This is a genomic window from Mesorhizobium sp. WSM4904 (assembly GCF_029674545.1).
Lineage (GTDB): Bacteria > Pseudomonadota > Alphaproteobacteria > Rhizobiales > Rhizobiaceae > Mesorhizobium.
In genome coordinates, this window is the sequence record NZ_CP121354.1 from 395,586 (window position 1) to 842,015 (window position 446,430).

The following is a 446,430-nucleotide window of genomic DNA, read 5'->3' on the forward strand; positions in this document are numbered from 1 at the left end:
GCTTCCCGCATCAGGTCTCCGGCGGCCAGTTGCAGCGCGTGATGACGGCGATGGCGCTCTGCTCCGAGCCTGACCTGATCGTCTTCGACGAGCCGACCACGGCGCTCGACGTGACGACGCAGATCGACGTGCTGGCGGCGATTAAGGACGCCATCCGCGACACTCATGTCGCGGCTCTATACATCACCCACGACCTCGCCGTCGTCGCGCAGGTGTCGGACGAGATCATGGTGCTGCGCCATGGCCGGCTGGTCGAGTGGGGCGGCACGCGACAGATCATCAAGGAGCCGCGCCAGGAATACACCAACGCGCTCGTCTCCGTGCATGAGATCGAGCACCAGGAGCAGCAGCCCGGCACAGCGCCGGTGCTGTCGGTGAAGAACGTGACGGCCGCCTATGGCGGCGGCCACGTCAAGGTGCTGAAGAACGTCTCGGTCGATATCCATCCGGGCCAGACGCTGGCCGTCGTCGGCGAGAGCGGTTCCGGCAAATCGACGCTGGCGCGCGCCATCACCGGACTGCTGCCGCCGGAGCAAGGCAGCGTCGTCTTCGACGGCCGCACGCTCGCCAACCGGCTGGCCGACCGGCCGAAGGAAGACCTGCGCCAATTGCAGATGATCTACCAGATGGCCGACGTGGCGATGAACCCGCGCCAGACCGTGGGCACCATCATCGGCCGGCCGCTGGAGTTCTATTTCGGCATGAAGGGCCGCGAACGCGACAAGCGCGTCGCCGAGCTGCTCGACGAGATCGAGATGGGCAAGGGCTTCGTCGACCGCTATCCGGCCGAGCTTTCCGGTGGTCAGAAGCAGCGCGTCTGCATCGCCCGCTCGCTCGCCGCCAAGCCGAAGCTGATCATCTGCGACGAGGTGACGTCGGCGCTCGACCCGCTGGTCGCGCACGGCATCCTCAAGCTGCTCCTCAATTTGCAGCAGATCGAGAAGGTGGCCTATCTCTTCATCACCCATGATCTTGCGACGGTGAAGTCGATCGCCGACTCCATCGCGGTGATGTATCGCGGCGAGGTGGTGCGCTACGGCTCCAAGAGCAAGGTGCTGACGCCGCCCTTCGACGCCTATACCGACCTTCTGTTGTCCTCCGTCCCCGAAATGGAGATCGGCTGGCTGGAAAAGGCGATCGCGGGCCGGCGCATGGAGAGCGCGGGCAACTGAAGCGCGTCGCGATCTTTCAGATTCGCTCCATGCGCTTTAGGTTTTTGATTTTACGCATGTCTCCCGAAACCGGTTCCCACTTTCGGGAGACATGCTTTAAGCTGGTTTCCTCTTCTCTTCGCTTCTGAGCCTTGGCCGGATCGGCCAAGGCTCCGATGCTGATCTCTCCCGCAAGACCGCATGGAATTGCCTGTGGCGCTCACTTCCAAACTGCTGCTCATCATCCTCGACGGCGTGCCCTACCGGAACTGGCGCCGGCTGATGGGCAATCTCGAAGGCTGGGTGCAGTCCGGCGAGGCGCAGGTGTGGAAGATGCGCTCCGTGCTGCCGTCAACCTCGGCCTGCTGCTACGCCTCGATCCATACCGGGGTCACGCCGCAGGTGCATGGCATCCTGTCCAACGAGAACCGGTTCCGCGTCGAGCAGCCGGACATCTTCTCGGAGGTCAGCAAGGCCGGCGGCAAGACGGGCGCGGTAACGCATTCCTACTGGTCGGAATTCTTCCGCTCCCATCCGTTCGACCTCGTCGAGGACATGGAATTCGACGAGCCTGGCGGGCCGATCACGCATGGCCGCTTCCACACCATGACCGGATACAATCTCAAGAACCAGATGACGCCGAGCGATGTCGACCTGTTCGCGACGCTGACGATGCTGACCCGCCGCCACGGCATCGACTACGGCATCCTGCACACCTGCACGCTGGACTCGATGGGCCATCGCTTCGGCCATGATTGCCACGAGATGGACCATGCCTGCTACGCGATGGACGGCATGCTCGCCGCCTTCCTGCCCGGCTGGCGCGAAGCCGGCTACGAAGTGATCGTCACCGCCGACCACGGCCAGACGGACCGCGGCCATCACGGCGGCCATGACGACGAGATGCAGGATTTCGCGCTATACTATTTGGGCCCCGGCAAAGGTCCTGCGGCCGACACGCTGCTCGACCAGTTGCAGCTCGCGCCGACGGTGCTGAGCCGGCTCGGCGTGGGAATACCGGCGACGATGACGGCGAAGGTGTTTTTGGTTTAGCTCCCCCTTTTCCGCCCGCAAGGGCGAAGATTGGCAGCTTCGATGTCGGCGTTCTTGCAACATTGGAGATTGGCGAAGGCCAAGCAACTTCGTCATCCACGGGCGGAGCGGGAGCGAAGCGGACGCGCAGACCCGAGGATCCATTCCGTGACCTCGCGCGAAGGGTGCAACGGAGAAAGATTCTGCAACGAGATCAACGCCTTGACGTCACGGAATGGATCCTAGGGTCTGCGCCGCGTCGCTTCGCTCCTTGCTTCGCCCTAGGATGACGACGCGATAGGCGTCTCGGCTTGTCCCCTCACAAGGGGAGAAGGAAAGGCGCCCCACTGGCAACACTCCCTTTCTTCGGTTAGCCTCCGAAAAATCCTTGGCGGAGGGTGAACCTTTTTGGACCGATCAGCGACAGAGCCACGAGGAGCCAGGCGGCTCGACCGGCCATGAACGCGGCGACCGAAACCGATCGCGTGCTTGTCGATCGGGTCGCGAAGGGCGACCGGGCCGCCGTGCGGCTCCTGTTCATGCGTCACCACGCGCGGATCTACCGCTTCGTGGCGCGCCAGACGGGATCGGAAATGATGGCCGACGATATCACCAACGAGGTCTTTCTCGAGCTGTGGCGCCAGGCGCCGGGCTTCGAAGGCCGCTCCGAAGTCTCGACCTGGCTGCTCGGCATCGCGCGTTTCAAGGCACTGTCGTCGCTGCGCAAGAAGAAGGAAGACTGGATCGACGACGATGACGCGGCGCAGGTCCCCGACAGCGCCGACACGCCGGAAGTCGTCACCATGAAGGAGGACAAGGCCGCCGCCTTGCGCCGCTTCGTCGATGCCTTGCCGGAAGAACACCGCACGGTGATCGATCTCGCCTATTACCATGGCCAGTCGGTGACCGAGATCGGCGAAGTGCTCGACATCCCGGTCGCGACCGTCAAGACGAGGATGTTCTACGCCCGTAAGAAACTCGGCGAGGCGCTCAAGGCCGCCGGTTACGACAGGGGGTGGCCATGAGCGCCGCTGAAAAGATGTCGCGCCGCGACGAGATGGAGACGCTGCTGCCGTTCTACCTGAACGGCTCGCTGGAAGGCGCCGAGTTGGAGGCCGTCGAGGAATGGCTGGCCTCCGATCCGGCGGCGATGGCAGCCCTTGGCGAGGCGGAGGCCGAATTCTCCGGCACCGCCGCCGCCAACGAGGCGATCCGGCCGCCGGCCGATGCGCTCTCCCGCTTTGCCAGGGCGCTCGACGCCGAGGCCGGCCCGGTGCGCGCGCCCGCCGGCCAATCGTGGCTCGCCAGGGTTTTCGGCAAGATCACGGCGATACCCGCCGGCGTCGCCTGGGCGGCGGCCGCGGCGCTGCTTGCGCTGGTCGTGGTGCAGTCCTTCGAGCAGCCGGGCGGCAAGGGCAATGACTTCGAGGTGGCCGGCGCCCAGGACGACCTCGCCAAGCTGCCCTTCGCCCTGGTGAAGTTCAAGCCGGACGCCAAGATGGCGGACATCGCCGTCTTCCTCGGCCAGAACGGGCTGAAGATCGCCGGCGGGCCGACTGCCGACGGCGTGTTCCGCGTGACAATTCCGGCCAGCACCGCAGCCGACTACGACAAGCTCTTCGGCCTTGTTGCCGCCCAGCCTTTCGCGGAGGCTGTGCTGCAGGGAAGGAAACCGGCCGATGGCGGCTAAGGCGGTCGTTCTTCATGCGGCGCTCCTGGCGGCGGCGACATTTGTCGCCGCGCCCGCCGTTGCACAGACCAACGACCCGAATCTTTCGCAGAAGCAGATCGACTGCCTCAATGGCAAGACTGCGGCCGGCGCCGATTGCGACAAGGACAGCGGCGGCAGAGACGATGGCGGCAAGCCTGGCGCGGGCACGACGACCGGTGCCGTGTTCTTGCCGGCGCTGATCGTCGACCTGTTCCCGAATCCGCCGGCCGGTCCGGCAACGCCCAATCCCCCGAATGGGACGTCGCCGTCGGCCGGTCCCGCCAATACGCCGACACCGGCTCCCGCGCCGAGCGGACCTGTCACGCCGCCCACCGGGCTCAATGTCGCCGCGCCGCCGCGTGCGGTCAGCGGCGAATTCGTGCCCGACGAGGTGCTGGTGACGGTCGCCGGCGATGCCGGCGCGGTGCAGCAGATCGCCACCGCCTTCGGCCTGCAGGTGCGCTCTGAGCGCCAGTCGCGGCTGCTGGGCGGCACGCTGGTGCGCTTCGGCATTCCCGACGGGCGCCCGGTCGGCGTGGTGCTGGCGCAGCTTGCCGCCGACGGCCGCACGCAGCGGCGCGAGCCCAACCACATCTATTCGCTGCAGCAGGCAGCCGGGATCGTGAACTACGCCTTTGACCGCATCGCGCTCGATTCAAAACAGGCGAGCGGCGAGAATGTGCGCATCGCCGTCATCGACACCGGCATCGACGACACCAACCCGGCGCTGAAGGGCGTGATCGCCGACCAATTCGACGCCATGCCGAACGTGCCGATCGAGAAGCGCGACCACGGCACCTCGGTCGACGGGCTGATCGCCGGCGTCGGCGCGCTGGAAGGCATGGCGCCCGGCGCCAGGATCTACCACGCGCGCGCCTTCGAGGGCGGCAAGTCGACCATGGACGTCATCCTGTCGGCGCTCGACTGGGCGGCGAGCCAGGACGTGCGCATCATCAATATGAGCTTCGTCGGCCCGAAGAACGACCTGCTCGGCACCGCCTGCCGCAATGCGCGGGCGCTCGGCATGGTGCTGGTCGCGGCGGCCGGCAACAACGGGCCGAAGGCGCCCTACGGCTATCCGGCCGCCTTCGATGGCGTCATCGCCGTGACCGCCACCGACGCCAAGGACGGGCTGATGCCGCAGGCCAATCGCGGTGCCTACGTCTTCATCTCGGCGCCGGGCGTGGAAATGGTGGCGCCGAGCGGCGCCGGCTCCGACGTGGTGACCGGCACCTCCTTCGCCGCCGCGATCGTGTCCGGCGCCATCGCCAATCTCATTCATGCCGCGCCCGGCCGCTCGGCCGACGAAATCGAGAGGGCGCTTGCCGCCACCGCGAAGGATCTCGGCCCGAAGGGGCGGGACAATGATTTCGGCTATGGCCTGCTGGACATCAAGGCGGCCGGGGCGGCGAGGGAATAGGTTCTCCTCATCTCGATCTTAGCCAATCCCCAGCATCGAAGGGACATGGCGCCACGGCCGGAGCTGCTATCTCCCTCCTTGAGGGGGAGATGGCCGGCAGGCCAGAGGGGGTCGGTCCGACCGGGCTCGACCTGCTGGTACAGATAGAAGTTGGCGCTCTACGCGCGGCGACCCCCTCTGTCGCCTTCGGCGACATCTCCCCCTCAAGGGCATATGCGCTAAGATAGCTTTGGCATGGCTTGAAATTTGCGTTTTCGCGGTGGCTCACGCCAACGATGCCGCAAGGCATGGAGATTTTGGCGCAAGCTTGCCAAGCGAGGCTGAGTAAAGATCGCTGCGATCAGCGAGGCGACGATCTGGCGGGTGGCGCGCCACAGCAGCGGGCGCCCGTCGCTCAAGGGGGAGAGACACCCAACTCCTGCGAGAGGGGTTCGGTCACAAGCGCGATGAGGAAGTGGGCAAGAATCCAAGGCTTTGCGATCCTTGGGTCTTTGGCGGGAGGCGCGCGCAGCCCGATCAGGCTCTTCAGACGCTTGAAGGCGAGCTCGATGCGCCAGCGCATGCGATAGAGCTTGAGAACCGTGCCGGCGGGAAACTCCTGCCGGTCAAGCGAGGTCACAAGGATGACGAAGCCGGCCGCAATCAGCGTCTCGGGTCGAACCTTGTTGCCCTTGGCCTTGGCTTCCTTGTTGATTTTGCGCCGCGCTTCTTGTGCCGCTGCCTCGGATTTGCGCAAGGCGATCAGGCGCATCTTCACAGGCTCGCCCTTCTTGAGGGCCAACCGGACAGGCGTTTCGAAGACTTCCTCGCGGCGGCTCTCCAGGTAGCCGATGAGATCGAACGCCTTGCCGTTGGCGTCGAGCCATCGCGCATTCTTCCACGACGCGCGCACGACAACGTCGCCGCCTTGCGCCATGACCCTTGCGATCCGCTCGGCCTGCAGATAGGCGCGGTCGCCGATGCGGATCTCGCCCGCCACCACCGGCACGCGGTCGATCAGCTCGGCCTCGCTTTGGTCGGTGATCTCGAGGAAATCGAACTGCTCGCGCTCAAGCTCGAAGGCGCAGTGCATGCGCCAAAGGCCATTGTTCTTCTTCTCATGCGCACCGGCCTTGGCAACCGCCGTCGCATCGAGGATGCGGATCAGCCGGCCCTTGGCCAAGCCTTTTTCCTCGCGCTTCAAAAGATGCCCAATCAACTGCTGCAGCCACGGCCCTGCATTGCGCAGCCGGCCGAGCAAGGCCACGTCCGAGATGTCGGCAATCCCGCTCGCCGCCGCCCAGGCCACGACGCCCCGCATGCCCACCTTGCCAAGGCAGTAAGCCAATGTCAGGCGCAACAGATCGCACGCCGACCGGATACCCCGCGGTCGCAGGAACGCCTTCGTCTCGCGCGCACTTCCTGCGATCAACTCTTCGCCGCCGAGAAGCGCAATCGTCTCGGCCCAGCCGTCATCAACAAGTGATTCGTGTGTCATCCTCAGCGTAGAATCACAACCGATTCCGCGCTGCAACACCTATCTTAGCGCCTATGCCCTCAAGGGGGAGATTACGGCGTCGCCCCGTCGCCAATCTACCGCACGATCCTATCCCGGCGCGCCGGCCACCGATCCCCTCACCACCAGATCGACCGGCCAGACTTCGCCTCGCTTCCCCTCTTCCAGCCCGGAGATGCGCGCCGCGAGGCGCTCGGCGACGCGGGCGCCGGCGAGGCGGATCGAGGAGCGCGTGGTCGACAGCGGCACCGGGAAATTTTCGGGCCGCAGCCAGGGGAAGACGTCGTCGTGAGCGACCAGCGACAGATCCCCCGGAATGGTCAGGCCGAGATCGCGCACGGCGCGCACCACGCCCAGCGCCATGATCAGACTGGAGCAGACGATCGCCGTCGGCGGCTCGCTTTGCTCGAGCAGGCGGCGGGCGGCGTGATAGCCGTTTTCTTCGGTCATCGTCAGCGAGCAGATGTGGCGTTCGCCAAGTGTAAGCCCGCTCGCGGCAAGCGCCCGGCGCACGCCGCGCTCGCGATGGATGGCGAAAGTCTCGCGGTCGTCGCCATTGATCAGCGCCAGCCGCTTGTGACCGAGCTGGACGAGAAGCCTCGCCGCCTCGTGGAAGGCGCCCTCATTGTCGATGTCGAGATACGGGTAGTCGAAATCGAAACCCTCGCTGCGACCGTGGACGATGAAGGGGATGCCCAGCGTGTTGACCAGCGCCAGCCGCCGGTCGGCGGGGCGCGGCGAGGAGATGTAGACGGCATCGACCTGACGGTTGGCGACGATACGCCGGTAGGTGGTCTCCTGGTCGTCGGCATCGGCGGGCGAGAGCACGAGGTCGAGTTCGTGCGAGCGGGCATAGTCGCCGAGGCCGGAGAGGAACTCGACGAAATGCGGATCGATGTCGACGGTGTTGCCGGTCGGCAGCACATAGCCGATCATGCCCGATTTGCCGGTGGCCAGCCGCCGCGCGCTGGGGTTCGGCCGGTAGCCATGGCGCTTGGCGGCATCCATCACGCGGCGCCGCGTCTCCTCGTTGACCTCCGGGTAGCCGTTCAGCGCGCGGCTTACCGTGGTCTGCGAAAGCGACAGCATGTGCGAGAGTTGCTTGAGGTTCATCGGAGGCCTCCAGCCTCAAAGCGCTTTAAATTTGAATCGATCCGATGACGACTGGCGATGCCGCCAGACGGAATGACCTTAGTGTCGGCAAAAGGCAGTTTGAAGCAAAAATTGCTGCTGCAGCGCCAAAAAAGCATGCTGCAATGCACTTTCTCGCCAGTCGCGAAGAAATTTAAATCGATTAGTGCCGCAACCCTCTTGACTTCCGGCCAATTCAATGGCGAGATCGACAAAGCCAAAGCGCTTTGGAAGACTCTCCGAAAGGTTGCGGTTGCCTTCTCGCTGAGTCACAGTTCCGCGGGCGTCGGCGGACGAGATGGAGGTTTCGTCCGAACTGTTTGACCACTGGGAGGAATTGCGATGAAGAAAATGCTTCTCTTGGGCGCCGCGTTCGCCGCGCTCGCCTTCAGCCTGCCGGCGCAAGCCGAACTGAAGTTCAAGCCGGGCGAGGACCCGCGTTTCCACTGGGCGAACTACGACGAGCTCAAGAAAGTCGATCTCAAGGGCGAGACGCTGACCATCTTCGGGCCGTGGCGCGGCGAGGACGAGGGCCTGGTGCGCACCGTTCTGGAATATTTCCAGGAAGCCACCGGCGCCGAGATCAAATACTCCTCGTCGGAGAATTACGAACAGCAGATCGTCATCGACACCCAGGCCGGCAGCCCGCCCAACATCGCCGTGCTGCCGCAGCCAGGCCTCATCCAGGACCTCGCTTCCAAGGGCCTGCTCACTCCGCTCGGCGACGACACCGCCAAATGGGTGAAGGACAATTACGGCGCCGGCCAGTCATGGGTCGACCTCGGCACCTTCAAGGACAAGGACGGCAAGCCAGGCTTCTTCGCCTTCCCCTACAAGGCCGACGTGAAGTCGCTGGTCTGGTACTCGCCGGACAATTTCGAGGAAGCCGGCTACAAGGTGCCGAAGACGCAGGAAGAACTCGCCGACCTCGAGAAGAAGATCATCGCCGACGGCGGCAAGCCCTGGTGCATCGGCCTCGGCTCCGGCGGCGCCACCGGCTGGCCGGCGACCGACTGGGTCGAGGACATCATGCTGCGCACGCAGACCCCCGAAGTCTACGACAAGTGGGTGAAGAACGAGATCCCGTTCAACGATCCGGCCGTGGTCAACGCCATCGACATCTTCGGCAAGATCGCCACCGATGACAAGATGGTCGACGGCGGCGCCAAGGCGGTCGCGGCGACCGACTTCCGCGACAGCCCGAAGGGGCTCTTCTCGGTGCCGCCGAAATGCTACATGCACAAGCAGGCCTCGTTCATTCCGACCTTCTTCCCGCAGGGCACCAAGATCGGCCAGGACGCCGACTTCTTCTACTATCCGCCCTATGCCTCCAAGCCCGATCTCGGCACGCCCGTGCTCGGCGCCGGCACGCTGGTCATGATCACCAAGGACTCCAAGGGCGCGCGTGCCTTCATCGACTTCCTGAAGATGCCGCTGGCGCACGAGATCTGGATGGCGCAGGGCGGCTTCGTGACGCCGTACAAGGCGGTGAACAAGGAAGCCTATGCCAGCGAAGCGCTGAAGAAGCAGGGCGACATCCTGGCCAACGCCTCGACGTTCCGCTTCGACGGCTCGGACCTGATGCCCGGCAAAATCGGCGCGGGCTCCTTCTGGACCGGCATGATCGACCTGGTCGGCGGCAAGTCCGCCCAGGACGTCGCCACCGACATCCAGAAGAGCTGGGATGCCATTAAGTAAGCCGCCGGACGCGGCTGAACTCAGACCTTATTGATCCTCCTACTGGATCCGGGCCACGGCCCGGATCCGACCGGCGGTCCACGCCGGAAGCCTTCGCGTTCGATTGTTCCGGATAATGCATGTCGCCCAAAAGTGCGCAGCGGTTTTGGAGAGACGACATGCATCAAAACAGAGACTTAAAGCGCATGGAGCGAACTTGAAAGATCGCGGCGCGCTTTAAGTACAATCGGTGCATCCAATCGCCAGGACTTGCCTGGCCGGTCATGCGCAAGGAGAGGGACCTATGGCGGCTCAGATTTTCTCGGCCATATTCGTCATCATCATCGGCGTCGGCGGCTGTATCGCCTATTTCTGGGGCGCCAACAAACTGCTCGACGTCGTCTTCCCGTCGCGCGGCGTCTCCGGCACTGCCGCCGTCGACAATCTGCGCCGGCAGGGGCTGGTCCGGCCGTGGCTTTTCGTCGGGCCGGCGATGATCATCCTCACCATCTACCTGATCTACCCGGTCGTCGAGACGCTGAGGCTATCCTTCCTCGACCGCGGCGGTGCGAGCTTCGTCGGCCTCGCCAACTACGAATGGGCGTTCGGCGATCGCGAGTTTCGCAACTCGATCCTCAACAACATCATCTGGCTCGCCGTGGTGCCTGCCGCATGCACCTTCCTCGGGCTTGTCATCGCCGTGCTCACCGACAAGATCTGGTGGGGCACGATCGCCAAGAGCCTGATCTTCCTGCCGCTGGCGATCTCCTTCGTCGGCGCCAGCGTGATCTGGAAATTCATCTATGAGTATCGCGGTGAAGGCCAGGTCCAGATCGGCCTGCTCAATTCCATCATCCAGTATTTCGGCGGCCAGCCGCAAGTGTGGATATCGCTGCCCTTCTGGAACAACTTCTTCCTGATGGTCATCCTGATCTGGATCCAGACCGGCTTCGCCATGGTGATCCTATCCTCGGCGCTGCGCGGCATTCCTGAGGAGACGATCGAAGCCGCGGTCATCGACGGCGCCAATCCGTTCCAGATCTTCTGGAAGATCATGGTGCCGCAGATCTGGGGCACGATCGCCGTTGTCTGGACCACCATCACCATCCTGGTGCTGAAGGTGTTCGACATCGTGCTGACGATGACCAACGGCCAATGGAATAGCCAGGTGCTCGCCAACCTGATGTTCGACTGGATGTTCCGCGGCGGCGGCGACTTCGGGCGCGGCGCGACCATCGCCATCATCATCATGATCGCGGTCATTCCGATCATGGTCTGGAACATCCGCCAGGCCAACAAAGAGACGGGAGGGCACTGAGATGACCGCCAAGACCGGAAAGTCCTTTGCCAGCCGCTTCGGCGTCCACATTGCGGTGCTCGTCTTCGTGGCGATCTGGACCGTGCCCACGCTCGGCATCCTCGTCTCGTCGCTGCGCGACAAGGACCAGATCATCGCGTCCGGCTGGTGGAATTCCTTCGCCAGTTCCAGCCAGACCGAAGCCGGACGGCTGCCGGCCGCTTCGGCGCAGGCGCAGAAGGACGGCAAATACGTCATCGAGGGCAATATCTTCGGCGACGGCGCCAAGCGCAACATCAGCGCCTTCGGCGTCAAGTCGTCGGCGCCGACACAATACGCGGCCGGAACGGCCGCCGATCTCGGCGACGGCGTCACCTTGCAGATGAATGCCGACGGCAGCTTCGTTCTTTCCTCGCCTAAGGCCTTCGAGGGCGAGCGCGGCCAGCGCGTCTATTTCGCCTCGTCGGCACCGCCGAAGTTCACCACCGACAATTACAAGACCGTGCTGTTCTCGGAAGGCATCGGCCGCTCCTTCATGAACTCGCTGACGGTGACCATTCCCTCGACGGTCATCCCGATCCTGATCGCCGCATTCGCGGCCTATGCGCTGGCCTGGATGCGCTTTCCCGGCCGGGCGCTCTTGATCGCCGTCATCATCGGTCTGCTGGTGGTGCCGCTGCAGATGTCGCTGATCCCGCTGTTGAAACTCTACAATGGCGTCGGCAGCTTCTTCGGCGTGCCGTCGAAGACCTATCTCGGCATCTGGCTGGCGCATACCGGCTTCGGCCTTCCCTTCGCCATCTATCTGCTCAGGAGCTACATCGCCGGCCTGCCGCGCGAGATCATGGAATCGGCGCGCATCGACGGCGCCAGCGACTTCGAGATCTTCGTCAAGATCGTGCTGCCGCTGTCCTTCCCGGTGCTCGCCTCTTTCGCCATCTTCCAATTCCTGTGGGTATGGAACGATCTTCTGGTGGCGATGGTTTTCCTCGGCACCGAGGCCGATCAGATCGTGCTGACGGCCAAGCTCAACGCGCTGCTCGGCTCGCGCGGCGGCGACTGGGAGATCCTGACGACGTCGGCCTTCGTGACCATCATCGTGCCGCTGATCGTCTTCTTCTCGCTGCAGCGCTATTTCGTCCGCGGGCTGCTTGCCGGCTCGGTGAAAGGAGGTTGAGACAATGCAATCGGCTTTGAAGGCGACTTCGAGACCAGACCCCGCCGTCGACCGCGACTGGTGGCGGGGCGCGGTGATCTACCAGATCTATCCGCGCTCCTATCAGGACTCGAATGGCGACGGCATCGGCGACCTGCAAGGCATTGTGCGGCGGCTGCCCTACATCGCCTCGCTGGGCGTCGACGCCATCTGGATCTCGCCCTTCTTCAAATCGCCGATGAAGGATTTCGGCTACGACGTGTCGGACTATTGCGACGTCGATCCGATGTTCGGCACGCTGGCCGATTTCGACGCGCTTGTCGCGGAAGCCCATCGGCTGGGTCTCAAGGTGATGATCGACGAGGTCCTGTCGCACACCGCCGACATCCACCCCTGGTTCAAGGAAAGCCGCTCCAGCCGGACCAATCCGAAAGCGGACTGGTACGTGTGGGCGGACGCGAAGCCGGACGGCACGCCGCCCAACAACTGGCTGTCGATCTTCGGCGGCTCGGCCTGGCAGTGGGACACCAGCCGCCAGCAATACTACATGCACAATTTCCTGGCCGAGCAGCCCGACCTCAACTTCCACAACCGGCAAGTGCAGGACGCGCTGCTCGACGTTACCCGCTTCTGGCTGGAGCGCGGCGTCGACGGTTTTCGGCTCGACACCATCAATTTCTACTTCCACAGCCAGGGATTGGAGGACAATCCGCCGCTGCCGCCGGAAGAGCGCAACGACCAGACGGCGCCGGCGGTGAACCCCTACAACTACCAGGACCATATCTACGACAAAAGCCGGCCGGAAAACCTCGGTTTCCTCGAGCGTTTCCGGGCCTTGCTCGACGAATATCCGGCGCAGGCCGCGGTCGGCGAGGTCGGCGATTCGCAGCGCGGGCTGGAAGTGGTGGCCGCCTACACCGCCGACGGCAAGCGCGTTCACATGTGCTATTCCTTCGACTTCCTGGCGCCGGAAAAGATCAGTGCGGCCAAGGTACGCGCGGTGCTGGAGGCCTTCGGCCAGGTCGCCAGCGACGGCTGGTCCTGCTGGGCCTTCTCCAATCATGACGTGATGCGCGTGGCCTCGCGCTGGGCCGCCAACGAGGCGGATCCGACCGCCTATCTCAAGGTGATCTCGGCGCTCTTGATGTCGCTGCGCGGCTCGGTCTGCATCTACCAGGGCGAGGAACTCGGCCTCGGCGAGGCCGAACTCAAGTTCGAGGATCTGCAGGACCCCTACGGCATCCGTTTCTGGCCGGAATTCAAGGGCCGCGACGGCTGCCGCACGCCGATGGTGTGGGAAGCGGCGGCCAAAAATGGCGGCTTCTCGACCGCAAGACCCTGGCTGCCGGTGCCGGGCAAGCATCTTTCGCAGGCGGTCAACGTGCAGCAGGGCGATGCGAACTCGCTGCTCGAGCACTATAGGCGCTTCCTCGCCTTCCGGCGCCAGCACCCCGCGCTGGGCAAGGGCGATATCGATTTCATCGAAAGCGATGGCGATACCGTCGCCTTCACGCGACGCGAAGGCAACGAGCGTATCGCCTGCGTCTTCAACCTCGGCAGCAAGCCGGCCGAGATCGATTTCGGCAAAGGCTCGCTGCAGCCCTTGCCGGGACATGGCTTTTCGGGACAAGCTGGCACCGGGACCATCCGCCTCGGCGGCTATGGCGCCTGGTTCGGGCGGATCGACTGAGTTTGGCGACAGACAATCACTGGGAGGAAGAAAACATGGCCGATGTCACCCTGAATCAGGTGAAGAAATCATACGGCAATCTCAACATTCTCCACGGCATCGACCTCGACATCAAATCGGGCGAGTTCATCGTCTTCGTCGGACCGTCGGGCTGCGGCAAGTCGACCTTGCTGAGGTCGATAGCCGGCCTGGAGGAGATCACGTCCGGCGTGCTCCAGATCGACGGCGAGGTGGTGAACGACGTGCCGCCGTCGAAGCGGGGCATAGCCATGGTGTTCCAGTCCTATGCGCTCTATCCGCATATGACCGTCTACGACAACATGGCCTTCTCGATGAAGATCGGCAAGGAAAGCAAGGCCGAGATCGACAAGCGCGTGCGCCAGGCGGCGGAAATCCTGCAGCTCACCAAATATCTCGACCGCCTGCCCAAGGCGATGTCGGGCGGCCAGCGGCAGCGCGTCGCCATCGGCCGCGCCATCGTGCGCAATCCGAAGGTGTTCCTGTTCGACGAGCCGCTGTCGAACCTCGACGCGGCGCTGCGCGTCGCCACCCGCATCGAGATCGCCAAGCTGAAGGAGCAGATGCCGAACACGACGATGATCTACGTCACCCACGACCAGGTCGAGGCGATGACGCTGGCGGACCGCATCGTGGTGCTGAAGGAAGGCGTTGTCGAGCAGGTCGGCACGCCGATGGAGCTCTACAAGCGGCCGGGCAACCTGTTCGTCGCCCAATTCATCGGCTCGCCCGCCATGAACATCCTGCCGGCGAAGATCGAGAAGGCCGGCAACCCGACCGTGGTCAGCCATGTCGGCGACCGCAAGGCGACCGTGCCGATCGCGACGCCCGCCTCGGCCAACGGCGCCGCGGTGAGCTTCGGCGTGCGGCCGGAGGATCTCGCGATCGCCACCGGCACGGATTACCTGTTCGAAGGCAAGGTGGACTATATCGAACAGCTCGGCGAGGTTCAGCTCGTCTATGTCGATATCGGCCGCACCGACCTGCCGCTGGTGGCCAAGCTGCCCGGCAATGTCGAGGTCAAGCGCGGCGAGACCTTGCGGCTGAACGCCAGCGCCGGCGACCTGCACATCTTCGACGCCGACGGGCACTCCTTCACGCTGCATCGCGAGGAGGCGAAGGCGGCCTGACACCGGCTAAAGCAATTCCAGGAAAGGTGTAAGCGGCTTTCCGTTCGGAATTGCGTAAAAACAAAGAGATAGAGCGGTTCGCCGTTTCCGTGAAACGGTGAAACGCTCTGGAGTGGAATTGCTTTAAGCAGCACCTGCCAAGAAAGAGCGGCGGGCATGGCCCGCCGCTCTTTTCTTACTTGGAATGCCGGCTTGGAATGCCGGAGGCTTAGCGGCCGAACAGGTTTCGGTCGCTGCCCTGCGGGGCCGACTTCTGCGCGTCGTTCGACGAGTTCAGCAGCTTGCGGACCGGCGAGTCGGAGCCGACCGACGAGGTGCGGGTGGTGTCGACTGCAGCAGCCGGCTGGTTGGCGCCGTTGGAGCCGTAGTTGTCGCTGGCCGCAAAGGCAGCGCTGGACAGGGCCAGAACGGCCGCGGTGGCAAGAACAATCTTCTTCATTTTCAGTACTCCTGAATTCTTGGAGGCGGCGGGTGAACCCCGCCGTCCGTCTCCTGTCGGCCATGGCCCCTCATTTTCGGATCACGGCCGCGCTTCGGCAGTTAGTTGTTGCCGAAGAGGTTGCGGTCAGCACCCTGAGTGACCGGCTGCTGAGCGGCCGGAGCCGACTTGTGGGTCGAAGCCGTGTAGGACGTGTCGACCGCGGCAGCCGGCTGGTTGGCGCCGTTGGAACCATAGTTGTCGCTCGCGGCGAAGGCGCTGCCGGAAATGGCCAGAAGGGCGGCGGCAGTGAGAACAATCTTTTTCATTTTTGGTACTCCAGTATCTTTTTTTTCCGTCCGTCTAGCGGCGTGTCTTGGGAATGAAATCGCGTCGTTCGGACAGCCCCGATGTGGGTGAGCCGGCTGCCGGATTCCAATCACGAAGTTGTTCCGGCTGGACCATGAGCCCACACCTTGAAATTATGATAAGCATGCCTACCATCTATTTTTTTGCTTTTAAATCAGTGTGTTACATGATCATGGCACTTGACTCACCAAGTGTATCGGAGTGCCAATGTTCACCCGTCCTGCACGCACCGTCAACAGAAACGAACCGTTCGGTTCGATTTTAGAATCTCCTAATAGTCACTTTTCGATACTGTTGACCCTTTTGAGGCTGATCGGGGACGCGATTCGGAGGCGGTGCCGGCCACAGGTCCATGCCGCTTCAAACCCCGTAGCGCTCCGTACGGATGAGCGCTGCCGGAACGCCGGCGTCGATGATGGCTTCAGCGGCGGCCGACACGAATGCATTCGAGCCGCAAACATAGGCGAGCCGGGGCGCCTTCGGCAGCCGTTCCATGGCCTGCACCATCATATGGGCGTCGATGCGCCGGGAATAGTCGGAGGGGCGGCGGGCTTGCTCGCGCGTCAGCGTCAGCACCAGATCGAAGCCGTCGCGGCGGTTGTCGAGGCCGATCAATTCATCGCGGAAGATCACTTCGTCCCAGGTCCGCGCCGAAAACACCAGCGCGACCGGCGCAGCCGATCTTTGCAGGGTGCGGTGGCGCACCATCGCCATCAGCGGCACCACGCCGGAACCGCCGCCGACCAGAAGGATCGGCCCGCCGTCGCTCACCTCCCAGATGAAGTGGCCGCCGAGCGGTCCACGCAATTCGATCTCGTCGCCGACCTCCGCCACGTCGTGGAAGAAAGGCGAAACCTCGCCATCGTCGAGCCGCTCGATCGCCAGCTCGATGGCGGCGCCTGCTTCAGGCGCCGAGGCAATGGAATAGGAACGGCGCGCCTGATAGCCGTCCGGCGCCGTCAGCCTGACATCGACATGCTGCCCCGCCAGATGGGTGAACGGACGCGACGGCTGGAACCAGAAGCTGGTGACGCGCGGCGTGCGCTTTTCGACGCGGCTGATCGTGGCCGTCTGCCACGGCGACTGCGGCTGCGGTTCGGCGCTCATGGGTCACCTTTCACGGGGTCGCCCCTCATGGGTCACCCTTCATGGGATCGCCCCTCATGGATCGCCCCTCATGAATCGCTTGAATAGCGCTGCTCGCGCCAGGGGTCGCCATACATGTGATAGCCGCGCAACTCCCAAAAACCAGGCTCGTCGCGCTCGGTGAACTGCAGACCGTTCACCCATTTGGCCGACTTCCAGAAATAGAGGTGCGGCACCAGGAGCCGCGCGGGTCCGCCGTGGTCGGGAGCGATCGGCTTGCCCTCGTAAAACAGCGCCACCATCGCCTTGCCGGTAACGAGGTCCTTGGTCGGCACATTGGTGGAATAGCCGTCGAAGGAATGCGCCAGCGTGAAGCCAGTCGGCGGCTCGATGCCGGCATCGGCGAGGATGTCGTCGATCAGCACGCCCTGCCAGGGCGTGTTGAACTTGGTCCAGGCGGTCACGCAATGGATGTCGCGTGTCATCTTGTTTTGCGGCAGGGCGTTGAATTCGGCCCAGTTCCATTTCTTGATCGGCTTTGGCCCATGCTTGAGCGTGAAGGACCAGTCCTCGGTGCGCAAGCGCGGCGTCGGCCCTGCCGAGAGAACCGGAAAACCCTGTTCCAAGTACTGCCCCGGCGGGATGCGCGCATCGGTGTCCGATGGAGGACGCCGTCCGGAAAAGAAGCCGCGGGTGACCATCGAGACGCCTCCTTCGATTGGGCAGGTTGTGCCGCAGTCTTCTCGAAGACGCCCCGACGGGCAACCGGTTTCTTGGAAGAGGACCTGCCGACTGGATATTTGTTTGACGCAATTTCGGACGGAAAACCGCGACGCAGTTTTTCTGAAATTGCTCCCCGCCGGCAGGTCCTTGCGGGCAATCACCCGGCGGCGAAAGGCACGGCGACGAATATCTGCGCGTCGGCGCGATCGACCAGCAGCAGCACCGACTTCTTGCCGGATTTGGCGGCTTCGGCGATCGCCTGGTTCGCCTGCCTGGCGCTCCTCACCGGCGTCTGGTCGACGGCAACGATGACGTCGCCGGGCTGCAGGCCGGCGGCCGAGGCCGCCTTGTCCGGATTGACACGCTCGATCACGGCGCCGCGCTGGTTGTCGGCGAGGTTGAGTTCCTGACGGATGTCAGGCGTGAGATCGGTCAGGCCAAGGCCGAGCGACGGCACGCCCAGGCCCTGTCCGGCCGGCGGTTTGCTCCCTTGGCCAGCTGAAGCGGTCTGCGTATCCTCGGTGTTGCGGCCGACATCGGCCGAGATCTGGAGCGCCTTGCCCTTGCGCCAGACGTTGAGCGTCTCCTTGGCCCCGGGCGCGACGTCGGCGACGGCGCGCGACAGGTCCTTCGGATCCTTGATCTCCTGGCCGCCGAAACCGGTGATCACGTCGCCGGTCTTGATACCGGCCTTGGCCGCTGGCGACCCGTCGGTGACCTGGGCGACCAGCGCGCCGCCAGGATGATCGAGGCCGATGGCGCTGGCGACATCCGGCGTGACAGGCTGGATCTGCACGCCGAGATAGCCGTATTCGATATCGCCGCCCTTCATCAGCTTGGCGACGACCTTTTGCGCCTGGTTCGATGGGATGGCGAAGCCGACGCCGACGCTGCCGCCGTTGGGCGAATAGATCGCGGTGTCGATGCCCACGACATTGCCGCTGACGTCGACCAGCGGACCGCCGGAATTGCCGTGATTGATCGGCGCGTCGATCTGGATGAAATCGTCGAACGGCCCGCTGTGCAGGTCGCGGCCGCGCGCCGAGACGATGCCGGCGGTGACCGTGGTGCCGATGCCGAAGGGGTTGCCGATCGCCAGCACCTGGTCGCCGGTCATCAGCTTGTTGGAATCACCCCATTTGACGATCGGCAGCGGCTTGCTCGCCTTGATCTTGAGCACCGCCAGATCGTTCTTGGCATCGTGGCCGACGAGCTTGGCGGGTAGCTCGGTGCCGTCGTCGAGCGTCACCTTGATCGAGGTCGCACCGTCGACGACATGGTTGTTGGTGACGATGGTGCCGTCCGAGCCGACGATGAAGCCGGAGCCCAAAGCCTCCTGCCGCGGCGACTGCTGCGGCGGCGTCTTCGGCATCGGAATGCCCTGGTCGCCGAAGAACTGCTGGAAATACTGATCGAAGGGCGAATTGCCGTCGAAGGGCGAGCCATCGCCCATCGCTCCGGGCTGCGCCTTCATCATGGTCGTCACGGTCACGACAGCTGGCTTGGCGATGGCGACGACCGGCGCGAACGAGCCGTTGGGGGCGGTGATGCCGGCGACGGGGGTCTGGGTCGTCGCGGCCACATTGCTCAAGCCGCTGTTGCCCTCATTTTGCGCAAAGGAGACGACAACGGGGGTAATGATCAGCGCAGCGCCCAGCAGGGCCGCGACGCGATGTCTGCGAAAAATGCTGATGGGTGACATGGTCGTTTCTGTCCGGGCGAGAGTTGATCCGGCGCCGCGGGTGGTTCTCAGGGGACGCGCCCGTCGGTGTGTCGGCGACCGGGATTGCCTGTCTCGCCATGCATGGCAGCCGGCCGGATCGACAGCCTTGCATCTAGGGCGTGGAATGGCCCGAATTAGGGTTTTGGCACGACCTTACGAAGATTTAATTCAGAGAACGCTCACGAACCGCTCTCTCCGGCGCAGGTAGGCGGATGCGATCTCGCGCATGCGCTGGCCATTGAAACTCGGGCCATGACCGCCATGGCCGATACGTATCGGCAGGTCGAGCAGCCGCTGCATGGTGCGGCAAAAGGCAGCACGATCCGAATCCGGCAGATCGTCAATCAGCATGCCGTCATAGATCGCGTCGCCGGCGAAGAACAGGCCGTCGGCTTCGTCAAACAGCCCGATCGAATCCGGCGAATGTCCCGGCAGATGCAGCACGCGGAATTTCCGGTCGCCGAGATCGACGATATCGCCTTCGTCGAGCGCTCGTGTGAGCGGCGCCGACGGGATTCGATAGTCGGCCGCCTTCCAGGCGGGCGCCGGCAGCTTTGATACCGCGCCGTCGAGATTGTGGAACATGTAAGCATAAGTGACGGCATCATCCATGTCGTCGAACTGCGCCGCGCTGACCTTCGGCCCCATGCGCAGCGGGAATTCGTGCAGCGAGCCGACATGGTCGAGATGTATGTGGGTGGCGACGACGATCAGCGGTTTGCCAGCCGGCGTTTCGATCTCGGGCGCCAGCGGCCAGATGCCCATGCCGGTGTCGACCAGCAGGTCGGCATCACGGCCCTCGAGATGCCAGATGTTGGCGCGCACGAAATCGTGCACGAAGGGCTCGGTCAGCATCGTCGTCCTGGCATCGACAATCGCCTTGCCGAACCAGTCGCCCACAACGAGGTCGCCCATCAGACGAACGGCTTCCCGACCTTGTATTTTTCCGGCACCAGCCGCTTGAGATAGGCCATGCCGGCCTCGGACAACTGGTTGACGTCCGGCTTCATAAAGTTGTCCGGCATGTGGCGCGTCTTGCCGGCGACCGCCTTCAGCGGCACCTTCTTCAGCACGGTCTTTTCGCCATCATATTGCAGCGCCACCGAGCCGCCGCCCTCCTCGGCGACGGCAACCGCGAAGGCGCCGGCATCGAAGGCCTCCTTGGCGTCGACGGGGCTGATCGCGCCGACATAGCCGCGCGGCATGTAGCCCAACGCGTCGACGCGGGCCCGCTTGCCCGGCAGGCCTTCGGCCAGCGCCCGCTCGAGCGCCGCCGGCAGGTCGCTGCCCGACAGTTTGACGTTGCCGTGCTGGTCGCGCTCGAGCTTTTCCGGCGGCACCAGGCTTTCGACCAGCGCCTTGCCGTCGGCGGTGCTGACGCCCTCCGAAACGGCGACGATGCAGCGCTTGTGGCGGTCGAGCGTCCTACGCACATCGTCGATGAAACGCTCGGCGGAGAAGGCGCGCTCCGGCACATAGACCAGATGCGGGCCGCTGTCGGAATCGAGCTGCCAGGCAGCGGCGGCGGCGGTCAGGAAGCCGGCGTGCCGGCCCATGACGATGCCGACATAGATGCCAGGCAGCGCGCGGAAATCGAGATCGACGGAGAGGAAGGCGCCGGCGACGAATTCGGCAGCCGAAATGAAGCCAGGCGTGTGATCGTTCTCCTCGAGATCGTTGTCGATGGTTTTCGGAGCATGCACGAAGGCCATCGTGCCGCCGGCGGCATCGGTCAGGATCTGCTGGGTGCCCGAGGTGTCGTTGCCGCCGATATAGATGAAGGCATCGGCGCCGGCCTTCTTCAGGCCGTTGAGGATGACCTCGCAATAGGCAGCGTCGGGCTTGTCGCGGGTCGAGCCGAGGGCGGCGCTCGGCGTGCCGGCAATCAGCCGCAGCCGGTCCTCCGGAATGGCGGAAAGGTCGACATAGTTGCCGTCGCGGATGCCGCGCACGCCATGGATCGAGCCCAGCACCTTGGCGCCGGGATGCCGTTTGCGGATCTCCAGCGTGGCGCCGACGACCGTCTGGTTGATGACGGCGGTGGGGCCGCCGCCCTGCGCGATGACGAAAGTTCCGGCCATGATCTTCTTCTCCCGAGACGAAGGTTTTCAGGGCACCTTCGCCTGTCTTGCGGCATCGCGCAACGGAAGAAAACTCACTGATGGCGGATCAGACGACGACGACCGGGTTCCTCTTGGACACGCGGTTGTAGAGGTCGATGATGTCCTGGTTGATCAGCCGCACGCAGCCCGACGACATCGCCTGTCCGATGCTCCACCATTCCGGCGAGCCGTGGATGCGGTAGCCGGTGTCCTTGCCGTTCTGGTAGATGTAGAGCGCGCGGGCGCCGAGCGGATTGGTGAGGCCGCCGGGCTGGCCGCCCTGCCACTTCACCAGCTCCGGCTTGCGCTGGATCATCTCCGGCGGCGGCGTCCAGACCGGCCACTCCTTGCCGTACTGGATGTTGGCGCGGCCCGACCATCGGAAGCCGTCCTTGCCGATGCCGACGCCGTAGCGGATGGCGTCGCCGCCCGGTTGGACCAGGTAGAGCATGCGCTCCTGCAGGTGGACGACGATGGTGCCGGGCGCCTCGCCGGTCTTGTCGACGACGATCTGGCGGCGGAATTCCGGCTTGACCTTCTGCCATGGCACGGCGGGCACCTGGAAGCCGCCATCGGTGAGCGAAGCATACATCACGTCCGGGCCGGTGATGTTCTTGTCGACGCTGATCGCCGGTCGCATCGGATGCACCGAGCCGGTGGTCGTGTTGTCGAGCTGCAATTGCGGCAGATCGAGCGTCTCTGTGGTGCTGCAGCCGGCGATGCCGAGCAGCGCCATGGCGCTCATGCCGGAAAGCATGGCGCGGCGGGAAAGCGGAATTTCGGTTTCGACGGTTTCGCCGTTCGAAGGCGGCGTCAGACTTTGCGGCAACTCGCGCATACACCAAACCCTACGCTGTCGGCGGGAAGCACGGTCCGGCCGAATGGCTGGCATTTTCATCATTCATGGTTGAGAAAGCGTGAAAGGCGCGAGGCCGGGCTTAACCCTAACGGCCCGCCACATCGCCGGAGGAGCCAGGCAAGCCAGCACCGAAGATTTTGTCCATGACCTCTTTACAATCGCGAAGACGCCAGGATTTATCCTGTTCTTTGCGCTCAAGGAGTGAGGAAATGTCCTTCGAAAACTGGGCTGCGTTCGCCGCCGCCTCTACCATCCTTCTCGTCATCCCGGGCCCGACAATCCTCTTGGTCGTCTCCTATGCGCTGGGCCAGGGCTGGCGCACAGCGCTGCCGATGGCGGTCGGCGTCGCGCTCGGCGACTTCACCGCCATGACGCTGTCGATGCTGGGTATCGGCGCGCTGCTTGCGGCATCGGCAACCGTGTTCACCGTGCTCAAAATTATCGGCGCCGGCTATCTGGTCTATCTCGGCATCAAACTCTTCCGCGCCGGCGGCGCGCTGAAGGCCGAGCCGCGCACCGACGCGGTGTCGGCGGCAAGGATGATGGCGCATGCCTGGCTGGTGACGGCGCTCAACCCGAAGAGCATCACCTTCTTCGTCGCCTTCCTGCCGCAGTTCCTCGACCGGCATGCCGATTTCTGGACGCAGATGCTGATCTTCGAAACGACCTTCCTGGCGCTCGCCTTCACCAACGCCCTGGGCTATGCCCTGGTCGCCTCGCGGGCACGCGCCATCGTGCGCAATCCGAAGGCGATCCGCATCTTCAACCGCACCGGCGGAACGTTGCTGGTTGGCGCCGGCATCGCCACGGTAGCGATGCGCTCGGGGAATTGAGGGCAGGCCCGGCGGCGCCTCTCGATGGGACGCTGCCGTCTCGGTTGGCGGACCAGCTTTTGATGCTCTAGGATCGGATACCGATCAGCAGAGCACCGAAGGACAACTCAATGGCGCTGAAGGACGCATTCGGCCTGGCTTATTCAGGCGCGACCGAAGCCGGGTTTTCGTCCTACGCCAGAGCCGTCCATGAATTGCAATGCTTCATCGGCGACCCGGTCGGCACGATCGACCGCGCCATCGCCGACGATCCCGGTTTCGTGATGGCGCATGTGTTCAAGGGCTACCTGTTCGGGCTGGCCACCGAGCGGGAGGCCATGGCAGTCGCGCGATCCTGCCATGCGGCGGCGCTGTCGCTTGCCGGCACCACGCATGAGCGGGCGCATGTCGCGGCGCTTGGCCGTCTCGCGGCGGGCCGCTGGCACGACGCCGCCCGCGTCCTGGAGGATGTCGCGATCGACAATCCGCTCGACGCGCTGGCGCTGCAGGTGGGACATCAGATCGACTTCTTCACCGGCAATGCGCGCATGCTGCGCGACCGGATCGGCCGGGCGCTGCCGGCCTGGCAGAAGGGCATGCCGGGCTACCATGCCGTCCTCGGCATGCAGGCCTTCGGACTGGAGGAAATGGGCGACTATGCCCGCGCCGAGAGTCTTGGCCGGCAGGCGATCGAGATCGAGCCGCGCGACGGCTGGGCGCAGCACGCGGTCGCGCATGTCATGGAAATGCAGAGCCGGCAAAGGGACGGCATCGCCTGGATGCGCGCCAACCCCGATGCTTGGTCGAAGGACAGCTTTCTGAAAATCCACAATTGGTGGCACCTGGCGCTGTTCCACTATGACCTCGGCGAGACGGACGCGGTTCTGACGCTTTATGACGGGCCGATCTATGGCGACCGCTCGACGCTGGCGCTCAACATGGTCGACGCTTCCGCGATCCTGTGGCGTCTCCATCTCGGCGGCGTCGACGTCGGCGACCGCTGGGCCGCACTTGCCGCCAACTGGGCGCCGAAGGCCGCCGCCGGCAATTATGCCTTCAACGACGCACATGCGATGATGGCCTTTGTCGGGGCCGGATTGGACGCGCCGGCGCAGACCTTGCTCGAAGCGCAGCGCGAGGCGATGCGCGGAAATGACGACAACGCCGCCTTCACGCGCGACGTCGGCCACTCGCTGACGCTTGCCTTCAAGGCGTTCGGCGAGGGCAACTATGGCGAAGCCGCGCGCCTGATCCGGCCGATCCGGTCGATTGCCCACCGCTTCGGCGGCAGTCACGCGCAGCGCGACGTGATCGACCTGACCCTGATCGAGGCCGCACTTCGGGCCGGTGACGGTGCGTTGGCGCGGTCATTGACCGCCGAGCGCCGGCTGGCGCGGCCGGACAGCCCACTGTCGGCGCTGTTCTCGCGCCGCGCGGCCGATTTGTCAGAGAATTGACCCGAGGCGGATCTTGGCATAAGAACTGGCCAAGCCAGATTTTTTCGAGATCCGAAAAAATTAATGGCAATGGGAGGACATCATGTATCTCGGCCTCGACCTGGGCACATCGGGCGTCAAGGCGCTGCTGATCGATGATCGCCAGAAGGTCATCGGCTCGGGCCATGGCTTGCTCGAGGTCTCGCGGCCGCATCCCGGTTGGTCGGAGCAGGACCCGGCGCACTGGATCGAGGCCTGCGAGGCGGCGATCGCCGAGCTCAAGGCTTCCCATCCAACTGAGCTTGCCGCGGTCAAGGGCATCGGCCTCTCCGGCCAGATGCATGGCGCAACCCTTCTCGACGCCTCGGACAAGGTGCTTCGCCCCTGCATCCTGTGGAACGACACGCGCAGCCATGTCGAGGCTGCCGCGCTCGATGCCGACCCGCGCTTCCGCGAGCTAACCGGCAACATCGTCTTTCCGGGCTTCACCGCGCCGAAGCTCGCCTGGGTGAAGAACAACGAACCGACAATCTTTGCCAGGGTTGCCAAGGTACTGCTGCCCAAGGATTTCTTGAGGCTCTGGCTTACCGGCGAGCACATTTCCGAAATGTCGGATTCGGCCGGCACGTCCTGGCTCGATGTCGGCAAGCGCCGCTGGTCGTCCGAATTGCTCGCTGCGACGTCGCTCGACGAGAAGCACATGCCGTCGCTTGTCGAAGGCACCGCGAAGGCCGGCGCCTTGCGCGGCGACCTCGCCTCGAAATGGGGCATTGCTTCAGGCATTCCGGTGGCCGGCGGCGCCGGCGACAATGCGGCGTCGGCCTGCGGCATGGGCACGGTCGGCGCCGGCAACGCTTTCGTCTCGCTCGGCACGTCCGGCGTGCTGTTCGCGGCGAACGCCTCCTACCTGCCCAATCCGGAAAGCGCGGTGCACACATTCTGCCATGCGCTGCCAAACACCTGGCACCAGATGGGCGTCATCCTGTCGGCCACCGATTCGCTCAACTGGCTGTCGGAGATCACCGGGAAGAGCGCCGGCGACCTGACCGGCGAGCTCGGCGACAAGCTCAAGGCGCCGACGGACGTCTCTTTCCTGCCCTATCTCTCCGGCGAGCGCACGCCGCACAATGATTCCGTTATCCGCGGATCATTTACGGGCCTCGCGCATGAATCAGGCCGGGCCGTGCTGACGCAGGCCGTGCTCGAAGGCGTGGCGTTTGCCTTCCGCGACAGTCTCGAAGCGCTGAAGACGGCGGGCACGAAGCTTACACGAGTGACGGCGATCGGCGGCGGCTCGCGCTCGCGCTACTGGCTGAAGGCGATCGCCACGGCGCTGCAGCTGCCGGTCGACATTCCGGCCGATGGCGATTTCGGCGCCGCTTTCGGCGCGGCGCGGCTCGGCCTGATTGCCGCGACGGGTGCTGATCCAATTGCCGTCTGCACGGCGCCCGTGACCGACACCACGATCGAGCCGGATGCCGGACTTGGTGGGGCCTTCGCGGACGCCTATCAGCGCTATCGCGCGCTCTACCCGGCGATAAGGGCTGCAACCGCGTGAGTGGGCGCGAGGCACCCTCTAGCCGCATGAGTGGGCGCGAGGCACCCCCCTCTGCCCTGCCGGGCATCTCCCCCTCAAGGGGGGAGATTGGCAGCTTCAGCGCTGCCGTACTTTTTTCCACGCTGGCGATTGGCGAAGAGCAACGTGACAGCCAATCTCCCCCCTTGAGGGGGAGATGGCCGGCAGGACAGAGGGGGGTGCTTCGCGCCTCCCCTCCCCGGTTGGCCTCACTGCGCCGGGACCTTGTCAAGGAAGCCGGTGACGCTCTTCAGGCGGCCGTTCTCGATGACGCCGATATCCGTGCCTTCGATGACGGACTCATTCCCCTCCGGCCCGAGGTTCCACGAGAAGCGGATGCGGTCGGCGAAACCGTCGGGCTCGCCTTTCAGCGAGAAACGAAAGCCGGCAAAGCGCTGCTGGACGCCGTCGATCAGCGCGGCGATGCCTTCATGGCCGTCGCCCTGCATGACCGGGTCGCGGTAGCTGACGTCGCTGGTGAAGGCAGCCTCGAGCAAGGCCTTTCGGCGCGTCGCGTCGCTCTCGTTCCAGGCGGTGATGTAGTTGCGGGCGATCGTGTTGAGGTCGGTCATTGTCTTCATCCTTCGTTGGATCGTTACGACATGACCCTTTTCGCGCCAGGAAAGAGCGAAACCAATTACGCCTGAGGTAATCGGGCGAAGCATTCGGAGAGGAAGGAAACCATGAGCAGCGGATTTTTCGGCGACATCGAGAAAATCAAGTATGAGGGGCCGGATTCGACCAATCCGCTGGCCTACCGGTACTACAACCCGGACGAGGTCGTGGCCGGCAAGCGGCTGGAAGATCATCTGCGCTTCGCCGTCGCCTACTGGCATTCCTTCGCCTGGCAGGGCGGCGACCCCTTCGGCGGCCAGACTTTCGATCGCCCCTGGTTCGCCAAGCCCGGCGGCGTCGACACGATGGAATTGGCGAAGCTCAAGGCCGACGTCGCCTTCGAGATGTTCTCGCTGCTCGGCGCGCCCTATTTCTGCTTCCACGACGCCGACGTGCGCCCGGAAGGCAAGGATTTCTCCGAAAGCGCTGCGCGCCTCGACGAGATCGCCGATTACTTTGCCGACAAGATGAAAAAAACCGGCATCAAGCTGCTCTGGGGCACGGCGAACCTCTTCTCGCACCGCCGCTTCATGTCAGGTGCGGCCACCAATCCCGACCCGGACGTGTTCGCCTATGCGGCGGCGACGGTGAAGAAGTGCATCGACGTCACCAAGAAGCTGAAGGGCGAGAACTACGTGCTGTGGGGCGGGCGTGAAGGCTATGAGACGCTGCTCAACACCGACCTCGCCCGCGAGCAGGAACAGGCCGGCCGCTTCCTCAACCTCGTCGTCGACTACAAGCATAAGATCGGCTTCAAGGGCACGATCCTGATCGAGCCGAAGCCGCAGGAGCCGACAAAGCATCAGTACGATTACGATGTCGCGACCGTCTATGGCTTCCTCAAGCGCTTCGGGCTGGAGAAGGAAGTAAAACTCAACATCGAGCAGGGCCACGCCATCCTCGCCGGCCATTCCTTCGAGCATGAGCTGGCTTTGGCCAACGCGCTCGGCATCTTCGGCTCGATCGACATGAACCGCAACGACTACCAGTCGGGCTGGGATACCGACCAGTTCCCCAACAACGTGCCGGAAATGGCCTTGGCCTATTACCAGATCCTGCAGGGCGGCGGCTTCAAGACCGGCGGCACCAATTTCGACGCCAAGCTCAGGCGCCAGTCGCTCGACCCGGAGGATCTCTTGATCGGCCATATCGGCGGCATGGATTCTTGCGCGCGCGGCCTCAAGGCTGCAGCCGAAATGATCGAGGACAAGGCGCTGTCCGCACCGCTCGCCGAGCGCTATGCCGGCTGGAACACCGCCGAGGGCAAGGCGATGCTGTCCGGCAAGCGCACGCTGGAAGAGATCGCCGAGCGGGTGGTGAAGAAGAAGATCGAGCCGCAGCCGCGCTCCGGCCGGCAGGAGCTGCTGGAAAACATCGTCAACAGATACGTGTGATATCGGCGGGAGCGCTTTTGCATTTGGCCAAGAGCTCAGGGCAGCGCCTTGAGCGCGGCAGCGATTGCCGCCAGATTGGCGTCGGTCTCGGCTATGTCGGCGCCGGCGCCTTTCCTTGCGTTGACTGAATCCTCGCAAAGTTGCCTGGCCTCCAGGAGGAGAGAGCGGTCCTTGCTTCGATCGCCTATGTCCAGCAGCGCGCGGCATAGGCTGTCGGACGTGAACGCGACACTCATAGTTGCTTGCAGCTTCTGTTGAACTGCGAGTGCCTGACGTAGGACCGGGACCGCTTCTGCGAATCGGGCACCATCGTTTTCCCATTCGCCAATAATAACCAACCCGTACCCGATCGAATTTTGCGTATTCGCCCACCGCTCCGGTTGATGCTCGCGGGTGAACACCAATTGGCTATTTCGCCAAGCCGCGAGTGCCGCTTTTCCGCGCTCGAGACTTTCTGGTCCCTTCGTCCGCTTTGCATACATCCAAAGTGCATCGCCAAGAGCCGCCTGTGCTAGCGCCCATTCGAACGGCGCCCGTTCGCGGGTTGCTTCCTCCGACGCCGATTGGTATGCGGCGATCGCCTCCTGCAGCAGGGCTGTACCATTTCCGTGCGCATCGAAAATGGCGAGCGCTCCGCCGAGACCAGTTTGGGCCCGAGCCCAGTCGAGCGGTACGCGTTCTCGCGTCCACTCCTCCAGAACCTCGCGGAATATCGGGATCGCCTCCTCAACATGCGCCATGTCTTGTTGGCGTCGGCCCAAAGCCACCAGCGCGTTTGCGATGTTGAACCGAGCCATTGCCCATCGCAGGGGTTCCCGCTCCCGGGTCCACTCTTCCAGCGATGCGTTAAAGGCGGTGATAGCCTCATCGAGTCGAGATGTGCCGGCTTCGTGATTGCTGAGTGACAAAAGCGCGCTGCCAAGGTTGTTCTGTGTGGTCGCCCAGTCGAACGGCGCTCGTTCTCGGGTCAACTCCTGCAGCGCCGCCCGGTAGGCACTGACCGCCGCCTCGAGGCTTGCTGCGTTGTCGTCCACCTGACCTAGCGCTCGAAGCGCATTGCCGAGGCTACTCTGCGCGGCACCCCAGCGGATGGGAACGCGTTCAGGTGTCCATTCCCCTAACACTTCATTGAACGCCGAGATCGCTTCTTTAAGACGAACCGCATCGTTCTCGCGTTCACCGAGCACCCAATACGTCAATGCGAGATTGTCCTCGGCCCTCGCCCAGTCTAGAGGCGTCCGCTCGCGGGTCCATTCCTGCAGCGCCGCGCGGGAGGCAGCAACTGCCTGTTCCAAGTTCGCTGTACCGCTTTCGCGCGCACCAAGGCTTCGAAGCACAACGCTGAGATTGTTTTGTGTCTGCGCCCAGGCAAATGGCGCCCGCTCCCGCGTTTGCACCTCCAGCGCTGCCCGGAATGCAACAACCGCTTCCTCTAGACGGTCTGTCCCGCCGCTGTGCTCGCCGATCGCCCAGGATGCGATCCCGAGATTGCTCTGCGTCTGTGCCCAGTCAAACGGAACGCGTTCGCGGGTCCTTTCTTCCAGCGCCGCCCGGTAAGCAACCACGGCCTCCTCCAGGTGTGCGGTACCACCCTCCCGTTCGGCGAGGGCGAATAGCGACACCCCAAGATCGTTCTGCGTTGTTGCCCAGTCGAGCGGCAATTCCGATCTTGGAGTGATGTCTAGTAGACGCCTTTCTCGTGCAACAGCCGTCTCAGCCGCCGAGTTGTCTCCATACTCGTCGCCCTGGTGATACCACGCCGAAGCTTCTTGCCGAAGATATTCACGCCGGAGTTCTGAATAAGCTTCTCCCTTTGGAACTGTGTTCGCCGCATTCGCGAAGTGCTTCGCCGCATCGGGGTAGCGCAGACGACCAAGTGCCAGGTCGCCTCGGTTGGCAAGCGTGGCTGCTCGGTTTGTAGCAAGCTTGTCTTGAGCCAAAGCTTGCTTGTTGTCGATCTCGGCAAGCAGGGCGTCTGCTTTGTCGAGTTCGCCTGCCTTGGTCGCAGCCTCGGCCCGCCCCTTAAGCGAGATGATTTCAGCAGTGTCGCCCGGCTGCGCTGCCGCTATCGATTGGAGGTCTTTGAACTTTGTTGCGATCTCGACCAATTTGCCCGCAAGCTGCTCGGAAGGGACGTTCGTCTCCCCCAGGATTTCGAAAGCGGCCCGTATCTGGCCGTTCGTCAGATCGAGCGCTTGCCGGACATTGTCGACAGTCTGCCTGCGCTCGTCGGCCAGTTCCTGAAGCGTCTTGTTCGTATCCTGATAGGCCTTCCTGGCTTCCGAGAACTCGTTGACGATCGCCGCCAAGACTTCCGGCGGGACACCGCAGACATTGGAAATCTGGCTGGTGTTGACTGAACCGGCAATCGCGACTGCGCAGTTCTGAGCCTCCGTGTCGCCGAGCGCCTCAGCCGAGGTCGGCATCCACCCCTCGACTGAGAATGCCAGGGCGACAGTAATGGCTGTGACGGTGATCCGCATGGCGATGCCCTACTTTGTCGTGTCGCCGCTACCCTTATTTTCAACCGTGGATCCAGATACATCACCGCCTATGGCAACGCTGCCGTGATCAGCAGACGCTGCTTTTGCCAATCCTTGGCTGGAGTAGACCCAAGCAGCGACGCCCACAACAGCCACCGACCACACCGCGATAACGATCAGCCTCAGAAGCCTATAGGCTTCGGCAGGTGGGAGCTTGGGGAAGATTTTCTTACGGATAATCTCGCGGAAAAGGATAAGGAATACCCCCAAAGCGAGACCGCCGATTCCGGCTACTTGCCCAACAGCCTTCAGCACTGCGGCATCCATAGTCCGCTCCTATGTCAACCCCAATAGGCTCCGCTATGCGAAGAATACACTGGGGTCTGTGAAGCACATTACAAAATATCAGAAATTTCGGCGATCAAGCCGGGTTGTCGCGGCGCGAAGTATTGCACACGATCTTGCTGGCTGAAGATTGCCGCCTCTGCCTTCCACTGGTCTGTCCAGCCTAAGCATACAGGTGACAACAGAGGGCAGAATCACCATGAGCGCCGCACCGCTGTCCAGTTAAGAAGCGACTAGTGGCACCGTCAGCTTTGACACAGTCGGTGCACGAAGCGCCTTTCCACGCGGGGCAAGCCTAGACGACAAGGTCTTGCCCCGCACTGCCTCTCAATCGCCCCGCTCTTGCCTTCAAACAGCCGTCACGGACTTCCTATATTGTGGGGACGTGGCGGGAAGGAAAGAAGGAGGCGAAACGTATGCAGCACGAACGCGAAATCGACGCCCTGCTCTCTCCCAGCGAGGCTGGCTCGATCATCGATCGGCTGATGGCGCTGCCGCATTCGAAGGACGGCGCCCGCAAGACAAATGAATGGGATCGCGCGGTCGCCGCGCGGCTCGAAACGGCGCTGGCCAAGAGCATGCGCTCGCGCATTGTCCGCGAAGGCCGCGACGCAGCCTGATTCTTCGGTGACTGATTCTTCAGTGACCTCATTCTTCCGCAATTTGACGAACGGAGACGGTTTCTCCATCCTGCATCGATGATACGCGCGGTGCTGCTCGATCTTCTGGGTGTCGTCTATGATGGCGACACCCCGATTACGGGCGCTGTCGCGGCCATCGGGCGTCTGCGCGAAGCTCAATTGCCGCTCCGCTTCGTCAGCAACACGACACGCTCGCCGCGCAGCGCAATCATCACGCAGCTTGCGGCCATGGGCATCGAGGTAGCCGACGAAGAATTGCTGACGCCGGCGCGCGCCGCGGTCGAATGGCTGCGCAAGCATGACCGCCAGCCGCACCTGCTCGTCCATCCCGACCTCGAGGTCGAGTTTTCCGGGCTGAAGGGCGGGAGCGGACGCGCTGTCGTCATCGGCGATGCCGGCGAGGCTTTCGACCATGCCAGCCTCAACCGGGCTTTCCGCGAGCTGGTCGCCGGCGCAGATTTTCTTGCGCTTGCCATCAACCGCACCTTCAAGGATGCCGACGGCCTGCTCAGCCTCGACACCGGCGCCTTCGTCGCGGCGCTGGAATTCGCCAGCGGGCGAAGCCCCGTCGTGCTCGGCAAGCCGTCAGCGGATTTCTTCCACTCGGCGCTCGCCCGTCTGAACTGTCCGGCTGCCGATGCGGTCATGGTCGGCGACGATGCCGAGAGCGATATCGCCGGCGCGCTCAGCGCGGGGCTTGGCGCGGCGCTGCTCGTGCGGACGGGCAAGTTTCGCCCAGGCGATGAAACGCGCTTCGATCCAGCACCGACGGCGCTGGTAGACGATCTCACCGCTGCAACCGAATGGATACTTAAAGGCGCGCCGGGCTGAAACGGATCCGCTCGGCGCGCTTTGAGTTTCGTTTGATGGGTGCTGTGGCCTGATGGACCGGCGGTTGATTCCCTCTCAGGGTTCCCCAGCGGGCTCGCGGGGAGCGAATCTGCGCAATCGGCTTTCCTTTTTCCGTTATGTCCGGCGAGCGCGCCTTCCGCGCTCGCATCGGCGGCGGCATGGGAACCGCCACAATAGTCGAAAGGAAGTGAGATCATGCCGAAGATCAACGTCACCGCTCTGCCGTTCGTCGCGCGTGGCGGTTACCCGCCGCCGTACGACAAGCTGGTCGCAGGTCGTTCGCGCAAGCGTCTCGGCGATGAAGCCGGCCTGACCCAGTTCGGCGTCAACCTGGCGAAGCTCGCACCCGGCGCCTACTCATCGCTGCGCCATTGGCACGAGAATCAGGACGAGTTCATCTTTGTCATGGAAGGGGAACTGACGCTGGTGGAGGACGAAGGCGAGACCGTGCTGCGGCCGGGCGACGCGGCCGGCTTCAAGGCGGGCGTCGCCAACGGCCACCATTTGGTCAACCGCTCCGGCAACGACGCTATCTATCTTGAAGTGGGAACGCGCACACAGCGGGAACGCGCGCACTTTTCCGACGTCGATCTTGTCGCCGTTGCCGACGAGACCGGCGTCCACTACAGCCGTAATGACGGAGCGCGCTTGTGAACGCTTTCACGCTGGAATTGCCCTAGCCGCGTCTCAGCCTGACCGGCGCCTCGCCGAATGCCTTGGAAAATGCCCTGGAAAATGCCGCGGCGGAGGAAAAACCCGTGCGCCCGGCAATGTCGGCCATCGCAATGCGTGTGTCGACGACCAGGCGCCTGGCGGCGCTGAGGCGCAGCCGCAGATAGTAGGCGCCGGGCGTCTCGCCGATCGACTTGCGAAAGATGGTTTCCAGCGTCCGCGCTGTCACGCCGGCGCGCTTCGCCACCGCGTCGATGGTCAGCGGCTGGTCGACATGCGCTTCCATCAGCCGGATCGCCTGCGCCAGGCGCTGATCGTAGCCGTCGAGCCGGCCGAGCGAGACCAGCGGCTGCGCGTCGGTCGCGGCGCGCGCCTGGTCGTAGATGAATACGCTCGCCACATCGAGCGCGGCGGCCATGCCGAGCCGGGTGCGGACGAGATGCAGCATCAGGTCGAAGGTCGGCGAGGCGCCGCCCGAGGTGAAGACCGGACCGTCGATGACATAGCGGTCCGGCCGCACGTCGACGCCGGGAAAGGCGGCGGAGAAATCCTCCATGTCCTCCCAATGGGTGGTGGCGCTGCGGCCTTCGAGCAGCCCGGCGCGCGCCACCAGCCAGGTGCCGGCCTCGACGCCGCCGCAGGCGCGGGCCGCACGCGCTGCCCTCCGCAAACCGGCAAGCAGCGCCGACGTCGCGTAGTTCTGCGTGCCGAAGCCGGCGACGACGACCAGCATGTCGGTCGGCTCGGCCGCATCGAAGCGGCCACTGACGGCGACCGGCAGGCCGCAGGTGGTCACCGAGGCCTCGCCGGTGACCGAGACCAGCTTGAAGTCGAACAATGTCTCGCCGGAAATGCGGTTGGCGGCGCGCAGCGGGTCGACCGCCGAGGCCACGCACATGATGGACGATCCCGAGAACACCAGGAACGTCACCTTGAGCGTTTCGCGTTCGGAGCGAAAGATGCTCGGCTTTTCGCTTTTGATCATGAGAGCTTCGTAAAACGCAAAACAGTTTCCGACAAGTCGGTCATTCTTGGCCAGCTTCGGCCATGTCGTCACAGCAAAGCCGGTTTCCGACTTTTTGCTCGGCATGGATGGCTGATCGAATTTGGGAGGAAAGACGATGCCGCTTGCGATGAACCGTGAGGTCTTCGTTACCTGTGCCGTGACCGGCTCCGGCGGCACGCAGGATCGCAGCCCGAATGTGCCGCGCTCGCCCAAGCAGATCGCCGATTCGGCGATCGAGGCGGCAAAGGCCGGCGCCGCCATCGTCCACTGCCATGTCCGCGACCCGGAGACCGGCAAGCCCAGGCGCGACGTGCATCTCTATCGCGAGGTCACCGAGCGTATCCGAGAGGCGAATGTCGACGTCGTGCTGAACCTCACCGCCGGCATGGGCGGCGATATGGTGTTCGGCTCGCCCGAGGCGCCGCTGCCGCTCAACGAAAAAGGCACCGACATGGGCGGCGCCACCAACCGCATGGAGCATGTGCGCCAGTGCCTGCCGGAGATCTGCACGCTGGATTGCGGCACGATGAACTTCGCCGAGGCCGACTATGTCATGACCAACACGCCCGGCATGCTGCGCGCCATGGGCGGCATGATGACGGCGCTGGGCGTCAAGCCGGAGATCGAGGCCTTCGACACCGGCCATCTGTGGTTCGCCAAGCAGCTTGTCGAGGAGCAGGTGCTGAAGCCCGACGCGCTGGTGCAGCTCTGCATGGGCGTGCCGTGGGGCGCGCCGGACGACCTCAACACCTTCATGGCGATGGTCAACAATGTGCCGTCGACCTGGAACTGGTCCGCCTTCTCGATCGGCCGCAACCAGATGGCCTATGTCGCGGCGGCCGTGCTCGCCGGCGGCAATGTCCGCGTCGGTCTGGAAGACAATCTCTGGCTGGACAAGGGCGTGCTGGCGACCAACGCGCAGCTGGTCGAGCGCGCCGTGAGCATCGTCTCCAATCTCGGCGCGCGCGTGCTCGGGCCGGAGGAAGTGCGCAAGAAGCTCAACCTCACCAAGCGGGCGCCGATCGCCGCGTGATTTGAGGGCTCCTGAAATGGCTACCGTCAAATTCACCGCGATGAAGGACGGCGATAAGGAAGATTATGAATTCCTGACCGCCCACGAGATCGACTATGCCGCCAAGACCGGCGACCGGCTGCTCGACGCGCTGGTGCAGCTCGACGAGGGCCTGTCCGGCTACAAGATCACCCGGCTCGGCCATTCGCTGCAGGCGGCGACGCGCGCCTGGCGCGACGGCGCCGACATAGACTGGATCGTCGCCGCACTTCTGCATGACATCGGCGACATCTATGCGCCCTACAATCACGACGAATATGCCGCGACGATCCTGAAGCCGTTCGTGCGCGAGCAATGCACCTGGGTGGTGGAAAAGCACGGCGATTTCCAGCGCCTCTATTACGCGCATCATCTCGGCGGCAACCGGCATGCGCGCGACCGCTTTGCCGGCCACCTCTATTTCGACGACTGCGACCAGTTCTGCGAGCGCTGGGACCAGTCGAGTTTCGATCCCGACTACGACACGCTGCCGGTCGAATTCTTCCGGCCCTTCGTGCTCGAAGTCTTCGCGCGCAAGGCCTACGACCCGGTGGTGATCCGCGCCGGCGAGCGCGTGCCGCTTACCGATCCCGAAACAGCCAAGACGAGAACCGGAGCCTGAGCATGAGCGTTATCAACAAGGCGGCAGCCATCGGCGGCGGCGTCATCGGTGCCGGATGGGTGGCGCGGCTGCTCTTGAACGGCATCGACGTCGCGATCTTTGATCCCGATCCCGAAGCGTCGCGCAAAGTGAGCGAGGTGATGAAAGGCGCGCGCCGCGCCTACAAGCAGATGCTGCCCGGCGGCCTGCCCAAGGAAGGCAAGCTCACCTTCGCCAAGACGATCGCCGAGGCCGTCGCCGACGCCGACTTCATCCAGGAAAGCGTGCCGGAGCGGCTCGACCTCAAGCACAAGGTGCTGGCCGAGATCGACCAGCATGCGCCGGCCAACGCCATCGTCGGTTCCTCGACCTCCGGCATCAAGCCGACCGACATGCAGGTGGCGATGAAGAAGCATCCGGAGCGGCTGGTCGTCGGCCATCCGTTCAATCCGGTCTATCTGTTGCCGCTGGTCGAGATCGTCGGCGGCCAGCAGACTTTCCCGGAGGCGATCGAGGTCGCCAAGGAGCTCTACGCCTCGATCGGCATGAAGCCGGTGGTGGTGCGCAAGGAGATCGAGGCCTTCGTCGGCGACCGCCTGCTCGAGGCCGCCTGGCGCGAGGCGCTGTGGCTGGTCAAGGACGGCATCTGCACCGTCGAGGAACTCGACGACATCATGCGCTATTCCTTCGGCCTGCGCTGGGCGCAGATGGGCATGTTCCAGGTTTACCGCGTCGCCGGCGGCGAGGCCGGCATGCGCCACTTCATGGCGCAGTTCGGCCCCTGCCTGAAATGGCCGTGGACCAAGCTGATGGACGTGCCGGAATTCAACGACGAATTGGTCGATCTCATCGCCACGCAGTCGGACGAGCAGGCCAACGGGCTGTCGATCCGCGAGCTGGAGAAGATCCGCGACGACAATCTGGTCGCGATCATGGAAGCGCTGTCGAAGCAGAACAAAGGCAAGGGCTGGGGCGCCGGCGCGCTGCACAAGGATTATACCAGGCAGCTCGCCAAGCTGGCGGCGAAGCCGGCTGCCAAAGCCGCCGACAAGGCAAAGACCGCCAAGCCGGCGAAGAAGGCGGCGAAGCCGGTAAAGGCTGAAAAGCCGGCCAAAGCCGACAAGCAGAAGAAGAGCAAGAAGAAGGGCTGAGGCGATGCATTTCGGTCTTTCGGAAGAACAGAAGCTCATCGTCGAGACGACGCGCGCCTTCGTCGAGAACGAGCTTTACCCGCATGAGCGCGAGGTGGAGCGCACCGGCGTGCTGCGCCGCGAGCTGATCGACGAGCTGAAGGCCAAGGCGATCGCGGCCGGGCTCTACGCCGCCAACATGCCGGCCGATGTCGGCGGCGCCGGCCTCGATACGGTGAGCTGGCTGCTTTACGAAAAGGAGCTCGGCCGCGCCAACTACGCGCTGCACTGGACCTGCGTGGCGCGGCCGTCCAACATCCTGCTCGCCGGCACGCCGGAGCAGCGCGAAAAGTATCTCTTTCCCTGCATCCGCGGCGAGAAATGGGATTGCCTGGCGATGACCGAGCCCGGCGCCGGCTCCGATCTGCGCGGCATGAAGGCGACCGCGGTGCAGGACGGCTCGGACTGGGTGCTCAACGGCACCAAGCACTTCATCAGCCATGCCGACATCGCCGACTTCGCGATTTGTTTCATGGCCTCGGGCGAGGAGGATTCGCCGCGCGGCAAGCGCAAGAAGATCACCGCCTTCTTCGTCGACAAGGGCACAAAGGGTTTCACGGTGCGCGACGGCTATCGCAACGTCTCGCATCGCGGCTACACAAACTCGATCCTCGAATTCGACGATTGCCGGCTGCCGGCGAGCCAGGTTCTCGGCGAGGTGCACAAGGGCTTCGAGGTGGCGAACTCCTGGCTCGGAGCCACGCGGCTCCAGGTCGGAGCCACCTGCCTCGGCCGCGCCGAGCGCGCGCTCTCGCACGCCATCGAATATGCCGCGCAGCGCCAGCAGTTCGGCCAGCAGATCGGCAAGTTCCAGGGCGTCTCGTTCAAGCTCGCCGACATGGCGACCGAGCTGAAGGCCGCCGACCTGATGGTGTTCGAAGCCGGCTGGAAGTACGATCAGGGCACCGTCACCGATCAGGACATGGCGATGGCCAAGCTGAAGGCCACCGAGATGCTGGCTTTCGTTGCCGACGAGGCGATCCAGATCCATGGCGGCATGGGGCTGATGGACGACCTGCCGCTCGAGCGCATCTGGCGGGACGCCCGCGTCGAGCGCATCTGGGAAGGCACGTCGGAGATTCAGCGACATATTATTTCGCGGGCGTTGCTGCGCCCGTTCGGGGCTTAGAGCATGATCGCCCCAAACCGGAACCCGCCTTGGGAAGATCGTGCTCAAACGAAAAGATGACCATGCATAAACTCGAACGTCTCCTGCGCCCGAAATCGATCGCCGTGTTCGGCGGGGCGCAGGCCGCCGCCGTCGTGGCGCAGTCGATCAAGATGGGCTTTGCCGGCGAAATCTGGCCGGTGCATCCGACCAAGGACGAGGTCGCCGGCCGCAAGGCCTACCGCTCCGTCGCCGACCTGCCCGGCGCGCCGGACGCCGCCTTTGTCGGCGTCAACCGCCATCTCACCATCGAGGTCGTCAAGGCGCTGGCCGAGCGCGGCGCAGGCGGCGCTGTATGCTTCGCGGCGGGCTTCCTCGAGACCGAAGCCTATGACGAGGACGGCGAGCGGCTGCAGGCCGAGCTCGTTGCCGCCGCCGGTGAGATGCCGATCATCGGCCCGAACTGCTACGGCCTGATCAACTATGCCGACGGCGCGCTGCTTTGGCCCGACCAGCATGGCGGCATCAGGCTGCCGGAGGGAGGCAAGGGCGTCGCCATCATCACGCAGTCGTCCAACATCGCCATCAACATGACGATGCAGAAACGAGGCCTGCCGATCGCCTTCCTGATGACGGCCGGCAACCAGGCGCAGACCGGCCTCTCCGAAATGGCGCTTGGCCTGATCGAGGACGAGCGCGTCACCTCGCTTGGCCTGCATATCGAGGCTTTCGATTCGGTCGCCGGCTTCGAGCGGCTGGCGGCGAGAGCCCGCGAGCTGAAAAAACCGATCATCGCCATGAAGGTCGGCCGTTCCGAACAGGCCAGGCAGGCGACGGTGTCGCACACTGCCTCGCTCGCCGGTTCCGACGCCGCCTCCGGCGCCTTCCTGAAGCGTCTCGGCATCGCGCGCGTCGATTCCATTCCGGCCTTCATCGAAGCACTGAAGCTCCTGCACATCACCGGACCTTTGCCCGGCTACAGACTGTCGTCGATGAGCTGCTCGGGCGGCGAGGCATCGGTGATGGCCGACAGCGCCGAAGGGCGCTGGGTGCATTTCCCGGCGATGACCGCCGAGCACCGCGCCCATGTCAAATCGACGCTCGGACCGCTGGTCGCGGTCGCCAATCCGCTCGACTACCACACCTTCATCTGGAACAACGAGCCGGCGATGACGGCCACCTTCACCGCCATGGTGTCGGGCGGCTTCGACCTCAACATGCTGGTGCTCGACTTCCCGCGCCCCGACCGCTGCTCCGACACCGACTGGTGGGCGACGCTGCGCGCCTTCGAGGCGGCGCTGAAGACCAACAGGGCGCAAGGCGCGATAGTCTCCTCATTGCCGGAGAACCTGCCGGAGGAATATACCGCCGGGCTGATGGCGCGCGGCATGGTGCCCTTGTTCGGCATTTCCGAGGCGATGGATGCCGCGCAGGCGGCAGCCTTCATCGGCTGGGCGTGGCGTGAGCCACAGGCGCAGCCGGTCGACACCACGGCGGCCGGCGCGACCGATGGCAAGCATATCGCCCCCGACGAGGCCGAAGCCAAGGCACGCCTGATCGAGGCCGGCCTGCCGGTGCCTAGGGGCGAGCGCGCTTTCAACGCGGTCGAGGCCGTGATCTCGTCGATGGCGCTCGGCTTCCCGGTGGCGCTGAAGGCGCTGGGCGTGACCCACAAATCGGAACTCGGCGCGGTGCGGCTCAACCTCAAGGACGCCGAATCCGTCAGCAATGCGGCGCATGACCTCCTGCCGCTCGGCACGGGGCTCTATGCCGAACGCATGGTGCGTGACGGCGTCGCCGAGCTGATCGTCGGCTTCACCCGCGACCCGATGTTCGGTGCGGTGATGACGCTGGGCACCGGCGGCGTGCTGGTCGAGCTTTTGCGCGACAGCGTGACCCTGATGTTGCCGGCGACGCGCGACGATATCGAGGCGGCATTGCGGGGGCTCAAGCTCTATCCCCTGCTCGAAGGCTATCGCGGTCGACCCAAGGCCGATGTCCAGGCCGCCATCGACGCCATCGCCGGCATTGCCGACTTCGTGCAGAAGAATGAAGGCGAGATCGAAGAGCTCGACATCAATCCGCTGATCGTCTGCGCCGAAGGCAAGGGCGCCTGGATCGCCGATGCGCTATTGGTGCTTGGAGAAAAGAAGAATGGCTGACGTCATCACCACCCGCCGCGAAGGCACCATCCTCGAAGTGACGCTCGACCGGCCGAAGGCCAATGCCATCGACCTCAAGACGTCGCGGCTGATGGGCGAGACGTTCAAGGCGTTCCGCGACGATGCCAGCTTGCGCGTCGCCATCGTCAAGACGGCCGGCGACAAGTTCTTCAGCGCCGGCTGGGACCTGAAGGCTGCCGCCGCCGGCGACGCGGTCGACGGCGACTATGGCGTCGGCGGCTTTGCCGGGCTGCAGGAACTGCGCGACCTCAACAAGCCGGTCATCGCCTGCGTCAACGGCATGGCGGTGGGCGGCGGCTTCGAGCTGGCGCTGTCCTGCGACCTGATCTACGCGTCGGACCACTCTTCCTTCGCGCTGCCCGAGATCCGCGCCGGCACGCTTGCGGATGCCGCGACGATCAAGCTGCCGAAGCGCATCCCCTATCATATCGCCATGGACCTTTTGTTCACCGGCCGCTGGATGGATGTGGCGGAAGCGCATCGCTGGGGCCTGGTCAACGAGGTGCTGCCCAAGGAGAAGCTCGAGGACCGCGTCTGGGAGATCGCGCGGCTTTTGGCCAGCGGTCCGCCGCTGGTCTTCGCCGCGATCAAGGAGACGGCGCGCGTGGCCGAGGCGCTGACCTTCCAGGATGCGATGAACAAGGTGACCCGCAGGCAGTTGCCGACGGTCGATACCCTCTATGGTTCGGAAGACAATATGGAGGGTTTCCGGGCGTTCGCGGAGAAGCGCGACCCGGTGTGGAAGGGCAGGTAGACCCGCAGACGATGGCGTTCCTTCGCACCCCCCTCTGCCCTGCCGGGCATCTCCCCCGCAAGGGGGGAGATCGGCAGCTTCGGCCGCATCGCCCTTTCTGCAATGTTGGAGATTGGCGAAAGCCTTCGCGACATCCAATCTCCCCCCTTGCGGGGGAGATGGCCGGCAGGCCAGAGGGGGGTGCCTCGCGCCGTCATCTCCAATCGATGCGGCCGGCATGACCGATTACAGAAAACTCATCGACGCCGAGACCTGGGCCTTCATCGAGAAGACCAATTCCTATTACCCGCCGGACACGATCGACTACACGATCGCCGAACAGCGGGCGATCTACGACCGGATGTGCCGGGAGTTTTTCGCCGGCTACCCGCATGGCGTGACGACGGAAACGACCGCCATCCCCACGCCGACCAACAGCATCCCGATCCGCATCTATCGCAACGCGGAACCGGACAAGGCCGCGATGGTGCTCTATGCCCATGGCGGCGGCTTCATTCTCGGCGGATTGGACAGCCATGACGATGTCTGCGCCGAACTCTGCGCCCGCACCGGCTACGAGGTGGTCTCGGTCGATTACCGTCTGGCGCCGGAACATCTCCACCCCGCCGCCTTCGACGACGTGCTTAGCGCCTTCGAATGGGCTGCCAGGACCTATGACTGCCCGGTCCTGCTCTGCGGCGACAGCGCCGGCGGCAATCTCTGCGCCGCCATTGCCCACGCGACGCGCGGTCATGTGAAGAAGCCGGCGGCCCAGCTGCTGATCTATCCCAGCCTCGGCGGCGACCGCTCCAAGGGGTCCTACGTCACGCATGCCGAGGCGCCGATGCTGACCGCACGCGATATCGAATTCTACAAGCATATTCGCACCGGCGGCGTCGACCGGACCGGCGACATCACGCTGTATCCGCTCGCCGACGCCAATTTTGCCTACCTGCCTCCGACCGTGCTGATCACCGCACAATGCGACCCGCTGTCGTCCGACGGCGAGGCTTATCGCGACCGCGTCGTCGCGGCGGGCGGCCATGCCTACTGGTTCGAGGAGCCGGGGCTGGTGCACGGCTATCTCCGGGCCCGCCATACGGTCGACCGGGCACGCGCCAGCTTCACGCGTATCGTCGAGGCGGTCTCCACGCTCGGCAAAGGCGAATGGATCTGGTGACTTTCCCGAGCGGCGAGGACAGACCTTCCGCCTCGCCCTATTCCTCGCATTGAACCTTTCCGTCTCGGGCCGCGACTGACGGCCAGGCACACCGCGATCGTGCGGACTGGAAAGGAACCCCAATGACCAGAAACCCAGAGACTCGGCGATCTCCGGGAACAACAGGAGTCCAGCGCGATCATCGCTTTCGGGAGCGGGTCGATACGCTCGGCTTCCGGCTGCTTCCGTTGACCCTGCCGGGGAGCCGGCGTATCGTGACCAAGCGGAAAACAGACAATTCTATCAGGGACGAACGAGCCGGAACGCTGCGACTTGCTTTGACTTGCGCGGCGAAAATCGGGGGTTCTTCCGACGACTTCGGGGGGAGCTCAATGTCTTGCGACCGCGGCTCGTTCGTGGCTTCTCGCGCCAGCGGTTTGCGCCGCGCCATAGTGACGGCCAGCGGAATCCTGGCGCTGGCGCTGTCCGCCAGCCTCTGGCCAAACAGCGCGGCGAAGGCCCAGGAAACGCAGATCATCTATCCCGGCTCGATGGCGGTGACCGGCTTTCCCGGCACCGTCACTCCAGATTTCGACTCCTCCGATTCGGGAAAAGGGGGCCTGCCGCCCGGCTCCGACCCGGTCGACGAAACCTTCATCGATACCTCTCAAGCCTCGTTGCGGATTTTCAATGTCTCGCGGCTCGGCGGCCCGGCTTCCGGCCAACTCGTCTACACGCCGCCGCCTTTCGAGGTGACGGCAGGCCAGGTCGGCGAGGTGTTCGGCCTCACCTATGACGACGGCGTGCGCGATGGCGTGCCATCGGGCATCCCCAATCTCTATGCCGCGGCGACCTCGCTGCACGGCATCGAGATCGTCACGCCGGACGCCGACGACGACGGCCGCCCCGAGCGGCAGCGCCGCGGCACCGCGGGCGCAGTCTTCATGGACGGCCAGTTCGGCACCGAAAACGGCGGCGGACCGGGCACGATCTGGAAGATCGACGGCATTTCGGGCGCAGTATCGAAATTCGCCGACATCGACACCAATAGCGGGCCTGGCATCGGCAACCTCGCCTTCGACCCGACCCATCGCGAGTTCTTCGCTTCGGATCTCGACACCGGCCTGATCCATCGCATCGACGTCGACGGCAATCTGATCGACACGTTCGACCATGGCGTTGCCGGACGTCCGGCGCATGGGCTGGCCCCGGTCGCCGACGACGGGGCCGTGATGGACATCCAGGCCGCCGCCTTCGACAGCGAAGACCCCGACACCTGGGGTTATACGCAGGATGCGCGCCGCGTCTGGGCTGTCGCCTATCATGGCGGCCGGCTTTACTATTCCGTCGGCGAGAAAGCCGAAATCTGGTCGATCGGCATTGCGAGCGACGGAAGCTTTGCCGGCGATCCGCGCTGGGAGCTGACGGTCAAGGCCGGCCAGGACTACGCCGTCACCGACATCGCCTTCGACAACAAGGGCTTCATGTACCTCGCCCAGCGCGGCCCGGCGGAAAACCGCTACGACTACGGCCGCTTCGCCGATTCCGGCAAAGGCGAGGTCATCCGCTACCAGCACGAGGATCCGGACGATCCGGCGACGGAATCGGTCTGGGTGGAAGTGCCGCAGGAATATGCGATCGGCTTCCCGCAAGGCAATCGCCAGTCGGCCGGGGGCGTCGACCTGCAATACCGCTACGATGCCGAAGGCAATCTCGACACCTCGGTTTGCACCGACACGGTCGTCAACACCGGCGACAAACTGCGCGACAATCCCGAACTTGCCGAGCGGCTCGCCGCCGGCGGGCCGCTTGCCGTGCATGGCGTGCAGCTGACGCCCAGCGCGCTGGTCAAGCCGGCTAACGTGCCGCCTTTCGGCTCATGGTTCGTCGACTTCGACGGCTATTTCGAAGACCCCGACGTCCAGGGCCATGTCGGCGACGTCAGGGTCTGGCGCCCCTGCGAGGGCCGCGCCGGCTACTACGAGGAAATCCCGGGCGGCTATCTGCCCCCGTTCTATCCGCCGGACTTCCTACCGCCCGGCAACCTGCCGCCATGTCTCGATGTCGCGGACGTGCAGTATTTCTGCACACCACGCGGCCTCCAGGCGGATCTCTATCTCCATGACCATGCCGGCTTAGGCGGCGATTCGATCAAGGCTCAGTCCAAAACGCCCGGCGTCGCGGTGACCTCACCCATGTCGCACGCTCCGGGCAAGCCCTACACGATCGACATCACCGGCCACAATCCGGGCGAGACCGTCAATGTCGGGCTCTGCTTCTACCGGAAGTCCGACCAGGACAAGGGCGGCTACTATCCTTGCTGCAAGATGACGCTGCCGCTCAGAACGCCGGACGTCAGTTGCGAAGGGAGGGACAGATGAACAGTCCCGTCCTTTCCCGCCATGCTTCGCGCAAAACCCTCATGGAGACGATCATGAAACCCCTGTCATACGCCAGGCGCGGTGCGCGCTGGCTGATGGCGGCCGGTGTCGCCGTCGCCATGATGCCGGCATTGCCGGCGCTCGCCCAAGACAAGGCTCCTGCCGCCAATCCAGAACCCGCCCTTGCACAGCACGGCATCAATCCGGAGCTCGCACGAATCGTGCCGTTCTTCACCAAGAGAGGCGGCCAGAGAGGCTGTGATTCCGTCGAATATGTCCTGAGCTTCGGCATCCACGGTGATCCACAGGACTTCGACCGACCAAGCGTGGCGGCGCTGCTGAAAGCGACGCGGCTCGACTTCAAGGACCAGCTTCCGCACGGCTTGCAGATCGTCAGCGTCGATGTCGCCGGCGACGGCACCAGCGCCTCCGGCGGACCGCTGCCCGCTGCTGCGATCGGCACATCGGCCGACCCGAACGATACGGCGAGCGTCACCAACTTCCGGATCAGCGCTTCCAACCTCGACGGCGCCGGCGCCGCGAATGAACGCGTCATCACCTTCCGTATCACGGCCAAGATAGACCATGCCGCCTTTCCCGCGCCGGCGACGGCCGATAACCAGGGCCTGATCGAAGTGGCCTTCAGGGGTGGTCCGGCAACCACGATCCCGTCGCAGGATCCGGACAAGCCCGACGACGGCGATTTCCTCACCGGCGTCAAGACCTCGATCAAGATCGACCTGACCAAGTGCAACCCGCCGCCTCCGGCCAAGGAATGCTTCAAGGTCGAGCGCGGCACGGTCGACTGCGTGCCCGGCGGCGGCGCCTTCATCTACCACATGCCGGTCGGGCCGGAGATGGGCGGCAAATGGGTGCAGGTGTCGACGACGACACCCGGCATCACCATCGTGCCCGACACGCAGCAGGTGCCTGCCGGCGGCGGCGTGCTGAACTGGAAGATCATCGGCGCTTCGCCGGGCGAGGCCGTCCATCTCGTCGTCACCGGCATCGACAGCCATGCCGGGCCGAAGGAAGGCTGGGGACTTTGCTGCACGCAGGAGATCGACATCGTCATTCCGCGCGATCTCAAGTGCCCGCCTGAAAAGCAGCCCGATCTCAAGGTGGAGAAGTGGGCAGGGGTGCCGCGCTGCACGATGGCCGGCGGCTGCGACTTCACCATCACGGTCACCAATGTCGGCGATGGGCCCTACAACGGCAAGATCGTGCTCGACGAGGTGACGTTGCCGGCCGGTTCGATGCTGTCCTCGGGGCCGAACCCGCCCTGGGTCTGCGTGCCCGGAACGACGCCGACGGCCTGCACACATCCGGTCACGACACTCAATCCCGGCGCCTCCGTCGTCCTCAAGCTCGGCTTCAAGCCGGCCGGCGGCTGGCAGGGCAGCGTGCTGCGCAATTGCGCCGCCTATGACTACCAGGCCAGCGGCAAGCCGCTGTTCGGCAGCCAGCAGAACGACCGCGGCTGCGCCTCGATCCCGATCTGCCGCCGCGGCGATCGCGACCCGCAGTGCCAGCCTCCGGTCGAGAAGAAGGTCGACCTGATCCTGAAGAAGCGCGCCCGCATCCCGGTCTGCACGTCGGACGGGATCTGCACTTTCGTGATCGACATCATCAACAACGGCACCGGCACCTATCACGGGCCGCTGACGGTGATCGACACCTATCCAGGCGGCGCGCCGACCTCATCGACCTTCGGGCCGAGCCCGCCTTGGACCTGCGGGCCGAACGGCCCCGGCCAGTTCCGCTGCGACAATGCCGGCATCTCCCTACCTCCCGCCGCCTCGACGCCGATCGTGGTCAAGGCGGTGATGCCGGCAAACTACCGGCCGGACATGGTCGAGAACTGCGCCGAGGTGAAGGCCATTCCCGGCGAAGCCGACCTCGCCAACAACAAGGCCTGCGCGACCGAGCGCATCCGCCATCCGAATGGCGGCCAGCCCGGCCTGCGCATCACCAAGACGTGCGGCGCCTCGCTTGCCGGCGCGGCTTCGGTTTCCTGCCGCATCACCGTCAGCAATGCCGGCACGGCTGCTCCCACCGGCCCGGTGCGGGTCGACGATGCCGCCGCGCTGGTGTCGGGTGGCGCGCCGGTCGCGATCCAGACCATCGCCCCGGACGGCGCGGAGTGGGCCTGCGGGCCGGCGCCCGCCAACACGGTGTCGTGCCAGCTTCCCGGCGCCGTCATGACGCCTGGAACCAGCCGGCACTTCGACGTGACGGTGAGCGGCAATGGCGAATTCGAGAACTGCGCGCGCGGCTCCTATGGGCCGGCGCCGGGTGACGACATCGTCTATCCGATCGGCCAGGCCTGCGCCAAGGGCGGCGGTACCTCGACGCTGCGTGTCGAGAAGACCGGCGACAGCGAATGCCAGCCGGGCCAACCCTGCTCGTTCGAGATCACCATCACGAACGACGGGCCGAACGCCTTCTCCGGCCCGGTTCGCATTGGCGATGCGATCGGCCTGGACGGCATAGGCCGCCTGGAAGGTGTCCAGATTACCTCTGTCGACCCGCCCTTCGGCTGCTCGCCGGAGCCGGCGACGCTGCCGGCATCCTGCATCGCCAACCTGACGCTCAGCGCCGGCGAAAGCCACACGCACCATGTCACCGTGATCCTTCCCGACGATGCGCGGCTTGCCAATCTGCAGGGCACGGTCAGCGGACAGAACTGCGTCGGCGTGCTGTCGCCGAACACGCCGGTGCAAAGCGGTGGCGACGTGCTGTCGCCTGCCCCAACCAACGGGCAGGTCGACCGCGGCAAGGCCTATGCCTGCCACCCCTTCACCATCAGGCGTGAGGTGAAGAACCTGTGCTCGAACGGCATGGTGCTGAACGCGGCCGGACGCTGCACCTGCCCGGATGGCACCAGCTTCCGCAATGGCCAGTGCAGTTCCGGCGGCGGCAAGCTGCAACCGCTGCCGGTGCCGCCGCGCTGCGTGCTGCTCAAGGGCCAGGTCCGCACCGAGGACGGGCGCTGCGTCTGCCCGCGCGGCACGGAGCTAGAAAACGGCAAGTGCGTGCAAAGCGAGCAGCCGCAGGAGCCGCAATGCACGCTGCGTCCCGGCCAATACCGCGACCAGGACGGCAATTGCGTGTGCCGGCGCGGCGAGCTGGTGAACGGCGTCTGCCAGGTCATCCCGCCGAAATGCACGATCCGCGGTGCGGTGCCGACGGCGAACGGCTGCGTCTGCCCCGACGGCACGCATCTCGACCGGGCGGCCAAGGCCTGTATGCCCGACCGGCAGCCGCCCAGCCAATGCCGCATCCGCGGCCAGGTGCGCAATGCCGACGGCGACTGCGTCTGCCCGAAGGGGACGGAGGTGCGGGGCAAGGTCTGCGCGCCGGTCAGGAAGCCGCAAACCTGCTCCATCCGCGGCCAGGTCCTCAACAAACGCGGCGCCTGTGTATGCCCGCGTGGCACCGAGGTGATAGAAGGCAGGTGCGGCACGTTCGAAGACGCTGAATGCGCACCGGGCTCGCAGATGATCGGCGGCATTTGCCAGCCGATCATCAGGCGGCGCTGCCCGGTCGGGACGACCGGACGGTATCCGGACTGCTTCCCGATCCGCAGGCGGCCGGGCGTGGAGATCGGTCCGGACCTGCTGCTCAATCCGAACATCCTGCAGCAGCTGGTTCCGCAGCGCCAGCCGAGGCGGGTGCTGCAGGACCCGGCAGGCGCAAACATCCAGAATTTCAAGCCGTAACTTCCGATGGCTGAAGACAAAGACCCGCCGGAGCAATCCGGCGGGTCCTTCTTTCCCGCGCCGGAGCTGCGTTCCCGTACGCCCGCCGACCGATGCGGAAAACATGCTTCCCCTTGACCAGACGATGGTCTAGGCAGACGCGCAAGGAAGGCGCGCAACCCAGCGCGCCGACGTGGATGCCGGGAGAGGCCTTTCATGAGCAAGAAGACCCTGATCGCGCCATCGGTGCTGGCGTCGGATTTCTCCAAGCTCGGCGATGAGGTCGAGGCGGTCGCGGCGGCCGGGGCCGACTGGATCCATCTCGATGTCATGGACGGTCACTTCGTGCCCAACATCACCTTCGGCCCGCCGGTGATCAAGGCGATCCGCAATCGCACGAAGGCCTTTTTCGACTGCCATCTGATGATTGCGCCGGCCGATCCCTACCTGGCCCCCTTCGCCGAGGCCGGCTGCGACGGCATGACCGTGCACGCCGAGGCCGGCCCGCATCTCGACCGCTCGCTGCAGACGATAAAAGGCCTCGGCAAGAAGGCCGGCGTCTCGCTCAACCCGGCGACCCCGGAAACGGCGATCGAATATGTGCTCGACCGGCTCGACCTCATCCTGATCATGACCGTCAATCCAGGCTTCGGCGGGCAGGCGTTCATCCCGGCGATCGTCGACAAGGTGAGACGGGTGAAGGCGTTGATCGGCAACCGCCCGATCCGCATCGAGATCGACGGCGGCGTCTCGCCGGAAACGGCACCGCTGGTGACGGCCGCCGGCGCCGACGTGCTGGTGGCGGGGGCGGCGATCTTCAAGGGCGGCACGGTCGAAGCCTATCGGGCAAATATCGAGGCAATCCGTTCAGCAGCTGACAAAGCCGCCAATTGAAGACATCGACAGCTTATTTCCAGCAAAAGCCGCAGCGCTGCTGAACGCCTGTTCAATATACCGAGTTATATCAAGCCGCCCAACAACGTCAGCTTTTTCCGGCTGATTTTTATTTCTTAAAGTCGAATATCGCCACCTTCCGCTTTTAGGCGGCAGTGCCCGGCTGTATGATACATGTACGGAGATTGCTTCGCCGATGGGCCCTGACAAAACAGGGGCAAGCAATGGGAGTTCGATTGACATACGGAAACGCCGATACGGGCGAAGGCAAGGGTGCCAAGAGCACGCTGGCCAGCTCGGTGTATCATCAACTCCGCGAGGACCTGCTGCGCGGAGCCCTGGAGGCCGAGGGCAAGCTGCGCGTCGAATGGGTCGTTTCCCGCTATGGCGCCGGCGCGTCGCCGGTGCGCGAGGCGCTCAACCGCCTTGCCGCCGAAGGCTTGCTTGGCCGCCATGACCAGCGCGGCTTCTTCCTGATGCCGGTGAGCGCGGCCGAGCTGGAGGAGCTCACCCGCACCCGCTGCTGGCTGGAAGAACGCGCCTTGCGCGAATCCATCGCGCATCGCACGGCCGAATGGGAAGAGCAGCTGGTATTGGCCCTGCACCGCCTGGCGCGCGCCGAGCGCCGCCAGCCCGACGATCCGGCAACCAACAATCCGGAATGGGAGACGCTGCACCGCGCCTTCCATCGCGCGCTGATTTCGGCATGCCGGTCGCATTGGCTGATCGGCTTTTGCGATCAGCTTTCCGACCAGGCCTCCCGCTACCGGCTGATCTCGCAGCGCGGCCCCGGCTCCGAACGCGACGACCTTGGCGAACACCGCACGATTGCCGAGCGGACGCTGGACGGCGATGCCGACGGCGCGGTCGAGGCCCTGCTCAATCACTACCGGCTGACGGCCGAGATGTGCATGGCGCGCCTCAACCGGGGCTACGATCAGAGAGCCGGTTCAGCCAAGGCCTCACGCGGCCGCAGATAGCTGCCCGTGCGGGCGGCCGTTACGCACTCTTCCTGGAATTGCCCTGGCCGGCAAATCTGATATTCGCTCTGGCGAGCATTCGACGCCAGAGGACGACATGGCCAACCATCTGTTCGACGCCTTTCGGGCCAGCATGCCGGCACCCGGTCGCCTGCTGATGGAGACGGACGACGGGCGTTCGATCTCCTATGGCGACATGCTGGCACGATCCGCGCAATTGGCGCACGCGCTGGTGCAGGCGGGCGTCCACCCTGGCGATCGGGTCGCCGTGCAGGTGGAGAAGACGCCGGAAGCCTTGCTCCTCTATCTCGCGTCCTTACGCACCGGTGCCGTCTTCCTGCCGCTCAACACCGCCTACACGCTGCCGGAGCTCGACTATTTCTTCCGCGACGCGGAACCGCGGCTGGTCGTCTGCGATCCCGAAAAAGCGTCGGATATCGAGGCGCTTGCCGCGGCGGCGGGAGCCGCAACGCTGACGCTTGGCCGCGACGGGCGGGGCACGCTCGCGGATGGCGCCGCGCTGCAGGCGGCGGATTTTGCGGATGTGGCGCGCGGCCCGGACGATCTTGCCGCCATCCTTTACACTTCCGGCACGACCGGCCGCTCCAAGGGCGCCATGCTCAGCCACGAGAACCTCGCCTCGAACGCGCGCGTGCTGGTGGAGCACTGGCGCTTCGACGCCGACGACGTGCTGATCCACGCGCTGCCGATCTTCCACACGCATGGCCTGTTCGTCGCCACCAACGTCATCCTGATGGCTGGCGCCAAAATGCTGTTCGAACGGAGGTTCGATCCTGGCCGTGTCATTTTGCTTTTGCCTCGCGCCACCGCGCTGATGGGCGTGCCGACTTTCTATGTGCGTCTCCTGCAGCAGGACGGGCTGACGAGAGATGCGGCGAGCCACATGCGGCTGTTCATCTCAGGCTCGGCGCCGCTGCTTGCCGAAACGCACAACGCCTGGCGAGAGCGCACCGGGCACGCCATCCTCGAACGCTACGGCATGACCGAGACCAACATGAACACGTCCAACCCCTATGACGGCGAGCGGCGCGCCGGCACGGTCGGTTTTCCCTTGCCCGGCGTATCCTTGCGCATCACCGATCCCGAGACGGCCGAGCCGCTGGCCCAGGGCGCGATCGGAATGATCGAGGTGAAGGGGCCGAACGTCTTTGCCGGCTATTGGCGGATGCCGGAGAAGACCAAGGCCGAGTTCCGCAGCGACGGTTTCTTCATCACCGGCGATCTCGGGCTGATCGATGCCGACGGCTATGTCCACATCGTCGGCCGCGGCAAGGACCTGATCATCTCGGGCGGCTATAACGTCTACCCGAAGGAAATCGAGAGTGAGATCGACGCGCTTGCCGGCGTCAGCGAAAGCGCCGTGATCGGCGTCGCCCATCCGGACTTCGGCGAAGGGGTCACGGCGGTGGTGGTACGCAAGCCGGGATCGGCGATCAGCGCCGCCGATATCGCCGCCGCCATCGCCGGGCGGCTGGCGAAATACAAGCATCCGAAGCAGGTGATCTTCGTCGACGAATTGCCCCGCAACACGATGGGCAAGGTGCAGAAGAATGTTTTGCGCGAGGCCTATAAGGATATCTATGCCAAAGCCGGCTAATAATACTGCGTCGTCATCCTAGGGCGAAGCAAGGAGCGAAGCGACGCGCGCAGACCTAGGATCCATGCCGTTACGCTAAGGCGTTGTAGCGGTTGCAGAATTCTGCACCGTTGCGCTCTACGGCAGAGGTTGCGGCATGGATCCTCGGGTCAAGCCCGAGGATGACGAAGGAATAGGCCTATGCTGCGAAAACCTTCTCGCCGCCGATCCAGACATTCCTGACATCCAGCTCCGCCGACAGACCAACAATGTCTGCCGCCGTGCCGTTGGCGAAGCGGCCGAGGCGGTGCGCTTGGCCGATCGCTTCGGCGGGATAGAGCGAGGCCATGCGCAGGGCCTCGTCGAGATCGAGCCCGACGACGCGATGGACGAAGCGCACGGCCGAAATCATGTCGAGGTCGGCGCCGGCCAGCGTGCCGTCGGCGAGCCTGAGACTCCCGTCCTTGCGGTAGATGGTGCGACCGTTGAGGGTGAAGGAGGTCATGTCGGTGCCGATCGTCGCCATGGCGTCGGTGACCAAAAGGATCTTACCCGGCCCCTTTTTGGCATTGAGCGCTAGCGTCATCGTGCCGGGATGGACATGGATGCCGTCGGCGATGATGCCGGCGTAGAGACCGCCTGTGTCGATGGCCGCTCCGGCCAATCCGGGCTCGCGATTGCCGATCTGGCTCATGGCGTTGAAGAGATGGGTAACGACCGAGGCACCCGCTTCGGCGAAGGCCGTTGCCGTGGCGTAGTCGGTGTCGGAATGGCCGAGGCTGACGATGATGCCGGCCCCGGCGAGCACCGTGACGCGGGCCGGCTCGACCGATTCCGGCGCAATCGTGGTGAGCAGCACCGGCAGATCCCGGCGCGCGGCGATCAGCGCCGCCTGGTCGGCATCCGTCATCGGCCGGATGAGGGCCGGATCATGCGCGCCCTTGCGCGCTATGGACAGATGCGGGCCTTCGAGATGCAGGCCTAGGAAACCCTGAACTTTCTTCCGCGCAGCCTCGGCGCCGACGGCGACGGCCGCGGCGGTGATCGCCGGCGTGTCGGTGATCAGCGTCGGCAGCAGCGCCGTGGTGCCGAACGGCGCATGCGCCCGGCAGATGGTCTCGATCGAGGCGACATCGGGATGATCATTGAGCATGACGCCGCCGCCGCCATTGACCTGGATGTCGACGAAGCCGGGAGCCAGCAGGCCGCCGCCAGTCTCGACCAAGGATACGCCGGACGGAATGGCGCCAGTGGGCAGAATGGCTTCGACCATGCCGTCCTTGACGACGAGCGCCGCATCGTCATGCCAGTCGGCGCCATCGAAGATGCGGGCGCCAGTGAGGGCGAAACGGTCGCTCATACGGTTTCCGTCACCTTGCGCAGGTTACGCGGCATGTCCGGGTCGAGGCCGCGATGGCGAGCGAAGGCCTCGACGAAGCCGTAGAAGGACACGATCAGCGGCAGCGGGTCGGTCAGCGGGTGGCCTGTCGCCACATGCGGCAGCAGCCTGGCGCTCTTTGCCTTGTCGGAAGTCACGAAAGCAGCGGCGCCCTTGGCCGCCACGCTGTCGGCGGCCTCGGCCACCGAAGGCTCCGAGGCGTCACGGGCGGCGAGCGCCAGGACCGGGAAACCCGGTCCGACCAGCGCCAGCGGCCCATGCATGACCTCGGCTGCGCTGTAGGCCTCGGCGTGCATGGCGCAGGTCTCCTTGAACTTCAGCGCCGCCTCGCTGGCGATTGCGAAGGACGGGCCACGGCCGAGGATGAACAGCGACTGCGGGGCCTCGAGTGCCGAGGCGAGCGCCATCCAGTCGCAAGCGATGGCCTTTTCGAAATGTTCGGGCAGGCGGGCAAGCGCTGAAAGCAGCGCCTGATCGCCAGTGCTGTGCGCCATCAGCGCCAGGGCGGCCACGGCCGAATTGACGAAGGTCTTGGTGGCCGCGACACTGCGCTCCGGCCCGGCGAGAATGTCGATGGCGTAGTCCGAGGCGCGCGCCAGCGGCGAGTCGGCCGTGTTGGTGATGGCGACGGTCAGCGCGCCGCCGACCCTCGCCGTTTCGGCCATGGCGACGATGTCCGGGCTTTTGCCCGACTGCGAGATCGCCAGGCAAGCCGAGCCGCGGAGTCTGAGCTTCGCGCCGTAGATGGAAGCGATCGACGGGCCGACCGAGGCGACTGCGAGGCCGGCCGTCAGTTCCACGGCATATTTCGTGAACGTGGCGGCATGGTCGGACGAGCCACGCGCCACGGTGACGACGAAACTCGGATCGCGCTCGCGAAGGCCGCGGCCGGCCTCGGCCAGCGCCTTGGCCGAGCCATCCAGCAGGCGGGCGGTGGCCGCCGGGATCTCCTCGATCTCGCGCCGCATGTGAGTGGTGGCTGCGCTCATGGCCGGATCTCCTCTCCCGGCCCGGTCAGCCGGAGTTCCGCGACAAAGTCATAGGCGTCGCCCCGATAGATCGAGCGGGTGAACTCGATCACCTTGCCGCTCGCCAGATAGGAAATACGTTCGATGTGCAGGCCGGCAACCCCCGGCGGCACTTCGAGCAGGCGCGCGTCGGCGTCGCCGAGATTGGCGGCCGAGATGCGCTGCACCGCCCGCACCGGGCGGTTGCCGGTCAGTTCCAGCGCCGCGTAGAGCGAGGAGCCTATCGCCTCGGGATCGGGAAGGACGCTGGCCGAGAGCGCGGCGCGCTCGATCGCCAGCGGCGTGTCGTTGGCGATGCGCAGGCGCGCCACACGCGCCACCAGCTCGTTCGACGACAGACCGAGCACCATCATCTCGTCCGGAGAAGGCGCATAGAGGCCGCGGTCGAGCCAGGCCGAGCGCACGACCATGCCGCGGCGCGCCATGTCCTCGGTGAAGGAGGTGAGCCTTGACAGCGACTGCTCGACACGCTCCATGCGCGGCGCGACGAAGGTGCCGGAGCCATGGCGCTGGACGAGGATGCCGCCCTTGACCAGATCCTGCACCGCCTTGCGCACGGTGACGCGCGAGATGTCGGCCTTGCTGGCGATGTCGCGCTCGGAGGGCAGCGCGTCGCCAGGGCCGATCAGACCGCGATTGACCGCTTCCTCGATGCTCTTTCTGAGCTGCAGGTAGAGCGGCGCGCCGCTCTGCGAGGACTCTTTGAGCATGGCGAAGATCTGGTCGGCGGCGCTCATCGGCCATCCCCCGATTTGCCGGCGAAGATGCGTACGGCCATCTGCACCGCGCCGCCGAGTGCGTCGTCGAGCGGGGCCTTCAGTAGCGCCTGAAAGCGCGCCGACAGGCGCGGCGCATAAAGCGGCGCCAGGCCGCCGAGCAGGCACAGCGGCGCATCATCGGCGAGATCGAGCGCGCCGAGTGAGGCTTCGACATCGGCAACCGCCCTGTCGAGGATAAAGTTGGCGACGAGGTCGCCCTTGGCGGCATGCTCGAAGACCTTGGGCGCGAAACCGCCGAAGTCGCCGGGCTTGGCATTGGTGGTGAACTCGACCACGTCCTCGGGATTGTTGCGGAACACGGCGAGCATGGCGTCTGTCAAAGGTGAGCCGGGGCGGATGCCGTCATAGGCAAGCAGCGTCTGCTCGAGCAGGTCGCGGCCGATGCGGGCGCCGCTGCCCTGGTCGCCGACCTGGAAGCCCCAGCCGCCGATGGCGCGCGACTTGCCGTTCTTGCGCGCCATATAGGCGGTGCCGGTGCCGAGGATCGCCATGGCGCCGTCGCCGGACCCGACAGCCCCTTCGAGCGCGATCTCGGCATCGGTCTCGACGCGGCTCTTGCTGAAGGGCAGGACCGCTTCCAGCTGCTGCCTGTAGGTGCCGACATTGGCGCCGGCGAGGCCGAGAATGGCAGGCGTCTCGGGGATCAGCTCCGGATCCTGGCCGGCGGCGAGAAAAGCCTGCCTTGCCGCCTCGACGATGTTGGCACGCGCGCCGGTGAGGTCGGTGCGGATGTTGGCCGCGCCGCTTTTGGCGCGCCCGACGACGTTGCCGTCGACGGTCGCAAGGGCCGCCCTGCAGCTGGTGCCGCCGCCATCGATGCCAAGCACGAATTTCACGCGATTTCTCCTCGCGCCGAATAATACCAATAAAATACCAATAGCCAAGCGTTAATTTCGGTTCAAAAAAGATTAAGGGGTATTTGATTGAAAAATCACAGAAATTTGCCAGCTAGGCAGTTCCGACGCACGAAATCCGTTAATGGATGTGGACAAGTGGTATTTTTTTGGTATTGTTCGCTCAGTTGGAGGACGCTGGATGGCCGAGACGCGCACGGAAGCGCTTCATCAGAACGCCGAGGGGCTGGATGTCCAGGCCCCGGAAGCCATCCTGGCGTTCCTTGCCAACGCCCAGATCGAGGCCGCGAAGGCCGTTCACGGCGCCATTCCGGCGATCGCCGAGGCCGCCGAATTGATCGCAAGACAACTGAAGGCCGGCGGCAGGCTCGCCTATGCCGCGGCCGGCAGCTCCGGCCTGATGGCCGTTGCCGACGCGCTGGAGCTTCCCGGCACGTTCGGCATCGCGCGTGACCGCATCGCCATCCTGATCGCCGGCGGCGACGAGGCGTTCCATACGCTTGCCGGCGGGCCGGAAGATGATACCGAGGAAGCCGCCGCAGCCGTGGCGAAGGCCAAAATCGGCAAGGGCGATTGCCTGATCGCCGTCTCCGCCAGCGGTTCGACGCCTTATGCCGTCCAGGCTATCGGCGATGCCAAGCGGCGCGGCGCGGCAACGATCGCCATCGCCAACAACAAGGGCGCGCCGCTGTTCGGCGAGGCGGACGTCGCCATCCTGCTCGAAACGCCGCCGGAGCTGATCGCCGGCTCCACCCGCATGGGCGCCGGCACGGCGCAGAAGCTCGCGCTCAACATGCTGTCGACGCTCGCGGCCATCCATCTCGGCCATGTGCATGACGGCTACATGGTCAATCTCACCGCCGACAACATCAAGCTGCGCGAGCGTGCCATCCGGATGGTCGCCGCCATCAGCGGGCGCAGCCGCGACGACGCGGCGCGCCTGCTCGAAGAGAGCGGCGGCGGCGTCAAGACTGCCATTCTGCTCGCCGCAGGCGCTGCCAACGCCGACGCGGCCGAGAAGATACTGGAAGGAGCCGGCCAGAAGCTAAGGCCGGCGCTTTCCGCGATCGAGGGGAGCAAGGGGCGCTAGCCGCTGTTCTCATCAGAACCGAACCTGAAAAAGGTCAACAGGGAGACTGAACATGACGACCAAACTACTGACGGCACTGCTGCTCGGCACGAGCATTCTCGGCACCACCGGGATGGCGCTCGCCGAGGATGTCACACTCAACATCGAGAGCTGGCGCGGCGACGACCTGACCATCTGGAAGGACAAGCTGATCCCGGCCTTCGAGGCCAAGAACCCCAGCATCAAGGTGGTGTTCGCGCCGTCGGCGCCGACCGAGTATGACGCCGCGCTCGGCGCCAAGCTCACCGCCGGCTCGGCTGGCGACCTGATCACCTGCCGGCCGTTCGACAAGTCGCTCGAGCTGTTCAAGAAGGGCAACCTCGCCGACCTCACTTCGCTGCCCGGCATGGAGAACTTCTCGCCGGTCGCCAAGGCGGCCTGGCAGACCGACGACGGCAAGTCGAGCTTCTGCGTGCCGATGGCCTCGGTCATCCACGGCTTCATCTACAACAAGGACGCCTTCGACAAGCTCGGCCTCAAGGTGCCGACCACGAATGAAGAGTTCTACGCCGTGCTCGACAAGATCAAGGCGGACGGCACCTACATCCCGATGGCGATGGGCACCAAGGACCTCTGGGAAGCCGCGACCATGGGCTACCAGAACATCGGCCCGAACTACTGGAAGGGCGAGGAAGGCCGCCAAGCGCTGATCAAGGGCGAGCAGAAGCTGACGGATCCGCAGTGGGTCGAGCCTTACAAGGAACTGGCCAAGTGGAAGCCCTATCTCGGTGACGGCTTCGAGGCGCAGACCTATCCGGACAGCCAGAACCTGTTCACGCTCGGCCGCGCCGCCATCTATCCGGCCGGCTCGTGGGAGATCGGCCTGTTCAACACGCAGGCGCAGTTCAAGATGGGCGCCTTCCCGCCGCCGGTGCAGAAGGCCGGCGACACCTGCTACATCTCCGACCACACCGACATCGGCATGGGCCTGAACGCGGCCTCGAAGCATCCGGAAGAGGCCAAGAAGTTCCTGGCCTGGGTCGCCTCGCCGGACTTCGCCACCATCTACGCCAACGCGCTGCCGGGCTTCTTCAGCCTGAACAGCACGCCGGTGAAGATGGAAGACCCGTTGGCGCAGGAATTCGTCTCCTGGCGCGGCAAGTGCAAGTCGACGATCCGCTCGACCTATCAGATCCTGTCGCGCGGCACGCCGAACCTCGAGAACGAGACCTGGGTTGAATCGGCCAACGTGATCAACGGCACCGACACGCCGGAAGCCGCGGCCAAGAAGCTGCAGGACGGCCTCGACAGCTGGTACAAGCCGGCGAAGTAATCTTCGCTATCGAACCGGCCGGGCGCATGCCCGGCCGGCATTCGGACAGTTCCTAGATAGCGATTGTCGGCGCCGCCTCTCGGTCTTACCCTCACCCTTGCGGGAAGACGAAGCCGCACTGTCGCTGGCCTTGTCCTTCGCATTATGAGGACAGTCAGGCCGTGCATCGAGGCATCAGCTAAGCATTCATCGACCTGGAACCGAGAGACGGCGGGGACCGAACTCATGGCCGCACAAACACGACCCAAGAAACCGATCCGCTGGCATATCGGCGTCTTCCTGGCGCCGGCGGTGCTCGTCTACACGGCGATCATGATCCTGCCGCTGTTCGGCACCCTCCAACTCTCATTGTTCCGCAACATCGAGCAGTCCCAGGTGTTCGTCGGGCTCGGCAATTTCCGCACGCTGTTCGGCGACCCCAACTGGTCGGTGAATTTCTGGAACGCACTCAGGAACAACGTCTGGTTCTTCATCATCCACATGCTGGTGCAGAACCCGATCGGCGTGCTCCTCGCGGCACTTCTGTCCAGCCCGAGGCTCAGGTTTGCCGCCTTCTACCGCACGGCGATCTTCGTGCCGACGATCCTGTCCTTCGTCATCGTCGGCTTCGCCTGGAAGCTGATCCTGTCGCCGATCTGGGGCGTGGCACCGCACCTGCTCGACTTCGTCGGGCTGAAGAGCCTGTTCACGCCGTGGCTCGGCAAGGAGCAATATGCGCTGACCGCGCTCAGCCTGGTCTCGGTCTGGCAGTTCGTCGGCATCCCGATGATGCTGATCTATGCCGCACTGCTGTCGATCCCGGACGAGGTGATCGAGGCCGCCGAATGCGACGGCGTCACCGGCATGGCGCAATTCTGGAAAATCAAGCTGCCGCTGATCCTGCCGTCGATCGGCATCATCTCGATCCTGACCTTCGTCGGCAATTTCAACGCCTTCGACCTGATCTACACGGCGCAAGGCGCGCTCGCCGGACCGAACTATTCGACCGACATACTCGGCACCTTCCTCTACCGCGCCTTCTTCGGCTTCCAGCTGCAGGTCGGCGACCCGAACATGGGCGCGGCGATCGCCACGATGATGTTCCTGATCATCCTTGCCGGCGTCTGCGTCTACCTGTTCCTCGTCCAGACGCGCCTGCGTCGCTACCAGTTCTGAGGGCGCCATGAGCACAGCCACCCGTTCCTTGCCCCGCACCATCGGCGCCCATGCCGTGCTTTTGACCTACACGGTGATCGCGCTGTTCCCGGTGATCCTGGTGGTGGTGAATTCGTTCAAATCCCGCGCCGGCATCTTCGGCGCGCCGCTGACGCCGCCGACGCCGAAGACCTTCGACCTGATCGGCTACACGACGGTGTTCGGCCAGGGTGATTTTTTCCACTATTTCCAGAACAGCCTCGTCGTCACCGTCGCCTCGCTGTTCTTCGTGCTTTTGTTCGGCGCGATGGCCGGCTTCGCGCTGTCGGAGTACCGCTTCCGCGGCAATACCATGATGGGACTCTATCTCGCGCTCGGCATTATGATCCCGATCCGCCTCGGCACCGTTGCCATCCTGCAGCTGATGGTGGCGACCGGGCTGGTCAACACGCTGACGGCGCTGATCCTGGTCTACACGGCGCAGGGCCTGCCTTTAGCCATCTTCATCTTGTCGGAATTCATGAAACAGGTCTCCGACGACTTGAAGAACGCGGGGCGCATCGACGGGCTGTCGGAATACACGATCTTCTTCCGCCTGGTGCTGCCGCTGGTCAGGCCGTCGATGGCGACGGTCGCCGTCTTCACCATGATCCCGATCTGGAACGATCTGTGGTTCCCGCTGATCCTGGCGCCATCGGAACAGACCAAGACGGTGACGCTCGGCGCGCAGCTCTTCCTCGGCCAGTTCGTCACCAACTGGAACGCGATCTTGGCGGCGCTGTCGCTGGCGATCCTGCCGGTGCTCATCCTCTACGTCATCTTTTCGCGGCAGCTGATCCGCGGCATTACTTCCGGAGCCGTCAAGTGAGCGAGGGGCGCCAATTCTCCGTAGGGCTCAGCTTCACCCTCTCAAGAAAAACTGGAGTAGTCAGGTGAGCGATAAACCCCTTCGCGTCGTCGTCGCCGGCCTCGGCAATATGGGCCGCAGTCACGCGCTCGCCTATCACACCAATCCGGGCTTCGAGATCGCGGCGCTCGTCAATCGCTCCGACGTGCCACTGCCGGACGGACTCGCCGGTTACGGCATCAGGCGCTCCTTCGAGGATGCGTTGCGCGACGAGAAGCCGGACGTCGCCGCGATCGCCACCTATTCCGACAGCCATGCCGACTATGCGGTGAGGGCGTTCGAGGCGGGCTGCCATGTCTTCGTCGAGAAGCCGCTGGCGACCACCGTGGCGGACGCCAAGCGCGTCGTCGACGCGGCCAAGGCCAACGGCAAGAAGCTGGTGATCGGCTATATCCTGCGCCACCATCCGTCCTGGATGAGGCTGATCGCCGAGGCGCGTAAGCTCGGCGGTCCCTACGTGTTCCGCATGAACCTCAACCAGCAGTCCTCCGGCCACACCTGGGAGACACACAAGCAGCTGATGCAGACGACCTCGCCGATCGTCGACTGCGGCGTGCACTATCTTGACGTGATGCTGCAGATCACCGACGCCAGGCCGGTCGAGGTGCGCGGCATGGGGGTGCGGCTGACCGAGGAGGTGGCGCCCTCCATGTACAATTACGGCCATCTGCAGGTGCTGTTCGAGGACGGCTCGGTCGGCTGGTACGAGGCCGGCTGGGGTCCGATGATCTCGGAGACCGCCTTCTTCGTGAAAGACGTGATGTCGCCCAAGGGCTGCGTGTCGATCGTGATGAAGGAGGGCGTGAAGTCCGACGACATCGATACCCACACCAAGACCTCGACCATCCGCCTGCACAACGCTGCGACCGGTCCGGACGGCAAGTTCGCCAGGCAAGACGAGCTGCTGTCGATGGAAGGCGAGCCTGGGCACCAGGAGCTCTGCGACCGCGAACAGGCCTTCCTGCTGAAGGCCATCCGCGAGGACATCGACCTCACCCGCCACATGGACGACGCGGTGAAGTCGCTCGCCGTCTGCCTTGCCGCCGACGAGAGCGTGCGCAGCGGCGCCCCAGTCAAACTCTAGAACACCTGAAACTATAAGAACGGGGACAAAGCCATGGGCTCGCTGAACATCGAGAATGTGAAGAAGGCTTTCGGGCCGGTCGAGGTGCTGAAGGGCATCGACCTCGAGGTCAATGACGGCGAGTTCGTCGTCTTCGTCGGACCTTCCGGCTGCGGGAAGTCGACGCTGCTGCGCGTGATCGCCGGGCTGGAGGATTCGACCTCCGGCCGGGTGCTGATCGACGGCGACGACGTCTCGGTCACGCCACCGGCCAAACGCGGCATCGCCATGGTGTTCCAGACCTACGCGCTCTACCCGCATCTGACGGTCAAGAACAATATGGGCCTCGGCCTGAAGCAGGCCGGCACACCCTCGGCCGAGATCGAGCGCCGCATCAAGATCGCTTCGGCCATGCTGTCGCTCGAGCCCTATCTTGAGCGCCGCCCGGCGGAACTCTCGGGCGGTCAGCGCCAGCGCGTCGCCATCGGCCGCGCCGTGGTGCGCGAGCCGAAGCTCTTTCTCTTCGACGAGCCGCTGTCGAACCTCGATGCCGCGCTGCGCGTCAACACAAGGCTGGAGATCGCGCAGTTGCACCGGCGGCTGAAGGCGACGATGATCTACGTCACCCACGACCAGGTCGAGGCGATGACGCTGGCCGACAAGATCGTCGTGCTCAACGCCGGCCGGATCGAGCAGATCGGCAGCCCGATGGAGCTCTACAATTCGCCGGCCAACGAATTCGTCGCCGGCTTCATCGGCTCGCCGAAGATGAACTTCATCGACGGCGCCAAGCTGGGCGAGACGGCGAAGACCGTCGGGGTCAGGCCAGAGCATCTGACCGTCGATGCGAAATCCGGCGCCTGGAAAGGCACGGTGGTGCATGCCGAGCATCTCGGCGCCGACACCAACCTCTATCTCGACTGCGAGAAGGCCGGCCTGCTCACCGTGCGCATCTTCGGCGTCTACAACGCCGAGCCGGGCGCTACGCTCTACGCGACGCCGGACCCGGCGAAGACATATCGGTTTGGAGCGAATGGAAGAGTGTTGAAGTAGGATCGTGACGCAGGTCGGCGCTGCCCCTCACCCTTACCCTCTCCCCGTGAAGGACGGGGAGAGGGAGGTCGCCAGCGCCGGAGCTTGTCCCTTCTCCCCGTCCTTCACGGGGAGAAGGTGCCGGCAGGCGGATGAGGGGCGGCGCAGCCCTGCGATTTGATCCGCCTATTCGTCCGCCTTGAACGTCTGCTTCTGCTGGCCCATGCCTTCGATGCCAAGCTCGACGACGTCGCCTGCTTTGAGGAATACCGGCGGCTTCATGCCGAGGCCGACGCCGGGCGGCGTGCCGGTGGAGATGATGTCGCCGGGATGCAGCGACATGAACTGGCTGAGATAGGAGACCAGATACTTCACGCCGTAGACCATGGTCTTGGTCGAGCCGTTCTGCATGGTCTTGCCGTTGACGGTCAGCCACATCTTGAGGTTCTGCGGATCGGCGATCTCGTCCGTGGTCACCAGCCACGGGCCGATCGGCCCAAACGTGTCGCAGGACTTGCCCTTGGTCCACTGGCCCTGGCGCTCGGCCTGGAAGGCGCGCTCGGACACGTCGTGCGCGACGCAATAGCCGGCAACATAATCGAGCGCGTCTTCCTCACTGACATACTTCGCCGTCTTGCCGATGACGACGCCGAGCTCGACTTCCCAGTCGGTCTTGACGGAGCCGCGCGGGATGAGCACGTCGTCATCCGGCCCGACGATGGCGGAGCTTGCCTTCATGAAGATGATCGGCTCCGGCGGCACGGTGGCGCCGGTCTCGGCGGCGTGGTCGGAATAGTTGAGGCCGATGCAGATGAATTTGCCGGTGCCGGCAACGCAGGCGCCCATGCGCGGCTTGCCGGAGACCGCCGGCAGCGATTTCGGATCGAGCTTCGACAGCATCTCCAGCGAAGCCGGATGAAGCGCGGTGCCGGCGATGTCGGCGACATAGGCCGAAAGGTCGCGGATCGTGCCATCCTGATCGAGCAGGCCGGGACGTTCGCTCCCCACCTCGCCATAGCGCAGCAACTTCATCTTCGTTCTCCTACTTGCGGCCGAAGGCCGTTTTGCAAAACTCTTCGCTCAGGCGACCGCTTCACTGCGGAAACCGGCGGACCGTATCCATCGAGCCGATCTCCGACAAGCGTGCACGGCGACCAGGGCAGCCGGCGGGAAGGATTTTTCAGACTTTCCGATCCTCTGCCGATAAACGCGGCGTTGGGCGCGATCTTCCTGTTCGTCAACGATGTTTTCCCGGCGGCGGTCAGATCGACCAGCCGCCGTCGATATTGTAGGCCTGACCCGACGTGTAGTTCGCTCCCGCCAGATAGACGGCGAGATCGGCGATCTCCTCGGGCGTGCCCAGCCTGCCCATGGGCTGGCGCGCGATGAAGGCCGCGCGCGCCGCCTCATAGTCGCCCTGCGCATGCATGCGGTCTTGCAGCGACGGGCTTTCGACCGTGCCGGGACAGATGGCGTTGCAGCGGATTCCTCTTGCGACATAGTCGGCGGCGACCGCCTTGGTGAGGCCGACTACGGCCGCCTTGGTCAAACCATAGACGAAACGGTTCGGCACGCCCTTCTGCGAGCTCGCCAGCGACGCCATGTTGATGATCGAGCCGTCGCCGCGCTCCAGCATGCCTGGCAGCACGGCGCGGATCGTGCGGATCATCGAGCGGACATTGAGGTCGAGCGCGAAGTCGAGGTCCTCATCCTTCATCTCGAGGATGGAGCCCGAATGGACGAAGCCGGCGCAGTTGAACAGCACATCGACCGGGCCGATCTCGGCGAAGGCAGCCGCGACGGCCGCATCGTTCAGAACGTCGAGCTTGCGCGTCTTGATGCCGGAAGTCTTGGCGAGCTCGGCAAGGAGCGGCTCGTTGATGTCGGTGGCGTGAACGGTGGCGCCGGCCCTGGCAAAAGCCAGCACGCTCGCGCGTCCGATGCCTTGCGCCGCCGCGGTGACCACAACCACCTTGCCTGCCAGATCCGCCATTCTTCCCTCCGGGTGCCGCAAGCTTTCTACCGGCAGCCAAACTAGGCGCAATGCGCCAGGCGAGCTTGGCGCCTGACCTGCCATCTGCCGAGGACCAATTGTTTTTTCTGGTTAAAGAACACGTGACGAGGCGTCAAGCCTGGAACAGGCATCGTTTCGGGTTTCGGATCTGTCTTGTCGCCCCCTTTTGAGCGCCGGCGCTGCCCCTCACCTGCCTGCCGGCATCCTCTCCCCGTATAGTGACGGGGAGAGGGGCGCTCTCATCGCCGGTTTCGCCAACCACCAACGTCGCAAAGGGGAAGCGAACATCACTTCCGTCGCAGGGTTCAGTCGCCGTAAGGCACCCAGACATTCTTGACCTCGATGGCGCGGCGCAGGAAGGCCTCGCCGGCGGCTTCGCCCGAGGCCCAGTCGAGGCTGCGGCCGTTGCCGGTCCAGACGCGCTTCAGGTTGCCGATGGAGTCGGCCTCCGCCCTGGCGCAGGTTTCGGCATCGGCGAACAGCCAGAGCCCGTCGACATCGTCGTGCTTGGCCAGCACGCCCGCAAGCTCGGCGCTGCGGCCGGTGACGATGTTGACGGCGCCGGCAGGCAAGTCGGAATATTCAATCACCTGGTAGAGGTCGGTCGCCAAAAGCGGGTGCCGTTCGGACGGGACGGCCACCACCGTGTTGCCCATGGCAAGCGCCGGCGCCACCAGCGAGATGAAGTTGAGCAGCGGCTGATTGTCCGGCGCGACGATGCCGACGACGCCGACCGGCTCATGCAGCGCCAATGTCACGACACGGGCCGGCGGCTGGTGGACGCGGCCCTCGAACTTGTCGGTGAGGCCGGCATAGAGGAACAGCCGCTCGATCGACTGCTCGACCTCCTCCCGCGCCGCCTTGGGAGCGACGCCGGTGAGCTGGACGAGGCGCGCGGCGAATTCGTCCGCGCGGCCGGAAAGGTTCTCGCCGAAGTAGTAAAGCACCTGACTGCGGTTGAAGGCAGTCGCATCGGGCCAAGCCTTGCAGGCGCGCGCCGCGGCGACCGCGTCGCGGATGTCCTTGCGGTTGCCGAGGCCGACCTCGCCGGCAAGCTTGCCCTTGGCGGTGGCGATGCCAAGCGAATAATTGCCGTCGGGGCGCACCTGCTTGCCGCCGATGAACAGCTTTGCAGTGCGGTCGATCGCCGTGCCGTCGGCCTGTTCGGCTGGCTGAGCGGAGCCGGCGGTGGCCGGCTTGATAGCCGGGCCGATAGGAAGCTTCGCCGTCAGATATTCGAACATGCCCTCGCGGCCACCCTCGCGGCCGAAGCCACTTTCGCGGTAGCCGCCGAAGCCGCAGGCGGCGTCGAACATGTTGGTGCCGTTGACCCAGACCACGCCGGCCTTCAATTGCGGGGCGACATGCAAGGCGAGGTTGATGTTCTCGCTCCACACGGAAGCGGCAAGGCCGTAGCGCGTGTTGTTGGCAAGCTCGATCGCTTCCTCGGTGTTTCGGAAGCTCATCGTCGCCAACACCGGTCCGAACACCTCCTCCTGCGCCAATATATTAGCCGGCGAAACCGAGGTCGCGAGCGTCGGCAGGTGATAGTAGCCCGTCGTCGGCAAGGCGGCGTCGGGCTGCCAGCAGACCGCGCCTTGCCTGGCGCCCTCGGCGATCAGGCCCTTGACGCGGTCGAGCTGGGTGCGGTCGACCAAAGGACCGATATCGGTGTTCTTGTCGAGCGGGCTGCCGACGCGCAGCCGGCTCATCCTGACCTTGACCTTGGCGATGAAAGCCTCGGCTACGCCTTCCTGCACAAGCAGGCGCGAGCCGGCGCAGCAGACCTGGCCCTGATTGAACCAGATGCCGTCGACCAGACCCTCGACGGCGCTGTCGAGATCGGCATCCTCGAAGACGACGAAGGCCGACTTGCCGCCGAGTTCCAGCGAAAGCTTCTTGCCCGACCCGGCGGTCGCCTTGCGGATGATCTTGCCGACCTCGGAAGAGCCGGTGAAGGCGATCTTCTGGACACCGGGATGATTGACGATCGCCGCACCCGCTTCCGGTCCGCCCTGGACGATGTTGACGACGCCTTTCGGCACGCCTGCCCGCTCGCAGATCTCGGCGAACAGGATCGCGGTAAGCGGCGTGAATTCGGCCGGCTTCAACACCACCGTACAGCCCGCGGCGAGTGCGGGCGCGATCTTCCAGGCCAGCATCAACAGCGGAAAGTTCCAGGGGATGACCTGGCCGACGACGCCGACCGCCTTGTGGTCGGGAAAATCCTTCTCCAGCGTCTGCGCCCAGCCGGCATGGTGGATGAAGTGACGGATCGCCAGCGGCACGTCGATGTCGCGGCTCTCGCGGATCGGCTTGCCGTTGTCGATCGTCTCCAGCACGGCGAACAGGCGCTGATGGCGCTGCATGGCGCGGCCGATGGCATAGAGCACCTTGGCTCTGGCGTAGCCGGAACTCGCGCTCCACTTCGGCAGCGCCTTGGCGGCCGCGGCGACCGCCGCGTCGATGTCGGCGCCGCCTGCATCCGAGACCTTGGCGAGCAGCTTGCCGGAGGACGGTTCGCTGGTGTCGAAAGTCCTGCCGCTCGCCGCCGCCTTCCAGGCGCCATCGATGAACAGGGACTTGGAGAAATCGCGCGAGGCCAACCAGGCATCGGCTTCGTTGCGGGCCTCCGGCGCCGGGCCGTATTCCATGGCGTGATAGCGTTCGAGGATGTTCATGGGGCGCCTCCTTTACCCTCCCCCTTGTGGGGAGGGTCGATCGGCAGAGCCGATCGGGGTGGGGGTAGATGGCTAGCGGACTGGTGCATTTGACAGGTTGATTTGTTTTTTCGACCCCCACCCCGCCGCTTCGCGGCGACCCTCCCCACAAGGGGGAGGGTGGGTGCTACGCCATCGCGTGGCGATGGTTGGCTGAATAGTGCCCGGTCAAATGATGCTCGAGCTGGCGTTCGATGTCGGTGAGCAGGCTGGAGGCGCCGAAGCGGAACAGCTCCGGCTCGAGCCACGGCCGGCCAAGTTCCTCCTTCATCAGCACCAGCCAGTCGAGCGAGGCCTTGGCGGTGGAAATGCCACCCGCCGGCTTGAAGCCGATCAGGTAGCCGGTCTCCTCGAAATAGGCGCGGATGGCGCGCACCATGGCGAGGCCGACGGGAAGCGTGGCGTTGACGCTTTCCTTGCCGGTCGAGGTCTTGATGAAGTCGGCGCCCGCCATCATCGCCACCATCGAGGCCAGCATGACATTGCGCAGCGTGGCGAGATCGCCGGTGCCGAGGATGACTTTCAAGTGCGCGTCGCCGCAGGCGGCGCGCATGGCGACGATCTCGTTGAACAGCTCGCGCCACTTGGCGCCGTAGACCAGGCCGCGCGGGATTACGACATCGATCTCATCGGCGCCGTCGCGCACCGAGGCCTCGATCTCCTGCAGCCGGGTCGAGAGCGGCGCCAGGCCGTGCGGGAAGGCGGTTGAAACGGCGGCGACATGGATGCCGGTGCCGCGCAGCGCCTCGACAGCGGTGGCGACGAAGGGGTGGTAGACGCAAACCGCCGCCGGACGGATGGTTTCACCGGCGATGCCGAGACCCTCGACGATATCCTTGCGCAGCGGATTGATCGCCTTGGCGCAGAGCCTGCGCACGCGCTCGTCGGTGTCGTTGGAGTTCAGCGTGGTGAGATCCATGCAGGCAATCGCCCGCAGCAGCCAGGCGGCCTGGTTGTCGGCCTTGATCGAGCGCCGTTTGGTGAGCGTGGCGACACGACGTTCCAGCGCCGAGCGATTGACGCTGCGCACCGATTCCAGGAAACCGAGGTCGAGCTTCATGCCGGGATTGCGGGCAATGCCATGCTCCAGCGGCATCGGCGTGTTGGCGGCGGCACGCGCCGGCAGCGGCATGACCTTGGACGCGCCTGCGCCGGCCTCGCGGATGGTGCTGCTCATCTCCTGCCCTTTCATTCAGCTGCTTGCGCCGAAGGATAGCCCGTGCAGCGACGCTTCACGAGTCTTTCAAGGGGTCATAGCGGAAAAAGGCCGGCAAGGCAGCAGGTTTTTGACCGCATGGTCAAAACATCATCCTGAGTAGGCGCTCCCGGCGTTGGAGATTGGCCGAAACGCCCATCCCTTCGTCATACTCGGGCTTGACCCGAGTATCCATGCCGTGACCTCTGCCGTAGAGTGCAACGGTGCAGAATTCTGTAACCGCCGCAAAGCCTTAGCGTAACGGCATGGATTCTAGGGTCTGCGCGCGTCGCTCCGCTCCTTGCTCCGCCCTAGAATGACGAAGCACGAATGTCGTCGGTAAATCTCAGTGGCTTCCAACAGAGCTGGCGGGTGCGATACGCTCAGCCGACGAAGGCGCGCTCCACGACGAAGCTTGCCGGATGGCTGAGCGAGCCTTCCTGGAAGCCGAGGCTTTCGGCGAGTTCCTTGACGTCCTTCAACATGTGCATCGAACCGCAGATCATGATGCGGTCGGTCTCGGGATTGAGCTTGTCGATGCCGAGGTCGGAATAGAACTTGCCCGAGCCGATCAGCGCGGTGATGCGGCCCATGCGCGCCGATTCCTCGCGGGTCGTCGAATTGTAGAGCGTGACACGGCCGCCGGTCAGCTCGCCGATCAGCGGATCGTTTTCCAGAGCCGCCACCAGCTCCTGGCCGTAGACAAGCTCGGCTTTGTCGCGACAGGTGTGGGTCAGGAAGACGTGGTCGAACTTTTCATAAGTCTCGGGATCGCGCAGCAGGCTGGCAAAGGGCGCGATGCCGGTGCCGGTCGAGATCATGAACAGGCGTTTTGCGGGCGTAAGGGCGTCGAGCACCAGCGTGCCGGTCGCCTTCTGGCGCATGATGACGGTGTCGCCGACCTTTATCTTCTGCAGCTCGGAGGTCAATGGACCGTCCGGCACCTTGATCGAGAAGAATTCAAGCTCGTCGTCCCAAGCGGGGCTGGCGACGGAATAGGCACGGAAGATCGGCTTCTCGGCATTGGGCAGGCCGATCATGACGAACTCGCCGGAGCGGAAGCGCAGCGACTGCGGACGGGTGATGCGGAACGAGAACAGCCGATCGGTGTAATGCTTCACCGACACCACCGTCTCGGCATAGACATTGGCCGGGATCGGGAACTGGACCGGCCTGGCGCCGGCGATGTTGACCGCGGATGTCGTGTTCATCAAACCCAACTTTCCGGCCCAGACGCGAGGTTCTGGCGCCAAACTTTTGCGTGCGCGTCCGGACGGTCGGGTCCCGACGTGCTTCTCACACACTGCCAGCAGTAAGCCCTTGTGTTGGAAACTTATTAGTATACAAACGATCTTGGGGTCAAGATCGAGGCATAAAACACCTTTCCAAACTGGGACATGTCCGTAGTTTTAGCATTTCGGGTTTCGACAATGGATGAGAAATTTTCGGCGTCGGCGGGAAATGTTGTCGCAGGCATCGATGTCGGCGGAACCTTCACCGACCTGCTGCTGATCGACGGCAAGGCAGGCGGAAAGGTGCATATCGCCAAGACGCCGACCACAGTGGAGAACCAGGCATTCGGCGTGGTCGCCGCACTTGCCGCCACCGGCTTTCCGGTCGACGGTATCGACCTCATCGTCCATGGCACGACGACGACCACCAACGCCGTGCTGGAACGCCGGCTGGCCAGGACCGGCATGATCACCACGCGCGGCTTTCGCGACGTGATCGAGCTTGGCCGGCGCACCCGGCCGCAAGCCTATGGCATGACGGGCACCTTCGTGCCGGTCATTCCGCGCGATCTGCGACTCGAGGTCTCGGAGCGCGTCGAGGCGTCCGGCGCCGTTCGCGTCCCGCTCGACGAGGCGGAGATGCGCGACGCGGTGAAGCGGCTGCTCGCCGCCGGCTGCGAGTCGCTCGTCATCCATTTCCTGCATTCCTACGCCAACCCGGCGCATGAACGCCGCGCGGCGGAGATCGCGGCGGAACTCTGGCCGAACGGCCATATCACCACCGGCCATGCGCTTCTTTCAGAAGCGCGCGAGTTCGAGCGCGGCGTGACGGCGGCGGTCAACGCCTCGGTGCAGCCGATCCTGGAGCGCTATGTCGAGCGGCTGCGCAAGGAGCTGGCGGCGAAAGGCTATGCGCGCGACTTCCTGATCATGAACGGCAATGGCGGCATGATCTCGGCCCGCTTCGTCACGCAGGAATCGGCCAAGACCGTGATGTCGGGCCCAGCATCGGGCGTGATCGCGGCAGCCTATACCGGAAAACGCGCCGGCTTCGGCAATGTCGTCACCTACGACATGGGCGGCACCTCGACCGACGTGGCGCTTATCCGCAACGCCGAGCCCGCCGTCTCGAACGAGATCGAGATCGAGTATGCAATGCCGATCCATGTGCCGATGGTGGCGGTGCACACCGTCGGCGCCGGCGGCGGCTCGATCGCGCGCGTCGACGCGGCCGGCCTGATCCAGATCGGCCCGGAAAGCGCCGGCGCCAATCCCGGCCCGATCTGCTACGGGCGCGGCGGCACCGAACCGACCATCACCGACGCCAATCTGGTGCTGGGCCGGTTGGCGCCGAAGAAGCTGCTCGCCGTCGACAATCCGGTCACCGTCGAGCGCGTGACCGCGATCTTCGAGGACAAGATCGGCAAGCGCACCGGCCTTTCCGGCGTCGAAGCGGCGGGCGCGATCCTGAGGCTCGGCAACATGAAGATGGCGGGCGCCATCCGCATGGTGTCTGTGTCGCGCGGCCACGATCCGCGCGATTTCGCGCTGTTCGCCTTCGGCGGCGCCGGGCCATTGCACGCGACAGCACTCGCCCGCGAGCTCGGCCTGCCACGTGTGCTGGTGCCGGCGCGCCCCGGCATCACCAATGCGCTCGGCTGCGTCGTCGCCGATCTCAGGCACGATTTCGTCAACACGATCAACCAGCCGGTGGCGAGCCTCGACGAAGCGAAGCTTCGCGAGGTATTGGAACGGCACCGGAACGAAGGCGAGGCGCTGATCGCCAAGGAAGCGGTGAAGCCGGACGCGATCCGCGTCACTCATTCCGCCGACATGCAGTTCGTTGGCCAGACGCACATCATCAACGTGCCGCTGCCGTCCTCATCGGTGACGCGCGCGACGCTGCAGCAACTCTTCGAAAAGGCCTATTTCGCGCGCTTCAAGGTCGAGCTGCCCGAGATCCGCGCCAATCTCGTCAACCTCAATACCTCGGTCACCGGCGTGCGGCCGCAAATCGATCTGTCGAAGCTGATCGACCCGGCGGGGCGCGCGGCGACGCTCGAGGAGGCGCTGCGCGAAATCCGGCCGGTCTGGTACAGTGGGCACTGGCACGACACTCCGGTCTATGACCGCGAAAAACTGCCGCTCGATGCAACAATCGAAGGGCCGGCGATCCTGGAGCAGATGGACGCAACCACGGTGCTGGAACCCGGCGACCATGCGCGTTCCGACGCCGACGGCAACATCATCATCGACATCGGCGAGGCCTGACAATGCCAGTGCAAGGGGCAAAGCTCGACACGATCACGCTTTCGGTGCTGCAGGCGGCGCTGCAGCAGGTCTGCGACGAGATGGATCTGACGTTTTCCCGCGCGGCCTTCTCGCCGGTCATCGCCGAGGCCAACGATCGCTCGGATGGCATCTATTCGGCGGCCGACGGCTCGCTGATCGCGCAAGGCAGCCAGGGCCTGCCGGTGTTCGTCGGCGTCATGCAATATTCGACCAAGACGGTGATCGAGATGATCGCCGACGGCCGTTGCCTGGCGCCGGAGCCCGGCGACATCTATATCGTCAACGACCCCTATCTCGGCGGCACGCATCTGATGGATGTGCGTTTCGTCATGCCGGTCTATCGAAACGGCAAGATTTTCTGCTGGCTTTCCAACACGGGTCATTGGCCTGATATCGGCGGCTCTGTGCCGGGCGGCTTCTCGGCGTCGGCCACCGCAGTCGAGCAGGAAGGCTTGCGCCTGCCGCCGGTAAAACTGTTCAAGAAGGGCGTGCTCGACCCGGAAATCTACGCCATCATCTGCTCGAACATCCGCGTCGCCGACCAGCGCATCGGCGATATTCGCGCGCAGGCTGCCGCGTTGCTGATCGGCCAGGACAGGCTAAACGAAATACTGGATCGTTACGGAGACGAAACCGTCATCGAAGCGATCGCCGAATTGCGCCGACGCGCCGCCGACCAGATGCGCGCCTCGATCGCGGTGATACCGGACGGCGTCTATCGCTCGCAGGCCTTCGTCGATTCCGACGGCGTGGTGAACGAGCCGCTGACCATAAATCTGGCCATCGAGAAGAAGGGCGACACGCTGACCTTCGATTTCGCCGGTTCGTCAAAGCCCTGCGCCGGACCGATGAACAGCGTGCTGGCGACGACCCTGTCGTCGGTCTATCTCGCCATGCGCCATATCTTTCCCGAGGTGCCGATCAGCGCCGGCGCCTTCGAGCCGCTGAACGTCGAGCGGCCGGAAGGCACCTTCCTCGACGCGAAATATCCGCGCCCCGTATCGGGCTGCGCGGCGGAGGTCTCGCAGCGCATCGCGGAAGCGGTGTTCGCGGCGATGGTGCAGGCGCTGCCGGAGAAGGTGACGGCGGCACCCGCCGGCTCCAGCGGCAATTTCGCGCTCGGCGGCAACGATCCGGCGCGCGGGCGCGACTACGTGATGTACCAGATCTCGGGTGGCGGCTATGGCGGCAATGCCGGCCATGACGGCCTGAGCAACGGCTGCTCTACCATCGGCATTTCGAAATCGCCGCCGGTCGAGATCATGGAGCAGGCTTTTCCGGTTCTCTACCGGCACTACGCGCTGCGCGAGGGCTCGGGCGGCGCCGGCAAGCATCGCGGCGGCTTCGGCCTTGCCTATGAGGTGGAGATATTGCGGGGCGAAGCCCGCGCCTCCTTCGTCATGGATCACGGCCGCTTCGGGCCGCAGGGCGCGCTCGGTGGCAAGGACGGCGCGCCGAACAGCGTGACCGTATTTCGGGGCGGCGAAGCGCATGTGCCACCACATCTTTCCAAGGAGCAGGACATCGCGCTTAGGGCCGGCGACCGCGTACGCGTCGGCACGCCGGGCGGCGGCGGCTATGGCGATCCGCGCCAACGCGACCCGAGGCTGATCGCCGAGGATGTCCGGCTCGGCTATTATACGCCCGAACAGGCGCAGGAGATGTTCGGCGTGGGTTGACGAACCGTCGGCCGGCTTGCAGGTATCGCGCCATTATATTCGATTTTATCTAAATCACATATTTCTAAAATACGAAGATTGGGCGGCGACTTTTAGAAAAGTCATGCTCAAGGAACAAGATAAAGCGTGATGGCAGTTCGAAGAAAGGTCATCTTGCCCCTCAAACCGACCCAACTGGATAAGAATATATTAAGCCCGCAACTATAAATAGAACCCCGGCGGAGCAGGGGCGTTCATGGGCTTGTCCGACGGGGTGCTTGAGGATGCGAGTTTGCAGAGCCTGCCGCGATCGCGGTCTGGCCAGCCGGCGGATGTCGCAAAACTAGACGGTGTTTCGCGTAAACTGCTCGCGCTCTGCCTCTTCTATATCCTCGGAGCGGCCCTGATCTGGCCGTCGATGTACTCGGACGTTGCGCAAATCTATCTGTCGGAACTCGTTGTCGGGGGTCCGATCTGTTTCTTCGCCGTGATGATCCCGGCGGCAATAATCATTTCGCCAAAAGCGCCGATCGGATTCATCGCGACTCTGGTTCGAGCGAACGGGATGCGAGCCGCACTCGTCGTGGCGGTCTTCATCCTGCTGCTTGCCGCATACACGACCTGCAAGGTGAACATCCCGGACATCGTGCCTTTCTATAGCGACAAAGCCTTGGCCGACCTCGACGAGCTCCTGCATGGTCAGGCGCCGTGGCAAATCGCGCATGCATTCGATTCCGACACTTTGGCGCTGCTCATAGGAACGGCCTATTCCAAGATCTGGTTTCTCGAATGGTTCGGCATGGTGTTCTTTGCGGCGCTGTGCTCCAATCAGCTGGTGCACCTGCGCTATCTCACCGCCCTTGCGCTCGTCACAATGGTGGTCGGAACGCTTCTGGCAACGCTGTTCTCCTCCGTCGGGCCTATCTTTTACGACGAATTCTTGGGCGGCGACCGCTATGCGGAGCTTCTGAAGGTGGTGAGGCAGCACAACGAGCTTGCGCTGCAATATTCCCGTTACCTTCTTGCCAGCTACAAGGCCGATATGCCCGCGCTTGGCTCTGGGATTTCGGCCATGCCCAGCATGCACGTGGCGGTCGCCACGCTGAACGCTTTCTACCTCGCACGACTCAACCGCTGGCTCGGCGCGGCAGGCTGGGCGTTCGCGATCCTCATCCTGTTCGGTTCCTTCTATACCGGCTGGCACTATGCCGTTGACGGTTACATCGCGATGCTGGTCGTCGCCGTGATCTGGCGACGCACCGCCGGCATCGCCGAAATCAAAATCGGCGCCTCCGGTACGACCGTGGATGCATCGGGCAGGCAGCCTTAAAGCTGCGTCGCGTCGAAACGGATTCGAGCGACGACGCTTTAAGCCAGCTTCGCCAGCAGCCGCAGGAAGGTCGCGGCCTCCTTGGCTGTCAGCGGCGCAAGGGTCTCCTCGGTGATCGTGCGGGCGAGCGGGATCAGCCGCTCGATCGCCTCGCGGCCTTCCGGCGTCAGATTGACCAGCAGCCGCCGCTTGTCGACCTCGTGCTTGGAAAGCTCGACCAGCCCGCGCGCCTTCAGCCGGTCGATGACGCCCTTCACGGTGGCGGCGTCCATGGCGATCAAGGCACCCAGCTGGTTCTGCGAGGTCTCACCGATATCGTAAAGCTTGGCCAAGGCAGCGAATTGCGGCGGCGTCAGATCGGCGATGTGCGAGGCGAAGATCGCGACATGACGCTGATGCGCCTTGCGCAGGATGAAGCCGACCTGGTCCTGCAGATGGTAGTTGTTTTCGTCCGGTTCTTCGCCTTCGACCAGGCGCAGCAGATTGTCCTCACCGCTCATCTCAGGCCGTCCCATGCCTTGATGTCCTCTGCCGCGAGGCCGCCCATGCGGTTATGAACGCGCGGACCGCAAGTCATGGCGAGGCAGAACAGGATCTCGTCGGGGCGCGGCCCGTCGCTGACGCCGACCTCCATGGCATCGAAATGGCTGCGCACATAGGCGGCGTTGATGTGGCCGAGCGGCACGTCGAGCCGCGCGCCGAAGGCGCCGACCTTCTTGGCCGAGGGCACGATGGCCTTGGCGTCGCCGAGGCGCTCGCGCATGGCATAGCCGCCCGGCACATGCCACAGCGCGCCGTGCTCGAGCTCGCCGGCCGTGCCGACGATGGCGCCCTTGCCGTAGCCGTCGATCTTTTTCACGTCGCCGCCAAGTGCCGCGATCAGCTTGTCGGAAAGCAGGAGCCCAAGCGGCTTCAGGTCCTCCATCGCGCCTTGCAGGTCCTCGACATAGCGGCCGGCGAACGGGTTCTTGACCACTGCGAGAGCGGCAGCGCGGCGGCGCGGCTCTTTGGCCACAGGGCCGCCGTCATGAAAAATCTCTTCGGTCAGAACCGCGACCTTACGGATCGGAAAGTCAGGCATGGGCAGTTTCCTTCGCTTTATGCTTGTTGGGCGCGGCCAGCGCCACGGAACCAATGATACGGGACTGGCCCGCCAGGAACAGCGCCGCTGCGGCAATCAAGCCGCGCCGGCGAAAATCTTCGGCGACGGCAAGGCCGTTGTCCAGCGCCCGCGTCACCGCATCGGGGGCAAGCGCACCGACGCCTTGCGTCACCAGCCGGTCGCCGAGGTCGCTGTCGGGTGCCAGGTCGCGTGCCGGCACACGATGGACGGCGGCATGGCCGGGCAGATCGACGGCGTTGGCGATGAGCGTTGCCGCGGCATCGGCCTCGGCTCCGGTCCGCGCAAGCACAGTCACCGCATCCGCTATGCCGAGCGAAAAGGAGCGGCCGCGCCAGCCGCTGGTCGCAATGCCGCGCGCGACGTCCTCGGCATGGATCACGATGCGATCGGCCATGCCATGGCCGGTGCCGGCGATCGCCAGCACCATCGACTGGCCCTTGGCAAGATGGATGGCGCTGTCGCCGCCATTGTTGACATAAGCGCGTTCGAGCCGGCGTCCGGCAAGCAACGAGCCGAGAACTTCGTCGGCTACCGAGCCGGCGACGGCGGCCATCGGTGTGATGAAGCCTTCCGCCAACGGCGAAACAGCCGCCTCCATGCGCCGCGCCGTCGGGCCGGCGAAAGTACGCGGCCGCAGGGACGCCGGGCGACGCAACTCGGGAAGTTCTTCCACCAGCTCGTTCAAGATCGTCTGGAAGCGTTCGACAGCCTGGGCATAGGCGGCGCGGCGTTCACCCGCCTCGCCGAAGGCTGCGACGATCAGGTCTATTGGCCCATGATTGAGATGGAGCCGCCGGCCGTCGGCGAGCCAATGCGCCTGCGGGCCGTTCATCCCTCGGCTCCGTTGGCCCGGCCGCGGCGCAACTGCGCCAGCGGCGGCCAGGGATTGCCGGCAGGCGCGCCGGCGCCACGGCGCGGATTGAGGTATTCGCCGCCCTTGGCGAGGATATCCCCGACGCTGCGGATCTCGCTTTCATAGCCGCCGAGCCGGACATAGTCGTCGCGGCGCATGGTGAACTCGATGGGGGCGACCAGCGCCGGCGTCGGTACATAGCCGAAGGCGCCTTCCGGCACACGGGTGACGTCGACCATCAGTGTGATGCCGCCGCCCGGCCAGACATAGACCGGCGCGCCGCCCACCGTCACATAGGTTTTCAGGCCCTGCACCGAGCGGGTGAGGTTGACCGGATTCTCGGTGACGCCGGCGCGCAACGAGCCGCCGGCGCCGCCGATGAAGAGCACGGTGCATAGCGCCGGCTCGCAATTGTCCTCGATCAGGCCGACGGATTTCTGCAGCCGTTCCGGGAACGGCTTTTCGACCGGCCTCAGCTGCTCGTCGAGCTCGTAATAGGCGAACTGCTCGCCGGTGGTCGACACCATCATGAGCGACAGGCCGGGACGGGCACCTTTTTTGGCGTTCCAGTCGCCAAGGATCGACAGCGGATCGGAGATCGTGGTGCCGCCCCAGCCGAGACCTGGCTCCGACACCTTGAAATAGCGGCCGGGGGTCGAGCGGCGACCGATGATTTTTATCCCCGTATCTTCCCAGCCGAGCACCTTGCCGGCCTGGTGCTCGGAGACGACGCCGGTGATGTGGTCGTCGACCACCACCACCTCGTCGACCAGCCCGCGCCATTGCGTGGCGAACATGCCGATGGTGGCCGAGCCGCAGCCGACGCGCATGCGATGCTCGACCTTGCCGTCGATGACCGGCGCCTTGCCGGCCTCGACGATGACGGTGGCGCCGCCATCGATGGTGAGCTCGACGGGCTTCCTGTTGCAGAGATTGAGCAGCGCATCGCAGGTGGCGCGGCCCTCCGCCTTCGAGCCGCCGGTCAGATGATGGACGCCACCGAGCGACAGCATCTGCGAGCCGTACTCGCCCGTCGTCACATGGCCGATCGCCTCGCCTTCCGAACGCACGGTCGCCGTCTCGTCGCCGATGTGGCGATCGGTGTCGATCTTCACCTTGACGCCGCAGTAGGAGAAGATGCCTTCGGTGACGACGGTGACGAGATCGACGCCCTCGACCTCCTGGCTGACGATGAAGGGCGCCGGCTTGTAGTCGGGATAGGTAGTGCCGGCGCCGATCGCAGTGACGAAGCGGCGCCCGGTGTTGACCAGTTCGCCGTCCCACTCCTCGCCCTCGGCGATGAATGGCACGACCGCGCCGCCGGTCTCGGCCGCGTGGTCGAGGATGGTCAGCGGGTCCATGCGCACGATGCGACCGCCGACATTGCCGTAGCGGTCGCAGGCGCCGGTGCGGCCGTCGGCGATGTAGCACATGACCGGGCAGGCATCGCAGCGGATTTTTTCCGCCACCTGCTTCTCGCCGGGATCATGGGTTTCGAAACGTTCGGCAAGCTCGCTCATAGGCGCGCCTCCTTTTCAAGGATCGCCGCCAGGATGCGGCTCGGCGTCGCCGGCACCTTGGTGATCAAGACGCCTGTGGCATGGCGGATGGCGTTGAGGATCGCCGGCGCCGTCGGGATCAGCACATGCTCGCCCAGACCCTTGGCGCCGAAAGGTCCTTCCGGATCCGGAATCTCGACCAGAATGTGCTCGATCGGCGGTACGTCGCCGATGGTGGGGATCAGATAGTCATGCAGGTTCTCGGTGCGGCCGGGGATGTATTCCTCCATCAGCGCCATGCCGATGCCCTGCGCGATGCCGCCCTCGATCTGGCCCTCGACCAGCATCGGGTTGATCGCCTTGCCGACGTCATGCGCGGCCGTGATCTTGATCAGCTTGACGGTGCCCAGCCTGAGATCGACCTCGAGCTCGGCGATCTGCGCGCCATAGCCATAGACGGCATAAGGCTTGCCCTGCCCCCTACCGTCGAGCGGCAGCGTCGGCGGGTCATAGGTTTCTTCTGCTACGAACACCAAGCCGTCGGCATCGGCCTTCAGCGCCGACAGATCGACCCGCCGCGCCGCGTCGCCTTCGTGGATGGAGATATTCGCGCCGTCGAGCGCGATCGTCGCCTGATCGGACACATTGGCAAAGCGCAGGATCTTTTCGCGCAGCGCGCGGCCTGCCTTTTCGGCGGCCTTGCCGGTCACAAAAGTCTGGCGCGAGGCAGATGTTTTGCCGGCGTCGGGCGTGATGGCAGTGTCGGCGCTCTTCAGTCGGAATTTCTCCAGCGGCAGGCCGAGCGCGTCGGCGCAGATCTGGGTGATGACCGTGTTCGAGCCCTGGCCGATGTCGACGGCGCCCTGGTGCAGGATGACCTCACCCGAGCCCGAGATGCCGACCTTGATGGTCGATGGATTGGGCAGCGAGGTGTTGCCGCAGCCATACCAGCAGGAGGCGACGCCGACGCCGCGTTTGCTTGCCGTGTTGGTCGCATTGAAGGCTTCCGCTTCGGCAAGCGCGCACGACCAGTGCGGTTGGAGCGCTTCCAGGCATTCGCCAATGCCGACGCCCGACTCCAGTCGCTGACCGGTGACCGTTTCGGAGCCGTTCCGAAGACAGTTCTTCAAGCGAAAATCAAGTCGGTCCATGCCAAGCTTGCCGGCGAGCTCGTCATAGAGCGTCTCCTGCATGATGGTCGCCTGCGGCACGCCGAAGCCGCGGAAGGCGCCGGCGATCGGGCCGTTGGTATGGATCGCGCGACCCTCGGCGCGGTAGTTCGGCGTCAGATAGGGGCCGGAGGCATGTACCGGCACGCGGTTGGCGACGGTCGGGCCCCAGCTGGCGTAAGCGCCGGTGTTGAAGTCGCCCTGGAACACCATGCCTGTGACGCGGCCTTCGGCATCGGCGCCGATGGTCGCCTTCATCTCGGCGGGATGGCGCTTGGTGGTCGATATCATCGATTCGTTGCGCGTGTAGGCGAGCGCCGCCGGCCGGCCAGTCTTCATCGCCACAAGGCCGATGAGGGGCTGCAGCGAGACGTCGAGTTTCGAGCCGAAACCGCCACCCGTGGCGGTCGGCACGATGCGCACCTTGTCGACCGGCAGGCCTAGCACCTTGGCCGTGTCATCGCGGTCCATATAGGGAGCCTGCGTGCAGGCGACGACAACGAGCGTGTCGCCGTCCATGTAAGCATAGCCGGCTTCGGGCTCGATATAAGCGTGCTCGACGAAGGAGGTTTCAATGGTGCCGGACGCTGTCACGGCGGCGCCGGCGAGCGCGCCGTCTGGATCGCCGCGTTCGACATAGCCGGAGGTGAGCAGGTTTGCCGGGCGGTGCTTGTGGATCAGCGCGGCGCCGTCGGCCTTCGCCTCGCGTGGATGCAGCAGATGCGGCAGCTCCGTCCAGGCGATGGGGAAGTCCGTCAGGTCGAGATCGAGGATCGCTTCGCGCTCGCCCGCCACCAGCGCCACCGCCTCGCCACGGAAGCGCACGAAGCCCTCGGCAAGCGCTGGTTGGTCGGCAAAGGGCCCGATGACACCGTAGCAGTTCTTGCCCGGAATATCGGCGGCGGTGAAGACGCCGGCGATGCCGGGATGCGCGTCCGCCCATGCCCACAGGTCACCGAAGCTGAAGCGGGCATGATAGTGCGGCGAGCGAACCACAAGCACGGCAAGCGCATCGGCCGGGAAGCTGTCGCCGCCAAATCTTTCGCCGCCGGTGACCTTCGGCACGCCGTCGAGGCGGATCGGCGAGGCGCCGACAGCGTGGCCGACGTCGGGCGAGCGATGGTCAAGATCTCGGTCCAGCCGGCAAGGTTGGCGCTGCCCCTCACCCTTACCCTCTCCCCGTGAAGGACGGGGAGAGGGGAGCGTCAGCGCTGAAGCGCTTTCCTTCTCCCCGTCACTATACGGGGAGAAGGTGCCGGCAGGCGGATGAGGGGCGGCGCTGACCTTCGGCGGTTCGCCCTCGAAGCTCGCAGCATCCATCACCGCGGCGATGATCTTCCTGTACCCGGTGCAGCGGCAGAGCACACCGCCCAGCGCATCCTGCGTCTCGGCCTCGCTCGGCGACGGGTTGCGCTCCAAAAGCGCTGTGGCCGCCACCAGCAGGCCCGGCGTGCAGATGCCGCACTGCGCGGCGCCGTGCTCCAGGAACGAGGCCTGCAAGGCGGACAGACTGCCATTGGCAAGGCCCTCGACCGTGGTGACGGAAGCTCCGGAGACGGAGGCCGCCGGCACGAGGCAGGCGCAGACGGGATCGCCGTCGAGCAGCACCGTGCAGGCGCCGCAATCGCCGGCATCGCAGCCGACCTTGGTGCCCGTCAGCCGCAATTCGTCGCGCAGAACCTGCGACAGCCGCCGCACCGGCGGCACCGAGACGCTGACGGCGGCGCCGTTGACTTCGAAGGCGATGTCGGCGCGCTGCATAGCAGGCTGGACCATGCCGGGCTGGGCCATGCTCATGCCGCCACCTTGCTTTCGCCGAGGCCGACGGCGGCGCGCACGGCACGCGCAACGATCTCGCGCCCCGCACCCTGCCGATATTCGGCGCTGCCGCGCACGTCACCGATTGGCGACAGTTCGTCGATCGGCGCGGACAGCACCGCATCGGCAAGCGCGGCTGTCGCGGGTTGGCCGCGAAGGACCGTCTCGACGCCGGCAAGACGGCGGGCAACGGCCGAGCAGGCGCCGACGGCGATCGCCGCATCGGCGACCGCGCCGTCCGCGATCACGAGGCGAGCTGCCGCCATGGCGATCGAGATGACGAGATAGCGCCGCGCGCCGAGCTTGACGAAGGCCGACGCGCCGGCGGCGGAAGGCTTCGGGACACGGATGGCGGTGACCATCTCGCCGGGCCGCAGCGCCGTGCGGCGATTGCCAAGGATGAATTCGCCGAGCGGCAGATGGCGGGTCGCCTTCGCCGAGCGCAATTCGACTTCCGCCTCGAGCACCAGCAGCGCCGGCACGCCATCGGCGGCGGGCGAGGCATTGCAGAGATTGCCGGCGACGGACGCGACATTCTGGATCTGAACGGAGCCGACCTCGCGCGCGGCCGCCTTCAGCGCATCGAACGCCGCCGGCAGCGGGTGGCGCACGATGTCGGTCCAGGTGGTGCGGGCGCCGATCCGCCAATGATCATCCGTCTCGACGATGCCGCGCAGCACGGCAAGACCATTGATGTCAAGGATGTTGTCGCGGAAAGGCTTTGCGCCCTGCGCCGGATAGAAATCCGTTCCGCCGGCGAGGACGCGCCAGCGATCCTCGCCAAGAAGAGCGAGCGCCTCGTCGACCGTGGTGGGTTTCGCGTAACGGATCACGCCTTGCCTTCCCGAAAAGGGGCCTTTCCGAGGGAACCTGCCGGCGCCGGGCGTGGGCAAATTCATTCGTATGCAAATGATATCAACTTCGCCGCAATTGTCAAAGCGGAGGCTCTCGCCTCGGCTTTGTTATGCCTGTAGAGGTTGACGCAGCCAGCCATCTGGTCGAGGGTCTGCCTCCGGTCGCGTCAGCGGCATCTGATTGGGGCCCGAGCCGAACCGAAGGGGAGCCCATGGCCGACGAAGCGCTCATCGTCATCGATCTGCAGAACGATTTTTGCCCTGGCGGCGCGCTGGCGGTTTCCGGCGGCGACGAGATCGTGCCGCTGGTCAACGACCTGATCCGGCGGACCGAGCATGTCGTGCTGACGCAGGACTGGCATCCCGCCGGCCATTCGAGCTTCGCTTCCAGCCATCCCGGCAAGCAGCCCTTCGAAACGATCGAGATGCCCTACGGGCCGCAGACGCTTTGGCCGGATCACTGCATCCAGGGCAGCCTCGGTTCCGATTTCCATTCGGGCCTCGCATGGACCAAGGCGGAACTGGTGATCCGCAAGGGTTTCCGCACGGCCATCGACTCCTATTCGGCCTTCTTCGAGAACGATCATACGACGCCGACCGGCCTTGCCGGCTATCTCAAGGAACGCGGCATCGATGCCGTCACGCTGGTTGGGCTCGCCACCGATTACTGCGTCGCCTATTCGGCGCTCGACGCAGTGAAGCAGGGGTTCAGGACGACCGTGCGGCTCGACGCCTGCCGCGGCATCGACCTCAACGGCTCGCTCGACACGATGATCGCGCTCATGCGCGAGGCTGGCGTGACGCTCGAAGACCATTTGGCGGACTGATCCGCCGGTGGGGCAGGCGAGGATACCTTCCGCGTGGGGCGAGGATGTCGCCAGTTTGCGGCGCCGGGATGCGGGCTCCCCCTTCTCCCCTTGTGGGAGAAGGTGTCGCCGAAGGCGACGGATGAGGGGGGTTCCAGGGAACGCCAGCGTCTCACTCCGCTGGAGCACCCCTCATCCGTCTCGGCGCTATCGCGCCGATCCACCTTCTCCCACAAGGGGAGAAGGGAAGGCGCGGAGCAGCCGGTCGAGGGGGCTTTTCTCACCCTTCATCGCGCTTGCCGTAGCGCTGCTGCTTCCCGCACAGGCGCTATCCGCCGAGGCTCACGACGCGCTGCCCGGCGCCGCGATGTCGCTCTGGTGGGCGCTGCCTTTTGCGGGCCTGCTTTTGTCGATCGCGACCGGGCCGCTGCTTTTCCCGCATGTGTGGGAGCACCACTATGGCAAGATCACCGCCGCCTGGGCGACTTTTGTCGTGGTTCCGCTGGCGGTCGCCTTCGGCATTCCGGCGGCTGGTGAAGCGGTGCTGCACACGCTGCTCACCGAGTATCTCTCCTTTATCATCTTGTTGTTCGCGCTGTTCACCATTTCCGGCGGCATCCTCGTTGCCGGCAACATCCACGGCACGCCGCTGGTCAATGCCGGCCTGCTGCTCATCGGCGCGATCCTTGCCTCGGTCATTGGCACCACCGGCGCCTCGATGATCCTGATCCGGCCGATCCTGCGCGCCAACGACAACCGGCCGTTCAACGCCCATGTGGTGATCTTCTTCATCTTCCTGGTGTCCAATATCGGCGGCTCGCTGACGCCGCTCGGTGACCCGCCGCTGTTCGTCGGCTTCCTGCGCGGCGTCGATTTTTTCTGGACGACGATACACATCCTGCCCGACACGCTGTTCGTCGGCGGACTGGTGCTGCTCATCTTCCTCATGCTCGACATCGTCCTGCATCGCCGCGAGGCCGGCATGCCGAAAATCAAGGACCCGACGCCGGACACGGAGGTGCGCCTGCGCGGGCTGGCCAACCTGCCGCTGCTTGCCGGCGTCATCGGCGCGATCCTGCTTTCGGCGAGCTGGAAGCCCGGCGTGAGCTTTTCCGTCTTCGGCGTCGCTCTGGAACTGCAGAACCTGGTGCGCGACGCCATCATCCTGGCGCTGGCCTTTTTGTCGCTCAAAGTCTCGTACAAGAGCCACCGCGAAGCGAACGGGTTCAGTTGGGGCCCCATCGCCGAAGTGGCGAAACTCTTTGCCGGCATCTTCATCTGCATCGTGCCGGTCGTCGCCATGCTGAGGGCCGGGCACGACGGCGCGATGGCGCCGCTGGTCGCGCTGGTCACCTCGGCCGACGGCCAGCCCAACGACCTCGCCTATTTCTGGCTGACCGGCGCGCTGTCGTCCTTCCTCGACAACGCGCCGACCTATCTGGTGTTCTTCGAGCTTGCCGGCGGCGATGCGAAGCACCTGATGACGGAGGCCGCCTCGACGCTCGCCGCGATCTCGGCGGGCGCCGTGTTCATGGGCGCCAATACCTATATCGGCAACGCGCCGAACTTCATGGTCTTTGCCATCGCCAGGCATCGCGGCTTCAAGATGCCGGGCTTCTTCGGCTACATGGCATGGTCGGGCCTGGTGCTGATCCCGATTTTTTTGATCGCGGGATTTTTGTTCTTCGGGTGAAGCGAAGCACTATCCGCGTCGGCGCTGCCCCTCATCCGCCTGCCGGCACCTTCTCCCCGTGAAGGACGGGGAGAAGGGACAAGCTCCAGCGCCAGCGCCCTCCTCTCCCCGTCCTTCACGGGAGAGGGTAAGGGTGAGGGGCAGCGCCAACGTCCGGCTGGTGAACCCGACCTTCCTCTCGTCACCCAACCCCCACGTAGCGCCGCACCGCCGACGGATCCACACGCAGTTCCTCGACATCGACCGTCTCGCGGTTGCGGCCATTCTCGATGAATGAGACGCGGTCGGCGACCGAAAGGACGGCGTCGACGCGCTGCTCGACCAGGATGGTCGAAACGCCGAGGTCGCGCAGCTTCGCCACCGTCTCGCGGATCCTGGCGATCATCGACGGCATCAACCCTTCGGTCGGCTCGTCGAGCAACAGCACCTGCGGCTCGAGGCAGAGCGCGCGCGCCATCGCCAGCATCTGCTGCTCGCCGCCCGAAAGCGTGCCTGAGCGCTGCTTCAGCCGCTCTCGCAGCAGCGGGAAGAGGTCGAGGACGTTCTCGCGCGTCTGCCTGTCCCTGCCCCGCGCCATCAAGCCGATCTCGATGTTTTCCGCCACCGTCATGTCGGCAAACAATCGCCTGCCCTGCGGCACATAGGCGACGCCGGCCTTCGGCACGTCATGCGCGGCGAGGCCGGTCAATTCCTTGCCATCCAGCGCGATCGAGCCGGCCGCCGCCGGCACCAGCCCCATGATCGCCTTCAGCGTCGTCGTCTTGCCGGCGCCGTTGCGGCCGAACAGGCAAAGCACCTCGCCCTTGTTCAGCACGAGGTCGAGCCCGTAGAGCACCTGCACCTCGCCATAAAAGCAGTCGAGGCCGGAAATGGCGAGCAGGCTTCGATCGACCACGAGCGGATCAGCCATGGGTCGCTCCGAGATAGGCGTCTTGCACCTCGGCGTTGGCGCGGATCTGTTCCGGCGTGCCTTCGGCGAGGATCTTTCCCGAATTGAAGACGGTGATGCGGTCGGCAAGCTGCATGACCACCGGCATGTTGTGCTCGATAAGCAGCACCGTAGCGTCCTTGGCGATCTCGCGTACCAGCGCGGTGAAATTGTCGATCTCGCTGTCGGCCAGGCCTTGCGTCGGCTCGTCGAGGATCAGCAGGCGCGGCTTCAGCGCCAAGCCCATGGCCACTTCGAGCAGACGCTGATGGCCGTAGGAAAGGTGCGCGGCCAGCGTGCCTGCCCGGTCGGCGAGGCCGGTGCGCCCCAGCGCCGCCATGACGCCGGCCCTCACCTGTCCCCTCGAGCGGCCGTCGGTCAGCGTGCGCTGCACCGGCAGCGCGACATTGTCGAATGCCGTGAGGTTGGCGAAGACGCTGGTGATCTGGAAGGTGTAGGCGACGCCGAGGCGAACCCTTTTGTAAGCCGGCATGGTCGTGATATCGGCGCCATCGAAGACGATCATGCCGGCCGACGGCCGGATGCGACCGCTGAGCAGGCTGACGAAGGTAGTCTTGCCGGCGCCGTTGGGGCCGATGATGGCGCGGATCTCGCCCGGGATCAGCGCGAAGTCGACGCCGTCGACGGCGCGCAGGCCGCCGAAATGACGCGACAGGCCCTTGGTGGTGAGCAGCGGCGTCATGGCAGCCACCCCAGCCAACGCTGGCGGATGCTGCCCAGAATCCCCTTTGGGAAGAACAGCACCAGCAGGATGAGCGCCACGCCGACGATCAGCAGATAGGCGGAGGTGAAGCCGCTGGTGATGTCGGTGACATAATACATGAACAGCGTGCCGACGAGCGGCCCGAGCGTGGTCGCGGCGCCGCCGAGCAGCACCCAGAGCAAAGGCAGGATCGAATACTGCACCGATGCGAAGCTCGATCCGACATAGCCGAACAGCAGCGCATAGGCGGCGCCAGATGCGGCGCAAATGGCGCCGGAGGCAACGACGGCGGCGAGCTTGTTGGCGACCGTGTCGTAGCCCAGCATCCTGGTGCGTTCCTCATTCTCGCGAATGGCGACCAGCACGCGGCCGAAGCGGGAGCGGACGACGGCAAGCGTGATGAACAGCACGACCGAAAACAGCGCCAGAGCGCTCATGTAGCGCACGGTCGGATTGGTCAAGTCGAGCGACGCGCCGCCGAGGTTGAGCGTGCGCGACGCCTGCTGAACGACCAGGCCCTGGTCGCCGCCGGTCCAGGCCGCGAAATAGAGGATGAGCAGATAGAAAACCTGCGCGAACATCATGGTGACGATCATGAAGGCCACACCTGAAGTGCGCAGCGCCAGCAGGCCGATGACCAGGGCGAGCAGGGCGCCGCAGACGATCCCGACAAGGAAAGCTTCCGGCACACCCCAGCCGAGATGATAGACGGTCAGCCCGGCGCCATAGAGGCCGGCCGAAAAGAACATCGCATGGCCGAGGCTGAGCAGGCCGACATAGCCAAAGAGCAGATTGTAGCCCATGGCGAAAACGGCGAGCGCCATGATGCGGGCAAAGAGGCCCTGGTGGTAGTCCGGCAAGACGAAGTTCAGCGCAAACAGAAGCGCGATGACGCCGATATGCAGGGCGTAGGTCTTTGCCGGTGAAGCATCCCTCATCGCTGCGTCGTCCCGAACAACCCCTGCGGCCTGAACACCAACACCATGACGACCACCAGCGTGGCGATGATCTTGGCCAAAGTCGGCGAGAAGAACATCGAGACGATGCCGTCGGAGAGGCCGATCAGGATGGCGGCGACGACGGTGCCGCGCAGCGAGCCGAGCCCGCCGATGATGACGACGATGAAGGACAACAACAGCGGGTCCTGCCCCATCAGGTAATGCGCCTGGCTGATCGGCACGATCAGCACCGCGGCGATTGCCGCCAGCATGGCGCCGACGGCGAAGACGCCGGCATAGACGCGCTCGACCGGGATGCCAAAGGCCTGGGCCGTCTCGCGGTCATATTGCGTGGCGCGCATGATCAGGCCGATCTTGGTCCGTGTCAGCACCAGCCAGGTGATCACCAGCAGAACGGCGGAGGCCGCGACCACCGAGAGCTTATAGCCGGAATAGCCGAACCACGGCAAAAGAATGCGGTAGCTGAAGGGCGGTTCCACGGGGCGCGCTTCCGGTCCGTAGAAGGTCAGCGCAAGCTGCTGGATGATGTAAAGCATGCCGATGGTGGCGACGATGGTGCTTTCGGGATTGTAGTTCAGCCGGCGCAGCACCAGCCATTCAGAAAGAAACGCGACCAGTCCGACCAGCAAGGGCGCGATCACCAGCGCTGCGACGAAGCCGATCGCCGGATGGCCGGGGATCGCGGTCGAGATCGCCCAGGCGAGGACCGCGCCCAGCATGAAGAACTCGCCATGGGCGACATTGACGATGCGCATGACGCCGAACACCAGCGACAGGCCAAGCGCCGTCAGCGCCAATACGGCCGAGGTGACGAGGCCTTCGAGGGCGGCGAGCAGGAGATGGGGTCCGAAGTGCATTACACGCGAACGGATGCGCGAGGCACCCCCCTCTGCCCTGCCCGTCCTCCGCAGCAGCTGCGCAGCAGCTTCGGAGGGTGGACCGGGCATCTCCCCCTCAAGGGGGGAGATTGGCAGTTCCTGCGAAGGCGACCATCTGCCGTCGTTGGTGGTTGGCGAAACCCGCGGCGAAATCCGATCTCCCCCCTTGAGGGGGAGATGTCCGGCAGGACAAAGGGGGGTGGCTTGGCGGCCACGCTCGTCAGGATGGCCAAGCCTAAAGCGCCTGCGTCGTGTAGTCCCCTTCCGGCTCGTAGAGGCCGTCCTCGATCTTGGTCTTGTGGACGACATTCAACCTGCCGCCTTCGACCTTGGAGATGTTCTGGATGCCAAAGCACTGGTGGATCTTGCCGTTGAACGTCTTGGGGCCTTGCGGATGTTCCGGGCCTTCGGCAAATTCCTTCAGCGCCTCGGTCGCCTCGACCAGCTTGGCGCGGTCTTCCGGTCCCTTGTAGCCGGCGTCCTCCATCGCCTTCTTGACGACGTAGAGCGTCTCCCAGCAGCCGAACATGTGGGCGGCGGTGGAGACGTCCTTGGGGTCGCCGACAGCGGCGCCGTTATCGTCGATGCCGACGGCGGCGCGATAGGCTTTCTGGGCGGCTGAATCGTCAGGCTGCGCATAGCGCGGCGAGCCTTCCCAGAAATGGCTGCCGTCGAGGAATTCGAGGCCGGGACTGTTGATGTCGACGGCTTCGAGCGAGTCGATGAAGCCGAAAAGCTGTGGCCTTTGCGAGCCATAGAACTCACCGAGCTCCTTGACGAAAGTAAGCACGGCCGGGCCGACCATGACATGGTAGATGACTTCCGTCTCGGCCGGGATCTGGGGGAAGTATTTGGTGAAGGACGACTCCGTCGGCGGAATGGCGATCTGCGCGATCACGTCGGCGCCTTGCGCCTTGAGCGCAGGCGGCAGGTAGTCGCGATGGTCATAGCCGAAGGCGAAGTCGGGGAAGATCTGCGTCACCTTCTTGCCGGCGTTGGCGGCGATCCACGGCGCCATCGCCTGGATCTGACTCTTCACGTCGGTGATACCAGGCTGGAAGACGTAGCGGTTGAGCTTGGTCGAAGCGACGTGGTGGCCTTCGCTGACGACGAAATAGGGGATCTTGTTCTCGCCGGCGGCCGGCGCCGAGCCGATCACGACGTGCGAGAACAGCGTGCCGAAGACGATGTCGGTCTTGTGCTGCTTGGCGAACTTGCCGACCACCTCGGCGCCGCGGGCGGGATCTGTGCCGTCGTCCTCGATGACCAGCTCGACCTTGCGGCCGCCGATGCCGCCGGCGTCGTTGATCGCCTTGACGGCGGCGGCGCTCGTCTTCTCGTACCAGCGGCCATAGGCGGCGCCGATGCCGGTGCGATGCGACTGGAAGCCGATCTTGATCGGCGCCGAGCTCTGCGCCTGGCTATAGCGGACGAAGCCGGGCGCCAGCGCCAGGCCGGCGCCGGCGGCCATGCCCTTCAGCGCGGCGCGGCGCGAAAGCGTGGTCTTGGAGAGGTCGAAAAATCCGTTCTTGTCAGCCATGTCCGTTCCCCTGTTTTTTCAGCTTTGACCAGCGATAAGGCGGCTCGATCCTCCTCGCTCGGAGGACGCGAAAATTGCATGTGTACAAACTAAATCACCAAAGCCATGACGTGGCAAGCGAGCTTCCCCGACGGCAAGCAATTCCAGGAAAAGTATGTGGCGGCTTCCGTCCGGAGTTGCGTAGCAAGAGGCGCCCTTGTCTCATCCCGCCGTCGGCGTGGCAAGCAGCCATAGACCGAATATCGTGTAGGCGATCATCAGAAGCGTCAGCGGGAACTGGCTCAGCGCGGCACGCGACGGTTGCGGGTGAAGACGCCAGGCGAGGCCATGCGCGACCAGGACAGCAAGCACATGGCCGGCGATGATGACGCCGGCCTGCAGGTTCCACAGCCACCAGGCCGACTCCGCACCGGCGACGACGCCCGCCTCGACCATCCAATCGGCGGTGCCGAACAGGTTCCAGCCGAGCGCGAAGGGATCGGACAAGGCGACCAGCGCGTACTGGCCGTCGACGAGCAGCACCGTCAGGTAATGCGCGATGTGGTAGGCGAGCGCGATCGGTACGATCGACCACACCAGCAGGCCGGCAGTTTCCCGGAATGAATGTTCGTCGCCGGCAAGACGCAAGCCGAGAAAGATGGCAAGGGCGAACACGGCCGCAAGCAGGACGAAGGAGAGCACGAGGCCGAGGCTGCCGATGCCGATCAGCGCGGTGCGGCCCGGAAATCCCAGCGGATTGATGCCGAACAGGCCCAGCCAGAAAAAGGTCTTCGATAGGCCGTCGAAGGATACGGAGGACAGCGCCAGCAAGAGGAAGGCCGTTCCGCTTGGCGGCAACGGCTCGGCAGAGAGCAGTTTCGCTCCGGGCCAGCAGAGCCTCAGCCGGCCTTCGCTACGCTCGAAAAGTGCAAAGCAGGCGACCATCGAGAAGAAGACGCTCAGGAATTCGCCGCGCCGGCTCCAGTCGCCGTAGCCGAAAAGGAGCATGGCGAGGAAGCTGATCAGCCAGTAGAGGCCGGCGGCCGCAGCCAATCGCGCGGGATCGTCGGGCGCCGGGTCGATCAGCTCGAACCAGGCGAAGGCGAAGAACAGCACAAAGGCCGGCCAGAAGCCGAGCCATGGCGGCAGGCTCGCGGGCCAGGTTTCGCTCCCGCGTTTGCCGGCAAGCCGGCTCACGACGCGCCAAGGTCCGTACCACGGATTGAGCCAAGACCAGAGATCGCCGAAGATTCCGTGCAGCAGCGTGAAGCCGGCCCAGAGCAGCGTCCAGACGACGAGCGGCAGCGGGTTGGACAGCGGGTCGCGGCTGCCGAACAGGCCGGCGGCGATCAGCAGGGCGAAGCCGGCAAAGGAAAATAGGCTGACGATGGCGCGCAGGCCGTCGCCGAAGGCGAACAGGGATAGGCGCTTGCGCCAGAAGCGGTCGAGGGCAGCGGGCGGCAGCAGCGCCAGCGCTAGGAAGCTGACGGCCACGGCAAGAGCGCCGCCGGCGATATAGTAGCCCGTCGGAAGAAGCAGCACGTGGCCACGGTCGGAGGCGTGGGCGAGGGCGGCGGTGGGGTGGAGGGCGAGGATGGTGGCTGCTAAGGCTAACCCCCAAGGTAGGCGCTCTACGGCGCCCCCCTCTGTCCTGCCGGACATCTCCCCCACTTGGGGGGAGATTGGCGGTTTCAGCGCCGGCGCTTTTCTTGCAACGTTGGAGATTGGCGAAAGCGATGAAGAGGGCTCAATCTCCCCCCTTGTGGGGGAGATGTCCGGCAGGACAGAGGGGGGCGCGAAGGAACTCAGCCTATCCAACTTTGCCGTCTCGCGTGGGCGATGCCGAAGCACCGGCTACCCTCACACCTTCACCAACTGCTCCACCCGCCCCTTCTCGCCGAAGATGCGCAAATAGCGTTTGATCTCCTTCTCGTCCCCCGTGGCCTTGGCCGGGTTGTCGGAGAGCTTCACCGCCGGGCGGCCATTGGCCTCGCTGACCTTGCAGACCAGCGAGATGGCGTCGAGGCTCTTGGTCTCGGTCGGCGCGCAGCCTTCGAAATCGTTGGTGAGGTTGGTGCCCCAGCCGAAGGACATGCGCACCTTGCCCCTGAAGTGACGATAGGCCTCCTCGATGGTCTCGACCTCGAGCCCGTCGGAGAAGATGAGCAGCTTCTGCTTCGGGTCCTTGCCCTTCTCGCGCCACCAGGAGAGGATCTTCTCGCCGCCTTCGATCGGCGGCGCGCTGTCGGGGCGAAAGCCGGTCCAGTCGGCGATCCAGTCCGGCGCATCGCGCAGGAACGCAGCGGTGCCGAAGGTGTCGGGCAGCACGATCAGGAGATTGCCGCCATAGTAGCGCTGCCAGTCCTGCAGCACCTTGTAAGGCGCCTGCCGCAGCTCTTCCTCGGAATTGGCGAGTGCCGCGAACACCATCGGCAGTTCATGCGCGTTGGTGCCGAGCGCCTCGAGGTCGTTGTCCATGGCCAGAAGCACGTTGGAGGTGCCGGTGAAGGCGTCGCCGATGCCTTCCTTCAGCGCCTCGACGCACCAGCGCTGCCACAGGAAAGAGTGGCGGCGGCGCGTACCGAAATCGGAAATGCGGATGCCGGGCAGCGCTTTCAGCCGCTCGGTCTTGTCCCACATCTTGGCCTTGGCGCGGGCGTAAAGCACGTCAAGCGCGAACGGACCGAAGGAGCGCAGCGCGGCGCGCGAGCGCAACTCGTTGATGATGGCTAAAGCCGGGATCTCCCAGAGCGTGGTGTACATCCAGGGACCGGGGAAGGACAGTTCGTACTGGCCGTCGCGCTTGGTGAGCTCGTAGTCGGGCAGCCGGAAATCCTCCAGCCATGCCAGGAATTCCGGCTCGAAGATCTGCTTGCGGCCATAAAAGGTGTTGCCGCCCAGCCAGATCATTTCCTTCTTGGTGAAACGCAAGGTGCGGGCGTGGTCGAGCTGCTCGCGCAATTCGCCTTCGTCGATCTCGTCGGCCAGGCGCACAGAAGCGGTGCGGTTGATCAGCGTGAAAGTGGCGTCGACCTTGGGGTACATGCCCCAGATCATCTGCAGCATCAGAAGCTTGTAGAAATCGGTGTCCAGCAGGCTGCGGACGATCGGGTCGAGCTTCCAGGTGTGGTTGTAGACGCGCCGCGCTATATCGGTCTTTGCCATACTTGCTGCCGCCTTCGCTGCTTGCTCCGAAAGGGTCGCGCCGAAACCGCCTCAGGCGACATTCTTCCGGCCTTCGTTTTAAGCCGACTGCCTCATAGCATTGAATTTTTGCAAGCGCTGCCCGCTTTGCAAGCTGGCCCGACAAAAAGAAGCGGCCTGCGGCAAGTGTCGCGATCCGAACGCGATTGATTTTTCGGATGGGCTACCGGACACTTCCGCCAGACAAGAGACAGGAGTATCCGGACATGGGTTACGATCGCGGCAAGCTTGAAGCGTTGCGCCGCAAATATGGCGAGAGCCATGGCGGCGAGATGTTCGACCCGAAATTCCGCAAGGTCGCCGACAAGATCTTTTCGAAGAGCGGCACGCGGCTCGCCCCCTATTCCGGCATCCCGACCTTCCTTGCGGCGCCCTACCGGCAGGTGGCCGCCGACAATCCGGATTTCGGCGACCTGCAGGTGGCGATGATCGGCGTGCCGATGGATCTCGGCGTCACCAACCGTCCCGGCGCGCGCTTCGGGCCACGAGCGCTGCGCGCGATCGAGCGCATCGGCCCCTACAATCACGTGCTGGAATGCGCCCCGACGCACGAGCTGCGCGTCGCCGACATCGGCGACACGCCGTTCCGCAGCCGCTACCGGCTGGAAATCAGCCACGAGGACATCGAGCGCCGCACCAACCAGATCGTCGACGCCGGCGTGCTGCCGCTTTCGGTCGGCGGCGACCACTCGATCAGCCATCCGATCCTGAAGGCGGTCGGCAAAAAGGCGCCGGTGGGCATGATCCATATCGACGCCCATTGCGACACAAGCGGGCTGTTCGACATGACCAAGTTCCACCACGGCGGACCGTTCCGCAACGCGGTGCTGGACGGCGTGCTCGATCCCACCCGCACCATCCAGATCGGCATTCGCGGTTCGGCCGAATATCTGTGGGAGTTCACCTACGAATCCGGCATGACGGTGGTCCATGCCGAGGAGGTGACCGGCCTCGGCATCCCAGCCATCATCGAGAAGGCGCGGAAAATCGTCGGCGACGGCCCGACCTACATCTCCTTCGACGTCGACAGCATCGATCCGGCCTTCGCGCCGGGCACCGGCACGCCGGAAGTCGGCGGACTGACGACGCGCGAGGTGCTCGAGCTGCTGCGCGGCCTGAAGGGCCTCAACATCGTCGGCGGCGACGTCGTCGAGGTGGCGCCGCAGTATGACGCGACCACCAACACCGCCCATGTCGGCGCGCAGGTGCTGTTCGAGATTCTCAGCCTGATGGTGTTCAGCCCGGCTCTCAAGAAGGGCTGAGGCAGGCATACAACGCGGCCGCCGGCTAGACCGGTTCACCGTTTCACGGAAACGGCGAACCGCTCTATCTTTTTGTTTTCACGCAATTCCGGGAGGAAAACCGCTTCACACTTTTCCTGGAATTGCTCTAACCGGCGGCCTTTTGCTCAATGACTGAACGACAGCGCCGGCGCGATGCGGTCGCGCCGCAGCCAGCGCGCGAGCAGGAGCGCCGCCACCACGGCCAGACCCGACGCCAGGCCGATCCAGATGCCGACGCCGTTGAAGCCGAAATGGAAGGCAAGCAGCACGCCGAGCGGCAAGCCGACGCCCCAATAGCCGATCGCGGCATAGATCATCGGCACCTTGGTGTCGTGCAGGCCGCGCAGCATGCCGGCGGCGACCGCCTGCGCGCCGTCGAAAATCTGGAACAGCGCGGCGAACACCAGGAACGACACGGCAAGCGTGATCACCCTGGCGTTACCCGGATCGGCAAGATCGATGAAGGCGCTGATCAGAAGATGCGGCCAGAGGATCATCACCAGACCCATCAGCGCCATGAAGGAGACGCCGATGACAAAGGCGGTCCAGCCGGCACGCGAGACGCCTTCCGGATTGCCGGCGCCATGCGCAAGGCCGACACGCACCGTGACCGCCTGGTTGAGGCCGAGCGGCACCATGAAGGAGATCGAGGCAATCTGGATGGCAATCGCATGAGCAGCCAGCGAATCCGCGTCGATAAGGCCCATCAGCAGCGCCGCCGCGTTGAAGATCGTCACCTCGAAGGCGAGGATGCCGGCGATCGGCAGGCCGAGCCTGAGCAGGCCGCGAAAGCGCGGCCAGTCGGAGCGCCAGAAGCGGCCGAACAGGCGATAGCGACGGAACTTCTTCTCCAGCAGCACCACGGCCGCCAAGCCGGCAAACATAAGAGTGCTGGAAAGCGAGGTTGCGAGGCCCGATCCGGCGATGCCCATGGCCGACACGCCGAGATTGCCGAACATGAACACCCAGTTGAAGAAGGCGTTGCAGGCCACGGCCACGAACACGATGATCAGCGCCCAGCCCGGCCGCTCCAGCGCCGAGATGAAGGAACGCAGCACGATATAGCCATAGAAGGGCAGCACCGCCCATTGCAGCCAGTGCAGGTAAATGCCGGCCTGATGCGCGAGATCCGGCTTCTGGCCCATGGCCAAAAGCACTTCCTCGCCGTGCCAGAGGAACAGCCAGATCGGGATCGAGACGAGGACCGCAAGCCATAGACCCTGGCGCACGGTGCGACGCAGGTCGCGCACGGAATGGCGGCGACGGCCGAGCTCGGTCGCCATCATCGGCGAGGTCGCCAGCATCAGGCCGAGACCGAAGATCAGCGGCATGAAATAGAGGTTGGAACCGAGCGCGCCGGCGGCCAGCGTGTCAGGCCCCAAACGGCCCATCATCATGACGTCGGTCGCGGTCATGGCGGTCTGGCCGAGATTGGTGAGCACCATCGGCCAGGCGAGCGCCAGCGTCGCCCTGATTTCCTGACGCCAAAGATTTTCCGGCGCGCGAGCGCCGGCTTCGATCGCAGACATTTTCCGCTCTTTCAGATCGCGGCGCGTCGGGACCAATCCCGGAAGCCGCACGCAACGGCGCAAAATGGCGCCGTTTGCGCCGTCTTGTGAACGAAATGCGACATATTGGCAAGGGAGGAGGCGCGGCCAGTCATTGATCCAGCAGGCCGGACCGGCGGCACGTTCACTTGCCGGCCGGGGGCTGCTACGGATGTCCGAAGACACACAGCCGGCGAGAGATGCCGGGAGGAATGGGATGCCGTTCAGGCGCAGAAAGAACACGGCCGCGATCCCGCGAACTGTGCCCGCCTTCGAGCACATCGTCACCGAGGCGAGCGAGAGCTTCCTGTGGCGGCTGGACGACTATCCGTGGGAACGCAACGTCTGGAATTTTCACCCCGAATACGAGATCCATCTGCTCAGGAAATCGTCAGGCGTGGTGCTGGTCGGCGACCATATCGGCGAGTTCGGGCCAGGCTATCTGACAATCGTCGGCGGCGGGCTGCCGCATGACTGGGTGACGGCGGTGCAGCCGGGCGAGCTGATCGAGGGCCGCGATATCGTGCTGCAGTTCGACCCGGAGCGGCTGCGCGGCTCGGCGGAGCTGCTGCCGGAGTTGCGCGAGCTGGAGCCGTTCCTGGAGCGCTCGCTGCGCGGCATGGCCTTCCATGGCCGCACCGCGATCGACGGCGCCGCGCTGATGGAGCGGATGGGCACCGTGCACGGGCTCACCCGCTTCCGGTTGTTCCTCGAACTGGTGGATTTGCTGGCCAAGACCGATGAATACGAGCTCTTGTCGTCACCGGATTTCTCGCCGGTGCTCGACGCCGCCTCGCTGGACATCATCCAGCGTACGCTGACCTATCTCTTCCAGCACTTCGCCGAAGATTTGAAGCTGCCGGAAGTGGCAGCACTTGCCGGGATGAGCGAAAGCACGTTTTCGCGCTTCTTCCAGAAAAACACCGGTAACAGCTTCAGCGACCACGTTGCCAAGCTGAGACTTTGGCAAGCCTGCAAGCTGCTCGCCGATACCGACATCCCGATCACCGACATCTGTTTCCAGGTCGGTTACATGAACATCTCCAACTTCAACCGCGCCTTCCTGCGCAAGCACAAGATGACGCCGTCATCCTACCGCAAGCTGTCGCGGCAGCGGCTGACACTACGGGCCTGACCAGCTTGAAATCAGCTACTCCCAACGACACTGATACTCATGTGACAGACAGACTCTGCTTGTGCCATTTTTTGCGTCGCACAATGCATAAAAGTACAGGTTTGCCGCAACAAGGCTTCTAGCCTCGTCCCGTCCAACTCCTCATTTTGGCGACGGGTGGCAGGTCGCCCGGGGGACGATGAAGGTCGTCTGGCCCGAGGACCTCCGCTTCCCGCGAATGTTCCTGGAGGAGAAAAATCAATGAAATCAAATCGGCTCGCTGCCAGCCTCGGCGCAGCGTTCGTGCTTACCGCTTCCGTATCCACCGCGGCACTCGCGCAGGCGCCGGTCTGCTCGGCACCGGTCAAGGTGCTGGCGCAGCCGCGCGACGGGCTGACGCTTCTGGAGGACTCCAAGGACGAGTTCAAGAAGCTCTCCGGCGCCGGCTTCCAGATCGATTACCTCAACGAGAATGACCGCCGCGCCAAGTCGCGCGCCGACGCCTCCACGGTCGGCAACTACAACGTCTACTATGTCGACGAGGCCAATGTCGCGCTGTTCGCCTCGTCCGGCTGGATCGCGCCGCTGGCCGACTATTATCCGGCCGAGTACGACTTCGCCGACTTCGACCCGGGCCGCCAGAAGGTGGCCACCTATGACGGCAAGGTCTGGTTCGCGCCGCTGACCGGCGGCGGCGACCTGATGGTCTACCGCAAGGACGTGCTGGAGGCCGCCGGCATCCAGCCGCCGAAGACGCTCGATGAACTTATCGCCGATGTGGCGAAGCTGAACGATCCGGACAAGGGCATGTACGGCATCGCACTGCGCGGCGCGCGCGGCTCGGGCGCCAATGTCTGGCGCTGGATGCCTTTCTTCAAAGCCTATGGCGGCAAATGGTTCGACGGCGACAAGCCGGCTTTCAATTCGGACGCGGCTGTGAAGGCGACCGAGACTTATCTCAAGCTGTTTAAGGACTCGGCCCCCGGCACGCAGACCGGCAGCTGGGATGAATCGACCGGCGCCTTCCTCTCCGGCCAGGTCGCCATCCTCGTCGAATCGACGCCGCTGTCGGGCATGGCGGTCGATCCGAAGACCTCGCAGGTGGTCGGCAAGGTCGGCTTCCTGCCGCCGCCTTCGCCGCTGCCTGGCGGTGGCTACGGTCACGGCCTCGCCATCGGCACCAAGGCCAATCCGGACGACGCCTCGAAGAAGTGCGCCGGCCTGTTCATCGCCTGGGCGACGTCGAAAGAGAACGAGAAGCGCCGGCTCGACGCGCACCAGTTCGGCGAGCTCAACCGCACCAGCATCCTCTCCAGCAAGGAATTCGCCGACATCTACGGCGCCGATCTCGGCCAGGCGCTGGCCGACACCGGCAAGGTCACGGCGGTGAACTTCTGGCAGGATCCGCGCTGGCCCGATCTCGGCGACCGCTGGGGCATCATCCTCGAGGAGCTGGTCACCGGCACCCGCACCGACATCAAGGGCGGTCTCAACGAGCTCGATGCCTATGCCGACGAGCTGGTGAAGAAGAAGTAATCCTCCCGCCCGTGGCGCGCGGTCGCCGGCATTCGTCGGAATGCCGGGACCCCGTGCGCCACGGGTTCACGCCAGCGATTCCTGATGCATCCGCGATAGCCGAGGATAGGCAATGCGCCGACGCTCTTCCCTGCCCGTCACCTTTCTCGTTCCCACATTCGTCATCCTGCTCGTGCTGTCGATGGTGCCGACGCTCTACGCCATCGTGATTGCCCTGCAGAACCGCGAATTGAGCGCGCCTGGCTATTCCTGGGTCTGGTTCTCGAACTTCGCCGACCTCTTTCTCGACCGCCGCTTCCTCAACGCCGTGTGGGTTTCGGTGAAGTGGGAGATCGTCACCGTCGTGGCGACGATGGTGGTGGCGATCGGGCTCGGCGTGCTGATGTTCGAAGTTGCCTCGCCACGCCTGCGCAACGTCTACTGCCTGCTGTTCATCATTCCGGTGCTGTTGCCGCGTGTCTCGGCGGCTTTCGTGTGGAAGTTCGCCTATCACCCGCTTTACGGCATCGCCACCTATCCCTACCGGCTGATCACCGGCGGGCTGATCTTCGACCCGCTCTCCAAGGCCTCGACAGCGCTGTTCGCCGTCGCCTCGGTCGACGTCTGGCAATGGGGCCTGTTCTTCGCCGTCATCGTGCTGAAGCTCCTGGAGACCTTGCCGCCACAGCCGATCGAGGCGGCGCGGCTCGACCATGCGAAGCGCTGGCAGATCCATGCCTACGTGACCTTGCCGATGCTCAAGGCGCCGCTGATCAGCCTGATGTTCGTCAAGATGATCGAATCGCTGCGCTCCTTCGACCTCATCTATGTGATGACGCGCGGCGGACCGGGCGTCGCGACGGAGACGCTCGACATGTACGCCTTCTCGCAGGGCTTCATCGAGTCCGGCAAGGTCTCCTATGCCTCGGCCATGGCGGTGCTGATGATGATTGCGACCGTCATCACCTTCACCTTCCTGTGGAAGCGGGTGCAGGCATGAGGCCATATCCGATACGACCGGGCCGCCTGATCGCCAAGGCCATCCTGGCGCTGGCAGGATTCCTGGCAGTGTTCCCGCTTGTCTGGACGGCGCTCAACGCGCTGAAGAACAATGTCGACATCATCACGCGGGTTCCGCGCCTGGTGTTCACGCCGACGCTTGCCAACATCGGTTACATCCTCGGCCGCGACAGCGTGCTGACCGGGCTCTACAACTCCGTCGTCGCCTGCGGCTCGGCCGTGCTGATCGGCGTCGCGCTCGGCCTACCGGCGGCCTATGCGGTGGCGCGCTATCCCAACCGCTTCGCCGGCGACATCCAGTTCTTCGTGCTGTCGCTGCGCTTCCTGCCGCCGGTGGCGGTGGCCATCCCGTTGATGGTGATCTGGCTTCAGGTCGGTCTCTACGACACTTTGCCGGCGCTCATCGTCACCTATTCGCTGCTCACCATCTCGGTGATCATGTGGCTGGCGATCCCCGCCTTCCAGGGTGTGCCCAAGGAGATCGAGGAAGCGGCCTTCGTGGATGGCTATGGTGCCTACTCGGTGTTCTGGCGGATTGCGCTTCCCGTCGCGGCGCGCTCGCTCGCCGGCGCCATCGCCTTCAGCTTCGTGCTGGTGTGGAACGAGTTCCTGATCGCGCTGATGCTGTCGAGTTCCAACGCCAAGACCCTGCCGATCGTCGCCTCCGAGCTGTCGCAGCAAGGCATGAACGTGCCGTGGGGCATCCTCAACGCTTCGGTCGTGCTTCTGTCGCTGCCGCCGCTGCTGTTCCTCGGCGTGCTGAGCGGCTTCCTGAATTCTGTTTTCCGGCAAAAGAAAAGTTGATGCGAGGATTACCCGATGCGGGCACTGGTGCTTGAGAAAAAAGGCGAACTGTCGCTGCGCGAGATCGCGCTGCCGCTCGACGTCGGGCCGGACGACGTCAGGATCGCCATCCACACGGTCGGCGTCTGCGGCAGCGATGTGCATTACTACACGCATGGCGCGATCGGCAGCTATATCGTGCGCGAGCCGATGGTGCTCGGCCACGAGGCGTCGGGAACGATCGTCGAGATCGGCGCCAATGTCACTAGCCTGAAGGTCGGCGACCGCGTCTGCATGGAGCCCGGCGTGCCGAACCTGTCGTCACGCGCGACGAAGCTCGGCATCTACAATGTCGACCCTGACGTGCGCTTCTGGGCAACGCCGCCGGTGCATGGGGTGCTTGCCCCTTATGCCGTGCATCCGGCGGCCTTCACCTACAAGCTGCCGGACAATGTGTCCTTCGCCGAGGGTGCGATGGTCGAGCCCTTCGCCATCGGCATGCAGGCGGCCGCACGGGCACGCATCGTTCCGGGCGATGTCGCCGTCGTCGTCGGCTGTGGTCCGATCGGCATCATGATTGCGTTGGCCGCGCTGGCGGGCGGCTGCTCCAAGGTTCTGATTTCCGACTTCTCCGCGCCCAAGCTCAAGATCGCGGGCCAGTATCCCGGCATCGCACCGGTCAATATCGGCGAGGAGTCGCTGACCGACAGGGTGCGGGCAGCGACCGATGGCTGGGGGGCCGACATCGTGTTCGAGGCGAGCGGCAGCCCGAAGGCCTTCGCCAATCTGTTCGATCTCGTGAGGCCCGGCGGCGCGCTGGTGCTGGTCGGACTGCCGGTCGAACCGGTCAGCCTCGACGTGCCGGCGGCGATTTCCAAGGAAGTGCGCATCGAGACGGTGTTCCGCTACGCCAACATCTTCGATCGCGCCCTGCAGCTCATTGCTTCCGGCAAGGTCGACCTCAAGCCGCTGATCACCGGCACTTATGATTTTCCAGACAGCATCAAGGCATTCGAGCGGGCGGCGCAGGGCAACCCGCAGGACGTCAAGCTGCAGATCCTGCTCACCGGCGAGAAGGGCTGACCCATGTCCGCGATTACCTGCTCCCATGTCGACAAGGCCTATGGCGGCACGACCGTCATCCGCGACCTCAACCTTGCGATCGAGGAGCACGAATTCGTCGTGTTCCTGGGGCCTTCCGGCTGCGGCAAGTCCACCCTGCTGCGGATGCTGGCCGGCCTGGAAGACATCAGCGGCGGCGAGGTGTCGATCGGCGGCAAGGTGGTGAACGACCTCGAGCCCGGCGACCGCGGTATCGCCATGGTGTTCCAGAACTATGCGCTCTATCCGCATATGACGATCTTCGACAACATCGCCTTCGGCTTACGACGGCAGAAGGTGTCGGCGGCCGATATCCAGAAGCGGGTCGAGGCAGTGTCCAAAACGCTCGGGCTGGAACCCTATCTCGGGCGCAAGCCGACCGAACTCTCCGGCGGCCAGCAGCAGCGGGTGGCGATCGCGCGCGCCATGATCAAGACGCCGAAGGTGTTCCTGTTCGACGAGCCGCTGTCCAACCTCGACGCCAAGCTGCGCAATCATATGCGCGTCGAGATCGCCCGCCTGCACCAATCGCTGAAGACGACCACCGTCTATGTCACGCATGACCAGCTCGAAGCGATGACGCTTGCCGACCGCATCGTGCTGCTCAAGGACGGCGTGATCGAGCAGATCGGCTCGCCCGCGGAAATCTATCGCTGCCCCGGCAACATGTTCGTGGCCGGTTTCATCGGCACGCCGACCATGAATTTCATCGAGGTGACGGTCGAACGCAGCCGAACCGGCTGGGTGCTGACCGGCGCCGGAACGGTGCTTGGAGTGGACGGTTCGGGTTTCCATCTGAACCATGGCGATCGCGCCGTGCTCGGCATCCGGCCGCCCGACCTGAAGACGGCGGGTGCCGGCGCCGGCAATGCATTGCAAGGCACGGCCGACCTCATCGAATTCCACGGCAATGACGCGCTGGTGACGTTCGGCTCCGGCGGCAAGGAGATCAGCGCGCTGGTTCCGGCCCGCGAATGCCCGGACCTGCGCGCGCCCGTCCGCTACACGTTCGAGGAGGAGAGCATCCACCTCTTCAACGCATCGACAGGCGCGTCGCTGCGCACGCAATAGCTCGAAGGTCTATCGTATCGCGTCGAGCGCCTGGCGCTGGCGGTGCATTTCGAGGAAGATCCGGTAGTCGCGGTCGAAGCGGGCGCCGGCGGCCGGGTTCGAGTGACGCGTCCTGCCGCCCTGCTGCATGGCAACGCAGGCGGCGTTGAGGTCGGGGTAAAGCCCGGCGGCGGTCGCCGCCACCATGCCGGTGCCAAGCAGCACCGCCTCGTCGGCCAGCGGCTCGATGACGGTGCAGCCGGTGGCGTCGGCATAGAGCTCCATCAAGAGCGGGTTCTTGGTGTGGCCGCCGGTGACGTGCAGCGTGTCAATCAGATAGCCGTTCTCGTTCAGGGCCTCCAGCACATGGCGCACGCCGAGCGCGATGCCGACGGCGGTGCGCCAGTAGAGCTTGCACAGACTGTCGAAGGAGGAATCGAGCGTCAGCCCGCTGACGACGCCGACCGCGTGCGGGTCGGCGAGCGGCGAGCGGTTGCCGTGGAAATCCGGCAGGACATGCAGCCGCGCCGCCAGCGCGTCGCCCTCCGCGGCGCGCAGCTCGGCGACGCGCCTGGCGATCCTGGCATGCATGGCCGCATCCGGCTCGCCGCCGGCGCCATGCCAGCGGATGATGTGGTCGAGCAGCGCGCCGGTGGCCGACTGGCCGCCTTCCGACAGCCATAGCTTCGGTAACGCCGCGCCATAATAGGGGCCCCAGACGCCGGCAAAGGGTTGCGGATCCCGCGACATCGCCATGACGCAGGACGAGGTGCCGGCAATCAGCGCCAGATGCCGGCTGATATCCGTCTCGTCGCCGGCAAAGCCGCCGAGAACGCCGAGCGCGCCCGCATAGGCGTCAATGACGCCGGCGCCGACGCGGCATTTTTCGGTCAGGCCGAGATCGGCAGCCGCTTGCGCCGTCAGCGAGCCGATATCGGCGCCGACCGGGCTTGCCTTTTCCGGAAGATTGCCTTGCTCGAAGAGATCGCCGAGGCCGACGAGCTTGAAGAAATCGCGCCGCCAGCTTGTCTCCTCATGCGCCAGATAGGTCCATTTGGCCGTCAGCGTGCATTGCGAGCGGGCGAGCGAGCCGGTTGCCTTCCAGGTCAGGAAATCGGCGAGATCGAACAGATAGCCGGCTTCGTTCCACGTTCCGGGTAGATAGCGCTTCAGCCACATCAGCTTCGGCGTTTCCATTTCCGGCGACATCACACCGCCGATATAGTCGAGCACGGCATGGCCGCTTCTGGTGCATTCGTCGGCCTCGGCGATGGCGCGATGATCGAGCCAGACGATGGTGTCCCAGCGTTTCTCGCCGGTGACCGAGACGCTGAGCTGGCCGCCTTGCCTGTCGCGCACGACAAGCGAGCAGGTGGCGTCGAAGGAAATGCCGACGATATCCGCCGCGACGACGCCTGCCTTTTCACGCGCGGCGCGCACGGCGGCGCAGACGGCCGACCAGATGTTTTCCGAATCATGCTCGGCGTGATCGGGCCTGGGCTGGTGCATGGCGATCGGCCGCTCGGCGCGGCCGAGCAGATTGCCGTCGGAGTCGAGAATGCCCGCGCGAGCGCTCCCGGTGCCGACATCGACCGCGCAAACGAAACTCGTCGTCAAGATGCTTCTACTCTCGCTCCCAGGCCTGCAATCAGATCGGGCAATTGCAGCATGTCAGCGAATATAAAGTCCGGTTCACTTGACGCAAGCCGCGCCTTCAGCGCGGGGTTGTCAGCGTGCGATCCGCCGGTGAAGGCAAAGACGCGCATGCCCGCCGCCCGCGCCGCGGCGACGCCGGCCGGGCTGTCCTCGATGACCAGGCATTTGCGCGGATGCGCCCGCATGCTGGCGGCGGCGTGGAGGAACAGGTCCGGCGCCGGCTTGCCGCGCGCGACCATGGCGGCGCTGAAGAGATGCGGCTCCAGCAGGGCCAGAAGGCCGGTGACGTCGAGCGCGTAGCGGATGCGCTCCAGCGTGCCGGAAGAGGCTACGCAATAAGGCAATCCCAGCCTCGGCAGGATCTCCTTGATGCCGGGGATCGGCTTCAGCTCTTCGCGGAACTTGCGCATCAGGTCGACGCGCATGGCGGTGAGATGCTGGTCGCTGATCTCCAGGCGGAACTCGCGGCCGAGGATCTCGCGCACGCTCTTCATGCTCTTGCCGAGGAAATGCTCATAGGCGGCGTCCTCGCTGACGGTGCCGCCGGCAAGCTCGATCATGCCGAGAAGCGCCGAGACCGAGAGCGCCTCGCTGTCGACCAGGACGCCGTCACAGTCGAAGATGACCAGCTCGGGCGTCATGCCAGCTGCTTCCAGTGGCCTCAGAGCTTGCCGGCGAGGTAGCGCGTCAAGGTTTCGCGCGCACCGTTCGCCCACAGCACGTTGAGCGCATGGGCAAAGGCTTGCGCGAAAACGGGCGAGCGGCCGACATCGCCATAGATGTCGTCCATGGCAAGCCAGGCGCCGGGCGTGTCCTTCGCGGCCTTCGCGGTCGCCTGCATCCGATCCCAGTTCGGATCGTTCGGCTCGATGACGGCGCCGCTGTCGGTGGTGCCGAAGCAGTAGCGGCACCAGAGTGCTGACTCCAGCGCGAGACCCGCCACGCCTTTGCCCGCCTTCAGCCGGTCGGCGATGGTCGGGATGATGAATTTCGGCTGCCGGTTGGAGCCATCGAGGCAGAGCCGGCGGATGGTGTCGCCGATCTTGGGGTTGGAGAAGCGGCGCTCGATGAGCTGGTAGTAATCCTCGAGCACCGTGTCCGGCACCGGCGGCACGGTCGGGATGATCTCGTCGCGCTCCAGCTTGGCGAGGAAGCCGCGCACCAGCGGCTCCTGCATCGCCTCATGGACGAAATGGATCTCCATCAACCCGGCCGGATAGGCGATGGTGGCGTGGCCGCCGTTGAGAATGCGGATCTTCATCAGCTCGTAAGGCGAGACATCCTTGACGAACTGCACGCCGGCCTTTTCCAGTGGAGGCCGGCCGGCGGTGAAATGATCCTCCAGCACCCATTGCTTGAACGGCTCGCAGAAGACCGGCCAGTTGTCTTCCAGCCCGAAATCATTGGCCAGGATACCGCGCTCTCGGTCGGTGGTGGCCGGCGTGATGCGGTCGACCATGCCGTTCGGGAAGGCGACGTTGTCCCTCACCCAACCGGCCAGATTCTCATCGATCAGCCGGGCCAGGCCTATGACGCCGTCTGAGGTGACGTGACCATTGTGGGGGATGTTGTCGCAGGACATGACGGTGAACGGCACGATGCCGTCGGCGCGCCGGCGCACCAGACCGGCAAGGATGATGCCGAAGACCGTTTTCGGCGCGGCCCCCGGCTGAGCGTCGGCGACGATATCGGGATGCGCCGGGTTGAACTTGCCCGAGGCAGGGTCGATGAAATAGCCGCCTTCGGTGATGGTCAACGACACGATCTTGATCGCCGGATCGGCGAGCTGCTCGATGATCGCGGCAGCATCGCCCGGCATCAGGAAATCGACCATCGCGCCGGTGACGCGGGCGCTCATATGGCCTTGGTCCTGCTCCACCACGGTGGTCAGCCAATCCTGCTCCTGAAGCCTGGCGCGGCCGGCCTTCTCGCCCTCGAACACGCCGGCACCGATCAGCGCCCAGTCATGGCCGAGCCCGGAATTGAACAGGTCGTCGAGATAGACGGCCTGGTGCGAGCGGTGGAAGTTGCCGACGCCGAAATGAACGATGCCGGCTTTCAGGGAGGAGCGGTCGTATTTCGGGCCGGAAACCTTCGAGGGAAGCGTTGCGAGGTTCGAGGAAGAGAGTTTCACTGTCATCTTACTTACCCTTCGGCCGATATGCAGCCCAACAATTCCGCCTCGTTCGGGAGAGCGGTGAGGGGCAGCGCTTGTTTTTGCGGTCCCGCCCCTCACCTGCCCCTCGGCGCGTCCTCCCCGGAGGACGGGAGGCGCGCCTTCCCCCTCAACTCATCCCCATCAACTCATCCATTGACCGCCGTCGACGTTGTAGGTCTGGGCGACAATGTATTCGGCCTCGTCGCTGGCAAGGAAAACCGCCATGCCGGTCAGGTCTTCCGCTCGGCCCATGCGGCCATAGGGCACGCTTTCGCCAACCAGCCGCTTCTTCTCGCCTTTCGGCCGGTTCTCGTATTTGGCGAACAGCGAATCGACGTGATCCCAGTGCTCGCCGTCGACGACGCCGGGCGCGATGGCGTTGACGTTGATGCGGTGCTTGATCAGGTCGAGCCCGGCCGACTGGGTCAGCGAGATGACGGCAGCCTTGGTGGCGCAATAGACCGCGACCAGCGGCTCGCCGCGACGCCCGGCCTGACTCGCCATATTGATGATCCTGCCGCCTTTGCCACGCGCGATCATCGAGCGGGCGGCCGCCTGCAGCATGAACAGCGTGCCGGCGACGTTAACAGAGAACAGTCTGTCGTAGCTCGCGCGGCTGATCTCGACGATCGGCGCCAGGTCGAACAGCGCGGCATTGTTGATCAGGATGTCGAGACCGCCGGCCTTGGCCTCGACCGCCTTCACGGCGGCCTCGATCGAGGACGGGTCGGTGACGTCAAGCCGGATCGCGTAAGCGGCAGAGCCGATATCCTTCGCGGTCGCTTCGGCCGCTTCGAGGTTGATGTCGGCGATCGCTACCGCGGCGCCTTCGCGCGCATAGGCTTCGGCGAAGGCCCGGCCGATGCCGCGCGCCGATCCGGTGATCAGCGCCGATTTGCCCTTCAGCCTCACTTTGCCGTCCTCACTGGGCCAGCGCCTTGCCGTCGGCGCCGAAGCGATGGAGCTTCGTCTTGTCCGGCGTCAGATAGACGGTGTCGCCATGCTTGACCGCGACCTCGCCGTCGGCGCGGACATTGATCGTGCCGATGCCGTCCGTCTGGACATGCAGGAAGGTGTCGGAGCCGAGATGCTCGGCAACGCCCACCGTCGCCTTCCAGTCGCCGGCCGTGGTCGAGATGTTGATGTGCTCGGGCCGGATGCCGATGGTCTTGGCGCCGTATTTGTCGGCCGGCGCGCCTTCGATGAGGTTCATCTTGGGCGAGCCGATGAAGCCGGCAACGAAGAGGTTCTTCGGCGTGCGGTAGAGCTCCATGGGCGAGCCGACCTGCTCGATATTGCCGGCGTTGAGCACGACGATCTTGTCGGCCATGGTCATGGCCTCGACCTGGTCGTGGGTGACGTAGATCATCGTCGTCTTGAGCTGATGGTGCAGCTCGCTGATCTCCAGCCGCATGGTGCCGCGCAGCGCTGCATCGAGGTTGGACAGCGGCTCGTCGAACAGGAAGGCCGAAGGCTGGCGCACGATGGCGCGGCCGATGGCGACGCGCTGGCGCTGGCCGCCGGAGAGCTGGCCCGGACGACGCTCGAGATAGTTGGTGAGGTTCAGCACTCGCGCTGCGTCCTTCACCTTCTTGTCGATGGTCGCCTGGTCCTCGCCCGCCATCTTCAGCGGGAAGGCGATGTTCTTGGCGACCGTCATATGCGGGTAGAGCGCATAGGACTGGAAGACCATGGCAAGCTTGCGCTTGGCCGGCGCCTCCTGGGTCACGTCGCGGCCGTCGATGCTGATGGTGCCGCCGCTGGTGTCCTCCAGCCCGGCGATCAGCCTGAGCAGCGTGGACTTGCCGCAACCCGACGGGCCGACGAACACGACGAACTCGCCGTCCTCGATATTGAGGTCGATGTTCGGAATTATCGTCGTCGACCCGAACGACTTGGAGACGTTCTTGAGCGTGATGTTTCCCATGGTTTCCTCCCGGGGATTTCGTCGTCCGCCGCTTGCGGCTCTTACTTCACGGCGCCAAAAGTCAGGCCGCGCACCAGCTGCTTCTGGCTGAACCAGCCCATGATCAGGATCGGGGCGATCGCCAGTGTCGAGGCCGCCGAGAGCTTGGCCCAGAACAGGCCTTGCGGGCTTGAGAAAGAGCTGATGAAGGCGGTAAGCGGCGCGGCGTCGGTGGTGGTCAAACGGATCGTCCAGAACGCCTCGTTCCAGGCCAGGATGATGTTCAACAGCATGGTCGAGGCGATACCCGGCACCGCCATCGGCGTCAGAACATAGATGATCTCGTTCCACAGCGAGGCACCGTCCATGCGCGCCGCTTCGAGGATCTCGCCCGGAATCTCGCGGAAGTAGGTGTAGAGCATCCAGATCACGATCGGCAGGTTGATCAGCATCAGCATGACGGTCAGGCCGATGCGGCTGTCGAGCAGCCCGCTGTCGCGGAAGATCAGGTAGATCGGGAACAGCACCGCGACGGCCGGCATCATCTTGGTGGAGAGCATCCACATCAGGATGTCCTTGGTGCGCTTGGTCGGCGAGAAGGCCATCGACCATGCCGCCGGGATGGCGATGATGAGCGCAAGGACGGTCGAGCCGACCGACAGGATCACCGAATTCAGGAAGAACTTGAAGTAGCCGCTCTGCGCCTGCACTTCGGAATAGCTTTCCGTGGTGCCGGACGGGATCAGGGCGAAGCCCTGGATCGCCTCCTGCTCCGACTTGAAGGAGGTGATGATCGTGTAAAGGATCGGAAAGAAGATCAACAAGGCGACGATCCAGGCCGCGGCGGTGGCGATCGTCTTGTGCTGGGTGGTGACTGCGCGTGCCATGGTCAGGTCCTCCCGTATCGGCGATGTTGGCGGCAGGGTCGACCCCCACTCCGGTTTGCTGCGCAAACCACCTCTCCCCCGATCGACGGGGTAGAGGAAGGGCGAGGCTTCGATGCAGGCGTTTCCTCTCCCCCGGGCAGGGGGAGAGGTGTCCCGCGCAGCGGGACGGAGTGGGGGTGGTTCAGCGCACTTGGCATCGTCTCCCCCTTACTTGTCCAGGTTCTTGCCGACGGCGCGCATGACGAAGAAGGCGACGATGTTGGCGAGAATGACCGCGATGACGCCACCCGCAGAGGCCTGGCCGATTTTGAACTCCAGCAGCGCTTTCTGGTAGACGAGGAAGGGCAGGTTGGTGGAGGCGTAGCCCGGGCCGCCATTGGTGGTGACCAGGATCTCGGCATAGATCGAAAGCAGGAAGATCGTCTGGATCAGGATGACGACGGTGATGGCGCGCGACATGTGTGGCAGCGTCAGATACCAGAAGCGGCTGAGGAAGCCGGCGCCGTCCATCTCGGCCGCCTCCTTCTGCTCGCCGTCGAGCGACTGCAGGGAGGTGAGCAGGATCAGCGTCGCGAAGGGCAGCCACTGCCAGGCGACGATGAGGATGACCGCCGTCAGCGGGTGCTGGCCGAACCAGTCGATGGGGTTGGCGCCGAAGAAACGGGCAATATCGGCGAAGACGCCGTATTGCGGGTGCATGATCATGTTCTTCCAGACAAGCGCCGCGACCGGCGGCATGACGAAGAAGGGCGAGATCACGAGGATGCGCACGATCCCCTGACCCCAGATCGGCTGGTCGAGGAGCATGGCCAAGAGGATGCCGCCGACCACGGTGATGACCAGCACGCTGACCACGATGGTGAGCGTGTTGAGGATCGACTGCAGGAAGGCCGGGTTGGAGTAGAAGAGCTTGTAGTTGGAGAACCAGACGAACCCGTCACGGATCGGGTTCAGCGGGTTGTACTGGAGGAACGAGAACCAGATCGTGAAGACCAGCGGCACGATCATCCAGATGAACAGCAGGATCACCGATGGCGCCATCATGAAACGGGCAAGCGAACGGGTTTGCTGAGTAGCCATGACGGTCACCCTCCAAATGTCAGCCGGATCTTATAGTCGTGCCACAATTTTCCTGATTGTGAAGGTGGCCGCCCGAACTGGGTTTCGGGCGGCCATTGCCGGTCATGATGCGCTACCGGCGCTCGGCACCGGGAGGAGCCTTACTTGATGTAGCCGCCTTCGGTCATCGCCGCGGTCGCCGCGTCCTGGGCCTGCTTCAACGCGTCGTCGACGCTCGACTGGCCAGCAAGAGCGGCGGAGAAGAGCTGGCCGACCGTGGTGCCGAGACCCTGGAATTCAGGGATGGCGACGAACTGCACGCCGACATAGGGCACCGGCTTGACGGTCGGATGCGTCGGATCGGCGGCGTTGATGGAGTCCAGCGTCATCTTGGCGAAGGGCGCCGCCTTCTGGTACTCCGGATTGGCGTAGAGCGAGGAGCGCGTGCCCGGAGGAACGTTGGCCCAGCCCTCCTTCGAGGCGACCAGCTCCGCATAGTGCTTGCTGGTAGCCCACGACACGAACTTCTCGGCGGCGTCGGCCTTTTGCGTGCCGGCGGGGATCGCCAGCGACCAGGCCCACAGCCAGTTGCCGCGCTTGCCGAGGCCGTTGTCGGGCGCCAGCGCATAGCCGACCTTGTCGGCGACCTGCGAGGCCTTCGGATCGGAGACGAAGGAAGCGGCGACGGTGGCGTCGATCCACATGCCGCACTTGCCCTGCTGGAACAGCGCCAGGTTCTCGTTGAAGCCGTTGGAGGAAGCACCTTCCGGGCCGTCGGCCTTCATCAGGTCGACATAGAACTGCAGCGTGTTCTTCCATTCCGGCTGGTCGAATTGCGGCTTCCAGTTCTCGTCGAACCAGCGGGCGCCGAAGGAGTTCGACATGGCGGTGAGGAAGGCCATGTTCTCGCCCCAGCCGGCCTTGCCGCGCAGGCACACGCCGTTCACGCCGTTGGCGCGGTCGGTCATCTTGTCGGCCGCCTGCTTGATGAAGTCCCAGGTCGGCGCGTCGGGCATCTTGAGCCCGGCCTTCTCCATCAGGTCCTTGCGGTACATGACGAAGGAACTCTCGCCGTAGAATGGCGCTGCATAGAGCTTGCCGTCGACCGAAAGGCCGCCGGCGATGGCCGGGATGATGTCCTTGACGTCGTAGTCGTCGCCGAGCTTGTCGAGCGGCAAGAGCCAGCTCTGCTTCGCCCAGATCGGGACCTCGTAGGTGCCGATGGTCATGACGTCGTATTGGCCGCCCTTGGTGGCGATATCGGTGGTGACGCGCTCGCGCAGCACGTTCTCCTCAAGCGTGACCCAGTTGAGCTTGATGTCGGGGTTGGCCTTCGTGAAGTCGTCCGTCAGCTTCTGCATGCGGACCATGTCGCCGTTGTTGACGGTGGCGATGGTGATGGATTCGGCATGCGCGGCGAAAGCGAGAGCGCTGGCCGACAACAGGCCCAGGGTGAGCGTGCGAAGTTTCATCAATTCCTCCCATAAACCAAGATGAGCATTTGCCTTGGCTGTGGGCAATTACTCACCAAGCGTGAATTATGTCAAGCCGGAATCGATGCTGCAGCGCAGCACAAATCGAAGCCGCCACCTGTCGGGGCAGCGCGGCGAAGGTTCGGCTTGTAGGCTGTTGTCGTGTCCGGCTACTGGCAGGCGATCTCGGCGAGGATCCAGTCGCGGAAGGCGCGGATTTTCGGCACGTTGCGCCGGGCGGTGGGATAGACCAGCCAATAGGCATGGCCGTCGTCGCCGACCAGGTCGAAGGGCTGGACCAGCCGGCCATCGGCGAGTTCGTTCTTGAACAGCGCCCTGGTCAGGATCGCCACGCCGTGGCCGGCCATGGCGGCATTCGCCTCGTAGGCCTGCGCGCCCATGCTGGAGCCCGGCCGCTTGGCGAGGTCGTGTCCAGCGACACCGGCGGCCTCGAACCATTGCGTCCACCAGACATCGCCGGGATCGAGGATCGGCAGCCGCAAAAGGTCCGCCGGCTCCTTGACGCCGCCGATGCTCGCCGCAAGCTTCGGGCTCAGCATCGGCGTGAAATCGGCGTCGAGCAGTTTGTGCGCCTCCAGGCCCGGCCATTTGCCGCCGCCCGAGCGGATGGCGATATCGACATCCTCGCGTGCGAAATCGGTCAGGCGGCTCGACGTATCGAGCCGCACGGCAATTGCTGGATGGGCAAGCTGGAACGAGCCCAGATGCTGCGCCAGCCAGTTCGAGGCAAAAGTCAGCACGGTGGTTACGCACAGCAAACCGTCGGCGCCGCCACGCGCGGCGGCGTAGGCCTGACCCAGAATGGCAAAGGCCTCACTGACGGCAGGCGCCAGGCGCCGGCCCGGCTCGGTGAGTTCGATCTGCTTGGGACGGCGCAGGAACAACGGCGCGCCGATGCGCTCCTCGAGCAGCTTGATCTGGTAGCTCGCGGCAGCCTGAGTCATGCCGAGTTCCTGCGCTGCCCTGGTGAAGGAGAGATGCCGGGCCACCGCTTCGAACACCCGAATCGCCTGCAGCGGCGGTAGCGGCGCGAGCTGTGGGGCGCTCAGATCGGGCATAAAACCTCCTTATGGGTCATGATCGAGGTTTAATTGGAAGCGCGAAGCCGCCAACCCGATATTTGGGGTCGACGATCAATCCAGTTCAAGCATGGCGAAGGCTGACGATCATGACCACGATGCAGGAAAAAATCGTTTCGACCCCGGCTCGCAGTTGGATTTCGCTGCTGGCGCGGGAATTTTCATGGTTCGCCAGCCGCAGGCGCGGTTATGTCGATATCCGGGAATTGTCGCCGCATCTGCAGCGGGACATGGGGTTTCTTGACGGCAACGATCCGCGCGAACGCTACGAATAGCCGGGGCTCCCTTTTATCGGCGAGCGGCTGATCATGATGCATGGGCCTTCCGGGCCTCCGGCTCCGGTCACGCGCCGCCGAGAAGCGCGGCGGCCGTCCGTTCATCGGTGATGAGGCCGTTGACCAGCCGCCGGTTCACGGCGGCGAGGATGCCCGGCAGCTTGCGCTCGCCCATGGCCAACGCGATGACCAGCGATCTCTCGCGCGACGGCAAGGCGGCGGACGACACCCGATCATTGGTGATGCCTTCGATCATGCGGCCTTCGCGGTCGAACACCCAGCCGACGATCTCGGCGACGCCGCCCGCCTTCTGCAGCGCCTTGAGTTCCCCTTCCGAAATGAAGCCGTCCTCGTAAAGCGGTGCCTTCGGGCCGAGATCGCCGATGCCGACGAAAGTGACGTCGGCTTCCGCGGCGAGCGCCAGCGTCGGCTGGATCATCGGCTGGCTGAGCAGCATGTCGCGCTCTTCCGGCGAGGAGGCGATGACCGGCAGCGGCATCGGGAAGGAGCGCGCCTTGACCCGGTCGGCCATGGTGAAGATGACGTTGTAGAAGGCGGCCGAGCCGTCGGGCGAGATGTTGCCGGTCAAGGACACGACCTTGTGCTGCGGGCACTCCATCGGCGGAAGCTGCTCGATCGCCGCCTTCAGCGTGCGCCCGGTGCCGATCGCCATGACGATCGGCGCGGCCGAACGCAGCCGCCGCTCGATCTCGGCCGCCGCGGCCTCGGCGACGCCGATCGTCGTCGAGGACGAGGTCGGATCGCTTGGCACCACTTCGACCAGATCGAGCGCGAAGCGCGACTTCAGCCGCGCGGCAAGGTCGAGGCAATTGGCGATCGGATGATCGACGCGCACCTTGATCAGGCCTTCCGACATCGCCAGCGACACGAGCCGCTGCGCCGTCTGCCTGGAAATGCCGAGCTTGGCGGCGATCTGATCCTGCGTGTTGCCGGCGACGTAGTAGAGCCAGCCGGCGCGCGCAGCGTCGTCCAATCTGGTGTTGCCGGTTTCCTGTCGCGAGTTCACATCCTGCCTCCCCAGCCCGCACGTGGGCGGGCGCTATAGATTACAGCGAAAGCGGTTATGCGCAATTGTCAATTGAAAGAGCAATTGCTTACCGCGAGCAACTGTCGCGGACGAATCAATTCGCCTTGCTTCAACCATTTGCCGGCCGGACGGTTTATCTCGATGGGGAAAGGCATTATGGGATCGGCAAAAGGAGCCTCGCATGACGCCGAAAGCGGTTTTCTGGGACATGGACGGCACGCTGGTCGACAGCGAGCCGCTGCACGAGGCCGCCCTCGTGGCCGCGCTGCGCAGCGTCGGCATCGCACCGCCGACCGATCTGCACGAACGGGTGCTCGGTATCGCGGCATGGCCGGTCTACGAAATGCTGCGCGACCAGTTCGGCCTCGACCTGCCTTTCGACGACTGGATCGTGCGCAAATACGACCACTATCTGCCGATGGCCGAAACGCTGAAGCCGCGCCCCGGCGCGATCGAGGTGTTCAACGAATTGCGCGCGTTGGGCGTCGAGCAGGCCGTGGTGTCCAATTCCGACCGCCTGATCGTCGACGCCAATCTCGGTGCGGTCGGTCTCGTCTATCCCGGCATGCACACGGTGAGCCGCAATGACGTGCGCCTGGGCAAGCCGCATGCGGAACCGTTCCTGCGCGCCGCCTATCTTGCGGGCGTCGACCCGGCGGACGCCGTCGCGGTCGACGACAGCCGGACCGGCGCCATGGCTGGACTGGCGGCCGGCATGAAGACGATCTTCTGGCCGGAGGCGCCGATGGAAGGACCGCCCGGCGCTGTCGTCATCAACAGCGCGGATGAATTGCGGGCGCAATTGGGGCTCTGAACAAACTTCCGAGCGTCAGCGCTGCCCCTCATCCCCTTCGCGACTGGTCTTTGGCTATAGCGTGCATGGCAGCTTGGCGCATGCATTGTCTAATGTAGTGCTGGTCGACCCCCACTCCGTCTCGGCTTCGCCGAGCCACCTCTCCCCCGATCGACGGGGAAGAGGAAAGGCGCCAAGGTTTTGCCGTCAACGCTCGTCCGGCAACGCTCCCTTCCTTTCCCTCCGGAGGGGGGAAGGTGGCGCTGCGAAGCAGCGACGGATTGGGGGAACCACGTGGCAATCAAGCCGCGGCCTTACCAGTCACGCCAGTCACAGAAGATGTGTGCATTGCGTGGCGTAACCGGGGGAGCAGGACAAAAGCTTCAGTTCCGGTAAACAGGCTCTTCCTCGTCGAGGATCGCCTTCAGCTCCGAAAGATGGCGCTCGGCCTGGCCGGGATAGTCGTCCACCTCGCGCGCCGTCTTTTCCGCGATCTCGTCGGAGAGCGTGCGCAGTGGACGGCCGGTCCACAGCGCCTTGATGTAGGTCTCGGCGGCGCGCTCGAAATAGAACATGCGGTTGAAGGTGTCGGCGACAGTGTCGCCGATGACCATCACGCCGTGATTGCCCATGACCATGACCTTGACCTTGGGGTCGGTCAGAAGCTTGGAGCAGCGTTCGCCCTCCTCCTCGAAGGCGAGCCCGCCATAGTGGGCGTCGACGACGTGGCGGTTGAAGAACATGGCCGAGTTCTGGTCGATCGGCGGCAGCGTCGAGTCGGCCAGCGAAGCGAGCACGGTAGCGTGGATCGAATGCACATGCATGGCGCAGCGCGCATGCGGCACGTTGCGATGGATGGCGCCGTGCAGGCCCCAGGCGGTCGGATCGGGCGCATTCGGGCCCGACAGCGTGTCGGGATCGTTGGCGTCGATCAGAAGCAGGTCGCTCGCCTTGATGCGCGAGAAATGCACCTGGTTGGGATTCATCAGGAATTTCGTGCCGTCCTCGTTGACCGACAGCGAAAAGTGGTTGGCGACCGCCTCATGCATGTTGAGCCGCGCCGTCCAGCGGAAAGCGGCGGCGAGATCGACGCGCTCCTCGTAATAGGGCAGGTTGCTCAGCGGTTCCTTGTGCAAACGGGCAAGGCTCATCGAAAATCCTCCGGTTCTGGCGGTTCTGCTTTTACGCAATTCCGGACGGAAAACCGCTACGCACTTTTCCTGGAATTGCTGGAGAATGCCGCGCCCAACCGCAGCCAGCAACCGCAAACTGGTGGGTCAGGCCGTGGATCAGGCCGCCGGCCGCGCCGATTGCAGCCCGCCATGCTCGACGATGAAGTCGATCACCTCCTGCAACCCCTTGCCGCGCGACAGATCGGTGAAGCCGAAGGGCCGCTTGCCGCGCATGCGGGTGGCGTCGCCTTCCATGACGTCGAGGTTGACGTTCACATAGGGCGCCAGATCGCTCTTGTTGATGACGAGGAAATCCGAGCGCGTGATGGCTGGACCGCCTTTGCGAGGAATGTCCTCGCCCTGGCAGACCGAGATGATATAGAGGGTCAAATCGGCAAGGTCCGGCGAGAAGGTGGCGGCAAGGTTGTCGCCGCCGGATTCGATGAAGATGACGTCGAGGTCGGGGAATTTTTTGTTCAGCTCGGCGATCGCCCGCAGGTTGATCGAGGCGTCTTCGCGGATGGCGGTGTGCGGGCAGCCGCCGGTCTCGACGCCGACGATGCGCTCCTCCGGCAGCGCCTGCAGGCGAGCCAGCATCATGGCGTCTTCCTTGGTGTAGATGTCGTTGGTGACGACGGCGATGGAGAACCGGTCTCGCAGCGCCTTGCAGAGTTTTTCGGTGAGCGTCGTCTTGCCGGAACCGACGGGGCCGCCGATGCCGATGCGAAGGGGGCCGTTGGCTTGTGTCATGCCGGAAACTCCGTGATGGCGAGGATGGCGAAGCCCAGCCCGATCAGCAGGCAGAGCGGCGAATAGAGGCGCTGATCGAGCCGCGCGAAAGGCTGCTCCGGCGCCAGCCGGCGCCACCAGGGCGTGAAACCGACGATGCCGCGGCCAAGGAAAACGAGACCGATCAGCAGCGCGGTGGCGGCAAGCCCCTGCTTCGGAAACGGCGAGGCAAAGACGCTTTCGAGCGCCAGAGGCCAGAGCGTGGCAAGCGCGAGGCAAGCAGCGACGGCGAAGCTCGCCAATGACGACGGCATTTCGTCGACGCCGCGAAAGCCGACGACGGCGCGGGCGCAGGATTTTGTGTCAGTCCCGGGCCAGATGCCGCCGATACCCCAATAGACATGCAGCGTGGTTATCAGGAGCAGGACGACAGAAAGGGCGAAGGCGAGAACGGTCATGAGCGGAACAGACGCGAATATTGGGTTTCGTGCTTCATCGCCACGATGTCGGAGATGAAGGCGGAGCCACCGAGATCGTCGAGCGAAGAATTGGCGGCACGAGCGGCCGCCGACAATGCCAATGATTCAAAGCCGGCTAACAAAGCGACGGCATCGACCTGCCCTGCAACGCCGAGCCGGATGGCGGCCTGCACGAGATTGGAGAAAAAGGCCTGCAGGAAAGCCGACAACGCCTCCGCCAAGCCGATGCCGTGGCTCCCGGCAACCGCGCCGACGGCGACGCAATAGGGGCAATCGGCCGGCAAGCGCTCCAACGCGGGACACGGCCAGGCCGAGGCCGCCTTGAGGAAAGCCGCGCCCTGCAGCATGGTTTCCAGGTGCCGCTCCCGCGAGCCGGTGAGCGCCTCGGCAAGCGCGGCCGCTTCCGTCAGATCGCCGCCGTCACGCGCGCGCCGCCAGCTTTCGGCGAAGAGCACGGCATCGTTCCAGCCCGAGCCCATCTCGACCAGCGTTTCCAGCCAGGCGGCAAGATCTTTGCTGTCGGCGATCAGCCCGTCATGCACGGCACGTTCGAGGCCATGGCTGTAGGAAAAACCGCCGACCGGAAAGGACGGCGACAGCCATGCCATCAGCCGCAGCAGCGCGGCGCCGGTAGGCCGCTCAGTCATGGTGATGGTGATGGCCATGGTCATGATGTTCATGCGAGTGATCATGATCGTGATGGCCGTGATCGTGATGGCCGTGACCATGATGATCATGGTCGTGGCCATGGCCGGAGTAGGCGCCGCGCACCGGATTGAACGGTTCCAGCACCTCGTTGACAGTGGCTCCGAGCCCCTCCAGCATCGCCTTGATGACATGGTCGCGCAGGATGAGGATGCGATCCGCATCGATGCTTGCTGCGAGATGACGATTGCCGATGTGCCAGGCAAGCTCGGTGAGATGCACGGCATCGCGAGCGCGGATGTCGTAGACCTCTTCCGGCGCGGCGACGATCTCCAGCTGACGACCGTCCTCCAGCACCAGCCGGTCGCCATTGTTCAGAGCCACCGGCTCCGGCAGGTCGACCAGAACCTTGCCGCCGCCCGCCGTCTCGATGGCGCGGCGGCGCAGATGCCGCTCGTCATGGGCAAGCACCGCCTTGTCATAGACCACGGCCGCGCCCGCCTCGCGGGCCGGAACCACCGAGACGGCACGCGGAAACTTGGTGAAATCGGTGCGGATATCGAGCTTCATTTGAAGGCTCCTCCATTGGCTTGCGCGCGAGCGCGGGCCGGGCGCTGCAGAACACGATCGAAATAGGCATTAACCCGATCGGAGTCGATCGGGAACCGGCCGGCGCGGGCCCAACCGCCGATGTCGCCGAGCAGCACGTCGACGGCCGAAAAGCGGTCACCGAGCGCGAAGGGCCTGTCGCCGAGCCGGCGGGCAAGCGCCTTCACTTCGGATGCAAAGTCATGCGCGGTTGCAGGGCCGACATCGACGCGCACGTCCTTGGGCAGCAGGAAACGATGGCGCAGCTTGTTCCACAGCGGCGCTTCCAGCTCGCTCTGGGCGAAATGCATCCAGGAATCGATCTCCGCGCGGCCGACGAGGCCCGGATTGGCGCCCATGCCCTTATCCGTATGCTTGTCCGCCAGATAGACGCAGATCGCCGCCGAGTCCGTGATCTTCAGGTCGCCGTCGATCAGGATCGGCACCTTGCCGGAGGGGTTCAGCGCATAAGCCTCGGGCGAGCGCAGCTTGACCTCGACGAATTCGTAGGGCTGCCCGAGCTCCTCGAGCATCCAGAGCACGCGGCTGACCCGGGAACCTCGCGATCCGACGGCCTTGTACATGGTTGAGCCCTGCCTTTTCCTCGACCCTAAACTATCCCACCCGTTGACCCAATGCCGCTCAGACGATGGTGTCGAAGAGCCGCAGGATGAAGGATATCTGGTAGATCAGGGCCGCCGCGACGAAGGCGATGTGGAAGCGGCGGTCGCGCACCAGGATCGCGACCAGGCAAAGCGCCGCGAACACCGGCGTGCGGATCAGATACTCATTGCCGAAGCGGGCGAAATGCTCCGGGCCCTTGAGCAGCGTGTCGATTATATCGAGCAGGTAAGTTGCGCCGAGCAGGCCGAAGAACCAGGCGCGCCGCGAATAGAAATAGTCCTCGTAGCTGGTGTAATCGAGCATCGAATCCGGAAACAGCAGCGCGCAGAGCAGGAAGAGCGTGATCGCATAGAAGATGATGAAAAGGTACTTGCCGAAGGTCCATGACTGGATGGCGTAGAGCCCGAACTCCCACCACCAGAAATGCACCAGCATCAAGAGAACCGAGCCGACCCAGGCGAGATGCACGGCATAGAGCCGGTACTGGCCGGGATGCTGGACGATGCGGGCGACGCCGGACAGCAGCCGGGTAACGCCGAGGCCGATCACCATGCCCATGACGATGCGGATATGCGGGAAGATGTCGTGGGGAGAGGCGATTTCGGTGGGCATGGTTGTCCGCTATGCAGTTGCTCAACCGCATAGTGCAGGGTCCACACTCCAGCCGCAACGGAATTTGCCCGCTCACCGGAAAGCGCAATCGGCCTAAAACAGAAAATACCGCTGCGCCATCGGCAGCACCGTCGCGGGCTCGCAGGTCAGGAGCTCGCCATCGGCGCGCACCTCATAGGTCTCCGGATCGACCTCGACATGCGGCGTGGCGTCGTTGAGCACCATGGAGTGCTTGCCGATGCCGCCGCGCGTGTTTTCCACCGCGACCATCGCCTTGTCGACACCGAGTTTCTCCTGCAGGCCGGCCCCGAAGGCGGCCTTGGAGACGAAGGTCACCGACGAGTTGGTCAGCGCCTTGCCATAGGCGCCGAACATCGGCCGGTAATGCATCGGCTGCGGCGTCGGGATCGAAGCGTTGGGATCGCCCATCGGGGCGGCGGCGATGGTGCCGCCGACCAGCACCATTTCCGGCTTGACGCCGAAGAAGGCCGGGTTCCACAGCACCAGATCGGCGCGCTTTCCCACCGTCACCGAGCCGATCTCTTTCGACAAGCCATGCGCGATCGCCGGGTTGATCGTGTATTTGGCAATGTAGCGGCGGACGCGGAAATTGTCGTTGTCGCCGGTCTCCTGCGGCAATGATCCGCGCTGTCGCTTCATCTTGTCGGCGGTCTGCCAGCAGCGGATCGCGACCTCGCCGACGCGGCCCATGGCCTGGCTGTCGGAGGAGATGATGGAGAAGGCGCCGATATCGTGCAGTATGTCCTCGGCCGCGATCGTCTCCTTGCGGATGCGGCTTTCGGCAAAGGCGATGTCCTCGGGGATCGACGGCGACAGATGATGGCAGACCATCAGCATGTCGAGATGCTCGGCCAGCGTGTTGACGGTGTAGGGCCTTGTCGGATTGGTCGAGGACGGGATGACGTTGGGCAGGCCGCAGACCTTGATGATGTCGGGCGCGTGGCCGCCGCCGGCGCCCTCGGTGTGAAAGGCGTGGATGGTGCGGCCCTTGATTGCCGCTACCGTGTTCTCGACAAAGCCCGATTCGTTCAGCGTGTCGGTGTGGATCATCACCTGCACGTCGTAAGCGTCGGCGACCGACAGGCAGCAGTCGATCGCGGCCGGCGTCGTGCCCCAGTCCTCGTGCAGCTTCAGCGAGCAGGCGCCGGCGAGCACCATCTCTTCCAGCGCGGCGGGCTGCGACGCATTGCCCTTGCCGGACAGGCCGATATTCATCGGGAAAGCGTCGAAGGACTGGATCATGCGCGCCATGTGCCAAGGCCCCGGCGTGCAGGTGGTGGCCAAGGTGCCATGCGCCGGACCGGTGCCGCCGCCCAGCATCGTGGTGATGCCGCTCATCAGCGCTTCCTCGATCTGCTGCGGGCAAATAAAATGGATATGCGCGTCGAAGCCGCCGGCCGTCAGGATCTTGCCTTCGCCGGCGATGATCTCGGTCCCCGGGCCGATGATGATGGTGACGCCGTCTTGCGTATCCGGGTTGCCGGCCTTGCCGACCGCAGCGATACGGCCGTCCTTCAGGCCGATATCGGCCTTGACGATTCCGGTCAGCGCATCGACGACCAGCGCGTTGGTGATGACGGTGTCGACGGCGCCGCCGGCCCTTGGCACCTGGCTCTGGCCCATGCCGTCGCGAATCACCTTGCCGCCGCCGAACTTCACCTCCTCGCCAAGGACGGTGAAATCCTTCTCGACCTCGATGAAGAGCTCGGTGTCGGCCAGCCGCACCTTGTCGCCGACCGTCGGGCCATACATCTGCGCATAGGCGGCACGGGTGATTTTGGCCATCAGCGATTGCTCCCGAAAGTGAGGTTGCCGAAAAGGTTGATCCGGCCTGGTGCGCACATTGTCGCCATCCAATGGTCACGCAATGACCCGCTCAGCGACACTTTGCGTTCCCATTTGGGCGTTCCCATCTGGCGGCCGAGGTGGGCGGGACCATTCCGAAGCCGTTTGCTAAACCGATGGAAGGAATATCCATGCGCAAGACGATCGTTTTCGCCGCCGCCGCCACCTTGATGCTGGCGGGTGCGGCCAGTGCTCAGCAGCAGCCGGCGCCGCAGCCGAGCCCGGCGCCGACCGCGCCTGCACCCGCCAAGCCACCGACGATCGAGAGCGTCAGCATCGTCGACATCACCGAACTGCCCAAGGACACGCAAACACAGGTCAACCAGATCGTGGCGCAACGCGGCGACGCCGGCCTGCAGACGTTGCGCAAATCGATCGACGCGACGCCGAAGGTGAAATCCGCGCTCGAAGCCAAGGGCATGAGCTCGGCGCAGGTGATTGCCGCCAGCCTGCAGCCCAATGGCGCGCTGACCCTGATCACCAAGAAGGCAAGCTGACCGAGAGCGATTCCAGGAAAAGTGTGTAGCGGTCTTCCGTCCGGAATCGCGTAAAAGCAAGGCCCTGGAAAAGTCGCCTGGCAAGCGCTGGCGGGCCGGGTTCGGGCTTGCCGGCGCAAGGTCCAAGGGAACCTGTGGCCCATAAGAGTCGTTTCGCTCTTTTCGCCCCACCGGAAATTCAGTCAGGAGCGAGCGATGAAGGGCCGCGTCCAAATAGCGTTTCCAGCTATGGCGGCGGCCATGTTTCTGACAGCCGCCGTGCCGCGCGCCGCTTTCCCGGCGCAGCCGCTGGACAACACCAAGCCGGGTGCGGCGATTGTCGACTCCGACATCCGGCAGGAAGAGACGCTGTCGAAGACGGAAGCCGGCAAGGTCATCACCGCCATTGACCGCACACGCGAGAACATCGGCACGGTACGCAAGACGACCAAGCTCGACACCGTCGATATCGTCTTCCTGACGGATGCGGCACGCAGCGAGGGCGGACCGCCGCCGGCGATCGAGAACAAGGTGAAGCAGCATCAGGACGATGTCACGGAACTGCGCCAGGAGATCGAAGCGAACGCGCTGCTCTTCAATGCGATCGACTCGCGGCGCGTTCTCGCCGACGACGTGCTCGCCGTGGAATTCGACAATCCCGGCAAGATCGTCATCTACGCGGCCGCCAAGCCCCCGCCGAAGTGATTTGAGCGCGCCGCCATACCTCACAGCTTGCCCATCACCTTCTGCTGGAATCCATAGACCTCGCGCTTGCCGCCGAGCGGCACCAGCGTGACGTCGCGCTCCTGTCCGGGCTCGAAGCGCATGGCGGTGCCGGCGGCGATGTCCAGACGCATGCCGCGAGCGCGTTCGCGGTCGAATTTCAACCCCTCATTGGTCTCGAAGAAGTGGTAGTGGCTGCCGACCTGGATCGGCCGGTCGCCGCTGTTGGCGACCTTGAGCGTCACCGTCGGCAGACCTTTGTTCAACTCGATCTCGCCCTTTGCCGTGATCACTTCGCCCGGGATCATCGCGCCCTCACAGCATGCCGAATGCAAGGCCAATGCCGACCGCCGCACAGGCAGCGCCGGCGGCACGCGCCAGGCCGCGGAAGCGCAGCCCAAGGCCGAGCGCGGCCGCGATACCTGCGGCATGAAGAAGCGCCGTCGCAGCGGCAAAGCCGGCCATATATTCGAGGCCGCCGGCATTCTGCGGCACCTCGGTGCCATGCGCATGGCCGTGGAACAGCGCGAACAGGCCGATGACGGCGATGCCGGCCGAGACAGGCAGGTCGACCGCCAGCGCGACCAGCAGGCCAAGCGCCACGACCGAAGCGAGGATACCCGGCTCGACGAAGGGCACCGGCACATGCAGCATGCCGAGCGCGCCGCCCGCGAGCATCACGCCGACGAAAGCAAGCGGCCATGCCCAGATAGCCCTGCCGCCCTTCATCACCGCCCACAGGCCGACGGCGATCATCGCCGTCATATGGTCGAGGCCGGAGAATGGGTGCGTGAAGCCGGCCGCGAAGGACGAGGTCGTGCCGATGCCGACATGGGCGTAAGCCGGCATCGCTGCTGCCAAGAGCAGGAGCGCGGCGAGCGAGATGCGTTTCGTCGAAGCGGAGATCATGGGCGGCTTTCCTTTCGATGTTGCCGGATCAGGCGGCCGTGCGCGGGCCGCAGCCCTCGGCCTTGAGCACACGCCTGGTCGATGCCGGATACTTCTTCAGCATTGCCGCCGGCCGGATCGGCCGCGGTGCAAAATTGCCGCCGCAGTTTGGGCAGACGCCGCCGAGCACATCTTCCGCGCAGTCGGCGCAGAAGGTGCATTCGAAGGTGCATATCCGCGCATCGACAGCCTCCGGCGGCAGGTTCTTGTCGCAGCATTCGCAATTGGGCCTCAATTCCAGCATTGGTTCCTCCTCACCGGATCGGCCCTCACCTGATCGGCTCGTGCACGGTCACCAGCTTGGTGCCGTCGGGAAATGTCGCCTCGACCTGGACGTCGTGGATCATCTCGGCAATGCCGTCCATGACCTGGGCGCGGGTGACGACATGCGCGCCAGCCTCCATCAGTTCGGCCACCGAGCGGCCGTCGCGGGCGCCCTCGACGACGAAGTCGGTGATCAGCGCGATCGCCTCGGGGTGGTTGAGCTTGACGCCGCGCTCCAGCCGCTTGCGCGCTACCATCGCCGCCATGGCGATCAGCAGCTTGTCCTTTTCACGCGGCGTGAGATTCATGCGTCTTCCCAGTATTCGAGATCAAACTCAGAGTGACCATAATTTGGGCAGGCCCGCCCGTCCGTTGAGCAATTCGACGAGCGGAACCAGCCGCTGGCGGAGCTGGTAGCCGTCGCCGGCGGTGAGCCTCGCAAGAAGCTTGCCAGATTGCCCGACGCTCCAGAAGCTGGCGCCGCTCCAGCCACCGACGTGGGGATCCCCGATGATCTCGCGCGCCGGCTCCAGCAGGGTTTCCGCACGCGGGGCCACGAGAAGCGCGGTTGCAATCGCGCGCGCGCCGCCGGCCACCGCCCGATGCTGGAGCCTGGCCGCGATATCCGGGCCGATGCGAAAATCCTCGGCATGGATGAGCCGGCCGTTCTGGTGGACGCGCCAGCGATCGTGGAAATTGCCCAGAAGCGTCCGTTCGCCCATCGCCAGCCGGCCGAACAGCGTCGCCTCCAAAAGCAGCGCTTCGGCATCCGCCGCAAGCTTCACATCGAGCGTCCTTGCAAAGGCCGCCTGGTCGAAAACGATCGTTTCCTGCGGCAGCCAGGCGATTTGGCCACCGGCGCCGACATCGAGCGTGACTGTCGTCTCGGCGCGATCCGATGCGGCGCGATAGATCTTCTCGCAGGCCTGTGTGGTGATGGAGGCCGCGGCGCCGTCGCCGACCTCGATAGACCAGCCAAGCCGATCGCCGCCGGTCAGTCCGCCGGCCGTATTGATCAGCACGGCCTCGAGCGGGTCGCCTTGCACCGCCGGCATGCGAATCTTGGCCGATCCGTCCTGGTAGAGGCGTTGAAGGCGGGTCCGGCCGCCGCTCTTGCCGCAGAAAAGCCTGCCTCGCCCGGCAACACGTTGCGCGGCGGGCAGGGAAACCAGGATATCGTCGATCGTGTCCACGGCCCCAACGTTAAGCACTCCGGTGGCTTTGTCGATATATAGCTTGTTGCTTGACATCGTTTCGGTTTCTATAGAGGGAGCCACCTTGGAGCGGTCACGCGATGCCTGGCGAGGTAGGGGCGACGGCGTTTGCGAATCCGGGGACGAAGGGGCGCTGATCAGTTGGCGTCGGAAAACGACAGGGGAAGGAACCGAATGGCTGACCAACTGACGAGCGAAATCATCGAAAAGATCAAGGCGCATGCCGAGACTGGCGGTGAGGAAATCACCACCAGCACCGATCTCAACACGCTTGGTATCCACTCGCTGGAGCTGACCGAGATCATCTTCGACCTCGAGGAGAAGTACGGCATCGAGATCGAGATGAACACGGTCGACGCCTGGAGCAACCTCAAGAACGTCGGCGACATGGTCGAGGCGGTTCGCGAATTGATCGCGAAAAAAGCCTGATTGCATGCTGAAGCGCGTCGTCATCACCGGCATTGGCGGAATATGCGGGCTCGGCAACGATGTGCCGGCGATCTGGGACGCCATGCGCGCCGGCCGCTCGGCAATCGGCCCGATCGAGAACCCGTCCCTGCATGACCTGAAGGTCAAGGTCGGCTGCGAAATCAAGGAGTTGCCCGATCACGGCATCGACCGCAAGCAAGTGGTGTCGATGGACCGCTTCAGCCTGCTGGCGGTGATCGCGGCGCGGGAGGCGATGCGGCAGTCCGGGCTCACCGCGCATGCCGACAACACCTACCGGATGGGCGCAACCATAGGCATCGGCGTCTGCGGCTTCGAAACGATCGAGGAAAATTACCGCGCCATCCTTCTCGAAGGGCGCAACCGCGCCGCCATCTTCACCGTGCCGAAAGTGATGCCGGGCGCCGCAGCCGGCCAGGTCAGCATGAATCTCGGCCTGCGCGGCCCGGTGTTCGGCGTTACCTCCGCCTGCTCGTCGGCCAACCACGCGATCGCCTCGGCCGTCGACCACATCCGTCTCGGGCGCGCCGACGTCATGGTCGCCGGCGGCACCGAAGCGCCGCTGGTCTGGGGCGTGCTCAAGGGCTGGGAGGCGCTGAGGGTGCTTTCGCCCGACACCTGCCGGCCGTTCTCGGCCGACCGCCAGGGCCTGTCGCTCGGCGAAGGCGCCGGCATGGCGGTGCTGGAAAGCTACGACCATGCCATGGCGAGGGGCGCCACCATCCTCGCCGAGATCGCCGGCGCGGGCCTCTCGGCCGACGCCTCCGACATCGTCGCGCCCACGGTCGAGGGACCGGAAGCGGCGATGCGCTTCTGCCTGGTCGATGCCGGCCTCAACCCCGAGGATGTCGACTATCTCAACGCGCATGGCACCGGCACCAAGGCCAACGACCAGATCGAGACCGCGGCGATCAAGCGCGTCTTCGGCGAGCATGCGCGGTCGCTCTCGGTCTCCTCGACCAAGTCGATGCATGCGCATTGCCTCGGCGCGTCTGGCGGGCTGGAGATGATCGCCTGCGTCATGGCGATCCGCGACGGCATCGTGCCGCCGACAGCGAATTTCCGCGAGCCCGACCCCGAATGCGATCTCGACGTGACGCCGAACGTGGCGCGGGAGCGCAAGGTGCGCACGGCGCTGAGCAACAGTTTCGCCTTCGGCGGCACCAATGCGGTGCTGGCGTTCAAGGCGATCTGATACGGGCAATCCGACACGCCCGCCATCCGCCGGAACGCGTTTCTGGCCTGACGGGAATGCTTTGATGCTCCCGTGCACGGCGAGTCGATTGCCGACATATTGATCCCGAGGGGTCAGGGTCCTAATTCTTGCCGACCTGCCAAGCACCCATTCGGCGCCAATCCGCATCCGGAGCTACGATGACCGACCTGTCCGCCTTTCCGATCACCAAGCGCTGGCCGGCCAGGCATCCAGACCTCCTGCAACTCTACTCCTCGACGACGCCGAACGGGGTGAAAATCTCGATCGCGCTGGAGGAGATCGGCCTTCCCTACGAGCCGCACTATGTCGACATCGGCAAGAACGAAAGCTGGACGCCCGAATTCCTGTCGCTCAACCCCAACGGCAAGATACCGGCGATCATCGACCCGAACGGGCCCGACGGAAAGCCGATCGGGCTGTTCGAATCCGGCGCCATCCTGGTTTACCTCAGCGACAAGACCGGCAAGCTCATCCCGGCCGATCCCATCCGGCGTTACGAGACGATCCAGTGGGTGTTCTTCCAGATGGCGGCGATCGGCCCGATCTTCGGGCAGGTCGGCTTCTTCAACAAATTCGCCGGGCGCGAGATCGCCGACAAGCGGCCGTTAGAACGCTATCGCGACGAGTCGCGGCGCCTCATCGGCGTTCTGGAAACGCGGCTGAAGGGCCGGCAATGGATCATGGGCGACGAATACACCATCGCCGACGTCTCGATGCTCGGCTGGGTGCGCAACCTGATCGGCTTCTACGAAGCGCGCGAGCTTGTCGGCTTCGACGATTTTCCAACCGTAGCGGCGTGGCTGGAGCGGGGCCTTGCCCGACCGGCCGTGCAGAGGGGCCTCACCATCCCGGCGAGGGGCTGAGCGCGCTCTATTTGGTCTTGGCTTTGGCGCCGCGACGGCCGAGCACGGAAGCGGCAAGCCGCGCGGTGGCCACCACCGCGCCGGTCGCGACGCTTGCGACCGTGCGGATCGGACCCGACTTCGCCGCCGGCTTGTGCGACTTCGCGGCCTTTGCGGCGGTCTTGTGCGCCGCGCCGGGCACGACCTGCTTGGGCGCCGCCTTGCCGAATGTCGGCTTGGCGTCCTTGGAGCGCTCAGCCGTTGCCGGAGCAGTGCCGGCTCTGGATTGACTAGCCCTGCTTCTGGCAGGCGCGGGTTTTCTGGTCTTGGTTGCCATGGCACGGTTCCCTGTTATTCGCGCAAGTCCGGCCGGAAAACCGTTACACACTTTTCCTGGAATTGCCTCGGCGCCGGACAATTGGGAGTACGGCCATAACGGCTTGTAAGTCTTAAGGTTCCCGCCAAAAATAGTGAAAATTGAGCAGGTTAACCAATTACCAAATCGGCCTCCCGGCGCCTGGCCAGCACGCGCTCGATGTTCGGCATGTCGTTGGAGACGATCCAGGCGCGCGCGTCCTCGTCGGACTTGCCATGGCCGCGCCAGCGCTCCATCAGGCGGCGCTCGAGCTCGCCTCGCGGCACATCGACGAAGATGGTGAAGTCGAACAAGGGCGCCAGTCGCGACCACGGCTCCTCATCAAGGAGGAGATAATTGCCTTCGACCAGGATGAACTTGGTGTCCGCGGAAATGATCTCGGCCGCCGCGCGCGACAATTCCATGCTGCGGTCGAAGACCGGAATGGCAATGTCCGGCTCGCCGGAGCGGATACGCTTCAAAAGCGTCTCGAAGCCCGCAAAATCGAAGGTTTCCGGCGCGCCCTTGCGCGAACGCAAACCGCGGCGGTTCAGCACGATGTCGTCATAGTGGAAGCCGTCCATCGGCACGACTTCGGACGTGCCCTCGGGCAGCAGCTCGTGCAGCCGGCCCGATATGGTCGACTTGCCGGCTCCGGGCGGACCGGCAATGGCGACGACGAAACGCTTTGCCTTGCCGGCGCGCTTGAAGATGTCGGCGGTGATATGGGCCAGGTCGGACATCGGCGCCTCTTCGTTAGCGACTGCGGCCGCATCTTGGCGGCTGTCGGCGGAAATTTCAAACGTGGTTCCCTGATGCCGAAGTTTCGACTGATTGATTGGCAGTCTCCCGCCCTCGAGATCAGCCGAGACGCCTATCCCTTCGTCATCCACGGGCGGAGCAAGGAGCGTAGCGACGCAGCGCAGACCCGAGGTTCCATTCCGTGACGCCAGAGCGCTGCCACGGCTCAGAATTCTGCGCCGTTGGGCTCTTCGGCCAATGTCACGGCATGGATTCCAGGGTCTCCGCGACGGAGCTTCGCTCTGCTTCGCCCTGGAATGACGAACTTACTGGCCTAGGCCGGCACTGAGCGCCCGATGCGCAGGAATTCGCCGTCGAAAGGCACCTCCTTCGCCGGGCCATTCGGGGCAAGGATGCGCAGTCGATCGGTCGCCTGTTCCAGACCCCTCGGTGGTTCAGCCTGGGCGAACGGAAGCGCGCCTATGACGTGGCGGAAGGAGACGCTCCGCCCTTCGGTCAACGCGAAGGCCGTCGCCACGCCTTCGTGCTTCAGCCAGTTGTCGCCGAGCGAGGCGGCGTGGCCGACCGCGGCGCGGCCGTCCTCGATGCCGAGCACGCCGACATGGCGGCCGCTCCAGGGCGCGTAGTCGCGCCCGCCATTGCTGAACCACAGCATGGTGACCGGCAGTTCGACCGGATTCTTCAGCACCAGCACCAGATCCTGCTCGGCGCGGCGGGCCAGCGCCGTCCAGCCCGGCCCGCCATGATCGGCCTCGACTAGGGTGATGAAATCCTCGCGCCGGTCTTCCATGCGATAGTCGGCGAGGTTCGTGGTGCCGCCAGCAGCCAGCGGGAAATGCGCGAGATCGGTGGCGCGGCCGGGATAGGCCAGGCGAAACCTGCCGCGCGCCGAATCTGGCTCCAGCGGGGTCGCCGGCGTGACCGCCAGACGCTTCGGCGAGAAGGCGAGCCGCCCGCCGTCCCCCATCGCCGTCATCGGATGATGGGCGACGGAAATCGCGCCGGAGCCGCCGGAAAAGACGTGCTCCTGGTAAAGGAAGGGATGGCCGTCGCGCAGCGTGAAGATCTTGTCGACGGCGGCGCCCATCACTTTGCGGCGCAGCCGGAAGACGGCGCGCCGGCCGCCGGCAATGGCGCCGTTCTCGACGACGTCCCATTCGCTGTTGGCCGTCCAGCCATGCAGGGGCGCTTCCTCAACGTCGCTGGCGGAAAACGGCGCGCAGAGGAAATCGCCCGACAGACGAACCGTGCCTTCGGGGAGATTCTGCGGCAGGCTCTCGCGCGGCGAGCCGACCCAGGGCGCGCGGTGGAGCGGCTTCAGGACGCGGCCGCCCGCCTCGATTTCCATGGCGGCGATATGGCCGACGGCGAGATCGAGCGAGACGGAAATGCCCTTTGCGGTGATGGTGACTGTTTCCATTGATCCTGCCTCCCCCGAATCTTCGAGGCGGCAGCAAAGCCTGTCCGGTGCCGTTCGCGCAAGCGGGGCCATAGGCAATTTGCATCAGCTCCCCACCCTCCCCCTTGTGGGCGCGAGCGATCGAAGCAAGCGAAGATCGCTCGACGGGGTGGGGTCCAGTCCTTTCGACCCCACCCCGATCCGCTGCGCGGATCGACCCTCCCCACAAGGGGGAGGGTGGGAGGAGCCCCCCTACTGCCTCTTATACTCCCTGACCGGCGACTTCGTGCCGTCGGTATACGTCACCTGCACCGCCATCGACTTCACGTCGTCCTTCACCTTGAAATAGGGCTGGTAGTCCGAGGGGATGGCGTAAGGATCCTTGGCGCCGCAGGGCGGCATCTTGATCTCCTTGTCGAGCGCGGTGCCGTTCAGGCTGTAGCGCACCTCCTTGATGGCGCAGCGGAAGGACAGCATCTGGGTGAAATAGACCAGGCCATGGTTGCCGCCGGCGTCGAAGGCGATCCATGACGTCCAGAACTGATCGAGAATCTGCTTGTTGCCCTGCTGGAGTGCCGAATCCGGATCGAAGCGGATATCGAATGGGCCGGTCTCGCGGCCCCTGATGTCGAGATATTTTATGCCGATATTGGTGGCGGCGGTGCTGTCGGGCAACTCGAAGCTCGGATTGGGCATCGGCTTGCCGGTGCGCTGGTCGTTCATCGCCATCAGGCCGGTATCGGTGAACGGGCCGCTGTCGCCGAGCCGCCAGGAGATCGCGGTCGCCGGTTCGGGCAGCGAGATCGTCATAGACCAGCCGGCGTTGGAGCGCGTCGGCGTCAGCGTCGGCACGAAGCGCGCCGGGTCGAGCACATCGCTGAGCGCCGCCAGCCGGCTGCGGCTGCGGTCGAGCCAGTCGGCGAGCTCCCTTTGGTCGACGAAATATTTGAGCAGCCCGCCATCTTTCTCGTAGGAGACGAACTTGGTCAGCGCCTGAGCCTCGCTGCGCTTGTCGGCCAGAGTCTGGCTGCCGAGCCGATCCTCCGAAAACTCCTGCGCCAGGAGGAAGTAAGCCGGCGCATAGTCGGGATTGGCCGTGATGAAGGTGTTGAGCTTGTCGAGCCGCTGGGCGTCGTCGAACTGCAGGAGATGGACGAGCGTGATCGCAGGCGCCTTGGCCTTTTCGGCAAGCTGGCCGAACACTTCGCGGGCGCCGGCCTTGCCGTCCTGGACTCTCAGCAGCGTGGCGAAGCGCGTATAGGGATCGATGGCGTCGACATCGAAGCCGGCAAAGGCGAGATAGGAACGCCTGGCGTTGAGCATGTCGCCCGCCAGCTCATAGACGCGGGCGTTGTGGTAGAACTCGTCGGGACGCTTGGGATCGGCAATCGCGCCGCCTTGCGCGGCCAATTGGGCAAAGCCCTTGGCGATCGTGTCGATGGAGGCGGCGATCTGCTCAGTCGTCGCCTGCAGCTTTTCGGCCTGAACCTGCTGCTGTTGCTGGCCGGCGGCAAGCGTATCCGTGGTCTGCTTCACCGCTTCCACGGTCTTCTGCGTCTCGGCGCCCTGCGCGGTCTGCTGCTTCTCAGCCTGCGCGATCTGGTCGGTCTTCCGCGCCACCGTGTCGGTGGATTTCTTGACCTGTTCGACGGTCTTCTGCGTTTCGGTGACCGTCTGCTCGATCCTCGCCACCTTCTCGGAGACGATGCCGAGCGACTGCTGGAGCTCGGCCACCGCCGGCACCAGGGTGGCGATGACGCCGTTCTGGGAATTGGTCTCCTGCTGGATACCGTAGACGCCGCCGGCGATCGCAGCGGCGCTTGTCGCGAAGATCAGCGCCGGCATGGCCTTGGCCGCCAGCACCAGACGCAGCACCATGGCGACGGTGATGATCGCCGCCGCGACCGCCGCGATCAGCGCGATATAGGCGGCGAAGGGCCCGAGCGGATTGAGCACGTCCGACACCGCGCCGCTGACGAAGGCGACGCTGCCCGCCCATTTGCCGGTGCGGCTGAGCGAGGCCCTGAGCAGCGAGGTCGTGCCCGTGGCGATTTCCGACATGCCGATCCCCCCAAATCCAAGCCGGCGCATCATAGCGGCAAGGCGGTGGGGATGGCAAAGCGGGGTCGCAAGTGTCGCCCGAGGGCAGAACCTCACCGCAACTGCCAATGGCCAAGGTTGGGCGCTGCCCTCACCTGCCTGCCGGCATCCTCTCCCCGTATAGTGACGGGGAGAGGGACGCTGTCGCCGCCGATTTCGCCAATCGCCAGCTTGCAGGAAAAGCGCCAAGGTAGCGGGCCAACTCCCTTCTCCCCGTCACTATACGGGGAGAAGGTGCCGGCAGGCGGATGAGGGGCAGCGCCGTCATCGGTGGCAAGGCAACCCGGTTCAACCCTACAAAACCTGGGCAAATGCCTTAATGCCGCCGTTAACCAAATGGACGCGGTGGACGCGGTACGGTAGCTTCGCCGCATCTCAGCAACAGCTTAAGAACAATTTTGTCCAGTCCGCGTCCCTTTCTCCTCCTCCAGAAACTGATCGCCGCGCTTGTCTTTCTGGTGCTGGTCGCCGGCTGCACCACCGCGGCGCCGCCGGAAAGCGTGCTCGCCGTCCCGGCGCAGCCGCAGAAATACGCGGCGATCGTGGTCGACGCCTCGACCGGCAAGACCTTGTTCGAAGTGAATTCGACGGCGCAGCGCTATCCGGCCTCGCTCACCAAGATGATGACGCTCTACATGCTGTTCGAGGCGCTGGAGAGCGGCCGGGTGAGCAAGGAAACGCAGATCCCGGTCTCCGACCATGCCGCTTCGCAGCCGCCGACGAAGCTGCGCTTCAGGCGCGGCGAAACGATCGACGTCGATTCCGCCATCCGCGCCATGGTGGTGAAGTCGGCGAATGACGTGGCGGTGGCGGTGGGCGAATATCTCGGCGGCGGCAGCGAGGACCAGTTCGCCGCCATGATGACCGCCAAGGCGCGCCAGCTCGGCATGACCAACACCAATTTCCGCAACGCCTGTGGCCTGCCCGACGACGGCCAGGTGACGAGCGCGCGCGACATGGCGGTGCTGGGAATAGCGCTCGAGCACCGCTTCCCGCAGCATTTCCACTATTTCTTCGAAAGCGACTTCATGTTCCGCGGCCGGCTGGTGCGCGGCCACAACGACATGCTGGGACGGGTGCGCGGCGTCGACGGCATCAAGACCGGTTATATCCGCGCCTCCGGCTACAACATCGTCACTTCCTACAATGCCGACGGCCGGCATCTGATCGTGGTGGTGATGGGCGCCCAAAGCGCGCGCCAGCGCAACGACCATGTCGAAGCGCTGATCCAGCGGAGTTTGGGGCCGACCGTCGCCGATGCGAAACCGCAGCTGATGTATGCCGGGCAGCAGCCGGCCGCTGCGGCGCTTCCCGGTTTGCCGCAGCCAGACTCGGCGCTGCCTGGCCTGCCGCCGCCGGCCGCGCCTGCGTCGCCGCCGCCGGGCCAGCCGGCGTCCGATTTGCCATCGCCGGATTTGGCGTCGCCCGCTTCGCCGCTGCTGCCGGCGCAATAGAAAGTCGCGGCGGACGTCCAGCGCCTCGTCATCCTAGGGCGAAGCAAGGAGCGGAGCGACGCAGCGCAGACCCTAGGATCCATTCCGTGACCGAGGAGCGTCGAGGCGGTTCAGACAGTGACGCCGAGACGCCAGCGTGGGCGTCCTCTGTTCTGCATCGCGGCGCTTTTCGGCAGGCGTAACGGAATGGATTCTAGGGTCTGCGCGACGTTTCGCGTCGCTCCGCCCTAGAATGACGAACTGAAAGTGGCGCGCCGTCCTATCCGTAGACCTTACCTAACCACCAGCACCGGGATCTCCGTCAGCGACACCACTTCCGCGGTCTGGCTGCCGAGCACCAGCCGGCCGATGCCGCGGCGGCCGTGCGAGGCCATGACGATGAGGTCGCAGGCTTGCGCGCGGGCCGTGTCGAGGATCGCCTCGGCGGGCGCCTTGTTCTCGATATGCAGGACCTTCGCGCGCACGCCGGCCGCATCGGCATCGGCCTTGCACTTGTCTAGCACCTTGCGGGCATATTTGCGCGCGCTTTCCTCGTAATTGGTGAGCTCGTCGGCGGCGACATATCCGGCCATGGCGCCGCCCCAGGCTAGGGCCGGGAACGGCTCGGAGACGGTGACGAAGGTAACGGTGGCGCCGAGGCCCTTGGCGAGCTCCAGGCCGTGGGCGACGCCCTTGCCGGCGAGCTCCGAGCCGTCGGTGGCGATCAGAATGTGCTTGTACATGGTGGCGGTCCCTCTTCTGCGGGGCGACGCGCCCCTGGTGGCGGGAGCCTGATTGGAGGCAGGCTTAGGCTTGATGTAGTTTGTCGCGCCGGCCGGCCACAGGGGCAGGGATGGTGCCAGGCGGCGGGGATCGTGGCGCCAGCGGGCGCGGATAATCGCAAAAGGCGCTCCCCACTCCGTCTCGGGCTTCGCCCGAGCCACCTCTCCCCCACCAAAAAGGTGGGGGAGAGGAAATAAGGTCGCGCCCGTTCCTCTCCCTCGCGAAGCGGGGAGAGGTGGCTCGGCGAAGCCGAGACGGAGTGGGGGCGGGGCCGGCATACGCGATGACACTCCGGGGCTGGGAAGCTTCCCGCCCCCACCAATCACAAGAACTTGTTCGGTCACACGGCCTTCACAGTCGCGATGGATATGCCGCGCCGGCTTGGCGTATCGTATCGCAAAGCCCTGCGAACAGGAGCACTGCCATGGCCAGCGACCCGAAGGCATCCGCGCAAAAGCAAGCGGACAACGAGAACGAAAGCGGCGGCGAGTATCTCGAGGCGGCCACCGTGCCGGAGGACGCGCAAGACGCGGCCGACGAGATCCTCGAAGCGCCGGAGGTGCCGGATTCGGAGCCCACGCCGCCTGGCGCGGCGCGGGTCAAGCCGAAGAAGAAGCCGTCGGCGATCAGCGGCAGAAAGTTCCGCAAGCGCGACCTGGTGCGCATCGACGATCTCAGGCCCAGCCTTTCCGACCGCATCCGCGCCGATCATCCCGACCTGCCGCGCGGCGCCCGCATCAGCCGCCAGGAGCTTTCCCGCTACCGCATGCGCTACATGGAGGAACTGCTGCAGCAGGAGCACGGCGAATTCTCCGAGCTCGACCGCCAGGTGGTAGAATCGATCGCGAGGCAAGACACGATCTCGGAAAACTCGGAAGAGGAGTTCGAGGAGCACCGCTCCTTCGCCGACCGCGTCTCCGACACCATGGCCGAGTTCGGCGGCAGCTGGTGGTTCCTGATCTCGTTCGCGGCCGTGCTTCTGATCTGGATCGGCCTCAACCTGTTGCAGGGCGAGGCCAGGGCGTTCGACCCCTACCCGTTCATCCTGCTCAACCTGATGCTCTCCTGCATCGCCGCCATCCAGGCGCCGGTGATCATGATGAGCCAGAAGCGGCAGGAAGCGAAGGATCGGCTGCGCTCCTTCAACGACTACCGGGTGAACCTCAAGGCGGAGCTCGAAGTGCGGCACCTGCATGAAAAGCTCGACTACCTGATCTCGCGCCAGTGGCAGCGGCTGGCCGAAATGCAGCAGATGCAGCTCGACGCCATGCACGAGCTGACCGCGAAGAAGCAGAAGCGGGCCACTCGGGCGGTGAGACGCAAGGCCGCCAAGGTGCAAGCGGAGGGTGAGGCCTAGGAGCTCGGGTTGCTCGCCGCCACAAAGTAGGGGCGAGGTGGCCCGGCGAAGCCGAGACGGGGAGCGCCATCTCCGATTGCTCTATCGGCAAGGCAGTCAGCCATCCCGGGCCGCTGCACAATCGCCAATTGCCCGTTGAAGCCCGGAGCAGCTTCCGCTAAGAAGCCGTGGCTGGCCGGTTCACCGGCCGGTTCGTTTTTCCGGTTTCCCGGGAAGCACCCGTAGCTCAGCTGGATAGAGCGCTGCCCTCCGAAGGCAGAGGTCACAAGTTCGAATCTTGTCGGGTGCGCCATCGATCTCGGTATCGAGGAAGGGCGGGCGATACCCCGCCAGCAACAACTTCATTCGGGGCGCTTGGCGAATTCCTCGCCGGCAATCCGCACCGCCTGTTGCACGACGGGATAGCCGCTGTAAGGGACGAGGTTGAGCAGGGTTTCGAGCACCTCCTTGCGGCTCGCGCCGGCATTGAGCGCTGCATTGATGTGGACGCGCAGCGGGGCTTCCGCAGTCTTGGTCGCGACCGCGGCCAAGGCCGCGCAGGCCGTCAGCTCGCGCGTCTTGGGATCGATGCCTGGTCTTGAGAAAACATCGCCATACGAGTGCTCGACGATCATCCGGCCGATATCCGGCGCAATGTCGTCGAAGCTGCGGATGACGGCCTCGCCGGATGCTGCGGAGGTCTGTGCAAGCGTTGCGAGCCCGCGCGCGCGGCGCACCTCCCGACTCTCGGACGCCGCAGCGGACGGCGCCGTGATCGCCGTGGCGTCGCGATCTGCCGCGAAGGCCTGTCGAGCGAGGCGGAAGGCGTTGAGTGCGGCGGGAAATCCGGCATAGACGCTAAGCTGCATCAGCGCTTCGGCAATCTCTGCGGGCGACAGGCCCTGCTTGAGGGCGGCTTTGAGATGGAAATCGAGAGCTTCGTTGCGGTTGCCGGTCGCCGCGAGCATCGAGATGATGGCTAGGTGCCTGGCCTTCGGTTCCAGCCCCTCGCGCGACAAAGCCTCGCCGAAGGCGAATTCAATCGACCAGCGTGCAAGCTCCGGCGAGATCGTCTCAAGAGGCCGCAGATGGTCTTCGCCGTGGACTGCCGAGAGGACTTCCAGGCCGCGCCGGTATCGCTGTGTTCCGTCGTCGCTTGCCGGCGGCGGGGCTTCGAAAGCGATACGTCGTTCCTGGAAGATCTCGCGCACCAGGGCGATCGAGTCGACAGCGCAAGGGAAGCCGAGGACCGCCACGGATACGAACAGCAACTCCACCAAATCCCGCGGCCTGCCTCCGGCGTTGAGGAAGCCTGTCATATGAAACTTGAGCTGCGGCTGGACGCTGCCCAGCGCCATCAGACAAGAGACGGTGCAAACCTGCCGCAGCGGCAAATCCAGTCCCGGCCGGGAGAGAATATCGCCATAAGGGTATTCGACCATAAAACGCGCCAGGTCCGGCGACGCTTCCGCAAGCCGTTTGATCGGCAAGTCAAAGCCCTCGCCGCCGATTCGCCGGAGAACTTCCATGCCGCGTTCGAAACGCGTGCCGTTCGCTTCTTGAGCCATGGTCTGTCGGCACTCCCTTATCAAGCGATTCATGTGGAGGTCTCGGGCATTTCGGCCATGCGGCAAGCCGTCGAGCCATCGGACATAGGTCCGCCAGCGACGCATATCGAGAGGCCCACACCGACACAATCATAGCACCACAGCGTCGATGTAGTGCGCCTCGTCATCGGGTCCTCCCGAGTCGCCACCTCACTTGACTTCATCATCAGTCTCCACTTATCATAAGTCATGACTGTTGACAGCGTCCAGCTCGCCGCCCTTGGCGACACCACCCGCAGACAGATCTTCGAGCTGATCGCGGAGCGGCCGCACTCGGTGGTGGAGATCACGCGGCAGGTTGCCGTGTCGCAGTCGGCGGTGTCGCAGCATCTCAAGGTGCTCAAGGCTTCGCGGCTGGTGCGCGCGGAGCCTAAGGGCGCCAGCAACGTCTACCACATCGACCCGCACGGGCTTGGCCAGATGCGCGCCTGGCTCGACCGGTTCTGGAGCCAGACGCTCGCGGCCTACAAGGAGGCCGTCGAGACTCCACCAGAGGAGCGATCATGAACACGAGAGTCCCCATCGCGTCGGTGAAGCAGTCCGTCGTGGTCGAGGCGCCGATCGAGCGTGCCTTCAAGGTTTTCACCGAAGGCTTCGGCAGCTTCAAGCCGGCCGAGCACAATCTGCTTACCGTGCAGATCGCCGAGACGGTGTTCGAGCCGCGGGTCGGCGGCCATGTCTACGACCGCGGCGTCGACGGCACCGAGTGCCGCTGGGCGCGGGTGCTGGCCTATGAGCCGCCCAACCGGGTGCTCTTGAGCTGGGACATCAGCCCGCAATGGCGGATCGAGACCGACTTGGAAAAGACCAGCGAATGGGAAGTGCGGTTTATCGCCGAAACGGCAGGGCGCACCCGCGTCGAGCTCGAACACCGGAACCTGGAGCGCCACGGTGAAGGCTGGGAAAGCGTGCGCGACGGCGTCGGCGGAGACCAGGGCTGGCCGCTTTATCTGCAGCGCTATGCGGAGGTGGTGCGGCGGGGCTGACGGTAGCCCGGATTTGCACGATCGAGTTCCTTCGCACCCCCGTCTGTCCTGCCGGACATCTCCCACACAAGGGTTACGGCATGCACACATTTCCAAGCGACTGGTCTTTGGCGATAGCGTGCATGGCAGCTTGGCGCATGCATTGTCTTATGTAGCGCTGGTCGACCCCCACTCCGTCTCGGCTTCGCCGAGCCACCTCTCCCCCGATCGACGGGGTAGAGGAAAGGCGCCAAGCCTTTTGCCGTCAACGCTCGTCCAGCAAGGCTCCCTTCCTTTCCCTCCGGAGGGGGGAAAGGTGGCGCTGCGAAGCAGCGACGGATTGGGGGAACCACGTGGCAATCAAGCCTCAGGTCGATCAGTCACGCCAGTCACAGAAGATGTGTGCCTAGCCACAAGGGGGGAGATTGGCAGCTTCGGCGCCCCGCTCATCTTTGACACGTTGGAGTCTTTGAGACGTTGGAGATTGGCGAAAGCTGATGCGACATCCGATCTCCCCCCTTGTGGGGGAGATGCCCGGCAGGGCAGAGGGGGGCGCTGTCCGGCCGACGTTCGACGCTTAGTCTCTCTGCCCTAACAGGTAGCCAAGTGACCGCGCAGTGGGCTGACGATTGGCCGCCCAGGCGCGATTCCCTCACCCCAGCGTCTCGCGGATCGCCACCGCCAGCCGCTCTACCCCTTCCCGCATCTGCGCCGCATCGCACGCCGCGTAGCCCAGCACCAGCCCCTGCGTCGGGGCCGTGTTCTGGAAGTATTTCGACAGCGGCGAAACGTTGATCGCCCTCCTTGCCGCAGCCCGGCTGACCTCGATGTCGTCGATGCCCTCCTTCAGATAGCCCACCACCTGGATGCCGGCCTCGGCGGGCGACAGCGTGATCTCGTCGCGCAGGCGCTCCAAAACGATCTCGCGGAAAAGCTGGCGGCGCTGGGCGTAGATGCGGCGCATGCGTTTAAGGTGCCGGCTCATATGGCCTTCGGTGATGAAGTCGGCGAGTGCCGCCTGCAAGAGCAGCGGGGCGAACTGGCCGGTGGTGGAGATCGCGTTGACGATGCGGCCGGCGAGCTCGACCGGCAGCACCATGAAACCGATGCGCAGCGCCGGGAACAAGAGCTTGGCGAAGGTACCGACATAGATGACGCGGCCGGAGCGGTCCATGCTCTGGATCGCCGGCACGGGCCTGCCCTGAAAGCGGTATTCGCCGTCGAAATCGTCCTCGATCACCCAGGCATTCGCGGTTTCGGCGATGTCGAGCAGGCGCAGCCGCTCCTCCATGCGCATGGTGATGCCGAGCGGATGCTGGCAGGCCGGCGTCACATAGACGAGGCGGGGCGAAAAGTCCGGCGTGTCTGACCCTTTGTTGGAGCATGATCTTTCTCCGAAAACCGGTTCCCACTTTTTGCTTTCGCTGACCTTCGGTTCGGGATCATGCTCAAGGCGCCAGCCGCGCTCCTGGTCGACCGGGATGGGTCGGATCTTGGCGCCGGCCACGGTGAAGGCGGCCTTGGCGCCGTAATAGCCGGGCTCTTCCATCCACACCGTGTCGCCGGGGTCGAGCAAAAGGCGGGCGAGCAGATCGAAGGCTGCCTGCGCGCCGGTGGTGACGACGATCTGTCCGGGGCGGCAGCGCACGCCGCGCGCGGAATAGAGATAGCCGGCGATCGCCTCCTTCAGCGCCGGATGGCCGGTCACGTCATAGGTGCCGAACAAAGTCTCGCCGCCATGGCTGGCGCGGCGCGCCACCAGCCGGCCCCAGACGCCGAAGGGAAAGCTCGTCGCGTCCGGCATGCCGGGATGGAAGGCGACGTGCCCTGGCCTGCCGTGATGGCAAGGCTGGCTGAGCAGCTCCTCGCCGCGCCGCGAGGGCCGGCGCAGCGGCACCGGCGGCGCTTCGGCAAAAGCCTCGCGCGGGCCTTCCGGCAGGTCGACGATGACCGGGCGCGCGCCCCGGCGGTTGGCCAGATAGCCTTCGGTGACGAGCTGGTCATAGGCCGAGACGATGGTGTTGCGGCCAAGCCCGAGCTCGGCGGCCAAAGCCCGCGTCGAAGGCAGTTCCGAGCCCGGCGCCAGCGTGCGGTTGCGGATGATGGCGACGAGGCCGTGATAGAGCTGGCGCGACAGATGCTCGGGGCTCGAGCGGTTGACGGCCAGCATGTCGAGCGGGAAGGCCTGGGGCTTGGGGTGGAGGGGGCGCATGGGAGTTAGTCTCTGTGGCCTGCCGGCAACGGAAGCGTCCAAGGAGCTCGCTTTGCAGCGTCGAGTTCCCGCCCACCCCCTCTGGCCTGCCGGCCATCTCCCCCGCAAGGGGGGAGATCAGATGTCGCCCCGGCTTTCGCCAATCTCCAACGTTGCAAGGATGGCACCGCCAGCGGAGCTGCCAATCTCCCCCCTTGCGGGGGAGATGGCCGGCAGGCCAGAGGGGGGTGCCTCGCGCCAACGATGGACGCCTAGGTAGCTCTTCCATATGCCACACCGCTCCCTGATTCCTCCCCATCCTGCCACAGCCGCCGGCGCGCACAACTGGTTCCTTCATTTTCCGGAAAACTGGACCTCGCGATGGAGACAGAGCGGCGTAGACTCCAATTGCTGACGTTGGGGTAAGACGTCGACGAGAGGACTGGTTCGGGCAAGGCAACTGGGAGGGCGTCTGGCCAAACGAACGAGGCAGGGCTTTGCTCCTGCCGCCCGCAGCCATTTCCCTCCCGAAACTCACACCGCGCGGCTTTCCGGCCGTGGGTGGAAAGCGAGCAATGACCACAGTTCGACTTGGCATCAATCCGATCACCTGGACCAATGACGACGTGCCGGAATTGGGCGGCGACACGCCGCTCGAGACCTGCCTCGGCGAAACCGCGCAAGCGGGTTATGCGGGAACGGAGCTCGGCGGCAAGTTCCCGCGCGACAGCCGCATGCTCGGTCCCATCCTCGACCGTTACGGGCTGGCGCTGGTTTCCGGCTGGTATGACGGCCGCATCTGCGAGAAAGAGGTCGAGGACGAGTTCGAGGCGATCCGGCCGCATCTGACGCTGCTCAGGGACCTCGGCGCCAAACATGTCGTCTATGCCGACACCTCGCGCGGCCGCCATGGCGCGATCCACGATCCGATCTCGCAGCGGCCAAGGCTTTCGGCCGAAGAGTGGAAGCCCTACGGCGAAAAGATCACGCGGCTGGCCGAACGTTTTGCTGATTTCGGCGTCGGCATGGCCTTTCATCATCACATGGGCACGATCGTCGAGACCGACGAAGAGATCGACATGCTGATGAAGGTCACCGGCGAGGCCGTCGGGCTGCTCTACGACACCGGCCACTGCGCCTTCTCCGGCGGCGACCCTGAGCGGCTTTTACGCCGGCATGTCGGCCGCGTCGTCCATGTCCATTGCAAGGACGTGCGCCCGGCGGTGCTGAAGAAGGCGCGCGCCACCGACATGAGCTTCATGGGCGCGGTGATGGAAGGCATCTTCACCGTGCCCGGCGACGGCGCGATCGACTATGCGAGCCTGCTGAGGATCCTGGCCGACAAGGGCTATTGCGGCTGGCTGGTGGTCGAGGCCGAGCAGGATCCGGCCAAGGCGCATCCCTTGACCTATGCGAGAATGGGCTACCGCAACCTGCGCGACCTCGCCCGCAAGGCCGGGTTCACCGTCGACGAGCGGAAGGGCTGAGGAACAAGCGGGGCGATGAGTTCGGTCCTGTTCAGAAACGTGGTCAAGAATTTCGGCGCGCTCAACGTGCTGCGATCGCTCGACCTCGCCGTGCCGGACCACAAATTCCTCGCGCTGCTCGGCCCATCGGGCTGCGGCAAGACGACGGCGCTGCGCATCCTGGCGGGGCTCGACATGCCGACCGCCGGCAAGGTCTTCATCGGCGAGCGCGACGTCACCCGGCTGCAGCCGCGCGACCGCGACATCGCCATGGTGTTCCAGAGTTATGCGCTCTATCCGCAGATGACGGTCGCCGAAAACATCGGCTATCCGCTGTGGATCCGCGGCACGCCGGACGCGGAGCGAAAGGCCAAGATCGGCGAGGTCGCCTCGATCCTCGAAATCGGCCATCTGCTCGACCGCCGGCCGCGCCAGCTCTCCGGCGGCCAGCGCCAGCGCGTCGCGCTGGCCCGCGCCATCGTGCGCGACCCGGCGGCCTTCCTGATGGACGAGCCGCTCTCCAATCTCGACGCGCGGCTGCGGCTCACCATGCGCGGCGAGATCAAGCGGCTCTGCCAGCGCCTCAGCGCCACCACCATCTACGTCACCCACGACCAGGTCGAGGCCTTGACGATGGCCGACCTGGTCGCCGTCATGCATGGCGGCGAGCTGCAGCAGATGGCGCCGCCCATCGAGGTCTACGACCGTCCGGCAAACCGCTTCGTCGCCACCTTCGTCGGCAACCCGCCGATGAACATCCTGCCGGCGGCACTCGCCGAGCAAGGCGTGAAGGTCGGCGCCAGGATCGTGCCGTTGGAGCAAACGCGGCTCACCCAATGCCGCCAGGCCGAGATCGTCGAGATCGGGCTGCGCCCGGAAGACTGCAGCGTCGCCCAGCCAGGCGAACCGTGCGCGCTGCCCGGCGAAATCTACGTCGTCGAGCCGATGGGCAACGAGACGCTGGTCAATGTCCGCCTCGAAGGCGGCAACGTCTCGGTACGGGCCGGCCGCGATTTCAGGGGCGCGGTCGGCGAAAGCATCGGCGTCGCCTTCGACCCGGCGAACGCCTGTTTCTTCAATTCGGCCGGCCTCACCGCCGTCCACAGGGTCAACAGCAATGGGAGAGTGAAATGATGCATTCCAGCAGACTTACTCGCCGCTCCGTCATCAAGGGCGGGCTTGGCCTGGCTTTAGCCACCACGGCCCTCACCACGCTCGGTCTGCCCATGCCCGCCAGGGCAGCCGGCAAGAAGGTCATCATCGGCGCCTTCGCCGATGGCGGGCTGACGCCCTTCAAGCAGAAGATCATCCCGCTGGCGAAGGAGCAGGGCTTCGACATCGAATTCCTCGAGGATGAATATGGCGTGACGCTGGAGAAGTGGTTCGCCGACGCCCAGAGCGGCGCCGGCCAGTACGACCTCTATCTGCTCGACGATCCATGGGTGCCGCAGTTCGGCGCCGCCAACGTGCTCGAGGATCTCGGCGCCGGCGGCATCGACGGCGCCGACAAGGACTGGATCGGCTCGATGATCGACATGGGCTACTGGCCGCCGCAGCAGGGGCCGCGCGTCAAGGGCTTCGAAAGCGCCAAGTCGACGCTGATCTGCGTGCCCTTCGTCGGCGACCTGCAGACGCTCACCTACCGCAACGACGTCTTCACCGGCGGCGCGCCCAAGACCTGGGACGAGGTGATCGCCAAGGGCAAGGAAGGCGTCGCCGCCGGCAAGATCAAATACCCGGTCGTCTTCCGCGGCGTTTCGGGCAACCCGATCGTCACCAGCTGGTATCCGGTCTTCCTGTCGTTCGGCGGCTCCTTCTTCGACGACAAGTGGAACCCGATCTTCAACTCGGCCGAAGGCAAGGCCTCCGCCGACTTCTTCGTCGGCACGATGAAGCAGAACGCGCCGAGCGGGGTGGTCGAGTTCGACTCCGACCAGGAAGGGGCGGCGATCCTCGGCGGCGAGGCCGGCGCCATCATCCAGTATTCGGGCAATGCGCTTAAGGCCGACGATCCCGCTCAGACCAAGGTGGCGGGCAAGCTCGATTTCGGCGTCGTGCCCAGCCAGGCAAAGGCGATCGCGCAGATGGGCATCTTCATCGCCGGCGTGCCGAAAGCGGCGCCCAACAAGGCGAACGCGATCGAGTTCCTGAAGTGGTATGTCAGCGCCGAGACCCAGGCGAAGCTGTCGGAAGCGGGCTCGATCCCGGTCAAGCGCAGCGCCTTCGGCATCGCCAAGCCAGGCAACCGGCTGATCCCGGTCGCCCTCAAGCAGCTCGACGCCGGCGCGCTGCCGAGGCCGCGCACGCCCGACTGGGCGAAGGTCGAGGAACTGCTCGGCATCGAGCTCAACAAGGCGCTGCAGGCCGGTTCCGGCGGCGGCGCCGCGCTCGACACGGCCGCCAAGCAGGTCAAGGACTATCTGACCACCGCCGGGTACTACTGATGCAAGGCGCAGCGCAGGCACGCAAATATCGCCTGCAGGGGGCGGGGCTCGACCTCGCCCTCCCATATCTCATGTTGGCGCCGGGGCTGATGATCGTGCTCGGCGTGCTCGTCTATCCGCTCTGGGACGGTCTCAGGGCCAGCACCAGGGCCTACCGCTACGGCTCGCCGATCTCCGATGTCGGCCTGCAAAATTATGTTCATCTGTGGAGCGACACGCAGTTCCTCAACGCGCTCTGGATCACGGTGAAGTTCGTGGCGCTGTCGGTGTCGTTCGAGGCGGTGCTGGGCTTCGCGCTGGCGCTGTTTTGCCTGCGCGAATTTCGCGGCATCCGCCTGCTCAGGACGGTGCTGATCATCCCGATGGTGATCACGCCGGTCGTCGTCGCCATCGTCTTCCGCCTGATCTACGCCAGCGACGCCGGCATGCTGACGGCGCTGTCGGAAGCCATCGGCGGCGGCGAAGCGCAGATCCTCGGCAACCCGCTCAACGCCTTCATCGGCCTTGTCGTGCTCGACGTCTGGGAGTGGACGCCGTTGATGTTCCTGATCCTGCTCGCCGGGCTGCAATCGCTGCCGCACGAACCGTTCGAGGCCGCGCGGGTCGACGGCGCCGGCGCCTGGCGCGTCTTTGCCGATCTGACGTTCCCGATGATGCGGCCGGTACTGGCGGTCGCCATTGTGCTCAGGACCATCGATGCCTTCGGCACCTTCGACCAGGTCTTCGTGCTGACCCGTGGCGGGCCGGGCGAGGCGACGAGGCTGATCTCGATCTACGGCTACGACACCGCGTTCAAGTTCCAGCAGACCGGCTACGCGGCGGCGCTGTTCGTGACGATCGGCCTCGTCGTGCTCGCGCTCGCCTTCAGCGCCATCCGGCTTCTGCGCAGGATCGACGCGTCATGAGTACCCGTCTGGCGCGCATCGTCACGACCCTCTTCGTCCTGGCCGTCGTGCTTTTGCCAATCTACTGGCTGGTCTCCACCTCGCTCAAGTCCAACCGCGAGATCACGCAGGAAGGCACGCTCTATCCGCACGTGCCGACGCTCGACAACTATGTCCGGCTGTTCACCGAAAAGCAGTTCGGTTCCTACCTGACGAACTCGCTGGTGGTGACCTTCTTCTCCGTCGCCATCGCGCTGGTCGTCGGCGCGATGGGCGCCTATGCGATCGTCAGGTTCCGCCTGCCTTTCGCCATGGAGGGCAAGGTCGGGCTGTTTCTTTTGACGCTGCGCATCATCCCCCCGGTTGTCATCCTGATCCCGGTCTATCTCTTGATGCTGAGCCTCGGCCTGCTCGATACCTGGCTCGGCCTGATCGCCACCTACACCGCCTTCAACGTCACCTTCTGCGTCTGGATGATGGAAAGCTTCTTCCGCGAGATCCCCGTCGATCTCGAGGAAGCCGCGATGGTCGACGGCGATTCGCGCTTCGGCGCCTTCCGCCGCATCACCCTGCCGCTGGCGGCCCCCGGGCTAGCGGCGACCGCGATCTTCGCCGTGCTGGTCACCTTCAACGAGTTCCTGTTCGCGCTGGCGCTGACGGCGACGCCGCGCGCGATGACCATGCCGCGCGGCACGGCGACGCTGATCGGCCGCATCGACACCGACTGGGCTTCGATGGCGGCGGCCGGCGTCATCGGCGCGCTGCCCATCGTCTTCTTCGCGCTCCTGGTGCAACGCCATCTGGTGCGCGGGCTCACCATGGGCGCGGTGAAATGAGCGCCGGCGAAACATGAACCTGGCTGTCGCGCGACAGGGCGGCCCGACAGGAAAGTCGAAGCGCATGATAGATGTTTGTCTTTTCGGAGTGGGGCTGATCGGCCGTGTGCACGCCGGCAATCTGGCGCGCCATCCAAGGGTGCGGCTGCGCTACATCGTCGATCCCAATCGCGAAGCGGCCGCCAAGGTCGCCGCCGCCACCGGCGCCGGGATAGCCGACACCGACACCGTGATGAACGACCCGTCGGTGAAGATGGTGTTCATCGCTTCCGCGACGCGCACGCATGCCGAGCTCGCCATGGCAGCGGCGGCAAAAGGCAAGGCGATCTTCTGCGAGAAGCCGATCGATCTCGATCTCGAGCGCACGGACGAGTGCCTGGCCGCGGTCGAGAAAGCCGGCGTGCCGTTCCAGATCGGCTTCAACCGCCGCTTCGATCCGAGCTTCCGGGCGCTGAAGGAGCGCCTTGCCGCCGGCGAGATCGGCGCCGTCGAGCAGGTCATCATCACCAGCCGCGACCCCGAACCCGAAACCGAGGAAGCGCTGGCCGGGGGCGGAGGCGTCTTCCGCGAGATGACCATCCACGACTTCGATATGGCGCGAAACCTGCTTGGCGAGGAGCCGGCCGAGCTTTTTGCAACCGGCTCCTCGCTGGTGGCGCCGCAATACAGGAAGCTCGGCGACTACGACACCGCGATGTTCATCCTGCGCACCGCGTCCGGCCGGCAGTGCCACATCAACAACAGCGTCAGGGCTGCCTACGGCTACGACCAGCGCATCGAGGTGCATGGCGCCGAGGGCATGCTGCAGGCCGGCAACCGGCTGCCGACCTCGGTCGAGATGTACGGCGGCAAAGGCATATCGCGCGACAAGCCCTACTACTTCTTCGTCGAACGCTACGCCGAGTCCTACGCCGCCGAGATCGATCATTTCATCACCTGCGTCGAAACCGGCAGGAAGCCCGCCGTCACCGCCGGCGACGGCCGCAAGGCCATGATCCTTTGCGAGGCGGCGCTTGCCTCCGCCAGATCCGGCAGGTTCGAGCCTGTGAAGCTCTGAGCGGATGGTCTCAACTCGGGAGTCCTGAAAATGAAGATCGGCATGATCACCGACAGCCTGGGCAACCTTTCCTTCGACGAGATGCTCAACGCCTCGGCCGAACTTGGCCTGGAGACGCTGGAATTCGCCTGCGGCAACTGGTCGTCGGCGCCGCACATCGATCTCGCGGCCATGCTGGACAGCGCTTTGACCCGCGCCGAATTCGTCGCCAAGGTCCGCGACCACGGGCTGACAATCGCTGCCCTCAACTGCTCGGGCAACCCGCTGCATCCGGGACCGCAGGGCAAGAAGCACCGTCAGATGACCGAGGACACGATCCGGCTGGCGAGCCTGATGGGGATCGATCGCGTGGTGATGATGTCCGGCTTGCCCGGCGGCCCGGGCGATGCCAACCCCAACTGGATCATCACCGACTGGCCGCCCGAATGCGCCGAAATCCAGCGCTACCAGTGGGACGAGTGCATCATTCCCTACTGGCGCGATCTCGTCAGCTTCGCGAACAATCTCGGCATAGGCAAATTGTGCCTGGAGCTGCATGGTCATCAGGCCGTCTACAACGTCCAGACGCTGTTTAGGCTTCGAGATGCCGTCGGCGAAACCGTCGGCGCGAACTACGATCCGAGCCACCCGCTCTGGATGGGCGCCGATCCAATCGCCGCCGTGCGCAAGCTCGGCTCGGCGATCTACTATGTGCATGCCAAGGATACGCGCATCGAACCGATACCGGCAGCCGTCGACGGCGTGCTCGATGCGCGTCCGCCGAACCACTATGCCGATCGGGCCTGGAACTACATCACGCTGGGCTATGGTCCCGGCGAGACCTGGTGGCGGCAGTTCTGTGTCGCGCTGAAGCAGGTCGGCTACGATGACGTGCTCTCCATCGAGCACGAGGACATGATGCTGTCGCCGATGGAAGGCATGCGCAAATCCGTGGCGTTGCTGCGCAACGTCGCCATCAATCTGGCTTGATGCAGGCGGATCGCCTCGCAAGGCCGATGCCGCCGCCGAGCCTGGTCGCGGCGCTGGCGTGCGAGCCCAAGCTCGTCGCCAAGCATCCGGCGCTCGGCGATTTCCTGCGCAGCCGATGGGCCGACGCCGCCTTCATGACGGCGGCCGGCATGGCCGAGGCCACCGGGCTTCCAACCACCACGCTGATCAGGCTGCTGACGCTTCTCGGCTATTCGAACTTCCGCAGTTTCCGGGACGCCGTGCGCGCGCAGCTCAGATCGGGCTGAAGGTCAGGGCACGATCCCCCTGCAGGCCCACGCAACGTTGGCGAAGGATCTCGGCCCATCCGGCCGTCCGGCCTCATAGGCATCGCGGACGGCGGCTTCGACGCGCGTCCGCTCCGCCGCATCCAGCGTGGTCATGAACTTGCCGAGCGGGCCTTCGCCGGCGCCGATCGGCGCCCAGTAGTCATCGAAGTTCTGGTAGTCCATACGGATCGTCAGCTCGGTTTCGCTGACGTCTGCCAGGCCCTGTTCGACAAAGGTCCGCTGCATCTCGCCGGGCTGCATCATCGGCTGGAAGCAATAGCGATTGCGCATCTGGCGCCCGGCCTCGCTGAGCGCCGCCACCGTGTCGATCATCATGCGCATGCCCGTCATGCCGCCGAGATGGTCCCAGACCACGGCAGCGACCACGCCGCCCGGCCGCACCACGCGGCGCATCTCGGCCACCGCATTGCCGGCTTCCGGAACGAAGTGCAGCACGAGCAGGGCAAGGGCGCGGTCAAATGTGTTGTCCGCGAAGGGCAGCGCAGTGGCGTCGGCTTGACTGATGGTGACGCGTGGATCGGTGTTCCTCTCCTTCGCCGCCGCGACGAAGACCGGCGAGAAGTCGATTGCTCGGATCTCGGCGAGATCGGCGGATTTCGTCAGTTCGAAGGTCAGGCTGCCGGTGCCGCAGCCGACGTCGAGGATCTTTTCGCCTTTGGCCAGGCCGGCGAAGTCGATGAACTTGGGGGCCAGCCTGCGGCTCCAGCGCCCCATGAGCTGCTCATAGCCGGACGCCGCGTGAACGGTGAAGCTCGATGTCATCAAGGCCCTCCCTGGTTATGCGTCCAAGCTAAGTCTCGACGGCATTGCTGCCAAGCGCAGAGCAATCGACGGTATCGAACGCAGAATAGCGCAATGCGTGCCGGCGCCTGTGTGGGCAATTTCACGGTGGCCAATCTATGCATCAGCCTCAAGCTTTCGAAAGCAGCGCCTGCACCGTCTCTATCGGCATCAGCATCACCCGCTCGCCAAGCGGAGACCCAATGAAGCCGTGCCGTTGATAAAAACCCATCGCTTCATCGTCGATCGCATGCGTCACCACGGCACGAACCCCGGCAATGTCCGAGACCGCTAGACAGCGCCGCAGCGCATCCGAAAGCAGGTCGCTGCCTAAGCCTACTCCCTGGAACGCCTGATCGACGGCCAGACGGCCGATCAGCAGCAAAGGGATTTGCTCGGGCATGCCGTGCCGCAGCCGTGCGCTTGGCAGCGCAACCCGCTCCTCCATCGCCGTCGAGATCGCGTAATAGCCGACGACGCGATCGTTCGCGTCCGCGTCACAGACGACATAGGTTCGGGCTGACAGGCCCTCGCCGGCCAAGGCGCGATTGCGCAGCCAGTCGTCGAGGGATGGATGCTTGCCGTTGCGAAATTCGGAAACGTCGTGGCCGACGGTCAGCCGTTCCGGAGGGCGGACTTGCAGTTGCCCAGCGGGCATCAGCGCTCCCAGGCCGGCTTGCGCGTCATCCGCGCGCGAAGTTCCTCGGACGGTTTGCTGGGCGTGTCGAGCAGATCGAGAAATTTCTCATGCGCATCGGCGTCGAGAAAGAAGGCGCGCTGATCGAGAATGGTCTCCTCCGCCTGTTTGCGGGCGCTGTCGAGCATGAACTCCGACAGTTTCTGCCCGCGCAAGCTCGCGGCGCGGCTAAGAACAGCCTTCATCCCCGCTGAGGCGCGGATCTGAATCACATCATCCTTGCGCGCTGCGTCGCGAGTGGACCGCGCCATCGAAAATCCTCCTGTTCAGGATCGGATATCTAGCTATTGTCACGACAATGTCAATACAACGCAGAGCGGCCAGCAGGCTGGGATCGCTCATCCTGTCTTCACGCTCGCCACGCTCTCCCGCTCCACCAGCGGGCATTCCAGCTTGGTGATCGGGTAGCGGCCGTGGCCGGGCGTCGGCGGGGTCTCCAGCTGCTCGATCGCCCATTGGCCCATCGCCAGATGCGGCAGGATCGACGTCGTCAGCGGCGGGAAAAGGTGGCGGGCAATCTCCTCGTCGTCGTAGCCGACCACCGAAATGTCCTGCGGGATATGCAGGCCGGCTTCCTTCAGCGCTTCGTAGCAACCGATCGCCGTGCGATCGTTCTGGCAGAAGATGGCGGTCGGGCGGTCCTCGAGCGCAAGCAGCTTCACCGTCGCGGCATAGCCGGCGCTGGCCGACCAGTCGCCCTCGACCACCAGCTCCGGATCGAAAGGGATGTCGGCGGTGGCTAAAGCGCGGCGATAGCCTTTCAGCCTATCCTGCGCCGCCTGCATCCAGGGCTCGCCGGTGATGGTGGCGATGCGCCGGTGGCCGTGGCTGATCAGGTGCCGGGTAGAGCTCTGGCCGCCGGCGATTTCGGAAGGCACCACGGCCGGGAAGGCATAGTCGGCGGTGTAGCAGTTGAGCAGGATGACCGGGATGTCGAGACTGTAAAGAAACTCGGGCGCCGTGATCTCGCGGGTGAAGATGGTCATGTAGATCAGCGCCGAGATGCCTCGCCGGGTGAGCGCTGAAATGGCGCGCGGCTCCATCACGGCATCGCCCATGGTCTGCGCCACCAGGAGCACATTGCCGGCATTCCACGAAGCCTGGCGCGCGCCCTCGATGGCGACCACTGCCTCGGGGCTGGTGGCAAGCTGGTCGACTGCGAAGCCGATGACGCCGTCCAGCCCCTCGAAGGGCGCGACGGGCGGGCGGAGCGCCGAAAAGACCGGCGGCGAGTAGCCAAGCGCTCTCGCCGCCTCGATCACCCGGTCGCGCGTCTGCTGCGACAGCCTGATGCCCGGCGAATTGTTGAGCACGAAGGAAACCGTCGCCTGCGAGCAGCCGGCGGCCCTTGCTATGTCGGTCATGGTGACGCGACCCTTGGGCTTGGCGGTGCGTCGCCTGGACGTCTCCGGAGGATCGCGCAGTTCCGTCGGTTCGCTCATGGTTCGTTTCCCAAAATCCTGCCGGCTGTCAAAGCGATAGCGGCAAGATGATCGAGGTCAGCGCATTTATCGGAAATGCGCGTGATTTATAACTATTATCAATACGCCATCTTCCTCGCCAGCTGCGCCGCCTGTCAACGAAAAATAGGCGTTCGACATCGGATGCCCCGGCTATTTTCCGCGCATACCCGCATTGGAGCGTTTCCCCGTTTTACGGAAACGGCGAACCGCTCTATCTCTTTGTTTTGACGCAATTCCGCACGGAAAACCGTCACACACTTTTCCTGGAATTGCTCTAGCGGCGGAGCGTTTCCGCCGCCGCTCTCCTCTTCTCGCTGAGCGCCCAGCCGACGATCTCCTCCGCGGCCGGTGCCTCCTGATGGCATACTAATAGTCTTTACTAATAGCCGTAAGCGTTTTACTGTCAACTCGCCGCGATCGGACCGGAAGGCTCCCGGCCGGCAGCGGCAAAGTGGGAGGAGCGCGTGTCGGATGATCGGCTGACCGCCGGAAGAGGGCTGCCTTGCTCTCACGAAAATGTCAGACAAATCGGACTATTTACGAACGCGAAATCTGTGTCTAGTGTCTTGGTCGCGGCTGGAGAGGCGCCGTTCTAAAGTTGCCAGACCTTGGGCAAGCCCCTTGAGGAGGAGGGCGTCCAGGCCGCAGCCGAGACATCAGCGATGAGTTTCAAAAGGGAGGTTGAACCATGAAATCCATGATACGTAACGCATCCGTGGCCGCGGCAGCCTTGGCTATCGGCCTGACGGCGAGCGCAGCCGTGCGCGCCGACGACAAGCCTACGCTGGCCTTCGTCGTCAACGGCGCGTCAGACTTCTGGAAGGCGGCGGAAGCCGGCGTTAAGAAGGCGCAGGGCGAATTGCCCGACTACAATCTCGAGCTCAAATATCCGGAGCAGTCGTCTGTCGCCATCCAGCAGCGCCTGATGGACGATCTGGTGACGGCCGGTGTCAAGGGCATCATGGTGTCGGCGGTCGACCCCAAGACCTCGACCGACGGGCTGAACAAGATCGCGTCCGAGACGGCGCTGTTCACCACCGACAGCGACGCCCCGCAGACCAAGCGCGTCGCCTATATCGGCTCGTCCAATGTCGATGCCGGCAAGCAGGCGGCCGAGATCGCCAAGAAGGCGATGCCGGACGGCGGCAAGTGCCTGGGCTTCGTCGGCCTGCTCGGCGCCGACAACGCCAAGGAGCGCATCCAGGGCATGAAGGACGGGCTCGCCGGCAGCAAGATCGAGCTGGTCGACGTCCGCGGCGACGACATCGACCAGGCGCGCGCCAAGAAGAATGTCGAGGACGCGCTGGTCGCCAGCCCCGACATCACCTGCATGGTCGGCTTCTACTCCTACAACACGCCGCGCATCTATGAAGCGCTGCGCGACGCCGGCAAGCTCGGCCAGATCACCGTCGTCGGCTTCGACGACGATCCGATCACGCTGGGCGGCGTCAAGGAAGGCACCGTCGCCGCGACCGTCGTGCAGCAGCCCTTCGAATGGGCCTATCAAGGCATGAAGCTGATGGCTTCCTACCTCAAGGGCGACAAGTCGGGCATCCCGGCCAATGGCCTGATCATCGTGCCGACGAAGATCATCGGCAAGGACGATGTCGACGCCTATGCCGCCAACCTGAAGGCGATGGCCGGCAAGTAATCGATGCACAGTTGCGCCGGCTCGAGTTCGTCTTGAGCCGGCGTCCGTATTGACGGGCCTGCCAAGGCCCGTCAGTCTGTAGCCCATCGGGTGCTGCCAAGTGCCATGAATTGTGGCGTGATGAATTACTCCGAGACATCCTTCGCTCAATCGACAACCGCTCCGTTCCTGAGCCTCGAGGCCGTGCGCAAGACCTATCCGGGCGTCGTGGCGCTGGACGGGTTCTCCATGGAAGTCAGGCCGGGCGAGGTGATCGGCCTGGTCGGCGAGAACGGCGCCGGCAAATCCACGTTGATGAAGATCCTCGGCGGCGTGACGCGGCCTGACAGCGGCACCGTCACCGTCGACGGCGTCGCGCATGACGGCTTGACCGTGGAAGCCAGCATCGGCTCCGGCATCGCCTTCGTGCATCAGGAGCTCAACCTCTTCGAAAACCTGGACGTCGCCGCCAACATCTTCTTCGGCCGCGAGCCGCTGAAGGCCGGGCCGCTGAGGCTGGTCGACCGCGCCGGGCTGCGCGAGATGGTGGCGCCGCTGTTGAAGCGCGTCGGCGCCAATTTCTCAGCCGACACGCCGGTCGCCTCGCTGTCGCTGGCCCAGCAGCAGATGGTCGAGATCGCCAAGGCGCTGTCGATCAAGGCGCGGCTGGTGATCCTCGACGAGCCGACCTCCAGCCTGCCGATCGCCGAGACCGAAAAGCTGCTCGACGTCATCAAGGGGCTGCGGGCGGAAGGCATCAGCGTCATCTTCATCTCGCACCGCCTGCACGAGGTCGAGCGCGTCGCCGACCGCGTCGTGGTGCTGCGCGACGGCATGCTGGCCGGCACGCTGCCGAAGAGCGAGATCAACCACGACCAGATGGTCAAGCTGATGATCGGGCGCATGCTGAAGGAGCGCGAGAAGGCCGCCGAAGCGGGGCGCGCTCCGGGCGGCGTCGCGCTCTCGGCAAGCGCGGTGCGCACCAGCGCCTATCCGGACCACCCGGTCAGCCTGGAGCTGAGGCGCGGCGAAATCCTCGGCCTTGCGGGGCTGGTCGGTTCCGGCCGAACGGAGCTGGCGCGCGTGCTGTTCGGCATCGACGAGCGGCTCGGCGGCAGCGTCGCGCTGGACGGCAAGGCGCTCAATGTCGGATCGGCCGCCGATGCGGTGGCGAGCGGCATCTTCCTCGTGCCGGAGGACCGCAAGCTGACCGGCATCCTGCTCGACCTCTCGATCGCGCAGAACATTTCGCTGCCCAATCTGCCGGCGCATGCGAAGCGCTCGCTGGTCTCGGCCAGCGCCGAGCTCGCCACCGCCGAGAAGCAGAAGAAGGATCTCGGCATCAAGGCGCCGTCTGTCCTGACCCGCACCGGCACGCTTTCGGGCGGCAACCAGCAGAAAGTGGTTTTGGCCAAATGGCTGGCGATGAACCCGAAGGTGATGATCCTCGATGAGCCGACGCGCGGCATCGACATCGGCGCCAAGGCGGAAATCTACGGGCTGATGCGGTCGCTCGCGGACGCCGGCGTCGCGGTGCTGATGATCTCCAGCGACATGGAAGAGGTGATCGGCGTCTCGGACCGCATCGCGGTCATGCATGAGGGGCAGATCTCCGGCATTCTCGACCGGGACGATTTCAGCCAGGAGAACGTGCTTTTGCTGGCTGTGGGCAAGAAGCCAAGGCTGGCGCATGCCGCTGGAGGAGCGCAATGAGCAAGAAAGATCTCGGGCTGCTGGTGCTGATCCTGGTGGTCGGCGCGGTGGTGACCGCCATCAACCCGCGCTTCCTGTCGACGATCAATCTGGCCAACACCTCGAACCTGGTCGCGCTGTTCGGCATCCTTTCGATCGGCCAGGCCTTTGTCATCATCACCGGCGGCATCGAGCTTTCGGTCGGTTCGCTGATCGCCCTGCTCGGCACGCTGTTCATCGACTTCATCGCCGTGCGCGAGATGGACTGGCCGCTGGCCTTCGTGCTGATCATCCTGCTCGGCGCCATCATCGGCTTCGTGCATGGCTGGCTGATCACGCGGCTCAAGATGCAGCCTTTCGTGGTGACGCTTTGCGGCCTGCTGATCTACCGCGGCGTCGCCCGCTTCTACACCGCCGACGGCACGGCCGGCTTCGCGTTCGGCCAGAATTTCCCGGATCTGGAATTCCTCACCGCCGGCCGTTCCGGCGGGCTGCCGAACTCCTTCATCGCGCTGATCGTGATCGCCGTCGTCATGTGGGTGGTGCTGCACCGCTCGGTGTTCGGGCGCTATCTCTACGCCATCGGCAAGAACGAGGAAGCGGCGAAATATTCGGGCATCCGCACCGGCCGCGTCGTGATCGCGGCCTATGTCATCTGCGGCGTGCTGACGGCGCTGTCGGCGATCTATTTCGCCATGTATACGCGCTCGATCTCGCCGGCGAGCCATGGCCAGTTCTACGAGCTCTACGCCATTGCCGCCGCAGTGCTCGGCGGCTTCTCGCTGCGCGGCGGCGAGGGCTCGCTGGTGGGCGTCATCCTCGGCACCGTGCTGCTGCAGGAATTGCAGAACCTGGTCAACCTGCTCGGCATCCCTTCCTCGCTCAACTTCGCGGTGATGGGCGGCGTGATCCTGATCGGCGTGCTGGTCGACCAGCAATGGGGCGTGTTCCGCGCCCGGCGCCGGATGATGGAGGCGACGCGCCGGAACGTCGCCGGCGCGCCGGCGGAGTAGCGCTACCTTTTACCTTCTCCCCTTGTGGGAGAAGGTGTCGCCGAAGGCGACGGATGAGGGGTGTTCCAAGGAACGCCAGCGTCTCACTCCGCTGGAACACCCCTCATCCGACCTCGCTTCGCGAGGCCACCTTCTCCCACAAGGGGAGAAGGAAAGGCGCTAGATCATGTCCGAAAGGTCCGAGAACGCCATTGCCTTGCGTAGCACCTCGGCGAAGCGCTCGCCGGCGATCTCTTTCGCCCCGCTATTGTCGATCGAGGTGACGTCCGGGCCGGACAGCGTCACGCTCGTGCTGCGCGCCAGGCGGGCGAGCACCTCGCCGCGCGATTCGCGGCCGCGCGCCGCCAGCCGTTCGGCGAGGATTTCCGGCGAGGCGGTAATCTCGACCACGGCCAGATTGGCATAGCGCTCGCGCAGCGCCGGGATGACGGCGCGAGAGACATTCGCCACGGCCACATGACCGTTGGCTACCGCCCAGTCGACGTCGGCCGGCAGGCCATAGCGCAGGCCATGCGCGTCCCAGCAGATGGCGAAGGCGCCGTCGGCCTCCGCCTCGGCGAAGGCGGCATCGGCCAGCGTGTCGTGGTCCTCGCTCGCGGAATCGCTCGGCCGGGTGATGACGCGGCGCACGAATTCCAGCCGCGTCTCGTCGGCGAAGCGCGTCTTGGCGTAGCCGATCACCGTATCCTTGCCGGCACCGCTCGGGCCGACGACCGCGACGAAGACGCCGTTGCGGATGGGAAGCATTTCGGTGAGCTCGCGCTCGATCGACGCCGAAACCATCATGCGACACGCCTGCCCTGGCGCCACACGGTGCGCACCACCGGCACATGCTCGTCGACGCGCACGCGCACCAGGTCGGCGCGGCGGCCGGGCTCGATGACGCCACGATCGGCGAGGCCAACCGCGTCGGCCGGGTTCTTCGAAACCATGGCGACCGCCTGCGGCAGCGAGATGCCCTCGACGACATCGCCGAGGAAGAAGGCCGACTGGATCAGGCTGAAGGGGATGTAGTCGGACGACAGGATGTCGAGCAAACCGTCGCCGGCAAGCGCGCGCGCCGACACATTGCCGGAATGCGAGGAACCGCGCATGACATTGGGGGCACCCATCAGCACGCCGAGGCCGGCCGCCTTAGAGGCTCTTGCCGCCTCCTCGGTGGTCGGGAACTCGGCAACGCGCACGCCCTGCGCAATCGCCTCGTCGACATGGCCGGCCGTCGCATCGTCATGGCTGGCGAGGACGATGCCGCGCTCGTGGCAGGCGGCGGAGATGAAGACGCGGTTCGGGCCGGAATTCCTGGCCGATTCCGCCATCCGCTTCTCGCAGAATTTCTGGAAGTCGCGGTCGGTCAGCTTCAGCTTGCGCTGGTAGTAATAGGCATAGGTCTCGAGATTGACGAACTGGCGCTGGCCCGGCGCATGGTCCATCAGCGAGGCGAGCTTGACCCTGTCGTCGGTCTCGAAATTGGCGAAGGCCTCGAGGCAGTCCGGCGCCGAGACCTCGCAGCGCAGATGGATGAAATGGTCGGCCCGTAGCCGATCCTGCCTGACGCTATCCTCGATCGCGTCGGCGAGGCTGCGGACGTCGTCGGACTTCAGGTCGGCGTCCTCGTCCATGCCGACGCGCAGAGCATCGAGCACGGTGGTGATGCCGGCGGTCGCCACCTGGGCGTCATGGGCGAGCACGGCAGCGATCGGGTTCCAGCGCACTTTCGGGCGCGGCGCGTAGTGGCCTTCGAGATGGTCGGTGTGCAGCTCGACGAGACCCGGGATGATGTAGTCGCCGCCCATGTCCTCGCCGGCGCGGGCGGCGCCCGGCTCGATCGCGGCGATCTGGCCATCGCGCAGCAGCAGCGAGCCCTCGACGATCTCGTCGGGCAGCACGATGCGGGCATTGGTGAGGACGGTTTCGGCGGTCATCTCAGGCGATCCTTAGTCTCGGTATCAGGCGGTTTTTCTGGCCGGGCGGCGGCCAAGCGCATGGTGGGAGAGCACCATGAAAGGGGCGCCCGGTTCGGTCTCGACGAAAAGCGTCAGCGCGTCCACCGGCACCGGGTGCTGCAGCACGTCCGCGAACAGACTGTCGATTGCTGCACGAAGACGCGGGCTTTCCTGTGGCCCGACGCGGCCGGACAGCGTCATGTGGAAGCGGAACGTCTCGAAAACGTAAGGATAGCCCCACTGGCAGAGGTTGCGGAACTCGTCCGGCTTCAGCGAGTCGGGGCTGCGGCGCTCGATCTCGGCTTCGGTCAGCGGCGCGCGGAAACGGTCGAAAGCGCGCACAACCTCGCCGGCGAAGCTGTTGAGAGGATCGAACGGCGCTTCCGGCACCAGGGCGAAAAAGCCGTCGATCTGACCGACGACGAGACGCGGAATGACGACCGGCGGCGTCGCCTCGGCGAAATCGTCGAGCGCCGCGCGCAGCGAGGTTTCGGTCTCGTTCGGCGCCAGCCGAAACGGCGCCTTCAGCGTCGCATGGAAGCCGTAGCGCCTGGCCGAAGCCGTGTGGAAGGCAACTTCCGCCGCCGACAGGTCGGCCACGGCCTCGACCGGCCGCGTCGCCGCGCCGAAGGGGTCGCGTCCAAGCCAATTGGCGGCGATGCGCGCCAGCGGCTCGTCCTGCCGTGGGGTGAAATAGATGGCGTAGCGCATGAAAGAACCTCGTCAGACCCCGCCATAGGTGATTTCCATGACGGATTGACGAAGCTTTCATGGGTTTTCGAAGGCAGACAGCCCCCGACAGTCCTTAGCCGACGATTTTCTCGAACTGGACCAACAGGTTGAGCGCGATGAAAAATCTCAGGCCTTCATCAGCCACTCGTGCTCGGCCGCGTTGTGGAATTTCCACGTCCGCTTCGGGCCGGCCATGACGTTGAGATAATAGAGATCATAGCCGTGGCAGGCCGCGCAGGGGTGGTAGCCCCTGGGCACCAGCACGACATCGCCGTCCTCGATCGCCATCGCCTCGTCCAGGTCGCGCACGCCGTTCCTGTCGGCATCGGTGTAGACGCGCTGGAAAGCGAAGCCCTGCGGCGGGTTGAGGCGGTGATAATAGGTCTCCTCCAGATAGGATTCCGCTGGGAGATTGTCCCGGTCGTGCTTGTGCGGCGGATAGCTGGAGGTATGGCCGCCGGGTGTGATGACCTCGACCACCAGCAGCGAGTCGGCCGGCTTGCCCTCGGGCAGGATGTTGGTGACGTAGCGCGTGTTGGTGCCCTTGCCGCGCACCTCCTGGCCGAGATCGTCGGGCGAGATGACACGGGCCGGCAGGCCGCCGCCGAGACCCGGCGCCGAGCAGACGGCGAGCTCCAGGTCGGTGTCGGCGATCACCGACCAGTCGGAGCCTTGCGGCACATAGACCGACCAGGGCTTGCCTTCGAACGGCGACATGCGCTCGCCGAGCAGGCCGAGCTCCTTGCCGCCGGCCGAGACCTTGCCCTTGCCGGTGACGAAAACCAGGCAGACTTCGCGCTCGCCCGTCTTGCCGGACGCGGTCTCGCCTGGCCGCAGCCGATGCAGATCGAAACCGACATAAGTCCAGCCGGCGCTTTGCGGGGTGACGTGAGCGACGTGGCCGTGGCCCTTGTCGGCCTTGACGAGCAGTTTCGACATTTTTGTCTCTCCTAATTCCTCGACGCTTTGACTTTCAAATCCGCCCGCAGCCAGGATTCACTGTTCGATCGCGAACCTCGGAGATTGGCCGCATCCCTCTCAACTTCGTCATCCTAGGGCGAAGCAGGAGCGAAGCTCCGCCGCGGAGACCCTAGGATCCATGCCGTCACCTCGGACGTGGAATGCCACCGGAGCAGAATTCTGCACCGTTGCAACACTTCAAAGTCATGGCATGGATCCTAGGGTCTGCGCTGCGTCGCCACGCTCCTCGCTCCGCCCTAGGATGACGAAGCGAGGGGCGTTCCGGCCAATCGCCAACGCAAACGAACCGTCACCCACGCAGCCTCCGTCACCCACGCAACATCCAATACAAAAGAACCTCCAGTCCATCGACCGCTTCAATCCTTCGGCTCGGCGGGGGGCTTGTCCTCCTCGACCGGCTTGTAAAGGTAGAAGAACTGCCACACCGCGTAGCCGGCGAAGCCGAGCGCGATGACGCCCCAGAACGGCGTACCGGAGGCGAACTCGATCACCGACCAGACCAGACAGACGGCGACGACGGCGATGCGTCGCCACAGCGGCCGGAAGAAGGGGTGCTCATAGTCTTTCATAGTGCCAATCCAGGATTTGCCCAAAGCGCAACGGATAAACCGCGCGCCGTGGCAAATCCACCGTCTAGGCCGCCGGGAAGCCTTGCGTCTCCACCGTATAGCCGGCGGCCGTCATCACCCGCATCAGCTCCTTGTGGCCGACCTGAGCCATCTTCAGCGGCGGGTTCTTCTTCGGATCCTGCTCGGCCTCGACCACGAACCAGCCTTCGTAGCCGTAGTCGGCGAACTTCTGCACGATGGCGCCGAAATCGAGCGAGCCGTCGCCGGGCACGGTAAAGGCGCCAAGCGCCACGGCATCGAGGAAGGACTGCTTGGTGCGGTCGAGCCCGTCGATCACGCCCATGCGCACATCCTTCACATGCACGTGGTTGATGCGCTTGTGGTGGTTGTCGATGGCGCGCAGCACATCGCCGCCGGCAAAGGCAAGATGGCCGGCATCGAGCAAAAGCGGAATGCCTTCGCCGGAATTGCGCATGAAGGCGTCGAGCTCCGGCTCGGTCTCGACCACCGCCGCCATGTGGTGGTGGTAGGAGAGCGGCATGCCCTGGTCGGCGCACCATTCGCCGAATTCGGTGACGCGGCGGCCATAGGCCTTCATCTCGTCGTCGGAGAGCTTCGGCTTGGTGGCCAAAGGCTTGGAGCGGTCGCCCTGGATGGAGCGGCCGACCTCGCCATAGACGATGCAGGGCGCGCTCACCGCCTTGAACAGGTCGATCATCGGCTGGATACGATCCTTGTTCCTGGCCAGATCCTCATTGACCAGCGTGCCGGAAAACCAGCCGCCGCAGAGCGTGACGTCGGCGTCCTTCAGGATCGGCAGCATCACTTTCGGATCGTTGGGGAAGCGGCGGCCCATCTCCATCCCGGTGAAGCCGGCCGAGCGCGACTGGCGCAGGCACTCCTCCAGCGACACGTCATCGCTCAATTCCACGAGATCGTCGTTCCACCACGCGATGGGGGACATGCCCAGTTTGGCTTTCAAGTCGTCACTCCAAGTTCGGATCGTTCCATTTTCGCTCGTCGGCGCTGCCCCTCATCCGCCTGCCGGCACCTTCTCCCCGTGAAGCACGGGGAGAAGGGACAAGCTCCAGCGCCGGCGACCCCCTCTCCCCGTTCTTCACGGGGAGAGGGAAGGGTGAGGGGCGGCGCCAGCGTCAATCACCTGCACTCTGCATCTGCTTTTTTTCCTCATACGCCTTGCGCGCGGCGTTGACCTGGGGCCGCGACGAGACCTCCGGCACGGCGACATCCCACCAGTGGCCGCCGGCTTCGGTCGACACCAGCGGATCGGTGTCGATGACCAGCACGGTGGTCTTGTCGTTGCCCTTCGCCTTGGCCAGCGCCGTCTCCAGCTCGGCGATCGACGCCACCTTCTCGGCGACGGCGCCGAGGCTTGCGGCATGAGCCGCGAAGTCGACATCGGGCATCACCTCGTGGCGGGCGTCCTTGAGCAGATTGTTGAAGTTGGCGCCGCCGGTCGCCATCTGCAGCCGGTTGATGCAGCCATAGCCGCGGTTGTCGAGCAGCACGATGGTGAGCTTCAAGCCGAGCATCACCGAGGTGGCGATCTCGGAGTTGAGCATCAGATAGGAGCCGTCGCCGACCATTACGACGACCTCCTGATCAGGCTTCGCCATCTTGACGCCGAGGCCGCCGGCGATCTCGTAGCCCATGGTCGAGAAGCCGTATTCGGCATGATAGGAGCCCGGCGTTCCCGCCTGCCAAAGCTTGTGCAGTTCGCCCGGCAACCCGCCGGCGGCATGCAACAAGGTGACGCCCGAGCCCATCGCGCGCTGTACGGCGCCGATCACCTGCGCATCGGAAGGATAGGCGGCATTGGTCGAAGCCGTCACCTTGGCGGCCGCTGCCCGCCATTCCGTCTTGCCCTTCAGGGCGTTGTCGGTCCAGGCGGTCGGTGCCTTCCAGCCCTTCAGCGCGGCGCTGAGCTCGGCCAACCCTTCGGCCGCGTCTGCGACCAGCGGCAGCGCCCAATGCTTGCCGGCGTCGAAACCTTGCGTGTTCAAGCCGATGATGGTGCGGCCGGCATTCTTGAACAGCGCCCAGGACCCGGTGGTGAAATCCTGCAGCCTGGTGCCGACGGCAAGAACGACATCCGCCTCTTCCGCCAGCCGGTTGGCGGCGGAGGTGCCGGTGACGCCGACGGCGGCCATGTTGAGCGGATGATCATCGGGGAGCGAGGACTTGCCGCCTTGCGTCTCGCAGACCGGAATGCCGGCGCCCTGCACCAGCTTGGCCAGTTCGCTGGAGGCCCGAGAATAGAGAACGCCGCCGCCGGCGATCACCAGCGGCTTCTTGGCATTCTTCAGCGCCGCGACGGCGGCCGCGAGCTCGTTGCGATCCGGCCGCAGCCGGCGTGGCGTCCACACGCGCTCGGCAAACAGGCTTTCAGGATAGTCATAGGCTTCGGCCTGCACGTCCTGGCAGAGCGAAAGCGTGACCGGGCCGCATTCGGCTGGATCGGTCAGCACCTGCATGGCGCGGTTCAGCGCCAGGATGATCTGCTCGGGCCGCGTGATGCGGTCGAAATAGCGCGAGACGGGGCGGAAGCAGTCGTTGACGCTCGTCGTGCCGTCGGAGAAATCCTCGGCCTGCTGCAACACCGGGTCGGGCAAGCGATTGGCGAAGACATCGCCGGGCAGCAAAAGCACGGGCAGCCGGTTGACGTGGGCGAGCGCCGCCGCCGTCACCATGTTCAGCGCGCCCGGGCCGATCGAGGTGGTCGCGGCCATGAAGCGGCGGCGGAAATTCGCTTTGCCATAGGCGATCGCCGCATGCGCCATCGCTTGCTCGTTATGGGCGCGGAAGGTCGGCAGCTCGTCGCGCAGCTGATAGAGCGCCTCGCCGACGCCGGCGACATTGCCATGGCCGAAGATCGCCCAGACGCCGCCAAAGATCGGCACCTTTTTGCCGTCGATCTCGGTCATCTGGCGGCTGAGAAAGCGGGTCAGCGCCTGCGCCATCGTCAGGCGAATGGTCTTTGTCATTGGTCGTTTCCTCCGGCTTTCCTTGTGCCGTCTTGTTATGCGGCCCGTCTTCTTATGCTGCTTTACGGCCGCGCGCGACAAGCCATGCCTCGGTCAGCTGCTCGAAGCGCGAGGCCATGTCGGCGACAGCCTCGTCATTCGACATCCTGCCTGCCAGCCATTGTTCGGCGGCATTGATGAAGATGGTGCGACCGACGGCAAATCCCTTGACGATCGGCGCATTGGCGGTGGCGGCAAAGGCCGCGACCAGCTCGTCCTGCGGCGCCTCCAGCCCCAGCAGCACGACGCCGCGACACCACGGATCGTTCTTGACGATCACCTGTTCGATCTTCGCCCAGGCGTTGGCCGAAGCCTGCGGCTCGAGCTTCCACCAATCCGGCTTGATGCCCAGCGCGTAAAGCTCCTCCAGTGCGCGCGGGATGGTGGTGTCGTCCAGCTTGCCGTGCTTGCCGGCAATGATCTCGACCAGCAATTCGCGACCGACCTTACGCGCGGCTTCGAACAAGGCTCGCAGCTTCTGCTGTTGCTCAACTTTCAGCGCCTCCGGATCGTCCGGGTGATAGAAGCACAGGCATTTGATGCAGTGGTCGACCGGCCATTCGGTGAGCTGCGAGCCGATGTCCTGCGAGAACTCGAAGCGCAGCGGCCGCGATCCCGGCAGCTCGACCGGACGGCCGAGCCAAGCGAAGGGATGGCGGGCGAATTCGAACATGGCGTCGCGGCCATATTTCTCGTCGATCAGCATGCCGTAGCCGTCGCGCCCGGCTGCCACCTTGGCCGCCGCCTTGACGGTCAGCACCTTGAAATCCGGGATGCGCGAGGCGTCGGCGCCGACTTTTGCCGCGACGTCTTCCAGCTGGACGCGGTGATCGCAAGCGAGCGCCATCAGCGAAGGGATATCGCGCCGCCGCGTAGTGGCCCAATGGATGTGGTTGATCGCCTCGTCCTTGCGCAGCGCCAGATGCTGGCTGCCGTGCTTCAAGAAGAACTGCAATTCCTCGAAGGTCGGATATTCCGGCGCGCAAAGCAGGCGCGACACGGCAAAGGCGCCGCAGGCATTGGCCCAGGTCGCCGCCGTGGCAAAGCTTTCGCCGCCGAGCCAGCCGCGCAGGAAGCCCGACATGAAGGCGTCGCCGGCGCCGAGCACGTTGTAGATTTCGATCGGAAAGCCCTTGCCGACGATGCCGTCCTCGAGATCGTCGCTGATCGGCCCATCATAGACGATGCAGCCCTTGGCGCCGCGCTTCAAGACGATGGTGGCGGGCGACAGAGAGCGGATCGTCTTCAGCGCGCTCAGGCAATCGTCGGCGCCGGAGGCGATCATGATCTCCTCCTCGGTGCCGACGATGAGATCGCAATCGGGCAGCACCGTCTTCAGCTGCGCCGAGACGCGGTCGGACTTGACGTAGCGCTCGAAACCCTCGGCATGGCCGGCGAGCCCCCAGAGGTTCGGGCGATAGTCGATGTCGAAGACGACCTTGCCGCCCTTGGCCTTCATGAGGCGGATCGCCTTGCGCTGGGCGGCATCGGTATTGGGGCGGGAGAAATGCGTGCCGGTGACGACGACGGCCCGGGCCGACGCGATGAAAGCCTCGTCTATGTCTTCTTCCGCGAGCGCCATGTCGGCGCAATCGGAACGATAGAAGATCATCGGCGAGATGCCTTCGTCCTCGACGGACAGCAGCACCAGCGCGGTCAGCCGTTCCCTGTCGGTTTTCAAGCCGTCGACCGAGACGCCCTCACGCCTGAGCTGCTCGCGGATGAAGCGGCCCATCTGTTCGTCGCCGACGCGAGTGAGCAGCGCCGAGCGCAGGCCGAGCCGTGCCGTGCCGACGGAAATATTGGCAGGGCAACCGCCGACCGACTTGGCGAAAGAGGTGATGTCCTCCAGCCGCGAGCCGATCTGCTGGCCGTAGAGATCGACCGACGCGCGGCCGATCGTGATGACGTCGAGCGGCGGATATTTCGCTTCCACGGCTTCGCCCATTCGAACCTCCCATCGGCCTTGTTGTGCAGAGCAGCGTCGTTTTGGGCAGCACGCGCGAACGGCATCGTGGCGCCGTCAATATGAAATAATAATTCCAATCCATAGTCAATATGGAATGAGCATTCCCGGACGGAAAAACGCCTAAAGCATGTCTCCCGAAAGTGGGAACCGGTTTCGGGGTAAAGACATGCGCAAAATCAAAAACCTAAAGCGCATGGAGCGAATCTGAAAGATCGCGACGCGCTTTAGGCGGGGCCGTTCAGCCCTTGCGCTTGCGGCCGGAGTCGCGACGCTTCTCGCCGACGGCAACCGTCAGCGCCATTGCCAATGCCATCGTCGCCGAGATCGAGCGGAAACCGCCGAAATCGGCCTCGGCAACTTCGAACCAGACCTTGGCGAACTGGGCGAGCGGCGAGAACGAGCTGTCGGTGATGGCGACGATCGGCACGCCCTGCTCGGCGATCGCGCGCGTCTCTTCGATGGTCGCGGGCGCGTAAGGCGAGAAGCTGATGGCGATGACGGCGTCGCGCGGCGTGGCGAAGCCGATCATCTCGGCGTTCAGGCCCGCGGCCGATTCCACCAGCTGATTGCGGATCTTGAGCTTGCCCAGCGCATAGGCGATGTAGGAGGCGACCGGATAGGAGCGGCGCTTGGCCAACACGTAGATGGTTTCGGCTTTCGCCAGGAGCGCGATCGCCTCTTCGAAATGCGCATCGTTCAACGTGCGCGAAATGTCGCTGAGCGACGTGCTGGCGGCGGCGACGAAGCCGTCGAAGATCGCCCGGTGCCCGGCGCCTTCCTCGGCCTTGGCGCGCAGCGCCGCCAGTCGCTCGTCATAGGAGGAATTGCGCTCGCGCAGGCGCTCGCGAAAAACCTGCTGCAGGCTGGTGAAGCCGTCGAAGCCGAGCTGCTGGGCGAAACGGATCAGCGTCGAGGGCTGGACGCCGGCCGAGGCGGCGATGCTCGCCGCCGTGCCGAAGGCGATGTCGTCGGGATTGTCGAGCGCATAGGCGGCGATCTGCGCGATACGCTTGGGCAGGTTCGCGCGCCGCTCCAGGATCGTTGCACGCAACGTCTCGAAATCGCGAGGCACCCGTTCGTCCATCGTCGCTCCGCCCACGGCCATATTGAAAGTTCCCTCTCCTGCCTCATCATAACGAGTTCGCGCAAGAACACCATAAAAAATGATTTGGGCGTTCCATTCTCACGTGAAATGGATTAATTCATCCATACGGAATCCCCCTTCAGTGGAGACAGTCTAAATGGTTGGAGTGGGCCTCATCGGCACGGGCTTCATGGGCAAGTGCCACGCCATCGCCTGGAACGCGGTCGGCACCGTCTTTCCCGATGTCGAGAAGCCGAAGCTGGTGCATCTGGGCGAGGTCAATGACGAGCTTGCAAAGCGCAAGGCCGGCGAGTTCGGCTTTGCCAAGGGATCCGGCGATTGGCGCGCCGTGGTCAACGACCCGGAGGTCGATGTCGTCTCGCTGACAACGCCTAACCAGTTCCATCCGGAAATGGCGATCGCCATCCTCGAAGCCGGCAAGCACCTGTGGTGCGAGAAGCCTATGGCGCCGAGCTTCGCCGAGGCCGAGGCCATGGCGAAGGCGGCAACGAAATCCGGCAAGGTCGCAGTACTCGGCTACAACTACATCCAGAACCCGGCAATCCGTCACATCGGCGCGCTGCTCGACGAACAGATCATCGGCGACGTCAATCTCGTGCGCATCGAGATGGACGAGGATTTCATGGCCGATCCCGAAGCGCTGTTCTTCTGGAAGCACGAGGCGGCTTCCGGCTATGGCGCGCTGGACGATTTCGCCGTCCATCCGCTGTCGCTGATCAAGGTGCTGTTCGGCCGCGTTGCCCGCGTCATGTGCGACATGGCCAAACCCTATGCCGACCGGAAACTCGCTTCCGGCGGCCGTCGGGCGGTCGAAACCTACGATATCGCCAGCGTGCTGATGCATCTCGAAAACGGCGTCGCCGGCACGCTGCTGGTCAACCGCTCGGCCTGGGGTCGCAAGGGCCGCATCGCCATCCAGATTTTCGGCTCGAAGGGCTCGATCCTCTACGACCAGGAGCGGATGAACGAGTTCCAGCTCTACCTGACCGCCGACCGGCCGACCGAGCAGGGCTACCGCACCATCCTGGTGGCGCCGCACCACAAGCCATACGATTCCTTCCTGCCGGCGCCCGGCCACGGCCTCGGCTTCAACGACCTCAAGATGATCGAATGCCGAGAACTGCTGATGCGGATCGCCGGCAAGCCGGCGCGCGTCATCGATTTCGACGAAGGGCTGGAGATCGAGCGCACCGTGCACGCCATGGCGCGCTCCTTCCAGGAACAGCGCTGGATGGATGTGAGGTAATTTCACGTCGTTCGCCGACGCGAAGAAAGGCTGCCGGCTTTCCCGCGAACAGTCGCAAACGTCTGCGATTGGACGCAGCTTTCCGACTTTGTCATCCTTGGGCGTAGCGACGCGAAGCGGAGTGAAGACCCAAGGATCCATGCCGTTACCTCGGCCGAAGGATGCAGCGGCGCAGAATTCCGCACCGTCGCAACGCTTCAATGTCACGGCATGGATCCTATGGTCTGCGCTGCGTCGCTTCGCTCCTTGCTCCGCCATAGGATGACGACCTGATGGGCGTTTCGGTCAATCTCCGAGGGCTCCGATATGCCAACGCAATCACTACGAGACAGGTCGGAATTTCCGCGCCAAGTATTTTGAGATCTCTCAGGCGCTCTCCGCAGAGCCATTGATCTCCCAGCCGTCGACCCACACCTGCCGCAGGCGGTCGCCCTCGCCCTTGAACCACAGGCCAGTCAGCCGGCAGTCCTCGATGCGGTCGCTGCGGAAATTGCGGATCGCCTGGCGCAACTCGCACCAGGCGACGATGTTGGCGGTCTCTGCATAGTAGATGAGCGCGATCGGGCGGATGATGCGCTCAGTGTCGCGGCCGGCTTCGTCGCGATAGGCAAGGTCGAGCTTCTCTTCGTCGCGGATGGCGCGGCGCACCAGGGCAAGATCGACCGTCGGGGCCGAAGGCGCGGCGAACCCCCAGGCATGCAGGGCGTTGGCGTCGAGCGTCTGGCGCAAGGGTGGCGGCACTGCGCCGGCGATCTTGGCGCCAACCCGCTTGGCCGCCTGCTTGAGCTCGTCGTCGCCGGTGCGCTCGAGCAGAGCCAGCGACAGCACGATCGCCTCCATCTCCTCGATCGAAAACATCAGCGGCGGCAGGTCGAAACCGGGACGCAGGATGTAACCGATGCCGCGCCCGCCGTCGATCGGCACGCGCATCGCCTGAAGCGCGGCGATGTCGCGATAGACCGAGCGCACCGTCACTTCCAGCTGCTCGGCGATCATCGCCGCCGTCACCGGCTTTCGGGCCAGCCGCAGGATCTGGATGATCTCGAACAGGCGCGATGCCTTGCGCATTTCCTCACCGGCCGAAACGCAACTGACACACCCCCGTCAGTTGGGATGATCTATAGGGCTGCCTACCCGCTTGAAAATCAAGAGAATCCTTTCGCGCCTTGTTGGCGCGGCGACCGGCAACTGACATGAGTTATAGCGAAAACCTCTGGCTTTTCTTCATCCTGCTGTTCGGCATCATCGCCGTGCCGGGCATGGATATGCTGTTCGTGCTGGCCAACGCGCTGACCGGCGGCGGCAATCGGGGCCTTGCCGCGACCGCCGGCATCATGCTGGGCGGCGCGGTGCACACGCTGAACGGCGCGGTCGGCGTCGGCCTGCTCATGCATTTCGTGCCGATCCTGTTCAAGCCGCTGCTGATCGCCGGCGCCGCCTATATGGCATATATCGGCATTTCGCTGATGCGCAGCTCGATCACCGTCGGCGATGACGGGCCGGCCGGCAGCCGCTCCGCCTGGAAGGCTTTTCGGCAGGGGTTGGTCACCTGCCTGATCAATCCCAAGGCCTATCTCTTTATCCTCGCGGTCTATCCGCAGTTCCTCAAGCCGGCCTACGGTCCGATCTGGATGCAGGCGACAATCATGGGGTTGCTGACGGTCGCCACCCAGGCCGCCATCTATGGCGGGCTCGCAATCACCGCGGGGCGCAGCCGGGCGATGCTGGTCGACAATCCCGGGGCGACCGCTTTTGCCGGGCGCGCGGCCGGGCTGCTTTTGTTTGCGGTCTCGGTTTTCACCGCATGGGAGGGGTTGAGGGCGGCGTGATCGCCGCCCTCTCCGACGCGCCGCTCAGGCAGCGCCCTGGCGGGTTGCGAGCAATTCGCGCTTCACCGACCGGCGCCATTCGACGGCGCCGGCAAGGCCGTGCAGCACCGTCTCGGTGGCCGCCCAGTCGATGCAGCCATCGGTGATGCTCTGCCCGTAGGCGAGCGGCTTGCCGGGCACGACGTCCTGACGGCCGGCGACGAGGTTGCTCTCGATCATGACGCCGATGATGCGCTCGTCGCCCGCCGCGACCTGGCCCGCCACGTCATGCGCGACTTTCGGCTGGTTCTCCGGCCGCTTGCCGCTGTTGGCGTGGCTGACGTCGATCATCAGCCGCGGCGCGACGCCGATGCGGCCGAGCTCCGCGGCGGCCGCATCGACACTTGCCGCGTCGTAGTTGGGCACCACACCGCCACGCAGGATGACATGGCAGTCCTCATTGCCGGTGGTCGCTGCGATGGCGCTGCGGCCACCCTTGGTCACCGCCATGAAATGATGCGGCTGGGCGGCCGACTTCACCGCTTCGCCGGCGATTCTCAAATTGCCGTCGGTGCCGTTCTTGAAGCCAACCGGGCAGGAGAGGCCCGAGGCCAGCTCGCGATGGATCTGGCTTTCGGTCGTGCGCGCGCCGATGGCGCCCCATGCGACGAGGTCGGCGATATATTGCGGCGTCGTCATGTCGAGGAACTCGGTCGCCGCCGGCAGGCCGAGATTGTTGACGGCCGACAGCACGTTGCGCGCCATCCGCAGCCCCTTGTCGATGTTGAAGCTGCCGTCGAGATCGGGATCGTTGATCAGGCCCTTCCAGCCGACCGTGGTGCGCGGCTTCTCAAAATAGACGCGCATGACGATCTCGAGCCGGTCCGCCAGGGCCTCGCGCAGCGCCGCCAGACGGCTGGCATAGTCCACGGCGGCGACCGGATCGTGGATGGAACAAGGGCCGACGATGACTACCAGTCGATCGTCGGCCCCGGTCAGGATGGAATGGATGGCGTTGCGCGAAGCGGCAACGGTGCGCGTCGCCGTCAGTGAGCGCGGTATCTCGCGCATCACCTCGTCCGGCGTGCTCAGGACTTTGAGTTCCTTGACCCGAAGGTCGTCTGTGGTGGTCAACACGGCTTCTGCTCCTGGTTGGGAGACCTGCCGGCTGAAACGAAAAAGCCGCCAGGTCTGGCGGCTTTTCGGATTTAGATGCTGCAATCTTCAGATCGAGCGCAATCCTCCCGCCGCCAGCGAGCTGTCGTAGTAAAAGTACCAAAACGAGGCGGTCAGGTGGATCATGCGGCCCATATAGTCGATGCGAAGGCGGTTGTCACGTGTCTGATGGTGCTGCTCTCTGGGAATGACCACTTGAAACAGCGATAGCCGCGTTGGCAATGCCAATTGTCGATGTCGGCGCCGCCCCTCATCGCCCTGCCGGGCACTTCTCCCCGTATAGTGACGGGGAGAAGGGGGCCGGCCGCACCCTCGGCCCTAGCCTTGCTATGTCGGCAATTTGGCGAGACCGCCGGCGACAGCGCCCCTCTCCCCGTCACTATACGGGGAGAGGATGCCGGCAGGCAGGTGAGGGGCAGCGCCGAGGCCCGAGGAACAAGGCGAGGCGGCGGCATCGGTCTTCAAACTGAGCTTGGACCCGATAACTGTCAAAAGTCGATGCTGCCCCTCGTTGCCCGGTGCACCGGCGGCCCTTACTCGCCGATGACCCCAGCTATGTTCTGATCGTAGTCGACCAGCGAGCCGGTCATGACGCCGGCCTGGGGACTGAGCATATAGGTGATCAGCCGGGCAAGCTGCGCCGGCTTGACCAACTGGCCCATCGGCTGGGCGGCCTCGGCCTTTGCCAACCAGTCGTCCGGCGCGTCGTGCCATTTCTTCTGCACGATCGCCTCGCCTTCGGTGTCCATCCAGCCGGGCAGCACCGCGTTGCAGCGGATGCGGTTCCGCCGATAGGAGCTCGCGACATTCTTGGTCAGCGTCATCAGCGCACCCTTGCTGGTGGAATAGGGCGTCAGGAAGGACTGGCCGGCATGCGCCGACATCGACAAGACATTGACGATCGAGCCTGGCGCCTTGCGCTCCAAAAGATGCGCGACCAGGCCCTGCATCAGGAAGAAGGGCCCGCGCACATTGGTGTCGAAGATCTGGTCGAACAGCTCTTCCGATGTCTCGACCAGCGAGCCGCGCGCCGAGGTAGCGGCGGCGTTGACCAGCGCGTTTAGCGTGCCGAAATGAGCAATCGCCGTTGCGACGGCGCGCTTGCAGTCGGCGACCTTGGCGACGTCGGCGCTGATGAAGATGGCGTCGACGCCGCTCTTCTTGAGCGCGGCCACCGCTTTGTCGCCCTTCTCCTGCGAGCGGCCGATGAGCGCCAGCGCGCGGCAGCCTTCGTCGGCGAGCGCCTCCGCGACAGCGAAGCCGATGCCCTGCGCGCCACCGGTGACGATGGCGCGCGTTTCTGAATTGCGACCGGCCAAACCGTTCATCGCTCTGCTCCTGTGTTTTGAATTACCAATGGATTTTCGAGATTCATTGACGTTCCGATCGGCTTCCCGGTGTCTTGTCGCAACGTTGATAACTTGGTTGAAGAGCCCTCGACTTCGTCATCCTAGGGCGAAGCAGGAGCGGAGCTCCGTCGCGGAGACCCTAGGATCCATGCCGTGACCCGGGCGAAGAGCGCAGCGGAGCAGAATTCTGCACCGTTAGCATCACTCAGACGTAACGGCATGGATCCTCGGGTCTGCGCCGCGTCGCTTCGCTCCTTGCTCCGCCCGTGGATGACGAGGTGACATGCGTTCCGGCTAATCGCCAACCGATGGAGACAGGCAATCCGACCGCCATCGAAATACCTGCCTCATCGAATCAATCGACGCGAACGGTCTTGCCCGTCTTCGCAGACTCCAGGGCTGCATCGGCCAACTTCAGGGCGACCAGTCCATCCTTGCCGCTCGGCGCCGCCTTCTTGCCGGCGGTTGCAGCGGCGATGAAAGCCGCGATCTCGTTGGCATAGGCGTCGATGTAGCGGGTCATGAAGAAGTCGTGCAGTGGCGGACGCGTGTAGCCCTTGTCGTTGGCGAGCTCGATCGACACCGGCCGCTGGTTCTCGGCCGCGACCATGCCCTTGGAGCCATGCACCTCGATGCGCTGGTCGTAGCCATAGGTGGCGCGGCGCGAGTTGGAGATGACGGCCTGCCTGCCCGAGGCGGTCTCCAGGATGACGCTGACCGAGTCGAAATCGCCTGCATCGCCGATTTGTCTGTCGACCAGCACCGACGCGTGGGCGCTGACGGCCACCGGCTCCTCGCCGAGCAGGAAGCGCGCCATGTCGAAGTCGTGGATGGTCATATCGCGAAAAATGCCGCCGGAACGGGCGATGTAGTCGAGCGGCGGCGCACCCGGATCGCGGGACGTGATGGTGACCATCTCGACATCGCCGATGGCGCCTTCGTCGATCGCCTTGCGAACCGCGGCGAAATGCGGGTCGAAGCGGCGGTTGAAGCCGACCATCAGCGTGGCGTTGGCCTTCTCGACCACGGCCAGGCACTGTTCGACGCGCTTGACGTCGAGGTCGATCGGCTTCTCGCAGAAGATCGCCTTGCCGGCCCTGGCGAAGCGCTCGATGAGATCGGCATGGGTGTCGGTCGGGGTGCAGATGATGACGGCGTCGATGTCCTTGGCCTTTTCGATCGCGTCGATCGTGCGCACCTCGGCGCCGTAGGCGGAGGCCAGATCCGTCGCCGCTTTCTCGAAGGCATCGGCCACGGCGACGAGCTTGGCCTGCGGATTGGAACCAACGGCGCGGGCATGCACCTTGCCGATGCGGCCGGCGCCGAGAAGAGCGAAGCGGAGAGTCATGGAATGTCCTTTGAGGTGGTTCAGAAAGCTGTCCGCGCCTTGCCGGCGCGGATGATTGGTTATCCCGTCGTGACGCCTCGTCAGGCGGCCTGGAGCTCGGCCTGTCCGGTCTTGGCGCCGGTGATGTAGGCGACGATATCGTTGCCGTCGGTGTCCTGCTTGCGCAGATTGGCGACGATCTTGCCGCGCCGGAAGACGACGATGCGGTCGACCAGGTCGAACACCTGGCGCATGTTGTGGCTGATCAGGATCAGCGGCTCGCCATTTTCCTTCAGCGTGCGGATGATGTTTTCGACCTGCGCCGTCTCCTGCACGCCGAGCGCCGCGGTCGGCTCGTCCATGATGATGAGCTTCGAGGCGAAGGTCGCGGTGCGGGCGATCGCCACGCACTGGCGCTGGCCGCCCGACATGTGGCGGATGGTGCTGGAGAGGTTGGGTATCTTCACCGCCGTGCGGATCAGCGCCGCCTCGGTCGCCTTGCGCATGGCCTTGCGGTCGAGGATCGAGAAGGGACCGAGGTTGAACAGCACCTTCTCGCGGCCGAGGAAGAGGTTCGACGGCACGTCGAGGTCGTCGGCCAGAGCCAGGTTCTGGAACACCGTCTCGATGCCCGCCTCGCGCGCCTCGATCGGCCCGGCGAAGTTCACTTCCTTGCCGTCGAACCAGATCTTGCCGTCGGTGCGCTGCTCGACGCCGGTGATCTGGCGCACGAAGGTCGACTTGCCGGCGCCGTTGTCGCCCATGATGGCGACATGCTCGCCCTTGCGCAGCTCGAAATTCGCCTCCTGCAGCGCATGCACGCCGCCATAATGCTTGGTCAGGTTTTCGGTCTTCAGAACGATGTCGGACATGGTCAAGCTCCTATCGCCCGGCGGCGCTGGCGCCATTGATCGAGAACGACTGCGCCGACGATGATCACGCCCTTGACCATCTCCTGGTAGTAGGCGTCGAGGCGCAGGAAGGTGAAGCCGGAGATGATGACGCCGAAGATCAGCGATCCGATCACCGTGCCGATGATAGACCCGCGTCCGCCCGAGAGCGAGACGCCGCCGATGACCGCCATGGCGATGGCGTCGAGCTCGTACATCACGCCCATGCCGGCCTGGGCGGTGAGGTTCTTGGAGGAGAGCACCACCGCGGCGATCGAGGCGAGGATGCCGGCAATGACATAGACCAGCACCTTGTGGTTGGCGATCTTGATGCCGGACATGCGCGCGGCGTCCTCGTTTGAGCCGATGGCGTAGCAGTGCTTGCCGTATCTGGTGTAGCTCAGGATAAGCTGGAACAGGATCGCCAGCGAAATGAAGATTATGACCGGCATCAGTCCCTTGCCTATTGCCGCGAAGCTGTCGGTCGGGAACGAGATCGGCTGGCCCTTCGACCACCATTTGGCGATGCCACGCGCCGTGACCATCATGCCGAGCGTGGCGATGAAGGGCGGAATGCGGGTGAAGGCGATCAATGATCCGTTGATGAGACCGGCCAAAAGCCCGCAGCCGACGGCGACCAATAGCGGCACGATGACGGGCAGGTCGGTCCAGCCATAGGCGATGAACATCGCCTTGGGGTTGGGATTGCCGTTGACGGTCGCAACCTGCGCGAAGCTCATGGCGATCATGGCGGTGGCGCCGACGATCGAGCCCGAGGACAGGTCGATGCCGCCACAGATGATGACCTGGGTGACGCCGATGGCGATGATGCCGACGATCGACACCTGCAGGATGATGATCTGCAGGCGCTGCTCGTTGAAGATGCCGGCGACATTCTCGCGGGTGTTGAACAGGAAGCTGTCGCCGAGGAAGACGCGGCCGATCAGCTCGAACGCGCCGACCAGGATGACGAGCGCCAGGAACACGTTGAACTCGGCAGGCCAGGGGCGCTTCTTGGCGTCGTAACTCAAGCCGCCAATGCCATGCGATGTCTGTGACACGTCTTCTTCCTCCGAATGACCGCGCCCGTCCTCCCGCCCGGTGGGGCGGGAGAAGGAAGGGAGCGGCGCAGTCTTGCGCCGCTCCGTATGGAAGCGCCTATCTCAGTTCTTCTTCAGGAACTTGTCGATGTTGGCCGGTGTGACGAGCTGGAAGGGAATGTAGACCTTGTGCTCCACCTTCTCGCCCTTGGAGAGCTTCAGCGCCGCATCGAGCGCGCCGGCGCCCTGGCCGGCCGCGTCCTGGAAGACCGTCACGTCGAGATCGCCCGCCTGCATCGCGGCCAGCGCGTCCTGGGTGGCGTCGACGCCGCCGACCACGACCGACTTCATGTCGATGTTGGCGGCCTTCATCGCCTGGATGGCGCCGATGGCGCTTTCGTCGTTGTTGGCGATGACGCCGTCGAACGCCTTGCCGGACGACAGCCAGTTGGTCATCAGATTCTGCGCTTCGTCGCGCTTCCAGTTCGAGGTCTGCTTGTCGATGATCTTGATGAAGCTGCAGTCAGGCGTAGCAATGACTTCCTCGATGTCCTTGGTGCGCTGCACGGCGGCCTGGTTGGATAGCTCGCCCATGATCACATAGACATTGGCCTCCTTCTTGCCGGCTTCCTTTAGCAGGCGGCAGGCTTCCTTGGTCTCGAGCGTGCCGGACTCGGCCTCGTTCGAAGCGACGAAAGCCTGGTTGTCGGGCAGCTTGTCGACATTGACCGGCTCGCGGTTGACATAGACCAGCGGGATCTTGGCGGCGGCAGCCGCGTCCGACATCGCCTGGGTGGCCGAGGTGTCGACGGGATTGACGATGATGGCGTCGACGCCCGAAGCGGCGAAGTTCTTGATCTGATCGAGCTGCTTGGCCACGTCGTTCTGCGCGTCCTCGACCTGCAGCTCGACGCCGCTCATGCCCTTGGCCTGCGCGATCATGCCGTTGCGCAGCACGGTCAGGAAGTTGTCGTCGAAAAGAGCCATCGAAACGCCGATCTTGGCGGCGAAGGCGGATGAACACATCAGCGCCGAAAGCGCGACGCCCAAAAGCAGTTTCTTCATTTTAGTTTCTCCTCCACTTGGTGTCCGGCTGCACCGATTGAACCGGAATCCCCGACCTCTCCGGGGAATCTCTCCCTATGGCCCCTTCCGGCGGCGATTTCCTCACACAATGGAACGCCTGGTCCTCTGTTTGAAACAGATGTTCCGGAACGAAAGAACCAAAATGCCTAGTTGGTGAAATATTTATTCCATTTCGCCTGGAGCCGTCAAGGGAAATTCGGAACGGACATGCCGGATTTTCGATCCCGATCACCGCGGCAAAGACAACGAGCATCGAAAACCTGGGTCCAAATCGGAGCAAACCGTCGTGAAAGAATCCATCAACCTGATGGATTCTTTCATATCGATTCCATCGCTCCTGGGTCAGTTCCCCGACACAGGGATTTTTGAAAGGTTGCCATTTGTCTTGGTGCAAGATTTTCCGTTCATTTCCGTGAAATCAGCGCAAGCTCCGGGGATTGGTTGAAGCCGCCCCAACGTCGTCATTCTATGGCGGAGCAAGGAGCGAAGCGACGCGGCGCAGACCATAGAATCCATGCCGTGACTTGGAAGCGCCGCCACGGTGCAGAATTTTGCTCCGTTGCACTCCTTGGCGAAGGTAACGGCATGGATTCTAGGGTCTTCGCGACGGAGCTTCGCTCCTGCTCCGCCCTAGAATGACGACGCGGGGTGGGCGCTTCGGCCAATCTCCAATGCACATCACCTGCCAATGCAAAACAGAGCCTACCGATCAAAATCCCTGTGCTGGAGGTCTAGATGTTCTCCGGCAGATAGATGTCGAAGGGCAGGAAGGTCTGGCCGGGCGCGTTGGCGGCGCCGCTCTCGATGGCATGCGCCATGAGCGCCACAAGCTCGCGGCACAGCGCCGCCAGCGGTGTCGAGATCACCATGGTGAGGATGTTGTCGGCAAGCGCCGCGCGCGAGAAGGCGTTGATCTCGTTGCAGATGACCACCGGCATGTTTGCCGGCTTTGCCGCCCGCAGCGCCGCCACCGCGCCTTCCATGCCGCCGCCGGCGACATAGCAGCCGGCAAGGTCCGGCTGCCGGGCCAAAAGATCGAGCATCGCATCATGCGTCACCTGGTTGGCTTCCAGATTGACCAGCGTCTCCATCACCGTGAAGTCTGGCGCATGTTCGCGAAAGTAGGAGCGGAAGCCGATCTCGCGCAATTCATGGCCATGGAAGCGGTGGCTGCCGACGAAAAGCGCGACCTTGCCGGGTTTCTTCGCCGCCCTGGCGATCATCCAGGCCGCGGTGCGGCCGACCTTGCGGTTGTCGAGCCCGACATAGCCCTCGCGGATGCCGGCGGCGAAGTCGGACAGCAGCGAGAAGACCGGCTGTCCCCTCGCCTTCAGCACCTCCACCACAGCCGTCAGCGTCGGATGGTCCGGGCCGACGACGGCGATGGCTCTCGATTTCGCCGCCAGCCTGCGCATCTGGGCGGCGATCTCGTCGGGCGCCAGCGATGCCGCGAAGTCGATCGTCGCGGTACCGCGAAAGCGTTGCGATTGCGAAACCGCCGTTTCCAGTTCCCGCGCGAAATCGCCGTAGAAGACATCGTTGCCCCGCAAGAGCAGGAAGCCGAGACGGTATTCCGGCAATTCCTGGCGCATGCGCTGCTTGATCAGGCCAGCGGCATGATAGCCGATATCGGTCGCTGCCTCGTAGACCCGGCGCGCCGTTTCCTCGCGCACCGGCAGGCGGTTGTTCAGCACCCTGTCGACGGTGGCGACGCTGAAGCCGGAAACGCGCGCGAGATCGGTGATTGTCGGCCGCCTTGCCATGAATGCTCCATCGCCAGTTCGACTCAAGATAGCTCACCCTGATAGGAAATGATAGAAACTATCTTTGTGACGTTGAGACTATCATGGCTTGGCGCTATGGTGAAGCCGAAGCCAGCCATGGGCGAGCCGCGGCACCGCCGAGGGCCATTCGCCAAGGGCTGATGGAGGAACCCGCAATGACGGCAATCACGTCTCCGGCAGCGTCCGGACGCGACTACAGCCTGACCGGCCGCGACGCCAGGCTGGCGGTCGAGAACGGGCTTTCGGCGGCCGAATGGTACCATACCGAGATCCCGCGCAAGCAGATGAAGGAGCTGATGCAGCGCTCCGACCAGCCGGCGATCCGCGACACCGTCATCTGGCTCGGCGCGCTGATCCTAAGCGGCGCCGGCGGCGCCTGGTTCTGGGGTAGCTGGTGGTGCGTGCCGTTCTTCTTCGTCTATGGCACGCTCTACGGTTCCTCGACCGATTCCCGCTGGCACGAATGCGGCCACGGCACGGCCTTCCGCACGCAGTGGATGAACGATGCCGTCTACCAGCTCGCCTGCTTCATGATCATGCGCAATCCGGTGACCTGGCGCTGGAGCCATACGCGCCACCATACCGACACCATCATCGTCGGCCGCGACCCCGAGATCGCCGTCATGCGGCCGCCGGACCTTCTGCGCCTTGTCCTGAACTTCTTCGGCATCCTCGACGCCTGGCACGCGATGACCGACATGGTGCGCAACGCCGCCGGCGTCATCAGCGCCGCGGAAGAGACCTTCATTCCGGAACAGGAGCAGCTCAAGGCGATCCGCGCCGCCCGCATCTGGCTCGCCATCTACATCGCGACCATCGCGCTGGCGCTCTATCTGCATTCATGGCTGCCGCTGATGCTCGTCGGCCTGCCCCGCCTTTATGGCGCCTGGCACCATGTGATGACCGGGCTGCTGCAGCATGGCGGCCTTGCCGAGAATGTCGTCGACCACCGCTTGAACAGCCGCACCGTCTACATGAACCCGATCAGCCGATTCATCTACTGGAACATGAACTACCATGTGGAGCACCACATGTTCCCGATGGTGCCCTACCATGCGCTGCCCAAGCTGCACGAGCTGATCAAGCACGATTTGCCGGCGCCGACGCCGTCGATCCTCGCCGGCTATCGCGAGATGATCCCCGCCTTCCTGCGCCAGCTGCGCAACGAAGATTATTTCATCAAGCGCGAGCTGCCGGCGACGGCAAAGCCCTATCGGGAAGAGCTGCACAACGACAATCCGGCAACGGCCGCGGCCGGGTGATCGGTCCCGACGCAAGCCGGCTATCAAATCTTTGCTGGAGGACGACATGAGCGACTGGGTCGAGGCCTGCACGGCCGGAGACATCGACGAAGAAGACGTGATGCGGTTCGATCACGCCGGCCGCACCTACGCCATCTATCGCAGCCCGGACGACGAATATTTCGCGACCGACGGCCTGTGCTCGCATGAGAAGGTGCATCTGGCCGACGGGCTGGTGATGGACGACATCATCGAATGCCCTAAGCACAATGGCCGCTTCAACTACAAGACCGGCGATGCCCGCGGCGCACCGGTCTGCGTCAACCTAAAGACCTATCCGGTCAAGGTCGACGCCGGCAAAGTGCTCATTCAGGTCGGGTGACGGCGATGGCGGGAGGAATGGTCATCATCGGCGCCGGCGAGTGCGGCGGGCGCGCCGCGCTTACCCTGCGCGATCTCGGTTACGAAGGGCCGGTGACCCTGGTGGGCGACGAGCCGCATCTGCCCTACGAACGGCCGCCGCTGTCGAAGGAAGCGATGACCAGCGAGGCGCCGCTGGTCAAGGCGATCGCCAGCGACGAGCTTCTGGCCGACCGCTCGATCCGCCACATCCATTCCGTCCGGGCCGTGGCAATCGACCGCGACGCGCATGTCGTGCGCCTTTCAGACGGCTCCTCGCTTGCCTATGACAAGCTGCTGCTCGCGACCGGATCCGTGCCGCGCAAGCTGCCGATGCCGGGCCTTGGGCGGCGCTGCGTCTATCTCAGAACCTTCAACGACGCGCTCGCCATCCGCGCCCATCTCAGCGCAGGAAACCGCGTCGCCATCATCGGCGGCGGCTTCATCGGCCTCGAGCTTGCCGCTTCGGCGCGCAAGCTCGGCGCGACCGTCACGGTGCTGGAGGCGCAGCCGCGCATCCTGATGCGCGGCGTGCCGGCCGAGATCGCCGAAATCATCCACAAGGCGCATGAGGCCGAAGGCGTGAAGGTGCTAACCGGACAAGGCATCACCGCGATCGCCGATGACGGCGCCGAGGTTCGCATCATGCTTGCCAACGAGCAGGAAGTCGTCGCCGATCTCGCCGTCATCGGCATCGGCGCCGTGCCGGTGACGGCGCTTGCCGCCGAAGCGGGGCTGGCGACCGACAACGGCATCGCGGTCGATGGAACGTTGCGCACCGAGGATCCCGATATCTTTGCCGCCGGCGACTGCTGCTCGTTCCCGCTGGCCGTCTATGGCGGGCGGCGCGTGCGGCTGGAAGCCTGGCGCAACGCGCAGGAGCAGGGCGCTCTCGCCGCCAAGAACATGCTCGGCGCCAACGAGGCTCATGCCGCCGTGCCGTGGTTCTGGTCTGATCAGTACGGACTCACCCTGCAGATCGCCGGGCTTTCCGACGAAGGCCGATCGATCGTGCGGCGCGACCTCGACGACGGCGCCTTCATTCTCTTCCACCTTGCCGAGGACGGACGGCTGGTCGCCGCGAGCGGCATCGGCCCCGGCAACGCGGTGGCGCGCGACATCCGTCTGGCGGAGATGCTGATCGCCAGGCGAGCGACACCGGCGCCGGAGGCGCTGGGCTCGCAAGCGGTCAAGCTGAAGTCGCTGCTGGCGGCATAGTCCGGTCAAATTGCAGGGAGCGAGGATCAAGGACATGGCACGCAGCAGACCGACCGTCGCCGACTTGCAGTCGTTGAAGGGCAGGCGGCAGCTTTCGAAGCTGCGCGTCTTTTCGCTGGAGGAGGCCGAGGCCGCGGAGCGGGCCGGCATCGACCTCATCTCGGTCCCCTATGACCTCATGTTCGATCCGCGTTTTCGCGACGCGGCGCCCACCTGCTTCGCCATTCCTGGCGACGAACGCATCAAGCTGGGTGCCACCACGAACGAGATCCTGCGCATGGCGGTCAAGCTGCGCGCCGCGAGCGCCGACGCCATGTACTGCTCGGCCAGCCTGCAGACCATCCGCCGGCTGCGCGACGAGCACATTCCGGTCTGCGGTCACGTCGGCCTGATCCCCGCGCACGCGACCTGGACTGGCGGCTTCAAGGCGGTCGGCAAGACGGCTGAAAGCGCCGCCTTCGTCTGGAAGCAGGTTAAGGACCTCGAAGCGGCCGGCGCCTTCGCCGCGGAGATCGAGGTGGTGCCGGCGGGCGTCGCCGCCGCCATCTCGCGGCGCACCTCGCTGATCATGATCTCGATGGGCGCCGGCGCCGGCTGCGACGCGCAATATCTGTTCTCGGAAGACGTGCTCGGCAGCAATCGCGGCCACTATCCGCGCCACGCCAAACGCTACCGCGACTTCGCGGCGGAGTTCGAGCGCCTCCAGGGCGAGCGCATCGCCGCCTTCCGCGAGTACGCCGACGATATCCAGTCCGGCGCCTATCCGGGGCCGCGCCATATCGTGGAGGCGGATCCCGAGGAAATGCGCAAATTCGAGGCCTATCTCGCCTCGGAGGGTTACTGAGCGCCCTGGCTCAAGCCGCCGCTAGAACAGCACCTTCAGCTCGTCCAGCTTGTCGTTGATCAGCCAGCCATAATAGTTCTCCTCGGGCAGCTTTTCAGGCTCGCCGGCAGCGCGGCGCTTCTCGTTCTCCTCCTTCAGCGCATAGGCGCGCTGCTCGGGATTGCCGACATTGTAGAGCGTGGCGGTGAGGCCCGGATTGTGCGAGATGTCGAAGCCGGCGATGCCTTTATAGGCGTCGATCGACTTCCTGATCGTAGCGGCGACGTAAGGCAAGGTCAGATCCGGATCCATGATGGTCTTGTAGACCGAGTTGGGATCCTCGACATCGAGCTTGGGCAAGCCGGAAACCTTGTGCACGAGGTCGCTCATCTGCAGCGCCGTCAGCGGGTTGAGCTGGCCGAGGCCGAAGGTCTGGCCGGCATAGTAAGGCTGGAAGAAGGTGGCGCCGAAGCGGTCGTTGGGGAAGCTTTCACCACCGACGGTCTTGCCGCGGAAGGAATGGTTCCACACCTGCTCGCGGCATTCCCAAAGATCGTAGCTGTCATCCATGCCGGCGCATTTCTTGAATTCCGGCCGCTGGACGAAATCGGCGACATCCTCGCCGTCATAGGCAAAGGTGAGCTTGCTCGACAGATATGACATCGCCTTGACGTAATAGGTCTGCAGCCGGTCGTAGGCGTCGACATTGTAGGTGTGCTCGCCGACGATGGCGCCGACAATGTGCATCGGATCGATGCCATAGGCGGCCGCCGCCTTCTTGATCTTGCCACGCAGCTCGGCGTCCTTCTGCAACAGCGCGTAGACCTTGCGGTACTTGGCCTGGAAGGTGGTGTTGGTGGCCTGGGTACGCCGGCTGGACGCGCCGGGGATGTCGGGCTGCACGCTGTTGCGATTGCCCGGCGGCACCATGGTCGCAGCGTTGGCCGTTGCCACCGCCAACGCCAGACCGAGGAAGAGAAGTACGCGTTTCTTCATGCGCCGCCGCCCTGGAGCGGGCCCAGCTGCCACCGGCCCACTCCAACTATTTGTTTTTATGCAATTTCGGATGGAAAACCGCTGCGCACTTTTCCTGAAATTGCTTTCGGAATCGGCGGCAACCTAGGTAAAGTGGCCGGTAGAGTCGAGACGAGGCAAGCTTGCGCCGGAACGAAAGGTGGCCAGATGGTACCATCTGGCCACACGTCGCCAAGCTTGGCAGTTGGAGCAATTCCAGGAAAAGTGTGAGCGGTTTTCCGCCCGCAATTGCGTAAAAACAAAGAGTTGGAGCGGTTCGGCGTTTCGGTGAAACGGTGAACCGCTCTAGAGAATGAACCGCGACAGATCGGTGTTCCGCGACAGGTCGCCGACATGCTTCTGCACATAGTCTGCATCGATGGTGACCGCCGTGCCGTGGCGATCCGGCGCGTCGTAGGAAATCTCGTCCAGCACCCGCTCCATCACCGTCTGCAGGCGTCTGGCGCCGATGTTCTCGACATTGGCGTTGAGCTCGACGGCAATGCCGGCGAGCGAATCGATGGCGTCGTCGGTGAACGTCAACTCGACGCCTTCGGTCTTCATCAGCGCGATATACTGCTTGATGAGGCTGGCTTCCGTCTCGGTGAGGATGCGGACGAAGTCCTCCTTCTCCAGCGCACGCAATTCGACGCGGATCGGCAAGCGGCCCTGCAGCTCCGGCAAAAGGTCTGAAGGCTTGGAGACATGGAAGGCGCCCGAGGCGATGAACAGGATATGGTCCGTCTTGATCGGCCCGTATTTGGTCGCGACGGTGGTGCCTTCAACCAGCGGCAGCAGGTCGCGCTGGACGCCTTCGCGCGAGGGGCCGCCCGAAATGTCGCTCCGGGCCGCGATCTTGTCGATCTCGTCCAGGAACACGATGCCGTCGTTCTCGGCCGATTCCAGCGCCCGGCGCACCACCTCGTCCTGGTCGAGCAGCTTGTCGGACTCGTCGTTGATCAGAAGCGCGTAGGATTCCTTCACCGTCGTCTTGCGGGTCTTGGTCCTGCGGCCGCCCATCGCCTTCGACAGCATGTCGTTGATGTTGAGCACGCCGATATTGGCGCCGGGCATGCCGGGGATCTCGAAGCCCGGCATGCCGCCCGTGCCTGTGTCGGCCACCTCGATCTCGATCTCCTTGTCGTCGAGCTCGCCATCGCGCAGCCTCTTGCGGAAGCTGTCGCGCGTGGCCGGGCTCGCGGTCTTGCCGACGAGCGCTTCGAGCACCCGCTCTTCGGCGTTGATGTGGGCGCGCGCCTTGACGTCCTCGCGCATCTTCTCGCGCGTCAGGCCGATGGCGACCTCGACGAGATCGCGCACGATCTGCTCGACGTCGCGGCCGACATAGCCGACCTCGGTGAACTTGGTGGCCTCGACCTTGACGAAAGGCGCGCTGGCGAGCCGCGCCAGGCGGCGCGAGATTTCGGTCTTGCCGACGCCGGTCGGGCCGATCATCAGGATGTTCTTCGGCATCACCTCTTCGCGCATCTGGCCTTCCAGCTGCTGGCGGCGCCAGCGGTTGCGCAAGGCGATCGCCACGGCGCGCTTGGCGTCCTTCTGGCCGATGATGAAGCGGTCGAGTTCCGAAACGATTTCACGAGGAGAGAAGGTGCTCATAATACTCAAATTCCACTTTGCCACTGCTTGATGGACTCGAACGGATGCAGCAGCATGATCACGTTGAGCGTCAGATTGTCCCGGATGATGTAGCCCGTGCCGAACTCGAAAATGAGCGCCAGGACCACGATCACCCATATAGGGAGCTTTCGCGCCATCACAAATCCCAGCGCCATGAACAGCGTATCGGACACCGAGTTGATGATTGAGTCGCCGTAATAGTTGAGAGAGATAGTGCCGGCGCGATAGCGGTCGATGATGAAGGGGCTGTTTTCCAGGAGTTCCCATCCGCCCTCGATGAGGACGGCGACAGCCAGCCTCAGTCCGACCGGCGAGCGCGGAAACAGCGCCCATGCCAGCGCATAGAACAGGAAGCCGTGGATGACGTGCGAGAAGGTGTACCAGTCGGCGATGTGCTGGGAATTCTCCGAACTGTTCACCACGCCGTGCCAGAGCTTGACGTAGCCGCAGGTGCAGATCGGCGGGTGGCCCATGCCGTAGAGGACGCCGGCCTGGAAGATGACCAAGGCGAGCACGAGCAGCAGCCCCATGCGCCAGCTGTCTTCATAGGCCGACAGCGTTTTGTCCTCTCCGGATGCGGTCATCTGGTCAGTCCCCCTCTTGTGTGTCGGCTTCGGCCGCGTCGACGGCCATCAGCACGACGTCCCCATATTCCGAATGCCTGCGGCCGATCGGCCTGAAGCCGGCCTTCTCATAGGCGCGGATGGCGCGGCCATTGTCCGGATGCGGATCGATGACGACGCGCGGCGCGCCTTCCTCGAACAGTTCCTCGACGAACTGGCGGACAATCGCCGAGCCATGGCCGATGCCGACCAGTTCCGCCGGGCCGATCGACAGATCGATGCCCAGCGTGCCGAATGGCTGGTCGGCATAAGGATGGTCGTCCTCGAGATGCGGATCGTAGCTCTGCAGGTAGGCGATCGGCTTGCCGTCCAGCTCGACGATCAGCGGCTCCACCGAAACCGAATCGATATGTTCGCGGATTTCGGCGATCTCAATCTCCGGATCGCCCCACCATTCGGCGAGATGCGGCTTGGCCAGCCAGCCGGCGATCATCGGCAGGTCCTTTTCGGTGACCGGACGAAAATCGTAGCTATCTTCTCGTTCGACCATGATCTTTTCCAAAAACCGGTTCCCACTTTTTGGGATCATGGCCGGCCGCTTCAGGCGGCATCGAGCGTTTCGACGACGAAGTTGCTGTTGGTGTAGACGCAGATGTCGGCGGCGATCTGCATCGCCCTGCGGGCGATCTCCTCGGCGTCCTTGTCGGTGTCCATCAGCGCGCGGGCCGCGGCCAGCGCGTAGTTGCCGCCGGAGCCGATGGCCATGACGCCATGTTCGGGCTCGAGCACGTCGCCGGTTCCGGTCAGCGCCAGCGAGACCGACTTGTCGGCAACCAGCATCATCGCCTCTAGCCGGCGCAGATAGCGGTCGGTGCGCCAGTCCTTGGCTAGCTCGACGCAGGCGCGCGTCAGCTGGTCCGGATATTGTTCGAGCTTGGCTTCGAGACGTTCCAGCAGGGTGAAGGCGTCGGCGGTGGCGCCGGCAAAACCGGCAATGACGCTGCCGCCCTTGCCGATGCGGCGCACCTTGCGGGCGTTGCCCTTCATGATGGTCTGGCCAAGGCTGACCTGGCCGTCGCCAGCGATCACAACCTTGTTGCCCTTGCGCACGCTGATGATGGTCGTGGCGTGCATGGTCAATTCATTCGACATTTCCGGCTCCGATTCGCGCTATCCCTTTGAAAGGCGATTGGCGCGGTACGAGTGACTTTTGATTGCCATATGTATGCATGGGGCGAGTGATTGCAAACCGCCCTCGGCAAGGCCGATAACGCCTGGAATGGCAACTGGCAATCGCCTGATCATGCTGATAGAAGGCTCTCGTTTTCAAGCCCCGTGCTCCTCAACAGGACAGACTGATGCCGCCCCGTTCCGCAGAAATCAGCCGCAAGACCAAGGAAACCGAGATTTCGGTGTCGGTCCATGTCGACGGCAAGGGCAAATCCGACATTTCGACGGGCGTCGGCTTCTTCGACCATATGCTCGACCAGCTGTCGCGCCATTCGCTGATCGACATGACGGTCAAGGCCAAGGGCGACCTGCACATCGACGACCACCACACGGTCGAGGACACCGGCATCGCGATCGGCCAGGCGCTGAGCAAGGCGCTGGGCGAGCGGCGCGGCATCATGCGCTACGCCTCGATCGACCTGGCCATGGACGAGACGCTGACCCGAGCGGCGATCGACGTGTCCGGCCGGCCGTTACTGGTCTGGAACGTCGCTTTCTCGTCGCCCAAGATCGGCACGTTCGACACCGAGCTGGTGCGCGAGTTCTTCCAGGCGCTGGCGCAGAATGCCGGCGTCACGCTGCATGTGACCAATCATTACGGCGCCAACAACCACCATATCGCCGAAACCTGCTTCAAGGCGGTGGCCAGGGCGCTGCGCGCGGCGCTGGAGCCCGACCCGCGCCAGCCGGACGCGGTGCCGTCCACCAAGGGATCCCTGAAAGGATAGCCCTATGGCCAGCTATGTCGTGATGGAACCGCCGTCGGGCAGTGGAGCGGCTGACACGACTTTCGTGCGCGACGGCTTCACCTGGCTCGGTTTCCTGTTCTCGCCGGTCTGGCTCGCCTGGCACCGGCTGTGGATGGAGGCCCTGCTCACCTTCGCCGTCATGGTGATCCTGTCGCTGCTCGGCGAAAGACTGGGGCTGAAAGGGGCCGGATCGGCCCTTTCGCTGCTGGTTTCGCTTTATGTCGGGCTCGAAGGCCAGGGCCTGCGTGTCTCGGCGCTGCGCCGCCGCGGCTGGCGCGAATGGGGCGTGGTCGAGGCCGGCAATCTCGGTGACGCCGAGATCCGTCAAGCTCTGGAAACCGGTGCAGGCGGCGACGAGCCGGAGCCCATGCCGCGCATCGTTCCCGATACGAGCCTGGCGCGCCCCGCGCAGACGGGCATGGCGCTTGGACTGACCCACACCCCGGGAAGGTCCTGACATGCGGGTAGCGATCATCGACTATGGCTCGGGCAATCTGCGCTCGGCCACCAAAGCCTTCGAGCGCGCCGCGCACGAGGCGGGCATCGCCGCCGCAATCGACCTGACGGCTGACGCCGAACGGGTCCGCACGGCCGACCGCATCGTTTTGCCGGGCGTCGGCGCCTATGCCGACTGCGCCGCCGGCCTGCATGCCGTCGCCGGCATGTGGGAAGCGGTGGAAGAGGCGGCCCTTCGCAAAGGACGGCCGTTCCTCGGCATCTGCGTCGGCATGCAGTTGATGTCGGAACGCGGTCTCGAGAAGACGATCACCAGGGGCTTCGGCTGGATTTCCGGCGACGTCAAGGAAATCACGCCGAAGGATCCGGCGCTGAAGATCCCGCAGATCGGCTGGAACACGATCGAGCTTCAACGCAAGCATCCGCTGTTTTCAGGCATCGAGACCGGCCCGAAAGGGCTGCATGCCTATTTCGTCCATTCCTACCATCTGGATGCGAAGAAGCCCGGCGAGGTGCTGGCGACCGCCGACTATGGCGGCCTGGTGACGGCGGCCGTTGCCCGCGACAATCTGGCCGGCACGCAGTTCCATCCCGAAAAGAGCCAGGCGCTCGGCCTGGCGCTGATCGCCAATTTCCTGAGGTGGAGACCGTAGCATGAGCAAGAAGGGCTATTGGATCGCCATGATCGACGTCCGCGACCCGGGCGCCTACAAGAACTACATCGAGGCCAACGCGAAAGCCTTCGCCAAATACGGCGCCAAGTTCCCGGTCCGGGCCGGACGTTACACGAATCCGGAGGGACCGACAGGGAACCGCCATGTGGTCGTGGAGTTTTCGTCCTACGAAACGGCGCTCGCCTGCTATGAGTCGCCGGAGTACCGGGAAGCCTTGAAATTCCGGCTGGCGGCGTCGACCGGCCATTTCGTCATCGTCGAGGGCGCCTGACCGTGATCCTGTTTCCGGCAATAGACCTCAAGGACGGCAAATGCGTGCGCCTGAAGCACGGCGACATGGCGACCGCCACGATCTACAACGATGATCCGGCGGCGCAGGCCAAGGCTTTCGAGGACCAGGGCTTCGAGTGGCTGCACGTCGTCGACCTCAACGGCGCCTTCAAGGGCCAGAGCGTCAATTCCGCGGCGGTCGGCGCCATCCTCAAGGCGACGAAGAACCCGGTGCAGCTTGGCGGCGGCATCCGCACGCTGGCGCAGATCGAGGACTGGCTGGATCGCGGACTGGCGCGGGTCATACTGGGCACCGTGGCCGTGCGCGAGCCCCAACTGGTGAAGGAGGCGTGCAAGGCCTTTCCCGGCAAGATAGCGGTCGGCATCGACGCCAAGGGCGGCAAGGTGGCCGTCGAGGGCTGGGCCGAAGCCTCGGAGCTCGGCGTCGTCGAGCTGGCGAAGAAATTCGAGGGCGCGGGTGTCGCCGCCATCATCTACACAGACATCGACCGTGACGGCGTGCTCTGCGGCATCAACTGGGACGCCACCATCGACCTCGCCGAAGCGGTTTCGATCCCGGTGATCGCCTCCGGCGGATTGGCCTCGATCGCCGACATCGTGCGCATGACCATGCCCGATGCGAAGAGGCTCGAAGGCGCGATCTCGGGCCGGGCGCTCTATGACGGGCGCATCGACCCGGCGGAGGCACTGGCGATCCTGCGTGGCGAAGGGGCGGAGGCAGAATAGTGAACATCTCGATCATCCTGGCATCCTACGACAGCGGCCACTTTCACGGCGGCTGCGGCCAGGGTCCCGACACGCTGATCGCCGGGGGGCTGGCCGAGGCGCTGAAGCTCGCCGGCCACGATGTCGCCGTGCACGACATCGGCAAGGTGAGCGAGGACGAGCAGGAGCGTGAGATCGCAACGGGATTTGCCGTCTGCAACGCCGTTTCGGGCGAGGTTCGCATCGCGCTGGACAAAGGGCGGTTCCCGATCGTTCTGGCCGGCAATTGCCTGACCAGCGCGGGCGCGGTGGCCGGCGAAGGCGCGGACGCCATCATCTGGGCCGACCAGCATGGCGACCTCAACACGCCCGAAACCTCGACCTCCGGCTTTCTCGACGGCATGGCGCTGGCGACGGTGCTTGGCCTGTGCTGGCGGCCGATGGCAGCGCAAATCCCCGGCTTCAAGGCGATCGATCCATCCCGCTGCGTGCTGGTCAACGCGCGCGACCTCGACCCGGCGGAGACAGAACTGCTGGAAAGGCTGCCCATCATCCGCACCGAGTGCCCGGACTGGGCGACCGCCGCGCAAAGGCTGAAAGCCGATGGCGCAAACCAGGTCCACATGCATATCGACCTCGACGTTCATGACCCCGAGAAGCTGCAGGCCAATCGCTACGCCACGCCCGGCGGCCCGGCGCCGGAGCAGGTACGCATGGCGATGTGCGGCCTCGCCGGCCCGCTGACCATCGCCGGGCTCACCATCTCGGCTTACGATCCGGCCTTCGACGCCAAGGGCGAGGTGCCGCCGCTGGTCGGCGAGCTGGTGGTCGACCTGCTGTCGACAATGGAGGGGGCGTGATGCTGAAGGCCCGTGTCATCCCCTGCCTCGACGTCAAGAACGGCCGTGTCGTCAAAGGCGTCAATTTCGTCGACCTGATCGATGCCGGCGATCCGGTCGAGGCCGCCAAGGCCTATGACGCGGCGGGCGCCGACGAGCTCTGCTTTCTCGACATCACCGCGTCGTCCGACAATCGCGAAACGATCTTCGACGTCGTCGCCCGCACGGCCGAGCAGTGTTTCATGCCGCTCACCGTCGGCGGCGGCGTGCGCCAGGTGGCCGACATCCGAAAGCTGCTTCTGGCCGGCGCAGACAAGGTGTCGATCAACACGGCGGCGGTGAAGAACCCGGACTTCGTCGCGGAGGCCGCCGACAAGTTCGGCAACCAGTGCATCGTGGTGGCTATCGACGCAAAGAAAGTGTCGGCGGCCGGCGAGGCCGACCGCTGGGAGATCTTCACCCATGGCGGGCGCGAGAAGACCGGCATCGACGCCGTCGAATTCGCCAGGAAGATGGTCGATCGCGGCGCCGGCGAAATCTTGCTCACCTCGATGGACCGCGACGGCACTAAGGCCGGCTACGACATCGCGCTCACCCGCGCCATCGCCGACGCGGTGCGCGTGCCGGTCATCGCTTCGGGCGGCGTCGGCACGCTCGATCACCTGGTCGAAGGCATCCGCGACGGCCATGCCGGCGCCGTGCTTGCCGCCTCGATCTTCCATTTCGGCACCTACACCATCGCCGAAGCCAAGGCGCATATGGCCAAGGCCGGCCTGCCGATGCGGCTGGACTCGGCCGTCCATCGGACTTAAAGCATGATCCCGAGAAGTGGGAACCGGTTTTCGGAAAAGATCACGCTTAAACAAACAGATAGATGACTGCCATGGCTCAATTTTCGCTCGCCGAGCTGGAAACGATCATCGATCAGCGAGCCCAATCCGGCGATCCGGATTCATGGACGGCGAAGCTGTTCGCCAAGGGCATGGACAAGGCGGCGCAGAAGCTCGGCGAGGAAGCGATCGAAGCCGTTATCGCCGCCATTCGCGGCGACCGGCAGGCCCTCGTTTCGGAAAGCGCCGATCTTATATATCATTGGCTTGTCGTCCTCGGCATCGCCGGCATTCGTTTGGACGACGTGCTGAAGGAGCTCGAGGGCCGCACCGGCCGCTCGGGCGTTGCCGAAAAGGCGTCCCGGCCCCGGGGCTGATCGAAAGAGACGGATAGAGCATGATGTCGCCCGAAAACCGCTTCGCACTTTTCGGCATCGTGCTCTGGAGCAATTCCAGGAAAAGTGTGTAACGGTTTTCCGTCCGGAATTGCGTAAAAACAAAGAGATAGAGCGGTTCGGCGTTTCCGTGAAACGCTGAAGCGCTCTAGGAGGGCAGGAGACTCGATGGACCAGCTTGCTCCCACCGAGAAATATTCCCCCTATCGCTTCTTCTCGGCCGAGCAATGGTCGCAATTCCGCGCCGACACGCCGCTCACGCTCACCGAGGACGAAATCTCCCGGCTGCGTTCGCTCAACGACCCGGTCGACCTCGAAGAGGTCAAGCGCATCTACCTGTCGCTTTCCCGCCTGCTTTCGGCGCATGTCGAGGCGAGTCAGCTTCTGTTCAGGCAGCGCCAGGCCTTCTTCAAGGCGCAGGATGTCGTCAAGACGCCCTTCATCATCGGCATCGCGGGTTCGGTCGCTGTCGGCAAATCGACCACGGCCCGCGTGTTGAAGGAACTGCTGGCGCGCTGGCCATCGAGCCCGAAGGTCGATCTCATCACCACCGACGGCTTCCTTTTGCCCAACGAGATCCTGCGTCATAACAATCTGATGGAGCGCAAGGGCTTCCCCGAGAGCTATGACGTCGGCGCGCTCCTGAGATTCCTCTCCGGCATCAAGTCGGCGCAAGGCAGCGTCCGCGCGCCGGTCTATTCGCATCTGACCTACGACGTCATTCCCGGCGAGTTCGTCACCATCGACAGGCCGGACATATTGATCTTCGAAGGCATCAACGTCTTGCAGCCGGGCAAGCTGCCGAAGGACGGCAAGATCGTGCCGTTCCTGTCCGACTTCTTCGACTTCGCCATCTATATCGATGCCGACGAGAAGCTGATCCACCAGTGGTACATCCAGCGTTTCATGCGCCTGCGCGAGACCGCCTTCCGCAATCCGGACTCCTTCTTCCACCGCTATTCGCAGCTTTCCGAGGATGCCGCGCGCGCCATCGCCGAGGGCCTGTGGAGCAACATCAACCTGAAGAACCTGCGCGAGAACATCCTGCCGACGCGGGCACGAGCCGACCTCATCCTGCGCAAGGGCGCCAACCACCTGGTCGAGGAAGTGGCGCTGCGGAAGCTCTGACCATCATGCCGAGGCGTTGATCGGTTCGGGCAATTCCAGGAAGATTGCGCCGCCTTGGGCTCACGAAATCGCGAGAACCGCCTCGGGACGAGCGGCGGTCTGCGTGCGCATCGCCAGCAACCGGCTATCCGCCGGAACCAGCTTGCGAGCCACGACATAGATCACGAACGTCACGGAAGCGGCAACATAGCCGTCGATCGCATAGTGCCAAGCCAGATAGACAGAACTGGCCGCGACAAAGGCCACATAGAGGAAAGCCAGCGCGCCCAGGTTGCGACTGTACTCGCGCAGGAACAGCGCGTTAAGCGTTACCAGGCCGACATGGACGCTCGGAAACGCCGAAATGCCCGAACCAAAACCCGTCCGCCCGGCTTCGTTCAACGACCACAGGTAATTTTGATAGGAGACAGCGGAGTAGAACGATCCGAGTCCCTTGGTCAGGAAGGCCAGCTGTTCGCCAAACCGCGCGGTGTCTCCCGTGACGAGGCCGTAAAATGCCGGACCGGCCGATAGGAACAGCGCGGCCAGCACGCTTCCGACAATGATCCAGACAGCCATGAAGCAGACCACGTAGCGCGTCCGAATTGATGCCACCTTGGGCGATGTAGCGACAAAGAACAGGGCGCTGAAATTGAGCAGGAACCACAAGACGTTGTAGTTCCACTCCACCACCGCGCGCACCCAATCAATTTTGGCCACCGCATAGAGCCAGCGCCACGGATCAATCCCGAAATGCAGAAAGGCATCGATGTTGGCTTGCACGACATCGAAGCGAAAACCGCCCTGCCAGACAGGCATGGCATTCTTTACCGACGTGAACGTGCCCTGGAAGATCATCAGCGCCATGAGAAGGCATAGCCCGGACAGGAAATATGCCAACCGGCCGTTGGAAAACGTCGTCTTCACGACAAGAAGCCGCCGCGAGCTGAAACGGTGCAGGATGAGGATCGCGTCAAAAATGACGACGAATATGGGAAACGTCAAACAGTTGAGCTTTGTCCAGTCTGCAAAATAGATCGAGTACGCGCTGCGGTCGTCCGCGCCGACGGCGTGAAGAAAGACCAGGCCGGCCAAGGTGTAGGCGGCTATTATGAGGTAAAGGCCCGAATCCTTGCGGACGATCTGCGCCGCCGCCTCGATGATCGCCCATGGGCGATTGAAAACTGATCGCCTTATGATCATTGCCCAAGCCCTGATACCGGAATGCATCAAGCGATTTCGCCCTGGCTGGGAATGGCTTTCGATACCCCCAGTCCTTTGCAATTCCAGGCGAGCCGCCGCCGCGCGGCTGCCCTGACATGGCTTGGTCTTATGGGAGAAATCTGTAGATTCGGTTAGCTGCGGCGGAGGCGGACGCGGCCGCATCAATCGGTGGAACGCCCTGTCACCGCCGGCAACCGGGCGGATAGGTTCGAGTTGGGTCGCTCCCTTCGCGATCGCCCACAGGCCGCGGACGACCGAATAGCTTTCCGTCATTGCCGAAGCCCCAAGCTGCAACAGCAGAGCGTCTTTAAGAGAGAGTAAACTATAGATTTGGTTAGCTTGCGGGCACCGTCACCCGCCGCAGCGTCAGATTGATACGGCCGCCATTTTTCAACAGCGCCGAGGTCGCCGGATAGATGCGGTCGACGCCGTGGAAGCACAGCCGCCCCTCGGCGCCGAGCACGACGACATCGCCGCTCTTCAGCCTGAACGACTTCGTGACGCCTTCGCGCGTGGTCTGGCCGACCCGAAACAGGCAGTCGTCGCCGAGCGACACCGAGACGACGGGCGCGGCGAAATCCTGCTCGTCGCGGTCCTGGTGCAGGCCCATCCTGGCGTCCGCCGAGTAGAAGTTGACGAGGCAGGCTTCCGGCGGATGCGGATAGGCCGACACCTCGCGCCACAATCGCAGCAAAGCTTCGGGGATCGGCGGCCACGGCTCCCCCGTCACCGGATGCGTCGGCTGGTAGCGGTAGCCGCGGTCGCGGTCCGTCACCCAGCCGAGCGTGCCGCAATTGGTCATGCGCACGCTCATCTCCTTGCCGGTGCGCGGCATGGCCGGCACGTAGAGCGGCGCCGCCTGCACGACGCGCCTGATCTCCTCGACCAGCGTTTCCTGCGCCGCGCGTGGCAGGTAGCCCGGCATATGGCGAACGCCCTTGGGCAGAACGAGCATGGGATTCGGTCCGATCAAATTTCACCCGAGCATGCCATCGATGGAACAGCTCCGCGACCCGAAAGCGGACGCCGATCGGGTCGCGGGCTTCGGGCCTCAGTCGTTCTCCACGCGGCCGCGCAGTTTCTTCACCGTCGAGCGCCCGGCCTTGGTCTTGAGGCGCCGCTCGACGGCGCCCTTCGAGGGCTTCGTCTTCTTGCGCGGCGGCGGCGGCGGTTCGGCCGCCTTGGCGACCAGCGCCGTCAGCCTGGCCCGCGCGTCCGCCCGGTTCTGCTCCTGGGTGCGGAAACGCCCCGCCTCGATGACGATGACCCCATCCTTGGTGGCACGCTGGCCGGCAAGCTTGATGGCGCGTTCCCGCACACGCTCGGACAGGCCGGAAGCGTTTGCCGCGTCGAAGCGCAGCTGCACGGCGGTCGCCACCTTGTTGACGTTCTGGCCGCCCGGGCCGGAAGAGCGGATGAAATCCTCATGCAGGTCACCCGGATGGATGACCGCGTCATTGGCGATGATGATCCTGTCGTCGGCACTCATGCGCGCAGTCATGACGCGGCGGCGGCAAAAAGAAAAGGCCCGGCGCAAGCCGGGCCCTGGAGGAAAGATGTCTGGAGCGGCAGCTATTCCGCCGCCTCCTGCAGACGCGGAGCCGCGCCGAGGATGGCCGCATCGACATGCGTTTCGAATTTCTCGAAGTTGGCGGCGAACATGTTGACCAGCTTCGCTGCCTGCCGGTCGTAGGCCGCCTTGTCGGCCCAGGTCGAGCGCGGATCGAGGATGGCTCCGTCGATACCCGGGACCGCCACCGGCACATCGAAGCCGAAATTGGCGTCGGTGCGGAATTCGGCGGCATTGAGCGAGCCGTCAAGCGCGGCGCCGAGCAGGGCGCGCGTCACCTTGATCGGCATGCGGCGGCCGGTGCCGTAGGCGCCGCCGGTCCAGCCGGTGTTGACCAGCCAGCAATCGACGCCGTGGCCCGCGATCAGCTCGCGCAGCAGCTTGCCGTATTCGGACGGATGGCGCGGCATGAAGGGCGCGCCGAAGCAGGTCGAGAACGTCGCTTCGGGCTCGGTGACACCCCTCTCCGTCCCCGCGACCTTCGCGGTGTAGCCGGAGAGGAAGTGGTACATCGCCTGCGCCGGCGTCAGCCTGGCGATCGGCGGCATGACTCCGAAAGCGTCGGCGGTCAGCATGATGATGTTCTTCGGATGACCGGCGCGGCCGGTCCTCGAGGCATTGGGAATGTAATCCAGCGGATAGGCGCAGCGGGTGTTTTCGGTGAGGCTGCCGTCGTCGAAATCCGGCACGCGGGCAGCGTCGAGCACCACATTCTCCAGCACCGTGCCGAAACGCTGCGTCGTGGCGAAGATCTCCGGCTCCGCCTCGGCCGACAGCCTGATAGTCTTGGCGTAGCAGCCGCCTTCGAAGTTGAAGATGCCGTGCGGACCCCAGCCGTGCTCGTCGTCACCGATCAGCGTGCGCGCCGGGTCGGCGGAAAGCGTCGTCTTGCCGGTGCCGGACAGGCCGAAGAAGACGGCCGCATCGCCGGCGGGTCCCTCATTGGCTGAGCAATGCATCGGCATCACGCCCTTTTGCGGCAGCAGGTAGTTCAGCACGGTGAACACCGACTTCTTCATCTCGCCGGCATAGGACGTGCCGCCGATAAGCACGATCTTGCGGGTCAGATCGACCGCGATCACCGTCTCGGTGCGGGTGCCGTGGCGGGCCGGGTCGGCGCGGAATGACGGCAGGTCGATGATGGTCATCTGAGGCAGGAAGCGGTCGAGTTCCGAAGCTTCCGGGCGGATCAGGAGATTACGGATGAACAGCGAATGCCAGGCGAGCTCGGTGACGACCCGGACCGGCAACCGGAGCTCCGCGTCGGCGCCGCCGACGAGGTCCTGCACATAGAGATCCCTGCCCGCAGCGTGGGCGCGGAAATCGGCATGGAGCGCCTCGAACTGCGCCGGCGAGATCGCCTTGTTGTTATCCCACCAGACATGCGGGCCGGTGTTGTCGTCGCGCACCACGAACTTGTCCTTCGGCGAGCGACCGGTGTGCTGGCCGGTCTCGGCAACCAGCGCACCCTGCGCCGTCAATTTCGCCTCGCCGCGGCGGATCGCTTCCTCATAAAGCTCGGCGGCGCAGAAATTGTAATGCACCATGCCCGTGGTCTTCAGGCCGATGGCGCCAATGGCGCAGTCGGGGTTGCGTTTGCCGGCTTCCGACATCAAAATTCCTCTCTGGATTTGGCCGCATTCGACCGGTGGGTTTTCGGAGGCCGCAGATGGCCTGATAAGGTTCAGAACCAGAAAAGCCAAATGATATCAAATCATTAATCGATTTAAAAAATTTGAAAGTTGTTTAAATCGTTTAGATGTGCAAAAACTCACAGAGGTTGCCCAAAGGATTGGCAGGCTTTGTTCGTCAATCCCGTGTCGGGTGCGATCGTATGTAGCGGCAGGCCGCCCGTGACTTCGGAGAGGGGCCATGCCACATTTTGTACCCAATTTGTCCACAAAAGCCCCTTCTCGACGACAGAAGGGACAGCTCATGAGGGAGCCGCTTGAAATGGCAACTATCGCGCTTGTCGATGACGACCGCAACATTCTGACTTCGGTGTCGATCGCCCTCGAATCCGAGGGTTACCGCGTCGAAACCTACACGGATGGTGCGTCGGCGCTGGAAGGCCTGGCGGCTCGCCCGCCGAACCTTGCCATCCTCGACATCAAGATGCCGCGCATGGACGGCATGGAGCTGTTGCGCCGGATGCGTCAGAAATCCGACCTGCCGGTGATCTTCCTGACCTCTAAGGACGACGAGATCGACGAATTGTTCGGCCTCAAGATGGGCGCCGATGACTTCATCCGCAAACCGTTCTCGCAGCGCCTTTTGGTCGAGCGGGTGCGCGCGGTGCTGCGCCGCACCAGCGCCCGTGAGGCCGCCGCCAAGGCGCCCAGCCAGCAGGCACGCTCGCTCGAACGCGGCCAGTTGGTGATGGACCAGGAGCGGCACACCTGCACCTGGAAGGGCGAGCCGGTGACGCTGACGGTGACCGAGTTCCTCATCCTGCATTCGCTGGCGCAGCGCCCCGGCGTGGTAAAAAGCCGTGATGCGCTGATGGATTCGGCCTATGATGAACAGGTTTATGTCGACGACCGGACCATTGACAGCCACATCAAGCGGCTGCGCAAGAAGTTCAAGGCCGTCGACGACGACTTCGAGATGATCGAAACCCTGTACGGAGTCGGATACCGGTTTCGGGAAGCTTGAGATAGTGAATGGTCAATGGTGAATAGTAGATGGTGCGAGCGGCCCACTGGCTCTATCTTAAGCGCCCCATTTTTCCATTCCCCATTCACCATTCACCAAACAGGGACTGCTAGTTGATGGCAGTGGAAGTAGAGCGAGGCAGGCGGACGGGCGCGGCGAAGCGCTCGTCGCGGATCGTGCCCGCATTCGTGTCGAGGATCACGGTGCCGATGCGCCGGTTTCTCGGCCACCACATCTTCTCCAGCCTGACGCGGCGCATCCTGTTCCTCAACCTGGCCGGCCTCGCAGTGCTGGTCACCGGCATCCTCTACCTCAACACCTTCCGCGACGGGCTGATCGACGCCCGCGTCGAAAGCCTGATGACGCAAGGCGAGATCATCGCCGGCGCCATCGCGGCCTCGGCGACGGTCGAGACCGACTCGATCAGCATCGATCCGGAAAAGCTGCTCGAGCTGCAGGCCGGCGAAAGCCTGGGGCCGGGTTCCGACCAGCTCGACAACCTCGACTTCCCGATCAATCCCGAGCGCGTGGCGCCGGTGCTGAGACGGCTGATCTCGCCGACCCGCACGCGCGCCCGCATCTATGACCGCGACGCCAACCTCCTGCTCGATTCGCGCCATCTCTATTCGCGCGGCCAGATCCTGCGTTACGACCTGCCGCCCGTCGACGACGAGCAGCCGGATCTTTTGGAGCGCGTCGAGAAATTCGTCTTCGACTTTTTCCGCAACAAGGACCTGCCCGTCTATCACGAACAGCCCGGCGGCAACGGCGCGGCCTTCCCCGAGGTGGTCAAGGCGCTGACCGGCGGCCCCTCGACCATCGTGCGGGTGAGCGAGCAGGGCGAGCAGATCGTCTCGGTGGCGGTACCCATCCAGCGCTTCCGCGCCGTGCTCGGCGTGTTGATGCTGTCCACCGAAGGCGGCGACATCGACAAGATCGTCGCGGCCGAACGCAAGGCGATCCTGCGCGTATTCGGCATCGCGGCCCTCGTCACCGCCATCCTGTCGATGCTGTTGGCCTCGACCATCGCCAATCCGCTGCGGCGGCTCTCCGCCGCCGCCGTCCGGGTGCGGCGCGGCGTCAAGAGCCGTGAGGAAATCCCGGACTTCTCCGACCGGCAGGACGAGATCGGCAACCTATCGATCGCCGTGCGCGACATGACCAACGCGCTCTATGCGCGCATCGAGGCGATCGAAAGCTTCGCCGCCGACGTCTCGCACGAGCTCAAGAACCCGCTGACTTCGCTGCGCAGCGCGGTCGAAACGCTGCCGCTGGCCAAGAACGAGAATTCGCGCGGGCGGTTGATGGAGATCATCCAGCACGACGTGAAGCGGCTCGACCGGCTGATCACCGACATTTCCGATGCCTCGCGCCTCGACGCCGAACTGGCGCGCGAGGATGCCTCCACAGTCGATCTGAAGAAGTTCATCACCGATCTCATCGCGGTCTCGCGCGAGACGACGCGCAACAAGAAGGCGGTCGAGATCGAGCTCAAGGTCGCCAAGCTGCCGCAGGGCATCAAAGGCTATGTCGTGACCGGCCACGATCTCAGGATCGGCCAGGTCATCACCAACCTGATCGAGAACGCCCGTTCCTTCGTTCCCGAGGAACACGGCCACATCGCCATCTCGCTGGCGCGCGCCGGCAAGTTCAACATCGTCACCGTCGACGACAACGGCCCGGGCATCAGGGCCGAAAAGATCGACCGCATCTTCGAGCGCTTCTATACCGACCGGCCCGCCGGCGAGGCTTTTGGCCAGAATTCCGGCCTTGGGTTGTCGATCAGCCGCCAGATCGTCGAGGCGCATGGCGGCACGCTGACGGCGGAAAACATCCCCGGCACCAAGCCGGGCGAGATCAAGGGCGCGCGCTTCGTGGTGACGCTGCCGGCCGAAGGCTGATCTCCGGTCCCCAGTCTTCACGATACCAAGGGACGATACCAGGACACGATCATGCCCGACCCTGCGGCGAAGCCTGAAAACATCCACGGAACGGCGATCCTGATCGGCGAGCGCGGCGTCCTCATCACCGGGCCGTCCGGCGCCGGCAAGACGACGCTGGCGCTGACGCTCATCGACCATTGCCGAATCCGCGGCCTGTTTTCGCGGCTGATCGGCGACGACAGGCTGCTTGCCGCCCCGCATCACGGGCGGCTGGTCTGCCGGGCGCCGGCGACCATCGCAGGCCTCGCCGAAGTGCCGGGCTTCATTCCGAGTCCGCTGCCGTTCGAACCGGGCGGCGTGATCGACCTCCATATCCGGCTGGTGCCGAAAGGGGAAATGGCCCGTTTCCAGGAAGAGATCAGCGAGCCTGTCGCCGGCTGCGCGGTGCCGCGCATCGACCTTGCCGAACACAATGCCGCCACGGCCGTGCCGGCCGTGATGGCGCGGCTCTCGATACAGCCTTTTTCATGATGCGGTCCGGATTTTTTGCTGCAATGCGTCAAAATGGCCCGGGCCGTCGCAATTTTGGGCTTGTCAACCGGCCGTGCGTCGACAAGATAGCGCTCCCGCCGCCTGGAATGGTTGGCGAACATAAAATACGCCTGTGAAGCGGCGATGACGGGAGCCACCAAAGAATGATCGGACTCGTGCTCGTGACGCACGGTCAACTCGCCACCGAGTTCCGGCATGCCGTAGAACATGTGGTGGGGCCACAGGACAATTTCGAAACCGTGGCGATTGGCGCCGACGACGACATGGAGAAGCGCCGGGCCGACATCGTCGACGCGGTGGCGCGCGTCGACAGCGGCGCCGGCGTCATCGTGCTCACCGACATGTTCGGCGGCACGCCCTCCAACCTCGCCATCTCGGTGATGGAATCGGGCCGCACCGAAGTGATCGCCGGCATGAACCTGCCGATGCTGATCAAGCTCTCTTCGGTCCGCAAGGGCGACAACATGGCCGCCGCGCTCGATGAGGCGCAGGCGGCAGGCCGCAAATACATCAACGTCGCCAGCCAGCTTCTGAGCAGCAAATGAACGCCCAGGCACCGCAGAGGGACGAGGTGGTGCGGGAGTTTCCGATCGTCAACCAGCGCGGCCTGCATGCCCGCGCCTCGGCCAAATTCGTCCAGGTCGCCAGCGGCTTCGATGCCACCATCCATGTCGAGAAGGACGGCGTTAAGGTCGGCGGCACGTCGATCATGGGCCTGATGATGCTGGCGGCAAGCCCTGGTTATTCGATCCGCGTCACCGCCACCGGTCCGGAAGCCGGTCCGGCCATGGATGCGCTGGAGCAGCTGGTCGCCTCGCGCTTCGGCGAGGAAATCTGAATTTTAGTTTCATGCATGTCGTTGCCCCAAACCGCTGCGCACTTTTGGGCGACATGCTGTTTTGTCTGTGCATGTCGTTGCCCCAAAACCGCTGCGCACTTTTGAGCGACATGCTGTTTTGTCTGTGCATGTCGTTGCCCCAAAACCGCTGCGCACTTTTGAGCGACATGCATTGATGCAAAGACATGCACGAATAAAGATTTCTTTATATCCCATTGTCGTTTGACGGCCGATCTGCTAGTCAGGCCGGCAATCCGCGCCCCTTCATGCGCCGTCCCGGCGCTGGCGCGCTTTTGAGACAATCACACCGGAGCACTGCCATGACGGGTAGCAAGGACTATGTGGTCGCCGATATCTCGCTTGCCGGCTGGGGCCGCAAGGAGATCGAGATCGCCGAAACCGAAATGCCGGGCCTGATGGCCTGCCGCGCGGAATTCGGCGACAAGAAGCCGCTCAAGGGCGCGCGCATCACCGGCTCACTGCACATGACGATCCAGACGGCGGTGCTGATCGAGACGCTGAAGGCGCTGGGCGCCGATATCCGCTGGGCTTCCTGCAACATCTTCTCGACCCAGGATCATGCCGCCGCGGCCATCGCCGAGGCCGGCGTTCCAGTGTTCGCCATCAAGGGCGAGTCGCTCGAGGATTATTGGAACTACACCGACCGGATCTTCCAGTGGGCCGACGGCGGCACCTCCAACATGATCCTCGACGACGGCGGCGACGCCACCATGTACATCCTGCTCGGCGCCCGCGCCGAGGCCGGCGAGGACGTGCTGTCCAATCCCGGCAGCGAAGAGGAAGAGATCCTGTTCGCCCAGATCAAGAAGCGCATGAAGGCTTCGCCAGGCTTCTTCACCAAACAGAAGGAAGCTATCCGCGGCGTCACCGAGGAGACCACCACCGGCGTCAACCGGCTCTATCAGTTGCAGAAGAAGGGCCTGCTGCCCTTCCCGGCGATCAATGTCAACGACTCCGTCACCAAGTCGAAGTTCGACAACAAATACGGCTGCAAGGAATCGCTGGTCGACGGCATCCGCCGCGGCACCGACACCATGATGGCCGGCAAGGTCGCCGTGGTCTGCGGCTATGGCGACGTCGGCAAGGGCTCGTCGGCTTCGCTGCGCGGCGCTGGCGCCCGCGTCAAGGTGACCGAGGTCGACCCGATCTGCGCGCTGCAGGCGGCGATGGACGGCTATGAGGTCGTCACGCTGGAAGACGCGGCCCCCACCGCCGACATCGTCATCACCACCACCGGCAACAAGGACGTCGTCACGCTCGACCACATGCGGGCGATGAAGGACATGGTGATCGTCGGCAACATCGGCCACTTCGACAACGAGATCCAGGTGGCGTCGCTGCGCAACCTGAAATGGACCAACGTCAAGCCGCAGGTGGACATGATCACCTTCCCGGACGGCAAGCGGATGATCCTTCTGTCCGAAGGCCGGCTGCTCAACCTCGGCAACGCCACCGGTCATCCGAGCTTCGTCATGTCGGCCTCGTTCACCAACCAGGTGCTGGCGCAGATCGAGCTCTTCACCAAGCACGGCCAGTACCAGAACCAGGTCTATGTGCTGCCCAAGCACCTCGACGAGAAGGTGGCGCGGCTGCATCTCGACAAGCTCGGCGCGCGCCTGACGGAGCTGTCTTCCGAGCAGGCGGCCTATATCGGCGTGACGCCGCAGGGTCCGTACAAGCCGGAACACTACCGCTATTAACCAAAGCGAAAATATCTACAATATATTGAAGCCGGGTGTTGACATTCCGCCCGGCTTCACTTTTTGCGCCTATGATTCTTCACGCCGATTCCGGCAGGCGCTATTGTTGTGATTCGCGGTCCGGGGACATGAAGGGCCGGGGACGCATTCAGGGCGGTCCTGCATTCAAGCGGCGAAGAGGACCAAGACATGCCGGGGGATAACCCGCTACGCGCGGGAACGGCCGTTTCCGGCGGCCACGAGGATTCGATCACGACCGGCTCCGCCGCGACGGGCGGCGGTTTCCCATGGCGTGCGGGCGCGCGCCTGGGCGCGTTTCTTGCCGCCGCCACGCTTGCCAGCCCATTGCTCGGCCTTGCGGCGCGTGCCGATACCGTCATGGCGCAAAAGGCAGCTCCGCCGCTCAGCACGGTCGAAGTGATGCAGCTGGCGATGTTCGCCGGTGTCATGGGGGCGGCACTTGTCTCGGCCATCTTCCTGATCCGCGAGCGGGCGCGGACGGCATCGCAAAATGTCCAGCTCAGGGCGCGCATCGCCGACGTGAATGCGGCCCTGCAGCGCTCGGAGGCCCTGCTCAATTTGCGCGACCAGCGCGTCGTCGTGTGGTCCTCCGAGAGCAAAAAGCCGGAGCTGATCGGCAGCCTGCCGCTGGAAAGCGGCGCGCCGGACGAGAGGTCCGCCTTCCTCGCCTTCGGCCGCTGGCTGATGCCGCGTTCGGCCGCAGCGCTCGAGAACGCCATAGCTGGGCTCCGCGACAAGGCGAAGGCCTTCGACCTCGTCATCGAAACGCAGGCGGGCATGCCGCTGGAAGTGCATGGCCGCAAGAGCGCCGCGCATGTGCTGGTCCGCTTCATCTCGCTGTCGGAAACGCTGCGCAGCCAGGCGCGGCTGACGATCGAAAACCAACGGCTCAGCGCCGACTACGACACCATGCTCGGCCTGCTCGACGCGCTGAAGATGCCGACATGGCTGCGCTCGGCCGACGGGCGGCTGACTTGGGTCAACCGTGCCTATGCCGAGGCGGTGGAAGCGGAAAGCGCGGGCGCCGCCGTGCGCGAAGCGAAGGAGTTCCTCGGCGGACAGGCGCGCGAGCAGATCGCCGAGCAGCACAAGTCGCGTCCTGTCTTCGAGCAGAATCTGTCGACGGTGATCGACGGCGATCGCCGGATGTTTTCGGTCACCGATTTCGCCAGCGTCGACGGCTCGGCGGGACTGGCCTGCGACATCAGCGCCATCGAGACGATCCGCGCCGAATACGAGCGGACGGTGCGCAGCCATGCCGACACGCTCGACCAGCTCAACACGGCTGTGGCGATCTTCGATACCGACGAGAAGCTGCGCTTCTTCAACCAGGCATTCCAGAAGCTGTGGGGTCTCGACAGCGGCTTCCTGCACAGCGCCCCGTCCAACGCGCTGCTGCTTGACCGGCTGCGCAGCGACGGCAAGCTCGCCGAGCAGCCGGAATGGCGGCGCTGGAAGGAGAATTTGCTCGGCGCCTATCGCGCCGTCGAATCGCAGGAGCATTGGTGGCACCTGCCGGACGGCAAGACGATCCGCGTGCTGGCCAATCCGCAGCCCAAGGGCGGCGTTACCTGGGTGTTCGAGAACCTGACCGAGAAGATCGATCTCGAAAGCCGCTACCAGACCGCCGTGCGCGTGCAGGGCGAGACGCTGGACAATCTGGCGGAAGGCGTGGCGGTGTTCGGACCGGACGGTCGGCTTCGCCTGTCCAACCCCGCCTTCGTCGCGCTGTGGGGATTGTCGCCGGACGCGATCAAGCCGAACGTGCACGTCTCGGCGATCCGCGACCTTTGCGACCAGCGCGCTTCCGACAGCCCGTGGGGCGGCTTCGTCGCCGCCATCACCGGCTTCGACGACGAGCGCCGCGACCGCCACGGCCAGACCGAACTCGTCAACGGCACGGTGTTGAGCTATGCCGTGATCCACCTGCCCAACGGACAAGTGATGATGACCTTCGTCGACGTCACCGACACCGTCAATGTCGAGCGGGCGCTGAAGGACAGAAACGAGGCGCTGGAGAAGTCCGACCAGTTGAAGAACGAGTTCGTGCAGCACGTCTCCTATGAACTGCGCTCGCCGCTGACCAACATCATCGGCTTCACCGAGCTTTTGTCGCTGCCCGCGACCGGGCCGCTGACGCCGAAGCAGCGCGAATATGTCGAGCATGTCGGCTCGTCGTCCTCGGTGCTGCTCACCATCGTCAACGACATACTGGACCTCGCCACGGTCGATGCCGGCATCATGCAGCTCGACATTTCCGAGATGAGCATCGACAGGACCATCGCGGCGGCCGCCGAGCTGGTCGCCGACCGGCTGGAGGAGCACCAGATCAAGCTCGAGGTCGACGCGGCGGCGGCGCCGAAGAGCTTCCATGGCGACGAGATCCGCGTCCGCCAGATCCTCTACAATCTCCTGAGCAATGCCGCGAACTACGCGCCGGAGGCGAGCACGATCACGCTCACCTGCCGTCGGCTGACGGAGGGGGTCGAGTTCTCCGTCCACGACGACGGACCCGGCATGCCGCCGGACGTGCTGGAATCGGTCTTCCGCCGCTTCGAGCCGCGCGCCAATGGCGGCCGCCGGCGCGGCGCCGGGTTGGGGCTCTCGATCGTCAAGAGCTTCGTCGAGTTGCATGGCGGAACGGTGCGCATCGAGACCGGCATTGACAAGGGCACGACGGTCATCTGCACCTTCCCAGACACGCCCTTGGGCGGCATCCGCGAAGCGGCCGAGTAACGCGCTTTGGCAAAGACGATATTGGAACGTTTTCTCGCCGACGAGGCGGCGACGGCAAGGCTTGGCGAAGACCTTGCCATGGCGCTGCGGGCAGGCGACGCGATCGCGCTCAAAGGTGATCTCGGCGCCGGCAAGTCGACGCTGGCGCGAGCCCTGATCCGGGCGCTCGCCGACGATGCCAGCCTCGAAGTGCCGAGCCCGACCTTCACGCTGGTGCAAAGCTACGAGACGCGGATACCGGTCCATCATTTCGACCTCTACCGCCTCTCCTCGCCGGACGAGCTCGACGAACTTGGCCTCGACGACGCGCTTTCGCAAGGCGCGGCGCTGATCGAATGGCCGGAGCGGGCCGGAGACCAGCTGCCGGCGAAGGCGCTCGAGGTCGAGCTTGCCGAACAGGGCGCCGGCCGGTCGGCAAGGATCTCCGGGCAGGGACCCAGCTTCGAGCGCGTGGCGCGCTCGCTCGCCATGCGCGACTTTCTGACCTCGGCCGGATGGGGCGAGGCGAGCCGTCGTCATTTCGTCGGCGATGCGTCCGCCCGTTCCTACGAGATCGTCTCGCTTCCGGGCCAGACGCCGCGCGTGCTGATGAACTCGCCGCGCCTCGTGCTCGGTCCACCGGTGCGCGACGGCAAGCCCTATGCGGTGATCGCCCACACGGCACAATCGGTCACCGCCTTCGTCGCCATCGACCGCGCGCTGCTTGCCGCCGGCGTTAGCGTGCCGGCGATCCATGCCCAGGATCTCGACCAGGGTTTCCTGCTGCTCGAACATCTCGGCTCGGAAGGTTTCTTGGGCAGCGACGGCCAGCCGATCGCCGAACGCTACGAAGCGGCGGCGCAACTGCTCGCCATGATGCACGGCAAGTCCTGGCCGAGCCGCATGGAGGCCGCGCCGGGCGTGTTCCACGACGTGCCGCCCTTCGATCGCGAGGCCATGCTGATCGAGGCAGACCTTCTGGTCGACTGGTATGTGCCGATGGTCACCGGCAAACCGGCAAGCGATCAATTGCGAGCCGGCTACCACAAGGAATGGAATGCGGCGCTCGATCGCCTCGCAGGCAGCGAGCACACATTGATGCTGCGCGACTTTCATTCGCCCAACATCATCTGGCGTGAAGAGCGTTCGGGCCTCGATCGGCTCGGTATCATCGATGTCCAGGACGCGCTGATCGGCCCGGCGGCCTATGACGTCGCCTCTTTAGCCATGGACGCGCGCGTCACCGTCTCACCGGCAATCGAGCGGCGGGCGGTCGCGGCCTATGTCGCGGCGCGGCGCGCGGCAGGTCCATTCGACGAAGCAGGCTTCGCGGAGGCCTATGCGATCATGGCGGCGCAGCGCAATTCGAAGATCCTCGGCATTTTCGTGCGGCTCGAAAAGCGCGACGGCAAGCCTTACTATCTAAAACACCTGCCGCGCATCCGTGACTATCTGAGGCGGGCGCTGGCGCATCCGGCGCTTGCCAGCCTGAAGGAGTTTTACGTGGCCCACGGCCTGCTGGAGGAACGCTCGCCATGAAGCCGAAGACGGCGATGGTGCTTGCCGCGGGCCTCGGCAAGCGCATGCGGCCGATCACCGACACGATGCCGAAGCCGCTGGTGAAAATCGCCGGCAAGACCTTGCTCGACTGGGGGCTGGACAGCCTGGAAGCTGCCGGCGTGACCAGGGCCATCGTCAATGTCCACTATCTGCCTGAGCAGATCATCGCCCATGTCGCCGGCCGCCGGGCGCCGAAGATCGTCATTTCCGACGAGCGCGAAGCCTTGCTGGAATCGGCGGGCGGCATCGTCAAGGCGCTGCCGCTCTTGGGCAGCGAGCCCTTCTATATCATCAATGCCGACACCTTCTGGATCGACAGCGGCGAGCCCAGCCTCGATCGCCTTGCCCTTGCATGGGACGCCGCCAGAATGGATATTCTGCTGATGCTCACCGATCTCGACTCAGCGACAGGACACTGTGTCGGCACCGACTTCCTGGTGGCGCCGGATGGCGCGCTCCGGCGCTCGAAGGGCGATCCGGCCGGCCTGATCTATGCCGGCGCCGCAATCATTCATCCGCGCATCTTCAAGGACGCGCCGACGGGCTCGCACTCGCTCAACGTCTATTTCGACAAGGCGATCGCCGACGGCCGCCTGTTCGGGATGGCGATGCAAGGCCGCTGGATCACCGTCGGCACGCCGGATGCCATTCCAGCGGCCGAAGCGGCGGTTACCGGCGTCCTAGCGAAAGCGGTATGAGCGGCTCGCGCCGCGTCTTCTCCATCCCGCCCGGAGCGCCGTTCCTGCCGACGCTGGCGGAGGCGTTGCTCGATGGCCGCCTCATCCCCGGCTTCCGCTTCGACGGTGACCCGCTGGCGCTGGCCGACGCGACCATCTATGTGCCGACACGGCGCGCGGCGCGCGCGTTGCGCGGTGTCTTCGTCGAGGTGCTTTCCGAATTGGAACGGGGGCGTCGTTCGGCCATCCTGCCGACGGTGCGCCCGCTCGGCGAGTTCGACGAGGACGAGGCGGCCTTCGACGCCCAGGCGGCACCGGCAATAGACCTTGCGCCGCCCATCGCCGCGCAGGAGCGACTGCTGTTGCTGGCACCTTTGGTGCGCGCCTGGAAGGAAAGCCTGCCGGCGCATGTCAGGGCGCGCTTCAACGAGGAATTCGTCGTGCCCACCTCGGCCGCCGACGCCATCTGGCTGGCGCGCGACCTCGCGCGGCTGATGGACGAGATCGAGACCGAGGGAACGGATTGGGCCAAGCTCGCGACGCTGGTCACCGGCAATCTCGCCGGCTGGTGGCAGGTGACGCTCGATTTCCTCGGCATCGTCACCGACAACTGGCCCAAGCTGCTTGAGGAACGCAACCGCTCCAATCCGGCCGCGCACCGCAGCGCGCTGATCCGGCTGGAAGCGGCGCGGCTGAAGCGCAATCCGCCGGCCGGACCGGTGATCGCCGCCGGCTCGACCGGCTCCATTCCCGCCACCGCTGAATTGCTTGCCGTGATCGCCGGCCTGCCCAATGGCGCCGTCGTGCTGCCCGGGCTCGACAGCGAGCTGGACGACGCGTCCTTCGCCGCGATAACGGCGACCGGCGCGCGGCCGGCCACGCTCGGCCATCCGCAATACGGCCTGGCCAAGCTCATCGGCAGCATCGAGGTTGAGCGTCGCGACATCGAAGGGATTGGCGCGGTGGCGAGGCCGCTCGCGCTGCGCGCGGCCCTTGTCGGCGAGGCGCTGCGGCCGGCCGAGACCACGGAGCGCTGGACCGAGACGCGGCCGCGGTTCTCGATCAACGACATCGAGCAGGCGCTGGCCGGCGTGACGCTGGTGGAGGCGGCCAATGAGCGCGACGAGGCGGCGGCGATCGCCATTGCGCTGAAACGTGCGGTGGACGTCCCGGGCAAGCGCGCGGCGCTGGTCACCGGCGACCGCGCCCTGGCGCGGCGTGTCTCGGCCGAGCTGCTGCGCTTCGGCGTCGTCGCCGACGATTCCGGCGGCACGCCGCTGGCCAACACGCCGGCAGCCAGCCTGCTCAGGCTCGCGCTGAGCGCCGCGTTCCGGCCAGGCGATCCGGTGGGCCTGCTGTCGCTGCTCAAGCATCCGCTGCTTGGTCTCGGCCTCGAACGCCAGAGCGTGCGCAAGGCGGCCGAACTGATCGAGCTGGTTGCCTTGCGCGGCGGCGCCGGCCGGCCGGATATCGCTTCCCTCGGCGAGCTTTTCGAGACGCGGCTTTTGGACCTTAGCGGCGACAGGCGCCAACCATTCTGGTTCCCCCGTCTCAAAGTGCGCGGCATCGAGCAGGCACGGGATGTGCTTAGCCGCCTTACCGATGCGCTCTCCTTGCTCGTGGCGATGCGCGGCGAGAAGGACGCGGACATCGCGATGCTGACGCGGGCAAGCGTCGTGGCCCTGGAAGGTCTTGGCCGCGCGACCGACGGCAGCGTGACCGAGCTCTATGCCGGCGACGCCGGCGAGAAGCTCGCCGAGGCGCTGCGCGGGCTGGTCGCCGCGTCATCGCCCTTCACTTTCGCGGCAAACGAGTGGCCCGACGTGATGGAGGCGCTGATCGCGCCGGAGACGGTCAAGCCGGGGCAAGGCACCGACCGCAACATCGCCATCTGGGGCGCGCTGGAGGCCCGGCTGCAGAGCGTCGACACGCTCGTCATCGGCGGGCTCAACGAAGGCGTGTGGCCGCGCAAGCCGGAGAGCGACCGCTTCATGTCGCGGCTGATGAAGACCGGCATCGACCTCGAGCCGCCGGAGCGGCGCATCGGCCTTGCCGCGCATGACTTCCAGATGGCGATGGGCACTGAAACGGTGGTGCTGACGCGCTCGGCACGGTCCGGCGACGCGCCGGCGGTGCCGTCGCGCTGGCTGCAGCGCATCCTCACCTTCATCGGCAAGGACCATGCGACGGCACTTAGCCGGCGCGGCGATGCGCTGCTCGCCTGGGCGCGCGCGCTCGACGCCGGCGAAAGACAAGAGTTCGCGGCCCGTCCGCAGCCGAAGCCGCCGCTGCACCTCAGACCACAGCATTTCTCGGTCACCGAGATCGAGACGCTGCGCCGCGACCCTTATGCGGTCTATGCCCGGCGGATCCTCGGCCTGATGCCGCTCGACCCGGTGATCCGCGATCCGGGTGCCGCCGAACGCGGGACCCTATTCCACGCCATCCTGCATCTGTTCTCGCGGCGGGTCGAAGATCCAAGGGCGCCGGGCGCGCTGGCAGGCCTCATCGAGGCCGGGCGAGTTTGTTTTGCTGACGCAGCGCTGCCGCCCGATATCGAGGCGGTGTGGTGGCCGCGCTTCGAAAAGCTCGCCGAAAACATCGTCGAATGGGAGCATACCCGCGCCGACGCCGTCGCCAGGCGCCATGCCGAGGAACGCGCCGAGAAGACCATCGTCGGCCGCACCGGCGTCACGCTCTCCGGCTATGCCGACAGGGTCGACCTGCTCGCCGGCGGCATGGCCGACATCCTCGACTACAAGACGGGCTCCTCGCCCTCGAAGGCACAGGCGCACACACTTCTGTCGCCGCAGCTTGCGCTCGAAGGCGCGCTTCTGCGGCGCGGCGCCTTCAGGGAACTCGGCATTTGCGAGCCCTCCCAGCTCGCGTTCGTACGGCTGAAGCCGAATGGCGAGGTGTTCGAGGAATCGATCCTCGAATACAACCGCAAGCCGAAAACCGCCAACGAGCTCGCCGAGGAGGCCTGGGCGCGGCTGGAGCGGCTGCTCTTCCATTACGCGGATCCTGCGACCGGCTATCTGTCGCGCGCGCTCCCGTTCCGCGAGGGCGAGGCCGATGGCGACTACGACCATCTCGCCCGCGTGCTCGAATGGTCGGCCGGCGGCGCAAGCGAGGACGAGGCGGAAGGATGAGATATCCGATCCCCTCCGATACCGCCGCCAGCCAGGCGCGCGCCTCCGACCCGCAAAATTCGGCCTGGGTGTCGGCCAATGCCGGATCGGGCAAGACGCATGTGCTGGCGCAACGTGTCATCCGGCTTCTGCTCAACGGCACCGATCCGTCGAAGATCCTGTGCCTGACCTATACGCGCGCCGCCGCCGCCAACATGTCGAACCGCGTGTTCTCGACCCTGTCGGAATGGACGGCGCTGCCCGATGCCGAACTCGCGGTGAGGATCGCGGCGCTCGACGGGCGCGGCGCCGACCGCGACACCATGCGCCGCGCGCGCCGATTGTTCGCCGAGGCGCTTGAGACGCCGGGCGGGTTGAAGATCCAGACCATCCACGCCTTCTGCGAATCGGTGCTGCATCAGTTCCCGCTCGAGGCCAACATCCCCGCGCATTTCGAGATGCTCGATCCGCAGATGGAGGCCTCGCTGTTCGCGGATGCGCGCCGCGACATGATCTCAGGGGCGGGCGCCGGCGTCGAAGGCCTGGCGGAAGCCTTTGCTATGGTGCTGGAGCGCGGCGGCGAATTCGGGCTCGACACGCTGCTCGCCGAGATCGTCGGCAAGCGCGACGAGTTGCGCGGCTTCATCGCCAAGATCGGCAAGGACCGGGATTTCCGGCCGCTCTTTGTCGAATTCGGCTTCAGGCCGGGGCAGACTGGCGAGGACATCGCTGCTTCGGTATGGCCGCTGCCGGGCTTCGCGCCAGGCCAATTCGCCGAGTTCGCGCGCGCCGCGGAAGCCGCCGACGCGCGGCAGGTGCTGAACAACGTGCTGCCTTACGCGCAGAGCGCCTTTGCCGAGGCCGATCCGATCCGGCGGCTGCGGCTTCTCGCCAAGGCGTTCCTGCGCTCCGACGGCGACCCTTACGATCCGCCGAAGATCTTCAAGAAAGCGCTGGTCGACAGGCTGCCCGACCTGCCCGAGCGCTACCTCGCGGCGGCCAAGGCGATCCTCGACGTGTCGGACCGGCTGGCGCTCTTCCGCATGCTCGAAGGGACAGCGGCGGCGCTCACCGTCGCCGGCTGGCTGATCGCACGCTATGAGCAGTTGAAGCGCAGCCGCGGCTTCCTCGACTTCAACGATCTGATCACCCGCACGGTCAGTCTTTTGTCTCGGCCCGATGCCGGCCCCTGGGTGCAGTACAAGCTCGACCAAGGCATCGATCACATCCTGCTCGACGAGGCGCAGGACACGAGCCCCGACCAGTGGGAAGTGGTGAAGAAACTGACGGAGGAGTTCTTTGCCGGGCTCGGCCAGCGCGAGGCGGTGCGGCGCACGGTGTTTGCCGTCGGCGACGAGAAGCAGTCGATCTACTCCTTCCAAGGTGCTGCACCCGATTCCTTTGCCGAGAGCCGGCATTTGTTTGCCGGGCGCGTGCGCGACGCCGAAGCCTCCTTCGCCGACTTGAAACTCACCTGGTCGTTCCGCTCCAGCGACGATGTGCTTGCCGCCGTCGACCGCGTCTTCGCCGAGCCGGGCGTGCGGCGCGGCATCAGCCACGATCCCGATCCGCTCAGCCACAAGGCGATCCGCACCGACGCGCCGGGCTATGTCGAGCTGTGGCCCTCGATCGGCGCCGAGATGGTCGAGGAGCCGGACGACTGGACCTTGCCGGTCAACCACGCCAGCGCGCCGGCCGTGCGCGTGGCCGAGCATGTGGCCGCGACCATCCAGACCTGGCTGCGCAACGGCGAAATCATCGAGGGCAAGGGCCGGAAGCTGACGGCCGGCGACATCCTCGTCCTGGTGCGCAAGCGCGACCGCTTCGTGCATGCGCTGTCGCGAAGCCTCAAGAACCGGCAGATCCCGGTCGCCGGCGCAGATCGGCTCAGCCTGCCCGGCCATATCGCCGTGCAGGATCTGATCGCGCTCGGCCATTTCTTGATCCAGCCGGAAGACGATCTGTCCTTGGCCGCCGTGCTGCGCAGCCCGATCTTCGAGATTTCCGAGGAGGCTTTGCTGGCGCTAGCCGGCGAGCGGCCAAAGGGCCAGTCGCTGATCGCCTCGTTGAGGCAGCATGCGGCGGGCGACGAGGCCTTGGCCGCTGTCGTCAGCCGGCTCGATGCCTGGGCGAACGAGGTGGCCTTCAAGCCGGTCTTCGAATTCTACGCCGCCACGCTGGCGCGCGACGGTCTGCGGCGCAAGATGACGGCACGGCTCGGGCCGGAAGCCGGCGACATCCTCGACGAATTCCTGAGCTTCTGCCTGGCCGAGGAGCGCACCGGCCTGCCGGGGCTGGAATCTTTCCTCTCGACGCTCGAAAACAGTGGTCCCGAGATCAAGCGCGAGATGGACCAGACGCGCGACGAGGTGCGTGTCATGACCGTGCATGCCGCGAAGGGCCTGGAAGCGCCGGTGGTCTTCCTGGTCGATGGCGGCTCGGCGCCGTTCAGCGATCAACATCTGCCGCGATTGATGGCCTTCGAAAGCTCGGGCGCCGAGTGGAAGGGCAAGGGCTATCTCTGGCGCTCGGCCAGCGACGTCGCCAATGGCGTTTCGCGGGCGGCCTCGGCGCGGGCGCGCGAGCTGGCCGATGACGAATACCGGCGGCTGCTCTATGTCGGCATGACGCGCGCCGAGGACCGGCTGATCGTCTGCGGCTATCACGGCAAGCGGGCGCCGAGCACCGGGACCTGGCATTCGATCGTCAGCCGGGCGCTGCTCGGAGCCCCTGAAAGCGTGGAGCGCCGGCACCCGGCGGCGGCCGAGGTGGCGGTGCATCGCTTCCACATGACCAAGCTGCCGCCGGTGACTCTCACCGGAACGGATGAGGCAGCACCTTTCGAGCACGCCGCGCCTTTGCCGGATGGCCTGTTCCGCCCGTTGCCGCCTTATGAGGACTTGCCGCGGCCATTGTCGCCTTCCGGCGCTTCGGCGCTGATCGACGAGACGACCGAAGCTCTGCCCGACACGCGCTCGCCGGTGCTCGACACCGAATCCGAGCCGGGTTTTGCGGTGGTGCGCGGACTGGCCCTGCACAAATTGCTGCAGATGCTGCCCGGCATCGCCGAGGATGAAAGGCGAGACGCGGCAGAGCGCTATCTGGCGCGCGCCGGCGCCAAATGGCCTGCGGGCGAGCGGGACAAGGCGCTGGACGCGGTGCTCTCGATCTTGTCCGACGGCCGCTTCGGGGCGCTGTTCTCGCCATCCTCGCGCGCCGAAGTCGCCGTCATGGGCAGCCTGGAGGTGAAGGGCAGATTGCGCTCCATCTCCGGCAAGATCGACAGGCTGGCCGTTACCCAAGAAGAGGTATCGATCGTCGACTACAAGACCAACCGGCCGGCGCCGGCCAGCCTGGCAGAAGTGCCACCGGCCTATCTGCTGCAGCTTGCGCTCTACCGCGCGCTGCTTAAGCCGCTCTATCCGGGCCGCGAGGTGACGGCCGCACTGCTCTTCACCGAAGCGCCGCGCCTGATCGAGCTGCCTGCAACGGCCATGGACGATGCCCTTGCCCGACTCACGGGAGCGTGACACAAGAACTGCTTGAACATCACCGCTACAACCACCACATTTGGTGCAACCCGAGTTTTCGAAAGGATTTCAGCATGGCCACCGTCAAGGTCGACAAGGGCAATTTCCAGGCCGATGTGCTCAACGCCAAGGAACCGGTCGTGGTGGATTTCTGGGCGGAATGGTGCGGTCCTTGCAAGATGATCGCGCCGGCGCTGGAAGACATCGCCAAGGAACTCGGTACGAAGATCAAGGTCGCCAAGCTCAACATCGACGAGAATCCCGAATTGGCCGCGCAGTATGGCGTGCGCTCGATCCCGACGCTGATGATCTTCAAGGGCGGCGAAGTGGCCGACATGAAGGTGGGTGCCGCGCCGAAGACCGCGCTGTCGCACTGGATCAACGGCAGCCTCGCCTGAGCCAATCCGAATATTTTGAAGGAACGAGCCCGGCCACCGCGCCGGGCTTTTCTTTGGCGCCATCGCTGGCGGCGCTCTGGCCCTCGCACCCGGGCACGTCATGCCCTCTGCTTCGGAAAAAGGAGAGCGCCATGACCGGAACAGCCAAGGCCACAGTTCACGTCGACAACGAGCGGGTGATCGTCACCGAATACCGCTTCGCGCCCGGCGCCAACACCGGCTGGCACCGCCACGACCACGACTATGTCGTGGTGCCGCTGATGGACGGCAAGGTGAAGCTGGTGACCAAGGACGGCGTCACCTTCGCCGAGATGAAGCAAGGTGCGCCCTATTTCCGCAGGGAAGGCGTCGAGCACGACGTCATCAATGCCAATGACGGCGAATACGCCTTCATCGAAATCGAGCTGAAGTAAGCGTGCTGTGATCTCGGCCGCCAGCTTGCGACGACTCACCACGGCCTCGAACGCCACGACATGGGTCTAGGTTCACTCGCCGCCTTTGCTGGTTTCGCGGCGATTGCCGCCTATGTCCAGACACTGACAGGTTTTGCCTTCGGTCTGATCATGATGGGCGCGATCGCCCTCGTTGGCTTGCTGCCGCTGCCGGACGCCGCTGCGATGGTCGGCATGCTTACACTGGTCAACGCGGCGCAAATGCTGATCCAGGGCGGCTGGCGCGAAGTCGCACGCCGCGAGTTGCGACTGATCCTGGTCGCAAGCCTGCCTTCGTTGTTCGTAGGTTACGTCCTGTTGGAATGGCTGGCGGACACACGAGCGGACCTGCTGAAAATCGGACTTGGCCTGGTCATCATGCTGTCCAGCCTGCAGCTGGCGGTCAGGCCCGCCGGTTTGGCAAAACCATCGTCAAACGCGAGTTTCGTCGGCTTTGGCGTCATCTCGGGTCTGATGAGCGGCCTGTTTGCGACCGGTGGTCCGCCGCTCGTATATCTTCTCTTTCGCCAGCCGCTGCCCCATGTGCGCATTCGCGAAACACTGGTTACCGCGTTCGGCGCCGCGCAAGCGGTCCGGCTTAGCACGGTCGTGGCGAGTGGCAACCTGCCTGCCATGTCGCCCATGGCGCTCGTCCTTGCCGTACCGGCGGTGATGCTGGCGACCTATGCGGCGCGCCGCTGGCCGCCGTCGTTGTCGCAACGGACGATGCGCAGGAGCGTCTTTGTCCTGCTTTTCCTGTCCGGCCTGTCGTTGGCGCTGCCGGCCATCATGCACCTTGCCGTTTAGCTGGAGATGCGGGCTCGTGGAATTTCCAGCCGGACCACTACCTGGTCACCAGTCGGCGACGCGGTCGCCGCCGGCAAATTGCGCGCTTTTGCCGGTATATTCGAACAGCTCGATCCTCACGCCGTTGGGATCTGTGATCCAGGCCTGAAAAGTGTCGTCGCAGGCGAGCTTCTTTGGCGTCACCTCGACGCCTTTCGACCGGATGTGGGCGATCGCGGCATCGATGTCTTCCACCTCGAGGCAGAAGTGGTTGATCTGATTGCGCTCGCTGTAGCTGGTCTCGCTCTTCTCGAACACCTCGACATGGCTGCGGCCGCCACAATCGAGGTAGAAACCGAAGACCTTGCCGTCGCGGAGGAAATTGAACCGCGTGTCCATGCCGAGCACGTCGTGGTAGAAGCCGCGCGTCGCCTCGAGGTCATGCGCGAAGATGCAGACATGGGCGAGCTGCTTCACCTTGATCATGACAGGCTCCTTGCGGCTCAGCGAACCTTCGCTCAGGTCGGCGGCGTGCCGTTCTCGTCCAATACAGCGCCGGCGAAATAGAGCGAGCCGCCGATGAGGATGCGCGGCGCCGGACCGTCCCAGCTGTCGCGCAACAGCATCAGCGCATTGGCGACGGAGCTGACCGGCTCTGCCGACAGGCCGGCTTCGGTGGCGCGCAGCGCCAGCTCGTCGTTCGGCACGCCGGCATCGCTCTTGCTCACCGGCACCGTGTAGACATGCCGGGCCAGCCCCTTGAAGGCGCTGAAATAACCGGTCTGATCCTTGGTGTTGATCATGCCGGAGATGAGGATCAGCGGCCGTGGGTTCTTTTCCTCCTGCTCGGCGAGCGCTTCGGCGATGACGACCCCGGCACCCGGATTGTGGCCGCCGTCGAGCCAGATCTCGGCGCCCTTGGGCGCCAGATCGACCAGCTTGCCCTGCGACAATTTCTGCATCCGGGCGGGCCATGCGACTTGCGCCATCGCCTTTTCAGCAGCGCGGTGACCGATCTCGAAGCCGGCGGCCTTGACCGCAGCGATCGCCGCGGCGGCATTGGCGAACTGGTGCCGTCCCGACAGGCGCGGCAGCGGCAGGTCCATCAGGCCGTCCTCGTCCTGATAGACCATGCGGCCGTTCTCCTCGAAGGCGAGGAAATCCTGGCCGTAGACGACGGTCGGGCAATCGAGCCGCTCGGCGGTCTCGATCATCACTTCGAGCGCCGTCTCGCTTTCCTGCGCGCCGATCACCACCGGGCAGCCGCGTTTCATGATGCCGGCCTTCTCGGCGGCGATCACCTCGACCCGGTCGCCGAGATAGGCTTCATGGTCCAGCGACACCGGCATGATCACGGACACCGCCGGCCGCGCGATGACGTTGGTGGCGTCGAAGCGGCCGCCGAGGCCGACCTCGATGATCGCGGCTTCGGCCGGATGCTCGGCAAACAAAATGAAGGTGACGGCGGTCAGGATCTCGAAGACGGTGATCTTCTGGCCCTGGTTGGCCTCGGCGACGCGCGCGATGGCCTCGGCGAAGATCTTGTCATCGACAAGCTTGCCGCCGCCCTCGGCGGCCAGCCGGTAGCGCTCGTGCCAGTTCACCAGATGCGGCGAGGTGTGCACGTGGACGAGGTGCCCCGCCGCTTCGAGCAGCGCCCGGGCAAAGGCGGCACAGGAGCCCTTGCCGTTGGTGCCGGCGACATGGATGACCGGCGGCAGCCGCTCCTGCGGGTTGCCGAGGCGGTCGAGCAGGCGGGTGATGCGGTCCAGCGAAAGGTCGAAGCCTTTCGGATGGAGCGTCATCAGATGTTCGATTGCGCGGTCGGCGGCGAGCGTTGTCATAGTGGAATCCCAGAGCGGGTCATCATTTCATGGAAATGCAGAACCGCTCCATCTTTTGTTGGCGCAATTCCGGACGGAAAACCCGTTCACGCTTTTCCTGGAATTGCTTTAGCGCACGACCCCGAAACCGGGAATCGGTTTCGAAAAGGGTCATGCGCAAATCAAATGGCTACTGCGCAGCACGGCCGGCGCGCAATCGCGATTCGCGGCGGACGATGTCGCGTCAGACCTGCGGCCGCGCTTCCGGTTGCGTCAGGGCCGGCGGCAGGATCTCCGGCTCGACCGGCTTCTCAGCCGCTGGAACCTTGAGGAGCATCTTCAAGAGCCTGGCGATGGTCTGGCGCATCTCCAGCCGCGAAACCACCATGTCGACCATGCCGTGCTCCATCAGATATTCGGCGCGCTGGAAGCCGTCGGGCAGCTTCTCGCGGATGGTCTGCTCGATGACACGCGGGCCGGCGAAGCCGATCAACGCGCCGGGTTCGGCAATGTGGACGTCGCCGAGCATGGCGTAGGACGCGGTGACGCCGCCCGTCGTCGGATTGGTGAGCACGACGATGTAGGGCAGACCGGCTTCCTTCAGGCGGTCGACGCCGACCGTGGTGCGCGGCAATTGCATCAGCGAGAGGATGCCTTCCTGCATGCGGGCGCCGCCCGAGGCAGCGAACAGGATCAGCGGCCGCCTGCGCTGCAGGGCGACTTCGAAGCCGTGGACGATGGCTTCGCCGGCGGCCATGCCGAGCGAGCCGCCCATGAAAGCGAAATCCTGCACGGTGACGATGACCGGAAGCCCGTCGATGGTGCCGGCGGCATTGAGGATAGCGTCTTCCAGGCTGGTCTTGGCCTTCGCCTCCTTCAGGCGATCGGTGTAGCGCTTCTCGTCGCGGAACTTCAGCGGGTCCTGGACGACCTTGGGGTTTTCCAGCGTCTCGTATTTGCCGTCGTCGAAGAAATATTTCAGCCGTTCCTTGGCCGAAATCTTCATGTGGTGGCCGGAAGCCGGGATGACGAACTGGTTGGATTCGAGGTCCTTGTGGAAGATCATCTCGCCGGTCTCGGGATCCTTGATCCAGAGGTTTTCCGGCATATCGGTGCGCCGGCCGAGCATCGAATTGATCTTCGGACGGACGTAGTTGGTGATCCAGTTCATGGCTTCGGCTCCTGTCCTGGAAGATAGACTTAGGAAGACTATTCGGCGGCAGCAAGGCGGGCCGAACGCACGCCCTGGGCAAGGCCGCTGACCAAAGTCGCGACGGCCTCGGCCGGATCGGCGGTCTTCTCGCCCTTGGGTCCGAGCACATTGGCGACCGCGTTGACGATCGCGGTGCCGACGACGACGCCGTCGGCCGAGGCGCCGATCACCCGGGCCTGCTCGGCGGTCTTGACGCCGAAGCCGACGCAGACCGGCAGCGCGGTATGACCCTTGATGCGCTTGACTGCCGCCGCGACCTTGGCGGTGTCGGCAAGGGCCGAGCCGGTGATCCCGGTCATCGATACGTAATAGACGAAGCCGGAGGTGTTTTCCAAAACCTTGGGCAGGCGCTTGTCGTCGGTGGTCGGCGTCGCCAGTCGGATGAAGTTGACGCCGGCCTTCAGCGCCGGGATGCAGAGCTCCTCGTCCATTTCCGGCGGCAGGTCGACGACGATCAGTCCGTCGATGCCGCTGGCCTTGGCATCGGCGAGGAAGCGATCGACGCCGTAGATGTAGATCGGGTTGTAGTAACCCATCAGCACGATCGGCGTCTCGTTGTCGCTGGTTCGGAATTCGGCCGCCATCTTCAGCGTCTTGACCAGCGTCTGGCCGCCTTTCAGCGCCCTGAGGCCCGCCGCCTGGATGGCCGGACCGTCGGCCATCGGATCGGAGAAGGGCATGCCGAGCTCGATGACGTCGGCGCCGGCGCCCGGCAGCGCCTTCATGATGGCCAAGGAGGTGCCGTAGTCCGGGTCGCCGCCCATGATGTAGGTGACCAAAGCCGGACGGCCCTCGGACTTGAGCTTCGCCATGCGGCGGTCGATGCGGGTGGTCATCGTCAGATCTCCATGCCCAGCATGTTGGCCACCGTATGCACGTCCTTGTCGCCGCGGCCGGACAGGTTGACGATGACGATCTGGTCCTTGTCCATTTCCGGCACGATCTTCATGGCGTGGGCAATGGCGTGCGCCGATTCCAGGGCCGGGATGATGCCTTCGACGCGGGTCGTGAGCTGGAAGGCTTCCAGCGCCTCGTCATCGAGGATCGGCACATATTGGACGCGGCCCGAATCGCGCAGCCAGGAATGCTCGGGCCCGACGCCCGGATAATCGAGGCCGGCCGAGATCGAATGGCCGTCGAGGATCTGGCCGTCCGCATTCTGCAAGAGATAGGTGCGGTTGCCGTGCAGCACGCCGGGAGAGCCGGCGCTCATCGAGGCGCAGTGCTCGACGCCGTTCAGGCCACGCCCGCCGGCCTCGACGCCGATGATGCGAACCTCCTTGTCGTCGAGGAAGGGATGGAACAAGCCGATGGCGTTGGAGCCGCCGCCGACCGCGGCGATGATGACATCCGGCAGCCGGCCTTCCTGCTCCAGCACCTGGGCACGCGCTTCCGTGCCGATGACCGACTGGAAGTCGCGCACCAGCTCCGGATAGGGATGCGGGCCGGCGGCGGTGCCGATCAGGTAATAGGTGTCCTCGACATTGGTGACCCAATCACGAAGGGCTTCGTTCATGGCATCCTTCAGCGTGCCGTGGCCGGCGGTGACCGGCCGCACCTCGGCGCCGAGCAGCTTCATGCGGAAGACGTTGGGGCTCTGCCGGGCGACGTCGGTGGCGCCCATGTAGACGACGCAAGGGTAGCCGAAGCGCGCCGCGACGGTTGCCGAGGCGACGCCGTGCTGGCCGGCACCGGTCTCGGCGATGATGCGCCGCTTGCCCATGCGCTTGGCGAGCAGGATCTGGCCGAGGCAGTTGTTGATCTTGTGCGAGCCGGTATGGTTCAGGTCCTCGCGCTTGAAATAGACCTTGGCGCCGCCCCCGAGGCCCCTCGCCGAGGAAACCTCACGAAGATGCCTGGTCAGGCCTTCGGCGAAGTAGAGCTTCGACGGCCGCCCGGCATAGTGGGTCGACAGGTTCTGCAGCTCGGCCTTGAACTCCGGATCGTTCTTGGCCTTGTTCCACTGCTCTTCGAGATCGAGGATCAGCGGCATCAGCGTCTCGGCGACGAAGCGCCCGCCGAAAATGCCGAACATGCCCTGCTCGTCGGGCCCGGTGCGGAAGGAATTGGGCATAGCCGGCTTGTTCATCGCCGATCTCCTGGCATCTTATGTTTGAGCATGTCCTTATCGGAAAACCGGATTCCACTTTTCCGGGACATGCTCGGTTAGGTTCCTCAGGCGGCGCGGTCGTCGCGCGCGGCCTTGACGGCCCGGAAAAACTGCTCGATCAGCGCCGGATCCTTGACGCCGGGAGCGCTTTCCACGCCCGACGAGATGTCTATTGCGGGCGGATTGGCCAGTCTCAGGGCATCGCCGACATTGGCGGCGTTGAGCCCCCCGGAAAGCATGTAATCGAGCCCGGCGTCAAGGCCGGCAAGGAGGCGCCAGTCGAAAGCGACGCCGTTGCCGCCCGGCAATTGCGATCCCTTGGGCGGCTTGGCGTCGAACATGAACTGGTCGGCAATGCCGATGTAGGGCTTTATCCGGTCGAGGTCCGCCGCTTCGCTGACCGACAGCACCTTCATCACCGGCAGGCCGTAGCGAGCCTTGAGCTCCGCCACCCGCGCCGGCGTTTCGGACCCATGCAGCTGCAGCATATCCGGCTGCATCCTGGAGACGATCTCGTCCAGGAATTCATCATCGGCGTCGACGGTGACGGCGACCGCCTTGGCCTTGCCGCGCGCGGCTTCGCGCAGGCGCCCTGCCTCTGCCGGTTCTACGTAACGCGGGCTTTTGGCAAAGAAGATGAAGCCGACATGGCTGGCGCCGCCGGCGAGCGCGGCAGCCATCGCGGCGTCGGTCTTCAATCCGCAGATCTTGATGTCGAGCGTCATGGCGCGGAATTGGCACGAAAAGCCGCAAGAGTCGAGAAAAAGCATGCTGTTGCCGGATGGTCAGAAAGCGCTAACTTGAATTCAAGGCAATGCAGGCGGGAGCAAACCAATGGCCGACCGGACCGTCGCCGAACTCAGGCAAAAGATCGCGCAGGCGCGCGAGGTGATCGCGCATCTGATGGAGAAGTCCGACTTCAACGGCGCCGAAGCGCACCGGGCGCTGGAATATTTCGGCAGCGACGCCTTCGACCGGAATTTCTTGCCCTGGCCGCATCAGGGGGATGAGGGGCTGAAGCCGGAGGAGTTGAACGCCGCGAATGACGATTGAGCGGGTTTGCGGCGAGGCAACCGCGCCTTCGTCCCAGGGCGGAGCGACGCGAAAGCGGAGCGCAGACCCTGGGATCCATTCCGTTACGTCGGCCGAAGAGTGCCGCGATCGAAAATAAAACGGCCGTTCTGGGACGCCTCTCGTCAAGGCAAAACAACTTCTGAACCGCCGCAGCGCTCACGCGTCACGGCATGGATCCTAGGGTCTACGCGCGTCGCTTCGCTCCTTGCTTCGCCCTAAGATGACGACGCTGAGGGCACGGCCAAATCTCAACGTCCCGCAGCCAGCGGTGGACGACAATGGCGCCTCGCAGACGACTTACTCGAACACGATCGCCTGCAGCGCGCCGCCGTTGCGCTTCAGCCAATCCTTGCAGCGGTCGGTGTCGGGGCAGAGCTTTTCGCACAATTTCCAGAATTTCGGGCCGTGGTTCATCTCTTTCAGATGCGCCACCTCATGCGCCACCAGGTAATTGATGACCGGCGGCGGCGCCATCATGATGCGCCACGAGAAGGAGAGATTGCCCTCCGAGGTGCATGACCCCCAGCGGCTGGAGGTATCCTTGTAACGGATCGCCTTGGCGCGCTTGCCGATCGCTTCGGTGTGCTTGACCACCAGCTTCTCGATCTCGCGCTTGGCCTCGCGTTTCAGATAATCGGCGATGCGGCGCGGCAGGTGGATGCGCTCGCCATGCACGATCAGCAGCGGGCCGCGATCGTCGCGAGCGATGGTGACGGTGCCGCGCTTTGCCGGCTCATGGACGATGCGGTGCGGCACGCCCCGGATCGGGATCTTGATGCCTGGCCGCACCTGCGGACGCATCGGCACCTTGGCCAGGCGCTGCTCCAGCCAGTCCTGATGACGGTCGAGGAATTTCTCGACCTCGCCGCGCCGCAGGCCGGGCGGCACGGTGATGCGCAGGCCCTGGCCGCCGGAATCGATGCGCAGCGTCAGCCGCCGGGCCCTGGCGCTCTCGACGATCTTGAGCGGCAGCGTGCGGCCGGCGACGCAATGCTCGCGCTCTACGACGGGCGCGGGCTTGGGCTTGGTCAGATTGCGAAAGAAGCCGAGGGACATGGCTGGACGATACGCGATTCGAGGAAAACGGCCAGTGGAGTGAAGCTACATGGAGAACAAAAAAGAAACGGCGCCGCTCGCGCGACGCCGTATTATCACGCCGAAACCTGTCGCGCGGCCTCAGTCGTCGAGCAGATTCGTGCCTTCGCCGCGCTTCGGCCCTGTCGCTCCGGTCGAGTCGCCAGTGGCGGTCGGTGCGGTCGGCTTGTTGCGCTGAGCCATGAAGCGGTCGAACTCTTCCTGGTCCTTGGCGCGGCGCAGCTCGCGGGCATACTCGTCGAACTCGGTCAGCATTTCGTCGAGCTTGCGGCGCTCCTCGGCGAGGCGCTCGAGCTCCTTCTCGCGCCAGTCGTCGAAGGCGACGTTGCCGGTGCGGGACGAACCGTGGCCCCAGCGGGCGGCCTTGTCGGAGCCGCGGCGGCAGCCGGCGAAGATACCGTCGGTGGCGCGGTTGACGTCACGCTTGAAGCCATCGAGCCGGTCGCCCCAGATGATGTAGGCGAGCATGGCGAAGCCGAGCGGCCAGAACACCATGAAGCCGATCACCATCAGCGCGATGGTCGCCGGCGTCCAGGCCGGACGGATCAATGCGGTTGTGTTCATTCTCCCAATCCTTCCGTTGGAGACAGCCAAACCGGCTGTGTGGAATCGAAATGGGAAGGCGAAATCGGCGATTCAAGGCAAGTCCGCCCAAAACCGGCGAAGCGGTTGAAATGATTATCGCCTTTTGAGTTTTTCGAGGAAAAGCACCACCATTCCGGCAACCAGGCCCCAAAACGCGGCGCCGACACCGAACAGCGTCAGCCCCGAGGCGGTCACCGCGAAGGTGACGGTGGCCGGCATGCGCTCGCCCGTGTCATGGAGAGCGATCGACAGCGCGTTGGCCAAAGGTGCCATCAGCGCCAGTCCGGCGACCAGCACGATCAGGCTCTGCGGCAGGACGGCGAAGATCGCCACCAGCGAAGCGCCGAAAATGGCAAAGACCAGGTAGGCGAGCGCATAGAACGGCCCGGTCTTCCAACGCTCGGCGGGGTCCGGATGGACGTCCGGGCCGGTGCAGATCGCGGCCGAGATGGCCGCCAGATTGGTGGTCGAGGCGCCGAACGGCGCCGAGAGCAGCGAAAACAGCCCGGTGACGCCGATCAGCGGGCCGGGCTCCGGGTGGTAGCCGGCGGCTTTCAGGACGGCGAGGCCGGACAGGTTTTGCGAGGCCATGGTGACGAGGTAGAGCGGCAAGGCCAGCCCAACGATAGCCGAGGCGGTGAACTGCGGCACAACCAGTGTCAGTGTCGACAGTTCAGGCGCCGGCAGGCCGCCGACGCGGCCGGTGAGGAAGGCGGCGAGGCCGCCGCCGATCAGCACCACCAGCACAGACAATGCCGGATTGAACAGCCGGATGACGAAGAAGGCGGCGATCAGCGGCAAGATCAGCCACGGATCGGCGGGGATGGCCTTCACCGCATTGACGGCGAAGCCGACCAGGATGCCGGCGAGCATGCCGGAAGCCACCGAGGCCGGAATCATCGCGATCAGCCGGGTCAGCGGCTTGAACAGGCCGGTGGCAATCAGAAGGATGCCGGTGACGATGAAGGCACCGACGGCTTCCGGCATGGTGAAGCCGCTGGAGGCGGCAATCAGCGCCAGTCCCGGCGTCGACCAGGCGGTGATGACCGGCATCTTGGTGCGCCAGGACAGCCACAGGCATTCGATCGCCATGGCCAGGCAGATCGCCGTCACGCCGCTCGCGGTCTCGATCTGCGTGGCGCCGACCGCCTTGGCCGCGGCGATGACGATGGCTAAAGTGCCGCCAAAGCCGACGATCGCCGCGACGAAGGCGGATATGGGGATGGAAATGCGCATGGTTCAAGCGACCCGCTTGACCATGTCGCCGACGGCGCGGAGCAGCATGTCGAGATCCTCGGGGCGGGACAGACGATGATCGCCGTCGGGAATCAGCGACAGCGTGACGTCGTCGGCCGGCAAAAGCGCGGCGAGCTTCAGCGCATGGCCGGACGGCACGTCGGGATCGGCCAGGCCCTGCAGGATGTGTACCGGGCAGTGGGTGTCGATCGGCCCGGCCATCACCCGGTTCGCCCGGCCGTCCTCGATCAGCGCGCGCGTGTAGATATAGGGCTCGTCCGAATAGTCGGACGGTTCGGCGAAAAATCCCTTTTTCGAAAGATCGCGCTTCTGCGCCTTGGTCAGCACCGGTTCGATCAGCTCGATCGTGAAGTCCGGCGCCGGCGCAAGCAGCACGAGGCCGGCCACGCGATCCTCGCCCGCCTTGCGCAGTTCCTGAACCATGCGCAACGCTATCCACGCCCCCATCGAGGAGCCGACCAGGATCTGCTTGCCCTTGCTGAAGCGGCGGAAGACGGCAAGGCTCTCGGCCAGCCATTGCGAGATCGTGCCGTCGGCGAAATCGCCGCCGGATTCGCCGTGGCCGGAATAGTCGTGGCGCAGATAGGCGCGGCCTTCGCGGGCCGTCCAGGCCGACAGCGCCTCGGCCTTGGTGCCCAGCATGTCGGACTTGTAGCCGCCCAGCCAGACGATGCCCGGTGCCGAGCCCGGCACCTGCCTGACGGCGATCTCTGCCCCGTCCACGTCGATGAAAACTGGTGCGCTGGCGTTCATGACATCATCCTTCCCGGGCGGTCTTTTGGCACAACCGGCGGTTCATGGAAAAGTGCTCGTGACGTTTCTTTGCTTGGTGCAGACGATGGCGGCTTCCAGGGGCAAGCTTTGAGGTGATTTCCTGGTGAGGCTGTGCTATTGACTCCGGCCGCGCGCTCACCACATAGGCGCGTCCAAGGACTTGAATCCAAAGAAACCCTGAACGAAACGGCCGAGGAGACCACGACCATTCGCAGACCTTTCAAAGCAGCGGCCCCCACCAAGGACGGTCCGCGCTCCAACCGAGACATCCGGGTTCCCCGGGTCCAGCTCATCGACGCCGAAGGCCAGAACCGTGGCGAAGTTTCGATCAACGACGCATTGCTGCTCGCCGAAGAGGCTGGGCTCGATCTCGTCGAGATATCGCCCAACGCGCAGCCGCCCGTCGTAAAGATTCTCGATCTCGGCAAGCTGAAATACGCCAACCAGAAGAAGGCGGCCGAAGCGCGCAAGAACCAGAAGGTCATCGAGATCAAAGAGATCAAGATGCGCCCGAACATCGACAGCCATGACTACGAGACCAAGATGAAGGCCGTGCGGCGCTTCTTCGAGGAAGGCGACAAGGTCAAGCTGACGCTGCGCTTCCGCGGCCGCGAGATGGCGCATATGGAGCTCGGCATGCAGCTCCTGAACAAGGTGCGCGAGGAAGTGGCGCCGATCGCCAAAGTCGAGGCCGAGCCGAAGCTCGAAGGCCGCCAGATGATGATGGTGCTGGCGCCCCGCTGACAGGGCGCCTTCCTTTCGTCCAGGAACCATTCCGGCGCGGCCGCTGCAATCCGTCGCGCCGATCACGGTTTCGAGAAAGAGAGTTGACCGGCCGGCGCGGCTTCGTGCTCTAAAATCCGCCCGAATTGCCGCGCACGGCGACCCGACGATCGGCGGGGCGCCTGTTTTCTATCCGATCGCCGGCAAAGAAAGCGACGATCGGATTGGCCATGGTCGATGAAACGAAGGTCCCGCCCGACAACCAGATAGAGGGGTTGGGCGGCTATCAATATATGCGCCGCGTCGTGCTGGCCGTGCTCATCGTGGTGCTGTTTGCGGCACTCTTGTTCGGCCAGTCGACGTTCCCTCCCGACACGCCGATGCACGAGTCGATCGAGATGTTCGGCGTGCTGCTGATCTTCCTCGGCGTCGTCGGGCGCTTGTGGTCCACGCTCTATATCGGCGGCCGCAAATCCTCCGAGGTGGTCACCGGCGGGCCCTATTCTATCACCCGCAACCCGCTTTACCTGTTTTCGACCGTGGCGGCCGCCGGCGTGGGCGCGCAGATCGGCTCGTTCTCCGGCATCATCCTCTTCGCGCTCCTGTGCGCCGGCGCCTTCCACATCGTCATCCTGCGCGAGGAGCGCTATCTCAAGGAAGTGCTCGGCGCTCCCTACAAAGCCTATCTGGCGAAGGTGCCGCGCTTCTTTCCCAACCTTTCGCTCTACCAGGAAGGCGATACCGGCAGCTTCAAGCCGCGCCTGCTGTTGAACACGTTGCTCGACGGATTGGTGTTCCTGGTGGCGCTGCCGGCCTTCGAACTGATCGACGGCGCGCAGCAATCAGGTGTGCTGCCGGTGTGGTTCACGCTGCCTTAAGGTGGCTCGCGTCGCGCGCCTTCGGCTAGCGGGATCGCGACAGAGCCCGAATTTGAGAACTCATTTTCGAGGTCGGCGCTGCCCCTCATTGCCCTGCCGGGCATCTCTCCCCGTATAGTGACGGGGAGAAAGGGCTGGCCGCAACGACGACGACCTTCTTGCAACGCTTGCGATTGGCGAAGCCGGCGACGACAGCGCCCCTCTCCCCGTCACTATACGGGGAGAGGATGCCGGCAGGCAGGTGAGGGGCGGCGCCGACGCCGGGAGAATTCACCTGAAGCGTTTGCCGCAAGGGCGTCGCCTCTGCTGTGTCGCTTCAGCTGTTGCGCGCGCGCCGTCTTTGATCTATAGGACCGCCGTTCAAGAAAACCGCCCGGCAGGGCATGCCGTGGCGGTTTCATTTGCTTTTCGGGCTTTGGTCGGCCCGAAGCGAACGAGAAGCGCGATGGTGCGCCACCAATACGGAGTAGCAAAATGCCCAAGATGAAGACCAAATCGGCCGCCAAGAAGCGGTTCAAGATTACTGCCACCGGCAAGGTGCTGTCGGCCGCCGCCGGCAAGCGCCACGGCATGATCAAGCGTTCCAACAAGTTCATTCGCGATGCCCGCGGCACGATGGTTCTGGCTGAACCGGACGGCAAGAAGGTCATCAAGAATTTTCTGCCGAACGGCCTTTAAGCATTTCGGTCCGGAACAGCTTTTTGTTTTTACGCAATTCCGAACGGAAAACCGCCAGACACTTTTCCTGGAATTGCTTTTAAGGAGATCATGACATGGCACGCGTAAAGAGAGGCGTCACCGCCCACGCCAAGCACAAGAAGGTCCTGAAAGCCGCCAAGGGCTTCTACGGCCGCCGCAAGAACACCATCCGCATCGCCAAGCAGGCGGTGGAGAAGTCGCTGCAGTATGCCTATCGCGACCGCAAGAACCGCAAGCGCTCGTTCCGCGCGCTGTGGATCCAGCGCATCAACGCGGCGGTGCACGAGCACGGCCTGACCTATGGCCGCTTCATCGACGGCCTCAACAAGGCCGGCATCGAGATCGACCGCAAGATCCTTTCGGACATGGCCATCCACGAGCCGCAGGCTTTCGCAGCCCTGGTCGCCAAGGCCAAGGTCGCGCTCGAATATCTGAAGAACACCACGCCGAATGCTTTTGAGAGCGCTGTCGCCTAAGCCAGCGCTTCCCAAGCATACGCAAATCTGATTTTGGGGAACCCGCGCTGGCACGGCTGGCGCGGGTTTTTCTCATGCCTGATGCAACCAAATTTGTTCCTGATGTAACCAAGATGGCACCGCACAGCGCGATGCCGGTTACCCATCGAGAGAGTTTCGCCGTGAACGCCACCGCTGGAAATCTTGAAACCCTTGAAGCTTCCCTGCTTGCCGACATCGCGGCCGCGGCCGACGAGCAGGCGATCGAGGCGGTGCGCGTCTCGGCGCTGGGCAAGAAAGGCTCGGTCTCCGAAATGCTGAAGACGCTCGGCGCCATGAGTGCCGAGGAACGGCAGGTGAAAGGCCCGGCGATCAACGGGCTGAAGAACCGCGTCACCGAGGCGCTGACGGCGCGCAAAGCCGAGCTGAAGGACGTGGCGATCGCCGCACGGCTCGCCGCCGAGACGGTCGACGTGACGCTGCCTGTGCGGCAATCGCCGGCCGAGCGCGGCCGCATCCATCCGATCAGCCAGGTGATCGACGAGATCGCGGCGATCTTCGGCGACCTCGGCTTCTCGATCGCCGAAGGTCCGGATATTGAGACCGACTATTACAACTTCACGGCGCTCAACTTCCCGCACGGCCATCCGGCGCGCGAGATGCACGACACCTTCTTCTTCCAGCCGGACGAGAAAGGCGAGCGCAAGCTGTTGCGCACGCACACCTCGCCGGTGCAGATCCGCACCATGGAGGGGCAGAAGCCGCCGATCCGCATCGTCATCCCCGGCAAGACCTACCGGCAGGATTCGGACGCCACGCACTCGCCGATGTTCCATCAGGTCGAGGGGCTGGTGATCGACAGATCAGCCAACATCGCCAACATGAAGTGGGTGCTGGAGGAGTTCTGCAAGGCCTTCTTCGAGGTGCCGAGCGTCAAGATGCGATTCCGGCCGTCCTTCTTTCCGTTCACGGAACCCAGCCTCGAGGTCGACATCCAGTGCGACCGCTCGCGTCCGGGCGAAGTGCGCTTCGGCGAAGGTGCCGACTGGATGGAGATCCTGGGCTGCGGCATGGTGCATCCCAACGTGCTGCGCTACGGCGGGCTCGATCCGGACGAATACCAGGGCTTCGCCTGGGGCATGGGCATCGACCGCATCGCCATGCTGAAATACGGCATGCCGGACCTGCGCGCCTTCTTCGACGCCGACGTGCGCTGGCTCACGCATTACGGCTTCCGTCCGCTCGACCTGCCGACGCTGTTCGGGGGGCTCTCGACATGACCGCCCCGCACACCGGCGGCTGCCGCTGCGGCGCGGTGCGGTTCGAGGCGTCAGCCGAGCCGCACCACATCAGCTATTGCCATTGCGGCGATTGCCGGCGCGCGAGCGGCGCGCCGGTGTCGGCCTTCGTCGGCTTCATGGCCGATCAGGTCGCGCTAGATGGCAAGTCGCTGAAGGCCTACCGGAACGGCCCGGTGGAGCGCTCTTTCTGCGGCATCTGCGGCTCGCCCGTCGCCTATAGCGACGAGCGTCTCAACGGCCACATCTACTTCATGCTCGGCGCCATGGACATGCCGGCCTATTTCAAGCCGACCCTGCATGCCTATGTGCGCGAGCAACTGCCCTTCCTGCATATGCCTGACGACCTGCCGCGGCATCTCAAGACCAGCGTGCCCAGGCCATCATCGTCTAACCCAGACGGAACACAGTCATGAAATTCACCCTCTCCTGGCTCAAGGACCATCTCGATACCGACGCTTCGCTTGCCGAGATCGTCGAAAGGCTGACAGCGATCGGCCTCGAAGTCGAACATGTCGACGACAAGGCGAGCCTGAAGCCCTTCGTCATCGCCAAGGTGCTGACGGCAGTCCAACACCCGGACGCCGATCGCCTGCGCGTGCTCACCGTCGACACCGGCGACGGCAAGCCGCCGGTGCAGGTGGTGTGCGGGGCGCCGAACGCGCGGGCCGGCCTGATCGGCGCTTTCGCCGCGCCCGGCACTTATATCCCTGGCATCGACGTGACGCTCTCGGTCGGCAAGATCCGCGGCGTCGAGAGCCACGGCATGATGTGCTCGGAGCGCGAGCTGCAGCTGTCCGACGAGCACACCGGCATCATCGATTTGCCCGAGGACGCTCCAATCGGCACCAGCTTCGCGGCTTACGCGCATCTCGACGACCCGGTGATCGAGATCAATCTGACGCCGAACCGGCCGGATGCGACCAGCGTCTACGGCATCGCGCGCGACCTCGCGGCGAGCGGGCTCGGCCGCCTCACCGGCGGCGCGATCATGCCGCATGCCGGCAACGGCATGTGCCCGGTCAAGGTCAAGATCGAGGCGCCGGAACTCTGCCCCGGCTTCGCGCTGACGCTGGTGAAGGGCGTGAAGAACGGCCCGTCGCCGAAATGGCTGCAACAGCGGCTGATCGCGATCGGGCTGCGCCCGATCAGCGCGCTGGTCGACATCACCAACTACGTCACCTTCGACCGCGGCCGGCCGCTGCATGTCTTCGACGCCAACAAGGTCGCCGGCAACCTCGTCGTGCGCCGCGCCAGGGACGGCGAGAAGGTGCTGGCGCTCGACGGGCGCGAATACGCGCTGACGCCGGAAATGTGCGTGATCGCCGACGACAACGGCGTCGAATCGATCGCCGGCATCATGGGCGGCGAGCATTCGGGCTGCGACGAGAACACCACCGACGTGCTGATCGAATCGGCGCTCTGGGATCCGATCACGACGGCCCGCACCGGCCGCACGCTCGGCATCATCAGCGATGCCCGCTACCGCTTCGAGCGCGGCGTCGATCCCGAATTCATGGTGCCGGGCGTCGAGCTCGCGACCAAGCTGGTGATCGATTTCTGCGGCGGCACGCCGACGGAAATCGAAGTGGCGGGCTATGCCGGCCACAAGCCGAAGATCATCTTCTTCCCGCTCTCGGAGGTGAAGCGGCTGACCGGCATCGAGGTGCCAAGGGAAGAAGCGCTCGCTATCCTGACCCGCCTCGGCTTCGAGCCGCGCAGCTCGGGCGACGCCGTCGAGGTGAAGGTGCCGTCCTGGCGGCCGGATGTCGACGGCAAGGCCGACCTCGTCGAGGAGGTGATGCGCATCCACGGCGTCGACAACATCTTGGCCCAGCCGCTGACCTCGCATGACGCGGTCAGCGGCAAGATCCTGACCACGCTGCAAGTGCGCACCCGCGCGGCGAAGCGCGCGCTTGCGGTGCGCGGCATGATGGAGGCGGTCACCTGGTCGTTCATCCCGGCGAAGCACGCCGAACTGTTCGGCGGCGGCCAGAATGCGTTGAAGCTCGCCAACCCGATCGCCGCCGACATGTCCGACATGCGGCCCTCGCTGCTGCCGGGGCTGATCAGCGCCGCGCAGCGCAACGCCGATCGCGGCATCGGCGACGTGGCGCTGTTCGAGGTCTCCGGCACCTATGAAGGCGACATGGCCGACCAGCAGCGGCGCGTTGCCGCCGGTGTCAGGCGCGGCACGGCCAAGCTCGACGGTTCCGGCCGCAGCTGGGCCGGCAATGCCGGACCGGTCGGCGTGTTCGACGCCAAGGCGGACGCGATCGCGGCGCTCGAAGCCTGCGGCGCGCCGGTCGACCGGCTGCAGATCGAGCCCGGCGGCCCGGCCTGGTATCATCCCGGACGCTCCGGCACGATCAAGCTCGGGCCGAAGACCGTGCTCGGCACCTTCGGCGAATTCCATCCGAAGACGCTCGAAGTGCTCGACGTTGCCGGACCGCTCTGCGGCTTCGAGGTCTATGTCGATGCCGTGCCGGAACCGAAGGCCAAGCCGACGCGCACCAAGCCGAAGCTCGAGCTTTCTCCCTTCCAGGCGGTGAAGCGCGACTTCGCCTTCGTCGTCGACAGGTCGGTCGAAGCCGGCACGCTGGTGCGGGCGGCTTTAGCCGCCGACAAGAAGCTGGTCACCGGCGTTTCGGTGTTCGACGTCTTCGAAGGCGCTGCGCTGGGCGCGGCCAAGAAGTCGATCGCCATCGAAGTCTCGATCCAGCCGGTCGAAAAGACGCTGACCGACGAGGATTTCGAGGCGCTTGCAAAACGCATCGTCGAGAACGTCAACAAGCAGACGGGCGGCGTCCTGCGCGCGTAGAGCATTGCGGAGCGATGGCGAATCGCCCTCCAAAGGGCGATGAACCATCTCCGCTATTCCGGCCTTGCCTTCGAAGAGCAGCGCGCAGCCTTCCTCGCCATCGTCGCGGCCGACCCGCTGCTCAATGAAACGCTGGCGCGCGTGCGCGCGATGGCGCTGCCGGATTGGCTGGTGGTTTCGGGCGCGCTCTACAACAGCGTCTGGAACCACCTGACCGGCAAGCCGCCAGGCTACGGCATCAAGGATGTCGACCTGTTCTATTTCGACGACGCCGACCTCTCCTACGAGGCCGAGGATGCGGTGATCCGCCGAGCGGCGCAGCATTTCGAGGGGCTGGCGCTGCCGGTCGAGGTGCGCAACCAGGCGCGCGTGCATCTGTGGTATCCGGTGAAGTTCGGGCAGGAATGCCCGCGCTACACGAGCGCGAGCGAACCCATCAGCTTTTTTGCCTCGAAAACGCATGCGGTCGGGGTGCGCTTCGGCAGCGACGGAGAGCTGGAGCTCGTTGCGCCGTTCGGGCTCGACGACATTTTCTCGTTCCGCATCGTGCCGAACAGGGTGCTGGACAATCGGCGCACGCATGAGGCGAAGGGGAGAAGGGCGCAGGAGTACTGGCCGGAGATTGAGGTGATGCCTTGGTAGGGATGTCGGCGCGAGGCACCCCCCTCTGCCCTGCCGGGCATCTCCCCCTCAAGGGGGGAGATCAGCAGCTTCGGCGCCGTGCCTCTTCCTTTAACCTCGGTGATTGGCGAAAGCGGCGGCGACAGCCAATCTCCCCCCTTGAGGGGGAGATGTCCGGCAGGACAGAGAGGGGTGCCTCGCGCCTACCTCTCGAAAGAAGGGACGCCTAGGCGCCCCTTCCTCTATCACAGCTCACCCATTCACCAGCGCCAGCAATTCCTCGGTATAGCGCTTGCCGACGACCTTGTCGGGCGACAGCGCGTCGCCGATCGCCGCAGCCTCGGCGGCGCTCAGCTCGATCCCGGCCGCCGCCGTGTTCTGCTCCAGGTGGCGGATCTTTCGCGCGCCGGGGATCGGCACGATGAAATCGCCCTGGTGCAGCACCCAGGCGAGCGCCAGCTGCGCCGGCGTCACGCCCTTCTCGGCCGCCATCTTCTCCAGCACCGCGATGACGGCGTTGTTGGCTTCCATGGCTTCGGCCTGGAAGCGCGGCAGGCCGAGCCGCCAGTCGCCGGCGCCGAGCGCATCCGGCTTGGCGATGGTGCCGGTGAGCAGGCCGCGGCCGAGCGGGCTGTAGGGGACGAAGCCGATGCCAAGCTCGCGGCAGACAGCGAAGACCTCGTCCTCCGGGTCGCGGCTCCACAGCGAATATTCGCTCTGCACGGCGGCGATCGGATGCACGGCATGCGCACGACGCAGCGTCGCTCCGCTCACTTCCGACAGGCCCAGCGCCCGCACCTTGCCTTCGCGCACCAACTCGGCCATGGCGCCGACCGTGTCCTCGATCGGGACGTTCGGATCGACGCGATGCTGGTAGTAGAGGTCGATCACGTCGGTATCGAGGCGCTTCAGCGAGGCTTCCGCCACCGCCTTGACGTGCTCGGGGCGGCTGTCGACGCCGATCATGCGGTCGGTGCCCGAACCGTGCTCGGAAATCTTGAAGCCGAATTTGGTGGCGATGGTGACCTTGTCACGCACCGGCTTCAGCGCCTTGCCGAGCAGGATCTCGTTCTCGAAAGGCCCATAGACCTCGGCGGTGTCGAAGAAGTTGACGCCGATCTCGACGGCGCGGCGCAGCGTGGCGATCGCCTCGGCCTCCGGCTGGCCGCCATAGCCGAAGCTCATGCCCATGCAGCCGAGGCCGACGGGGAAGACTTCGAGTTCAGTTCCTAGTTTGCGGGTTTGCACGGCGCATCTCCTTTTTGCGATGAGGAAGAGATAGCGCCTCGCAGAGCGTTCGATAATTCTGTCTCTTTTGTACGGCTTGCTCTATAAAAGAGATCAATGAACCGCGCCAACCTGTCCCAACTCGCCGTGCTCGCCACCGTCGCGCAATGCGCCAGTTTTCGCGGTGCCGCGCGCGAGCTTGGCATTGCGCCGTCGGCGGTCAGCCACGCGGTGTCGAGCCTGGAAGCAAGGCTCGGCGTGCGTCTTCTGGCACGCAGCACGCGCAGCGTAGCGCCGACCGAAGAAGGCGCGCAGTTGCTCGAACGGCTGCGGCCGGCGCTGTCCGAGATCGACCTGGCGCTGGAGACGGCGGTCGAGGCGCGCGACCGGCCTGCCGGCAACCTGCGGCTGACCGTGCCGCGCACCGCCGCGCATCTGGTGCTGACGCCGCGACTCGCCGCCTTTGCCGCCGCCTATCCCGACATCGTGCTGGAGATCGTCATAGAAGACCGTTTCACCGATGTGGTCGAAGGCGGCTTCGACGCCGGTGTGCGGCTCGGCGAGAGCCTGCAGCGCGACATGATCGCGGTGCGCATCGGTCCAGACATTCGCGGCGCGGTGGTCGGCGCGCCGTCCTATTTCGCCGCCATGCCGAAACCGCGCCATCCGCGCGACCTGACCGACCATCGCTGCCTGCGCTTTCGCTTCTCCAGCGGCATTCTTTACCGCTGGGAATTCGAAAAGGACGGCGAGGAGATCGAAATCGCGGCGCAGGGGCCGCTGATCCTCGACGAGGACCATCTGATCGCGCAAGCGGCGGTCGACGGCGCCGGGCTTGCCTTCGTCTTCGAGCCCTATGTCCGGGCGGCACTTGCCGACGGGAAGCTGATCCGCGTGCTGGAAGACTGGTGCCCGGCCTTCGACGGCTTCTTCGTCTATTATCCCAGCCGCCGCCAGATGCGGCCGGCGCTCAGGGCTTTCGTCGATTTCTTCAGGGTGAGCGGATAGTGGGGCGATCGCGAAACAAAGCGGTCACTTCGGTTTGCATTCAACTTTACCGACGTTGGTGCTGCCCCTCACCTGCCTGCCGGCATCCTCTCCCCGTATAGTGACGGGAAGAGGGGCGCTCTCTTCGATGATTTCGCCAATTTCGAACGTTGCAAGAAAGGCGCCGAGGCTGCGGTCCATCCCTTCTCCCCGTTCTTCACGCGGAGAAGGTGCCGGCAGGCGGATGAGGGGCAGCGCCTACATCGACAATAGCTCCTCTGGGATGCAGGTTGGACGAAAGCGATCATCACTGGCGTTCTTCGACCATGCAGTCCATCATCAACACCACCACCCGCTACGGCTGGGCCGCAATCATCCTCCACTGGCTGATCGGCATCAACTTCATCGGCCAGTTCGTGCTCGGCTTCGTGATGATGCGGATCGAAAGCCAGCGCACCTCCTTCGAGCTGATCCAGCTGCACAAATCCTTCGGCTTCCTGCTGCTTGGGCTCATCATCCTGCGCATTGCCTGGCGGCTCGGCAATGCGGTGCCGGCACTCCCGCCTTCTGTCGGAACATTGGAGCGCAAGGCGGCGCCGCTCGCGCATTTCGCGCTCTATGCCTTCCAGGTCGCCCTGCCGATCTCCGGCTGGGCGCTGGTTTCGGTCTCCACGCTGGAAATCCCGACAATGCCGTTCAACCAGTTCGTCATGCCCAACCTGCCGCTTACCGAATCCGACGCCGCCGAAAGCTTCTGGTCGGCGACGCATTGGTATCTCGCCTATGCCGGCATCGCGCTGGTGGCGTTGCATATAGCGGCGGCGCTGCGCCACCATTTCCTGCTGCGCGACAGCGTGCTCACGCGTATGATCACACCTTCGTCAGCCCGGGAATAGAGCGGGCCGCCCGTTCGTTGGTGGCGGGAAGACAGCAATGCGCTGGCTCAGGATAGGATACATCTCCATGCATACGCGCATCCTCGGATTGGCGGCTGTCGCCGCTTGCCTTGCCATGCCCGTCTACGCGGCAGTGGCGCTCAGCGAGGCCGCCGGCAGCTACACGATCAGCCCGTCGGCCTCCTCGATCCGCTTCACCATCGGCAAGGCCGGCGGCGGCGGCTTCGACGGCGCTTTCGGCCGCTTCAAGGGCACGATCCGCATCGACAACAGCGATGTCAGCCGCTCGAAGGTCGACCTCACCATCTATCCCGAAAGCGTCGGCACCGGCCAGGGCCGCATCGACGCCTTCCTGCGCTCCGACGCGGTCTTCGACGCGGCCAACAGCCCGGAGATCCAGTTCCGCTCCACAAACGTGACACGCACCGGCGACACGACGGCCCTGGTCACCGGCCGTCTGACAGCCCGCGGCAAGACGTTTTCGGAAAAGTTCACCGCCGAGCTGGGTGGATTGAAGTCAGGGACCATCAAATTCCACGTTACCGGCAAGGTGCTGCGCTCACGCTACGGCATGGATGTCGGCACGCCGCTCTATTCCAACATCGTCGACTTCGACATGACGCTGACCGGCAGAAGGGGCTAGTTCCAAACCTCGCCTCCTCGGGTTCGTCATCCTAGGGCGAAGCAAGGCGCGAAGCGACGCGCGTAGACCCTAGGATCCATTCCTTGACGCTAAGGTGTTGCAACGGTTACATAATTCTGCACCGCTGCACTTTACGTCATAGGTTACGGAATGGATCCTCGGGTCAAGCCCGCGGATGACGAAGGCGCCTTGTGACCCGGCTCACGCATTGGCTTTTCTCCAGAATTGGGGCACACCTCCATCGACGTAACCGAGATGGAGAAGCACAATGTTCCGATGGGGTGTTCTGTCGACGGCCAAGATCGGCCGCGAGCAGCTTTTGCCGGCGATCGTGGACTCGGAAAACGGCGTGCTCTCGGCGATCGCAAGCCGCGATCTGTCGAAGGCCCGCGCGCTTGCCGACCGCTTCGGCGCCCGCCATGCTTTCGGCTCCTATGAGGAATTGCTCGCTTCCAAGGAGGTCGACGGCGTCTATATCCCACTGCCCACCTCGCAGCATGTCGAGTGGACGGCGAAGGCGATCCAAGCGGGAAAACATGTGCTGGTCGAAAAGCCCCTGGCGCTCGACGCCAAGGACATTCCGCTGCTGATCAAGCTGCGCGATGAGAACAAGGTGCTGGTCTGCGAGGCCTTCATGGTCACCTACCATCCGCAATGGATCAAGGTGCGCGACCTCATCGCCGGCGGCGCCATCGGCCGGCTGCGCCATGTGCAGGGCGCGTTTTCCTACTATAATGTCGACCCGAAGAATATGCGCAACCAGCTCGATCTCGGCGGCGGCGCACTGCCCGATATCGGCGTCTATCCGACGGTGTCGACGCGGTTTTCGACCGGCAAGGAGCCGATCCGCGTTCAGGCCAATATCGAGCGCGACAAGACTTTCGGCACCGACATCTATTCCTCGATCCGCGCCGATTTCGGCGACTTCGAACTGTCCTTCTACCTCTCGACGCAGATGGCGGCGCGCCAGGTGATGGTGTTCCACGGCGAAAAGGGTTTCATCGAGGTCTTTGCCCCGTTCAATGCCGGGCTCTACGACCACCACCGCATCGAATTGCACAACCAGAACCACACCGAGGCGCAGGTGTTCCGCTTCCCCGGCACGCAGCAATACCGGCTCGAGTGCGAAGCCTTCGTGCGCGCCGCCCAAGGCGGCAAGGACCGCGTCTTCACGCTGGAGGAATCGGTGCTCAACCAGAAGGTCATCGACGCCATCTTCCGCGCCGGCAACAAGGACGGCTGGGAGCCAGTCTGAGAGCTCGCCAAAGGACGGCTGGGGGGAGAAAATATGGCTGACGACGCGGACGTCATCATTGTCGGCGCGGGGCTTGCCGGCCTCGTCGCCGCAGCCGAGCAGGCCGAGGCCGGCAGGAAGATCATAATCGTCGACCAGGAGCCGCAGCAGTCGCTGGGCGGCCAGGCTTTCTGGTCGTTCGGCGGGCTTTTCCTGGTCGATTCGCCCGAGCAGCGGCGCATGCGCATCCGCGATTCCCACGACCTCGCGCTCGAGGACTGGATGGGCACCGCCGCCTTCGACCGGCCGGAGGATTTCTGGCCGCGCAAATGGGCGGAAGCCTATGTCGGCTTCGCCGCCGGAGAAAAACGCTCCTGGCTGATCGAGCGGGGCTTAAAATTCTTCCCCGTGGTCGGCTGGGCCGAGCGCGGCGGCGGCAATGCCGTCGGCCACGGCAATTCGGTGCCGCGCTTCCACGTCACCTGGGGCACCGGACCCGGCGTGATCGAACCTTTCGTCCTGCGGGTGCGCGAAGCGGAAAAGCGCGGGCTGGTCCGGTTCAAGTTCCGCCACCGGGTCAACGAGATCGTCCGCTCCGGCAACACCGTCACCGGCGTGCGCGGCGACGTGCTGGAGCCAAGCAATGTCGACCGCGGCCGCAAGAGCTCACGCAACGTCGTCGGCGATTTCGAGCTCCTGGCACAAGCGGTGATCGTCGCTTCCGGCGGCATCGGCGGCAGTCACGAGCTGGTGCGCAGGAACTGGCCGCAGCGCTTGGGCGCGCCGCCGAAGCGCATGATCACCGGCGTGCCGGACCATGTCGACGGCCGCATGCTGGCGATCGCAGAAGCGGCGGGTGGTTCGATCATCAACCGCGACCGCATGTGGCACTATGTCGAAGGCATCAAGAACTGGGCGCCGATCTGGACCGAGCACGCGATCCGCATCCTGCCAGGCCCGTCCTCGCTCTGGCTCGACGCGCGTGGAAAACGGCTGCCGGTACCGCTCTATCCGGGCTTCGATACGCTGGCCACGCTCAGCCACATCATGGGCACCGGCTTCGACTATTCCTGGTTCATCCTGACCAAGAAGATCATCCAGAAGGAGTTCGCGCTGTCGGGCTCCGAGCAGAACCCCGACCTCACGGGAAAAAGCTGGCGCCAAGTGCTGGGCCGCGCCACTAGCGGCATTCCGGGACCGGTGAAAGCCTTCATGGAGAAGGGCGAGGATTTCATCGTCGAGGCCGAGCTGCCTAAACTGGTGGCGCGGATGAACGCGCTTGCCGGCGGCGAACCGCTGCTCGATGTGGCGCAGGTCGAACGCGAGATCCGCGCCCGCGACATGCAGCTCGACAACCCGTTCTCCAAGGATGCGCAAATCACCGCGCTGCGCGGCGCCCGCGCCTATCTCGGCGACAGGCTGATCCGCACCGCCAAGCCGCACAAGATGCTCGATCCGGCGAATGGTCCGCTGATCGCAGTCCGCCTCAACGTGCTCACCCGCAAGACGCTGGGCGGTCTGCAGACCGATCTCGACAGCCGCGTGCTCGATGCCGCCGGACAGCCGGTGCCGGGGCTCTATGCCGTCGGCGAGGTCGCCGGTTTCGGCGGCGGCGGCGTGCATGGCTACGCGGCGCTGGAAGGCACTTTTCTGGGCGGCTGCATCTTTTCCGGCCGCAGCGCAGGAAGGGCCGCGGCGAAGGCGGTCGTGTAAGCGATAATCTCCCCCCTTGAGGGGGAGATGGCCGGCAGGCCAGAGGGGGTCGCCTCACATAGATCGCCAACGTTATCTCGTCGTGAAAGCGTCGGCGCTCCACGCGCGGCGACCCCCTCTGTCGCCTCTGGCGACATCTCCCCCTCAAGGGGGGAGATTTGGCGGTGCGATGGTTACCCCGGCTCGAGCCTTCAAAAGATCTTTCGTGCCTGCGAGAATCCTTTCGCCCATGCCGATCGTCTTCCTCCTACAACCCGCGAACAGGAGACGACCATGAACTACAACCTCATCCGCTACGGCGTGAAGGACGCCAGTGTCGCCGAGAACCGGATGCTGGTGGCAAAGGTGTTCGAGGCGCTGGATGAAACCGAGCCTCAGTCAGTGCGCTACCTCGAACTGGAGAATGGCGAGTTCGTCCATATCGTCGGCTACGAAGAAGACAGTTCGGCGCTGACCGGGCTCGACGCTTTCAAGGCCTTCGGCGCGGATCACGCCGCGCGGCGCTCGACACCGCTTGTCAGGTCGGTCGCGAAGATCGTCGGCAATTATCATATGCTGGACAACGCCGACGAGGCGGTCCCGACCTGACAAGGGCGCGAAGCGGCCGGACAGGACAGGCCGGCGATGCGAGAGTGAGGCGAATGAGCACAGCGAAATTCGACCGCGCGGCGCTTGAAGCTATGCTTGTCGACCTGCGGCCGAAATTGCACCGCTATGCCGCACGCATGGCTGGCTCGGCGGTCGAGGGCGAGGACATCGTGCAGGAGGCGGTGGTGAAGGCACTTGGTGCTCACGATGGCGGCGCCACGGTCGAGCGTCCAGAGCAGTGGCTGTTCCGCATCGCCCATAATGCGGCGCAGGATCATCTGCGCCGCCGCCAGCGGGAGCGCTTGCGCATGACCGAAGCCGACATGACCGAGATAGAAGACCTCTCCGCCAGCGCGGAGACGCGGCTCGCGGCGGCGGCGAGCCTGCGCAGCTTCATGCAGCTTACGCCGGCGCAGCGCAGCGCGGTGATCCTGGTCGATGTGCTCGGCCTCAGCCTGTATGAGACCTGCGAGGTGACGGGCGCGACGCTCGCCGCCACCAAGGCGGCACTGCATCGCGGCCGGGCGGAGCTGAAGACGCTGGCAGCGGCACCGGATGACGTGCCTTTGCCGAAGCTCGATCCGGATGAAGAGCGGCGGCTGCGCCGCTACATCGACCTGTTCAACGCGCGCGACTTCGACGCCGTCAGGGCGCTGATCGCCCAAGACATCGAGCTCGAGGTCGTGAACCGCACCCGGCTCAGCGGCAAGAAACAGGCCTCGACCTATTTCGGCAATTACGACCGCGTCAGCGACTGGGCGCTGTCGCTCGGCTTCGTCGACGGCCAGCCGGCGATCCTGATCCGCAACCCGCAGGCGGACGATGCGGTGCGCGGTTTCGTGCTGATCGACTGGCGCGGCGACGAGGCCGTTCGCATCCGCGATTTCCGCTATGCGTCGTACTGTGTTGCCGACGCGGATATCCGTGCGATCGACGGCTAATCACCTTCGCGCGAACAGTAAAGCGTTCGTCCCGCGAATGCGTTGCCTCTGCCGGCATAGGCGGCATGAAGAACGCTAAGGAGGCGGCCCTGGCCTCATAAGACGCGAGCGGGTGGATTACCATCAACATAGATGTCTGAAGCATCAATCATTGACGCTGAAACCCTTTTATGTATGCTGCAGCACGGAGACCTCATATTTCAAACTGAGCAAGAGGGTCGCCGGTGATAACCGCACCGCAATTGCGCGCCGCCAGATCGCTGCTCGGCATCGATCAGCGCCGGCTTGCCGAATTGTCCGGCCTGTCGGTGCCGACGATCCAGCGCATGGAAGCCAGCGGCTCGATCATCCGGGGCAACGTCGATTCACTGATGAAGCTGATCGCGGCGCTCGAGGTGGCCGGCATCGAACTGATCGGCGAAGGCGCGGTCAGCCAGAGCGGCGGACGCGGCGTGCGGCTGAAGGCCGGGGTCGACCCGGCCAGGGCGCCAGACGCCGACGCGATCGATCTCGGCGGGAGCCTGCCGTGATTTCGACAGTCGCGCTTCTGTTGTGCGGCCCCGCCGCGCTTCTGGCGACGGCCGTCCTGGCCGGAGCCGCCAGCCGGCGCGCTTCGGCGACGCGTCTGGTCTATGGCGTTGCGCTCGCCATCTCGGCCGCGTTGCTGGCAATCGTCGCCGGCCATCTCGCGGGCAGCCCCGGCGAGGCGTCCGCCATAACCTTGCCGCTCGGCCTGCCGTGGACCGGCGCCCGATTCCGCCTCGACGGCCTGTCGGCCTTCTTTCTCGTCGTCGTCAACCTGGGCGGCGGCATCACCAGCCTCTACGGTTTCGGCTACGGCCAGCACGAATCCCAGCCGCATCGCGTGCTGCCGTTCTATCCGGCCTTCCTTGCCGGCATGAACCTCGTCGTGCTCGCCAACGACGCCTTCAGCTTCCTGTTGTCTTGGGAATTCATGTCGCTCGCCTCCTGGGCGCTGGTCATGGCGCACCATCGCGACGACGCCAACCGGCGGGCCGGCTACATCTATCTGGTCATGGCAAGCTTCGGCACGCTGGCGCTGCTGCTTGCCTTCGGCCTGCTCGCCGGACCGGCGGGAACCTATGCGTTCGACGCGATGCGGACGGCGCAGCCCGGCCGGTTCGCCGCCGGCGCGGTGCTCGCCCTCATGCTGCTCGGCGCCGGCTCCAAGGCCGGCCTCGTGCCGCTGCACGCCTGGCTGCCGCTTGCCCATCCGGCGGCACCGAGCCACGTCTCGGCGCTGATGAGCGGCATCATGACCAAGGTCGCCATCTACGGTTTCATCCGCGTGGTGTTCGATCTGCTCGGCGCACCGGCATGGTGGTCCGGCGTCGTCGTGCTCCTGCTTGGCGGCACGACGGCGGTCCTGGGTATCCTCTACGCGCTGATGGAAAAGGACCTCAAGCGGCTGCTCGCCTACTCGACGATCGAGAATATCGGCGTCATCTTCGCCAGCCTCGGCCTTGCGCTTGCCTTCAAGGCGAACGCCATGCCGTCGGCCGCGGCGCTGGCCTTCACCGCGGCGCTGTTCCACGTGCTGAACCATTCCTTCTTCAAGAGCCTGCTTTTCTTCGGCGCCGGCGCCGTGCTCTCGGCGAGCGGCGAGCGCGACATGGAGAAGCTCGGCGGCCTCATCCATCGCATGCCGGTGACCAGCTTCGTCTTCCTCGTCGGCTGCGTCTCGATCTCGGCGCTGCCGCCCTTCAACGGCTTCGCATCCGAATGGCTGGCCTTCCAGGCCATATTGCAGAGCCCCGAGCTGCCGCAATGGGGGCTGAAGGTCATCGTGCCCGCCGTCGGCGGCATGCTGGCGCTTGCGGCCGCACTTGCCGCGGCCTGCTTCGTCAAGGCATTCGGCATCACCTTCCTTGGCAGGGCGCGATCGGCAGCGGTGGAACGAGCGCATGAGGTCGACCGCTGGTCGCTGGCGGCGATGGTCGTGCTCGCGGCCTTGTGCCTGCTCGCCGGCATCCTGCCCGGTTTCGTCATCGACAGCCTGTCGCCGGTTGCGCTTTCGCTCATCGGCGACCGCATGCCGGTTCAGACGGCGCAGCCCTGGCTGTCGATCGTGCCGATCGCCGAGAGCCGCAGTTCCTACAACGGCCTGCTGGTGTTCGTCTTCATCACCATCTCGGCCTCGCTCGCGGCCTTCTTCATTCACCGCTTCGCCTCGCACGCGCTGCGCAGAGGCCCGGCATGGGGATGCGGCTTCGCGGAAGCGACGCCTGCCGCGCAATATACCGCCGTCAGCTTCGCGCAGCCCATTCGCCGGGTCTTCGGCAGCTTCGCGTTCCGCGCCCGGGAGGCGGTGGACATGCCGGCGCCGGGCTCCCTCGAACCGGCTCGCCTCGAGGTGGATTTCCACGATGTGGTCTGGGAGACGTTCTACCAGCCGATCGCCGGCGCGGTCGATTTCGCCACCGAGCGGCTGAACTACCTGCAGTTCCTGACGATCCGCCGCTATCTGACGCTGGTCTTCCTCTACCTCGTCATCCTGCTCCTGGTGCTTGCGCTATGGCCATGATCTTCCAGCTGGCCGTCCAGGGCGCGCAGATGCTTCTGGTGCTTTTGCTGGCGCCGCTGCTGATCGGTTTCGTGCGCAAGGTGAAGGCAAGGCTGCTGAGGCGGCAGGGACCGTCCCTGATCCAGCCCTATCGCGACCTGGTCAGGCTGATGCGCAAGGAGGTCGTGCTGGCCGACAACGCGTCCTGGCTGTTCCGCGTCACGCCCTATCTGATCTTTGCCGCCACCTGGGTCGCGGCGGCGCTGGTTCCGACATTCGCCGCCGGCCTCCAGTTCAGCTGGACCGCCGACCTCATCGTCATCGTGGCGCTGCTCGGCAGCGCGCGCTTCTTCCAGGCGCTTGCCGGCATGGACGTCGGCACAAGCTTCGGCGGCATCGGCGCCAGCCGCGAGGTGATGATCGCCTCGCTGGCCGAGCCCGCCATGCTGCTCATCGTGTTCAGCCTGGCGCTGGTCGCCGGCGCCACGCAGCTTTCGACGGTCGCAGCCTTCATGAGCTCGCCCGAGGTCGGGTTGCGGGTGTCGCTCGGCATGTCGGCGATAGCCCTGGTGATGGTGGCGATCGCCGAGAACGCGCGCATCCCGGTCGACAATCCGGCCACGCATCTGGAGCTCACCATGGTGCACGAGGCGATGATCCTGGAATATTCCGGCCGCCATCTGGCGATGATCGAACTCGCCACCTTCCTCAAGCTCGTGCTCTACGTGTCGCTGATCTCCTGCGTCTTCCTGCCGTGGGGGCTGGCGAGCGCCGGGGCGGGGCCGAAAGCACTGGCCATCGGCGCCGCCACCTATCTCGCCAAGCTTGCGGCGCTTGCCATCCTGCTGGCCGTGTTCGAGACCGCGGTCGCCAAGATGCGCGTCTTCCGCGTGCCGGACTTCCTGGGCGCGGCGCTGATGCTGGCGCTGCTCGGCACGCTCTTGCTGTTCGTCTCGCGGAGCCTGTGATGAACGGTCTCACCTTCGACATCGCCCATCTGCTCGCCGGCAGCCTGGTGCTGGTCTCCTTCATGATGCTCTACCAGGACCGCCTGTTCGCGCTGATCAACGTCTTTGCCCTGCACGCGGTCGTGCTTGCTCTGTCGGTGGCCTGGCAGGCCTACATCCAGGAGGCGCATCATCTCTACATCACCGCGGCAATAGCGCTGGTCTTCAAGGCGATCGTCATTCCCGTCGGGCTGCATCGCATCATCCAGAGGCTCGGCATCCATCGCGACATCGAGACCGCCGTCGGCATCGGCCCGACCATGCTCGCAGGCATTGGGCTGGTGACGCTCTCCATGGTGCTGATGCTGAGGGTGACGCCCGAAGCCGACCCGCTTGCCCGAGAGGATCTCGCCTTCGCGCTGTCGATCATATTGCTGGGGCTCCTGGTGATGGTCACCCGGCGCAACGCCGTGAGCCAGGTCGTCGGCTTCATGTCGCTGGAAAACGGCCTGGTGCTGGCCGCCACCGGCGCCAAGGGCATGCCGCTGGTCGTCGAGATCAGCGTCGCCTTCTCGATCCTGATCGCCTTCATCGTCATCGGCGTCTTCCTGTTCCGCATCCGCGAGCGGTTCGATTCGGTCGATGTCGGCGCGCTCGACGACTACCGCGGAGAGCGCCAGTGACGGCCCTCTCCTTCGATGCCGTGGCCGCGATCCTTTTCGTCCCCGCAGGTGCCGCGGCCATTCTGGCGGCATTGCCGAACCACAAGATGACGGCGGTTGTGAACGTCATCGCCAGCCTGCTGACCTTGCTCGCCGCGCTGTCGCTGTTCGTCACCGACCGGCCGGCGCCGGGACAATATCTGCTGGTCGACGACCTCAACATCGTCTTCATCGTCCTCAACACGTTCGTCGGCTTCACCACCAGCGTGTTCAGCGCCTCCTATATCGCGCATGAGCTGGAGACCGGCCGGCTGACCGCGCCGAACCTCCGGTTCTACCACGCGATGTACCAGATCATGATGTTCGGCATGAACCTGGCCTTCGTGTCGAACAATATCGGCCTGATGTGGGTCGCGGTGGAGCTCGCCACGCTGACCACCGTGCTGATGGTCGGCATCTACCGCACCCATGAGGCACTGGAGGCGGCCTGGAAGTATTTCATCCTCGGCAGCGTCGGCATCGCGCTCGCTCTCTTCGGCACCATTCTCGTCTACATGGCCGCCCAGCCGGTTGTCGGCGCGGGCACCAACGCCATGGTCTGGTCGGTGCTGATCGACAAGGCGGCGCATTTCGACCCGGCCCTGCTCAGCGTCGCCTTCATCTTCCTGCTGCTCGGCTACGGCACCAAGGTCGGGCTCGCGCCCCTGCATGCCTGGCTGCCCGACGCGCATGCCGAAGGCCCGACGCCGATCTCGGCGGTGCTGTCGGGGCTGCTGCTCAACGTCGCGCTCTACGCGGTGCTGCGCTTCAAGCTCTTGCTCGCCGCCAGCCCGGAGGCGATCGGCCCGGGACCGCTGATGGCCACGATGGGACTAACCTCGCTGATCTTCGCGGCCTTCATGCTCTACCGCCGCCGCGACATCAAACGCCTGTTCGCCTATTCCTCGATCGAGCATATGGGCATCATCGTCTTCGCCTTCGGCATGGGCGGCCCGCTCGCCAACTTCGCCGGCCTGCTGCACATGGTCATGCACAGCCTGACCAAGTCGGCGATCTTCTTCGCCGTCGGCCATATCGCGCAAGTCAAGGGCACGCAGAAGATCTCCGAGATAAGGGGGTTGACGGAAAGCCATCCCGGGCTTGGCTGGGCGCTGGTCATTGGCGTCGTGGCAATAGCCGGCCTGCCGCCGCTCGGCATCTTCATGAGTGAATTCCTGGTCGTCAGCTCGACTTTCGCCAGGTATCCGTGGCTGGCGATCCCGCTGGTGTTCGGGCTGCTCATCGCCTTCGGCGCGTTGCTTTTACGGCTGACCGGAGTCGCCTTCGGCGAGCCGCGCGGCGGCACGGCGCCGGTCGAGGCATCCTACGTGCCGATGTATTCGCACCTTGCTTTGGTGTTTGCCGCCGGCATCTATCTGCCGGCGCCGCTGGTCGCATGGTTCCAGCATGTCGCCGGTATCCTGGGGTGATGCCATGAGCAGGAAAAACATGCCCGGGCTCAGTGATCTCGTCGAGACCGGCCGCCCGGTCGAGCGTCACGCCCCTTGGCGCCGTGCCAAGGTGGCCCCGAAGGTCTGGAACCTTGCCGTCGAACAGCTCGCCGCGCGCCGCTGGAGCCTGCTCGGCCTGTGGGGGGAGCCGGAAAGAGTGCACATGGCGCTTCTCGACGAAGAGCGGAACGTCGGCGTGATCAGCCTGGACTGCCGCGGCGGCCGCTACCCATCGGTCGGCCAGTACCATCCGCCGGCGCTACGGCTGGAGCGCGCCGCGGCGGATCTCTTCGGGCTGGCGCCGCAGGGCCTCCCCGACACCCGCCGCTGGCTCGACCATGGCCAGTGGGGCATCAGCCATCCGCTCGCGGCACAGCCCGGCGAGCGGTCTGCCGCGTCCTCCTACCGGTTCCTCACGGCGGAGGGCGAGAGTCTCCACCAGATCGCGGTCGGGCCGGTGCATGCCGGCATCATCGAACCCGGACATTTCCGCTTCACGGCAAGCGGCGAAACCGTGGTGCGGCTGGAGGAGCGGCTGGGCTATGTGCACAAGGGCATCGAAGGCCTGATGGCGGGCGCGCCGATCGATCGCGCGGCAAAACTCGCGGGTCGGACGTCGGGCGACAGCACGGTCGCCTACTCGCTTGCCTTTGCCCGCGCCGTGGAAGCGGCGCTCGGCGTCGCCGTGCCGCCCCGCGCAGTCTGGCTGCGCGCCCTGATGGCCGAGCTGGAGCGCCTTGCCAATCACCTCGGTGACATCGGCGCCATCTGCAATGACGCCGCCTTCGCGCTGATGCACGCGCATTGCGGTGTGCTGCGCGAACGCGTGCTGCGCGCCGCCGACGCGGCCTTCGGCCACCGCCTGATGCGCGACCGCATCGTGCCCGGCGGCGTGACAGGCGATCTCAACGAGGCCGGGACGAGCGCCATCCGGTCGCTGGTCGCGGAGATCAGGCAGCGCTTTCCGCATCTGGTCGAGCTCTACGACAACACAGCCTCGCTGCAGGACCGCACGGTGACGACCGGCCGGCTCAAGGTCGAGCTTGCCCGGCAATATGCGGCCGGCGGCTATGTTGGGCGGGCGTCGGGCCGCGATTTCGATGCGCGACGCAATCTTGCCTACGCGCCCTACGACCAGCTCGCCTTCGACGTGCCGGTGCTGCAGGAGGGCGACGTCAACGCCCGCGTCTGGATCCGCGTGCGGGAGGTCGAGCAGAGCCTGTCGCTCGTCGAGCAGATTCTGGGGCGGTTGCCAGCCGGCCCGACCCGCGCCGAGGTCGCCGCGGCGGACGATGCCGCGGACGGCCCGCGCGAGGGCATGGCGCTGGTCGAGGGTTTTCGCGGCGACATCCTGGCCTGGCTGCGCATTGGCGAGGACAACACCATCGAGCGCTGCCACCTGCGCGATCCCTCATGGTTCCAGTGGCCGCTCCTGGAAGTAGCGATCGAAGGCAACATCGTCGCCGACTTCCCGATCTGCAACAAATCGTTCAACTGCTCCTATTCCGGCCATGATCTCTGAAGGCCTGCCGTCATGCGCAAGCTCCTGTTCGAAAGCCTGATCCGCCCGCCATTGACGGAACGCTCGCCACAGGTGAGCGACGCGGCGGTCGACGAGCTGGCGCGCGCCCTCGACGGTGCCGCCCGCAAGCGGCTGGGCCGGAGCCTGTCCATCCGCGCCGTCGATGCCGGCTCCTGCAATGGGTGCGAGCTCGAGATGCACGCGCTCAACAATGCCTTTTACGACATCGAGCGCTTCGGCTTCCGCTTCGTCGCATCGCCCCGCCATGCCGATGTGCTTCTAGTCACCGGGCCGGTCACCAAAAACATGCGCGAGGCATTGAAGCGGACCTGGGACGCGACGCCCAACCCGAAATGGGTGGTCGCGCTCGGCGACTGCGCAAAAGACGGCGGCTGCTTCGCCGGCAGCTATGCGGTCGTCGGCGGCGTGTCGGACGTGGTGCCGGTCGACCTGCACATTCCAGGCTGCCCGCCGCGGCCGATCGAGATCCTCAAGGGATTGATCGCGCTGCTCGACGGCGCGAACCGAAAGGGTGGCGCTTCCCAGGGCTGAGTCCAGCGCCGCCGTTTCTCCCGCCCGCCGTGGCCCGCGATCAGACGCTGCGCTCTACCATCGACCCGTCCATCAAAACGAAGCAGGCCCGCGTTGCCCCGAGCTCCTCGAGGGCGGAAACGGCGCGATCCACAGGCATCACGGAAAAGGCAGTCGAAAGCGCGTCGGCGCAGGTCGCGGTCGGCGCAACGACCGAGACGCTGAGATAGCGGCCCGCGCACAGACCCGTCGCGGGATCGAAGATGTGATTGAATCTCCCCGCCGGACCAAATTCCGTGCCGTAGCCGCCCGAAGTGGAGACAGCCTGGTTGTCGAGAGCAAGCGTCGCAAGCAGGCGGTCCTCGGCACGCGGATCCTTTATCCCGACCGACCAGGGCCGGCCCGTCGGATGAACGTCGAGCGCACGCGTCTCTCCCATATCGACCAAAGTGTGCGTGACCCCGCGAGCGCGCAGGAGTTCGGCGACGCGATCGGTGATGTAGCCTTGCGCGATGCCGTTCAGGGTGAGCGCCATGCCGGGTTGCGCGAACGCCACTTTTCCGATGTCGACGATCACGCGCTGGTAGCCGCATTTGGCCACGACGGCGCCGATGTCTGCCGGCGACGGACCATTCGGATCGGCGCCAGCCGTGCTGAAATGCTTCGCATAAAGCGTCCAGAGCGGCTGCACCGTCGGGTCGAAGGCGCCGCCGGTTGCGCGGGCATAGCGCTCGCTCGTCGCCAAAAGCTCGACGAGTTCCTGTGGCGGATCGGCCAGCTCACCGTCGCGGTTCAACCGGGAAAGCGCAGAGCTATCGTCGTAGAGGCTGAACACGCGCTCCAGTCGATGCACCTCGGCGAGCGCATCCGCGATCATGCGCTGGGCCTCGGCGGCATCGGGGTGGTATATCCGCAGCGAGGCATCGGCGCCGAGCGCGACACCGCGCCATTCATGGAACAGTGGTGACGCCCGACCCGGCCGCGGGAAGCCCCACCCAAGTGCCGCAAGGCTGAGGCCCGTCACAGCGCCGCTGATGCGGATGAAGCGGCGTCGGGTCATCGGGCCGGCCGGTTTCATTCCGGCGCGCGGAATCGTCGAAAGCTCCGTCATTGCTTCACCAGGGCGTTGGACAGTTTGGCCTCGCTGTCCGAAATTTCGGCGGCGGCATCGCTCTCATCGCTTTCCAGGATGTATTTCTCCGGGATCTCGTTGAAGCGCACGACGGTTCCGCCATGCGCGGCCGTGAACGACCGGGCAGCCTTTTCGTCGGAGAAAGGCACGGCGTCCTTGCCGCCCATGCCGGCGTTGTAGTCGCTGCCGATAGCATACCAGGCGTCGTGCGCCTCGACCCAGGCTCCTGCCTCGGGGCGATCCCAATTCCTGGCCTTCGCCATGTCGTTGACGTAGATGGCGACGACGTCCTTCGGCTCTCCCGGCAGCATCGAGAAGGCGACGGCGTCGCGAACGGACGAGAACCAGACCGGCTCGGATTTGCCGGCACGGAAGGCCTGCCCCTTCGGGCCGCCATGTTCGAGCAGGCCCATCGAACAGAAATAGGCGACCGAAGTGGCCGTCGGCTCCTGCGGCGGCGGCTTGGACTGGCCGGCAATCTCCTGGTTGCAGCCGGCAAGCAGGACCGAGAGGACAGCGGCGGCCCATGCGCCGAGAATCGTTGCGCGCATCATGGCTCCTTCCTTGAAAAGACGAAGGCGGCAAGCGCCAGGGGAACCGCCACCCATGCCGCCAGCGCCGTAAGCAGCACGGCGCGGCCGAACTGCATCTGCTCGGCAAGGCCGGCCATCCCGGCGAACAGGCTGGTCTTCGACAACCCGGCAAGGTTGAGGAGCCGGAAGATGTCGGCGGGATCGAAGAGGAGCAGCCAGTTGAAAGCGGCGGCGCTGATCGTCCTGCCCTGATCCGCAACCAGCAGGCCGAGCAGCGCCATGTCGTAGAGAAGAACCAGAACCAGCCAGATGCCGATGGCAAGGCCTGCCGCGGTCGCACGCTCGCGCACGGTCGCGCTGATCAAGTATCCGAGCGCGTCGAAGACCGCGCCGAGCAGAACGGACGAGCCTATCATCCGCGCGAAACTGCCGAGGCTGTCGGCATCGAATTCGCCGGCCGCGAACGCGAGCGCCGCTCCGGCTGCACCGTAGCCGAGCACGGTCGCCACCGTCAGGATCGAGAGATGCCCGAGGAATTTGCCAAAGAGGATCTGCCAGCGCGAGAGCGGATAGGAGAGCAGAAGAAGCAGCGTGCCGCGATCGCGTTCTCCGACGATTGCGTCGTGGGACAGGAGGAGCGCGATCAGCGGAACCAGGAAAATCGTCAGGCTCGACAGGCTGACGACCGTGACTTCGAGCGGACTTGCGCCGACCACGCCCGTCGGGGCGCTGCCGAGAAACGCAAGCGTCAACGCCAGGCCGGCCATCAGCAGGACGGCGCCAAGGGCCCAGCGGTTGCGCAGGCCGTCGCGTATCTCGCGGCCGGCAATCGTTGCTATGGCGTTCATTCCGCGGCCTCCCGTGTAAGCTCGTCGCATAGATCGACCAATGTCGGCGGCATCACTTCGATGTTGGAGACGCCTTGCAGCAGCGAGACGCTGCGGATCGCCTCGATCTTGCCGTCGTCGGCGCAGGTGAGCTCGAAGCGCAGATCGTCGAGCCACTGCACGCTGCGCCGGGCGGTGAATTCCCGCGCCGCCTTCCCGTCGACGACGTGCACCCGTATCCGAAGCGGCAGGTCCGCCAGGCGGCGGAGTTCGGGAAGCGCGCCGCATGCGACCATGCGGCCGGCCTTCATGATGGCGATGCGGTCGGCCTGCTCGATGTCGCTCAACGCATGCGAGGAAAGCAGCAGCGTCGCGCCGGCGTCGCGCAACTGCGCCATGACGTCGTAGAACATCTGGCGCGATTCGATGTCGAGGCCGGTTGTCGGCTCGTCGAGGAAGAGGACGCGCGGCTCGCCCAGCAGCGCCTGCGCCAATCCGAGGCGCTGACGCATGCCCTTCGAATAGGTGCCGACGCGGCGGCGCGCGGCGGCAGCGAGCCCGACGCGTTCCAGGAGCTGGTCGGTGACGCCGAGCGGCACTTGCTTGAGACGCGCGTAGAAACGCAGCACTTCGCGTCCGGTCATGGCTGGCGAGAAGGCTACGTTCTCTGGCAGAAAGCCGATCCTGCGCCGGAATGCCATGGCCTGGCGCCCCGCCGGGTTCTCGCCGAGCAGCGCGATGCGTCCGGCGGTCGGCGCAAGCAGGCCGAGCGCCATCTTCACCAGCGTGCTCTTGCCGGCTCCGTTGTGACCGACGATGGCAGCGCACTCGCCGGGCGCAACCGACAGGTCCACGTCGCGCACGACGTAACTATCCCCGTATCGCTTCGACACGCCTTGCATGAAGATCGTCGGCGACATGGTCATGGCTTCACCTCTAGCGCGGGCGGGATGGGCGCCATCAGCGGCGCGCTGTCGATGACGCCGCCGGGATGGAGCGCGGGGAATTCCGCTTGAGCCCAGCGTATGACCTGCACGGCCGGGCTGTTGATGAGGAGCTTGGCCGTCGGATAAGTCCACACGACCTTGTCGAAGATGTCGTTCGGGCGGTAGGCGGTGTCGGCGATGCCGTCGCCGTTCAGGTCGAACGCCGGATTGTCGCTCCAGTAATTGCCGCGCCCGTTCGCCGACCAGTCGAGCGACCGCGTGCCCACGTAAACGACCTGCGAGCGGTTATGGACGAAGGCGTTGCCGGTCATCCGGTTGCGCTCGGAGCCCGCGGTGAAATGGATGCCGATGGCGCAATCCTCGAACCAGTTGTCGGCGAACAGGTTCTTGTTGGCGTTGTAGATGAAGACGCACTGGTCGCTCCGCCGCACGACGTTTTCTTGGATGTCGGCATCGTTGGCGTAGTTGAGCAGAAGGCCGTGATCGCCATCGTCTTCCGACAGGTTGCGGCGGATCACCAGGCGGCTCGAATACATTATGACGTAGCCGTCATGATTGCCGCGCGAGACGTTGTCGGCGACTTCGCTGTCGTTGGTGTACATGTAGTGGATGGCGAAGCGGACGTTCTCGATACGGTTGCCGCGGAAGACGTTGTTGCGGCTGGCATTGGTGAAGATGCCGTCACGTCCGCCCGTGATGTGGTTACCGATCACCTGCGCGCCCGGCGCGTTCCAGACATAGACGCCGTTGCCGCGCTCGTTGGTCCTGAGATCGGTCCGTCCGACGATGCGGTTGTTCCGCACGATCGCGTTGGCGGCGCCGTGAACATAGACGCCGACCAGGCTGTTCTCGATCCGGCTGTCCTCAACGATTGCGCCCGCCGCGCCGTCTTCGAGGAAGACCGCCGCGTCCATGGGATCGTCGATGCCCGAATTGCGTATCGTGAGGCCGCGCATGACGACGTTCGGGGCGACCACCTCGACGGTGCGGCCCTGGCCCCGCCCGTCGAGCACGGCGCCGGGCTCGGCCTCGATGGTGAGAGCGTGGTCGATCCGGATCGGGCCCTGGTGCACGCCGGCGCCGAGCCTCAGCGTATCGCCGGAATGCGAGGCGGCGACCGCCTGCCGAAGGCCGTCACCCCTCGCGGGGACGGCGAGGGTTTCCGCCCGCCCCGTCCCTGGGAGGAGGAAGGCGCAGGCGGCGACGAGGGCCGCCGCAACTGCGCTCCCGCTATGCCGTTTCCGGATCATGCCGGCTGCGGCTCCACGATCATGCGCCCGGCCATTTCCATGTGCAGGGCATGGCAGAACCACTGGCAATAGTACCAGTGGACGCCGGGACGGTCCGCGACGAAGGTCACGGACGAGGTCGCCTGCGGCCCGATCTCCATCACCACGCCGTGGCGCACCATGGTGAAGCCGTGGGTCAGATCCTCGACGTCGTCCATGTTGGTCACGGTGACGGTGACCTCGTCACCCTGCTTCACCGTGAACTTGTCGAGGCTGAAGGCCGGCGCCACGGAGTGCATGTAGACGCGCACCTTGTTGCCGTCGCGGATGACGTTGGCGGCCTCCTCGAGCTTGACGCCGTCCTTTGCCGCCTGCTGCCGCGCTTCCTCCCACATCGGGTCGTCGCGCTTCCACACGATCGCCGGCCTGACCTTCGAGCGGTGCACCAGGCAGATGTCGTGCGGCTCCGCGAAACTCGGCCCGTCATGGACCAGGCGCATCTCGTCGCCCGAGATATCGATCAGCTGGTCGTTCTCCGGATGCAGCGGTCCGACAGGCAGGAAGCGGTCCTTGGAGAACTTGTTGAGCGACATCAGCCACTTGCCGTCCGCCTCCTTGGTCTCGCCCATCGACGTGTGGTTGTGGCCCGGCTGATAGTGAACGTCGAGCTTCTGGACGATCGGATCGACCTTGGCGCCGCCATAAGCCTGGATCGCCTTGTCGATGTTCCACTTGACGACCTGGCTGTCGAGGAACAGCGTGGTGTAGGCGTTGCCCTTGCCGTCGAATGCCGTGTGGAGCGGTCCGAGACCCAGCTCAGGCTCGGCGACGACGACGTCGCGCGGCTTGATCTTGTCGTCGAACAGGTCGTCGAAGCGGCGAACGTCGAGAAGCGTGACGGTCGGCGAGAGCTTGCCGGCGATCGCGAGATGGATGCCGTCGGGCGCCGTGTTGCAGCCGTGGGGATTGTTGCCGGCCGGAACGTAGCGAGTGTAGCGCGAACCGTGCCGTCCGTCGACCACCGGCACGCCGTTGATCTCCTTGTAGTCGCCTTTCTTGACCGCATCCTCGATGCGCTTGAGGTTGAAGATCACCACCCAGTCGCGGTCCGCGGACGTCATATCAGCGAGCGTCACGCCCCGCTCCGAGTTGTAGCAGGTCGAGAACGCGTACTTGCCCTGGTAGTCGGCGTCGGTGTTGTCGAGATTGCCGTCGACCAGCACCTGCCAGGCGATCTTCATGGTGTCGCCGTCGATCGCCGTGAAGACCGACCAGTACTGCTTGGGATCGTCGAGGACCTTGCCGTCGTTCGGGATCGGGATGATGTGCTCGCTGTTGGCGAACACGTAACCGGTCCGCGGATACTTCTGCAGGCGCAGCCCGTGAATGTCCGATGCGTTCGGAATCTCGATGATCTTGTCGCACTTCATCACGTCGCAACGGATGCGGGCGACGCGGCAATTGGCCTTGTCGTTGACGAACAGATAGCGCCCGTCATAGGTGCCGTCCGTGAAGGACATATGCGGGTGATGCAGGTCGCCGTTGGGGTAGACGCCGCCGCGCTTGGCAAGGAACGCCTGCGTGGTCGGCATCAGGCCTTCCGTCATGATCTTGCGGCTCTCGTTGGTGATCCCCCAGCCGGTGGCGCTGCAGCGGTTGAAGACCGGAATGCGCGTGATCTCACGCATGGAAGGCAGTCCGATGACGCGCACCTCGCCCGACTGGCCGCTCGAACTGAAGCCGTAATATTCGTCGAGATCGCCCGGCCGGATCTCGCTGGTCGCCTCCTTGGCATGAGCGGGCCTGGTGAACCCGGCAACGCCGACGGCTCCGCCGCCGGCTGCGCTGGCGAGGCCCGCGAGAATGGCTGCCTTGCCGCTTCCGGTCAGAAGCTTGCGGCGGCTTACTCCGGTTTCAGTTTCCGCCGACCTATCATCGTCTTTCATTGGTCGTCTCCTTCTAGTGACGCGGCCTGGCCGGCCGCAGGCTTCCGTTCCACGGATGGTTCGCGACCGTTGACGGTCACCAGGACCCTCGGCTTGCGCTTGGGCTCGGGCACCATCGACGGCGACTGCAGGGCCAGGAACTTCTCACGCTTGATGCGCTTCTGGATCACCACCGGACAGCGCTGGTCGTCGTGGTAGAGCACCTGGCAGTTGAGGCATTGGATGCATTCGTTGGGATTGATCATCCCTTCCGGATGGATCGCCTGGACGGGACAATCATTGGAGCAGCGCTGGCAGGGCGAGCCGCATTCCTTGTAACGCTTCAGCCAGTCGAACATCCGCATACGGGCAGGGACGGCCAGCGCGCCGCCGAGCGGGCAAAGGTAGCGGCAGTAGAAGCGCTCGATGAAAAGGCCGGGCGCCAGGCAGCCGACGGCGAACAGCACGAACCACCACTCGCGCGCGAAATGCAGGATGATCGCGGTCTTGAAGGGCTCCACCTCGGCCACTTCCTCGGCAAGGCCGAGCGAGCCGAAGGAAAGGCCGAAAAGCGCGAGGAAGATGATGTATTTGATCGGCCACAGGCGCTGGTTGAGCCAGAACGGCACGCGGACCTGCGGAATGTGCGCCCAGCGCGCCAGCCGGTTCGTCCACTCCTGCAATGCGCCGAACGGGCAGAGCCAGCCGCAATAGGCGCCGCGCCCCCAGAACAGCAGAGCGGCCGCGACCGCCGACCACAGGATGAAGATCAGCGGGTCGCGCAGGAAATAGTCCCACCGGAAGTCGCCGCGCAGCGAGTTGAAGAATGTGAGGATATTCACGACCGACAGCTGCGCGTGCTCGTACCAGCCCAGCCACAGAAGCGTGAAGGCGAGATAGCCGAGCCGGATGCGCTCATAGGCGCGTGGCCATTTCACGAGGAAATCCTGGAAGAAGAAGATGCCGGTGAGCACGCCGATTGCGACGAGCATGACGGCGATGTCGAACATCCGCGCCTGCCACATCCGCTGCCAGAGCGGCGGCTCGTGGTCCGCTGCCGCCACCGGTTGCACGGCGGCCGACGCCGGCGCGACCGCCGCCAGCGGCGCAACAGGCGCGGGCGCAACAGGCGCGGTCAGGAACTTGTCGGGGGTCGAGTAGTCGAGCCCCGTCGTGACGAATGCCTTGTCGAGCGCACCGGTGGCCCGCTGCACGAGGAGCTGGAACCGCCATGGCGCGCCAGGATCGAGATTCGAGCCGTCGGGCGTGACGAAGACGCCGATCTCGGGAAAGTCCGGCGCGCCCTCGGCGGCCACCGCGCCGAGCCGGCGGTAGTTGCGATCGCGGAAGCGTATGCTGCCCTCGCTCTGGATCAGCTCGATGCGATCGAAGATGCCGCCGCGGACATAGCCGGAGCCGCGAAAGGAATACGGCCCGTCGCCGGCGACGAGGATCGCCTGCTGGCCGGGCTTCAGATCCTGGCGAAGGCGATCATATTCGGCATCGCCGAGCAGCGATCGGCCGACCGTCGGCACACTCGCCAGCGCAACGTAGAGGTCGACGAAGGAAGCGTCAGGGTCGCCTTGCTGCGGGCGGGCGATCGCCGCGGCATTGCCCGTCCGCTGAAACAGCTCATCGAGCTCCTTGTTGGTGATCGCAAGCCTGCGGACCGATCCGTCGCCGAGCAGGGCTTGCCAGGTTTCGACGGCGCTTCTGGTCTGATCGATGGTGCGGTGGGCCGGCTGAGACGCGACATTCACGGCACCGGTGCCCAGACCGCGCGACCGCGCGATCCTGACCGCCGACTGCGTCATGCTGTCGGCGATGACCATCATCGTGACCGTCGCGCCGCTGACGATATCGACCGGCATGCGGCTCTCCTCGCCCGCATCGAGCACACGCCGGCCGACGAAGCCGTCGATATAATGCTCGATCTTGGCTTGAGGGATGCCGACCAGGACGATCGGTTCGTGGTGCTCGACGAGCTTTGCGCCGGTGATCTTGCCGTCGAGGTCGATGCCGACAACGATGTTGATCGGCTTGCCGGAATAGCCGGTCGAATCGACGACGCCGTTCGTGAGGAAGGCGTAGCCGACGGGCTGACCGCCCTTGAGCAGCCTCGCGGCCGGCGGATTGCCCTCGACCTGGCCGAAGCTGTCGGCCGCGGGATCGATGTCGGATGCCTTGATCCCACTCAGGAATTCGCCGAGCCGCCCTGACGTATTGGCTTCAGCCTGCGGCAACAGGAGGACAAGCAGGAGAAAGAAAGAAGCCAGGAAGCCCAGGCCCGCCGATCTCCATCCGAATTCGAAATCTGGTTTCATTTCCGCGGCCGGCTGTCTGCACCAAAGCCCGATCGTCTGTTGATCGAACGCGCGTCACCCTTAGACGATCGCGCCAGCCGCTCTTTGATTTTGGACAAACTCAAATGGCATCGGTCGATGTCATATTGGCGCGCATTCCTCCAGGAGGCGCTGCCATGAAGCGGCTGAGTGAAGAACCCAATGTGCAGTTGCGCGATGTTCCGCAGCTTCTCGGCCTGGCGACGGTCATGGAGGAAAGCGCGGCACAGCGCTACCAACGGCTCGCTGCACGCATGGAAAAGCTGAGCGAGCGTGAGGTTGCCGGAACGTTCAGCGCGCTTGTCGAGGAGCAGCGCGACCATGTCGAAGAAATCGCCCGCCGCTCCGGTCAGTCGACGGGCGCGCCGCCGCCGGCACTGGCCGATCCGCGCGGGCTGCCTTCCGAAATCTCTCGATCATGGGACGAAGCGGAGGCCAGCGCGCTGCTTACCCCTTACCGGGCCCTCGGCATTGCGGTGGACAATGAAATGCTGGCTTTCGCCTTCTACTCCTATGTCGCCGCGCAAAGCGGCGATGCGACGGTCCGGGCGACGGCCGAGTGGCTCGCCGGAAAGGCGCTCGATCACGCGGCGGTGCTGCGCGAGGAACGGCGTCGCGCCTATCGGCGCGAAGGCGCCGGGCGCGCCCGCGACGGGAGGCCAATGCTGGATGCCTCGTCACTGCCGGAGTTCGTGCGACAGAGCCGACGGCTGGAGTCGCGTGCCGCGGTCTTCCACCGAAGGGTCGCTTCGCGGCTCGCCGCGCTGGGTGAGGCTGCTGCCTCGAAAACGATCATCGAGGTTGCCGAGCGGGAGCGAGCGGCCGGGCTTGAAGCCGCTGACGGAACTGTCGAAGCAGCGAGGGCGGAGCTTGCGCAAGCTGCCAAGCCCTTGCCGCTTCTGCGCGCCGCGCTGGCCGAGGCCGAACGGCTGCACCAGGCCTATCTCGATCTCGCCGACCGCACGCGCGACGAACAGGTGCTGGCCGCAGCCCAACGGGCGGCGGATCGAACCCTGCAGAGCCTCGCGACCGTCGCAGCGCTGCTGCAGGCGTTCGGCTGATGCGGCGGGCGTCGGCCGGGGCGCGGGCGCCTATTGGCCGATCTGTTTGAACAGCTCCTCGAAAGCCTTCTTGGCCTTGCCGGGCTGATTGACCGCTTCGGCGGCCTTCAGGTTGCTGCCCGGATCGCCGACCACGACGAGGGCGACCATGCCCATGCCGTAGTGGGGATTGCACTTGATGCCATAGACACCGGGCTTGGTGAACGTGACTGTCAGGTCCCTGTTCATCTCCCCTTTGAACGGCTGCGCACCGTCCGGCAGCATGCCGGCGATCGACTCGACGTCGTGACCCTTGTCCTTGGCAACAAAATGAACCGTGTCGCCGGGCGCTATCTTGAGGAACGATGGTTCGAGCTGAAACATGCCGTGCTTGCCCATGTTCAACATGGAAACCTCCGATTCGGCAGCGCCTGCGGCGCCGGCCCACGTCAGAACGGCGGCAGTGACGAGCAGCACAAGTCTGGTCGAGCGCATTTCTTCCAATTCCCTGCTTGGTGTGAATGACGGATCTCGCGTGTGGCCGGCTGTCTACCGGCTGCATCCGTCCCGAACTTTGCGCCAGATCAAATACGTTCCAGAAAGATGCGCTTGACGGCATCGACGGCGAACTGCAGGTCAAGCCAGGTGGCGGTCGCGCCGGCGTCCCGCCACCCCGAAAACCTTAAGGCGCCGCATCCGCGATTACCGCTACGCAGCCTGTTGCCTCAACGACGCTGATCTCCGCGTCATCGGTGATTGATCGCCGCACAGGACACGACCTCATCAAATGATCGTGAAGCCGCATGATCGTCACGGATCGGCCATCAGAGCAGCAGCATAGGCCTGCGAAGTCGTCCCAGCTTCCGGTCCGATACGCTGCGCTGAGCAGCTCAGATCGGCCGTAAGAGGGGCAACTGGCCCGACATCACCAGCCTATTGTTTTTCTCCATTAGTGCGAGCGAACGCGCTCGCGGGGTTCCAATGTCTCTTCATGAAGCAATAAAGCCTGCCAAGAAAAGCTCTCCCCATGCCAAAGTAATGGCCCGATCGCCCACGCGCGATCAGATCCTTATCGGCCCCGATTTCATCCAGAAAGGCGAACCGCATGAGCGGCTCGACCGCTTCTTCGGCGACCTGGCGAGCCGCTTCGACGCGGCGCCGGCGGTCATTTCCGGCGGCCGACCCTGGTCATACCGCGAGCTGAACAGCCGCGCCAACCAGTTCGCGCATCTCTTGATCGAGCGTGGCGTGAAGCCGGGCGACAGGGTCGGCCTTTTGCTGGACCGCTCCGCCGAAACCTATATCGCCATACTTGCCGTGATGAAGGCCGGGGCGGCCTTCGTCCCTTTAGCCACCGCCTTCCCCGAAGATCGCATGGTGATGATCATCGAGGACGCCAACGTCACGATGGTGATCAGCGTCTCCGGTTATGCCGCGCGCGTGGCACGCCTGCCGGTTCCGCATATCTCGATCGACTCGGCGGAGTCCGAGATCGCTCTCAAGCCCGAGACAGCGCCGCTGCCGGAGGGCAGCCAGGACCAGACCTGCTACATCCTCTACACCTCCGGCACCACGGGCAAGCCGAAGGGCGTGGTCATCACGCATCAGAGCTTCTGCAACTTCATCCGGGTCGCCGCTGCGTCCTACGGCTACCAGCCCGGCGACCGCGTCTACCAGGGCATGACCATCGCCTTCGACTTCTCCTCGGAGGAGATCTGGGTGCCCTTCGCCGCGGGCGCGACGGTCGTGCCGGCGCCCGGCCAGCAACCCCTCGTGGGAGAGGAACTGGCCGGTTTCCTGCGCGAACACAACATCACCTGCATGGCCTGCAGCCCGACGCTCTTGTCGTCGATCGAGAGCGACGCGCCGAGCCTGCGCGCGATCCTTGTCGGCGGCGAGGCCTGCTCGCACAAGCTTGTCGAGCGCTGGGCGAAGCCCGGACGTCAGATCCTGAACACCTATGGCCCGACCGAGGCGACGGTCACCGCCACCATGGCCTTGCTGACCCCGGACGAGCCGGTGACGATCGGCAAGCCGCTGCCCACCTATTCGATAGCCATTCTCGACCCGGAAAAGCCGCAGGTGCTGACCGGCGACCAACTGGGCGAGATCTGCATCGGCGGCATGGGCGTGGCGGTCGGCTATCTCAACCGAGCGGAACTCACCGAACAGCGATTCATCAAGGATTTCATCGGCCTGCCGAACAATCCCGGCGGCCGCATCTACCGGACGGGCGATCTCGGCCGCATCAACGACAAGGGCGAGATCGAATATCACGGCCGCATCGACACGCAGGTGAAGATCCGCGGCTACCGCATCGAGCTGGGCGAGATCGAGGCCGTGCTCCTGGAACAGCCCGGCATCGCGCAGGCGGCGGTCACGACCTGGGAGATCGAGCCCGAGCGCACGGAACTGGTTGGCTACTATGCCCCCAAGAGCGGCGGCGGTGTGGATCGCACCCTGCTCGTGCAGGAGCTCAAGCGGCGGCTGCCCGACTATATGGTTCCGGCCTATCTGGAGCAGTTGCCCGCGATCCCGATGACCGTTTCCAACAAGGTCGACCTGAGGAAATTGCCAAAGCCGACCAGCGCGCGCGTCGCGGCCGGCCACGCGATGATCGACCCGCGCAACGAGGACGAGAAGTTCCTCGTCGACACGCTGCAGGACGTGCTGAAATTCGACGACGTCTCCATCGAAGACCACTTCTTCGACGACCTCGGCGCGAACTCGCTGCTGATGGCCAGGTTCTGCGCACGCATCCGCTCCCGCAAGGCCTGGTCGACGACCTCGATGCGCGACATCTACCTGCACCCCACGGTCGCGAAACTCGCCGAGCACCTGCGCGCGCCGCAGACGGCCGCCGTTGCCGCGAGCGAGCCGATGCTGACGCATCGGGCTTCCAACCTCGCCTATTGGAGCACCGGCTTCGGGCAGCTGCTGTTCTACGCGCTCTACAGCTATGTCTCGCTCTGGGCGATCAATGACGGGCTCAACTGGGTCTATGACGCGCTGGACGATCCGCTGCTGCTCTACCTGCGCTGCGTGCTTCTGTCCGCCAGCGTGTTTTTCGGGCTGAGCGGCTTTGCCATCATTGCCAAATGGCTGCTGGTCGGCCGCTGGAAGGCAGAGACCTTCCCGATCTGGGGGTGGCACTATTATCGCTTCTGGGTCGTCAAGACGCTGGTCCGCAGCGCTCCGGTGGTGTTGTTCCGCGGCAGCCCGCTCTACAGCCTCTACCTGCGCCTGCTCGGCGCGCGGCTCGGCAACCGAACGGTCATCGAATGCCGCTCCGTTCCCGTCTGCACCGACTTGATCAGGATCGGCGACAACTCGATCCTGCGCAAGGATTCGATGATCCTGGGCTTCCGCGCCCAGGCAGGCTACATCCATACCGGCCCGCTCGACATCGGCCACAACGCTTTCGTCGGCGTCGGCTCGACCCTCGACATCGACACCCGCATCGGCGACGGCGCCCAGCTCGGCCACGCTTCCTCGCTGCATCGCGGTCAGGCGATCCCCGCCGGCGAGCGCTGGCACGGATCGCCGGCCATCCCGACCGAGGCGGACTATTGCACGGTTCCCAACGTGCCGCTGTCGAGGCTGCGCAGGATAATCTACGAGACGATCCAGCTCTTCATCCTCTTCGCCATCGTCACGCCGTTCCCGCTGCTGTTCCACACCTACTGGGAAAATCTCGGCGACGATTATCAGGAGACCATCGGCGTCGTGGCGATCGGTACCACGGTGACGGTGGCGGGCTTCGTCATCGGCGGGGTGCTGCTGGCGGCAATCGTGCCGCGGCTGTTCAATCTCATGCTGAAGCCCGGCAGAGACTATTCGCTCTATGGCTTCCACTACTGGCTGCAATCGATGCTGGAGCTGGTCAGCAATGTGCGCCTGCTGAACGTCCTGTTCGGCGACAGCTCGGCCATCGTCTACTATCTGCGCGCCATCGGCTGGCGGCTGAACAAGGTGGACCAGACCGGCTCGAATTTCGGCACCAACCAGCGGCACGAGAATCCGCAGCTCAGCGAAATCGGCTCGGAGACGATGGTGTCCGACGGCCTGTTCATGGTCAACATGCAGAAGTCGGCCAACTCCTTCCGCCTCGAGCACACGCGGGTCGGCGAGCGCAACTTCTTCGGCAACAACATCATCTATTCACCGAATTCCCGCACCGGCGACAATTGCCTGCTCGGAACCAAGGTGCACGTCCCGGTGGACGGTCCAGTGCGCGAGAATGTCGGGCTGCTGGGATCGCCGCCCTTTGAGATCCCGCGCATGGTCAATCGCGACAAGGAGCTTCTCGAATTGATCTCCGACGAGGAGCGCCGCCGCCGCCTGCCGCTGAAGAACCTGCACAATCTGGTCACCGCGCTGCTGTTCTTGGCCGCGCAATGGCTGATCCTGTTCCTGACGCTCGCCATCTGGGACCGCGCGCTCAACTACTACACCGAGTGGGAGCAGACGGCGCTGTTCGTGGCGGTGGTGCTGACGACGGCGATCGGTATCCCGTTCTACATCTTCCTCGAACGCGTCAGCCTCGGCTTCCGCCGGCTGAAGCCCAGGATGGCCACGATCTACGACCCCGTCTTCTGGCGGCACGAACGTCATTGGAAACTCTCCGATTCGCCGATCATGGGCCTGTTCACCGGCACCCCGTTCAGGCCGCTCGTCCTGCGCATGCTTGGCGTGAAGGTCGGGCGCCGCGTCTATGACGGGGGAAGCATCATCACCGAGCGGTCGCTGGTGGAGATCGGCGACGACGCGACGCTCAACGAGGGCTGCGTCATCCAGGCGCATTCGCTCGAGGAAGGCGCGTTCAAGTCCGACTACATCCGCATCGGCAACGGCTGCACGCTCGCCCCGTCCGCCTTCATCCACTACGCGGTGGTGATGGGCGAGGGTTCCGTGGCGGATCTCGACTGCTTCGTCATGAAGGGCGAAGTGATAGAGCCGAACACCGTGTGGCGCGGCAACCCGGCGAAGCTCTACGGCGTGGTGACGCCGATCGATGCGCGCGCGATCAAGATCGGGCAGGAACAGTGACTGGTTCCGCTGAAGCGCCGACGCGTGACCGCCCGGTTGTCCTTTGGCCTGTCGGCGAGGATAATCGAGCGGCGATCCTGGCGCTTGAGCTGACGCCGAAGCAGCAAGGCTTCGTCGCCTCCAATGCCGACTCGCTGGAAGAGGCGCGGGAGGATGACGAGGCCATAGCCCGCGCTGTCGTCACGGCTGGGCGCGTCGTCGGGTTCCTGATGTACAGCGCCCCAGACGAGGATGACGAGGCGGTCATCTACCGTCTCATGATCGACCGCCGCGAACAGGGCAAGGGCCTTGGCCGGGCCGCGGTTGCCGCGGCGCTGGAGGAGATCGCGCATCCCGGCCACATACGCCGCGTTTCGATCTGCTATGCGCCGAGAAACGAAGCGGCGCGCCGCCTTTATGCAAGCTTCGGCTTCGTCGAGCAGGGGCTGGACGAGGACGACGAGATGATCGCCATGCTCGAATTGAGGCCATAGCGGGTTGGACGTCGAGTCGCAGAATGCACCTTGCAGGCTGGAGAGCGCCGTCGCCGAGGCGCTCAACGGCCTTGCCCTGCCCAGGCTGCTCGCCGGCTGCCGCCGCATTCGCGACGGCGACGCACAGTTTCTTCTGCCAGCGGAGAGCGCTTCCATCGCCAAACGCGAACACAAGGCGCGCGCCGCCAGTGGGGCGGGCCGTCGGGTCGTGCATGAATTGCTGCAGCGTCTGGGGTGTGCGGATCTCGCCGTAACGAGAGGTCGCATGGGAGATCCGGTTTGGCCACCGGATATCGTCGGTTCAATCGCGCATGACGACGAATTGGCCGTGGCGGTCGCCGCGCGAACGGATGCGGTGAGAAGCGTCGGCGTCGATATCGAGCCCGCCTTGCCATTGCCGCCTGACCTCCTGCCCATCGTGATCACGCCGCAAGATCGCTTGGGCGACCTCGATCCGCTGCTGGATCTGGCCGGCCGCATTCTGTTTGCGGCCAAGGAGGCGACTTACAAGGCATCGTTTCCGCTCGACGGTCGGGTACTGGGTTTCGAGGACATCGCCGTCGATCTCGAAACCGGCGAAGCAGCCACGCCATCGGGCCGCAGGTTCATGGTGGGCTTCACCGTCACCTCGAAAATCCTGGCGCTGGCTTATACGGCTTAACAGGGTCACCGGCCTGGTGCAGCACCGCTCGACGACCAGGCGGCGCCGGCCCGCTCTTCTGGCCTGTCCGATCCTATTGTGGGGGTTCGAACGCCGGCTGCTCCTGCCGGAGCGGACGGTACCGCAGGTGAATTGAGGACCCGCCGGCTGTCCCAAGAATCCTGGCGCTGGCTTACAAGGCATAGGCATGCAGGGAACTCTGCCTGGGCCGTTCCTCTCACGCTGATGCACGTCTGATGCACACGCCGCGCACCGCCGCGGCGGACAGCGATGTCCGGATCTGGGAAAGGTTGCAAAGACAGGCGGCGTCCAGCGAAGGAGCAGGATACCGCCTTCGCTGCCTACATACTCAACCCCAGTGCCTTTCGGAGCTCCATTTTCGCCGGCTCGAATTCCTTCTGGAAATCCGGATTCTGCATCAACGCCTGAGCCATGAGTGCACCGGCTGCGTGACCGGCGCCGAGGTCGCTGCGATAGTGCACGCCGACGATCAGCCGGCTCAGGGCGTAGTCGTTCGCGCGCTGCATCAATTCTTCCTTCCTCTCCGGAAGCATCTTGGACAGAACGATGGCGATCGCAGTGCCATTCGTCGAATGGCCGGAGGGATACGCCCCCGACTTCGACAGCTTGATCAGAGGCTTGATCTCCTCATCGACCAAGGGCGGGCGCGGGCGGGCAAAGCCTTTCTTGGCACTTTCCGTGACGACTTCCTCGGTATCGAGAATGCGCTGCACGAGCGCTGTCGTCAGCGGAACCGTAGCTGTGTCGACCTTGATGCTCGTGCCGGCCAGGAACGGCTGCAATCCCTCTTCATTGTCGGCGATTGCCTGCTGCTTCCGGCCCTCGCTCGTGGAAGCCATGAGTTGCTTGACCTCGACCAGCTCGGCCTTGGTCTCGGCCGAATTCTTGGCGGGTGGCGGCACAAGCAGGTCGAGCAGATTTACCGTCTCAGGCCCGAAATAGGGGTGCCCCTCTTCTGCGAATGTCGGCTGCGAAAGAGCAAGCGCTGCGAACGCAACTGCCCCCATGAGCGTCCTGCGAGTGATGGCGGTCATTTTGCCCCTCAAATCTTGTGGAGAGCATAAGGGATAAAGAGGCCGCATGAATCTAATGTGACGCTGCGACACATGCCGAACCCGTCGGCAGCCCCAAGTAAGTGGGAGGAGATACATAGGAGCGATCCAATGACCCAAGCCGGACTTTCACCGCTGCGCGGCCTCGCCAAGCTGCGCGATGCCAGCACGCGACGCTTCTCCAGCTACGACCGCACCGGCGGCAACGACGACCGCCTGCACATCGAGCCGGGCGAGACCGTGACAATCGCCGAACATGAAGGCGCCGGCATCGTCACCCATATCTGGGCGACGCTGGCCTGCAACAGCGAAAGCTTCCTGCGCAAGGCCGTGCTGCGCGCCTACTGGGACGGCGAGGAGGAGCCCAGCATCGAGACGCCCATCGGCGACTTCTTCGGCATCGGCCACGCCCGGACGAAGAACTTCGCCAGCCTTCCCGTGCAGGCAAGCCCCGAGGACGGCAAGGGCTTCAACTGCTATTTCCCGATGCCCTTCGCGACCGGCATGAAGATGACGGTCAGCAACGAGGCCGAGGACGAACTGGTGCTCTACTACTATGTCGACCTCGAACTGCATGACAGGCTGGAGGACGATCTCGGCCGCTTCCACGCGCAGTACCGCCAGGCGCGGCCAAAGGGCATGGCGGAGACCGGCCTCACCAACGAGCAGTTCCTCTTCGGCGGCGAGAACACGGACGGCAAGGACAACTATACGATCCTCGAGGCCGAGGGCCGCGGCCACTATGTCGGCGTGCTGTTCAGCGTCAGCTCGCGCCGGCGCGCCGCGCAGTGGGACTGGTATGGCGAGGGCGACGACATGATCTTCATCGACGGCGAGCCCGGCCTCTCGGTGCCCGCCCGCAAGCCCCTCGGCCAGCAGGTGGCGCTGATCGAGCCACGCGGAGAGAGCGCGCCGGGCGCCAACGACGCCTGGCCGCCGACCCTGCACGGCACCGGCACGGAGGATTATTTCAACACCGCATGGTGCCCCACCCAGGATTATTCTGCGCCCTATCACGGCGTGATCGCTGCGGGAGGGCCGAACTGGAGCGAGCCGGTGACGCTCTATCGCTGGCACATCGAGGACCCGGTGATCTTCCGCCAACGCATCCGCGTCAGCATCGAGCACGGCCACGCCAACCGGCGCTCGGACGACATCTCGTCGGTCGCCTTCTGGTACCAGGCCGAGCCGCACAGGCCGTTCGCGCCGCTGCCGGCGGTCGCCGCGCGCATCCCAGGTTTCGGCCGCGACGCGGAGGCTTAGAGCGTTTCACCGTTTCACGGAAACGCCGAACCGCTCTAACTCTTTGTTTTTACGCAATTCCGGGCGGAAAACCGCTCACACTTTTCCTGGAATTGCTCAAGGACGCAACCATCGTGTCCCATGCGCGAGCCGGGCGGAGTTCGTGGCATCGAAGAAGGGCCGGCCCTTCTACGCTGCACTTGCCGGTGTGCGGTTGATAGCATCCTGACATGAATGCGCGAACCTTCGTGCTACGGTGCGGGTGGTTTCTGGCACACCCAGTCTTGCCTGCCATGAAGTGAAGAGGAGAGTTCACCACGTCCAGGATCAGCCGCCGCGCCTTGCTCCTTCATTCCAGCAGCGCTGTTGTCACTTCCACGGTTGCGGCAGCGGCTCTCGCCACGGAGCCACCGCGCCAAGACCGAGAAACGTCCCGCGAACTGCGTGCGCTGATCGAGGCGCACACGACGGCATATGCGATGTTTGGCAAGGCCGTCCATGAAACGGGTGGAAGCAGCCGCAACTGCGACAGAGCCAGCCGAGCAGAGGAAAAGGCTCTGCTGGCCGTCTGCGCCTACCCGGCGGTCAGGGAAGGCGATCGCTTGGCCAAGGCCCGATATCTGTTGGAGGTCGAGGCGCGCGGCGAACTCGACCTGCCGGAGCACATGCAGGCTATTCTTCGCTCGACAATGTGGAAGGCATGAGACCGACTGCCATGCAACCGGTCAGCCTCCATAAGATCACCCGAAGCTCGCCGGCTGACATCTTTCCGAAAGGTTTGTCCAGCAGCAGTTCGTAACCGATCTTCCGGCGCTCACCAGTCAGATCGCACATGTCGACTGACGACCCCATGTCGACCATTTAGTTTGGTAACACTGAACTCCGTTAATGGACGTTCGATATCTGCCCCCAGAGCGTGGTGGATGGTCTGTTCGCAATATGGCCAAGCTCGGCCAAGAATTTTGGTCTGGCAAATGGCTGGCGCATCGCGCGTTCCGCGACGAACAGCTGGGCCATTCGTCGCGAGCGAGTTTGCTGTGAACCGAAGCGTCTTGTTGGCTCAAGCAGGGGAAGCTGTGTTGAGCCGGAAATTCTCCCGAGCCCACGATGCAAAAGTCGTCGGCGTCTTACCGGCCACCTTGTTTGCAAGCGCAATTTCTTCGTCGAACGAACGCGGGCCAAGGTAGGTATAGGTTTCGTAATAGGCCAACGTCTCGCCTAGCGCAGCCGCCCCCGGGAAGAACCCTGTATAGACCTCCATCGGGACCCGGGTGAACGAGAGCTGATGGCCCTGCTGATTCAACACGCCGACGAGGTCGTTGAAACTCAGGAAATCGCCGACCAACGGCAGACATACGCCGTTGCCGGTTTCATCCGGGTGCGCAAAAGCGCCAGCCACGATGTTGCCGAGTTCGCTGATGTCCCCCATGTGAAAACAACGCACTGCTGGATCGATGGGCAGCACCCAACCAAAGCTTCCGTCCGGCTGCTTCTGCGGACCGAATGGTCCCGAGAAGTTCTGGTAGTAGGCAGGCGGCACGACAAAAGTGTGGTGCGAAAATCCGGCTTCCCGGACGATCGGATCTACCTTTGCCTTGCCGGTGAACTGGGGAAGATTGAAGTTGCCGTCGCTGATCCTCTCGACGTTTGGAAGGGTCGACCAGACAAAATGGTTGACCCCCGCAGCTTTCGCGGCCTGGATTGCCGCTGTCGCCTGCTTGATCTCGTCGGTGCCTTCCTGCCAGAAATTGGTGACGAGAAAGACCCCGTGTGCGCCTCCGAGGGCGGCTGCAAGCGTCTCAGGCCGTTCCAGGTCGGCTGCGGCAACTTCGTCAGCGAGGCCTTCATATTTGCGGGGGTCACGCGTGAGCGCGCGCACTTTGAATTGGTCGTTGGCCTTGAGGGCGCGCACCACGCCGGCGCCCTGATTTCCGGTGGCGCCGAACACGGCGATCAGTTTCTTGTCGTTGGATATCATTTGCAGCTCTTTCCGTGTTGGCTTCAGCGCCCGCGCGTACGCGAGAGCGCTCCTGCCGGTTAGCTTCGGCTACAGCTTGCGCCGGATCGAAATTCGCAACAATGCTTCAACAATTGACATCATTTGACAGGATTCGATCCATATGAGCGATCCCGTGGAAACCGCAGAACTCGTCGCCTTCACCAAGACGGTCGACGCCAAGTCCCTCTCGCGTGCCGCCGCCGAGCTGCGCGTCCCGCGCGCGACGGTGAGCCGCCGCCTCGCGCGGCTCGAGGAGCGTCTCGGCGCGCGCCTCCTCCGCCGCACGACGCGAAGCCTCGTGCTCACCGATATTGGTGAGGTGTTCTATCGGCAGGCCTGCATCGCGCTTGAGGCCGTGCGCCTCGCCGAGCAGAGCGTGCGGATGACCGACGACGTCGTGCGCGGCGATTTGCGCGTCTCGGTGCCGCCGGTAATGAGCGTTAGTTTCCATGCAATGCTCTGTGAGTTCGCGACGCGCTACCCCGAGCTGCGCGTCCATGTCCACACGTCGAACCAGCTCGTTGACATCCTCCGCGACGGTTACGACGTCGCGCTCCGCGCCAGTAGCCAGATCCAGCCCGGCCTCATCGCGCGCACGCTCTTCCGCGACCCGATGATCGCCGTCGCGTCTCCCGCCTACCTCGCTGATCGCGGTGAGCCTCAGACGCACCGCGATCTCCGGAACCACCGCTGTCTCCTTGGCTTCGCGCGTGGCGAGCTGCCGGAGACCCATTGGCCCATGGTCTCCGGAAGCAAGCTCCACGTTGACGGCGCGTTCTTCGCAAACGACATCGCCCTGTTGTGCGATGCCGTCTTGCAGGGCCTCGGCATCGCGCTCCTCCCACGCGGCCTCGTGTCGTCGCACCTGGAGAGCGGCGCGCTCGTGCAGGTGCTCGCTGACATCATAGGCGCCGAAATGCAGATCGCGCTCGTCTATCCCGAGCGCACGTTCCTGCCGCCGCAGGTGCGAGCTTTCATCGATGCGGTCGCTGCCTGGGTGAAGCGCGAGCTTGCAGAAAGCTATCAGCCGTCGCTCTAGTAGTTGGACATCTGGCCGTCTAGGTCGGCCTTTGTCATTGCGGCCGTGACTGGCAGTTCAGGCAGCGCGGCTACGATTGGCGCCCCTTCTCCACGCCAGATAGCACAAACAACGCCAATGATGTTTGCGCCAGCCTCGCTGACCAACCGCGCCGCGTATGGTAGTCGGCATGCGGCCCGATGCCGCCATCCCAAATCTCTTCGCTTCGAACCGTCGGTCCTTCGGGCTCAGGACCTATTTCTATGGAACCGCGCGTCACCGTCCTGCTTCCTTGATCCCTTGCCTTGCCTTCCCTTACAATTCCTTCCGGACACAGAGGAGTTCTGCGATGAGCGAAGACGCCTTCAACATGTCGATCCGCAAGTTCCTGAAGGAAGTCGGCGTCACCTCCCAGCGCAAGATCGAGGAGACCGTGCGCGAAGGGCAAATCGGCGGCAAGAAGAAGTTGAAGGTTCGCATGACGCTGACGGCGGAAGGCACCGGCCTCAACCACGTGCTGGACGGTGAGATCGAACTTCCATAAGCCGGGCGAAGCAACCTAGCGCAATCTAGTCCGGTCGAAGTAGTACCGCTCACCCCGCGCAAACCGACTGCGAGCCTGCGATGGTCGGGGCATGACCATGGAGGAGGCCGAGGCGCTGCGCTCCGAAGACCGGATTTGTATACGCCTCGGATGGCCACCCGGCGGATCAGCCATGCTGGTGGTATTAATTTGCCGCCGCTGCGGTCCTGCACTAGTGGTGAAAATCTGACGCTTGGAACCCGCTGGGAATGGCGGGAACCGACCCGGGACGATCCTCCAGAATCCGAGCGGGGCTGCCCCAGAGCGGACACTCGAATCTGGGCGCATTCAGTCTCCGGCACGACAGCAGAGTAGTGCCCGCGCCATTTGGTCGGTCGACCAGCGCACCGTCGTTGACCGGATAGTGATCTGCCACTCGTCGCGAAGATGACACGCCTCTATCTCTGTGCGACGGGACGGACGGTGATCTCGTTGACGCCGACCTCCCGCGGCTGCTCGATGGCATAGAGCACCGCCCGCCCGATCGCCTCCGGTTCGATGGCGTTGCGGCGATACTCCACCATCGCCCGGGCGGCTGCTTCGTCGGTGATCGTGTCTGCGAGCTCGGAGCGCGTCACGCCGGGATAGATGCAGGTGGCGCGGATCGTCTCGTTCTCCTTGCGCAAGCCGTCGGTGATGGCCCGTACCGCGAACTTGGTGGCGCTGTAGACGGCCGAGGTCGGCACCACCTCGAAGCTGCCGACCGAGCCGATATTGACGACATGGCCGCTCCCCTGCGCCTGCATCACCGGCAGGACGGCCGCGATGCCGTGAAGGACGCCGCGGATGTTGACGTCGATCATCCGATCCCATTCCTCGAGCTTCAGCGCGGCGAGAGGCGACAGTGGCATCACCCCGGCATTGTTGACGAGGACGTCGATCCGGCCGAACCGCTGCCGCGCCTCGGCGACGAGGGCTTCCATGCTGGCGCGCTCGGTGACGTCGAGGGCGCGGGCGGCGGCTTGGCCGCCCTTCGCCTCGATCTCCTCGACGAGCGCGGCGAGCCGATCGGTGCGCCGCGCTCCCAGCATAAGGGTGGCGCCGGCGTCGGCGAGGACACGCGCGGTGGCCTCCCCGATGCCGCTGGAAGCGCCGGTGATGAGAACGACCCGGTCGATGGTCATGGCAATCTCCTGTATCGGTGTTGGCTGCGACGGCCGGGCGCTCACTGTGCCGTGTAGCCGCCGTCGACGAAGAGCTGCGCCCCGGTGATGAAGCTCGAGGCGGGGGACGCGAGGAAGGCGATCGCCTCGGCCACCTCCTCCGGGCGGCCGATGCGCCCGATCGGGTGGGCGTCGCCGAAGCTGCGCAACATCTCCCGTCCGTTCTCGACCACGCCTTCCATGATGTCGGTGTCGATGACGCCAGGCAGGACCACGTTGCAGCGGATGCCGAGGCGGCCGTACTCGACCGCGACGATGCGGGCGAGCTGCGCCGAGGCCGCCTTGGAAGAGGCATAGGCCGCCTGCGTCGGGAACGCCGTCGTCGCCGAGAGCGAGGCGTTGATGACGACGGCGCCGCCCTCCTCCATCAGCGGCACCGCCGCCCGGATCGTGACGAAGGCGCCGCGGGCGTTGATCTGGAAGATGCGGTCGTATTCCTCGACCGAGGTTTCGGTCAGCGGCTTGTTGAGGGTTCGTCCGGCATTGGCGACGACGATGTCGAGCCGGCCGAAGCGCTCGCGGGCGAGCGCGACCGAACGCCGGGCAAGGCCCTCGTCCGAGACGTCGCCCACCAGCGTGGCGACGTCGCCGGCTTCGAGCGCCTGGACCTCGTCGGAGAGGTCGGAGGCGACGATCCGGGCGCCGCGGGCGCGCAGCAGGTCGAGCGTGGCGCGTCCGATGCCGCGACGCGCGCCGGTCACGAGCGCCACCTTGCCGGTCAGGTCATAGGTATTGGGCAGATTGGTCATTGCTGTCTCCGTGGGTGCTGGCGGAGCGCACCCCGTGCGCCCGCAATCGATGCCTGGGAGATAGCAATCGCTCGCTGTCGATTTAACTTGCCGCGAACTGGATCTTATGGTTAGGAACGCTAACCAATGCAGATCGATCTCAACCTCCTCACGCTGTTCGCCGCTGTGGCGGAGACGGGTAACTTCCGCGCTGCGGCCGACCGGCTTGGGGTGACGCGCTCGGCGATAAGCCAAGGCGTGCGGCGCCTGGAGACCGCGCTCGGCCAGGCGCTGTTCCTGCGTAGCACCCGCAGCGTGCGCCTGACCGAGGCCGGCGAGCGCTTCCTGGCCCAGGTCTCGGCGCCACTGGCCGAGATCGCGAACGCCCTCGAAGCAGCGTCCGGCTCTGCGGAGGAGCCCCGCGGCCTGCTGCGGATCGCTGCCACCTCGATCGCCGAGAGGTTCCTGTCCGGACCGCTGATCGCCTCCTTCAGCGAGGCGCATCCCGGCGTCACCCTCGACGTGACGGTGACCGATCTGGAATTCGACATCATCGCTGCCGGCTTCGACGCCGGCGTGCGCCTCGGCGAGGTCATCGAGCGCGACATGATCGCGGTGCCGCTGACGGGCGACCAGCGCCAGGTCGCGGTGGCGACGCCGGACTATCTCGCGCGCCACGGCACGCCCGAGCATCCGCGCGATCTCGTCCGCCACCGCTGTATCGGCTGGCGGCCGCAGACGCACACCGCGCCCTATCGCTGGGAATTCGAGAAGGACGGCCGCGCCTTCGACGTCTCGGTCGAGCCACAGATCACCACCAACGACATGCTCCTGATGATCCGCACCGCGCTCGCCGGCGGGGGCATTACCTTCGGCATGGAAGAAACCTTCCGGCCCCATCTCGAGCGCGGCGAGCTCGTCTCGATCCTCTCCGACTGGTTGCCGCCCTTCGCCGGCTTCTTCCTGTACTTCCCCAGCCGCCACACCGTGACGCCGAAGCTGAGGGCGCTCATCGACCATGTGCGACACTATCGCGAGCGATCTTAAAGCGCGTCACGATCTTTCAGATTCGCTCCATGCGCTTTAATGCGCCGACGTCGGCAGGCTGACCTCAGGCGACCACTGCCAGGCCCGGCGAAGCGCGCAAGCGGGCTATGTCGCGCGCCGGCGGTTCGCCAAAGTGGCGGCGATATTCGCGGCTGAACTGCGACGGGCTTTCGTACCCCACGCGGAAGGCGGCGGTCGTGGTGTCGATGTCCTGGACCAGCATCAGGCTGCGCGCGTCCTGGAGCCTGAGCTGCTTCTGGAATTGCAGCGGCGTCATCGCCGTCACGGCACGAAAATGCTCGTGCAGGCTCGACGGACTCATGCCCACTTCCGCGGCAAGCCGCTCGATGCTGAACCGTTCCCGGAAGTTCTGCCCGATCCAGGCGATGGCGCGGCCGACCTGGGCCACCCGACCCTGGCTGGAGGTGATATGGCGCATCCTGGCGCCGTCCGGGCCGGCGAGCAGGCGGTAGAGAATTTCCTGCTCGGCAAGTGGCCCGAGCACGGGCAGCGCCGCCGGATCGTCGAGCAGGCGCACGAGGCGCAGGACCGCGTCGAGCAGACCGGCGCCGGCGTCGGACACCGTCTTGCCTATGGGCAGAGAGGGCGCTCCCGGCGGCGGCGGCACGCGCAACGCCAAGTCCCCCAGCATCACCGGATCGAAATCGAGGTACAGGCAGAGATAGGGCTTGTCGGGCGTCGCCTCGACCACATGGCCTATAGCCGGCAGATCGTAGGTCACAACCCCATAGCGCCCCGGTGCGTATCTGAACACGCGGTCGCCCAGCGTGACCTCCTTTTGCCCCTGCGCGACGAGGCACAGTTGCGGCCGGTAGACATTCGGCATCGGCATCGTCACCGTGGAGGATCGAACAAGCGTCACGCGTTCGATGGGAGTAGCTTGGAAGCCATCCTTCGAGACATGCCGGGCAATCACGGCCGCGATTTCGGTCAGTGTTTCCATGAATCGGACCATCGCACGGGCGCGGAGGGGCGACAATGCGAACCCCGCGACTTCTGGAGGATCGGGCAGGAATCCCGGCGCATCGGGCTAACGGTTCGACGTCGCCGCGCAGCATAGTTTCCGCAGCCTCTGGTGAGGCAGGTGAGCAAGTATGGAGAGCAAACATGACAACCGATAATCTGAAGATCCCCACGGTCGCACTCGGCACCTGGGCCTGGGGCGATAGCGGCGAGACTGGCGACGGCTATTTCGGCAGCTCGCTAACTCGGGCTAGCCTGGAAGAGGTCGCGGACAAGGCGCATGCGGCCGGCTTCACCCTGTGGGACACCGCCGTGGTCTACGGCATGGGCCGTTCGGAGACCGTACTCGGGGAGGTCCTGAAGCGCTACGCCCGCAGCGACTACCAGCTCTCCACGAAGTTCACCCCGCAGGCCGCGGGAAGCGGTGACGACCCGATGGCGGACATGCTGGAGCAGAGCCTGGCACGCCTCGGCACCGACTACATCGACATCTACTGGATTCACAATCCAGCGGATGTGGCGCGGTGGACTCCGCGCCTGATCCCGTTGCTGAAGAGCGGGACGATCAAGCATGTCGGCGTCTCGAATCACAATTTGAGCGAAATCGAGCTCGCCAACCAGATCCTTGGAGACGCCGGGTTCCGGGTCGAGGCCGTCCAGAACCACTATAGCCTCCTCTACCGCAGCTCCGAGGATGCCGGCATCCTGGACTACTGCCGCAGCCAGGGCATCCCGTTCTTCGCCTATATGGTGCTCGAGCAGGGCGCCTTGACCGGCAAGTACAGCCCGGAAAACCCGCTGCCGGAAGGCACCAACCGGGCGAAGACTTACAATGGCATGCTGCCTCAGCTGAAGGCGCTGACGGACAGGCTCGCCGCGATCGGCCAGAAACACGGTGCAGCAGCTCCCGATGTCGCAACGGCCTGGGCTATCGCCAAGGGCGCGACGCCGATCATCGGCGTCACCAAGCCCAACTACATCGATGGTCTGGTCCGAGCCACCAGCATGACGCTCTCCGGCGACGACATCGCGGAGCTGGAAGCCCTCGCCGACGCCGCCAACGTGAACACCCGCGGCTGGTGGGAAAAAGCGATGCAGGTTTAAAGCTCGGCTAGGACCTCCGACCGCCGCTCCGAGCAGGACGGCAGGCGATCATCTCGTTCCGCGGGATGATCGCCTGGCCTAACCGCCCACGCCTTCCCGGCGTTGCCGCGCCGGCTCCACTACAAGCGCCGAAGAGCGCAAAACCTCTGGAAAGGCCGCACCATGCCCTTATTCAATCCGCCGCAAAACGGGTCCTCACCTTTCAAATCGATGCGCGGCGACCACGCCGGCCTCCGCGTCGCTGACCTCGACGCCGCACTGAGATGGTACCAGGACGTCCTCGATTTCCGGCACACGCGCAGCATCGAGGCGATGGGACTCACCTTCGCCTTCATCGCACCGCCGAACGACAACAGTTTCGAGATAGAGATCGTCGCTGGCCTCGGCGCTGTCGACCGACCTAGACCTGAGGACCTGCACGCGACCCTCGGCCTCCATGGCTGGCACCATCTGTGCTTCCACGTTGACAGCGTCGACGATGCGGTCGCTGAACTGCGGCGCCGCGGAGTCGACGTCATCGCTGGCCCGGTGGACTTCAGCGCGATCCAGCGCCGAGGCGCGTTCTTCCTGGATCCATGGGGCAATCTCTTCGAGTTGAACCATAGCTTGTCCGCCTGAACCACGGCTCCGGTGTATCAGGCGTCGCAGCGGCCGCCCGAAGTTGCGACGGCGTGGGCCATCGCCAACGGCACGACGCCGATCATCGGCGTCACCAAATGGCGCACCCGCCGCGACTCGAACGCGGATGCAGCGGGGCGAGCGAATTTCCGCAGACTAATTTAATTTGTAGCGTTAGTCTGCGGCGTCCATCTAGCGCAGGGTCGCTAGCAGGCAGGCGGCAGACTTCAGATCAGCCGTATCCAAGCCCTCTGCGAAACGCTCGAACAGCGGTTGGAGTAAAGCTTGGGCGCTTTCGTGTTGGGTGCGATCAGCCAGAAGAGCTGCCAAATCGATCGTGGCGCGCAACTCCCACCCCCGCGAGCCGTGACCACGGCTCATTTCGAGCGACCGCCTGAAATACATTTCCACCTCGTCATCAGCACCGGGCTTGGTTACGCGAACAAGGCTTCCCTTCACGCGCAGCAACTCCGGCATGTAGCAAAGATCCCCATTTGCCTCGACCGATCGGATTGTCTTGTTGACTAGTGCGAGGGCTTCCGCGAACTGGCCCGTCGCGGCGAAACCTTGAACGAGCGCGATGCTGAGCGGCGTTGTGAGCAGTTCGTATGGGGCTGCGTGAAGGTCCTGAAGAACGCGTTGCAGGCTCCGAACCCCGCTTTCTGCATCGCCTCGACGAATGGCAAGTTCTCCTTGGAAGCCCCGCCCGACTGTGAGGTAGGGCCTGAGAGAGTGCAGCTCGGCGCAGGAGAAAAGACGATTTATATGCTCCTCCGCCCGGTCGAAATCACCGACCCAGACCAACACGGAAACTGCCCAGACCAGAGCGATGGAGAGCGTTAGCGGATGGTCTAACGTTTCCGCATCCTTGACTGTCAGCAGCGCACGCTCCACCGCGCGATCCGGATAGCCTTGCAGCCAGTGTGTCCTGGCCAGGATCGCGCCGGCGAGAATTCTGCCGTCAAAGCCGAGATAGTTCGTCGTGGTCAGGTCAGAACGAGGGCCGCATCGCAGCGCCTCTTCGAGCGCAGTCCGCGCACGCTCATGCTCTCCGTTCAGATGGAGCGAAATTCCCATCAAAGAATGCGCCAATGTCGTGGAGACCGAGTCCTCAAGAGTGCCAGCGATGACGGAGCAGCGCTCCGCATAGCTGAGCGCCGTCCTGAACCCTCCCGTGCGCAGGTGGAACATCTGCAATGGACCCAAAACCTGGAGCTGATCGAGCCCATTGCCTCGCTCCTCGGCAATGGCGAGGCTTCTCTTCAAGGCCGCACGCGCAGCGTCCTGTCCTCCACGCGTGAACATCAGGGATACACCCGAGGCCGCCTGAAGACGCATCTCGTCGGGCCCTCCATCCGTGCTGTCGTCCAGAGCGAGAATTGCCTGGGCAGCCCAGCGGTGGCATTCGGTGAGCAAGGACATCGACAGGAAGACTGGAGCTGCGGCAGTGGCGAGCCGGATGCCGAGTTGAGTGTTCCCGTTAGGCCCGAAGCACCATTCCAAGGCCGCTCGCACATTCGCAATGCCGGCGAGGTGGAGAGCCCGCTGTGCCGCACTCGACAAGGTCGGCCATTCAGTTCCAGTTTCCTCCAGCCATCGCAGATAGTAGGTGACGTGGCGGGTGGCCAGCTCCGTGAGTTCGGCATCGTGGACGTCGAGATGGAGGGCATAGGCCCGCGTCGTATCGAGCAGCCGATACCGCATTGTTGCACCAGCGGGTCTTGCCGCGACCATCGACTTGGCTACGAGGCTGTCGATGGCACCAAACACCAGAGTCTCGTCAGCGGTGCGGCTCGTCACGATCGCCAGGGCGGCCTCAATCGAAAAGTGGCCAACGAACACGGCGAGCCGGCGAAGCACTAGACGCTCGAACTCGGACAGAAGCCCGAAGCTCCAGTCCAAAGTGGCCTGGAGGGTCTTCTGGCGCGGCGGCGCGGTGCGCTGCCCCGGCCACAGCAGAGTCAGTCGTTCGTCGAGAAGGGCCGCTGTCTTGTGAAGGCCGTAGCTCGCAACCCGTCCGGCCGCCAGCTCAATCGCGAGCGGCATGCCGTCAAGCTTCCGGCATATGTTGGCCACGACCTTGGCATCTGCATCGTCGAGATCGAGGCGAGCGCCGCTCGCCGCGGCGCGTTCTACGAAAAGCTGGGATGCGGGGAAGCCCTGCGCAACTGACACCGTGAGCTCCGGATCGTCCGGCGGGTATGCCAGCGGCGCCAGCTTGTAAACGTTCTCCCCTTCGACTTGAAGCGGCTCGCGGCTCGTCGCGAGGATGTGAGTCTGCGGCGTGTTGGCGAAGATACGGGTTGCCAGGTCTGCAGCCGCATCGATGACATGCTCGCAGGTATCGAGGATCAGGAGGGTCCGCCGCCCCACCAGACAGGCGATCAGCTCGGGGATGGCGTCGTCGGACTGTGGTGACAGCCCGAGCGTCGAGGCCACTGTGGTCGCGACCAGGCTGGAATCGCTGAGCGCGCCTAGATCGACGAAATGCACGGCGCCAGCGAACATCTCGATCAGATCATGTCCCACCGACACCGCAACAGTGGTCTTGCCGACCCCACCGGTGCCAACGATTGTGACGAAGCGCGTGGCAATGAGCTGGGTTGAAAGCGCGATAGCATCATCGGCCCGCCCCACCATCCGAATGAGCCGGCTTGGTAGATCGGCGTGATAGCTGGCGGCGACCTCCCTCTGCACGTCGTTCCGACTGCCCGATCGCGAGATTGGCGCCACAAAGCAGTAGCCTCGTCCGGCCAAGGTCGCGATGTAGCGCGCGCCGTCCTTGCCGTCCCCCAGGGCTTTTCGCAGGTTGGCCATGTGAAATCGCAGGCTGCCCTCCTCCACGGTGACATCGGGCCAGACATGGGCCAGCAGGTCCTTCTTACTGACGACCTCGTTTGGGCGGGCAGCCATGGTCGCCAGGATGTCGAAGGCGCGTGCACCGAGATCAACCGGCACGCCCTGGCGCAGAAGGAGTCGTTCGTTCGCAACCAGGGTGAAGGGACCAAATGAAATCATGTCGCTTGTCGCGGCTCCGACAGTATCATGGGGTCATCCTTCGCCTGATTGAGGAAGATCCTGGCTCGCAGAAGGCCTTCCCTCAGGACAGATCCGCCACGCCGGGTGACGATCTGCGGCGGGACTTGCTGCTGCTGGCGAGCACTAACAGCTCCTCATAACGCATAACGGGCAAGCAGGGCGACCTCTCTCTATGTATCGAAGCAGCACAGCCTTCCATTGACCAACGGAGAGTGATCATGCCCGCACAAACAAACAAACTCTATACCGGAAAAGTCCGCACCGCCGGTGGCCGGAACGGAGCATCTCGCAGCTCCGACGGGAGGCTGGACATCCGGCTCTCGCCACCCGGAGGCCCGGGCAGCGGCACCAATCCCGAGCAGCTGTTTGCCGCGGGCTGGTCGGCCTGCTTCGAGGGCGCGATGGCGATCGCCGCCCGCAAGATGAACGTCGCGCTGCCCGCCGGAACGGCAATCGACGCAGAGGTGGACCTCAACGTCGACGAAGGCGCCTACTTCCTCGGCGCGCGTCTCAGCGTGAGTCTGCCAGGTCTCGATCGCAACGTCGCACGAGCGGTCGTCGATGCAGCCCATCAGACCTGTCCCTACTCGAAGGCCACGCGCGGCAACATCGATGTCGAAATCAACCTGGTCTAGCCTCATGCCGACCGTCGGGTCGGAGTTGGCCAAAACCTCACAGCAAGGCGGTTTACCAATGAACGCAATCAGAACTCCAGAAGAGATCGACCATTCCCGCCGACGCCTGTTCGGCATCGCCGCAGCGACCTTCGCGGCTGCGCAACTCGGCGCGATCAGCGGCGCGAGAGCGCAAGGTGGCCAGACAGACGCCGCCGCTTCCGCCTCCATACAGCCCAGGACCTCTTTTGCTTCCCTGAAGCAAATCGACGCCGGCCTGCTGAACATCGGATATGCCGAGGACGGCCCTGCAGGCGGCCCCCCGGTCATCCTCCTGCACGGCTGGCCCTATGACATCTATAGCTATGTCGATGTCGCGCCGCTGCTTGCGGCCGCAGGATACCGCGTGATCATGCCCTATCTCCGTGGCTACGGCACGACGCGCTTCCTGTCGGACGCCACCGTCCGAAACGGCCAGCAGGCGGCGCTCGCCGTCGACATCATCGCCTTGATGGATGCCCTCGCCATCCAGAGGGCGGTCGTCGCAGGCTACGACTGGGGGGCGCGGACTGCCAACATCGTCGCCGCGCTGTGGCCGGAGCGCTGCAAGGCCATGGTGTCCGTCAGCGGATATCTGATCGGCAGCCAGGCGGCCAACATGGCGCCGCTGCCACCGCAGGCCGAGCTGCAATGGTGGTATCAGTTCTATTTCGCCACCGAGCGCGGCCGCGCAGGCTACGCGAAAAACACGGACGACTTCGCCAAGCTGATCTGGCGGCTCGCGTCGCCGCAATGGAAGTTCGACGACGCCACCTTCGCGCGAAGCGCGGCAGCCTTCGCCAATCCGGACCATGTCGACATCGTCATCCACAATTACCGGTGGCGCCTCGGCTTGGCCGCAGGCGAACCCAGATACGACGACCTGGAAAGAAAGCTCGCCACGGTTCCGACGATCGGTGTGCCGACGATCACGATGGAAGGCGATGCCAATGGCGCGCCGCATCCAGCCCCCGGTGCCTACGCCAAAAGATTTTCCGGCAAATACGAACACCGGCTGATCACGGGCGGCATCGGGCACAACCTGCCGCAGGAGGCACCACAGGCCTTCGCCCAGGCAGTCATCGACGTCGACCGGTTCTAGCCCCCGCGCGCTCAGGGTCACGATTACGTCTTCGCGCGGCTTGCGCCAAAGTCCAACCAATCAACCGTCAAAGGACATCGAGATGAAAACACTGCTTGCAGCCTTGGCAATCGCCAGCGCCTTGTTCGGCAACGCATATGCGCAGGCCAACAAACCCACCGTCGTTTTGGTTCACGGCGCGTTCGCGGATTCGTCGAGCTGGAACGGCGTCGTCAAAATCCTGGAGAAGGATGGCTATCCTGTCGTAGCCGTCGCCAATCCGCTGCGTGGGGTCAAAAGTGACGCTGGCTACGTCGCCGACATCCTTGGCTCCATCAAATCGCCTGTCGTCCTCGTTGGCCATTCCTACGGCGGCTCGGTCATCAGCGACGCGGCCGAAGGCCATGCGAACGTCAAGGCACTGGTTTATGTCGCGGCCTTCGCGCCGGATGCGGGCGAGACCGCCGCGCAACTCGCCGGCAAATTTCCCGGCAGCTCGCTCGGTCCGACCCTCGCGCCGCCGGTCACCCTGTCAAGCGGTGGGAAGGACCTCTACATTCAGCAGGATAAGTTCCACGATCAGTTCGCCGCCGACGTCTCCGAAGCCGAAGCCAGGCTGATGGCCGCGGGGCAGAGGCCTGTTGCAGAAGCTGCGCTGAGCGAAATCCAAACTGAAGCAGCGTGGAAAAAGCTTCCAACCTGGTTCGTCTACGGGGACGGCGACAAGAACATACCGGCGCAAGCCTTGGCATTCATGGCTGCCCGGGGCCACTCTCGGGATACCGTGGTCATCAAGGGCGCCTCGCATGTAGTTATGGTATCGCACCCTGAACCGGTGGCGCGGCTGATCGAGAAGGCCGCTACAGAGACATCACGATGAAAGCGGTGGTGATGACCGCCCAAGGCGGACCGGAAGTGATTGAACTTGTCTAGTTGTCCGAGCCGGAGTCCGGCCCGGCCGAGGTCGCATGGCAAACGAAGGTCTTGAACTTTCCCGGCGCAGGTTGCTGGGATTGATGGGAGCAACGACAGCGGTCGCCGTAATTTGGTGCCGGCACGGCGATTGCCGCGCCCGCAGTCGGGCAGGAGCGGCGCACCGCTCGGCTATTCTTCACCGACGTGGGGTGCGGCCCCGACGTCATGCTGCGGCGTGGGTGGACCTGCGATTCGCACGACTGGAGCTGGCAGATGCCGGCGTTCGAGAGCAAGTATCGCGTGATCGACGTGTTGTAGGCCATGGGAGCTTGGACCCGGCCGCGACACTCGGCGCGGTGCCGGCAGATTGGTGCGCTGTTCTGCGTAGCGACTTCGACAACCTTCGTGAGGCCTGTATGGAAAGCCGTCCTTTCACGATCCACGTAGCCGACGAAGCCATAGAGGACCTGCACCGTCGCCTGTGGAACAGTCATTGGCCCGGTTCGATCGATGCAGATAGCTGGGAGGACGGCACCAGCCTTTCGTTCCTCAAGCGTCTGCGAGATCACTGGCTGCACCAGTTCGACTGGAGGATGCAGGAGGGTCGGCTGAACAGGCTGCCGCAGTATGTTTCGACGATCCGAGGCCTCGGCATCCACTTCGTCCACCAGCCCGGGGTGGGACCTGCGCCCATGCCACTCGTCCTGACACATGGCTGGCCGGGTTCATTCGCGGAGATGGAGCGCATCATTCCACTTTTGGCCGATCCGGGTGCCAATGGCGGCGATCCCGGCGATGCGTTCCACGTCGTCGTGCCATCGCTGCCCGGCTACGGCTTCTCCCAAGCGCCTGCCGCTCCGGGCGTCAGTGCTCGGGAGATTGCCGCCATATGGCGAGAACTCATGGCCGGACTTGGCTATGACCGCTTCGCAGCCCAAGGCGGCGACATCGGCGCGGGTGTCTCGTGCTGGCTGGCGCGCAGTTTTCCGGAAAGCCTCGTCGGCGTCCACCTCAACTATATCCCCGGCAGCTTCCGTCCGGGTCGGGATAAAAGCACCGCGCCCTTATCCGCCGAAGAGACGGCCTTCCTCGACAAGGCGGCGGCCTTCGCGGCAGCTGAGGGCGCCTACGCGGCGCTCCAGGCCACCAAGCCGCTAACCCTGGCCTTCGCGCTCTCCGACAGTCCCATCGGTCTTGCTGCCTGGATTGCCGAGAAATTTCGCGCCTGGAGCGATTGCGGCGGCGAACTCGAGCGAGCGATACCTATCGACACGCTGCTCACCGACGTTTCGATCTACTGGTTCTCAGGCAACATCTCTGCATCGTTGCGACTTTACAAGGAACTGCGCTCTCAGCCGCTGGCCTTCGAGGTAGGCGAGCGGGTTGGCGTGCCGTTCGGAGTGTCAGTCTTTCCGCGCGAGCTGCCCATGCCCCCGCGTTCTTGGGTCGAGCGTGCGCTCAACGTTGTGCGCTGGACCTGCATGCCCGCGGGCGGTCATTTCGCTGCACTCGAGCAACCCGAAGCGCTGACCGAGGAAATCCGAGCGTTCTTTAGGCCGCTTCGTTCAAGGGACAATGTTTAGGACCGCTGGCCACGCGGAAGTTCCCGTGCTTCCGCGACTGCCAGGAACACTGAAATGCCTTCAACGTCCGGCCAACATCTGGAATTTGTTGGCGCGCCCGAAGAGATTCGAACTCCTGACCCCCAGATTCGTAGTCTGGTGCTCTATCCAGCTGAGCTACGGGCGCGCAACAGGCCGTGTAAGACACAAGCCCCGCGATCCGGTCGAGACGGCCGGCCGCGATGTGGAGTGTTCCCTAACGACTGAATTTCGGAAAAGCAAGCCGATCCGGCAAAAGTTTTGTCGCAGGCATTGCGGCTGAGCCTCCGACGGCGTCGTTCAGGACGGAACCGGCGCCGTCGTTGGGATGGTTGCGGTCAAGCGGGGCGGCGCAGGCCGTTACGCGCCTGGTCGAGCCGCACCGGCTGGTCGGGGATGGTGACGGCGAAGACCGTGCGGCCGCCGATCGATTCGACGAGCTCCACCGATCCGCCATGGGCACGGATCAGCTCATGGGCGATCGCCAGGCCAAGGCCGGTGCCGCCGCTGCGCGCCGAACCGCGGAAGGCGGCGAACAGGTTCTCGCGCGCTTTCGGCGGCAGGCCGGGGCCGGTGTCGGTGACGGTGATGCGGCTGACGCTGCCCGAGCGCTCGGCCGAGACAGCCAGCCGGCGCACCACCGCGCTCTCGGTATCGGCGGCCATCGCCTGCACCGAATTGCGGCACAGATTGGTGAGCACGCGGAACAGCTGATCGGAATCGGCGTCGACCTCGAAGGTGTGCTCGACGGCGTTGATGAACTCGATGCCTTCCTCGATGTCGAGCAGGCCGTGCACGTCGTCGACCAGCTGGCGCAGCCGCAAGCGGCGGCGCGACGGCGCCGGCTCCTGCGTGCGGCCATAGGCGAGCACGCCTTCCGAATAGGCGACGGCGCGGTCGAGCGCGCGCAAAAGCTTCGGCGCGAAGGACTGCACGGTCGGATCCTTCACCTGGCGCAGGCGGTCCGACATCAGCTGCGCGGAAGCGAGGATATTGCGCATGTCGTGGTTGATCTTCGACACCGCGAGACCGAGGTCGGCGAGGTGCTTCTGCTCGGAGAGCATTTTTTGCAGCCGATCCTGCATCTGCGCCAGCTCGCGCTCGGCGACGCCGATCTCGTCGGCGCGCTCGGTCGGGCAGATGATGCGACCGGGATCGTCGGGCGCTTCGGAGAAGGACAGGATCGAGCGCGTCATGGTGCGGATCGGGCCGATCATGATGAGGTCGATCGCCGCATAGACGAGCATGGCGGTGAACAGCGAGATAAGCAGCGAGACGACGGCGACGTTGCGCGAATAGCGCAGCATCGCGTTGCGCAGGCTGTAGTCCGGCATGATCAGCTCGAATTCCTTGTCGCTGTCGCCGACCGGACCGAAGACGCGCAGCATGCGGTTGCCGCCGGCGAACAGCGTTTCCAGCGCGCCTGTCATGCCGTTGACCAGGCCGACATTGGCGATGTCGACATGCTCGTCGACCTTCGGCGGCATGTCGGCCACGACCAGCAGCCGCGAGACGCCGCCGTCGCGCACCGCGATCGCCTTGGCGCCGATCGCCATCAGCACGTCGTTCTGGGCGGTGTGCGACAGCGAGTTGGGCTCGCCCTGCAGCAACACGATCGAGACGGCCGCGGCGGTGCTCAGCCGTTCCTTCAGCCAGTTCACCCGGTAGCTGGCGATCCAGGGCAGGAAGATCAGGATTTCGGCGAGCAGCACGAAGACGATGGTGAGAAAAAGAAGCTTGGTCGACAGGCCGCGCGACAGCGGCACCCGGCGCGGCGAGCTCTCAGCCGCCGGGCGTGCCTTTTCATCCGTGGACTGGATTTCACTCGTCATGACGCGGTCTTCACGAAGGCTTGATGGGGCAAGGTTATGCGATTTGCGGCTTTTTTGCCAATTTCGCCCCCGACGTCGCAAAAAAATCGCCCGCGGCAGGCTGGATTGACTTCCAAAAACCTTCTTTCTATAAGCCCGCTCACGCTCGGGCCATTCGTCCCGGCGCGGTTTCGATCGCGCCTAAAACCGGCTGGGCGAAAGCTCCTGTTACAAAGTGACAGAATCAAGAAGGGCCGCACGCCGCGGTATTAAAACAAATGAAGCGTACCTACCAACCGTCCAAACTCGTCCGCAAGCGCCGGCACGGTTTCCGTGCCCGCATGGCCACCAAGGGTGGCCGCGGTGTCGTCGCAGCCCGCCGCAACCGCGGCCGCAAGCGGCTCAGCGCCTGAACGAAAGACGAGATCGTTGCCCGCAACCGGCAAGCCAAAGGGACAGACTCCCGGGCGGCTTCTGAAACGCGCGGATTTCCTGGCTGCGCGCGGCGGCGAGAAGCGCCGCGGGCGGCTTTTTCTCGTCGAGGTTCTCGACCGTGGCGACGACCTTTCGCCGCGTGTCGGCTACACCGTCACCAAGAAGGTCGGCAACGCCGTGATGCGCAACCGCGTCCGGCGGCGGCTGAGAGAAGCCGTGCGCATGCATGCCGCCGATGACATGGCGCCCGGTAATGACTATGTCATCGTCGGGCGCGAAGACGTGCTTGCCGTTTCGTTCGGCCAGTTGAAGGCCGAGCTTTCCCGCCGGCTGCGCGGAACACGATAGGCCAAGGGCTTTCGATGGAAAACAACCGCAATTTCTTCATCACCATCGCGCTGTCGGTGCTGATCCTGACGCTGTGGCAGGTGTTCTACATGAACCCGCGCATGGAACAGCAGCGCGAGCAGGCCCGCATCGAGCAGCAGCGCGCCGAAGCGCAGAAGAAGGAAGCGGGTGGCGCCAATCCGACCGGCGCTGCCACATCGGCAACGCCGCAAGGCAGCATTCCCAATACTCCAGGCGTCGACGGCTCGGCACCGGCAAATCTGCAGCAGGCGCTCGCCGCAACCACGCGCGTCAAGATCGATACGCCCAGCCTGTCGGGCTCGATCAACCTTACCGGCGCCCGCCTCGACGATCTCAAGCTCAAGCACTACACCGAGACTGTCGACAAGAATTCACCCCAGATCCAGTTGCTCAACCCGGAGCCGTTGTCGAACGGCTATTTCGCCGAGATCGGTTTCGTCGGCGACAGCAATGTCGGCGCGCTGCCCGGGCCGAAGACGGTGTGGAGTGTTGACGGCAATGCGACGCTGAGCCCCTCGACGCCGGTGACGCTCACTTTCACCAACGACAAGGGATTGGTCTTCAAGCGCACCTTCTCGGTCGACAACGACTATATGTTCACGGTTTCCGACACCGTTCAGAATACCGGCAGCGCCGCCGTCTCGCTGTTCAATTACGGCCGCGTCGCCCGTTTCGATAAGCCGGCCGTCGCCAGCACCTATGTGCTGCACGAGGGTCTCATTGGCGTCACCGGCAGCGAAGGCCTGCAGGAGCACAAATACGCGGCGATCGAGAAGGACAAGCAGGTTAAGCCCGGAAAGTCGACCGACGGCTGGCTCGGTATCACCGACAAATACTGGGCCGTGACGCTGATCCCTTCGGAGAAGCAGCCGTTCCAGCCCAGCTACTCCTATGTCGACATCAACAACGGGCTTCGTCACAGCTATCAGTCCGATTTCATGACCGATGCAATCGCGGTCGGGCCGGGGCAATCGACAACAGTCGAGACGGAGATCTTTGCCGGAGCCAAGGAAGTCAACAAGGTCAACGCATACGCTCAGGACCGGAACATCCGGCTGTTCGATCGCCTGATCGACTGGGGTTGGTTCATCTGGATAACCAAGCCGATGTTCTACCTCATCGACACGCTGTACAAATTCTTCGGTAATTTCGGGCTGGCGATCCTCGCCACCACCGTCATCGTCAAGGCCATCTTCTTTCCCTTAGCCAACCGGTCCTACGCGTCGATGGCGAACATGAAGAAGGTGCAGCCGAAGATGCTGGAGATCCGCGAGAAATACGCGGACGACAAGATGAAGCAGCAGCAGGCGATGATGGAGCTCTACAAGACCGAAAAGATCAATCCGCTGGCCGGCTGCTGGCCGGTGGCGCTGCAGATCCCGGTGTTCTTCTCGCTCTACAAGGTGCTCTACATCACCATCGAGATGCGGCACGCGCCGTTCTTCGGCTGGATCCACGACCTTGCCGCGCCCGATCCGACCTCGGTGTTCAACCTGTTCGGCCTGCTGCCCTTCGCGCCGCCGGCCTTCCTGCCGCATCTTGGCGCCTGGGCGGTGGTGATGGGCATCACCATGTTCCTGCAGATGCGCATGAACCCGGCGCCGCCGGATCCGACGCAGGCCGCGGTCTTCACCTGGATGCCGGTGATCTTCACCTTCATGATGGGCAGCTTCCCGGCCGGCCTCGTCATCTACTGGGCCTGGAACAACCTGCTCTCGATCCTGCAGCAGGGCGTGATCATGAAGCGCCAGGGCGCCAAGATCGAATTGTGGGACAATCTGGCGGCGATGTTCCGCAAGAAACCATCGCCGGCGGAATAGAAGCCGCATGATCTTCCAAAGCGAACCTCGGCCATTGGCCGGGGTTTTCGTTGGAGATACCGATGGGACAGCGCCAACCTACGTGATTGGCCGTGTCCCTCTTCCCGATCGTCATTCTAGGGCGGAGCAAGGAGCGAAGCGACGCGCGCAGACCCTAGAATCCATGCCGTTACGCTAACGCGTTGCAACGGTTACAGAATTCTGCACTGCCACACTCTGCGGCAGAGGTCACGGAATGGATCTTCGGGTCAAGCCCGAGGATGACGACGTCACGGGGCCGGTTCGGCCGATCTCCAACGTCGGCGCCATTCGGACAAGGCGATCGCGTATGGCTTTCTGAGCTCAGATAACCGGCATGTCCTGATCGGCGTCATCCTCGGGCTTGACCCAGGACAAGATCGAGGATGACGGCGTTGCGTTGGCCTTCGCCGATAAACCCATACGTCATTGCCCTCGATGCCACGGGGCGGGAATAATTTTCGGCAAATATCAGGAGTTCCTGAAACTCCGAGCAGCCCCGCCTCGTATGATTCCCGGTCCTCCCCAATAAGGCCGCGACGGCTTCCGGCGCGACGACGCCGGTGTTTGGGAGGCCGTCCGGCAGACCGGGGTCCCCGCGGGCGGGACCCCGGTCTTTCCTGTCACTCCACGACGGCGCTGTGATCGACCTTGGCCGGCGTGCCGGGCTTGCGCAGCAGCAGCACCAGCGGGATGGCGGCCAGGGACAGGATCATCATCAGCTTGAAGTCGTCGACATAGCTGATGATCGTCGCCTGCAGCGTGACCAGGCCGTCGAGGGCCGCGCGGCCGGCGGCGGTGTAAGGGCTGAGCGCCTGTGCGATCGTCGGGTCGGCGAAGGCCTGATTGTAGGGCGTCACATAGTCGGCGATGTCGGCGTGGTTGATCTGCTGGTTCTGCGTCAGAAGCGCGGTGACGACCGAGATGCCGACGCTGGAGCCGATGTTGCGCGACAGATTGTAGAGGCCCGTGCCTTCCGCGCGCCTTTCCGGCGCCAGCGTGGCGAAGGTGATGGTGGTGAGCGGGACAAACAGAAAGCCCAGCCCGGCGCCCTGGATGAAGCCGGTGCTGACGATCGTCCATTGCGAGACGTCGGGCGTCCAGCCGGTCATGTCGTACATCGCCCAGGCGGTGATCGTGAGACCGATGAAGAGCAGCCAGCGCGTGTCGACCTTGCCGACCAGCCGGCCGACGAGGAACATACAGGCCATGGTGCCGAGGCCGCGCGGTCCCATGACGATGCCGGCGGTCACCACCGGATAGCCCATCAGCGTCTGCAGGTAGGGCGTCATCAGCGCCAGCGAGGCGAGATAGGTGATGCCGATGATGAAGATGAACACCATGCCGACGGCGAAATTCCGGTCGAGGAAGAGCCTTGGATTCACGAAGGTGTCGCGAGCGGTGAAGGTGTGGACGATGAAGATGTAGAAGGCCGACACGCAAACCAGCGCCTCGACGATGATCTCGGACGAGGAGAACCAGTTGAGCTGCTCGCCGCGGTCGAGGAACATCTGCAGCGAGGCGATGGCGACGCTGAGCATGCCGAAGCCCAGCCAGTCGAGCCTGGCCTTCAGGTCGAGCTTGGTTTCCTGGACGAACATCGAGACGCCGGCGAAAGCCAGCGCGCCGATCGGCACGTTGATGTAGAAGACCCAGCGCCAGGAAACGTTTTCCGTCAGCCAGCCGCCGATGACCGGGCCAAGCACCGGGCCGACCATCACCGAGACGCCGAACAGCGCCATGGCCGAGCCGCGCTCCTCGACGCTGTAGATGTCGAGCAGGATGCTCTGCGAGAGCGGAACAAGGGCCGCGCCGAACAGGCCCTGCAGCAGGCGGAAGCCGACGATCTGCGTCAGCGACTGGGCAAAGCCGCACAGCACCGAGGCGACGACGAAGCCGGTGATGGCGACCAGCAGGATGCGCTTGCGGCCGAAGCGGTTGGCAAGATAGCCGGAGGGCGGCGTCATCACGGCCGCGGCGACGATGTAGGAGGTGAGCACCCAGTTGATCTGGTCGGCGCTCGCCGAAACGCTGCCCTGGATATAGGGCAGCGCCACATTGGCGATGGTGGTGTCCAGCGCCTGCATGATGACCGCCAGGATGACGCAGGCGGTGATGGCGCCGCGATTGGCGACCGCAGGCGCGCCTGTCGCGGAAGCTGTGCTCATGACTTCTGCCCGAAACGCTTGACGAGGTCGGTGACGAAATCGGGCAGGCCGCGGGCATGGCCGGTGTCGATGCTGACCACGGCGCTCATGCCGCCCCTCAGCGGTGGCTTGCCTTCGGCATCGTCGATCGTCACCCGCATCGGGATGCGCTGCACGACCTTGACCCAGTTGCCGCTGGTGTTCTGCGCCGGAAGCAGCGAGAAACTCGAGGACGAGGCCGGGCTGATTGAGCCGACCTCGCCATGCCAGACTTCGCCCGGATAGCCGTCGATGCTGATCGTCGCCTTCTGCCCGGGCCGGACATAGGTGAGCTCCGTTTCCTTCGGCTCGGCCGCGATCCAGATGTCGGTTGACGAGACCAGGCTGAAGGCCGGCTGCGAGGCCGGCAGGTATTTGCCGACCTGCAACGCGTCGACATTGGTGACGATGCCGTCGAACGGCGCCTTGACCACCGAGTCGTTGAGGTTGCGCTGAGCGTCGTCCACGGCCGACTGCGCCTGAAGATAGAAAGGGTTCCTCTCGACCGGCTGGCTGGCGTCGCCGCCAAGCTGGGCGAGCGTCGCCTGCGCCTGCGCCTTGGCGACCGTCACTTTCTGGCGGGCGGCGACGAGATCGTGCTGGGCCTGGTCGAAAGTCGCCTTCGAGGCGGTGGAGGTCTTGAGCAGATCCTGCTGACGCTGGAAGGCGGACTCGTAATAGGGGATGTCGGCCTCGGACTGCTCGATCTGCGCCAGCGACTGCTGGTAGCTCGCCTGCAAGGTCAGCACCTGGTTGCGCACGGTGCCGAGCTGCGCCTGAGCACCGGCGAGCGCGGTCTCGAACGAGGCCGGCCGCAACCGGAAGAGCACCTGGCCCTTCTTCACCGCCTCATTGTCATGCACGTCGATCTCCTGCACGGTGCCGGAGACGTCGGTTGAGACGCCGAGCGACTGCGCCTGGATATGGGCGTTGTCGGTGGTCATGACCTGGCCGCCGACAACGTAGGAGTAGCCGCCGACGGCCAGCGCGACCGGGAGCAACGCAAACAGGACCGGCCGGGTCAGGCTGCGCCGCGGCTTCGCTGGGGCTGGCGGGGCGATCGTCACGGCGGCCGGCTTCGGCTGTGCCGAAGGGGCCTCCAGCGTGGCGGGTTCCGGGGTGACGGGCGCTTCCAACTCGCCGTTCTCTGCGACGGGGTTGCCACCCCGCCTTTGCTCGCGCTGGCTGTCCAGACGGATGACGTGGTCGCTCTTTCTTTCGCCGGCGTTGTCGCCTTCGGCGGGCTTTCTCGGTGAAGTTGGTTCAGACATGGACTTTCTCCCGGTCGGCGGCCGGCTGGGCGCAGGCCTCGAGCAGATTGGATTTGATCAGGCAAAGGGTTTGCAGCAGCTGTTGCTGCGCATCCGCGGAAAGGCCGGCGAAGGCCTCCTCGCGCGTCTTCAGGCCGTTGCTGCGCATTACTTCGATCAGCGGATGCACCCGCGGGGTCAGGTAGAGGAGCCACGCCCGGCGATCGGCAGGATCGGGCCGGCGCTCGATGAAGCCGCGCGCCTCCATCTTGTCGAGCAGCCTCGCCAGCGTGATCGGCATGATCTCGATGAGGTCGGCGACCTTGTTCTGGTGAATGCCTTCATGCCGCGACAGGTAGGCCAGCACCTGCCATTGCGCGCGGGTCAGGCCCGAGCTGCCCGAACGCTGCTCGAAACGCTTCCTGAGCAGGCGCGCGACATCGTGCAGCACGAAGCTGATATTGGGCGAAGAGGGCATGGGAGGAGACCGGAGTCGGCGGACAAACTTTCGTGAGCATGCTTATTATCATCATGCACATAATCCTGCTGGACGCCACGCGCAAGACCGGTTAAGCCGCCTGGAGCAAATGTCGCATCGGTGTGGCGCAACGAAAGGAGCCGACACGGGGCGGGCGAAAAGATGAAGATGAACCGGCTCAGAATCGCGATCGTGGCTGCCCTGTTTGGGTGCGCGTTTCCCGCGGCCGCCAAGGAGGCGGTGAGCTGCGGCGGCGCGGCGATGCTGGGTGGCGCACAGCTCAACTGCAGCCATGTGCAACCCAAGGCGCCGCCGCAGTTCTGCACCTTCAGCTGGGCACTGCACACGATGGGCGGCGACCAGAAAATCGTCGAGGGCAGCTTCTCCTTGCCGCCCGGCGCAGCCAACGTCCAGGTCTACCAGGGCAGCGGTTTCGACAGCGCGCTCTCGAACCCGATCGTGATCTGTCGCGGCAGCCATTGAGCATGGTTGGTGCGGTGACCGGATCACGTTAGTTTGATCGGCGCAACCGCTTAACCGTGCCTGCCAAATCGTGGACCGATCCGATGACCGCACCCAATCCCCACATCAAGCATCCGATTGCGATGCATCCGCGCGTCGGCTTCCTGAAGCCGCTGGTCAACGCGCCGAACATCGAGATCGGCGACTTCACCTATTACGACGACCCGGAGGGGCCCGATAAATTCGCCGAGAAATGCGTGCTGCACCACTATCCCTTCATCGGCGACAGGCTGATCATCGGCAAGTTCTGCGCGATCGCCGAGGGCGCGCGCTTCATCATGAACGGCGCCAACCACGCGATGTCCGGCTTCTCGACCTATCCGTTCAACATCTTCGGTCATGGCTGGGAGGAAGGCTTCGACCAGGAGACCTGGTCGAAGGAGATCCGTGGCGACACGATCGTCGGCAACGACGTCTGGATCGGCATGGATGCGGTGATCATGCCGGGCATCGAGATCGGCCACGGCGCCATCGTCGCGGCGAAATCGGTTGTCACTCACGACGTGCCGCCCTATGCGATCGTCGCCGGCAATGCGGCCAAGGTGGTGAAGATGCGCTTCGACGAATTCACGGTGCGGCGGCTGTTGAAAGCGGCCTGGTGGGACTGGCCGGTCGACAAGATCAGCCGCAACCTCAACGCCATCCGTGGCGCCGACATTTCCAAGCTGGAGGCCGCCGTTTGAACGCGCCGGATAGAACCACGAACGAAACGGCGATCAGTCCGGAACTGTTCACCCGCGCGTGGATCTTCATCCGCGGCGTGCCTTCGATGAAATTCCTGCCGCCGGAGGGGCCGCCGGAGATCGCCTTCGCCGGCCGCTCCAATGTCGGCAAATCCTCGCTGATCAACGCGCTGGTCGGCCAGAAGGGCCTGGCGCGCACCTCCAACACGCCGGGGCGGACGCAGGAGCTCAATTATTTCGTGCCGGACGGCTTTTCCGGCGAGGGCGCCGATCTGCCGCCGATGGCGCTGGTCGACATGCCGGGCTATGGCTACGCCACCGCGCCGAAGGACAAGGTCGACGCCTGGACGAAGCTGATCTACGAATATCTGCAGGGCCGCGTGACGCTGAAGCGCGTCTATGTGCTGATCGACGCCCGCCACGGCATCAAGGCCAAGGACGAGGAAGTGCTGTCGCTGCTCGACAAGGCGGCGGTGTCCTATCAGATCGTGCTGACCAAGACCGACAAGATCAAGGCGGCCGGCGTGCCAAGGCTGATCGAGGAGACGCTCGCCAAGATCAAGAAACGGCCGGCAGCGTTTCCGGCGGTGCTGGCGACATCGTCGGAAAAGGCCGCGGGGCTCGACGAATTGCGCGCGGCGATCGCGCGCGTGGCCAACGGCGGCTGAAAGCCGCTCTGGCCTTGGAGCAGGGCAGTCGGGTATGTGCTCCCCCTCACCCAGCCTCCGCTTCGCTCGGCTGACCTCTCCCCAAGGGGAGAGGAGATTGCCAGCGCTGGCGCCAGTCTCTTCTCCCCGACGGGGAGAAGGTGGCCGCTAAGCGGCCGGATGGGGGGGCTGGCGCCGCCATATGCGATTGCTCTGCCCCAAAGCGGGCAGGACCAGCCGTGACTGACCCGCCCATCAAGTCCTGCTCAATCCGTCTCGTCGCGCTCCGGCGCGTGGTCGCGCCGGCCGGTCAGGATTTCGCGCTTGCCGACGTGGTTGGGAGCGCCGACCAGGCCTTCCTTCTCCATGCGCTCGACCAGCGAGGCGGCGCGGTTGTAGCCGATGCCGAGGCGGCGCTGGATGTAGGAGGTCGAGCATTTCTTGTCGCGCTTGACCACCTTGACGGCTTCCTCGTAGAGGGCGTCGCCATCCTCGGCGTCGATCGAGCCCTTGTCGAAGACCGGACCGGTGTCGGCCGCCTCTTCCTCCGCCTCCTCGTCGGCGGTGACCGTATCGAGATATTCCGGACGGCCTTGCGCCTTCAGATGCGCCACGACGTGCTCGACCTCCAGGTCGGAGACGAACGGGCCATGCACGCGCGCGATGCGCCCGCCGCCGGCCATGTGCAGCATGTCGCCCTGGCCGAGCAACTGCTCGGCGCCCTGCTCGCCAAGGATGGTGCGGCTGTCGATCTTCGACGTCACCTGGAAGGAGATGCGGGTCGGGAAATTGGCCTTGATGGTGCCGGTGATGACGTCGACCGACGGACGCTGCGTGGCCATGATCAGGTGGATGCCGGCGGCGCGCGCCATCTGCGCCAGCCGCTGGATGGCGCCTTCGATCTCCTTGCCGGCCACCATCATCAGGTCGGCCATCTCGTCGACGATGATGACGATGTAGGGCATCGGCGCGAGGTCGATTTCCCGTTCCTCGAACAGCGGCTCGCCCGTGCCCTTCTCGAAGCCGACCTGCGTTTGCATGACCACGACCTCGCCGCTGTCGCGGGCGGCGGCGGCGCGCTGGTTGTAGCCGTCGATGTTGCGCACGCCGAGGCGCGCCATCTTGCGGTAGCGCTCCTCCATCTCGCGCACCGCCCATTTGAGCGCCGTGACCGCCTTCTTGGAATCGGTCACGACGGGCGTGAGCAGATGCGGGATGCCGTCATAGACGGACAGTTCCAGCATCTTCGGGTCGACCATGATGAGACGGCATTCCTCCGGCTTCATCCGGTAGAGCAGCGACAGGATCATCGTGTTGATGGCGACCGACTTGCCAGAGCCGGTGGTGCCGGCGACCAGCAGATGCGGCATCTTGGCGAGGTCGGCGATGACCGGCTCGCCGCCGATCGTCTTGCCGAGGCCAAGCGCCAGCCTGCAGGACGTGTTGCGGAAGCCTGCCGATTCGATCAGCTCGCGGAAATAGACCGTCTCGCGGGTTTCGTTGGGCAGCTCGATGCCGATGACGTTGCGGCCCGGCACGACGGCGACGCGCGCCGAGATCGCCGACATGGAGCGGGCGATGTCGTCGGCCAGGCCGATGACGCGGCTCGACTTCACCCCCGGCGCCGGCTCGAACTCGTAAAGCGTCACGACCGGACCCGGCCGGACATGGATGATCTCGCCCTTGACGCCGAAATCCTCCAGCACGCTTTCGAGCAGGTCGGCGTTCTGCTCCATCCGCTCCTGCGACATGTAGAAGCCCTGGCCCTCAGGCGGCATCTGCAGCAGATCCTCGGATGGAAGCTCGTAACCGGCCGCGACAGCCGCAGGCGCGACCTTGCCGGCGACCGGCAGGGAGGGCGCGGACCTCGCGGGCCGGGCGCTCCTTGCAACGGCAACCGGCGCGGCGTCCGCCGCTTCGGGCGCGCGCGATTCGGTCTCCAACGGAGCGGGCCGGGCGGCGGGCGCGACGGCCGGTGCCGCTACCGAGGCAGGGCTTGCGGTCGGCCCATTCGAGCGCCATTCGATGACGCGATAGAACGAAACTGCTTCGCCTACCGAGGCGGTGCGAGACGGGCTCGGCTGCGCCGGCGCAGGCCTCACCGGCGCGGGAGCGATGGGCGGCTGCGCCGGATCGTGCAGGCGTGCCCGCGCCAGGCGTTCGGCGAGCAAAGGCATGCTGAATTCGAAGAACGCATCGTCGGAAAGGTAGGACCAGCGGAATCTCGGCTGCGGCTTTTGCGCCGGAGTGGCGACCGCTCGCGGCGACGTGGTGATGGCCTGCTGCGGCCCGACTGCGGAGGCAGCGGTGGGAACTGCCCGGGTCGGATTTGCCGTTTCAGCCGTCGGCGGCGCAGGACGGGTGGAATCGCCGGCGGGAGCCGCCGTTTTGGCCGACGCTTCGTCGTCAGGCTGCGCTGCTGGCCGCTTGTCGGAATCCGGGGTGCGGGTGAAACGCACGTTGGGCGCGAGGAAGAAATATTGCTGCCAGGGCTGACGGGCAAACTCGCCGCCGCCAGCCGAATCGAACGAGGCTGCGTCCGATTCGCCTCCGATCGAGTCCCGCAGCGTGACAACCTGCCCCGTTTGGCCCTGCCGCGGCGAGTCCGCGCCATGCTCGCCCGCTTCCGCCGCACGACGGTGATCGTCGTTGTCGTAGGCGGAAATACCGGAAAGATTGGCACGGGAGAAACGCATGGATGTCATACTCGAGACTCGTCGAATGAACGTGTCCCGAGACATAGAAAGCGATGGTTAACAAGACCTTCCAACTGGGCTCGCGAAGGAGCAAGGAGTGGAGACCCTAGGTGGTGTAGCGCCGCGTTCCTTCACACCCCCTCTGGCCTGCCGGCCATCTCCCGCAAGGGTAACGGTATGCACACATTTCCAAGCGGCTGGTCTTTGGCGATAGCGTGCATGGCAGCTTGGCGCATGCATTGTCTTATGTAGCGCTGGTCGACCCCCACTCCGTCTCGGCTTCGCCGAGCCACCTCTCCCCCGATCGACGGGGTAGAGGAAGGCGCCAGACTTTCTACCGCCAGCGCTCGTCCAGCAAGGCTCCCTTCCTTTCCCTCCGGAGGGGGGAAAGGTGGCGCTGCGAAGCAGCGACGGATTGGGGGAACCGCGTGACAATCAAGCCTCAGGTTGATCAGTAGTCACGGAAGATGTGTGCACCCCCTAGCCCGCAAAGGGGGAGATTGGCAGCGCCGCGCCCTCCATTCCGACGAACCCGACAGGCAGCTCGGTCAGGTCGGTTCCGACGCCTGCTCCTCGGCGGTAAGCGTCGCGGTGCCGTAGGCCTTGAGGAAGACGTTCACGCCGGAGCGCACGACATGGTCGATCTCGGCCTGGGTCGGCGCCTTGGTACGGTAAGAGAAGATGCACTGGCGAAACAGGCCGGCGAGGCAAAGGTCGGTAAGCTGATAGGCGGCGAGTTCAACATCCTCGATTTTCAACAGGCCACGCTCGACAGCGGCGTTGAGGAAGGCGGCGACCTTGTCGTGGCCGCGCTTGGGGCCGCGCTCGTAAAAGCGCGCGCCAAGCTCGGGAATCCGGTCGGACGCGCCGATCACGGTGCGCTGCGCCTGTATGACCTTGGCCGAGGTGATCTTCATGACCAGCACCTTGCCAAACTTCACCAGCGTCTCGCGCAGGTCGTCGGCGTGGTCCAGGACGTCATACATGTTCTTGAAGATGGTGCCGCGCTCTTCCTCGATGAGGGCCTCGAACAGCTCTTCCTTGTTGGCGAAATAAACGTAGATCGTGCCCTTGGAGACGCCGGCCTCGCGCGTGATGTCGTTCATGGAGGCGGCCTCGAAGCCCTTGTCGATGAAGACGCGGCGCGCGCCCTCGATGATCTGGGCCCGCTTGACCGGATCCTGGCCGGCTGCCGGACGGCCTTTGCGCAGGTCGAGCAGATCGCTATCTGCTGTCGTTTCGACCATTGAAGTCATACCTCACGAAATATTTCGAACCAGGCGGTTCGATTTGCTCTTGATATGGGCCTCTTTACGCGCTATGTCAATCATCAATTCGAACCGAACGGTTCAGTCTGACTGACTTACCCAGAGAGATTATCATGTCCTCGAACGCGCCCGCCACCGCCGAAGTCCGTAATTTTCCCAACGCCAAGGTCCAGCCGTCGACCGAAGCGCCGGAAGTTCCCGTCCAGCCCACTCCCGTCGCTCCCGTCGAAGCGCCCGCCAAGAAGAAGCGTTCGGTCCGCTCGTTCCTGCTGCCGATCATCGGGCTTGCCCTCCTCGGCGCCGGCTCCTGGTACGGCTACAACTACTGGGCCGACGGCCGGTTCATGATCTCCACCGACGACGCCTATGTCCAGGCCGACATGTCGTTCGTGTCGCCGAAAATCTCCGGCTATGTGGATAAGGTGCTGGTGAGCGAGAACCAGAGGGTCAAGGCCGGCGATCCGCTGTTCGTCATCGACGACGGCGACTACAAGATAGCCGTTGCCCAGGCCGAGGCGCAGATCGCGACCTTGGCGAAGACGCTTGACCGCATCGACGCGCAGACCAAGGCGGCCCAGGCCTCGCTGGCGCAGGCGCAGGCGCAGAAGATCGCCGACCAGGCGGCGGCCGACAACGCAGCGCGCGCCCAGGACCGCGCGGCGCAGCTGCTCAAGACCCATGTCGGCACGCAGGCGCAGCTCGACGACGCCCAGACCGCGCTCGACCAGGCCAAGGCGGCCCTTGCCGGCGCCGACGCGCAGATCACCGCGGCCCAGGCCAATATCGGCGTGCTGGAAGCCCAGCGCGCGGAGCAGGCAAGCACGCTCGCCTCGCTGCAGTTGACCCGCGACAAGGCCCAGCGCGACCTTTCCTTCACCGTGCTCAAGGCGCCTTATGACGGCGTCGTCGGCAACCGCTCGGTCGAGCAGGGCGACCTCGTCAGCCCCGGCCAGAAGCTCGCCGTCGTCGTGCCGATGGACAAGCTCTACATCGTCGGCAACTTCAAGGAGACGCAGCTTGGCCGGCTGGTGCCCGGCGAGAAGGTCCGCATCACGGTCGACGCCATCGACGGCCAGACCTTCGAGGGCACGGTCTCGTCGCTGGCGCCGGCCTCGGGTGCGGTGTTCTCGCTGCTGCCGCCGGAAAACGCCACCGGCAACTTCACCAAGGTCGTGCAGCGCGTGCCCGTGCGCATCGACGTGCCGGCCGACGTGCTGAAGACCGGCAAGCTGCGCGCCGGCCTGAGCGTCATCGTCGCCGCCGACAGCCGCACCGCGCCGGCCGCGACGACCAACTGAGCAGTTTGGGGGGCGGTCCGACGGCCGATCGAGCGCCGGGCCGCCCAGCCTGCCAGCTATTTGTTTCGATGCAATTCCGGACGGAAAACCACTTTGCCGGAATTTGCTCCAGGGAGGCCATGACATGGCAACCGCGACCATCACAGCAGGATCAGTGCCGGCACGGCCGGCAGCCGCCGCGCCCGCCGACCACATGCCGGTGCGCCGCGTCATCGCCTTCCTGGCGATGGTCTTCGGCATGTTCATGGCGATCCTCGACATCCAGATCGTCTCGGCATCGCTGGCCGAGATCCAGGCGGGCCTCAGCGCGAGCTCCGACGAGATCCCGTGGGTGCAGACCGCCTATCTGATCGCCGAGGTGGTGATGATCCCGTTGTCGGGCTTCCTCAGCCGCATGCTGTCGACCAGGGTGCTGTTCACCATCGCCGCCGCCGGCTTCACCGCGGCCAGCGCGCTCGCAGCGACCGCCACCAACATCGACCAGATGATCGTCTACCGCGCCATCCAGGGTTTCATCGGCGGCGGCATGATCCCGAGCGTCTTCGCGGCCGCCTTCACCATCTTCCCGCCGTCGCGTCGCGCCGTCGTCTCGCCGATGATCGGCCTGGTGGCGACGCTGGCGCCGACCATCGGCCCGACGGTGGGCGGCTATATCAGCCACGCCATGTCCTGGCACTGGCTGTTCCTGATCAATGTCGTGCCCGGCATTTTGGTGGCGACGGCGGCCTGGTCGCTGATCGACTTCGACAAGCCCAACCTCAAGCTGTTCTCGAAGTTCGACTGGTGGGGCCTGATCGGCATGGCCGCCTTCCTCGGCTGCATGGAATATGTACTGGAAGAAGGCCCGAACCATGACTGGCTGCAGGAGCAGGCCGTCTTCATCTGCGCCGTGATCATGACCGTCGGCGGCGTCATCTTCTTCTGGCGCGTCTTCACCGCCGAGGAACCGATCGTTGACCTCAGGGCCTTCAGCAACGTCAACTTCGCCTTCGGCTCGCTGTTCTCCTTCGTCGTCGGCATCGGCCTTTACGGGCTCACCTATCTCTATCCGGTGTTCCTGGGGCGCATCCGCGGCTACGATTCGATGATGATCGGCGAGGCGCTGTTCGTCAGCGGCCTGGCCATGTTCTTCACCGCGCCCGTTGCCGGCATCCTGTCGAACAAGATCGATCTCAGGCTGATGATGATGATCGGCTTCTTCGGCTTCGCCACCGGCACCTGGTGGATGACGCATCTCACCGCGGACTGGGATTTCTACGAGCTGCTCGTCCCGCAGATCCTGCGCGGCTGCTCGATGATGCTGTGCATGGTGCCGATCAACAACATCGCGCTCGGCACTTTGCCGCCGGAGCGGCTGAAGAACGCGTCGGGCCTGTTCAACCTGACCCGCAATCTCGGCGGCGCGGTCGGCCTGGCGATCATCAACACGGTGCTGATCGACCGCAACGCCTTCCACTACGCAAGGCTCTCCGAGCATGTCGAGTGGGGCAGCCAGGCGGCGCAGACCAAGCTGCAGAACATGACGCTGAACTTCGAGCAGACCGCCGGTCTCGACGCCACCAGCGCCGCGATCTCGAAACTGTCCGGCATGGCGCATCAGCAGGCGGCGCTGCTGTCATTCATGGACGTCTTCTTCATGCTGACGGCGCTGTTCGCCACGCTCGGACTGCTCGTGCTGTTCATCAACAAGCCGGCCGACCAGCGCGGCGGTGGCGGCGGAGGCCATTGAGGAAGCCGGAACCCCCGCCTGGCATCCTCACGCGCGACCCCGGAAATCGTTGCCGATTTCCGGGGTCGTTTCTTTTTGGATAAAGGGAAGCGCTGCCTCAGGCGGCTGCCGGCTTGAAGCTCAGCGCCACGCCGTTGATGCAGTGGCGCAGCCCGGTGGGCGGCGGGCCGTCGTCGAAGACATGGCCGAGATGGCCGCCGCAACGCCGGCAATGCACTTCGGTGCGCGTCATGCCGAGCGAACGGTCCTCGGTCTTGCCGATGGCGTTGGGGATCTCCTGCCAGAAGCTCGGCCAGCCGGTGCCGGAATCGAACTTCGTTTCCGACGGATAGACCGAAAGGTCGCAGCCGGCGCAGGCGAAGATGCCCTTGCGGTGTTCGTTGAGCAGCGGGCTGGTGCCCGGATATTCGGTGCCCTCTCTGCGCAGCACGTCGAAGGCGGCGTCCGAGAGGATGGCGTGCCATTCGGCATCGGTCTTGGTGACCTCGAAGGTCTCGGCGGCCAGAGCAGGCTTGGCGCCACCCATGCGCAACGCCGCTCCGGTTCCGACGGCGAGGGCGGTGGCGGCGGCACCGCTCCAGAGAAAGTCGCGACGGTTCATGGCCTTTCCTCCTGACATGATCTTACAAACTAGGACGCCGCCGGAAAGTCAAAAGCCGGTGACGGCCCGCCTGCGCCACCCCGCATCGACCCAAGCCCTGGCGATGCGGAGCGGCGCTTGACGGCAGCGCGGATCGTGGGAGAGAGAACCGTGCGGCCGGCTGGGACACACCTCACTTCGCCGGCCGCACGCGCTTTGTTACATCTTCGGCAGAAGAACCTTGTCGACGACGTGGATGACGCCGTTCGACTGGCGGACATCGGCGATGGTGACATGGGCGACGTTGCCGTTCTCGTCGGTCACGGTGACCTTGCCCTTTTCCGACTTCAGCGTCAGCGCGCAGCCGCCGACCGTCTTGACCTCATGCGCGCCGCCATCGGCCTTGGCCATCTTGGCGACGTCGGCGGCCATCGCCTTGGCGGCGATGACGTGGCAGGTGAGGATCTTGGTCAGCTTGTCCTTGTTCTCGGGCTTCAGCAGCGTCTCGACCGTGCCCGCAGGCAGCGCGGCGAACGCCTCGTTGGTCGGGGCGAAGACGGTGAAGGGACCGGGGGTTTGCAGCGTGTCGACCAGGCCAGCCGCCTTGACGGCGGCGACCAGCGTGGTGTGGTCCTTCGAATTGACGGCATTCTCGATGATGTTCTTCTTGGCATACATCGGCGCGCCGCCGACCATCGGATTGGCGGCATAGGCAACGGCGCCGAGCGCGGAAAGGCCGATCGTCGAGGCAAGCAAAAGGGTGGCGAGTTTACGCATGATATCAGTCTCCTCGGGTTGTTTTTCCCATCCTTGGGAACGCGAGGAGATACGAGGCATCAAAAACTTAGTTTCGCGAGCCTCGAAATTTTTTATTCGCCGAACTGAATTCGAATACGCCGTACTTAATCACACGCAACCGCTCCCGCCCGACTGCGATAGGCAGATAGACTTCGGTTAACCTTGAAAATTTCCAGCGATCAGATGCCCTTAAGGTCGCCGGCGGCGACGACGGGGCCTGTCGGCCGGCCGGTCGGCGAACCGCCGGTCGGCTCGAGGCTGACGGCGAGCACGGCGCCCTGCGCCAGCTTTCGCTGGACGGCGGGCGTGACCGCCATGCGCGCGGTCTGGCCGGCCGGGATGACGCCCATCGAGACCGGCGCGTTCTTGCCCTCGATCATCCACAGCTCGAAGTCCTTGCCGGCGCCGCGCTCGCCGGAAACCAGCGAGAGGCCGACCTCCTGGCGCGCCGCGTCATAGACCGCGAGGTATTTGACGTTGCTGTTGTCGGCGGCGAGCGAGGCGACCAGCCTGGTCTCGGGGGGCGGCAATGACGGATTGACGAAGGGCAGGGCGACAAAGACGGCCAAAGCGGCAAGCGCGGCGGCGGCAAGCCCGCGCCAGAAGGCGAGGCTCCCCAGCAGGCCGGCGCCGGGAGCGGATGCGGCGGCCGAGGAGGCAAAGAGCCGGCGGTCGATCGCCGCCTTGACCGAGGTAGGAGGCTCGATCGCGGCATAGGCGGCCGCCATCGGCGCGAAGTGGACCTCCCAGGCATCGACCAGGCGGGCAAACGCCGTCTCGGTGTCGATGCGGCGCGAAGCGATCTGGCGCTCGTCGGCCGACAGAACGCCAAGAACGTATTCGGCGGCGAGCAGGTCGTCGCCTCCGCGTTCCGGTCCGTTGTCTTCCGCCAGCGTCATCTTTCCAGACATTCTCTCAGTTTGAGCAGGCTTCGCCGCAGCCAAGTCCGCATCGTGTTCAGCGGAACCTTGTAGCGCTCCGCCAGCTCGGCATAGCTCTCGCCGTTGAGATAGGCGCCCCGGACCGCCGCAGCCCGGTCTTTCTCCAATTCGTCGAGGCAATGGTGGATGCGTTCGGTCTCGCCGCCCGCGACAGCCATGGCCTCAGGCCCCGGCGCCGGATCGGCGACATCGAGCGCCGCATCGATGTCGGCAGAAGGACCGCGCCGCGCCCTGATGCGATCGATCGAATGGTTGCGCGCAATGGCCACCAGCCAGGAAATCGGGCTCAGATCGGAAACCGCGAAGCGGTCCGCCTTCGTCCAGATCTTGACGAAGACCTCCTGCAGCGCTTCTTCCGCCTCTGCCCTGTCCCTCAATACACGAAGACAGATGCCGAAAAGTTTCCCGCTGGTCTGCTTGTAGAGCAGATCGAACGCAGCCCGGTCCTTCATCGAAGTCCGGACGATCAGCTTGCTGATGTCCTGAGGCCCCATGCGGGCAAATTAGAAGATTGCGATTTATTTGCAACGGGGCGCCAAGGCCTTTGTCCGCCAAAGATTTATCATGCCGTCGGTCTGTCGAATCCCGATTCCGATTTGCCGCTTCATGCGATAGCCTTGCATAAAAGAGGGGGCGGCAATGTCGATCGAACGCGTGCTTTGGGAACAGGATGCGACCGGACTTGCCGAGCTCGTGCACAGAGGAGAAATTTCGCCGCAGGAGCTGGTCGACGCCGCGATCGCGCGCGCCGAGGCGACAAGACCCGACATCAACGCCATAGCCACGCCGCTCTACGACACCGCCAGGGCGAGGGCGAAAGCGGTCGACCGCAAGCTGCCGCTCGCCGGCGTGCCCTTCGCGCTGAAGGATCTCGGCATCGGCATCAAGGGCGTGCCGATCCATGGCGGCAGCCGCATCCCGGCCTTCACGGCGGACTACAACTCGGTGATGGTCGAGCGATATCTGTCCGCCGGCTTGATCCCGATCGCCACCAGCACCTCGCCCGAGCACGGGCTGCGGCTGATGACGGAATCCGCCCGCTTCGGCATCACCCGCAATCCCTGGAACACCGGCCACACCACCGGCGGCTCATCGGGCGGTTCGGCGGCGCTCGTGGCGGCGGGCGTGGTGCCGGCGGCGCACGCCTCCGACGGCGGCGGCTCGATCCGCGTGCCTTCGGCCTGCAGCGGGCTGGTCGGATTGAAGACCTCGCGCGGCCGCGTGCCCCTGACGCCGCTCACCAGCGAAAGCTGGTACGGCATGGTCGTCGACCACGCCGTCAGCCGCTCGGTGCGCGATACGGCGCTGCTGCTCGACCTGACGCATGGCGCCGATCCGCTGTCGCCCTATGCGGCGCCGGCGCCGAAAGGCTCGTTTGCCGCAGCAGCGGCGCGCGATCCGGGCAAGCTCAGCCTCGCCGTCTACCGCAAGTCGCCGCTCGGCCTGCCGATCTCGGCCGAGACGATTGCCGCGCTGGACGCGGCGGTGGCGCTGGCGCGCGAGGGCGGGCACGCGGTGGAAGAGATCGACCTGCCCTATATCGGCCGCGACTTCATGGCCGATTTCTGCAAGAGTGTCGCCTCGGCGGTCGCAGGCATGATGCGGGCCGAGGCGCTGCGCGTCGGCCGGCCCGTCGCCGGCGAGGTCGAGCGCGCGACGCGCGTGCTCGGCCGACTCGGCGAGATGCTGTCCGCCGGCGAAGTCTATGACGCGGTGCAGCGGTTGAACGCCACCGCGCGGCGGATGATCGAGGAGACCGCGCGCTTCGACGCCGTGCTGATGCCGATCATCGCCCACCCGCCGCTCGCCTGCTGCGCGATGGACGCGAAGGGCGCCGACGAGCTCATCGAAAACACGCTCGACAAGCTGCACCTCACCGGGCTGCTCAGGATCAAATCAATTTTCGGCCAGCTGATGGACAAGAGCCTGTGGTTCACCCACTGGCCGGCGATCCACAATGTCAGCGGCCAGCCCTCGATCGCGCTGCCGGTGCATGTCACGGCCGCCGGCCTGCCGCTCGGCATACAGGCCGCGGGGCGGCCGGGCGACGAGGAGACGCTTTTGTCGCTGGCCGCGCAGATGGAGAAGTTGTCGGGGTGGCTCAAGCGGCGGGCGCCGCTCAAGGCGCCCGGCTGATTTCGCAATTGTGACTGCAAAGCCGTTTGCGGCCTGCGGCAATTACCGCTAAGACGCCGCCGTCCTTTCCTAGAAGCCGGGAACATATCGATGACGGACATCGCCGCCACTGCCGAAATGCAGGCCGCGCTGCTTTCCAGAGCGCTGCCCTATATGCAGCGCTACGAGAACAAGACCGTGGTGGTGAAGTATGGCGGCCATGCCATGGGCGACAACCAGCTCGGCAAGGCCTTCGCCCGCGACATCGCGCTGCTGAAGCAGTCCGGCGTCAACCCGATCGTCGTGCATGGCGGCGGGCCGCAGATCGGCGCCATGCTCAACAAGATGGGCATCGAATCCAAGTTCGAGGGCGGCCTGCGCGTCACCGACCAGAAGACGGTCGAGATCGTCGAGATGGTGCTGGCCGGCTCGATCAACAAGGAGATCGTGGCGCTGATCAACGCCGAGGGCGAATGGGCGATCGGCCTCTGCGGCAAGGACGGCAACATGGTGTTCGCCGAAAAGGCGCGCAAGACCATGATCGATCCGGATTCCAACATCGAGCGGGTGCTGGATCTCGGCTTCGTCGGCGAGCCGGTCGAGGTCGACCGCACGCTGCTCGATCTTCTGGCGCGTTCCGAGATGATCCCGGTGCTGGCACCGGTGGCGCCCGGCCGCGACGGCCACACCTACAACATCAACGCCGACACATTTGCCGGCGCGATCGCCGGCGCCTGCCGCGCCTCGCGCCTCTTGTTCCTCACCGACGTGCCCGGCGTGCTCGACAAGAACAAGAAGCTGATCGACGAGCTGACGGTGGCCGAGGCCAAGGCGCTGATCAAGGACGGCACGATCTCGGGCGGCATGATCCCGAAGGTCGAGACCTGCATCGAGGCGATCGAGCGCGGCGTCGAGGGCGTCGTCATTCTCAACGGCAAGACGCCGCATTCGGTGCTGCTCGAGCTGTTCACCGAGCACGGCGCCGGCACGCTGATCGTGCCTTAGCATAACCGTCAGCCGGCTAATCTTCTCCACTCGGCTGCTGAGCGCCCTTCGATGGCAGAGACAGTCGGCTGGCGCGCCGGGCGCCGGACGATCATCGATTCCTCCTCGGCGTCCTGCGGCGCGCCCCAGAATTCGGCGAGCGTCGGCCCGTCCTTGACGCGGCGATCGCGGACCAGAAAGCCCCAGACCTCGCGAAACCAGACGCGGCGGCCCATCCTCGTGTACCAGCGCATCGAATGCCGCTGCTCGGGATCGGGGTGGAACAGGATGCGCGCCAGCGCCTTCGGCCGCGACTGCACGGCAAGCTCGATCAGCTTGACGGCGAAGAACAGCATCCAGGGTTTCAACCGCGTCATATGCAGGACCTGGTGCTTGTAATCCCAGAGGCGGACGTCCTTCTGGATCACCTTGCGATCCTTGGCGATGCGGAAGAACGGCGTCCAGCGGTGCGGCGTTACATAGAGCGCCTGGATCTGGTCGGGATCATAGGCGATGAGCTGGCGAAAGCCGCGCCAGAGATCGCGCAAGCCTTCGTCCTCGAAGCCGGCGACCCAGGTCGCCATCGACAGGATGCCGTGCTGCCTGAGCAGCCGGATCGCCTCGCGATCGGACTTGGTGCTGCCGCCCTTGCGGATCAGGGACAGCGTCGCCTCGTCGGTGTTCTCCATGCCGAGCAGCCAGCGGATGACGCCGGCCTTGCGGTAGAGATCGAGGATATCGGCGTCGCGCACGATGTCGTCGGCGCGCGTCGAGCCGACGATCAGCACCGGCACGTTCTCCGCGATCATGGCTTCGAGAAAGGCGAGCCAGGCCTTCTTCGATGAAGTCGGGTTCTCGTCGGCCAGGTTGATCAGCTCGACACCATGCTTGCGGTGCAGCCAGGCGATTTCCTTGGCGAATCTGACCGGATCGCGATGGCGCCAGCGGGTCCAGAAACCGCGCTGGCCGCAATAGTTGCACAGATGCGGGCAGCCGCGCGAGAACTGCATGACCACGGCGCGCTTGCCGCCCCAATAGCTGTAGCGGCCATGGTCGATCAGCTCCCAGCCGACGCGACAGGCGTCGAGATCGGCGATCGTCGCTGCCGGCGGCGTGGCGAAAGGGCGGCCGAGATCGTCGCGATAGGCGATGCCGGCGACGCTTGCCACCGGCCGGCGCCGTTCCAGCGCCTCGACCAGTGACACCGCGGTCGCTTCCCCCTCGCCGCGCACGATGAAGTCAAAGGCGGCGGTTGCAGCCAGCACGTCGCGCCAGTGATAGGTCGGGAAGACGCCGCCATAGACGATGATGACCCCCGGAGCGCGGGCCTTGATCATCGCCGCGATCCGCAGCGCTGTCGGATGCGCCGAGGTCGAGCCGGAATGGCCGATGAGGATCAGATCCGGATCATCGCTCAAAGCGTCATCGACGAGCGCGGGAAGCGGCATCGGCCCGAATTCGGCGTCGACCAGGCGCACCGGGTGGCCGGCGTCGAGCAGCGGACCGCCGATGGCCAGCAACCCGAGTGGCGGCAGATGATCGTCGGGCACGCGGCTGCCGATGGCCGTATGCGGCGGGTTGATCAACACGATGTTCATGGCGGACCTCCTTGTCGGTCCGCCGTTGCTAGACACCGATGTCGAAGCCGCCTTGGCGCGGTTCAGCAGTTTCGATGCAGCTTTCCAACAGATTTGACGGGCGTGCCCTCAAAGCGCCCAAAGCGCAGCCGGCATCGAGGTGGTGGCACGCATTCCGCACGTTGATCGCGCCGCGGCTTTCGGCGGCTCAAACCTTCGGAGACAAGTACATTAGCATTACCTAATACAGTTTATCCTAAACTTTTATTAAACCTCTATGCATCTTTATATGCATCTATAAATTGTCGGTGGGGGACCACAAGGAATGCCCATATGGCGTTGAATCCTGATTTGAAAATTGATGAAGCAAGCCTCATCACATCGACGTTGATCAAGAAGCACAAGGCCGCGTCCGCGGAGACGGTCGACGCCGTCGAGCTCAAGGCGCGGGCGGCCCAGCTTGCCCTTGTGCTGGACCTCGCCCACCAGGCCTTCGCGCGCCAGGAGCCGGCGGGGCAAATCGTCGAACGCCTGGCCGGTCGATTGCATGAATTGCGCCGCGATGTCGCCCCCGCTGTGTGGCAGGAACTGATCCCGCTCGCTCAGCAGCACCGTGTGGCGGACTATCTGAAGCAGGATCCGTTCACGCGCTGGTCCTTCGAAAAACCGCGCGGCTATTCGGGCGACGCGACACTGCTGGACATCTACTACAAGCATCCGAGCGCCAACGAGATCGTCGCTTCGTCGAGCCAGCTCGGCCGCGAGATCTTTGCCTATACGAGCGAGGCGGCGAGTTCTGTGGCAGGGCGCGAGCGTCGCGAGATACTGGCTAGAACGGTCGATGAAACGGCCGCGCGGGCGGAAAATGCCGAGGTGCTGGCAATCGCCTGCGGCCATTTGCGGGAGGCCGAACTCTCAAAGGCGCTCGCGGAAAAGAGATTGAAGCGCTGGATCGGTCTCGACCAGGACCCGGTCAGCGTCGGCACGGTCAACCGAGACCTCGCCGGCACCGCCGTGGAGGCCATGGACGGATCCGTGCGCGGTCTTTTGCGGCGTGCCTACCCGCTTGGCACGTTCGATCTCGTCTATGCGTCCGGCCTGTACGACTACCTGCCGCTCCCCGTCGGCGCCCGTCTGCTTCAGAGAGCCATGGAACTGGTCAAGCCGGACGGGGAATTCCTCTTCGCCAATTTCAGCGACGAGATCACGACCGACGGCTACATGGAGACCTTCATGGACTGGCCGCTCATCCTGCGTTCGGCGGGCGACATGTGGGACATCATCAACGCCGCGGTGGACAAGAACCATGTCGATGCCGAGGTCTACTACGGATCCAACAGGAACATCGTTTACGGCAGGATCCGCAAGCGCGGGGGCACCCGGGCGTCGGCATAGGCGGCAGCGGAGCTGCCTTCAAGGATCCATTTCGATTTCCAGGTCGGGCCGCAAAGCGGCCCGACTTTTTCATGGAGTGCTGGCGCGCGCCCAATCCTGTTTGCCGAGGGATGGCGCCCAGAGCATTTCATGCGCTTTGGGTTTTGATTTTTACGCATGTCTTTGCCCCGAGACCGGTTTCCGGCCTTTCGGGGAGACATGCTTCAGGCGACGAGCTCCCGCCTGGCCTGCTTGATCTCTTCGATCGGAACCGGGCGGCCGGTAAGGAAGCCCTGAACCGACTGAATGCCCATGTGCTGCAGCAAACTCTGCTGCTCCTTCGTCTCGACGCCCTCGACAAGCACCGTGTGGCCCAGATTGCGCAGAAGCCTGACCATGTCCTGCAACAGGCTCAGGCCTCGAATCGTCTGGCAGTCATGCAAGAAGCTGCGGTCGATCTTGACGACGTCGAACTTGAACCGACGTAGCCAGGCCAGACCGGCAAAACCGGTTCCAAAATCGTCCAGCCAGATTTGAACCCCCAGGTTCCGCAACTGCTCGATATTTCTGGCGGCCTGCGCCTCAAGGAAAATATCGCTGCCTTCGGTCACTTCGAGCGCCAGCTTCTGGGGCGCCATGCCGTGCCGGCCAAGGATCTCGGTGATGTGCAGCGGAAAATTCGGAGCCTTGAGCTGGACGACCGACACGTTCGCGGACACGACCGATCCCAATCCGTGCTCGACCATGTCGCCGCAGGCCCGATCGATCAGCCACATTCCGAGTTCCTCGATCCCGCCGGTCTGCTCGGCGACGGGTATGAAGACGGATGGGCTGATCATGCTGCCGTCGAAGTCGCGCAGCCGCATCAACGACTCATGGCCAAGCACCTGGCCGGTCGTCGCATCGCAGATCGGCTGGTAAACGACGGAGACCAGTCGTTCCGAAACGGCGTGCTTGAGCAGCTCCGAGAGATTCTGGCTGGCGCGCTTCTGGTCGGTGGCCTGCGCGTCGTAGATCGTGAGGGTGGCGCGGCCTGAGAATTTCGACGCATAGAGCGCGCGGTCGGCCTCTTGCAGCAGTATCCGAAGCTCTATGCTGTGATCCGCGCGCGTCAACGAGGCGCCTGCGCTGATGGTGACGATGTTGAGCTTGTCGTCCCGATCGGGATGCGAGATCTTCAGATCTTCGACAGCCCGGCAGAATTGGTGCGTGACGTCGCGAAGATGATCCCGTCCGGCGACCTTGCAGAGCACGACGAATTCCTCGCCGCCATAACGTCCCGCGATGGCGTGGTTGGCCGCCGCCGTTTCGTCGAAGGCGCGGGCAAGTTCGATAAGGCAGTCGTCGCCGGCTTGATGGCCGAGCCGGTCATTGAACCGCTTGAAGTAGTCCACATCCATGAGAATGACGCCTATTTCGTCATTGTCCGTGGCCCATTCCTTGCACAGTTCCGCGAATTCCCGCGTGATCGCCCTGCGGTTCTTGAGCCCGGTAAGCGGGTCCGTATCGGCGATCTCGATGAGCTTCTGACCGTTCTCGATGGCGACCTGCTCCTGGATCTGCGCCTGAAGCGCATGCAGGAAGGTCTGGTACCGCTCCATGGCGAGACGCCATGAAAGATAAAGCGACAAAACGAGGCAATTCGCGAAATAGGTCGAAAGCACCAGGCGTGTGGCAAAGCCGGCATGAAGGTAGAACAGTGTGGCGCCGACGAAGGCGACCGTCACCGTCGCGGACGACAGCGCCGAGAGCCATAACCGGAAATTGAAGAACAGGTTGGCGCCGAGAATGAACACCGTGCCGAAGATGATGAAGTGGGACAGCGCCTCCTGATATGCGGTGCCTAGCGCCGACAGCAGCCATCCGATGGCGCCCGTCACGATCGCCAGGGCAGCAACGTAGTGCAGGGTGGTGATGGCCCGACTGTGTCGGGCGACGAGTTCGACAAGCACCAGGAAGGTCAATCCCAACGACAGGCGCGTCAGGATCAAACGGTCGGCGACGTCCGGGAAAAGAAACAAGTCGAAGGCGCCGTAGGAGATATAGCTCAACACCGCCGCCGCTATGCCCCAGCGCACGACCTTGCGATTCTGATCCGCGTTCTTCTGCAGGAGCATCGCAAAAAGTATCGGGTCAGCCGATTTCCACGAGGGGCGTGAAATCGCTTCGGTGACCCTCTGTGCCACATCCTCCGTCAGTTGCATTCAGTGCTCCTTGGCGATCATCCTGCGCGCGAGCGTCAAGTCCTCGCGCGAGGACGAAGGCAAGCCTGACCTATTATGAAACACTAATGTTGCTAACCGGCGGTAAACGCATCGCGCGATCGCTCCGACACGACGACCCGGCAAGGATTCCACACGGCAGCCTGGCGTTACGAGCCAGTTCAGAATCATGCTTTCCTCCCATCTGCAAGGGCAGTATCTCGCAACAATGGGGCTCCCGCCAATCTCCGAACATGTCTTTACCTTAACGCTTGTCCGGCCCCATTCCATTTGCCGTCGAATTGACCGCCCCGATGCTGGAACAGTCACCGTCGCAGATGGCTGAGCGGCACGTGGCCGGGGCCTTTGATGTTCTGCAGCACGAGCTGGGTGTGAACGTCGCGCACGCCGGGGAGCCGCATCAGCCGGTGCATGACGAAGGCGTTGAGATCGTCCACCGACGGCACCATGACATGCAGCAGGAAATCGTGGTCGCCGGTCATCGTCCAGCAGGACGAGACCTCGTCCATGCGCTGCACCGCGGCGATGAAGCTCTCCGGCGAACCGTCGCTGTGGCTCACCAGCCGCACCTGGATGAACACCTCGACCATCAAGCCGACGGCGCGGCGGCTGAGCACGGCGGCAAAACCCTTGATGATGCTGGCGCCTTGCAGCGCTTCGAAGCGGCGCGCGCAAGGCGTGGTCGACAGGCCGATCTCCTGCGCCAGCTCCGACACCGGCTTGCGCCCATCACGCTGCAGGATGTCGAGCATCTTTATCTCGAACTCATCCAACTGAGGCATTTTCACTCCCATCTGCACGTTTCAAAGCCAAGTTTACCTCAAAATCGCTCGTCAGGCCACAAATGAGGCTGAATTGCCTCACAGGCCTTGGCTACCATTAGGTGACCGTCCGCGGATCATGATTTTGAGGAGGAAGACATGACGATCAGCGTTGCCGACTATGCCCGCGACTGCGCGGCGCAGGGCCTGCGCGGCGACTATTCGGTCTGCCGCGCCGATTTCACCGTTGCGCAGGATTACAATTATTCGGCCGAGGAGCAGGCGGTGTGGCGCACGCTCTGCGACCGCCAGACGAAGCTGACGCAGAGGCTTGCGCACCGTTCCTATCTCGACGGCGTCGCGGCGCTTGGCCTGCTCGACAAAATTCCGGATTTCGACGCCGTCAGCGAGACGCTGCGCAAGCTGACCGGCTGGAAGATCGTGGCGGTGCCGGGCCTGATCCCCGCCGGCCCGTTTTTCGATCACCTGGCCAACCGGCGCTTCCCGGTCACCAACTGGCTGCGGACCCGCAAGGAACTGGACTACATCGTCGAGCCGGACATGTTCCACGACTTCTTCGGCCATGTGCCGATCCTGACCCAGCCGGTGTTCGCCGACTTCATGCAGATGTATGGCGAGAAGGCCGAGGATCTGATTGCGCTCGGCGGCGACGAGATGATCACACGGCTCTACTGGTACAGCGCCGAATACGGCCTCATCCAGGAACCGGGACAGCCGCTGAAGGCATTCGGCGCCGGGCTGATGTCGTCCTTCACCGAGCTGCAGTTCGCGGTCGAAAGCAAGGATGCCCACCACGTGCCGTTCGACCTCGAGACGGTGATGCGCACCGGCTACGAGATCGACAAGTTCCAGCGCGCCTATTTCGTGCTGCCGTCCTTCGATGCGCTGCGCGACGCCTTCGCCAGCGATGCGCTCGCCGATATCGTGACGCGCTTCAAGGGCCAGCCGGCGCTCGACCCGGCGACGGTTTAGGCATCGAAACAAAGGCGCGGCGCCTGAAACCGCTCGGCGCGGCGCGCTTCAAGATCCGGCTTTCGCCCAGCCGGCCGTCAGAGCGGTTCGCCGCCGGCAAGGCGGCTGAACCGCTCTGGGTTTATCCGGAAGGCGCTTCCTCAGTCGCTGCTTTCTCAGCCGGCAGCGACCGGCTCAGCCTTGAGCCTCGCCAGTTGCTCGCTCTGCAGGTCGAGCGCGGCGTTGATGAAGCGCAGCACGGCAGCCAGCTCGGCGTCGCTGAAGCTCGCCACCACCTTTTCGCCCTCCCGCGCTATGGCGCCATAATAGCGCTCCGACAGCTCTCTGGTCAGCTCGGTCGCCTCGATCACCACCTTGCGCCTGTCCTCCAGGCTGCGGGTTCGAGTGACAAGCCCGCGCGCCTCCAGCCGATCGATCAATGCGGTGACGGCCGCCGGCGTGAGTCCCGTTGCCGCGGCTACGGCGCCCGCCGACTGCGGGCCGCCATAGAGCAGGCCCAGGCAATGCCGCTCGGCCGCGATCAGCCCGAGCCGCGCGCCTACCGCCTCGTCATAGGCCTGCGTCGCGTCCTGCCAGCGCATGACGGCGAGGCTGACGGCCTTTGTCATTTCCGCGCGATTCGTGCTTGACGGGTTTGTTTCGACCATCTAACTATTAATCTGTCTAACATTAAGACCATCGTATCAATATGCGACGTCACCCTTTGCAAGGCAAGGGCAAAGTCGCCAACAAGGAGTGAACAATGAGCCTGATTCAACAGCGCACCCCTCTCTCGAACGAGGAGGAATACAGATACGCCAAGCTGGCGATGGAATGGTACGGCTGGGGCTCGCCCATCGGGCTTGGCATCCTGCTGGTAGCACTTGCCGCCGCGGCCGTGCTGGTGCGCGTCGCCGTATACGGGCTATAGCGAGCTCACAATCTCCCCGCCATGGCGGCGCCGGCCGCCGTTCGATGTCCCGGCGCCGCCCCTGATCACCTTGCCAAGGTGGTCGCCCAGCCGGCAGGCGAGCGCGGTGATGGTGGTCGTCGGGTTGCACTGTCCGGAGGTGCAGAACACCGAGGAGCCGCCGACATAGAGGTTGTCCATGCCATGGACCTTGCAGTTGGCGTCGACGACACTCTTCGAGACATCGGTGCCCATCCGGGTGCCGCCCATATGATGGTTCCCCGCCGTCTCCTCATCCGTCGGGTAGTCGCCGCCATTGCCGATCCAGTCAGCGATGCGCACGCGGCCGAGATTCTTCTGCGCCAAGGTCGCGCCGAAAAGCCTCAGGCCTTCGAGCAGCGTGCGGCGCTCAAGCGGCGACTTCTTCCAGCGCAGTTCGATGCGCGGCACGCCGGCGTGGTCGACATCGGTCTTCGACAGCTCGATCCGGTTCGAGGCGAGCGGCGCCTGTTCCCAGGCAACGTAGAGCTGGGCGGCACAGCGCAGGCGCTGGCCGAGTTGATCGGACATCCACTCCGCCATATTGGGCGCGGTGCAGGCGAGATCGGCGATCAGCCGCTTGACGTGGGGATAAGGCGACTCGATCAGGCGGATGCCGAAATTCAGGATCTGCAGCCGCTCCATCGCGGCAAGCGTCGGCGAAAAGAAAGCTTCGTTCGAGGCGTCGACCTCGAACTCGTCGTAGTTGGCGAGGATGGCGTTGCCGCCCTGGAAGGTCGGATGCTCCATCCAGTAGCGGCCGAGCGCGGCGGCATTCGGCACGACGCCGCCATTCGAGCGCTGATTCGACCACAAAAGCAGCCTGGAGTTCTCCAGCCCGCCGGTGCAGATGATGAAGTAGTCCGCCGCGAAGGCGCCGGCGTCCTGGCCGTTCGACCACAATCTGACGCCGGTGACGCGCCTGCCGTCGCCGGCGAGCTCGGTTGCGTAGGTATTGAGCACGACGGCGATGTTCTTGCTCCGGTCGAGCTCGTCGGCGAATTTCTCGCCGAAGCGCACTGCCGGGCTCTTGATCAGCTGCACCCAGCGGATGTCGTCCGAAATCGGCACATCCGGCCGGAAATCGGGCAGTTCGAGAATGTCTTGGGCTTCCCGCAGATAGGGCTCGATATCGGTGCGGCCGATCGGCCAGCCGGTGTCCGGTGCCCAAGCCTTGGGCTCGAAATCCCGTTTGTCGAGCACACGGCACCAGCCGGCCCAATGGTTGGAAGAGCCGCCCATGAAGCGCAGACGGGTGATGTCGAGATCGAAATAGTAGTCGCCGACCGTGGTGCCGCGATAGAAATCCTGGGATTCATCGCCGAACTCGCGCGAGCCGGCCTCCAGGACGACCACCGGAATGCCGGCGGCGCCCAGTTTCCTGGCGATCGTGGTGCCGGCGGGGCCGGAGCCAAGGATGCAGGCCCTGGGCTTGAAGCCCGCCTGCTTATAGGCCTCGTAACTGTCGAAGATCATGCGAGGTCGCTCCGCCTCAGGATCCAGCCATTGATCTCTATGATTTCATCGCGGACGATCTCGTCAGGGCCGGCAGCAGGCTGGTTGCGGAACAGCGACAGCGCGGACAACGCGATCAGCGCCTGCACGATCGCGCGGCGCGACATCTTTCTCATGAAATGGCTCATGACACGTCTCTCGATGGGGCTCGATACACGCACGCCGTCCTCGGACGGCACACATGCCGCCGCAGAGGCTAATTTCGTGCCAGGTCCAGGTGAAAACCCGGTTACAACCACGTGATCGCGGCGGTTGAATCTGGAAAGGGTTAGGACTTCGCTAACGCCTCGTTGCTCCGCTCGGCGCGCGCGGAACCGCTTCATGCGGCTTCCGAAATGTCGCGATCGAGAATGGACAGGTTGCGGCCGCGATGCTTGGCCTCGTAGAGCCTGCGGTCGGCGGCGCGCATCAGCTCCGACACGGTGGCGCTCTCGCCGCAGGTGATGCCGCCGATCGAGACGGTCAACGGCACGGTCCGCTCATCGACGGGACGGAAGCGGATCAGCTCGACCTCGCGGCGGATGCGCTCGGCCACGCGCCTCGCTTCCGGCTCGGTGGCGCCGACAAGGAAGGCGGCGAATTCCTCGCCGCCGATGCGGCCGAGCACATCGCCGCCGCGCACGCCACGCTCGATGGCGCTGGCAATCAAAAGCAGCGCGTCGTCGCCGGTCAGGTGACCGTAATTGTCGTTGATGGTCTTGAAGTGATCGGCGTCGATGATCAGCAGCGCGCCGCGATCGGCCTTGCGGCGGGAACCGTCGAGCGCGGCGAAGAAGGTCTCGCGGTTGAGCATGCCGGTCATGTCGTCGCGACTTGCCTTCTCGGACAGGCGCCTGTGGGCGGCGGCGAGCTGCGCATGCGCGCGGGCAAGCTCGCGATGCGCGTTCTTCAGACGGTCGCTTTGCCAGAAGGTGCCGGCGCTGGCGATCCAGGCGAGCATCAAAGGGCAGACCGTGGCCGTCAGCCAGACGGTGCGGCTGACCGGAAAGCCCATGGCCGGGACCACAACCAGCGTCAGCAAGAGCGAGACGGCGACCGAGGCGAAGGCGACGACTGCGGACTTCAAAATTATACGACTCATCGCTGACTCCCCACGGAATGCCTCTGTGCCAGCAAGCGCTGAAGGCGACCTTTCCGGGACGGTTAAAATTTGAAGCGAGCCGCCATTTTCACGACGCAAGACGCGCGGAAGTTGTGGATAAAGTCCGCGCCAGCATGCCATAAGGAAGGCATGACAACGACACCCGACCCCTCGCGATTTGCCCATGTCACGGATTGGGTGTTCGACCTCGACAACACGCTCTACCCGCATCATTCGAATCTGTTCGCGCAGATCGACGTGAAGATGACCGCTTATGTCGGCGAGCTGCTGACGCTGTCGCGCGAGGACGCGCGCAAGCTGCAGAAAGAGCTCTACCAGGAGTATGGCACGACGCTGAACGGGCTGATGGCGCGCCACGGCATCGACCCGGACGACTTCCTCGAGAAGGTGCACGACATCGACTATTCCTGGCTGGTGCCCGATCCGGTGCTGGGCGCCGCGATTCGCCAGCTTCCCGGCCGCAAATTCATCTTCACCAATGGCGACCGCCGGCATGCCGAGCGCGCCGCGCGCCAGCTCGGCGTATTGGACCATTTCGACGACATTTTCGACATCGTCGCGGCCGGCCTCAACCCCAAGCCGGCGCGCCAGACGTACGAACGGTTCGCGGCGCTGCATTCCGTCACCGGCCACAACGCGGTGATGTTCGAGGATCTGGCGCGCAACCTCTCGGTGCCGAAATCGCTCGGCATGACGACGGTGCTGGTCGTGCCGCGCAATTTCGAGCCGACCTTCTCGGAGATCTGGGAGCGCGATCCGGCAAATGAGGACGACGTGGATTTCGTCACCGACGACCTCGCCGGCTTCCTGACGGCGATCGTCGACGTCACCGCCTGAACCAACCCCAGATTGCTGACGTATCGCATGCCTTGGAGATTGGCCTAAACGCCGACCGCTTCGTCATCCTGGGGCGGAGCAAGGAGCGAACCGACGCGGCGCAGACCCCAGGATCCCATGCCGTCACGTCAAGACGTTGCGACGGTGCAGAATTCTGCTTCGCTGCACCCTTCGCACGGGGTAGCGGCATGGATCCCAGGGTCTCCGCGACGGAGCTTCGCGCCTGCTTCGCCCTGGGATGACGACGTTGGGAGGCTTCAGCCAATTCCAAACGTCTGCCATGGCTCGAAGCGAACGATGAAACCTTACCCGCCGACAAGCTCTTCACGTTTCAAAATCCCTGCATCGAGGGCCTAGTCGAAGTCGGGGACCGTACCGGGCGGCAGCCCTGGTTGGCCGTTCAGGTTTTTCAGGAACCGGCACCAGTCGGGTACGGCCTGGCGCTTGCCGTTGCCGTTGCCGTCGGACGAGAACCCGTTGCCGAAGCCGCTGCCGCAATTGGCGTTGCCGTTGAAGCTGCCGGCACTTCCGTTGCCGTTGAAATTGCCTGCATTGCCATTGCCGTTGAAGCTGCCGCGATTGCCGTTGCCGTTGAAGTTTCCGGTGTTCCAGTTGCCGTTTGAGCCATCGGCGTTACCCAGGCCGGCAATCGCAACATCGCGGCGGCCGATGGGAAGATCGGCGATCCTGACCACCGTCGAGGCGTCGGCAACCACGATCGCGGCAAGCAGCGTGCAAACCGCGATGCCGTTCCCATCGAACAGCCTCGCGGTCGCCTGGCGAGTGCCGCGCCGGACCGAAGCGAGTGGCCCGAGCCTGGCCATCAGCGGTTTCCCCGGCCGTTGAAATTGCCGTTGAAGGCGCCGACGTTGCTGTTTCCGTTGAAAGAGCCGCCGTTGAAGTTGCCGTTGAAGGCGCCGACATTGGCGTTGCCGTCGTATTCGCCGGTGTTGCCGTTGCCGTTGAAGGCTCCGATATTGTGGTTTCCGCTGGTCGAGGAGGTGTTGTTGTTGCCGTTGAACGCGCCGACATTGCCGGTCCCGCTGTTGAAGGCGCCGATATTGCCGCTGCCGGTGTTGTTGTAGCCGGCATTGCCGCCCAGGCTGCCGAGCGGGTCCATGCTCCTGACATCTGAGCCGATGTAGTGGCCATACTGACCGGCGGTTTGCGCGATCCGGGATGTGCTGAAGGCCTGGCTGCCGGTCTCGGCGGCCTTCGCGGCGGTCGCGCTCAGAAGGCCAAGGCACAGTGCTGATATGACGCTCGGTTTCATGAGCGAATTCCTTCCATGGCTCTGCTTTTGAAAAAGGCTTCCTGCTTGAGAAAGGACTGGGACCGCCGGCGATAGCCTGGCGTGGGGGACGGGCGCGAGGCTCGGCGGTCCCAGAAGCGTCAGCGTCTTTCGATGCCGACGGTTTGCGACGCTACTGGTTGGCGTTGCCGTTGCCGTTGCCGTTGCCCATGCCCCAGTTGCCGTTACCGTTGGCATTGCCGTTGCCGAAGCCGAAGTTGCCGTTGCCGTTCAGGTTGCCGTTGCCGAGGCCGAAGTTACCGTTGCCGTTCCCGTTGCCGTTGGCGACGCCGGCATTGAGGTTTCCGTTGAAGTTGCCGTTGAAGGCGCCGAGGTTGGCATTGCCGTTTCCGTTGCCGTTGCCGATGCCGAAATTGCCGTTGCCGTTGAAGTTGCCGTTGAAGGCGCCGGTGTTGGCATTGCCGTTTCCGTTGCCGTTGCCGACCCCGACGTTGCCGTTGCCGTTGCCGTTGCCGCTACCGATCGACAGTGCGGATGCCGAAACTGTCAGAGCCGACAGGATAGCCGCGGCCAGGATGATGCTTTTCATGACGTTCTCCTTGGTTGTGGTGTTGAAGATCTCGGCCGGCACGAAGATGACCGAGACGACACAACAAGGATGCCGGCAGAAATGACGCCGAAACATTAGGGCTGATCGGCATGGGCTGTCGGTTTTTCAGCCGATGCCCTTGTCGGGAAAAGTCGAAGCCATCGGGAAAAAACTGACAAGCATAAAGGCATATGGCGGGTGTATATTGCTCGGATACTCATGCCTTTTCTCGCCGACCCGTGGACGGCTTGCGACCCACACGACGGCAAAAAGAAGAGAAGGTTGATGCGGGCGGGTATCGCTACAGGCAAGGACGACAGGGCTCGGGACGACAAGGCCCGGCGCCGGAAATTGGCGCGGCACCTGGTTGCCGTGCAGGAGGAACAGCGCCTGCGCCTGTCGCGCGAGCTGCACGACGATCTCGGCCAGATGCTGGCAAGCGTGGCGCTGGAACTGCACAACGTACGCGCGGACTCCGCGGAACTCGATGCCCGCCTCGCGCGCGCGGCCCAGCTAATCGACCAGTTGAGCGCCAGGGTGCACGATGCCGCCTGGAGCCTGCGGCCCGCTGATCTCGAACGCCTGGGGCTTCGCACCTCGATCGAGGATCTGGCCGGCATGCTGTGCGCTCAGCTCGGCATCCCATGCGACGTCGATCTGGAAGCCCTGTCGAGGCCGCTCGAGCCCGAAATCGGCCTGACGCTCTATCGCATCGCGCAGGAGGCCCTCACCAACATCGGCAAGCACGCCAAGCCGAGCCGGGTCAGCGTGACGGCCCACATTCGGGGCAACAGGCTGCGGCTGGCCGTCGAGGACAATGGCCATGGTTTCGACGCCGATGTCGCACCCGGCTCTCAGCATTTGGGACTTGCCGGGATGAAAGAGCGCCTTGCCTTGATCGGGGGCGAGCTGACGGTCGAAACCGCCAAGGGCAAGGGGACCGCAATCTATGCCGATGTGCTTTTGACCGGCTGACCCGGATAAACGGCTTAACGCCGGCACCCTCCTCCCCGCGACATCATCGGACAAGAATGCCGGTTCCGGCTCGGCGACCGGCTGACCGGTTCGGCGTTTGGACAGAAACCGGCCATCCGCTCTAACTATTTGTTTTTCGTGCCGTTCAGGACACCTCTTTCCGGTAATTGCTCTAAGTGAAGCGTTCCACATCCGAAAGTGTCGGCCGAGGCTTACAATCCGACTCATGGGGTTAGGCGGGGGATGGCTTTACCCGTTGCGGCCGTTCAGGCCTGCTGAGACAGACGGGCGTCCCGCGCCAGGCGGGGCAGTTGCCTAGACCATCAAGGACAAAGAGGACCCCTCCACGCGGCGGGGCCTTTGACAGACTGATGGAGGTTAAAGGTGTGCTGCAGGCGCATATTCGTGGTCGATGACCATCCGATCATCCTGTCCGGTGTCGGCGCGATGATCAACAGCCAGGACGATCTGACGATCGTCGGACTGGCGGCGAATGCCGACGAGGCCCTCGAAGGCATCGGCAGAGCTCTTCCCGACGTCGCCGTGGTCGATATCTCGCTTCCCGGCGTCAACGGGGTCACGCTGATCGAGCGGCTCGTCGAGCGGTTTCCCGAGATCGGCTGCATAGCGCTGACCGCGCATGAGGACCCCGGCTGCCTGCGCCAGGTGCTGGCGGCCGGGGCGCGCGGTTTCGTGGTCAAACGTTCGACCGCGACGGATCTGCTGCAGGCCATCCGATGCGTGCTGGCCGGCGACAATTATGTCGATCCGGCACTTGCCGCGCGCATCCTGAGCCCCCGCCACGGCACGCAATGCGACCCCGGCAATCTCAGCGAGCGGGAGCGATCGGTGATCCAGCTGGTTGCCCTCGGCTACAGCAACAAGGAAATATCCTCGCGGCTCAACCTCAGCATCAAGACGATCGAAACCTACCGGACCCGGGCAACCGACAAGCTGGAGCTCCACTCCCGCGCCGCCATCGTGCGCTTCGCGCATTCGAACGGCTGGCTGGCCGAGCTGCAATAGCGAGCAGCACCTTCAAAGACTGTAAAAGCGGCGGACGATGTCCCAGGCTTCGTCGGCGGTGTCGACGAAATCGATGATGTCCTGGTCGCCGGGCGAGATGGTGCCCTGCTCGGCAAGGAAATCGAGGTCGATCGCCCGTTGCCAGAACGCCTTGCCGAACAGGATCACCGGCACGCGCTCCATGCGGCCGGTCTGGATCAGCGTCAGCGTCTCGAAGAATTCGTCCATCGTGCCGAAGCCGCCCGGGAACACGGCGACCGCCTTGGCGCGCATGACGAAATGCATCTTGCGGATGGCGAAATAGTGGAAGTTGAAGCAGAGCTCCGGCGTCACATAGGCGTTCGGCGCCTGCTCGTGCGGCAACACGATGTTGAGGCCGATCGACGGCGCGCCGACATCGTCGGCGCCGCGGTTTCCGGCTTCCATGACGCCAGGTCCGCCGCCGGTGACGACGACGAACTCGCGATAGTAGGACGTGGCCGACTGCTGCGAGCACAGCCGGGCGAACTTGCGCGCCTCTTCGTAATATTTGCTGTTCAGCTCGAGGTTCTTCTTCTGCGTCTCGTTCTTCGCCGCCCAGGCGACGCCGCCCGGCTCCGGCAGCCTCGCCCCGCCGAACAGGATGACCGTAGAACGGATGCCGCGCTCGGCAAGGATCATCTCGGGCTTCAGCAGCTCGAGCTGCAGGCGAACCGGGCGCAATTCGCGCCGCGTCATGAAGTCGGGATCGTTCCAGGCCAGACGATAGGTTTCGGCCCGCGTCTGCGGCGTGTCCGGCACGCTCTTCGACCGCTCCAGATCCTCGTCCGAATGCGGCAGCGGCGTCCAGCCCGCCTTTTCCATGGGTGTCATTGAGTCCACCGTTCCAAATCCTTTACTTGCGCCGTCCCGTGACGCAGCCGCGATTGACCCTCATCCAGGCTTCACATAGGGTCCGCGCGATTTCAAAACAGGTTAAGGCGCAGCCCTTAACAGCTTTGTAATGGAGCAAATTCATGTCGAAGCCCGATCTGGCGAGCCTCGAAAAGACCATCGAAAAGGCCTTCGAGGAGCGCGACACGATTTCGACCGCGACACGCGGCGAAACGCGCGACGCCATCCAGTCGGCGCTCGATCTGCTCGACCGCGGCGTGGCCCGTGTCGCCGAGCGGCAGGACGACGGCAAGTGGCTCGTCAACCAGTGGCTGAAGAAGGCGGTGCTGCTCTCCTTCCGGCTGAACCCGATGGAGATCATCAAGGGCGGCCCGGGCCAGGCGGTGTGGTGGGACAAGGTGCCGTCCAAGTTCGACGGCTGGAGCGCCGTAGACTTCGAGAAGGCCGGATTCCGCGCCGTGCCGTCCTCGGTCGTGCGCCGCTCGGCATATGTCGCGCCGGGCGCGGTGCTGATGCCGTCCTTCGTCAATGTCGGCGCCTATGTCGATTCGGGCACGATGGTCGACACATGGGCCTCGGTCGGCTCCTGCGCCCAGATCGGCAAGAACGTGCATCTTTCCGGCGGCGTCGGCATCGGCGGCGTGCTGGAGCCGATGCAGGCCGGCCCGACCATCATAGAGGACAATTGCTTCATCGGCGCGCGCTCCGAGGTGGTCGAAGGCTGCATCGTGCGCGAAGGCTCGGTGCTCGGCATGGGCGTGTTCATCGGCCAGTCGACCAAGATCGTCGACCGCGCCACCGGCGAGGTCTTCTACGGCGAGGTGCCGGCAAATTCGGTGGTGGTCGCCGGATCGCTGCCGGGCAAGCCGCTGCCCAGCGGCGAGCCGGGGCCTGGCCTCTATTGCGCCGTCATCGTCAAGCGCGTCGACGCCAAGACCCGCTCCAAGACCTCGATCAACGAATTGCTGCGCGATTGATCTTTTGCGGAAACGGACGCACCTTCCGCCGGCGCGACATTCCGTCGCGCTGGTTCAACACGGAGGGGCGTCATGGACTGGAAGTATCTGCTGACGAGTTTCGACGGTCGCATCAACCGCGCCAAGTTCTGGGCCGGCATCGGCATATTCATCGTTCTTGCCATCGTCGCGTTCATTCTCGATTCGATCCTCGGCACACGTTTCACCACGGCCAGCGGCGATCAGATCGGCGTCGTCGGCATCCTCGTCATGCTGGCGTCGATCTATTTCGCGATTGCCCTCTATGCCAAACGCTGGCACGACCGTAACAAGTCGGGCTGGTGGACGCTGATCGGCCTCATACCCATCATCGGCGGCATCTGGTTGCTGGTCGAGCTCGGCATCCTGGAAGGCACCAGAGGCGCCAATCAATACGGACCGGACCCGCTTGCCTGAAAAAGCAGACTTCATCTGGCTCTTCTTCAAAACCTCGGGCCGCCTCAGCCGCGCGGCCTATTTTCTCGGCGGACTGCTGGTGGCCCTCGTGCAGGCTTTTCCGCTCTACCGCTTCACGCTGGTGCCGGAAGGCTCGGCCGAGAGCAACATGTGGTCGTTCGTCTTCTTCCTCGCCTTCCTCGGCTCGCTGTGGTCGAACATCGTGCTGGCGGTGAAGCGGCTGCATGATCTCGACAAGCCCGGCATCGCGGCGCTTGTGCTGTTCGTCCCCGTCGTGTCGATCGTCGCCTTCCTGGTGCTCTGCCTGTTCCCGGGACAACCCGGATCCAACCGCTACGGCAGCCGCACCAACTCACCCGCCGACCGCTGAACAGCCCGCCATGCGCTACCGTACGCTCGATCCGACGCTGATCATCGAGACCGCCGAAAGGCTCGAGGAGCGCGTGGCCGAGCGCTTTCCGGACGCAGGCCTGCGTGGCGTCGCCGCCGAACTGGTGTCGCTGTCGCGCGACCTGGCGAAAGCCGCCAAGGAGCTGGAGGCGCCGATCTGGTGGCTGCGCGGCGTCATCATCGCGGCCTTCATTGCCGGGGTGGCGATGTTCCTGTTCGTCGGTACCGTCCTGCCGCTCGACCGCATTTCGGGAACCGACGATGCCGTGCAGTCGGTGCAGGGCATCGAGGCGACGATCAACACCGCCATCCTCGCCGTGCTCGGCTTCCTCGCCCTGATCCGCAGCGAAGAACGGATCAAGCGCAAGCAGGTCTTCCGCCAGCTTCACGGATTGCGCTCGCTGATCCATGTCATCGACATGCACCAATTGACCAAGGACCCGGCGGCGCTGTCGGCCGGTTTCACGCCAACGGCGCATTCGCCGGCCCGCATCACCAAAGCCGCCGACCTCGCGCGCTATCTCGACTATTGCTCGGAAATGCTGTCGATTACCGGCAAGATCGCCGCGCTGTTTGCCCAGTCGGTCGATGACGCCGTGGTTGTCGACGGCGTCAACGACATCGAGAACCTGGCCTCCAACCTGTCGAGAAAAATCTGGCAGAAGATCACGCTGATCGAGGACCGCCACTGACGGCATCAGGCGACAGTCCCGGCGGGCCGCGCTTTTCTGCTTCCGCCTGACGCACCAGCGCCGCGACGCGCTCGATCGCAGGCGCCGGCGTGCCGGCCTGCTTGGCCAGGCCGAGCACCGCGCCCTGTAACTCGTCGATCTCGGTCGGGCGGCCGCGCTCGAGGTCGTCCCACATCGAGGCGCGCGCTTCGGGATCGATCGCCAGCATGCGGCGCGCCAGAAGTCCGAACAGCCAGTCCGGAAGCCGCAGCGCTTTCGGCAGCAGCCATGGCGGCGGCCCGGCGATGCGCGCCGGCTCGATGCCTGAGGCTTTCATCGCCGCCCGCGCCTCGTCGATCTGGTCCGCCAGGATGACGCGCCAGCGGCGATCGGCGAGTTCCCTCGTCAGCGGCAGGTTGGACAGCGCCACCAGCGCGTTGTTGAGGTTCATCAGCAGCTTGCTCCACTGCACCGCCTTCATGTCGGCATGGGTCCGAACCGCCAGCCCTTCGACGTCAAGCAAGGTGGCGAGGCCGGGCACGGTATCCTCGATCAGCACCTTGCCGTCGCTGGCGCGGCGGACACCGAACGGCGTCTCGCCGTCCGGCGATTGCACGACGTTGAACGCAACCATACCGGCCAGCACGCGACGCGCTGGAAGCCCGACGCGCAGTTTGTCCGCGTTGTCGACGCCATTCTGCAGGCTGACCACGATGGCATCGGGCCGGGCATGGGCTGCGACGAGCGCCGCCATCTCCTCGGTCGCGCCGCTCTTGACCGTGACAAGAACGATATCCGCATTGCGCAGCGCCAACGCCGGATCGTCGGTGACCGCGAGCGCCTCAGGGTCGATGCGCCGATCGCGACCGTCGAGATCGCTGACCCGAAGCCCGTCCTTGCGCATGGTCTCGACGATGCGGCCACGGCCCAGGAAATTCACCTTGCGCCCGGCAAGCGCCAGGCAGCCGCCGACATAGCAGCCGATGCTGCCGGCGCCGGCAACCGCGATCGTTCTTCCGTCATTGGCCATGCGATCATCCCGTGCTGGCTCGCGCGACTATACGACATGACAACCATATTGTCGGCGGCATGATCGGTGATCATCTGCCACCGTGACAGAGTTACTGCTTTCGACTATCGCTTTGCCTATGAAATTGCCGACCGACCCCGCCCAGAATCTTGCCGCCCTGATCCGCTGTCCTTCCGTGACGCCCGCCGAAGGCGGCGCGCTGCGGACGCTGGAGGACATGCTGAAGCCGCTCGGCTTCTCGGTCGAGCGGCCACTGTTCTCTGAAAGCGGCACGCCGGACATCGAAAACCTCTATGCGCGCCGCTCCGGCAATGGCCCGCATCTGATGTTTGCCGGCCATACCGACGTCGTGCCGGTCGGCGACGAGGCGGCCTGGACGCATCCACCCTTCGCCGCCGAGATCGCCAATGGCGAGATGTATGGCCGCGGCGCCGTCGACATGAAGGGCGGCATCGCCTGCTTCATCGCCGCCGTGGCGCGCCACATCGAAAGAAATGGCGGACCGAAAGGCTCTGTTTCGCTGCTGATCACGGGCGACGAAGAAGGGCCTGCCATCAACGGTACGACGAAGCTGCTCGACTGGGCGGCCGCCAAGGGCGAGAAATGGGACGCCTCGATCGTCGGCGAGCCGACCAATCCGGATGCGCTCGGCGACATGATCAAGATCGGCCGCCGCGGTTCGCTGTCCGGCAGCGTCATCGTCAACGGCCGCCAGGGCCACGCCGCCTATCCGCAGCTTGCCGACAACCCGGTGCGCGGTCTCATCAGCCTGGTCGACGCGCTGCTGCATCCGGTGTTCGACAAGGGAACCAAGGATTTCCAGCCGACCAATCTCGAGGTGACGTCGATCGACGTCGGCAACCCGGCGACCAATGTCATCCCGGCCAAGGCGACCGCCACGTTCAACATCCGCTTCAACGACACTTGGGACGCCGAAACAATCCAGGCCGAGATCCACAACCGGCTCGACCAGGCGGCCGGGCGCAAGAAATACCGGCCGGGCAAGAAGACGCCAGTCGACTACGAGCTTGTCTGGCGCGACCGGCCGAGCCATGTCTTCCTCACCCGCGACGACAAGCTGATCGACACACTGAGCGCGTCGGTTGCCGCCGTGGTCGGCAGGACACCGGCGCTCTCCACCTCCGGCGGCACGTCGGATGCACGCTTCATCAAGGATTATTGCCCGGTGGTCGAGTTCGGGCTGGTCGGCAAGACGATGCACATGGTGGACGAGCGCGTGGCGGTCGCCGACCTGGAGACGCTGACGCAAATCTACGAACGTTTCATCCAAGACTGGTTCGGACAGGGCCTCGCGTGACCATGCTCTCGGCAGACGAAACCTATGCTTCGCTGGCCGGCGCCTGGCGGCTGATGCTCGGCAAGGCCGACGGCCTGCGCATGCTCGACCTCACGGCGGACGGTTTCTGGAATTCCTTCTTCGCCATCGTCGTGGCGGCGCCGGCGTTGATCGTCGGCTGGGTCGGCATCGCCAACGAGATCGGCGATCCGAACGCTTTTGCCGGTCGCCTCGGCATGCTGCTCAAGCTGGCGACGGTCGACATCGGCTCCTGGGTGCTGCCGCTGGTGGCGCTTGCGCTGGTCGCGCCGCGCGCCGGCATCGGCGGCCGCTTCGTCCACTACGTCGTCGCCTCCAACTGGGCCTCCGCGATCATCGCCTGGCTGATGCTGCCGTCGGCGCTGCTGAGGCTGTTCCTGCCCTCGACCGACGAGATCAGCGGGTTGGTCTCGCTGCTTCTGTTCGCGCTGTCGATGGTGCTGACCTGGCGCATGACCAACGCGACGATCGGCAAGGGCGCGGCCATCGGCACGGCGGTGTTTGCCGGCATGTTCGTGGCCTCCCTGCTCGTCCTGTTCGGCCTGCAGGCGCTGCTCGGCATCGACATGCCGAACGGCGCAAGGGGCTGATCCTCCGGATTGAAGGCGGTCTTCCAATTTACGGTCGGTTTGGTATGATAATTTCATACCGACTCTCTCGGAGAGAGCACATGTCCGCCACGGAAAAACGCACTTTCAGCCTGCCGTCGGAGCAAGCCGCCTTTATCGACCAGCTTGTTCAGTCGGGCGCCTACGCCACCAGCAGCGAGGTCATCCGCGCCGGGCTTCGCGCGCTGCAGGAGCGCGATGCCGCAGTGGAGCGCTGGCTGCGCGAGGAGGTCGCTCCGACCTATGACGCCTGGAAAGCCAATCCCGGCAAAGGCATATCGCCGGAGGAAATGGCCGAACGGGCGCGCAAGCGCCATGCGACGCATTCTCAGAAGAAGCCGTGAAGCGTCGGGCTGTCATCTATACGCCTGACGCAGGCGATGACCTCGATCGTATCTATAATGTCATTGCGCAAGCCAGAAGCGCTGCGACGGCCGACCGTTACGACAGCCGTCTACGCGCCTTCTGCGAGCGCCTCGAATATGGCTCTGAACGCGGCACGCGCCGCCATGACGTGCGGCCAGACCTCCGGATCATCGGATTTGAGCGCCGCATAACCGTTGCCTTCGTTGTGGAACCCGAGCGCGTGGTGATTTTGCGCTTGTTCTACGGCGGCGCCAATTGGTCAGACGATCTGGCAGAAGGCGGCACCGACTGATCGGTTTGCTCCGCGGGGTAATCCACCCCGACCAGAAACAGCCCGTCCGGCGGCGCCACCTGGCCGCAGGCGGCGCGGTCGCGCGCTTCGAGCGCCGCCTTGAGGTCGGCAGCGCTCCACGAGCGGTCGCCGACCCGCCGCAAGGAGCCGACCATCGAGCGCACCTGGTTGTGCAGGAACGAGCGCGCCGAGGTCCGCACCTCGATGAGATCGCCCATACGGCTGACGTCGAGTTGGGCAAGCGTGCGGACGGGGCTTTCGGCCTGGCATTGGGTAGAGCGGAAGGTGGTGAAATCGTGCCGCCCGAGCAGCACCTTCGCCGCCTCGTGCATGGCCTCGGCATCAAGCCGTTTCGGCACCCACCAGACCTTGCCCTTTTCCAGCGCCGACGGCGCGCGGCGGTTGAGGATGCGGTAGAGATAATGGCGGCCGGTGGCGGAGAAGCGGGCGTCAAAATCGTCGGCGACGATGCCGGCCGTCAGGATGGCGACACGCGCGCCGGCCGCCTGCAGATGGGCGTTGACGGCATTGCGCACCTTGTCGCCCGTCCAGGCCTTGGCGAGATCGACATGCGCCACCTGCGCAGTGGCGTGCACGCCGGCATCGGTGCGGCCGGCGGCACGTATTCTCACCTGTTCGCCGCAGAACTTTTCGATCGCCTGCTCGATCGCCTGCTGCACCGAAAGCTGGTCCGCCTGATGCTGCCAACCGGCGAATTGGCTGCCGTCATATTCGATATCGAGCCGAAAACGCGGCATGTTCTGAGGCTTGCGCCCGCCTAAGCGGCGAGCGCGGTGAAGGCCGAAGCGTAGACCAGCTTGCCGGCCTCGGGCGCTTCGCCCCAGGCCAGCGCCTGCAGCGCCTCGCCCTGGTATTGGCTCTCGAACTTCTCGGCGCGGGCATGGCTGTAGCCGAAGCGGCCGTAATAGGCCGGGTCACCCAGCACCACGGCAAGCCGCTCGCCGGCTTCCTTGAGGCGGACATGCGCCTCGCGGATCAGCGCGCCGCCGATGCCGGTGCCGTGGAAGGACGGCTCGACCGCCAGCGGCGCCAGCGCCACGGCCGCGAAGCGCTTGCCGCCCGTCTGCACCAAGAGCCTGGAAAACAGGATGTGGCCGACGACCTGGCCATCCTCTTCCGCCACCAGCTCGACGACGGCATCGCCGCCGGTCACCAGCGCGTCGACCAGGCCGGCCTCGGTCCGCTGACCGAACGCATGCTCTTCGACAAGGCGGATCGCCTCGCGATCCCGCGGCGTCGCCGCGCGTATCGACATCATGCTCATTTGAGTTTCGTTCCTTTTTCGATCTTGGCTCCGCGCAAGAACTCCTGCGCGGCGGCGGGCCTTCCGCCCGCCCGTTGAACTTCGACCAGCCGGACCGCGCCTGACCCGCAGGCGACCGTCAGCCGGTCATCGAGAATACCTCCCGACTCGCCGACGCCATCGGAAAGCGTCGAGCGAAGCAGTTTCAGCCGCTCCACGCGGCCACCAATTTCGACCTCGCACCAAGCGCCCGGAAAGGGCGAGAGGCCGCGAATGTGATTGTGGACTTCGCCGGCAGGCCGCGTCCAGTCTACGCGTGTCTCCGATTTATCGATCTTTCGGGCGTAGGTCACTCCTTCCGTCGGCTGCGGGGTAAATGTCAGACAATTTATCCCCAGCTGCGTCAGTGCTTCCACCATCAGCGAAGCGCCTTGAGCCATCAGGCGGTCATGCAATTCGCCGGCGGTCATATCGGGTCCGATGGCGCATTTTTCAACCAACGCCACCGGGCCGGTGTCCAGACCCTCTTCCATGCGCATCACCATCATGCCGGTTTCGGCATCGCCGGCCATGATGGCGCGCTGGATGGGCGCGGCACCGCGCCAGCGCGGCAAAAGCGAGGCATGGCCGTTGAGGCAGCCGAGCCTGGTTGCCTCCAGCACGGGTTTCGGCAGAAGCAGGCCGTAGGCGACGACCACGGCGACGTCGGCCCGCAACTCGGCAAAGGCTCGCTGCTCGGCCTCGCCCTTGAGCGATGTCGGCGTCCGCACCTGGAGGCCAAGCCGCTCCGCCTCGCGCTGCACAGGCGACGGCGTAAGCTCCAGTCCGCGCCGGCCGGCCGCGCGCGGCGGCTGCGTATAGACGGCCGCGATGTCATGGCCGGCCTCGGCAATGGCGCTGAGCGTCGGCACGGAAAAATCCGGCGTGCCCATGAAGATGACGCGAAGGGGCATGACCCCTAGCCCACCATCTTGCCCGGCGCCTTGTCCTTGGCGAGCTTCTTGAATTTCCTGACCACCATGTCGCGCTTCAGCTTCGAGATGTGGTCGATGAACAGCACGCCGTTGAGATGGTCGATCTCGTGCTGCAGGCAGGTCGCCATCAGTCCTTCGGCCTGCATCTCCTGCAGCTTGCCGTCGCGATCGAGATACTTCACCCGAACCGCTGCGGGACGCTCGACCTCGGCATAGTAGTCGGGGATCGACAGACAGCCTTCCTCATAGACCGAGCGCTCGTCGGAGCTTTCGAGGATTTCCGGATTGATGAAGACATGCGGCGCGGGCGGCTCGCCCTCCTTGGCGAGGTCGATGACCAGCAAGCGCCGCGGCTCGCCGACCTGGATTGCCGCCAGCCCGATGCCCGGCGCGTCGTACATGGTTTCCAGCATATCGTCGGCGAGCTTGCGCAAATCGCCGTCGACGCGCTCGACCGGTTTGGAAACCTGGCGCAGGATCGGATCGGGAAGGATGATGAGCGGCTTGATCGACATGGCGTCTCACCTAAGACGTCGTTGGAAAAGCGTCAACGGGGGCGGCTGCGACCTGTTCACGTTTTGATCTGTTTCGGCGAGCCGAATCGGCTATGCTGTCCGCATGAACGACATGTCCTTGATCCTTTCTCAACCGGTCGCGCGACTCGGCGCCACCACGATCACGCTCGGCGGGGTGCTCGGCTTCGGCGCGCTGCTGCTGCTGGCATTGGTCCTGGCGCTCGTCATCGCCTTGTGGCGCGCGGGCAAGGCGCGCGCGATTGCCGCAGCCGAAGCGGCCGATCATGCCCGTGACACCGAGGCGCGGATGGCGGACATCCTGCAGGCGCAGGCCGAGATGCAGGGGCGCATGGGCGCGATCGCCGAAGTGTTCGGCGCCAGGCAGGCCGAGCTGACCCAATCGCTCGGCCAGCGGCTCGACGCCATGACCGGCCGCCTCGGCCAGACCATGGCCGAGCAGACGAAGTCGACGCATGAGAGCCTGGCCAAGCTGCAGGAGCGGCTGGCAGTGATCGACACGGCGCAGGGCAACATACAGTCTCTCGCCGGCCAGGTCGTGCAGCTGCAGGCGATCCTTTCCAACAAGCAGACGCGCGGCGCCTTCGGCCAGTCGCGCATGGAAGCGATCATCGCCGACGGTCTGCCGCACGGCGCCTACGAGTTCCAGGCGAGCCTCTCCAACGGCAGCCGGCCGGACTGCCTGGTGCGGATGCCAAATGGCGCGCCGATGCTTGCCATCGACGCGAAGTTCCCGCTGGAAGCGTGGAACGCCATCCGCGCCGCGGAGGGCGCCGAGCTGCAGAAGGTGGCGGCGCAGGCGTTCAGGCGGGACATCGAGGTGCATGTCCGCGATATCGCCGAAAAATACCTGATCCAGGGCGAGACGCAGGACACCGCCTTTATGTTCGTGCCGTCGGAATCGGTGTTCGCCGAGATCCATGAGAATTTCGAGGCAGTGGTGCAGAAGGCGCACCGCGCCCGCGTCGTTATCGTCTCGCCGTCGTTGCTGATGCTGTCGATCCAGGTCATCCAGGCGATCCTCAAGGACGCGCGCATGCGCGAGCAGGCGCATCTGATCCAGGGCGAGGTCATCCGCCTGATGGAGGACGTAGGGCGCGTCGACGAGCGCGTGCGCCGGCTGCAGACGCATTTCGGCCAGGCGGCCAAGGATATCGACGACATCCTCGTCTCGACGTCGAAAGTCACCAAGCGCGGCCAGAAGATCGAGGCGCTGGAATTCGGCGAGACGGAAGCCGAGCCGCCGCGTCCGGCGAAGGCCGAGGCAGGCGCGCGCGTGGCGGACTCGAAGACAGGCCAGCTCAGGTTGCGCGTCGTCGAAGACGGGGAGTAGATGGGTTGTTACGCCGTTGGCGATTAGCCGAGCCGCTCTTTCCCATCGTCATCCTAGGGCGGAGCAAGGAGCGAAGCGACGCGGCGCAGACCCTGGGATCATGCCGTGACGCTAAAGCTTTGCAACGGTTATAGAATTCCGCACCGTTGCACCTACGGCAACGGTCGCGGCATGGATCCTCGGGTCAAGCCTGAGGATGACGAAGTTCAGGAGGCTTTGCCAATCGCAGAGGCCTGAGACAGCCCACTAAAGCCCCCCTACTGCTCCTCGACGACCCTGGTGCCCTCGAATTCCGGCAGCCAGTGCAGCGCCGAGCGATGCCAGTATTGCGTCCTCGGCACCAACTGGTCGCGCTGGCGCGCCGTACCCGTCCTGATGCCATAAACCTTCGGCCCGTCGCCGACGGAGGTGGCGTAAAGATGCGAGCCGCACTCGCCGCAAAAGCCCTGCGCCCGCTTGGCGCCGCTCGACCCGGTCTTGATGTAGACCTTGGGCTCGCCCTTGGTGATGCGGTAGTCCTCCTCAGGCACGCGCACGGTAACGCGGAAGGCGGTGCCGGTGAGCTGCTGGCAATCCGTGCAGTGGCAGATCGAGGTCTTTTCGGGATCGACCTCCGCCTCGTAGGTGATGGCGCCGCAATGGCACCCGCCGTCGATCTTCATCAGCTTTCCTCCTTAAGGGTTCACCCAATCTAGTGCTCGTCGGAGGCCTCGGCGATAGTCTTGCGTCGCATCTCCCATGTGCCAGTCGCCTGCGGCTTGACGAACAGCCTGGCGATCTCGGGCATCTCCTCGTTCAGCCGCGCCTCCAGGCGCTCGATGCACGCCTCGATCTCGGGCGCTGTGAGATGATCCTCGAACTCGATGCTCAAGCCGGCGACGATCTCTTCAGGGCCGATATGGACGCTCAATATGCCGTTCGCCCGCTGCACGGCCGGGTCCTGCCCGGCGATCGCCAGAACCTTGCGTTGCACTTCGGGCGAAGCTGGCTCGCCGAGCAGCAGGCCCTTGCTCTCGCGCGCCAGGAAGATCGCGGTCGCGCCTAGGATGATCGCGATGCCGATCGAGCCGGCGCCATCGAGTTCAGGAATCTCTAGCAGTTCGGACGCAAGGATGCACGCGAACGCGACGATCAGGCCAAGCAGCGCGACGCTGTCCTCGAAGAGCACGGTGTAGACGCTGGGATCCTTGCTCAGCCGCACCGCCTCGAACCAGCCCAGCATCCCCTTCTGCTTCCGGAATTCCTTCAACGCCACCAGCCAGGAACTGCCTTCGAACAGGAAGGAGAGGCCGAGCACGATGTAGTTGACCTTGGCGTTGACGACCGGCTCGGGCGCCATGATGTGGATGACGCCTTCATAGAAGGAAACGCCGGCGCCCAGGGCGAAAACCAGCAGCGCGACGATAAAGCTCCAGAAATAGAGTTCGCGTCCATGACCGAGCGGATGCGTACGGTCGGCCGGGCGGGCGGCGCGATGCATGCCGTAGAGTAGGAGCGCGCCATTGCCGGTGTCGACCAGCGAGTGGACGCCTTCCGACAGCATGGCGGAAGAACCGGTGAAGAATGCCGCGGCGAATTTGGTCAATGCGATCGCCAGATTGCCGGCGAGCGCGGCGTAGATCACCCTTTTCGAACCGCTATGCCCTGCCATCCGTTTCCGATCCTGCCCAGGCGCCGAGCTTAGCGGCCCGCCGGCCGCAGCTCTACAGACAATGCGCCAGCCGATCCGAGGTTCAAGATGCCGACGAACCATCCTGCAGCCGCCGCCCGAGATCCGGTCGACGCCGAGGGAAAACGGTTGACATCCAGGTGCCGGCTTTCGAAGCGGCAAGCAGCCTCTTGCGGTCGGGCGCTTCTCTTGTTTCACTTGGGCTGCCCACAATCGGAGGAGCGAATCATGGCTAAGGGTGCGATGAAGGCGGGCAAGGAACCCCGCAAGCCGAAGAAGGATGCGAAGAAACCAGCCGCGGCCCCGGCTCCGAAGGCACCGCCGGTCAAGGCGATGCGCATCAAGGAGAAGTAAACCACCAGAGCGGCTGACCCGTCTCGATGTGGAACCGGCGGCATGCCGAGTGCTGCCGGTGTTTTGTTGATTGGGGAGCAGGACCTTCCTATATCGACGCAGCGAGGACGACCTCGCTTCCCCGGAAGAAATCGCTGGGACGACCCGCCACCTCAAGCATCGGATGACCGGTGCTGGAATGACGGAGTCTTTGCGATGTCCTGGATTTTTCTCTTCTTCGCCGGCCTGTTCGAGATCGCTGGGCTATCGGCCTCAAATATACCGACGGTTTTTCGAAGCCGCTGCCGACCCTTCTCACCATCGTCTCTATGATGGTCAGCCTTGGTCTGCTCGGTCTGGCGCTGAAGATGCTGCCCGTGGGCACCGCCTATGCGGTGTGGACCGGCATCGGCACCGTGGGCACGGCATTGCTCGGCATCTGGCTGCTCGGCGAGCCGGCGACCGCGGTGCGGCTTGCCTGCATCGGCCTGATCGTCTGCGGCATCGTCGGGCTGAAGCTCGTCGCCTGACCGTCAGAACAAACGCCTTCAGGGCCGCAACTGGCGACCCTGAAGCATCTTTCGAACGAAACTATATCAGCGGGCGCCGAGGCCTTAGCGGGCGGAGAAGCCCGGAGGCGTGCGGCCGACACGCGCCTTGCGGGCGGCGTAGCGTGCGTCGCGCTTGGCCTTGCGCTCGGCCTCTTCGGCAAGCAGGCGGGCGATGCGCTCGGTCTCTTCGGCCTCGCGGATCTTGGCCTCGGCCGCCGCCGCCTGTTCGGCAGCAATACGAGCAGCCTCTGCCGCTGCCTCGCGCTCGGCCTTCTCGGCCGCCTCGCGCGCCAGCTTTTCCTGCTTCAGCCTGGCCTTCTCTGCCTCGCGGATCGCGCGGGCCTCAAGGATCGCCTTACGTTCCGCCTGGCGCGCCAAAACCGCTGGATCATCCGCCGCCGGCTTTGCCTTGAAGCGCTCGAGGAGCGCCTTCTTTGCCTCGTTCGCGGCGTTGCGCCGCTCGAATATGTCTTTTTCCCTGTAGATAGCCAAGTCCACTTCCCTGCAGTCAATTCGCGACGCTTACATACGCGCGAAAGCGATGAGTTCAAGCGCCAAAACGGTATGCCAGCCATGAAAATCTGCGCTGTTGCCGCCGGGATACGTCAAGGCCGCGCGATGCACTGTTCACAAATCGCGCCACTGGCGAACAGCAAGGCCGACCGCTACCTCTAGCGCCGACAATCAACGCTCAAACCGCGCATCGGGATGCAATCGAAATGGAACTCGGCCTCTACACTTTCGCGGATGTCAGCCCGGAACCGGGGCCCGGCGCCATCGGCCCGCATGAACGGCTGCGCAACCTGATCGAGGAGATCGAGCTGGCCGACCAGGTCGGTCTCGACGTGTTCGGCCTGGGCGAGCATCATCGTCCCGACTATGCGGCGTCGGCGCCGGTCGTTGCCCTTGCGGCGGCAGCGGAGCGGACGAAGCGCATCAAGCTCACCAGCGCGGTCACCGTGCTTTCCTCCGACGATCCGGTGCGGGTCTTCCAGCAGTTCGCGACGCTCGACCTTCTGTCCGGCGGCCGCGCAGAGATCATGGCCGGGCGCGGCTCCTTCATCGAATCCTTCCCGCTGTTCGGCTACAATCTGGAGGATTATGACGAGCTCTTCGCCGAGAAGCTGGACCTGCTTTTAGCTATCCGCGACCAGGTGAAGGTGACGTGGCAAGGACGCTTGCGCGCGCCGATCAACGGCCGCGGCGTCTATCCACGGCCTTTCCAGGACAAGCTGCCGATCTGGATCGCCATCGGCGGAACGCCGCAGTCCGCCGCTCGCGCCGGCGCGCTCGGCCTGCCGCTCGCGCTTGCCATCATCGGCGGCGAGCCGGCCCGCTTCGCGCCGCTGTTCGAGATCTATCGCGAGGCGGCAAGGCGCGCCGGCAACGATCCCGCCACGCTTGCCACCAGCCTCAACGTGCATGGCTTCATCGCCGAGACCACCGAGAAGGCAGCGGACGATTTCTACGGCCCGCAGGCCGAGGTGATGAACCGCATCGGCCGCGAGCGCGGCTGGGGGCCAACGTCGCGGGCGCATTTCGATCACGCGCGAGGTCCGGGTGGTGCCTTGTTCGTCGGCAATCCCGAAGAGGTGGCGGAAAAAATCGTCGCCCAGCACAAGATCTTCGGCAACGATCGCTTCCTGCTGCAGATGGCTATCGGCACCATGCCGCACGCCAAGATCATGAAGGCGATCGAGCTTTACGGCACCAGGGTGGCGCCGATCGTGCGCAAGGAAACGGGGAAGGCCGCGCCGGCGCCGGCCGCCTAAAGCGCTTCGCGCTGAAACGGATTGAGGCGGCGCGCTTTAGACCTTTGTTCTTATGCATGTCGTTTTCGCAAAACCGCCGCATACTTTCGCGCGACATGCACCAACGGAGCCAGCCGCCAGCTAACGGAACCTTGGCGCGGCGCGCACGTTTTCTTCGACGATCGCGAGGGGAACCTATGAAGGCCGAAACGACCGCTTCGGGCGCGAGCGTTGCCGAAAGCCCGGATTCGCGCGCCGGCGCCCGCGCCGAATTGCGGCTGATGCGATCGCTGCTGATCGGCATCTTCGTTCTGCTGACGGTATTCGCGCTCTATTTCGCCCGCGCTTTCTTCATGCCGGTGATCCTCGCCTTCCTGCTGGCGCTGACGCTGACGCCGATCGTGCGTTTCCTGCGCAAGCACGGTATTCCCGACGTGCTCTCCGCGACCCTCCTGGTGTTGCTCTCGGTCTTTTTCGTCGCCAGCGCCGGGTATCTGCTCAGCGGCCCGGTCATCGACCTCATCAACAACACCTCGTCGATCGGCCAGCAACTCACCGAGCGGCTGGCGCCGTTCAAGCGCCCGCTCGAAAGGATGATGGATATCTCGCGCCAGCTCGAGGCGCTCACAGAGACAGCGCAGGAAGCGGGCGTGCAGAAGGTCGCGGTGGCGTCGTCCGGCATCCTGCCCACGGCAGCCGGCAACATTCTGGGGGCCGGCACCAGCATCACGATCGTCTTCGTGCTGTCGCTGTTCCTGCTCGCCTCAGGCACCTTGTTCTACGAGAAGATCGTCCAATCCTTCGCCAGCCTCAGCCAGAAGAAGCGTGCGCTGCGCGTCGTCTATGACGTCGAGCGCGAGATCTCGCATTACCTGCTCACCGTCGCGGTCATCAATGCCGGCCTCGGCACGGTGATCGGGCTTGGCCTGTGGGGGCTCGGCATGCCGAACCCACTGGTCTGGGGCGCAGCTGCGGCACTCCTCAATTTCCTGCCCTATGTCGGCGCGCTGATCACCATCCTCCTGGTGACGGTCATCGCGCTGATCAGCTTCGACACGATCTCCTACGCGCTGCTGGCGCCCGCCTTCGTGCTGTTGTGCGACGTCGTCGAAGGCCAGTTCGTGACGCCGACGGTGGTCGGCCGGCGGCTTGAGCTCAACGCCGTGGCGATCTTCATCGCCATCGCCTTCTGGTCTTGGCTGTGGGGTTTCGTCGGAGCGCTGATGGCGGTGCCGCTTCTGGTGGTCGTCAAGGTGTTCTGCGACCATTTCGACGGGCTCAGCCATGTCGGCAACTTCCTGGCGGCTCAGCAGACCATCCTCATCGACGACGAACCGAGCGAGAACAACCACAAGTCCGGGGCGTGATGCCCTGGCCCAATGTCGAGACCTGCCCATCGTTTGCGGCAGCGGCGGGGAGTGCCTATATCGGGCCGGTCAAGCCGGACCCCGTGTTGATGAACGACTTCGATCTCGACGCCTATTTCGCCCGCATCGGCTATAGCGGGCCGACCGACAGCTCGCTCGCCACGCTGCGCTCGCTGCATTTGGCCCATCCGCGAGCGATCCCCTTCGAGAATATCGATGCGCTGATGGGCGTTTCTGTCGGGCTCGATCCCGCCTCGCTGCAGGACAAGGTTTTCAGCCAGGGCCGCGGCGGCTACTGCTTCGAACACAATCTGATCTTCATGCATGCGCTCGGAGAGCTGGGCTTCACCGTCAGCGGGCTTGCCGCCCGCGTGCTGTGGGGCCAGCCGGACGACGCCGTCACGGCGCGCAGCCATATGCTGCTGCGGATCGAGCTCGATGGAAGAACCCATATCGCCGATGTCGGCTTCGGCGGCCTGACGCTGACGGCGCCGCTGCTGCTCGAGCCGGACCTGGAACAGCAGACGCCGCACGACGCGTTCCGCATCGCTGAAACCGGCGATCATTTTCGCCTGCAGGCCAATATCGGCGGCAATTGGCGCACGCTCTACCGCTTCGACATGCAGCGGGCCTACGAGGTCGATTACCAGGTGAGCAGCCACTTCCTGTCGACGCATCCGAGCTCGCATTTCCTTTCCACATTGGTTGCTGCGCGCGCCCTGCCGGACAGGCGCTACGCGCTGCGCAACAACCGGCTGTCGACCCACCATCTCGGCGGCCGCACCGAGCAGCGGGAGATCGCGAGCGCCGCCGAGCTCGCCGACGTGCTGGAGAGCCAGCTCGCCGTCGTCATTCCCGACCGCGCCGCCTTCGAGGCGAGGCTGCGGCAGAAGAACATCGTGGAGACCTGATCAATGACTGCCCTTTCGGTTCTCGACCTGTCGCCGATCACCCAAGGCAGCGATGCCTCGCAGTCGCTCGCCAATTCGCTCGACCTCGCACGCCACGCCGAGCGGCTGGGCTACAAGCGCTATTGGCTCGCCGAGCACCACAACATGCCGGGCATCGCCAGTGCGGCGACCTCCGTCGTCATCGCCCATGTGGCGGGCGGCACGAAGACCATTCGCGTCGGCGCCGGCGGCATCATGCTGCCCAACCATGCGCCGCTGGTGATTGCCGAGCAGTTCGGCACGCTGGCAGCGCTTTTCCCCGGCCGCATCGATCTCGGCCTCGGCCGCGCGCCGGGCACCGACATGATGACGGCGCGGGCGCTGCGCCGCAATCTGGAAGCGAGCGACAACTTCCCCCAGGACGTGGTCGAGCTGATGGGCTATTTCCAGCCGGCCGAGGAAGGGCAGCGCATCCGCGCGGTGCCGGGAGAAGGCCAGGACGTGCCGGTCTGGATCCTGGGCTCCAGCCTCTACGGCGCGCAGCTCGCGGCACTGCTTGGCCTGCCCTATGCCTTCGCCTCGCATTTCGCGCCGGCCGAACTCGACCACGCGCTGGAGGTCTACCGCACGCGCTTCCAGCCGTCGGCCCAGCTCGACAAGCCCTATGTCATGCTCGGCCTCAATGTCTTTGCCGCGCCCACGGACGCCGAGGCGAACCTCTTGTTCACCTCTCTACAGCAGGCTTTCGTCAATCTGCGCAGCGGCCGGCCAGGTCAGCTGCCGCCGCCGGTCGAGAACTATGACCGCGACCTCGATCCGGTCGCCAGGACCATGCTTGCCCAGGCGCTGTCCTGCGCCGTCGTCGGCTCGCCGGAAACGGTTCGCCAGGGTATCCACGCCTTCGTGCGCCGCACCGGCGCCGACGAGTTGATGGTGACGGCGCAGATGTTCGACCATGCGGCGCGGGTGCGTTCCTTCGAGATTCTTGCCGACGTCCACAAGTCGACGTCGCAAGCGGCCTGACCACCCGATGGCTTTTGCCTGACATACTCGTCTGCTAAGGGCAGACCCTTCCTCAAGCGCGAGCCTTCCCGTGACCGACGACCTCGACCAGCGCATGCAGTTCGCCATCGACCTCGCGCGGCGCGCCGGCGAGCTTGGGCTGAAATATTTTCGCGACCTCGAAAACCTGACGATCGAGAGCAAGGGCCATCAGGATCTTGTCTCGGACGCCGACCGCGAGGTGGAGCTTTTCGTCCGCGCGGCGATCGCCGAGGCCTATCCGGGCGACGGCATCGTCGGCGAGGAGCACGCGCCGGCGGCCGGCAAGACCGGCTATGTCTGGGTGATCGACCCGATCGACGGCACCGCCAATTTCGTGCGCGGCATTCCCGCCTGGTGCGTGGTGATCGCCTGCGCCAGGGACGGCGAGACCGTCGTCGGCGTCATCCACGAAGCCTCGACCGGCGAGACCTTCCACGGTCGTGTTGGCGGCGGCGCTTTCGTCAACGGGCGGCCGATCAAGGCGAGCGGCGCCACGGCGCTTTCCGAAGGCTCGGTCGGAACCGGGCTTTCGAACCGAGCCGCCACCGAACATGTCGCGGTGCTGATCAGCCTGATCATGGCCGAAGGCGGCGTGTTCTTCAGGAATGCTTCCGGCGCGCTGATGCTGGCCTATGCCGCGGCCGGACGGCTGCTCGGCTATGTCGAGGAGCACATGAATGCCTGGGACTGCCTGGCCGGCATGCTTCTGGTAGAAGAGGCGGGCGGCACCGTTCTCAAATCCGACCCGAAGACCGTCATCAGCCGGGGAACGCAAGTGATAGCCGGAGGACGGCACATCTTTCCGAAGCTGCGCGCGCTTTGCACGGAAGCGTTCCAAAACTGATCCTTTGGTACGGGAAGACCGCAAACAGGTGTGCGAAGGCATCGCGAACAATCCTGTAAAACAGCATCGCGGTTGCCAACCAAGGCCACGACGGGCAGAGACCTGGCGTCTATAGGACGATCACCTTGGTGCCGATTGGGGCGCGGTCGTAGAGATCGATGATGTCCTGGTTCATGAGGCGGATGCAGCCCGCCGAAACGGCTTTGCCAATGGACCACCATTCTGGGCTGCCGTGCAGGCGATATCCGGTGTCGCCCTTCTCGTTGAAGAGATAGAGCGCCCGCGCGCCGAGCGGATTCATGAGTCCGCCTTCCATATGGGCCGGTATGACGTGGCCTCGATTGCGTTCGCGAACGATCATCGCCGACGGCGCGCTCCAATCCGGCCATTCGCGCTTCCTCGCGACGTGAGCGGTACCATGCCACTCGAAGCCCGCCTTGCCGACGCCGATCCCGTAGCGCATCGCCTGACCGTCACCCAGCACGTAGTAGAGGAATTTCGCCCCTGTATCGACAATGATGGTGCCGGGCGCCTCATCGGTCGGATAAGCCACCGTCTGCCGGTGGAATTTCTGGTCGACCTTGTAGATGGGAACCGGTGGAATGCGGAAGCTGGCGTCGGTGAGGCCGCCATAGGCCGCAGGAGACGTCTGCAATGCGCCGCCGGTGATGCAGCCGGAGAACGCGACCATTCCGGCAAGTATCCCGATCAGGATCGATTTGGCGCGCATGATCCAAGCCGGCGCTCGTGCCGGCGATCTGCCGCATCTTGCCTATTCGTAGTCCCGCACGCCTCGATTGCCAAGCGGCCATGTTCTCCGCTGGCGGATTGCCGGCGTATGGCGGCAAAGACGTTTTTCAGACTTATTCGCGACGCAAAGTCACGCCCCACAGGGCAAAGCTTCCCCCCGGCCGACATGCAACCGGCGCATCGATGAGATCGTCCCGTCCGAAAAAATCCTCTCCGGACAATTAGATAGAGCAAATCCGGATCGACACCGGCATATGGCGGGCTGGTCCGTTTTCCAGGCTCACGCGGGGCAGCAGACACCTTGCGCAGGATGCTTGCGCCCCGTGCCGCCTGTTCTTATATACGCGCCAGCCGTCCGGCCTTGAAAAACCGGGGACCGTGGCGGAATTTCTTGTGAACAGGGGCTTTCGTCGGAACGCCTTATCAGGGTCCTGAGAGCCTGCTTAGCGGAGAGACTAGAACAATGGCAAAAGTTATCGGTATCGACCTCGGAACCACGAACTCCTGCATCGCCATCATGGACGGCAAGGAGCCTAAGGTTATCGAGAATGCGGAAGGCGCGCGCACGACCCCTTCCATCGTCGCCATCAACAGCGACGGAGAACGCCTCGTCGGCCAGCCGGCCAAGCGCCAGGCGGTCACCAATCCTGAAAACACCATCTTCGCGGTCAAGCGCCTGATCGGCCGCCGCTATGACGATCCGGTGACGGAGAAGGACAAGAAGCTTGTCCCCTACAAGATCGTCAAGGGCGACAATGGCGACGCCTGGGTCGAGGCCGGCGGCAAGAAGCTGTCGCCCAGCCAGATCTCGGCCATGATCCTGCAGAAGATGAAGGAAACGGCGGAAGCCTATCTCGGCGAGAAGGTCGAGAAGGCGGTCATCACCGTTCCGGCCTATTTCAACGACGCCCAGCGCCAGGCAACCAAGGACGCCGGCAAGATCGCCGGGCTCGAGGTGCTGCGCATCATCAACGAGCCGACGGCAGCCGCGCTCGCCTACGGTCTCGAGAAGAAGGACGGCAAGACCATCGCCGTCTATGACCTTGGCGGCGGCACGTTCGACATTTCGGTGCTCGAGATCGGCGACGGCGTCTTCGAGGTGAAGTCGACCAATGGCGACACCTTCCTCGGCGGCGAGGACTTCGACATGCGCCTGGTCGAGTACCTGGCGGCGGAGTTCAAGAAGGAGCAGGGCATCGACCTCAAGGCCGACAAGCTCGCGCTGCAGCGCCTGAAGGAAGCCGCCGAAAAGGCCAAGATCGAGCTGTCGTCGACGACGCAGACCGAGATCAACCTGCCCTTCATCACCGCCGACGCCACCGGGCCGAAGCACCTGACGATGAAGCTCACCCGGGCGAAGTTCGAGAGCCTGGTCGAGGATCTCGTGCAGCGCACCATCGACCCCTGCAAGGCGGCGCTCAAGGATGCCGGCCTCAAGGCGGGCGAGATCGACGAGGTGGTCCTGGTCGGCGGCATGACGCGCATGCCCAAGATCCAGGAGATCGTGAAGCAGTTCTTCGGCAAGGACCCGCACAAGGGCGTCAACCCGGATGAGGTGGTCGCGCTCGGCGCCGCCATCCAGGCCGGCGTGCTGCAGGGCGACGTCAAGGACGTGCTGCTCCTCGACGTGACGCCGCTGTCGCTCGGCATCGAAACCCTGGGCGGCGTGTTCACCCGGCTGATCGAGCGCAACACCACGATCCCGACCAAGAAGAGCCAGGTGTTCTCGACGGCCGAGGATTCGCAATCGGCGGTGACGATCCGCGTCTTCCAGGGCGAGCGCGAGATGGCGGCCGACAACAAGCTGCTCGGCCAGTTCGACCTGGTCGGCATCCCGCCGGCTCCGCGCGGCGTGCCGCAGATCGAGGTCACCTTCGACATCGACGCCAACGGCATCGTCAACGTCTCGGCCAAGGACAAGGGCACCGGCAAGGAGCACCAGATCCGCATCCAGGCCTCGGGTGGTCTGTCCGACGCTGACATCGAGAAGATGGTGAAGGACGCCGAGGCCAATGCCGAGGCCGACAAGAAGCGCCGCGCCCTCGTCGAGGCCCGCAACCAGGCCGAATCCCTGGTGCATTCGTCCGAGAAGTCGCTGAAGGACTATGGCGACAAGGTCTCGGAGGCCGACCGCACCGCGATCGCCGACGCCATCAGCGCGCTGAAGGCTGCCGCCGAGGGCGACAACGTGGCCGACATCGAGGCCAAGTCGCAGTCGCTCGCCGAAGCTTCGATGAAGCTTGGCCAGGCCATGTACGAGGCCTCGCAGAAGGAAGCGGCCGAAGCCGACGCCAAGGCGGACGCCGCCAAGGATTCGGACGTGGTCGACGCCGACTTCGAGGAAATCGACGAAGACGACGACAAGAAGAAGTCGGCCTGAGCCGGCCGACGGCGAATAATGCGAAAAGCCCGGCGCGAAGCCGGGCTTTTTTGCAACCTTCGCTGAAAAAGTGCAGGTCCGGCCTAAAAAGTGACGGAAAAACATGGCGTGAGCCCGGCTCGGCTCTGGCATCCGGGCAGCATCGCTCCTAAATCGAACAACGTGCCGGCAAACGACGCAACAATGCTTGAAGACATTGAGCATCCGGACCGCGGGAAAAAATGAAAGCTGATTTCTACGAAACGCTGGGCGTGCAAAAAGGCGCCGACGACAAGGAGCTCAAGAGCGCTTTCCGCAAGCTCGCCATGCAGTTCCATCCCGACCGCAACCCCGGCGATCATGCCTGCGAGCACAAGTTCAAGGAAATCAACGAAGCCTACGAGACGCTGAAGGACCCGCAGAAGCGCGCGGCCTACGATCGTTTCGGCCACGCCGCCTTCGAGCAGGGCGGCATGAACGGCGCGGCGCACGGCTTCGGCGCCGGCGGTTTCGCCGACATTTTCGAGGACATTTTCGGCGACATGATGGGCGGCCGCCAGCGTCGTTCGTCGGGCGGCCGCGAGCGCGGGGCGGACCTGCGCTACAACATGGAAATCTCGCTGGAAGAGGCGTTTTCAGGCAAGACGGCGCAGATTCGCGTGCCGGCCTCGATTTCCTGCTCGGAATGCTCCGGCAGCGGCGCCAAGCCCGGCACGCAGCCGGTAACCTGCGCCATGTGCCACGGCCACGGCAAAGTGCGGGCAACACAGGGCTTCTTCTCGATCGAGCGCACCTGCCCGCAATGCCAGGGCCGAGGCCAGACGATCAAGGACCCCTGCCCGAAATGCGCCGGCCAGGGCCGCGTCACCGAGGAGCGTTCACTGTCGGTCAACATCCCGGCCGGCATCGAGGACGGAACCCGCATCCGGCTTGCCAATGAGGGCGAAGCCGGCCTGCGCGGCGGCCCTTCGGGCGATCTCTACATCTTCCTCGCCGTCAAGCCGCACGAATTCTTCCAGCGCGACGGCGCCGACCTCTACTGCAAGGTGCCGATCTCGATGACGACCGCCGCGCTTGGCGGCTCGTTCGAGGTCACCACGCTCGACGGCACGCAGACCAAGGTGAAGGTGCCGGAAGGCACCCAGAACGGCCGCCAGTTCCGGCTCAAGGGCAAGGGCATGCCGGTGCTGCGACAGCCCAATGTCGGCGACCTCTACATCCAGACGGCGGTCGAGACGCCGCAGAACCTGTCGCGCCGCCAGCGCGAGCTTTTGGAAGAGTTCGAGCAGCTCTCCTCGAAGGACAACTCGCCCCAGTCGAGCGGCTTCTTCGCCCGTATGAAGGACTTTTTCGAGTCCTTCGGCGACCGCTGACGTTTTTTTGACGCAAGTCGTCATCGCAAAACCGCTTCACACTTTTGGGCGACTTGCGTTGGCGACATTCCCAAGGGTCATCAACACCTTATGCCACGTTGACGCCTTGCCTTGTTCCACCTAGCTGATAAGTAGCGGTCGGGGAGCGTTGAGGAGAGCTCGCATGGCACGTGGTCCCGGGTTGCGCAAAGCGCTGGCGGAAAAATTCGACGACGAGCTGAAGTTCTTCAAAGGCTGGATCGACAAGCCGAAAGCGGTCGGCTCCATTGTTCCCACCAGTTCCGTCACCGCTCGCAAGATGGCCTCGATCGTCAACCCGAAATCGGGCCTGCCGGTGCTGGAGGTCGGACCCGGCACGGGCGTCATCACCCGCGCCATCCTGGCCCAGGGCGTGAAGCCGGAAAACCTCTACGCGATCGAATATTCGACCGACTTCGTGCGCCATCTGCGCCGGCTCTATCCGCGCGTCAACATCATCGAGGGCGATGCCTTCAATCTCGACGCCACGCTCGGCGACAAGCGCGACATGGTTTTCGATTCCGTCGTCTCCGGCGTGCCGCTGCTCAATTTCCCCGTCGCCCAGCGCATCGCCTACATCGAAAGCCTGCTCGACCGCATCCCCGCAGGCCGGCCGATCGTGCAGCTGACCTACGGCCCGATGTCGCCGATCCCGCCCGGCCGCGGCGATTACACGGTCAAGCATTTCGACTTCATCATCCGCAACATTCCGCCGACGCAGCTGTGGATCTACCGGCGCAAGGCGCATTAGGTTCTGCCTGCGAAAGTGTTCGCTTATCGCCGGTGGCGGCAGCGTCCTGGCGGTTGGCCGAAACGCCAGTCACCTCGTCATCCACGGGCGGAGCAAGGAGCGAAGCGACGCGGCGCAGACCCGAGGATCCATTCCGTGACTTCGAAGCGTTGTGGCGATCCAGAACTCTGCTCCCGCTGCACTCTACGATTGAGGTAACGGAATGGATCCTCGGGTCTTCGCGACGCCGCTTCGCGGCTGCTCCGCCCGTGGATGACGAAGTTCGCAGGTCGCGACCAATCCTCCAACGTTTTCTGATCTCATTGCGTTGATTTGAGGGACCCTTGGCTGTACCTGTCCGAGAACAAGGGTGGCCAATGGCAGTGATCCCAAGAATCCTCGTCTTCGCCGGCTCGGTCCGCACCGGCGCATTCAGCGGCCGGACGGCCGACGTGGCGCAGAAGGAGCTCGCCATGCAGGGCGCCGAGGTGACGCGCATCTCGCTTGGCGACTATCCGCTGCCGATCATGGACGAGGACCTCGAGCAGGAAAAAGGCATTCCCGAAAACGCCGTGAAGCTCGCCCGGCAAATCGCCGATCATGACGGGCTTCTGATCGCGACGCCCGAATATAACGGCTCGATCCCGCCGCTCTTGAAGAATTCGATCGACTGGGTGAGCCGGCTCCGGCGCGACGGCAGCCGCTCGTTCAGGCCGCTTTACGGCAAGCCTGTCGGCCTTTGCTCCTCCTCGGAGGGCAAGTTTGCCGGCATACGCTGCATCAACCATCTGCGCGCGGTTCTGGTGCGCTGCCAGATGGAAGTGATCACGCCGGAATGCTCGGTTTCCAGCGCCAATGAGGCCTTCGCCGAGGACGGACAATTCCGCGACGCCAGACTGCAGCAATCGATGGAGCGCCTATGCCGTACACTGATCGAAACCTCGCGCATGCTGTCGGTGCGGATCGAGGCCTGATGCATCCGGTCGAGACCTTGCACGCCAAGTCCATGCAAGAGAGGCTGATCGTCGGCCTCGACGTGCCGACTCTGCAGGAAGCCGAGAAGGCGGTGCGCGAGCTCGAAGGCGTCGTCTCCTTCTACAAGATCGGCTATCAGCTCGCCTTTGCCGGCGGGCTCGATTTCGCACGCGAGCTGGTGAGCGGCGGCACCAAGGTCTTCCTCGACATGAAGCTGCTCGACATCGACAACACCGTGGCCAAGGGGGTCGAGAACATCGTCAGGATGGGGGTCTCGATGCTGACGCTGCATGCCTATCCCAAGGCCATGAGGGCGGCGGTCGAGGCGGCCAAAGGCAGCGATCTCTGCCTGCTCGCGGTGACCGTGCTGACCTCGATGGACGAGCAGGACATGATCGATGCCGGCTACGAATATGATCCGCACACGCTGGTTCTGCGGCGCTCCGAACAGGCGCTGCATGCCGGCATGGGCGGCATCGTCTGCTCGGCCGAGGAGGCTTCCGCCGTGCGGCGGATCGTCGGGCCCGACATGGCGGTGGTGACGCCAGGCATAAGGCCGGCGGGCAGCGACCACGGCGACCAGAAGCGCGTCGTGACGCCGGCGCAGGCGATCCGCAACGGCTCCAGCCACCTCGTCGTCGGCCGGCCGATCGTCGCGGCGCCGGACCGGCGCACGGCGGCCGAGGATATCCTGGCCGAAATGTGCTCGGCATAGGCTGGTCCGCGCGCGAAACAAACAGGGAGAAAAGAATGCCAAAGGGATATTGGATCGCCCGCGTCGATGTGCGCGACCCGGAGGGCTACAAGGATTATGTCGCCGCCGCCAAGCTCGCCTTCGACCGCTTCGGCGCGAAATTCCTGGCGCGCGGCGGCGAGCACGAGAAGGCCGAGGGGCCAGGCCGGGCGCGCAACGTGATCATCGAGTTCGAATCGCTTGCGGCAGCGCATGAGTGCTACCACTCGCCGGAATATCAGCGTGCCGTCGCCATCCGCCAGAAGGTAGCCGACGGCGAGATCGTGCTGGTCGAGGGGGTGTAGTTCGCCGGCGCAGGGTTGGCACCCTGGAAATTGGCCGAAACGCCCATCTTTGTCGTCATCCACGGGTGGAGCAAGGAGCGAAGCGACGCGCGCAGACCCGAGGATCCTGTGACTTCAACGCGCCGCTACGGTCCAGAATTCTGCTCCGCTGCACTCCACGGCCGAGGTAACGGCATGGATTCCAGGGGCTGCGCCGCGTCGCTTCGCTCCTTGCTCCGCCCTGGAATGACGAAGTTGTTAGGTCTCAGCCAATCATGAGTGTCACGACCTCAACCGGTTCGCCGCCGTCTCGGCCATCGCGTCGGCGAGGCTCATGCCCCATTGCCTGCGGCAATAGTCGCGAAAATCGAAGCAGGGCAGACCGGGGCAGACTTCGAACTCGATGAGATGGATGGTGTCGTCCGCCTCGACCCTGAGATCGATCGAGAAGACATCCCGCAGGCCAAGCCCGGCGATCAGCTTTTGCGCCATGGCGCGGATCGCCTGGTCGGCCGCCGGCTGGCTGGCGGCGACCGGCTCGAGTTCCGGCTCGGCATAGATGCCGGCGTCCCTGGCGGCCTGGCCGATGTCGCCATAGAGCGCCATCGAGTCGGCCATCGTCTGGAAATCGCCGCCGGTCTCGACGAAGGCGATGCCGAGCGCCTCGACGCCGGTCTGAGGCTTCAACCCGAGGAAGCTTGCCCGCACATTGCGGCCGGCGACATAGGGTTGGACGACGACATCGTCGCGATAGTGGGCAAAAATACGCCGGCTAAGCTCCAGCGCGTGGCTGAGATCGGTGATGCGCGAATCGGGCCAGATGCCGATCTTGGCGCCGAGCCGGTTGGGCTTGACGAACCAGCCGGCGGCCGAGGCCGGCGGCTCGACCAGCCACGTGCCGTTGCGCGCCAGGCCGGCCGGCGGCACCGGCAGGCCGAGCGCCGCGAGCACGGCGCCGGAGCGGAACTTGTCCTGGCAGAGCGCGAACAGCGAATCGTCGGCGCCGATGGTGCGCAGCCCGTTCAGCCGCGCCATGGCGGGCGCTGCACCGCCGCGGAAATAGGCGACGCCGTCGGTCAGCGTCCAGACCAGCGTCGCCTGCGGATCGGCCTTCGCCAGCACCGCAGCCGCATCGTCCAGCTCGACGGCCATGAAAGCGAGGCCGCGCCTTTCGCAGGCGGCGGCGAGCCGGCCGAATTCCGGCGCGAGATCCGTCGACTGCGCCAGATAGGACGAAATTTCGGTGGCGCGTTCAGCCGGATAGCCGTCGGCGACGAGCCGGTCGAAACAAGCCTTCTCCGACTCATGGACGAGAATCAGCGTCGGCTGGCTGTGCGGCATGGAATGGACGGCTCCGGCAAATCAGGTGCTACCATCGCATGGCTGGCGCGGCCGGCTTGCGGGAAACCGACCGGGCCAGGCAATAATCCGCCAGCCGCTCAGGCGATCAGCACCCGCGGCTCGAAGCGACCTTTGACCGGAATATCGAGCAGGAAGGTCATGCCGGCCTGCGGGTCGAGAGCGCGCTGCTTGTCGTCCTTGCCCTTCCAGGCCGACGTCACGGCGATGCGGTCGCCCTTCTGGCCGACAAAGGCGGGGCATGAGGGCTGCGACACCGGCATCGGAATCTCGCGCAGCAGCGTGCCGTCGGGCGAATAGGCCTTCACCGCCTTGCCGCCCCAGACCGCGTTCCACAGCACGCCGTCGCTGTCGACGACCGACCCGTCGACATAGCCTTTCTGCGAGCGATGATCGACGAAGACTTTCGGCTCGCCTTTCGGCAAGCCTGTCGCCGGATCGCAGGCGACGCGCATCAGAAGTCCGGTTGCCGTATCAGTGTAATAGGCAATCGCTCCGTCCTCGGAAAAGCAGATCGAATTGGAGACGGTGATGTCCGAGAACAGCCGGCGCAATTCGCCCTTGAAGAACCAGTAGATCGAGCCGGCGCCCTTGCCCTCGGCCTTGCCCATCGTACCGGTCCAGAAGGCGCCGCTTGGGTGGACGCGGGAATCATTGGAGCGGGTAAGCGGATTGTCGGCTTCGATCGGCGTGTGCAGCGTCAGCTTGCCGGTCTTGACGTCCCTGACCTGCAGGCCGACTTCCGTGGCGATCAGCTGGCGGGCATCGTCGATGACGGCGATGGCGCTGGCCATGACGCCAAGATCATGGATTTTCAGCGCGCCGGCGAGCGGCTTTTCCAGGAGCTTGCCGTTGACGATGTCGAACCAGAACAGCGTGTCGGCGGCGGGATCGTAGCTCGGGCCTTCGCCAAGCTCGCAAATGTGGTCGCTGAGAACCGAAACGCTGTCCATCATTGCCCTCCGAAGGCTTCGTCCCAGGCGGCGACCGCGGCGCGGGCGCGCTGCGCCACGTCCTCGACGCCGGCGCCCGGCTTGTAGAGGCTGGATCCCAGGCCGAACACGCTGACGCCGACCGCCCTGTAGCCGGCAAAATCCTTGTCGGAAACGCCGCCGACGGCGCCGATCAAGATCGTTGCCGGCAGCACCGCGCGGACCGCCGCTATGCCGCCGGCGCCGAGCACGCTCGCCGGAAAGAATTTGAGCGCCGAGGCGCCGAGCCGGATCGCCTGGAAAGCTTCCGTGGGCGTGAACACGCCCGGCATCGTCACCATGCCGTGATGCATCGCGCGACCCATCACCTCGGCATCGATGTTGGGGCTGACCAGCAGCCGGCCGCCGGCCTTGTGCAAGGCATCGACATCGGCGGCCGTCAGCACCGTGCCGGCGCCGACCAGCGCGGTCTTGGGCAACGCCTCAACGATGCTGGCGATGGAGACGAACGGTTCCGGCGAGTTCAGCGGCACCTCGATCGCCTCGATGCCGGCATCATGGACCGCCTTGCCGATCGCTACCGCTTCGCCCGGCTTCAGCCCGCGCAGGATGGCGACGAGACCGCGTTTCAATTTCGGAAAAGGCGCAGTCTGCGTCACGCGACACCTCCAATCATGCCATTTTCGCGCACGGCCTCGACGAGGCCGGCGCGCACCGCTTCATCCGCATCGACGATCCGGAAGGCAAGGCCGGCGAGCCCGAGAGCGACAGCGTAGAGCGCGGCCAGCGCGCCGGAGGCGATCAACACCACCGGCGCCTCGCTGGCGCCATAGCGGCGCTTGGCCGAAGCGATCTCGCCGCCGATCAAGAGACCGGACAGGCAGGCCGCCGCCTCGTCTGACTTCAAATCCTGCAGCAGCCCGGCGGCGCGGATCGCGAACAGTTTCGAGGTGACGTCGCCGCCCTCGCCCAGCGCCTGGCCGCACCACTGGCGGAAAAACGGGCTGTCCGACGCGACGGGCGCCGGATGCTCGCCCAGCGAATGCTTCAGGATCGAATGCGCGGCAAGCACCGAAAACAGCTCGCCCGTCGGCCAGGTTCCGAAACCGGCGACCGCGCCGTCCTCGACCGCGACCCATTTCGAATGGGTGCCCGGCATGCAGACGAGATGGCGACCCTTTGCCGGCAAACCGGCGCCGGCAAGCTGCGTTTCCTCGCCGCGCATGACATCCGGCGCGTCGGCCAGGCGCTGGGCGAGGCCCGGAACGATGCGGATGTCGCGGCTCGAGCCTTCGATGCGGGCAGCGCCTGCAAGGATGGCGCCGATCGGCGCCGGCACGGCGACATAGGGCGCCTCGATCCAGCCCTGGCGGGAACCCGCCATGCCGCAGATGATGACGGGCAAGGCCTCCGGCGCGCCCATGGCGGCGAGATGGCCTTCAAGCACCTTGGCAAAGCCTTTTTCGCGCGCAGTGATCAGCCCGTCGTCGCCGCGCCGCTCCGCTAGCACATGGCCTGCGGCATCGAGCAGCCAAGCCCTGAGCCTCGTCGTGCCCCAGTCGAGGGCGGCGACCGCCGGCGCGCCGCTCACAGCACGCCTCCGTCGACGATCAGCATCTGCGCCGTCAGCATGCGCGAGGCATCCGAGGCCAGGAACAGCACCGTGCCGACGATGTCGTCCGGCTGCATGACTTGCTTGATGCATTGCTTGGCGACATGGGCGGCAAGCGCCTCCTCGGTGACCCAAAGTTCGCGCTGGCGCTCGGTGATCACCCAGCCTGGCGCAACCGCGTTGACGCGGATGCCGTCGGCGCCGAGCTTGCCGGCAAGGCCCTTGGTGAGGCCGAGTATGCCCGCCTTGGCGGCGGTGTAGGCCGGCAGGTCGGGGTGGTTGATGAGATAGGACGTGGAGCTGAAGTTGATGATCGAGCCGCCGCCGGCGCGCTTCATGCCCGGCGCCACCGCCTGGGCGGTGAAGAAATGCGGCCGCAGGTTGATGGCAAGATTGTTGTCCCAGAACTCGACCGTGACGTCCTTCACCTCATGGCGGTCATCGAGAGCGGCATTGTTGACGAGCGCCGTGACGTCGCCATGCGCCTTTGCCGCCTTGGCCACCGCGGCGCGCAGCGCCTCGACGTCGCGCAGGTCGGTCTTGAGGTAGAGCGGCCGCCGGCCGAGCTGCTTTTCGAGGCGGTCGGCGAGCGTCGTGCTGGACTTGTCGGCGATGTCGATGAAGGCGACCTTGGCGCCCTGCCGCATGAAGCCCTCGGTCAGCGCCGCGCCGATGCCGGAACCGCCGCCGGTGATCAGCACCGAAGCGCCGTCGAGGTCGGCGAAACGCGCCGATGGCATCATGATTTCTTTCTCCCTTTGGCCGGCGCGCATCCTAGCCATGCCGGCCCCCGGGGCAAGGGAGAAAAGGCGAATTCAGTAGCTTATGTCCGACAAATGATATCTGCACCTCCTCCCCGGAAGCAGCTCAAGGTTTGTTGAGATTCATGTCAGGCCGAGTCGAAAATGGTGGCATCCGAGAACCGGCCTATGCCGGCTGCAGCCTTAATTTAGCTGCCAAACCATTCGTGAATGCTTCGGCCGGCGAAGGCCGGAAGCGCAGGAGGCCGCCATTTGCAGACCGGCCTCACCTGAATATCAACAGACGTTGTCAGATCGCCTTGGCATGCAGCGCGCCGCGGTAGGAATCGCGAAGGTAGCCGAGCGTGGCGTCGGCATCGACCGGCTTGCCGAACAGGTAGCCCTGGCCACCGGCGCAGCCGAACTGGACGAGGCGGTCGGCCTGCGCTTCCTCCTCGATCCCTTCGGCCACGACATCCATGCCGAGCCCTTCGCACATGGCGAGGATGGCGCGGATGATGTGTTCGGAGGGCCGGTCGTCGAGGATGGAGGAGACGAAGGCGCGGTCGATCTTGAGCTTGTCGAAATGGAATTCGCGCAGCCGCCCGAGCGAGGACTGGCCGGTGCCGAAATCGTCGAGCGAGACGCGGATGCCGACCCGGCGCAGATCCTCGACGATCTTCTCGGCCGAAGCCGGATCGGTCATCAGGCCGGTTTCGGTGATCTCGATCTCCAGCCGGCGCGGATCGAAGCCGGTGCGATCGAGGATGGCGAGGATATGCAGGCCGGTGTTCTGGTCGACCAGCTGCGAGGGCGACAGGTTGAAGGACAAGAACAAGTCCTTCGGCCAGCTGCGGGCCGATTCGGTCGCCTTGCGCAGCACCAGTTGCGACAGCGGGCCGATGATGCCGCGCTCCTCGGCGATGGGAATGAAGACGTTCGGCGGCACCATGCCGAGATCGCGGTCGGTCCAGCGGGCCAGGGTCTCGAAGCCGATGGTGCGGCGACTGTTGAGATCGACGATGGGCTGGAAATGCGGCTCGACCTCGCCGGCCGAGACGGCACGGCGCAGCGCCTGCTCGATGCGGGTGACGCGTTTTGCGGCCTCCTCCATCTCGCGGGTGTAGACGACGACCCGGCCACGGCCCGAGCGCTTGGCGTGGTAAAGCGCGGTCTCGGCCTTGTTGATCAGGATCTCGGTGGTCTCGTCGCCGGAATAGAACAGCGAGCAGCCGACCGAGGCCGACAATCTCGCGGTGCGCTCGCCGACGTCATAGGGCGCCGACAGGATCTCGATCAGCATGCGCGACTTCTCGGCCGCCTGCTCCTCGCTGAACACCATCGGGTAGAGGAAGGCGAACTCGTCGGCGCCGATGCGGCAGACGGTGGAATAGCCGTCCATCGAGGCGCGCAGGCGCATCGCCACCTGGATCAGGATGTCGTCGCCAGCCTTGTGGCCGAACAGGTCGTTGATCGGCTTGAAACCGTCGAGATCGAGGATGCCGACCGTGAAGGGCGCGGGATCGTCGGCGCGGTCGCTGATCAGGCGATCGACCTTGTCGAAGAAGCGACGATGGTTGCCAAGTCCGGTCAGCGGATCGGTGAAGGCCAGATCCGTGTTTTCCCTGCCTGGCTGCCCGGTGCCAAACGTCGTTTGCATCATGTCCCTGTTGTGATCGCGGTATTTATCCTCAGACTGGCAGCAAAGCGTTTAGGAAAAGTATCGGAAAATCGATTTTTCGAGCGCTCGCCGGAGTCTGCGCGACGCTTAGCCGGCTCGCCTGACGCGATAGACTTCGATCGGGCTGGCTTTGGTCTCGGCGACCGGCTCGAGCCAGTCCGGAACGCTGCCTTGAAGCAGGTCGGAAAGGAGGCCGCGCGGTGCCTTTTTGACCAGCATCACGCTTTCGAAGCTGCCGCGGCAGATCGCCACGAGGCCGACGCGATGCGCCTCCACGATCTTGCGCGCCTCGTCCGGCGTGCCGAGAAACGCGTCCAGCACCAGAAGATTGCCGGCGACATTGCGATGATAGGGGCCGGCGAAGACGCGATGCCCGGAGAAGGCCAGGATCGGCGACCCGATGTCGGAGGGGGCGAGCACGGCGGTTTCGGGCATGCGGCCAAGCGCCGCGAAGCTGGCGTCCTTCCCGCAATCCCTGTCGATGTCGCCGGCGTCCGCGACGGGCGCTTTTTTTTCCAATGCCGTCGAGGTCGCCGCGGCGGCGCCCATCCAGACCGGATTGATCGACACAAGCCAGACCGCGGCGAGACGCATGGCGACGGCGAGCGAGGAATTGTTCTGCGCCCGCGCGCGCCATGTCGCGATCCAGGCGGACAGCGGGATCACGGCAAGGGCGATCGAGAATGTCGAGCCGCGCACCTGCCAGGCGGCAACGCCGAAGGCGACGAGAAGCAGCGCGGCAACGAGACTGTCCTGACGGCGCCAACCGCCGCGACCGAAACGCCGCGCCATCAGGACGATCGCCACCAGCGGCGTCGCGTAGCGCGCCGCCACCAGCGCCGGCGTATCGACAATCAGCGCGAACAGCGACTGGGCTTCGCTGATGTGGTCCAGCCACAACTCCTTGAGGCGCGGATCGAGGTCGGCATAAGGCGAGGCCAGGCATTGCGGGAACAGCGCGAGCGTGACCAGGCCGACGGCCACGGCCAGCATGGCGAGCGACAACAGACGGTGCCACCGGCTTCGCGCGGTGAATTCGACCGAAGCGATGGCCGAAAGCCCGACGCCGGCGATGGCGGCGACAACGAACTGCACGGTCGAGAAGGCGTCGCATTGCGCCTCGCCCCATGCCGAGGCCGGGACGGTGGCGAGGAAGACAAGACTCGATACGCCGGCGAAGCCTAAACCGAAATCCCTGGCGATCCCGCGCTCGCCGCTCGCGTCGGCGACGAAAAGCAGCGATACGCAGACGCCGATGGTGGCGACATAGGGAACGGTTTCCATGCCGACGGCGAGCGTCAGCGCCGCGCAGAGGCCGGAAAACAGCGCTGCCGCCCGGTGGACCGGGGCCTCGAGCAGCAAAGCGAGGCTCGCCATGGTCAGCATCAGCTGGACATTATGGTGGTCGAGCGCGCCCGGCGAATAGATGCCGAGGAACTGATAGCCGGCAGCGCCGACGATGACGGAAGGCAAGACAGCGCTGCGGCCGGCGAATGCGCGCGCCGCGCGGATGGTGAAGAACAGCGCCGAGCAGAACAGCAGCGTCGGCCAGAGCACCTGCGCGATCTCCTCCGCGAGAGGCCTGCTGCCGGTCAGCGCGGAGGCGGCCAGAATGATGGCGGCGATCGGTGTGTCGACCAGCCTGGACCAGTGCATGACGAAGCCGCCCTCGAGGCCCATCCTGTACTGGTGCAGGTCGAACCAGCCCTGGCCGTTGAGCAGATCGCGAACCTCGACCAGCCGCATCAGATTGTCGTTGTCGACATCGGCCAGCGCGCTGAAGCCCATCCATGCGTTGAACGCGAAGGCAGCCAGCGTTGCCAGTAACGCCAGCATGAAATCGAACTTCCAGGTGGCGGCGCCGTCCTTGGCTGCGCTCATGGTCGAGGCCTTTGGAGCTAGAGGCTTAAACCTAGCCTTAACGGCTTCAATAAATAGTAAAGCGGCCCTGAGATGCCGGCATTGGCGCGGCCGGAGGGCTCAAGCCGGGCACCGGAGACAGACATGCCGCACGAAGTCCGCAACGAACCGGCGATCGCCGTGCTGCTGCCTTGCTACAATGAGGAGCTGACGATCGGCGAGGTCGTGCGGCGTTTCCGCGAGACCCTGCCGTCAGCGTCGATCTATGTCTACGACAACAATTCCAAGGACCTGACCGCGCTCAAGGCCCGCGCCGCCGGCGCGATCGTCGTGCGCGAACCGCGGCAGGGCAAGGGCAATGTCGTGCGCCGCATGTTCGCCGACATCGAGGCCGACATCTATGTGATGGCCGACGGCGACGGCACCTATGCGCCGGAGGATGCGCCGCAGCTGATCAACGTCCTGCAGACGGAGCGCTCCGACATGGTGGTGGGCACCAGGCGCGGCGTGACCGACGACGCCGGCCGCTCCGGCCACGCCTTCGGCAACCGCATCTTCAACCGGCTCTACAAGGGCCTGTTCGGCGCCGATTTCACCGACATCTTTTCCGGCTACCGGGTCTTTTCGCGGCGCTTCGTCAAGAGCTTCCCGGCGGTTTCCGGCGGCTTCGAGATCGAGACCGAAATGTCGGTCCATGCCTCGCAGCTCAAGCTGCCGGTGAGCGAGATGGCGCTCGACTACGGCCGCCGCCCGGAAGGTTCTTCGTCGAAGCTGTCGACCTTCCACGACGGCGCCAGGATTCTGTGGATGTTCGCCATGCTGATGAAGGAGACGCAGCCGCTGCGCTTCTTCGGCACATTCGCCCTGTTCTTCCTGGCGGCCAGCATCGGCCTGATGATACCGGTGCTGATCGAGTTCGCCGAGACGGGGCTGGTGCCGCGCATGCCGACCTGGGTGCTGTCGGTCGGCATGCTGCTCTTGTCCATGCTGTCGATGGTGACCGGGCTGATCCTCGATTCCGTGTCGCGCGGCCGGGCCGAGCAGAAGCGCATCTTCTATCTTTCGATCCCCTCCGGCCGCGGCGAGCGCCGCGCAGGCGCCAACGGGCAGGCACCGCTTAAGGGTGAGGCAGGCAAGGCCTCGCGGGCGGCCTGATGGGCCGGCTTACCCGCTTCGTCCTTGCCGGCGGCATCGGCTTCGTCGCCGACGCGGTCGCGCTCTGGCTGCTGCTTGCCGTCACGCCGCTCGGGCCGCTGGCGGCGCGCGTGCTTTCGATCGGCTTTGCGCTCACCGTCACCTGGCAGTTCAACCGGCACCTGACCTTCGCGCCGTCGAGCCGGGGCATCGCGCAGGAGGGCGTGCGCTATGGCGGCGTCGGTGTCGCCACCAGCATCGTCAACTATCTCGTCTATTGCGCCTTCCTGTTCGCGCTGCCGGCCCTGCCGCCGCTAGCGGCGCTGGCGGTCGCCTCGATCGTCGCCATGGCGCTGTCCTTCCTCGGCTATTCCCGACTGGTCTTCGACCGCTGAGCTTCTGCACCAAGCGAGCACGATTGGCAGACGCCGCCGATTTCCTTATATCGGCGGCAGAGCTCACCGGAGACTGCAGATGCCGCTGAAGATCGCCGTCCAGATGGACCATGTCTCCACCGTGTCGATCGTCGGCGACACGAGCTTCGCGCTGTCGCTGGAAGCGCAGCGGCGCGGCCACAAGCTCTTCCACTACACGCCCGATCGACTGTCGATGCTGGGCGGCAAGGTGTTCGCGCGCGTCGAGGAGATGCAGGTGCGCGACGAGAAGGGCAACCACTATTCGCTGGGCGAGCCGGTGCGCACGGATCTGTCGGAGATGGACGTGGTGCTGCTCAGGCAGGATCCGCCCTTCGACATGAACTACATCACCACCACGCATATCCTGGAACGCATCCATCCGAAGACGCTGGTGGTCAACGACCCGGCCTGGGTGCGCAACAGCCCGGAAAAGATCTTCGTCACCGAATTTCCGGAGCTGATGCCGGAGACGCTGATCACCAAGGACCCCCGGGAAGTGGCCGCCTTCCGCAGGGAGTTCGGCGACATCATCGTCAAGCCGCTCTACGGCAATGGCGGCGCCGGCATCTTCCATCTGCAGGAGGCCGACCGCAACCTTGCCTCGCTGCTCGAAATGTTCGGCCAGCTGTTCCGCGAGCCCTATATCGTGCAGCGCTACCTCAAGGATGTACGCAAGGGCGACAAGCGCATCATCCTGATCGACGGCGAGCCCGTGGGCGCCATCAACCGCGTGCCGGCCGAGCACGACTCGCGCTCCAACATGCATGTCGGCGGCCGCGCCGAGAAGACCGAGCTGACGGAGCGCGAGCGCGAGATCTGCGCCCGCATCGGCCCAGCGCTCAGGGAACGCGGCTTCATCCTCGTCGGCATCGACGTGATCGGCGACTGGATGACCGAGATCAACGTGACCTCGCCGACCGGCATTCGCGAAGTGCAGCGTTTCGGTGGAGCCGACATCGCCAGCCTGTTCTGGGATTGCGTGGAAGACAAAAGGCGATAGCAGCGCCTCCGGTTCACGAAACGGCGAACAGCGCTATCTGACGGAGACCTGCTTCGCGCTGAAGTTGCTCTCAGCCGGCCTGACGTGCTGCTCGGCGCTCATCACCCCCGATACAGACGAAGCGCTCCTTGCCTTGCACCCAGGCGTCGTGGCCTGGGCGATATCGTGCAGGGCGCGCCCTGCGTGGACGCCTCGCGGGTTCCGTCATCCGTCTTGAGGACCGGCTTCATACATTCGGATCGTTTCGCAGCGACAGCAAGCACCTTTGCGCTTGCCTCGAAGGCATCTATTTTGGAGGGCAGTCGCGGCTAGTGGGCAAAGAATGTCGGTACTGTCTTCCTCAAGACTCTACATGCCGCTCAACGCGGTGCTGGCCGCGCCCGGGCTTCTGGCGGTGGCTGCGCTCACGATACCGGACATGTCCGGATCTGGCAGACTGGCTCTGGCTGCCGTGCTCGCGGTCATTTGGGGCGCCTATCTTCTGCAGATGGCAGCGACGCTGCTCAAGCGCCGGGCGGGAGACGTTCGGACGCCGACAATCGCCATCGATGTGCTCGCGGTCTTGGTTCCACTCGTCGCATTTCTGCTCGTCGGCGGGCCCGACTGGAGCCTCTATTGTGCCGTCTGGCTGCTGAAGCCGCTGCGCGACTCGACTTTCTTTCCGCTGCTGGGCAGGGTTCTGACCAACGAAGCGCGAAACCTGATCGGCGTCACCACCGTCTTCGGCGTCGTTCTGTTCGGTGTCGCGCTCGCGGCCTATGTCATCGAGCGCGACATCCAACCGGAAAAGTTCGGCAGCATTCCCCAGGCGATGTGGTGGGCTGTGGTCACGCTGTCCACCACCGGCTATGGCGACGCCATTCCGCAAAGCTTCGCCGGACGCGTCCTTGCCGGGCTGGTCATGATGAGCGGCATCGGCATCTTCGCGCTCTGGGCTGGCATTCTGGCCACCGGCTTCGCTCAAGAAGTCCGTCGCGGGGATTTCGTCCGCAATTGGCAATTGGTCGCCGCCGTGCCGTTGTTTCAGAGGCTCGGCCCGGCCGCGCTGGTCGAGATCGTGCGCGCGCTACGACCTCGCATCGTGCCGGCGGGCGCCGTGATCTGCCGCAGTGGCGAGCCTGGTGATCGGATGTTCTTCGTCGTGGAGGGGCGCGTCAGCGTCGCGACACCGAAGCCGGTGGAGCTTGGCCCTGGCGCCTTTTTCGGCGAGATGGCGCTGATCACCGGCGAACCGCGCATGGCGACCGTCAGCGCCACAACGGCGGTTTCGTTGCTGTCGCTGCACTCGGCGGATTTCCAGATGCTGTGCAGCAGCAGCCCGGAGATCGCGGAAGTCATCCGCAAGACCGCGCTCGAACGGCGCGGCGCCGCACCGATGGCTTGACCGTACCAGCTGCGCAGCGCCGGATTGCGTATCACCTCGGCCCCAGGATCGTCGCTGGGCGGCGCCCGCCCTTGTGTTCCCGTAATGTTCTTGCGCGCTGCGCAAATCTGTGGTTGTCTAACCCGACTTCGCTCGCGGCTTGATCGCAAAGCCGCGCGCGAGTCTGTATCGGGGGCTCGGTAAAGATGGTGGCGCGGGTTCGCACGGTGGCTTTCCAGGGCATCGAGGCCGTGCCGGTCGATGTCCAGGTGATGGTAGCACCTGGCAAGGTCGGCATGCAGATCGTCGGGCTGCCGGACAAGGCGGTGGCCGAGAGCCGCGAGCGCGTGCAGGCGGCGCTCCATGCGTCGGGCCTGTCGATGCCGTCGAAGAAGGTGACGGTGAACCTTGCGCCGGCGGACCTGCCCAAGGAAGGCAGCCATTACGACCTGCCGATCGCGCTTGGATTGATGGCAGCACTCGGCGCCATTCCCGGCGACATGCTGGCCGGCTATGTCGTGCTCGGCGAGCTGTCGCTCGACGGCACCATCACGGCGGTGGCCGGCGCGCTGCCGGCGGCGATCGGCGCCAATGCCGAAAGCAAAGGCCTGATCTGCCCCTTCGCCTGCGGGCCGGAGGCAGCCTGGGCCGGCAAGGATTTCGACATACTGGCGCCGCGCAGCCTGATCGCCGTCGCCAATCATTTTCGCGGCACGCAGGTGCTGTCGCGGCCAGAGGCCGGCATCCAGGTCGCGGCGCGCGACCTGCCGGACCTCGCCGACATCAAGGGCCAGGAAAGCGCCAAGCGGGCGCTGGAGGTGGCGGCCGCCGGCGGTCACAACCTCCTTATGGTCGGCCCTCCAGGCTCCGGCAAGTCGATGCTGGCGCAGCGCCTGCCCTCGATCCTGCCGCCGCTGGCGCCGAAGGAATTGCTCGAAGTCTCGATGATCGCTTCCGTCGCCGGCGAGCTCGGCGAAGGTAAGCTGACGGATCGGCGGCCGTTCCGCGCCCCGCATCATTCGGCCTCGATGGCGGCGATGGTGGGCGGCGGCTTGCGGGCGCGGCCGGGCGAGGTGTCGCTCGCCCATCACGGCGTGCTTTTCCTCGACGAGTTCCCGGAATTCACGCCGCAGACGCTGGACGCGCTGCGCCAGCCGCTGGAGACCGGCGACTGCGTGATCGCGCGCGCCAACCACCGCGTCACCTACCCGGCGCGCATCCAGCTGGTGGCGGCGATGAACCCATGCCGCTGCGGCATGTCGGGCGAACCCGGCTATCGCTGCCTGCGCGGCGAGCGCTGCCGCACCGAATACCAGGCGCGCATTTCCGGCCCGCTGCTCGACCGCATCGATCTTCGGATCGAAGTGCCGGCGGTCTCGGCGAGCGACCTGATCCGGCCCGACCGCGCCGAGACGAGCGCGGCGGTGGCGCAGCGCGTGGCCCGCGCCCGGACCCTGCAGCGCGAGCGGCTCGAGAGCCTGGGCGCGTCCGTGACCACCAACGCGCATTGCCCGCCTGCGATCATCGAGGAAATCGCCAAGCCCGACGCGGCCGGGCTGACGCTGCTCAAGGACGCCAGCGAGAAGCTCGCTTTCTCGGCGCGGGCCTATCATCGCGTGCTCAAAGTGGCACGCACGCTGGCCGACCTCGACGCCAGCGAAACCGTGGGCCGCATCCATCTCGCCGAGGCGATTTCCTACCGGATGAGCGCGGAGCGGATGGCGCAGGCAGCGTAATCAAGGAACCTGCAAGGAGGCCCGGTCCGTTTCTCCGCCCCGAGTTCCTCTTCAACCGGCCTCGGGGATCAGCTTCTGTAGTGTCGGCGCCATGATCGTGGCGAAAGCCGCTGTATCGCCATAGGCTCGCGCGGAAAGCATCGCCCCGTGAACGGTCGCCATGAAGGCCTCCGCCTCGACGCGCGGCACGGCGGAAATTGCCAGTGTGCCTTGCGCGGCGCCGCGCTCGATGACGCCGGTCAGCCAACCCGAGAGAAACTGAAAATACGCCCGGACTTCCACGGCAACCTCGGGCGGAAGGGCCGGAAGCTCGCTAGCGAGCAGTGCGCAGACGCAGAACGGCCGGCTCGCGTCCTCAATGCAGCGAGCCCAGAAGCCGGCGTAGGTTCGAAGCAATTCAGGCGGCTCAGGCACGTTGCGCTCAAGCTCCGCCATGCCTGTGACGGCATCCTCCAGGTAGCGCCTGACCAGGGTTTGCACCAGGTCGACCTTGCTGGGGAAATGATGGTGGATGCTGGCCTTGCGGATACCGATTACCTCGGCGATATCGGCGTAGCTGAACCCGTTATAGCCGCCGGCGACGATGAAGCTTCGCGCGGCGGCCAGGATGCCATCGGCAGTGTTCGAGGGCTTGTTCATAGACATGCCAAGAGCAATTCCAGGAAAAGTGTATAGCGGTTGTCCGTCCGAAATTGCGTAAAAACAAATGGTGGAGCAGTTCAGCGTTTCCGTGAAACGATGAACTGCTCTAACGTCCGGCGGAGAAAACCTCAACTCACGGCCCGCGGCGACTTGCGAAGGGCGCCGCCGACCGACAGCCACACGGCGGACACGAGGAAGTAGAAGGCGCCGAAAGCGGCATAGGGCGCAACATTGGCGATGCCAATGGCCTCCATGCCCGACGCCATCTTTACGAAGAACAAGCCCGCCAGCGCCGATTGGGCGCCGCTCAGGATCATCGCCCATTGGGCGCCGTTGATTTTCCAGCGGCGCACCGCGGTCAGCAGCTGAAGCGCGCCGGAGACGACGGCCCAGACACCATAGACCGCAAGCACCGCGCTCATGCTGCGGCCAAGCGCGGCGGCAACGGCAATCGCGGTGATGATGCTGACGACCAAGTTGAGCAGCTGCGACTTGTTGCGGCCGAGCCCGCCGCTGCGCTGCGCGTCGAGATAATTCGCAAGCGCGTCCCAGGCAGGGTAGGCCACCAGCATGACGGCAGCGAGCGGTGAGCCGGTCTTCGCGACGGTGAGGGCCGCCGCGACCCAGGCAGCCGATACGGCAAACCGCAGATAATAATAGTTTTTGAGCCACGCGTTTGAAGACAGGGCACGGCTTTGATCATTCATTTGTGCAGACATGATGAGATCTCTCGTTTGAACTACCTACCAACTAGTAGGTAGATGACAGATCGTCAAGGCGCCGCCGATCACCTCGACATGTCATCTATGTGATCGATCGTTTCGCGCGCATTCCGGCCGATGCACCGGCCAATAGCGTGCATGGCAGCTTGGCGCATGCATTGTCTTATGCTGCGCTGGTCGACCCCCACTCCGTCTCGGCTTCGCCGAGCCACCTCTCCCCCGATCGACGGGGTAGAGGAAAGGCGCCAAGCCTTTTGCCGTCAACGCTCGTCCAGCAAGGCTCCCTTCCTTTCCCTCCGGAGGGGGGAAAGGTGGCGCTGCGAAGCAGCGACGGATTGGGGGAACCACGTGGCAATCAAGCCTCGGCCTGATCAGTCACGCCAATCACAGGGGATGTGTGCATGGCGTAGACGAATGTGGGGGGAGCGCCATATGCGATTGCCCTGCCCTCAAGGGGAGGGGCGCCGGCGCTACCGGCCTCAGGCCTGCTCCCTCGCCTTCAGCTCCAGCCGCCGGGCATGCAGCACCGGCTCGGTGTAGCCGTTGGGCTGAACCGTCCCCTTGAACACCAGGTCGCAGGCGGCCTGGAAGGCGATCGAACTGTCGAAGTCCGGCGCCATCGGGCGGTAGAGCGGGTCGCCGACATTCTGGCGGTCGACGATCGCCGCCATGCGCTGCAGCGAATCCCGGACCTGGATTTCCGAGCACACTTTGTGGCGCAGCCAGTTGGCGATGTGCTGCGAGGAGATGCGCAGCGTGGCGCGGTCCTCCATCAGGCCGACATCGTTGATGTCGGGCACCTTCGAGCAGCCGACGCCCTGGTCGATCCAGCGCACGACGTAGCCCAGGATGCCTTGCGCGTTGTTGTCGAGCTCGCGCTGGATCTCGTCCGGCGTCCAGTTCGGCCGCACCGCCACGGGTACCGACAGAATGTCGTCGAGCTTGGCCTTCGGCCGGCTCTTCAGCGCCGCCTGGACGGCGTGCACGTCGACCTTGTGGTAATGCGTGGCGTGCAAAGTCGCCGCCGTCGGCGACGGCACCCAGGCGGTGTTGGCGCCGGCCTTGGGATGGGCGATCTTCTCAACCAGCATTGCCGCCATCAAATCAGGCATCGCCCACATGCCCTTGCCGATCTGGGCGTGGCCGGCGAGCCCGCATTCGAGCCCTATGTCGACATTCCAGGCCTCATAGGCCGAGATCCAGGCGGCCTGCTTCATATCTCCCTTGCGGATCATCGGGCCGGCTTCCATCGAGGTGTGGATCTCGTCGCCGGTGCGGTCGAGGAAGCCGGTGTTGATGAACACGACGCGCTCTCTTGCGGCGCGGATCGCTTCCTTGAGGTTGACGGTGGTGCGCCGTTCCTCGTCCATGATGCCCATCTTGATGGTGTTCTTCGCCATGCCGAGCAGCGCCTCGACGCGGTCGAAGATTTCCACCGCGAAGGCGACTTCCTCCGGCCCGTGCATCTTGGGTTTCACGACGTACATCGAGCCGGCGCGGGAATTCGCCCGCCGCCCGTTCGAGCCGACATCGTGCAGCGCGATCAGCGCGGTGAGCGCCGCGTCCATGATGCCTTCCGGCACCTCGTGGCCGTCGCGGTCGAGGATCGCCGGATTGGTCATCAGGTGGCCGACATTGCGCACCAGCATCAGCGAGCGTCCCGGCAGCAGAAGCTGGCCGCCGTTCGGCGCCGTGTAACGGCGATCCGGGTTGAGCTTGCGGGTAAAAGTCCTGCCACCCTTGGTGATTTCTTCCGCCAGATCGCCCTTCATCAGGCCGAGCCAGTTGCGATAGACGACGACCTTGTCCTCGGCATCGACGGCGGCGACCGAATCCTCGCAGTCCTGGATGGTGGTCAAGGCCGCCTCGAGGAAGACGTCGGCGATGCCGGCCGGATCGGTCTTGCCGATCTCACTGGCGTGGTCGATGACGATCTCGATATGCAGGCCGTTCTTCACCAGAAGCACGGCCTCCGGCGTGGCGGCATCGCCGCGGAAGCCCGCGAACTGTTTCGGGTCGGCGAGCGTGGTGGCGCCGGCGCCTTCGCCGACCTTCAGCGCGCCATTCGCCACCGAGAGCCCGTTGACGCCGGCCCATTTGCCGGTGGTCAGCGGCACGGACTGGTCGAGGAAATCCTTCGCCCAGGCGATGACTTTCGCGCCGCGCGTGGGATTGAAAGCCTTGCCCCTCTCGGCGCCGCCGGTCTCGGGAATGGCGTCGGTGCCGTAGAGCGCGTCATAGAGCGAGCCCCAGCGCGCATTGGCGGCGTTGAGCGCATAGCGCGCGTTCATCACCGGCACGACGAGCTGCGGCCCGGCGACGACCGCGATCTCCGGATCGACATGTTCGGTCGAGACGCCGAAGGCCGGCCCTTCCGGCACCAGATAGCCGATCTCCTTCAGGAAGTTCTTGTAGGCCGCCATGTCGACCGGCGCACCGTTCTCGCGATACCAGCCGTCGAGCTTTTCCTGCATGGCGTCGCGCTTTGCCAGCAGGGCGCGGTTCTTCGGTGCGAGATCATGGACGATGGCGGAAAAGCCTTCCCAGAATTTTTCCGGGTCGATGCCGGTGCCGGGTGCGGCCTCCTCGGCCACGAAGTCATGGAGCTCCCGGGCGATTTGCAACCCGGCGATCTCGATGCGGTCGGTCATCAGCACGTCTCCAGATGGTAGGCTTGCCGGGGCTTTGGCATGTTGAGGGGCAGGGGTCAATTCGGCTTAGGATGTAGGAGGGCGCGACCTTCCCTTCTCCCCTTGTGGGAGAAGGTGGATCGGCGCGCAAGCGCCGAGACGGATGAGGGGTGTTCCAGCGGAGTGAGACGCCGGCTTTCCCTGGAGCACCCCTCATCCGTCGCCTTCGGCGACACCTTCTCCCACAAGGGGAGAAGGGAGAGGCTGCGCCTCACACCGCAATCCTTGGCCGCCCTGACGCCACCGCCACCACATGCGCTTCGATGAACATGCGCTGGCCTTCGATGGTCGAGACCTTGAACTCGGTGGCGACGTCGATCTCGGCGCTGTCGGTGCCGGCGTCCTTCGCGCGCTCGGCCGCGATCGCCCGCACGTCGGCCTCGGCCGCGGCGATCGCTTTCGCTTCGTCGGTGAAGTCTTGCACCGTTTGCCCTGATGCGAGCCGAAACAGCCCTTCCTTGGGCTGGCTGACTCGGGCCTCGGCCGAGACGCGGACCTGGCCGACGACGGCGCCGAGCGCGTTGGCAACGTCGGTATCCTCCGGCACGATGCAGCCGTTGCCGATCAGCGGCGGCAGCCCGGCATAATGCAACGGCGCCGAGGCGCCGAGGCCGATGACCGGACGGTCGAGCGCGACGGTGAAGCGGGCGATGCCGGGATGGGCGTCGACCGCGCGCTGCACCAGCGCATGCGCGACGGTTGCCGCGCCATCCAGCTCGTCCTCGGCGAAAGCGGTCTCGAGAATATATTCGGCCGACCAGCGGGTCAGCGTGGTGAGCACGCGCTCGGCGAGAGCCTCCGGCGTCGCCGCGATCGGCTGGCCGCGGCCGTCGCGCCGGCGGGCGAAAAGCTCGGCGCCAAGGCGGGCGGCGGCGGGATCCCAGTTCGACTGCTTGCCGAGCACATGGGCGGCATCCGACGGCGTGAAGCCGCAGATGTGCACCAGCCCGCGCCCAACCAGCCGGTTGAGCGTAGCGTTCTGTGCGTTGGAAGAGAGCAGCCGGTCGAGCGCCAGCGGCGTGGCGCCGATCGCCTCGTAGAGCTTTGCTTCCGGCGCGGTGAGGCCGGCGGCGAGCCGGTCCGGCACGCCGGTGCGCACGGCAAAGCGACCGTCCATGCGGCCGGGGTTCGGCGCGCGCAGCTGCCGCTCCAGCTCCGAGGTGACAGCCTCGCCATGCACCATGCCGGCCAGCGCCAGCGGCACCAGGCGACGCGGTCCGAGCAGGATCTTCGGGTCGAGGGCGCCGTCTTCCAGCGCCACTTCGGAATCGCCACCGAGGCCGAAGGTGCGCATGGCGACGGCTTCGACCATGGTGCGAAAGCCGCCGACGGTGGCGCCTTCCGGATCGAGGCGCGGGCGGCCGCCGTCGAGCACCGCGACGTCCGTCGTGGTGCCGCCGATGTCGGAGACCATGGCGTCGTCGAGGCCGGTCATGTGGCGGGCGCCGACCAGGCTGGCGGCAGGACCCGACAGGATCGTCTCGATCGGCCGCTGGCGGGCAAAGGCTGCCGACACCAGCGCGCCGTCGCCGCGCACCACCATCAGGGGTGCCGCGATGCCGCGCTGGGCGAGAAAGCCTTCGGTCGCCGCCACCAGCCGGTCGATCATCGAGATCAGCCTTGCGTTGAGCAAAGTGGTGAGCGCGCGGCGCGGGCCGCCGAGCTTGGCCGACAATTCGTGGCTGGCGGTGACCGGCAGGCCGGTCTTGTCGCGGATCAGGTCTCTGGCCGCGAGCTCGTGCGCCGGGTTGCGGGTGGCGAAATAGGCGCAGACGGCAAAGCCCGACACCGAACGCCCGAGCTCCGGCAGCGCCGCCTCGAGGCCGGAGAGGTCGAGCTTCGCCGCATTGCCGTGCACGTCATGGCCGCCGGGACAGAACACCACCGGATCGGTGCCCAGCGCCGTCTTCAGCCCGTCGCGGGCAAGGTCGGCCTCGGAAAAGCCGATCATGATCAGCGCCACGCGCCCGCCCTGGCCCTCGACCAGCGCGTTGGTGGCGAGCGTGGTCGACATCGACACCAGCTTGATCGCCGCCGGATCGGTGCCGGCCTTCTCCAGCACAGCATCGACCGCGCCGGAAATGCCGACGGCGAGGTCGTGACGCGTGGTAAGCGCCTTTGCCTTGGCCAGCACCTTGCCTTTATTCGGGGTATCGAGGGGGCCGCCCTCCTCCGACCACAGCACGGCATCGGTATAGGTGCCGCCGGTGTCGATGCCGAGGAAGAGGGGGGAGTGCTTGGCGGTCATTTTTGAAGATGGTCCGGGTCGGGGCTTTGTCGCGAAGCCCTTAGCCGATACGGGCTGGCGGATAAAGGCGGGAGAGGTGGGCCAGGGGGGTTAGAGCAAGTTCCTCCCCGCAAGCGCTACGCTATGCACACATCTTCTGTGATTGACTGATCGACCTGAGGCTTGATTGCCAGGTGGTTCCCCCAATCCGTCGCTGCTTCGCAGCGCCACCTTTCCCCCCTCCGGAGGGAAAGGAAGGGAGCGCTGCTGGACAAGCATTGACGGCAAAAGGCTTGGCGCCTTTCCTCTACCCCGTCGATCGGGGGAGAGGTGGCTCGGCGAAGCCGAGACGGAGTGGGGGTCGACCAGCGCTATATTGGACAATTCGTGCGCCAAGCTGCCATGCACGCCTACCCCTCGAACCCCACCCTCTTGTGGCTCCCGTCGCAGAACGGCTTGTTGGCCGAGTGCCCACAACGGCACAGGAACACTTTCGTGGTTCGGGCGACGGTGTGACCGGTGCCGGTGACGATCTCGGCATTGCCTTCGAGCTTGAGCGGGCCGTTGACGGTGGGCGTCACGTTGAGCGGACCGTCCCGCGCGTCCAGCACCTGCGCTTCCTTCAGCGGCGGCTCGCCGGTGGCGGCGAAGCCGGCCTTGATGTGGCTGTTGTCGCAGAACGGCTTGTTCTGCGAGGCGCCGCAGCGGCAGAGCGGGGCGCGATGGAAAGTCTCGCCGCCCAGCACGATCTCGGCATGGACCGCCAGCGGGCCGTTCTCGCGCAGGCGCACGGTGTTGACCACCGGCGGCTTCTCCTGCGGCCCGCCGTCCTTGCGCCGGTAAGTGATCGCGCCCGACGGGCAGTTCTCGGCCAGCGCCACCACCTTCTCGACGCTTGCCGCATCGGGATGGATCCACTCGCCCGGCGCATTGGGCACGAAGACATGGGGGTTGCCGAGCACGCAATTGCGCGAATGGATGCAGCGCCTGCCGCTGAAGGAAACGTCGATCTTCTCGCCTTCAACCGTGCCTGCCATCTGGGTGGGTCTCCTGTTTTGGGGGATGGAAGACGAGGCTAGGGCGAGGGTGGGAAAGGCGTCAAGGATGAACTCCCCCTTCTCCCCTTGTGGGAGAAGGGGGAGATTTGGCGCTCACTCCGCCAGGTCCACCGTCTCGGTGGAATGCTCCACGCAGATGAAGCAGCAGGTGTCGCAGGGCTGGTCGTTGTCGGGGCCGACGCCGGCGGTGACGGAATCGTTGCCGACCACCCAGGCGCCCCAGCAGATATGCTCGCCATTGTCGCAGGAGATCGGCACGGATTTCTTCGCCCCCGGACGGATGAGGAAGACCTTGTCGTTGCCCGGCCAGACTTTTTTGCTGTCGCGGCTGAACAGCTCCACCGCCACGCCGTCGGACCGCTGGTTGCGCACGAACACCGACATGTCGGCGGCGAAGGCCGGCGTGGCGAGGAGGATGGCGGCGAGCGAGAGGCGAATCATGGTGAGGTCCCCGAGGGCAGTAGAGCACGGGTGGCGCAGGTAATCTCCCCCTCGAGGGGGAGATGGCCGCAAAGCGGCCAGAGGGGGTCCTCGCGCGTGGAGTGCCGGCGTCGTCTGCTGCAGCGGTAGAAGTCGGCGCTCCACGCGCAGCGACCCCCTCTGTCGCCTGCGGCGACATCTCCCCCTCAAGGGGGGAGGTCGCGCTACCTCACCACCACATGCGGCGCGAATTTTTTCACCGCCTCCACCATCGCCTCGCCGCGCATGTCGAGCGAGGAGATTTCCATGTGCACGGTGGTCTTGCCGAAGGGCATTATCCCGAACGCGTTGGCGGCCGAATATTTGATGGCGTCGGGCGGCTCCTCGGTGAGCTCGAAATTGAGCATCGCCGCGCCCTTGCCGCCGGAGGCGAGACGCACGCTTCTGACCTTCGCCCACGGCACCAGCACGTCGCCGGCGCGAGCATCGCGGAAGCCCTGGCTGTCCAAGGTCACCTTGACCGAGGTGTCGAAGGCGCCGCGGGCGATGAAAAAGCCGAGCGCCAGGCAGGCGACCGAGAGCAGCGCGATCCACAGCACATGCCCGCCACTCGCTCCGGCAGCCACGCCCTGCAGCGCGCCGAAGCCGAAGACGCCGCCGATCAGGAACGGCCCGAAGGCCGGAAAGATCTTGCCGGTGGGGCTGTTGCGGATTTCGAGCGGCGCGGCCATGTCCGCGCGCTCAGCGTTCCGATTTCAGCAGCGTCCAGATCCAGCCGATGAAGGTGAGGAGCAGGAACGGATAGCCGAGCGCCGGCAGCGGCGACGAGGTGGGCAGCAGCGGCGCGCCCCAGAGGATCATCAGGGACGAGACGGTGAAGAGCGCGGCCGACACGAAAGCGGTGAGCCGCATCCACAGCGCGAAAGTGTCTTGCGCGCTGACCATGACGAGCCCCGCCGCCCAGAGCGCAATGCCGCCGGCATAGGAGGGGACGCTCGCCTGCAGCCCCGCCGCATTGCCGGCCAGAAGCAGGCTCTCGCCGGCGAGGAAAGTGAGGAAGCCGGCCGCGACGAGGTCATTGCCCAGCCGCTGGTATTTTAGGGTGAGAAGCGCCGCGGCGACGACGATGCCGACACCGTCGATGGTCCAGACCGTCTCGCGCAGTGCATCGCTGGTAACGAAGGTGCCGGCAACGCCGAAAGCGCCGCCGATGGCGAGGCCGATCGCGGCGACGGTGTCCAGAGTGGAGCGCATGTGATGTGTTCCCAAGCGGGGAGAGGATAACGCTGCACGGCAAGAACGAAAAGGGTGCGGTACGGAGGCGGTTCCGAACGACTTTATTTGGGCGTTAGTCGACGACTAAATATCAGATAATTGAAGAATCTCGCAAACTAGGCTTAGCTACGTTGATTCGTGGCAACTTGATAGTTCTCCAATGGCGCGGAAGTCAGACCTGCTTGACTGGGTTATAGAAGCTCTGACCGGTCTCGGCGGTAGCAGTAAAATCGTTCCAATTTGCCGCTTCATCTGGGAGCACCACGGCGCCGAGCTAAGAGACTCCGGCGACCTGTTCTTCGTATGGCAATACGAAATGAGGTGGGCGGCAACGGTCTTGAGGCGTGATGGAGTACTTACTCCAGTCTCGAGCTGCCCTAGAGGCGTATGGCAGCTTGCCGGTAAACGGGAGAAATGATCGTGGCGGAGGCATCTTTTGATATTAGCCGTTTCTCCAATCGTCCAGGCACGATGGGGCAATACGAAAGGCAGTTGCAACGCTTACGATCAGCCGGCAAGGAAGTGGTGGCCGTGGAGTCGGCTGTTAGGGACGCGCTTCGCAACCTTCAGAAGCTGCAGGGGCGCTCCTTCGTAATCTACGGAGAGCCTCAAAGCGGCAAGACAGAAATGATGATCTGCCTTACCGCGAAGCTGCTCGACGAAGGATTTAATTTCATAGTCCATCTCTTAAACGACAGCGTTGATCTCCTGGGCCAAAACCTTGGGCGCTTCAAGGCGTCGGGCCTCGCACCAGCCGCTCGAAATTTTAGCGAGATTATTGACCCCGCAGTGGTGCTAAAGGGTCAAAGCCATGTGATATTTTGCAAGAAAAACGGAGCCGATCTTCGAAAACTTTTGGAAAAAATTGGAAGAGTAAAAGGAATCGTCGTAATTGACGATGAAGCTGATTTCGCCTCACCAAACGCTAAGGTCAACAAAGGCGAAAAGACAAAAATAAACAAACTAATTAGCGATCTAATCGGACCTGACGGTTATTATCTCGGCGTCACGGCCACCCCAGCTCGACTTGATCTCAACAACACATTCGACAATGACAGCAATCTCTGGGTTGATTTTCCTCCTCACAGTAAGTATACTGGACAAGACACCTTTTTTCCACTGGACGGCGGTGTCAAATATTATCAAACTCTTTTACCCGATTCAGGAAGCGATCCCCGGCATGCTCGGAAGGCATTGTTCGGCTTTTTGGTAAACGTAGCCTATCTAAACTTGTATGTTAACTCGCACGAAAAGAACTACTCGATACTCATTCACACTAGCGGAAAGAAAGCTGATCATAAGACCGACTGGGCTAACGCTCATGGCGCATTAACGACGCTGATACAGCGTTCGTCTGCAGACTTTGAGAAATATACGAAACAGATCTGGACCCTTAGTCGAGAGCGTTTCCCTGACGCAGATAGCGATAGCATTACTAGCTATGTTTTGGACAATATAACCAGACACTCCATTGTTGTACTAAATAGCGAACGGGATTGGAAAGATAACTCGTCCGCGGCGACAAGCCCAACCAGCTTATTTACCATAATAATTGGCGGAAATATAGTATCAAGGGGGGTTACGCTTGATAACCTTCTATCTATGTATTTTACCAGAGATGTCCAGCACAAGATTCAGCAGGACACTTACATCCAGCGCGCGCGCATGTTCGGAAGCCGTGGAGAGTATTTGAATTTTTTTGAACTTACGATCCCCCAAGGGTTATACCTCGATTGGCATCGATGTTTCGTTTTTCACAGGTTGGCACTGGCGGCAATCAAGGAGGGCTTAGGTTCACTGGTTTGGCTGGGAGATACCCGCATTCAGGCCGTGTCCAGTGCAAGCATCGATCACTCTACGGTCGATCTCGATCGTGGCGAGATGGCGTTCAGTCTGTTTCCCTTTTCCGACCAAATTACTCAGGTGATCAACGGAAGCGGTTCAGTGTTCGAGCGGATGGAGCAACTTGCGGCTGCATTGGGGCCAACGGCATTTCCGGATTATTTGCTCAGGTACATCCGCGGGACGTCTTCGGGCCTCAAGACAGCTGTCGCCATTCACGACCCAATTTCCATAGCGGGCTATACCGACGGCCCCGATATCGACAAGGACCAGATCCTTCGCAAGCGTGGGTTTATCGCAAATCCCAGCTTGGGAAGTCGACTACTGCGGTACACCATCTCTTTGTGCTCTACAACGGCAAGGGTAACGCGAGGCTAATTTATAAGTTTATCGGCTCTATTCAATTCATAAAGAATAACGCGTCACATGATACCGGAATATAAACTTTACCATGGGGCAGTCTTGGCAGAGATTGTGCACCAGTGCACCGTTCCAATCCAGATTGACGAACTCCACGAGGAAGGTCGATTATCGTCCTATATCTTGGAATCTCGAGTTGGAATGCAGGTAAAGCACTCGACCCAGAGACTGCACCCTTGGAGCTTCACATTCACGAGGCGCAATGTTCAGGAGCTAGTTGATCTGCGGGCAATTTTTTCGAAGGTATTCGTAGTCCTTGTCTGCCACACGGATGGTATGCTTTGTATCGATTTGCCGGAATTTATCCAATTACTCGCTGTGGGAGATAGCGAGCAAGCGTGGCTTAGAGTCGATCGAAAGAAAGGAAAGTGGTACGAGGTCAATGGCAGTAAAGAACAAGGACCACGCAAATATCCTAAGGGAATCGATGCGTTGATGGGTGCTCTCGGATTTCAAGTTATTACGGAGCGACCCGCTAAGGCATCGCAAACGTGAGAACCGTCTCAGTTCGCATTCGCTTGGCTAGCTGCTCACTGGTCATAGGCAGATAGCGGCTTTGATTTGGCAACGGTCTTTCTGAGCGAGAGGCCAATTTTAGCCCGACTTGGTGGGCTGCTGAGACGACTGCTTCTGAGTTTCTAACGAAAACTCCTCGGAGGCACGAATCTCCGACAACAAAAATTGCCCGCCCTCCCGCTTTAAGGACACGAGCAATTTCTTCGACTACACCAAGGATGTCTACGACGTAGCGGTCCACCATACTCAGAAACCGTTTGGGCAAATTGGTCAAATCACCCATACTGTTCTTAACTGTCAGGTGGCTTTTTGAAGTCAGGTTAATTCCTAGCTGCCGTTCGGTGCCGATACTGCCCGACCTGATTGCCCGGAGATCAGCCAGTCTGTGGCCTAGCCAAACTAGGGACAGTCTGTGCCCCCGCAGGTAGTCTATCGCATTGAGATACGGCGGCGATGTAAGAACAGCGTCTATGCTGCTATCTGCGACCGATGCCATCGACCGCGCGTCGCCAATTGCTACTTCAGCGCTACAATTTGGAGGTGATTGGGTGAGACGCTTCCTAATAATCTCCATCGAGCGCTCAAATGCCTGTCTGACATCGAAGTCATTGGTATCCGCCACCTTGTGAGGGCGACTATGAGAAACATCCCTAGCCAAGGACGCTCCACGTTCCTTCGTTATGATGATCCGGCTTAGAGCAAGCCTCGCCAAATCTAGCGCTGGCAATTGGTCGGGGCGAGCGGTCACGGCATATTGATTCAACGCGTAGGAAATCCGACGAAGGGAGCTCTGCTGAGGTTCCGCAAACCAGAAGTCGACGAAGGCCGACGTTTCCTTGTCGCTATCGATCCACGGGATTGAGATGGGTTCTGCAGAGAGCCCATCGATAACCTCCAGCAATTCAGAGGACGTGCGCCTAGCAATTTCATCATCGATGGGGCTCGTCCACACGCGGCCCATAAGAACTGCTAGTGGGTCTAAATCAAATCCAATCGCGCGATGGCCAAGATTTGTGGCCTGACGGAGCACGGTCCCCGAACCTGACATCGGGTCGAGTACAACCCCCTTGGGGGCAAGTTCGGCCAATTTTTCTAGGGCAAACTCAGGTGACATACGAGCCGGAAACGGATGTATCGTCAGCATGCAGAGCGCCTAGTTATGTGGAATCATTAATTATACTATTCCCTAGAAAAATTCGAAAGTCACGATCAAGCATTTTCAAAGGAGAAGTAACTGAGCAAAATTCTCGACATTCCTCAATCCCCCATCTTAAGCGCCTGGATAAACGCCTCCTGGGGAATATCCACCTTGCCGAACTGGCGCATCCGCTTCTTGCCCTCTTTCTGCTTGTCGAGCAGCTTGCGCTTGCGGGTCACGTCGCCGCCGTAGCATTTGGCGGTGACGTCCTTCCTGAGCGCCGAGACCGTCTCGCGGGCGATGATGCGGCCGCCGATCGCGGCCTGGATCGGGATCTTGAATAGGTGCTGCGGGATCAGCTCCTTCAGCTTCTCGCACATGGCGCGGCCGCGTTTTTCCGCCGCCGAGCGGTGCACCAGCATGGACAGAGCGTCGACGGGCTCGTCATTGACCAGGATCGACATCTTCACCAGGTCGCCCTCGCGATAGTTGGTCAGGTGGTAGTCGAAGGAGGCGTAGCCCTTGGAGATCGACTTCAGGCGATCGTAGAAATCGAAGACGACCTCGTTGAGCGGCAGGTCGTAGGTCAGCATGGCGCGTTTGCCGACATAGGAGAGATCGGCCTGGATGCCGCGCCTGTCCTGGCAGAGTTTCAGGATGCCGCCGAGATAGTCGTCGGGGGTGAGGATGGTGGCGCGGATCCACGGCTCCTCGATCGAGGCGATCTTGACCACGTCGGGCATGTCGGCCGGATTGTGCAGTTCCTTGGTCGTGCCGTCGATGAGGTTCATGCGGTAGACGACGGACGGCGCCGTGGCGATGAGGTCGAGGTTGAATTCGCGCTCCAGCCGCTCCTGGATGATCTCCAGATGCAAGAGGCCGAGGAAGCCGCAGCGGAAGCCGAAGCCGAGCGCGGCGGAGGTCTCCATTTCAAAGGAGAAGGAGGCGTCGTTGAGGCGCAGCTTGCCGACGGCGGCGCGCAGATCCTCGAAATCGGCGGCGTCGACCGGGAACAGGCCGCAGAACACCACCGGCTGCGCCGGCTTGAAGCCCGGCAGGGCCTTTGCCGTCGGGCGGCGGTCCTCGGTGATGGTGTCGCCGACGCGGGTGTCGGCCACTTCCTTGATCGAGCCGGTGAAGAAGCCGAACTCGCCGGGGCCGAGCTCGTCGACATTGACGCGGGCCGGCTTGAAGACGCCGGTGCGCTCGACGAGATATTTCGCGCCGGTGCCCATCATGCGGATGGTCTGGCCCTTCTTCATCACGCCGTCGATGATGCGCACCAGAACGATTACGCCGAGATAGGCGTCGTACCAGCTGTCGACCAGCATCGCCTTCAGCGGGGCGGCGATGTCGCCCTCGCGCGGCGGCGGCAGCTGGTGGACGATCGCCTCCAGCACGTCAGGCACGCCCAGCCCGGTCTTGGCCGAGATCAGCACGGCGTTGGAAGCATCGAGGCCGATCACCTCCTCGACCTGCTCGCGGATGCGCTCGGGCTCGGCCGCCGGCAGGTCGACCTTGTTCAGCACCACGACGATCTCGTGGTTGTTGTCGATCGCCTGGTAGACATTGGCGAGCGTCTGCGCCTCGACCCCTTGCGAGGCGTCGACCACCAGCAGCGAGCCCTCGCAGGCGGCCAAAGAGCGCGACACCTCATAGGCGAAGTCGACATGGCCGGGGGTGTCGATGAGGTTCAGCACATAGTCCTCGCCGTTCTTGGCGCGGTAGTTGAGCCGGACGGTCTGGGCCTTGATGGTGATGCCGCGCTCGCGCTCGATGTCCATCGAGTCCAGCACCTGCTCCTTCATGTCGCGCTCCTCCAGCGCGCCGGTGAGCTGGATCAGCCGGTCGGCAAGCGTGGATTTGCCATGGTCGATATGGGCGACGATGGAGAAGTTGCGGATGTGGTCGAGGGGCGTCGTCATGCGGCGCGCTTTAGCAGGGGCGGGGATAGGGGGCAAGCGGCGGGGGCGGGGTGCGATCGGAGCAAAGCAGACAAACATGCTGGTCGACGTCCGGGCACAACCAATTGTCGGCGTCGGCGCTGCCCCTCATCGCCCTGCCGGGCACTTCTCCCCGTATAGAGACGGGGAGAAGGGGCCGGGCCGCAACGCCGGCTTCCTTCCTGCAACGCTGGCAATTGGCGAAACCATCAATGAGAGCGCCCCTCTCCCCGTCACTATACGGGGAGAGGATGCCGGCAGGCAGGTGAGGGGCAGCACAGGCTTTGGAAGACAGGACATCCGCCCAGGAACATTCAAATCCGCTTAAACTTTCATCCATCCCTTTAAGGCATCATTCGACCCGTTGGGGATGGCGGGCTTTGCCGCCGATGGCTTTGGGGTCAGATAATGTTTTCGTCGCCAAGAGATTTCGTCCGCTCGGAAAGCGGCTCGATGATGCCGGTCATGATGATGATCACGATCCCGCTCCTGCTCGCGGTCGGGTTTTCCGTCGACTACACCTCGGCGGTGACCACCAGGAGCGACATGCAGAACGCGCTGGACGCGGCGGTGCTGTCGATCACCACCCTGCCGACCACGACGTCGAATGCCGACCGCCAGACGGCGCTGCAGCAGGCCTATGCGGCCAATAGCGGGCAGGGCACGGCGACGCTCACCGGCGTCAACGTCGCCGCCGACGGCACGGCGACCTTCAGCGCCAAGGCGACCTATCCGATGCCGACCGATTTCATGCAGATCGCCAGGATCAAGACGGTGACCGTCGGCGTCGGCTCCTCGGTGCGCAAGACGCCGGCGCTGACGCAGGCCGACTTCAAGGTGACGAAAGTGTCGGGCTACTGGGCGAAGACCATGACGCTCTACGGCACCAAGTTCGGCGAAACCACAGCCAAGCCGTTGATGACGATCAGCTATACCTATAACGGCTATGGCGATCCGAAAGGCTACGGCACGACGACGGTGAGCACGATCAACGGATCGACGACGACGGTGGTCCAAAAACAGGTGTGCACGACCAGCACGGTGAAGAGCTTCACCAATCTGCCGACCGGAGCGATCACGCAGACCAGCGGCAGCAAGAAATATGTGACGACCTGCGCCAACACGTTCTATCCCGCCAACAGCACCGGCGCGGTGATCGACGTCAGCCAGATGGACAAGCTTTATCTGGAGATGAAGGTGCCTTCGGGCAATCCGACGACGCTGCGGTCGGACGATGCCGCCACCTCGAACCGGCTCTATATCGGTACCAGCACTACCAACATGCCCGAGGTTGCGACCGGCCAGACGGTCGACATCTTCACCGCCGTGCCCTGCGGCCAGACCGGCTACCAAGCCTGGGAAGACGGCGGCAACCCGGTGCCGGCCGATGTCAGCAATGCCGACTTCTTCTACACGACCACCGGCAAATGCGACTTCAACCGTCGGCCGTCGGAGACGATGCTGACGCAGTAGGGGCGCTTTTCGCTTCCCCCGTTGTGGGAGGAAGGGCGCGGCGCCGCCGCTGCTGATCTCCCCCACGAGGGTAACGGTATGCACACATTTCCAAGCGGCTGGTCTTTGGCGATAGCGTGCATGGCAGCTTGGCGCATGCATTGTCTAATGTAGCGCTGGTCGACCCCCCACTCCGTCTCGGCTTCGCCGAGCCACCTCTCCCCCGATCGACGGCGTAGAGGAAGGCGCCAGGCTTTTTGCCGTCAATGCTTGTCCAGCAGCGCTCCCTTCCTTTCCCTCCGGAGGGAGGAAAGGTGGCGCTGCGAAGCAGCGACGGATTGGGGGAACCACGTGGCAATCAAGCCGCGGCCTTATCAGTCACGCCAGTCACGGAAGATGTGTGCATCCCCTAGCCCCACGAGGGGGGAGATCGGCCGTCGCGCCGGCCGTCGCCAATCTCCCAATCACAAACCGGTGAAGCTGTAACGAAGCCTCCTGCCACGGCGAAATGGGAGCATCGCCGCAACGGAGACTGCTTCTCATGACCGGACCAAAGACAACGCTCGGCAGGCTCGCCGGCGCGGCATTTGCCGCGCTTGCCGCCACTGTCGGTGCTGCTTCCGCGCAGCCGCTCACCGTGGTGGAGCTGTTCACCAGCCAGGGCTGCTCGTCCTGCCCGCCGGCCAATGCCAATCTGATCAAGGTCAAGGACCAGCCGGGCGTGCTGGCGCTGTCCTTCAACGTCACCTATTGGGACTATCTCGGCTGGAAGGACACGTTCGGCCGGCAGGAATTCACCCAGCGCCAGGTCAATTACGAGCCGACGCTCGGCCATGACGGGCCGTTCACGCCGCAGGTGGTGGTGAACGGCAGCGCCGACGCGGTCGGCGCCAAGCCCGGCGAGATCCAGAATTTGATCGCCCAGAGTCTGATCAATAAGGGCGGCCGCACAAAGGGTCCGGACGTCGCGCTTGCCGGCGGCAAAGTCAGCATCGGCGCCGGCAAGGCGCCAGGCGGCGCGGCCGACGTCTGGCTGGTGCGCTACAGGCGCGGCGTCGTCGAGGTGCCGGTGGCGCGCGGCGAGAATACCGGACGCACGCTGCCGCACGCCAATGTCGTGCATTCGCTGCAAAGGCTCGGCCGCTGGAACGGCCAGGCGACGACGCTGCCGCTGCCGGCGGCAAGCGGGGGCTTAAGCACCGCGGTGCTGGTGCAGAGCCCTGGCGGCGGGCCGATCCTGGCCGCGGCCACCAACTGATCATCCTTTTCGCGCGGCGCCGCAGGTCGCGGCAACGCATTCAACGGGCCCGCATGCGCGCGCCACAACCCAAGGAGACTATCCATGACCAAATTCCTGACGGCGCTCGCGCTTGCGCTCGCAACCTTCGCCGCCGGCGCCCGCGCCGACGACGCGACCAACGCCATGAAGCCGGCCAACGCCATGGCCACCGACGCGATGAAGCCGGCGACGGATGCGATGAAGCCCGCAACGGACGCAATGAAACCGGCCGATGCCATGAAGCCCGATGCGATGAGCACCGAGGCGATGAAGCCCGCCACCGACGCAATGAAGCCCGCGGATGCGATGAAGCCTGCGACGGATGCGATGAAGCCGGTTACGGATGCGATGAAGCCGGCGGACGCTATGGCTCCGGCGCAGTAAGGTCGCCCTATGGCTTGCGACGCTCCCTTACCCAGCCTCCGCTTCGCTCGGCTGACCTCTCCCGGGTGGGGAGAGGAGATCGCCGACGCCGGCGCCAGCCTCTTCTCCCTCGGGGAGAAGGTGGCCCGAAGGGCCGGATGCGGGGGAGCGCCGCGAGCCGCCGCACGGCAAAGTGAGACCCTCTCGGCGGCTTCTCTCGTGTATATTGGAACAACAACAAGGAGATCCGACATGAACGGCATCGACAAAAAGACGGCGCGGCGATCGCTGGCTCCGCTTGCGGCGCTGGTGCTGACGGCGGCGGCCGCCGCATTCTGGCAGACGCCGGCCCGCTCGGCCGAGGACGCGGTGGTGATCCCGCCGCCGGCCGTGGACGAGAAGGCGGCGAGCGGCACCGAGAAGGCCATCTTCGCGGGCGGCTGCTTCTGGGGCGTGCAGGGCGTGTTCCAGCACGTCAAGGGCGTCAGCAAGGCCGTTTCCGGCTACACCGGCGGCAGCGCCGAGAACGCCGTCTACGAGGTCGTCGGTACCGGCCGGACCGGCCACGCGGAATCGGTCGAGATCACCTACGACCCGTCGAAGGTGACCTATGGCCAGCTCCTGCAGGTCTATTTCTCGGTCGCGCACAATCCGACGCAGCTCAACTACCAGGGGCCGGACCAGGGCACACAGTACCGCTCGACGATCTTCGCCGAGAACGACGAGCAGAAGAGGGTGGCCGAGAGCTACATCGCCCAGCTCGACAAGGCCAAGGTGTTCGGCAAGCCGATCGTAACCACGCTGGAGACCGGCAAGACCTTCTATCCGGCTGAGGACTACCATCAGGACTTCCTGACGCTGAACCCGACCTATCCCTATATCGTCTATAACGACCTGCCGAAGATCGAGAACCTGAAGGCGCTGTTCCCGCAGCTCTACAGCGAGAAGCCGGTGCTGGTGCTGGCAAGTAGCAAGAGCTGAGTACCTAATCTCCCCCTCGAGGGGGAGATGTCGCCGAAGGCGACAGAGGGGGTCGCCGCGCGTGGAGTGCCGGCCTTCAGCATGACGTCGGCGATCTATGTGAGACGACCCCCTCTGGCCTGCCGGCCATCTCCCCCTCAAGGGGGGAGATCACATTCAATCATACGTCAGATCCGTCGCCTTCCCGCCGAACACGCGATAGGCGTAGAACGAATAGAAGATGATGATCGGCAGCACGACGACGACGCCGGCCAGGATGACCGCCAGGCTTTCCGGCGCTGAAGCCGCCTGCCAGATCGTCAGCCTGTCGGGCACGACATAGGGATAGAACGACCAGGCGAGCCCGGCGAAGCCGAGCGTGAAGATGGCGGCCAGGGTGAGGAACGGGCGGAGCGCGTGCCGGTCGTTCGGCTTCGGCAGATGGAAGGTCTGCCGCCACAGCCCGAGGAACAGCAGCGCCGACGCGATCGGCAGCGGCGAGAGATAGAGGAGCTCCGGCCAGAGGAACCATTTGTCGAAGATGCGCGGGCTGGCGAAGGGGGTGGCCAAGGACACCGCCACCATGCCGAGCGCCGTCAGCACCAGCGTGGTGCGCAGCCAGCGCACGGCCTTCACCTGCAATTCACCCTCGGTCTTGTAGATCAGCCAGGCCGAGCCCATGGCAGCGTAAGCCGCCGACAGGCAGAGCGCCACCAGCGCGCCGAAGGCCATGCCGCCAAAGCCGACATCCAACCCGAGCACATAGACGCCCAGCATGTAGCCCTGCGCCAGCGAGGCGGTCGCCGAGCCCAGAAAGAAGATGCGGTTCCAGCGCTGCTTCTTGCCGGCCGGCACCTTGGCGCGGAAATCGAAGGCGACGCCGCGCAGGATCAACCCGACCAGCAGCACGAAGACCGGCAAATAGAGCGCGGTCAGGATGGTGCCGTGCGCCATCGGGAAGGCGACCAGCAAGAGCCCCACCGCCAGCACCAGCCAGGTCTCGTTGGCGTCCCAGAACGGACCGATGGCCGCGATCATCGTGTCCTGCTCGGCATCCTCGGCGGCGGCGAACAGGATGCCGATGCCGAGATCGAAACCGTCGAGCACGACATAGATAAGGATGGCGAGGCCCATCAGGCCGGCGAAGATCAGCGGCAGCGCGGTCGGCCAGTCGAAACTCATCTTTCTTCTCCCCGCTCATCAGAGCCGTTTAATCTCGACGTGGTCGGGTGAGCCTCTATCTCCGAGGCATTCGGTTGTGACCTATTGTCGAGGTCGGCGCTGCCCCTCATCCCCCTGCCGGGACCTTCTCCCCGTATAGTGACGGGGAGAAGGGGACCGGCCGCAACCTCGGCGCTCGTTCTGCAACGCTGGTGATTGGCGAAACCCTTGATGACGGCGCCCCTCTCCCCGTCACTATACGGGGAGAGGATGCCGGCAGGCAGGTGAGGGGCGGCGCCGGCGCCCGATTGAAGTGCCGAAACAAACCGTAGCGATCGCTGATCTCTATCTATTCGTTCTGGCATGATATCTCCCAAGCCGGACACTGCGCTGACCTTTGGAATTCACTCCCCGGCAGCCGGCTGCGACAAAGCCGCGTTCATGACGCCCGGCAGCGGCGAGGTGTCGCCGTCCTTGGCCGCCTTCAGCGCCAGATGCACCAGCACGCCGAGATAGGCGATCAAGAGCAGCACATAGAGAATGAGATAGACGGCCAGGGTCAGCGCCACATGGCTGCCGGCGACGGGGCCGACGGCGTCGGCCGTCTTCAGCACGCCGGTGACCAGCCAGGGCTGGCGGCCGATCTCGGTCGTGTACCAGCCGGCTAAAGTCGCCAGCCAGCCGGACAGCGCCATCGGCACCATGATGAGCGCCAGCGGCTTCGGCAGGCTGTGGCGGCGCTTGAGGAAGAAGGCCGCCGACCAGGAGACGATCAGCATCAGTATGCCGGTGCCGACCATGACGCGGAAGCCCCAGAACACCGGGAAGACCGGCGGATGACTGCCCGGATAGTCGTTGAGGCCGGGCACGACGCCGCTCGTCGAGTGGCGCAGCACCAGGCTGGCGCCGTCGGGAACGGCGAGCTCGAACCTGTTTTCCTTGGCCGCCTCGTCGGGCAGGGCGAACAGCACCAGCGGCACGTTGGGACCGGTGTTCCAGTTCGCCTCCATGGCGGCGATCTTCTGCGGCTGGTGCGCGAGCGTGTTCAAGCCGTGCTGGTCGCCGGCAAAGATCTGGATCGGGATCAGGATGGCGGCGGTGAAGACGCCGGTCCGCAGCGCCTTCCACATCGATTCGGACCGGTCGCCGTAAAGATAGCGCATCGCCGACAGGCCGGCGATCAGGAAGGAGACCGTCAGGCCGGAGGCGAGCAGCATGTGCACCAGCCGGTAAGGCATGGACGGGTTGAAGACGATCGCCCACCAGTCAACGGCATGGGCCTTGCCGTCGATCATCTCGAAGCCGGCCGGCGTCTGCATCCAGGAGTTCAGCGCGATGATCCAGAAGGCCGAGACCGTCGTGCCGCCCGCCACCAGCACGGTCGCCAGCGTGTGGATGCGGTTGGAGACGCGGCGGAAGCCGAACAGCATGATGCCGAGGAAGGCCGCCTCGAGGAAGAAGGCGGTGAGCACCTCATAGGCAAGCAGCGGCCCGGCGATGTTGCCGACGGTCTCCATATAGCCCGGCCAGTTGGTGCCGAACTGGAAGCTCATGGTGACGCCTGAGACGACGCCCATGGCGAAGGAGAGCGCGAAAACCTTCACCCAGGTGAAATAAGCGCGCATCCAGGCGGAGTCGCCTGATGCGTTGTAGCGGAGCTTGAAGAAGAGAAGCACCCAGCCAAGTGCAATGGTGATCGCCGGAAACAGGATATGGAACGAAATATTCGCGCCAAACTGGATACGCGACAGAATGAGCGGGTCCATGCTCGGCTCCGGCTGCAATTTATGCTTGAAGGATAGGCTTCAAACACGCGTCGGTCAAAGCGGCGCGGCGTCACGCGAGGCGCGTTGTCGCAGTGCCAGACGCGACGCCGCGCCTGCATGAATAATCCTGCCACGTGACAGCTTGCCGACGCCACGGGCACCCCGCGACGGCCGTTGAGCCGCCGGGCGGCGAGCGTGACTGTCCAGAGCTGTCAGCAGCGCTGCAAATTGCCGGTTTGAATAAACCGGCATCCGACCTATATGAGGTCACGTTTTCCAGCCGGCCATATTTCAGCATGTCATCCATCATCTCGATTTCCGGTGTCACGAAAACCTATGCCACCGGCTTCAAGGCGTTGAAGGAAATCAATCTCGACATCGAGCGCGGCGAGATCTTCGCGCTGCTCGGGCCGAACGGCGCCGGCAAGACGACGCTGATCTCGATCGTCTGCGGTATCGTCAACCGTTCCTCCGGCACCGTCACCGTCGACGGCCACGACATCGGCAGGGACTACCGCGCGGCGCGCAGCCTGATCGGGCTGGTGCCGCAGGAGCTGACCATCGACGCCTTCGAGACGGTGTGGGCGACGGTCAATTACAGCCGCGGCCTGTTCGGCAAGGCGCCGAACAAGGATTTCGTCGAGAAGGTGCTTAGAGACCTCTCGCTATGGGAGAAGAAGGACGCCAAGGCGATCACGCTGTCGGGCGGCATGAAGCGCCGGCTGATGATCGCCAAGGCGCTGTCGCACGAGCCACGGGTGCTGTTCCTCGACGAGCCGACGGCGGGCGTCGACGTCGAGCTGCGCCAGGATATGTGGGCGATGGTACGGCGGCTGCGCGAGGACGGCGTCACCATCATCCTGACCACGCATTACATCGAAGAGGCCGAGGCGATGGCCGACCGCGTCGGCGTCATCAATCGCGGCGAGATCATCCTGGTCGAAGGCAAGGCCGAGTTGATGCGCAAGCTCGGCCGCAAGCAGATGACGCTCGAGCTGCGCGCGCCGCTCAAGGCCATCCCCGAGGGTCTGTCGCGCTATGCGCTGGAGCTGTCCGCGGACGGCAACGAGATCACCTATACCTATGACAACCAGAGCGACCGGCCGGGCGTCGCCTCGCTGATCCGCGACTTCGAGGCCGCCGGCCTCCAGTTCCGCGACCTCGATACCAAGAACAGCTCGCTCGAAGAGATCTTCGTCAATCTTCTGAGGCAAGAGCCATGAACAGGCACGCGGCCATGAACCTTCGTGCGGTGTGGGCGATCTACCGGGTGGAGATGGCGCGTGCGTTCCGCACGGTGCTGCAGAGCATCATCTCGCCGGTGATCTCGACGTCGCTTTATTTCGTCGTCTTCGGCTCGGCGATCGGCTCGCGCATCAACGAGATCGACGGCATCAGCTACGGCGCCTTCATCGTGCCGGGCCTGATGATGCTGTCGCTTCTGACGCAGTCGATCTCGAACGCGTCCTTCGCCATCTATTTCCCGAAATTCGTCGGCTCGATCTACGAGCTGTTGTCGGCGCCGGTGTCCTATCTCGAGATCATCCTCGCCTATGTCGGGGGCGCCGCGACCAAGTCGATCATGCTCGGCCTGATCATCCTGGGCACCGCGGCGCTGTTCGTGCCACTCAGGATCGAGCATCCGTTCTGGATGATCGCCTTCCTGGTGCTGACGGCGGTGACCTTCAGCCTGTTCGGCTTCATCATCGGCATCTGGGCAAAGACCTTCGAGCAGCTGCAGCTGGTGCCGCTCCTGATCGTCACGCCGCTCACCTTCCTCGGCGGCAGCTTCTATTCGATCCACATGCTGCCCGGCATCTGGAAGACGATCACGCTGTTCAACCCGGTCGTCTACCTGATCAGCGGGTTTCGCTGGAGCTTTTACGGCAAGGCCGACGTCTCGGTCGGCGTCAGCCTCGGCATGACGCTGGTGTTCCTGGCGGTCTGCATCACGATCGTGGCCTGGATCTTCAGGACGGGGTACCGGTTGAGGAATTGAGCGACGTTGTGTTCCGCGCGGGGCCAACGCAAGCCTTCGAGATTGGCCGTAACGATTATCCCGTCGTCATCCTCGGGCTTGACCCCATAGGCGCTAACTTAGGCTTGACGGTGATCGTGGTGAGTGATTCACCATGGTTATGAGCGATTCGCTGCAAGCGTTGGATTGGGACGAGCTGGTCGGACGATTGGGCTCGGCGGAAGAGTTGGAGACCAGCGCGCGGGAGGCTGGGGCGCTGCTGCGCAAACGGCAGGTGGCTAGCGCTGCTGACCTGCTGCGGCTGTGTTTTGCCTATGTGCTGGGTCGCTTCTCGCTTCGGATGCTGGCTGGTTGGGCCGAGCAGCGGGGAGTGGCGTCGATGTCCGACGTGGCGATGCTGAAGCGTCTGAAGGCCAGTGCTGATTGGGTGGGCGGCCTGGTTTCGGAATTGCTTGCCGAGCGCTGCCCCGAAGCCTTCGCCGGCTTGTACGGAGGCCTGCGGATGATGGCGGTGGACGCCACGGTAGTTGCGCCGCCTGGTCCCAAGCGGGTTTATTGGATGGTGCACACGGTGTTCGATCTTGCAACGCTGAAGCTCTGTTCGGTGGAGGTCACGGATCGCCATGAAGCCGAGCGGCTGTCGCGCGGCGCCAGGGCTGGAGAGCTTCGGATCGCCGACCGTGCCCACGCCAAAGCCGACGATCTGGCTCGGGTAATCGAGGCAGGGGCTGATTTTCTGGTTCGTGCCCCTTCAAACTATCCACGCCTGCTGGATGGCCAAGGCCGGCTATTGGATCGCTTGGCGCTGTGCCGTGAAGCGGGCAAGAAGGGCGTGCTCGATCTTTCGGTGGGCGTCCAGGACGGCAAGTCCAGGGTCGCGATACCCGCTCGGGTGGTGATCCTGCCCATGCCGCCCGAGGCGGCTGAGAAGGCCAGACGAGCGGCGCGCCGTTTGGCGGCCAAGGCGAGATACAAACCCAGCCAGGCCGGCATCGAGATGGCCGGCTATCTGGTGCTGTTGACATCGCTGCCGCCGGATGACTGGCCGCCTGAGCGGCTCGCCTCGACCTATCGTCTGCGATGGCAGATCGAGCTGGCGTTCAAACGCATGAAGTCGCTGGTGGGTCTGGAAGATCTCCGCGCAAAGGATCCCGACCTGGCTCGCCTGTGGATCAACACCGCTCTGCTGGCCGCCCTGCTGGCCGAAGATGACCTGCCGGCCCTCGATCCCGAGGCGCCGGACTCTCTCCCCTGGCCGCCTGAACCGATCCGCCCTGCCGATCTGGCGTCTCGTGGCCTTGGCAATCTCCAACATCTCGATGGCTGTATTACTGGGGCCTACCAGGTTGATCTCCCTCGACCTGCTGCTCCACCGCTTGCGCGAACCACCCCGACGACGACGCGCCATCGCACATCGATTGCTAAGTTAGCGCCTATGGGGCTTGACCCGAGGATCCATCCCGTGACTTCGACGCGCTGCCTCCGGTGCAGAATCCTGCTCCGCTGCACCCTTCGATCTAGGTAACGGCATGGATCCCAGGGTCTCCGCGACGGAGCTTACGCTCCTGCTTCGCCTTGGGATTGTTTGAGAAGGATCGGGTAGTTTGGCGGCCGGGACTGCGGCCCATCACAGCCAGCAGTCCCGGCGGCAGGCGACCGTCCCTGGGACCGGGTAGCACCCGACGTCATCAAGGTCCCTGCCGTCTTTGTCCGCCATCGCTTGGAGAGTTGATTGGCCGCTGGCTCACGCCACGCCCGCAAACAATCCGAAGCCCTTTAAGGATACCACCAGCATGGCCTTCCTGCATCAACAACCGCAATTGTGCCTCGGCTTCGACATCGCCAAGGACACCATCACCGTCTGTGACGGCGCCACCACCCGCACTATCGCCAATCAGCGGCGCACGATCCGTGCCTTGCTCAAGAGCTACAAACACATCGACCTTGTCGTGTGCGAGCCGACCGGCGGCCATGAAAGCCTGCTGCTCGAGGAGTGCCTGCGCGCCGGTATCGCCTGCCATCGTGCCGACACGCTCAAGGTCGAGAGCTTCATCCGCTCCTACGGCACGCACGGCAAGAGCGACGCCATCGATGCCGGCATGCTTTGGGCCTATGGCCGTGAGCGCTGGGATAAGCTGTGCCTGTGGCAGGCTCCAGACGCTGAGGAGATCCGCCTGCGCGCCTTGGTCCGCCGCCGCCAGGAGCTCATAGCCCTCAGGGGCGCCGAGAAGAACCGCCTCAAGGCTCCCGGCGGCCGCGAGCTCGCCGCCTCCTTCAAGGCGCTGATCAAAGTCATCGACAATCAGATCAAGGCCATCGAGGCCGACATCCGCGAGCTCGTCGCCAACAGCACCACCCTCAAGCACCGGGCAGCCATCTGCACGGCCATGGACAGTCTCGGCCCGATCGTGGCGGCCAAGCTCTTGGCCACCTTGCCCGAACTGGGGTCCATGACACGCCGCAAGGCTGCAGCCCTTGCAGGGCTCGCGCCTCATCCAAACGACAGTGGCCAAAAACACGGCTACCGCAAAATCCGTGGCGGACGACCAGAGGTCAGGAGCATGCTCTACATGCCCGCCTTGCACGCCGCTGCCGGAAGGGGCGAGTTCGCAGCCTTCTACAAACGCCTTCGCGCCAACGGCAAGAAGCCAATGGTGGCCATCGCCGCCGTCATGCGAAAGATCATCGTCACCCTAAACGCTAGGCTTAGAGACGCCTCGATCCTTCAGAGTTGATGACGAAGCCGCGAGGTTTCATCAAATCGCCAAGGTTGGCGATGTTTTCTAAATCGCCTTGATCAGCCGCAAAAGCCCCAGCATCTCCATCAGCGTCCCTTTCCGGAAGGCGATGTAGGTCGGCTCCTCCTGCCCGTGGAAGCGGCGCTTGAAGGCGGCCTGGCCTTGCAGGTTGAAGCGCGAGCGGTTGACCCAGGGCGACTCGTAGGCGCGCTGGAAGGCGCCGCGCCAGAAGCTCGATTCGGCAAAGCCGCTCGGCGCGACATCGAGCAGCGGCGACAGGCCGAGCGTGACGACCGAGATGCCCTCGTCGCGAAAGCGGTCGACGGCGAATTTGGTCAGGCCGATCTCGGCATGCGGCGTGGCGTCGACATGCTTACGCTTGAAGGCGGTGGTGTAGCCGATGACCTTGCCGTCACTGAACAGCGGATCGAAGTCGAGGATGGCGACGAGCTCGCCCTCCGGATCATGGAGAACGAAGCGGCGCATGTCGGCGCCGAGATGGTCGGCGAAGGGGCGGTTGAGGAAGCCCATCTCCCAGCGTTTGACGATGCGCTCGCCGCGCCAGTTCTCGGACAGCCGCGACACCTCGTCGAGGAGCATGTTTTTCCTGTCCTCGGCGAAGGTGAAGCCCTTCTTCGCCAGCCAGCGCTCGGAATAGCGCACGGTCTCGTTGCGCTTGCCGGAGAAATCATGCGCCGGCAGCTGCAGCCTGGTGTCGACGCCCAGCCGATTGACCTGATAACCGAGCCCGGCCAGCACCCTTGCGGTCGCGGCGCTTATCTGCACGAACCAGGGGCCGCCGGCGGCCTCGACGAAGCGCTTGATGTAGCCGGGCCGTTCCGCCGGGTCGACCACCGGATCGCCAAGCGCGAAATGGTGCTTCATCTTGGTGCCGAAGGCGATGTAGCCGTCGCCGTCGCTGAAATAGGACAGTTTCTGCTGCACGGCGGTGGAATAGGCGAGCGAGAAGTCGCCATGCCGCCGCACCAGCGCCAGCCGCTCGAGATGCGTCAGCTCCCGCTTCGGCACCTTGGGCGCCGCGCCTTCAAGAAACCTGTCGATATGGATGCGCAGGGAGGGCATGAGCTTCCGCGTGCCGATGAACAGAGACCCGCAGCCCGCGGGCCTCGAATCAGTCGCCTTGGCGCGACCGACTGTCGGTCATGTCGCGCCAGCGCCATATAGGATGCTATGGGCGGCGAATGAAGAGGAAATGTCCGAAGGCTTCACGGTGCCGTGCAGCTTGACTTTCCATGTGTTGTTATATAACTAGTTATCGTTATTTCGATGAGCTCGGCCATGGAAGACATATTGCGATCCCTCGGCTTTCTGTGCCTGGGCAGCAGGCTGAAGCGCATCGGCGAGCAATTGCAGGCCGATACGCAGCGCGTGCTGGATCAACTGGATGTGCGGATCCAGTCGAGCCAGTACCCCCTGCTCGCGGCGCTCGACAGGCTGGGGCCGCTGCCGGTCGGAGAGCTGGCGCAATCGCTCGGCGTCGCGCAGCCGGGTGTCACGCGGGCCGCGTCGCTGCTCACCGAGCTGGGCGTGGTCGAGGTCACGCAATCGAACGACGACCAGCGGCGCAGGATCGTCTCCTTGTCGGCAAGCGGCCGGCGGCTGGTCGATGCTGCGAAGCGCGACGTCTGGCCGCGCATCGAGGACGCCGTCGCGGAATTGTGCGCGGACCTCTCCGGGCCGCTGCTTGGCCAGCTCGCCGCCATCGAGGATCGGCTGGCCGCGACCTCGCTCGACCGTCGCGCTGAGAAAGCCAGGGCCGTTGCGCCCAAGGCCGTCGCGCCATGAAACACGTTCTCGACCGCCCCATCTGGAGCGCGCTTGCGACGCGCCACCAGGCCTTCGCGGAAGGCGACAGCCTCGCCCGGCGGTATCGGCCATCGATCGTTCCTTTCGCCGCCACCGCGATGGACGACGAAGAAAGCCTGCGAGCTCTGGGCAAGCTGCTGCCGCCGCTTCAAAGCTCGATCGTGGTTCAGACCGATCCGATCGTCCTGCCCGCGGAAGTTTCCGCGGTCTCGACAGCGACCTTGGTGCAGATGACAGCCGAGCGGCCGATGCAGGCCGTATCCGACGAACGGGTGCAACCACTGACACCCGACGATGCGGCCGAGATGCTTGCCCTGGCCTCGCTCACCAAGCCCGGCCCGTTCACGCTGGAAGCCTTGAGCCTCGGCGAGTTCTGGGGCGTGAAGATCGGCGGAAGGCTCGCGGCAATGGCCGGCGAGCGCATGAAGCAGCCCGGCTACTCGGAGCTCAGCGGCGTGTGCACGCATCCCGATTTCCGCGGCGGCGGCCTTGCCAGACTGCTGTCGCTGTTCGTGGCAAACCGCATCATGGCGCGGGGCGAGGTTCCCTATCTCCACGCCTATGACAGCAACGCACCGGCCATCGGGCTCTACGAGTCCATCGGCTTCCGCTTGAGAACCACCCTGAACATGGCCGTGGTTCACCGCGCTGGGTAGCTGGGGTTGCGGATGCCCATCGCTTCGTCATCAAATGGCGAGGTGGCTGGAACTGTGACCCGTCGATCCCTAAAGGCGGCCGATCACATTTTCGTGACATCGGCGTGATTAAGCAGGGCCGATTTGCCGGCTTGGTTCGGCTACGACCGTGCAGTCATCGGGTGCCAATCGCTGGCGGCAACTTCGCGACGCGAGTCAACCGCAGCCTCGCGGCACCGGCGCGCCGACCGGGGCCGGGCGCATTTTTGCGACATCCGACTTCGATCCCTTGGCAGCGCGCCTTCGCCCTATCCTCCAGCTTGACGGCTCCACGCACTTCGGAAACAAGAACGGCGACGGCCGCGGCAAAGGCCGCTTCGAGAGGGGAGGAAACCGTGAGTTTCTGGGGATTGGCGCAGCTCGGCATCTCGACCGTGATCTTCCTGCTGGCGGCAACCGCGGCCAAGCAATGGGGGTTGGCGCCGAGCCTGGCCAAGATCCTTTTGACGCTCGCCCTCTATTCGGCCGGCAATCTGATCATGCTGCGGCTGATCCGCGAATTCGGCATGTCGGTGTCGTTCAGCCTGTCGGCGGTGATCCAGCTGGTGTCGGTGAATGTCGTGGCGCTGGTCTTCTTCGGCGAACGATTGAATGCATTGCAGGCCACGGGCGTCGTGCTGGCGATCGCGGCCGTCGCTCTGATCACGCTCGGGCCCTATATGCAGCGGCTGTAGCCGGACCTGGAGCGTTTCACCGTTTCACGGAAACGGGGACCGCTCTATCTCTTTGTTTTGACGCAATTCCGGACGGAAAACCGTTACATACTTTTCCTGGAATTGCTCAAAGGCCCCCAATGAAATCGACCGCCAACGCGCTGCTCAACAGGATAGAATTCCCGGTGCTTTTGGCCGGGCTGGTGATCGCCGCCGGGCTATGGGGCCTGGTGGAACTCATGGAGGCGGCGCGCGCCACCAGCCCGCACGCCTTCGACACGGAAATCCTGCTCGCCTTCCGCCATGCCGGCCAACCGGACAGTCCGATCGGCCCGCCATGGCTGCAAGGCGCGATGCGAGACATCACCGCGCTCGGCAGCACCGCGGTGCTGGTGCTGATCACGACCGCGGCGATCGTCTACTTCCTGCTCATCCGCCGACCGGGGACGGCACTGTTCGTGTTCGTTTCGGTGGCCGGCGGGCAGGTGGTATCCAGCCTGCTCAAGCATGAGGTCGACCGGCCGCGGCCCGATCTCGTCTCGCATCTGGTCAACGAAACCTCGCTGTCCTTTCCCAGCGGCCACGCGATGCTGTCGGCGGTGACCTATCTCACGCTGGGCTCACTCGCCGCGCGGTTCCTGCCGAACCGCAGGACGAAGATCTTCGTGCTCGGCTTCGCCGTGCTCACCACGGTGCTGGTCGGTACAAGCCGCGTCTATCTCGGCGTGCATTGGCCGTCAGACGTGCTTGCCGGCTGGTGCGCCGGCTTCGCCTGGGCCATGCTGTGCTGGCTTGCGGCGCGCCTGCTGCAGCGGCGCAAGGTGGTGGCGGACGGCGAGTGATCCCCCGCCAATCCTTTTGAATGATGCCTTGGACATTGTAATGTTTATACTGTACATCGATATTGCACGTTTTGACATGGATACAGGTCGATGATGACTGCCGCACAGATGCGCGCTGCGAGGGCATTGGCCGGTATCGACCAGCGAACGCTCGCCGAGCGCGCCGGGGTTTCGCTTCCGACAATACAGCGCATGGAAGCGAGCGAGGGCGTCGTCAGGGGCGTCGTCGATTCGCTGATGAAGGTCATCCAGGCACTCGATCTGATCGGGGTGGAGCTGATCGGCGAGAACCAGGCCAGCGAGCGCGGCGGCCGGGGCGTTCGCCTCAAATCGACCGCGGCGCAGACCCAGCAGGGCTGAGCCGCGGTCGCTATCAAGCCAACGGACAATCGTCAAACGGCCGCTTCGATCGGCTCGGCAAGTTTCGGGTTTGCGCGCGCGGCGATCAGGCAGCCGGCGACGATCAGGCATGCTCCTGTCAGGGTGGTCCAGGCCACTTCCTCGCCGAAGGATCGTGCCGGCGATCATCAATGGCGGGCCAGGACTGGTGGTGACGGTCGCCGGCGCTGTCGTCCAGACGTTCAGCTTTCGCGGTCGACGCGGAGGGCAGTATCGCAGCGGTCTATACCGTCCGCAATTCCGACAAGCTGGCGAGGATCGGCAGGCCGAAGTGATGCGCAGGGCGAGGGGTAACCTCAGAGTGCCGCTGCAATGCCAGAATCCGAAACGCTGGCGGGACAGCGCCCCCCTCTGGCCTACCGGCCATCTCCCCACAAGGGGCCACAAGGGGAAGATCGGATGTCTCGCAGGCTTTCGCCAATCGCCAACGCTGCAGGACGAGCGAGGCGCCGAAGCCGCCAACCTCCCCCCACATGTGGGGGAGATGTCCGGCAGGACAGAGGGGGGCGCGAAGGAACGCGGCGCTACAGTGCCTTCTTGATCGTCCCACCCAAGGTCTCTGCTCATGCTTGGCCCTGGCAGTAGCGCGACTGGCTCAATCCAGCGACAGCGCCGCAACCGCGCCTTCGTTCATCAGTGGGACATAGATGGTCGAGTTGCCGTCCGTGCCGATGTCGGCGCTGCCCGGCTTGAACTGCGCTACCGCTGTCGGCGCGCCGCCGGCCTTGTAGCTGTAGAGCGTGCCGGTCATGTAGGCGGTGGCGTAGATGGTGTCCCCGATGGCGACGACTCCGTCGAGGTCGGCGAAATTCTGTGCGCCGGGCAAAGCCGTCACTTTCCTGCTCGACAAATCAACCGCCAGCAGGCCGCCGGGCTCCACGGTGCTGAAGTCGGGCTTGATGCCCTTGCCCCAGGACGCGACGATCAATCTCTCGCCGTCGGCGAAGACGCCGTTGGGCGAGGCGAGCAGCGCATCCTTGACGAACAGCTCCGGCTTGTCGCCGTCGATGCGGTAGATCGTGTCGGCCAGCATGTCCGTGACATAGACCTTGCCCGAGGCATCGGCCGTCATGTCGTTGAGGAAGACGGCCCCCGGCACATCGATGCTGGAGACCAGCTTGCCGCTGGCGAGATCGACGACGCGGACCTTGGTGATGTCGGCGGCGTAAAGCTTGCCGCCCGAGATCGCCATGCCCTTGGGCGCGTCCATGCCGTCCACCCAGTGCCCGGCGATGACCTTGCCGTCCATGGACAGCAGCGACAGATAGCCGTTGCCGTCCGCTTTGCCTGGATTGCCGACGATGTTGGACACGACGATCCGCTTGTTGGCGGCATCGACCAGCGCCGATTCCGGCTGCTCGAAGCCGCCGGCGCGCCAGACCTCGCCGGCCTGGGCGGCGGGAGCCGTTACGATGCCGGCGACGGCAAGAAGGATCGAAGCGATGAGGGTCTTCATGATTGCTCTCCCGTTGTGATGAGGAAGAGCTAGTTTTTTCGATACTTTTCCGGAAGGCGGTTCGCGCCTAGTATCGAAGATCGATACGAATTCACGCAAACGAGGTGCATTCCATGAACGGTCCGATCTTCGAGGCGCTGAAACGGACGCTCAAGGCAAAGGGCCTGACCTACCGGACGCTGGCCGAGCGCATGGGTGTTTCCGAGCCGACGGTGAAGCGCATCTTCCACGAGCGCAACTGCAAGCTCGACCGGCTGATGGACATCTGTGCCGCCGCGGAAGTGGAACTGGAGAACGTGCTGGGTTCGATGAGCCGGGGGCCGGGGCCGGCCAACCACGTCGCGCCCGAGATCGAGCGCAGGCTGGCCGCGCGGCCGGCGCTGCTCTTCGTCTTCATCATGCTCACCGAGAAATTCACGCCCGAAGGCATCATGCGCTCGCAGGGTCTCAGCGAAGCCTCGATGTTCCTCTATCTGCGCGATCTGGAAGAGCTCGGGCTGGTGGCGCTCGGGCGCGGCCTCTCGGCAAGATTGCTCGTCGAGACACCGATCCAGTGGGATTTCGAGGGGCCGCTGAAGCCGCATTTCGAGACGACCAACAAGAACTTCATCGGCTGGGCGATCGGCCATATGGAACGGCAGGCGACCTTCGTCAGTTTCTCGCGGCGCATGCGACCGGAAACGGCCGAGATGGTGCGGCGGGAGGCTGAGGATCTCGCCGAGCGCGCAAGGCTGCTTGCCCACCATGACCAGCACACCACGCCGGAAGACCAGCTCGTCGGCTACAAATGGACCTTTGCCTTCGGCGCGACGCCGTTTCCGGCGATCATGCCGATCGGACCGCATCCGCGTGATGCGGGGGCAAAGGCGGCGAAGGAGAAACGGGCGCTGCCGGCATAGCTCCCCCTTCTCCCCTTGTGGGAGAAGGTGGATCGGCGCGCAGCGCCTCGACGGAAGAGGGGTGTTCCAGCTTGTCCGAAGCGCTCGTCCAAAGCCGCAATCGCCAACGCCTCATTCCCTGGAACACCCCTCATCCGTCGCCTTCGGCGACACCTTCTCCCACAAGGGGAGAAGGACAGGCGCCGCGCCTAAGCCGCTTTCGCCTCCTCATGCGGCGGCGCGAGATCGTCACGCGCCTTGCGCGCGAGCTTCTTGGCCGAGCGCTTGGGGCTGTCGCCGAACAGATCGGCGGCATCGGCAAGGCAGGCCTTGCCGAGGCTCCTTTCCGAACGTTTCAGGAGCTTGCGCAGAAGCTTGGTGTCTTCTGCCGGGCCGAGCGGCTCGCCGTCGGCGGCAAGCAGCGCGCGCATGACGAAGACGTCATGCAGTTCGCCGAGCAACTCGCCGAGCTTGTCGACCGCCTTGCGGCGCGCCTTGATCGGCGTCGGCCACAGGCGCCCCAGCAGCGACAGATGCATCGAGTGCGTCTTGGCCGCCTTGCGCAGATCGTGAAAATCATCGGCCTCGCCGCGCGAGCCGGCCTTGTCCAGCGCCTTTTTCGCGCGCCGCAAGGTGGCGCGGGCGCCCTCGGCCAGTATGTCGGCCGCCTGCTCGGGCTGGTCCGGCAGGAACAGCCTGTCGATGCGCTCCAGCCCCTCGCGGCAAGCAGCGACCGCCGCGTTTATGGCGGCGTCGAGACCAGGGCCGGCATGGAGCTCATGCTGGCGCAACACCAGCCGCTCGCGGACGGCGTCGAGGCCGCCGCCGGCGGTCTGCTCCGGAAAGGCGGAGGCCAGGCGGTCGATCGTCTCGATCAGGGCGGTCGCCTCGCGCGGACCGGCAAGCAGCGCCGATACCTGCTTATAACATTCGTTTTCGGTCTGGCAGAACGATTCGTCTCCGGAACGAACCAGGCGCAACAAGGCCCGCAGGCTCTTCAGCCGCTTGCGGCATTTGTGCAGCCCCTGCTCCGGCTTGTCGCGCGCCGTCTCGAGATGGCCGAGCGCCTTGCCGATCTCGTCGGCCAATATGCGCCTGACCTCGCCAGTCAGCGGCAAGCGCGGATCGATGCGAAAGCTCATGCGGCGATCTCCGGAATCCCCCCGAGGGCCAGCGACGCGTTGTAGAACCTCGACTCGCCGGTGACCTCGCGGCCGAGCCAGTCGGGGAGCATTTCGTCAGGTACGTCCTCCGGCGTCTCCAGCTCCGCGACCACGAGCCCCGAAAGCACTCCGCCGAACACATCGACTTCATAGAGATAGCCGCGGTGTCTAACATGGTGGCGTGTCTTCTCGATGACACGCCCAATGGCGAACGCCATCATCTCCTCGGCCTCGCGGAGAGGGATCGCATATTCGAACTCGTCGCGCTCGCGCGCCCTGTCGCCGAACTTCAGCGTCAGCTTGGCGGAGCGTTCGTCGCTGATGCGGATGCGCACCGTGCGGCCGGGCTGCGCGGCGACGTAGAATTGGCGAATGCGGATAGCCGCCTCGACCAGGCTGCGCCAGGCGGGATCAGAGACCAGGAACTTGCGCTCGACTTCCTTGCCCATGGCCGCGCACTAAAGCGCGTGGAAACCGACATGGCAAGCCGGACCGAGAATCAATTTGACTTTAATCAATCGATTGATTAAACAAACGGCATGAGCAAGCAAACGACCGCCAAGCGGCCGCCACGCGAAGCCTCTCCCGCCGATCAAACGCGCGCTGCGCTGGTGCAGGCGGCGCTCAAGCTGTTCGGACGGCACGGCTTCGACGGCACCTCGACACGCGAGATAGCGGCCGAGGCGAAGGCCAATATCGGCTCCATCGCCTATCATTTCGGCGGCAAGGAGGGCCTGCGCGCCGCCGCCGCCGACTTCATCGTCGAAACCATCCAGGGGATCGCCGGCCAGGCGCTCGGGGCCCAGGCGGCCGCCCCCACAAACCCGGAGGCGGCGCGGGCGCAGCTCTTCGCCGCGCTGGAGCGGATGGTCGGCTTTATCGTGGCAAGCCCGCAGGCCGGCGAGATCGTACAATTCGTACTCCGCGAGCTGTCGCATCCAACGGCGGCGCTGGACCGTATCTATGCCGGCGTGTTCGAACCGACGCACCGCCGGCTTTGCCGGATCTGGGAGCAGGCGACCGGCGAGCCGGCCGAGAGCGAGGCCACGAAGCTCACCGTGTTCACCATGATCGGGCAAGTCATCTATTTTCGCATCGGCCGCGAGGCGGTGCTGCGCAGGATGGGCTGGCGCGAGATCGGCAACAAGGAGGCCGCCAAAGTGGTGGCGGTCGCGACCGACAACCTCAGGGCAATGCTGGCGGCACGCGACGCGGCCGCCGGCAAGAAGGGCAAATCATGAGTTTTCTCTGTTCGCTGCCGCTTGCGGCCCAGCTGTTCGGCGCCTGCGCACCGGCCGCACCGCTCGCCGTCGGCTATGTCGAAGGCGAATATGTGTTGATGGCACCGATCGAGGTGGCCCAGGTGGCGACGGTCGGCGTCAAGCGCGGCGACCGCGTCACGCCAGGCATGCCGGTGGCGACGCTGGAGGATGCCGACGCCAAGATCGCCGTGGCGCAGGCTGAGGCCGCGCTGGCTCAGGCCGAGGCGCAGCTCGCCGACCTGCAGGTCGGCAAGCGGCCGGATGAGATCGCCGTGCTCAAGGCGCAGGTCGACATGGCCAAGGCGCAGGCCGCCGACGCCAAGCGCAAATACGACCGCGCCAGCGACCTCTACAAGCGCGGCACCGGCACCCAGGCCGACTATGATACGGCTTCGGCTTCGCTCGAGACGGCCAACGCCCAGGTCGGCCAGGCCGAAGCCAACCTCGCCGTCGGCGGCCTGCCGGGGCGCGCCGAGACGATCAAGGCGGCCGAAAACCAGGTCAAGCAGGCGCAATCGGAATTGGGGCAGGCCAAGTGGCGCCTGTCCAAGCGCGTGCTGGCGGCGCCTTCGCCGGGCCGCATCGACGACGTGATCCGCAATCCCGGCGACACCGCCGGGCCGACCGCGCCGGTGCTCTCGATGCTGCCCGACGGCGCCGTAAAACTCAGCGTCTATGTGCCTGAGACTGCCTTCTCCTCGGTGAAGGTCGGCACGCGGCTCAGCGTGCGCTGCGATGGCTGCGGGCCGGACCTCAAGGCGCGGGTCAGCTATGTCTCGCCCGATCCGGAATTCACCCCGCCGGTGATCTACTCGCTGGAGAACCGGCAGAAGCTGGTCTATCTCGTCGAGGCGCGTCCGGAGGGCGATGCCGGTCCGCTGCAGCCCGGCCAGATCGTCGATGTCGACCTGGCTGATCTCGGGGCGGACCGGCAAAAATGAACGTCATCGACGTCCGCGGGCTGGTCAAGCGGTTCGGCAACAAGACCGTCGTCGACCATGTGACGATGACCGTCGCCGAGGGCGAGATCGTCGGCTTCCTCGGGCCGAACGGCTCGGGCAAGACGACGACCATCCGCATCATGTGCGGGCTTTTGACGCCGGACGAGGGCGAGGGCACGGTGCTTGGCTTCGACATCCGCGCCGACTCGCTCAAGATCAAACGCGAAGTCGGCTACATGACGCAGAAATTCTCGTTCTACGAGGATCTGACGATCGGCGAGAATCTGGAATTCGTGGCGCGGCTCTATCAGCTGAAGCCGGTCGAGGAATATGTATCGCGGACGCTGCAGGAGCTTGGCCTGAGCACGCGCCGCAATCAGCTGGCCGGAACGCTTTCCGGCGGCTGGAAGCAGCGGCTGGCTCTGGCCGCCTGCATCATGCACAAGCCGAAGCTGCTTCTGCTCGACGAGCCGACGGCGGGCGTCGACCCGAAGGCGCGACGCGAGTTCTGGGACGAGATCCACAGGCTGGCGAGCGGCGGGCTGACGGTGCTGGTCTCCACCCACTACATGGACGAAGCCGAACGCTGCCACCGCATCAGCTATATCTCCTACGGCAAGCTGCTGGCCACCGGCACGGTGGACGAGGTGGTGAGGAATGCCGGCCTGACCACCTTCGTCGTGCAGGGGCCGCGCCTCGACCGGGTGGCCGAAGCGCTCGATGGCCGCCCGGGCGTCGACCAGGTGGCGCCGTTCGGCGCCACGCTGCACGTCGTCGGCTCCGACAAGGCGGCGCTCGAAAAGGCGCTTGCCGACGTCGAGAAGGAGCACAAGGGCGTGACGGTGACGCCGGGCGAGACCAGCCTGGAAGACGTGTTCATCCAGTTCATGGCCGGCTCGAAGGACAACATGACATGAAAGATGGCTTCGGAGCGGTCTTTTCCTTCGCGAGGCTCGGGGCGCTCTTGATCAAGGAATTCATCCAGATGCGGCGCGACCGCATCACCTTCGCCATGATGCTGGGCGTGCCTTTGCTGCAGCTCGTGCTGTTCGGCTTCGCCATCAACAATGATCCAAAGAGCCTGCCGACGGCGCTGGTGGCGATGAGCAACGACCAGTATACGCGTGCCATGGTCTCCGCCCTGCAGATGACCCGCTACTACCGTTTCGACCATGTAACCGAGAGCGCGGCCGAGGCCGAGATGCTGATAGCCAAGGGCGCCGTCTCCTTTGTCGTCACCATCCCGGCCGACTTTGCCAGGCGCGTCGAGCGCGGCGACAGTCCGCAGATCCTGATCGAGGCCGACGCGACGGATCCGGCGGCGGCGAGCGGGGCCATTTCGACGCTGGGCACGGTGGCGAGCCAGGCGCTGCTGCGCGCCCAGGGTATGCAGGCAGCGGCCGCCGAGTCGGCCAAGCAGCAGCTGCAGGTGGTGGTGCACCGGCGCTACAACCCTGAAGGTATCTCGCAATACAACATCGTTCCGGGCCTGCTCGGCGTCATCCTGCAGATGACGATGGTGATGATGACGGCGATGGCGCTGACCCGGGAGACCGAGCGCGGCACCATGGAGAACCTGCTGGCCATGCCGTCCAGCCCGACCGAGATCATGCTGGGCAAGGTGCTGCCTTTCCTCGTCGTCGGCGCCGTGCAGATGACGGTTGTGCTGGTGGCGGCGAAGCTTCTGTTCGGCGTCCCGTTCGTCGGCAGCCTGACGCTGCTGCTCTCCTCGGTGCTTGTCTTCGTGCTTTCGCTGGTGCTGCTCGGCTACACCATCTCGACCATGGCGCGTTCGCAGATGCAGGCGATGCAGCTTACCTTCTTCTTTTTCCTGCCGTCGCTGCTGCTCTCCGGCTTCATGTTCCCCTATCGCGGCATGCCGGGCTGGGCCCAGATTTTGGGCGAGATCTTCCCACTGACGCATTTCCTGCGCATCACCCGCGCCGTGATGCTGAAGGGCGCGGAATTCAATGCGGTCGCGACCGAGGTCGGCTGGCTGGCGGTTTTCGTGGCGGTGTTCGCAGGCGTAGCATTGGCGCGGTTCAGGAGGACGCTGGACTAGGCGTTTTTGCAGCGCACGCCCTTTTTATGCTGGCGGGACAGCGGCGCTTCCGGCCTGCGCGCGGCAGAACCTACACCGCCGCCATAATCTCCGCATAGGTGGCGAAATCGACATTGCCGCCGGAAAGCACCACGACGACGCATTTGCCGGCGAGGTCGATTTCGCCGGATGAGAGCGCGGCGAGCGCGACGCAACCGCCAGGCTCGACCACCAGCTTCAGGTAGGCCATGGCATCGCGCATCGCCTGCGCGGCGGCCTTGTCGGAGACGGCGATGGCGCCGGCGAGGTTCCGGCGGTTGATCTCGAAGGTGATGGCCCCGGGCTCTGCGGTGAGGAGCGCATCGCAGATCGAGGTATGGCCGGGTTGGTTCGAGACCCTTTCGCCTTTGGCCAGCGAACGGCGCGTGTCGTCGAAATGCTCGGGCTCGACCGCCCAGACGGCGGTGCGCGGCGAGGCGTCCTTGACGGCGACGGAGATGCCGCTCGACAGCCCGCCGCCGCCGCAGGGGATGACCACCGCGTCGAGGCTGACGCCGAGCGTCTTCGCCTGCTTCATCAACTCCAGCCCGATCGTGCCCTGGCCGGCAATGATGGCCGGATCGTCGAACGGCGGCACCAGCACCATGCCCTTCTCGACATAGGGGCGGACGATGGTCATGCGGTCGTCCCTGTAGCGGTCGAACGGCACCACCTCGGCGCCCATCTTGCGCACATTGCCCACTTTCAGCGCCGGAGCGTCGGCCGGCATGGCGATGACCGCCTTGACGCCGAACATCGCGGCGGACGCCGCGACCCCTTGCGCGTGGTTGCCCGAAGAGAAAGCGACGACACCGCGACCGCGTTCCTCCTCGGTGAGCGACGACAATTTGTTATAGGCGCCGCGGATCTTGAAGGAGCCGGTGCGCTGCAGCGTCTCCGGCTTGAACAGGATGCGCCCGCCATAGCGCTCGTTGAGCTCGGGCGATTCGATGAGCGGTGTTTCCACGGTCAGGCCGGAAAGCCGCGCGGCGGCGGCCTGGATGTCGGAAATGCCGGGTAGGGTGGTCATCGTGTGAGGTCTCGCGGAGGATCGGACCACCCATGCTGCACGCAAACTGTGCCGACGCGCCAACGAAAAAATGTGATGGAGACAATGTTGGTGATGGTTGTTACGGCGGCCGTCCCTTCGAGGGGCAGCCTCACCCCAACAACGTCGGCGTCCGCTTCTTGCCGCCCAGCTTGCGCCAGCTGTTGAAGCGGTGGGTGGCGGCGGCAAACGAGATCTTCATCTGCTGGGCGACCGTATAGCGGGACTTGCCCTCGTCGAACATGCGGTAGCAGCATTCGACGCCCTCGTCGGTGAGCTTGCCGTCCGGCGTCTTGTTGTGCGGATTGGCGGGGTCGAATTTTTCGGCCTGCTGCTCGACCAGGCCCTTGAGGCGCTGCAGGTCGGCCTCGATGCTGGCGATGAGATCGAGAACAGGCTTCGGGTCGAATGCGTGCGGGGGCTTCTTGTCCGTCATCCCTTGTTTCCTTCGATTTTGGCTTATGCACAATATAGGTGAACATTCGGCAATAATGAAGTGGGAACGCCGGATCGGCGAATTCTGTCTGCCTTGCGTCGTCCGTGATTGACCCTCGGCCCGCGAAACCCTAGTTTAGAACCATTCTAAACTAGGGTGATTTTCTCATGCTTTCCCGTGTTTTCGGCTTCGGCCGCCGCTCCTTCGATTCGTTGTCGGAGCAGGAGATCCTGGCGCTGGCGATATCGTCGGAGGAGGACGACGGGCGCATCTACCGCGCCTATGCCGACGGGCTGGCGGAAGACTTCCCGCAATCGGCCAAGGTGTTCGAGGCAATGGCGGAGGAAGAGGACGGCCACCGCGATTCCCTGATCGAGCTTCACCGCAAGCGCTTCGGCGAGCGCATTCCGCTGATTCGCCGCGAACATGTCAGAGGCTATTACGAGCGCAAGCCGGACTGGCTGGTGCGGCCGCTCGGCATCGAGCACGTGCGCCGCCAGGCCGAGGACATGGAGCGGCAGGCCTACCGCTTCTATGTCGAGGCGGCCAAGCGCACCACCGACGCCTCGACGCGCAAACTGCTCGACGATCTGGCCATGGCCGAGCTCGGCCATGAGAATTCCGCGCATGAGCTGGAGCAGACGCATGTCCCGGGCGAGGTGAAGGAGGAGGAGGCAAGCGCCGAGCAGCGGCAGTTCATCCTCACCTACGTGCAGCCGGGGCTCGCCGGGCTGATGGACGGGTCGGTGTCGACGCTGGCGCCGATCTTCGCGGCGGCGTTCGCGACCCATGCGACGTTCCAGACTTTTCTCGTCGGTCTTGCCGCTTCGATCGGCGCCGGCATCTCGATGGGCTTCACCGAGGTGGCCTCCGACGACGGCAAGCTTTCGGGGCGCGGCTCGCCGCTGAAGCGCGGGCTGACGGTCGGCCTGATGACGACGCTGGGCGGGCTCGGCCACGCGCTGCCCTACCTCATCCCCTATTTCTGGACGGCAACCATCGTCGCCGCGATCGTGGTGTTCTTCGAGCTCTGGGCCATCGCCTTCATCCAGAACCGCTACATGCAGACGCCATTCTGGCGCGCCGCATTCCAAGTGGTGCTGGGCGGCGCGCTGGTGTTCGGGGCAGGCGTGCTGATCGGGAATGCGTAGCGCTGGCTCTCCTTCTCCCCTTGTGGGAGAAGGTGTCGCCGAAGGCGACGGATGAGGGGTGTTCCAGGGAACGCCAGCGTCTGAGCACCCCTCATCCGTCTCGGCGCTGCGCGCCGATCCACCTTCTCCCACAAGGGGAGAAGGGGGAGCCTTATCCGTTCACCGCTCGGCTGTCCTCAGGCGCCTCGGCCCTCTCATGCAGCCCGTAGTCGCGCACGACATGGGCGATGCGGAGACGATAGCCGGCAAAGATTCCACCGCGGCCGGCCTTCTGCGCCTGGCGGTGCTCCTCGGTGTTGCGCCAGGCCTTCACCGCATCCTCGTCGCGCCAGAAGGACAGCGAGAGCACGCGTTTCGGATCGGTCAGGCACTGGAAGCGCTCGACCGAGATGAAGCCGTCGATGCTTTCGAGCAGGGGCTTAAGCTCGGCGGCGATGCCGAAATAGGCATCGCGCTTTCCCTCCGCCGGCTCGACCTCGAAAATGACAGCGATCATGCCTCTATCCCTTCCCTGACCGTTACGCCGGTATCGAAAGCCTTCATCGGCCCATGCGGGCCCGACACCAGTTTCAGGAAGATACGGTCTTCCTTCAGGATGAATTTCTCGCGCCGCGCGAACTCGTAGTTTGCCTTGCCGACGGGGTCGGCGGCAAGGCGGGCGCGATAGGCTTCGTAGGCCGCGAGGTTCTCGATGCTGTAGGCCGCATAGGCCGTGGTGGCCGAACCCTCATGCGGCGCAAAGTAGCCGATCAGGTCGGCGCCGCAGCGCGGGATGGCCTGGCCCCAGGCGCGCGCATATTGCTCGAAGGCGGCCTTGCCGAACGGATCGATCTCGTAGCGGATGAAGCAGGTGATGGTCATGTCGGTCTCTCCTTCGGCGGTTGGCTGTTTGGCGACGACGGTTCGATCATGGTCGAAACATCGCTTCACTCGGTGTGCTAGGCATTCTTGTGTCAGGAGCGTTTGCCTCGCTCCTTGAGCCGACATGAGAATAGTGCTTCCCTGGCGGGAATGCTTCGATAAGGATCGAACCATGCGTGAAGGACCCGATATCGCCCGCATCGCCAGCCTGGTCGGCGACCCGGCCCGCGCCAACATGCTCAACGCGCTGATGGGCGGCACGGCGCTGACCGCGTCGGAACTGGCGCTGGAGGCCGGCGTGTCGCTGCCTACCGCGTCCTCGCATCTGTCCAAGCTTATGGATGGCGGGCTGCTGACGCTGGCGAGCCAGGGACGCCATCGCTATTACGGCCTCGCCGGCCCGCAGGTGGCGGGCATGATCGAAGCGATCATCGGCGTGGCCGAAGCCGTCGGCCCGAAACGGGTGCGGCCCGGCCCGCGCGACGCGGCCATGCGCGTGGCGCGTGTGTGCTATGACCATCTTGCCGGCGCGCAGGCGGTGGCGATGCTCGACCGCCTCGTCGACAGGAAGGTGCTGCTGCGCGACGACAACCAGATCAGGCTGTCGCCGTCAGCCGTTTCGCATTTCGCCGCGCTCGGCGTCGAGATCCATGCCAAGGCCCGGCGGCCGGTCTGCCGCGCCTGCCTCGACTGGAGCGTGCGGCGCACGCATCTGGCCGGCGCGCTCGGCGCCGCCATCCTCGACAAGGTCATCGCCGAGAAATGGGCGCGGCGCGAGAAGGACAGCCGCGCCGTGGTGTTCTCGCCAAAGGGCAAGCAAGCGTTCGAGAGGGTGTTTCTCTCCTAGGCGGCCAATTTCGCGATGCTGGCCGGACAGCATGGCAGCTTCGCGCATGATCGTCCAACGCAGCGCTGGTCGACCCCCACTCCGTCTCGGCTTCGCCGAGCCACCTCTCCCCCGATCGACGGGGTAGAGGAAAGGCGCCAGGCTTTTTGCCGTCAACGCTCGTCCAGCAAGGCTTCCTTCCTTTCCCTCCGGAGGGGGGAAAGGTGGCGCTGCGAAGCAGCGACGGATTGGGGGAACCACGTGGCAATCAAGCCGCGGCCGGTAGTGTGCTGAGAGTTCTGCAAATTCGCTGAGAGAGGGCGGTCATGGCAGGCTGGTGATTGTTCACGTCACCTGATTCCCGCGAAGGAACGCCACCATGACCAAGATCGAAGATAAATCCGCCATAGCTGCCGTCAAAGACATTCTGCTTTCGAACCCGGATGGGCTGCACGAAGTGATCCGCGCAGTGATGCAGGAGGTCCTCGAGGCCGAGATGGACGAGGCGCTGGGCGCTTCGAAGAGCGAACGGACACCGGAGCGGCTCGGCTATCGCTCTGGGTATTACGGCCGCACGCTTGTCACCCGTGTCGGCAAGCTGGAGCTGCGGGTTCCGCAGGACCGGCAGGGGCGCTTCTCCACCGAGCTGTTCGAGCGCTACCAGCGCTCCGAGCGGGCCTTGGTGGCGACGCTTGCCGAGATGTACGTGCAAGGCGTGTCGACCCGCAAGGTCAAGGCGATCACCGAGGAGCTGTGCGGGCATGCCTTCTCGGCCTCGTCGATCTCGGCCATCAACAAACGGCTGGACGAAAGCCTGAAGGCCTTTGCCGAGCGCCCGCTTCAAGAGCCCTTTGCTTACCTCGTGCTCGATGCCCGCTACGAGAAGGTGCGCGAGGCCGGCATCGTCATGAGCCAGGCGGTGCTGATCGCGGTCGGCATCGACTGGGACGGGCGGCGCCAGATCCTGGCCGTGGAGATGGCCAATCGCGAGAGCCGCTCGGCCTGGAAGGACTTCCTCGTGGCGCTCAAGGCGCGCGGTCTTAGGGGCGTCGAGTTGGTTGTCTCCGACGACCATGCCGGTCTGGTCGCGGCGATCGGCGAGGTGATTCCGGAAGCGGCCTGGCAACGCTGCTACGTGCACTTCCTCAGGAACGCGCTCGATCACCTGCCGCGCAAGCACGGCGACGACTGCCTGCAGGAGCTCAGATGGCTCTACGACCGGCGCGATCTCGCCGAGGCCAAGGCCGATCTCGCCGCGTGGCTGGCCAAATGGTCGGGCCGCTATCCGCGGCTGACGACGTGGGTGGAGGAGACCATCGAGCGCACGCTGACCTTCTTTCGCCTGCCGCGCCAGCACCACAAGCACCTGAAGTCGACCAACATGCTGGAACGCCTCAACGAAGAGATCAGGCGCCGCACCTATGTCGTGCGCATCTTTCCCAACGCCGAAAGCTGCCTGCGCCTGGTCAGGGCGCTGGCCGTCGAAACCAACGAAAACTGGATGGAGGCCAACCGCTACATCAACATGGACGACCTGCGCGAGCATAAGAAGCTCGCTCTGCGCCAAGCCGCATGACCAGCCTCATGGCCGCCCCTTTTTGCAGAACTTGACGCACACAACCCCGCGGCCCGATCATTCACGCCTGTCACATAGGATGTGTGCAATAGCGTAGACAAAGTGGGGAGATGGCCGGCAGGCCAGAGGGGGTGCTGTCCCTCGGCGCTGAAAATTACCCGCGCTTCAACACCTTGCCCAGCTTGAAGAAATCCTTCCACGGATCGGCCTTTTTCAGCTCGCTCAGCGTCGTCTCGTCGCCGAGCGGGAAGGCGTTGGGCGGCAGGCCCTTTTCAAGCTCCGGCCAGGTCACCGGCATCGATATCGTGGCGGACTTCTTGGCGCGCGAGGAGTAGGGCGCGACCGTGGTCGCGCCGCGGCTGTTGCGCAGATAGTCGACGAAGATCTTGTCGGTGCGCGCCTTCTTCGACAGCGTTGCCGTGTAGCGGTCGGGCGATGCCTGTTCCAGCGCCCGGGCAAAATCATGGGCGAAGTCCTTGACCTCGTCCCAGTCCGCCGACGCCTTCAGCGGCACCAGCACGTGATAGCCCTTGCCGCCGGAGGTCTTGACCAGGTTGGGCAACGACAGCTCGTCGAGCTGCCTGTGGATGTCGAGCGCCGCCTCGCGCACGCGGCTGACGTCGACACCTTCGTCGGGATCGAGGTCGAAGATGATCTGGTCGGGCTTTTCCAGCTCATCGATGGTCGAGCCCCAGATATGGACCTCGACCACGCCATACTGAACCAGCGCCGCAAGCCCGTCGAAATCCTTGATGAACAGGATCTCCTCGCCGTCGGTCGGATCCTTCATCCTGGCGATCTTGTCGCTCATGCCCGGCGAGGCATGTTTCTGGAAGAAGCGCTGGCCGTGGATGCCGTCGGGCGCCCGCACCAGGCTCAGCGGCCGGTTGACGACGAATTGCTGCATGCGCGGCCAGACCAGCGCATAGTGGTCGAGCAGATCCTGCTTGGAGACCTTTTCGTCGGGCCACAGCAGCTTGTCGGGATGCGAAAGTTTTATCGAGGTAGTCGCCGTTCCGGCCGCGGTTTTCGGCGCGGTCCTGCCGCCGCCCGATTTTGCCTCGGCCTTGCCGCCGGCTTGCTTCGGCTTTTCCTGCACGACTTCCTCCGCCGGCTTGTCCTCACGCAATCCCTGGAACGAGGCGTGGCGGATTATACGGTCGGATGTCCAACTGCGAAACTCCACCTCGCCGACGAGCTCGGGCTTGACCCAGGTGAGGCCCTTGCCCTTCGGCACGGCCGTGGAGAAAGGCGACTGCTTCGCCTCGATGCCGTCGAGCTTCTTCTTGAGACCGGCCATCACCTTGCCGGAAAAGCCTGTGCCGACGCGGCCGGCATAATGCAGCTTGCCGCCTTCGAAATAGCCGACGAGCAGCGACCGCAGCCCGCGTCCGGTCTTGTCCGAGGGCAGGTAGCCGCCGATGACGAATTCCTGGCGCAGCGTGCATTTCGACTTCACCCAGGTGAGGCCACGCCCGCTGCGGTAAGGCGCGTCGGCGCGTTTCGAGACCACGCCTTCGAGACCCATGCGGCAGACATGCTCCAGCATGACCTTGCCGGGTTCGTGAAAATGATCGCTGAAGCGCAGCGCCGAGTCCTGCGGCTGCTCGCCGAGCAGTTCGGCCAGGACCTGCTTGCGCTCGACCAGCGGCTCACGGCGCAAATCCTTGCCATCGAGCCGCATCAGGTCGAAGACATAGTAGATGAAGCGATCGGCGCGGCCGGCCGAAAGTGCCGCCTGCAGCAGCGGAAAGGACGACACGCCGTTGTCGGCCAGCACGACGATCTCGCCGTCGAACACCGCGTCGCGGCATTTCAGCCCGGCAAGCGCCGCGGTGACGGGGCCCTCGAATTTCTTCGTCCAATCGAGGCCGGCACGCGTCAGCAGCCTGACATCGCTGCCGGCGATCTGCGCCTGGATGCGGTAGCCGTCGAATTTCACCTCGTGCAGCCATTCGTCGCCGGAAGGCGCATTCTTTTCCAGCGTGGCAAGCTGCGGCTCGATGAATTCCAGGCGTCTGGAGTGACCGGCCTTTGCCTTGGCGGCGGCCGGTCTGTCGGAATGCCAGACCTTCGGCTTCGCGCCCCTGGCCGCCTTGCCTTCGCCGACCTCCTCGACGGTGAGGCCGGATTTCACCGATTGCGGCTCGTCCTCGAGGATATCCTCGCCGGGACGGGCGGCGGCATCGTCGGCCTTGATCAACAGCCAGTTGTCGCGCTTTTCGCCGCGGCGGGGTTTCAGCCTGACCAGATGCCAGCGTCCATGCAGCTTGTAGCCCTGGAGCTCGAAGCCGATATGGCCTTTCTTCATGCCTTCGGCGGGATCGCCTTCCGGGACCCAGCGACCGTCGTCCCAGACGATGACCGAGCCGCCGCCATACTCGCCCTTCGGAATTGTGCCCTCGAACGAGGCATAGTCGATCGGATGGTCCTCGACATGCACGGCCAGCCGCTTCTCATGCGGATCGAGGCTCGGGCCGCGCGTCACCGCCCAGCTCCACAGCACGCCGTCATGCTCGAGCCGGAAATCATAGTGGAGGCGGGTGGCGGCGTGTTTCTGGATGACGTAGATGCCGCCGGCCTCGCCTTTCTTGTGCCGAGGCAGTTTGCCGGAAGGCTCCGTGGTTTTGCGGAAATCGCGCTTGGCATGATATTGCTCGAGGCTGGCCATGACGTCCTGCTCCTATGCGGATTTGCGGCTTCCATGCCGATTGTGACCGGCAGCGGAAGCCTTGGCCTTGGCCCGCGCCGGCCGCGCTTTCGATGAAGATTTGCCGGCTTTCCCGCCGCCTTCCGCGTTCAGGCTCTTCTTCAGCGCGTCGAACAGATTGACCACATTGGACGGCTTCGCCGGCGCCTTGGCCTTGGGCGCCTTCTTGCCCGCCTTCTTGGCGCGGATCAGCTCGAGCAGCGCGTCCTCGTAGCGGTCGTCGAACTTTGAAGGGTCGAACTTCGTCTTTTTCTGGTCGATGATGTGCTCTGCAAGATCGATCATCTCGTCATCGGTCCTGGTTGCCTCGATGTCGTCGAAGACCGTTTCGGGCTGGCGCACCGTGTCGTCGTAGCGCAGGGTCGTCAGCACCATGCCCTTGCCGAGCGGCTCGATCGCCACCGGGCGTTCGCGCTGATAGAGCACGACGCGCGCGAGGCCGGCCATCTTCTTCGCCGCCATCGCGTCGCGGATGACGGCGAAAGCCTCTTGCGACACCTCGTCCGCCGGCGAAACATAGTAGGGCGTGTCGAGATAGATCTGCTCGATCGAGGATTTCTCGACGAAGCCGTCGAGGTTCATCGTATGCGAGGACTCGATCTCAACGGCCTCGATCTCATCTTCCTCGATATGGACGAACTCGCCGTCGCTCACCTCGTAGCCCTTGATCTCGTCGCCTTCGTCCAATGGCTTGCCCGTTTCGGCGTCGACATAGATGCGTCTGACGGTGTTGCCGGTCTTGCGGTTGAGGATGCGGAACGAAACCTTCCCGGCATGGGTGACGACGTTGGTCAGCTCGATGGCGCAAGTGACCAGCGACAGTTTCAGATAGCCCTTCCAGGCGGGGCGCGGTGCCATTGCCAGCTCCTACTGCGAACGCCTGCGCGATGCGGTCCCAACGGCAACGGGCAGGGCGCGCTTGGGTTCCGGGCAAGCCGGCGCGCGCCGTCGCGGCATAGCCCATCAGGCCGCAAGCAGGTTGATCCTGTTTTCCGCCATTTCGGTGAGCTTGCGGTCGGTCGCCTGCTCTTCCTTGAGGTTCTTGGCCAGCACGTTGGCGCAGTCGCTGCGGCCGAGCTGCTTGGCCCAGGCGATCAGCGTGCCGTAGCGTGTCATCTCGTAGTGCTCGACCGCCTGCGCGGACGCGATCAGCGCGGCGTCGAGAACCTCCCGGTCGTCGATATCGGCACTCACCTCATCGGCTTCCTCGAGGATGCCGTCGATGGCTGGGCAGCTGACGGCCTTGGCCTTGACGCCGTGCAGCTCGAACACCTGCTCGACGCGATCGATATGACCCTTGGTCTGCTCGAGGTGTTTTTCGAAGCCGGCCTTCAGCTGCGGATCGGTCGCCAAGCCGATCATCTTCGGCAGCGTCCGCTCTATCTTTTTCTCGGCATAATAGATGTCGCGCAGCATATGGATGAAGAGGTCGTCCAGCGTCTTGATGTCTTTCGAAAAGAAACCCATGGCTGTTGCCTTCCATTGCTTGTTCCGGGTTGGGGATTCAATCGGCGGCGCGGCCGCCTTCGTCGGAGCCGCGCGGGCTTGAAGGAATCAACGTGTCCCTTCCGGGCCGGTTCCTGACCTTTTGCGTAACGCGCAATGAAATTTCCGGATCGAACGTGAAACAGAAGCGCGTCCAAGCGACATCGAGACGAAACCTATGTGATGCAAAAGCCACACGAGCCGGAAACGCGACAAAAGGCACCGAAAGACCGCGAATCAGCCGCATTCCAGCCACGAAGCAACGAGTTTCGGACCACAAATTAACATCGCGTTCACCGACTATTCACGCCTCGACGCTATGCTCCCGGGCAATTCGGAAGGGACATCCGAAAACGGGACAGGGACAGGTAAAATGAACTTCTGGAACCACATCGCCGGCTATGCCGCCGCCATTCGCGAATTCGTCGCGCCGACCTATCGGCCCGAGCGCTATTACATGCGCGGCCCGGGTCCGGCCTGCGCCCGCCGCGGCAACTCGCTCGGCGTCGGCACGCACTGACCGTCATGCCCGACAGCCGCCACAACAGCCGGATCTGCAAGCCGGCCGCCGACAACCGCGCCACGACCTATCGTGACGAGCGCCCCGCCGTCGCCGACGGCAGGCGTGCGACAACGCCGCGCCTTTGACGCCGCCGGCGGCCGGCTTAGTGTCCCCTTGATTGTACAGGGGCACAAACAGCCGGGGCCGACATGACCGACCTGCCCCAACCGAAACGTCCCTTTGTCCAGCCGCGAATTTGCGCTGCTCCTGATCCCGCATCATGGCGCCGGCTTGCCCGAGCCCTCGCAAGGTTCGAGCATAATCGCATCCGTTGCCGCCTTGCCCAGCTCCCTGCAATCTTCGGCCGTGCACAGCGTCCAGCCTTCCCCGGTCGCGCCGGAAGCCGCAAGCACAAGGCGCGGCTGAGCGCCGATCCGCGGCGCATAGACCCACCAGCCGTCCCGCAGCACTGAGCCCTCGGGCGGCTCCATGCCGGCGCCGGAGCCTTTGACGCGCGCTTCGACGATCAGTAGACCCGAAGACGTCACATTCCAGTCCTCCTGCCAACGCGTCCGCTCCACCGAATGTGTCCAGGACAGCGTGAAGGCGGCCGTGGCCAGAACCATCGTTTTCCCGCCAGCAAGGATACAGAGGCTCACGCAGCGTCCCTTACCGAAGCCTGGTTGGCGCGCCAGCAATGCCAGCCGATCCATACCAACGCCAGCGCCCAGCCGGTCTCGTCGGTAAGCGGCAGCGCCGCCACCAGAAGCACGCCGGCGGCGAACGCGACCAAGCGCTCCCACCAGGCCATGCGGCGGGCAAGGAAGCCGACGGCGGCGGCGCCCCAGAGCACGATACCCATGCAGGCCTTGACGACGATGTAGGCGACCTCGACGGGATAACCGAACGAAGCCGCGATCGGGCCGGCATCCTGCAGCATCAGCGCCGGCGTGTAGACCGCCATGAACGGCACGACGAAGCCGGCGATGGCGAGCTTGGTCGCCTGGATGCCGATCTTGAGGCCGCTTTCCCTGGCCATGGGAGCGGCGGCGAAGGCGGCAAGCGCCACCGGCGGGGTGAGGTCGGCCATGATGCCGAAATAGAAAACGAACATGTGGCTGACGATGAGCGGCACGCCGAGCGACAGCAGCGCCGGACCGGCCAGGGAGGAGGTGATGATGTAGTTGGGGATGGTCGGGATGCCCATGCCGAGCACCAGGCAGGTAAGCATGGTCAGCACCAGCGACAGGAACAGATTGTTCTCGCCGATGGAGATGATCCAGCCGATGAAGGTCGAGGCGATGCCGGTCAGCGTCAGCGTGCCGATGACGATGCCGACGATGGCGCAGGCGATGCCGACCGGCAGCGCGTTCTTCGCCCCTTCGGCCAGCGAGTCGACACAGATGCGCAGCGTCTCGCGCCCACCCCTGAACGTGAAGCAGGCGATGATGAGCGCCGCGATGACCAGGCCGAGGCTATCGACGCCGAACCGCATGAAGGAGGCGGCGGCAAGGCCAAGCGCCAGCCAGAAGACGACGCGGAAGGCGAACGGTCCGATCAAGGCCGCCAGCGGCGTGCCGAGGATCAGCACGATGGTCAGCGCCAGACCCATCGTACCGGCGAAGATCGGCGTGTAGCCGGCAAACAGAAGATAGACGAGAACGGCGAGCGGCAGCACCAGCGGCCAGTGCTTTCCAACCGCTTCCCAGGGGTTGGGCAGGTCACCCTTGGCCATGCCGCGCAGGCCGGCCTTGCCGGCCTCCAGATGCACCTGCCAGAAACAGGCGCCGAAATAGAGCAGCGCCGGAATGATCGCCGCCTTCACCACCTCGGCATAGGCGATGTTCAGCGTCTCGGCCATGATGAAGGCGACCGCGCCCATCACCGGCGGCATGATCTGGCCGCCCATCGAGGAGGTCGCCTCGACGGCCCCGGCAAAGGCCGAGCGGAAGCCGAAGCGCTTCATCAGCGGGATGGTGAACTGGCCGCTAGCCACCACATTGGCGACGCCCGAACCGGAGATGGTGCCCATCAGCGCCGAGGAGAGCACGCAGACCTGGGCCGGGCCGCCGCGCCAGGAGCCGACCAGGCCGAGCGCGAAATCGTTGAACAGCGCGATCATGCCGGCGCGCTCGAGGAAGGCCGCGAAGACCACGAAGATGAAGATGTAAGCCGCCGAAACATAGACCGGCGTGCCGTATATGCCCTCGGTGCCATAGGCGAAGGTGTCGACCAGTTGGGCGAAATCGTAGCCGCGATGGACGAAGGGCGGCGGCAGATGATTGCCGACGAAGCAATAGGCGATGAAGATGAAGGCGATGACCGCGAGCGGCAGCCCCATCAGCCGCCGCGCCGCCTCGAAGACCAGCACCACCAGCAGCGTGCCGACGATCAGGTCCGGCGCGGTGAGGAAGCCGGAGCGGCGGATGAGATCGGTATAGAACACCCAATTGTAGAGGCCGGTGGCGAAGCCCAGCCCACCGAGCGTCCAAAAAGCGGTTTTCGCCGCCATGCCGGTGGCGCGCAGATTGGCGATCAGGCCGAAGCCAAGCAGCAGCAGGAAGCCGACATGCATGGCTCGCACCACCTGGCTGGGCAGGCTGCCATAGGCGGCGATGTAGATCTGGAAAACGGAAAAGGCGACGGCAATCAGGAAGGCCGCCTTCCCGGCGATACCTTCGCCGAAGCCCGGCGGCAGGCCCTCGACTTGCTCCTCGACGACAGGGAGATGAAAAGTGGCCGAGTTGCCGCCGCTTGTCGTTCCAGACTTTGCTTCGCTCATCCGACGCGTTCCCAAGCAAGCGAGATGTAGCGCGAGGCACCCCCCTCTGCCCTGCCGGGCATCTCCCCCTCAAGGGGGGAGATCGGCAGCTTGGGTGCTGGCGTTTCATCTGCAATGTTGGCGATTTGCGAAAGCCGCGATGACAGCCAATCTCCCCCCTTGAGGGGGAGATGGCCGGCAGGCCAGAGGGGGGTGCCTGGCGAAGACATATGGGACTGGTGCACTACCTCCCTTATTTCAGCAGCCCTTTTTCCTTGTAATATTTCTCCGCGCCGGGATGCAGCGGCACCGGCATGCCGTTGAGCGCCTTGGCCGGATCGATCGCCTTGGCGGCGGCATGGGCGGCGGCGAGCTGATCGAGATGGTCGAACATCAGCTTGGTCATCTGATAGGCGGTCTCGTCGGAAACGTCGGCCCTGGTGACGAGGAAATTACCCACAGCGGCGGTCGCGACATCTTCCGTCTGGCCCTCATAGGTTCCCTTGGGAATGACCACCGAAATATAGGGCGAGCCGATCTTGGCGACGTCCTCGGCCGGCACGGCGACGACGTTGATCGGCACCGAGGTGGCGAGGTCGCGGATCGAGGCGACGCCGAGGCCCGCGGATTGCAGCGTGGCGTCGAGCTGGCGGTTCTTGATCAGCTCCACCGATTCGGCGAAGGGCAGATATTCTACCCGTCCGAGATCCTCATATTTCAGCCCGGCGGCGGCGAAAATGGCACGGGCGTTGAGTTCGGTGCCGGAAGCAGGCGCGCCGACCGACAGGCTCTTGCCCTTGAGGTCGGCGAGCGTCTTGATGCCGGACTCCTTGCTGGCGACGATCTGGATGTAGTTGGGATAGATGGCGGCAATGCCGCGCAACTTGTCGAGCTTGCCGGGAAAGCCAGCCTCGGTGTTGCCTTCGGCGGCGAGCTTCACCGAATCGCCGAGCGCGAAGGCTATCTCGCCCTTGCCCTGCTGCAGCAGGTTGAGGTTCTCGACCGAGGCCTTCGTTGCCTGCACCTGGGTGCGGGCGCCTTCGATGCCCTTGCCGTAAATCTCGGACAGCGCGACGCCGAGCGGATAATAGACGCCCGACGTGCCGCCGGTCAGCACGTTGATGAATTCCTGCGCCCCGGCCGACATGGCGCCGAGGCCGAGCGACAGCGCCAGCGCGCCGGCGGCAACAAATTTCGTCCTGAAATCGAGCATAGGGTTTCCTCCTCCTGAAACGATCGCGCCGCGCCGCCTCCCCCGGCACGAATTCGGGGGAGTTTAGACAGCGAGCGACAAATGCCAACCCGCAATTGCAGCCATTAGACGAACGGTTGAGTGGTGGCGAAAAGCGCCGGCTTGCGCTCGATTGCTTTGGGGACGAAAGATTTTTCGGACGCCTGTCGAAATCGGCCGACGCCGCACGACATAGGTCGGCACGCGACGATGCGGCCTTCAGAAAACGGGAGAAGACCATGCGATACATGCTTTTGATCTATAATGACGAAGCCGCGATGGCGAACGCTCCGAAAGAGCAAACCCAACAGACCCTCGCGGCCTACGGCGCCTATACCGAGGCGCTCAAGAAATCCGGCGCTTATATCGCCGGCGAGCGGCTGCGTCCGACCCAGGCGGCCACCTCGGTGCGGCTGGCCAGCGGCAAGACCAATGTGCTCGATGGCCCCTATGCCGACACCAAGGAGCAATTGGCGGGCTTCTACATGATCGAGGCGGCCGACATCGACACGGCCATCGAATGGGGTGCGCGCTGCCCCGCGTCCTCCACCGGCACGGTCGAGGTGCGGCCGATCTGGGAAATGGCCGAGTACGTCGCCGCGGAGTGACCCGCGATGGATGATCGCTCGGGGATCGCGCGGGCGGCGGCGGAAGCGGCCGCCCGGCGCAGCTACGGCAAGCTGGTCGCGTGGGTCGCGGCGCGTACGCGCGACGTCGCCGGCGCCGAGGACGCGCTGGCCGACGCCTTCGCCGCCGCGCTCGAACGCTGGCCCCGAGCCGGCGTGCCGGAGCAACCGGAAGCCTGGCTGCTGTCGGTGGCGCGCCGGCGCGAGGTGGACGCAGTGCGGCGGCGGCTGACCGGCGAGGCGGCGCGCGATCACCTGAAGCTGATCGCCGAAGAGATGGAGGCGCGCATGAACGGCGAGGAGCTGCCGGACGACAGGTTGCGGCTGATGTTCGCCTGCGCCCACCCGGCGATCGACACCAGCGTGCGCGCGCCGCTGATCCTGCAGACGATCCTCGGTTTCGACGCCGCGACGATCGCCTCGGCCTTTCTGGTCTCGCCGGCAACGATGGGCCAGCGGCTGGTGCGGGCCAAGGCGCGCATCCGCGAGACCGGGATTCCGTTCCGCGTGCCGGAGCAGGCGGAACTCGGCGATCGGCTGGGCGCGGTGCTGGAGGCGATCTACGCCACCTTCGCCGAAGGCTGGTCGGACCCGACCGGCACCGACACCCGGCGGCGCAATCTCGCCACCGAAGGCATCTGGCTTGGACGGCTGGTCGCCTCGCTGATGCCGGACGAGCCGGAAGTGCTCGGGCTGCTGGCGCTGATGCTGTTTGCCGAGGCGCGACGCTCGGCGAGGCGCGGCGCGCAAGGGGATTTCGTGCCCTTGGCCGAGCAGGATATCGCGCTCTGGGACGGCGGCCTGATCGACGAGGCGGAAGCCTTGTTGGTGCGCGCCGCGCAAAGGGGCATCATCGGCCGCTACCAGCTGGAGGCCGCCGTGCAGTCCGCGCATACGGCGCGCCGGCGGGGCTGCGGCACGGACTGGGCGGCGATCCGCCAGCTTTACGACGCGCTGCAGGCCGTGGCCGAATCGCCGGTGGTGGCGATCAACCGTGCGGTGGCGATCGCCGAAACCGAGGGGGTTTCGGCCGGCCTGGCGGCGCTTTATGTGCTGGGCGAGGACAGAAGGCTGCAGGACTACCAGCCCTATTGGGCCGCCCGCGCCGGGCTGTTGGCCAGGCTCGGCAACACGAAGCAGGCGGCCCAGTCCTACGACCGGGCGATCGGCCTCGAGCGCGACCCGGCGCTGCGGCGTTTCCTGCAGGGCGAGAAGGCGAAGCTTGTTAGGGGTTAGGGCAGGAAGCCCCCAACCTCGTCATTCCAGGGCGGAGCAGCCGCGAAGCGGCGTCGCGGAGACCCTGGAATCCATTCCGTTACCTTGGCCGACGGATGCAAGCGGAGCAGAATTCTGCACCGTTGCTACGCCTTGATGTCACGGAATGGATCCTCGGGTCTGCGCGCGTCGCTTCGCTCCTCGCTCCGCCCGTGGATGACGAGGTTCGGAGGCTTCGGCCTACGCCCCCAACCCGTCGAACAGGATCGTCGAGAGGTAGCGCTCGGCGAAGGACGGGATGACGACGACGAGGTTCTTGCCCTTGTTCTCCGGCCGCGAGCCGACGACGATCGCCGCCTGGAGCGCGGCTCCCGACGAGATGCCGACCGGGACGCCTTCGAGGCGGGCGACGAGGCGCGCATTGGCGACCGAATCCTCGTTCGAGACCCTGACGATCTCGTCATAGATCGAGGTGTCGAGAATCTTGGGCGCGAAGCCGGCGCCGATGCCTTGAATCTTGTGCGGGCCGGGCTGGCCGCCGGAGAGCACCGGCGAGGCCTCCGGCTCGACCGCCACGACATGCAGCGAGGGCTTGCGCTTCTTCAGCACCTGGCCGACGCCGGTGATGGTGCCCCCCGTGCCGATGCCGGCGACGAAGATGTCGACCTCGCCATTGGTGTCGTTCCAGATCTCCTCCGCCGTGGTACGGCGGTGGATCTCCGGGTTGGCCGGGTTCTCGAACTGCTGCGGGATGATGGCGTTGGGCAGCGTCGCGGCAAGCTCGTCGGCCTTGGCGATGGCGCCCTTCATGCCTTTCGGCCCTTCGGTGAGCACCAGCTCGGCGCCAAGCAGCGCCAGCATCTTGCGGCGCTCGACCGACATCGTCTCCGGCATGGTGAGGATCAGCTTGTAGCCCTTGGCTGCCGCTGCGAAGGCCAGCGCGATGCCGGTGTTGCCGGAGGTCGGCTCGATCAGCGTGGTCTTGCCGGGCGCGATCTTGCCGGCCTCCTCCAGCGCCTCGATCATGGCGACGCCGATACGGTCCTTGACCGAAGCGATCGGGTTGAAGAATTCGAGCTTGGCGAGGACATTGGCGACGATGCCCTTCTCCTTGGCGAATTTATCCAGCCGAACCAGCGGCGTGTCTCCAATCGTCTCGGTGATCGAGTTGAAGATGCGGCCGCGGCCGGGGACACGCGCGGAGGTGACGGGCTTGTTCATTGGTTTCGCTCCCAAGGCAAAGGCATAGGCAAACAGAATAAGGCTTTCAGCCGCGCAAGATAGGCCGGCCGCCGAAAATATCCGAGTGGGGCGGTTGCTGAAAACCACCCCGCGCCGGAAAATACGATTCCTTTCACGCCACTTGTCGGAGGTTCGATATAGCCGAAGCTCCCCAGCTTCGTCATCCTGGGGCGGAGCAAGGAGCGAAGCGACGCGGCGCAGACCCCAGGATCCATGCCGTGACATCAGAGAGCCGCAGCGGTGCAGGCTTTGGTCCGGACATCCGATGTCGGTGATCCGCGGAGCCTGGTTCTGAACCGCTGCACTTTTCGTGTGGCGTCACGGCATGGATCCCAGGGTCTACGCTTCGCTTCGCCCTGGGATGACGAAAGAGCTATTGACGAGCGGCGATGGCCGCGGCCGCACCCATCATGAAGCCGGCGGCGGTGCGGTTCAGCGCCCTGAGCGCGCGCGGCGACTTCAGGAACCAGCGCGCCTTCGCGGCCAGCGCCAGATAAGGCACCAGCACCACGAACAGCACGAGAACGGTGAGCGTGACGAGGATGCCGTAGTCGGCCAGCGTGATGGTCTTCAGGTCGACGATGGTCGGCGTGATGGCGAGATAGAAGATCATCGTCTTCGGATTGCCGAGCGTCACCGTCAGCCCGGCAAGGAAGCTTGCCACGAAGCCGCCCTTGCCCTTGCGCGCCTCGACGGTCTCGGGCGAGATGCCGCTGGTCCAGAAGCGCCAGGCGAGGAAAGCGAGATAGGCGACACCCGCCCATTTGATGGCGAGGAAGACCATACCGAAGGTCTGCGCGACGAAGGCGAGGCCGAGCACGACGGCGGTGAGATAGGTGATGTCGCCGAGCATCAGGCCGAACGACATCGCCAGCGAGGAGCGGAAGCCGGAGCCGAGCGCGCGGGCGACAAGCGCGGTGACGCCGGGGCCTGGAATGGCGGCGGCGACGCCGAGGGCGGCGCTGTAAGCGAGGAATCCGGTGAGTGTCATGGTTGCAGGCCTTCGGGGTGTGGCTCCAAGGGACCGGTGTGGAACGCGGCTTTTATCATGATGCCCGGTCGCGCGTAATTCCCTTGCGGCGGGTTTCGTTGTGCCAGCTCGGCCGGGAGGTGGTTCCCGGCATAAGCATTTTTGGCCGGTCGCGCCGACGGGGTGCGTTGGAGATTGGCCGAAACGGCCCGGCCTCGTCATCCACGGGCGGAGCAAGGAGCGAAGCGACGCGCGCAGACCCGAGGATCCATTCCGTGACTTCCGAGCGCTGCCGCGGTGCAGAGTTCGGCTCCGCTGCACCCTTCGATCAAGGTCACGGAATGGATTCCAGGGTCTACGCGACGCCGCTTCGCGGCTGCTCCGCCCTGGAATGACGAGGTTGGGGGAGGCTTCGCCCAATCTCCAGCGTTTTCGCTGATTTCATGGGAATGGGAAAGCCTTGTCCGTTGACAAGCGGCAGCCTGCTAAAAGCCCTCTGTCGAACAGCTAGCCGCCATACGTAATACGCCAGATGGTGCCGTTGCCGTCCTCGGTGAGAATCAGCGCGCCGTCCTTCGCCACCGCCACGCCCACCGGCCGACCCCAGACCTCGTCATCCGAAATGACGAAGCCGGTGGCGAAGTCCTCATACTCGCCGGTCGGCTTGCCGTCCTTGAATTTCAGCCGCACCACCTTGTAGCCGCTGCGGACGTTGCGGTTCCACGAGCCGTGCAGGGCGACGAAGGCGTCGCCCTTGTAGTCGGCCGGGAAGTTGCCGCCTTCGTAGAAGGCGATGTTGAGGGGTGCCGAATGCGCCTGCATCAGCACGTCGGGCACCGTGACCTTGCCGGCGAGGTCGGGGCGCGCGCCCTTGTGGCGCGGATCCTCGTTGGAGCCGATATAGTACCAGGGCCAGCCATAGAAGGCGCCGTCCTTGACGGCCGTTGCGTATTCGAACGGCACGTTGTCGCCGAGCTCGTCGCGCTCGTTGACGACGCACCAGAGCGCGCCCGTCGCCGGCTGTACGGTCATGCCCGAGCAGTTGCGCAGGCCGGTGGCGACCATCCTGCGGTTCTGGCCGTCGGGGTCGAAGGCGAGCACGTCGGCGCGACCCGCCTCCGAGCCCCAGGCGGCACCGAGCGGTTGCGATCTCGCCCATTCCTCGAGACCGCCTTTCGGCCTGGCGCCCATGTCCTCGCCGACGTTCGAGCCCGAGCCGACCGACAGATAGAGCGTCTTGCCGTCGGGCGAGAAGGCGATGTCGCGGGTCCAGTGATGACTGGCCGGAATCTTCTCGACGATGGTTTCCGGCTCGCCGGAAGCCTCGAGGTCGCCGTCGCGATAGGCAAAGCGAACCACGCTGTCGCTGTTGGCGACATAGATCCATTGCGGTTTGTCGCCCGGCGGGTAGAAGGCGATGCCGTAGGGCTGGCTGAGGCCTTCGGCGAAGATGGATTTTTCCGCCGGTTTCGCGCTGCCCGCAGCCAGGCGGTAGACGCGGATCCGGTTGGCTTCGCTGTCGGCGACGAAGAGGTCGCCGTTCGGCGCGACGCGCACGACACGCGGATTGTCTATGCCGGAGGCAACCAGTTCCGCGGAAAAGCCGGGCGGCACTATCGGCATCGCGCCTTCGGGGCGGTCGCCCAGGCCGGGGGCATTCGATGCCAACCTGCCGATGCGGGGAGACGGCAGGTCGCGCGGCCTGATCAGGCGGCGCATGCCGGGCCGGTCGGCTTTCCAGTCGCCGAAAGCCTTTTCGCCTGTGAGCAACGGTCGGTCGGCCTGCTGCGCGAAGGCTCCGGAAGCCAGGAGCCAGACAATGCCTGCAAGGCCGGCGATCCGTATCATGCTGCTCTCCATGGTTTGCGCCGCCGTGTCGCAATCGGCTGAGGCCGCCTCGACGTCGTCATTCCAGGGCGAAGCAGGAGCGAAGCTCCGTCGCGGAGACCCTGGAATCCATTCCGTGACCTTAATCGTAGAGCGCTGCGGAGCAGAATTCTGCACCGTCGCAACACCTCCAAGTCACGGCATGGATCCTGGGGTTTGCGCTGCGTCGCTTCGCTCCTTGCTCCGCCCCAGGATGACGAAGCTAAAGGCGCCTCAGCCAATCTCCAAGGCAACCTGACAACGCAAGCACCAGCCGACCGATCAAATTTCCGTGCCAGGAAACTAGGATCGACAGGCGTTCCGAAAAGAGGGGTGGCCCGATTTCTTGGCGGTTCCGGGGCCCGGTCAGCTCTCTTCGACGTCAAGGTCCTCGTCGAGCCGCTTTTCCAGCGCGACCAGATCGGCCGGCAGCGGCAGGCCCATGGCGCGCATTTCCCTGAGCTTCTCGCGCAGCTGTTCCTGCACCTCGTGCTCGTCCTGCGGCTGGTTCACCATTTCCTCGAGCAGCAGGCTGATCTGGGCCTTGAACGATTCCAGCGCCATTTCCACCCTCCTTGCGGCGATCCCGCTCGCCTACCTCAGCATGCGCGAAATCAATTGGGCAGTGTAGTCGACCATAGGCACGATGCGGGCGTAGTTGAGCCGGGTCGGGCCGATGACGCCGAGCGCGCCGACGACGCGTGCGTCCTTGTCGCGATAGGGCGCGACCACGAGCGACGAGCCGGACAGCGAAAACAGCTTGTTCTCCGAGCCGATGAAGATGCGCACGCCCGGACCTTCCTCGGCAAGGTCGAGGAGCTGCAGCAGGCCGTCCTGCGTTTCCAAATCCTCGAACAGATGGCGCAGCAATTCGAGGTCGGCCTGGGCGGTGACGTTCTCCAGAAGATTGGCGCGGCCGCGCACGATGAGGCGCGCCGGCAGGCCGCTTTCGGCGCCGGCCCAGACCGCGAGGCCCTTCTCGACCAGGTCCTGCGACAGCGTGTCGAGGGCCGCCCTCGTCTCGTCCTTGATGCGGGCGATCTCGACGCGCGCCTCGGCCAGCGTGCGGCCGCGAATATGGGCGTTGAGGAAGTTCGAGGCCTCGTGCAGCTGCGAGACGGTGATGCCGGCGGGCAGGTCGACGACGCGGTTCTCGACGTCGCCGCTCTGCGACACCATGACGGCAAGCGCCTTGGTGGGTTCGAGCTGGATGAACTCGATGTGCTTGAGCGCCACCTCGTTCTTGGCGGCGAGCACCAGGCCGGCGCCGCGCGACATGCCCGACAGCATCTGGCTGGCCTCGGTCAGCATATGCTCCAGCGTCGCGCCCGAGCCCGAGGCACGCACCTGCGCCTCGATGACGCGGCGCTCCTCGTCGGACAGATCGCCGAGCTCCATGAAGGCGTCGACGAAGAAACGCAGGCCGGTCTGGGTCGGCAGCCGGCCGGCCGAGACGTGCGGAGCGTAGATAAGACCGAGATGCTCGAGGTCGCTCATCACGTTGCGGATGGTGGCCGGCGACAGCGACGAGGGCAGGATGCGCGACAGGCTGCGCGAGCCGACGGGCTCACCGTCGCGCAGATAGGAATCGACAATCCGCCTGAAGATGTCGCGCGAACGCATGTCGAGCGATTGAAGTACGGGCGATTGAAGCACCGGCGACTGCGACGCGGGATCGACTGCCTTGTTCATTCCAGTCAAAACCTCCTGTTAGAAGATATAGACTCCCGCCCCAATGGCAACCCGGCCCCCGTTTTCCTTTGCGCCCCCTTTTCCTTTGCGCGTAAGGCCGCATGCGTCTACAAGCCGCCGACGAATCCAAAAGAGCAGAAAGAGCCTCTATGCGCCCCTCCAAACGCCAAGCCGATGAAATGCGCGCCATCTCCTTCGAGCGCGGCGTCTCCAAGCATGCCGAAGGCTCGTGCCTGGTGAAGTTCGGCGACACGCATGTGCTGTGCACGGCGAGCCTTGAGGAAAAAGTGCCCGCCTGGATGCGCAATTCCGGCAGGGGCTGGGTGACGGCCGAATACGGCATGCTGCCGCGTTCGACCGGCGAGCGAATGCGGCGCGAGGCCTCCGCCGGCAAGCAGGGCGGCCGCACGCTGGAAATCCAGCGACTGATCGGCCGGAGCCTGCGGGCGGTGGTCGACCTGCAGGCGCTGGGCGAACAGCAGATCACCGTCGACTGCGACGTCATCCAGGCCGACGGCGGCACCCGCACGGCCTCGATCACCGGCGGCTGGGTAGCGCTCTACGATTGCCTGCGCTGGATGGAGGCGCGCCAGATGGTGAGCGTCTCCAAGGTTTTGAAGGACCATGTCGCCGCGATCTCCTGCGGCATCCATGACGGCCAGCCGGTCATCGATCTCGACTATCTCGAGGATTCCTCGGCCGGCACCGACGCCAATTTCGTCATGACCGGCAAGGGCGGCATCGTCGAGATCCAGGGCACCGCCGAAGGCGAGCCCTTCTCCGAGGAGCAGTTTGCCGCGCTGATGGCGCTGGCGAAGAAGGGTATTTCGCGGCTGGTGAGTTTGCAGCAGATGGCGGTGGCGTAGGGCGCCGCAGAGAAGAACGAATGAGGTTGGCGATCCTTCACACCCCCCTCTGGCCTGCCGGCCATCTCCCCCGCAAGGGGGGAGATTGGCTGTCGCGACGACTTTCGCCAATCGCCAATGTTGCAGGAGAGGTGCCGGCGCAGCCGCAGCTAATCTCCCCCCTTGAGGGGGAGATGCCCGGCAGGGCAGAGAGGGGGGCCTCGTGATACCCTCGGCAATCCTCGAAGCCGCCCTCTACGTCAAGGATTTAGACGCCGCCGAAGCCTTCTATCGCGACATCATCGGCCTCGAGCCGGTGGGCAAGGTCGAGGGCCGCCATGCCTTCTTCCGTTGCGGCAACGGCGTGCTGCTCCTCTTCAACGCCGAGGCGACGAAAATTCCGCCGGCGCCCGATGCCAGGCTGAAGGTGCCGCCGCACGGCACGGTCGGCGAGGGCCATCTCTGTTTCGCCGCGAGCGCCGACGAGATCACCGAATGGCGCAAGCATCTGGCGGCGAAGAACATCGCCATCGAAAGCGATTTCGAATGGCCGCAGGGCGGACACTCGATCTATATCCGCGACCCTTCGGGCAATTCGATCGAGTTCGCCGAGCCAAGGATCTGGGGCCTGTGATGCATTCATTGAACGGACAAAAGATCGTCGTCGCCAGCCACAACGAAGGCAAGCTGCGCGAATTCGCCGACCTGATGGCGCCGTTCGGCTTCGAGGCGAAATCGGCCAAGGAATACGGCCTGCCGGAACCGGACGAGACCGGCACCACCTTCGAGGAGAACGCCTATATCAAGGCATACGCCGCGGCCAAGGCCACCGGCCTGCCGGCGCTGTCGGACGATTCCGGGCTCTGCGTCGACGCGCTCGACGGCGCGCCCGGCGTCTACACCGCCAACTGGGCCGAGACTGCCGACGGCAGCAGGGATTTCGGCATGGCCATGCGCAAGACCGAAACGGCTTTGCAGGAAGCCGGCGCGACCGAGCCGGCGCAGCGCACCGGCCGCTTCGTCGCCGTCATCTGCCTCGCCTTCCCGGACGGCGATGCCGAATATTACCGCGGCGAGGCCGAAGGCACGCTGGTGTGGCCGCCGCGCGGCACGCTCGGCTTCGGCTATGATCCGGTGTTCCTGCCCAACGGCTTCGACAAGACGTTCGGCGAGATGAGCGCCGAGCAAAAGCATGGCTGGAAGCCGGGCCAGGCGACGGCGCTGTCGCATCGCGCCCGCGCCTTCCAGAAATTCGCGCAAGCTCGCTTGGATTTGGCGCGCTTGGATTTGGCAAGGCAAGGTTCGGAATGATCGGGACCGGCCAGAGCATGCCGCTCGACCGCAGCCCCGGCTTCGGGGTCTATATCCATTGGCCGTTTTGCGCGGCCAAGTGCCCTTACTGCGATTTCAACAGCCATGTCCGCCACCAGCCGGTCGACCAGGAGCGGTTTGCCCGCGCCTTCGAGACGGAGTTGGCGACGATGCGCGACCGCACCGGCGCGCGCGAGGTGACCAGCATCTTTCTCGGCGGTGGCACGCCGTCGCTGATGCAGCCGGAAACCGTCGCGGCGGTGCTGGAGGCGGTGGCGAAGAACTGGACGGTGCCCGCCGGCATCGAGGTGACGCTGGAGGCCAACCCTTCCTCGGTCGAGGCCGAGCGTTTCCGCGGCTATCGCGCGGCCGGAGTCAACCGCGTGTCGCTCGGCGTGCAGGCGCTGAACGACAAGGACCTGCGCTTCCTCGGCCGACTGCACAATGTCGAGGAGGCGCTGCACGCGATCGGACTCGCCCGGGAAATCTTTCCGCGGCTTTCCTTCGATTTGATCTACGCACGGCCGGGCCAGACGCCGGAGGCTTGGGCTTCGGAGCTCGAAGAAGCGATCGGGCACGCCGCCGACCACCTGTCGCTCTACCAGCTCACCATCGAGGAAGGCACGCCCTTCCATGCGCTGCATGCGGCACGCAAGTTCGTCCTGCCCGACAACGACCATGCCGCCGACCTTTATGCGCTGACGCAGGAAGTAACCGCAGCGCGTGGGCTGCCGGCCTATGAGATCTCCAACCACGCGCGACCGGGAGCGGAAAGCCGGCACAACCTGACCTACTGGCGCTACGGCGAATATGTCGGCGTCGGGCCGGGCGCGCATGGCCGCTTCGTCGAGAACGGCCGCCGCACGGTGACGGTCGCGGAAAAAATGCCGGAGACCTGGCTCAACCTGGTCGAGGCCAGGGGCCACGGCGTCACCGATGGTGAAGTTCTCACCCGCGCGGAAGAGGCCGACGAATTCCTGCTGATGGGATTGCGGCTTGCCGAAGGCATCGATCTTCAGCGCTACGAAACGCTCTCGGGGCGCGGCCTGTCGAGCGACAGGTTGTCGGTGTTGCAGGCAGAGGGTCTGGTGGCGCCGGTCGGCAACGCGCGCCTCCGCGCCACGACCGCCGGCATGATCGTGCTCGATGCGGTGGTGGCGGATTTGGCGCGGTAGGCTTTTGCTACAGGGACGACACTCGTGGCGTCGGCGGGACAGCGCCCCCCTCTGGCCTGCCGGCCATCTCCCCCACAAGGGGGGAGATCAGATGTCATGCCGGCTTTCGCCAATCGCCAACGTCGGAAGGACAAGCGGGGCCGCGGAGCTGCCAATCTCCCCCTCGTGGGCATAGGCGCTAAGATAGGTGTTGCAGCGCGGAATCGGTTGTGATTCTACGCTGAGGATGACACACGAATCACTTGTTGATGACGGCTGGGCCGAGACGATTGCGCTTCTCGGCGGCGAAGAGTTGATCGCAGGAAGTGCGCGCGAGACGAAGGCGTTCCTGCGACCGCGGGGTATCCGGTCGGCGTGCGATCTGTTGCGCCTGACATTGGCTTACTGCCTTGGCAAGGTGGGCATGCGGGGCGTCGTGGCCTGGGCGGCGGCGAGCGGGATTGCCGACATCTCGGACGTGGCCTTGCTCGGCCGGCTGCGCAATGCAGGGCCGTGGCTGCAGCAGTTGATTGGGCATCTTTTGAAGCGCGAGGAAAAAGGCTTGGCCAAGGGCCGGCTGATCCGCATCCTCGATGCGACGGCGGTTGCCAAGGCCGGTGCGCATGAGAAGAAGAACAATGGCCTTTGGCGCATGCACTGCGCCTTCGAGCTTGAGCGCGAGCAGTTCGATTTCCTCGAGATCACCGACCAAAGCGAGGCCGAGCTGATCGACCGCGTGCCGGTGGTGGCGGGCGAGATCCGCATCGGCGACCGCGCCTATCTGCAGGCCGAGCGGATCGCAAGGGTCATGGCGCAAGGCGGCGACGTTGTCGTGCGCGCGTCGTGGAAGAATGCGCGATGGCTCGACGCCAACGGCAAGGCGTTCGATCTCATCGGCTACCTGGAGAGCCGCCGCGAGGAAGTCTTCGAAACGCCTGTCCGGTTGGCCCTCAAGAAGGGCGAGCCTGTGAAGATGCGCCTGATCGCCTTGCGCAAATCCGAGGCAGCGGCACAAGAAGCGCGGCGCAAAATCAACAAGGAAGCCAAGGCCAAGGGCAACAAGGTTCGACCCGAGGCGCTGATTGCGGCCGGCTTCGTCATCCTTGTGACCTCGCTTGACCGGCAGGAGTTTCCCGCCGGCACGGTTCTCAAGCTCTATCGCATGCGCTGGCGCATCGAGCTCGCCTTCAAGCGTCTGAAGAGCCTGATCGGGCTGCGCGCGCCTCCCGCCAAAGACCCAAGGATCGCAAAGCCTTGGATTCTTGCCCACTTCCTCATCGCGCTTGTGACCGAACCCCTCTCGCAGGAGTTGGGTGTCTCTCCCCCTTGAGCGACGGGCGCCCGCTGCTGTGGCGCGCCACCCGCCAGATCGTCGCCTCGCTGATCGCAGCGATCTTTACTCAGCCTCGCTTGGCAAGCTTGCGCCAAAATCTCCATGCCTTGCGGCATCGTTGGCGTGAGCCACCGCGAAAACGCAAATTTCAAGCCATGCCAAAGCTATCTTAGCGCATATGCCCTCGTGGGGGAGATGTCCGGCAGGACAGAGGGGGGCGCGAAGGAACGCTACATCAGAGGGAGAGCGTCCTACTATCCAATCACGCGTCGTGCTTCTGGCGGTGCTTGCCGCGGGTCTTTTCCGCATGCACCTCGTCTGAACGGACCCGTTTCTGGTCGGCCTTGTCGCGGCGGCCGCCTGGCTGGGCGGCGATCGGATGTGGGGGGATGCCCTCGCGGGCGGTTTTGCTTTCAAGTCGGCTGATGAAAATGTCGAAGCGATTGGGCATCGTCCGGTCCTGCCTCCTCCCGGGAATCAGGGATTAAATCGACCGCTGCCGGTTTCGTTCCTCACTGTGGCGAAGGCATGGCGATTTCCTTACCTCGACTTCACGTTTTGCAACCGCGCGTGAGCCGTGCCAAACAGACTTGTTCTTGCGCAATTCCGGACGGAAAACCGCCTTACACTTTTCCTGGAATTGCTTGGACGGAGGGGGTGTTTTTGACCGGCGACAAACGCAGCTACCTGATCGGGCAGACGGAGATGCCGGCGCGGCCGCTGGCGCCGGCGCTCTATCTGGTGGCGACGCCGATCGGCAATCTCGCCGACATCACGCTGCGCGCCCTGGAGACGCTGGCCGCCGCCGATATCGTCGCCTGCGAGGACACGCGCGTCTCGCGCGTGCTGCTCGAGCGCTACGGCATCCGCCGCCGCACCACGGCCTATCACGAACACAATGCCGCCGATGCCGGGCCGAAGCTGATCGAGGCGCTGGCGGCCGGGCAGAGCGTGGCGCTGATCTCCGACGCCGGCACACCTTTGGTTTCCGATCCCGGCTACCGACTGGTCGGCGAAGCGCTGGAGCATGGCATCCGCGTCGTGCCGATCCCGGGGCCTTCAGCCGCGCTTGCCGCGCTGACGGCCTCCGGCCTGCCGTCCGACGCCTTCCTGTTTGCTGGTTTCCTGCCCGCCAAGGCAGGCCAGCGGCTGACGAAGCTCGAAAGCTTCAGGCAGGTGCCGGCAACGTTGATCTTCTATGAATCGCCCCGTCGGCTGGCGGAGACACTTCGTGCGATGGTGGAAGTGCTTGGCGGCACGCGCCGAGGCGCGATCGGCCGCGAGCTGACCAAGGCGTTCGAGGAAATGCGGACGGGCACGCTCGGCGAGCTTGCCGATCACTATGCGGCGGCCGATACGCCGAAGGGCGAGATCGTCATATGCGTCGGCCCGCCGAAGGCGGGGGAGGACCAGCCGGCCGATATCGACCGGCTGTTGTTGTCGCTGGTTGCCGAAATGCCCGCCTCCAAGGCGGCGGCGGAAGCGGCGAAGATGACCGGCGGGCAGAAGCAGGCGCTCTACCGTCGGCTGCTCGAGCTGAAGGACAGACCATGATCCCAAAAAGTGGAAGCCGGTTTTTGGATAAGATCATGGTCAAGCAAAAAGATGGCTGAGCGCACTGTCGGCCATCGGCGAAAGGCCTATCGGCGCGGGCATCGCGGCGAATGGCTGGCGGCGCTGGCGCTGATGCTGAAGGGCTACCGCATCCTCGCGCGCCGCCACCGCACCAGGCTCGGCGAGATCGACCTGATCGCCAGGCGCGGCGACCTCGTGCTGTTCGTCGAGGTCAAGGCGCGACGCACGCTGCTGGAAGCCATGGAGGCGATCGCCCACGCGTCGGAACGGCGCATCGAGGGCGCCGCCGATCTCTGGCTGTCGCGCCAGCCGGACTACGGCCGGCTTTCGGTGCGCTTCGACATGGTGGCAGTGCTGCCCTGGCGCTGGCCGGTGCATGTCGAGAATGCGTTTTATGGAAGGAATTGAGCCCCTCCCTTCGTCATCCTAGGGTGTAGCAGTCGCGAAGCGACGTCGCGGAAACCCTAGGATCCATGCCGTGACCTTTCCGCGCTTCTGCGGTGCAGAATCTGCATCAAGAGCGTTGCGCCTAGCGAGGTTTATTCGCGACCGTTGCATTCTACGATCAGCGTCACGGCATGGATCCTCGGGTCTGCGCTGCGTCGCTTCGCTCCTTGCTCCGCCCGTGGATGACGAAAGCGCGGAGGCTGCCGCTCACCCCCAGATCATCAGCGCCACCAGGCCGAGCCCGCCCACCGCCAGGCGCCACCAACCGAACAGCGCGTAGCCTTTGCGCGAGACGTAATCGAGCAGGAAGCGGACCACGATCAGGGCGCTGACGAAGGCGGCGACGAAGCCGACGGTGATGATCGGCAGGTCGGCCGAGGTCAGCACGTTGCGGTTCTTGAACAGGTCGAAGGCGAAGGCGCCGACCATGGTCGGCATGGCGAGGAAGAAGGAGAATTCCGCCGCCGCGCGCTTGTCGACGCCGAGAAGCAGCGCGCCGACGATGGTCGAACCGGAGCGCGAGGTGCCGGGGATGAGCGACAGGCACTGGAACAGGCCGATCTTGAGATAAAGGCTCAACGGGAAACGCTCGACGTCGTGATGGACAGGCTTCAGGTTCATGCGGTCGACGGCAAGCAGCACCACGCCGCCGATGATCAGCATGATGCAGATCAGCCGCGGCGATTCGAACAGGAAGGTCTTGATGAAGTCGTGCGCCAGCGCGCCGATGACCGCGGCCGGCAGGAAGGCGATCAGGATGCCGATGACGAAATGCCGGGTCAGCCGGTCACGCGGCAGGTCGAGCAGCATCTTCCAGAGGCGGTGGAAGTAGACGCTGAGGATGGCGAGAATCGCGCCGAGCTGGATCAGGATCTCGAAGGCCTTGCCGGTCGAATGGAAGCCGAGGAAATGGCCGGCGAGCAGGATGTGGCCGGTCGAGGACACCGGGATGAACTCGGTCAGGCCCTCCAGCAGCCCAAGCAGCAGCGCTTCGACGATGGTCTGGCTTTCCATGGCAACCTCAGGATTCGGGGATAGCTGAAGACAACGGCTTGCTTGTCACGGCGCGGAAGTCCCCCTATAGGTCGCAACACCGTGACGGCCGCATGACGGGCCGCCAAGACTTACCGGCGCAGGGGGCGATTCGCCAGTGCGCCCTATCATCGCGGAACCATGCTGACGCTTTTCCACCATCCGATGTTCGCCACCTGCCGGTTCGTGCGCCTCGCTTTCGGCGAGTATGGCGAGGAGCTGGCGCTGATCGAGGAGAAGCCCTGGACGCGGCGCAAGGAGTTTCTGGCGCTCAACCCGGCCGGCACGCTGCCGATCCTGCTTGCCGAAGGCGACGTGCCGATCGTCGGCGCCATGGTGATCGCCGAATATCTCGACGAAACGCGCGGGGTGCTGAAGCGCGACAAGCGGCTGTTCGCCGAAGACCCGATGCAGCGCGCCGAAATCCGCCGGCTGACCGACTGGTATCTCAGCAAGGCCGAAAGCGAGGTCACCCGGCATCTGGTGCGCGAGCGCGTGCTGAAGCCGGTGATGCCGGAAACGGCGGGCGGCGGCTCGCCCGATTCGGCGGCGATCCGCGCCGCGCGCGCCAACATCCGCCAGCATATGAAATACACCAACTGGCTGGCCGGCACGCGCCATTGGCTCGCCGGCAACAAGGTGACCTATGCCGACCTCGCCGCGGCGGCGACGCTTTCGGTGCTCGACTATCTCGGCGAGATCGACTGGCGCGAGCACTCGGCGGCGCGCGAATGGTATACACGCGTGAAATCACGGCCGTCGTTCCGGCCGCTGCTCACCGACCGGGTGCGCGGCCTGTCGCCGGTATCGCATTATGCGGACCTCGACTTCTGACAAGAAGAAGCTGCGTGCCCTGATCGACGCGGAGGCGCGCCGCGCCGGCTTCGAGGCGATCGCGGTGACCAGACCGAAGGCGATCCCGCTGGCGCCGGCGCGCCTGGCCGAATTCGTCGCCGACGGTTTTCACGGCTCGATGGACTGGATCGCAGAGACGGTTCTGCGCCGGGCCGAGCCCTCGACGCTGTGGCCGGAGGTGCGCTCGATCATCGTTCTGGCGATGAACTACGGTCCGGACCGCGACCCCCGCGATATTCTCCAAAAACGCGATCGCGGCGCGATCTCGGTCTACGCGCAAAACCGCGACTATCACGACGTGATGAAGGGCCGGCTGAAGGAGATCGCCGGCAAGATCGTGGCGCGGGCGGGTGGCGATGTCAAAGTCTTCGTCGATACGGCCCCGGTGATGGAAAAGCCGCTTGCCGAAGCCGCCGGCCTCGGCTGGCAGGGCAAGCACACCAATCTGGTCAGCCGCGCGCATGGCTCGTGGCTGTTCCTCGGCACCATCTTCACGACGGCCGAGCTCGAGCCGGACACGGCGGAAATCGACCATTGCGGCTCCTGCCGCGCCTGTCTCGACGTCTGCCCGACCGATGCTTTTCCGGCGCCCTACCGGCTCGATGCGCGGCGCTGCATCTCCTACCTCACCATCGAGAACAAGGGGCCGATCCCGCGCGAATTCCGCGAGAAGATCGGCAACCGCATCTATGGCTGCGACGATTGCCTGGCCGCCTGCCCATGGAACAAATTCGCCAGCGTCGCCTCGGAGGCCAAGCTTGCCGCGCGCGAGGACCTGCGCGAACCTAAGCTTTCGGAACTGCTCGCGCTCGACGATGCGGCGTTCCGCTCCTTCTTCTCGGGCTCGCCGATCAAGCGGATCGGCCGCGATCGTTTCATCCGCAACGTGCTGATCGCCGCCGGTAATTCGGCTGATATATCGCTGATCGACACGGTGCTTGACCTGCTCCATGACGACTCGCCGCTGGTGCGGGGTGCGGCAGTTTGGGCACTGTCGCGACTGATGCCGCGGCGCGATTTTGCGAAGCTCGCCGCGCCGGCCCTAGAGACCGAAGACGACAAAGCGGTGCGCGACGAATGGCTTTCGGCGCTGCCGGATCATGCAGAGGATTCCTGATGGGCGAAAAACGGTTCTTCATCTTCGGCGCCGGCTATTCCGGCAAGGCCTTCGGTCGGGCCAACAGCCAGAGCGCGCCCATCCTTGGCACGACCCGCTCGCCGGGAAAATTCGAGGCGTTGAAGCAAGCAGGCATCGAGCCGCTTCATTTCGACGGATCGCTGACCCCCGAGATCGGCGATGCCCTTCGGCAAACGACGCATCTCATCATCTCGGTCGCCCCGGACGAAGCGAGCGATGCTGTGCTCAACGCCGCCAGGGAGGCGATCCGCGCAAAAATGCCGGCGCTCGAATGGATCGGCTATCTTTCCACCGTCGGCGTCTATGGCGACCACGGCGGGGCCTGGGTGGATGAGGGCGCCGACTGCAAACCGGTGTCGAAGCGCTCGATGATGCGGGTGGCGGCCGAACAGGACTGGCTGACGCTCGGTCGGGAGATCGAAAAACCGGTGGCGATCCTGCGGCTGTCCGGCATTTACGGGCCGGGCCGCAACGCGCTGGTCAATCTCGATGACGGCACCGCAAGGCGGCTGGTCAAGCCCGGCCAGGTGTTCAACCGCATCCATTGCGACGACATCGCCGGCGCGCTCTGGCATCTGGCGCAACGCAATCTCGGCGGCATCTTCAACGTCACCGACGACGAGCCGGCGCCGCCGCAGGACGTCGTCGCCTATGCGGCCGGGCTGATGGGCGTCGAGCCGCCGCTGGAAATTCCTTTCGAGACCGCCCAACTTTCGCCCATGGCGCGTTCCTTTTATGGCGAGAACAAGCGCGTCGCCAACAAGGCGATCAAGGCGGCCGGCTACAGCTTCCGCTTCCCGAACTACCGGGTGGCGCTGGAGCGGATGTGGGCCGACGGCAACTGGCGGGATGGAGAGCCGCGCAGCCCGATGAACCGCTCGTGATCGAAGCGCCGCGCATGGCATGATATGATTCGCGCCCAAAGCGCCCGAGATTGCGTCGCGCCACTGGAGAGGGGACCCGACCTGATGACGTTGCGATCGCTGCCCGACAGGAGGCCGTTCCTGACCGCCGCGCTTGCGCTGATGACCTTGGCCGCGCTGGCGGCGGCCGCGATTTCGGCCGAACCACGTGCAAAAGACCTGTTCGGCGCCAAGAAGCTGCCGGCGGTAGCGCCCGCGCAATCCTTCGGCTTCTACTCCAAAGGCTGCTTTACCGGCGGCGTCGCCCTGCCGATGGACGGACCGAGCTGGGAAGTGATGCGCCCGTCGCGCAATCGTCGCTGGGGCCATCCGGCGATGATTGCGCTGATCGAGAAGCTCGCGCGCGACGCCCAGACGGACGGCTGGCCGGGGCTTCTGATCGGCGACGTCTCGCAGCCGCGCGGCGGGCCGATGATGACCGGCCACGCCTCGCACCAGATCGGCCTCGACGCCGACATCTGGCTGACGCCGATGCCGAGGCGCCCGCTGACGTTTGCCGAGCGCGAGAATATGAGCGCCACGCTGATGGTCGACGAGAAGACGCATCTGGTGAAGGACGCGCTGTGGACGCCGGCGCATACGCGGCTGCTCAAGCGCGCGGCGAGCTACCCGGAAGTCGAGCGCATCCTGGTCAATCCGGGCATCAAGAAGAAACTTTGCGATACGGTCACCGGGGACCGCTCGTGGCTGCGCAAGATCCGCCCTTTCTGGGGCCATGACTATCATTTCCACATGCGCATCGGCTGCCAGCCTGGCTCGCCCGGCTGCAAGGCGCAGGAGGCGACGCCCGACGACGACGGCTGCGGCAAGCCGCTGGCCTGGTGGTTCACCGAGGAGCCCTGGCGCCCGAACAAGAACCCGGATGCGCCGAAGGCCCGCGACCTGATGACCATGGCCAATTTGCCGAAAGAGTGCCAGGCGGTGCTTGCCGCTCCGGATGCACCGTCGCTGGCGGCCGTCACCTATCAGGGCGGCGGCGCGGCAGCGGTCGCGGCGGCCAAGCCGGAACCGACCGTACCAGCCGAGACGATCTCCAGCGACAACTCCGCGATGCCTGCGGCGGCAAGCGCCTTCGCACCGACACCGAAGATCGGCATTCCGTTGCCAAGGCCAAGGCCGGGGAACTGACGCCGGGGCATTTCGCCCTGACGGGCCAATTGTCGAACCAGGCGCTGCCCCTCGTCGCCCTGCCGGGCACTTCTCCCCGTATAGTGACGGGGAGAAGGGGCTGGCCGCAACCTCGGCGCTCTTCCTGCGACGTTGGTGATTGGCGAAATCGGTGGCGACAGGGCCCCCTCTCCCCGTCACTATACGGGGAGAGGATGCCGGCAGGCAGGTGAGGGGCAGTGCCAACGCCGGAAAAATGGGACGAGTACGGAATTCGAACCTGAAACGATTGCTCCGGAACTGGCGCCAACCGGCTTTCCCTTTGCCGGCCCATGCGCTAGTTCAACCCAACAGACGGCCGGAACGGGGCGAACAAAGAGCATGGTTGGCGAAGACGATACAGCGTTGCGGTTTCCGGTCCTGATCGGCGACATCGGCGGCACCAATGCGCGCTTCTCGATCGTGCTGGACGCCAATTCGGAAGCGACCGAGCCGCAGATCGTCCAGACGGCCAATTTCAAGACCATCGACGAGGCGATCCAGGCGGCGGTGCTAGACCGCTCGTCGATCCAGCCGAATTCGGCGGTGCTGGCGGTGGCCGGCCCGGTCGACGGCGACGAGATCCGGCTCACCAACTGTCCCTGGGTGGTCAAGCCGCACCAGATGTTTGCCAATCTGGGCTTGAGCGAGATCTTGGTGCTCAACGATTTCGAGGCACAGGCGCTGGCCGTGGTGGCGCTCGGCGAAGAGCATATGGAGAAGATCGGCGGCGGCACGCCCGAGCCCAGTGCCGGCCGGGTCGTGCTCGGCCCCGGAACCGGGCTCGGCGTCGCCGGGCTGATCTACGCGCTTCGCCACTGGATACCGGTGCCGGGCGAGGGCGGGCATATGGACATCGGCCCGCGCACGCCGCGCGACTTCGAGGTGTTCCCGCATATCGAAAAGCTCGAGGGCCGCATCTCCGGCGAGCAGATCCTGTGCGGTCGAGGACTGGTCAATCTCTATCGGGCGGTGGCCAAGGCCGACGCAAAGCCGGCGCCCTTCACCACGCCGGCGGAAGTCACCGCGGCAGCGCTCGCCAAATCCGATCCGGTGGCGGAAGAGGCGCTGTCGCTGTTCGTCACCTGCCTCGGCCGCACCGCGGGTGATCTGGCGCTGGTGTTCATGAGCCGCGGCGGCGTTTTTCTCACCGGCGGCATCGCGCAAAAAATCGTGCCGGCGCTGAAAGCCGGCAATTTCCGCGCCGCTTTCGAGGACAAGGCGCCGCACAGCGCGCTGATGCGCGCGATGCCGGTCTATGTCATCACCCATCCGCTGGCGGCGCTGCTTGGTCTCGCCGCCTATGCCAGGACGCCATCGCTGTTCGGCGTCCAGACGGCGGGGCGGCACTGGCGGACGTGAGGCTGGCGCGGTCAGGCCCAGATGTCTGAAAGGCCTGTGCCAAGCACCCCCCTCTGTCCTGCCGGACATCTCCCCCTCAAGGGGGGAGATCGGACGTCACTGCGGCTTTCGCCAATCGCCAACATTGCAGGATCGAGCGAAGCGCTAAAGCTGCCAATCTCCCCCCTTGAGGGGGAGATGGCCGGCAGGCCAGAGGGGGGTGCCTGGCGCCGGCCTCCAAAATAAAATCATCCTTCGCCGCCTCCGCGACGCCGCGACGAAGTTTCGCCATAGGCAAGCCGTGGCCGGGGCGCTAAGAGGGGGGCCGAAAAAGCCGCCCCGTCCTGTCAGAATCATGAAGCGCTCCCGATTTGACACTTGAAACCCCAAGCAAGCAAAAGGCCCGGCCCGGCGAGGTCAATGCGGTGCTGCGCCGTATTCTCGCCGAGAACGGTCGTGACCATCGCTGGTCCTATGTCGTCGTCATCGCCTGCTCGCTGCTGGTCTCGGGCACGACGGCGTTCTCGGCCTGGGTCATGGCGCCGATGGTCAACCAGATATTCTACGAGCGGCGTGGCGACGCGATCGTGTGGATTTGCGCAGGCTTCATGGGAGCTTTCGTGCTGCGCGGCTTCGCCGGCTATGGTCAGGCCGTGGCGCTGGCCAAGATCGGCAACAATCTGGTGGCGCGCTACCAGAAGCGCATCTTCGACCACCTGATGAAGCTCGGCGTCGGCTTCTTCAACGACACGCGTTCGGGCCGACTGGCGGCGCAGGTCAACGAGAATGTCGGCGGCATTCGCGACCTGCTGTCCCTGACCCTGACGTCGATCACCCGCGACGCCGTCACGCTGGTCGGCCTCGTCGGACTCATGATCTACCAGGACCCGGTATTGTCGCTGAGCTCGCTGCTGATCGGACCGCCGCTGATCTGGGCCGTGGTCTACATCACCCGTCGCGTGCGGCAAATCAACCGGGAATCCGTGCTGATCAATTCCCGGCTGATCGGCGCCATCCAGGAGGCCACGCAAGGCATCGCCATCGTCAAGGCCTTCACCATGGAGGGAGAGCTGGCGCGGCGCATCGACCACATGGCGGACACGGCGGAGCAACGCAGCAACAAGATCGCCCGCGTCTCGGAGCGGCTGTCGCCCATCTCCGACATGCTGGCCGGTCTCGCCGTCACCGCGGTCATTGCCTATTCCGGCTATCGCGCTCTGGTTCTCGGGCAGCCGCCGGGCGCGGTCTTCTCCTTCATCACCGCGCTGATCCTCGCCTACGACCCGGCGAGGCGACTGGCGCGCATGCAGGTCGGCATGGAGCGGGCCCTGGTCAACGCCCGCATGATCTACGAGCTGCTCGACCTCGAACCGCAACAGGAGGACGCGCCCGACGCCGTCGAGGCGAAAATCACCAGCGGCGAGGTACGCTTCGACAACGTCTCGTTCGGCTATTCCGCCGACATGCCGGTGCTCAGGAACCTGAGCTTCACCGCCGGCGCCGGCAAGGTCACGGCGATCGTCGGCGCGTCGGGCGCCGGCAAGTCGACGCTGGTGGCGCTCCTGCAGCGCTTCTACGACGTCGACCAAGGCAGCATCGTGGTCGACGGCCAGGACATCGCCAAGGTGACCAAGCAGTCGCTGCGCGGCTCGATCGCCTATGTCTCGCAGGCGCCCTATCTCTTCGAAGGCACGATCCGCGACAACATCCGCTACGGCCGGCTCTCCGCCAACGACGCAGAGATCGAGCTGGCGGCGCAACAGGCGGCCGCCGACGAGTTCATCCGCCAGCAGCCTCAGGGCTACGACACGCCGGTCGGCGAGAACGGCGTGACGCTGTCGGGCGGCCAGCGCCAGCGCGTCTCGATCGCCCGCGCCATAGTGCGCCAGGCGCCGATCCTGCTGCTCGACGAGGCGACGTCGGCGCTCGACAACGAGGCCGAGGCTCGCGTGCAGGAGGCGCTGACCCATGTCATGGAAGGGCGCACCACCATCGTCATCGCGCACCGGCTGTCGACGGTGGTCAATGCCGACCATATCATCGTGCTGGAGGAAGGCCGGCTGGTCGAGGAAGGCACGCATGCCTCGCTGATGGCCGACCCGCACAGCGTCTACGCCCGCTTCCACCGGGTCCAGGGCAACAAGGGGCTGGGGCTTGTCGATGACGCCAAGGCAAGCCAGACTTCGGGCCAAACTCCGTTGCCGCGCAGCCGCGCGAAGAAGGTCGTCGGGAGAAACGCATGAGCGAAGCAGGCGATATGGGCCTGGTGGTGGTGGGCGCCGCCGGCCGGATGGGCCAGACGCTGATCCGCGCCATCCACTCCATGCCCGGCGCGCGCGTCGCCGGAGCAGTCGAACGGCCGGGCTCGCCCTATCTCGGCAAGGATGCCGGCGAGCTCGCCGGCATCGGCATCATCAACGTGCCGATCGCCGACGATCCGCTGCCGGCCTTCGCCAAGGCCGACGGCGTTCTGGACTTCACGGCGCCTGGCGCAAGCGTCGAATTCGCCGGCTATGCCGCGCAGGCGCGCATCGTCCATGTCATCGGCACGACCGGCTGCTCGGCCGACGACGACGCGAAGATCGCGGCTGCCGCGCGCCACGCGACGATCGTCAAATCCGGCAATATGAGCCTCGGCGTCAATCTTCTGGCAGTGCTGGTGGAGCAGGCGGCGCGAGCGCTCGAGCCGCAAGATTTCGACATCGAGATCCTGGAGATGCACCACAAGCACAAGGTCGACGCGCCGTCCGGCACGGCGCTGCTGCTCGGCGAGGCGGCGGCGAAGGGCAGGGGGATCGCGCTCGAGGACAATAGCGTGCGGGCGCGCGACGGCCATACCGGCGTGCGCAAGGCCGGCACGATCGGCTTCGCCACCTTGCGCGGCGGTTCGGTGGTCGGCGAGCACAGCGTGATCATTGCCGGCACCGGCGAGCGCATCACGCTCTCCCACCAGGCCGAGGACCGGGCGATCTTCGCCCGCGGCGCCGTAAAAGCGGCGCTTTGGGCCCGCGCGAAGAAGCCCGGGCTCTATTCCATGCGGGACGTGCTCGGCCTGAGCTGAGGCATCCTGTCGTATTTCGTTCTCGCGCAATTCCGGATGGCTGCACAGTTTTCCCGGAATTGCTCAAACCCTAGAGGAGCAAACATGTCGGGAACTCTCGTGCTCGTGCGCCACGGCCAGAGCGAATGGAACCTGAAGAACCTGTTCACCGGCTGGCGCGACGTGGGTCTGACCGAGCAGGGCAATGCGGAAGCGCTCGCCGCGGGCGAGAAGCTGAAGGCGCGCGGCCTGAAGTTCGACATCGCCTACACCTCGGCGCTGAAGCGGGCGCAGAAGACCTGCCAGATCATCCTCGACGTGGTCGGCCAGGGCGATCTGAAGACCATCCGCGACCAGGCGCTCAACGAACGCGACTATGGCGACCTTTCCGGCCTCAACAAGGACGACGCGCGCAAGAAATGGGGCGAGGAGCAGGTGCATATCTGGCGCCGCTCCTATGACGTCGCGCCGCCCGGAGGCGAAAGCCTGAAGGACACCGGCGCGCGCGTATGGCCCTATTACCTGCACGACGTGCAGCCGCATGTGCTGCGCGGCGAAACGGTGCTGGTCGCAGCCCACGGCAATTCGCTGCGCGCGCTGATCATGGCGCTGGACGGCAAGAGCGGCGAGGAAATCGTCAAGCTCGAGCTCGGCACCGGCGTGCCGGTGATCTACAAGCTCAACGCCGATTCGACAGTGGCGAAGAAGGAAGTGCTGGAGGGGTGAGGCTCTGGCCTCCTTGTGGCGGTCAGAGGGCAGGCGGGCGATCTCCGAGGGCATTCCCAGCACGTTTGTTTCCGTCCCGCCCTCACCTTTTCGGCGTTGACGCTGCCCCTCACCTGCCTGCCGGCATCCTCTCCCCGTATAGTGACGGGGAGAGGGGCGCTCTCTTCGCCGGTTTCGCCAATCTTCAGCGTTGCAAGACGAGAGCCAGCGTTGCGGCCAGCCCCTTCTCCCCGTCACTATACGGGGAGAAGGTGCCGGCAGGCGGATGAGGGGCGGCGCCGACGCCCCGAAACTAAGCCGGCAGGCTGCGGACGTTTCTTAATCGAGCATGATCTTTTCCGAAACTGGGTTCCCACTTTGGGGATCATGCTCTGAAAAAAGCGCGTTGACACGTATCGCTTGCCCGCTTACATGAGCGCCCACCAGCCCAGATGGCGGAATTGGTAGACGCGCACGGTTCAGGTCCGTGTTCCGCAAGGAGTGGAGGTTCGAGTCCTCTTCTGGGCACCATCCTTCGCTCTTCGAGCTTCGGATGGCAGGCCATCCCGGAGTTCCAAGAGCGATGGGGGTCGCCGGCGCCGTCGGCAGCCAACAACCTCCTCTTCCGGCCGAACAAACCGCTTCAAACCCGGCGGCCATAACGCTACGGTCCGCCTCATGGCCCTCTCCGTCAGTCCGACCATTGCCGCCCGCCGCGACCAGATGTTCCCCGTGCTCGCCGACGCGGATATCGAGCGCATGCGTCGTTTCGGCGAAGCGCGCAGCTATGCCGCCGGCGAGCATATCGTCACCGCCGGCACGGTCTCGCCCGGGCTGATCCTCATCCTGTCGGGCAAGGTCGACATTACGCAGGCCGGCGGGCTCGGCCCGCGCGAGGCGATCATCACGTACGGCGCCGGCAACTTCATCGGCGAGCTGGCGCAGCTTTCGAGCCGACCGTCGCTGGTCAGTGCGGAGGCGGCCGGGCCGGTCGAGGCGATCGTCATCCCCTCGCAGCGGCTGCGCGACCTGATGGTGCAGGAGGCGAATCTCGGCGAGCGCGTCATGCGGGCGCTGATCCTGCGCCGCGTCGGCCTGCTCGAGAGCGGTATCAGCGGGCCGATCGTCATCGGCCCTCCGGGCAATGGCGACGTGCTGCGGCTTGAGGGATTTCTGCGCCGCAGCGGCCTGCCGCACCGCGCTCTCGATTCCGACACCGACCCCTGCGCCAAGACGTTGATCGAGCGTTTTCATGTCGATCCGCACCATCTGCCGATCGTGCTCTGCCCGAACGGCAAGCTGCTGCACAATCCGGGCGAGGGCGACCTTGCCCGCTGTGTCGGCCTGCTGCGGCCGGTCGACGCCGACAAGGTCTACGACGTGGCCATCGTCGGCGCGGGGCCGGCGGGGTTGGCGGCCGCAGTCTATGCCGCCTCCGAAGGGCTGTCGACGATCGTGTTCGACTGCCGCGCCTTCGGCGGCCAGGCAGGTGCTTCCTCACGAATAGAGAACTATCTCGGCTTCCCGACCGGCATCACGGGGATGGCGCTGATGGCGCGCGCCTACAACCAGGCGCAAAAATTCGGCGTCGAGATGGTGATCCCCGATGAAGCCAAATTGCTCGGCGCCGCCGACGACATGACCGGCTACCGGCTCGATGTCGGCGACGGCGAGGCCGTGCGCGCCCGCACTGTGGTGATCGCCAGCGGCGCACGCTACCGCCGCCTCGACATCGCCAACCTGGCGCAGTTCGAGGGGACGTCCGTGCATTATTGGGCCTCGCCGATCGAGGCACGGCTTTGCCGGGACCAGGAGGTGGCGCTGGTCGGCGCCGGCAATTCGGCCGGCCAGGCGGCGGTCTATCTGGCGAGCCAGGTGCGCAAGGTGACGCTGCTGGCGCGTCGCGACAGCCTCGACGCCACCATGTCGCGCTATCTGGTCGAGCGCATCGAGGCGCAGCCGAACATCGAAGTGCTGCCCGAGACCGAGATCGAGGCGCTGGACGGCCACGAAGGCAATCTGGAGGAAGTGCGGTGGCGCAGCCGGGCGACCGGCGTGGCGACGACGCGCCCCATCCGCCATGTCTTCCTGTTCATCGGCGCCGACCCGAATACCGACTGGCTGACGCGTTGCGACGTGGCGCTGGACGCCAAGGGTTTTGTCCGCACCGGAGCGGACGTGGCGCCGGGACACGGCCCGATGGAGACCAGCCGCAGCGGCGTGTTCGCCATCGGCGACGTGCGCTGCGGCTCGACCAAGCGCGTCGCCGCCGCCGTCGGCGAAGGCGCCCAGGTGGTTGCGGCGCTGCATGCTTATCTGGCGCAAAATGGCGGCCGCGCCAGTCATCCCGAATTGACGAGGAGATAGTGATGGACGAATGCAGGCATACGGACGACATCCAGGACGTGACGCCGAGCGCGCTCGGCTGCGAGGAATGCCTGAAGAGCGGCTCCTGGTGGGTGCATCTGAGGCTCTGCCGCACCTGCGGCCATGTCGGCTGCTGCGACGACTCGCCCAACCGCCACGCCACCAAGCATTTTCATGCCACCCAGCATCCCATCATCGAAGGCTACGATCCGCCGGAAGGCTGGGGCTGGTGTTATGTCGACGAGGTGTTCATCGACCTCGGCGAGCGAACGACGGCGCAGAACGGCCCGATCCCGCGCTTTGTCTAGATTGCGCGGAACACCGGCGGGTGTCGGTCGTCAGGCCGCCTATTTCACCGAACTTGTCACGGTCCGGTCGATGGCGGCGGGATCGTGGTCATTGCCGGCGAGTGCGCCGATGATCAGCAGGCTGACGATGATCGGGACAAACAGAATGGCGACACGCGCCTGCACGTAGAAAATGGCGCGCCATTCATTGCGCTTTTCGGGGCTGTCGTTCATCGCGCTCACTCTGTCCTGCCTCCCAGAGCGGGACATAGTAGCGAAGCGTTAAGCATCTCCTTCCGATTCCGTTAACGGAGGGCGATCTCATGTAACCGCGTAGGCAGAGCCGGCCCCTCTCGTCCGCTTCGCGGCCACCTCTCCCCATTTTGTCTAGGGCATGCACACATCTTCTATGACTGGCGTGACTGATCGGGCCGAGGCTTGATTGCCACGTGGTTCCCCCAATCCGTCGCTGCTTCGCAGCGCCACCTTTCCCCCCTCCGGAGGGAAAGGAAGGGAGCCTTGCTGGACGAGCGTTGAGGCCAAAAAGCTTGGCGCCTTTCCTCTACCCCGTCGATCGGGGGAGAGGTGGCTCGGCGAAGCCGAGACGGAGTGGGGGTCGACCAGCGCTATATTTGACAATGTATGACGGTCCCCTGAAAAGTTCGCCGCGCTGATTACAGTGCCGGCAGCGCAAACAATCTGCCACCGGCCGGCACGACGTCGTCGATGCCGGCGAGCCGCAGGCAGTGCCAGGCCATGGCGTGGTTCGAGGAAGTGACGGGGATGCTGATCTTCCGTTCGAGCCCCGCCACCGCCTCGGCGACGCGCAGGCTGGTGCAGGAGATGAAGATCGCGTCCACGCCCGGCGTCGCCGCCATGCGCTCGGCCGCCGCCTCGATCGAGGCGAGCGAGATACGAGCCGCCTCGCGATCGTCGCGCCGGTCGAAGGTGGCGACGGCGGCGATGTCGAGGCCGCGGCCGGTGAAATAACGGACTAGGCCCTGGTTGATCTCGGGGGCGTAGGGCGTGAGCAGCCCGATGCCCCTGGCGCCGAGCGCCTTGAAGGCGGCGAGCGCGCCGGTGACCGGCGTGGTGCAGGCGACTCCCGGCCGCGCCTTCCTGATCTCGGCGAACACGGCCTCCTCGCCGAGCGTCATGGTGGCCGAGGTGCAGCCGAAGCCGACGACGTCGAGCGGAATGCTGGGCAGGATGAGGTCGACGGTCGGCGCGATGCGCGGGCCGATGGCGCGCAGCGTGTCGGGCGTGATGTCGTTGTCGTTGAAGAGGCGGGCCTCGTAGAAGGCGACGCCCGGAATGCGCACCAGCGCGCGGAACTCGTGCTCCAACGTCTGGTCGGTGGCGAGGATCGCGAGGCCGATCGCCGCGCGCGAGGCAAGGCCGCCGTCGAGCTCCGACGGCAAGATGCCGAGGTCGACCGGCTTGGGATCGACCGGTGCCGAAGAATGAAGGCGGGCTGCGCTGACAGACATGGCATTCCCTTTCTCGTCGATCTCGGTTCGGTTCCCGTTTGGAATCCGAGCGTTCAGTTCAAAAGTCCATCCATCGAAATGGCCGGCTTGCGGCCGGCGATCAGATCGGCGGTGATGCGGGCCGAGCCATGCGACATGGTCCAGCCGACATGGCCGTGCCCGGTGTTGAGATAGAGGTTGCCGAGGCGCCGCCGTCCGAACTCGGGCAGATTGTTCGGCGTCATCGGCCTCAGGCCCGCCCACATCTCGGCGCGCTCATAGTCGGCGCCCTCGGGATAAAGCTCCTGCGTCACGCCCTTCATGAAGGCGAAATCGGCCGGTTTGTGGCTGGTGTCGTAGCCGGCGAATTCGGCCGTTGCGGTGACGCGTATGCGGTCGCCGAAGCGCGAGATGGCGACCAGATTGTGCTCGTCGACCGAGGCGATGGTCGGCGGATGCGGCCGGTTGCCGACGGGAATGGTCAGCGAATAGCCCTTGATCGGGTAGATCGGCAGGCTGATGCCGATCGTCTTCGCGATCAGCGGGCTGTAGGAGCCGAGCGCCAGGACATAGGCGTCGCCCTTGAAGTTGCCCTTGTCGGTGAGCACCCGGGTGACGCCGTCGCCCGAAGTCTCGATGCCGGTGATCGTCGTTCCCGTATGGATCACGCCGCCGCGCTCCACGACCTTGGCGGCAAGCGCCCGGGTGAATTTTGCAGGATCGCCGGTCTCGTCGGTCGGGCAATGGATGCCGCCGGCGATTTTTTCCTTCGCCGAGCCAAGCGACGGGTCGAGCGCGACGACGCCGGCGCGGTCGAGTACCCTGATCTCCTGCCCGTCGGATTCCAGCAGCTTCATGTGCTCGACGCCCTTGTCGAGCGCCTGCTGGCTGCGGTGAAAATAGAGGATGCCGCGATCGTTGCGGTCATAGTCTATCTGCTCGTCGGCGATGACCTCGTGCAGGACCGATTGCGAATAGGCGGCAAGGCGATGCTTGAGCAGCGTGTTGCGCCTGGCCTTCTCGGCCGTGCATTCCATCAGGAACAGCCATGACCAGCTGTAGAGCCTGGGATCGGCCGAGAGCTTGAAGCGCAGCGCCTGATCCTTCAGCACCAGCGATTTCAAAAGGATCATCGGCGCCTTGGGCGACGACCAGACGAAGGAATGGCCGGGAGCGATCATGCCGGCATTGCCCCAGCTGGTCTCGGCGGCGACTTCGGCGCGGCGCTCGAGGATGACGACCTCGTGCCCGTCCTTCTGCAACTGATAGGCGGTGGTGACGCCGACAACGCCGCCACCCAACACGATCACGCGCATCACGCCTCCGGAGATCGCAAGCTGGCTCACTGTAAGGTGTAAGCTGCAGTCTGCAATGGCACACATACGGAGTGTCGGCGGGACAGCCGTGGGGTAAGGGCTTCTGGCGACGAAGTTGGAGATTGGCTGATGGCCCTCGTGACGTCGTCATACTCGGGCTTGACCTGAGTATCCATGCCGTGACCTCTGCCGTAGGGTGCAACGGAGCAGAATTCTGAGGTGCAGCAACGCCTTAGCGTCGCGGCATGGATTCTAGGGTCTGCGCGCGTCGCTTCGCTCCTTGCTCCGCCCTAGAATGACGAAGGACAGTCGCCAGGACAGAGAGGGCGCGAAGGATCGCGACGAAGGCTGTTTATCCCCCCAACGCTTGCTCCAAATCCGCAATCAAATCATCGCCGTCCTCGATCCCACAGGACAACCGCACCAGCGAATCGGAAATGCCGATCGCGCCGCGCTTTTCCGCCGGAATCGAGCCGTGCGTCATCAGCGCCGGATGCTCGATCAGGCTTTCGACGCCGCCGAGGCTTTCGGCCAGCGTGAAGAGCTGCGTGCGTTCGAGGAGGCGTTTGGTGCCGGCGAGATCGCGGTCGAGATCGACCGAGATCATGCCGCCGAAGGCGTGCATCTGGCACTTCGCGATCTCGTGCTGCGGGTGGCTGGCAAGCCCGGGATAGATGACGCGGCGCACGTCCTTCCGGCCTTCCAGCCATTGCGCGATCTTCAGGCCGTTCGCAGAGTGGCGCTCCATCCTCAGCGCCAGCGTCTTGATGCCCCGCAGCGCCAGGAAACTGTCGAACGGGCCGGAAATGGCGCCGATGGCGTTCTGCAGGAATTTCAGCCGATCGGCGAGATCCTTGTCGTCGCCGACGACCGCCACGCCGCCGACCATGTCGGAATGGCCGTTCAGGTATTTCGTCGTCGAATGGACGACGATGTCGATGCCGAGCTCCAGCGGCCGCTGGATGTAGGGGCTGGCGAAGGTGTTGTCGGCGACGGTAAGCAGTCCCTTGCGCTTGGCAAGCGCCGCGAGTCCTTCGAGGTCGACGATGCGCAGCAGCGGGTTGGTCGGCGTCTCGACCCAGAGCAGCTTTGTCTCGGGCC

General features: G+C 64.7%; 421 protein-coding genes, 3 tRNA genes and 2 pseudogenes (2 of these 426 running past the window's edge). 225 read left to right on the top strand and 201 right to left on the bottom strand.

The features are described 5' to 3' along the window. The 5 genes from QAZ47_RS01825 to QAZ47_RS01845 all read left to right on the top strand — a co-directional run. A protein-coding gene (locus QAZ47_RS01825) for an ABC transporter ATP-binding protein (protein ID WP_278232303.1) crosses the window boundary here: on the top strand, positions 1-1,172 show its 3' portion. It extends 484 nt beyond the left edge of the window; only the last 1,172 of its 1,656 coding nucleotides appear in the window; the start codon falls outside the window, past its left edge; the stop codon is at positions 1,170-1,172. Positions 1,173-1,352: 180 nt separating this feature from the next. Then, positions 1,353-2,204 (top strand): alkaline phosphatase family protein, encoded by an 852-nt coding sequence (locus QAZ47_RS01830; RefSeq protein WP_278232304.1) that lies wholly within the window; start codon positions 1,353-1,355, stop codon positions 2,202-2,204. A gap of 437 nt (positions 2,205-2,641) precedes the next feature. After that, positions 2,642-3,208 (top strand): sigma-70 family RNA polymerase sigma factor, encoded by a 567-nt coding sequence (locus tag QAZ47_RS01835; RefSeq protein WP_278205274.1) that lies wholly within the window; start codon positions 2,642-2,644, stop codon positions 3,206-3,208. Next, positions 3,205-3,873: an anti-sigma factor gene (locus QAZ47_RS01840; protein WP_278232305.1), complete on the top strand. Its 669-nt coding sequence runs from the start codon at positions 3,205-3,207 to the stop codon at positions 3,871-3,873. The genes QAZ47_RS01835 and QAZ47_RS01840 overlap by 4 nt, the downstream gene beginning before the upstream one ends. Further along, positions 3,863-5,314: a S8 family serine peptidase gene (locus QAZ47_RS01845; protein ID WP_278232306.1), complete on the top strand. Its 1,452-nt coding sequence runs from the start codon at positions 3,863-3,865 to the stop codon at positions 5,312-5,314. Before QAZ47_RS01840 ends, QAZ47_RS01845 begins: the two co-directional genes overlap by 11 nt. A 394-nt stretch (positions 5,315-5,708) precedes the next feature. Here QAZ47_RS01845 and QAZ47_RS01850 read toward each other — a convergent pair whose 3' ends face one another. After that, a complete protein-coding gene (locus tag QAZ47_RS01850; RefSeq protein ID WP_278230985.1) occupies positions 5,709-6,791 on the bottom strand; it encodes a transposase in 1,083 nt (360 codons plus the stop codon). A gap of 108 nt (positions 6,792-6,899) precedes the next feature. Further along, positions 6,900-7,922: a substrate-binding domain-containing protein gene (locus QAZ47_RS01855; RefSeq protein ID WP_278232307.1), complete on the bottom strand. Its 1,023-nt coding sequence runs from the start codon at positions 7,920-7,922 to the stop codon at positions 6,900-6,902. Positions 7,923-8,003: 81 nt separating this feature from the next. Between QAZ47_RS01855 and QAZ47_RS01860 the strand changes: the two genes are divergently transcribed. The 6 genes from QAZ47_RS01860 (at position 8,004) to ugpC (QAZ47_RS01885) (ending at position 14,908) form a co-directional block, all read left to right on the top strand. Beyond that, positions 8,004-8,264 carry a hypothetical protein gene (locus QAZ47_RS01860; protein WP_278232308.1) on the top strand — a complete coding sequence of 87 codons (261 nt, stop codon included), beginning with the start codon at positions 8,004-8,006 and terminating at the stop codon, positions 8,262-8,264. Between the two features lie 18 nt (positions 8,265-8,282). Next, positions 8,283-9,638 (top strand): ABC transporter substrate-binding protein, encoded by a 1,356-nt coding sequence (locus tag QAZ47_RS01865; RefSeq protein ID WP_278232309.1) that lies wholly within the window; start codon positions 8,283-8,285, stop codon positions 9,636-9,638. A 283-nt stretch (positions 9,639-9,921) separates the two neighbouring features. Beyond that, entirely contained in the window at positions 9,922-10,935 is a 1,014-nt protein-coding gene (locus QAZ47_RS01870) for a sugar ABC transporter permease (RefSeq protein WP_278232310.1), read from the top strand. A gap of 1 nt (position 10,936) precedes the next feature. Continuing rightward, entirely contained in the window at positions 10,937-12,091 is a 1,155-nt protein-coding gene (locus tag QAZ47_RS01875; protein WP_278205284.1) for a carbohydrate ABC transporter permease, read from the top strand. 4 nt (positions 12,092-12,095) lie between these two features. Then, positions 12,096-13,760, top strand: a complete 1,665-nt coding sequence (locus QAZ47_RS01880) for an alpha-glucosidase (protein ID WP_278232311.1) — start codon at positions 12,096-12,098, stop codon at positions 13,758-13,760. Positions 13,761-13,795: 35 nt separating this feature from the next. Then, on the top strand, positions 13,796-14,908 hold the full coding sequence (gene ugpC, locus QAZ47_RS01885) for a sn-glycerol-3-phosphate ABC transporter ATP-binding protein UgpC (RefSeq protein ID WP_278232312.1): 1,113 nt from the start codon (positions 13,796-13,798) through the stop codon (positions 14,906-14,908). A 208-nt stretch (positions 14,909-15,116) separates the two neighbouring features. On the opposite strand, the gene QAZ47_RS01890 is transcribed toward ugpC (QAZ47_RS01885), so the two are convergent. The 8 genes from QAZ47_RS01890 to QAZ47_RS01925 form a co-directional block, all read right to left on the bottom strand. Then, complete coding sequence (locus QAZ47_RS01890) at positions 15,117-15,347, bottom strand: DUF680 domain-containing protein (RefSeq protein ID WP_278205287.1); 231 nt, start codon at positions 15,345-15,347, stop codon at positions 15,117-15,119. A 101-nt stretch (positions 15,348-15,448) separates the two neighbouring features. Continuing rightward, positions 15,449-15,655 (bottom strand): DUF680 domain-containing protein, encoded by a 207-nt coding sequence (locus QAZ47_RS01895; RefSeq protein WP_278205289.1) that lies wholly within the window; start codon positions 15,653-15,655, stop codon positions 15,449-15,451. A 400-nt stretch (positions 15,656-16,055) separates the two neighbouring features. Further along, positions 16,056-16,802: a ferredoxin reductase gene (locus QAZ47_RS01900; RefSeq protein ID WP_278232313.1), complete on the bottom strand. Its 747-nt coding sequence runs from the start codon at positions 16,800-16,802 to the stop codon at positions 16,056-16,058. 68 nt (positions 16,803-16,870) lie between these two features. Continuing rightward, positions 16,871-17,482, bottom strand: a complete 612-nt coding sequence (locus tag QAZ47_RS01905) for a sulfite oxidase-like oxidoreductase (protein WP_278232314.1) — start codon at positions 17,480-17,482, stop codon at positions 16,871-16,873. Between the two features lie 179 nt (positions 17,483-17,661). After that, the gene (locus QAZ47_RS01910; protein WP_278232315.1) at positions 17,662-19,206 is read right to left on the bottom strand and encodes a DegQ family serine endoprotease; all 1,545 of its coding nucleotides are present in this window, start codon (positions 19,204-19,206) and stop codon (positions 17,662-17,664) included. 189 nt (positions 19,207-19,395) lie between these two features. Further along, positions 19,396-20,142: an MBL fold metallo-hydrolase gene (locus QAZ47_RS01915; RefSeq protein WP_278232316.1), complete on the bottom strand. Its 747-nt coding sequence runs from the start codon at positions 20,140-20,142 to the stop codon at positions 19,396-19,398. After that, complete coding sequence (locus QAZ47_RS01920; protein ID WP_278232317.1) at positions 20,142-21,308, bottom strand: diphosphate--fructose-6-phosphate 1-phosphotransferase; 1,167 nt, start codon at positions 21,306-21,308, stop codon at positions 20,142-20,144. Before QAZ47_RS01920 ends, QAZ47_RS01915 begins: the two co-directional genes overlap by 1 nt. A gap of 88 nt (positions 21,309-21,396) precedes the next feature. Continuing rightward, a complete protein-coding gene (locus tag QAZ47_RS01925; RefSeq protein WP_278233753.1) occupies positions 21,397-22,086 on the bottom strand; it encodes a L,D-transpeptidase in 690 nt (229 codons plus the stop codon). Positions 22,087-22,397: 311 nt separating this feature from the next. Between QAZ47_RS01925 and QAZ47_RS01930 the strand changes: the two genes are divergently transcribed. The 3 genes from QAZ47_RS01930 to xylB all read left to right on the top strand — a co-directional run bounded on the left by QAZ47_RS01930 (position 22,398) and on the right by xylB (position 25,994). Further along, positions 22,398-23,021, top strand: coding sequence for a LysE family translocator (locus QAZ47_RS01930; RefSeq protein WP_278205296.1), 624 nt, complete (start codon positions 22,398-22,400; stop codon positions 23,019-23,021). Positions 23,022-23,131: 110 nt separating this feature from the next. Beyond that, the gene (locus QAZ47_RS01935) at positions 23,132-24,457 is read left to right on the top strand and encodes a tetratricopeptide repeat protein (protein ID WP_278232318.1); all 1,326 of its coding nucleotides are present in this window, start codon (positions 23,132-23,134) and stop codon (positions 24,455-24,457) included. Positions 24,458-24,539: 82 nt separating this feature from the next. Next, complete coding sequence (gene xylB / locus QAZ47_RS01940) at positions 24,540-25,994, top strand: xylulokinase (protein ID WP_278232319.1); 1,455 nt, start codon at positions 24,540-24,542, stop codon at positions 25,992-25,994. A 227-nt stretch (positions 25,995-26,221) separates the two neighbouring features. Here the strand turns inward: xylB and QAZ47_RS01945 are convergent, their stop codons facing one another. After that, positions 26,222-26,584, bottom strand: coding sequence for a nuclear transport factor 2 family protein (locus QAZ47_RS01945; protein WP_278232320.1), 363 nt, complete (start codon positions 26,582-26,584; stop codon positions 26,222-26,224). 111 nt (positions 26,585-26,695) lie between these two features. Between QAZ47_RS01945 and xylA the strand changes: the two genes are divergently transcribed. Continuing rightward, positions 26,696-28,021 (top strand): xylose isomerase, encoded by a 1,326-nt coding sequence (gene xylA / locus QAZ47_RS01950; protein WP_278232321.1) that lies wholly within the window; start codon positions 26,696-26,698, stop codon positions 28,019-28,021. Between the two features lie 35 nt (positions 28,022-28,056). Here the strand turns inward: xylA and QAZ47_RS01955 are convergent, their stop codons facing one another. Continuing rightward, a complete protein-coding gene (locus tag QAZ47_RS01955; protein WP_278232322.1) occupies positions 28,057-30,504 on the bottom strand; it encodes a tetratricopeptide repeat protein in 2,448 nt (815 codons plus the stop codon). 9 nt (positions 30,505-30,513) lie between these two features. Next, on the bottom strand, positions 30,514-30,831 hold the full coding sequence (locus tag QAZ47_RS01960; protein ID WP_278205305.1) for a hypothetical protein: 318 nt from the start codon (positions 30,829-30,831) through the stop codon (positions 30,514-30,516). A 434-nt stretch (positions 30,832-31,265) separates the two neighbouring features. On the opposite strand from QAZ47_RS01960, the gene QAZ47_RS01965 reads away from it, so the two are divergent. The 3 genes from QAZ47_RS01965 to QAZ47_RS01975 all read left to right on the top strand — a co-directional run bounded on the left by QAZ47_RS01965 (position 31,266) and on the right by QAZ47_RS01975 (position 32,996). After that, positions 31,266-31,469 carry a hypothetical protein gene (locus QAZ47_RS01965; RefSeq protein ID WP_278075098.1) on the top strand — a complete coding sequence of 68 codons (204 nt, stop codon included), beginning with the start codon at positions 31,266-31,268 and terminating at the stop codon, positions 31,467-31,469. 90 nt (positions 31,470-31,559) lie between these two features. Further along, a complete protein-coding gene (locus QAZ47_RS01970; protein WP_347567181.1) occupies positions 31,560-32,321 on the top strand; it encodes a TIGR01458 family HAD-type hydrolase in 762 nt (253 codons plus the stop codon). A gap of 216 nt (positions 32,322-32,537) precedes the next feature. Then, on the top strand, positions 32,538-32,996 hold the full coding sequence (locus QAZ47_RS01975; protein ID WP_278232324.1) for a cupin domain-containing protein: 459 nt from the start codon (positions 32,538-32,540) through the stop codon (positions 32,994-32,996). A 22-nt stretch (positions 32,997-33,018) separates the two neighbouring features. Here the strand turns inward: QAZ47_RS01975 and QAZ47_RS01980 are convergent, their stop codons facing one another. Then, complete coding sequence (locus tag QAZ47_RS01980; RefSeq protein ID WP_278232325.1) at positions 33,019-33,999, bottom strand: GlxA family transcriptional regulator; 981 nt, start codon at positions 33,997-33,999, stop codon at positions 33,019-33,021. Positions 34,000-34,135: 136 nt separating this feature from the next. Between QAZ47_RS01980 and QAZ47_RS01985 the strand changes: the two genes are divergently transcribed. From QAZ47_RS01985 to QAZ47_RS02040, 12 genes are all read left to right on the top strand, one after another. Then, positions 34,136-35,053, top strand: a complete 918-nt coding sequence (locus QAZ47_RS01985) for a 3-keto-5-aminohexanoate cleavage protein (protein ID WP_278232326.1) — start codon at positions 34,136-34,138, stop codon at positions 35,051-35,053. 16 nt (positions 35,054-35,069) lie between these two features. Continuing rightward, entirely contained in the window at positions 35,070-35,693 is a 624-nt protein-coding gene (locus tag QAZ47_RS01990) for an HD domain-containing protein (protein WP_278232327.1), read from the top strand. A 2-nt stretch (positions 35,694-35,695) separates the two neighbouring features. Then, positions 35,696-36,823 (top strand): carnitine 3-dehydrogenase, encoded by a 1,128-nt coding sequence (locus QAZ47_RS01995; protein WP_278232328.1) that lies wholly within the window; start codon positions 35,696-35,698, stop codon positions 36,821-36,823. A gap of 4 nt (positions 36,824-36,827) precedes the next feature. Further along, the gene (locus QAZ47_RS02000; RefSeq protein WP_278232329.1) at positions 36,828-37,991 is read left to right on the top strand and encodes an acyl-CoA dehydrogenase; all 1,164 of its coding nucleotides are present in this window, start codon (positions 36,828-36,830) and stop codon (positions 37,989-37,991) included. Between the two features lie 62 nt (positions 37,992-38,053). Beyond that, positions 38,054-40,132, top strand: coding sequence for an acetate--CoA ligase family protein (locus QAZ47_RS02005; RefSeq protein ID WP_278232330.1), 2,079 nt, complete (start codon positions 38,054-38,056; stop codon positions 40,130-40,132). Next, complete coding sequence (locus QAZ47_RS02010; RefSeq protein ID WP_278205314.1) at positions 40,125-40,907, top strand: carnitinyl-CoA dehydratase; 783 nt, start codon at positions 40,125-40,127, stop codon at positions 40,905-40,907. The genes QAZ47_RS02005 and QAZ47_RS02010 overlap by 8 nt, the downstream gene beginning before the upstream one ends. 217 nt (positions 40,908-41,124) lie before the next feature. Next, entirely contained in the window at positions 41,125-42,066 is a 942-nt protein-coding gene (locus QAZ47_RS02015) for an alpha/beta hydrolase (protein WP_278232331.1), read from the top strand. A 371-nt stretch (positions 42,067-42,437) separates the two neighbouring features. After that, positions 42,438-44,426, top strand: a complete 1,989-nt coding sequence (locus QAZ47_RS02020; protein WP_278232332.1) for a hypothetical protein — start codon at positions 42,438-42,440, stop codon at positions 44,424-44,426. Beyond that, positions 44,423-48,148, top strand: a complete 3,726-nt coding sequence (locus QAZ47_RS02025) for a hypothetical protein (RefSeq protein ID WP_278232333.1) — start codon at positions 44,423-44,425, stop codon at positions 48,146-48,148. Before QAZ47_RS02020 ends, QAZ47_RS02025 begins: the two co-directional genes overlap by 4 nt. 195 nt (positions 48,149-48,343) lie before the next feature. Continuing rightward, positions 48,344-49,021 carry a ribulose-phosphate 3-epimerase gene (gene rpe, locus QAZ47_RS02030; RefSeq protein ID WP_278232334.1) on the top strand — a complete coding sequence of 226 codons (678 nt, stop codon included), beginning with the start codon at positions 48,344-48,346 and terminating at the stop codon, positions 49,019-49,021. 236 nt (positions 49,022-49,257) lie between these two features. Continuing rightward, positions 49,258-50,001, top strand: coding sequence for a GntR family transcriptional regulator (locus QAZ47_RS02035; RefSeq protein ID WP_278205320.1), 744 nt, complete (start codon positions 49,258-49,260; stop codon positions 49,999-50,001). A 97-nt stretch (positions 50,002-50,098) separates the two neighbouring features. After that, positions 50,099-51,619, top strand: coding sequence for a malonyl-CoA synthase (locus QAZ47_RS02040; RefSeq protein WP_278232335.1), 1,521 nt, complete (start codon positions 50,099-50,101; stop codon positions 51,617-51,619). Between the two features lie 178 nt (positions 51,620-51,797). On the opposite strand, the gene nagA is transcribed toward QAZ47_RS02040, so the two are convergent. From nagA to QAZ47_RS02060, 4 genes are read right to left on the bottom strand one after another with little or no spacing between them, the layout of a single operon-like run. After that, the gene (gene nagA / locus QAZ47_RS02045; protein ID WP_278232336.1) at positions 51,798-52,958 is read right to left on the bottom strand and encodes an N-acetylglucosamine-6-phosphate deacetylase; all 1,161 of its coding nucleotides are present in this window, start codon (positions 52,956-52,958) and stop codon (positions 51,798-51,800) included. Then, positions 52,955-53,986: an SIS domain-containing protein gene (locus QAZ47_RS02050; RefSeq protein WP_278232337.1), complete on the bottom strand. Its 1,032-nt coding sequence runs from the start codon at positions 53,984-53,986 to the stop codon at positions 52,955-52,957. Before QAZ47_RS02050 ends, nagA begins: the two co-directional genes overlap by 4 nt. Beyond that, positions 53,983-54,762: a GntR family transcriptional regulator gene (locus tag QAZ47_RS02055; protein ID WP_278075080.1), complete on the bottom strand. Its 780-nt coding sequence runs from the start codon at positions 54,760-54,762 to the stop codon at positions 53,983-53,985. The genes QAZ47_RS02050 and QAZ47_RS02055 overlap by 4 nt, the downstream gene beginning before the upstream one ends. Further along, a complete protein-coding gene (locus tag QAZ47_RS02060) occupies positions 54,759-55,640 on the bottom strand; it encodes an N-acetylglucosamine kinase (protein ID WP_278232338.1) in 882 nt (293 codons plus the stop codon). The genes QAZ47_RS02055 and QAZ47_RS02060 overlap by 4 nt, the downstream gene beginning before the upstream one ends. Positions 55,641-55,839: 199 nt before the next feature. Here QAZ47_RS02060 and QAZ47_RS02065 point away from each other — a divergent pair, with 199 nt between their 5' ends. From QAZ47_RS02065 to QAZ47_RS02090, 6 genes are all read left to right on the top strand, one after another. Further along, the gene (locus QAZ47_RS02065; RefSeq protein ID WP_278232339.1) at positions 55,840-56,748 is read left to right on the top strand and encodes an N-acetylmuramic acid 6-phosphate etherase; all 909 of its coding nucleotides are present in this window, start codon (positions 55,840-55,842) and stop codon (positions 56,746-56,748) included. Positions 56,749-56,800: 52 nt separating this feature from the next. Next, complete coding sequence (locus tag QAZ47_RS02070) at positions 56,801-58,060, top strand: ABC transporter substrate-binding protein (RefSeq protein WP_278232340.1); 1,260 nt, start codon at positions 56,801-56,803, stop codon at positions 58,058-58,060. 225 nt (positions 58,061-58,285) lie between these two features. Then, positions 58,286-59,215: a sugar ABC transporter permease gene (locus QAZ47_RS02075; RefSeq protein ID WP_278075076.1), complete on the top strand. Its 930-nt coding sequence runs from the start codon at positions 58,286-58,288 to the stop codon at positions 59,213-59,215. 7 nt (positions 59,216-59,222) lie between these two features. After that, the gene (locus tag QAZ47_RS02080) at positions 59,223-60,062 is read left to right on the top strand and encodes a carbohydrate ABC transporter permease (protein WP_278205327.1); all 840 of its coding nucleotides are present in this window, start codon (positions 59,223-59,225) and stop codon (positions 60,060-60,062) included. 109 nt (positions 60,063-60,171) lie between these two features. After that, positions 60,172-61,185, top strand: a complete 1,014-nt coding sequence (locus QAZ47_RS02085) for a Gfo/Idh/MocA family oxidoreductase (RefSeq protein ID WP_278233754.1) — start codon at positions 60,172-60,174, stop codon at positions 61,183-61,185. A gap of 33 nt (positions 61,186-61,218) precedes the next feature. Continuing rightward, the gene (locus QAZ47_RS02090) at positions 61,219-62,217 is read left to right on the top strand and encodes an ABC transporter ATP-binding protein (RefSeq protein WP_278232341.1); all 999 of its coding nucleotides are present in this window, start codon (positions 61,219-61,221) and stop codon (positions 62,215-62,217) included. A gap of 165 nt (positions 62,218-62,382) precedes the next feature. Here QAZ47_RS02090 and QAZ47_RS02095 read toward each other — a convergent pair whose 3' ends face one another. The 5 genes from QAZ47_RS02095 to QAZ47_RS02115 form a co-directional block, all read right to left on the bottom strand. Then, positions 62,383-63,228 carry a fumarylacetoacetate hydrolase family protein gene (locus tag QAZ47_RS02095; RefSeq protein ID WP_278205329.1) on the bottom strand — a complete coding sequence of 282 codons (846 nt, stop codon included), beginning with the start codon at positions 63,226-63,228 and terminating at the stop codon, positions 62,383-62,385. A 229-nt stretch (positions 63,229-63,457) separates the two neighbouring features. Next, positions 63,458-64,189, bottom strand: coding sequence for an SDR family oxidoreductase (locus QAZ47_RS02100; protein WP_278232342.1), 732 nt, complete (start codon positions 64,187-64,189; stop codon positions 63,458-63,460). A gap of 326 nt (positions 64,190-64,515) precedes the next feature. Beyond that, positions 64,516-66,891, bottom strand: a complete 2,376-nt coding sequence (locus QAZ47_RS02105) for an aldehyde dehydrogenase family protein (protein ID WP_278232343.1) — start codon at positions 66,889-66,891, stop codon at positions 64,516-64,518. A 166-nt stretch (positions 66,892-67,057) separates the two neighbouring features. Beyond that, positions 67,058-68,107: a deoxyribose-phosphate aldolase gene (deoC, locus tag QAZ47_RS02110; protein ID WP_278075069.1), complete on the bottom strand. Its 1,050-nt coding sequence runs from the start codon at positions 68,105-68,107 to the stop codon at positions 67,058-67,060. 401 nt (positions 68,108-68,508) lie between these two features. Further along, on the bottom strand, positions 68,509-69,336 hold the full coding sequence (locus tag QAZ47_RS02115; RefSeq protein ID WP_278075068.1) for a ferredoxin--NADP reductase: 828 nt from the start codon (positions 69,334-69,336) through the stop codon (positions 68,509-68,511). A 219-nt stretch (positions 69,337-69,555) separates the two neighbouring features. Here QAZ47_RS02115 and QAZ47_RS02120 point away from each other — a divergent pair, with 219 nt between their 5' ends. From QAZ47_RS02120 to QAZ47_RS02130, 3 genes are all read left to right on the top strand, one after another. Next, on the top strand, positions 69,556-71,628 hold the full coding sequence (locus tag QAZ47_RS02120; RefSeq protein ID WP_278205334.1) for a hydantoinase/oxoprolinase family protein: 2,073 nt from the start codon (positions 69,556-69,558) through the stop codon (positions 71,626-71,628). A 2-nt stretch (positions 71,629-71,630) separates the two neighbouring features. Continuing rightward, positions 71,631-73,328, top strand: a complete 1,698-nt coding sequence (locus tag QAZ47_RS02125; RefSeq protein ID WP_278232344.1) for a hydantoinase B/oxoprolinase family protein — start codon at positions 71,631-71,633, stop codon at positions 73,326-73,328. 544 nt (positions 73,329-73,872) lie between these two features. Further along, positions 73,873-74,637, top strand: coding sequence for a phosphatase PAP2 family protein (locus QAZ47_RS02130; RefSeq protein ID WP_278232345.1), 765 nt, complete (start codon positions 73,873-73,875; stop codon positions 74,635-74,637). A 38-nt stretch (positions 74,638-74,675) separates the two neighbouring features. On the opposite strand, the gene QAZ47_RS02135 is transcribed toward QAZ47_RS02130, so the two are convergent. The 6 genes from QAZ47_RS02135 to QAZ47_RS02160 are packed head-to-tail and all read right to left on the bottom strand — an operon-like array spanning position 74,676 to position 81,932. Beyond that, the gene (locus QAZ47_RS02135) at positions 74,676-75,137 is read right to left on the bottom strand and encodes a MarR family transcriptional regulator (protein ID WP_278207768.1); all 462 of its coding nucleotides are present in this window, start codon (positions 75,135-75,137) and stop codon (positions 74,676-74,678) included. Beyond that, positions 75,134-75,718, bottom strand: a complete 585-nt coding sequence (locus QAZ47_RS02140) for an amino acid synthesis family protein (protein ID WP_278205338.1) — start codon at positions 75,716-75,718, stop codon at positions 75,134-75,136. Before QAZ47_RS02140 ends, QAZ47_RS02135 begins: the two co-directional genes overlap by 4 nt. Further along, a complete protein-coding gene (locus QAZ47_RS02145; RefSeq protein WP_278232346.1) occupies positions 75,711-76,592 on the bottom strand; it encodes a UPF0280 family protein in 882 nt (293 codons plus the stop codon). Before QAZ47_RS02145 ends, QAZ47_RS02140 begins: the two co-directional genes overlap by 8 nt. After that, on the bottom strand, positions 76,589-78,133 hold the full coding sequence (locus QAZ47_RS02150) for a 6-hydroxynicotinate reductase (RefSeq protein WP_278232347.1): 1,545 nt from the start codon (positions 78,131-78,133) through the stop codon (positions 76,589-76,591). The genes QAZ47_RS02145 and QAZ47_RS02150 overlap by 4 nt, the downstream gene beginning before the upstream one ends. Beyond that, a complete protein-coding gene (locus QAZ47_RS02155) occupies positions 78,130-81,078 on the bottom strand; it encodes a molybdopterin-dependent oxidoreductase (protein ID WP_278232348.1) in 2,949 nt (982 codons plus the stop codon). The genes QAZ47_RS02150 and QAZ47_RS02155 overlap by 4 nt, the downstream gene beginning before the upstream one ends. Continuing rightward, on the bottom strand, positions 81,075-81,932 hold the full coding sequence (locus tag QAZ47_RS02160) for a xanthine dehydrogenase family protein subunit M (protein WP_278232349.1): 858 nt from the start codon (positions 81,930-81,932) through the stop codon (positions 81,075-81,077). The genes QAZ47_RS02155 and QAZ47_RS02160 overlap by 4 nt, the downstream gene beginning before the upstream one ends. A 233-nt stretch (positions 81,933-82,165) precedes the next feature. Here QAZ47_RS02160 and pncA point away from each other — a divergent pair, with 233 nt between their 5' ends. Together pncA and QAZ47_RS02170 are read left to right on the top strand one after the other, a co-directional pair. Then, positions 82,166-82,780 carry a bifunctional nicotinamidase/pyrazinamidase gene (gene pncA, locus QAZ47_RS02165; RefSeq protein ID WP_278232350.1) on the top strand — a complete coding sequence of 205 codons (615 nt, stop codon included), beginning with the start codon at positions 82,166-82,168 and terminating at the stop codon, positions 82,778-82,780. Positions 82,781-83,126: 346 nt separating this feature from the next. Then, on the top strand, positions 83,127-84,452 hold the full coding sequence (locus QAZ47_RS02170; RefSeq protein WP_278232351.1) for a sodium:proton antiporter: 1,326 nt from the start codon (positions 83,127-83,129) through the stop codon (positions 84,450-84,452). A gap of 181 nt (positions 84,453-84,633) precedes the next feature. Here QAZ47_RS02170 and QAZ47_RS02175 read toward each other — a convergent pair whose 3' ends face one another. The 7 genes from QAZ47_RS02175 to pncB all read right to left on the bottom strand — a co-directional run bounded on the left by QAZ47_RS02175 (position 84,634) and on the right by pncB (position 92,625). Continuing rightward, a complete protein-coding gene (locus QAZ47_RS02175) occupies positions 84,634-85,362 on the bottom strand; it encodes an ABC transporter ATP-binding protein (RefSeq protein WP_278232352.1) in 729 nt (242 codons plus the stop codon). After that, on the bottom strand, positions 85,355-86,083 hold the full coding sequence (locus QAZ47_RS02180; RefSeq protein WP_278205347.1) for an ABC transporter ATP-binding protein: 729 nt from the start codon (positions 86,081-86,083) through the stop codon (positions 85,355-85,357). Before QAZ47_RS02180 ends, QAZ47_RS02175 begins: the two co-directional genes overlap by 8 nt. Then, positions 86,080-87,042, bottom strand: a complete 963-nt coding sequence (locus QAZ47_RS02185) for a branched-chain amino acid ABC transporter permease (RefSeq protein ID WP_278232353.1) — start codon at positions 87,040-87,042, stop codon at positions 86,080-86,082. The genes QAZ47_RS02180 and QAZ47_RS02185 overlap by 4 nt, the downstream gene beginning before the upstream one ends. Then, on the bottom strand, positions 87,039-87,920 hold the full coding sequence (locus QAZ47_RS02190; RefSeq protein ID WP_278232354.1) for a branched-chain amino acid ABC transporter permease: 882 nt from the start codon (positions 87,918-87,920) through the stop codon (positions 87,039-87,041). Before QAZ47_RS02190 ends, QAZ47_RS02185 begins: the two co-directional genes overlap by 4 nt. Before the next feature lie 256 nt (positions 87,921-88,176). Beyond that, the gene (locus QAZ47_RS02195) at positions 88,177-89,481 is read right to left on the bottom strand and encodes an ABC transporter substrate-binding protein (protein WP_278205351.1); all 1,305 of its coding nucleotides are present in this window, start codon (positions 89,479-89,481) and stop codon (positions 88,177-88,179) included. Between the two features lie 201 nt (positions 89,482-89,682). Then, positions 89,683-91,122, bottom strand: coding sequence for a hypothetical protein (locus QAZ47_RS02200; RefSeq protein WP_278232355.1), 1,440 nt, complete (start codon positions 91,120-91,122; stop codon positions 89,683-89,685). A gap of 198 nt (positions 91,123-91,320) precedes the next feature. Continuing rightward, positions 91,321-92,625, bottom strand: a complete 1,305-nt coding sequence (pncB, locus tag QAZ47_RS02205) for a nicotinate phosphoribosyltransferase (RefSeq protein WP_278232356.1) — start codon at positions 92,623-92,625, stop codon at positions 91,321-91,323. 245 nt (positions 92,626-92,870) lie between these two features. Between pncB and speB the strand changes: the two genes are divergently transcribed. Further along, positions 92,871-93,926, top strand: a complete 1,056-nt coding sequence (speB, locus tag QAZ47_RS02210) for an agmatinase (protein WP_278232357.1) — start codon at positions 92,871-92,873, stop codon at positions 93,924-93,926. A gap of 146 nt (positions 93,927-94,072) precedes the next feature. Here speB and QAZ47_RS02215 read toward each other — a convergent pair whose 3' ends face one another. Continuing rightward, positions 94,073-95,476 carry an MATE family efflux transporter gene (locus QAZ47_RS02215; protein ID WP_278232358.1) on the bottom strand — a complete coding sequence of 468 codons (1,404 nt, stop codon included), beginning with the start codon at positions 95,474-95,476 and terminating at the stop codon, positions 94,073-94,075. Between the two features lie 235 nt (positions 95,477-95,711). Between QAZ47_RS02215 and QAZ47_RS02220 the strand changes: the two genes are divergently transcribed. From QAZ47_RS02220 to ugpC (QAZ47_RS02245), 6 genes are all read left to right on the top strand, one after another. Beyond that, positions 95,712-96,629 carry an AraC family transcriptional regulator gene (locus tag QAZ47_RS02220; RefSeq protein WP_278205358.1) on the top strand — a complete coding sequence of 306 codons (918 nt, stop codon included), beginning with the start codon at positions 95,712-95,714 and terminating at the stop codon, positions 96,627-96,629. Positions 96,630-96,869: 240 nt separating this feature from the next. Continuing rightward, entirely contained in the window at positions 96,870-98,144 is a 1,275-nt protein-coding gene (locus QAZ47_RS02225; protein ID WP_278232359.1) for an extracellular solute-binding protein, read from the top strand. A 112-nt stretch (positions 98,145-98,256) separates the two neighbouring features. Continuing rightward, positions 98,257-99,123 carry a sugar ABC transporter permease gene (locus QAZ47_RS02230; protein ID WP_278232360.1) on the top strand — a complete coding sequence of 289 codons (867 nt, stop codon included), beginning with the start codon at positions 98,257-98,259 and terminating at the stop codon, positions 99,121-99,123. Then, positions 99,120-99,947, top strand: coding sequence for a carbohydrate ABC transporter permease (locus QAZ47_RS02235; protein WP_278205362.1), 828 nt, complete (start codon positions 99,120-99,122; stop codon positions 99,945-99,947). The genes QAZ47_RS02230 and QAZ47_RS02235 overlap by 4 nt, the downstream gene beginning before the upstream one ends. 15 nt (positions 99,948-99,962) lie before the next feature. Further along, positions 99,963-101,009 (top strand): NAD(P)-dependent alcohol dehydrogenase, encoded by a 1,047-nt coding sequence (locus QAZ47_RS02240; RefSeq protein WP_278232361.1) that lies wholly within the window; start codon positions 99,963-99,965, stop codon positions 101,007-101,009. A 3-nt stretch (positions 101,010-101,012) separates the two neighbouring features. Further along, positions 101,013-102,098, top strand: a complete 1,086-nt coding sequence (gene ugpC / locus QAZ47_RS02245) for a sn-glycerol-3-phosphate ABC transporter ATP-binding protein UgpC (protein WP_278232362.1) — start codon at positions 101,013-101,015, stop codon at positions 102,096-102,098. A gap of 9 nt (positions 102,099-102,107) precedes the next feature. Here the strand turns inward: ugpC (QAZ47_RS02245) and QAZ47_RS02250 are convergent, their stop codons facing one another. From QAZ47_RS02250 to gcvA, 9 genes are all read right to left on the bottom strand, one after another. Further along, positions 102,108-103,694 (bottom strand): FGGY-family carbohydrate kinase, encoded by a 1,587-nt coding sequence (locus tag QAZ47_RS02250; protein ID WP_278232363.1) that lies wholly within the window; start codon positions 103,692-103,694, stop codon positions 102,108-102,110. Beyond that, entirely contained in the window at positions 103,691-104,374 is a 684-nt protein-coding gene (locus QAZ47_RS02255; protein ID WP_278232364.1) for an HAD family hydrolase, read from the bottom strand. The genes QAZ47_RS02250 and QAZ47_RS02255 overlap by 4 nt, the downstream gene beginning before the upstream one ends. Positions 104,375-104,394: 20 nt before the next feature. Then, a complete protein-coding gene (locus tag QAZ47_RS02260; RefSeq protein WP_278232365.1) occupies positions 104,395-105,873 on the bottom strand; it encodes a mannitol dehydrogenase family protein in 1,479 nt (492 codons plus the stop codon). 159 nt (positions 105,874-106,032) lie between these two features. Further along, the gene (locus QAZ47_RS02265) at positions 106,033-106,803 is read right to left on the bottom strand and encodes an L-iditol 2-dehydrogenase (protein ID WP_278232366.1); all 771 of its coding nucleotides are present in this window, start codon (positions 106,801-106,803) and stop codon (positions 106,033-106,035) included. 10 nt (positions 106,804-106,813) lie between these two features. Continuing rightward, a complete protein-coding gene (locus QAZ47_RS02270; RefSeq protein ID WP_127859500.1) occupies positions 106,814-107,818 on the bottom strand; it encodes an ABC transporter ATP-binding protein in 1,005 nt (334 codons plus the stop codon). Between the two features lie 41 nt (positions 107,819-107,859). Then, the gene (locus tag QAZ47_RS02275; protein ID WP_278205374.1) at positions 107,860-108,684 is read right to left on the bottom strand and encodes a carbohydrate ABC transporter permease; all 825 of its coding nucleotides are present in this window, start codon (positions 108,682-108,684) and stop codon (positions 107,860-107,862) included. 207 nt (positions 108,685-108,891) lie between these two features. Beyond that, positions 108,892-109,764 carry a sugar ABC transporter permease gene (locus QAZ47_RS02280; protein ID WP_278205375.1) on the bottom strand — a complete coding sequence of 291 codons (873 nt, stop codon included), beginning with the start codon at positions 109,762-109,764 and terminating at the stop codon, positions 108,892-108,894. Between the two features lie 140 nt (positions 109,765-109,904). Then, on the bottom strand, positions 109,905-111,215 hold the full coding sequence (locus QAZ47_RS02285) for a sugar ABC transporter substrate-binding protein (RefSeq protein WP_126090732.1): 1,311 nt from the start codon (positions 111,213-111,215) through the stop codon (positions 109,905-109,907). A 170-nt stretch (positions 111,216-111,385) separates the two neighbouring features. Next, on the bottom strand, positions 111,386-112,294 hold the full coding sequence (gcvA, locus tag QAZ47_RS02290) for a transcriptional regulator GcvA (RefSeq protein WP_278232367.1): 909 nt from the start codon (positions 112,292-112,294) through the stop codon (positions 111,386-111,388). A gap of 110 nt (positions 112,295-112,404) precedes the next feature. Here gcvA and QAZ47_RS02295 point away from each other — a divergent pair, with 110 nt between their 5' ends. After that, entirely contained in the window at positions 112,405-112,590 is a 186-nt protein-coding gene (locus QAZ47_RS02295) for a hypothetical protein (RefSeq protein ID WP_278075033.1), read from the top strand. 67 nt (positions 112,591-112,657) lie between these two features. On the opposite strand, the gene QAZ47_RS02300 is transcribed toward QAZ47_RS02295, so the two are convergent. Beyond that, positions 112,658-113,617 carry a sugar-binding transcriptional regulator gene (locus QAZ47_RS02300; RefSeq protein ID WP_278075032.1) on the bottom strand — a complete coding sequence of 320 codons (960 nt, stop codon included), beginning with the start codon at positions 113,615-113,617 and terminating at the stop codon, positions 112,658-112,660. A gap of 202 nt (positions 113,618-113,819) precedes the next feature. Between QAZ47_RS02300 and QAZ47_RS02305 the strand changes: the two genes are divergently transcribed. Next, the gene (locus QAZ47_RS02305; protein ID WP_278232368.1) at positions 113,820-114,452 is read left to right on the top strand and encodes an HAD family phosphatase; all 633 of its coding nucleotides are present in this window, start codon (positions 113,820-113,822) and stop codon (positions 114,450-114,452) included. A gap of 362 nt (positions 114,453-114,814) precedes the next feature. Here QAZ47_RS02305 and QAZ47_RS02310 read toward each other — a convergent pair whose 3' ends face one another. The 8 genes from QAZ47_RS02310 to ureC all read right to left on the bottom strand — a co-directional run bounded on the left by QAZ47_RS02310 (position 114,815) and on the right by ureC (position 121,089). Continuing rightward, entirely contained in the window at positions 114,815-115,582 is a 768-nt protein-coding gene (locus QAZ47_RS02310) for a class II aldolase and adducin N-terminal domain-containing protein (protein ID WP_278205382.1), read from the bottom strand. Positions 115,583-115,720: 138 nt separating this feature from the next. After that, complete coding sequence (ureG, locus tag QAZ47_RS02315) at positions 115,721-116,353, bottom strand: urease accessory protein UreG (protein ID WP_278232369.1); 633 nt, start codon at positions 116,351-116,353, stop codon at positions 115,721-115,723. Beyond that, a complete protein-coding gene (locus QAZ47_RS02320; protein ID WP_278232370.1) occupies positions 116,350-116,790 on the bottom strand; it encodes a DUF3995 domain-containing protein in 441 nt (146 codons plus the stop codon). The genes ureG and QAZ47_RS02320 overlap by 4 nt, the downstream gene beginning before the upstream one ends. After that, on the bottom strand, positions 116,787-117,458 hold the full coding sequence (locus tag QAZ47_RS02325; protein ID WP_278233755.1) for an urease accessory protein UreF: 672 nt from the start codon (positions 117,456-117,458) through the stop codon (positions 116,787-116,789). Before QAZ47_RS02325 ends, QAZ47_RS02320 begins: the two co-directional genes overlap by 4 nt. Next, positions 117,451-118,026, bottom strand: coding sequence for an urease accessory protein UreE (locus tag QAZ47_RS02330; protein WP_278232371.1), 576 nt, complete (start codon positions 118,024-118,026; stop codon positions 117,451-117,453). Before QAZ47_RS02330 ends, QAZ47_RS02325 begins: the two co-directional genes overlap by 8 nt. Beyond that, entirely contained in the window at positions 118,023-118,628 is a 606-nt protein-coding gene (locus tag QAZ47_RS02335) for a glutathione S-transferase family protein (RefSeq protein WP_278232372.1), read from the bottom strand. Before QAZ47_RS02335 ends, QAZ47_RS02330 begins: the two co-directional genes overlap by 4 nt. A 58-nt stretch (positions 118,629-118,686) precedes the next feature. Next, complete coding sequence (locus QAZ47_RS02340; RefSeq protein WP_278075025.1) at positions 118,687-119,280, bottom strand: hypothetical protein; 594 nt, start codon at positions 119,278-119,280, stop codon at positions 118,687-118,689. A 93-nt stretch (positions 119,281-119,373) separates the two neighbouring features. Then, the gene (ureC, locus tag QAZ47_RS02345) at positions 119,374-121,089 is read right to left on the bottom strand and encodes an urease subunit alpha (RefSeq protein ID WP_278233756.1); all 1,716 of its coding nucleotides are present in this window, start codon (positions 121,087-121,089) and stop codon (positions 119,374-119,376) included. Positions 121,090-121,277: 188 nt separating this feature from the next. On the opposite strand from ureC, the gene QAZ47_RS02350 reads away from it, so the two are divergent. Both QAZ47_RS02350 and QAZ47_RS02355 read left to right on the top strand, forming a co-directional pair. Beyond that, on the top strand, positions 121,278-121,643 hold the full coding sequence (locus QAZ47_RS02350) for a hypothetical protein (RefSeq protein WP_278232373.1): 366 nt from the start codon (positions 121,278-121,280) through the stop codon (positions 121,641-121,643). Positions 121,644-121,883: 240 nt separating this feature from the next. Further along, positions 121,884-122,327: a hypothetical protein gene (locus tag QAZ47_RS02355; protein ID WP_278205392.1), complete on the top strand. Its 444-nt coding sequence runs from the start codon at positions 121,884-121,886 to the stop codon at positions 122,325-122,327. A 20-nt stretch (positions 122,328-122,347) separates the two neighbouring features. Here QAZ47_RS02355 and QAZ47_RS02360 read toward each other — a convergent pair whose 3' ends face one another. The 5 genes from QAZ47_RS02360 to QAZ47_RS02380 are packed head-to-tail and all read right to left on the bottom strand — an operon-like array spanning position 122,348 to position 124,750. Beyond that, a complete protein-coding gene (locus tag QAZ47_RS02360; protein WP_128163277.1) occupies positions 122,348-122,653 on the bottom strand; it encodes an urease subunit beta in 306 nt (101 codons plus the stop codon). Between the two features lie 7 nt (positions 122,654-122,660). After that, complete coding sequence (locus QAZ47_RS02365) at positions 122,661-123,254, bottom strand: HupE/UreJ family protein (RefSeq protein ID WP_278232374.1); 594 nt, start codon at positions 123,252-123,254, stop codon at positions 122,661-122,663. A gap of 28 nt (positions 123,255-123,282) precedes the next feature. Beyond that, the gene (locus tag QAZ47_RS02370) at positions 123,283-123,537 is read right to left on the bottom strand and encodes a DUF1272 domain-containing protein (protein ID WP_278232375.1); all 255 of its coding nucleotides are present in this window, start codon (positions 123,535-123,537) and stop codon (positions 123,283-123,285) included. A gap of 25 nt (positions 123,538-123,562) precedes the next feature. Next, positions 123,563-123,865, bottom strand: coding sequence for an urease subunit gamma (locus QAZ47_RS02375; protein ID WP_040975088.1), 303 nt, complete (start codon positions 123,863-123,865; stop codon positions 123,563-123,565). A 27-nt stretch (positions 123,866-123,892) separates the two neighbouring features. Then, positions 123,893-124,750 (bottom strand): urease accessory protein UreD, encoded by an 858-nt coding sequence (locus QAZ47_RS02380; RefSeq protein WP_278233757.1) that lies wholly within the window; start codon positions 124,748-124,750, stop codon positions 123,893-123,895. A 195-nt stretch (positions 124,751-124,945) separates the two neighbouring features. Here QAZ47_RS02380 and QAZ47_RS02385 point away from each other — a divergent pair, with 195 nt between their 5' ends. The 3 genes from QAZ47_RS02385 to QAZ47_RS02395 all read left to right on the top strand — a co-directional run bounded on the left by QAZ47_RS02385 (position 124,946) and on the right by QAZ47_RS02395 (position 127,297). Beyond that, positions 124,946-125,200 carry an acyl carrier protein gene (locus tag QAZ47_RS02385; protein ID WP_278075019.1) on the top strand — a complete coding sequence of 85 codons (255 nt, stop codon included), beginning with the start codon at positions 124,946-124,948 and terminating at the stop codon, positions 125,198-125,200. A gap of 4 nt (positions 125,201-125,204) precedes the next feature. Continuing rightward, positions 125,205-126,413, top strand: coding sequence for a beta-ketoacyl-[acyl-carrier-protein] synthase family protein (locus tag QAZ47_RS02390; protein WP_278205397.1), 1,209 nt, complete (start codon positions 125,205-125,207; stop codon positions 126,411-126,413). Between the two features lie 179 nt (positions 126,414-126,592). Next, positions 126,593-127,297 carry a glutathione binding-like protein gene (locus QAZ47_RS02395; protein WP_278232376.1) on the top strand — a complete coding sequence of 235 codons (705 nt, stop codon included), beginning with the start codon at positions 126,593-126,595 and terminating at the stop codon, positions 127,295-127,297. Positions 127,298-127,304: 7 nt separating this feature from the next. Here the strand turns inward: QAZ47_RS02395 and QAZ47_RS02400 are convergent, their stop codons facing one another. From QAZ47_RS02400 to QAZ47_RS02415, 4 genes are all read right to left on the bottom strand, one after another. Then, complete coding sequence (locus QAZ47_RS02400) at positions 127,305-127,613, bottom strand: hypothetical protein (RefSeq protein ID WP_278205399.1); 309 nt, start codon at positions 127,611-127,613, stop codon at positions 127,305-127,307. Positions 127,614-127,762: 149 nt separating this feature from the next. Continuing rightward, a complete protein-coding gene (locus tag QAZ47_RS02405; protein ID WP_278232377.1) occupies positions 127,763-128,374 on the bottom strand; it encodes a nucleoside triphosphate hydrolase in 612 nt (203 codons plus the stop codon). 332 nt (positions 128,375-128,706) lie between these two features. Beyond that, positions 128,707-129,813 carry a hypothetical protein gene (locus QAZ47_RS02410; RefSeq protein WP_278232378.1) on the bottom strand — a complete coding sequence of 369 codons (1,107 nt, stop codon included), beginning with the start codon at positions 129,811-129,813 and terminating at the stop codon, positions 128,707-128,709. 231 nt (positions 129,814-130,044) lie between these two features. Next, entirely contained in the window at positions 130,045-131,853 is a 1,809-nt protein-coding gene (locus QAZ47_RS02415) for a methyl-accepting chemotaxis protein (protein WP_278232379.1), read from the bottom strand. A 437-nt stretch (positions 131,854-132,290) separates the two neighbouring features. Between QAZ47_RS02415 and QAZ47_RS02420 the strand changes: the two genes are divergently transcribed. After that, a complete protein-coding gene (locus QAZ47_RS02420; RefSeq protein WP_278232380.1) occupies positions 132,291-133,346 on the top strand; it encodes a D-alanyl-D-alanine carboxypeptidase family protein in 1,056 nt (351 codons plus the stop codon). 272 nt (positions 133,347-133,618) lie between these two features. Here QAZ47_RS02420 and QAZ47_RS02425 read toward each other — a convergent pair whose 3' ends face one another. Next, a complete protein-coding gene (locus tag QAZ47_RS02425; protein WP_278232381.1) occupies positions 133,619-134,068 on the bottom strand; it encodes a universal stress protein in 450 nt (149 codons plus the stop codon). A 464-nt stretch (positions 134,069-134,532) separates the two neighbouring features. On the opposite strand from QAZ47_RS02425, the gene QAZ47_RS02430 reads away from it, so the two are divergent. Together QAZ47_RS02430 and QAZ47_RS02435 are read left to right on the top strand one after the other, a co-directional pair. Further along, positions 134,533-135,465, top strand: a complete 933-nt coding sequence (locus QAZ47_RS02430) for a DUF1003 domain-containing protein (RefSeq protein WP_278232382.1) — start codon at positions 134,533-134,535, stop codon at positions 135,463-135,465. A 215-nt stretch (positions 135,466-135,680) separates the two neighbouring features. Beyond that, positions 135,681-135,757, top strand: a tRNA-Arg gene (locus tag QAZ47_RS02435). A 49-nt stretch (positions 135,758-135,806) separates the two neighbouring features. On the opposite strand, the gene QAZ47_RS02440 is transcribed toward QAZ47_RS02435, so the two are convergent. Next, positions 135,807-137,012 carry a carboxymuconolactone decarboxylase family protein gene (locus QAZ47_RS02440; RefSeq protein WP_278232383.1) on the bottom strand — a complete coding sequence of 402 codons (1,206 nt, stop codon included), beginning with the start codon at positions 137,010-137,012 and terminating at the stop codon, positions 135,807-135,809. Positions 137,013-137,240: 228 nt separating this feature from the next. On the opposite strand from QAZ47_RS02440, the gene QAZ47_RS02445 reads away from it, so the two are divergent. Both QAZ47_RS02445 and QAZ47_RS02450 read left to right on the top strand, forming a co-directional pair. Then, a complete protein-coding gene (locus QAZ47_RS02445) occupies positions 137,241-137,558 on the top strand; it encodes a metalloregulator ArsR/SmtB family transcription factor (RefSeq protein WP_278232384.1) in 318 nt (105 codons plus the stop codon). After that, entirely contained in the window at positions 137,555-138,037 is a 483-nt protein-coding gene (locus QAZ47_RS02450; RefSeq protein ID WP_278232385.1) for an SRPBCC family protein, read from the top strand. The genes QAZ47_RS02445 and QAZ47_RS02450 overlap by 4 nt, the downstream gene beginning before the upstream one ends. A gap of 631 nt (positions 138,038-138,668) precedes the next feature. Here QAZ47_RS02450 and QAZ47_RS02455 read toward each other — a convergent pair. Next, positions 138,669-140,228, bottom strand: coding sequence for a PLP-dependent aminotransferase family protein (locus QAZ47_RS02455; protein WP_278232386.1), 1,560 nt, complete (start codon positions 140,226-140,228; stop codon positions 138,669-138,671). Between the two features lie 554 nt (positions 140,229-140,782). On the opposite strand from QAZ47_RS02455, the gene iolE (QAZ47_RS02460) reads away from it, so the two are divergent. The 8 genes from iolE (QAZ47_RS02460) (at position 140,783) to QAZ47_RS02495 (ending at position 148,129) form a co-directional block, all read left to right on the top strand. Next, the gene (gene iolE, locus QAZ47_RS02460; RefSeq protein ID WP_278232387.1) at positions 140,783-141,694 is read left to right on the top strand and encodes a myo-inosose-2 dehydratase; all 912 of its coding nucleotides are present in this window, start codon (positions 140,783-140,785) and stop codon (positions 141,692-141,694) included. Positions 141,695-141,709: 15 nt separating this feature from the next. Beyond that, positions 141,710-142,807 (top strand): ABC transporter ATP-binding protein, encoded by a 1,098-nt coding sequence (locus QAZ47_RS02465; RefSeq protein WP_278205411.1) that lies wholly within the window; start codon positions 141,710-141,712, stop codon positions 142,805-142,807. Continuing rightward, positions 142,804-144,117, top strand: coding sequence for an extracellular solute-binding protein (locus QAZ47_RS02470; RefSeq protein WP_278232388.1), 1,314 nt, complete (start codon positions 142,804-142,806; stop codon positions 144,115-144,117). Before QAZ47_RS02465 ends, QAZ47_RS02470 begins: the two co-directional genes overlap by 4 nt. Next, the gene (locus tag QAZ47_RS02475; RefSeq protein WP_278232389.1) at positions 144,117-145,022 is read left to right on the top strand and encodes a sugar ABC transporter permease; all 906 of its coding nucleotides are present in this window, start codon (positions 144,117-144,119) and stop codon (positions 145,020-145,022) included. The genes QAZ47_RS02470 and QAZ47_RS02475 overlap by 1 nt, the downstream gene beginning before the upstream one ends. Then, positions 145,019-145,837, top strand: a complete 819-nt coding sequence (locus QAZ47_RS02480) for a carbohydrate ABC transporter permease (protein WP_278078097.1) — start codon at positions 145,019-145,021, stop codon at positions 145,835-145,837. The genes QAZ47_RS02475 and QAZ47_RS02480 overlap by 4 nt, the downstream gene beginning before the upstream one ends. Before the next feature lie 64 nt (positions 145,838-145,901). Then, positions 145,902-146,894, top strand: coding sequence for an inositol 2-dehydrogenase (iolG, locus tag QAZ47_RS02485; RefSeq protein WP_278205414.1), 993 nt, complete (start codon positions 145,902-145,904; stop codon positions 146,892-146,894). 30 nt (positions 146,895-146,924) lie between these two features. Next, positions 146,925-147,863, top strand: coding sequence for a sugar phosphate isomerase/epimerase (locus tag QAZ47_RS02490; RefSeq protein ID WP_278232390.1), 939 nt, complete (start codon positions 146,925-146,927; stop codon positions 147,861-147,863). Positions 147,864-147,889: 26 nt separating this feature from the next. Continuing rightward, entirely contained in the window at positions 147,890-148,129 is a 240-nt protein-coding gene (locus QAZ47_RS02495; RefSeq protein WP_278232391.1) for a hypothetical protein, read from the top strand. Between the two features lie 3 nt (positions 148,130-148,132). On the opposite strand, the gene QAZ47_RS02500 is transcribed toward QAZ47_RS02495, so the two are convergent. From QAZ47_RS02500 to QAZ47_RS02515, 4 genes are all read right to left on the bottom strand, one after another. Next, a complete protein-coding gene (locus tag QAZ47_RS02500; RefSeq protein WP_278232392.1) occupies positions 148,133-148,933 on the bottom strand; it encodes a class I SAM-dependent methyltransferase in 801 nt (266 codons plus the stop codon). A gap of 148 nt (positions 148,934-149,081) precedes the next feature. Next, entirely contained in the window at positions 149,082-149,609 is a 528-nt protein-coding gene (locus QAZ47_RS02505; protein ID WP_278205416.1) for a GNAT family N-acetyltransferase, read from the bottom strand. Further along, entirely contained in the window at positions 149,609-149,899 is a 291-nt protein-coding gene (locus QAZ47_RS02510; RefSeq protein WP_278232393.1) for a DUF1778 domain-containing protein, read from the bottom strand. The genes QAZ47_RS02505 and QAZ47_RS02510 overlap by 1 nt, the downstream gene beginning before the upstream one ends. A gap of 87 nt (positions 149,900-149,986) precedes the next feature. Beyond that, entirely contained in the window at positions 149,987-151,090 is a 1,104-nt protein-coding gene (locus QAZ47_RS02515) for a LacI family DNA-binding transcriptional regulator (protein ID WP_278232394.1), read from the bottom strand. A gap of 709 nt (positions 151,091-151,799) precedes the next feature. Between QAZ47_RS02515 and QAZ47_RS02520 the strand changes: the two genes are divergently transcribed. The 3 genes from QAZ47_RS02520 (at position 151,800) to QAZ47_RS02530 (ending at position 155,446) form a co-directional block, all read left to right on the top strand. Next, the gene (locus QAZ47_RS02520; RefSeq protein WP_278205419.1) at positions 151,800-152,762 is read left to right on the top strand and encodes a sugar-binding protein; all 963 of its coding nucleotides are present in this window, start codon (positions 151,800-151,802) and stop codon (positions 152,760-152,762) included. A 120-nt stretch (positions 152,763-152,882) separates the two neighbouring features. Further along, on the top strand, positions 152,883-154,454 hold the full coding sequence (locus QAZ47_RS02525; protein WP_278233758.1) for a sugar ABC transporter ATP-binding protein: 1,572 nt from the start codon (positions 152,883-152,885) through the stop codon (positions 154,452-154,454). After that, positions 154,451-155,446, top strand: a complete 996-nt coding sequence (locus QAZ47_RS02530) for an ABC transporter permease (protein WP_278078107.1) — start codon at positions 154,451-154,453, stop codon at positions 155,444-155,446. Before QAZ47_RS02525 ends, QAZ47_RS02530 begins: the two co-directional genes overlap by 4 nt. Positions 155,447-155,605: 159 nt before the next feature. Here the strand turns inward: QAZ47_RS02530 and phnN are convergent, their stop codons facing one another. The 9 genes from phnN to QAZ47_RS02575 all read right to left on the bottom strand — a co-directional run bounded on the left by phnN (position 155,606) and on the right by QAZ47_RS02575 (position 165,768). Continuing rightward, the gene (gene phnN, locus QAZ47_RS02535) at positions 155,606-156,232 is read right to left on the bottom strand and encodes a phosphonate metabolism protein/1,5-bisphosphokinase (PRPP-forming) PhnN (RefSeq protein ID WP_278232395.1); all 627 of its coding nucleotides are present in this window, start codon (positions 156,230-156,232) and stop codon (positions 155,606-155,608) included. After that, the gene (locus QAZ47_RS02540; RefSeq protein WP_278232396.1) at positions 156,229-157,368 is read right to left on the bottom strand and encodes an alpha-D-ribose 1-methylphosphonate 5-triphosphate diphosphatase; all 1,140 of its coding nucleotides are present in this window, start codon (positions 157,366-157,368) and stop codon (positions 156,229-156,231) included. The genes phnN and QAZ47_RS02540 overlap by 4 nt, the downstream gene beginning before the upstream one ends. Before the next feature lie 24 nt (positions 157,369-157,392). Next, a complete protein-coding gene (locus QAZ47_RS02545; RefSeq protein WP_278205423.1) occupies positions 157,393-158,100 on the bottom strand; it encodes a DUF1045 domain-containing protein in 708 nt (235 codons plus the stop codon). Positions 158,101-158,247: 147 nt separating this feature from the next. Further along, on the bottom strand, positions 158,248-159,060 hold the full coding sequence (gene iolB / locus QAZ47_RS02550; RefSeq protein WP_278205424.1) for a 5-deoxy-glucuronate isomerase: 813 nt from the start codon (positions 159,058-159,060) through the stop codon (positions 158,248-158,250). 398 nt (positions 159,061-159,458) lie between these two features. After that, the gene (locus tag QAZ47_RS02555; protein WP_278205425.1) at positions 159,459-159,671 is read right to left on the bottom strand and encodes a DUF3329 domain-containing protein; all 213 of its coding nucleotides are present in this window, start codon (positions 159,669-159,671) and stop codon (positions 159,459-159,461) included. Between the two features lie 64 nt (positions 159,672-159,735). Next, positions 159,736-160,653 (bottom strand): myo-inosose-2 dehydratase, encoded by a 918-nt coding sequence (gene iolE, locus QAZ47_RS02560; protein WP_278232397.1) that lies wholly within the window; start codon positions 160,651-160,653, stop codon positions 159,736-159,738. 172 nt (positions 160,654-160,825) lie between these two features. Continuing rightward, a complete protein-coding gene (gene iolD, locus QAZ47_RS02565) occupies positions 160,826-162,676 on the bottom strand; it encodes a 3D-(3,5/4)-trihydroxycyclohexane-1,2-dione acylhydrolase (decyclizing) (protein WP_278232398.1) in 1,851 nt (616 codons plus the stop codon). A 52-nt stretch (positions 162,677-162,728) separates the two neighbouring features. Further along, entirely contained in the window at positions 162,729-164,663 is a 1,935-nt protein-coding gene (gene iolC / locus QAZ47_RS02570) for a 5-dehydro-2-deoxygluconokinase (RefSeq protein WP_278232399.1), read from the bottom strand. A 259-nt stretch (positions 164,664-164,922) separates the two neighbouring features. Next, positions 164,923-165,768 (bottom strand): MurR/RpiR family transcriptional regulator, encoded by an 846-nt coding sequence (locus QAZ47_RS02575; protein WP_278205429.1) that lies wholly within the window; start codon positions 165,766-165,768, stop codon positions 164,923-164,925. A 157-nt stretch (positions 165,769-165,925) separates the two neighbouring features. On the opposite strand from QAZ47_RS02575, the gene QAZ47_RS02580 reads away from it, so the two are divergent. Then, positions 165,926-167,035: a Gfo/Idh/MocA family oxidoreductase gene (locus tag QAZ47_RS02580; protein WP_278205430.1), complete on the top strand. Its 1,110-nt coding sequence runs from the start codon at positions 165,926-165,928 to the stop codon at positions 167,033-167,035. Positions 167,036-167,401: 366 nt separating this feature from the next. Here QAZ47_RS02580 and QAZ47_RS02585 read toward each other — a convergent pair whose 3' ends face one another. Further along, positions 167,402-168,103: a YafY family protein gene (locus QAZ47_RS02585; protein ID WP_278232400.1), complete on the bottom strand. Its 702-nt coding sequence runs from the start codon at positions 168,101-168,103 to the stop codon at positions 167,402-167,404. 125 nt (positions 168,104-168,228) lie between these two features. Here QAZ47_RS02585 and QAZ47_RS02590 point away from each other — a divergent pair, with 125 nt between their 5' ends. Continuing rightward, entirely contained in the window at positions 168,229-168,864 is a 636-nt protein-coding gene (locus QAZ47_RS02590; protein WP_278232401.1) for a LysE family translocator, read from the top strand. A gap of 24 nt (positions 168,865-168,888) precedes the next feature. Here the strand turns inward: QAZ47_RS02590 and QAZ47_RS02595 are convergent, their stop codons facing one another. From QAZ47_RS02595 to QAZ47_RS02625, 7 genes are all read right to left on the bottom strand, one after another. Beyond that, positions 168,889-169,980, bottom strand: coding sequence for a 3-deoxy-7-phosphoheptulonate synthase (locus QAZ47_RS02595; RefSeq protein ID WP_278205433.1), 1,092 nt, complete (start codon positions 169,978-169,980; stop codon positions 168,889-168,891). Between the two features lie 87 nt (positions 169,981-170,067). Further along, positions 170,068-170,247, bottom strand: coding sequence for a hypothetical protein (locus tag QAZ47_RS02600; protein WP_278232402.1), 180 nt, complete (start codon positions 170,245-170,247; stop codon positions 170,068-170,070). A gap of 305 nt (positions 170,248-170,552) precedes the next feature. Further along, positions 170,553-171,347 (bottom strand): SDR family oxidoreductase, encoded by a 795-nt coding sequence (locus QAZ47_RS02605; RefSeq protein WP_278232403.1) that lies wholly within the window; start codon positions 171,345-171,347, stop codon positions 170,553-170,555. A 376-nt stretch (positions 171,348-171,723) separates the two neighbouring features. Continuing rightward, positions 171,724-172,716: an inositol 2-dehydrogenase gene (iolG, locus tag QAZ47_RS02610; RefSeq protein ID WP_278232404.1), complete on the bottom strand. Its 993-nt coding sequence runs from the start codon at positions 172,714-172,716 to the stop codon at positions 171,724-171,726. A gap of 80 nt (positions 172,717-172,796) precedes the next feature. After that, positions 172,797-173,567, bottom strand: a complete 771-nt coding sequence (locus QAZ47_RS02615; protein ID WP_278205437.1) for an ATP-binding cassette domain-containing protein — start codon at positions 173,565-173,567, stop codon at positions 172,797-172,799. A gap of 2 nt (positions 173,568-173,569) precedes the next feature. Continuing rightward, positions 173,570-174,646, bottom strand: a complete 1,077-nt coding sequence (locus QAZ47_RS02620) for an ABC transporter permease (protein ID WP_278205438.1) — start codon at positions 174,644-174,646, stop codon at positions 173,570-173,572. Positions 174,647-174,748: 102 nt separating this feature from the next. After that, positions 174,749-175,690 (bottom strand): sugar ABC transporter substrate-binding protein, encoded by a 942-nt coding sequence (locus QAZ47_RS02625; RefSeq protein WP_278205439.1) that lies wholly within the window; start codon positions 175,688-175,690, stop codon positions 174,749-174,751. A gap of 307 nt (positions 175,691-175,997) precedes the next feature. Between QAZ47_RS02625 and QAZ47_RS02630 the strand changes: the two genes are divergently transcribed. Next, positions 175,998-176,156: a hypothetical protein gene (locus QAZ47_RS02630; RefSeq protein ID WP_278205440.1), complete on the top strand. Its 159-nt coding sequence runs from the start codon at positions 175,998-176,000 to the stop codon at positions 176,154-176,156. A 286-nt stretch (positions 176,157-176,442) separates the two neighbouring features. Here the strand turns inward: QAZ47_RS02630 and QAZ47_RS02635 are convergent, their stop codons facing one another. Then, positions 176,443-177,474, bottom strand: a complete 1,032-nt coding sequence (locus QAZ47_RS02635; RefSeq protein WP_278232405.1) for a LacI family DNA-binding transcriptional regulator — start codon at positions 177,472-177,474, stop codon at positions 176,443-176,445. Positions 177,475-177,650: 176 nt separating this feature from the next. Here QAZ47_RS02635 and QAZ47_RS02640 point away from each other — a divergent pair, with 176 nt between their 5' ends. Genes QAZ47_RS02640 through QAZ47_RS02655 form a run of 4 tightly spaced genes read left to right on the top strand, consistent with a single transcriptional unit; the run spans position 177,651 to position 181,197 of the window. Then, positions 177,651-178,757 carry a fatty acid desaturase family protein gene (locus QAZ47_RS02640; protein WP_278232406.1) on the top strand — a complete coding sequence of 369 codons (1,107 nt, stop codon included), beginning with the start codon at positions 177,651-177,653 and terminating at the stop codon, positions 178,755-178,757. 46 nt (positions 178,758-178,803) lie between these two features. Further along, positions 178,804-179,118, top strand: a complete 315-nt coding sequence (locus tag QAZ47_RS02645; RefSeq protein ID WP_278205443.1) for a MocE family 2Fe-2S type ferredoxin — start codon at positions 178,804-178,806, stop codon at positions 179,116-179,118. 5 nt (positions 179,119-179,123) lie between these two features. Further along, positions 179,124-180,353, top strand: coding sequence for an FAD-dependent oxidoreductase (locus QAZ47_RS02650; RefSeq protein WP_278232407.1), 1,230 nt, complete (start codon positions 179,124-179,126; stop codon positions 180,351-180,353). A 34-nt stretch (positions 180,354-180,387) separates the two neighbouring features. Then, positions 180,388-181,197 carry a 3-methyl-2-oxobutanoate hydroxymethyltransferase gene (locus QAZ47_RS02655; RefSeq protein WP_278232408.1) on the top strand — a complete coding sequence of 270 codons (810 nt, stop codon included), beginning with the start codon at positions 180,388-180,390 and terminating at the stop codon, positions 181,195-181,197. A 21-nt stretch (positions 181,198-181,218) separates the two neighbouring features. On the opposite strand, the gene QAZ47_RS02660 is transcribed toward QAZ47_RS02655, so the two are convergent. The 5 genes from QAZ47_RS02660 to hslV form a co-directional block, all read right to left on the bottom strand. Beyond that, positions 181,219-182,172 carry a DUF1402 family protein gene (locus QAZ47_RS02660; protein WP_278232409.1) on the bottom strand — a complete coding sequence of 318 codons (954 nt, stop codon included), beginning with the start codon at positions 182,170-182,172 and terminating at the stop codon, positions 181,219-181,221. Between the two features lie 324 nt (positions 182,173-182,496). Then, positions 182,497-183,807 (bottom strand): ATP-dependent protease ATPase subunit HslU, encoded by a 1,311-nt coding sequence (gene hslU / locus QAZ47_RS02665; RefSeq protein ID WP_278205447.1) that lies wholly within the window; start codon positions 183,805-183,807, stop codon positions 182,497-182,499. A gap of 5 nt (positions 183,808-183,812) precedes the next feature. Then, on the bottom strand, positions 183,813-184,412 hold the full coding sequence (locus tag QAZ47_RS02670; RefSeq protein ID WP_278232410.1) for a DUF2585 domain-containing protein: 600 nt from the start codon (positions 184,410-184,412) through the stop codon (positions 183,813-183,815). A 4-nt stretch (positions 184,413-184,416) separates the two neighbouring features. Continuing rightward, on the bottom strand, positions 184,417-184,941 hold the full coding sequence (locus QAZ47_RS02675) for a GNAT family N-acetyltransferase (RefSeq protein WP_278232411.1): 525 nt from the start codon (positions 184,939-184,941) through the stop codon (positions 184,417-184,419). Between the two features lie 50 nt (positions 184,942-184,991). After that, entirely contained in the window at positions 184,992-185,543 is a 552-nt protein-coding gene (gene hslV / locus QAZ47_RS02680; RefSeq protein ID WP_278078172.1) for an ATP-dependent protease subunit HslV, read from the bottom strand. Between the two features lie 206 nt (positions 185,544-185,749). On the opposite strand from hslV, the gene hisB reads away from it, so the two are divergent. From hisB to coaA, 9 genes are all read left to right on the top strand, one after another. Then, positions 185,750-186,349 (top strand): imidazoleglycerol-phosphate dehydratase HisB, encoded by a 600-nt coding sequence (hisB, locus tag QAZ47_RS02685; protein ID WP_278232412.1) that lies wholly within the window; start codon positions 185,750-185,752, stop codon positions 186,347-186,349. A gap of 4 nt (positions 186,350-186,353) precedes the next feature. After that, on the top strand, positions 186,354-186,827 hold the full coding sequence (locus tag QAZ47_RS02690; RefSeq protein WP_278232413.1) for a DUF2628 domain-containing protein: 474 nt from the start codon (positions 186,354-186,356) through the stop codon (positions 186,825-186,827). A 1-nt stretch (position 186,828) separates the two neighbouring features. Further along, entirely contained in the window at positions 186,829-187,479 is a 651-nt protein-coding gene (hisH, locus tag QAZ47_RS02695; RefSeq protein WP_278232414.1) for an imidazole glycerol phosphate synthase subunit HisH, read from the top strand. A 1-nt stretch (position 187,480) separates the two neighbouring features. Next, positions 187,481-187,771, top strand: a complete 291-nt coding sequence (locus tag QAZ47_RS02700; RefSeq protein WP_278078168.1) for a DUF1330 domain-containing protein — start codon at positions 187,481-187,483, stop codon at positions 187,769-187,771. 2 nt (positions 187,772-187,773) lie between these two features. Continuing rightward, the gene (gene hisA, locus QAZ47_RS02705; protein ID WP_278232415.1) at positions 187,774-188,517 is read left to right on the top strand and encodes a 1-(5-phosphoribosyl)-5-[(5-phosphoribosylamino)methylideneamino]imidazole-4-carboxamide isomerase; all 744 of its coding nucleotides are present in this window, start codon (positions 187,774-187,776) and stop codon (positions 188,515-188,517) included. After that, positions 188,517-189,356 (top strand): arginase family protein, encoded by an 840-nt coding sequence (locus QAZ47_RS02710; RefSeq protein WP_278232416.1) that lies wholly within the window; start codon positions 188,517-188,519, stop codon positions 189,354-189,356. Before hisA ends, QAZ47_RS02710 begins: the two co-directional genes overlap by 1 nt. Continuing rightward, positions 189,353-190,147 (top strand): imidazole glycerol phosphate synthase subunit HisF, encoded by a 795-nt coding sequence (gene hisF, locus QAZ47_RS02715; RefSeq protein ID WP_278232417.1) that lies wholly within the window; start codon positions 189,353-189,355, stop codon positions 190,145-190,147. Before QAZ47_RS02710 ends, hisF begins: the two co-directional genes overlap by 4 nt. 71 nt (positions 190,148-190,218) lie before the next feature. Then, on the top strand, positions 190,219-190,542 hold the full coding sequence (locus QAZ47_RS02720; RefSeq protein ID WP_278232418.1) for a phosphoribosyl-ATP diphosphatase: 324 nt from the start codon (positions 190,219-190,221) through the stop codon (positions 190,540-190,542). A gap of 186 nt (positions 190,543-190,728) precedes the next feature. After that, entirely contained in the window at positions 190,729-191,688 is a 960-nt protein-coding gene (coaA, locus tag QAZ47_RS02725; protein WP_278232419.1) for a type I pantothenate kinase, read from the top strand. 60 nt (positions 191,689-191,748) lie between these two features. On the opposite strand, the gene QAZ47_RS02730 is transcribed toward coaA, so the two are convergent. From QAZ47_RS02730 to QAZ47_RS02745, 4 genes are all read right to left on the bottom strand, one after another. Next, complete coding sequence (locus tag QAZ47_RS02730; RefSeq protein WP_278232420.1) at positions 191,749-193,164, bottom strand: phosphatase PAP2 family protein; 1,416 nt, start codon at positions 193,162-193,164, stop codon at positions 191,749-191,751. Positions 193,165-193,225: 61 nt separating this feature from the next. Continuing rightward, a complete protein-coding gene (locus tag QAZ47_RS02735; RefSeq protein WP_278205459.1) occupies positions 193,226-193,846 on the bottom strand; it encodes an alpha-ketoglutarate-dependent dioxygenase AlkB in 621 nt (206 codons plus the stop codon). Positions 193,847-193,942: 96 nt separating this feature from the next. Then, positions 193,943-194,380, bottom strand: a complete 438-nt coding sequence (gene arfB, locus QAZ47_RS02740) for an alternative ribosome rescue aminoacyl-tRNA hydrolase ArfB (RefSeq protein WP_278078158.1) — start codon at positions 194,378-194,380, stop codon at positions 193,943-193,945. Between the two features lie 83 nt (positions 194,381-194,463). Continuing rightward, entirely contained in the window at positions 194,464-196,074 is a 1,611-nt protein-coding gene (locus QAZ47_RS02745; RefSeq protein ID WP_278232421.1) for a phosphoenolpyruvate carboxykinase, read from the bottom strand. A gap of 340 nt (positions 196,075-196,414) precedes the next feature. Between QAZ47_RS02745 and QAZ47_RS02750 the strand changes: the two genes are divergently transcribed. The 14 genes from QAZ47_RS02750 to QAZ47_RS02815 all read left to right on the top strand — a co-directional run bounded on the left by QAZ47_RS02750 (position 196,415) and on the right by QAZ47_RS02815 (position 215,380). Continuing rightward, complete coding sequence (locus tag QAZ47_RS02750) at positions 196,415-197,116, top strand: response regulator transcription factor (protein ID WP_006201274.1); 702 nt, start codon at positions 196,415-196,417, stop codon at positions 197,114-197,116. Between the two features lie 116 nt (positions 197,117-197,232). Further along, positions 197,233-199,017, top strand: a complete 1,785-nt coding sequence (locus QAZ47_RS02755; RefSeq protein WP_278232422.1) for a sensor histidine kinase — start codon at positions 197,233-197,235, stop codon at positions 199,015-199,017. Positions 199,018-199,068: 51 nt separating this feature from the next. Beyond that, the gene (locus QAZ47_RS02760) at positions 199,069-199,530 is read left to right on the top strand and encodes an HPr kinase/phosphorylase (protein ID WP_278232423.1); all 462 of its coding nucleotides are present in this window, start codon (positions 199,069-199,071) and stop codon (positions 199,528-199,530) included. A 164-nt stretch (positions 199,531-199,694) separates the two neighbouring features. After that, entirely contained in the window at positions 199,695-200,096 is a 402-nt protein-coding gene (locus tag QAZ47_RS02765) for a PTS sugar transporter subunit IIA (RefSeq protein WP_126086530.1), read from the top strand. After that, complete coding sequence (locus QAZ47_RS02770) at positions 200,093-200,389, top strand: HPr family phosphocarrier protein (RefSeq protein WP_278077535.1); 297 nt, start codon at positions 200,093-200,095, stop codon at positions 200,387-200,389. The genes QAZ47_RS02765 and QAZ47_RS02770 overlap by 4 nt, the downstream gene beginning before the upstream one ends. 320 nt (positions 200,390-200,709) lie before the next feature. After that, the gene (gene ahcY / locus QAZ47_RS02775) at positions 200,710-202,110 is read left to right on the top strand and encodes an adenosylhomocysteinase (protein WP_278205463.1); all 1,401 of its coding nucleotides are present in this window, start codon (positions 200,710-200,712) and stop codon (positions 202,108-202,110) included. 189 nt (positions 202,111-202,299) lie between these two features. Continuing rightward, on the top strand, positions 202,300-204,867 hold the full coding sequence (locus tag QAZ47_RS02780) for a PAS domain-containing sensor histidine kinase (RefSeq protein WP_278232424.1): 2,568 nt from the start codon (positions 202,300-202,302) through the stop codon (positions 204,865-204,867). A 6-nt stretch (positions 204,868-204,873) separates the two neighbouring features. Further along, entirely contained in the window at positions 204,874-206,385 is a 1,512-nt protein-coding gene (gene tsaE, locus QAZ47_RS02785; protein WP_278232425.1) for a tRNA (adenosine(37)-N6)-threonylcarbamoyltransferase complex ATPase subunit type 1 TsaE, read from the top strand. Then, the gene (locus QAZ47_RS02790; RefSeq protein ID WP_278232426.1) at positions 206,382-207,104 is read left to right on the top strand and encodes a nucleotidyltransferase family protein; all 723 of its coding nucleotides are present in this window, start codon (positions 206,382-206,384) and stop codon (positions 207,102-207,104) included. The genes tsaE and QAZ47_RS02790 overlap by 4 nt, the downstream gene beginning before the upstream one ends. Further along, positions 207,101-210,235 (top strand): double-strand break repair protein AddB, encoded by a 3,135-nt coding sequence (gene addB / locus QAZ47_RS02795; RefSeq protein WP_278232427.1) that lies wholly within the window; start codon positions 207,101-207,103, stop codon positions 210,233-210,235. The genes QAZ47_RS02790 and addB overlap by 4 nt, the downstream gene beginning before the upstream one ends. Beyond that, on the top strand, positions 210,232-213,744 hold the full coding sequence (gene addA, locus QAZ47_RS02800) for a double-strand break repair helicase AddA (protein WP_278232428.1): 3,513 nt from the start codon (positions 210,232-210,234) through the stop codon (positions 213,742-213,744). The genes addB and addA overlap by 4 nt, the downstream gene beginning before the upstream one ends. Before the next feature lie 74 nt (positions 213,745-213,818). Then, a complete protein-coding gene (trxA, locus tag QAZ47_RS02805) occupies positions 213,819-214,142 on the top strand; it encodes a thioredoxin (RefSeq protein WP_278232429.1) in 324 nt (107 codons plus the stop codon). 131 nt (positions 214,143-214,273) lie between these two features. Continuing rightward, the gene (locus QAZ47_RS02810; RefSeq protein ID WP_278232430.1) at positions 214,274-214,555 is read left to right on the top strand and encodes a cupin domain-containing protein; all 282 of its coding nucleotides are present in this window, start codon (positions 214,274-214,276) and stop codon (positions 214,553-214,555) included. A gap of 60 nt (positions 214,556-214,615) precedes the next feature. Continuing rightward, positions 214,616-215,380: a sulfite exporter TauE/SafE family protein gene (locus tag QAZ47_RS02815; RefSeq protein ID WP_278232431.1), complete on the top strand. Its 765-nt coding sequence runs from the start codon at positions 214,616-214,618 to the stop codon at positions 215,378-215,380. A gap of 45 nt (positions 215,381-215,425) precedes the next feature. Here QAZ47_RS02815 and QAZ47_RS02820 read toward each other — a convergent pair whose 3' ends face one another. The 6 genes from QAZ47_RS02820 to QAZ47_RS02845 all read right to left on the bottom strand — a co-directional run bounded on the left by QAZ47_RS02820 (position 215,426) and on the right by QAZ47_RS02845 (position 221,230). Continuing rightward, positions 215,426-215,845, bottom strand: coding sequence for a VOC family protein (locus QAZ47_RS02820; protein ID WP_278205471.1), 420 nt, complete (start codon positions 215,843-215,845; stop codon positions 215,426-215,428). 32 nt (positions 215,846-215,877) lie between these two features. Further along, a complete protein-coding gene (locus QAZ47_RS02825; RefSeq protein WP_278232432.1) occupies positions 215,878-217,203 on the bottom strand; it encodes a folylpolyglutamate synthase/dihydrofolate synthase family protein in 1,326 nt (441 codons plus the stop codon). A gap of 223 nt (positions 217,204-217,426) precedes the next feature. Then, the gene (gene accD / locus QAZ47_RS02830; protein WP_278232433.1) at positions 217,427-218,353 is read right to left on the bottom strand and encodes an acetyl-CoA carboxylase, carboxyltransferase subunit beta; all 927 of its coding nucleotides are present in this window, start codon (positions 218,351-218,353) and stop codon (positions 217,427-217,429) included. A 38-nt stretch (positions 218,354-218,391) separates the two neighbouring features. Then, positions 218,392-219,231: a tryptophan synthase subunit alpha gene (trpA, locus tag QAZ47_RS02835; protein WP_278232434.1), complete on the bottom strand. Its 840-nt coding sequence runs from the start codon at positions 219,229-219,231 to the stop codon at positions 218,392-218,394. Between the two features lie 2 nt (positions 219,232-219,233). Continuing rightward, positions 219,234-220,484, bottom strand: coding sequence for a tryptophan synthase subunit beta (gene trpB / locus QAZ47_RS02840; RefSeq protein WP_278232435.1), 1,251 nt, complete (start codon positions 220,482-220,484; stop codon positions 219,234-219,236). Positions 220,485-220,570: 86 nt separating this feature from the next. Further along, positions 220,571-221,230 (bottom strand): phosphoribosylanthranilate isomerase, encoded by a 660-nt coding sequence (locus tag QAZ47_RS02845; protein ID WP_278233759.1) that lies wholly within the window; start codon positions 221,228-221,230, stop codon positions 220,571-220,573. Positions 221,231-221,339: 109 nt separating this feature from the next. On the opposite strand from QAZ47_RS02845, the gene QAZ47_RS02850 reads away from it, so the two are divergent. Further along, positions 221,340-221,558, top strand: coding sequence for a hypothetical protein (locus QAZ47_RS02850; RefSeq protein WP_278205476.1), 219 nt, complete (start codon positions 221,340-221,342; stop codon positions 221,556-221,558). Between the two features lie 318 nt (positions 221,559-221,876). Here the strand turns inward: QAZ47_RS02850 and QAZ47_RS02855 are convergent, their stop codons facing one another. The 4 genes from QAZ47_RS02855 to QAZ47_RS02870 form a co-directional block, all read right to left on the bottom strand. Further along, complete coding sequence (locus QAZ47_RS02855; protein ID WP_278232436.1) at positions 221,877-222,635, bottom strand: M48 family metallopeptidase; 759 nt, start codon at positions 222,633-222,635, stop codon at positions 221,877-221,879. Positions 222,636-222,755: 120 nt separating this feature from the next. Next, positions 222,756-223,238, bottom strand: a complete 483-nt coding sequence (locus QAZ47_RS02860; protein ID WP_278232437.1) for a DUF2852 domain-containing protein — start codon at positions 223,236-223,238, stop codon at positions 222,756-222,758. 114 nt (positions 223,239-223,352) lie between these two features. After that, positions 223,353-224,495 carry a benzoate/H(+) symporter BenE family transporter gene (locus QAZ47_RS02865; protein ID WP_278232438.1) on the bottom strand — a complete coding sequence of 381 codons (1,143 nt, stop codon included), beginning with the start codon at positions 224,493-224,495 and terminating at the stop codon, positions 223,353-223,355. 3 nt (positions 224,496-224,498) lie between these two features. Then, positions 224,499-225,269 (bottom strand): alpha/beta hydrolase, encoded by a 771-nt coding sequence (locus QAZ47_RS02870; RefSeq protein WP_278232439.1) that lies wholly within the window; start codon positions 225,267-225,269, stop codon positions 224,499-224,501. Positions 225,270-225,497: 228 nt separating this feature from the next. On the opposite strand from QAZ47_RS02870, the gene infC reads away from it, so the two are divergent. The 8 genes from infC (at position 225,498) to QAZ47_RS02910 (ending at position 232,806) form a co-directional block, all read left to right on the top strand. Beyond that, complete coding sequence (gene infC / locus QAZ47_RS02875; RefSeq protein WP_126057137.1) at positions 225,498-226,034, top strand: translation initiation factor IF-3; 537 nt, start codon at positions 225,498-225,500, stop codon at positions 226,032-226,034. A gap of 209 nt (positions 226,035-226,243) precedes the next feature. Continuing rightward, positions 226,244-226,891 (top strand): isoprenylcysteine carboxylmethyltransferase family protein, encoded by a 648-nt coding sequence (locus QAZ47_RS02880; protein ID WP_278205482.1) that lies wholly within the window; start codon positions 226,244-226,246, stop codon positions 226,889-226,891. A gap of 474 nt (positions 226,892-227,365) precedes the next feature. Further along, positions 227,366-227,569, top strand: coding sequence for a 50S ribosomal protein L35 (gene rpmI, locus QAZ47_RS02885; RefSeq protein ID WP_027166935.1), 204 nt, complete (start codon positions 227,366-227,368; stop codon positions 227,567-227,569). A gap of 95 nt (positions 227,570-227,664) precedes the next feature. Next, complete coding sequence (rplT, locus tag QAZ47_RS02890) at positions 227,665-228,066, top strand: 50S ribosomal protein L20 (RefSeq protein ID WP_071100686.1); 402 nt, start codon at positions 227,665-227,667, stop codon at positions 228,064-228,066. A 131-nt stretch (positions 228,067-228,197) separates the two neighbouring features. Next, a complete protein-coding gene (gene pheS, locus QAZ47_RS02895; RefSeq protein ID WP_278233760.1) occupies positions 228,198-229,325 on the top strand; it encodes a phenylalanine--tRNA ligase subunit alpha in 1,128 nt (375 codons plus the stop codon). Further along, positions 229,322-229,759, top strand: coding sequence for a GFA family protein (locus QAZ47_RS02900; RefSeq protein WP_278232440.1), 438 nt, complete (start codon positions 229,322-229,324; stop codon positions 229,757-229,759). Before pheS ends, QAZ47_RS02900 begins: the two co-directional genes overlap by 4 nt. Then, positions 229,756-232,164 (top strand): phenylalanine--tRNA ligase subunit beta, encoded by a 2,409-nt coding sequence (pheT, locus tag QAZ47_RS02905; RefSeq protein WP_278232441.1) that lies wholly within the window; start codon positions 229,756-229,758, stop codon positions 232,162-232,164. The genes QAZ47_RS02900 and pheT overlap by 4 nt, the downstream gene beginning before the upstream one ends. 39 nt (positions 232,165-232,203) lie before the next feature. Beyond that, on the top strand, positions 232,204-232,806 hold the full coding sequence (locus QAZ47_RS02910; RefSeq protein WP_278232442.1) for a nucleotidyltransferase family protein: 603 nt from the start codon (positions 232,204-232,206) through the stop codon (positions 232,804-232,806). A gap of 231 nt (positions 232,807-233,037) precedes the next feature. On the opposite strand, the gene QAZ47_RS02915 is transcribed toward QAZ47_RS02910, so the two are convergent. After that, a complete protein-coding gene (locus QAZ47_RS02915) occupies positions 233,038-234,033 on the bottom strand; it encodes an aldo/keto reductase (protein WP_278232443.1) in 996 nt (331 codons plus the stop codon). A 96-nt stretch (positions 234,034-234,129) separates the two neighbouring features. Here QAZ47_RS02915 and QAZ47_RS02920 point away from each other — a divergent pair, with 96 nt between their 5' ends. After that, the gene (locus QAZ47_RS02920) at positions 234,130-235,020 is read left to right on the top strand and encodes a LysR family transcriptional regulator (protein ID WP_278232444.1); all 891 of its coding nucleotides are present in this window, start codon (positions 234,130-234,132) and stop codon (positions 235,018-235,020) included. Between the two features lie 24 nt (positions 235,021-235,044). Here the strand turns inward: QAZ47_RS02920 and QAZ47_RS02925 are convergent, their stop codons facing one another. After that, positions 235,045-235,200, bottom strand: a complete 156-nt coding sequence (locus tag QAZ47_RS02925) for a hypothetical protein (RefSeq protein ID WP_278232445.1) — start codon at positions 235,198-235,200, stop codon at positions 235,045-235,047. A gap of 125 nt (positions 235,201-235,325) precedes the next feature. On the opposite strand from QAZ47_RS02925, the gene QAZ47_RS02930 reads away from it, so the two are divergent. The 13 genes from QAZ47_RS02930 to QAZ47_RS02990 all read left to right on the top strand — a co-directional run bounded on the left by QAZ47_RS02930 (position 235,326) and on the right by QAZ47_RS02990 (position 248,711). Further along, positions 235,326-235,895 carry a cytochrome b gene (locus tag QAZ47_RS02930; RefSeq protein WP_278232446.1) on the top strand — a complete coding sequence of 190 codons (570 nt, stop codon included), beginning with the start codon at positions 235,326-235,328 and terminating at the stop codon, positions 235,893-235,895. Between the two features lie 67 nt (positions 235,896-235,962). Further along, complete coding sequence (locus QAZ47_RS02935; protein ID WP_278232447.1) at positions 235,963-236,538, top strand: YceI family protein; 576 nt, start codon at positions 235,963-235,965, stop codon at positions 236,536-236,538. A gap of 268 nt (positions 236,539-236,806) precedes the next feature. After that, positions 236,807-237,793, top strand: a complete 987-nt coding sequence (locus QAZ47_RS02940) for a Gfo/Idh/MocA family oxidoreductase (protein ID WP_278232448.1) — start codon at positions 236,807-236,809, stop codon at positions 237,791-237,793. A gap of 33 nt (positions 237,794-237,826) precedes the next feature. Beyond that, on the top strand, positions 237,827-239,485 hold the full coding sequence (locus QAZ47_RS02945) for an FAD-binding dehydrogenase (RefSeq protein WP_278232449.1): 1,659 nt from the start codon (positions 237,827-237,829) through the stop codon (positions 239,483-239,485). Between the two features lie 273 nt (positions 239,486-239,758). Beyond that, a complete protein-coding gene (locus tag QAZ47_RS02950; protein WP_278232450.1) occupies positions 239,759-240,073 on the top strand; it encodes a hypothetical protein in 315 nt (104 codons plus the stop codon). 53 nt (positions 240,074-240,126) lie between these two features. Continuing rightward, entirely contained in the window at positions 240,127-241,014 is an 888-nt protein-coding gene (locus QAZ47_RS02955) for an RNA polymerase sigma factor (protein ID WP_278232451.1), read from the top strand. 224 nt (positions 241,015-241,238) lie between these two features. Further along, complete coding sequence (locus QAZ47_RS02960; RefSeq protein WP_278077570.1) at positions 241,239-241,544, top strand: helix-turn-helix transcriptional regulator; 306 nt, start codon at positions 241,239-241,241, stop codon at positions 241,542-241,544. Continuing rightward, the gene (gene hyfB, locus QAZ47_RS02965) at positions 241,544-243,559 is read left to right on the top strand and encodes a hydrogenase 4 subunit B (RefSeq protein WP_278233761.1); all 2,016 of its coding nucleotides are present in this window, start codon (positions 241,544-241,546) and stop codon (positions 243,557-243,559) included. The genes QAZ47_RS02960 and hyfB overlap by 1 nt, the downstream gene beginning before the upstream one ends. Further along, positions 243,550-244,506, top strand: coding sequence for an NADH-quinone oxidoreductase subunit H (locus QAZ47_RS02970; RefSeq protein WP_278205496.1), 957 nt, complete (start codon positions 243,550-243,552; stop codon positions 244,504-244,506). The genes hyfB and QAZ47_RS02970 overlap by 10 nt, the downstream gene beginning before the upstream one ends. After that, entirely contained in the window at positions 244,506-245,168 is a 663-nt protein-coding gene (locus tag QAZ47_RS02975) for a hydrogenase-4 component E (protein WP_278205497.1), read from the top strand. The genes QAZ47_RS02970 and QAZ47_RS02975 overlap by 1 nt, the downstream gene beginning before the upstream one ends. Further along, a complete protein-coding gene (locus tag QAZ47_RS02980; protein WP_278232452.1) occupies positions 245,165-246,616 on the top strand; it encodes a hydrogenase 4 subunit F in 1,452 nt (483 codons plus the stop codon). The genes QAZ47_RS02975 and QAZ47_RS02980 overlap by 4 nt, the downstream gene beginning before the upstream one ends. A 19-nt stretch (positions 246,617-246,635) precedes the next feature. Continuing rightward, complete coding sequence (locus QAZ47_RS02985) at positions 246,636-248,159, top strand: NADH-quinone oxidoreductase subunit C (RefSeq protein ID WP_278233762.1); 1,524 nt, start codon at positions 246,636-246,638, stop codon at positions 248,157-248,159. Positions 248,160-248,171: 12 nt separating this feature from the next. Beyond that, positions 248,172-248,711, top strand: coding sequence for an NADH-quinone oxidoreductase subunit B family protein (locus tag QAZ47_RS02990; protein ID WP_278232453.1), 540 nt, complete (start codon positions 248,172-248,174; stop codon positions 248,709-248,711). A gap of 40 nt (positions 248,712-248,751) precedes the next feature. On the opposite strand, the gene QAZ47_RS02995 is transcribed toward QAZ47_RS02990, so the two are convergent. The 7 genes from QAZ47_RS02995 to QAZ47_RS03025 are packed head-to-tail and all read right to left on the bottom strand — an operon-like array spanning position 248,752 to position 257,526. Further along, the gene (locus QAZ47_RS02995; RefSeq protein ID WP_278232454.1) at positions 248,752-249,801 is read right to left on the bottom strand and encodes an FAD:protein FMN transferase; all 1,050 of its coding nucleotides are present in this window, start codon (positions 249,799-249,801) and stop codon (positions 248,752-248,754) included. Then, the gene (locus tag QAZ47_RS03000) at positions 249,798-250,376 is read right to left on the bottom strand and encodes a nitrous oxide reductase accessory protein NosL (protein WP_278232455.1); all 579 of its coding nucleotides are present in this window, start codon (positions 250,374-250,376) and stop codon (positions 249,798-249,800) included. The genes QAZ47_RS02995 and QAZ47_RS03000 overlap by 4 nt, the downstream gene beginning before the upstream one ends. Continuing rightward, a complete protein-coding gene (locus QAZ47_RS03005; protein ID WP_278232456.1) occupies positions 250,373-251,203 on the bottom strand; it encodes an ABC transporter permease in 831 nt (276 codons plus the stop codon). The genes QAZ47_RS03000 and QAZ47_RS03005 overlap by 4 nt, the downstream gene beginning before the upstream one ends. Further along, on the bottom strand, positions 251,200-252,108 hold the full coding sequence (locus QAZ47_RS03010) for an ABC transporter ATP-binding protein (RefSeq protein ID WP_278232457.1): 909 nt from the start codon (positions 252,106-252,108) through the stop codon (positions 251,200-251,202). Before QAZ47_RS03010 ends, QAZ47_RS03005 begins: the two co-directional genes overlap by 4 nt. Next, positions 252,105-253,379, bottom strand: a complete 1,275-nt coding sequence (locus QAZ47_RS03015) for a nitrous oxide reductase family maturation protein NosD (RefSeq protein WP_278232458.1) — start codon at positions 253,377-253,379, stop codon at positions 252,105-252,107. The genes QAZ47_RS03010 and QAZ47_RS03015 overlap by 4 nt, the downstream gene beginning before the upstream one ends. Continuing rightward, positions 253,376-255,304, bottom strand: coding sequence for a TAT-dependent nitrous-oxide reductase (gene nosZ / locus QAZ47_RS03020; protein WP_278232459.1), 1,929 nt, complete (start codon positions 255,302-255,304; stop codon positions 253,376-253,378). The genes QAZ47_RS03015 and nosZ overlap by 4 nt, the downstream gene beginning before the upstream one ends. Continuing rightward, positions 255,301-257,526: a NosR/NirI family protein gene (locus QAZ47_RS03025; protein ID WP_278232460.1), complete on the bottom strand. Its 2,226-nt coding sequence runs from the start codon at positions 257,524-257,526 to the stop codon at positions 255,301-255,303. Before QAZ47_RS03025 ends, nosZ begins: the two co-directional genes overlap by 4 nt. Before the next feature lie 236 nt (positions 257,527-257,762). Here QAZ47_RS03025 and QAZ47_RS03030 point away from each other — a divergent pair, with 236 nt between their 5' ends. Further along, positions 257,763-258,686 carry a ferritin family protein gene (locus tag QAZ47_RS03030; protein WP_278232461.1) on the top strand — a complete coding sequence of 308 codons (924 nt, stop codon included), beginning with the start codon at positions 257,763-257,765 and terminating at the stop codon, positions 258,684-258,686. Positions 258,687-258,716: 30 nt separating this feature from the next. Here QAZ47_RS03030 and QAZ47_RS03035 read toward each other — a convergent pair whose 3' ends face one another. Next, positions 258,717-259,160 (bottom strand): pseudoazurin, encoded by a 444-nt coding sequence (locus tag QAZ47_RS03035; RefSeq protein WP_278233763.1) that lies wholly within the window; start codon positions 259,158-259,160, stop codon positions 258,717-258,719. Positions 259,161-259,703: 543 nt separating this feature from the next. Here QAZ47_RS03035 and QAZ47_RS03040 point away from each other — a divergent pair. The 3 genes from QAZ47_RS03040 to QAZ47_RS03050 are packed head-to-tail and all read left to right on the top strand — an operon-like array spanning position 259,704 to position 264,848. Continuing rightward, on the top strand, positions 259,704-263,714 hold the full coding sequence (locus QAZ47_RS03040) for a Pls/PosA family non-ribosomal peptide synthetase (protein ID WP_278232462.1): 4,011 nt from the start codon (positions 259,704-259,706) through the stop codon (positions 263,712-263,714). Continuing rightward, positions 263,711-264,187 (top strand): GNAT family N-acetyltransferase, encoded by a 477-nt coding sequence (locus tag QAZ47_RS03045; protein WP_278232463.1) that lies wholly within the window; start codon positions 263,711-263,713, stop codon positions 264,185-264,187. Before QAZ47_RS03040 ends, QAZ47_RS03045 begins: the two co-directional genes overlap by 4 nt. A gap of 4 nt (positions 264,188-264,191) precedes the next feature. Continuing rightward, entirely contained in the window at positions 264,192-264,848 is a 657-nt protein-coding gene (locus QAZ47_RS03050) for a 4'-phosphopantetheinyl transferase superfamily protein (protein ID WP_278232464.1), read from the top strand. A 341-nt stretch (positions 264,849-265,189) separates the two neighbouring features. Here the strand turns inward: QAZ47_RS03050 and QAZ47_RS03055 are convergent, their stop codons facing one another. Beyond that, positions 265,190-265,951: a phosphatase PAP2 family protein gene (locus tag QAZ47_RS03055; RefSeq protein WP_278232465.1), complete on the bottom strand. Its 762-nt coding sequence runs from the start codon at positions 265,949-265,951 to the stop codon at positions 265,190-265,192. A gap of 81 nt (positions 265,952-266,032) precedes the next feature. Here QAZ47_RS03055 and QAZ47_RS03060 point away from each other — a divergent pair, with 81 nt between their 5' ends. Together QAZ47_RS03060 and QAZ47_RS03065 are read left to right on the top strand one after the other, a co-directional pair. Next, positions 266,033-267,184, top strand: a complete 1,152-nt coding sequence (locus QAZ47_RS03060; RefSeq protein ID WP_278232466.1) for a glycoside hydrolase family 172 protein — start codon at positions 266,033-266,035, stop codon at positions 267,182-267,184. A gap of 320 nt (positions 267,185-267,504) precedes the next feature. Further along, a complete protein-coding gene (locus QAZ47_RS03065; RefSeq protein ID WP_278205512.1) occupies positions 267,505-267,867 on the top strand; it encodes a hypothetical protein in 363 nt (120 codons plus the stop codon). Positions 267,868-268,223: 356 nt separating this feature from the next. Here the strand turns inward: QAZ47_RS03065 and QAZ47_RS03070 are convergent, their stop codons facing one another. Further along, on the bottom strand, positions 268,224-269,141 hold the full coding sequence (locus QAZ47_RS03070; RefSeq protein ID WP_278232467.1) for an NmrA/HSCARG family protein: 918 nt from the start codon (positions 269,139-269,141) through the stop codon (positions 268,224-268,226). A gap of 142 nt (positions 269,142-269,283) precedes the next feature. On the opposite strand from QAZ47_RS03070, the gene QAZ47_RS03075 reads away from it, so the two are divergent. Continuing rightward, positions 269,284-270,201 carry a LysR family transcriptional regulator gene (locus QAZ47_RS03075; protein ID WP_278232468.1) on the top strand — a complete coding sequence of 306 codons (918 nt, stop codon included), beginning with the start codon at positions 269,284-269,286 and terminating at the stop codon, positions 270,199-270,201. Positions 270,202-270,529: 328 nt separating this feature from the next. Further along, a complete protein-coding gene (locus QAZ47_RS03080; protein ID WP_278205515.1) occupies positions 270,530-270,724 on the top strand; it encodes a DUF6494 family protein in 195 nt (64 codons plus the stop codon). Between the two features lie 437 nt (positions 270,725-271,161). Here the strand turns inward: QAZ47_RS03080 and QAZ47_RS03085 are convergent, their stop codons facing one another. Continuing rightward, on the bottom strand, positions 271,162-271,887 hold the full coding sequence (locus tag QAZ47_RS03085) for an SDR family oxidoreductase (RefSeq protein WP_278205516.1): 726 nt from the start codon (positions 271,885-271,887) through the stop codon (positions 271,162-271,164). 41 nt (positions 271,888-271,928) lie between these two features. Further along, a complete protein-coding gene (locus QAZ47_RS03090; RefSeq protein WP_278232469.1) occupies positions 271,929-272,675 on the bottom strand; it encodes an SDR family oxidoreductase in 747 nt (248 codons plus the stop codon). Between the two features lie 126 nt (positions 272,676-272,801). On the opposite strand from QAZ47_RS03090, the gene QAZ47_RS03095 reads away from it, so the two are divergent. Next, entirely contained in the window at positions 272,802-273,701 is a 900-nt protein-coding gene (locus QAZ47_RS03095; protein WP_278232470.1) for a LysR family transcriptional regulator, read from the top strand. Positions 273,702-273,765: 64 nt separating this feature from the next. Here QAZ47_RS03095 and QAZ47_RS03100 read toward each other — a convergent pair whose 3' ends face one another. Next, entirely contained in the window at positions 273,766-274,665 is a 900-nt protein-coding gene (locus tag QAZ47_RS03100) for an AraC family transcriptional regulator (protein WP_278232471.1), read from the bottom strand. A gap of 164 nt (positions 274,666-274,829) precedes the next feature. Here QAZ47_RS03100 and QAZ47_RS03105 point away from each other — a divergent pair, with 164 nt between their 5' ends. Then, positions 274,830-275,789: an aldo/keto reductase gene (locus QAZ47_RS03105; RefSeq protein ID WP_278232472.1), complete on the top strand. Its 960-nt coding sequence runs from the start codon at positions 274,830-274,832 to the stop codon at positions 275,787-275,789. Positions 275,790-275,984: 195 nt separating this feature from the next. On the opposite strand, the gene QAZ47_RS03110 is transcribed toward QAZ47_RS03105, so the two are convergent. Both QAZ47_RS03110 and QAZ47_RS03115 read right to left on the bottom strand, forming a co-directional pair. Next, complete coding sequence (locus tag QAZ47_RS03110) at positions 275,985-276,392, bottom strand: hypothetical protein (protein WP_278232473.1); 408 nt, start codon at positions 276,390-276,392, stop codon at positions 275,985-275,987. 207 nt (positions 276,393-276,599) lie between these two features. Beyond that, positions 276,600-279,425 carry a winged helix-turn-helix domain-containing protein gene (locus tag QAZ47_RS03115; protein WP_278232474.1) on the bottom strand — a complete coding sequence of 942 codons (2,826 nt, stop codon included), beginning with the start codon at positions 279,423-279,425 and terminating at the stop codon, positions 276,600-276,602. A 239-nt stretch (positions 279,426-279,664) separates the two neighbouring features. Between QAZ47_RS03115 and QAZ47_RS03120 the strand changes: the two genes are divergently transcribed. The 4 genes from QAZ47_RS03120 to QAZ47_RS03135 all read left to right on the top strand — a co-directional run bounded on the left by QAZ47_RS03120 (position 279,665) and on the right by QAZ47_RS03135 (position 283,678). After that, the gene (locus QAZ47_RS03120; RefSeq protein ID WP_278205523.1) at positions 279,665-280,081 is read left to right on the top strand and encodes an organic hydroperoxide resistance protein; all 417 of its coding nucleotides are present in this window, start codon (positions 279,665-279,667) and stop codon (positions 280,079-280,081) included. Positions 280,082-280,139: 58 nt separating this feature from the next. Then, positions 280,140-281,201: an alpha/beta hydrolase gene (locus tag QAZ47_RS03125; protein ID WP_278205524.1), complete on the top strand. Its 1,062-nt coding sequence runs from the start codon at positions 280,140-280,142 to the stop codon at positions 281,199-281,201. A gap of 82 nt (positions 281,202-281,283) precedes the next feature. Beyond that, positions 281,284-282,060, top strand: coding sequence for an alpha/beta hydrolase (locus tag QAZ47_RS03130; protein WP_278232475.1), 777 nt, complete (start codon positions 281,284-281,286; stop codon positions 282,058-282,060). Between the two features lie 364 nt (positions 282,061-282,424). Next, positions 282,425-283,678 carry an epoxide hydrolase family protein gene (locus QAZ47_RS03135; protein ID WP_347567182.1) on the top strand — a complete coding sequence of 418 codons (1,254 nt, stop codon included), beginning with the start codon at positions 282,425-282,427 and terminating at the stop codon, positions 283,676-283,678. Between the two features lie 89 nt (positions 283,679-283,767). Here QAZ47_RS03135 and QAZ47_RS03140 read toward each other — a convergent pair. Beyond that, a tRNA-Arg gene (locus QAZ47_RS03140) sits at positions 283,768-283,844 on the bottom strand. A gap of 190 nt (positions 283,845-284,034) precedes the next feature. Continuing rightward, entirely contained in the window at positions 284,035-285,528 is a 1,494-nt protein-coding gene (locus QAZ47_RS03145) for a HAMP domain-containing sensor histidine kinase (protein ID WP_278232476.1), read from the bottom strand. 23 nt (positions 285,529-285,551) lie between these two features. Here QAZ47_RS03145 and QAZ47_RS03150 point away from each other — a divergent pair, with 23 nt between their 5' ends. Genes QAZ47_RS03150 through yidC form a run of 4 tightly spaced genes read left to right on the top strand, consistent with a single transcriptional unit; the run spans position 285,552 to position 288,131 of the window. After that, on the top strand, positions 285,552-285,746 hold the full coding sequence (locus QAZ47_RS03150; RefSeq protein ID WP_278232477.1) for a hypothetical protein: 195 nt from the start codon (positions 285,552-285,554) through the stop codon (positions 285,744-285,746). Between the two features lie 39 nt (positions 285,747-285,785). Beyond that, positions 285,786-285,920 carry a 50S ribosomal protein L34 gene (rpmH, locus tag QAZ47_RS03155; RefSeq protein WP_008833937.1) on the top strand — a complete coding sequence of 45 codons (135 nt, stop codon included), beginning with the start codon at positions 285,786-285,788 and terminating at the stop codon, positions 285,918-285,920. A gap of 16 nt (positions 285,921-285,936) precedes the next feature. After that, the gene (gene rnpA / locus QAZ47_RS03160) at positions 285,937-286,290 is read left to right on the top strand and encodes a ribonuclease P protein component (protein WP_278232478.1); all 354 of its coding nucleotides are present in this window, start codon (positions 285,937-285,939) and stop codon (positions 286,288-286,290) included. Between the two features lie 14 nt (positions 286,291-286,304). Beyond that, on the top strand, positions 286,305-288,131 hold the full coding sequence (gene yidC, locus QAZ47_RS03165) for a membrane protein insertase YidC (RefSeq protein ID WP_278232479.1): 1,827 nt from the start codon (positions 286,305-286,307) through the stop codon (positions 288,129-288,131). Positions 288,132-288,772: 641 nt separating this feature from the next. On the opposite strand, the gene QAZ47_RS03170 is transcribed toward yidC, so the two are convergent. From QAZ47_RS03170 to QAZ47_RS03180, 3 genes are read right to left on the bottom strand one after another with little or no spacing between them, the layout of a single operon-like run. Further along, the gene (locus QAZ47_RS03170; protein WP_278232480.1) at positions 288,773-290,317 is read right to left on the bottom strand and encodes a DHA2 family efflux MFS transporter permease subunit; all 1,545 of its coding nucleotides are present in this window, start codon (positions 290,315-290,317) and stop codon (positions 288,773-288,775) included. Next, positions 290,314-291,606: an efflux RND transporter periplasmic adaptor subunit gene (locus QAZ47_RS03175; protein ID WP_278232481.1), complete on the bottom strand. Its 1,293-nt coding sequence runs from the start codon at positions 291,604-291,606 to the stop codon at positions 290,314-290,316. Before QAZ47_RS03175 ends, QAZ47_RS03170 begins: the two co-directional genes overlap by 4 nt. Continuing rightward, on the bottom strand, positions 291,599-292,063 hold the full coding sequence (locus QAZ47_RS03180; RefSeq protein WP_278232482.1) for a MarR family transcriptional regulator: 465 nt from the start codon (positions 292,061-292,063) through the stop codon (positions 291,599-291,601). The genes QAZ47_RS03175 and QAZ47_RS03180 overlap by 8 nt, the downstream gene beginning before the upstream one ends. Positions 292,064-292,225: 162 nt before the next feature. Here QAZ47_RS03180 and QAZ47_RS03185 point away from each other — a divergent pair, with 162 nt between their 5' ends. From QAZ47_RS03185 to yihA, 3 genes are all read left to right on the top strand, one after another. Further along, positions 292,226-292,546, top strand: coding sequence for a hypothetical protein (locus QAZ47_RS03185; RefSeq protein WP_278205533.1), 321 nt, complete (start codon positions 292,226-292,228; stop codon positions 292,544-292,546). Positions 292,547-292,629: 83 nt separating this feature from the next. Next, positions 292,630-293,268 carry a CatB-related O-acetyltransferase gene (locus QAZ47_RS03190; protein ID WP_278232483.1) on the top strand — a complete coding sequence of 213 codons (639 nt, stop codon included), beginning with the start codon at positions 292,630-292,632 and terminating at the stop codon, positions 293,266-293,268. Between the two features lie 86 nt (positions 293,269-293,354). Next, on the top strand, positions 293,355-293,936 hold the full coding sequence (gene yihA, locus QAZ47_RS03195) for a ribosome biogenesis GTP-binding protein YihA/YsxC (RefSeq protein WP_278233765.1): 582 nt from the start codon (positions 293,355-293,357) through the stop codon (positions 293,934-293,936). Between the two features lie 245 nt (positions 293,937-294,181). Here yihA and QAZ47_RS03200 read toward each other — a convergent pair whose 3' ends face one another. Continuing rightward, on the bottom strand, positions 294,182-296,620 hold the full coding sequence (locus QAZ47_RS03200) for a DNA translocase FtsK (protein ID WP_278232484.1): 2,439 nt from the start codon (positions 296,618-296,620) through the stop codon (positions 294,182-294,184). A gap of 539 nt (positions 296,621-297,159) precedes the next feature. After that, positions 297,160-297,858: a TetR/AcrR family transcriptional regulator gene (locus QAZ47_RS03205; protein WP_278232485.1), complete on the bottom strand. Its 699-nt coding sequence runs from the start codon at positions 297,856-297,858 to the stop codon at positions 297,160-297,162. A 134-nt stretch (positions 297,859-297,992) separates the two neighbouring features. Between QAZ47_RS03205 and QAZ47_RS03210 the strand changes: the two genes are divergently transcribed. Both QAZ47_RS03210 and QAZ47_RS03215 read left to right on the top strand, forming a co-directional pair. Next, positions 297,993-299,177, top strand: coding sequence for an HlyD family secretion protein (locus QAZ47_RS03210; RefSeq protein ID WP_278232486.1), 1,185 nt, complete (start codon positions 297,993-297,995; stop codon positions 299,175-299,177). Positions 299,178-299,301: 124 nt separating this feature from the next. Next, positions 299,302-300,906, top strand: a complete 1,605-nt coding sequence (locus tag QAZ47_RS03215; protein ID WP_278232487.1) for a DHA2 family efflux MFS transporter permease subunit — start codon at positions 299,302-299,304, stop codon at positions 300,904-300,906. A 97-nt stretch (positions 300,907-301,003) separates the two neighbouring features. Here QAZ47_RS03215 and msrB read toward each other — a convergent pair whose 3' ends face one another. From msrB to QAZ47_RS03235, 4 genes are all read right to left on the bottom strand, one after another. Next, a complete protein-coding gene (msrB, locus tag QAZ47_RS03220) occupies positions 301,004-301,507 on the bottom strand; it encodes a peptide-methionine (R)-S-oxide reductase MsrB (RefSeq protein WP_278232488.1) in 504 nt (167 codons plus the stop codon). Positions 301,508-301,705: 198 nt separating this feature from the next. Continuing rightward, positions 301,706-302,263, bottom strand: a complete 558-nt coding sequence (locus QAZ47_RS03225; RefSeq protein ID WP_278232489.1) for a fasciclin domain-containing protein — start codon at positions 302,261-302,263, stop codon at positions 301,706-301,708. A 200-nt stretch (positions 302,264-302,463) separates the two neighbouring features. Continuing rightward, positions 302,464-303,183 carry an anti-sigma factor gene (locus tag QAZ47_RS03230; protein WP_278233766.1) on the bottom strand — a complete coding sequence of 240 codons (720 nt, stop codon included), beginning with the start codon at positions 303,181-303,183 and terminating at the stop codon, positions 302,464-302,466. After that, the gene (locus QAZ47_RS03235) at positions 303,180-303,719 is read right to left on the bottom strand and encodes a sigma-70 family RNA polymerase sigma factor (protein WP_278205540.1); all 540 of its coding nucleotides are present in this window, start codon (positions 303,717-303,719) and stop codon (positions 303,180-303,182) included. Before QAZ47_RS03235 ends, QAZ47_RS03230 begins: the two co-directional genes overlap by 4 nt. Positions 303,720-303,864: 145 nt before the next feature. Between QAZ47_RS03235 and QAZ47_RS03240 the strand changes: the two genes are divergently transcribed. Both QAZ47_RS03240 and argB read left to right on the top strand, forming a co-directional pair. Then, a complete protein-coding gene (locus QAZ47_RS03240; RefSeq protein ID WP_278232490.1) occupies positions 303,865-305,361 on the top strand; it encodes an amidase in 1,497 nt (498 codons plus the stop codon). A 90-nt stretch (positions 305,362-305,451) separates the two neighbouring features. Further along, positions 305,452-306,345: an acetylglutamate kinase gene (gene argB / locus QAZ47_RS03245; protein ID WP_278232491.1), complete on the top strand. Its 894-nt coding sequence runs from the start codon at positions 305,452-305,454 to the stop codon at positions 306,343-306,345. Between the two features lie 8 nt (positions 306,346-306,353). Here argB and bchE read toward each other — a convergent pair whose 3' ends face one another. Next, complete coding sequence (gene bchE, locus QAZ47_RS03250; protein WP_278232492.1) at positions 306,354-307,922, bottom strand: magnesium-protoporphyrin IX monomethyl ester anaerobic oxidative cyclase; 1,569 nt, start codon at positions 307,920-307,922, stop codon at positions 306,354-306,356. Between the two features lie 312 nt (positions 307,923-308,234). On the opposite strand from bchE, the gene QAZ47_RS03255 reads away from it, so the two are divergent. Beyond that, positions 308,235-309,296 carry a class I SAM-dependent methyltransferase gene (locus tag QAZ47_RS03255; RefSeq protein WP_278232493.1) on the top strand — a complete coding sequence of 354 codons (1,062 nt, stop codon included), beginning with the start codon at positions 308,235-308,237 and terminating at the stop codon, positions 309,294-309,296. A 203-nt stretch (positions 309,297-309,499) separates the two neighbouring features. On the opposite strand, the gene QAZ47_RS03260 is transcribed toward QAZ47_RS03255, so the two are convergent. Both QAZ47_RS03260 and QAZ47_RS03265 read right to left on the bottom strand, forming a co-directional pair. Beyond that, the gene (locus QAZ47_RS03260) at positions 309,500-311,479 is read right to left on the bottom strand and encodes a GGDEF and EAL domain-containing protein (protein ID WP_278205544.1); all 1,980 of its coding nucleotides are present in this window, start codon (positions 311,477-311,479) and stop codon (positions 309,500-309,502) included. A gap of 323 nt (positions 311,480-311,802) precedes the next feature. After that, positions 311,803-312,279 (bottom strand): Lrp/AsnC family transcriptional regulator, encoded by a 477-nt coding sequence (locus QAZ47_RS03265; RefSeq protein WP_278232494.1) that lies wholly within the window; start codon positions 312,277-312,279, stop codon positions 311,803-311,805. 138 nt (positions 312,280-312,417) lie between these two features. Here QAZ47_RS03265 and phhA point away from each other — a divergent pair, with 138 nt between their 5' ends. Continuing rightward, positions 312,418-313,251, top strand: coding sequence for a phenylalanine 4-monooxygenase (phhA, locus tag QAZ47_RS03270; RefSeq protein WP_278232495.1), 834 nt, complete (start codon positions 312,418-312,420; stop codon positions 313,249-313,251). A 155-nt stretch (positions 313,252-313,406) separates the two neighbouring features. On the opposite strand, the gene QAZ47_RS03275 is transcribed toward phhA, so the two are convergent. Next, positions 313,407-313,898: a MarR family transcriptional regulator gene (locus QAZ47_RS03275; protein WP_278205547.1), complete on the bottom strand. Its 492-nt coding sequence runs from the start codon at positions 313,896-313,898 to the stop codon at positions 313,407-313,409. Positions 313,899-313,993: 95 nt separating this feature from the next. Here QAZ47_RS03275 and QAZ47_RS03280 point away from each other — a divergent pair, with 95 nt between their 5' ends. Then, a complete protein-coding gene (locus tag QAZ47_RS03280) occupies positions 313,994-314,161 on the top strand; it encodes a hypothetical protein (protein WP_278077478.1) in 168 nt (55 codons plus the stop codon). Here the strand turns inward: QAZ47_RS03280 and QAZ47_RS03285 are convergent. The 3 genes from QAZ47_RS03285 to QAZ47_RS03295 form a co-directional block, all read right to left on the bottom strand. Beyond that, positions 314,156-315,655: a GMC family oxidoreductase gene (locus QAZ47_RS03285; RefSeq protein ID WP_278232496.1), complete on the bottom strand. Its 1,500-nt coding sequence runs from the start codon at positions 315,653-315,655 to the stop codon at positions 314,156-314,158. The two genes, QAZ47_RS03280 and QAZ47_RS03285, sit on opposite strands and share 6 nt — an antisense overlap. Beyond that, entirely contained in the window at positions 315,652-315,822 is a 171-nt protein-coding gene (locus QAZ47_RS03290; RefSeq protein ID WP_278232497.1) for a hypothetical protein, read from the bottom strand. The genes QAZ47_RS03285 and QAZ47_RS03290 overlap by 4 nt, the downstream gene beginning before the upstream one ends. 191 nt (positions 315,823-316,013) lie before the next feature. Then, positions 316,014-316,775, bottom strand: coding sequence for a GGDEF domain-containing protein (locus QAZ47_RS03295; protein ID WP_278205551.1), 762 nt, complete (start codon positions 316,773-316,775; stop codon positions 316,014-316,016). Positions 316,776-316,925: 150 nt separating this feature from the next. Between QAZ47_RS03295 and QAZ47_RS03300 the strand changes: the two genes are divergently transcribed. Then, positions 316,926-317,633, top strand: coding sequence for a pyrimidine 5'-nucleotidase (locus tag QAZ47_RS03300; RefSeq protein ID WP_278232498.1), 708 nt, complete (start codon positions 316,926-316,928; stop codon positions 317,631-317,633). Between the two features lie 353 nt (positions 317,634-317,986). On the opposite strand, the gene QAZ47_RS03305 is transcribed toward QAZ47_RS03300, so the two are convergent. The 3 genes from QAZ47_RS03305 to QAZ47_RS03315 all read right to left on the bottom strand — a co-directional run bounded on the left by QAZ47_RS03305 (position 317,987) and on the right by QAZ47_RS03315 (position 319,474). Next, positions 317,987-318,457, bottom strand: coding sequence for a hypothetical protein (locus QAZ47_RS03305; protein ID WP_278232499.1), 471 nt, complete (start codon positions 318,455-318,457; stop codon positions 317,987-317,989). After that, positions 318,457-318,906: a hypothetical protein gene (locus QAZ47_RS03310; RefSeq protein WP_278232500.1), complete on the bottom strand. Its 450-nt coding sequence runs from the start codon at positions 318,904-318,906 to the stop codon at positions 318,457-318,459. Before QAZ47_RS03310 ends, QAZ47_RS03305 begins: the two co-directional genes overlap by 1 nt. Positions 318,907-319,057: 151 nt before the next feature. Beyond that, positions 319,058-319,474: a hypothetical protein gene (locus tag QAZ47_RS03315; protein WP_278205555.1), complete on the bottom strand. Its 417-nt coding sequence runs from the start codon at positions 319,472-319,474 to the stop codon at positions 319,058-319,060. A gap of 285 nt (positions 319,475-319,759) precedes the next feature. Here QAZ47_RS03315 and QAZ47_RS03320 point away from each other — a divergent pair, with 285 nt between their 5' ends. Together QAZ47_RS03320 and QAZ47_RS03325 are read left to right on the top strand one after the other, a co-directional pair. Then, a complete protein-coding gene (locus QAZ47_RS03320; protein ID WP_278232501.1) occupies positions 319,760-320,449 on the top strand; it encodes a sensor histidine kinase in 690 nt (229 codons plus the stop codon). Positions 320,450-320,854: 405 nt separating this feature from the next. Further along, a complete protein-coding gene (locus QAZ47_RS03325) occupies positions 320,855-321,475 on the top strand; it encodes a response regulator transcription factor (protein WP_278077485.1) in 621 nt (206 codons plus the stop codon). A 12-nt stretch (positions 321,476-321,487) separates the two neighbouring features. On the opposite strand, the gene QAZ47_RS03330 is transcribed toward QAZ47_RS03325, so the two are convergent. Continuing rightward, complete coding sequence (locus QAZ47_RS03330) at positions 321,488-322,327, bottom strand: LOG family protein (protein ID WP_278205558.1); 840 nt, start codon at positions 322,325-322,327, stop codon at positions 321,488-321,490. Between the two features lie 143 nt (positions 322,328-322,470). On the opposite strand from QAZ47_RS03330, the gene dapD reads away from it, so the two are divergent. The 4 genes from dapD (at position 322,471) to QAZ47_RS03350 (ending at position 324,842) form a co-directional block, all read left to right on the top strand. Then, positions 322,471-323,325 (top strand): 2,3,4,5-tetrahydropyridine-2,6-dicarboxylate N-succinyltransferase, encoded by an 855-nt coding sequence (gene dapD, locus QAZ47_RS03335; RefSeq protein ID WP_278205559.1) that lies wholly within the window; start codon positions 322,471-322,473, stop codon positions 323,323-323,325. A 72-nt stretch (positions 323,326-323,397) separates the two neighbouring features. After that, positions 323,398-323,760: a DUF805 domain-containing protein gene (locus tag QAZ47_RS03340; RefSeq protein WP_278232502.1), complete on the top strand. Its 363-nt coding sequence runs from the start codon at positions 323,398-323,400 to the stop codon at positions 323,758-323,760. Continuing rightward, positions 323,753-324,130 (top strand): DUF805 domain-containing protein, encoded by a 378-nt coding sequence (locus QAZ47_RS03345; RefSeq protein WP_278232503.1) that lies wholly within the window; start codon positions 323,753-323,755, stop codon positions 324,128-324,130. Before QAZ47_RS03340 ends, QAZ47_RS03345 begins: the two co-directional genes overlap by 8 nt. 10 nt (positions 324,131-324,140) lie before the next feature. Continuing rightward, positions 324,141-324,842 (top strand): hypothetical protein, encoded by a 702-nt coding sequence (locus tag QAZ47_RS03350; protein ID WP_278232504.1) that lies wholly within the window; start codon positions 324,141-324,143, stop codon positions 324,840-324,842. On the opposite strand, the gene QAZ47_RS03355 is transcribed toward QAZ47_RS03350, so the two are convergent. Next, positions 324,817-325,851: a 2-dehydropantoate 2-reductase gene (locus tag QAZ47_RS03355; RefSeq protein WP_278232505.1), complete on the bottom strand. Its 1,035-nt coding sequence runs from the start codon at positions 325,849-325,851 to the stop codon at positions 324,817-324,819. The two genes, QAZ47_RS03350 and QAZ47_RS03355, sit on opposite strands and share 26 nt — an antisense overlap. A 118-nt stretch (positions 325,852-325,969) precedes the next feature. Between QAZ47_RS03355 and dapE the strand changes: the two genes are divergently transcribed. From dapE to QAZ47_RS03375, 4 genes are all read left to right on the top strand, one after another. Further along, positions 325,970-327,169 carry a succinyl-diaminopimelate desuccinylase gene (gene dapE / locus QAZ47_RS03360; RefSeq protein ID WP_278205564.1) on the top strand — a complete coding sequence of 400 codons (1,200 nt, stop codon included), beginning with the start codon at positions 325,970-325,972 and terminating at the stop codon, positions 327,167-327,169. 2 nt (positions 327,170-327,171) lie between these two features. Beyond that, entirely contained in the window at positions 327,172-327,777 is a 606-nt protein-coding gene (locus tag QAZ47_RS03365; RefSeq protein WP_278207779.1) for a transporter, read from the top strand. An 80-nt stretch (positions 327,778-327,857) separates the two neighbouring features. Beyond that, on the top strand, positions 327,858-328,139 hold the full coding sequence (locus tag QAZ47_RS03370) for a type II toxin-antitoxin system ParD family antitoxin (protein ID WP_278205565.1): 282 nt from the start codon (positions 327,858-327,860) through the stop codon (positions 328,137-328,139). Next, positions 328,136-328,453 carry a type II toxin-antitoxin system RelE/ParE family toxin gene (locus tag QAZ47_RS03375; RefSeq protein ID WP_278205566.1) on the top strand — a complete coding sequence of 106 codons (318 nt, stop codon included), beginning with the start codon at positions 328,136-328,138 and terminating at the stop codon, positions 328,451-328,453. The genes QAZ47_RS03370 and QAZ47_RS03375 overlap by 4 nt, the downstream gene beginning before the upstream one ends. On the opposite strand, the gene truA is transcribed toward QAZ47_RS03375, so the two are convergent. From truA to def, 4 genes are read right to left on the bottom strand one after another with little or no spacing between them, the layout of a single operon-like run. Then, positions 328,402-329,211: a tRNA pseudouridine(38-40) synthase TruA gene (gene truA / locus QAZ47_RS03380; RefSeq protein ID WP_278232506.1), complete on the bottom strand. Its 810-nt coding sequence runs from the start codon at positions 329,209-329,211 to the stop codon at positions 328,402-328,404. The genes QAZ47_RS03375 and truA overlap by 52 nt on opposite strands. Positions 329,212-329,231: 20 nt before the next feature. Beyond that, the gene (locus QAZ47_RS03385; RefSeq protein ID WP_278205568.1) at positions 329,232-329,738 is read right to left on the bottom strand and encodes an N-acetyltransferase; all 507 of its coding nucleotides are present in this window, start codon (positions 329,736-329,738) and stop codon (positions 329,232-329,234) included. After that, positions 329,735-330,670 (bottom strand): methionyl-tRNA formyltransferase, encoded by a 936-nt coding sequence (fmt, locus tag QAZ47_RS03390; RefSeq protein WP_278232507.1) that lies wholly within the window; start codon positions 330,668-330,670, stop codon positions 329,735-329,737. The genes QAZ47_RS03385 and fmt overlap by 4 nt, the downstream gene beginning before the upstream one ends. Positions 330,671-330,675: 5 nt before the next feature. Further along, complete coding sequence (gene def / locus QAZ47_RS03395) at positions 330,676-331,206, bottom strand: peptide deformylase (RefSeq protein ID WP_278205570.1); 531 nt, start codon at positions 331,204-331,206, stop codon at positions 330,676-330,678. Positions 331,207-331,309: 103 nt separating this feature from the next. On the opposite strand from def, the gene QAZ47_RS03400 reads away from it, so the two are divergent. Continuing rightward, entirely contained in the window at positions 331,310-332,557 is a 1,248-nt protein-coding gene (locus QAZ47_RS03400; protein WP_278232508.1) for a DNA recombination protein RmuC, read from the top strand. 257 nt (positions 332,558-332,814) lie between these two features. On the opposite strand, the gene QAZ47_RS03405 is transcribed toward QAZ47_RS03400, so the two are convergent. Further along, complete coding sequence (locus QAZ47_RS03405) at positions 332,815-333,219, bottom strand: GFA family protein (protein WP_278232509.1); 405 nt, start codon at positions 333,217-333,219, stop codon at positions 332,815-332,817. A gap of 29 nt (positions 333,220-333,248) precedes the next feature. Further along, positions 333,249-334,208, bottom strand: coding sequence for a cation diffusion facilitator family transporter (locus tag QAZ47_RS03410; RefSeq protein WP_278232510.1), 960 nt, complete (start codon positions 334,206-334,208; stop codon positions 333,249-333,251). 246 nt (positions 334,209-334,454) lie between these two features. On the opposite strand from QAZ47_RS03410, the gene QAZ47_RS03415 reads away from it, so the two are divergent. Further along, positions 334,455-334,580: a hypothetical protein gene (locus tag QAZ47_RS03415; RefSeq protein WP_082953831.1), complete on the top strand. Its 126-nt coding sequence runs from the start codon at positions 334,455-334,457 to the stop codon at positions 334,578-334,580. Between the two features lie 195 nt (positions 334,581-334,775). Further along, positions 334,776-335,089: pseudogene (sugE, locus tag QAZ47_RS03420) on the top strand (quaternary ammonium compound efflux SMR transporter SugE). A gap of 84 nt (positions 335,090-335,173) precedes the next feature. Here the strand turns inward: sugE and QAZ47_RS03425 are convergent. Next, positions 335,174-335,602 (bottom strand): DUF6481 family protein, encoded by a 429-nt coding sequence (locus tag QAZ47_RS03425; protein WP_278205576.1) that lies wholly within the window; start codon positions 335,600-335,602, stop codon positions 335,174-335,176. A 227-nt stretch (positions 335,603-335,829) separates the two neighbouring features. Here QAZ47_RS03425 and QAZ47_RS03430 point away from each other — a divergent pair, with 227 nt between their 5' ends. From QAZ47_RS03430 to QAZ47_RS03450, 5 genes are all read left to right on the top strand, one after another. Then, positions 335,830-336,882, top strand: a complete 1,053-nt coding sequence (locus QAZ47_RS03430) for an LLM class flavin-dependent oxidoreductase (protein ID WP_278232511.1) — start codon at positions 335,830-335,832, stop codon at positions 336,880-336,882. A 176-nt stretch (positions 336,883-337,058) separates the two neighbouring features. After that, a complete protein-coding gene (locus tag QAZ47_RS03435; protein ID WP_278232512.1) occupies positions 337,059-338,228 on the top strand; it encodes an AI-2E family transporter in 1,170 nt (389 codons plus the stop codon). Continuing rightward, positions 338,228-339,139, top strand: coding sequence for an arylamine N-acetyltransferase (locus tag QAZ47_RS03440; RefSeq protein WP_278232513.1), 912 nt, complete (start codon positions 338,228-338,230; stop codon positions 339,137-339,139). Before QAZ47_RS03435 ends, QAZ47_RS03440 begins: the two co-directional genes overlap by 1 nt. Before the next feature lie 3 nt (positions 339,140-339,142). Then, entirely contained in the window at positions 339,143-340,141 is a 999-nt protein-coding gene (locus tag QAZ47_RS03445) for an LLM class flavin-dependent oxidoreductase (protein WP_278232514.1), read from the top strand. Between the two features lie 70 nt (positions 340,142-340,211). Then, complete coding sequence (locus tag QAZ47_RS03450; protein WP_278232515.1) at positions 340,212-341,006, top strand: inositol monophosphatase family protein; 795 nt, start codon at positions 340,212-340,214, stop codon at positions 341,004-341,006. A gap of 109 nt (positions 341,007-341,115) precedes the next feature. Here QAZ47_RS03450 and QAZ47_RS03455 read toward each other — a convergent pair whose 3' ends face one another. After that, on the bottom strand, positions 341,116-341,736 hold the full coding sequence (locus tag QAZ47_RS03455; RefSeq protein WP_278232516.1) for a L,D-transpeptidase: 621 nt from the start codon (positions 341,734-341,736) through the stop codon (positions 341,116-341,118). A gap of 483 nt (positions 341,737-342,219) precedes the next feature. Here QAZ47_RS03455 and dnaK point away from each other — a divergent pair, with 483 nt between their 5' ends. From dnaK to QAZ47_RS03485, 6 genes are all read left to right on the top strand, one after another. Continuing rightward, on the top strand, positions 342,220-344,136 hold the full coding sequence (gene dnaK / locus QAZ47_RS03460; RefSeq protein ID WP_278205583.1) for a molecular chaperone DnaK: 1,917 nt from the start codon (positions 342,220-342,222) through the stop codon (positions 344,134-344,136). Positions 344,137-344,357: 221 nt separating this feature from the next. Then, on the top strand, positions 344,358-345,488 hold the full coding sequence (dnaJ, locus tag QAZ47_RS03465) for a molecular chaperone DnaJ (protein ID WP_278077510.1): 1,131 nt from the start codon (positions 344,358-344,360) through the stop codon (positions 345,486-345,488). 163 nt (positions 345,489-345,651) lie between these two features. After that, positions 345,652-346,257, top strand: a complete 606-nt coding sequence (pmtA, locus tag QAZ47_RS03470) for a phospholipid N-methyltransferase PmtA (RefSeq protein ID WP_278205584.1) — start codon at positions 345,652-345,654, stop codon at positions 346,255-346,257. Positions 346,258-346,613: 356 nt separating this feature from the next. Beyond that, positions 346,614-347,210 carry an NADPH-dependent FMN reductase gene (locus tag QAZ47_RS03475; RefSeq protein ID WP_278232517.1) on the top strand — a complete coding sequence of 199 codons (597 nt, stop codon included), beginning with the start codon at positions 346,614-346,616 and terminating at the stop codon, positions 347,208-347,210. Further along, positions 347,210-347,926, top strand: coding sequence for an orotidine-5'-phosphate decarboxylase (gene pyrF, locus QAZ47_RS03480; RefSeq protein WP_278207780.1), 717 nt, complete (start codon positions 347,210-347,212; stop codon positions 347,924-347,926). The genes QAZ47_RS03475 and pyrF overlap by 1 nt, the downstream gene beginning before the upstream one ends. Before the next feature lie 35 nt (positions 347,927-347,961). Further along, positions 347,962-348,249, top strand: a complete 288-nt coding sequence (locus QAZ47_RS03485) for a DUF1330 domain-containing protein (protein WP_278232518.1) — start codon at positions 347,962-347,964, stop codon at positions 348,247-348,249. 261 nt (positions 348,250-348,510) lie between these two features. Here the strand turns inward: QAZ47_RS03485 and QAZ47_RS03490 are convergent, their stop codons facing one another. The 7 genes from QAZ47_RS03490 to QAZ47_RS03520 form a co-directional block, all read right to left on the bottom strand. After that, on the bottom strand, positions 348,511-349,569 hold the full coding sequence (locus QAZ47_RS03490; protein WP_278232519.1) for a D-alanine:D-lactate ligase-like protein: 1,059 nt from the start codon (positions 349,567-349,569) through the stop codon (positions 348,511-348,513). A gap of 98 nt (positions 349,570-349,667) precedes the next feature. After that, complete coding sequence (locus QAZ47_RS03495; RefSeq protein WP_278232520.1) at positions 349,668-350,543, bottom strand: SMP-30/gluconolactonase/LRE family protein; 876 nt, start codon at positions 350,541-350,543, stop codon at positions 349,668-349,670. Continuing rightward, complete coding sequence (locus QAZ47_RS03500; protein WP_278232521.1) at positions 350,540-351,178, bottom strand: 2-dehydro-3-deoxy-6-phosphogalactonate aldolase; 639 nt, start codon at positions 351,176-351,178, stop codon at positions 350,540-350,542. The genes QAZ47_RS03495 and QAZ47_RS03500 overlap by 4 nt, the downstream gene beginning before the upstream one ends. Beyond that, positions 351,175-352,110, bottom strand: a complete 936-nt coding sequence (locus QAZ47_RS03505; RefSeq protein WP_278232522.1) for a 2-dehydro-3-deoxygalactonokinase — start codon at positions 352,108-352,110, stop codon at positions 351,175-351,177. The genes QAZ47_RS03500 and QAZ47_RS03505 overlap by 4 nt, the downstream gene beginning before the upstream one ends. After that, positions 352,107-352,874: an SDR family oxidoreductase gene (locus QAZ47_RS03510; protein WP_278232523.1), complete on the bottom strand. Its 768-nt coding sequence runs from the start codon at positions 352,872-352,874 to the stop codon at positions 352,107-352,109. Before QAZ47_RS03510 ends, QAZ47_RS03505 begins: the two co-directional genes overlap by 4 nt. A gap of 307 nt (positions 352,875-353,181) precedes the next feature. Continuing rightward, positions 353,182-354,531 carry an EAL domain-containing protein gene (locus tag QAZ47_RS03515; protein ID WP_278207781.1) on the bottom strand — a complete coding sequence of 450 codons (1,350 nt, stop codon included), beginning with the start codon at positions 354,529-354,531 and terminating at the stop codon, positions 353,182-353,184. 108 nt (positions 354,532-354,639) lie between these two features. Beyond that, positions 354,640-356,433: a GtrA family protein gene (locus tag QAZ47_RS03520; RefSeq protein WP_278232524.1), complete on the bottom strand. Its 1,794-nt coding sequence runs from the start codon at positions 356,431-356,433 to the stop codon at positions 354,640-354,642. A 123-nt stretch (positions 356,434-356,556) separates the two neighbouring features. Here QAZ47_RS03520 and QAZ47_RS03525 point away from each other — a divergent pair, with 123 nt between their 5' ends. The 5 genes from QAZ47_RS03525 to QAZ47_RS03545 all read left to right on the top strand — a co-directional run bounded on the left by QAZ47_RS03525 (position 356,557) and on the right by QAZ47_RS03545 (position 362,061). Continuing rightward, entirely contained in the window at positions 356,557-357,567 is a 1,011-nt protein-coding gene (locus QAZ47_RS03525) for a glycosyltransferase (RefSeq protein ID WP_278205593.1), read from the top strand. Further along, entirely contained in the window at positions 357,567-357,941 is a 375-nt protein-coding gene (locus QAZ47_RS03530; RefSeq protein WP_278232525.1) for a GtrA family protein, read from the top strand. Before QAZ47_RS03525 ends, QAZ47_RS03530 begins: the two co-directional genes overlap by 1 nt. A gap of 79 nt (positions 357,942-358,020) precedes the next feature. Beyond that, the gene (gshB, locus tag QAZ47_RS03535; protein ID WP_278232526.1) at positions 358,021-358,962 is read left to right on the top strand and encodes a glutathione synthase; all 942 of its coding nucleotides are present in this window, start codon (positions 358,021-358,023) and stop codon (positions 358,960-358,962) included. Between the two features lie 322 nt (positions 358,963-359,284). Beyond that, positions 359,285-360,346 carry a cyclic nucleotide-gated potassium channel gene (locus tag QAZ47_RS03540; protein ID WP_278232527.1) on the top strand — a complete coding sequence of 354 codons (1,062 nt, stop codon included), beginning with the start codon at positions 359,285-359,287 and terminating at the stop codon, positions 360,344-360,346. A gap of 185 nt (positions 360,347-360,531) precedes the next feature. Then, on the top strand, positions 360,532-362,061 hold the full coding sequence (locus tag QAZ47_RS03545; protein ID WP_278232528.1) for a YifB family Mg chelatase-like AAA ATPase: 1,530 nt from the start codon (positions 360,532-360,534) through the stop codon (positions 362,059-362,061). A 51-nt stretch (positions 362,062-362,112) separates the two neighbouring features. Here the strand turns inward: QAZ47_RS03545 and QAZ47_RS03550 are convergent, their stop codons facing one another. The 8 genes from QAZ47_RS03550 to QAZ47_RS03585 form a co-directional block, all read right to left on the bottom strand. Further along, positions 362,113-362,700 (bottom strand): TetR/AcrR family transcriptional regulator, encoded by a 588-nt coding sequence (locus QAZ47_RS03550; protein ID WP_278233767.1) that lies wholly within the window; start codon positions 362,698-362,700, stop codon positions 362,113-362,115. A gap of 131 nt (positions 362,701-362,831) precedes the next feature. Further along, entirely contained in the window at positions 362,832-363,422 is a 591-nt protein-coding gene (locus QAZ47_RS03555) for a DUF308 domain-containing protein (protein ID WP_278232529.1), read from the bottom strand. Positions 363,423-363,904: 482 nt separating this feature from the next. Beyond that, on the bottom strand, positions 363,905-366,076 hold the full coding sequence (locus tag QAZ47_RS03560) for a malate synthase G (protein ID WP_278232530.1): 2,172 nt from the start codon (positions 366,074-366,076) through the stop codon (positions 363,905-363,907). Between the two features lie 250 nt (positions 366,077-366,326). Then, positions 366,327-368,363 (bottom strand): hydantoinase/oxoprolinase family protein, encoded by a 2,037-nt coding sequence (locus QAZ47_RS03565; RefSeq protein WP_278232531.1) that lies wholly within the window; start codon positions 368,361-368,363, stop codon positions 366,327-366,329. 389 nt (positions 368,364-368,752) lie between these two features. Next, positions 368,753-369,379, bottom strand: coding sequence for a CDGSH iron-sulfur domain-containing protein (locus QAZ47_RS03570; protein ID WP_278232532.1), 627 nt, complete (start codon positions 369,377-369,379; stop codon positions 368,753-368,755). A gap of 114 nt (positions 369,380-369,493) precedes the next feature. Then, positions 369,494-369,841, bottom strand: a complete 348-nt coding sequence (locus QAZ47_RS03575) for a hypothetical protein (RefSeq protein ID WP_278232533.1) — start codon at positions 369,839-369,841, stop codon at positions 369,494-369,496. A 203-nt stretch (positions 369,842-370,044) separates the two neighbouring features. Then, positions 370,045-370,551 carry a hypothetical protein gene (locus QAZ47_RS03580; protein ID WP_278232534.1) on the bottom strand — a complete coding sequence of 169 codons (507 nt, stop codon included), beginning with the start codon at positions 370,549-370,551 and terminating at the stop codon, positions 370,045-370,047. A 10-nt stretch (positions 370,552-370,561) separates the two neighbouring features. Further along, positions 370,562-371,074: a hypothetical protein gene (locus QAZ47_RS03585; protein ID WP_278232535.1), complete on the bottom strand. Its 513-nt coding sequence runs from the start codon at positions 371,072-371,074 to the stop codon at positions 370,562-370,564. 441 nt (positions 371,075-371,515) lie between these two features. Between QAZ47_RS03585 and QAZ47_RS03590 the strand changes: the two genes are divergently transcribed. Then, positions 371,516-373,315, top strand: coding sequence for a Z1 domain-containing protein (locus QAZ47_RS03590; protein WP_278232536.1), 1,800 nt, complete (start codon positions 371,516-371,518; stop codon positions 373,313-373,315). A gap of 517 nt (positions 373,316-373,832) precedes the next feature. Here the strand turns inward: QAZ47_RS03590 and QAZ47_RS03595 are convergent. Next, positions 373,833-375,017: a hypothetical protein gene (locus tag QAZ47_RS03595; RefSeq protein ID WP_278232537.1), complete on the bottom strand. Its 1,185-nt coding sequence runs from the start codon at positions 375,015-375,017 to the stop codon at positions 373,833-373,835. A gap of 113 nt (positions 375,018-375,130) precedes the next feature. Then, on the bottom strand, positions 375,131-376,936 hold the full coding sequence (gene lepA, locus QAZ47_RS03600; RefSeq protein WP_278205607.1) for a translation elongation factor 4: 1,806 nt from the start codon (positions 376,934-376,936) through the stop codon (positions 375,131-375,133). Between the two features lie 426 nt (positions 376,937-377,362). On the opposite strand from lepA, the gene QAZ47_RS03605 reads away from it, so the two are divergent. From QAZ47_RS03605 to msrA, 4 genes are all read left to right on the top strand, one after another. Next, positions 377,363-378,427 carry a TadE/TadG family type IV pilus assembly protein gene (locus QAZ47_RS03605; RefSeq protein ID WP_278232538.1) on the top strand — a complete coding sequence of 355 codons (1,065 nt, stop codon included), beginning with the start codon at positions 377,363-377,365 and terminating at the stop codon, positions 378,425-378,427. 520 nt (positions 378,428-378,947) lie between these two features. After that, on the top strand, positions 378,948-379,664 hold the full coding sequence (locus QAZ47_RS03610; RefSeq protein ID WP_278232539.1) for a DUF1223 domain-containing protein: 717 nt from the start codon (positions 378,948-378,950) through the stop codon (positions 379,662-379,664). 84 nt (positions 379,665-379,748) lie between these two features. After that, entirely contained in the window at positions 379,749-380,069 is a 321-nt protein-coding gene (locus QAZ47_RS03615; protein WP_278232540.1) for a hypothetical protein, read from the top strand. 231 nt (positions 380,070-380,300) lie between these two features. Beyond that, complete coding sequence (msrA, locus tag QAZ47_RS03620) at positions 380,301-381,029, top strand: peptide-methionine (S)-S-oxide reductase MsrA (RefSeq protein ID WP_278232541.1); 729 nt, start codon at positions 380,301-380,303, stop codon at positions 381,027-381,029. A 156-nt stretch (positions 381,030-381,185) separates the two neighbouring features. Here the strand turns inward: msrA and QAZ47_RS03625 are convergent, their stop codons facing one another. Next, positions 381,186-382,190: a cytochrome d ubiquinol oxidase subunit II gene (locus tag QAZ47_RS03625; RefSeq protein WP_278232542.1), complete on the bottom strand. Its 1,005-nt coding sequence runs from the start codon at positions 382,188-382,190 to the stop codon at positions 381,186-381,188. A 383-nt stretch (positions 382,191-382,573) separates the two neighbouring features. After that, positions 382,574-383,935: a cytochrome ubiquinol oxidase subunit I gene (locus QAZ47_RS03630; protein ID WP_278232544.1), complete on the bottom strand. Its 1,362-nt coding sequence runs from the start codon at positions 383,933-383,935 to the stop codon at positions 382,574-382,576. 296 nt (positions 383,936-384,231) lie between these two features. Here QAZ47_RS03630 and QAZ47_RS03635 point away from each other — a divergent pair, with 296 nt between their 5' ends. The 4 genes from QAZ47_RS03635 (at position 384,232) to QAZ47_RS03650 (ending at position 388,648) form a co-directional block, all read left to right on the top strand. Beyond that, positions 384,232-385,158: an ABC transporter ATP-binding protein gene (locus QAZ47_RS03635; RefSeq protein ID WP_278232545.1), complete on the top strand. Its 927-nt coding sequence runs from the start codon at positions 384,232-384,234 to the stop codon at positions 385,156-385,158. Between the two features lie 14 nt (positions 385,159-385,172). Further along, a complete protein-coding gene (locus QAZ47_RS03640; RefSeq protein WP_278233768.1) occupies positions 385,173-385,934 on the top strand; it encodes an ABC transporter permease in 762 nt (253 codons plus the stop codon). A gap of 139 nt (positions 385,935-386,073) precedes the next feature. Further along, positions 386,074-387,438: an IS4 family transposase gene (locus tag QAZ47_RS03645; RefSeq protein ID WP_278232546.1), complete on the top strand. Its 1,365-nt coding sequence runs from the start codon at positions 386,074-386,076 to the stop codon at positions 387,436-387,438. Between the two features lie 268 nt (positions 387,439-387,706). Further along, positions 387,707-388,648 carry an IS110 family transposase gene (locus tag QAZ47_RS03650; RefSeq protein WP_278232547.1) on the top strand — a complete coding sequence of 314 codons (942 nt, stop codon included), beginning with the start codon at positions 387,707-387,709 and terminating at the stop codon, positions 388,646-388,648. Positions 388,649-388,696: 48 nt separating this feature from the next. Here the strand turns inward: QAZ47_RS03650 and QAZ47_RS03655 are convergent, their stop codons facing one another. Continuing rightward, a complete protein-coding gene (locus tag QAZ47_RS03655) occupies positions 388,697-389,734 on the bottom strand; it encodes a phosphatidylglycerol lysyltransferase domain-containing protein (protein WP_278232548.1) in 1,038 nt (345 codons plus the stop codon). Positions 389,735-389,950: 216 nt separating this feature from the next. On the opposite strand from QAZ47_RS03655, the gene QAZ47_RS03660 reads away from it, so the two are divergent. The 5 genes from QAZ47_RS03660 (at position 389,951) to QAZ47_RS03680 (ending at position 393,028) form a co-directional block, all read left to right on the top strand. Next, positions 389,951-390,457 carry a MarR family transcriptional regulator gene (locus QAZ47_RS03660; RefSeq protein WP_278232549.1) on the top strand — a complete coding sequence of 169 codons (507 nt, stop codon included), beginning with the start codon at positions 389,951-389,953 and terminating at the stop codon, positions 390,455-390,457. Continuing rightward, positions 390,454-391,134: a GNAT family N-acetyltransferase gene (locus tag QAZ47_RS03665; protein WP_278232550.1), complete on the top strand. Its 681-nt coding sequence runs from the start codon at positions 390,454-390,456 to the stop codon at positions 391,132-391,134. Before QAZ47_RS03660 ends, QAZ47_RS03665 begins: the two co-directional genes overlap by 4 nt. Before the next feature lie 374 nt (positions 391,135-391,508). Beyond that, a complete protein-coding gene (locus QAZ47_RS03670; protein ID WP_278205619.1) occupies positions 391,509-391,847 on the top strand; it encodes a hypothetical protein in 339 nt (112 codons plus the stop codon). 119 nt (positions 391,848-391,966) lie between these two features. Further along, positions 391,967-392,668 carry a phosphatase PAP2 family protein gene (locus tag QAZ47_RS03675; protein WP_278232551.1) on the top strand — a complete coding sequence of 234 codons (702 nt, stop codon included), beginning with the start codon at positions 391,967-391,969 and terminating at the stop codon, positions 392,666-392,668. Positions 392,669-392,758: 90 nt separating this feature from the next. Further along, complete coding sequence (locus QAZ47_RS03680; protein ID WP_278205621.1) at positions 392,759-393,028, top strand: helix-turn-helix transcriptional regulator; 270 nt, start codon at positions 392,759-392,761, stop codon at positions 393,026-393,028. Positions 393,029-393,060: 32 nt separating this feature from the next. Here the strand turns inward: QAZ47_RS03680 and QAZ47_RS03685 are convergent. Continuing rightward, positions 393,061-393,177: pseudogene (locus QAZ47_RS03685) on the bottom strand (EamA/RhaT family transporter); the annotation flags it as partial. Positions 393,178-393,662: 485 nt separating this feature from the next. Further along, positions 393,663-394,523 (bottom strand): ATP/GTP-binding protein, encoded by an 861-nt coding sequence (locus tag QAZ47_RS03690; RefSeq protein WP_278232552.1) that lies wholly within the window; start codon positions 394,521-394,523, stop codon positions 393,663-393,665. Positions 394,524-394,636: 113 nt separating this feature from the next. Here QAZ47_RS03690 and QAZ47_RS03695 point away from each other — a divergent pair, with 113 nt between their 5' ends. Continuing rightward, positions 394,637-395,422 (top strand): helix-turn-helix transcriptional regulator, encoded by a 786-nt coding sequence (locus tag QAZ47_RS03695; protein WP_278232553.1) that lies wholly within the window; start codon positions 394,637-394,639, stop codon positions 395,420-395,422. A gap of 188 nt (positions 395,423-395,610) precedes the next feature. Here QAZ47_RS03695 and QAZ47_RS03700 read toward each other — a convergent pair whose 3' ends face one another. Both QAZ47_RS03700 and QAZ47_RS03705 read right to left on the bottom strand, forming a co-directional pair. Then, a complete protein-coding gene (locus tag QAZ47_RS03700; protein ID WP_278232554.1) occupies positions 395,611-396,543 on the bottom strand; it encodes a CHAD domain-containing protein in 933 nt (310 codons plus the stop codon). Next, positions 396,540-397,013 carry a CYTH domain-containing protein gene (locus QAZ47_RS03705; RefSeq protein WP_278232555.1) on the bottom strand — a complete coding sequence of 158 codons (474 nt, stop codon included), beginning with the start codon at positions 397,011-397,013 and terminating at the stop codon, positions 396,540-396,542. Before QAZ47_RS03705 ends, QAZ47_RS03700 begins: the two co-directional genes overlap by 4 nt. 90 nt (positions 397,014-397,103) lie before the next feature. Between QAZ47_RS03705 and QAZ47_RS03710 the strand changes: the two genes are divergently transcribed. The 4 genes from QAZ47_RS03710 to QAZ47_RS03725 are packed head-to-tail and all read left to right on the top strand — an operon-like array spanning position 397,104 to position 400,829. Further along, entirely contained in the window at positions 397,104-397,805 is a 702-nt protein-coding gene (locus tag QAZ47_RS03710) for a CerR family C-terminal domain-containing protein (protein WP_278232556.1), read from the top strand. After that, positions 397,802-398,767 (top strand): HlyD family efflux transporter periplasmic adaptor subunit, encoded by a 966-nt coding sequence (locus tag QAZ47_RS03715; RefSeq protein ID WP_278232557.1) that lies wholly within the window; start codon positions 397,802-397,804, stop codon positions 398,765-398,767. Before QAZ47_RS03710 ends, QAZ47_RS03715 begins: the two co-directional genes overlap by 4 nt. After that, entirely contained in the window at positions 398,764-399,684 is a 921-nt protein-coding gene (locus QAZ47_RS03720) for an ABC transporter ATP-binding protein (RefSeq protein WP_278232558.1), read from the top strand. Before QAZ47_RS03715 ends, QAZ47_RS03720 begins: the two co-directional genes overlap by 4 nt. Further along, positions 399,681-400,829 (top strand): ABC transporter permease, encoded by a 1,149-nt coding sequence (locus QAZ47_RS03725; RefSeq protein WP_278232559.1) that lies wholly within the window; start codon positions 399,681-399,683, stop codon positions 400,827-400,829. The genes QAZ47_RS03720 and QAZ47_RS03725 overlap by 4 nt, the downstream gene beginning before the upstream one ends. A 70-nt stretch (positions 400,830-400,899) precedes the next feature. On the opposite strand, the gene QAZ47_RS03730 is transcribed toward QAZ47_RS03725, so the two are convergent. After that, positions 400,900-401,877, bottom strand: coding sequence for a threonine/serine dehydratase (locus tag QAZ47_RS03730; RefSeq protein WP_278232560.1), 978 nt, complete (start codon positions 401,875-401,877; stop codon positions 400,900-400,902). Positions 401,878-402,007: 130 nt separating this feature from the next. Beyond that, positions 402,008-402,331 carry a hypothetical protein gene (locus tag QAZ47_RS03735; RefSeq protein ID WP_278077043.1) on the bottom strand — a complete coding sequence of 108 codons (324 nt, stop codon included), beginning with the start codon at positions 402,329-402,331 and terminating at the stop codon, positions 402,008-402,010. 167 nt (positions 402,332-402,498) lie between these two features. On the opposite strand from QAZ47_RS03735, the gene mbfA reads away from it, so the two are divergent. Next, positions 402,499-403,482: an iron exporter MbfA gene (mbfA, locus tag QAZ47_RS03740; protein WP_278232561.1), complete on the top strand. Its 984-nt coding sequence runs from the start codon at positions 402,499-402,501 to the stop codon at positions 403,480-403,482. Positions 403,483-403,633: 151 nt separating this feature from the next. Here mbfA and QAZ47_RS03745 read toward each other — a convergent pair whose 3' ends face one another. After that, positions 403,634-403,978, bottom strand: coding sequence for an antibiotic biosynthesis monooxygenase (locus tag QAZ47_RS03745; protein WP_278205631.1), 345 nt, complete (start codon positions 403,976-403,978; stop codon positions 403,634-403,636). After that, entirely contained in the window at positions 403,975-404,343 is a 369-nt protein-coding gene (locus QAZ47_RS03750) for an NIPSNAP family protein (protein ID WP_278205632.1), read from the bottom strand. The genes QAZ47_RS03745 and QAZ47_RS03750 overlap by 4 nt, the downstream gene beginning before the upstream one ends. A 172-nt stretch (positions 404,344-404,515) precedes the next feature. On the opposite strand from QAZ47_RS03750, the gene QAZ47_RS03755 reads away from it, so the two are divergent. Further along, on the top strand, positions 404,516-405,190 hold the full coding sequence (locus QAZ47_RS03755) for a winged helix-turn-helix domain-containing protein (protein WP_278232562.1): 675 nt from the start codon (positions 404,516-404,518) through the stop codon (positions 405,188-405,190). A 358-nt stretch (positions 405,191-405,548) separates the two neighbouring features. Next, complete coding sequence (locus QAZ47_RS03760; RefSeq protein WP_278203348.1) at positions 405,549-406,745, top strand: IS256 family transposase; 1,197 nt, start codon at positions 405,549-405,551, stop codon at positions 406,743-406,745. 154 nt (positions 406,746-406,899) lie between these two features. Here QAZ47_RS03760 and ligD read toward each other — a convergent pair whose 3' ends face one another. From ligD to QAZ47_RS03775, 3 genes are all read right to left on the bottom strand, one after another. Further along, positions 406,900-409,416 carry a DNA ligase D gene (gene ligD / locus QAZ47_RS03765; RefSeq protein WP_278232563.1) on the bottom strand — a complete coding sequence of 839 codons (2,517 nt, stop codon included), beginning with the start codon at positions 409,414-409,416 and terminating at the stop codon, positions 406,900-406,902. A 12-nt stretch (positions 409,417-409,428) separates the two neighbouring features. Then, positions 409,429-410,313, bottom strand: coding sequence for a Ku protein (locus tag QAZ47_RS03770; RefSeq protein ID WP_278232564.1), 885 nt, complete (start codon positions 410,311-410,313; stop codon positions 409,429-409,431). 105 nt (positions 410,314-410,418) lie between these two features. Next, a complete protein-coding gene (locus tag QAZ47_RS03775; protein WP_278232565.1) occupies positions 410,419-410,922 on the bottom strand; it encodes a ferritin-like domain-containing protein in 504 nt (167 codons plus the stop codon). A gap of 391 nt (positions 410,923-411,313) precedes the next feature. On the opposite strand from QAZ47_RS03775, the gene QAZ47_RS03780 reads away from it, so the two are divergent. After that, complete coding sequence (locus tag QAZ47_RS03780) at positions 411,314-411,460, top strand: hypothetical protein (protein ID WP_278232566.1); 147 nt, start codon at positions 411,314-411,316, stop codon at positions 411,458-411,460. A 260-nt stretch (positions 411,461-411,720) separates the two neighbouring features. Here the strand turns inward: QAZ47_RS03780 and QAZ47_RS03785 are convergent, their stop codons facing one another. The 3 genes from QAZ47_RS03785 to QAZ47_RS03795 all read right to left on the bottom strand — a co-directional run bounded on the left by QAZ47_RS03785 (position 411,721) and on the right by QAZ47_RS03795 (position 415,416). Continuing rightward, entirely contained in the window at positions 411,721-412,101 is a 381-nt protein-coding gene (locus QAZ47_RS03785; protein ID WP_278207784.1) for a DUF1850 domain-containing protein, read from the bottom strand. Beyond that, entirely contained in the window at positions 412,098-414,224 is a 2,127-nt protein-coding gene (locus QAZ47_RS03790; RefSeq protein WP_278232567.1) for a TRAP transporter permease, read from the bottom strand. Before QAZ47_RS03790 ends, QAZ47_RS03785 begins: the two co-directional genes overlap by 4 nt. Positions 414,225-414,456: 232 nt before the next feature. After that, positions 414,457-415,416, bottom strand: coding sequence for a TAXI family TRAP transporter solute-binding subunit (locus tag QAZ47_RS03795; protein WP_278232568.1), 960 nt, complete (start codon positions 415,414-415,416; stop codon positions 414,457-414,459). 257 nt (positions 415,417-415,673) lie between these two features. Here QAZ47_RS03795 and QAZ47_RS03800 point away from each other — a divergent pair, with 257 nt between their 5' ends. Both QAZ47_RS03800 and QAZ47_RS03805 read left to right on the top strand, forming a co-directional pair. Next, complete coding sequence (locus QAZ47_RS03800) at positions 415,674-416,042, top strand: YciI family protein (protein ID WP_278232569.1); 369 nt, start codon at positions 415,674-415,676, stop codon at positions 416,040-416,042. 6 nt (positions 416,043-416,048) lie between these two features. After that, entirely contained in the window at positions 416,049-417,296 is a 1,248-nt protein-coding gene (locus QAZ47_RS03805; protein WP_278232570.1) for an RNA polymerase sigma factor, read from the top strand. A gap of 219 nt (positions 417,297-417,515) precedes the next feature. Here QAZ47_RS03805 and cysK read toward each other — a convergent pair whose 3' ends face one another. The 5 genes from cysK to hrcA all read right to left on the bottom strand — a co-directional run bounded on the left by cysK (position 417,516) and on the right by hrcA (position 423,045). Further along, positions 417,516-418,496 carry a cysteine synthase A gene (cysK, locus tag QAZ47_RS03810; protein WP_278077053.1) on the bottom strand — a complete coding sequence of 327 codons (981 nt, stop codon included), beginning with the start codon at positions 418,494-418,496 and terminating at the stop codon, positions 417,516-417,518. A 394-nt stretch (positions 418,497-418,890) separates the two neighbouring features. Beyond that, positions 418,891-419,508, bottom strand: a complete 618-nt coding sequence (locus QAZ47_RS03815) for a LysE family translocator (protein WP_278232571.1) — start codon at positions 419,506-419,508, stop codon at positions 418,891-418,893. Between the two features lie 486 nt (positions 419,509-419,994). Then, a complete protein-coding gene (locus tag QAZ47_RS03820; RefSeq protein ID WP_278232572.1) occupies positions 419,995-421,335 on the bottom strand; it encodes a sorbosone dehydrogenase family protein in 1,341 nt (446 codons plus the stop codon). A gap of 384 nt (positions 421,336-421,719) precedes the next feature. Beyond that, positions 421,720-421,917 carry a hypothetical protein gene (locus tag QAZ47_RS03825; protein ID WP_278077056.1) on the bottom strand — a complete coding sequence of 66 codons (198 nt, stop codon included), beginning with the start codon at positions 421,915-421,917 and terminating at the stop codon, positions 421,720-421,722. A 30-nt stretch (positions 421,918-421,947) separates the two neighbouring features. After that, the gene (hrcA, locus tag QAZ47_RS03830) at positions 421,948-423,045 is read right to left on the bottom strand and encodes a heat-inducible transcriptional repressor HrcA (protein WP_278232573.1); all 1,098 of its coding nucleotides are present in this window, start codon (positions 423,043-423,045) and stop codon (positions 421,948-421,950) included. Between the two features lie 149 nt (positions 423,046-423,194). Between hrcA and rph the strand changes: the two genes are divergently transcribed. The 5 genes from rph (at position 423,195) to QAZ47_RS03855 (ending at position 427,685) form a co-directional block, all read left to right on the top strand. Beyond that, positions 423,195-423,911, top strand: coding sequence for a ribonuclease PH (gene rph, locus QAZ47_RS03835; RefSeq protein ID WP_278232574.1), 717 nt, complete (start codon positions 423,195-423,197; stop codon positions 423,909-423,911). 202 nt (positions 423,912-424,113) lie between these two features. Next, positions 424,114-424,524, top strand: a complete 411-nt coding sequence (locus QAZ47_RS03840) for a VOC family protein (RefSeq protein ID WP_278232575.1) — start codon at positions 424,114-424,116, stop codon at positions 424,522-424,524. Further along, a complete protein-coding gene (rdgB, locus tag QAZ47_RS03845; RefSeq protein ID WP_278205648.1) occupies positions 424,524-425,201 on the top strand; it encodes an RdgB/HAM1 family non-canonical purine NTP pyrophosphatase in 678 nt (225 codons plus the stop codon). The genes QAZ47_RS03840 and rdgB overlap by 1 nt, the downstream gene beginning before the upstream one ends. After that, positions 425,198-426,376, top strand: a complete 1,179-nt coding sequence (gene hemW / locus QAZ47_RS03850) for a radical SAM family heme chaperone HemW (protein WP_278232576.1) — start codon at positions 425,198-425,200, stop codon at positions 426,374-426,376. The genes rdgB and hemW overlap by 4 nt, the downstream gene beginning before the upstream one ends. Positions 426,377-426,779: 403 nt before the next feature. After that, entirely contained in the window at positions 426,780-427,685 is a 906-nt protein-coding gene (locus QAZ47_RS03855; RefSeq protein ID WP_278233769.1) for a transposase, read from the top strand. A gap of 265 nt (positions 427,686-427,950) precedes the next feature. Here the strand turns inward: QAZ47_RS03855 and QAZ47_RS03860 are convergent, their stop codons facing one another. Next, positions 427,951-428,139: a hypothetical protein gene (locus QAZ47_RS03860; protein ID WP_278232577.1), complete on the bottom strand. Its 189-nt coding sequence runs from the start codon at positions 428,137-428,139 to the stop codon at positions 427,951-427,953. 212 nt (positions 428,140-428,351) lie between these two features. On the opposite strand from QAZ47_RS03860, the gene rsmI reads away from it, so the two are divergent. Together rsmI and QAZ47_RS03870 are read left to right on the top strand one after the other, a co-directional pair. Beyond that, entirely contained in the window at positions 428,352-429,242 is an 891-nt protein-coding gene (gene rsmI, locus QAZ47_RS03865; protein ID WP_278232578.1) for a 16S rRNA (cytidine(1402)-2'-O)-methyltransferase, read from the top strand. A 51-nt stretch (positions 429,243-429,293) separates the two neighbouring features. Beyond that, positions 429,294-429,671, top strand: a complete 378-nt coding sequence (locus QAZ47_RS03870) for a YraN family protein (RefSeq protein ID WP_278232579.1) — start codon at positions 429,294-429,296, stop codon at positions 429,669-429,671. Positions 429,672-429,917: 246 nt separating this feature from the next. Here QAZ47_RS03870 and QAZ47_RS03875 read toward each other — a convergent pair whose 3' ends face one another. After that, on the bottom strand, positions 429,918-430,724 hold the full coding sequence (locus tag QAZ47_RS03875; protein WP_278232580.1) for an undecaprenyl-diphosphate phosphatase: 807 nt from the start codon (positions 430,722-430,724) through the stop codon (positions 429,918-429,920). 159 nt (positions 430,725-430,883) lie between these two features. Here QAZ47_RS03875 and QAZ47_RS03880 point away from each other — a divergent pair, with 159 nt between their 5' ends. The 11 genes from QAZ47_RS03880 (at position 430,884) to QAZ47_RS03930 (ending at position 442,565) form a co-directional block, all read left to right on the top strand. Then, complete coding sequence (locus tag QAZ47_RS03880; protein WP_278077066.1) at positions 430,884-431,576, top strand: glutathione S-transferase family protein; 693 nt, start codon at positions 430,884-430,886, stop codon at positions 431,574-431,576. After that, the gene (gene queG / locus QAZ47_RS03885) at positions 431,557-432,714 is read left to right on the top strand and encodes a tRNA epoxyqueuosine(34) reductase QueG (RefSeq protein WP_278232581.1); all 1,158 of its coding nucleotides are present in this window, start codon (positions 431,557-431,559) and stop codon (positions 432,712-432,714) included. The genes QAZ47_RS03880 and queG overlap by 20 nt, the downstream gene beginning before the upstream one ends. Beyond that, a complete protein-coding gene (locus QAZ47_RS03890) occupies positions 432,714-433,619 on the top strand; it encodes an SDR family oxidoreductase (RefSeq protein ID WP_278232582.1) in 906 nt (301 codons plus the stop codon). Before queG ends, QAZ47_RS03890 begins: the two co-directional genes overlap by 1 nt. Before the next feature lie 84 nt (positions 433,620-433,703). Further along, positions 433,704-434,786 carry a penicillin-insensitive murein endopeptidase gene (mepA, locus tag QAZ47_RS03895; RefSeq protein WP_278232583.1) on the top strand — a complete coding sequence of 361 codons (1,083 nt, stop codon included), beginning with the start codon at positions 433,704-433,706 and terminating at the stop codon, positions 434,784-434,786. A 360-nt stretch (positions 434,787-435,146) separates the two neighbouring features. Further along, positions 435,147-436,166 (top strand): glucokinase, encoded by a 1,020-nt coding sequence (locus QAZ47_RS03900; protein WP_278205660.1) that lies wholly within the window; start codon positions 435,147-435,149, stop codon positions 436,164-436,166. A gap of 350 nt (positions 436,167-436,516) precedes the next feature. Next, positions 436,517-438,388, top strand: a complete 1,872-nt coding sequence (locus tag QAZ47_RS03905) for an ABC transporter ATP-binding protein (protein ID WP_278232584.1) — start codon at positions 436,517-436,519, stop codon at positions 438,386-438,388. Then, positions 438,385-439,206 carry a 4-hydroxy-tetrahydrodipicolinate reductase gene (gene dapB / locus QAZ47_RS03910; RefSeq protein ID WP_278232585.1) on the top strand — a complete coding sequence of 274 codons (822 nt, stop codon included), beginning with the start codon at positions 438,385-438,387 and terminating at the stop codon, positions 439,204-439,206. The genes QAZ47_RS03905 and dapB overlap by 4 nt, the downstream gene beginning before the upstream one ends. A gap of 84 nt (positions 439,207-439,290) precedes the next feature. Then, complete coding sequence (locus tag QAZ47_RS03915; RefSeq protein ID WP_278232586.1) at positions 439,291-439,911, top strand: 2,3-bisphosphoglycerate-dependent phosphoglycerate mutase; 621 nt, start codon at positions 439,291-439,293, stop codon at positions 439,909-439,911. Between the two features lie 425 nt (positions 439,912-440,336). Beyond that, positions 440,337-440,421, top strand: a tRNA-Leu gene (locus tag QAZ47_RS03920). Positions 440,422-440,568: 147 nt separating this feature from the next. Further along, the gene (locus QAZ47_RS03925) at positions 440,569-442,257 is read left to right on the top strand and encodes a cyclic nucleotide-binding domain-containing thioredoxin-disulfide reductase (RefSeq protein WP_278232587.1); all 1,689 of its coding nucleotides are present in this window, start codon (positions 440,569-440,571) and stop codon (positions 442,255-442,257) included. Between the two features lie 2 nt (positions 442,258-442,259). Beyond that, positions 442,260-442,565, top strand: a complete 306-nt coding sequence (locus QAZ47_RS03930) for a UBP-type zinc finger domain-containing protein (RefSeq protein ID WP_278232588.1) — start codon at positions 442,260-442,262, stop codon at positions 442,563-442,565. Between the two features lie 39 nt (positions 442,566-442,604). Here QAZ47_RS03930 and QAZ47_RS03935 read toward each other — a convergent pair whose 3' ends face one another. From QAZ47_RS03935 to QAZ47_RS03950, 4 genes are all read right to left on the bottom strand, one after another. Next, positions 442,605-442,787: a hypothetical protein gene (locus QAZ47_RS03935; protein WP_278233930.1), complete on the bottom strand. Its 183-nt coding sequence runs from the start codon at positions 442,785-442,787 to the stop codon at positions 442,605-442,607. 431 nt (positions 442,788-443,218) lie between these two features. Then, on the bottom strand, positions 443,219-444,034 hold the full coding sequence (locus QAZ47_RS03940) for an Asp/Glu racemase (RefSeq protein ID WP_278232589.1): 816 nt from the start codon (positions 444,032-444,034) through the stop codon (positions 443,219-443,221). 53 nt (positions 444,035-444,087) lie between these two features. Next, positions 444,088-445,329 carry a D-amino acid dehydrogenase gene (locus tag QAZ47_RS03945; protein WP_278232590.1) on the bottom strand — a complete coding sequence of 414 codons (1,242 nt, stop codon included), beginning with the start codon at positions 445,327-445,329 and terminating at the stop codon, positions 444,088-444,090. Positions 445,330-445,681: 352 nt separating this feature from the next. After that, on the bottom strand, positions 445,682-446,430 hold the 3' portion of the coding sequence (locus tag QAZ47_RS03950; protein WP_278232591.1) for a cystathionine gamma-synthase. 421 nt of this gene lie beyond the right edge of the window; 749 of the gene's 1,170 nt are visible here — the last part of the coding sequence; its start codon lies beyond the right edge, outside the window; the stop codon is at positions 445,682-445,684.

Excerpts from the sequence above, each read along its gene's own strand:
- QAZ47_RS01845 (WP_278232306.1), top strand. The coding sequence starts at position 3,863 with ATGGCGGCTAAGGCGGTCGTTCTTCATGCGGCGCTCCTGGCGGCGGCG.
- QAZ47_RS01870 (WP_278232310.1), top strand. The coding sequence starts at position 9,922 with ATGGCGGCTCAGATTTTCTCGGCCATATTCGTCATCATCATCGGCGTC.
- hisB (WP_278232412.1), top strand. The coding sequence starts at position 185,750 with ATGCCGCCCCGTTCCGCAGAAATCAGCCGCAAGACCAAGGAAACCGAG.
- QAZ47_RS03770 (WP_278232564.1), bottom strand. The coding sequence starts at position 410,313 with ATGGCACCGCGCCCCGCCTGGAAGGGCTATCTGAAACTGTCGCTGGTC.
- QAZ47_RS03130 (WP_278232475.1), top strand. The coding sequence starts at position 281,284 with ATGAAAACACTGCTTGCAGCCTTGGCAATCGCCAGCGCCTTGTTCGGC.
- QAZ47_RS02480 (WP_278078097.1), top strand. The coding sequence starts at position 145,019 with ATGAGTACCCGTCTGGCGCGCATCGTCACGACCCTCTTCGTCCTGGCC.
- QAZ47_RS02540 (WP_278232396.1), bottom strand. The coding sequence starts at position 157,368 with ATGACCGCCGAAACCGTCCTCACCAATGCCCGCATCGTGCTGCCCGAC.
- QAZ47_RS01915 (WP_278232316.1), bottom strand. The coding sequence starts at position 20,142 with ATGGGCGACCTCGTTGTGGGCGACTGGTTCGGCAAGGCGATTGTCGAT.
- QAZ47_RS03405 (WP_278232509.1), bottom strand. The coding sequence starts at position 333,219 with ATGAAGATCGACGGCGGGTGCCATTGCGGCGCCATCACCTACGAGGCG.
- QAZ47_RS02295 (WP_278075033.1), top strand. The coding sequence starts at position 112,405 with ATGACCACGATGCAGGAAAAAATCGTTTCGACCCCGGCTCGCAGTTGG.
- ugpC (WP_278232362.1), top strand. The coding sequence starts at position 101,013 with ATGTCCGCGATTACCTGCTCCCATGTCGACAAGGCCTATGGCGGCACG.
- QAZ47_RS02945 (WP_278232449.1), top strand. The coding sequence starts at position 237,827 with ATGGCTGACGACGCGGACGTCATCATTGTCGGCGCGGGGCTTGCCGGC.
- QAZ47_RS02100 (WP_278232342.1), bottom strand. The coding sequence starts at position 64,189 with ATGGCGGATCTGGCAGGCAAGGTGGTTGTGGTCACCGCGGCGGCGCAA.
- QAZ47_RS02820 (WP_278205471.1), bottom strand. The coding sequence starts at position 215,845 with ATGATCAAGGTGAAGCAGCTCGCCCATGTCTGCATCTTCGCGCATGAC.
- QAZ47_RS02125 (WP_278232344.1), top strand. The coding sequence starts at position 71,631 with ATGCCAGTGCAAGGGGCAAAGCTCGACACGATCACGCTTTCGGTGCTG.
- QAZ47_RS03915 (WP_278232586.1), top strand. The coding sequence starts at position 439,291 with ATGTCGGGAACTCTCGTGCTCGTGCGCCACGGCCAGAGCGAATGGAAC.
- QAZ47_RS02105 (WP_278232343.1), bottom strand. The coding sequence starts at position 66,891 with ATGAACATCCTCGAACGCTATCACGCCATGGAATACGGCCCGGCGCCG.
- QAZ47_RS02950 (WP_278232450.1), top strand. The coding sequence starts at position 239,759 with ATGAACTACAACCTCATCCGCTACGGCGTGAAGGACGCCAGTGTCGCC.
- QAZ47_RS02910 (WP_278232442.1), top strand. The coding sequence starts at position 232,204 with ATGAACCATCTCCGCTATTCCGGCCTTGCCTTCGAAGAGCAGCGCGCA.
- QAZ47_RS02020 (WP_278232332.1), top strand. The coding sequence starts at position 42,438 with ATGTCTTGCGACCGCGGCTCGTTCGTGGCTTCTCGCGCCAGCGGTTTG.
- QAZ47_RS02425 (WP_278232381.1), bottom strand. The coding sequence starts at position 134,068 with ATGTACAAGCACATTCTGATCGCCACCGACGGCTCGGAGCTCGCCGGC.
- QAZ47_RS01855 (WP_278232307.1), bottom strand. The coding sequence starts at position 7,922 with ATGAACCTCAAGCAACTCTCGCACATGCTGTCGCTTTCGCAGACCACG.
- trpA (WP_278232434.1), bottom strand. The coding sequence starts at position 219,231 with ATGACCACCCGCATCGACCGCCGCATGGCGAAGCTCAAGTCCGAGGGC.
- dapD (WP_278205559.1), top strand. The coding sequence starts at position 322,471 with ATGTCGAAGCCCGATCTGGCGAGCCTCGAAAAGACCATCGAAAAGGCC.
- QAZ47_RS03615 (WP_278232540.1), top strand. The coding sequence starts at position 379,749 with ATGACCAAATTCCTGACGGCGCTCGCGCTTGCGCTCGCAACCTTCGCC.
- QAZ47_RS03305 (WP_278232499.1), bottom strand. The coding sequence starts at position 318,457 with ATGGCCAGGCTCGGGCCACTCGCTTCGGTCCGGCGCGGCACTCGCCAG.
- deoC (WP_278075069.1), bottom strand. The coding sequence starts at position 68,107 with ATGAGCAGCACCATCCGCGAGGCCGGCGCAGGCGCGTCCAAGGTCATG.
- QAZ47_RS03280 (WP_278077478.1), top strand. The coding sequence starts at position 313,994 with ATGAGCCTGATTCAACAGCGCACCCCTCTCTCGAACGAGGAGGAATAC.
- QAZ47_RS02925 (WP_278232445.1), bottom strand. The coding sequence starts at position 235,200 with ATGGACCGCAGCCTCGGCGCCTTTCTTGCAACGTTCGAAATTGGCGAA.
- QAZ47_RS02585 (WP_278232400.1), bottom strand. The coding sequence starts at position 168,103 with ATGCGCAAGGCATCGCGCCTGTTCGAGATCATCCAGATCCTGCGGCTG.
- QAZ47_RS03415 (WP_082953831.1), top strand. The coding sequence starts at position 334,455 with ATGGCTAAGGGTGCGATGAAGGCGGGCAAGGAACCCCGCAAGCCGAAG.
- QAZ47_RS03565 (WP_278232531.1), bottom strand. The coding sequence starts at position 368,363 with ATGACCGCCAAGCACTCCCCCCTCTTCCTCGGCATCGACACCGGCGGC.
- dapB (WP_278232585.1), top strand. The coding sequence starts at position 438,385 with ATGAGCGAAGCAGGCGATATGGGCCTGGTGGTGGTGGGCGCCGCCGGC.
- QAZ47_RS02430 (WP_278232382.1), top strand. The coding sequence starts at position 134,533 with ATGGCCAGCGACCCGAAGGCATCCGCGCAAAAGCAAGCGGACAACGAG.
- QAZ47_RS03805 (WP_278232570.1), top strand. The coding sequence starts at position 416,049 with ATGGATGATCGCTCGGGGATCGCGCGGGCGGCGGCGGAAGCGGCCGCC.
- QAZ47_RS02405 (WP_278232377.1), bottom strand. The coding sequence starts at position 128,374 with ATGTCCGACCTGGCCCATATCACCGCCGACATCTTCAAGCGCGCCGGC.
- QAZ47_RS03030 (WP_278232461.1), top strand. The coding sequence starts at position 257,763 with ATGAAGCGGCTGAGTGAAGAACCCAATGTGCAGTTGCGCGATGTTCCG.
- QAZ47_RS02395 (WP_278232376.1), top strand. The coding sequence starts at position 126,593 with ATGACCGACCTGTCCGCCTTTCCGATCACCAAGCGCTGGCCGGCCAGG.
- QAZ47_RS02440 (WP_278232383.1), bottom strand. The coding sequence starts at position 137,012 with ATGGCTCAAGAAGCGAACGGCACGCGTTTCGAACGCGGCATGGAAGTT.
- QAZ47_RS02120 (WP_278205334.1), top strand. The coding sequence starts at position 69,556 with ATGGATGAGAAATTTTCGGCGTCGGCGGGAAATGTTGTCGCAGGCATC.
- QAZ47_RS02735 (WP_278205459.1), bottom strand. The coding sequence starts at position 193,846 with ATGCTCGTTCTGCCCAAGGGCGTTCGCCATATGCCGGGCTACCTGCCA.
- QAZ47_RS02350 (WP_278232373.1), top strand. The coding sequence starts at position 121,278 with ATGCGCAAGACGATCGTTTTCGCCGCCGCCGCCACCTTGATGCTGGCG.
- dnaK (WP_278205583.1), top strand. The coding sequence starts at position 342,220 with ATGGCAAAAGTTATCGGTATCGACCTCGGAACCACGAACTCCTGCATC.
- QAZ47_RS02200 (WP_278232355.1), bottom strand. The coding sequence starts at position 91,122 with ATGTCCGGCAGGACAGAGGGGGGCGCCGTAGAGCGCCTACCTTGGGGG.
- QAZ47_RS02770 (WP_278077535.1), top strand. The coding sequence starts at position 200,093 with ATGAACGCCCAGGCACCGCAGAGGGACGAGGTGGTGCGGGAGTTTCCG.
- QAZ47_RS03790 (WP_278232567.1), bottom strand. The coding sequence starts at position 414,224 with ATGAGCGAAGCAAAGTCTGGAACGACAAGCGGCGGCAACTCGGCCACT.
- QAZ47_RS02135 (WP_278207768.1), bottom strand. The coding sequence starts at position 75,137 with ATGAGCGGTGAGGACAATCTGCTGCGCCTGGTCGAAGGCGAAGAACCG.
- truA (WP_278232506.1), bottom strand. The coding sequence starts at position 329,211 with ATGCCGCGTTTTCGGCTCGATATCGAATATGACGGCAGCCAATTCGCC.
- xylA (WP_278232321.1), top strand. The coding sequence starts at position 26,696 with ATGAGCAGCGGATTTTTCGGCGACATCGAGAAAATCAAGTATGAGGGG.
- arfB (WP_278078158.1), bottom strand. The coding sequence starts at position 194,380 with ATGAGTGCCGACGACAGGATCATCATCGCCAATGACGCGGTCATCCAT.
- QAZ47_RS02625 (WP_278205439.1), bottom strand. The coding sequence starts at position 175,690 with ATGAAGAAACTGCTTTTGGGCGTCGCGCTTTCGGCGCTGATGTGTTCA.
- QAZ47_RS02495 (WP_278232391.1), top strand. The coding sequence starts at position 147,890 with ATGCCGCCGCCGAGCCTGGTCGCGGCGCTGGCGTGCGAGCCCAAGCTC.
- QAZ47_RS02780 (WP_278232424.1), top strand. The coding sequence starts at position 202,300 with ATGCCGGGGGATAACCCGCTACGCGCGGGAACGGCCGTTTCCGGCGGC.
- QAZ47_RS02320 (WP_278232370.1), bottom strand. The coding sequence starts at position 116,790 with ATGACCGTTCTCGCCTTCGCCCTTTCTGTCGTCCTGCTCCTGATAACC.
- QAZ47_RS03880 (WP_278077066.1), top strand. The coding sequence starts at position 430,884 with ATGCTGACGCTTTTCCACCATCCGATGTTCGCCACCTGCCGGTTCGTG.
- QAZ47_RS03455 (WP_278232516.1), bottom strand. The coding sequence starts at position 341,736 with ATGCGCGCCAAATCGATCCTGATCGGGATACTTGCCGGAATGGTCGCG.
- QAZ47_RS02670 (WP_278232410.1), bottom strand. The coding sequence starts at position 184,412 with ATGACCGCATCCGGAGAGGACAAAACGCTGTCGGCCTATGAAGACAGC.
- QAZ47_RS02095 (WP_278205329.1), bottom strand. The coding sequence starts at position 63,228 with ATGAAGTTGCTGCGCTATGGCGAGGTGGGGAGCGAACGTCCCGGCCTG.
- QAZ47_RS02940 (WP_278232448.1), top strand. The coding sequence starts at position 236,807 with ATGTTCCGATGGGGTGTTCTGTCGACGGCCAAGATCGGCCGCGAGCAG.
- pmtA (WP_278205584.1), top strand. The coding sequence starts at position 345,652 with ATGGCACGTGGTCCCGGGTTGCGCAAAGCGCTGGCGGAAAAATTCGAC.
- QAZ47_RS03945 (WP_278232590.1), bottom strand. The coding sequence starts at position 445,329 with ATGCGCGTGATCGTGTTGGGTGGCGGCGTTGTCGGCGTCACCACCGCC.
- QAZ47_RS03660 (WP_278232549.1), top strand. The coding sequence starts at position 389,951 with ATGGAAGACATATTGCGATCCCTCGGCTTTCTGTGCCTGGGCAGCAGG.
- QAZ47_RS03730 (WP_278232560.1), bottom strand. The coding sequence starts at position 401,877 with ATGACCACCCTACCCGGCATTTCCGACATCCAGGCCGCCGCCGCGCGG.
- rplT (WP_071100686.1), top strand. The coding sequence starts at position 227,665 with ATGGCACGCGTAAAGAGAGGCGTCACCGCCCACGCCAAGCACAAGAAG.
- gshB (WP_278232526.1), top strand. The coding sequence starts at position 358,021 with ATGCCGCTGAAGATCGCCGTCCAGATGGACCATGTCTCCACCGTGTCG.
- QAZ47_RS03640 (WP_278233768.1), top strand. The coding sequence starts at position 385,173 with ATGAACCTTCGTGCGGTGTGGGCGATCTACCGGGTGGAGATGGCGCGT.
- QAZ47_RS02470 (WP_278232388.1), top strand. The coding sequence starts at position 142,804 with ATGATGCATTCCAGCAGACTTACTCGCCGCTCCGTCATCAAGGGCGGG.
- ugpC (WP_278232312.1), top strand. The coding sequence starts at position 13,796 with ATGGCCGATGTCACCCTGAATCAGGTGAAGAAATCATACGGCAATCTC.
- QAZ47_RS03630 (WP_278232544.1), bottom strand. The coding sequence starts at position 383,935 with ATGGACCCGCTCATTCTGTCGCGTATCCAGTTTGGCGCGAATATTTCG.
- QAZ47_RS02865 (WP_278232438.1), bottom strand. The coding sequence starts at position 224,495 with ATGCGCATTTCCATCCCCATATCCGCCTTCGTCGCGGCGATCGTCGGC.
- QAZ47_RS03070 (WP_278232467.1), bottom strand. The coding sequence starts at position 269,141 with ATGATATCCAACGACAAGAAACTGATCGCCGTGTTCGGCGCCACCGGA.
- QAZ47_RS03225 (WP_278232489.1), bottom strand. The coding sequence starts at position 302,263 with ATGCGTAAACTCGCCACCCTTTTGCTTGCCTCGACGATCGGCCTTTCC.
- QAZ47_RS03650 (WP_278232547.1), top strand. The coding sequence starts at position 387,707 with ATGGCCTTCCTGCATCAACAACCGCAATTGTGCCTCGGCTTCGACATC.
- QAZ47_RS03145 (WP_278232476.1), bottom strand. The coding sequence starts at position 285,528 with ATGACGAGTGAAATCCAGTCCACGGATGAAAAGGCACGCCCGGCGGCT.
- QAZ47_RS03495 (WP_278232520.1), bottom strand. The coding sequence starts at position 350,543 with ATGATGGACAGCGTTTCGGTTCTCAGCGACCACATTTGCGAGCTTGGC.
- nagA (WP_278232336.1), bottom strand. The coding sequence starts at position 52,958 with ATGAGCGACCGTTTCGCCCTCACTGGCGCCCGCATCTTCGATGGCGCC.
- QAZ47_RS02955 (WP_278232451.1), top strand. The coding sequence starts at position 240,127 with ATGAGCACAGCGAAATTCGACCGCGCGGCGCTTGAAGCTATGCTTGTC.
- speB (WP_278232357.1), top strand. The coding sequence starts at position 92,871 with ATGGGTTACGATCGCGGCAAGCTTGAAGCGTTGCGCCGCAAATATGGC.
- QAZ47_RS02475 (WP_278232389.1), top strand. The coding sequence starts at position 144,117 with ATGCAAGGCGCAGCGCAGGCACGCAAATATCGCCTGCAGGGGGCGGGG.
- QAZ47_RS02070 (WP_278232340.1), top strand. The coding sequence starts at position 56,801 with ATGACGACCAAACTACTGACGGCACTGCTGCTCGGCACGAGCATTCTC.
- QAZ47_RS01850 (WP_278230985.1), bottom strand. The coding sequence starts at position 6,791 with ATGACACACGAATCACTTGTTGATGACGGCTGGGCCGAGACGATTGCG.
- QAZ47_RS03240 (WP_278232490.1), top strand. The coding sequence starts at position 303,865 with ATGTCGATCGAACGCGTGCTTTGGGAACAGGATGCGACCGGACTTGCC.
- fmt (WP_278232507.1), bottom strand. The coding sequence starts at position 330,670 with ATGCCCCTTCGCGTCATCTTCATGGGCACGCCGGATTTTTCCGTGCCG.
- QAZ47_RS03000 (WP_278232455.1), bottom strand. The coding sequence starts at position 250,376 with ATGATGCGCGCAACGATTCTCGGCGCATGGGCCGCCGCTGTCCTCTCG.
- QAZ47_RS03715 (WP_278232557.1), top strand. The coding sequence starts at position 397,802 with ATGAGTTTTCTCTGTTCGCTGCCGCTTGCGGCCCAGCTGTTCGGCGCC.
- QAZ47_RS03585 (WP_278232535.1), bottom strand. The coding sequence starts at position 371,074 with ATGCGCTCCACTCTGGACACCGTCGCCGCGATCGGCCTCGCCATCGGC.
- lepA (WP_278205607.1), bottom strand. The coding sequence starts at position 376,936 with ATGACGACGCCCCTCGACCACATCCGCAACTTCTCCATCGTCGCCCAT.
- QAZ47_RS02410 (WP_278232378.1), bottom strand. The coding sequence starts at position 129,813 with ATGGAAACAGTCACCATCACCGCAAAGGGCATTTCCGTCTCGCTCGAT.
- QAZ47_RS02000 (WP_278232329.1), top strand. The coding sequence starts at position 36,828 with ATGCATTTCGGTCTTTCGGAAGAACAGAAGCTCATCGTCGAGACGACG.
- QAZ47_RS02240 (WP_278232361.1), top strand. The coding sequence starts at position 99,963 with ATGCGGGCACTGGTGCTTGAGAAAAAAGGCGAACTGTCGCTGCGCGAG.
- QAZ47_RS02590 (WP_278232401.1), top strand. The coding sequence starts at position 168,229 with ATGAGTTATAGCGAAAACCTCTGGCTTTTCTTCATCCTGCTGTTCGGC.
- QAZ47_RS02810 (WP_278232430.1), top strand. The coding sequence starts at position 214,274 with ATGACCGGAACAGCCAAGGCCACAGTTCACGTCGACAACGAGCGGGTG.
- QAZ47_RS03525 (WP_278205593.1), top strand. The coding sequence starts at position 356,557 with ATGCCGCACGAAGTCCGCAACGAACCGGCGATCGCCGTGCTGCTGCCT.
- QAZ47_RS01930 (WP_278205296.1), top strand. The coding sequence starts at position 22,398 with ATGTCCTTCGAAAACTGGGCTGCGTTCGCCGCCGCCTCTACCATCCTT.
- rdgB (WP_278205648.1), top strand. The coding sequence starts at position 424,524 with ATGCATTCATTGAACGGACAAAAGATCGTCGTCGCCAGCCACAACGAA.
- QAZ47_RS03745 (WP_278205631.1), bottom strand. The coding sequence starts at position 403,978 with ATGATCGCTGTCATTTTCGAGGTCGAGCCGGCGGAGGGAAAGCGCGAT.
- QAZ47_RS03635 (WP_278232545.1), top strand. The coding sequence starts at position 384,232 with ATGTCATCCATCATCTCGATTTCCGGTGTCACGAAAACCTATGCCACC.
- QAZ47_RS02090 (WP_278232341.1), top strand. The coding sequence starts at position 61,219 with ATGGGCTCGCTGAACATCGAGAATGTGAAGAAGGCTTTCGGGCCGGTC.
- trxA (WP_278232429.1), top strand. The coding sequence starts at position 213,819 with ATGGCCACCGTCAAGGTCGACAAGGGCAATTTCCAGGCCGATGTGCTC.
- QAZ47_RS02400 (WP_278205399.1), bottom strand. The coding sequence starts at position 127,613 with ATGGCAACCAAGACCAGAAAACCCGCGCCTGCCAGAAGCAGGGCTAGT.
- trpB (WP_278232435.1), bottom strand. The coding sequence starts at position 220,484 with ATGAACAAGCCGGCTATGCCCAATTCCTTCCGCACCGGGCCCGACGAG.
- hisH (WP_278232414.1), top strand. The coding sequence starts at position 186,829 with ATGCGGGTAGCGATCATCGACTATGGCTCGGGCAATCTGCGCTCGGCC.
- QAZ47_RS03780 (WP_278232566.1), top strand. The coding sequence starts at position 411,314 with ATGAACTTCTGGAACCACATCGCCGGCTATGCCGCCGCCATTCGCGAA.
- QAZ47_RS01830 (WP_278232304.1), top strand. The coding sequence starts at position 1,353 with ATGGAATTGCCTGTGGCGCTCACTTCCAAACTGCTGCTCATCATCCTC.
- QAZ47_RS02145 (WP_278232346.1), bottom strand. The coding sequence starts at position 76,592 with ATGAACGGCCCGCAGGCGCATTGGCTCGCCGACGGCCGGCGGCTCCAT.
- QAZ47_RS02370 (WP_278232375.1), bottom strand. The coding sequence starts at position 123,537 with ATGCTGGAATTGAGGCCCAATTGCGAATGCTGCGACAAGAACCTGCCG.
- QAZ47_RS03655 (WP_278232548.1), bottom strand. The coding sequence starts at position 389,734 with ATGCCCTCCCTGCGCATCCATATCGACAGGTTTCTTGAAGGCGCGGCG.
- QAZ47_RS03490 (WP_278232519.1), bottom strand. The coding sequence starts at position 349,569 with ATGCCGCACAGCCAGCCGACGCTGATTCTCGTCCATGAGTCGGAGAAG.
- QAZ47_RS01960 (WP_278205305.1), bottom strand. The coding sequence starts at position 30,831 with ATGGATGCCGCAGTGCTGAAGGCTGTTGGGCAAGTAGCCGGAATCGGC.
- pheT (WP_278232441.1), top strand. The coding sequence starts at position 229,756 with ATGAAATTCACCCTCTCCTGGCTCAAGGACCATCTCGATACCGACGCT.
- rph (WP_278232574.1), top strand. The coding sequence starts at position 423,195 with ATGCGCCCCTCCAAACGCCAAGCCGATGAAATGCGCGCCATCTCCTTC.
- QAZ47_RS03550 (WP_278233767.1), bottom strand. The coding sequence starts at position 362,700 with ATGAACAAGCCCTCGAACACTGCCGATGGCATCCTGGCCGCCGCGCGA.
- QAZ47_RS02065 (WP_278232339.1), top strand. The coding sequence starts at position 55,840 with ATGGCCGAGACGCGCACGGAAGCGCTTCATCAGAACGCCGAGGGGCTG.
- QAZ47_RS02995 (WP_278232454.1), bottom strand. The coding sequence starts at position 249,801 with ATGACGGAGCTTTCGACGATTCCGCGCGCCGGAATGAAACCGGCCGGC.
- QAZ47_RS03320 (WP_278232501.1), top strand. The coding sequence starts at position 319,760 with ATGCGGGCGGGTATCGCTACAGGCAAGGACGACAGGGCTCGGGACGAC.
- QAZ47_RS03370 (WP_278205565.1), top strand. The coding sequence starts at position 327,858 with ATGTCCGCCACGGAAAAACGCACTTTCAGCCTGCCGTCGGAGCAAGCC.
- QAZ47_RS03350 (WP_278232504.1), top strand. The coding sequence starts at position 324,141 with ATGCGCTACCGTACGCTCGATCCGACGCTGATCATCGAGACCGCCGAA.
- QAZ47_RS03890 (WP_278232582.1), top strand. The coding sequence starts at position 432,714 with ATGGGCGAAAAACGGTTCTTCATCTTCGGCGCCGGCTATTCCGGCAAG.
- QAZ47_RS02055 (WP_278075080.1), bottom strand. The coding sequence starts at position 54,762 with ATGAGCGCCGCCGACCAGATCTTCGCCATGCTCAAAGAGTCCTCGCAG.
- QAZ47_RS02530 (WP_278078107.1), top strand. The coding sequence starts at position 154,451 with ATGAGCAAGAAAGATCTCGGGCTGCTGGTGCTGATCCTGGTGGTCGGC.
- QAZ47_RS03755 (WP_278232562.1), top strand. The coding sequence starts at position 404,516 with ATGCGTGAAGGACCCGATATCGCCCGCATCGCCAGCCTGGTCGGCGAC.
- QAZ47_RS02745 (WP_278232421.1), bottom strand. The coding sequence starts at position 196,074 with ATGTCGGAAGCCGGCAAACGCAACCCCGACTGCGCCATTGGCGCCATC.
- QAZ47_RS03040 (WP_278232462.1), top strand. The coding sequence starts at position 259,704 with ATGGCCCGATCGCCCACGCGCGATCAGATCCTTATCGGCCCCGATTTC.
- QAZ47_RS02870 (WP_278232439.1), bottom strand. The coding sequence starts at position 225,269 with ATGAACGCCAGCGCACCAGTTTTCATCGACGTGGACGGGGCAGAGATC.
- ahcY (WP_278205463.1), top strand. The coding sequence starts at position 200,710 with ATGACGGGTAGCAAGGACTATGTGGTCGCCGATATCTCGCTTGCCGGC.
- QAZ47_RS02150 (WP_278232347.1), bottom strand. The coding sequence starts at position 78,133 with ATGAGCGAGCTTGCCGAACGTTTCGAAACCCATGATCCCGGCGAGAAG.
- QAZ47_RS03710 (WP_278232556.1), top strand. The coding sequence starts at position 397,104 with ATGAGCAAGCAAACGACCGCCAAGCGGCCGCCACGCGAAGCCTCTCCC.
- QAZ47_RS03365 (WP_278207779.1), top strand. The coding sequence starts at position 327,172 with ATGCTCTCGGCAGACGAAACCTATGCTTCGCTGGCCGGCGCCTGGCGG.
- QAZ47_RS02655 (WP_278232408.1), top strand. The coding sequence starts at position 180,388 with ATGGCACGCAGCAGACCGACCGTCGCCGACTTGCAGTCGTTGAAGGGC.
- QAZ47_RS02215 (WP_278232358.1), bottom strand. The coding sequence starts at position 95,476 with ATGTCTGCGATCGAAGCCGGCGCTCGCGCGCCGGAAAATCTTTGGCGT.
- QAZ47_RS03115 (WP_278232474.1), bottom strand. The coding sequence starts at position 279,425 with ATGATTTCATTTGGTCCCTTCACCCTGGTTGCGAACGAACGACTCCTT.
- mbfA (WP_278232561.1), top strand. The coding sequence starts at position 402,499 with ATGCTTTCCCGTGTTTTCGGCTTCGGCCGCCGCTCCTTCGATTCGTTG.
- ligD (WP_278232563.1), bottom strand. The coding sequence starts at position 409,416 with ATGGCCAGCCTCGAGCAATATCATGCCAAGCGCGATTTCCGCAAAACC.
- phnN (WP_278232395.1), bottom strand. The coding sequence starts at position 156,232 with ATGATGGTTTCGGCGTCGATCGAGCGCGAGCTCACCGAAATGCTTCCC.
- QAZ47_RS03675 (WP_278232551.1), top strand. The coding sequence starts at position 391,967 with ATGAAATCGACCGCCAACGCGCTGCTCAACAGGATAGAATTCCCGGTG.
- QAZ47_RS03125 (WP_278205524.1), top strand. The coding sequence starts at position 280,140 with ATGAACGCAATCAGAACTCCAGAAGAGATCGACCATTCCCGCCGACGC.
- QAZ47_RS02155 (WP_278232348.1), bottom strand. The coding sequence starts at position 81,078 with ATGAGCATGGCCCAGCCCGGCATGGTCCAGCCTGCTATGCAGCGCGCC.
- QAZ47_RS02385 (WP_278075019.1), top strand. The coding sequence starts at position 124,946 with ATGGCTGACCAACTGACGAGCGAAATCATCGAAAAGATCAAGGCGCAT.
- coaA (WP_278232419.1), top strand. The coding sequence starts at position 190,729 with ATGGACCAGCTTGCTCCCACCGAGAAATATTCCCCCTATCGCTTCTTC.
- QAZ47_RS03820 (WP_278232572.1), bottom strand. The coding sequence starts at position 421,335 with ATGATACGGATCGCCGGCCTTGCAGGCATTGTCTGGCTCCTGGCTTCC.
- QAZ47_RS02075 (WP_278075076.1), top strand. The coding sequence starts at position 58,286 with ATGGCCGCACAAACACGACCCAAGAAACCGATCCGCTGGCATATCGGC.
- pheS (WP_278233760.1), top strand. The coding sequence starts at position 228,198 with ATGCCGGTTACCCATCGAGAGAGTTTCGCCGTGAACGCCACCGCTGGA.
- QAZ47_RS01985 (WP_278232326.1), top strand. The coding sequence starts at position 34,136 with ATGCCGCTTGCGATGAACCGTGAGGTCTTCGTTACCTGTGCCGTGACC.
- QAZ47_RS02285 (WP_126090732.1), bottom strand. The coding sequence starts at position 111,215 with ATGAAACTTCGCACGCTCACCCTGGGCCTGTTGTCGGCCAGCGCTCTC.
- QAZ47_RS01990 (WP_278232327.1), top strand. The coding sequence starts at position 35,070 with ATGGCTACCGTCAAATTCACCGCGATGAAGGACGGCGATAAGGAAGAT.
- QAZ47_RS02700 (WP_278078168.1), top strand. The coding sequence starts at position 187,481 with ATGAGCAAGAAGGGCTATTGGATCGCCATGATCGACGTCCGCGACCCG.
- QAZ47_RS03005 (WP_278232456.1), bottom strand. The coding sequence starts at position 251,203 with ATGAACGCCATAGCAACGATTGCCGGCCGCGAGATACGCGACGGCCTG.
- QAZ47_RS01980 (WP_278232325.1), bottom strand. The coding sequence starts at position 33,999 with ATGATCAAAAGCGAAAAGCCGAGCATCTTTCGCTCCGAACGCGAAACG.
- QAZ47_RS03180 (WP_278232482.1), bottom strand. The coding sequence starts at position 292,063 with ATGCCCTCTTCGCCCAATATCAGCTTCGTGCTGCACGATGTCGCGCGC.
- QAZ47_RS02515 (WP_278232394.1), bottom strand. The coding sequence starts at position 151,090 with ATGAGCGAACCGACGGAACTGCGCGATCCTCCGGAGACGTCCAGGCGA.
- QAZ47_RS03725 (WP_278232559.1), top strand. The coding sequence starts at position 399,681 with ATGAAAGATGGCTTCGGAGCGGTCTTTTCCTTCGCGAGGCTCGGGGCG.
- QAZ47_RS02760 (WP_278232423.1), top strand. The coding sequence starts at position 199,069 with ATGCCCGACCCTGCGGCGAAGCCTGAAAACATCCACGGAACGGCGATC.
- QAZ47_RS02390 (WP_278205397.1), top strand. The coding sequence starts at position 125,205 with ATGCTGAAGCGCGTCGTCATCACCGGCATTGGCGGAATATGCGGGCTC.
- QAZ47_RS02920 (WP_278232444.1), top strand. The coding sequence starts at position 234,130 with ATGAACCGCGCCAACCTGTCCCAACTCGCCGTGCTCGCCACCGTCGCG.
- QAZ47_RS02825 (WP_278232432.1), bottom strand. The coding sequence starts at position 217,203 with ATGACAACGCTCGCCGCCGACCGCGCAATCGAACATCTGATGACGCTC.
- QAZ47_RS03855 (WP_278233769.1), top strand. The coding sequence starts at position 426,780 with ATGCGGGGCGTCGTGGCCTGGGCGGCGGCGAGCGGGATTGCCGACATC.
- QAZ47_RS02455 (WP_278232386.1), bottom strand. The coding sequence starts at position 140,228 with ATGCGCCCCCTCCACCCCAAGCCCCAGGCCTTCCCGCTCGACATGCTG.
- QAZ47_RS03510 (WP_278232523.1), bottom strand. The coding sequence starts at position 352,874 with ATGATGCCATCGGCGCGTTTCGCCGACCTCGACGGCGCTTCGGTGCTG.
- QAZ47_RS01835 (WP_278205274.1), top strand. The coding sequence starts at position 2,642 with ATGAACGCGGCGACCGAAACCGATCGCGTGCTTGTCGATCGGGTCGCG.
- QAZ47_RS02765 (WP_126086530.1), top strand. The coding sequence starts at position 199,695 with ATGATCGGACTCGTGCTCGTGACGCACGGTCAACTCGCCACCGAGTTC.
- QAZ47_RS02985 (WP_278233762.1), top strand. The coding sequence starts at position 246,636 with ATGCCCGGGCTCAGTGATCTCGTCGAGACCGGCCGCCCGGTCGAGCGT.
- msrA (WP_278232541.1), top strand. The coding sequence starts at position 380,301 with ATGAACGGCATCGACAAAAAGACGGCGCGGCGATCGCTGGCTCCGCTT.
- QAZ47_RS03645 (WP_278232546.1), top strand. The coding sequence starts at position 386,074 with ATGAGCGATTCGCTGCAAGCGTTGGATTGGGACGAGCTGGTCGGACGA.
- QAZ47_RS01975 (WP_278232324.1), top strand. The coding sequence starts at position 32,538 with ATGCCGAAGATCAACGTCACCGCTCTGCCGTTCGTCGCGCGTGGCGGT.
- QAZ47_RS01920 (WP_278232317.1), bottom strand. The coding sequence starts at position 21,308 with ATGGCCGGAACTTTCGTCATCGCGCAGGGCGGCGGCCCCACCGCCGTC.
- pncB (WP_278232356.1), bottom strand. The coding sequence starts at position 92,625 with ATGGCAAAGACCGATATAGCGCGGCGCGTCTACAACCACACCTGGAAG.
- QAZ47_RS01840 (WP_278232305.1), top strand. The coding sequence starts at position 3,205 with ATGAGCGCCGCTGAAAAGATGTCGCGCCGCGACGAGATGGAGACGCTG.
- QAZ47_RS03060 (WP_278232466.1), top strand. The coding sequence starts at position 266,033 with ATGACCCAAGCCGGACTTTCACCGCTGCGCGGCCTCGCCAAGCTGCGC.
- QAZ47_RS02900 (WP_278232440.1), top strand. The coding sequence starts at position 229,322 with ATGACCGCCCCGCACACCGGCGGCTGCCGCTGCGGCGCGGTGCGGTTC.
- QAZ47_RS03580 (WP_278232534.1), bottom strand. The coding sequence starts at position 370,551 with ATGGCCGCGCCGCTCGAAATCCGCAACAGCCCCACCGGCAAGATCTTT.
- QAZ47_RS02720 (WP_278232418.1), top strand. The coding sequence starts at position 190,219 with ATGGCTCAATTTTCGCTCGCCGAGCTGGAAACGATCATCGATCAGCGA.
- QAZ47_RS02645 (WP_278205443.1), top strand. The coding sequence starts at position 178,804 with ATGAGCGACTGGGTCGAGGCCTGCACGGCCGGAGACATCGACGAAGAA.
- QAZ47_RS03800 (WP_278232569.1), top strand. The coding sequence starts at position 415,674 with ATGCGATACATGCTTTTGATCTATAATGACGAAGCCGCGATGGCGAAC.
- QAZ47_RS02355 (WP_278205392.1), top strand. The coding sequence starts at position 121,884 with ATGTTTCTGACAGCCGCCGTGCCGCGCGCCGCTTTCCCGGCGCAGCCG.
- QAZ47_RS03570 (WP_278232532.1), bottom strand. The coding sequence starts at position 369,379 with ATGGCAGGCACGGTTGAAGGCGAGAAGATCGACGTTTCCTTCAGCGGC.
- gcvA (WP_278232367.1), bottom strand. The coding sequence starts at position 112,294 with ATGCCCGATCTGAGCGCCCCACAGCTCGCGCCGCTACCGCCGCTGCAG.
- QAZ47_RS01945 (WP_278232320.1), bottom strand. The coding sequence starts at position 26,584 with ATGACCGACCTCAACACGATCGCCCGCAACTACATCACCGCCTGGAAC.
- QAZ47_RS02970 (WP_278205496.1), top strand. The coding sequence starts at position 243,550 with ATGGCCATGATCTTCCAGCTGGCCGTCCAGGGCGCGCAGATGCTTCTG.
- QAZ47_RS01890 (WP_278205287.1), bottom strand. The coding sequence starts at position 15,347 with ATGAAGAAGATTGTTCTTGCCACCGCGGCCGTTCTGGCCCTGTCCAGC.
- QAZ47_RS03520 (WP_278232524.1), bottom strand. The coding sequence starts at position 356,433 with ATGAGCGCAGCCAAGGACGGCGCCGCCACCTGGAAGTTCGATTTCATG.
- QAZ47_RS02490 (WP_278232390.1), top strand. The coding sequence starts at position 146,925 with ATGAAGATCGGCATGATCACCGACAGCCTGGGCAACCTTTCCTTCGAC.
- QAZ47_RS01900 (WP_278232313.1), bottom strand. The coding sequence starts at position 16,802 with ATGAGCGCCGAACCGCAGCCGCAGTCGCCGTGGCAGACGGCCACGATC.
- yidC (WP_278232479.1), top strand. The coding sequence starts at position 286,305 with ATGGAAAACAACCGCAATTTCTTCATCACCATCGCGCTGTCGGTGCTG.
- QAZ47_RS02605 (WP_278232403.1), bottom strand. The coding sequence starts at position 171,347 with ATGAACGGTTTGGCCGGTCGCAATTCAGAAACGCGCGCCATCGTCACC.
- QAZ47_RS02730 (WP_278232420.1), bottom strand. The coding sequence starts at position 193,164 with ATGACGGAAAGCTATTCGGTCGTCCGCGGCCTGTGGGCGATCGCGAAG.
- rpmH (WP_008833937.1), top strand. The coding sequence starts at position 285,786 with ATGAAGCGTACCTACCAACCGTCCAAACTCGTCCGCAAGCGCCGGCAC.
- QAZ47_RS02015 (WP_278232331.1), top strand. The coding sequence starts at position 41,125 with ATGACCGATTACAGAAAACTCATCGACGCCGAGACCTGGGCCTTCATC.
- QAZ47_RS03515 (WP_278207781.1), bottom strand. The coding sequence starts at position 354,531 with ATGCAAACGACGTTTGGCACCGGGCAGCCAGGCAGGGAAAACACGGAT.
- QAZ47_RS02690 (WP_278232413.1), top strand. The coding sequence starts at position 186,354 with ATGGCCAGCTATGTCGTGATGGAACCGCCGTCGGGCAGTGGAGCGGCT.
- QAZ47_RS03750 (WP_278205632.1), bottom strand. The coding sequence starts at position 404,343 with ATGACCATCACCTGCTTCATCCGCTACGAGATCGATCCGTTCGGCAAG.
- QAZ47_RS03310 (WP_278232500.1), bottom strand. The coding sequence starts at position 318,906 with ATGAAACCGAGCGTCATATCAGCACTGTGCCTTGGCCTTCTGAGCGCG.
- QAZ47_RS03275 (WP_278205547.1), bottom strand. The coding sequence starts at position 313,898 with ATGGTCGAAACAAACCCGTCAAGCACGAATCGCGCGGAAATGACAAAG.
- iolB (WP_278205424.1), bottom strand. The coding sequence starts at position 159,060 with ATGTCGAAACTGCTCGTCAAGGCCGACAAGGGCCACGGCCACGTCGCT.
- iolG (WP_278232404.1), bottom strand. The coding sequence starts at position 172,716 with ATGACTCTCCGCTTCGCTCTTCTCGGCGCCGGCCGCATCGGCAAGGTG.
- QAZ47_RS02465 (WP_278205411.1), top strand. The coding sequence starts at position 141,710 with ATGAGTTCGGTCCTGTTCAGAAACGTGGTCAAGAATTTCGGCGCGCTC.
- QAZ47_RS02235 (WP_278205362.1), top strand. The coding sequence starts at position 99,120 with ATGAGGCCATATCCGATACGACCGGGCCGCCTGATCGCCAAGGCCATC.
- QAZ47_RS02340 (WP_278075025.1), bottom strand. The coding sequence starts at position 119,280 with ATGCCCACCGAAATCGCCTCTCCCCACGACATCTTCCCGCATATCCGC.
- QAZ47_RS03610 (WP_278232539.1), top strand. The coding sequence starts at position 378,948 with ATGACCGGACCAAAGACAACGCTCGGCAGGCTCGCCGGCGCGGCATTT.
- addB (WP_278232427.1), top strand. The coding sequence starts at position 207,101 with ATGAGCGGCTCGCGCCGCGTCTTCTCCATCCCGCCCGGAGCGCCGTTC.
- QAZ47_RS03860 (WP_278232577.1), bottom strand. The coding sequence starts at position 428,139 with ATGCCCAATCGCTTCGACATTTTCATCAGCCGACTTGAAAGCAAAACC.
- QAZ47_RS02850 (WP_278205476.1), top strand. The coding sequence starts at position 221,340 with ATGGCCGACCGGACCGTCGCCGAACTCAGGCAAAAGATCGCGCAGGCG.
- yihA (WP_278233765.1), top strand. The coding sequence starts at position 293,355 with ATGAAATTCCTGCCGCCGGAGGGGCCGCCGGAGATCGCCTTCGCCGGC.
- QAZ47_RS02790 (WP_278232426.1), top strand. The coding sequence starts at position 206,382 with ATGAAGCCGAAGACGGCGATGGTGCTTGCCGCGGGCCTCGGCAAGCGC.
- rpmI (WP_027166935.1), top strand. The coding sequence starts at position 227,366 with ATGCCCAAGATGAAGACCAAATCGGCCGCCAAGAAGCGGTTCAAGATT.
- QAZ47_RS01880 (WP_278232311.1), top strand. The coding sequence starts at position 12,096 with ATGCAATCGGCTTTGAAGGCGACTTCGAGACCAGACCCCGCCGTCGAC.
- QAZ47_RS03355 (WP_278232505.1), bottom strand. The coding sequence starts at position 325,851 with ATGGCCAATGACGGAAGAACGATCGCGGTTGCCGGCGCCGGCAGCATC.
- dapE (WP_278205564.1), top strand. The coding sequence starts at position 325,970 with ATGAAATTGCCGACCGACCCCGCCCAGAATCTTGCCGCCCTGATCCGC.
- QAZ47_RS03150 (WP_278232477.1), top strand. The coding sequence starts at position 285,552 with ATGGGGCAAGGTTATGCGATTTGCGGCTTTTTTGCCAATTTCGCCCCC.
- QAZ47_RS01895 (WP_278205289.1), bottom strand. The coding sequence starts at position 15,655 with ATGAAAAAGATTGTTCTCACTGCCGCCGCCCTTCTGGCCATTTCCGGC.
- QAZ47_RS03605 (WP_278232538.1), top strand. The coding sequence starts at position 377,363 with ATGTTTTCGTCGCCAAGAGATTTCGTCCGCTCGGAAAGCGGCTCGATG.
- QAZ47_RS02335 (WP_278232372.1), bottom strand. The coding sequence starts at position 118,628 with ATGTACAAGGCCGTCGGATCGCGAGGTTCCCGGGTCAGCCGCGTGCTC.
- QAZ47_RS01935 (WP_278232318.1), top strand. The coding sequence starts at position 23,132 with ATGGCGCTGAAGGACGCATTCGGCCTGGCTTATTCAGGCGCGACCGAA.
- QAZ47_RS02525 (WP_278233758.1), top strand. The coding sequence starts at position 152,883 with ATGAATTACTCCGAGACATCCTTCGCTCAATCGACAACCGCTCCGTTC.
- QAZ47_RS02545 (WP_278205423.1), bottom strand. The coding sequence starts at position 158,100 with ATGCGCTACGCCATCTATTTCACCCCACGGCAGGACGAGCCGCTGGCG.
- QAZ47_RS02005 (WP_278232330.1), top strand. The coding sequence starts at position 38,054 with ATGCATAAACTCGAACGTCTCCTGCGCCCGAAATCGATCGCCGTGTTC.
- QAZ47_RS03260 (WP_278205544.1), bottom strand. The coding sequence starts at position 311,479 with ATGCAACTGACGGAGGATGTGGCACAGAGGGTCACCGAAGCGATTTCA.
- QAZ47_RS03560 (WP_278232530.1), bottom strand. The coding sequence starts at position 366,076 with ATGACCGACCGCATCGAGATCGCCGGGTTGCAAATCGCCCGGGAGCTC.
- QAZ47_RS03775 (WP_278232565.1), bottom strand. The coding sequence starts at position 410,922 with ATGGGTTTCTTTTCGAAAGACATCAAGACGCTGGACGACCTCTTCATC.
- QAZ47_RS02185 (WP_278232353.1), bottom strand. The coding sequence starts at position 87,042 with ATGAGGGATGCTTCACCGGCAAAGACCTACGCCCTGCATATCGGCGTC.
- QAZ47_RS02990 (WP_278232453.1), top strand. The coding sequence starts at position 248,172 with ATGCGCAAGCTCCTGTTCGAAAGCCTGATCCGCCCGCCATTGACGGAA.
- addA (WP_278232428.1), top strand. The coding sequence starts at position 210,232 with ATGAGATATCCGATCCCCTCCGATACCGCCGCCAGCCAGGCGCGCGCC.
- QAZ47_RS03035 (WP_278233763.1), bottom strand. The coding sequence starts at position 259,160 with ATGCGCTCGACCAGACTTGTGCTGCTCGTCACTGCCGCCGTTCTGACG.
- QAZ47_RS03095 (WP_278232470.1), top strand. The coding sequence starts at position 272,802 with ATGCAGATCGATCTCAACCTCCTCACGCTGTTCGCCGCTGTGGCGGAG.
- QAZ47_RS02255 (WP_278232364.1), bottom strand. The coding sequence starts at position 104,374 with ATGACGCCCGAGCTGGTCATCTTCGACTGTGACGGCGTCCTGGTCGAC.
- QAZ47_RS03475 (WP_278232517.1), top strand. The coding sequence starts at position 346,614 with ATGGCAGTGATCCCAAGAATCCTCGTCTTCGCCGGCTCGGTCCGCACC.
- QAZ47_RS03625 (WP_278232542.1), bottom strand. The coding sequence starts at position 382,190 with ATGAGTTTCGACTGGCCGACCGCGCTGCCGCTGATCTTCGCCGGCCTG.
- QAZ47_RS01910 (WP_278232315.1), bottom strand. The coding sequence starts at position 19,206 with ATGTCACCCATCAGCATTTTTCGCAGACATCGCGTCGCGGCCCTGCTG.
- QAZ47_RS02855 (WP_278232436.1), bottom strand. The coding sequence starts at position 222,635 with ATGTCCCTCGGCTTCTTTCGCAATCTGACCAAGCCCAAGCCCGCGCCC.
- QAZ47_RS03340 (WP_278232502.1), top strand. The coding sequence starts at position 323,398 with ATGGACTGGAAGTATCTGCTGACGAGTTTCGACGGTCGCATCAACCGC.
- QAZ47_RS03100 (WP_278232471.1), bottom strand. The coding sequence starts at position 274,665 with ATGGAAACACTGACCGAAATCGCGGCCGTGATTGCCCGGCATGTCTCG.
- QAZ47_RS02130 (WP_278232345.1), top strand. The coding sequence starts at position 73,873 with ATGCGAGCCGCACTCGTCGTGGCGGTCTTCATCCTGCTGCTTGCCGCA.
- QAZ47_RS02360 (WP_128163277.1), bottom strand. The coding sequence starts at position 122,653 with ATGATCCCGGGCGAAGTGATCACGGCAAAGGGCGAGATCGAGTTGAAC.
- QAZ47_RS03330 (WP_278205558.1), bottom strand. The coding sequence starts at position 322,327 with ATGACACCCATGGAAAAGGCGGGCTGGACGCCGCTGCCGCATTCGGAC.
- phhA (WP_278232495.1), top strand. The coding sequence starts at position 312,418 with ATGACGATCAGCGTTGCCGACTATGCCCGCGACTGCGCGGCGCAGGGC.
- QAZ47_RS02010 (WP_278205314.1), top strand. The coding sequence starts at position 40,125 with ATGGCTGACGTCATCACCACCCGCCGCGAAGGCACCATCCTCGAAGTG.
- QAZ47_RS03105 (WP_278232472.1), top strand. The coding sequence starts at position 274,830 with ATGACAACCGATAATCTGAAGATCCCCACGGTCGCACTCGGCACCTGG.
- cysK (WP_278077053.1), bottom strand. The coding sequence starts at position 418,496 with ATGAACAAGCCCGTCACCTCCGCGCGTGTCCCCGGCCGCGGCCGCATC.
- QAZ47_RS03445 (WP_278232514.1), top strand. The coding sequence starts at position 339,143 with ATGACTGCCCTTTCGGTTCTCGACCTGTCGCCGATCACCCAAGGCAGC.
- QAZ47_RS03055 (WP_278232465.1), bottom strand. The coding sequence starts at position 265,951 with ATGCGGCCTCTTTATCCCTTATGCTCTCCACAAGATTTGAGGGGCAAA.
- QAZ47_RS03795 (WP_278232568.1), bottom strand. The coding sequence starts at position 415,416 with ATGCTCGATTTCAGGACGAAATTTGTTGCCGCCGGCGCGCTGGCGCTG.
- QAZ47_RS02260 (WP_278232365.1), bottom strand. The coding sequence starts at position 105,873 with ATGACAGTGAAACTCTCTTCCTCGAACCTCGCAACGCTTCCCTCGAAG.
- QAZ47_RS03575 (WP_278232533.1), bottom strand. The coding sequence starts at position 369,841 with ATGATTCGCCTCTCGCTCGCCGCCATCCTCCTCGCCACGCCGGCCTTC.
- QAZ47_RS02365 (WP_278232374.1), bottom strand. The coding sequence starts at position 123,254 with ATGATCTCCGCTTCGACGAAACGCATCTCGCTCGCCGCGCTCCTGCTC.
- QAZ47_RS02330 (WP_278232371.1), bottom strand. The coding sequence starts at position 118,026 with ATGAAGCTCGATATCCGCACCGATTTCACCAAGTTTCCGCGTGCCGTC.
- QAZ47_RS02845 (WP_278233759.1), bottom strand. The coding sequence starts at position 221,230 with ATGACGCTCGACATCAAGATCTGCGGATTGAAGACCGACGCCGCGATG.
- QAZ47_RS03665 (WP_278232550.1), top strand. The coding sequence starts at position 390,454 with ATGAAACACGTTCTCGACCGCCCCATCTGGAGCGCGCTTGCGACGCGC.
- hslV (WP_278078172.1), bottom strand. The coding sequence starts at position 185,543 with ATGTCGAATGAATTGACCATGCACGCCACGACCATCATCAGCGTGCGC.
- QAZ47_RS02415 (WP_278232379.1), bottom strand. The coding sequence starts at position 131,853 with ATGTCGGAAATCGCCACGGGCACGACCTCGCTGCTCAGGGCCTCGCTC.
- QAZ47_RS02270 (WP_127859500.1), bottom strand. The coding sequence starts at position 107,818 with ATGGGAAACATCACGCTCAAGAACGTCTCCAAGTCGTTCGGGTCGACG.
- QAZ47_RS03110 (WP_278232473.1), bottom strand. The coding sequence starts at position 276,392 with ATGGTTCAACTCGAAGAGATTGCCCCATGGATCCAGGAAGAACGCGCC.
- QAZ47_RS02935 (WP_278232447.1), top strand. The coding sequence starts at position 235,963 with ATGCATACGCGCATCCTCGGATTGGCGGCTGTCGCCGCTTGCCTTGCC.
- QAZ47_RS02860 (WP_278232437.1), bottom strand. The coding sequence starts at position 223,238 with ATGAACACAACCGCATTGATCCGTCCGGCCTGGACGCCGGCGACCATC.
- QAZ47_RS02220 (WP_278205358.1), top strand. The coding sequence starts at position 95,712 with ATGCCGTTCAGGCGCAGAAAGAACACGGCCGCGATCCCGCGAACTGTG.
- QAZ47_RS03485 (WP_278232518.1), top strand. The coding sequence starts at position 347,962 with ATGCCAAAGGGATATTGGATCGCCCGCGTCGATGTGCGCGACCCGGAG.
- QAZ47_RS03690 (WP_278232552.1), bottom strand. The coding sequence starts at position 394,523 with ATGAAGACCCTCATCGCTTCGATCCTTCTTGCCGTCGCCGGCATCGTA.
- QAZ47_RS02580 (WP_278205430.1), top strand. The coding sequence starts at position 165,926 with ATGGTTGGAGTGGGCCTCATCGGCACGGGCTTCATGGGCAAGTGCCAC.
- QAZ47_RS01955 (WP_278232322.1), bottom strand. The coding sequence starts at position 30,504 with ATGCGGATCACCGTCACAGCCATTACTGTCGCCCTGGCATTCTCAGTC.
- QAZ47_RS02025 (WP_278232333.1), top strand. The coding sequence starts at position 44,423 with ATGAACAGTCCCGTCCTTTCCCGCCATGCTTCGCGCAAAACCCTCATG.
- ureG (WP_278232369.1), bottom strand. The coding sequence starts at position 116,353 with ATGACACAAGCCAACGGCCCCCTTCGCATCGGCATCGGCGGCCCCGTC.
- QAZ47_RS03815 (WP_278232571.1), bottom strand. The coding sequence starts at position 419,508 with ATGACACTCACCGGATTCCTCGCTTACAGCGCCGCCCTCGGCGTCGCC.
- iolG (WP_278205414.1), top strand. The coding sequence starts at position 145,902 with ATGATAGATGTTTGTCTTTTCGGAGTGGGGCTGATCGGCCGTGTGCAC.
- QAZ47_RS03015 (WP_278232458.1), bottom strand. The coding sequence starts at position 253,379 with ATGATCCGGAAACGGCATAGCGGGAGCGCAGTTGCGGCGGCCCTCGTC.
- QAZ47_RS02190 (WP_278232354.1), bottom strand. The coding sequence starts at position 87,920 with ATGCACTTCGGACCCCATCTCCTGCTCGCCGCCCTCGAAGGCCTCGTC.
- QAZ47_RS01995 (WP_278232328.1), top strand. The coding sequence starts at position 35,696 with ATGAGCGTTATCAACAAGGCGGCAGCCATCGGCGGCGGCGTCATCGGT.
- QAZ47_RS02520 (WP_278205419.1), top strand. The coding sequence starts at position 151,800 with ATGAAATCCATGATACGTAACGCATCCGTGGCCGCGGCAGCCTTGGCT.
- QAZ47_RS03925 (WP_278232587.1), top strand. The coding sequence starts at position 440,569 with ATGGCCCTCTCCGTCAGTCCGACCATTGCCGCCCGCCGCGACCAGATG.
- rpe (WP_278232334.1), top strand. The coding sequence starts at position 48,344 with ATGAGCAAGAAGACCCTGATCGCGCCATCGGTGCTGGCGTCGGATTTC.
- QAZ47_RS03720 (WP_278232558.1), top strand. The coding sequence starts at position 398,764 with ATGAACGTCATCGACGTCCGCGGGCTGGTCAAGCGGTTCGGCAACAAG.
- QAZ47_RS03700 (WP_278232554.1), bottom strand. The coding sequence starts at position 396,543 with ATGAGCTTTCGCATCGATCCGCGCTTGCCGCTGACTGGCGAGGTCAGG.
- QAZ47_RS02115 (WP_278075068.1), bottom strand. The coding sequence starts at position 69,336 with ATGAACACGACATCCGCGGTCAACATCGCCGGCGCCAGGCCGGTCCAG.
- QAZ47_RS03900 (WP_278205660.1), top strand. The coding sequence starts at position 435,147 with ATGGTTGGCGAAGACGATACAGCGTTGCGGTTTCCGGTCCTGATCGGC.
- hemW (WP_278232576.1), top strand. The coding sequence starts at position 425,198 with ATGATCGGGACCGGCCAGAGCATGCCGCTCGACCGCAGCCCCGGCTTC.
- QAZ47_RS03215 (WP_278232487.1), top strand. The coding sequence starts at position 299,302 with ATGGCAACCGCGACCATCACAGCAGGATCAGTGCCGGCACGGCCGGCA.
- hslU (WP_278205447.1), bottom strand. The coding sequence starts at position 183,807 with ATGAGCACCTTCTCTCCTCGTGAAATCGTTTCGGAACTCGACCGCTTC.
- QAZ47_RS03870 (WP_278232579.1), top strand. The coding sequence starts at position 429,294 with ATGGCTGAGCGCACTGTCGGCCATCGGCGAAAGGCCTATCGGCGCGGG.
- QAZ47_RS03090 (WP_278232469.1), bottom strand. The coding sequence starts at position 272,675 with ATGACCAATCTGCCCAATACCTATGACCTGACCGGCAAGGTGGCGCTC.
- mepA (WP_278232583.1), top strand. The coding sequence starts at position 433,704 with ATGACGTTGCGATCGCTGCCCGACAGGAGGCCGTTCCTGACCGCCGCG.
- QAZ47_RS02050 (WP_278232337.1), bottom strand. The coding sequence starts at position 53,986 with ATGAGCGCAGCCACCACTCACATGCGGCGCGAGATCGAGGAGATCCCG.
- QAZ47_RS02225 (WP_278232359.1), top strand. The coding sequence starts at position 96,870 with ATGAAATCAAATCGGCTCGCTGCCAGCCTCGGCGCAGCGTTCGTGCTT.
- QAZ47_RS02040 (WP_278232335.1), top strand. The coding sequence starts at position 50,099 with ATGGCCAACCATCTGTTCGACGCCTTTCGGGCCAGCATGCCGGCACCC.
- QAZ47_RS03400 (WP_278232508.1), top strand. The coding sequence starts at position 331,310 with ATGAACGACATGTCCTTGATCCTTTCTCAACCGGTCGCGCGACTCGGC.
- iolE (WP_278232387.1), top strand. The coding sequence starts at position 140,783 with ATGACCACAGTTCGACTTGGCATCAATCCGATCACCTGGACCAATGAC.
- QAZ47_RS02085 (WP_278233754.1), top strand. The coding sequence starts at position 60,172 with ATGGGCCGCAGTCACGCGCTCGCCTATCACACCAATCCGGGCTTCGAG.
- QAZ47_RS02310 (WP_278205382.1), bottom strand. The coding sequence starts at position 115,582 with ATGAGCCTTGCCCGTTTGCACAAGGAACCGCTGAGCAACCTGCCCTAT.
- xylB (WP_278232319.1), top strand. The coding sequence starts at position 24,540 with ATGTATCTCGGCCTCGACCTGGGCACATCGGGCGTCAAGGCGCTGCTG.
- hrcA (WP_278232573.1), bottom strand. The coding sequence starts at position 423,045 with ATGAACAAGGCAGTCGATCCCGCGTCGCAGTCGCCGGTGCTTCAATCG.
- QAZ47_RS02930 (WP_278232446.1), top strand. The coding sequence starts at position 235,326 with ATGCAGTCCATCATCAACACCACCACCCGCTACGGCTGGGCCGCAATC.
- QAZ47_RS03265 (WP_278232494.1), bottom strand. The coding sequence starts at position 312,279 with ATGCCTCAGTTGGATGAGTTCGAGATAAAGATGCTCGACATCCTGCAG.
- pyrF (WP_278207780.1), top strand. The coding sequence starts at position 347,210 with ATGCATCCGGTCGAGACCTTGCACGCCAAGTCCATGCAAGAGAGGCTG.
- iolD (WP_278232398.1), bottom strand. The coding sequence starts at position 162,676 with ATGACAAAGACCATTCGCCTGACGATGGCGCAGGCGCTGACCCGCTTT.
- QAZ47_RS03875 (WP_278232580.1), bottom strand. The coding sequence starts at position 430,724 with ATGGAAAGCCAGACCATCGTCGAAGCGCTGCTGCTTGGGCTGCTGGAG.
- QAZ47_RS02975 (WP_278205497.1), top strand. The coding sequence starts at position 244,506 with ATGAACGGTCTCACCTTCGACATCGCCCATCTGCTCGCCGGCAGCCTG.
- pncA (WP_278232350.1), top strand. The coding sequence starts at position 82,166 with ATGGCCGACGAAGCGCTCATCGTCATCGATCTGCAGAACGATTTTTGC.
- QAZ47_RS02325 (WP_278233755.1), bottom strand. The coding sequence starts at position 117,458 with ATGACTGAGCGGCCTACCGGCGCCGCGCTGCTGCGGCTGATGGCATGG.
- bchE (WP_278232492.1), bottom strand. The coding sequence starts at position 307,922 with ATGAACATCGTGTTGATCAACCCGCCGCATACGGCCATCGGCAGCCGC.
- QAZ47_RS02305 (WP_278232368.1), top strand. The coding sequence starts at position 113,820 with ATGACGCCGAAAGCGGTTTTCTGGGACATGGACGGCACGCTGGTCGAC.
- QAZ47_RS02635 (WP_278232405.1), bottom strand. The coding sequence starts at position 177,474 with ATGGCAAGGCGGCCGACAATCACCGATCTCGCGCGCGTTTCCGGCTTC.
- msrB (WP_278232488.1), bottom strand. The coding sequence starts at position 301,507 with ATGAACCGTCGCGACTTTCTCTGGAGCGGTGCCGCCGCCACCGCCCTC.
- QAZ47_RS03595 (WP_278232537.1), bottom strand. The coding sequence starts at position 375,017 with ATGCTGACGATACATCCGTTTCCGGCTCGTATGTCACCTGAGTTTGCC.
- QAZ47_RS02505 (WP_278205416.1), bottom strand. The coding sequence starts at position 149,609 with ATGCCCGCTGGGCAACTGCAAGTCCGCCCTCCGGAACGGCTGACCGTC.
- QAZ47_RS02650 (WP_278232407.1), top strand. The coding sequence starts at position 179,124 with ATGGCGGGAGGAATGGTCATCATCGGCGCCGGCGAGTGCGGCGGGCGC.
- QAZ47_RS03190 (WP_278232483.1), top strand. The coding sequence starts at position 292,630 with ATGACCGCACCCAATCCCCACATCAAGCATCCGATTGCGATGCATCCG.
- QAZ47_RS03435 (WP_278232512.1), top strand. The coding sequence starts at position 337,059 with ATGAAGGCCGAAACGACCGCTTCGGGCGCGAGCGTTGCCGAAAGCCCG.
- QAZ47_RS02275 (WP_278205374.1), bottom strand. The coding sequence starts at position 108,684 with ATGGCACGCGCAGTCACCACCCAGCACAAGACGATCGCCACCGCCGCG.
- dnaJ (WP_278077510.1), top strand. The coding sequence starts at position 344,358 with ATGAAAGCTGATTTCTACGAAACGCTGGGCGTGCAAAAAGGCGCCGAC.
- QAZ47_RS02880 (WP_278205482.1), top strand. The coding sequence starts at position 226,244 with ATGGTCGATGAAACGAAGGTCCCGCCCGACAACCAGATAGAGGGGTTG.
- QAZ47_RS02500 (WP_278232392.1), bottom strand. The coding sequence starts at position 148,933 with ATGACATCGAGCTTCACCGTTCACGCGGCGTCCGGCTATGAGCAGCTC.
- QAZ47_RS03210 (WP_278232486.1), top strand. The coding sequence starts at position 297,993 with ATGTCCTCGAACGCGCCCGCCACCGCCGAAGTCCGTAATTTTCCCAAC.
- QAZ47_RS02555 (WP_278205425.1), bottom strand. The coding sequence starts at position 159,671 with ATGAAAGACTATGAGCACCCCTTCTTCCGGCCGCTGTGGCGACGCATC.
- QAZ47_RS03285 (WP_278232496.1), bottom strand. The coding sequence starts at position 315,655 with ATGATCTTCGACAGTTACGAGGCCTATAAGCAGGCGGGCTTCAAGCCC.
- QAZ47_RS03085 (WP_278205516.1), bottom strand. The coding sequence starts at position 271,887 with ATGACCATCGACCGGGTCGTTCTCATCACCGGCGCTTCCAGCGGCATC.
- QAZ47_RS03010 (WP_278232457.1), bottom strand. The coding sequence starts at position 252,108 with ATGACCATGTCGCCGACGATCTTCATGCAAGGCGTGTCGAAGCGATAC.
- QAZ47_RS03695 (WP_278232553.1), top strand. The coding sequence starts at position 394,637 with ATGAACGGTCCGATCTTCGAGGCGCTGAAACGGACGCTCAAGGCAAAG.
- QAZ47_RS03120 (WP_278205523.1), top strand. The coding sequence starts at position 279,665 with ATGCCCGCACAAACAAACAAACTCTATACCGGAAAAGTCCGCACCGCC.
- queG (WP_278232581.1), top strand. The coding sequence starts at position 431,557 with ATGCGGACCTCGACTTCTGACAAGAAGAAGCTGCGTGCCCTGATCGAC.
- QAZ47_RS03315 (WP_278205555.1), bottom strand. The coding sequence starts at position 319,474 with ATGAAAAGCATCATCCTGGCCGCGGCTATCCTGTCGGCTCTGACAGTT.
- QAZ47_RS02640 (WP_278232406.1), top strand. The coding sequence starts at position 177,651 with ATGACGGCAATCACGTCTCCGGCAGCGTCCGGACGCGACTACAGCCTG.
- QAZ47_RS02280 (WP_278205375.1), bottom strand. The coding sequence starts at position 109,764 with ATGGCTACTCAGCAAACCCGTTCGCTTGCCCGTTTCATGATGGCGCCA.
- QAZ47_RS02170 (WP_278232351.1), top strand. The coding sequence starts at position 83,127 with ATGTCGCTCTGGTGGGCGCTGCCTTTTGCGGGCCTGCTTTTGTCGATC.
- argB (WP_278232491.1), top strand. The coding sequence starts at position 305,452 with ATGACGGACATCGCCGCCACTGCCGAAATGCAGGCCGCGCTGCTTTCC.
- QAZ47_RS03440 (WP_278232513.1), top strand. The coding sequence starts at position 338,228 with ATGCCCTGGCCCAATGTCGAGACCTGCCCATCGTTTGCGGCAGCGGCG.
- QAZ47_RS01865 (WP_278232309.1), top strand. The coding sequence starts at position 8,283 with ATGAAGAAAATGCTTCTCTTGGGCGCCGCGTTCGCCGCGCTCGCCTTC.
- QAZ47_RS01925 (WP_278233753.1), bottom strand. The coding sequence starts at position 22,086 with ATGCTTTCCGGCATGAGCGCCATGGCGCTGCTCGGCATCGCCGGCTGC.
- QAZ47_RS02175 (WP_278232352.1), bottom strand. The coding sequence starts at position 85,362 with ATGGCTGATCCGCTCGTGGTCGATCGAAGCCTGCTCGCCATTTCCGGC.
- QAZ47_RS03170 (WP_278232480.1), bottom strand. The coding sequence starts at position 290,317 with ATGAGCACAGCTTCCGCGACAGGCGCGCCTGCGGTCGCCAATCGCGGC.
- QAZ47_RS03080 (WP_278205515.1), top strand. The coding sequence starts at position 270,530 with ATGAGCGAAGACGCCTTCAACATGTCGATCCGCAAGTTCCTGAAGGAA.
- QAZ47_RS03205 (WP_278232485.1), bottom strand. The coding sequence starts at position 297,858 with ATGGTCGAAACGACAGCAGATAGCGATCTGCTCGACCTGCGCAAAGGC.
- QAZ47_RS03540 (WP_278232527.1), top strand. The coding sequence starts at position 359,285 with ATGTCGGTACTGTCTTCCTCAAGACTCTACATGCCGCTCAACGCGGTG.
- QAZ47_RS02755 (WP_278232422.1), top strand. The coding sequence starts at position 197,233 with ATGGCAGTGGAAGTAGAGCGAGGCAGGCGGACGGGCGCGGCGAAGCGC.
- QAZ47_RS02140 (WP_278205338.1), bottom strand. The coding sequence starts at position 75,718 with ATGCCTGACTTTCCGATCCGTAAGGTCGCGGTTCTGACCGAAGAGATT.
- QAZ47_RS01965 (WP_278075098.1), top strand. The coding sequence starts at position 31,266 with ATGCAGCACGAACGCGAAATCGACGCCCTGCTCTCTCCCAGCGAGGCT.
- QAZ47_RS03175 (WP_278232481.1), bottom strand. The coding sequence starts at position 291,606 with ATGTCTGAACCAACTTCACCGAGAAAGCCCGCCGAAGGCGACAACGCC.
- QAZ47_RS02195 (WP_278205351.1), bottom strand. The coding sequence starts at position 89,481 with ATGGCTGACAAGAACGGATTTTTCGACCTCTCCAAGACCACGCTTTCG.
- QAZ47_RS03545 (WP_278232528.1), top strand. The coding sequence starts at position 360,532 with ATGGTGGCGCGGGTTCGCACGGTGGCTTTCCAGGGCATCGAGGCCGTG.
- QAZ47_RS02510 (WP_278232393.1), bottom strand. The coding sequence starts at position 149,899 with ATGGCGCGGTCCACTCGCGACGCAGCGCGCAAGGATGATGTGATTCAG.
- QAZ47_RS03940 (WP_278232589.1), bottom strand. The coding sequence starts at position 444,034 with ATGTCTGTCAGCGCAGCCCGCCTTCATTCTTCGGCACCGGTCGATCCC.
- QAZ47_RS01875 (WP_278205284.1), top strand. The coding sequence starts at position 10,937 with ATGACCGCCAAGACCGGAAAGTCCTTTGCCAGCCGCTTCGGCGTCCAC.
- QAZ47_RS03825 (WP_278077056.1), bottom strand. The coding sequence starts at position 421,917 with ATGGCGCTGGAATCGTTCAAGGCCCAGATCAGCCTGCTGCTCGAGGAA.
- accD (WP_278232433.1), bottom strand. The coding sequence starts at position 218,353 with ATGAACTGGATCACCAACTACGTCCGTCCGAAGATCAATTCGATGCTC.
- QAZ47_RS03760 (WP_278203348.1), top strand. The coding sequence starts at position 405,549 with ATGACCAAGATCGAAGATAAATCCGCCATAGCTGCCGTCAAAGACATT.
- QAZ47_RS02450 (WP_278232385.1), top strand. The coding sequence starts at position 137,555 with ATGAACACGAGAGTCCCCATCGCGTCGGTGAAGCAGTCCGTCGTGGTC.
- QAZ47_RS02615 (WP_278205437.1), bottom strand. The coding sequence starts at position 173,567 with ATGTCCGACATCGTTCTGAAGACCGAAAACCTGACCAAGCATTATGGC.
- QAZ47_RS02180 (WP_278205347.1), bottom strand. The coding sequence starts at position 86,083 with ATGACGCCGCTGCTCACCACCAAGGGCCTGTCGCGTCATTTCGGCGGC.
- QAZ47_RS03735 (WP_278077043.1), bottom strand. The coding sequence starts at position 402,331 with ATGACGGACAAGAAGCCCCCGCACGCATTCGACCCGAAGCCTGTTCTC.
- QAZ47_RS02080 (WP_278205327.1), top strand. The coding sequence starts at position 59,223 with ATGAGCACAGCCACCCGTTCCTTGCCCCGCACCATCGGCGCCCATGCC.
- QAZ47_RS02660 (WP_278232409.1), bottom strand. The coding sequence starts at position 182,172 with ATGAAGAAACGCGTACTTCTCTTCCTCGGTCTGGCGTTGGCGGTGGCA.
- QAZ47_RS03705 (WP_278232555.1), bottom strand. The coding sequence starts at position 397,013 with ATGGGCAAGGAAGTCGAGCGCAAGTTCCTGGTCTCTGATCCCGCCTGG.
- QAZ47_RS03075 (WP_278232468.1), top strand. The coding sequence starts at position 269,284 with ATGAGCGATCCCGTGGAAACCGCAGAACTCGTCGCCTTCACCAAGACG.
- nosZ (WP_278232459.1), bottom strand. The coding sequence starts at position 255,304 with ATGAAAGACGATGATAGGTCGGCGGAAACTGAAACCGGAGTAAGCCGC.
- QAZ47_RS03680 (WP_278205621.1), top strand. The coding sequence starts at position 392,759 with ATGATGACTGCCGCACAGATGCGCGCTGCGAGGGCATTGGCCGGTATC.
- QAZ47_RS03255 (WP_278232493.1), top strand. The coding sequence starts at position 308,235 with ATGGCGTTGAATCCTGATTTGAAAATTGATGAAGCAAGCCTCATCACA.
- QAZ47_RS03930 (WP_278232588.1), top strand. The coding sequence starts at position 442,260 with ATGGACGAATGCAGGCATACGGACGACATCCAGGACGTGACGCCGAGC.
- def (WP_278205570.1), bottom strand. The coding sequence starts at position 331,206 with ATGTCGATCAAGCCGCTCATCATCCTTCCCGATCCGATCCTGCGCCAG.
- QAZ47_RS03410 (WP_278232510.1), bottom strand. The coding sequence starts at position 334,208 with ATGGCAGGGCATAGCGGTTCGAAAAGGGTGATCTACGCCGCGCTCGCC.
- QAZ47_RS03385 (WP_278205568.1), bottom strand. The coding sequence starts at position 329,738 with ATGAGCATGATGTCGATACGCGCGGCGACGCCGCGGGATCGCGAGGCG.
- QAZ47_RS03235 (WP_278205540.1), bottom strand. The coding sequence starts at position 303,719 with ATGGGGCCTCAGGACATCAGCAAGCTGATCGTCCGGACTTCGATGAAG.
- iolC (WP_278232399.1), bottom strand. The coding sequence starts at position 164,663 with ATGGGCGAAGCCGTGGAAGCGAAATATCCGCCGCTCGACGTCATCACG.
- QAZ47_RS03295 (WP_278205551.1), bottom strand. The coding sequence starts at position 316,775 with ATGAGTCGTATAATTTTGAAGTCCGCAGTCGTCGCCTTCGCCTCGGTC.
- QAZ47_RS03290 (WP_278232497.1), bottom strand. The coding sequence starts at position 315,822 with ATGAGCCATTTCATGAGAAAGATGTCGCGCCGCGCGATCGTGCAGGCG.
- QAZ47_RS02575 (WP_278205429.1), bottom strand. The coding sequence starts at position 165,768 with ATGGACGAACGGGTGCCTCGCGATTTCGAGACGTTGCGTGCAACGATC.
- QAZ47_RS02675 (WP_278232411.1), bottom strand. The coding sequence starts at position 184,941 with ATGGTCGAACGAGAAGATAGCTACGATTTTCGTCCGGTCACCGAAAAG.
- QAZ47_RS03230 (WP_278233766.1), bottom strand. The coding sequence starts at position 303,183 with ATGACGCTGGCGGAAGACAACGGACCGGAACGCGGAGGCGACGACCTG.
- QAZ47_RS02750 (WP_006201274.1), top strand. The coding sequence starts at position 196,415 with ATGGCAACTATCGCGCTTGTCGATGACGACCGCAACATTCTGACTTCG.
- QAZ47_RS03185 (WP_278205533.1), top strand. The coding sequence starts at position 292,226 with ATGAAGATGAACCGGCTCAGAATCGCGATCGTGGCTGCCCTGTTTGGG.
- QAZ47_RS03555 (WP_278232529.1), bottom strand. The coding sequence starts at position 363,422 with ATGTCTGCACAAATGAATGATCAAAGCCGTGCCCTGTCTTCAAACGCG.
- QAZ47_RS03530 (WP_278232525.1), top strand. The coding sequence starts at position 357,567 with ATGGGCCGGCTTACCCGCTTCGTCCTTGCCGGCGGCATCGGCTTCGTC.
- QAZ47_RS03430 (WP_278232511.1), top strand. The coding sequence starts at position 335,830 with ATGGAACTCGGCCTCTACACTTTCGCGGATGTCAGCCCGGAACCGGGG.
- QAZ47_RS02230 (WP_278232360.1), top strand. The coding sequence starts at position 98,257 with ATGCGCCGACGCTCTTCCCTGCCCGTCACCTTTCTCGTTCCCACATTC.
- QAZ47_RS02815 (WP_278232431.1), top strand. The coding sequence starts at position 214,616 with ATGGGTCTAGGTTCACTCGCCGCCTTTGCTGGTTTCGCGGCGATTGCC.
- QAZ47_RS03300 (WP_278232498.1), top strand. The coding sequence starts at position 316,926 with ATGACAACGACACCCGACCCCTCGCGATTTGCCCATGTCACGGATTGG.
- QAZ47_RS02445 (WP_278232384.1), top strand. The coding sequence starts at position 137,241 with ATGACTGTTGACAGCGTCCAGCTCGCCGCCCTTGGCGACACCACCCGC.
- QAZ47_RS01905 (WP_278232314.1), bottom strand. The coding sequence starts at position 17,482 with ATGGTCACCCGCGGCTTCTTTTCCGGACGGCGTCCTCCATCGGACACC.
- QAZ47_RS02375 (WP_040975088.1), bottom strand. The coding sequence starts at position 123,865 with ATGAATCTCACGCCGCGTGAAAAGGACAAGCTGCTGATCGCCATGGCG.
- QAZ47_RS03200 (WP_278232484.1), bottom strand. The coding sequence starts at position 296,620 with ATGACATCCATGCGTTTCTCCCGTGCCAATCTTTCCGGTATTTCCGCC.